This is a genomic window from Steroidobacteraceae bacterium (assembly GCA_041395505.1).
In the GTDB taxonomy this organism is placed as follows: domain Bacteria; phylum Pseudomonadota; class Gammaproteobacteria; order Steroidobacterales; family Steroidobacteraceae; genus JAWLAG01.
In genome coordinates, this window is the sequence record JAWLAG010000001.1 from 173,015 (window position 1) to 634,387 (window position 461,373).

Genomic DNA, 461,373 nt, shown 5'->3' on the forward strand with positions numbered 1-461,373 from the left:
CAGGCGCGATCTGCGTTGCCAATGGCTCGCACCACCAATGGGGCAATCTCGGTCACTACCTCAGCGCCTTCAATCGCTTCTGGAACCTGATCGGCGTCACCAAGCTCGTGCATAACCCCGACAGCTGGGAGGGCTGGTACTGGGGCGCGATGCATCACTGGGGCAACAGCCTGCGGCTCGGCTGCCCGGAGTTCTACGGCACGGTGGAGGACTGTCTCAAGGAAGCCGAAATGATGGTGTTCTGGTCCAGTGACCCGGACGCGACCTACGGCTTCGATGGCACCGAACGTCGCGAATGGGCCAGACAACTCGGGATCAAGATGGTGCACATCGATCCTTATATGAACCATACGGCCGCGCATCTGGGCGGAAAGTGGATTTCGCCCAAGCCCGGAACAGACGCAGCACTCGCCCAGGCATTGTGTCATGTATGGATCAGTGAAGGGCTTTACGACAAAAACTATGTCGAGAATCGAACCACCGGCTTCGAAGAGTGGCGCGACTACATACTCGGTACGAGCGATGGCGTTGCGAAGACCCCCGAATGGCAGGAGCCGGAAACCGGTGTACCAGCACGCGATGTGCGGGCGTTGGCGCGGGAATGGGGACGCAAGAAAACCTATCTCGGCGCGGGCGGCTGGGGCGTGGGTCTGGGAGGCGCCAACCGCGGCCCGATGGGGGTTCAGTGGGCGCGCATGATGAGCATCCTCGGCGCCATGCAAGGTATGGGCCGACCTGGCTACAACTTCGGCAATCTCCAGTTCGGCGCGCCACTCGATTTCAATTTCTATTTCCCCGGCTATGCCGAGGGCAGTTTCTCGGGCGATCTGCAATACAGTGCGAACTCGGCGAACAACTACCAACGCATGCCGCACATCGTCACCATGAGTTCGGTACGCCAGGCGATCCCACGCATCTGGTTCCCCGAGGCGATCACCCAGGGCAAGGCGATGGGCTATCTCACCGATGTCGGATCGGTGCAGGGGCAGTTCTTTCCCTTCGGCTATCCGTCACCGGGTCATGTACGCGTCGAGATGCTCTACAAGTACGGCAGCGCATCCTTCGGCACGATGGTCGATTCAAACCGCTGGGTCCGCATGTACCAGCACGAGAGCCTGAAGTTCGTCGTGAATCAATCCGTCTGGTGGGAAGGCGAGACGCCCTATGCGGACGTCATCCTGCCTGCCTGCACGGTGTTCGAGCGCTGGGACATCGGTGAGTGGTACAACGTTGGCGCGGGCTACGTGCACCATATGTTCTCGATGAACAACCACCGCGTGATTTCACTCCAGCACAAGGCCATCGAACCGCTGGGCGAATCGAAATCCGACTACAACATCTTTCTTGCGATTGCCGAGCGCCTCGACATGGGCGCGCTCTACAGCGAAGGCGGTACGACTGAACTCGACTGGTGCAAACGCGTGTTCGACTCATCGGACATGGCGAAGCACACGAGCTGGCGGCAATTCCTCAAGAAGGGCTATTTCGTCGTGCCGAACGACCCCGAACCGGCCAGGGCGCCCGCGGCGAACCGCTGGTTCTACGAGGGCCGCAGCAAGGACACGCCGGAACCCTACCCACTGCCTTCCGACTATGTCGCGGGTTTCGGCAAGGGCCTGCAGACGCCTTCGGGCAAGTTCGAGTTCGTTGCACAGACCCTGAAGCGCATAGACGATCCCGACCGCCCGCCGTTGAACAGCTATATGCCGCGCTACGACGATGCCAGTCGCGAGCCGGAATTGGCGCCCTATCCTCTGCAGCTGCTGTCGCCGCACTCACGATATCCCTTCCACGTCATGGGTGATGACGAGGGCAGCAGCCTGCGCGATATTCGCGAGCACCGCATATACAAGGATGGCCACTATTACTTCGTGGCCCGGATCAATCGCCAGGATGCCGAAGCGCGCGGTATTCGAGACGACGACCTCGTGCGTCTTTGGAACCAGCGCGGCTCCGTGGTCTGCGCGGCGCAGGTGACCGACCGCCTCCGTCCGGGCGTGGTCAGCGCATCGACGGGCTCCGCCGAGTACCGGCCCGCCGGCGAGCCAGGTCGCTCGACCGATCTCGGCGGTTGCGTGAATCTCCTGAACCCGAGCAAATCGATCACGAAGAAGTCGCACGGCATCCGTCCGAATACGACATTGATACAGGTCGAGAAGTGGACGGGAGTCGATACCTGGCGTCCGGCGGAGAGTGCCTGATGCCAAAGAAATGGAACCTGATCGTCGACGTCGCGCGTTGCGACAACTGCCGCGTGTGCTTCCTGGCCGTCAAGGACGAATACATCGGCAACGATTTCCCCGGCTACTCGGCCGCGCAACCGGCCCAGGGGCACAATTGGCTCGACATCGAGCGCAAGGAGCGCGGCGAGTATCCGCTGGTCGAGGCGCATTTCATGCCGGTGATGTGCAACCACTGCGATGACGCGCCCTGCATGAAGGCGGCCAGGGGCGATGCCGTGCGCAAACGCGCCGATGGCATCGTCATCATCGATCCGGACAAAGCGAAAGGTCAGCGCCAGATCGTCGCTGCCTGTCCCTACGGCGCCATCTCCTGGAACGAGGAACTGCAGCTGCCGCAGGCCTGGACATTCGATGCTCATTTGCTTGACGCGGGCTACGGGCGCACGCGGGCGGAACAGGCCTGCCCGACCGACGTGTTCCGAAGCCTCAAGGTCGACGATGCGGAGATGCAGAGCATCAGCGCCAGCGAAGGCCTGCAGGTACTGAAGCCCGAGCTTGGCACGCGACCGCGCGTGCATTACAAGAACCTGCACCTGATGACGCACTGCTTTGCCGGAGGCACGGTCGTCGCCATGGTCAATGGCGTCGAGGAGTGCGCGGCGGGCGCCGACGTCGTGCTGAGTCGCGAGGGGCGGGAAGTTGCCCGCACGAGTACCGATACTTTCGGTGAGTGGAAGATCGATCGCCTCGAACCCCATAGCGGCGGCTACGAAGTCAATGTCAGCGCACCGTCGGGACGCGGGTCGCTGCAATTCGATCTGCTGGATTCGAGCCGGTATCTCGGCGTATTGCGTCTCTGCTAGCGGCCTGCGTGCAACCTGCGACCGGACAGGCTGCCAAATCGCGCCCGATCAGGCAACCGACTGACCGCCGTCGATGGGCAGGACCGCACCGGTAACGTAGCGGGCCTCGTCCGAGAAGAGCCACAGCACCGCGCCCGCCACGTCGAGCGATTGACCGATGAAGCCCATGGGAATGCGTGCATCGAGTTTGTGTTCATCGCCGCCAAGCACACGCATGGCCTTTTCGGTCTTGATCAGGCCCGGGCAAATCACATTGATGCGCAGTTTCTGTGATGCATAGCCGGCGGCCGCGGCGCAATACATGCCGATGACGCCATGCTTGCTGCCCGTGTAGTGCGCCTTGGTAGGCAGGTAGCGCAGGCCGGCGATCGAACTGTTGCCGACGATGCAGCCGCCGCCGGAGCGCAGCAACAGGGGAATCTCGTATTTCAGCTGCAGGAAATTCCCGCGCAGGTTCGTTGCGGTCACCAGGTCGAAATCGCTGGTCGCGATCTCATGCAGGAGCCCGGTGCCGTCGGATGTGCCGACATTGTTGAACGCAAAGTCGAGCCGGCCGTGCACGGCACCGATGTGTTCGATCAGCGCCTTGACGTCGGCTTCGTCTGTGACGTCGGCGCGCACAAAGTTCGCCTCGCCGCCCGCATCGCGGATCTGCGCCTGCACGGCTTCGCCCTGCTCAACGCGCCGGCCGCAGAAGACAACCTTGGCGCCTGCCAGGGCGAGCTCGCTCGCGGTGACAGCACCCATGCCCGAGGTAGCGCCAGTCACGAGCGCCACGCGTCCGGTGAATTTTCCACGGACTGCACGGCCTGACGCACTGGCAGCGGCGGCCACAGCACCGACCCCGGCTGTGATCAGATTTCGACGCGTAACACCTGATCGGGTCATGGAATTTCCTCGCTAATCGCGCGCAGTCACGTCGATGATGATCTTGCCGCGCGCGCGGCTGCTTGCCTGATAATCGATTGCCTGCGCGATGTCCTCGAGTGGATAGTGCCGATCGATGACCGGCCGGATTTTTCCCTGCTCGGCCATCTGCGCCAGCATTTCAAGATCGTTCGGCTCGAGGCGCGCCAGCATGAAACCAAAGCCCTGGCTCGAGATGAGGCCAAGCAATCCAGCTCCCGCCGCCCGGGCCATGGGGCCGATCCAGTGGTTCGATTTCGGGCCGCCGATCATTACGTAGCGTCCCTTCGCTGCCAGGACGCGCTTCTGGGCGAGCAAGCCATGATTGCCGACATTGTCGATGATCACATCGTACTTCTCATCGAGCTGCGTGTAATCCTGGGCCGTGTAGTCGATGACATGATCGGCGCCCAGAGATCGCACCAGGTCGAGATTGCGCGTACTGCAAACACCTGTCACCGTCGCACCCATCGCCTTCGCAATCTGCACAGCATAGGTACCGACTCCGCCCGACGCGCCATTGATGAGCACTGACTGGCCGGCCTGCAATTGACCGGAGTCGCGCAACGCCTGCAGAGCTGTGACAGCAGCCACGGGCATCGCGGCGGCTTCGGCGAAACTGAGGCCCGCGGGTTTCAATGCGATACCGCGTGCGGCGCGCGCCAGCACGTACTCACCGAAAGCGCCATTGCCACCGCCGAACACCTCATCGCCCACCTTGAAGCGCGTAACACCTTTGCCAAGCGCTACGACCACTCCGGCGAAATCGGTGCCGAGGCGCGGCTCCCTGGGAGCACCGAAGCCGGTGCCCAGGCGCATCAGATAGGGCGTGCCCGTCATTTCATGCCAGTCGAGCGGATTGGTCGCCGCGGCGATCACACGCACCAGCACTTGATCGTCGGCTGGCGTCGGTCGCTCGAGTGCATCGAGACGCAGAACTTCGGTGCCGCCATAGCAGCGGCGCACGACGGCCTTCATGGGCTCTCCCCCCTTGGCGTCCGCGGCTTCCTGAGGACAGGCCGCATCGTGGCTCATCACGAAGAGGAATGTGGTGAGCAGCAGCGCGACCACCAAACCAGCACCGGCAAGCCATTTACGGACAGCTGTCATGGTTCAGCTCCCTATTTTGCCTTCGCAGGCCAAAAGGTTCAGGAAAGCTTCGTCAGTTGTTCTTCGATGGCGCGACCAAGCAGGGGATCTTTTGGCTCGACGTCGGGCATGAAGCGCGCAACGACGCTGCCACTGCGATCTATCAGAAACTTCTCGAAATTCCACAGCACGTCGGTCTCGGCTGCGGGCTTGATACCGTAGCCTTCGAGCTTGGCGCGAAAATCGCTCCCGGGCTTTGCTTGCGCCTTCGGCTGCGCCTCGATCAGCGCCTTATAAAGCGGGTGACGCGTACCGGAGTTGATCGTGACTTTTCCGAACAACGGGAATTCGACACCGTATCGTGTTTCGCAAAATGCCTGGATCTGCTCGTGCGTACCCGGCTCCTGCGCGGCAAAATCGTTGCACGGGAAACCGAGCACGACGAATCCGCGATCGCGGTACTGCTCGAAAATCGACTCGAGGCCCTCATATTGCGGTGTAAGCCCGCAGGCCGAGGCGACATTGACAATCAACATGACGGACCCGGCGTACTCGCGAAGACTCGCGTTCGATCCGTCAAGGCGCTGCAGCGGAATATCGAGCAATGACATCGCCATGGACACTCCCTCCGGTAGTGGGCGCAGCGGCAGTCCAGATGTTGCGCACTGCGATTCCCGGGCAATGATAAAGGACGCCCGGCCAGGGGTCATTGTTGCCTGAGTTTGATGCTGCCGGCAGCAGACGGCCCCTGGTTAGCGCCCGGCGGTTTGTCGGAAAAGAACTCCTGAGCCACGATCTTGACCAGCGGTCCGAGCTTCGCGGGTTCGCCACCACGGTTTGACAGCGCGACGATGAGCGAATCCTCGTCGCGGAAGCGAAGCACGAAGGCTGCGTGGCTATTGGTCAGGCCCGCATGCCACTGCGCGCGGCGCTCGAATCGCTCGCCGGTCGCCCAACCCGAAGGCCGTGAGACGAAGGTGGCGCTACGTTGGCTCGGATCGGTCTGGATGCGTGCCCAGACGAGAAGATCATCGAGTGTCGAATACATGCCACCGATTGCGGCGATGCCATCGTAATGGTAGGGCGTCGTGTCGGGTCGACCACGGGCGTCGTGACCCACGCTCAGTTGCGCGATGTCCGCATCCAGGGTCGCAAAACCCGTGTGCGCGAGTCCTAGCGGCACGAGGATCGTGCGCTGCACCAGGCTTTCGATCGGCTCGCCTGCAACGCGCTCGAGGACGGCAGCAAGGATCACGTAGCCGGCATTGGAATAGCGGAATCGACCCGGTCGGCCGCGTTTGACCGCGAGCGCCATGGCCAGGACGTCGGCCCGGGACGGCGGGTCGAGCAACAGGCGCTTCCAGTCGGCCTGGGAGAAATCACCGAGTCCAGCCGTATGCTCCAGCAGCTGCCGCGAGGTAATCGTCATGTCCGGGAATTGCGGCAACGAGTCATGTACCGGCGCATCGAGATCGAGCCTGCCCTGCGAGGCGAGATCGTGAGCGGCCGCACCAGTGAATGTCTTGCTGAGCGATCCTATGCGATAACGATCAGCCAATTCATTCGGCACGCCGCTGGCGGACTCGCCGTAGGCCGCCCGCAAAACGACCTGACCCTGTCGAATCACAATCACGACGCCGGAGAACTCGCGCGTGAGGCAGGCCTCGAGTGTCTCTTCTTTACAGTGCGGTGCGCCTTGAACGGCGCTCGAAAAACAGATGACGAGCGCAATCGCAAGGATGCCAAGTCGACGGCGCGTGTGTCGCAAGCTGGTTGCTCCGCGGATAACACAAAATAGACCGGCGGCCTGCCGCAGCGTTCGCCCAGGCGGGTGCTACCGAAGGTCTATTGATTCATATATAGTACAATAAGCGCTGATCTGATGATGATAGTGCGAGAAACCTCGATCCGGACCTGGCCTCGCCTCCATGTATCATGACTGATCGACGCGCCGTCCCCAGCCACATTGCGAAGGTCCGGAGCCGGCCTGGCGTCCACCGGTTTCGATGGTTACTGAAGGTCCGACTGGATGGCGACTACGCCCCCGAATTACAAGAAAACCTCGCTCAGAAAGTGGCGCAGCGTCGCCCGCAAATCCTCTCCCGGCAAGAATCCCGACGCGCTCGGCTGGCAGACGCCCGAGGGCCTGAAATTGAAGGCGTTGTACACGCGTGCTGACCTCAAGGGTCTGCCGCACGCCGATACCCTGCCGGGGTTCGAACCCTTCCTGCGCGGACCGCAGGCGACCATGTATGCCTCGCGGCCCTGGACCATTCGTCAATACGCGGGCTTCTCCACAGCGGAAGAATCCAACGCCTTCTATCGCCAGAACCTTGCCGGGGGTGGCCAGGGCGTTTCCGTGGCCTTCGACCTCGCAACCCACCGCGGCTACGACTCCGATCACCCGCGCGTCACAGGCGATGTCGGCAAGGCCGGTGTCGCGATCGACTCCGTCGAGGACATGAAGATCCTCTTCGACGGCATCCCGCTCGACAAGGTGAGCGTGTCGATGACCATGAACGGCGCCGTGCTGCCGATCCTCGCCAACTACATCGTCGCCGCCGAGGAGCAGGGCGTCGGGCAGGCGAAACTCTCCGGGACCATCCAGAACGACATCCTCAAGGAGTTCATGGTCCGCAACACCTACATCTATCCGCCCGAGCCCTCGATGCGCATCGTGGCGGACATCATCGAATACACCGCGCGGCACATGCCGCGCTTCAATTCGATTTCGATCTCCGGCTACCACATGCAGGAAGCCGGAGCGACCCAGGCGCTGGAACTCGCCTTCACGCTCGCGGACGGCCGGGAGTATGTGCGCGCTGCGCTGGCGCGCGGCATGGATGTCGATGACTTCGCGGGCCGTCTGTCGTTCTTCTTCTGCATCGGCATGAACTTCTACCTCGAAGTCGCAAAGCTGCGCGCAGCGCGGCTCCTGTGGTGGCGCATCATGAAGGGCTTCGAGCCGAAGAATGAGCGTTCGCTCATGCTGCGCACGCATTGCCAGACCTCGGGCTGGTCGCTTACCGAGCAGGACCCCTACAACAACGTGGTGCGTACCGCGGTCGAGGCCATGGCGGCCGTGTTCGGCGGCACGCAGAGCCTGCATACGAATTCATTCGATGAGGCCATCGCCCTGCCGACCGATTTTTCGGCACGTATTGCCCGCAACACCCAGCTGATCCTGCAGGAAGAGACGCACATCACGAGCGTGATCGACCCCTGGGCCGGTTCTTACATGATGGAAAAACTCACGCAGGAGATGGCCGACGAAGCCTGGCGCCTGATGGAAGAGGTGGAAGCACAGGGCGGCATGACCCAGGCGGTTTCGTCCGGCTGGGCGAAGCTTCGCATCGAGGCCTGCGCGGCCGAGAAACAGGCGCGCATCGATCGGGGCGAGGATGTCATCGTCGGCGTGAACAAGTATCGCGTGTCCGAGGAACCCGAGATCGACGTGCGCGACATCGACAACGCCGCGGTGCGAGAGGCGCAGGTTCGTCGCCTGACGGCCCTGCGATCGAGCCGCGATAATACGCGCGTGATGGCCACGCTGGCGGCGATTACCGACGGCGCACGCGGCAACGATAACCTGCTCGCACTCGCGATCGAGGCGGCGCGGGCGCGGGCCACGGTCGGTGAAATCAGCGACGCTCTGGAGGTGGTCTTCGGGCGCTACCGCGCCACGACCGAGAGCGTGAGTGGCGTTTACGGAGCGGCATTCGAAATGGATGAGAACTGGCAGGCGCTCAAGGGCGAGATCGAATCCTTCATGGCGAGCGAAGGCCGGCGGCCGCGCGTGATGATCGCCAAGCTCGGCCAGGACGGGCACGACCGCGGCGCCAAGATCGTGGCGACGGCGTTTGCGGACCTCGGCTTCGATGTCGACATCGGGCCGCTGTTCCAGACGCCCGAGGAAGCCGCGCGCCAGGCCATCGAGAACGATGTGCACGCAGTCGGCGTCTCATCGCTCGCCGCGGGCCACAAGACGCTCGTGCCGCAGCTCATCAAGGCGCTGGCCGACCAGGGCGGTGCCGACATCCGCGTTTTTGTCGGCGGCGTGGTGCCGGCCCAGGACTACGAGTTCCTCGAACGCGCCGGCGTCAGCGGCATCTTCGGTCCGGGATCGGTGGTCACCGAGACGGCGCGCAAGGTGCTGGAAGCGGTCCGCGCGGCACGCGTGACGGCCACGCGTTGAGCACTGCGCAGATCAAGCAGCAAACCGAAGCCATCCGCGGCGGCGATCGGCGCGCGCTCGCCAAGGGCATCACCCTCATCGAGTCCTCGCGTCCCGATCACGCCGGCGAGGCGACCGCATTGCTCGATGCGCTGTTGCCGCACACCGGACGATCGCTGCGCATCGGCATCAGCGGTGTGCCGGGCGTCGGCAAGTCCACCTTTATCGAGCGTTTCGGTCTCGCGCTGATCGAGGCGGGGCATCGGGTCGCCGTGCTCGCCATCGACCCGTCGTCAACGATATCGGGCGGCTCCATCCTCGGCGACAAGACACGCATGGAAAAACTCGCGACCCATGCCAGTGCTTTCATACGGCCATCGCCCTCGGGCGGGGCGCTCGGGGGCGTCGCAGCGCGCACGCGCGAAGCGGGCCTGTTGTGCGAAGCCGCGGGTTTCGACATCGTAATCATCGAAACGGTCGGCGTCGGCCAATCGGAGACCGCGGTCGCCGCCATGACCGACGTGTTCGTGCTGCTGCAGCTGCCGAATGCGGGTGACGAACTGCAGGCCATGAAGAAAGGTATCGTGGAACTGGCCGATTTCATCGTCATCAACAAGGCGGATCTCGACGGTGGCGCAGCCGAACAGGCGCGGCGCCAGGTGGCCCGGATACTCGAGCTGCTGCACGGGCGCAGCGCCGCCTGGCAGCCCGAGGTCATGACCGCTTCTGCGCTCGATGGCCGGGGTCTGGCCGATCTCTGGGCCGCCATTCGGCGCTACCAGGCGGCCATGCAGGCGAGTGGCGAATTCGAGAAGCGCCGACATCACCAGGCTCTCGACTGGATGTGGCAGATCATCGATCATCAGCGACAGCAACAATTCCGCGCGCATCCGGCCGTCAAGGCCGCAATGGAGCGGGTGACGCAGCGCGTCGGTAACGGGGAGATATCCGCCACCAGCGGCGCGGCTGAACTCATCGAACGGGCAGGCAGCTAGCGCTCGGTGCGAGCGAAATCAAGAGACAGGTCTTATGCAGGAAATCATCAAACAGCTGGATGACAAGCGGGCCGCGGCCCGGCTCGGTGGCGGCGGGAAGCGCATCGAGGCGCAGCATGCCAAGGGCAAGCTCACCGCGCGTGAGCGACTCGAGCTATTGCTCGATGCCGGTAGCTTCGAGGAATGGGACATGTTCGTCGAGCACCGCTGTGTGGATTTCGGCATGGCCGAAAGCAAAGTCCCGGGTGATGGCGTGGTCACGGGCTATGGCACCATCAACGGTCGGCTGGTGTTCGTCTTCTCCCAGGACTTTACCGTCTTCGGCGGCGCGCTGTCCGAGGCGCACGCCGAGAAGATCTGCAAGATCATGGACCAGGCGATGAAAGTGGGCGCACCGGTCATCGGCCTCAACGACTCGGGCGGCGCACGCATCCAGGAAGGCGTGGCCTCGCTCGGCGGCTATGCCGAGGTCTTCCAGCGCAACGTAACGGCCTCCGGCGTCATCCCGCAGATTTCGTTGATCATGGGTCCCTGCGCCGGTGGCGCCGTGTATTCGCCGGCGATGACGGATTTCATCTTCATGGTGAAGGACTCGAGCTACATGTTCGTGACCGGTCCCGATGTGGTGAAGACCGTCACGCACGAGAAAGTGACGGCCGAGGAGCTCGGCGGTGCGGTGACGCATACGACCCGCTCGGGCGTGGCGGATCTCGCCTTCGAGAACGACGTCGAGGCGCTGCTGATGTTGCGGCGCTTCTTCAACTACCTGCCGCTCAACAATCGCGCGGGTGCGCCGGTCATCGCTACGCGCGATCCGGCTGAGCGCGAGGAAGCTTCGCTCGACACACTGGTGCCCGAGAACCCGAACAAGCCCTACGACATCAAGGAATTGATCCTCAAGGTTGCCGACGACGCGGAGTTCTTCGAGTTGCAACCCGACCATGCGAAGAACATCGTGGTGGGATTCGCGCGCCTGCAGGGAGAGACCGTAGGCATCGTTGCGAACCAGCCTCTGGTGCTTGCGGGTTGCCTTGATATCAAGAGTTCCATCAAGGGTGCGCGCTTCGTGCGCTTCTGTGATGCCTTCAGTATTCCGGTCGTGACGTTCGTCGATGTGCCTGGCTTCCTGCCCGGCACCGCGCAGGAGTTCGGTGGCATCATCAAGCACGGCGCGAAGCTTCTCTATGCCTACGCCGAGTGCACGGTGCCGAAGGTCACGCTGATTACCCGCAAGGCCTATGGCGGTGCCTATGACGTCATGGCCTCCAAGCACCTGCGCGGCGATGTGAATCTCGCCTGGCCGTCGGCGGAAATTGCCGTCATGGGCCCGAAGGGCGCGGTCGAGATCATTTTCCGCAAGGACATCGGCGACGCGGCCAAGATCGCCGAGCGCACCGAGGAATATCGGCAGAAGTTCGCAAATCCTTTCATCGCCGGCAGTCGTGGATTCATCGACGATGTGATCATGCCGCGCGAGACGCGCAAGCGCTTGTGTCGCTCGCTCGCCATGCTGAAGTCGAAAAAGCTCGAGAACCCGTGGCGCAAGCACGGCAACATCCCGTTGTAACGACGATGTTCAAGAAAATCCTGATCGCCAACCGTGGCGAAATCGCCTGCCGCGTCATCCGCACCGCCCGCCGCATGGGCATAAAGACCGTCGCGGTCTATTCGGATGCGGACAAGAATGCGCGCCATGTGGAGCTGGCCGACGAGGCCGTGCACATCGGGACGGCGCCGTCCAAGGAATCCTATCTCGCCATGGACCGCATCATCGCGGCGTGCAAATCGACCGGCGCCGAGGCTGTGCACCCCGGCTATGGTTTTCTGTCCGAGAACGAGACCTTCGCGCGGCGCGTGGAGGAGCAGGGCATCGTTTTCATCGGGCCCAAGCACGGCGCCATCGCCGCCATGGGCGACAAGATCGCCTCGAAGAAACTCGCCGCGAAAGCGAAGGTCAACACCATTCCCGGGCACAACGAGCCCATCGAGACCGGCGCCGAGGCGGCGAAGATCGCCTCACGTATCGGCTACCCGGTGATGATCAAAGCGAGTGCCGGCGGCGGGGGCAAGGGCCTGCGCGTTGCGTTCAACGACAAGGAAGCGCGCGAGGGGTTCGAATCCTGCCGCAACGAGGCGCGCAATGCCTTCGGCGATGATCGCGTCTTCATCGAGAAGTTCGTCGAAGAGCCGCGCCACATCGAGGTGCAGGTGCTTGGCGATGCGCACGGTCATGTGATCTACCTGGGCGAGCGCGAATGTTCCATCCAGCGCCGCCACCAGAAAGTCATCGAGGAGGCGCCGTCCCCGTTTCTCGATGACGCCACGCGCAAGGCCATGGGCGAGCAGGCGGTCGCGCTCGCGCGCGCAGTCGACTACCAGAGCGCGGGCACGGTGGAGTTCGTGGTCGGCAAGGACAAGTCCTTCTACTTCCTCGAGATGAACACCCGCCTGCAGGTCGAGCACCCGGTGACCGAGTGCACGACGGGGCTTGATCTCGTCGAGTGGATGATCCGCATAGCGGCGGGTGAGAAGCTGACGCTTGCCCAGAAGGACATTCGCCGCGACGGCTGGTCCATCGAATGCCGCATCAATGCCGAGGATCCCTATCGCGGTTTTCTGCCCTCAACGGGCCGTATCGTGCGTTTCCTGCCGCCGCTCGAGGTGGATGGTGTGCGCGTCGATACGGGCGTGGCTGAAGGCAGCGAGATCTCGATGTACTACGACTCGATGATCGCCAAACTCATCACGCACGCGGCGACGCGCGACGAGGCCATCGACCGCATGCGCGCGGCGCTCGACAGTTTCGTGATCCGTGGCGTTGCCTCCAACGTGCCCTTCCAGGCCGCGCTGATGCGTCATCCGCGCTTTCGTTCAGGCGCTTTCAACACGGGTTTCATAGCCGAGGAGTTCCCTTCCGGGTTCAGCGCGACGGCAGTTGCAACGGACGAGCTTTCACCCTTCCTTGCGGTTGCCGCATCCATCCATCACCGCCGCCTCGCGCGTACGGCCTCGATCAGCGGCCAGCTGCGTGGCCATGAGCACACGCCGGCGGCAGAACTCGTCGTGATCTGCGGTGATGATGCCCATGCCGTGAGTGTCGAGGCCATCGACGGCGGCCATGCCGTCACGCTCGGCAGCCGGCGGCTCGACGTGCGCTCCGCGTGGCGTTTCGGCCAACCGCTCTTCACCGGCACGCTCAACGACCGCATCATCGCCGTGCAGGTGGACCGCATTGGCCTCAAGTACCGCCTGAATCACGGCGGCCACCAGGTCGACGTGCTGGTGCTCTCGCCCCGCGAAGCCGAGTTGCAGGCGCTGATGCCGCACAAGGCGCCGCCGGATCTGTCGAAATTCCTGCTCTCACCCATGCCCGGGCTGCTGACAGAGCTTGCCGTCAGCGTCGGCCAGGAGATCAAGGCGGGCGACAAGCTCGCCGTGATCGAAGCGATGAAAATGGAGAACGTCATGGCTGCACAGCAGGACGCCGTGGTCGATGAGCTTCTTGCAAAGCCAGGCGAGAGCCTGGCGGTGGATCAGCCCATTATCCGTTTCCGCTAGTCCAGGCGGCCGTAGAAGTTGCGCCCGGCGGGACTGCGTCACACCTGGCTCATTTGAGCTTGATGAGTAGCTCATTTGAGCCTAGAGTGCGGATTGACCGGAGGACACGCCATGCGTGATGCGGCGGAACAGATTCGCGAGATCCTGGGCGTCAAGCTCAAGGGCCGTGGCATGACGGCGCTTGCCGCGGCCGTGGAGCGCGGTCTGCCACGCCGGGCCCTGGTGCGCGCCGTGGAGCGGGCGGGGCTCACGGGCACGAGGCGCGCGCAGGTGATGCATCGCGTGGTGCCAGCGGCGACCTTCAAGCGACGCACGATTCTCAAGCCCCATGAGAGCGAGAAAACCGAGCGCCTCGCGCGAGTGATCGCTCTGGCCGAGGAACTCTGGGACGACCAGACTGCGGCGCAGGAGTTCCTGAGCACGCCGCATCCGGAGCTGGGCGGACGCACGCCAATCGACTGCGCCAGCACCGAACTCGGCGCGCGCGAAGTCGAGGCCCTGGTGATGCGTGCGCTGCACGGTCTGCCGGTCTAGTACGCCCGCGTCGCGTGTATCTCTACCGGATCGCCGATCGGCGCTATGGCCCGGAAAGTGGCGAGGGCGCGCGGCTCTACGGCGGGCGCTGGAACTCGCCGGGTCGCGCAGTGATCTACGCCTGCACGAGCCTCACCGGCGCAATGCTCGAGAAACTGGTTCACACCGGACGGCAGATTCCGCGGCATCAGGTCTGCGTGACGTTCGAGGCTCCTGCGCGCATCGCGCCGACAGTACTTGACGAGGTGGCTCATCCGGGCTGGGAAGCACCGGATCAGATCGCGAGCCGCGCTGCGGGCGATGCCTGGCTCGCTGCCAGGCGCAGCGCGATCCTGTTGGTGCCGAGTGTCGTCTTCGCGATCGAGCGAAACTCGCTGCTCAATCCCGCACATCCTGACGCGCACGACATTCGCATCACAAGCATCGAGCCGGTGCGCTGGGATGAGCGGCTGTTCGACCTGCCACGACGGCAATAGCGGCATCGACCGCGAGGGGTCGATGGCGTTGTACGATAGACGCGTCGCAGCGACGGGCGGGGTAGCGCATGGCGAGTTACGACATCCGGGAACTATGGAAAGAGTACGAGAGCGTTGCGATGCACTTCAACGATCTGTTGATGCGGCTTCGCACCCAGTCGCTCGGCGGTCTCGCCATCGTCGGTACGCTCGGCTCCTTCCTCGTGCGCGAGAATGTCGAGGCACCGGAGCGCTATGCGTTCCTGGCGCTCCTGATGGCGGCCCTCCTTATCGCGTGGATGGCGCTCGCAGTACTCGATCTGCGCTACTACGATCGCATGCTGATCGGGGCCGTGGTCGCCATTCACGAGCTTGAGCGCAAGAGCGCAACGAGCGAAGTCGTCGATCGAATTGACCTCAGCCTGCGCATCGCGGAGGCCGTCGATCTGGACCACCCGACGGTGCGTTACCGGTGGCTCGACGGTCGGCGTTTCTATTACTGGGCGGTGGGTTTGATGCTGGCGGCCTTCGTTGTCATCTTCACGGCGCTCGCCGTCGTGAGGGGTTAGGGCATTGCCTAAAGTGCTAACTGGTTCAAAGCGATCGCCATGGCCAGTGGTCCCGCAGCTTTGACTGACAACACGCCGGCCCGGTAGCCGGTCACGGTTATTCCTATTGACCGTGCGTCGAAGGTGTTGTGCAGTGCGTTGACAAAATTTGCGGGGACCAGTGCATGTCGAAGCTAGTCGTGGCGGTGGGCATCGTCGCGGTGATCGCTGCGCTTTACGGCATTGCGGTGTGGTTTGCCCAGCCGAAGCTCATGTTTCCGCTCGCGGGCAAGGGAGCGTCGCCGCATCCGATCGATGGTGCGGAGCGTGTGGTGGTCACGATCCGCGCAGGCAGGGTCGAACACCTCGTGCTCAAGCCAGGCGGTGACGGAGCGCATCCGCTCGTCATCTTTGCGCACGGCAATGCCGAGACCGCAGGGGACTGGGTGAACGTGTTAGAACCCCTGCGCGCTGCGGGCATTGCGGTGTTGATCCTCGAATACCCGGGCTACGCCGGTTCGGCGGGGAGGCCATCGCAGCTGAGTCTCGTCGAAGCCGCGCGCGCGGCGCTTGCCTGGGCGATGAGCGATGCGCGCATAGATGCCACGCGCATGGTGCTTTGGGGACGATCCCTGGGCGGCGGTGTGGCAGCGCAGCTTGCAGCGGACTCGCCGGTGGCTGGTCTCATCCTGGAGTCGAGTTTCACGAGTGTGCGGCCGTTGGCGGCTGCGATGGGTGTGCCGTCATTCCTTGTGCGCGATCCCTTCGACAGCGTCGCGGCCCTGCGGAACTATCACGGGCCACTCCTCGTGCTGCATGGTGAGCGCGATGCGATCATTCCGATCGCGCACGGGCGGGCGCTTGCAGCCGCCGTACCTGGGAGTGCGTTCGTCGCAATGCCTTGCGGTCACAATGACTGCGCGCGGCCGTGGGTGGCGGTCCATGAGTTTCTGGAGCGCGTGGGGGCGGGACGGCGGAGGCCAGAGCAGGACACGCGCTAGCGCGGCAGGCTTTGCCAGTCGATGCCGAAGCGGGCATGAACCGTTCAGGGTATGTGACGGTCCGGGTCCATCCGTTCGTGGAATATGCGCACGACATCAATGCCGTCAGCTGTCAGGCGACAGAAAAGTACGTGCGCGCCGCTCGGATGCTCGCAATAACCCGGCCGGATGTCGGCGCAGTCCGTGCCGATGGTGGGGTGCTCGGCAACGCGTTGCAGGTCGCGCCCGAGCTGTCGGAGGTAGTTCTCGGCTTGCGCGATGCCCCACCGCGCCTCGGTGTAGTCCCAGATGGCATCGAGATCGGCCTGCGCGCGCGGCGTCAGGACGAATCGGGCGGTCATCGGGACTTGCGTTGCGATTTGCGAACGGTCTTGCGTTTGCGCGTGATGTAGGCTTCGACATCAAATGGGGTGGACACACCACTCTGCTCGCCTTCGATGAGCGCGGCTCGCAGTGCGGCGATACGCATCTCGCGTTCCTCAAGCAGGCGCAGCGCCGCGCGCATCAGATCGCTCGCATTGCTGTAACGTCCGGCGTCAAGCTGGGCATTCACGAAGCGGGTGAAATGATCGCCCAGGCTGAATGAAGTGACACGACTCATGGCAACCAGCCTCCAGAAGCAAATGTACTAAAGTTTAGTACAAGGGTCGCGGTGTCTGAGGCCGCTGGCGGTGCCGCGGATCTTGGCAGACAAGGCGCAATCGGTGAAACAATGTCGGTAGAGGTGAGGGGATCATGCTGACCATCGAGAACTGCACGTTTGAATTCAAATGTCCCAAGACCTGGCAGTCGCTGCAACCCATCGCGGGGATCGAGGGCGCCCGGTCATGCGAGGTCTGCCATCGACTTGTGCACCGTTGCCTGACGGATGACGAACTGCGCGCGCGTGTCGCGCTCGGGGATTGCGTCGCGATCGAGCGGGCGGATGAGGGTTCGGTGCCCCGGATGCTCGTGGGCGATGTGCGGCCGGACTGGCGTTAAGGCACAACAGGCATGCCGAGCGCGCCCATCCCGGTGGCGTTTCCCCTGCGCGGCGAGTGGACCGCCATGAATACGCCCGGCCATCGGTTGCCAAGTCACGGCACTGACCTGCTGGCGCAGACCTATGCCCATGATTTTGTCCGTCTCGACAGGCAGGCCCGCGGATCGAAGTTTTTCCGCGACAGGAGCCTGCTGCGCTATCTCGTGTTCGGCGTGCCGCTTATGGTGCTCGCCTCGTTCGCCATCATCGGCGCGGCCGTGGAACGGCTGCTGCGATTCGTGCCAGAGATCACCCAGCCACAGCGTGCGCTGCTCGGCGCAGGGGCGGTGCGTTCCTGGCGGTGAACCAGGCGGCCCGAGCGGTGATCGGGCCTAGCGCCCCTTGGGAGAGGTTCTGCGACTGGCTCGCTTCCCTGGGTTCATGACTCAGCGCCCCAGCGCTTCGATCACCGCGGGCGGCGCCTGCACGAGTTCGATGAGCACGCCTTCACCGCCGAAAGGCGCTGCCTCATTGCCCTTGGGGTGAATGAAACAGATGTCATGGCCAGCTGCGCCTTTGCGGATGCCGCCCGGCGTGAAGCGCACGCCCTGCGCGGTGAGCCAGTCGACCGCCGCGGGCAGATCGTCCACCCATAGTCCCACGTGGTTGAGTGGCGGTTCATGGACCGCCGGCTTCTTCGCGGCGTCGAGCGGCTGCATCAGATCGACTTCACAGGCGTGCACGCCGCTGCCCATGGCCGTAATCAACTCGTCGACGTTCTCTCGCTCGCTGACGAAGCTGCCAGTGACTTCGAGTCCGAGCAGGTCCACCCAAAAATGGCGCAAGCGGGATTTGTCCGCCGCGCCGACAGCGATCTGCTGGATACCGAGGATTCGAAAGGGACGTGAATTGCTCATCCGAAGTCACCTGCGCGTATGGCCTTGATCGTCTCCTCGATCCACGTCTGCGCTTCGGCGTTGATGTCGCGTGCCTCGCGGCCTGCCGCGTTGATGGGTTTGCCCACGACAACCGTGATGGTGCCGCGCTTCTTCATGAGCCCGCGCCGGGGCCAGTAGTAACCAGCATCGTGCGCCACCGGCACGACGGGCACGCCGGTCTGGCTTGCGAGCATGGCGCCGCTGGCGCCGTACTTGCGGGTCTCGCCTGCCGGCATGCGCGTGCCTTCCGGGAAGATCAGCACCGAAAGGCCCGATGCGAGTCGGCGCTTACCCGATTCGACGATACGCTTGACCGCCGCCACACCAGCCCCGCGATCGATCGGAATCGAACGCAGCAGTGCGAGACCCCAACCGAAAAACGGAATCCACATGAGCTCGCTCTTGAGTACGATGGTCTGCGGCACGCGGCCGATCACGAACTGTGCCACGGTCTCCCAGCTCGATGCATGCTTCCAGAGCGCAACACAGGGCGTCGCCGGAAAATTCTCCGCGCCTATCACGCGGTAGCGCAGGCCGCAGAGCAACCGCCCAGCACCCAACACGATATGCGCATAGACGCGCGCCAGCGCGAAGCGGCCGCGCACGGGCAACAGCAGGCAGAGCGTGACGAAGACCATCGCGTAGGTGAGCGTGAAAAGCAGGAAGAAGGCCGTGAACAGTACCGAGCCCAACCACTGCAGCACGATGACCGCTCCCTCAGCCCGGCAGACGCGACAGGTCCGCTACCTGCGCGAACGCTTCGCGCAACTGGCCGAGGAGTCGCAGGCGGTTATCGCGCAGCGCCGCATCCGGATCCATCACCATGACCTTGTCGAAAAACCCGTCGATCGCAGGCCCAAGCTCGGCGAGCGTCTCGAGCGCATCGGCATAGCGTCCATCGCGGCTCGCTTCGCGCACCCGGGCGCTGCGTCTCGTAAGCGCCTGATACAGGTCGCGCTCCGCTGCTTCGCGCAACAGCTGCGAGTCGACCGCGCCGGCGGCGGTATCGCCGCTCTTGCGCAGGATGTTGCCAATACGCTTGTTTGCCGCCGCCAGGGTCGCCGCTTCGGGGCGCGCCAGAAAGGCGCCGAGGGCGCGCAGCCGCCGGTCGAAATCGAGCGGCGAGGCGATCTCCACAGCCAGCACGGCGTCGATCATCTCTGTGGTGACGCGCGATTCGCTGCCCTCCAGATAGTAGCCGCGCAGCCTTTCATCGACGTAGTCCTGTACTTCACGCGCTGTGCCTTCGCGTTTCACCGGCTGCAGGGCGACCGCGAGCTCGATCATGCGCTTGAGGTCAAGGTCGAGTCCTTTCTCGATGAGTATGCGCAGCAGGCCAATGGCGGCACGCCTGAGGCCAAAAGGGTCGCGGGTACCGGTGGGCTTCTCGCCAAGGGCAAAGATGCCCGCGAGGTTGTCGAGCTTGTCGGCAATTGCCACGGCGGCAGCTTCCGTCGATGACGGCAGGCGATCGGCTGGGCCCTTCGGCAGGTACTGGTCGCGTATCCCGCCAACCACGGCTGCCGGTTCGCCATCCGCCTGCGCGTAGTGCGCGCCCATGATGCCCTGCAGCTCCGGGAACTCGCCCACCATGGCCGATAGCAGATCGCATTTGGCGAGACGCGCCGCGCGCTCCGCGGCCGTCCGATCGGCGCCGAGCGCAGCGGCAATCTTGCCGGCAAGCGCGGTAATGCGCGCCGTGCGATCAGCGAGGCTGCCGAGGCCGGCCTTGAACGTTACATTGGCAAGACCCTTCGCCATCTGCGCGAGGCCCTGCTTGCGATCCTGGCTGTGGAAGAACTCGGCGTCTGCCAGACGCGGCAGTACGACACGCTCGTTGCCTTCGCGCACGCTTGCCGGCTCGCGGCTGTCGATATTTGCCACGGCAATGAATGCGTTGGTGAGCGCCGTGTCCTTGCCGATCACCGCGAAATACCGCTGGTGATCATTGAGCGTCGAGAGCAGCACTTCCTGCGGCAGCGCGAGGAAGCGCTCCGGAAATCGCCCTGCGATGGGGACGGGCCACTCGGTGAGCGCGGTGACTTCATCGAGCAGCTCATCGGGCATGATGGCGCCGCCGCCGAGATCATGCGCGAGCTTGCGCACGCTCGCGGCGATCTGCTCACGGCGCGCGGCGAAATCGGCGAGCACCTTGCCCTTCTCGCGTAGCAGCGCGACATAGTTGCCCGGCCGCCCGATGGCGATCGGCGCAGGCGCATGGAAGCGATGACCCCGTGTCGCTCCGCCGGCAGTGACGTCGAGCACGCGCGCGCTGATCACCTCTGTGCCGAAGAGCAGCACCACCCAGTGCACCGGGCGCACGAAACTCGCTTCGCCCGATCCCCAACGCATGCGCCGCGCAATCGGCAGCGTAGCGAGCGATTTCTCCACCATGGCCGGGACGAGCTCTCGTGTCGGCGCGCCCTGGCGCGTGCCGATGAAATAGAGAAACTCGCCCTTCTCCTCCTGCACACGCGTGAGTGCATCGATGCCGACGCCACAGCTCGCCGCGAACTTCTCCGCCGCGATGGTCGGCGCGCCGGCGGCGTCGAAGGCCGCCTTGGCAGGCGGGCCCTTGCGGCGCATTTCGCTGTCCGGCTGCGATACCGGGAGTTCACGCACCAACACGGCGAGCCGACGCGGCGTGGCGAAGGCCTGCGTCGTGCCATGCGCGAGTCCTGCGGCCGCAAGCTCCGCGGTCACCCCCGAGAGGAAGGCCTGCGACAGATCGCGCAGCGTTTTTGGCGGCAATTCCTCCGTGCCGATCTCGATGAGCAGGTCCTGTGCGCTCATGAGCGCCCCCGCTCGACTGCGCGCAACATCGGATATCCAAGCTCCTCGCGCGATGCCTGGTATGCCTCGGCAACGCCGCGGGCGAGCGCGCGCACACGCAGGATGAAGCTCTGCCTCTCGGTGACTGAAATTGCGCGCCGCGCATCGAGCAGGTTGAACGTGTGCGAAGCGCCAAGCACTTGTTCGTAGGCTGGCAGCGCGAGCTTGCGATCGAGGAGCGAGCGGCAGGTGGCTTCATGCTCGTCGAAATGCCGCAACAGCACCGCGACATCGGCGGCTTCGAAGTTGTAGGTAGACTGCTCGACCTCGTTCTGGTGAAACACATCGCGATAGGTCACGCGCCCGTGACCGGAATCGTTCCAGGCGAGATCGAAGACAGAGTTGACCGATTGCAGGTACATCGCCAGGCGCTCGAGTCCGTAGGTGAGCTCGCCCATCACCGGCCGGCAATCGAGACCGCCGACCTGCTGGAAGTAGGTGAATTGCGTGACCTCCATGCCGTTCAGCCACACTTCCCAGCCCAGCCCCCAGGCGCCAAGCGTCGGTGATTCCCAGTTGTCCTCGACGAAACGGATGTCGTGCACCAGTGGATCGATTCCGAGCGCGCGGAGCGAATCGATGTACAGATCCTGCAGGTCCGACGGCGAGGGCTTCATCACGACCTGGAACTGGTAGTAGTGCTGCAGCCGGAAAGGATTGTCGCCATAACGGCCATCGGTGGGCCGGCGCGAGGGCTGCACGTAGGCGGCGTTCCAGGGCTCGGGGCCGATGGCGCGCAGGAAGGTCGCGGTATGGAAAGTCCCGGCGCCCATGGGCATGTCATAGGGCTGTACGATGGTGCAACCCTTGTCCGACCAGTAGCGCTGCAGCGCGAAGATAAGCTGTTGGAAAGTGGCAGGCTGCCCGGCCGGCTTGTTGGAATTCATTGCGCCGGCAGTATACCGGGTGACCTGCGTTGTCCCGCGCGCTGCGGCCGCCTTGCTGAAGTCTCCGAGTCCCTGCACCAAAATAGAACAAAGCCGCGCCGATGCGCACTATAATAGTGCATAGCGGTTGGCCGCGTCGATCATAACCTATTGATTTAAAAGAACTTCAGGCTTGGCACGAATGGTGCAATACCCAGCCATCTGTCGTCCTGCGGCGAGGGTCCGTCGACGCCGGCAGATACCCCTTACTCGGAGGCCGAAATGTCAGTCAAAGAAGTCATTGCTCTAATCAAAGACAAGAGCGTCAAGTACGCCGATCTGCGTTTCACGGATACGCGCGGCAAGGAACAACACGTCACCATCCCGTCGCGCTACATCGACGAGGATTTCTTCACCGACGGCAAGATGTTCGACGGTTCGTCGATAGCCGGTTGGAAGGGCATCAATGAATCCGACATGATCCTCATGCCGGACGCGGCATCGGCGGTGATCGATCCTTTCTATGAAGAAGCCACCGTCAATATTCGTTGCGATGTCATCGAGCCGGCGACCATGCAAGGCTATGACCGCTGTCCGCGCTCCATCGCCAAGCGCGCCGAGGCCTATTTGAAATCCACCGGCATCGCCGACAAGGCGTTGTTCGGTCCCGAGAACGAATTCTTCATCTTCGACAGCGTGCGTCACGGCTCGTCGCTCAATGGTTGCTTCTATGAAATCGATTCCGTGCAGGGTGCGTGGAATTCTTCGCGCGATTACGCCGAGGGAAATCGCGCGCATCGCCCTGGCCTGAAGGGTGGCTACTTCCCGGTCCCGCCCGTCGATGCCTACCAGGACGTGCGCAGCGCGATGTGCGGCGCGCTCGAGGAAATGGGCCTCACCGTCGAGGTGCATCACCACGAAGTCGCCACCGGCGGCCAGGGTGAAATCGGTGTCGGCGCGGGCACGCTGGTGCGCAAGGCCGACGAAGTGCAGATCCTCAAGTACTGCGTCCTGAACGTCGCACACGGTTATGGCAAGACCGCGACATTCATGCCGAAACCGCTGGTGGGCGATAACGGCAACGGCATGCACGTGCACCAGTCGCTTTCGAAGGACGGCAAGGCGCTGTTCGCCGGCGACAAGTACGGCGGTCTTTCGGAACTCGCGCTCTATTACATCGGCGGCATCATCAAGCATGCAAAGGCCCTCAATGCCTTCACCAACGCCGGCACGAACAGTTACAAGCGGCTCGTGCCTGGTTTCGAGGCGCCCGTGATGTTGGCCTACTCGGCGCGCAACCGCTCGGCCTCGATTCGCATTCCCTGGGTCTCGAACCCCAAGGCACGACGCATCGAAGTGCGCTTCCCGGACTCGCTCGCGAATCCCTACTTCGCATTCGCCACCATGATGATGGCGGGCCTCGACGGCATCCAGAACAAGATCCACCCGGGCGATGCCATGGACAAGGATCTCTACGACCTGCCGGCCGAGGAAGCCAAATCCATCCCGACCGTGTGCCACTCGCTCGACATGGCGCTCGATCATCTCGACAAGGACCGCGAGTTCCTCACCCGCGGCGGCGTGTTCAGCAACGACACGATCGATGCCTACATCGGCCTCAAGATGCAGGAAGTGACGCGTCTGCGCATGGCTACGCATCCTGCCGAGATCGACTTGTACTACAGCTGCTGACGGTTCGATGGTGAGCCTGGCGGCGGCCGACAAAGTCAAATACAGGCTCCCGTTCGAATGCGGGCAAGGGGTGCGGGTGACGGTATCCACAGTATGCCGTCACCCGCTTTTGTCTTTGCCGGCGCGCAGGACTATGCTTTCAGACGATGCGCGCGATTGCATTTACCTTAACGCTGGCAGCAGCAATGACGCTCGCGGTCGTTGCCGACGCTGGCATCTATCGCTGGGTCGATGCCAACGGCGTGGTGCATTACTCCGATCGCCCGACCGAAGGCGCGCAAAAGGTCGAAGTGCAGGTGCAGACCTACAAGGCGCCGCCACCGCCGGCGAACGCGACACCTGCCCAGCCCTCGAACCCTGGCGCGAACAATGCGCCGCTCGCGCGCAGCTGCGAAATCAGCAGTCCCGGCGCGGACGAGGCGCTGATCAACGTCAACACCGTCACTGTCGGCGTGCGCATCGAACCCGCACCGCTCTCTGGCCAGTTCGTGCAGATCTACCTCGACGGGCGACGAGTCGATGGCCTGTCACCGACCGGCACCAGCTTCACGCTCTCGCCGGTTTATCGCGGCACCCACACCGTGTCCGCGGTGCTGATGGACGCGAACGGTGGCACGCTGTGCCGCAGCGCGGCCGTGACTTTCCACGTCCGGCAGCCGAGTCTGCTCGCGCCCAACCGACGACCCAAACCGCGCTGATCCTCCGGCGCCCATCGCGGGGAGCGGCCCATGGCGGCTGAACCCAGCGCGCTGCAATTGCCGCGGCCCTTGGCGCACCTCGAGCTCCTCGATTCCATGACCACCGGCGTGGTGGTGGTCGATGCCGCGCTCAACATCGTCACCGCGAACCTCGCCGCCCAGGATGTGCTTGCCGTGAGCCTCAATGCCATGCGCGGCCGGTCGCTGCGCGAACTCGTCATCGACGGTGATGGCCTCATGGCCTCCATCGAGCGCAGTGCCGCAAGCGGCGCAACGCTCAGCGAGCGCGAATTTCGACTGGTGAGCGCCCGCGCGCCTGGCAACGAGAGGATCGTCGACATCGTCATCAGTTCGCTGGGGCCCGAGGAGGCGATGGTGCTGCTCGAGATCACCAATGCGACCGAGAGACAGCGCATTGCGCGCGAGAACGAACTGCTCGCCCGCATCGTGAGCGGACGCATGATGGTTCGTCAGCTCGCCCACGAGGTGAAGAACCCCTTGGGCGGGTTGCGCGGCGCAGCCCAGCTGCTCGAGCGCGAGCTCGCCGATCCCGCGCTTCGCGAATACACGCAGGTGATCATCAGCGAGGCGGACCGGCTCGCCGCCCTCGTCGATTCGATGTCGGGCCCTGCGGCCGCGCCCCGCAAGCAGCTCAGCAATCTGCACGAGATCTGCGAACACGTGTTCCGGCTCGTACGGGCGGAAACCCGCGGTCAGATCCTGATGGAGCGCGACTACGACCCGAGCCTGCCGGATGCCATGCTCGACCCCGCGCAGATCGTGCAGGCGTTGATCAACGTCCTGCGCAACGCCATCCAGGCCCTTGGCGAGCGCGGCCGTGTCATCCTGCGCAGTCGCGCGTTGCCGAACTGCACCATTGGCGCGACGCGCCATCGACTCGTCGCCTGCCTGCAGGTGGAGGACAACGGTTGCGGTGTGCCGGATGAGCTGCGAGACAGCATCTTCCTGCCACTGGTCACGGGACGTAGTGACGGTACCGGCCTTGGACTGTCGCTCGCGCAGGAACTGCTGACACGCCATGACGGCCTGATCGAATTCGAATCCGCGCCGGGCCGAACCGTATTTACGTTGTTGTTGCCGATCAGCCAAGAGGCACAGTCATGAGCAATGCCGAAACAGTGTGGTTGGTCGATGATGATCCTTCCATCCGCTGGGTACTGGAGCGGGCACTCGGGGGCGTCGGATTTGCAACGCGCTCGTTCGATACCGGCGCCGCCATGCTCGAAGCGATCGGCAAGTCCTCGCCGGACGTCGTCATGAGCGACATCCGCATGCCCGGCATCAACGGGCTCGAACTGATGCAGCAGCTGCAGCACGATCATCCGCAGTTGCCGGTCATCATCATGACCGCGCATGCTGATCTCGATCACGCGGTATCCGCCTACCAGGGTGGTGCATTCGAATATCTCGCCAAGCCCTTCGACATCGATCACGCCGTCGATCTGGTGCGTCGCGCCGTTGCCAATCGTAGCGAGCGGGACACCCCCGCGATGCGCAGCGGCGGCGGCACTGGCATCCTCGGCAAGGCGCCGGCGATGCAGCAGGTCTTTCGCGCCATTGGCCGACTCGCGAATTCATCGGTCAGTGTGCTGATAACCGGCGAGACCGGTACCGGCAAGGAACTGGTTGCGAGGGCATTGCACGAGAACAGCCCGCGCCGCACCGCGCCCTTCGTTGCGCTCAACACTTCGGCCATTCCCGCGGACCTGCTCGAATCGGAATTGTTCGGTCACGAGAAAGGCTCCTTCACGGGCGCCGCGAGTCAGCGCCGCGGCCGATTCGAACAGGCCGACGGTGGCACCCTGTTCCTCGATGAAATAGGCGACATGCCGCCGGCGCTGCAGACACGCCTGCTGCGTGTGCTCGCCGAAGGCGAGTTCTACCGCGTCGGCGGACAGTCACGCATCAAAGTCGATGTCCGGGTGATCGCAGCGACGCACCAGAACCTCGATCAACGCATCGCGCGCGGCGATTTCCGCGAGGATCTCTACCACCGACTGAACGTCGTACGCATCGAACTTCCGCCATTGCGTGAGCGGCGCGAGGACATTCCGGACCTGTTGCTGGCCTATCTGCAGCAGGCCGCCGATGAACTCGGCATGCCGTCCAAACAACTGACCGCGGCGGCTCGCGATGCGTTGATGACCTACGCCTGGCCGGGCAATGTCCGCGAACTGGTGAATCTGTGTCGACGTTTGACAGCGCTGGCGCCGGGCGCCCGGGTTACGGCCGAGGACCTGCCCGCAAGCGTTACGGGTAAGAGCGTCGCGGTTTCCGACCATGGCTGGGTGCAGGCGCTGATTTCCTGGGCCGAGGCGGCCGACGCCCGGACGCCTCTACTCGATCAGGCCCTGCCGCAATTCGAGCGGGCACTTCTGCAGGTGGCACTGAAGCGCTGCCACGGCCACCGGCAGGACGCGGCACGGCTGCTGGGTTGGGGTCGCAATACCCTGACCCGCAAGGCGAAGGAACTCGGGATCTAGGCGATCCAGGTGCGCATCGCCTACAGCGGTTGCTGGTTGCGCAACAGCTGATCGCGCATTGCCTGCGCCTTGAAATCCGGAAAGAACTCATCGACCCCGGCTTCGAATGCGGCCAGGCAGTGGTGTGCATGCGTGTGCGGCGAGATCTTCGGACCCGGCGTCTGCGCCGACATGTCCGTGGCGATCGCGCCCGGGTAGATCGCCATCACTTGCGTGCGCTGCGCCGCGAGTTCGGCGCGTACGCACTGTGTCATGGCGCGCGCAGCAAATTTGCTCGCGCAATAACTGCCCACATAGGGCACGGTTGCAACGGCGCCGATCGACAGCACCTGGATGATGCCGCCATCCGCGAGCTGCGGTGCGAACGCGCGTATCATCGCGAGCTGCGCCCAGAAATTCACTTCCATTTCATGACGCGGGCCGTCGAGGTCCGGGCGATCGAGGAATCCGCCGCGTTCGACGATTCCGGCGTTGTTGACCAGGAGGTTCACATCACTCGCCGCGGCACACGCGGCGGCGATGGCTTCGGCATCTACGACATCGAGCGCCATCGGCACGATGCGCTCGCGATCGAGGACGGTCACTGGTGTCAGTGATTCGGTACGTCTGGCCGTTGCGTATACTTTTCGTGCGCCACGCTCAAGCAGTGCGGCGACAAACCCCAGGCCTATGCCGCGATTGGCGCCCGTGACGAGTGCACAACAGCCATTGATCTGCACGTTCCGTTTCCGTATCAGCCGGGGCCGAGAGCCCGCGCCTTGCTGGCTCGCGAGGCTGGGTTGGCACGGCCGACGAGTTCTCGCAGCGACGAGCAGCCGGCCGATTGCAGATACTCGACGAGTCCGGCATTGATCTTCGGCAACAGCATCGGATCGTAGAAAAGGCCCGTGCCGATACCAATCGCCGTAGCGCCTGCGAGAATGAATTCGATGGCGTCCCGTGCATTGACGATGCCACCCTGGCCGATGATCGGTACGCCGTGCGGTGCCGCCACCTGGTAGACCTGGAACACCTTCAGCAGCGCGATCGGCTTGATGGCCGGGCCTGACAAACCGCCCTGCACGTTGCCGAGCACCGCTTCCTGGCGCAGGGTGTCGATGGCCATGCCCATGACCGTGTTGATTACCGCAAGTGCATTGCTCCCCGCCTCGATGCAACGGCGCGCATTCTCGACGATGTCAGTCTGGTTGGGCGATAACTTGGTGATCAGCGGCTTGCTCGTCGCCTTGCGACAGGCTGCGACCACGCGCGCTGACATGTCCGGATAGTTTCCGAACTGTACGCCGCCTTCCTTGACGTTCGGGCAGGAAATGTTGATCTCGATCGCATCGATCGGCGAGTCATCGAACAGGCGCGTCACCTCGACATATTCGTCGATGGTCGAGCCCGAGACGTTGGCGATGAACCGCGTTTCCGTGAAATCGAGTTGCGGCAGTATGCGCTCGACGACGTGGCGCGCGCCGGGATTCTGAAGCCCGATGGCATTCAACATGCCCATCGGTGTTTCGTATATGCGATGCGGTGCGTTACCCGTGCGGGCCTGCAGCGTCGTGCCTTTAAGGACCACCGCCCCGGCGTCGCGATTGGAGAAGCCGGCGACGCGCGTGTATTCCTCGCCGAAGCCGACGCAACCGGACAGGAGCACTATCGGCGAGGAAAATTCCAGGCCGCAGAAATCGAGTGCGATACCGGGCCCGGGCTGTGCGCTCTGCTTTTCCATATACTTGCCGCTGTCGATTATCACCCAACGCCGCTTCCAAGTCGCGCCGGCCACAAGATGTTCGAAATCGTGCTGTTCGAGCCGGAGATTCCTCCCAATACCGGCAATATCATTCGCCTTTGCGCCAATACCGGCGCGCGGCTCGCATTGATACGCCCGCTCGGCTTCGAGCTGAATGCACGTTCGCTGCGCCGCGCGGGTCTCGATTACGCTGCACTTGCGAGCGTCGATGTACACAACAGCCTCGAGGACTACCTTGCGGCGCGTGCGCCTTCGCGATTGATCGCTGTTGAAACCGGACGCGGTACGCGCTACGACGCAATGCGCTACCGTGCCGGGGACGCGTTTCTCTTCGGTCCCGAATCGCGCGGTTTGCCGGAGCAGGTCTGCAGCCTCGATGGCCTGGCCTGCTGCGTCCATCTGCCCATGTTGACGACGGAGCGCAGTCTGAATCTGGCCAATGCAGTGTCCGTCGTCGTCTATGAAGCCTGGCGTCAGATCGGCTTCGTCCCGCGAGCACCGAGCTAGCGTCAGGCTGTTTCCGACTTGATCGGCCGTGTCATCAGGCCGTGCACGACCTCGCGGGCGGGAACGCCTTCGTAGAGCGTGGCGTAGATGCCGTCGATGATCGGCATGGTCACCGAGTGACGGGTGGCGACGGCACGTACGGCGCGTGCCGCGCCATAGCCCTCCACGACCTGGCCGATTCGCGCCAGCGCCTCGTTGGTCGCGTGCCCCGAGGCGAGCAACAGTCCGAAGCGCCGATTGCGCGACAGGTCATCGGTGCAGGTCAGCACCAGGTCGCCGAGTCCTGCAAGACCCATGAAAGTGTCCCGCTCGCCGCCCAGCGCCACGCCGAGGCGCACCATTTCGGCGAGCCCGCGGGTAATGAGTGCAATGCGCGTGTTCGCGCCGAAGCCCAGTCCGTCAGCGAGACCGGCGCCAACCGCGAGCGCGTTCTTGACGGCGCCGCCCACCTCCACACCGATGATGTCGGTGGACGTGTAGGCGCGAAAATTCGGTGCCGCCACGGCCTCGGCAAGTTCGCGCGCATAGGACTCGTCGCGCGCGGCGATGGTCATGGCGGTCGGTAATCCGGCGCCGACCTCGCGTGCAAACGTGGGTCCGGAGAGCACCGCGACGCGCCGATCCGCGCCCAGAACCTCGGCGGCTACCTGATGCGGCAGCTTGCCGGTCTCGTGCTCGAAGCCCTTGGTCGCCCAGGCGAGGCGGGTCGTCGCGCCGAGGCGGGGCTTGAGGCTCTCGAGCGTGCTGCGCAGCGCGTGGCTTGGCACGGCCACCAGCACGTCGCGCGCCTGTGCCAGTGCCTCGTCGAGCGAGTTCGCGATCTGCAGGGACTGCGGAAATCGGGCATCGGGGAGGTAGCGCAAATTGCAGCGTAACCTCTGCATGTCGCCAAGCTGGGCCTCATCCCGCCCCCACAGGCGCGTTGCCTGCCCACTGCGCGCAAACTGGATTGCGAGCGCGGTGCCCCAGGACCCGGCGCCTATGACCGTGATGCCGGGCGGCGTCGGGGAGTGGGAAGTCATTCAGTTGCGCGTCGCGTTGCCGGCCTGGGCAACGGAGTTGGCGTACAGGTTTTCGAAATTCACCGCCGGCAGCAGGAACTGCGGGAAACCGCCCTGCGACACCAGATGCGATACGACTGCGCGCGCATAGGGGAACAACACGGTGGGACAAACGCTTGCCACTGCGCGACGGCTGTCCGCCTCGGTAAGGCCGCGCATCAGAAAGCTTCCCGCCTGTTTGACCTCGACCAGAAACACCGGCTTGTCATTCTGCTGTGCCTTGACGGTGATCGTGAGCAGCACTTCGCGCAGATCGCCTTCGAGCACGCTCGAACCGGTCTGCAGGTCCATCGACACTTCGGGGTTCCAGTTGCCGTCGACACGCGGGCCGTTCGGCGACTCGAAGGAGCAGTCCTTCAGGTAGACATTCTGCAGCATCAGCTGCGGGCCTTCGCCGTCTGCCGTCGACGAAATGGGTTGCTGCGATTCGGCCATCGTGATTCCTCGGGAGTGGTAGGGTCAGTTGCCGGCGGCGAGCATTGCGTCCAGCTTGCCGGATTCTTCGATTGCGAACAGATCATCGCAGCCGCCAACGTGCTGCGAATCGATGAATATCTGCGGTACCGTGCGGCGGCCGCTGCGGGCGATCATTTCATCGCGCAGCGACGCTCCGCCGTCAATGTCGATTTCCTCGACCGCGACGCCTTTGCGCTTGAGGAGATTGCGGGCACGTGCGCAATACGGGCACCACGCAGTTGAATACATGACGACCTTGGCCATGGTCAGGACGCTTTGGTGAGCGGCAGGTTCTCAGCGCGCCAGCTGCCGAGTCCGCCACTCAGGGCGAAGGCGTGCTTGAACCCCTGGGCGACCAGCTGCCTGACTGCCGATCCCGCCAGCCCGCCGGTGTCGCAGTAGACGACAAGCGGCTTGTCCTTGTATTTGCCAAGCTTGGCACCGGCATCGAGAATATCGCCCGCCGCGAATTGCCTGGCGCCGCCGATGTGTCCCTGGCTGAAGGCCTCGCCGTCCCGCAAGTCGAGCACCAGGGCACCATGGTTCTGCAGCCTGATCAGCTCCTGCGGAGATATCGTGGCCTGTTTGCGGTGATAGCGGATGAATTCGTAGATCGCGAGCAGCACCGCAGCTGCCAAGGCAGCAGCGACGAGCAGCGGATGACGGTCGAAATGTTGCTGTAGCGCGTTCATATTATTGGGACCCGGTTGCGGCGCGCATTATAACGGTAGCGGCCGGGCGCTGCGTTAGACTCGCAATCGTGACGGAGCAGGTCCAAATGACATGGCGCTGCCGCTGGCGATCGCTCCTGGCGCTGTTGCTCGCGGTGACGCTCTGCGCTGCCGGCGCTCGCGCCGACACGCGCGACACCGAAGCGCGGCTGCAGGCCTTGCGCGAGCGGATCGCGGCCGTGCGCAAGCAGCTCGATGCCGACAAGGCGGAGCGCAACCGGCTCGCGAGCGACCTACGCGAAGCCGAACAGGCCGTACAGGCCGTGCGTGGCCGCCTGCGCGAGATCAAGGACGAGGAGCGCAGGTTGCGCGCGCGCAGGGATGAGCTTCAGGCCGAGCGTGGCGATGCGCAAAAGCGCCTGGACGCCGGACGCGAGCGGCTTGCAACCCAGATGCGTGCGGCTTACATGATCGGCCGCAGCGATCCGCTGAAACTGATGTTCTCGGGCGGCGAGTCGACCGACACCAATCGCATGCTGCGTTATTTCGGCTACATCGGCCGTGCCCGCTCGGCCGACATCGACAGCATACGCGCGGCGCTCGCCAAGCTCGAGGAACTCGATCGCGAATTGCATCAAGAGGAAGAAAAGCTCGCCATGCTTGCCGACGAGCAAACGCAAAAACTCGCGGATCTCAACGACACGCGCGAAGCACGCGCCAGCGTGCTCGCCAAGCTCGACAGCCAATCCAGCGATCGCCGCCAGCAACTCGCCCGGCTGCAGCGCGAGCAGGCGGTTCTGCAGCGGCTGCTGCGCGAATTGGCGCGCGCATCGCGGGACTTTCCAGTCGACAACAAGAGCCCCTTCGGCAGGCTCGCCGGGAAACTCGCCTGGCCTGTGACAGGCAAACTGGTCGCCCGGTTCGGCGAGACCCGGGTCGGCGGACTGAAATGGGAAGGGGTGCTGCTCGCGACCGATCGCGATACTCCAATCCGCGCCGTGCATCGCGGGCGCATTGTCTACGCAGACTGGCTGGCCGGCCTCGGGCTGCTGGTCATCGTGGACCACGGCGGCGGCTACATGAGCCTTTATGGTTACAACGATCGTATCTACAAGCAGGTGGGCGAGCAGGTAGTTGCCGGCGATACCATCGCCGCCGCGGGCGACAGCGGCGGCCGGTCGCGACCGGAGCTGTATTTCGAGATTCGCCAGGGCGGCAAGCCAGTCGATCCGCAGCGCTGGTTTCGCACCCCGAGTCCGCCCCGCTGAGGCGGTTATGTCAAGTCAGACCTGTGGCACCGGCGGAATGCGCAGTGCATCAACGCAGCCCGGCGTCGATTGACACATCGTTGCTACCTGCCCGCCACGCGGGTCACAGGGATTTTCGATGCCCGCTGCGCTACCTGTCGAGCAATCGACGGACCTCGAATCGCTCGATTCCTATGCGCGCCTGATCAAGGCGCTGCTGCCGCGTGCTGCGCTGGTGGCGCTGTTCGACCGGCAGGGGCAGATGCGCTGGAGCAGCGAGTCCACGGTCGGGCCGGATCTGCTGCAACTCGTCGAGGAAAACCTCGCAAATGTGCGCGCCGAAGACAAGGGCATCATGCGCGAGTTGCACAAGGACGAGGCCGCCTACCTCAACTGGCTGCGTGATCCCAAAGGCGCGCTGAGCGGCGTGATCGTGATCGTCGTGCGCCGCGCGGGTTCGGTGGAACACCGCGGTTTTGGATTCGTGCATTCACTCGTGCGGCCTGCACTCGAGTGCCTGGCGCGCGAACTCGAACTGCACAATGACATGGGTGCATTGCAGAATGCGCTGAGCGCGCGCGACCAGGACGTGCAACTCCTGCTCGACGTGTCGCAGCAGCGAGACGTTGCCGATGGCGCCAACGACCTGCGCACGCTGCTGCAAAGTGCGGCGACACACCTCGGTGCCGCGGTCGGAGCGTTGATCGTTCCTGACAAGAGCCTGGTGCTCATCTGGGCTGATCCGCAAAGCGAACTCGACCGGGGCATCGTTGCGCGCACGCACCGCCAGATCCTCACCCTCGTGCAGTCGCGGCGTGAATCAGTCATTGCCAATCGCCTCGCGGGCGTCGATGGCGAGCGGAACCAGGCGCGCATCATGGGCACGCCGCTGCGCCATGCCAGCGGCCGGGTCGTCGGTGTTCTTGCACTGTATCGCAGCCCGGCAGCGCCGGGCTACAGCGCACGCGACACGCAACTCGGCGAACTCCTGGCGCGCCGCGCCGTTGCATTGATCGAGAGCAGTTACGACGCAACCAGTGGTTTGCTGAGTCGGCCGGCTTTCGAGCAGCGGCTGCGCGGTGAACGTGCCCAGGGCGCCGCGCCGGCGAGCTGGAGCCTGCTCTATGTCGATGTCGATCAGTTGCATGCGGTGAACGAAAACTTTGGCATGCACATGGGCGATCGGGTCATCGCGCAACTCGGCGAGCTGATTCGATCGAAATTGCCACCGCGCGGTCTGGGTTCGCGTATCGCAGGCGACCGGTTTGCGATCGCGGTGCCGAGCAAGGTCGAAGCGGCGGCCGAATTCGGCGAAGTGCTGCGCAGTGGCGCCGAACAATTGAGTTCCGAGCAGGGCGCAGCGCGGCTGTTCGTCTCGCTCAGCATCGGTGTCGCCCCCCTCGAGGAGGGCGATCTGGCACATTGCCTGGCGGAGGCCGAGTCGGCCTGCAAGGCGGCAAAGGATCGCGGCCGCAATCGCGTCGAGCTCTATCAGGAGGCGGACGCCAGCATCGTGCGCCGCTTCACCGACATTTCCGCGGCGGGCGATTTGCGTGCGGCGATTGCAGAGAATCGTCTGCGCCTCGATGCGCAGTTGATCCTGCCAATCAGCGATACGGTCACGCATCAGGTGCATTTCGAGTTGTTGCTGCGCATGTTCGGCGAGGATGGCCAGACCGTCGGCCCGGACCGCTTCCTCTCGGCCGCGCACCGTTACCAGTTGATGCCGAAGATCGATCGCTGGGTGCTTTCCGAGGCGATTCGCCTGTTGCAACCACATGCGAGCGAGCTCGCGGCCGGCAAGCTCGTATTCACGGTGAACATCTCCGGCCAATCGCTGCTCGAGAGCGGCTTCTGCGATGCTTATGTTGCAGCCATCGAGTCGAGCGGCCTGCCGCCCGAGGGCCTGTGCATCGAGCTCACCGAGAGTGCGGCGGTTGGCAACATCGAACAAGCGGAACTTTTCATGCGGCGGCTGCGCGCCATGGGCGTAGGCGTCGCGCTGGATGATTTCGGCACCGGGTTGTCATCCCTCGCCTACCTCCGGTCGCTGCCGGTCACCATGCTGAAAATCGACGGCAGCTTCGTGCGCGACGTGGTACGCGATCCGCGCTCCGAATCGATGGTCCAGGCGATTGCAGCACTCGCCCGCAGCATGTCGCTCGTGACCGTTGCCGAGTATGTCGAGACCGAGGAATTGCGCGATCGCATCGCTTCGCTCGGCGTTGACTACGGCCAGGGCTTTGCAATCGGCCGGCCGACACCCCTCACGGATGTGCTGGCGGATCTTTCCATCTACAGCAGCGCAACACCCGTGACGCAATTGCCGACCAGCGACGAAACCGCGCGCAGCCGGCGCATGCATTGAGCTAAGATCGCCGCACTTGCCCTGTCCGGGCGCCATGCAACGACGCGAACATGGATCTTGTCAGCGGCCTGATCGATTTCATCCTGCACCTGGATGCCCATCTCGTCGAGCTGCTGCGCCAGTATGGCATCTGGCTCTATGGCATCGTCTTTTTCATTATCTTTGCTGAAACAGGATTCGTGGTGACGCCGTGGCTGCCGGGCGACTCGCTGCTGTTCGCGCTCGGCGCGCTGGCAGCCGTCGATGACAGCGGCACACTGTCTGCGCCGCTTCTGACCGGCCTGCTGCTGCTGGCCGCCGTGCTCGGCAACAGCGTCAATTACGCCATTGGACGGTGGCTTGGGCAGGCGGTCTATGCCGGTCACTACCGTTTCATCAAGGTCGCATACCTGCGTCGCACCGAGGAGTACTTCGCGCGTTACGGTGCCATGACCATCGTCATCGCGCGCTTCATTCCCATTGTGCGAACGTTTGCGCCCTTCGTCGCCGGCATCGGCCGCATGGCCTACCTGCGCTTCCAGGCGTTCAATCTTGTCGGCGCCGCCGCCTGGATCGGCCTGCTGCTGTGGGCGGGGTACTTCTTCGGCAACGTGCCGCTGGTGAAGAACAATTTCGGCATCGTCACTTTGCTCATCATCGTCGCGAGCCTCGTTCCGCTGGCATTCGTTGTGCTGCGACGCAGGAGTGATGCGCCTGTTGCCAGGGACTGACCGGCCGATGTGTCGTGCTCGAGTGGAGGTCCCATGAGCCGCTCGCGACGCGGCTACGCGCTCAAGGTCGAGATTCGCGCGGCGCCCGGGCGCGTCTGGACCGCGCTGTCGCAACAGGCGGAATTCCTGCGCTGGTGGATGGAACCGGCAGAGCTCGATCTGCGCGCCGACGGCAGCCTGCGCGCCCAGCTCGACGCCCAGCATGAGATCGACATGCTCGTCGATATCTTCGACCCACCCAAGCGATTGCGCCTGATTCATCTGCCGAGCACGGCCGTGCCGGCATTCGAGGGAGTCGTGGTCGACGACCTGCTGCTTGAAACGGCCCCGCAGGGCACCATATTCAGGATACTGGGATCGGGATTTCCGGCCGAGAAGGGTTTCGAGCGCAGCTATTTGAGACTGCGGCGCAGCTGGGAGCGTAACATGGCCCGATTGAAGGTTTATCTGGAAAAGGTCAGCAAGGAATCTCCATGACGGGTTTCATCCTGCGCGCCATCATTGCAGCCCTCGGGTTGTGGCTCGCCTCGCGCTGGGTCGATGGCATCGCGATTTCCTCGGCGACTACGCTGCTGCTCGCGGGAGTATTGCTCGGCATCTGCAATGCGATCGTCAGGCCCATCGCCGTCATCCTCACGTTTCCGATCACCATCGTCACGCTCGGGTTGTTCCTGATCGTGATCAATGCCGGGATGCTCGCGCTCGTTGCGCTGGTGCTGCCCGGTTTTCAGATCGCCGGATTCTGGAGCGCGATCCTCGCGGCGCTGATCGTCGGCCTCACGGGTTGGATCGGGTCGTGGTTCATCGGTTCGCGCGGGCGCATCGAGGTGCTGCGCAGCAAGCGCAGCTGAGTCGCCCTCAAGCACTCTCGCGGCGGGTTACGAGCACCACGCCGATGAGCACGACGATCGAGCCCAGGATTTCAAGTGTCGTCAGGCGTTCGCCGAGCGCCCACCAGCCAAGCAGTGTCGCAATCACCGGATTGACATAGGCGAAGCTGCCGACCAATGCCGGTGCCGCATTGCGCGCGAGCCAGGTGAAGGCCGTATAGCCGAGGCAGGCGCTGAAGAAAATCATGTAGGCGAGCGCCAGCATGCCCTGGGTGGAGAATTGCCAGTGTGGCAGCTCACCGCTGCTGCTGCCCACGATCAACATCAGCAACCCGCCGAGCAGCATCTGCCAGCCGGTGAAGCTCAAGAGGCCCATGCGCGTGTCGAAATTGCGCTGCAGGATGGCCGCGATGGACCAACCTAAGCTGCCGAGCAGGATGATTGCCATCTGCGGCAGGTATTGATCCGACAGGCCACCGCTAGGCAGAAGGATGAGCGCCGTGCCGACGATACCTATCAGCAAACCAACCAACGACTGAAAGTGCAGCGCATGCGAGCGCGGGCCCATGGTGCCAAGCGCCGCGATGAAGAAGGCTGAGCTGGTATTCAGCAGCGCCGCCTGGTTCGAAGGCACCCATTGCAGTGCCCAGACATTGGCACCATTGCTGATCAACACGGCGAAGGCGCCGACCAGCAGCGCCTGCAGGAATTGGCGGCGGTTGATGCGCAGCGATTCGCCGCGGTACAACGCAAGTGCGCAAAGGAGCGCACCGGCGATGACGAACCGGACGCCGCCAAAGAGAAAGGGCGGCATTTTCGCGACGCCGAGTTTGTTGGCGAGATAACTCGACCCCCAGACCAGGTACACGGTAGCCAGGCTGATGCCAAGCATCAGCTTGCGGCGCTCGTCTGTCATCGCTCAACGTTCAGCGTGGACGCGTAACGGCGGTGCGGTATAGCCACCAGGCAAGCGAACCCAGGATGAGGAGGCCCAACCACTCGCCAAATCGGGCTGCTTCCGGGAGCGCCAGCACCTCGCCACTCTTGTATACGACAATCGGCACTGCGATCAGTATGCCCATCAACGCCTCACCGGTGATCATTCCGGCTGCGAACAAGGTTCCGCGCTGCTCTACGCGGTCGCGATCCGCCTGCGCAGCCGTGGCGCCAAGGCTGCGCTTGGCAAGCGTCGCGAGCAGGCCGCCCGAAAAAATCGGCACGGACAATTCCAGCGGCAGATAGATACCGACGGCGACGGCCAATACCGGCGCGCGAAAGCTCGCACCACGCGCTTTGAGGACTTCGTCGACGATGATGATGCCGATGCCGATGGCGGCGCCGATGCCGATCATGTCCCAGGGGAGCGATCCTCCAAACAAGCCCTTTGCCACCGAGGCCATCAGCGTTGCCTGCGGCGCAATGAGCGGCGAGGGATGTTCTGCGGTCGGCACACCGATTCCATAGGCATGCGCCAGGAGGTCAAGTACCGGACCCAGCACCAGCGCACTGCTCGCCGCGCCAAGCGCCAGCATGACCTGTTGCCGCCAGGGCGTCGCGCCGATCAGGTAGCCGCATTTGAGGTCCTGCAGGTTGTCGCCGCCAACACAGGCTGCGCAACAGACCACGGCGCCGATCATGATGGCCGCCACGGGCCCGAGCGCTGCGTCGCGTCCCATCAGCCCGAGCAAAACGACGGCTGCGAACATGATGGTCGCGATGGTGATGCCGGAGACGGGGTTGTTCGATGAACCCACGAGACCGGCCATGTAGGCCGAGACCGAGCAGAACACGAATCCTGCCACGATCATGATGATGGTCATCGGCAGGCTCACCAACAGGCTGCCCGCAATACTGTGGTAGAGCACCCACAGTGGAATGGTGAACAACACGATACCGATCAGGATCCATTTCATTGGCAAGTCCCTCTCGGTGTGCGGCAAATTGGCAGCCGTGCCCGCGCGCGCCGCAGCGAGACCGCTACGGATACCGGACAGGAGCGATTGACGCAGCGATATCAATGCCCACAGGCCGCCGACCAGCATCGCACCAACGCCCAGGTAGCGAACCTGTGCCGACCAGATCGCGTAGGCGGCATTTTCCGCGCAATCGCTTGCACTCTGCGCACCGCAGGCTGTGGCTGCAAGCAGCGCCGGATTGCCATCGAGATAGAACTGGCTGTAGATCGGAATCGCGATATTCCAGGAAATCATGCCGCCGATCAGCACCAGCACGCCGACGTTGAGACCGACGATATAGCCGACGCCAAGCAAAGCGGGCGACAGGTTGGTGCCGAAATAGGCGATGGCCTTGTTGAGGAAAGCGCCCGTGGCGGCGGTGTCCGGAATCAGCCGCAAGCCACTGCCCGCCGCGAGTTTCGCGAGGCCACCGCCCAGCGCCGACAGCGCCAGTATGCGCAGGCCCGCCGCCGGGTTATCGCCGGTCTTCAGCACTTCGGCCGCGGCCTTGCCTTCGGGAAATGCCAGCTTCTGTTCGACGATCAGCGAGCGGCGCAGCGGCACCGAGAAAAACACGCCGAGGATACCGCCGAGACCGGCGATGGATACCACCCAGCCGAAACGAAAGTCGCTCCAATAGCCGAGTATGACCAATGCAGGAATCGTGAAGATCACGCCCGACGCAATCGATGAACCTGCCGACGCACCCGTGGCGACGATGTTGTTTTCGAGGATGCCGCCGCCGCCCAGCATCTTGAGGATCGCCATCGAGACGACCGCCGCCGGGATCGCCGATGCGATCGTCAGTCCCGCGAACAGTCCCAGATAGGTGTTCGCTGCTGCCAGAACGGCTGCAAGCACGACGGCGAGCAGAACCGCGCGGAAGGTCAGTTGTGGTGCGGCACCGGTTGTTGCGTTCATCGGCACTCGCTCCCTCGCCGGTTCAGTCGATGCGTTACCACCCGCAGCGCTGCCCGTCGTTCTGTTTCTCGAGCCATTGCATCAGCGGCGCGAAGTACTCGACGATCGCCGATCCATCCATTTCGCGCTTGCCGGTGAGCTTTTCCATGGTGTCCATCCACGGCTCACTCGAGCCTTCGTGCAACATGGCCCAGAATTTCTCGCCGGCGGCCGTGCTACCGAAGATCGAGCACTCATGCAGCGGCCCTGAATAACCAGCCGCCTGGCACAGAGCCTTGTGAAACTGGAACTGCAGGACAAAAGAGAGAAAGTAGCGGGTATAGGGCGTATTGGCCGGAATGTGATATTTCGCACCGGGATCGAAATCAGCCTCGCTGCGGGCAACGGGCGGTGCGATGCCCTGGTACTTCTCGCGCAAATCCCACCAGGCCTTGTTGTAGTCATCGGGCTTGATTTCGCCCGAGAACACCCGCCATCGCCATTGGTCGATCAGGCGGCCGAAGGGCAGGAAGGCGATCTTGTCGAGCGCCATCTTCATCTGCTGGTTGATCACGGCCTCCTGCGAGGGACGCACATCGCCCACGAGGCCGATGCGACGAAGGTACTCGGGCGTCACCGACAGATTCACGGTGTCACCAATCGCCTCATGGAAGCCGTCGTGCGCGCCGCCCTGGAACAGCTTCGGCTGATCGCGATAGGCCATGAAGTAATACACATGGCCGAGTTCGTGGTAGACGGTGAAAAGGTCTTCTTCGGTGGGTTGCATGCACATCTTGATGCGCACGTCGTCGGCATCGTCCATGTCCCAGGCGCTGGCATGGCAGACCACTTCGCGATCGCGAGGTCGCGTCAGCATCGAGCGTTCCCAGAAGCTCGCCGGCAAGGCCGGGAAGCCGAGGGACTGGTAGAAACTCTCCGCTGAGCGCGTCATCTGCACTGCATCCCACTTCTTCTGCCGCAGGCCGCGATCCGCGCTCTCGATGCTGGCAGCCGGGTAGGGTTTCAGCAGGTCGTCATAGATCTTGTTCCACTGCTGTGCCCACATGTTGCCGAACAATTGCGCCGGGATCGGCTTGCCCGCCGGCACCCGGTCCTCGCCATAGCGCTGCGCAAGCCGGCCGCGGGCAAAGCAGTGCAGCGCCGAGTAGAGTGGCTTCACCTGCTCCCAGAGTCGTTCGGTCTCGCTGTCGAATTGCTTCGGCGACATGTCGTAGCCGGCGCGCCACATGACGCCCAGATCGTCATAGCCGAGTTCCCTTGCGCCTTCGTTGCCGAGCTCGACGAAGCGCTGATAGAGCGGACGCATTTCGCGGGCGATGCTGTGCCAGCCCGTCCAGGCCTCCGTGAGTTCGTCATAGTTGCGGCTGGTCGCAAGCGTTTCCGACAGCTGGTCAAGATTGCGGCAGGACTCCGGGCCATTCGGGCAATACTTGCCCGCACCATAGATGGCTTCCAGCCGGCTGCGAATCGTGGCCAGCTCCGCGCGCTTCGCCGCATCGTCGGGTGCCGGTGCCGACACGCTCAGTTTCAGGTTGTTGATTGCGCGAGCGGTCGATGCATCGAGTTTGTCGCCCGCGTACTGCTTCGCTTGGCCGGCACGCTCGCTCACGAACGCCAGCATGCGCTCGTTGGCGCGCGCGTTGAGATGCTCCGTATCGACGTTGATGTAGGTCGATTGCACCCAGTCCGCGGCCTCCAGCTCGCGATCGAGTACGGTGAGATCACGATTGACGTCGGCGACGAACTGTTCGGCGCCAACCTCGGGTGCGGCGGCCGGGGGCTTGGGGCTGCAACCCGCGACTGCCGTCGCCAGCGCGGCACAGATCAAAACCGGTGTTGCGGTTCGCATCAACGCACCTCCCCCATCCATTTGCGCACGAGCGGCGATATCAACAACAGCACGGCGCCGCTGATCACGCCCCACCAGAAGATGAACATGAACTGGCCCGGCATGCTGGCCGGGTTTTCCCAATTGAAGTTGCCGGCAATCTGTCCCGCCATGTTGTTGCCAAGCGCCGTGGCCATGAACCACACGCCGAGCGCCTGACCGACGAAGCGGGGCGGTGCGAGCTTGCTGAACGAACTGAGGCCAACCGGGCTCAAGCACAGCTCACCAAAGGTGTGGAACATGTAGGTGAACACCAACCAGGTCGGCAACACCTTGTCGCCGCCGACGATCAGTTTCGAGGCGAGCACCATCACGTAGAAGCCGACACCCATCAGGATGAGGCCGAGGGCGAACTTGACCGGCGCCGAGGGGTCGAGGTTTCGGCGTCCGAGGTTGACCCATAGCGAGGCAAAAACCGGCGCGAAAATGATGATGAACAACGGGTTCACGGTCTGCAGCGTGCCAGCAGACATGTCCCAGCCTAGAATCATCCGGTCGGTGTGGCGGTCGGCAAAAAGATTGAGCGATGCGCCAGCCTGCTCGAAGCCCGCCCAGAACATGGCGCAGGCGATGAACAGTACCAGCATGACGACGACGCGCTTGCGCTCGGCCGCATCGAGCCCGGCAAAGGCATAGAGATAGGCGAAGTAGACCAGCGCCAGCACGGCGATCACCCAGGACGCAGTGTTCGAAACCGCAACCGGATCGATGGCAATCACGCCCGTGTAGGCAAGTGCCACCACCGCGACGATGATGGCACCGGTAATGCTGATCGGCGTCCAGCTCGCCCGACCATGTGTTCCCTCGGCCGCGGGCGCCGCACCCGCGGTGCCGAGATGCCGGCGCGTCAGCGCGAACTGCACGAGTCCGAGAGCCATGCCGACGGCCGGCAGGGCAAAACCGAATCCCCAGCCGAACTTGCCGGCGACCTCCGGTACGACCAGCGAACCGAGGAACGCACCGAGGTTGATGCCCATGTAGAAAATGGAGAATCCCGCATCGCGCCGCGAACCACCTTCCGGATAGAGCTGCGCGACGATGGCGCTGATGTTCGGCTTCAGAAGGCCCACGCCGACGACGATCACGATGAGGCCGACGAAGAACAACTCGCGTTGCCCGAAAGCGAGCAGCGCGTTGCCTATCATGATGAAGATACCGCCCGACCAGACGGCCTTCTGCGCGCCGATGATGCGGTCGGCAATATAGCCGCCGATGAGCGAGAGCAGATAGGTGCCGGATATGTACAGACCGTAGATGGCGGCGCCCGTCTTGTCATCGATGCCAAGGCCACCGGCATCGATGGCTGCGACGATATAGAGCAGAAGGATGGCGCGCATGCCGTAGTAGGTGAAGCGTTCCCACATTTCGGTCATGAACAATGTGGCAAGGCCCCGCGGGTGCCCGAAGAATTCACGGCCGCTACCGGCCGCCTCCGTCGTCTGGTTCATTGTCTTTTTATCCAGTACTGGCGCCGGCCGTCAGGCTAGCAATGCCCGGAGTTTGGCCCAGCCGCGCCCACGCGGCAAGGCAGGTGGCGCGCTGGATTCAGGCCTCGGCCTGCTCGCTGTCCGTTGCGCCGTCGGCCGGGCGCATACGGCCAACCAGACGGGATAACAGAATGCCGCCCTCGAACAGCATGTACATCGGTACGGCCATGATCGTCTGTGAGATTGGATCCGGCGGCGTGAGGATCGCCGCGATGATGAATACGGCAATCAGCACGTAGCCGCGGTTCGCGGTCAGGCGCTCGAGGCGAACGAGGCCCGTCATGGTCAACAATACCACTGCGATCGGCACTTCGAAGGCAAGGCCGAAACACAGGAAGATCGTCAGGACGAAACTGAGATAGGCCGAGATGTCGGTCATCATGGTGACGCCCTTCGGCGTCGTGTGCGCGAAAAACTCGAACATCACTGGAAAGACCGCGAGGTAGGCAAAAGCGACGCCGACGTAGAACAAGACGATCGATGAGAAAACGAGCGGGACAGCGAAGCGCTTCTCGCGCCGATAGAGCCCGGGAGCGACGAATGCCCAGATCTGATAGAGCACGTAGGGCATGGCGATGAACACGGCCGCGAAGACGGCCAGCTTGAACGGTGCGAGGAAGGGCGAGACGACGCTGGTTGCGATGAGCGTGGCGCCTTTCGGCAATTTGTCGATCAGCGGTTGCGCGACGAACGTGAAGATTTCGTCGGAGAAGTACATGCAGGGTACGAGCGCAATCGCGATCGCGATCACGCCGCGCAGCAGGCGATCGCGCAACTCCAGCAGATGCGAGATCAGCGTGCCTTCGGCGAGCTGTTCAGGCTCGCCGGTCATCACCCTGCTCCACGCCGGGCGCGTCCCGCGACTCGGTCTCATCGTCGTGGTATTCGCGAAACTCGCCGGCGGCATGCGCATGCGAGAAAGTGTCGTCCTGTGCGTCAGGCGTTGTCGTCGTTGCCGCCGGAGCGGGCGCAGCAGGTGCTGCTGCCGAGGTCGCAGCCGCAGAGGTCGGCGGCGGCGTTGAGTGATCGCGCGCCGGCGCGCGCTTCTTCGCCGCTGCGCGTTCCTCTTCCAGGTTGATCTCTTCCTCCAGCTGGTCGCGGAACTGCCGCGCCATCGCGCGAGCGCGCCCGAACCAGCGCCCAAGTTGGGAAGCGACCTTGGGCAGGCGTTGCGGCCCGAGGACGATCAGCCCGAGAACGAAAATCAGGACCAGTTCTGAAAAGCCGACCTCAAACATTGCGCTGCATGGCTTGCGCGCGCGAGTCGGTCAGGCGCGCCGCTCGGATTTGCCGGCCGCCGATTTGGCGGAGTTGTCGTTGAAGTCGGCGTCCTCGGCATCGGCCTTGAGTTGCTTGAGCGGATCCTCGGCTTCTCCCTCGCTCACGGCCTTCTTGAAACCACGGACCGCAGCGCCCAGGTCCGAGCCGATCGTGCGCAGCTTCTTGGCGCCAAATACCAGCAACACCACCAGCAGGATGATGATCAGTTCGCGCATGCCTATGCCCATAACGACCTCTGAAAAATACTGCGGGCGCAGCTATACAATCATATGGCAAAGACCGTTGCCGGAGGCCGAAAGTTCGCACGGCATTAGACGCGCGTCACTAATTTGCACCCGCCCAGCGCGGTTCGACCCCCATGGCAGGCCTTCAGCCTTCCAGCCAGAAGGTTACAGGTCCTTCATTGACGGATTCGACCCGCATGGTTGACCCAAAGCGGCCGGTCGCGACCGGTTGGTGGACAGCGCGCGCCGTCGTGACCAGCGCCGCAAAGAGCTCGCCCGCGCGTTCGGGTGGAGCCGCAGTACTGAAACCCGCCCGCATGCCCTTGTCGGTATTCGCCGCAAGCGTGAATTGCGAAACCAGCAGCAGGCCGCCGCCGACCTCGCGCAATGAAAGATTCATCCGTCCCGCCTCGTCGTCGAATACGCGGTAGCCGAGCACGCGTTCGAGCAAGCGCTCGACATTCGCCGGACCATCGTCGGGGCGTACGGCCACATAGGCGAGCAAACCGCGCTCGATGCGACCGACGAGTGTGCCTGCAACACTGACACTCGCACTGCTGACGCGCTGGATGAGAGCAATCATGGACCGCAAGTTTACCCGTGTGGCGTTGTGCAATACTTGCAACATGGCATCCGGAGGAACGCGCATGAAACGAAGAAGATTCCTTCGCTCGGCTGCGGCCGCGACGGCTGGCGCGGCACTGTCCGCTTGTGCACGGCAGCAGACGACAAGCACCGCGACGGGTGCGGCGCAAACTGAATTTCGCTGGAAGATGGTGACCACCTGGCCACCGAATCTCCCGGGCCTGGGCACTGGCGCGAGCGATCTCGCGCAATATATAGAAGCCGCCAGCAATGGCCGCATCCGCATCAAGGTCTATGGCGCAGGCGAGCTGGTGCCGGCATTCGAAGTGTTCGACAACGTCGCCAATGGCACGGCCGAGCTCGGTCATGGTGCAAGCTACTACTGGAAGGGCAAGGCGGAGGCCGCGACGTTCTTCAGCGCGATTCCGTTTGGCTTCACGGCGAACGAGATGAATGCCTGGCTGCTCTTCGGTGGGGGCATGGAACTGTGGCGCGAGCTGTACGAACCCTTTGGCGTATGGCCGCTGGTTGCGGGCAATACCGGTGTGCAATCCGGCGGCTGGTTCAAGCGCGAGATCAACACGCCGGATGATCTCAAGGGTCTCAAGATGCGCATACCGGGCCTCGGCGGCGAAGTGCTGGCGCGTGCAGGCGGCACGCCGGTTACCTTGCCGGGCACCGAGATCTTCACCGCACTTCAGACCGGTGCCATTGATGCGGCCGAGTGGGTAGGCCCCTATAACGACCTTGCGCTGGGGTTTCACAAGGCAGCGCGCTATTACTATCAGCCAGGCTGGCAGGAGCCGGGACCGGCACTCGAGTGCATCGTCAACCGCAAGGCCTGGGATGCGCTGCCGGCGGATCTGCAGAAGATCGTGGAACTGGCCTGCGGCTCGGTCAACACCCGCATGCTGGCCGAGTACGACGCCCGCAGCTTCGAGGCGCTCGAGCAGATGACGGACGTTCACAAGGTCGATGTGCGCGAGTTTCCCGCCGAAGTCCTTGCACACCTGAAACGAATCACTGCGACCGTGCTCGAGGAGAAGGCCGCAGCCGATGCGGCTTTTGCCCGGGTTTACGAGTCCTATCGTGGTTTCGCCGATGGCATCAACAAATGGACGCGTATCGGCCTCAAGGCCTATCTCGCGACCCGCAGCTAGGCCGCCTGGCGGCGAGCGCCCCGGTAGCAATCCGGCCACATAAAAAGTAAGATGCGCGGCGAATTTTCAGCCGTTTTTCCCGGCAAATGAGGTCGAACATGGCGTTGCGGTGCGTGCGGGTGGCATGGGCGTTGATGGCGATGGGTGCCTTCGGTACGGCAGCGATGGCGGCCGACGCCGCGCGTGGCGAGAAGCTCGCCTACACCTGCAAGGGTTGCCACGGCATCGAGGACTACAAGAATACCTATCCGACCTACAGCGTTCCGAAGCTGAAAGGCCAGAGCGCGACCTACCTGGCAATCGCACTCAAGAGCTACAGGGACAGCGAGCGCGGCCATGCCACGATGCATTCCCAGGCAGCCAGCATGTCCGACGAGGACATGGCTGATCTTGCGGCCTATCTCGGTGGCGAGCCGGTCAAGGCAGAGCAGGTCACGGCGACCGGTACGCCGCCACAGGCGGCCCAGCTTTGCGTTGCCTGCCACGGCAATAACGGCGTCGGCATCGTACCGGAGTACCCGACACTCTCCGGTCAGCATGCGGATTATCTCGCGCGCGCGCTGCACGATTACAAGAACGGGACACGCAAGAATCCGGTGATGGGCGGGTTCATGGGCCAGCTCACGGACGAGAACATCGCGGCCGTAGCCGAGTACTACTCGCGCCAGGCGCCGGGCCTCAGCACCACCGATCGCCGCAAGAGTTTCCTGTCGGCGAAATGACCGCGCCCGTCAGGGCGTGGCGGCGGCATCGAGCCGCTGCAGGAAATTCACGACGGTCTGCTGGTAGACGTCGCGGTTCTGCTTTTTGCGAAATCCATGGCCTTCATCGCGCGCGGCGAGGTACCAGACCTGCCCTTTGTTGGCCCGTACCATGTTCACCAGCTGCTCCGACTCACTGGCCGGAACACGAGGATCGTTCATGCCCTGCACGACGAGCAACGGCTTGGTGATTCTCGCGGCATTGGTCAAGGGCGAGATCTTGCTAAGAAAGCGCCGCATCGCCGGATCACGCTCATCGCCATACTCGACCCGGCGCAGGTCCTGTCGATACGGGGCTGTATTGGTCAGGAAACTGACGAAGTTGCTGATGCCGACAACATCGATGCCGCCCCGCAGGCGTTCGCCGTAATTGACCATGGTGGCGAGCGCCATGTAGCCGCCATAGGAGCCGCCCATGACCACGACGCGCGAGGCGTCGAGATCGGGTTGCGCGCCGACCCATACGAGGAGTGCACCCACATCGCGTACCGAGTCTTCGCGTAGTCGGCCGTTGTCGAGCGCGACGAAGGTCTTGCCATAGCCCGACGAGCCGCGGACGTTGGGAGCCACCACCGCATAGCCCAGTTCGCTGACGACGAATTGAATGAGTGGCTCGAAATTCGGCCGGTATTGGGACTCAGGCCCGCCGTGCAGCAGCATGAGCACGGGGTGCCTGCCCGGCTGGCGCGGCTTGAATACGAACGCCGGCAATTGCCGCGTGCGACCGCCGACCCGGTCCCAGGTTGGAAACTGCACCAGTTGCGGTTCGATGAGATCGCGCGAGTCGATGAGGCCGACCTCGCTCTGGGTGTAGCGCAGCACGCGATTGGCCGCGAGGTCGTAGGCCCAGGCATCGCGTGGCGAACTGAAGCTGTCGATGGTCATGCCGAGCTTCTGCCCGCTGCGGTCGAAGGCGAGGCCGTCGATGCGGCCCTGCGGCATGCCGGCGGGTTGCATTTCCAGGCGCGACTGGCGGTCGACGATATTGAGCTGCGAGTAGCCGCCGACGTTTGCGGTGTAGGCGAGATAACGCCCGTCCGCCGACACGGCGAATTGCTCGATGTCCCAATTCGACGCGGCCGCCAGCATTTCGTGGGCACCGCTCGCAAGGTCGATGCGCTCGAGGTGCAGAAATTCGCTGTCGCGGTCGGTCAGTACCAGCAAGGATGCACCGTCGGGCGAGAAGCGGGCGTCATTGACGGCAACCTTGCCGCCGCCGAGATCGACGGCAAGCGGATTCGGCGCATCGATGTCGACCAGGAACAGATAGGCTTCGTTGATCGATACGAAGTAGCGCAGCAACAAACGCCGACCATCGGGCGAAAAATCGAGTGGATCCCAGCTGCGTTCGCCGGCGCTCAGCAACAAGCGGGGCGGTGCCGCGGAATCGGCCTCCGCTACATAGATATCGTGGCTGACGCCGTCACGACCCGTGCCGTAGAACACGATGCGCTTGCCATCCGGTGACCACAAGGGCTGTCCGTGCAGTGACTTGCCGTCGGTCAGCTCGCGGATATGCCGGTTGCCGAGGTCATACAGGAGTATCTGCGCGTTCTCGTTGCCACCGCTGTCCTTCATGAACGCGAAGCGTGTCGCTCCCGCGACGCGCGGAGCGCTGGCGCGCGCGACCGGCTCGTCGAAGAACGTCAATTGCTCACGTGCACCCAGTGGTGCGGCGAGCCGATGGAGCTGGGCCGTATCGGCGAAGCGCGTGCTGACCAGCATGCTGCCATCCGCCAGGAAATCGACGAAGCTGGCCTCGCGCCCGGCAAGGTAGCGGCCGAGCCGTTCGCTCAAGCCTGTGGCAGGCTCCGGGATGTCCTCGAGTATGAGGCTGCCACGCTCCTCACGGGTTGCGGCGCCGGCCGCGGTGCACAGGAGCGAAAGTCCAAGTACAAGACTCGTTATCTGTTTGCGCATATGTGACTATGGTGCCAAAGCAAGGTCCCCTGCGACAATGTAACTGTTTCACGATCATGTCATCCCTGCTGTCTTTCGATCACGATATCCATGCGGTCGATGCCAATTATCTTCGGCCGCGGCTGGCGGCGGTGCATATCCTGCGCGGCGGCGGACGGGCCGCGCTGATCGATACCGGTACGCAGCACTCCGTCGAGCCGACCATGGCGGGTCTTGCGGAGCTTGGCATCGCGCCGGATGCGGTTGATTACGTCATTCTCACCCACGTACATCTCGATCATGCCGGCGGCGCCGGCGCGCTGATGCAGCGTCTTCGCAATGCGCGCCTCGTGGTCCATCCGCGCGGTGCGGCGCACATGATCGCGCCGGAGAAATTGATTGCCGGTTCCATAGCGGTTTATGGCGAGAGCGCCTACCGGCAACTCTACGGCGAACTCGTGCCGGTGGCGGCGGAGCGTGTCGAGACCACGAGTGATGGCGACCGGATCGTTTGCGGCGGCCGGGAGCTCGTCTTTCTGCATACGCCGGGGCATGCACTGCACCACCAGGTGATCGTGGATCGCAATGCGAGAGCGGTCTTCACTGGCGACAATTTCGGAATTTCGTATCGTGAACTGGACGTCGCGGGAAAAGCGTTCGTCATCCCGACGACGACGCCCACGCAATTCGATCCGGAACAGTTCCTGGCATCGCTCCAGCGCATTTTGGCCGAAGAGCCAAACCATATTTACATGACACACTTTAGCCAGGTCGGAGAAGTGACGCGACTCGGCAGGGAGCTTCGCGACGATGTTCTCGCGCTCGCCGGCTTTGCGCGCGAGCTCGCTGCGCTGCCCGATGCAAAGGCGCGGATCGCCGCTGCCATCGCCGCGCGATGGCGGGAGCGGCTTGCACAGCATGGCTGGCAGGGGGGCGATACGCGCTTTCGCGAATTACTCGGCATGGACATCGAGCTGAACACCCAGGGTCTGCTCGCCTGGCAAGCCCGGGCCCGGGCCGGGTAGCACGCCCGTAGGAGACCGACTGCGATGAAACAAAGATTCAAGGCACTGCGGATTCATCTCGAGAACAAGCGCATCGTCGCGCGCATGGAGGACATCGCGCTCGATGACCTGGCCGCTGGCGATGTCGTCATCCGGGTGCAGTACTCGGACATCAACTACAAGGACGCGCTCGCTGCCACGGGCGCCGGCCGCATCCTGCGCAAGTATCCGCTGGTAGGCGGCATCGATCTCGCCGGTGTCGTCGAATCCTCCATTGATGCGCGCTTCACGGCGGGCGATGCGGTGCTGGTGACCGGCTGCGAGCTGTCGCAGACACATGACGGCGGCTATGCGGAATATGCGCGCGTGCCCGGCGACTGGGTCATTGCCATGCCCGCGACACTCGACACCCGCAGCGCAATGGGACTGGGAACGGCGGGTTTCACGGCGGCCCTCGCGATTCATCGCATGGAGCACAACGGCCAGAGTCCGGACAAGGGTCCGATCGTCGTGACTGGTGCAACCGGTGGCGTCGGGAGCCTCGCCATCGACATGCTTGCCAGTCGCGGTTATGAGGTCGTGGCGGTCACCGGCAAGTCCGACAGCGTCGCTTATCTCGAGTCGATCGGCGCGCATCGCGTGCTGCTGCGCAAGGACATCGACTATGGCAGCAAGCCGCTCGAGAACGCGCAGTTTGCCGGTGCGATAGACAACGTCGGCGGGCAGACGCTGACCTGGTTGACGCGAACCGTCGATTACTGGGGCAATATCGCCAGCATCGGGCTTGCGGCCAGCGCGGAACTCAACGCCAGCGTCATGCCATTCATCCTGCGCGGCGTGAACCTGCTCGGCATCAACTCCTCGGCGACGAAACGCGAAACGCGCCTGGTGGTCTGGCAGCGCATCGCATCGGACCTGCGGCCCCGCCATCTCGACACGATCGTCAAGCGCTGCATCGAATTTCGCGATTTGCCCGATGCATTCCAGAGCTACATTGACGGTGGTGTCGTCGGGCGGACGATCGTGCATATCGGAGACTGATTCCGGCGATGACGGCGCCGCTCGCTGATCGACTCGACGCCGGGCTCGGCACGATGGGCATCTCGGCGTCGGCTGTCGAGCGCGATGCCCTGCTCGCGCTTGTCCATGAGTTGCTTCGCTGGAACGCCCGCATCAACCTCACGGCAATCCGCGATGCCGGGGAGGTCATCACCCAGCATCTGCTCGACAGCTTGAGCATCCTGCATCTTCTGCAAGGCGGGCGCGTGCTGGACGTCGGCAGTGGCGGCGGATTCCCCGGCTTGCCGCTGGCCGTCATGGCGAGTCAAAGGCAGTTTACCCTCGTCGAAGCGAATGCCCGCAAAGCCGCCTGGCTGCAACATGCCGCGAGTCATCTGCAATTGCGCAACGTCACCGTGCGTTGCGCCCGGATCGAGGGCATGGAGTTTCGCGAACCGCCCCAGGACATCGTCGCGCGCGCCTTCTCCTCGCTCGCGGATCTTGCGAGCGCAGTTACGCACGCAAGTGGCGCCGCGACCCGCATCCTCGCCATGAAAGGGCGCATGCCAAAGGAAGAAATTGCTGCGGTGCCACCTCCATGGCGGGTCGAGACGGTCATACGACTTAACGTTCCAGGGCTCGATGCCGAGCGCCACGCCGTCATCCTGTTGCACTCGGCCGGCACGACTGGCAGTACACTGCCGTCATGAAGAAGGTGCTCGCAATCGCCAACCAGAAAGGCGGTGTCGGCAAGACCACGACGGCGGTCAATCTCGCAGCGTCGCTCGCGGCGACACGCCGTCGCGTCCTGTTGATCGATCTCGATCCGCAGGGCAACGCCACCATGGGCTGCGGCATCGAGAAGAACTCCATCGAGCGCGGTACGGCCAATGTGCTCATGGGCGAGTGCGCTGCGGCGGATGCCATCGTGCCACTCGAACAGTCCGCAATGTCCCTGATGCCGGCAAACCAGGACCTGACCGCCGCCGAAGTGCGCTTGCTGACCATGATCGCCGGGCGCGAAATGAAGCTGCGCCAGGCGCTTGCTCCGGTGCAGGATGCCTACGATGTGATCATGATCGACTGCCCGCCGGCGCTCAACATGCTCACCGTGAACGCGCTCGTCGCCGCGGAGGGCGTGCTGGTGCCGATGCAGTGCGAGTACTACGCGCTGGAAGGATTGACAGCCCTGGTGAGCACCATCGAGCAGATACGCGCGACGGTGAATCCCTCGCTCGAGATCGAGGGGATACTGCGCACCATGTTCGACCCGCGCAACAACCTCGCCAATGAAGTGAGCGCGCAGCTCCTGGCGCACTTTGGCGATCGTGTTTTTCGCACCATCGTGCCGCGCAATGTACGGCTTGCCGAGGCGCCGTCCTTCGGCAAACCGGCATTGCTGCACGACAAGGGTTCGCGCGGCGCGCTGGCCTATCTCGCGCTGGCCGGCGAGATGATCCGCCGCGCCGAGCTGCAGGGCGGGCGAGTCGACACGGGCGGCGATGCCGCTTCTGACGATGGCCGGTCCGGACCGTCGCAATAGTGCAAATTCGCTATCATCGCCGCTCATGAGCCAGAAGAAGACCGGCCTCGGACGTGGGCTCGAATCCCTGCTCTCGCAGGTCGCGCCGACGCGCCCCGCTGCAACAGGCGCAGACAGCGCAGCGGGAGAGCAGCTGCGTCGGCTCCCCGTCGATTTGCTGCAGCGCGGCCGCTATCAGCCGCGCCAGGACATGCGTCAGGAAAGCCTCGAGGAGCTGGCAAGTTCGATCCGCAGCCAGGGTGTGGTGCAGCCTATCGTGGTGCGCCCGCTGCCATCGGCAGCGGGCGGCGAGCGCCGTTACGAGATCATTGCCGGCGAGCGCCGCTGGCGCGCGGCGCAGATCGCGGGTCTCGCGGAAATCCCGGCTGTGGTGCGCGAAGTGGCCGACGAGGCGGCCATCGCCATGGCGCTCATCGAGAATATCCAGCGCGAGAACCTCAATCCCCTCGAGGAGGCGCGGGCGCTTGCTCGGCTGATCGAGGAGTTCGGTGCCACCCACCAGCAGGCAGCCGATCTGGTCGGCCGCTCGCGCGCCGCCGTCAGCAACCTGCTGCGTCTGCTCGAGCTAGCGCCGGACGTCGCCACGCTGGTCGAGGAGCGCAAGCTCGAGATGGGACATGCCCGCGCCCTGCTGGCTCTCGCCCAGGCTCGCCAGCAGACGGAAATCGCCCACTTCGTTGCGAAAAAAGGCCTTTCGGTACGAGAAACAGAGGCCCTGGTGCGGCGTATCCAGGCGCCGAAACCGGGCGCGGCCGCGCCGCGGGAGCCGGGCCGTGATCCCAACGTCCGCCGGCTCGAGGAAGATCTGGCCGACAAGCTCGGCGCCCGCGTGGCGATCCAGCACCAGGCAAGCGGCAAGGGCAAGGTCGTGGTGAGCTACAACTCGCTCGATGAGCTCGACGGCATCCTCGCGCACATCCAGTAAACGAGAACGCCTCCCATGGGCCGCGCCAGCCGTCCCGGTAGGCGATGATCGTCGAGTTTCGGTCTGCACGCCGTCCGGCAGCAAATTCAAAGACCCACCTGCGAAAACGCCGTAAACCCTTCCCTGGGGGCTCCGGGCGCGCCGTCCATGGCGCGCACGGTTTCGCAGGTGGGTCTTTGAATTTGCTGCTGGACGACTGGCGAGTCTTGGCCTCGCGATCATTGCCTACCGGCGGCTCACCCCATATAATGCGGCGCCTTCGAATTCCGCGCCCTGTAAGTGGCTGTGGGATAAGGTAAAAGCGGAGCCACTTGCCGCCGGAAGGCTGCAAACGACAAGTGGCTTTTTTGTTGCCCGACAGCAACCAGAGGTACAGCGTGTTTGCGGTGGATCTACCCCGTGCACGCCGATTCGCGTTTGCCATCGTGGCGGCGCAGGCGGCGGTCAGCATTGTGGTCGCCGTCATTGCGGGTCTCGTGTCGGGTGGCAATGCAGCGCTTTCTGCGCTTTGCGGAGGCGCGATCAGCACGCTGGCAAGCCTGGTGATGGCTGTCGTGGCGTTCTGGCGCGGCTCGACGGTAGATGCGGCGCGTATCGCGCGGCTGTTCTATCTTGGCGAAGTCGCGAAGATCGCGGTGGCGATCGCGCTGTTCGTGGTCGTACTGAAGCTGTTCAAGGTCAACCTGTTGGCCCTGTTCGCAGCCTACGTCGCGACGTTTTTTGTTTACTGGCTCGCGCTGGCGAACCTGCTGCCGTCATTCGGCGGCAGGGCAATCTCCTCCGGCAGCCGATGACGGGCAATCAGGCAAGCGGAATCAGGGCGGAATAAAAGCGATCATGTCGAGCAGCGCGGAAACCCCATCGGCCACCGAATACATCGTCCATCACCTGACCAACCTGCGCGGCGGCGAGGGCTTCTGGGCGATTCACTACGACAGCCTTTTCTTCTCGATATTGCTGGCGGTCCTCTTCGGCGGATCGTTCTACCTCGCGGCCCGCGGCGCTACCGCCGGCCTGCCTGGCAAGTTCCAGAACTTCGTCGAGCTGATCGTCGAATTCGTCGACGCACAGGTGAAGGACACTTTCCACGGCACGAACAAGCTCATCGCGCCGCTTGCACTCACGATCTTCTGCTGGGTGTTCCTGTTCAATTTCATGGATCTGATGCCGGTTGATCTGCTGCCAGGTGTCGCGCACGGCATCGGCCTCGAGCACCTGAAAGTCGTGCCGAGTACGGATCTCAACATCACCTTCGGCTTGTCACTGACCGTATTCGCGCTGGTCATCTACTACAGCATCAAGGTCAAGGGCTTGGGTGGTTTTGCCAGCGAACTGCTGTTTCACCCCTTCGGCAAATGGCTGATGCCCTTCAATCTTCTGCTCAATCTCATCGAGCATCTGGCGCGGCCCGTGTCGCTCGCGCTGCGTCTGTTCGGCAACCTGTACGCGGGCGAGATGATCTTCCTGCTGATCGCGTTGCTGACGCTGTCATTCGGTTTTGGTGCGCTCGGCAGTTTTGGCGGATTACTCGCGACCGTCGGGCAATTGCTGCTGGGGCTCGTGTGGGCGATCTTTCACATCCTGGTGATCATGCTGCAAGCGTTCATCTTCATGATGCTCACGATCGTCTATCTAAGCATGGCGCACGAACACCATTGAGCATTCGCAGGCACAGAATTTTTCGAATTTTTCAGGAGGTCAAATGGAAAACATTGCACACATTCAGGCGATGACTGTTCTCGCCGTGGGCATCATCTTCGGCATGGGCGCGCTCGGTACCGCAATCGGTTTCGGTCTGCTCGGCGGCAAGTTCCTGGAAGGCGCTGCGCGTCAGCCTGAGCTCACGCCGGCGCTGCAGGTCAAGATGTTCATCGTCGCGGGTCTGCTCGACGCGGTCGCCATGATCGGCATCGGCTTCGCGCTGTTCTTCACGTTCGCCAATCCGTTCCTCGGCGCCATCCAACAGTAACTGGCGTGGCCGCTGCAACCGCCATGGCGATTGCAGCGCAACGTCGGAGGAGACGAACGTGAATCTGAATCTCACGCTCATCCTGCAGATGCTGGTGTTCGCCATCCTGGTGTGGTTCACGATGAAATTCGTGTGGCCCATCATCCTGGGCGCGATGGACGAGCGGTCGAAGTCGATCGCATCCGGAATCGCTGCCGGCGAGAAAGGTCGGCAGGAGCTGGCGCAGGCCGAGTCGAAGGCCGAAGAGGTAATACGTGCTGCCCGGGAGCGCGCCCGCCAGATCGAGGAGCAGGCCTCGCGCCGCTCCAACGAGACCATCGAGGCGGCCAAGCAGGCGGCGACTTCCGAAGGCGCCCGTATCCTGTCTTCGGCGCGCGATGAAGCGGCCACCGAAACCACGCGCGCTCGCGATGCATTGCGCCGCGAGGTCGGCGGCCTGGTGGTCGCAGGCGCGGCGCAGCTGCTGCAGCGAGAGGTCGACGCCAAGTCCCATGCCGACTTGATCGATCGGCTCGCGGCCGATATCGCGCGCGGAAGCTGAGACATGGCTGAGAACGCCACTATCGCAAGACCCTATGCGCGAGCGGCATTCGCAAGCGCCGTCGCCGGCAACGCTCTGGCCTCCTGGAGCGATGCCTTGCAGGCGGCGAGCCTTGCGGTGCGCGATCCGCGCGTGGCCGGGCTCATCGGCAATCCACGCGTAGCGAGCAGCGATCTCGTGGCACTGCTTGGCGAGACCGGGCATGCCGGTTCCGACACCGGCATCATGAACTTCCTGCGACTGCTCGCTGAGAACGGGCGACTGGCGCTCCTGCCGAATATTGCGGAGCAGTTTCATGCCATGCGTGCCCTGCACGAGAACACGGCCGATGTCGAAGTCGTTTCGGCGATGGAGCTTAGCGCTGCGCAGACGCAGGCGCTGTCGGCTGCGCTCGCCAAACGCCTCGGCAAGACCATTCGCCTGCATCCGCGCATCGATCAGTCATTGATTGGCGGTGCGCTCGTGCGCGCGGGCGATTTCGTCGTCGACGGTTCGCTGCGCGGCCGCCTGGCGCAATTGACCCAAGAATTATCCAACTAGTAATCCGAATCTGTGGTGAGGACTTGCAATGTCCATCAAGGCATCTGAAATAAGCGAAATCATCCGGCAACGCATCGACAAATTCGATGCGGCTTCCGAGGCGCGCAACGTCGGCACTGTGGTGTCGGTAACCGACGGCATCTGCCGCGTGCACGGCCTCGCCGATGTTCGTTACGGCGAAATGGTCGAGTTCCCGGGCGGGTTGTTCGGCCTTGCGCTCAACCTCGAGCAGGATTCGGTCGGCGCCATCGTGCTCGGCGACTACAAGAGCATCCGCGAAGGCGACACCGTCAAGACGACGGGCCGCATTCTCGAAGTGCCGGTGGGCCGCGAGCTGCTCGGCCGCGTGGTCGATGCGCTCGGCAATCCGATCGACGGCAAGGGTCCGTTGAACGCCAAGGCGACGGCACCGATCGAGCGCGTGGCGCCGGGCGTCATCTATCGCCAGTCGGTCGGTCAGCCGGTGCAGACCGGCTACAAGGCCGTCGATTCCATGGTGCCGATCGGCCGCGGCCAGCGCGAGCTGATCATCGGTGACCGGCAGACCGGCAAGACGGCACTCGCCATCGACACCATCATCAACCAGAAGGATTCCGGCGTTAAGTGCATCTACGTCGCGATCGGCCAGAAACAGAGCTCGATCGCGAACGTCGTGCGAAAGCTCGAAGAGCATGGCGCCATGGCGCACACCATCATCGTGGCCGCCTCGGCGTCGGTGCCGGCGCCGATGCAATACATCGCCGCCTACTCGGGTTGCACCATGGGCGAGTTCTTCATGGACTGCGGCGAAGATGCACTCATCATCTACGACGATCTGACCAAACAGGCCTGGGCCTATCGGCAGATCTCGCTATTGCTGCGCCGACCGCCCGGCCGCGAAGCCTATCCCGGCGACGTCTTCTACCTGCACTCTCGTCTGCTCGAGCGCTCGGCCCGCGTCAACCCGGAGTACGTCGAGAAGGCCACCAACGGCAAGGTCAAGGGCAAGACCGGCTCGCTCACCGGCCTGCCGATCATCGAGACCCAGGCGGGCGACGTCACGGCCTTCGTGCCGACCAACGTCATCTCGATTACCGACGGCCAGATCTTCCTCGAGACGGACCTTTTCAACGCCGGCATCCGCCCGGCGATGAACGCCGGCATTTCGGTGTCGCGCGTGGGCGGCGCGGCCCAGACCGACATCATCAAGAAGCTGGGCGGCGGCATCCGCCTCGCGCTCGCGCAGTTCCGCGAGCTCGCCGCCTTCTCACAGTTTGCCTCCGACCTCGACGAAGCGACCCGGCGCCAGCTCGAGCGCGGCCAACGTGTCACCGAGCTCATGAAACAGAAGCAGTACGCGCCCATGTCGGTAGCGCAGATGGCGCTGTCGATCTACGCGGTCAACAACGGCCACATGGACAAGGTGCCGCGCAACAAGATCGTGGACTTCGAAGCGGCCATGCAGGGCTTTGCGGCCTCAAAGCACAAGGCGGCACTCGATGCGATCAACGCCAACCCGAAGCTCACGCCTGAGAACGAGAAGTCACTCAAGACCATCATTGAAGACTTCCTTGCGACCGGGACGTACTAATTGATGCGCCAAGCGAAGCTATCCTGGGCAAGTGTTGCGCGGATGCGCGGGCCTAGCGCCGAAGGCGCCTGGCCGTCGCTCCACGTGATTCGCTTTGGGCCAGGCGCCTTCGACGCTCTCCCGCGCGTCGATGCCCTTGGCCAGCTCGCTTCGCTGGGCAGGAGATAGTCGTGCCGGGTACCAAAGAGATTCGGACAAAGATTGCCAGCGTCAAGAGTACGCAGAAGATTACCAAGGCGATGGAGATGGTCGCGGCGAGCAAGATGCGTCGCGCGCAGGATCGCATGCGGCTGGCGCGGCCTTTTGCCGACAAGATCCGTGCGGTCATCGGGCATCTCAACGAGGCGAACCCGGATTACAAGCATCCGTTCCTGATCGAGCGTGAGCCGAAGCATGTCGGCATCATCGTCATCTCGACCGACCGCGGCCTCTGCGGCGCGCTCAATGCCAACAACTTCAAGCAGGCACTGTATGCCGTGCGTGAGTGGCAGGGTAAAGGCGCGCAGGTTTCGCTTTGCCTGATCGGCTCGAAGGCAACCCAGTTCTTCCGCCGGCTCAACCTCCCCATCATGGCGAACATTTCCGGCCTCGGCGACAAGCCGCACGTCAAGGACCTGATCGGCACGGTCAAGGTGATGCTCGATGCCTACCGCGACGGCAAGATCGACCGGCTGTTCCTGGTGCACGCCGAATTCATCAACACCATGAGCCAGAAGGCGCACTTCGCGCAACTCCTGCCCGTCGTCACGGTCGATGCGGGCGAATTGCAATCGCATTGGGATTACATCTACGAGCCGGACGCCGCCGAAATCCTCGATGGCGTCCTGATGCGCTATGTCGAGTCGCAGGTCTATCGCGGCGCGGTCGAGAACGTCGGCTGCGAAATGGCGGCACGCATGGTCGCGATGAAGAGCGCCTCGGACAATGCCGGGAAACTCATCGACGAGCTCGAGCTCGTCTACAACAAGGCGCGCCAGGCGGCGATCACCAAGGAACTTTCAGAAATCGTCGGCGGCGCAGCCGCCGTTTAACGGATACACGAGAGCAGGGTCAAGATATGGCAACGGGCAAAATCACACAGATCATCGGTGCGGTCATCGACGTGGAGTTTCCGCGCGAAGGAATTCCGAGGATTTACGAAGCCTTGAAGGTCAGCGAGGCGGATCTGACGCTCGAAGTGCAGCAGCAGCTCGGCGATGGCGTCGTTCGTACCATCGCGATGGGACCGTCGGAAGGCCTCAAGCGCGGGCTTGCCGTTTCATCCACCGGCGATCCGATCATGGTACCTGTGGGGCGCGGCACCCTCGGCCGCATCATGGACGTGCTCGGCGTGCCGCAGGACAACGTCGGACCCGTTGTCACCAAGGACAAGCTCCCCATCCATCGCAAGGCGCCGGCTTATGACGAGCAGGCGGGCGGCAGTGATCTGCTGGTCACCGGCATCAAGGTCATCGACCTGCTGGTCCCCTTCGCCAAGGGCGGCAAGGTCGGTCTGTTCGGCGGCGCCGGCGTCGGCAAGACGGTCAACATGCTCGAGCTCATCAACAACATCGCCAAGCAGTACAGCGGCTTGTCCGTGTTCGCGGGCGTTGGTGAACGTACCCGCGAGGGCAACGACTTCTATCACGAGATGATGGAATCGGGCGTCATCGACAAAAACGACTTGAGCAACTCCAAGGTGGCCATGGTCTATGGCCAGATGAACGAGCCGCCGGGCAACCGCCTGCGCGTCGCGCTCACGGGCCTCACGATGGCCGAGTATTTCCGCGATGAAGTACGCGAGGATGGCGGCAAGGGCCGCGACGTGCTGCTGTTCATCGACAACATCTATCGTTACACGCTCGCGGGCACGGAAGTCTCGGCTTTGCTCGGCCGCATGCCCTCGGCGGTGGGCTACCAGCCGACACTCGCGGAGGAAATGGGCGTGCTGCAGGAGCGCATCACATCCACGAAGACCGGCTCGATCACCTCGATCCAGGCGGTGTACGTGCCGGCGGACGATCTCACCGACCCGTCGCCTGCAACGACCTTCGCCCACCTCGACGCGACCGTCGTGCTGTCCCGCCAGATCGCAGCGCTCGGCATCTACCCAGCGGTCGATCCGCTCGATTCCACGAGCCGCCAGCTCGACCCGCTGGTCGTCGGCGAGGAGCACTACAACACCGCCCGCGGCGTGCAGGCCGTGCTGCAGCGCTACAAGGAGCTGCAGGACATCATTGCGATCCTCGGCATGGACGAGCTGTCGGAAGAAGACAAACAGACCGTGTTCCGGGCCCGCAAGATCCAGCGCTTCCTGTCCCAGCCGTTCAACGTCGCGAAGGTGTTCACCGGCCAGGACGGCAAGATCGTGTCGCTCAAGGACACCATACGCGGCTTCAAGGGCATCATTGCCGGCGATTACGATCACCTGCCCGAGCAGGCGTTCTACATGGTCGGGAGCATCGACGAAGCGGTCGAGAAAGCCAAGACGCTGCAGTAACAGGCAGCATCCAGTAGCAGCGGGGTTTCAATCGTGGCCGACAGCACCATACACGTCGATATCGTCAGCGCCGAAGGGGAAATCTTCTCGGGCGAGGCGAGCATGGTGTTCGTGCCCGCCTCCCAGGGCGAGGTCGGCATCGCGCCGCGCCATGCGCCGCTCCTGTCGCTGATCAAGGCGGGCGAAGTACGCGTGCAGACGCCTGACGGGGCCGAGCAGCACTTCTTCGTCGGTGGCGGGGCGCTCGAGGTCCAGCCGCGCAAGGTCACGGTACTCGCCGACACGGCGCTTCGCGCCAAGGACCTCGACGAGGCTGCGGCGCTTGCCGCCAAGCAGCGTGCCGAGGAAGCACTCAAGGGCCATATCGACAAGGTCGAACAAGCCGAGGCGCTCGCCGAACTCGCCCGCGCCGCCGAGCAACTGAAGCTCATCCAGAAGTTGCGCAAGATTCGCGGCTAGTCGTTGCGGTCGGCCGCATGCTCGGCCCGCATCCGCCTGCGACGACACACCCGCACATGCGCAGTCGCAACGGCGTTTTCGTTGGTTTCCCGACTTGCCGTCTTTCGTCGTTGCGCCGCAGTTGCTCGCGCGCCGAACATTTGCAGGTCCATTCGTGATGATGAAGGTGCCCGGCCCAAAGCGAATATCGTGGAGCGACGGCCGGGCACCTTCATCATCACGAATGGGCGAGCAACAGCGCACGCGCGAGCAATCGCTCAGAGGAACACATCGCCGCCATTGGGACTGATGCACTGCCCCTGGTAATGTCGCCCGGCCTCGCTCGCAAGGAAAACATAGCTCGGCACGATGTCGGAAACCTCTGCAATGCGCCCGAGCGGAATTGCCGCGCGTATCTGCTCCATGATCTCCTCGGGTACATCGGCCAACATTCTCGTCCGGGTCGCGCCGGGCGCCACGCAATTGACATTGACGCCGCGATTGCCGATCTCGAGCGCGAGGGATCGAGTAAACGCAATGATGGCGCCCTTGGCCGCCGTGTAGTGCGCAAAGCCCGCGGCACCCTTGTAGGCAAGCTGCGATGCGGTGTTGATGATGCGCCCGAAGCCACGCGCATAGAGAAGGGGCAGCACTTTGCGCGTCACCAGGAACATCCCGCGCAAATGCACCGCAATGACACGATCCCATTGCTCGATCGCCATTTCCTGCACGGGTGCGGCGTTGGCGATGCCGGCGTTGTTGACCAGGATGTCGACGCCGCCGAAGTGCTCGCGCGCGGCCTCGACCAGCCGTGCCGCGGCTGCCTCGTTGCTGACATCTGCTTCGACGGCCTGCGCCTCGCCGCCGCCCGCGCGGATCTGATCGACGGCATCGTGAGCGGCTTGCCGCTCGCCTGCGTCGGGATAGTTGACGATGACCCGCGCGCCTTCCGCCGCGAAGGCGATGGCGACGCCCCGGCCGATGCCAGCGCTGCTGCCGGTCACGATCGCGATCCTGGATTTCAACAGCATGCGCTGAGACTAGCGCAGCCGGCCGTGCGCTGCACGCGCGCTGTTCAGATTGTCCGCGTGATCAATCCGCGGCTGATTGCGAACGTCCAGCCGAGACCCGCGGCCACCAGCGCGATGATCAACGGGAGTGCGAGATCGGCAGGCGCCACACGGGCAGCCGGGAACAACACGCCGCCGAGTTCGCTCCACAGCTGTGGCCAGGCGCGCGCCAGGGCAAACCCGACGGCCGCACCGCCGAGGAAATCAAGCGCACGTTCGCTGCCAATGCTGCGCCACTCCTCGAGCCACTCGGTCCGCAAGCGCTCGAAGTTCCGATCTGCCGCTTCGCGTGCCGCGGCCACGGTCTCGGCGCTGTTGCGCACGCGAGTGCGTTCGGCGCGTAGCGCCAATTGCAGACGTTCGCGTGCGCCCGATTGCGGCTGCGGCGCGGGCAACAGACGCTGCAATACGGCGTCCAGGGCGATTTCGTCATGCATATCGGTCATGTCGGTTCACTCCGGGAAGTGGCAATGCTGTCGGGCAGAGCTCGGGCGAGACTCTGGCGGCCACGATGCAAAAGTGTCTTCACCGTTCCCGAGGGCATCGCGAGCATTGCCGCAACCTCATCCACGGAACGATCCTGCCAATAATAGAGCTGCAGCACCTGGCGCTGCCGCTCTGGCAAGGCCGCGACGGCTTGCTGCACGAGCCGCTCGTCAACCGCCGACGGGGCCGGCTCGCCTGCCAGCAGTGCGCTGTCATCGAGGCCATCGATCGCAACATTGCGATGGCGGTTGCGATGTGCGGGCCGGCGTGCCGCCGAAAAGCAGGTGTTGCGCACGATGGCATAAATCCAGGTCGACAGGGCGGCGCGGCCATCAAACCTTGGCAGGCCACGCCAGATATTGATGAAACTCTCCTGCGCCGCATCCTCGGCCAGCTGCCTGTCACCGAGCAGGCTGCAGCAAAGTTGCAGCACCCGCCGCTCATAGCGTTCAAATACATGGTCGATCGCCCGGTCCGCGCCACCCGCGGCGAGCAGCAGTCGTACCGCCTGATCATCGTCCTGTGGTTCGGGTGGAGCCTGGCGCTCGGACATATTCACAACAGCATGACGCACAATGACCATTGGACGCGGCAGATTCTCGCCCGGTTTCAGCTCGTACGCTGAAACCGCCGCGGCCCGGGCCGCGTATAAATGGCAGCAGCGGGCATTTGCACCCGCGTACGGAGAGACGACTGTGGGCGAGGACGAACTGGCAATAATGATTCCCATCATCGCGGTGACGCTGTCGCTCGGCATCCCGATCATTGCGATCATCACCGACTACAAGCGCCGCCGCGTGATGCTCGAGGGCATGCACAAGGAACGCCTGGCCGCGATCGAACGCGGGGTCGATGTGCCGCCCATGCCGCCCGAGCTGCTCTCGAGTGTCATGGTGAGGCGTGAAGTCACCCCAGTGGGGTACCTGTTCCGTGCGATGGTGTGGGCTGCGATCGGCTTGACCCTGCTCCTGCCGCTTGCCGACCTGATCGGCGGCCAACGCGTCGCGGCCGTGGGCTGGATGCCACTCGGAATCGGCTTTGCCTATCTGGTGCGGGCCATCATCGAGCACCGCAGCGGCCCGCGCAGGCCGCGCGACGGCGGAAGCACTTGACGCACCGCTGAACGGCTACAATGGCGACCTCTGTGCCGGATGCGCCGAGGTCGCTGGTGAAGCTTTCTATCGTCGTGCTTGCCGCAGGTCAGGGCAAGCGTATGCGCTCGGACCTGCCCAAGGTCCTGCAGCCCCTGGCGGGTCGCCCGCTGTTGCACCACGTGCTCGATACCGCACGGCAATTGCAGCCCACGCAGCTGCTGGTGGTCTTTGGCCATGGCGGCGAACAGGTCCGCGCGGCCACCGTGGGCAGCGATATCAGCTGGGTGCTGCAAGCCGAGCAGAAAGGTACGGGCCATGCGCTGGCGCAGGCCATGCCGCAGATCCCGAAGGACCATCATGTGCTGGTACTCTACGGCGACGTGCCATTGCTTCAGCTGGCGACACTCGAGGCCCTGCTCGGGAAAGCCGGCGCGGGTGGGCTGTCCTTGCTAACCGTCCTGCTTGCCGATCCCACCGGCTATGGCCGCATCGTGCGCGACAAGCGCCGGCAACTGCGCCGCATCGTGGAAGAAAAAGACGCGAGCACTGCACAACGGCGCATACGCGAAGGCAACACTGGCGTGCTGGCAGGGCCCGCGCGGCGCCTCAACGGCTGGCTCGGTAAACTGCGCAACAACAATGCCCAGGGCGAGTACTACCTGACCGATGTCATTGCCATGGCCGTCAAGGAACGCGTCAAGGTGGCGACTCTCCTTGCGGCGAGCGAAACCGAAGTGCTCGGCGTCAATGACAAGCTGCAACTCGCGCACTTGGAGGCGGCCTACCGGGCGAGGCGCAGCGCAGATCTCATGCGCGATGGTGTCACGCTGATCGATCCGCTGCGCTTCGACGTGCGAGGGAGCCTCGATTGCGGCCGCGACGTGCAGATCGATGTCAACGTCGTGTGCGAAGGTAAGGTCGTGCTCGGCGATCGCGTGCGGATCGGGCCCAATTGCGTGCTACGCAATGCGACCATAGGCGCCGATACCGTTTTGCACGCCAATTGCGTACTCGATGGCGCCGAAATCGGCGCGCATTGCGAGATCGGTCCCTTTGCGCGGCTGCGGCCAGGAGCCACCATGCGCGATCGCGCGCATGTGGGGAATTTCGTGGAGATGAAAAAAACCCTGCTGGGCGAAGGCAGCAAGGCGAACCACCTGACCTATCTCGGTGACGCCGTGATAGGCGCCCGGGTCAACGTCGGGGCCGGTACCATCACCTGCAACTATGACGGCGTCAACAAGTGGCGTACCGAGATCGGTGATGGCGCTTTCATAGGTTCTGGCAGCATGCTGGTCGCACCGGTCAAGATCGGCGCCGGCGCAACCATCGGAGCGGGATCGACCATCACCAAGGACGCACCCGAGGGGCAGCTGACCATCGAGCGCTCGAAGCAACTCAGCATTTCGTCCTGGAAACGGCCCAGCAAGAAACCAGGCTGATTCGCGCGGAAAATCACAGGCTTGCCTCACCTGCTCCGTGGTGTCATACGATTGTCATGCAACTGTCGTGAGATCTTAATCCTTCGGCAATAGGCTTCTCCCCAGCGACTTGCCGCGACCGTCAAAACGGGTTCGCCGCAGCGTTCAATAAAACTTCAACAGAGGGATGACGCCATGCAGTTTCGTCAGGGTTTGATTTTGGCCGCGATCGCCGCTGGTATCGGCGGTTGCGGCGGTGGAGATGTCAATCTGAACATTTCCACTGCTGACAATTCGGTCGACAACAGCACCACGACCACCGGGTCGAGCAACAATCCGTGTGCTTTCTATACCGATCCCGCGAGTAACACCGAGCGTCGTGGCTCGTTCGACGGAACCAACTGCACCTATCCATCATCCTTCGTCGGCGCGACCAACCCGCTTACGGTTGACCTGACGATACCGTTCATATCCGGCGTGCACATTTTCCAGGACAGTCTCTTCGTCGGCCAGAACGTGACCAGCGGCGCCGCCCCGGCAAGCGGAACCGGCCCCACACTCACCATCGAAGCGGGCAACAAGCTCGCCTTCAGCAACGCGGGCGATTACCTGCTGGTCAACCGCGGTTCGCGCATCATCGCCGATGGCTCGCCCACGGCGCCGATCACCTTCACCGGGTTTACCGACGTCGTCACCAGGACCGCGGGCCCGGAGGATGTGCAGCTGTGGGGCGGCGTGGTTCTGAACGGCAACGGAATCACCAACAATTGCACCGATTCCGAGCGCACCAGCAACCAATGCCATGTCGTGTCGGAGGGCAAGCCGTCGAACTATGGTGGCAATGACAACGGCGATGATTCGGGCATTTTGCGCTATGTCATCATCAAGCACGCCGGCTTCGAGGTGGCGCCGGGCGATGAGCTCAATGGCCTGACGCTGAACGCCGTTGGTTCGGGCACCACCATCGAGAACATCGAGATCTACAGTGCCTACGACGATGGCGTCGAGTTCTTCGGCGGCGCGGCCAACGTGACCAATCTCATCGCGCTCTATGCGCGTGACGACTCCATCGACTTCTCCGACGGCTACGTCGGCCGTGTCGATCACGCGCTGGTCATTCACTCCGCCACCAACGGCAATCGCTGCATTGAGGGCGACAACATCGGCGCGGGCCGAAGCGACGCGGGCCAGGCAATGGATCTGACGCCGCAAAGCAATCCCACCATCACCAACCTGACATGCATCACGTCGAATTTCGATGCGGGTACGCACGGTGACTCGGAAGGTCCTTTGCTGCGCCAGGGCGCATTGGCCCAGATCGCGGACAGCATCGTGTATGGCGGTTACGGCACCAGCAAGCTCGGCTACAACTCCAACGAATGCCTGGAGATTGAGTCGGACGTGTCGCTCGCAGCCGCACAGGCAGGCGATAGCACTTTTACCAACAGCATCATTGCCTGCTCGGAGGCGACCAAGGGCAGCTTGCCGAACGGCGATACGGTCGGCCAATGGGTGACCGATTCCGCGACCTACACCAACAATACGGGCAACACGATCATCACCGATGCGGCGAATGCGAACGTGAGTCTGCTCGAGCCGGGCACCTTCTACACGGCGACGACGCTGACCGATGCGGCCGGCGCCGCGATCACGGTCGCTCCAGTCAGTGGTCAGCTCGGCGCGGTGACGCGTGCGAACGACTGGACGGCGGGCTGGGCATTCGGCCTGCGCGCCGGCAATCGCGCCGAACCGCTGTGGTTCGAGTAAGCGTCGCCAACGGGGGGATTGCATCATGAAAACCAGAATCGCGATGCCGCTGGTGGCGACACCAGCGGTGCGCCGCCCGCTTGCGCTTGCTATCGCAGCACTGATCTGTGTGCCGGCGCATGCCCAGGAGGCAGACGCCGCCAAGGAAAGCAACAGCGAAGAAAAGGGATCGTTGCAGGAAGTTGTGATCGAAGCGCGCCTCAAATCGGCGGCGACCGATGTCGTGCAGGAGCGCATTGACCAGGTCGTGGCCGCGGATTTTCTTGCGGCCGAGCAGATCAGCCGCGTTGGTGACAGCACGGTGTCGCTGGCGTTGCGCCGCCTGCCGGGCGTTACGCTCGTGACCGACCAATATATCTATGTACGCGGTTTGGGCGAGCGCTATTCCAGCACCACGCTGAATGGCGCCTATGTTCCATCGCCCGACCTTACGCGAAACGTGATTCCGCTCGATCTTTTTCCCGCGCAGATCATCGAGTCGCTCGCCGTGCAGAAAGGCTACACCCCAGAGCAGCCTGCGGCCTTCGGCGGCGGCAACGTCGACATTCGCACCAGGGGTATTCCCGAGCAGTTCACCCTGGGCGTCCAGATTGGTTCCGCCTACGATTCCGAGCACTCGCGCGATCGCATCGTCTATCCAGGCGGCGGCGATGACGCGCTCGGCACGGACGATGGTACCCGCGCTTTGGCCGCCGGACTGCGCAGCGCCATCGATACCTATCAGGGCGATATCAGTCCGAACGGCATTTTCCGCGCACTGCAGCGCGACGGACAATTTCACACATTCGCCGAGGCCGAGGCTATCAATCGCCAGTTGGCCACCGGCCTCAACCGCAACATCGATTTCGAGTCGAAGTCGAGTAATCCCGACCTGTCCCTGGAAGCCGTACTCGGCAACAAGTGGGATCTCGGATCGAGCGGCGACTGGCGATTCGGGTTCCTGGGTCTTGGGGACTACAAGAATGGCTGGCGCAATCGCGATCGCGTCAATCGCTCGGTCGCCAATCCCGATACCGATGTCGTGAATGTCGAACGTTCGACCAATCAGGTGGCGCTTACGGGTTCGCTCAACCTCGGTCTCGAGTTCACACGCGAGCACAAACTCATCGCGACCGGCCTTTACCTGCGAAATACCGAGGACGAAGCGTCGCTCGTAACCGGCAACAATTTCAATTTTCAGCGCGATTCGGGCGATCAGTTTCGAAACTACAAGATTCGCTACGAGGAACGTGACCTTCGCCTGTATCAGCTGCGCGGATCGCATGAGCTGGGCGAAGATACACTCGCCTTGATCGGCAACCCGGGCTGGTTGTCGTTCGCGCGTGACATGCAGCTCGACTGGTACTACTCGAAGGCGCGGGCGCGAACCGACATCCCGAACGAGATCAACGTCTCGGCGGCGGACAAGGTCGATTCGCAAAGCGGCGCGTTGCTGAGCACCGGACTTCGCTCATCGGCGAGCGCGGCGGATTTTCGCTTCACCAACTTGCTCGACGACGTTGAGAGCTATGGCTGGAGTCTGCATCGTCCGTTCGAGATCGGCGAATCATTCATCGCAAAGATCAGCGGCGGCTGGGACTATTACCGCAAGGGCCGCAGCTATGTCCAGACCCAGTTCGGTCTCGGGACCACGAGTTCTGCTGCCACGGGCGCGCTCATCGGCGCGCCGGGTGACGTTCTTGCCGATAGTGCGATAACCGATCCTGCCAACGGCTATGTACTGTCACTCGGCGGCATAGGTACGGAAAGTTACCTTGCAGGCGAAATCATCGATGCCTACCACCTGAGTTTCGACACCACCTGGCGCGACACCTGGCGGCTCGCTGGTGGTGTGCGCTGGGAAGGATTCAAGCAGGCATCCGTCCCGGTCGATCCCTATCAGTATGACCCCGCGGTCGGCAAAGTGCCCGTACCGCAGGACCAGCTGAGCAACCTGGTGCGCGCCGAGGATGGCTACTACCCGGCGCTCGCGCTCACCTACATGCGGCCCGGGTTCATGGACGCGCGGGATTTTCAGCTGCGCTTCGGCGTCAGCCAGACGACGGCTCGTCCCGACCTGCGTGAGGTTTCCGGCGCGACCTATATCGATCCGCTGACCGAGGCGCGGGTGCGTGGCAACCCACTGTTGATCACATCGGAGCTTCTCAATCTCGATTTGCGAGCCGAGTGGTTTTTTGCGGGCGGCGACAACTTCACGGTTTCGGCGTTCTACAAGGACATCAAGAATCCGATCGAGACCATAGAAGGCGCCGGGACCGACGACAATATCTCGCTGACCTTCATCAATGCCGAATCCGCCGAACTGTATGGACTGGAGCTCGAGTGGCTCAAGGATCTTGCCTTCATGGAAGATCACCTCGGCCGGTGGATCGACGGTTTCTTCCTCGCCGGCAATCTCACCTACAGCGACTCCAGGCTGCGAATTGGTCAACAGGCACTCAATCTCACCAACCAGACCCGTCGACTGACCCAGCACTCGCCGCTCGTGCTCAATTTTCAGGTCGGCTACGATGCCCCTGGCGGACGCCATAGCGCGACACTCGTCTACAACATGGCGGACAAACGTGTGTTCTTCGCGGGTCGAAATGGCGCGCCGGATGCCTACGAGCGGCCATTCAATTCGCTCGACGTCGTCTATACGTTCTACGCTACCGACAATCTGAGCGCGAAGTTCCGGGTGCAGAACATGCTGGACGAGGCTTTCGAGATCACCCAGGGTGGTGTCACCGTGCTCGAACAGCAGCGCGGCCGGACGCTGAAGGTGGACGTAAGCTACAAGTTCTAGGCTGCCGTCGCGGCGGTCGCCGGTCGCTCCCCGTCGTGCTGCGCCGAACCAAACCCCCCGGTGGGTCGGCGCGGCGCGGCCGGGGCGCGGCTCATTGCGTAAGGGCGGCGCGCAGCTGCATGGCGAGCGCCTCGAGTTGCCCCGGGTCCGCCATTTGCGTTGCGTGACGCGCCATGGCTTCGCCAGCGCGGCGCGGTACGACGTGGAAATGTACGTGCGGTACCGATTGCCCCGCTGCGCTGCCATTGAACTGCATGATCGTCACGCCATCGGCGGCGAAGGCCGCGCGGGCGGCGATGGCAATGCGCTGGGTCATGCGCATGCAGTCGGCCGCGCTCCCGGGTGAGAGATCGAACAAGGTGACCGCAGCTTCCTTGCTGATGATGAGGCTGTGCCCGCGGCTCTGCGGCATGATGTCCATAATCACCAGCGTCGCGTCATCCTCACAGACCTTCACGCATGGCAGTTCGCCGCGAAGGATCCGCGCGAAAATATTGTCCTGGTCATATGGCGCAATCGCATTCATGGTTCGATCATCCGCTCATCCCACACGGCATAAGTATAGACGCCGGCCATCGCGGTGCGCCGCCCCTTGCGGCTTTTCGCCGTAGTGCGCGTGACGCGCCCTTCCAGCCAGTCGTCGATGCTTTCGAGAAATATCTGCGCCTGCCGTTTGCTGAAGCGGTTGAATGCGTCCAGCTCCGTCGCTGGCAGGTCGCGTACCGCTGCGTGCCGCGCGAGCAACCGCTCGCCAGGAGACTTGCGCAGGTTTCTATGCATGGTCTGCAGGCAATGCCATAGCGCATCGGCGTGCAGGGCAAGACGTGCCGGATCGCTGCCTTTCAGGTGCAGATTACGCTGCCGCGGTCGATAGAGGCCTTTGCCCGCAGGCGCGAGCAGCCGCCATTTGCCGATTCGTGGCAGCACCGCCGCCGCGGCCCGCCCACCGACCGCTGCGCGCAACAGTGCCTCGATACTCGGCGCCGTTCCCCTGAGCGGGATGGCACGGGGCCTCGCATGGTCATCGAGATAACGCCGATCACGATGCCAGCGTGACAGGGCACTCGAGAGAGCATAGATCTCGATCTTCTCGGCTGCGCCGCCGCGCTTGCGCCCCGCACGGTTCACCCGCAATGCCGACGTGACCCATCGCTCGAGCTGCTTGGCGTCGAGGCCTGAGTCGAGCAGGTACCTGATGAATTGAAAGACGGCACGTTCCGCCGGATGGGTGCCGACGTTCTTGGTAATCGTTGTCGTGGATTTCATGCGGATTTTCGTTTGCCGTTGGTGCGCCTGCGATCCGTGCGCGGAATGATCATGAGTGCGACATCCATGCCGTTGGCCGATGGCCGTTTGCGCCCTTCGGCAACGACGGCGGTATCGGCCAGGGACTCGAGAGCGGCGTCAAAGGTCTGCGCAGCACGGTTGCGAAGCCACGCCGCCTCGATTTCGCTGCCGGCAGCGAGGTGTATCGATCGCCAATGTATTGCCTGTTGGCCGGCGCGCACCAGCTGGCTCGCGAGACGCATGGTCTGGCGCAGCGACTGGTCGCGGGCCCGGCTGCGGCGGCGTGGTGCCGGCAACAGATCGACGCGTTCGCCGTCCTGGCGAGCCGCTTCGAGGCGCAGGAGTTCCCTGATGATGACGCGCGGCGGCACGTCGCCGGCGTAGCGGCGCACCAACAGCGCAAATTCGTTACCGCGACCGCGCCAGCGCAAACTGCGAGGACGCCCGGCAGCGCCCCGAAACTGCGGATCGCTGCGCCAACCGGCCTCGACCCGCAGCGCGCGTTGGTATACCGGCGGCTGTCCTCCCGCCGCTCCGCGTGCGAGGCTTCGCACTTCGGCGCGCGTCAATCCGGTGAGCGCGGCGACATGCGACAGATTGACCCGACCGTTCCGTAACCGCGACAGCTCGGCAGCAGCGTCGACGAATGCAACCTTGAGCATGTCGGCGGCGTCGAGCGGCGTGATGCCACGTTCGACCCACAGCCGGGCCAGAGGCCGGAACAGTTCGACGAGCGAGGCCCTTGCTTCGGCCAGTCCCGCGGGCGGCGCATCGGCCGGCGCGATTCGTGGCTTTCTCGGGCTCATGACAGGATTCCCGGTATCATGAAGTGGATTCACGTTGCGGCGGCGGGAGCCGGCTGTCAACCGGCATATATGGCCAAAGAGGGTAGTTTGTCGTCTTACCAACGCAGTGCGCGTGGGCCGCAAAGCCTGGCGCTGCTGGTGCTCCTGGCGTTTCTGGGCACGGTGGCGGCGGCGGATGCCAAGGGCCCGTCGGCCCAACTCATCGCGACGGTCGCAGCGGCCGAGGGACATATCAATGCGGGCGAGCACGCTGCAGCCTACGATTTGCTGCTGCCGCTCGAGGAGGAGGGGCAGGCCGTGCCTCGCTACAATCTCGCGCTCGGCGTGGCAGCCCTCGCATTGCGGCACGATGACATCGCGCTGCGCGCGTTCCGGCGTCTCGAGGCAACCGATCCCGAGCGTGCCGTCGTGCGCTTTGGTCTCGCGCAAGCGCTTTACCAGTCGGGCGAGCTCGATGAGGCCGAGGAGAGATTTCGCGCAATCGCGCAAACAGCCGCGAGCGAGAAGGATCGCGCCGCTGCGCAGAATTACCTCAAGCGCATTGCCGGTGAGCGACGCGCTGATCGCCGCTACAACGTCAACCTCGGGCTCGCAGTCGGCTATGACAGCAATGCCAACTTCGCCACGGCAGATAACGAATATCTCGGTCTGCCGATACGCCCGGAGGATGTCAAGCAGGACACGGCATTCGCCGAAGCGCGCGCCGACCTTGGCATCAGTCATCGCTTCTCGGACGATCGGCAATTGCGCGCCAAGCTGGCTGCCAGTTATCGCAGCAATCCGGATGCACCCTTCGTCGACCAGGGTGTTGCGGGGCTGGAACTCGCCTATGGTTACAGGCTGGGCGCCTGGCGTGGCGCCGTTGTCGCGGACTACCAGCAACGCTGGCTCGACAATACCGAATATCGCGAGGAAATCGGTGGCGAGTTGCGCTTCGACCGCGCACTGCCTCGCGGCTGGCTATTCGGCGTGGTCGGTCGCGCGGCCCGGCTCGACTTCAATGCCCCCCGCTATATCCTGCAGGACGCGAACCGCTATCTGTTGGCGCTGTCTGCCGATCATCGCGACTGGTGGCGCAAAGGATCGGTGACTCGATTAACGTTGTTCGGCGGCGGCGATGAGGTCAGCCGTTTCGGATCGCCCTATGGCAATCGTCGTTTTGGCGCGCGCAGCGGCGTGAGCCTGCCACTCGCAGGCAAGACCCGGTTCAGCGCCGAAGTGCTTTACTCCTGGATACGCTACGACAATGCACGCGGGTTTCTCGGTGAACGGCGGGTCGATCATCTGGGATTCGCGCAGCTCGCGCTCGAGATACCGGGGCGCCTGTGGCATGGCGCAACCCTGGTGCCGAGGCTGCGCTACATCCGCAGCAGCTCCAGCGTCGACCTGTACGACTATGACCGGCTGGAAGCCACGCTGTTTCTGGTGCAGTCGCTCTAGGAAAAACCTGCGCCGATCGGTACGTCCGCGCCCGTGCTGACTGCACAGGGCTTCACCTAGAAGATTCGCCTGCCCTCACCGTCCGGTTGCAGTGAGCGACTCACGATGGGCCGATCATCCACCGCCTGCGCGTTCGCGGCCGGACAAGCGCCACTTGCGAGCCAGTTCAGCCCAGCCGCGGTGAGTGGATCCTGCACGCTGTCCTGATCGCTGGCGAGGTCATCATTCACCGGACAGAACGTATCGGTGTAATTGGCATCCGGCAAGCCGGCGAAATAATCGCCGGTACCATCGCGATTCAGCGTCTGAAACGCGACCAGGCGCAGGCGCAGATCGCAAGCAGGCGCATCGAAGGCATTCTGGCCGACCGGCTTGCCGAAGCTGCGAGCCCCGATCATTGCAACGTCCACATAGGGATAGAGCGAATTGATCAGGATTTCGCTTGCGGAGGCAGTCGAGGCAGTCGTGAGAAACGCGATGCGCTGTGCGCCTATCGCTTCCGGTTCGGCCCGAAAGGTCACTGTTTGCTCGCTGGCCGCCTGCAGCGGATTCAGTCGCGTACGGTAGAGCACTTCCTGGGTACTGCGTTCGGCCGAGAGGAGATTCGCGAGCAGCTGCGCAATGCGCACCAGGCCACCGCCGTTGTAGCGAATATCAACGATGACGTCGGTCACCGAGTTGGCGCGAAATTCCGCGAAGGCGCTGCGTAACTGGGCTTCGGCGGTGCCGATGAAGCTGCGCAGCTGCAGATAGCCGACAGGTGGCAGGCCGGGTTGCGCAATGAGTTGCGTGAACGGCACCGCATTCAGGTCGAGCCGGTCCTTCGCGACCGACCGTTCGACGGTCGCACCTCCCGCTGTCAGCACGGAGAAGATCCGCGTGACGCCCGGTTCATCCGGCCCGAGTGCATTGTTGAGGCCATCGACGCTTGCGAGCACCGTGGCTACCGGCGTGAGCGTCGCGGTGGTCTCGCCGATGGCGAGAATCTCATCGCCGCGCCGGAACCCGGCGGCGGCAGCGTTCGAGCCCTCGAAGACCTGCACGATGAACAGGCGCAGCCCGGGCCCGCGTTGGGCGAACTGCACGCCGAAGGCGACGGTGGCGCCGCCCTCGATGAGATTCAGCTCCCCGGAAATCGTGGTGATGCTGCTGAAGTTGCGGTCGAGACCCTGGGCGCGCGCGGTAGCCGTCAGCGCATCGAGCACTGCTTCACCGCTCGCATACTGATTGACGTCGATGTTGGTAGGCAGGAGTTGCGGGAACAGATAGTTCTCGCGCGCACGGTCAACGATGAACTGCTTGAGTTCCGTCTGCTGGCAGGCATCCTGGCCGCAACCGCCGAGCATCAACAGCAGGGCCGGGAGCGCCGCGCGCCTATTTGCGCAATTCATCGCGCAGCGTCCGCCGCAGGATCTTGCCGACGTTGGTCTTGGGCAGTTCGTCGCGGAAATATACGTGGCGCGGCACTTTGTAGCCGGTCAATTCGTCGCGGCAATGCTTGATGATATCCGCCGCAGTGAGTGCCGGATCCTTGCGCACGACGAACACCGCCACGACCTCACCCGAGCGCTCATCCGGCTGGGCGACTGCGGCGACTTCCAGGACACCGCTGTGTTTGGCGATGACGTCCTCGATCTCGTTCGGGTAAACATTGAAGCCCGACACCAGGATCATGTCCTTCTTGCGATCCTGGATGTAAACATAGCCACGTTCATCCATGCGGCCGATATCGCCGGTCCTGAACCAACCACCCGGGATCATGACCTTTTCGGTCTCGTCGGGGCGTTGCCAGTAACCGCGCATCACCTGCGGACCGCGCACGCAGATCTCGCCGACTTCGCCGATACCGAGCGCGTTGCCAGCGTCGTCGCGGATCGACACTTCCGTGGAGGGTATGGGCAGGCCGATCGAACCGTTGTAGTCCTCGCCGACGGGATTGATGCAGGCGGCCGGCGAGGTTTCCGTCAGACCCCAGGCTTGCGTGAGTACGTTGCCGGTGACCGCCTTCCAGCGCGCAGCAACGGCTTCCTGCACGGCCATGCCGCCGCCGAGTGTGACGGTCAGCTGGCTGAAATCGACCTTGTCGAAATTCGGCGTGTTGAGCAATGCGTTGAACAGGGTATTCACACCACTCACGAACGTCAGCTGGTACTTGCGCAGCTCGGTGACGAAGCCGGCAAAATCGCGCGGATTCGCAATGAGCAGGTTGCGAGCGCCGAGGCGGGTGAACAGCAGGCAGTTCGCCGTCAGCGCAAAGATGTGATAGAGCGGTATCGCCGTCACCAGCGTGATCTCGCGTTCGCTCGCGCGCAGGGCATCGTCAATCCAGGCATTCGCCTGCAGCACGTTGGCGACCATGTTGCGATGGGTCAGCATCGCGCCCTTGGAAACACCGGTGGTGCCACCGGTGTATTGCAGGAAGGCGAGGTCGTCGTGACCGACAGATACGGCCGGCAGCTGCAGTGCCCGGCCTTGCGACAGGACATCGCCAAAGTGCCTGGCACCCGTGATCTGCCAGGGTGGAACCTGTTTTCTCACCCGACGCACGATGAAATTGACGAGCCAACCTTTCAATCCGCCCAGCATGTCCCCGACACCGGTGACGATGACATTGCGTACCTCGGTCGCGTCGATCACTTCTGCGAGGACGTGCGCGAAATTCTCCAACACGACGATGGTCTTGACGCCCGCGTCGTGCAGCTGATGCTGGAGTTCGCGCGTCGTATAGAGGGGATTGGTATTGACGACCGTCAGTCCGGCGCGCAGAGCACCCATCATGACGATCGGGTACTGCAGGATGTTCGGCAGCATGATCGCGATGCGGTCCCCGGCCTGCATGCCGCCGCGGGTGAGCAGCCATGCGCCGATGGCTGCGGAGGCTTCGTCCAGTTCCGCGAAACTGAGATCCCGACCCATTTGCACGTAGGCGGTGCGTTCGGCAAAGCGCGTCAGCGACTCCTCGATCAGGGCCTTCAGCGAGGGGTAGATAGCCGGGTCGATTTCGTGCGGGACTCTTGCCGGGTAGGACTTGAGCCAGGGCTTTTCGATGCCGTCGCCTGTCATTACTTCGCCTTTGCTTTGGAGAGCAATATTTTCAGTTTCGGCCAGGCATTCTGCAGCAACGTGGCCTGAGCCGCTGCCCCGGGGTGCAGACCATCAGGCTGCATCATGCCCGGTTCCAGCGCAACCCCATCGAGGAAAAACGGCACGAGCTCGACATCCGGCGACTGCGCGAGTTCAGCATAGAGCGCGGCAAAGGCATTGCCATATTCTTCGCCGTAGTTCGGCGGCAGTCGCATGCCGAGCAGCACAACTCGCGCGCCGGCGCGCCGGCTGAGCTTGATCATCTGGGCGAGATTGGCACGGGTCGTATCGAGCGGCAGGCCGCGCAGACCATCATTGCCGCCAAGCTCGATGATGACGATTGCCGGGCGGTGGCGTTGCAATGCCCGCGGCAATCGATTGCGCCCGCCCTCGGTGGTTTCACCGCTTACACTGGCGTTGACTACCCGGTAACCGTAACCTTGGGTGCGCAGCCGCGCTTGCAGCAGGCTAACCCAGCCCTGTTCCGCGGCGATACCATAGGCGGCACTGATACTGTCACCCACTACCAGAATTGTCGGCGCCAGCGCCCTGGTCTCGGCGGTGGTGCCAGTCAGGCTGAGCGTGCCGCCGTAAAACCCGAGCAATATGAGCGAAGATAAAAGCGTACTCAAAGCCCTGAACCTCGTGCGTGAGGTTACCAGTCCGGAGGGACCGCTGACCATCGTCGATGATGTTTCGCTCGATATCGCCGCGGGCGAGACGGTCGCAATACTGGGTCCTTCAGGCGCCGGCAAATCGACATTGCTGGCGCTCCTTGCGGGCCTCGACGCCCCGACCAGCGGCGAGATCTGGCTCGCCGGCACGCAATTGACTGCACTCGATGAAGATGGTCGTGCCCGGCTGCGCGCCAGCAAGGTCGGTTTCGTATTCCAGTCTTTTCATCTCCTGCCCGCCCTTACGGCGCAGGAGAACGTACTGCTGCCCCTCGAATTGTCCGGCGCGAAGGATGCACGCGAGCGTGCCCAGGAAGCTTTGCAACAGGTAGGGCTCGAGCGCCGCCGCGGCCATTATCCGCGCCAGCTCTCGGGTGGCGAACAACAGCGCGTCGCGCTGGCGCGCGCGTTCGTTACCCGTCCGGCCATTCTCTTTGCCGATGAACCTACCGGCAACCTCGATAACGCAACCGGCGAGCGGGTTGGTGAGCTCCTGTTTCAATTGAATGCCGCCAGCCAAACGACGCTGGTACTCGTCACTCACGATGCGCCGCTTGCGGCGCGTTGCGCGCGGCGCATGCAAATGCAGTCCGGGCGCTTGTTCGACGATGGGCGCACGGCATGAACTCGCTGCGCTTTGCATGGACCGCGTTGTGGCGCGAGTGGCGTGCCGGCGAATTGTTGATTCTGATCGCGGCGCTGTCCATAGCCGTTGCCGCACTCACCGGAGTCGGGTTCCTGGTCGGCCGCATCGATGCGGCGGTCGCCTTGCAGGCGAGCGAGATCCTGGCCGGCGACCTGCGGCTCGAGTCCACCGAGCCGATCGGCGCGGCCTATGAGCAGGAAGCCGCCCAGCGCGGCATTTCGAGCGCGCGCATCACCCAGACGCTGACGGTCGTGCTCAATGGGGACCGCACCCAGCTCGCGAATCTGTTCGCCGTCGGCGCCGGTTATCCGCTGCGAGGTGTGGTCCGGATCGCGGACCAGGCGTTTGGCGCGGCGCGAATTGCCGACGATCGGCCGGGCGCAGGCGAAATCTGGGCCGACTCGCGCCTGCTCGCGGCGCTCGGCGCCGACCTTCATAGCGAACTCGCAATCGGCCGGGCGCGATTTCGTGTCACCGCCGTGCTCGTATCACGGCCGGATCAGGGTGCGACTTTCTCCGATCTCGCGCCATCGCTGCTCATGCAGGGCGCCGATCTGGCGAAGACGCAATTGATCCAGCCCGGCAGCCGCGTGCGCTATGCGCTTACCTTCGCCGGCACGGCCGGCGCGATTGCGGGCTTCCGGGCCTGGCTGGACGGCGCCCGCGCGCCGCGCGAGCGGCTGCAGGATGTCCGCCAAAGCGCGCCGCAGGTGAGCAATTCTGTCGAGCGCGCCGGACGCTTCCTGAGCCTCGCCAGCCTCGTCGCGGTATTGCTGGCCGGCGTTGCCGTGGCGATGGCGGCGCGCCGCTATGTACAACGTCACCTCGATGCCGTTGCGCTCATGAAGACCCTGGGTGCGACGCGTCGCTACGTGCTGGTCGTGGCGCTGTGGCAACTCATCATCATGGCCGCGATCGCCATCGCGCTCGGTGCCGGGCTTGGGTTCGCCGCCCAGACAGCACTCCTTTATCTTTTGCGCGACTTGTTCGCCACCGCATTGCCGCCGGCAACTCCGGGACCGCTCCTGCTCGGCGCCGCAACGGCCGTGGCCGTCCTTTGCGGCTTCGCTCTGCCGCCACAACTGCAGCTGACCCGCGTGCCGGCGATACGCGTGTTGCGCCGTGACTCGGGGCCGCCGCCGCCCTGGCTGTGGGCGGCGTTCCTGCCGGCGCTTGCGGCCGTGGTTTCGCTCATCTATGTCGTCCTGCGCGATACGCAATTGGCGGCGGGTTTCGTCGCCGGCATGACTGCCTTCGCCCTGATATTGGTTGCCGCGGGGCTGTTGCTGCTGCGCTTGAGCGCCTCATTGCGCTCCCGCGTAGGCATCGCCTGGCGATATGGTCTTGCCAATCTTGCACGGCGACGGGCGGAGACATTGCTGCAGCTGGCGGCTTTCGGCTTTGGCCTGTCGGTACTGCTCCTGCTCGGCATCGTTCGCGGGGAGTTGCTGGAGGACTGGCGTCGCAGTCTGCCAGCCGATACACCCAACTATTTCTTCATCAATATCCCGCCCACCGAAAAGGATGCCCTGCAGGATTACCTGCAATCGGTCGGCGCGCGAACCACACGCATGCTGCCGATGATCCGCGCGCGGCTCACGGCGATCAATGGCGTGGCCGTCGAAGAGCGACCCTTCGGGTCACGTCGCGGAGAAGGCTTCGCTTCGCGCGAGCAGAACATCACCTGGGCGGCGCAGCCGGGCGAGGGCAACCAGGTGATCGCGGGCAGCTGGTGGAGCGAGGCGCAGTTCGCAGCGCCGCTGGTATCGCTCGCCAGCGAGTTCCAGGAAGGGCTCGGCGTCGGCATTGGCGACCAACTGACCTTCGATGTCGCGGGCGAGATCTACGAAGTGCGCGTCGCAAGCATACGCCGTGTCAAATGGGACAGCTTTCAACCCAATTTCTTCATCGTCTTTCCGCCGCGCCTTCTGCAGGATGTCGCAGGTACATGGATGACAAGCGCCTACTATCGACCGAGCAACACGCGTGATATCGCCAATCTGGTCCGGCGCTTCCCCAGTGTGTCAATATTCGACATGGCCGACCTGCTCGGACAAGTGCGCCGTATCATCGACAAGGCGGCGCTGGCCGTACAGGCGGTCTTCCTGTTCACCATGTTCGCGGGATTGACCGTGCTGCTGGCTGCAGTCCAGGCGAGCCGCGAAGAGCGACGATTCGAGGCGGCAATACTGCGCACGCTCGGTGCGAGTCGCGCGACCATATTGCGCGGCGTGCTGGCGGAGTTCCTCACCCTCGGGGCACTGGCCGGCTGTCTCGCGGCCGCTGCCGCCAGCGTCGGCGGCTATGTGCTTGCCCGGCGTATTCTCGACCTGCACTTTCAGTGGCATGCCTGGGTGTGGGTCGCGGGAATCGTCGGCGGGGCCGTGATCGTCGGCGCTGCCGGGTTTCTGGCCACGCGCAGTGCCGTGGCGCGTGCACCGCTCCTTGCCCTGCGGGCCGGCTGAGCGATGAAGCAGGCAGCGTCGTCGCGGCCGAGACCGTCGATGGTCGGTTGGTACGATCCACCCATATTGGTGCGCTCGGCGCTCAATCTCACGCTGGCGAACCTGTTTGGGCGCCACTCCGATACCCGGTTGATCGAAGCACTGGCGTCGCAGCCGCAGGGCTACTTCGACTACCGCCACGATGAAGGCGAGCTGTGGATCGATTACGTCGCCGACATCGGCGATGGCTGGAACCCGACCTGCGGCATTGCGCATGCGATTGCCGCGAAGGAGCAGGCGCTCCAAACCGCTGCCGGCGAGCATATCGTCACCCGCGGCGGGCGACTGTTGATCTTCGGTGGCGACGAGGTCTATCCCTACCCATCACGACTCGCCTACGAGCAACGCACCGAAGCGCCCTACACCGCGGCATTTCAGTCGCACGGGCGCTGGCCGGAGCTCTTCGCCATACCCGGCAACCACGATTGGTACGACTCACTGGTCGCATTCACACGCGCGTTCTGCCGTCCCGAGCGAGGATTCGCGGGCTGCCGTACGCAGCAGACACGCAGCTATTTCGCGTTGCGCCTGCCCGCCGACTGGTGGCTGCTCGGCATCGACCTGCAGCTCGGCGCGGAATTCGATGAGCCGCAGGTGCAGTACTTCCAGACGATGACGCGCGAGTTCAACGAGCGCACTCGCGTCATCATGGCGGTGCCCGATCCGCAGTGGATCTATGCGAACGAGTATCCCGAGTATGCAAGCTACGAGGATGCGACGCTCCGATTCTTCGAGGAACAGGTCATCAAGCGCGCGGTTGACGTGTATGTCACCGGCGATCTGCACCTCTATCAGCGCCATGCCAATGCCGCAGGCACGCAGAAAATCGTCTCTGGTGGCGGCGGTGCCTTCCTCCACCCCACGCATGCACCCGATGCGAGCCATCTCGCCGATGGTTTCGAGCGCAAGGCCATCTATCCGCCGCCCGAGATCAGCCGGCGGCTATCCTGGCGAAACCTGTTGTTGCCGTTGCTCAATCCCGCGAGCTGCAGCATCACGGCTGTGCTCTATTCACTGTCCGCCTGGTTTGCAGCTGCGAGTATCGGACGCGACGATGTCGTGAGTTTTGGCGCGGCGCTGGCGGCGGCGCTCGGTGCCGCCGTGCGCTCGCCTTTCAACGGTCTGTGGCTGATGCTCTTCCTGGCGGCGTTCGTCTTTTTTACCGACACCCATGCACGCTGGTATCGGCTGCTCGGAGGTCTGGGGCACGCCGCAGCGCACCTGTTCGGCGCATTCTGCACCGGCTGGCTCGCGATCATCGTCACGACGCGCTGGCTCGAACTGCCGTTTGGCTCCGCCGCCCAATTCCTTGCCAGCGTACCGTTCACGCTGATCGGCGGCGCATTGCTCGGACCGTTGATCCTCGGCATCTATCTGCTGATTTCGCTCAATGTCTTCGGCCGCCATTCCACCGAAGCGTTCTCCAGCCTACGTATCCAGGATTACAAGCAGTGGCTGCGCATGCGCATCGACGCTGCTGGCAATCTCGATCTGTACGCAATCGCACTCGATCGCGTGCCGCGGCACTGGCGCGAGATGTCGAAGTCCGGAGCGGTTGAACCGGATGATCCGCTGGCCAGTGCGCCTCGGCTTGTCGATTACGTGCGCGTGCCGGGGCGAGCGGGCCGTGGCAACTAGCCGCGAATGGCGATGCTGATCCAGGCCGCCGGGTGGGCCTGGCCTTTCCAATCCAGGGCTTCGATCGTGAAGTTGTAGCGGCCCGGACCGAGCGCCGAGCTATTGAGCCCGAGGCGCAGATGGCCGTTGGAATCCTTGCGCACATTGTGCAGGACCATGACCCTGCCCTGGTCGACGCGATCGACCGTGATGCGAAACAAAGCGGCCTTCGACCACGATACGTCGATCTTGAAATCGGCGAGTTCCGCGCCCTCGGGGCTGCCGATGCTCGCCGCAGCGTGGCTGCCAGGGCCAGTGCGCGAGGGAATCAGCAACATGGTCCGTTTGCGGGTCGCAGGCAGCAGCGGCTGCTCGATGACTTGCTGTTGCAGGGCGAGGATGCGCGCATCGCGACTGTCGACCCGTGTGGTCTGCACGATTGCAACGATGGCGAGCACAAGTGCGAGACCTGCCATCGCGAGCAGTACCGGCAGCTTCTGCCAGGACTTGATCTGTGGCTGCTGCCAGGGTTCGGGCTTGCCGCCCTGTTCGAGCAGGCGCAACCCCTTGTTGACACGTTCGGGCAGGCCGATGGCGTCGAGCAGGTCGGGATTATCGCGACAGAAACGCTCGAAGTCGCTGACCCCACGCGGTGGCAGTCGGCCGCCCAGGTAGCGCTCGACGATCTGATTGTCGCGAATGAAGCCCGGGTCCATCGCGCCGGCGGCGGGCGCAGCTACTTCGACGTCAGGTTGTTCAGTCTTGCGAGTTGCAGCTTCCATGAGGGTTGCGGGGCATCGCGAAATGGTTCCCGTCGCGGGCTAGGGCGTTGCCGGGTGGCTGCAGGTTGCTGCGCCATGCGCGCCAGCAGCGCTGTCCGCCACTGCAGGTTTTTCAGTGGTTCGTACATGAATCGATAATGTTGGTTATGCTGCCCCTGCCGGCGGCGTACTGATGGGTGCTGGCTCACAATTCACCTTTGGACATAAGCCAAGGAACGCGATCTGTCTCGCAGATTGCCGGCTTCGCGCCGCGAAACCCGATTCTGGCAGTGCCGCGTTAAACGCTGATGTCAGACAACAGGACGAGGACACGATGAACTCGAGCAAACGACTACTGGCGGCGGCCTCCGCCGCGGCGCTCGCGATTGGCAATGCGGGAGCGGCCGACGAGGACAACACTGCGATCACAATCTACAGTTCCGCGCGACCGGGGGCGGTTCCTGCCGAGATGTATCGGCCACTGCCAGGCATGGGTTCGCCGAACGCAATGTCGGTGCCCGGATATGCCCTGGTTCGCCAGGAGCGTCCGGTGCATATCGATGCAGGCCGCTCGGAGCTGCGCTTCACAGACGTCGCGGCGTTGATCGATCCAACGACAGTGACCTTCACCTCGCTCAGCGACGCCGATACGCGGGTGCTCGAGCAGAACTTCCAGTTCGACCTGGTCTCATCGGACAAGCTGCTCCTGAAGTACATCGATCGACCGATTACCGTGGAGCGCAATGTCGGGAATCAACCGAGCACATTGAGCGGAACGTTGCTGTCGGCCTATGGCGGGCTCGTGTTGCGCGGCGACGATGGCACGATCCACTCGTTGACAGGCTATTCCGCAGTGCACTTCCCCGATCTGCCGGGCGGGCTCAATACGCGGCCAACCCTGGTGTGGGACGTCTTCTCCAGGCGTGGCGGCGAGCAGCGCACGCGCGTTACCTACCAGACGGGCGGCATGACCTGGTGGAGTGATTACAACCTCATCTTCACGCCCGGCAGGGACGCCAACAGCGGCAATCTCGATTTGAGCGCATGGGTCAGCATCATCAACCAGTCAGGTGCGAGCTACGAGAATGCGCGACTGAAGTTGATCGCGGGCGACGTGCACCGCGCCCAGGCGGTGGCGCCCGCCATGAAGCGGACGCGGGCGATGGAGATGGCGGCGATGGATGCCGCTGCCCCGGCGGGATTCGAGGAGAAGAGTTTCTTCGAGTTTCACATGTACAGCCTGGGACGGCCGACGACGCTGCCGAACAATTCCACCAAGCAGATCGAGTTGTTCGATCGCGCGGCTGCGATTCCAGCACGGAAGATACTGCTCTACTACGGGATGCCCTATCCGTATTACTTCGACTCTCCCTACACGGACCGGGACCTCGGCGTGCAGATGAACAAGAAGGTCGACGTGTATCTGCAATTTCGCAACGACAAGCAGTTCGGGCTTGGCGTGCCGCTGCCTGCGGGCCGGATCCGTGTCTCGCAGCTGGACAGCGCGGATGCGAGTCTCGAGTTCATCGGCGAAGACGTCATCGACCACACACCCAGGGACGAGGACGTGCGTATCAAGCTCGGTTCGGCGTTCGATGTCGTGGGCGAGAGGCGCCAGGTCGATTTCGCGATCGACACCAAGGCGCACTGGATCGAGGAGGAGATCGAAATCAAGCTGCGCAACCACAAGGACGAGGCGGTCGAGGTACTGGTGAAGGAAAACCTCTATCGCTGGAGCAACTGGCGCCTCGTTACGAAAAGCCAGGACTACGTCAAGGAGGATGCGCGAACCATCCACTTTCCGGTGCGGGTGGCCAGGGATGGCGAAGCCACGGTGCGCTATCGCGTTCGCTATACTTGGTAGACGATGTACCGACAGTCCTTCGATCAGGAAAATCTCAACGCAGCGCTCAAGGCGGACTCGCCTTTTGCGCTGGAGTTGAGTCGCGGCGACATCGCGATGAAGTTCCCGTTGCCGCTCGAGAAGGAATTTCGCCTGTTCTTTCTCGAGCGCATACGGCAACGCGCACGTGCCTGGTTGCTGGCCGTTGCGCTGGTGGCGCTGCTGACGACGATCGTCCGCTATGCGATGGGCACGAACTTCGGCTGGAACCTCGAGACCGCCCTGCGTCTCGGCCTGTTGTTGCCGGTAACGGCCTGGCTGGCGGCGGTCGCCTGGACCCGCCGTTTCGATGAAAAATACCTCGCCACCGCGGCGCCGTTGTGGATCGTATTCAATCTGGTCACCGCATCGCTCGTCGCACTGCTCGTGGTCGATGGTCGACCCGAAGCGCTCACCTTCCTGACAACCGCCCTGTTCGGCAGCTTCGTACTTGCGGGGCTGCTGTTTACCGATGCGGTAATCGCGGCGGCCCTCGGAATCCTGGGCTATGTGACCGCGGCGTGGCTGTTCGGCATGTCGATCGGCAAACTCGCGTTTGACAGTGGCCTGCTCCTCCTGACTGGAGTCATCGCGGCCTATGCGGCTTATCAGACCGAGGTGTCGATCCGGCAGATCTTCCTCGAGCACGGCGTGCTCGGCGATCTCGCCGAGCGCGACAGTCTGACCGGGCTGCGTAATCGTCGCGCCTTCGATGATCACCTGCGCAGGGTGTGGCAGCAGAGCCTGCGCGACCGGACCGCGCTCGCGGTGCTGTTGATCGACATCGACCAGTTCAAACTCTACAACGACAATTATGGTCACCAGGAAGGCGATGGCTGCCTGCAACGTGTCGCGGCCCTGTGCCGGCAATTCGCGCGCCGGCCGCTCGATGTCGCGGCACGCTATGGCGGCGAGGAACTCGCCATCGTGCTGTACCAGGTCGACGCGGCGCAGGCGACGCAGATCGCCGACGATCTGCGGCAGGCCGTCGAATCGGCACGAATCGTGCACGAGCATTCCAAGGTCGCTCCTGTCGTCACCGTGAGCATCGGCGTTGCATGGATTCCGCCCGGACTACGGCGCAGTCCGGAAAATGCCATCAAGATCGCGGACGATGCGTTGTATGCCGCGAAGCTCGCGGGTCGTAATCGCGTCGAAATCGCCGGTAACGGGAACCACGATCCGCTTCGCGAGCCGCGTATACTCGCCTGAACCATCTCCCGGGATAACAACCAACGCGAGCCGTCTTGGGCGCAACGTTTGCCGGCAAGGTCGTTTTGATCACCGGCGCCTCCTCAGGGATCGGCGCTGAGCTCGCCCGCGCCCTGGCGGGTCTTGGCGCCGAGTTGATCCTGCTCGCGCGACGACGCGAGCGCCTCGAATCGCTTGCCAGCGGCTTGCGCGCAGCGGGTGCCGCCGTGGAGGTGATTGCCGCCGATGTAACGGTCGATGGCAGTCTCGCCGACGTGGTTTCGCAGCTCGGCTCCCGCGGCAAGGTGCTCGATATCCTGATCGCCAACGCAGGTTTCGGCGTTGCGGGCCGGTTTCAGGAACTGTCGCTCGCCGATTACCGCCGCCAGTTCGAGACCAACGTGTTTTCGGTCCTGCGCGGGATCTACGAAGCGCTGCCGGCGCTCAAGGCGAGCAGCGGCCAGGTCGTGATCATGGGCAGTGTTGCGGGATTCGTGGCGATGCCGGGGGCATCCTGCTACGCGATGAGCAAATTTGCGGTGCGGGCGCTGGCCGAATCATTGCGTGGCGATCTCGCGCAATACGGGATTGCAGTCACGCACATTGCGCCGGGCTTCGTCGACTCGGATATCAGGCGCACCAATAACCACGGAGAACTGCGGCCTGATGCACCGGATCCGGTGCCGGCGTGGTTACGTGTGGATACGGCGCGCGCCGTGCGCGCCATGCTGCCTGCCATACGCAAGCGCAGGAGCGAGGCCATCATCACCGGCCACGGCAAGGTCATCGTCTTCCTCGCGCGCCATTGTTCCCCCTGCTGGCGATGGCTGACCTCGCGACCCGGCGTCCGGGCGCGACGCGAGCCGGGCCGGCAGGCCGCGCCGTGACGACACAGCGACGCGGTGCCATGCTGCACGCGGATGGCCGCCATCGTTGCGCCTGGTGCGGCACCGATCCGTTGTACGTCGATTATCACGATCGTGAATGGGGCGTTGCCGTGCATGACGACCGGCAATTGTTCGAAATGCTGTGTCTGGAGGGCGCGCAGGCGGGCCTCAGCTGGATCACGGTGCTACGCAAGCGCGACGGCTATCGCCGAGCATTCGCGGAATTCGATCCCGATGAGCTCGCGCGCTGGCCGCAACGCAAGCTCGATGCGCTGATGCGCGATCCCGGCATCGTTCGAAATCGCCTCAAGATCGCAGCCGTGCGCAGCAATGCCCGCGCCCTGCTCGCACTCAGGGACGAAGGCCGCAGCTTTGCGGAATTCATCTGGCAGTTTCAGCCGCAGGGCCGGCGCCGCCGGCCGCGCTGGCTCAGCGACATTCCCGGCAAGACGGCCGCGAGCGATGCCATGAGCAAGGCATTGGCGAGGGCCGGCTTCAAGTTCGTAGGCTCCACCATCTGTTATGCATTCATGCAGGCCGTGGGTATCATCGACGATCATCAACTGAAGTGCTGGCGGGTTCGCCGAACCTGAGCCCGCGCAGAGAGCCGCCACCTTGAAAACGCCCGCTGCCTGGCCGACCGATCGCGTCATCTTCCAGCATGCCTGGGTGGTGAACGACATCGAGGCCGCGGCCACGCGCTGGGCGCGCAGCTTCGGCGTCGGGCCATTCTTTGTCGCGCACTACCGGGCCGAGCAGTTCAGGGACAGCAACTATCGCGGCCAGCCTGGTCAACTCAACATGCGTACGGCCATTGCCTATAGCGGACCGGTCCAGATCGAACTCATCGAACCCCTCGATGCCGGCCCCAATGCCTATCGCGATGTCTATGCGCCTGGCGAAGAGGGCTATCACCACCTCTGCCTGTGGTCGCATGACCTCGACGCCGATATCGCGCACTACGAGAAGTCTGGTAGCGCGGTCGTCAATAGCGCCAAGATGAAAGGCGGGCCGCGCTTCGCCTATATGGACGGCCGCAGCCAGTTTGGTTGCATGATCGAATTGCTCGAGTACTCGAAGCCGATCGACGAGATGTTCGCGGGCTGGCGTTCACGTTGCGAAGCATGGCAGGGCGATCCGGTCATGATCGCGCTCTAGGCTTGATCCACCGTCGCGTAGGCGCGGCAGAACATGTCCACCTGGGCCAGAGCCAGCTCACCGATGTCGAGCGGGCGGCAGCGGCTGCCGCCCAGATCGTGCTGGTGAAGGAGTGCAAGGATCAGCGGGGCGAGCAAAGCGAGGGCCGCCTGGCGCAGATCGCATGCCCTCATCTGGCCGCGCGCGACATGCTTCGCCAGGCGCTCCTCGAGCGACTGCAGCGTCGGCTCCAGGATGTCCGTGAGATAGGCGACGCCAGTGCCTGGGTCACGCAGTCCTTCTGCGAGACCGACACGATGCAGCAACCCGACCTGGCCCTGTGTCCAGCCTGTAGCGACGCGCTGCAGGAAGCCACTCAATGAATCGCGAAGCGGCAGTTCGGTGGGGTTGCGGGTATTGCGCAGGTGTTTTTCGCCGCCGGCGAGACCCGCGGCGAATACAGCCTGCACGAGCGCCTCGCGGGAACCGAAATAGTGCCGCAGCGTGGCCACGCTCACGCCCGCCGCCATCGCCAGCTCCCTGAAGCTGGGCGCCTGGCCAGCCTTGGCGGAAAGGCGCATTTTTACCTTGTTAATCAGTTCGTTACGCCGCTCCAGATAATCGCTGTTGCGGGCGCCATGGGTGCGCGGCATGCCGGCTCTCCTCACTGCACTTGATTAATTAGATCATATGATATATTTTATTGCAACGATGAATTCAATGCCTGTCGGAGCGGCCCATGATCGATGAGGAACAACCGGCCTTCTGGTCGCGCCACCGCTATAAATTGCTTGCGGGACTCGTACTCGTATCCGGCGCGGCGCTTGGCTACCGGGCCTTGCAGCCGCAGCCCGTCCTCGCGAGTGCGGTCCGCGAGGGACCTGCCGAGCGCGTGCTCGCCATCACCGGCCGCACGCGACCGAGGCTCACCGTGACCATCGTTCCGGAGCGCAACGGCCAGATCCTCAAGCTCACGCGCGAAGAGGGCGATCGCGTCAGCAAGGGTGATCTGCTGGTCACGCTGGACGCGGCCGCTACGCGCGCGGTGCTCGCACAGGTCGAGCAGGAACTGGCCTCGCGGCGGCGCGCGCTGGTCGAAGCCGAACGCAACTATCAGCGCCTGGCGCAGTTGCGAGCGAGCGGTCTTGCCACCGTCAAGGAATATGACCAGAGCCGCTTCGATCTCGATCAGGCGCGGGTGGAGTTGAACCGCGTCGCCGCGAGCCGGCGCGAAGCGTCCGCCAGACTCGACGAAGCCACCATCGTGGCGCCGGTATCCGGCGTGGTGCTGGCGCGACCGGTGGACGTCGGCCAGGTCGTTTCGGCGCAAACCACCATTTACGAAATCGCGCCGCTCGCCGACGTCGAGATAGAAGCCGACATTGACGAACGGTTCCTTGGCGAACTGCACACGGGGATGAGCGCCCGCATCGTCATCGTCGGTGAGCGCGACGTACGTGCCGCGACGCTCGATTACATCTCGCCCAAGGTGGATGCGCGCACGGGCGGGGCGCGGGTGCGTTTCCGCCTGGCGCAACCTGCGGAGGATCTGCGTGCCGGATTGACAGCCGACATCAACCTGATCGTCGAGACCCGCGGCCAGGCGCTGACCATTTCCCGCAGTGCCATTCTTGGCCGCGACGCCAATGCGCGCGTGCTGGTGATCGAAGGCAAACGTGTCGTGCAACGCAGCATCCGCTTCATCGACTGGCCCGGCGAGGAGGTCATCGTCGAGCAGGGGGTCAAGGCGGGTGAACGCGTGCTGAGCCAGCCGAATCCAGCCCTGGTGGGACACCGGGTCGCCCAGGTCGAGCGACTCGCCCAGGCGTCCCGTGCGAGCGCTCGCCGTGCGCTTTGAAGTCAAGGTCGCGCTGCGCTATCTGGCGGCCAACCGCCTGCAGTCGGCATTGCTGGTCGGTGGCGTGGCCATTGCAGTGACAGTCTTTACCTTCAACGCTGCGTTGATCAACGGTCTCGCCGACTTCCAGATCGACCGCGTCGTCGGCAATTCGGCGAATGTCCTGGTCGAGCCGGAAGACCGCCAGGCCCGGCTCGTGGGCGGCACACAAGCCGTGCAGAGCCTGGTTGCGCGCCAGAGCGCCACCGACAGGCGCGCGCAGATCAAGCAGTGGCGCAGCGTCGAGAGCATCGTGCAATCCATCCCGGGCGTCAGTGGCATCTCGCTCAACATTGTCGGCACGGCGCTCGCGACACGCGGCACGCAGACGTTGCCGGTGAGCATCAAGGGCGTCGAGCCGCACCGCTTGTCGGCGATCGCGCCCATCGAAGAGTCGATCGTAAGCGGTGCGCCGCGACTCGGCCTGAACGACCTGATCATGGGCCAACGTCTCGCCGATGACCTGGGGCTCGTCGTCGGCCAGCCGGTCTATCTGCAGAGCGACCAGGGTCGCGAGCGCATCTTCACGGTGCGGGCGCTGTATTCCACCGGCGTGGATAGCCTCGATGGCCGCCTCGTCTATGCCAACCTGGACACCGCTCGCGTACTTTTCGACCTGCCGCAGGGCTTGAGCGAAATTGAAATCAAGCTGGCCGATATCTATGCGGCGCGCAGCATTGCCAGACAGATCGCCGACGCGACCGGGCTCGAAGCAAGCGCGTGGATGGATCGCAATCAGCGCCTCCGCGAGGCTCTGTCGGGACAGAAATCCTCCGGCAACATCATCAAGATGTTCACCCTGCTCACCATCGTCATCGGAGTCGCGAGCGCCATCATGCTCACGACCTATCGGCGCCGGCCCGAGATCGGCATCATGCGCAGCTTCGGCATCGCAGAAGGATTCGTGCTGCGCGTGTTCCTGCTGCAAGGCGCCGTCATAGGCATCCTTGGGGCCGTGCTCGGATCTGCCCTTGGTTTCGGTTTCAGCGAACTGGTGTCCGCGATTCCGCGTCCGGGCGGCGGGCCGTTGCCGGTCGATCCATTGCAGGGCCAGTACCAGGCCGCATTGTGGCTTGCCGCCATTGCCAGTGTGCTGGCAGCGCTGCTTCCGGCACGTGCGGCATCGCGTATCGATCCGGTCGAGGCCATTTCACAATGAGTGCCGCCCTGCTCGAAGTGCATGATCTTCGAAAAACATTCATCGACCGTGAATTCGAGACGCCGGTCCTGAAAGGCGTGACCTTCGAACTCGCGCAGCGCGAGATGGTCGCGCTGCTGGGTCCCTCGGGCAGCGGCAAGAGTACGCTGTTGTCGATCCTCGGCACCTTGATGCGGCCGACCTCAGGCTCATTGCGCCTCCTCGACACCGACCTGACCCGGCTCCGCTCCGACGAGCTTTCGCTTTATCGCAACCGCCATATCGGGTTCATCTTCCAGTTCCACCATCTGCTGCCGGATTTCACGGCGCTCGAGAACGTGCTGTTTCCCTACGCCGGACGAATCGGCCGCGAGACCCGCCGGGCGCGTGAACGCGCCGGGCAGTTGCTCGAGCAGGTCGGCCTCGCGGATCGGCGCAACTTCCGTGCAACGCGCCTCTCGGGCGGCCAGAAGCAGCGCGTCGCCATCGCACGCTCGCTGATGAACTCCCCGGAGCTGGTCCTGGCGGATGAACCGACCGGGAATCTCGATCGCGACAATGCCGACGAGGTTTTCCGTCTGCTGCAGCGAATCCAGCACGAAACCGGCACCACCTTCCTGTTATCGACACACGATCGCGAGCTTGCGGATCGATGCCAGCGGCGGATCTACATGCGCAACGGTATCGTCGTCTCGGGTGCCAAAGCGGATGAGGGCGAACCGCGTCGAGTGATCGACAAGACTGCGCGATCGGCCGCACCACAGGCCGCCGCCGCGCTTTGCGGCAACTGCCGTTAGGGTTTTGCGCGCAGGGAATCGAGCGGCCGCGACTTCTCGAGCAGATTGCCCTGGGCGAAGTCGACCCCGGCGCCGATCAACCAGTGGCGGGCCATCTTCGATTCGATGCGCTTGGCGACACAATGCTGGCCGAGGATCTTCGCCATCTGCGCGATTGCGACCACTTTGGCCTGGGCGAGCTTGCTGCGCAACGCATTCAGCGTGAGCTTGCTGTTGATCTTGATGACCTTGATGGCGGGACTCGCAAGCAGCGCGACCGCGGCGTCCGTAAGCGTGAAGTCGTCGACCGTCACCGACAGGCCGAGTTTCTCACAGCGCTTGATGAACGCCGCCGCAGCGTCCGGCGAAGCCTGGATCTGGCTCTCGGAAATCTCGAAACCAAGGTACTTGGCGGCGATGTTCCGCTCGCGTAGCTGCCTGATGACGTACTCGGTGAAGGTCTCGTCACTCACGCTATGCGCGGTGACGTTGACGCTGAACACGGCCGGGTCCTGATCCCAGCATGCCTTGTTGGCGCCGAGCCACTGGATCAGCTCGGTAACCACGAATCGGTCTACGACCTTGGCGTGGTTGGCATCAGCGAGCTGCGCGGCAAGTTCCTCGGGCAGGCGATCGCGCGCGTCCGGCCGGCTGCTGCGAAGCAGGACCTCGTAGCGGCGGGTGCGACCGCCAGTCCGCAGCTGGATGAACTGCTGCACGTGCAGGCGCAGCTGCGTGGTGTCGAGCTTGGCAGGTGTCGGCGGCGCGACATCGGTGTGCGTCCGCGCGCCGGGGTGAACGAGTCGCGGCCGCGAGGACGTCAGATCGGATACCGGTCGCGCAGGGCCGGCGAAACGTGCGCCGAAATCCTGCAGCAGTGCGAGCGACTGCGGGTTATCAAGCCAGTTCGCCGGTGCGTTGCCCGCAACACGCTCATCGACAATGATCATGGCCAGCGCGCCGAGCGTACCGGCGAGATTGCGTGCCGCGAGGAAGCAGGCGACTCGGCCATCGCCAAGTGCCGAGCGCAGGCTCGACTTCGCAGGATTGCCGCCGAGCCGGGCGGCAGCCTCGAGCACTGAGCCGTGCTCATCGGGCCCGAGCACGCCCTCGCTCAGGAACAGCGTATCGCCTTGCAGGTCGTGCAGCGACAGGCTGTGGATGCGCACCGTGCCGACCGCCTTGCGCAAAGCCGTGCCGACTTGCCGTGCGTGATCGCCAATGGGTTGCAATTCCTTTTGCGCTGAGAGCGCGGCATTGGACATCTTGGTGACGGGTCCCGAGCGACGAACTATGTGTACTTGCAATGATGGCGCGCTCGGCTGGCAGCTGCCGTGATCACACTCGCGTTATTGGACCGTCCTCGGCGCGTGTTGATTTGCCATATTGGATCGCTCAGCGATCAATGCTCTGCATGCTGTTCGCGTTGTAGCGCGGACCGCTGGCGCCTTGCAACGCATCGAGGCGTGCAATATCCACGGCATTGAGTCTTATGTCCGCTGCGGCCGCGTTCTCCTCGACATAACGGCGCCGCTTGGTACCCGGTATGGGCACTACGTCGCGGTTGTGCTGCAAGAGCCAGGCGAGCGCAATCTGCGCGCTGCTCACGCCATGACGCTCGGCGATCTCCGCCACTGCGGCCACTATTGTCATATTGCGCGCGTGGTTCGCTTCTGCGAAACGTGGATCAAGCTTTCGATAATCGCCCGCCGGCAATTCTTCTGCGGAGGCAACGCCGCCGGCGAGAAAGCCGCGGCCGAGCGGGCAGTAGGCGACGATGCCGACGCCCAGCTCCCTGCAAACGCCAACCAGCTCGTTATCGAGGTTGCGTTCCCATAGTGAATACTCGCTCTGCAACGCCGTGATCGGATGAACCTTGCAGGCGCGACGCAGCGTAGCCGCCCCGACCTCGGACAGACCGAGCCAGCGCACCTTGCCGCTTTTCACGCCCTCGGCCATGGCGCCGACGGTGTCCTCGATCGGCACATTGCGATCCAGCCGGTGCAGGTACCAAAGATCGATCCGTTCACGACCCAGCCGCTGCAAGGAGGCATCCAGGGCGCGACGCGCATTCGCCGGGCTACCGTCCGTGCCCTGGATTCGTCCGTCGTCGCCAATGCGAAAGCCGAATTTGCTCGCGACGACGACCTCGCCTGACCAACCAGCAAGACCGCGGCCTAGCAATTCCTCGTTCCTGTAGGGGCCATAGACTTCGGCGGTGTCGAAGAAGTTGATGCCGAGTTCGAGTGCGCGGCGCAAGGTCGCGAGCGACTCGCCTTCATCGGTCGGTCCATACATCGCGTGCATGCCGGAGATGCCGGACATTCCCATCGTTCCGAGTCCGACCGCCGATACCTGCGGGCCATTGGCGCCAAGTCTTCGTGTTTGCATGCGGGGAATCTTACTCAAAGCTCCGCGCCTTGTCGTTTGCAACGGCGCGGCCCATCCCGTCGGGCGAGCGTCTCGTCCCTTCAGCGGGCGCTTGGTCCCGGCTTAGATGCCGAATTGCAGCAAGTCGCTATTGTCTGTCCTATTGTGTCGACATCCCTGACCCTGGCGCTGCTGGTCGCAGTCGCCTTGCCCAACCTGTCGACGCGTTCGCGTGCTGCGGAACCCGTGGAACCGGGCGCGAATGGCGAGGCGGCACTGTACGCCGCACCAACACGTCTCGACCGCATCGGTCGCATCCTGGTGCCGGTGCATATCAATGGTCGTGGGCCTTATCGTTTCATGATCGACACGGGCGCAAGCCATGCCGCCGTTTCGAGGCAGCTGCTCGCCGAACTCGGACTGACGGCGAGCGACAGCCCGGGCATGGTACTGCGCGGAGTGACTGGTTCGGCCGCGGTGCCGGTCGTGTGGATCGATGAGTTGCGCGCCGGTGCGCTGACACTACGCAGTCAGCAATTGCCCGTACTCGAGTCGACCATACTGGATCGCGCCGCCGGCATACTGGGCGTACAGGGCTTCGCGGGGAAGCGCATCACGATCGACTTCGTCCACGACAAGGTCAGCGTCCGCCGCTCACGCGGCGCTGCACCTGGCAGGGAATTCTTCGCTGTACCGGCGCAGCAGCGCTTCGGCGGCTTGCTGGTGGTCGATGCCCATGTCGGAGCAATCGCCACGCGTGCCATCATCGACACCGGCGCGGAACGCACGCTCGGCAATCGCGAATTGCAGCGCCGGCTGCTGCGGCGCCGGGACGTGACAGACAGCAGCGAAACGGAAGTATTCGGTGCCACCAGTGATGTACGCAGCGGCGACTACCTGGTCGCGCCGACGGTGTCGCTGGGGGAAATCGAAGTCGACGACCTCATCGTCACGTTCGCCGATCTCGAGGTTTTTCGCATCTGGGATCTGGAGCAAGTGCCGGCATTGCTGATCGGCATGGATCTGCTCGGCACGGTGCGCGAGCTCGTAATCGACTATCGCCGCTCGGAATTGCAGATCAGGCCCTGACGCGCTGGCCACGACCATGCTCGACCTTCCGGAAGAAAAAGCGCTCGACAAGAATCGCCTGATCGGTGGCTGTTCGCGCCTTGCGATGCGATTCGACGCCGGCAGGGCGGCGGCGGAGCTGCATGATCTGCCCGCGACGCTCTGGCAGGGCAGTGGTGCGCGCCGGGGTGTCCATCGGGTCGCGGCGGCGATCTTCCTGCGCGGATCGGCCCCCGCGCTCGGAGCGCTGCCGATCGAGGATCAGCCCGTCTTCCTCCAGCTGCCCTACCTGCGCGACCTGCTGATGGGCCTGCCCGGGCGACTGCAACGCTGCCTGCTGGCGCGCCTGCCTGCCGGCGCAGTCGTGCGGCGCCACATCGATCAGGCACCGTACTTCGAGAAGACACTACGCATTCATTTGCCGCTCGTGACCACCGACGCCGTGCACATGTTCAGCAGAGGGCTTTGTTACCACATGAAGGCGGGCGAGGTCTGGGCCCTGAACAATTCCGCCGTGCATGCCGTGTGGAATGCGAGCGGGACGGAGGAGCGCGTGCATTTGATTGCCGACTTCGTACCGGGCCCGCGAATGCTCGAGCTCCTGGCCGCGGCGGACAGCCGGCTCGGTGTCGTTCATGGGGAAGTTTGCGAAAGGCTGCGGCTCGCCGAAGCCGAGGTACAGGGCGCTTGATTGCCACGCCGAAATTCGTATTCCTGCACCTGCACAAGTCGGGCGGCACGTTCGTCAATGAAGCGCTCCTGCATTTCATTCCCGAAGCCGTGCAACTTGGCTATCACCTGCCGCGCGCCATGATTCCCGACTACGTGGCGCACCTGCCCGTGCTCGCACTGGTGCGTAATCCCTACAGCTACTATGTCTCGTGGTACTTCTATCAGTCCGGGCGCGAGCACAAGAACGCGCTCTTCCAGGTGCTGAGCGACGATGGGCGCCTCGGCTTTCGCGACACCATACGCAACATGCTCGATCTTGGCAGCGGCAGCCTGAGGCTCGATCTGCTGCTTGCGCGCCTGCCGCACGGCTATGACAACCGCGGACTGAATCTCCCCGCCGCTGCGCTCGCGCCAATCCGCAATTCGGGCCTCGGCTTCTACAGCTATCTGTACCGTTACATGTACCAGTCGCCGCAGCCGACGCCGTTGCACGTTGGCCGGATGGAATCACTGCGCAGCGACCTGCTAGCCATGCTCGAGCACGTGGCTCAGCCGGTCAGCGCATCGATGCGCAGTTACATCGAGGCCGAAGCGCCGCGCAACACCTCCGATCACCGTCATCATGCGAGCTACTACGATGCGGAACTCGCCGAACTCGTTGCCGAGCGCGATGCGCTGGTGATCGACCAGCATGGCTACGGGTTCGAGATTTGCGCCTCAGAGCCTGCGCAGACGTTGCCAGAGCGGCTGCAGGCCAGGTAGTTCTGCCTCGATGGCCGACTGGTGTACGCGCCATTTGTCCGGCCGCGGCGGCGAGACCGTATATCGGGAAAGAGGCAGATCGCCCGCGAGCAGCTGACGCATCTGCTGCGTGTACGCAACGCCCAGGAAATCACAAAGTCGGCGCAGATTGCCCGCAGCGTCGGCAATGAAATCCGCATAGCTCAAGGCCAACCAGCGTCCGGCCTCGAGCTGCGTCAGGTCATCGAGCGCAATCTGGTTGCTGCTCTGCCATTGCCAGGCAGCGAGCGCGGCAGCGCCGCGATCCCGCTGCTGCTGCCAGCCTGGCGGCAGCAGCAATGACCAGGGGCCGGGCCAGCCAGGCAGGGCGGGATAGGTGACGAAGCGCCGGCTCTGCCAGGCTGCCATGATGCTGGCGATACTTTCACGCGGATCGCGCCACAGGAAGACAAATCGCGCCTCGGGCCAGAGCGCATTCAGAAACGGTACACGCAGCGCGTTCTTCGGCGTTTTCTCGAGCAACGATGCTTGCGCCGTCCTGCCGGAGAAATCGACTTCGGCGAGGCGTGCGGCGGCACGCTCGAGCACTGCGCCGCGCACCTGTGCGCTCAGCTCGGCCGCGCTAAGGCGGTTCGAATCGACGCCCGGCGCGCCGGGTCGCAGCGCGGGGTGCGATTCGATCAACCAGTGCGCTTCATCGCCGAAACTGACCAGGTCCGGCGATTGCTGCAGCGTCTCGAACAGCAGCGAACTTCCGGATCGCGGTGCGGCAATTATGAACACCGGCCGCTCGAGCGCGATCCTCACACGCGAGCGTTTGTCCATCGTGGCACTCGCCGTGCGCCGTGGCTGGTACTGCAGGTGCTGCAACACGCGCGCTTCGATGACCTGCATGGCAGCGACGCCATTGGCCCGCATGACCAGATCCGCCAGCCGGATCCTGCTCTGCTCGCGCCATCGTGCCTGCAGCTCGAGCACGGCCTCTCGTTGCAATTCACCGGTCACATGGCGCGCATGGTAGTCGCGCCACTCATCGGCCCAGGCGGCGAGCATCTGCCGTGCGCCGCCAACCCGCTCGGCAGCGGCCTGCGACGATACGGTCAGCTCCGTCGCGAAATCCTCGAGCAAGCGCTGCAATTCCGATACCGGCATCAAAGGCTCGGGTAGCCGCTGCTCGGTGAGCGGCATCAGGTCGAGTAGCGGGTCGAAATCGAGTCTGCGCGGCATGATTTCGTTCCCGGTGCGCTCGCTCACGAATTGCCAGAAACCATGGTGGCCCTGGGTATCGGCGACAAGGTGAATGCGCGCCCGATCGCTGCCGTTCTCGACGCTATGCCGGCGCCAGTTGTCGAATATCCATGCCTCGCCTTCCGCCATATGCACGCTCTGGCCGTCGCAGTGAAAGGCGACCCGCGGATCGGTCACGATGGGAATGTGCACTCGCACGCGGCTGAACCAGTGGTGATTGATGTCTGCGTGCTCGGGCACGACGGCGCCGGGTGCGAGACGCATCAATCGTGAGCGGCTCCAGCGGACGGTCAGGCTGGCGAGCACCTGGCGCATATAGGGCGATGCGCGCAAATGCTCCGTCGGCTGCATGGCGCCGTCGACCTCGTCGTTCTCCTCGCCATCGACGCTGATCAGGCGCACGCAGCTGTTGCCGGTGATCCGGTTCGGATGATCCGCCCAGGCCGCCTCCGGCAGCGCCGCCACCTCCTCGCGCAGGCGCGCCGCGTCAAATCGAAGTGGCAGGCGGTAGAAGGGCTGTGGCAATCGCATCGCGCGTCTCAGGCGGCATCGACGAGCTTGCGAAAATCACCAATCGCCTCGATGGCTGTCTGCATGGCGTCACGTTCGGACGCCGTCAGGTGCGGATTCCACAAGTCGAAGATCAATACCACGCGATCGCTGTCGCTGCGATTCCACGCTTCATGCAGGTAGGTGTCATCGAACAACACCACTTCGCCTTCCCGCCACCGGTAGGTTTGATCGGCGACACGCAGCGCGCACTCAGGCGGCACGATCAGCGCGAGATGACCGACGATGCGGAGGTTGCTCACGCCGCGATGTGGCAGCAGATGCGTACCTCCCGAAAAGACCGAAAACAGCACTTCAGGCGCGTGCTCGCGTATGCGCGCGAGGGGCAGCCGGTCGATGGCCGCGGCGCTCGCCGGACAGGCCTCGAGCGCCGCTTCGCGGCGCAGACCATGGCGATAAAAATAATGTCCATCCCATTGCGGCGCGCGTCCCGCGCCACGCAGGTTCTCGGCCTCGAGCTCGGTCGAGCCGAATACCCGCTCGGCGGTACCGCCTGTCGCCCGCAGTTGATCCAGTTCGGCGCGGATTCGAGGTGCGGCCTCTGCCAGCGCCTGCACCTGTGGGATCGTTGCGCTATCAATGTAGGGCAGGGAGGGCAGGTCAGGAAAATAGAGAAAGCTCGGGTCCTGGCGCGGATCGGCTCGTCGCGGCGGCTCGGCTCCCAGGTACATGGCGAGGCAGCTCGCCACCCGACCGAGCGCGGCGCGCCCGTGGCGCGCGATGAGTGGCTCGAGCAATGCGGCATGCGCCTTCTGCCTCGTCTCGCGCACCGAGCGGACCGCGTCCTCGACGAACGGCGCGAGCCCGTCGGGTGTCGAGGCGCGATTTCGCCATTGCCCCCTGCGCTGCGCATCCTGCAAGGCGCGCGCATACTGGACGGCAGCCGCCGTGTCCTGTCCTTTGAGCGTGAGCAGGCGACCGAGATACAGGCGCGCGAGATAGGCATCGGGCCGCACTCGCACGAGCTCACCGAAAAGTTCGAGCGCCCGCGATTCGTTGCCCTGGCGCCACGCGGCGAATGCGGATGCGATCACGGCGTCAATGATCGGCTCCATCCAGATCGTATTGCCAGCGCTCGAAATAAGGCTGCAGGAGCGGTGCCAGCGGCCTGAGCCAGCGGTCGTAATTTCGCCAGCCGCCGATCGCGCGCTGCGACACCGGTTCGAGCACCTGCGCATAGCTTGGCGTACTGATGTAGCCGCGCCGCTGCGCCTGCGCGGCCGGCAGCGTCATGGCTTCATGCCACGGCAGGGTCAGGAAACCGGCCAGCGCGCGCATGCCGGTGGCGAAGTCGCCCACCAGGTCTTCGTAACGAATTTCGATGACGGACAGTCGATGCAGCGCGGCCTCGCGGTACCAGGCATCGAACGCGCGGCGGTAACCGAGTGCGAGCGTTTGCAGATCCGCGCACATGGCGGCGAATTCCGGCGCCCGGAAATGTTGCATGTAACAGCTGCGCAGGACGTCAAAGGGATGGCGTAACGCAAGAATGATCTGTGCATCGGGAAAAAGCCGCGCTATGGCCGGCAGCCGCAGCAGGTTGAGTGGATTCTTGTCGAGCAGCCGCTGCCCCGGTTCGATGTGGACACGCCTCGCCACCGACTGCCAGTAACGGTCACGAGCACTCGCAAGCAGGCCGGCGCTTGCGCCCGCCTGCGCCTCGGGATAGGCGAGCCCCGCCTCGAGCAACACATCGATTGCATACTGGAGGAAAGGCTGCTCATCCATCGAAACAAGCGCCGGGTGCGCATCGAGTGCCTGCTCCATCAGGGTGGTTCCGGAACGCGGAAAGCCAAGCAGAAAGACCGGGGAGTCCAGGCGCCCAGGCGCATCGTCGTGCCGCCAGGCGGCGATGTCGCCGCCATTGCCGCCACGTCTCGTGATTGGCAACGGATCGCGGCGTCTTTGCACCGCGCGCGGCGCGATGTCGTGCAGATGGTGCACCTGGGCCTTGTGCGCTCGCTCGAGCTGTGCCATCGCCTGTGCATATTGGCCGCTCGCATCGAGCGCCTTGGCGAGCGGATAGGCGAACAGATGCGCACGCGAGGGCTCGCGATTCAAACGCGCTGCGCGCTCGAAACCCTCGACCGCCGCTTCCTTGTCGCCCGCGCGTGCCGCGAGCTGCGCGCCGAGCAGGAGCCCGTCCTCGCTTGTGGCGATTGACGCATCGATAGCGCGTGCGCGCTGCAAGGCATGCCGCGCATCGGCCACCCGGTTGCTGCGCTCGTACAATTGCGCGAGCTTGAGCCATTGGCTGGCCTGCAAGGTCGCCCCATCGGCTTCCATGTTCTTGACGAGTTCGGCAGCGCGCGTTTGTTCGCCGAGGTTCAACAACAGCAAGGCGGCACGCAGCCGCTGTTCGGCAGTCGCGTTGCATGCATCCATGCGTGCCAGCGCGGCGAGCGCGGCATCGCGATCCATCAACTCGTGCCGGGCGCTCGCAAGTGCGAGCGCAATGTCATGATCGTCAGGTTCTTCGGCGTGCGCAGAATCGAGATGCAACAGGGCCGTGGCGAAATCGCCGAGATCGACGTGCAGCAAGGCGAGGTTGTAGCGAAAGCCGACCGAGCGCTCTCCCAGGGCGGTGGCCTGCACGTAGGCGTTCAATGCTTCGCTGTACGCGCCCATGGCGCGCTGCGCCGTGCCGAGGTTGACGAAGTGCCGAGCCTGGTCGGGTTCGCGTGCGCAGAGCCTGTCCAGGGCGGCGATTGCGGCTGGCCAGTCGCCGCTACGGAGCGAATCGATCGCGACACCCTGAAGGGTCGCCGTATCCATGGCGTCGAAAACAAAAGAACCGGACACCGCCTCGCGGCGGTGCCCGGTCCACGCTGGGACGTCTAGAAGTTGTGCTTCAGCGTCAGCCAATACGCCCGACCTATCGTGTCATACGTGGCCACATCCGTATTGGAGTTGATCACGTTGTTCTGATAGAGGATCGGTGGTGTTTTGTCCGTCAGATTGTCGACACCGACACGGACCGTGGTCTTGTCCCTGAACTTGTAACCGACGGTCATGTCCACATAAGTGAAGGACGGAATCTGCAACGCCGGCTGGATGCCCGGCGCACCGTCCGGATCGTCGAGCCGGATCTTGTCGATGTAGCGAGCCGAGAGCAGGGCATCCACCTCGCGCAGCTTCCACCCGAGCGACAACGTGCCGCGATACTTCGCATAGTTGCCGAACTGACGATCGAAGGTGCCGGCAACACGGGTCGTTGCCGCGCCAGGTGCAGGAACATTGTCGAACTTCGTCAGATGGGTTGCATCGAGGCCGACCCGGAAGGCACCCGCGCGCTCGGTTTCGAAACGGTAGGTTATGCCGAAGTCGATGCCGTCCGTCTCGAGTGTGCCGAGATTGACCGAGGGTTGCTTGATCTGGCGGATCGAGCCGTCCTGGAAGCGGACGATCTGGCCGCAGAATTGCGGGTCGCCCGATACGACGCACTGCTGAGCCGCCGTATTCACATCGAGGGCATTGATGACGTTGTCGAGGCTGTACTTCCAGTAATCGATATTGACCGACAGGCCCTTGAGCATGGCGCTTGGCTCGAAGACGAAGCCCAGTGTGAGCACATCGCCCGTCTCGGGCTGAAGATCGGGATTGCCGATCAATATGCCCGTGATCTGCGAGTTGGGCTGCGCGAACGTGCCGTCCTGCGGAACGTTCTGGCAGGCAAGCGCGAGATTCGGGTTCGCCGTGACTTGCGCGGCCGTGAGACCCACGCAGGGATCATTGAAAGTTGGCGCCGTCGCGGACGGTGCACGGAACAGGTCGACGATCGTTGGCGCACGGAACAGCTCCGAATAGGTGCCGCGGATCAGCAGGTCTGCCACCGGCCGGTATTCGAGCTTGGCCATCGAGTTGGTCGTATTGCCGAAGTTCGAATAGTCGGAGTAACGCGTGCCGAGCGTCAGGTTGAGCGCATGCACGCCGGGACGGTCAGCCAGCAAGGGCAGGAAGATCTCCGCATAGAGTTCCGACACGTCGTAGCCGCCGGCCTGGTCACCGCTGCAGGTCTCCTGCGCCAGCAGGCAGGTGTCGAAGTTCGGCGCACTGGCCTGGGTGAGGAAGTCCGTATCGAAGCTCAGTGACTGGTCACGGTACTCCGCGCCAACAGCCAGCTTGGCGGGACCCGCCGGCATGTTGAACACATCGCCATCGAGTCCGGCACGGGCAATCCGTGTCGCGTAGCTGAATTTCTGCGTATAGGCAGCCGAAATCGTCGCCAACGCCGCCGTCTGCGAGGGGTCCGCCAGATTGAACACGTTGACAGGCGTGCAATTGAGGATTGGCGCTGCGGGCGTGCCGCAGACGGCATTGCCGCTGCCGTCGATGAACGACGGGCCGAACGCCTGTGTTGCCGCCGGCGAATACAGGTATCCGGAAGTTGTCGTCTCCTGTTGCGTGCGTCCGTAGCCGATGCCCACTTCCCAGTTCCAGGCGGATTCGCCGAGATCACCCCGCAGGCCGAGGTTGGTCTGGGACGTGTCCGAGCTGAATTCACTGCCGCGATTGCCGAGTGCCAGCAAGCGCCACAACGCATTCGGGTTAAGCGTGCCATTCGCCTGTGGCCCGCCGCCGAAGTCGATGCCGAAGGGGTTATAGACGCTCTGTGCCGAGATCACGATGTTGTCGTTGCGTGAGTCGAACGGCAGCGCGGCGATCTGGAAGCCTGATCGCGTGGTGTTGAACATCGCTTCGGCGTAGAACTGGATGTGCTCGTTGATGTCGTAGTCGGCGAGCGTGAAGATGCTGCCGCGCTCCTGCGGCGTCATCAGCAGGTTGAAGGGCTGGTAGTTGAAGAAGTCCGAGTTATTGCCCGTTGTCACGAAACAGCGATAGTCCGACAGGCTCGAGCCGCTCGTGCCGTCGGCACGCGTCACCGACGTGCAACCGTACTGGTTTGCCAACGGCGAACCGGCATCGAAGAAGATGCGGCCGGTCGGCGTGCGGCTGGAGCCGCCCTCGAAGACCGAGCCATACAGGTACAGCGCGCTGCGGGAGAAGTCACGATCACCCGCGCTGATCGACTCCTGCTTGTTCCAGGTGCCGCCCAGCATGATGTTGCCGCGCTCACTCTCCGTGCCCCAGGTGAGGCTGACCGCCTGGCGCTGGCCATCGCTCTTGCCGGTCTCGCCGAAGTCATAGGACAGCTCGAGGCCGTCCACATGTTTCTTGGTGATGAAGTTCACCACGCCTGCGACGGCGTCCGAACCGTAGACCGCGCCGGCGCCTTCCTTCAGGACCTCGACCCGCTCGATCATGCTGACCGGAATCGTGTTGACGTCGACCGCCGAGGCGCCGGTGTCGGCGACATTGCTGACGAAGCCGAAACGCCGTCCATTTAACAGAACCAGGGTGCGCTCCGGCAGCAGTCCGCGCAGCTCGACGTGCGAGGCACCCGCGCCGCCGCCGTTGTTGGTCGCCGGGTTGACTGCGGCACCCGAGATCGTCGGGATCTGCTGCAGCAGGTCACCGATGGTGGCGACGCCCGCCTGGTCGATGGCCTCGCGGTCCACGGTCAGGACCGGGCTGGCCGATTCGGCGTCGATGCGCCGGATGCGCGATCCGGTGATGACGACTTCCTCCAGGCTGTCTGCGCTGGCCTGGTCCTGCGCAAGCGCAGTGGCCGGCTGGTAGGCCGCTGCCGATGCAGCGGTTGCCAGCGCCAGCTTCATGGTCGATGGAATCGACTGGGTCATTTTCGAGTACTCCTTTGATGTGTCTGCGGGACCAGTCCCACGCCGGCGGGCGTTTCGAGCCTTGCCATGAGAGCGCGCGGGGACTGCGTCGCGTCCAGGTTGCTAGCAGAGTTCATTTAGTCTTTTAATTCAAACGGTTACAGCTCAGCCCCGTCCCGGAAGGCTTCATCCCGTAGCGGCAGCGGCTCGTCCCCGGATTCAGCCCTCGCGAGCCGCCTGAAATCGGCATCTGTGGCGTGAAGCCCACAGGGCGATGCCGAAAATGCCGCGATATGCGCCACAACCTGCCGCTTGACAGCAAAAGCGCGTTAGACTCATCATTGAAACAATCGAGCGCGGCTCGGTGTGAATTGAGGCGAATATCAAGCCATGTGGTCGGCTGCGCAAATGGCCGTCTTCGCCAAGGTCGTCGACCTCAACGGCTTCACTGCGGCCGCGCGTAGCTTCGGCGTTCCAAAAGCAGCCATCAGTCGCGCGGTCGCCGAACTCGAGGCCATGCTTGGCGTCAAGCTGCTCCTGCGCACCACGCGACGCATCGCGCTGACTCCTGCGGGACGCATGCTCTATCCCGCCTGCCGAAGGCTCCTGGACGAGTCCGAAGGCGTTGCACGCGCCGCGGCCGGCCTGCGCGAACATTCCGAGGGCCCCCTGCAGGTGCTGGCCGATGCCGCTTACGGCCGGGTGCTGCTGAGTCCCCTCGTGCCTCGCTTCCTCGAGAAGTTTCCGCGCATCCCGCTGACGGTGTCGCTTGGAACCGTTGCGACCGAGCTGCCCGTTGGCGGCGAGTCCTGGGATGTCCTGGTGCGGGCCGGCGCGACCCTGTCGACCGAGCTCGTTTGCCGCGAGCTCGGCACTCCGCCCATGGTTCTCTGTGCCACCCCTGGCTATCTGCAGAAACACCCGGCACCGACGCGTCCGGAAGAGCTCGCTGGCCACGCGGTTCTTGCAGCCGCCGACACAGGCGGCGAGCTGCGGCTGCAATTGCGCAAAGCCAGTCAACGGGCCGAAGTGCGGCTGCAACCAAAGCTGGCCGTGAACGATCCGGCGCTCATCCATGCCTCGACGGCGGCGGGGCTCGGGGTTGGACTGATGCCCGAATTCCTTTGTCGCCAGGGCCTCGCGACCCACAAGCTCGTCCGGGTGCTGGCCGAATGGCAATTGCCGGCTGGCGAGCCTTACTGCGCCATCTATCCGGTGCGCCTGGCCGCTGATGCCCGCGTGACCGCCCTCGTCGATTTCCTGGCCGCCAATCTCGTGCCGGCCCTGGCCGGCGCCGACTAAGACGCAGTCCTACGATCCGGCGCGGTCGTGGCGCTAGAATGGTTCTTGAGCTGCGCCTTCGCGCAGGGATGCGATGACGACCATGTACCGAGCACCCACGAGAGATCTGCGTTTCAATATCAACGAGTTGTTGCGCGCCCCCGCCGCCTGGGCCGCGGCCCCCGGTCTATCGGATTATTCGTCCGAAGTTACCGACACGATCATTGCAGAAGCGAGCAAGTTCGCCGAAGAAGTCCTCGAGCCTCTTTATCGTAGTGCGGATCAGACCGGCGCGCGCTGGACGCCCGAGGGTGTCATTGCGCCACCGGGTTTCAAGGAGGCCTACCGACAATATGTCGAAGGCGGCTGGGGTACCTTGCGCGCCGGCACGCGGCACGGTGGCCAGGGTGTGCCGAACAGCGTCGGCACCGCCGTCGAGGAGATGTTCGCGTCGGCAAACCTCGCGTTCAAGCTCGGCCCGATGTTGACCCAGGGTGCGGTCGAGGCGCTCGAGCACCGCGGTACGCCGCAACAGCAGGAGCGCTACCTGCCGAAGATGGTGACCGGGGAATGGAGCGGCACGATGAACCTCACCGAGCCGCAGGCCGGCTCGGACCTGGGCCAGATCCGCACACGCGCCGTGCCGGAGGGCGATCACTACCGGCTGTTCGGCCAGAAGATCTTCATCACCTACGGTGAGCACGATCTCGCGGACAACATCATCCACATGGTGCTGGCGCGCATCGAAGGCGCGCCGGCCGGTACGGCGGGCATCTCGATGTTCCTCGTGCCCAAGGTCCTGGTGAATCCCGACGGGAGCCTCGGCGAGCGCAATGACGTCGCCTGCCTGTCCATCGAGCACAAGCTCGGCATCCACGGCAGTCCCACCGCCGTCATGGCCTACGGCCAGAAAGACGGCGCGATCGGCTATCTGGTCGGCGAGCCGAACCAGGGGCTCAAGAACATGTTCATCATGATGAACGCGGCGCGACTGTCGGTCGGCCTCGAGGGCTATGCGATGGCGGAGCGCGCGTTGCAGCAGGCGGCGGAATGGGCACGCACGCGCGTGCAGGGCCGGCCGCCGGTGGCGGCACCGGGACCCCTGCCGATCATTCATCACATGGATGTGCGGCGCATGCTGATGCTGATGAAATCCCGCACCGAAGCGCTGCGTTCGGTGGCGCTCTATGCGGCGCACCAACTCGATCTCGCCGGCCATCATGCCGATGCGGCGCGGCGAACGGCCTGCCAGGCCCGCGGCGATCTGCTGATTCCCGTGGTCAAGGCCTGGTCCACGGAGAGCGGCATCGAAATCGCATCGCTCGGCATCCAGGTGCATGGCGGCATGGGCTACATCGAAGAGACCGGCGCCGCGCAAATCTATCGCGACGTCCGCATCACCACCATCTACGAGGGCACCACCGGCATACAGGCCAATGACCTGATCGGGCGCAAGCTGGGACGGGATCGCGGCGCGGCCCTCGGCGCGTTGCTCGATGACATCGACAACGACCTGGAAGCCATCATGAAGGGCCGTGAGATCGACGCGGCGATCGCCCGTGACGCGAAGCCCTATGTGAAGGCATTGCGCAAGGCCCGCGAAGATCTGTTGGCGCTGCTTGCCAAGGATGCCGCCAGCGCACAGGCAGTCGCCGTGCCCTTCGTGAGACTCACTGGCGTCGTGCTCGGCGGCTGGATGATGGCGAAAAGTGCCGCAATCGCGCAGGCGTCGCTGGCGGGCGCGGGCGACGACGCGGCTTTCTACCGCGCCAAACTGCAGAGCGCGCGCTTTTACATCGATCACGTCATGCCGGAGGCGTTGGCCGCAGCGGCGATCGTTGCGGGCGGTGCAGCCGCCGTGCAGCAAACTGCGGTCGAGTTGATTTGATGCGGCGCCGCGAGTGGCTGCGCCTCGCGCTCGCATCGGCCGCCACCGTCGTTGGCCGTGATGGCTACGCACATCAGGGCAGCAACGGCGATCACGAGCACTCACCCGATGAAAACCAGCACTTGCTGATCCGGCGCATCCCCTCGAGTGGCGAAGGCATTCCGGTCATCGGGCTTGGCACCTCCGGTCCGTTCGAGGTGGGGGACGATGACACGGTGCGCCGGCAACTCGTCGAGGTGCTCGAGACCTTTTTCGTTGGCGGCGGCATGCTCATCGACACGTCGCCGATGTATTCGACGGCCCAGGCCGTGCTCGGCGATCTCCTGACCGAAGCAATGCAGGCGCGAGCCTTTCTCGCTACCAAGGTCTGGACGCGCGGGCACGATCAGGGTGTCGCGCAGATGAGCGAGTCGATGCGTTTGCTGCGCCGCAAGCGCATCGAACTCATGCAGGTGCATAACCTGCTCGATCTGGATACGCAGCTGGCAACCCTCGCTGAGTGGAAGGCGAAAGGTCGGGTCCGCTACGTTGGCATCACCCACTACACGGTGGCGTCGCAGGATCAGCTGGCTGAAGTCATATCACGCCATCAGGTCGATTTCGTGCAGACCAATTACTCGGCCTTCACGCCCGACGCGGCGCGGCGCCTGTTGCCACTGGCGGCGGATCGCGGTGTTGCGGTGCTCGTCAACCGGGCCTTCGAGGATGGCAAGGTGTTTGCCAGGCTGCGGCAGCAGCCGCTGCCGGGTTTCGCCGCCGACATCGATTGCACGAGCTGGGCGCAGCTGTTGCTCAAATACGTCATTTCCCACCCGGCCGTGACCTGCGTCATTCCGGCGACCGGCAAGGCGAGCCACATGAAGGACAACCTGGCCGCCGGCCGTGGCGCAATGCCTGGACGCAGGTTGCGAAAGCAGATCGCCGACGCCGTGCGTGCCTGAAATTTTTCGCCTGCAGCCACGGTCCAAGTCTGCATGGGAATAACGCGACGGACGGGGTTGGCCTTGTGCCTGGCAATGGCGCTGCCGATCGTGTCGCAATCGGGCGCCGCGCCGCAGGCGCCTTCGTTCAAACTCGCCGCCGCCGATGGCAGTCAGTTCGAATTTCCAGGCCACGGCGATCAACGCGTGACCGTGCTGCTCTTCTGGGCGACCTGGTGCCCCTATTGCAAAGCCCTGATGCCGCACCTGCAATCGATGCTCGATGAGTACGGCAGCGAACGCCTTCGCGTGCTCGCGATATCGATCAAGGAAGATGGCGATCCGCTCGCTTATCTGCGCGGGAGCGGCTATCAGTTCACACCGCTGACCGGTGGCGACGAGGTGGCCATGCGATACGGCGTGACGGGCACGCCGGGTCTCATCGTCGTCGATCGCGGCAATCGCATCGTGTTCGATCTCGCGACGCTGCAAAAGCCCGGCGCGCTCGCGAGCGAAGTCGATGCGCTCGGGGCGCGCAGCGCCAAAGCCGGCCGCCTGGCGCCGTATTGGGCCGCGCAGATTCGCAAGGCCCTGGATCGCACGATGCGTGGGGATACGTCGAAGGGCGGCTAGAACCTGCCCGGCTCGCGCCTCAGGCGCGCGGCGCCCTGGCCCGTCCCGTGTCGCGATGCGCTTTGCGGCCACCCGGCAGGCGCGGTGACCTGCCGAGCGCACCGCCAATGGACAATTCCGCCATCGCGCGGCAGCGCTCGACCAGGCCGGCGGCCGCGGCGCGCAATTCGTCCGATTCGCGCACTTCGCGCATGTTGTTCTCCATGTCCTCGGCGCTCCAGCCGCGCGAGTGCGCGATGAACGGATACTGCGGAAACTGGCAACCGAGCTCTGCAAAGAACATCAGCATCTGGCCGGCGACGGCCTGCACGTTGTCCTGGCCGCCGGTAATGATGAAGCCCACGGCCTTGTTGCCGAGAAGATTGCGGTTGGCGATGGTCTGCTGGTTCTGGATGCAGTTCATGCGCTCCGCCATCTTCTGGTAGAGGCTGCTCGGCGCACCCCAGCGGATCGGTGTCGCGACCAGGATCACATCGGCCCAGTGCACTACCCCTTCGTAGATGCGATCCATCTGGTCGTCGGGATCCATCTGGGTAATGGAGCAGGGCCAGGTGCAGGCGCGCGCGGATTTTGAATAGAACCCCTCGCAATGGCGGAAGTTGAGATCCTGCACCCGGATGAATTGCGTTGCGCAACCGGCAGTCGCGGCGCTGTGTTCGAGCGCATGGCGCAGTAGCGCTTCGGACGTACTATAGCGGGGCTCCATGGCGCTCATCAGCGTGGTCGACAGCCCAAGGACGCGCACCGGGCCTGGCTCGCGCTTCACATCGCGCGCGAGCGCATGCGGCGGGTGCGGCGCACGGCTGCGTTTGCTCACCGGCTGTGCGCTGATCAGCAGATGTCCGTTCTCCTCGCGCAGTGCGTAGGAGGGGACGGCGTCGGCTTCATAGCCTGGTTCGCCGCGCCCGCTCGAGCGGTGGAATTTCCAGTAATGCCATGGACAGACGAGGTACTCGCCATCGAGGCGACCATCGCCCAACGGCCCGCCCACATGATTGCAGGTATTCGATACCGCACCGAAGCGGCCATCGCGGTAACTCAAGGCGACGCGCGACGCGCCGACCGCCACCGTCTGCAGCTCCTGAGTACGCAATGTTTCGACGGGTCCGAGATCAATCCATTCTTCTGCCATGGGCGTTGCCTCGTTGCGCGCCTGCTCGACGCAAAATTATGGCAGCTGCCGGCGCCAGCGGTTGGTTAGAATGCATGCATCAACGTAGGGAGACGAACGATGCGCCTGGCTCTTGTTGCTTTCATCTCGGTCCTGGGCCTTGCCGGTGCCGCACGCGCCGAGATCGTGGTCGTCACGGCCGATCACATGATCGACGTGCAGGGCGGGCGGGTGATCGACAAGCCCGCAATCACCATCGACAACGGGCGGATCACCTCGGTGGGGCAGGCCGGTGCGCCACTTCCCTTCGGTGCACGACAGATCGATTTGCCGGGCATGACGCTGCTGCCCGGCCTGATCGACATGCATGTGCATCTCACCAGCGATCCGACCTATGGCGGCTACCGCTATCTCGAGGTTACCGACAATTTCTGGACCATCGTCGGTGTCGCCAATGCGCGCAGGACGATCGAGGCCGGATTCACCACAGTGCGTAATGTCGGCTCGTCGAACTATGACGACGTCGCGCTCAAACAGGCCGTCGAGGCAGGTTACATCGTTGGCCCGCGTATCGTTCCGGCAACCTACGCGATCGGCGCCACGGGTGGGCATTGCGATACCACCGAGTTTCCGCCATCCGTGACGACACCGAATCCGGCGGTGGCCGACGGGCCCGACGCGATCCGCGCGACGGTCCGCAAGCTTCGCAAGGCAGGCGCCGAGGTCATCAAGTTCTGCGCCACGGGCGGTGTGTTCTCCAAGACCGATACCGTCGGCGGCCAGCAGTACAGCTACGAGGAAATGAAAGCGCTGGTCGACGAGGCACACATGCTCGGCTTGCGCGTCGCCGTGCATGCGCACGGAGCCGATGGCATCAAGACGGCGATCCGGGCGGGCGCCGATACCATCGAGCATTGCAGCCTCGCCGACCAGGAAGCCTTCGACCTTGCCAAAAAGCACGGCACCTACTTCTCCATGGATATCTACAACGATGACTACATACTTGCCGAAGGCGAGAAGAATGGCGAGTTCGCGGAGTCACTCGAGAAAGAGCGGATGATCGGCCTCAAGCAGCGCCAGACCTTCAAGGCGGCGCATGCTGCCGGCGTCAGAATGGTTTTCGGGACCGATGGCGGTGTCTACCCGAATGGCGACAACGCCCGGCAATTCGAAAAAATGGTGAGCTGGGGCATGACGCCGCTCGAGGCCATTCGCGCTGCGACCGTCACGGCCGCCGAGGCGCTCGGCCGCAGCAAGGATGTCGGCGCGATCGAGGCTGGCCGCTATGGCGACCTGATTGCCGTGCGTGGCGATCCGCTGGCGGACGTGAATCTGCTGCGCCAGGTCGCCTTCGTCATGCAAGGTGGCAAGGTCATCAAGGGGCCCTAGCGCAACAGGCGGGACGCTGCCCGCTGCGCGCAGTCAGTCAGGTGTTTGCGACCTGGCGATCGCTCCATGCGGGCGCGTCCTCAGCGGTCGCAGGCGAGGTTTCGTCGTCCTTGGTGCTGATCAGCCGCGGTATCGGACCGTCGGCGCGCAATTGCTGCCGGGTCATTTCCAGCCAGCGTTCGACATGGCGGCAGAATCGCGCCGTTTCGCGCAGCCGCCGGGCGTTGACACCTTCTTCGCCGATGATGCGCTCTTCTGATTCGCCCAGGCGCCAATACCACTTGATGCTGTCGATGCCGCGATCGTTGCGATAGGGCAGCGTGATGGTGAAACAGCGCTTGTCGTTGCGCCGCTCACCTTCGGCGTGGGCAAAATAACTGGCGAGTGGTTCTTCGAGGTCGACGCGTTTCATCAGACAGTGCGTACATCATAGCTTGGATTCGCCGAAAAGGTAGCCATTGGATGGACGCGATGAATGCCGCCGTTCGAGATCGAGCAGAAATTGTTTGCGCCACAGACCTCCGCCATAGCCGCCGAGCTTGCCGTCGGCATTCACGACGCGATGACAGGGAATGACAATGGCGATACGATTGAGGCCATTGCTCTGGCCGACGGCGCGAACCGCGCGCTCATTGGCGATGCTGCGCGCGACGTCCTGGTACGACCAGGTCTCGCCATAGGGGATCTTCAGGAGCGTACGCCACACGCTGCGCTGGAATTGCGTACCCGGGTAGGACAACGGCAGCGCGAATTGCTGGCGCTCGCCAGCGAAGTACTGCTGCAGCTCGGTGCGAAGTTGTGCGAGCAGCGGATTCCTGCCCGGCAGCAGCGGCATGCCAAGCCGCTTGCGCACCGTCTGCAGCTGTGTCTCGAGCATGCGCCGATCGGTGAACTCGAGCAGACAGAGCGCCTTGTCGGTCGCGCCCGCGATCATGGGGCCCACGGGCGTTGCCAACCAGTCGAGGACGACCACGTCGCTGTTGGTCGCCTCGATCGGCGATGCGCCGAAAATGCGTTCGAAGGCACTGCGAAAGCCGCTTTCCGACTCATAGCCGGCTTCGATGGCTGCTTCGCTCACGGTACTCCCCTGTTTGATGATGGTAAACGCCGCGCTCAGGCGCTGCGCCCGGCAATAGGCCTGGAAGGTCATGCCGTAATGCTGCTTGAAAAAGCGGCGCAGGCGCGCCGGTTCGATGCCGAGACGGCGGATCGCCGCGGCGGGCAAGCGGCCATCGCGGCTTTTGAGCTGCGCCTTGATGGCAGCTTGCACCCACGCCGGTATCGTGCCCCCGGATTCGAGCGGCCGGCAGCGCTTGCAGGCGCGGTAACCGTTGAACATGGCGGCACCGGCCGTGGCGAAGAATTCAAGGTTGCCGGCAAGCGGTTTGCGCGCGCGGCAGGACGGTCGGCAGAAGATACCGGTGGTGCGCACGGCGGCAAAGAATATGCCATCGTAGCTGGCATCGCGCGCCATGAAGGCGCGGCGCATCTCTCTAATGCTCGGCGTCGAGGTCATGGCGCCAATGATGGCCGGATTCGCCCCGGTACGGCCACCGAAAAAACGACAACTTGCCCGTGCGGAAAAAACCGCTAATGTCTCGGTGCGGGCTGCAACGGGAGGAGGCTCCGTGAACTGGCTGATTGCGGCAATCGTGGTTGCCATACCGGGGTGGGCGATTTTCGTCTACAACCGCCTGGTGCAGGACCGTAATCGCATCGCCCAGTCGTGGAGCGATGTCGATGTCCAGTTGCGCCGGCGTCACGACCTGGTGCCGCGACTCGTCGAGCTTGTGAAAGGCTATGCGAGCTACGAGCAGGCCCTGCTCACCCAAGTGAGCGAATTGCGCTCGCAAGGGCAACGTCTTTCGCACCCTGGCGAACTTGCCGGCGTGGAGAGCAGTCTTGGTGCGGCCATGCAGCGCGTGGTTGCCATCGCCGAAGCCTACCCCGATCTCAAGGCCAGCGAGAATTTCCTGCAATTGCAGCGCGAACTGGTCGAGACCGAGGATTCCATCCAGTACGCACGCCGGTATTACAACGGCGCCGTCAATCGCTTCAATACCCGCATCCAGAGTTTTCCGGACATGTTCATCGCGCGGTTGATGGCATTGCGCGCGGTCGAATTCTTCGAACTCGACCAGCAGGCTGCAGCCATGGTGCCGGCCGTCAAGCTGCCATGATGGCGCGTTGCCGCGCCTTGCTGGTCGCTGCACTTGCGCTCAGTGCCGCGCCGGCCGCAGCCAGCGGTGGCGAGCGCATCGTCAGTTTCGACAGCAACATCACCATCGCCGCCAACAGCGAACTCGAAGTGCGCGAAACCATCGTCGTGGAGGCGCGCGGCGAGACCATCAGGCGTGGCATCTATCGCGATTTTCCGACCCGTTACCGGCGTGCGGACGGCCAGCCGGTGGTCGTTGGTTTCAAACTTCGTTACGCCGAGCGGGACGGCCGCATCGAGCCTTCGCGCACCGAGTCCCAGGCGAACGGCATACGCATCTACATCGGCGATCCGGAGCGTCTGGTGGCGCCGGGCCGGCACGAGTACGTGATTGTCTATTCGACCGATCGCCAGCTCGGCTTCTTTGCCGATCACGACGAACTTTACTGGAATGTGACTGGCAACGGCTGGGCACTGCCCATCGAGACGGCGAGCGCGCGGGTACAGCTGCCGGCGCAGGTTGCGGCGGGCCTGCTTGCGCTTGGCGCCTACACCGGGCTGCAGGGCGAACGTGGGACAGATTTTTCAGCCGAAGCCAACACCGGTCAGGCGCTGTTCGTCACCACGCGCAGCCTGCAACCACGCGAGGGCTTCACCATCGTGGTGGGTTGGCCCAAAGGTATCGTTGCGCCGCCATCTGCGGCGATGCGAGCACGCTACCTGTTGCGGGATGTCTGGCTTGCGCTCCTCGCCGCGACGGGACTCCTGTCGCTCGCGGCCTACTACTACTACGCCTGGAATCGCGTCGGCCGCGATCCGGCGCGGCGCCTGATCGTTCCGCACTACAGTGCGCCCGAAGGCCATTCGGCTGCGGCGATGCGCTACCTGTGCGAAATGTCCTACGACGATCGGTGCTTCGCCGCGGGTATCCTCAGCCTCGCCGTCAAAGGCCACTTGCGCATCGATCGGACGAGCGGCGGCATGTTTGGCCAGAAGAAAGACTACGTACTGCAGCGGTGCGAACCAGACACGAAGCAGGCCGCCCTTTCGGGCGATGAGCAGCCGTTGCTGGCGGAGCTGCTCGGCGCGCGACCGTCGATTGCGCTGCAGAACAAGAACCATGAGATCCTGCGCATGGCGCGGGATGCGCATGAAGCCGCGCTGCGCAACGCTTACAAGAACAGGTTCTTCCATATCAACGGCCTGTGGCACGGCCTGGGTGTCGCGCTGTCGATCGTCCTGCTGGTGCTGCTTTTCTTCCTCGGTCAGGTCGCTGGCCTCGGTGCCGTCTGGCTTTTTCGGAGCCCCGCCGGCTGGGCCACCCTGCTCGTCGCCGTACTCGCGCTCGCATTGAACGGAGTGTTCGGCAAATTGTTGAAGGCCCCCACGGTCGCCGGGCAGCGCGTCATGGAGCAGATTCTCGGCTTCAAGATGTATCTTGGCATCGCCGAAGGCGAAGCACTGAAGTTGCAGAATGCGCCGAAGATGACGGCGAGCCTGTTCGAGAGCTATCTGCCGGCGGCTCTCGCGCTGGGTGTTGAACAAAGCTGGGCCGAGAAATTCGCCACGCTCCTCGCGACCGATCCGGCAACGGCGTCGGTAGGCACCAGCTGGTACAGCGGCAATTCCTGGCAGGATCTCGGAGCGCAGAAATTCACCGACAGCATCGGCTCGTCACTGACCAGTGCGATTTCTTCCGCGTCGAGTCCGCCGGGCTCGAGTTCCGGCGGCGGCGGCGGCGGATCGTCGGGCGGTGGTGGTGGTGGCGGTGGCGGCGGCGGTTGGTAGCCCGCCCGCGCTGCGTTCCCGCATGTCGCGATAGGCGGCGAGTGCGTCGAGCCGCGATACCCGCAGATCCACGATCGGCGCCGGATAGTCGGTGGCCTTGCCGCCCGGCCCGAGCTGCGGCACCCAACGTCGCACATAATCGCCGCCGGGATCGAATTTCTGCGCCTGGCTGAGGGGATTGAAAATCCGGAAATAGGGCGCGGCGTCCGCGCCGCAACCGGCCACCCACTGCCAACCGAGCGTATTGTTCGCAAGATCCGCATCGACGAGTGTGTCCCAGAACCAGCGAGCGCCGCACAGCCAGTCGAGGCGCAGGTTCTTGACCAGAAAGGATGCAACCACCATGCGCACCCGGTTGTGCATCCAGCCGGTGGCCCAGAGTTCCCGCATTCCGGCATCGACCAGCGGTATGCCGGTCTCGCCGCGACGCCACGCAGCCAATGCCGCCTCATCGCTGCGCCAGGGAAAGTTTGCAAAGGAGGCGCGCAGTGGTTGCGAGGTCGTGTGCGGGAAATGATAGAGCAGGTGATGGGCGAATTCGCGCCAGCCGAGTTCCGTGACGAATCGGCTGTCCCGCCAGTGCGCCGGGCCGAGCCCGCGTGAATCGGCAGTGCTGCGCAATGCATGCCAGATCTGTTGCGGCGATATCTCTCCGAAATGAAGATGAGGTGATAACCGCGAACTGCCTGGCAGTGAGGGAAATTCGCGTTGCCGGGCATAGTCGGCAGCACCGTCGGTGACGAATTCGCGAAGCCGCTGCTGCGCACCGGCCTCGCCCGGCTGCCAGTGCTGCGCCAGGCTCTTGTACCAGTCCCTCGCGGGCATGAGTCCGAGCGAGTCGAGGGTAACGCTCGCGGGCCACTTCGGCGGTGCGCGCGGAACCGGCGCAGGCGTGGCGCGCCCGGGCGGTGGAAGTTGCGACAGCGCCGCACGCCAGAAGGGCGTGAACACCTGAAACGGCTTGCCTTGCTGGGTTGCGAGTTGCCAAGGCTCGATCAGCAGTGCGCTGTTGTGGCTCTGCACGTTGATGCCCTTGGCGCGCAATTGCTGCTTGATCGAGGTATCGCGCGCGATGGCACCGGGTTCGTAACAACGATTCCAGTACACGTGCCGCGCGCCGGTTTCATCGAGCAAGGCCGGCAACACCGACGCGGCGCGGCCACGTCGCAGCAGCAGGCGGCTGCCGCGCGCGAGAAGGTCCACCTGCAGTGCATCGAGCGACTGATGCAGCCACCAGCGGCTCGCGGCACCCGGCGACCAGGGCGCCTCGTCCTCGTCATCCCAGATGAATACGGGTATGACGGCCGAGTGCGCCGCAGCCGCGGCGAAGGCCGGGTTGTCGGCAAGGCGCAGGTCGCGCCGCAGCCAAAGGATAGCGATGTCCACATCGTCAGCCACTGGCAAGGGGCCGCGCTCGCTCACGCCAGATAATATAAAGGCCGCTCGTGATTACGATCGAACCGCCGAGCAGGACGCGCGACGACGGCGCGACCTGCCAGACGAACCAGTCGATCCCCATGCCCCAGAGCAACGCGGAGTACTCGAACGGCGCGATGACCGATGCCGGCGCCGCGCGAAAAGCCTCCGTAAAGAGATATTGCGCCACCGCGCCGACAGCGCCGATGGCAATGATTACCCACCAATGCGATGGCTGTACCGGCGCCCAGGACGGCGCCGCGAGCGCGGCGCAGACCACAGTCATCGTCGCCAATGACCAGATGACGATGCTGCCGGTGCTTTCGCTGCGCGTCAGCCACCTGACCGTAATCGCCGAGACCGCATAGCAGACGGCCGACAACAATGCCGCCAGTGCGCCGAGGCTCACGAGGTTCGCGCCGCTCGGGCGCAACATGGTCAGCGCGCCACAGATTCCGACGGCTATGGCAAGCCAGCGGCGCGGTCCGACCTGTTCGCCGAGCAATGGCACGGACAGTGCGGTCACGATGAGCGGCGCAGCGAGGAAAACCGCATAAGTGTCAGCCAGCGTGAGTTGGCTCACCGCGTAGACGAAGCTCGTCATGACAATGACCATCAGGGCGCCGCGCAGCAGATGCACCGGGATGCGCTGTGGGCGCAGGCTTTGCCAATTGCCGCGCACCAGCGTCGGCAGCAGCAGGAAAGGCAATGAGGCGGCGCCGCGCAGCGCACTGACCTGCAACGGCGAGTAGTCCGCGGCAAGGAATTTGAGCAGCGCGTCCATGGCGGAGAACGCGCCGATCGCAAGCAGCATGATGGCAATGCCGCGAATGTTTGTCGTGTGCATGGAACAGCCGTCGTCAGGGAAGGAGGACGCTGACCCGAATTCGCGGCCAGGCGGCCGTTCAATTGCGCAGCGTCAGCGCCACACCTGCGAATCCTACCCCGTCGAGGTTATCGCCGTCACTCATGCCGCCGGTGAGTTCGACTTCCCAGCGCGGCGTCATGGCATAGCGCCACGACACACTGGCACTCTGGGCTTGCGAACCATCGAGCGCATCCTCGACGCCGCCTATGTCGAAGCGCAGTCCGCTGCGGATGAAACTGCGATCGAGCGTCAGCGAATAGCGCCTGTCGACGGTTGCGCTCAGATCGGTCAGGAGCGATCCGATCAGTGCCGCCAGGCGCGGCCTGCTATCGACCTGCGGCGCGCTCAGGGCTTGCTGCAACCGGTCCACCGTACGGCCGAAGTCGTAACTTGTGTAACTTGCGATCGCTGCCCAGTTCCCGCCGATGTAGGTGATGTTGGCGCCGATGCCGGTGCCATCCACCGCCAGGCGGCGCTCGATGAGCGTATTGGCGAGCGTCAACGAAAACGCCACATCGCTGTGCTGGTCCTCGCCGCGCAAACCGAATTCGAAAGCCCCGGCGCGGAAATAGATCTCCGCCGCAGCGGTGCGTGTCTGATAGTCACTTGAATCAGACCAGCTGCGGATCCCGACTCTCGCGCCCAGGCGATCGTTGTGCAAATCCAGCGCCGCCCGCAATGCACGGCCGTGCAGGTCGGCGAAATCGGCCGATGACGTCGTGTGACCTGCGCCCGCCGACATGCTGACGTGCTGGTTCGGGCGAAAGAGCACATCGACATCCGCGCCATAGCTGCCGGAGGCATCGACGAGGCTGGCGACCGTGGCAGAAAAACTGCCCGCCACTGCCCCGCCAGGCAGCAGCAGCGAAGCTGCCAGCACCGCGTGGCATCGTCTCATCGCATCGCTCCCATCAGACAGGCAACGCATGCCTTGCCCTGCGGTTGACTGCAGGTTCTAGAACAATTCCTTGAGGCGAAATTCCGGGTCACCATAATGTAGATAATCCGCCCAGTCCGTCGAGCCGCTGTCCCGCACCGCGCGCCTCGCTGACAGTACCGCCGTGCCGACAGACCCGCCACCCAGCAGCGACTGGTAGAAGGCGGCGCCGAACGCTGTCGCAGCGGCATCCCCGACTGGCCAATAGGTGCCGACATAGCCCGCAACGCCGCCGCGCAGGAACGCCTCGGCAAGGCCGATGTTGCGCTCGACGTGCGCGACGCGCGCCTGCCCGCTGCGGCGCAGTCGGCCGCTTTCGCAGGCATTGAAAACCGTCAACGCCGGAAGTCGCGCCAGGCGCGCGAGATCAGTGCCTGCCAGCAGCCCGTCGCTGCACTCGATGCCACTGCCCCCGGGTCGTGACGCATTGAACCGCGCATGACCCGCGAAATGCAGCACATCGTACTTACCCGAGCGCAGTTCGGCCTGCACGCGGGCGAGGGTTGCCGCGCGGCCGTTGAGATCCGTCACACGACTCTGTGGCAGTTCGGCGAAAATTGCCAGAAGCCGCTGCCGTTCCAGCTCCGCACCCGGCAGGTCCAGGGTCGTGTTGCTGATCAACAGTACGGACAACTCGCCGTCCTGGCGCCGGGCATCGGTGAAGCGGGCCGGCGCCAGGTTGGTTGCGGCGTAGCGTCGGCTCACGCCACCCGCGAGCGCGGGATAGTCGTTGTCGATGAGCATCGCCTCCCAGGGCAGGCCGGCCGTGGAATCGTCGTGCACGACAACCAGGTGATGCCCGCGCTCGCCGCGCAACGCGCCGCTGATGTCACCGGCCAGGCACAGTGAGCGCAGCTTCGCACCCAGTGCTCGCAACTCGCTCGCGCTCAGTTCTCCGCGAGCGAACTGTCGCTGGAGTGCATTGATCGCCGGGCGCTTGACGGACTGGCTCGCGGTAATGATCGCAGCGGCCGTACCGGAAGTGAGTACCGTTGCGCGCCACTGCTCGCCGCCCGCACTGCGCGATTCGCTGTTGACGATCAGGTAGGTTTGCTGCGGCACCGTCGCTCGCGCGCGGCGCTGCGCCTTCACGCGCGGCCCGATTGCCCCGGAGGCAATGACCCGAAGTCCGGGCGCTTCGCCGCTATCGCTGCCGGCCAGCGACTCGGCGGCGCGCATTGCCGCGCGCCGCGCCGCCTGGCCGCGAACACAAATGACGATGCGATCCAGACCGGGATTGACTCCATGATGAGAGAGCACGGCGAGATAGCCGCGCAACTGGGCCGTAACCGACCGCTCCAGGTCGAAGCCCGAACCTGCGCCCCAGGGCACGGTCGCAATCGAGCGCAATCGCGCCTGCGTCGCGAAACGCATCAGGTTGCGCGCCGCGAATTCGATATCACCGTCGGCAAGGTGCGCGAAGGATCCCAACCCCACGATGAAGACATTGCGTGCGTGGGCGAGACCGCGTGGCGCCGGGATCGCCGTGATGCGCCCGGCATCGCCCGGCAGCATGCGTCGTTGTGCGAACTGGCCAATTACGCCGCCAAGGCGCAGGTCAATTGCCGCAACGGCGCCGGACGGTTGCACGTCGGCGAAAATCGCTGCCGCGAGGGCGTCGGCATTGGCGTCGGAGATGTCCTGGCCGCGCACTTCGACAGTGACTGGATGACTGGCTGGTGACGCGGCCGGCCGCAGGATGGCGGCGCGCTGACGCAGCGGCGGCAGATCGGCGAGGTTCTCGATGAACACCCGTCGCTCGTCGCCCGACAAGGCATTCCAGTCGAGCTTGCCCGTGAACATTGCGGCAAGCTGTGAGTCGCTGAGCTCGAGCTGGGGCGCGCGGACGGCGGGCTGTGCACGTGGCAACCGCTCACTGCCGCCATCGCGCAGAATGTCGAGCGTGGTCTGCAGCACATCGTTGTCACGCTGCAGATTGCTGTGGCGACAGCGCGCATAGTAACAATCGGCACCGTGAAGCTCGGCCGAGCGCACGGCGACCGTGCCATCGCCATCGCGCGAGAATCGATAGCGAAATTCGTCGCCGTCGTTCGTGGCCGCCACAACGGTGTCATGGCCATAACCGATGATGCAGCGATAGCGCGCATCGGCTGCCGCCAGCCATTGGGGCAGCTCCTGCGCCTCGCGCAGCAGTTCAGCATTGGGCCGAGGGCCCGTTATCGGCCAGTTGGCGGGGTCGAGGAGCGACGCCCGCTGCGACCCGTCGTCCCGCGGCAGCATGTCATGAAGCCCGGGAAAGCTCGCGAATACGCTCCGTGTCAGGGTTTCCGCGGAATGCCGCAAGTCGAGCATCGCCACCTTGCGCACCACCGGATAGGTGCCACGCAGGGCCTGTGCCGATGCATGAGTGCCAAGGTTCGGGGTACCTAGCAGCACCACATGCCGTACCGCAATTGCAGGATCGAGCCGCAGCGCCGCTCGGGTCACGAGCCCGCCCATGCTGTGGCCAACGATCGCGAGCGGCATGTCGTTCCCGCCGCGCATCGCAGCCGCGAATTCGTGCCCGAGGTCGCGGATGGGGCGGCGCCAGTCGTAATGAAAGAATCGCGGCGCGAAGCCGGCGGCGCTTAGAGTGAGCTTGAGTTTCAGCCCTGCAAACAGCACGACGCCAAGTGCGCGCACAGCGCTGTTCTCCCGCCACGCCAGTGCGGTGAGCCGTCCGATCGCGATGTCGATCGGATCGAGCCACAGCACGTCGTTGGGCAATGGCGCGGGGCGCGGCAAGCCCAGTTGCGTGGCCATCATGCCGGGGACGATCCAGACCGTGCCGCGGCCTGGTCCACGCGTGGCGCTTTTCTGCGCGAGGCCGCGCAGTTCCTCGTACAGCTCGCTGCCGAAGTAGGCGGTCAACTCCCGTTTGCGTTCGCCGCTCGCCAGCAGCCGCTCGGCTTCGACGTCGCTCCACGCCATACGGTCGTATGGCGTGACGTCATAGCCCTGCGGGTCCTGCTGGGTCACTGTGCCGACAGCGGTCTGACCAGCGCCACCGCGTGAATCGTGCCGTTGCTCTCGGTCAGGAGCCGCAGCGGTATGCGTTCGCCGTCGCGCAACGGCCGTGAGAGTCCCATCAGCATGATGTGCAGGCCGCCGGGTGCGAATTGCACGGAGCGGCCCGCAGGCACGACGACCCGCGGTTCTGGACGCATGCGTGTCATGCCGCCGACCACACTGCTGCGATGAATCTGCGCGGACGTTGCGATGGGCACCTCGACCGCCGTCACGACGATGGGTTTGCGGCTGGTGTTGTGCAGTTGCAGGTAGATGACCGCGATCCGGCCGCCGGGCCCGGCGTTGCGCAGCCAGGCATGGTCGACTCTGAGGCCCGCTTCCGCCGTCAACGCCGTTGCGATTGGCGCGACGAGGGCAAGCAGCAGCAACCCGGTTCGAAGGCGACGAGGCATCGCGGCATTATGCCAGAGCCACCCTGGGCATCGATGCGCCTATATAATGAATGTGATTCGCAGGGAGCCAACTATGTCTGCAGCCAGCAACGCGTCGCAGTGGCGCGGCGTCTTTCCAGCCATGACTACGCAGTTTCGCGCGGATCACACGCTCGATCTGGCCGCGACCGCGCGGCACATCGAGGTCATGTTGAAAGCGGGGTCGGCGGGCATTGTGATGCTCGGCTCGCTTGGCGAGAACCTGGCACTCGAAGCCGACGAAAAAATCGCCGTGCTGCGCTGCGCGCTCGAGCAGGCAGGGAGTCGCGTGCCGGTCGTCGCCGGAGTCATAGAGACCACTACGGCGAGTGCCTGCCGCTTTGCCGAACGAGCGCAGCAACTCGGTGTCCAGGGGCTGATGGTCCTGCCGGCCATGGTGTATCGCGCCGATCCGCGCGAGACCATGGCGCATTACCGCGCCGTCGCAGCGGCCAGCGAGCTGCCCATCATCTGCTACAACAATCCCCTGGCTTACCATGTCGATATCACGCCGGCGATGTTTGCCGAGCTCGCCGACGAACCCCGTTTCGTGGCCATCAAGGAGTCCTCGGGCGACGTGCGCCGGGTCACGGACCTCATCTCGCTCACCGGTGAGCGCTACCAGATCTTCTGCGGCGTCGACGACCTCATGCTCGAATCCGTCATGCTGGGCGCGACGGGTTGGATCTCGGGCATGAACCTCGCGTTTCCGGAGGAAGGCCAGCGGCTGTGGGATCTCGCGACGAGCGGCAACTATGCCGCAGCGCGCGAACTGTACCGCTGGTTCACGCCGCTCCTGCACCTCGACACGCCGATCAAGTTCGTGCAGTACATCAAGCTCGCGATCGCCGAAGTCGGACTCGGCGCCGAACACGTGCGGCCGCCGCGGCTGACGCTCGCAGGCACAGAGCGCGAGCAGATCCTCGGCATCATACGGCGCGGCATGGCTGCGCGACCGGTACTGGCACCGCGCAAATGATCGATACAGTCGCGCGCGCGCGCCGGGTTCGGGTCGTCGATTCGCACACGGGCGGCGAGCCAACACGTGTCGTGCTCGCCGGCGGCCCGCAGCTTCGCGGCAGCCTCGCCGAACGGCGCACCGCCCTGCAGACTCATCACGGCAATTTCATTCGCGGTGTCATCACCGAGCCGCGTGGATCCGACGTGCTGGTTGGCGCGCTGTTGTGCGATGCGGCGGATTGTGCGACCGGAGTAATCTATTTCGACAATGCCGGCACGATCGGCATGTGCGGCCATGGCACGATTGGTGTCGTCGCGACTCTCGAGTGGCTTGGACGTATCGAGCCCGGCAAGCACCGCGTCGCCACGCCCGTAGGTGTGGTTGCCGTCGAATTGCACGGCGAGGGCGACGTGTCCGTGCACAATGTACCGGCCTTTCGCTACCGCAAGGACGTGACACTCGATGTGCCGGGCATAGGTGCGGTCGTCGGCGATGTTGCCTGGGGCGGTAACTGGTTCTTCATCATCGACGATCCGCAGGCAGGCATCGGACTCGAATGCGCAGACTACTGGCTCGATCGAACACGCCGTGTGCGTCGCGCACTCGATGCGAGCGGCCTGACCGGCGAGGGTGGCGCGCACATAGACCACGTGCAGATTGCGGGCCCGGCACGGGGCGATGGCAATGACAGTCGCAACTTCGTGTTGTGCCCGGGCGGCGCCTACGATCGCTCGCCCTGCGGTACCGGTACAAGCGCACGCATGGCCTGTCTTCATGCGGATGGGCGGTTGCGTGTGGGGCAGCCCTGGCGGCAGGAGAGCATCACCGGCAGTGTGTTCGCCGGCAGCGTCGAAACCCGCGACGGACAGTTGCTGCCGACCATACGCGGTCGCGCATGGATCACGGCCGACGCCACGCTGGTGTTCGACCCTGGCGATCCGCTGCGTGACGGCATGCCCGGCGGCGGCTGAATGAGCGATTCCACCGTCGTCGTCATCGGTGGCGGCGTCATTGGGCTTTGCATCGCATGGTTTGCGCGCCAGGCCGGGTTCGAGGTGACCGTGCTCGAGCGCAGCACTTCAAATCACAGCGGCTGTTCCCTGGGGAATGCAGGTCAGATCGTTCCGAGTCATTTCGAGCCGCTCAGCTCACCGGTTGCGCTGCGCCTTGCTGTGAGGTCGCTGTTCGACCGGGCAAGTCCGCTTCGCGTCGAACCGCGCCTCGACCCCGCCTGGTTGCGCTTCAGCTGGCATTTTCTGCGCCATGCCACTGCACGTCATGTAGCGCGCAGCGCACCGCTGTTGCGCGATCTTTCGCTGCTCTCTCGCGAGCTTTATACGGAACTCGATCGGCAGTGGCAGGGCGGCTTCGGCTTCGCGCCGAGCGGACTTCTCAGTCTGTGCGAGTCGCAGGGCAGCCTTGAGGCCGAGACCGCAGCCATCGCACATGCCCGCTCGCTTGGCATCGCAGCGGAACCCGTCAGTCGCGCCGACCTCGCGCGCCTCGAGCCGGAGCTGCGCTATCAGGTCGCCGGGGCGGTGTTGTACAGCCAGGACGCCTGCCTCGAGCCCGACCGCTTGCACCAGCAACTCGAGCGGCGCTTGCATGCGGCGGGTGTGCCGGTGCTGCATGAGCATGAGGCCGTGCAATTTCGAGTCGATCGCGGCAACGTGCGCGATGTCATGGTGCGCTCGCCGCAGGGCGAGCAGGCGATGCGCGCCGCCCAGTACGTGATCGCAGCCGGCGCGTTCTCGCCGGCGCTCGCACGGACACTCGGTGCCCGCCTCGTAATCGAGGCGGGCAAGGGTATCAGTGTCACGCTCGACTCGCCGGCCGTGTTGCCCCGGCACCCCGCAATAATGGTCGACTCGAGGGTCGCTGTGACGCCCATGGGCCGACGTCTGCGCTTTGCCGGCACCATGCAATTCGCAGGCCTCGATTCCAGCATCCCGACGGCGAGGCTCGCGCCTATGCTGGCGGCCGTTGCGCGACATGTGCCGGATATCTCTCTCGAAGCGCTGCGCGCAGTGCCTGCATGGGCCGGGCTTCGTCCCTGCACGCCGGATGGCTTGCCGCTGCTCGGTCGCCTGTCGCGCTTCGACAACGTCGTCATCGCTTCCGGCCACGCGATGCTCGGCGTATCGCTCGGCGCCGTGACCGGCAGGTTGGGCGCACAACTGCTCGCGAGGCAGACGCCAGCCATCGCGCTGCAGGCGCTTGATCCCGAGCGTTTCGGGTGAGCCAGACCGGGATCGACGGGTCGTCGTTGCGAGGCAGTGCTGCGCCGGCCCTGTTTGCGTTGCTGGTCGGTGCATTGGCCATTGCATCGTCCGGAATTTTCGTGCGCCTGGCCGATACCGGGCCGATTGCGACCGCATTCTGGCGGGTCGCGATTTCCGTGCCCGTGTTCGGAGTGGTTCTGCTCTGGCAACGACATCGGGCGCGGGATGGCACAACGAATTTCCGCTATGAGCGCGGTTTCCTCTGGTGCGGCCTGGCTCTGGCCGCCGATCTGATCTTCTGGCACTGGGCACTTATCGCAACCAGCATTGCGCTGGCGACGCTCGAGGGCAACATGACGCCGGTTTTCGTCGCGCTCGCTTCATGGTGGATCTACCGGCAACGTCCCGATCCGAAGCTCTGGCTTGCCATCTTGGTTGCCATGTGTGGCCTCGTTCTGCTCGTCCTGCCGCGGCTCGAAGCCGGTCTCGGCAATCTGCGCGGCGACCTGTACGGCGTCATCACGGCAGTCTTCTACGCAGCCTATCTGTTCATCGTCGCCGATCTGCGGCGACGCCACGCGACCGCCGTGTTGATGTTCTGGACGGCGCTCGTCACGGCGGTCCTGCTATTCATTCCGGCCCACATCGAGGGACTGCTGCCGCACAGTGCCCATGGCTGGCGCATGGTCATAGGACTTGCGCTCATGTCGCAGTGTCTGGGGCAGGGACTCATTGCCTATGCGCTGCAGCAATTACCCGCCACCTTCGGCTCCATCGGGCTGTACCTGCAGCCCGTCGCTGCGGCGGCATTCGCCTGGTGGTTCCTTGGCGAGCAGCTGCATCCCGTGCAGTTCGCGGGCGCGGCGGTCGTGTTCGCGGCAATAGCGATCGCCCGGGCAGCCACCCGGGATGCGGCACGTCGCCAGCGCGTTTAAGCTTGTGCGATTCGATCTTGAGGAGTTGGACATGACGAGCGGATACGAGCGCGGCGGCGCAAACGGATATGCAGCATTCAACTGGGCCAGGGCGGGCGCTTTGCTGGTGCTCGGCCTCGGTCTCGCGCAGGTGAGCGTCAGCGATACGGCAACCCCGGCCATGCGATTGCAGGTCGATGCGACCGACATCGATCACCGGATTTATCGTGTGCACGAGACGCTCGCGGTCACACCCGGGCCCATCACCCTGTACTACCCGCAATGGTTGCCCGGCAACCATGCACCCACCGGTCCGATCGACGCGCTTGCGGGCCTCCAGATCGAGGCGGGCGGTGAGCGTATCGCCTGGCAGCGCGATGCAGGCGACATGTACGCATTCCATGTAATCGTCCCGGACGGTGCGAAGCAACTCGACATCGATCTGCAGTTCGTTTCGCCCTTCGATCGCGCCCAGGGCCGCATCGTCATGACTCGCGAGATTTTGAGCGTGCAGTGGGAGAAGATGCTGCTCTATCCAGCGAGTGTCCTGCCGCGCGAACTCACGGTGGCCGCCTCGATCCGTCTGCCTGACGGCTGGCAATACGCGACCGCGCTCGGCAGTGGGGCCGGCGTAGACGGGCAGGTGGAATTCGCGCCGACCTCGCTCGCCACGCTCATCGATTCGCCGCTGTTCGCTGGCGCGCACTTTCGCAGTCTGGAGCTCACCGGCAATTCGCCGCCGGCGCGCCTCAATGTGCTGGCACAGAATCCGCGCGAACTTAACATCGCCGACGGCCAGGTTGGTGCGCATGCCGAGCTGATGCGCCAGGCACGCGAGCTGTTCGGCGGGCAGCACTATCACCACTATGACTTCCTGTTGGCGCTGAGCGATGAATTCAGTGGCATCGGTCTCGAGCATCACCAATCGAGCGAGAACGCCGTCGCGCCGGGCTATTTCATCAACTGGAACGAGCAGCGCATCTCACGCGACCTGCTGCCACACGAACTGGTGCACTCCTGGAACGGCAAGTATCGGCGTCCCGCGGACCTGACGACCGACAACTACAACCAACCGATGGGTAACACGCTGCTTTGGGTTTACGAGGGGCTGACCGAATACTGGGGATTCGTGCTGGCAGCGCGCTCGCAGCTCTGGGACAGGGATTTTGCGCGTGAATCGCTCGCCTGGGTCGCTGCTGTCTATGGCGCCGACCGCCAGGGGCGCAGCTGGCGGCCGCTTGCCGATACGGTCTATCAGCCGATCATGAGCTATGGCGGCGCCGTAAGCTATCCCGACTGGCAGCGCCGGAGTGATTACTATTCCGAAGGCCAGTTACTGTGGCTTGGCATCGACGCGCGCCTGCGCGAGCTCACCAGCGACCGCCGCTCGCTCGATGACTTCGCGCGTCGTTTCTTCGGTGGCGATTCCGTGGACCTCGCGCCGTCGACCTACGAGTTCGCAGATGTCGTGGCCGCACTGGAAGCGATTGCGCCGGGCGACTGGGCGAACTACCTCGGCGAGCGGCTGCATACAAACAGCGCCGATAGGGTGCTCGAGGCACTCAGCCGAAGTGGCTGGCAGCTGAGCTACACGGCGGCTCTGTCGCCTTATATTGCCGAGCGTGAGAATGAGCGCAAGATCGTCGATCTGTATCATTCGATCGGCGTCGTACTGTCCACCAAGAATGCGGAAGTACAGGAGGTGCGCTGGGGCAGCGCCGCATTCGAGGCAGGCCTTGCGCCCGGGATGACGGTCATCGCCGTCGATGAACGCAGCTATACGCCGCAACTCTTGAAGGCCGCTGTCGCGGCCGCGCAGTCCGACGGCGCGGTCATCACGCTGCTCGTGCGGGTGCAGGATCGCTACCGGAGCGTTGCGATAAAATACTCAGATGGTGCCCGCTACCCGCACCTCGTGCCGCTACCTGGAGCGAAAGACCGGCTGGCCGCGATTCTCAAGCCGCGGGCGACGAGAGAGCGCTCAGGCAGGTGAGGCGATGTGGCCTGCACGAGCGCCATCGCGCAATTGCTCTCGGGTTCGTCTTGCCGCAATGATCCCGACAAAACTCTTGATGCGTGCTTCGGACATGAGCGCATTGAGTTCGTCGTTGTAGCGCCTCGCCACTTCGCTTGCATCGATTCCAGTCTGGCCGGCTATGCGCGCAACGAGTTCGTTGGTTGAAGCCGATGGCTCGGTTTCATTGTTGTTGTCCATCACCTATCGATGCTAATCATCGGCAAGGTCACTCGCAACCGCCGCGGCAAGATCCCTGGCCGCAACAAAACTGTAACAATTCCACGGCAGACCTGCGGCCGAGTTCAATCAGCAGGTTAGGTAGATATCCTGACGATTCCGGCACGAGACCATGTTACATTCAAATAACAGTTGCAATTTTCCGCGACTAGACCCTGGGGGCCACGCGACGTGAACTCATCGAGCTCGGCGAGCGGAAATTCCGTACACGATCGCCATGACCAGAGCGGCTATGTCGTCTTCTGCCGCGATGTGCCGCATAGCGCGACGTTGCGCGAGCAGGCGACGGCCGCACATCTGGCCTACATCGAGACGGTACTCGATGAGCTCAATGTTGCCGGGCCGCTCTACGACGAGAGCGGTACGCGTACGGTCGGAAGTGTTTTCTCGCTGCGCACCAAGAGTCTGCAGAAGGCAAGGCAGCTGATCGAAAACGATCCCTACTACAAAGCCGGCGTATTTGCGTCGGTGGAATATTTCCCCCACCTGCCAGCGGCGGGCAAGTACGTCGGCGGAAAGATCTGGTAAGCGTTACCAGCGACTCAATCGACGCGATTGCGACGCTCTCCCCGGGCGAATGCCAGGATGTTTCCGGCGACCTCGTCGATGCAGCGCTGCCTGGCCTCGCGCGCGGCCCAGGCAATGTGCGGCGTGACGATGAGATTCGGGATGTCAGTGGCCAGCAGCGGATCACCATCGACCGGGGGTTCGCTCGGGAGCACGTCGATCGCAGCGCCAGCGAGCGCGCCCGCCCGCAATGCCCCGGCCAGTGCATGGGAGTCGATGAGCGCGCCGCGCGCCGTGTTGACGATGATGGCATCCCGCTTCATCAAGGCCAGTCTCTCCCGATCGAGGAGGTTCCGCGTCTCGTCTGTCAGCGGGCAATGCAGTGTGAGCACGTCTGCTTCGCGCAACAATTGCAGCAGGGGGATGCGACCATCCGCCGCGGGCGCACCGGCGCGGGCCGCGACCAGCACTTGCATGCCGAGTGCTGCCTCGGCGGCGCGCGCCACAGCGCGCCCCAGCGTGCCAAAACCAACAACCCCGAGCTTGCGGCCGCGAAGCTCGCGGATCGGATAGGCGAGCATCGTGAATTGCGGGCTGTCGCGCCAGCGACCACGCGCGACCAGATCGGCATGCTCCCGAAGACCATGCGTCAGAAGCAGCATGGCTCCCAGCACGTGCTGCACGACGGAGGTCGTGCAATAGTCGCGGACGTTGCACACGGCAACACCACGGGCCCTGGCTGCCTCGAGGTCGATGTTGTTCGTGCCGGTCGCGGTAACCGCGATGAGGCGCAGCGCAGGATTCGCCGCGATGAGGTCCCGGTCCATCACCAACTTGTTGGTGATGATCACTTCGCAGCCGGCTATCCGGGGCGCGATCTCCTCGCGGGCGCTGAACTCGTGCACGGTGAGATCGCCAAGAGCGGCGCGCAGTGCGGCAAGGTCGAGATCACCACGACTGACTGTTGCGTAGTCGAGGAACACACCGCGCATTCGACACCTGCCTTGTTATCCTGTCAGTAGAATAAATGAATGCCGACAGGAATCGAACCCGGTCTCACCGATCTGTTGCATCGCATTCGCGCCTGTACCGCCTGCGCGCAACATCTGCCGTTGGGCCCCAGGCCCGTATTACGGGCAGCCAGCGGCGCGCGTCTGCTCATCGTCGGTCAGGCTCCGGGCACACGCGTGCACACGACGGGCATTCCGTGGAACGATCCCAGTGGCGATCGGTTGCGCGAGTGGTTGGCGCTCGATCGCGAAGTGTTCTACGACGAGTCGCGGATCGCCATCATACCGATGGGGTTTTGTTATCCCGGCAAGGGCCGCTCCGGCGACCTGCCGCCGCGTCCCGAGTGCGCGCCGCTCTGGCACGGACCGTTGATGCGTCACTTGCCGAACCTGCGCCTCGCGTTGCTCGTCGGCAGCTTCGCGCAGCGGTATTACCTGCAGGAGCGGCGGGCATCCACGCTCGGTGAAACCGTCCGGCGTTGGCGCGACTACCAGCCGCAGTTCGCGCCGCTGCCTCATCCCTCGCCGCGCAATCGCCGCTGGCTGAAAATCAATGCCTGGTTCGAAACCGACGTCGTACCGCAGTTGCGGCAACGCGTCCAGGAGATCCTGCATGACTGACCATCCGACCCAGCCGCTTCCGGACCAGCGCCATCTCTCCCTCGAGCAGACGCTTGCGCGGGCACGCGATTTTGCCGATGAAATGTCGTTGCGCCGTACCGTGCGCGAATTCTCGGATCGGTCCGTGCCGCGGGAAGTCATCGCTTCGTGCCTGCGTGCCGCTGCAACTGCGCCGAGCGGCGCCAATCAGCAACCCTGGCGCTTCGTCGCGGTCGCTGATGGCGATATCAAGCGGCGGATTCGCGCGGCTGCTGAAGCCGAGGAGCGAGAGTTCTACCAGCATCGCGCGCCACAGGAGTGGCTCGATGCGCTTGCACCGCTTGGCACCGATGCAGACAAACCCTTCCTCGAAGTGGCGCCGTGGCTGATCGCGGTTTTCATCGAGCGTATCGGCCTCGATGCGGAGGGGCGACGCGCGAAGCGCTACTATCCGGACGAGTCCGTCGGCCTCGCGACGGGCATACTCATCGCTGCCCTGCATCATGCCGGCCTCGCGACACTGACCCATACGCCTAGCCCGATGAAATTCCTCAACGAAATTCTCGATCGACCCAAGGACAGGGAACGACCCTTCCTGCTGCTGGTGGCGGGCTATCCCGCGGCGGACTGCCGCGTGCCGCGTATCGAACGACTACCCTTCGACACCATAGCGCAGTTTCGCTAGAGCGCTGGAGTGTCCGCAGCTTCCCCACGCCCGGGAACGATGGCGGGGGGAATCAGCTTGTAAACGACCGGAGTGACGAGTCGGGCCAGCAGGGTCGAGGACAGCAGGCCGCCGATGATCACCCAGGCCATGGGTGAATACAGACCGATGTTCTGTACGGCCAGCACCATCAGGCCACCGATCGCCGTGGCAGAGGTCAGCAGGATGGGCAGGAATCGGATCTCGCCCGCCTGCTCGATGGCATCATCGAGTGCGACACCTCGCTCGCGCAGCTGATTGGTGAAATCGACCAGCAGTATCGAATTCTTGATCTCGATGCCGATCAGCGCGATGAACCCGATGGTGGCCGTGAAAGAGATCGAATTGCCCGTGAGCAGCAACATCAACAGCCCACCGAAGATGCCGAGTGGCACAACGGTGAGCACGATCAGCGTCGACTTGAAGCTGCCGAATTCGAGTACCAGAATCGCGAAAATGCCGAAGATCGCGACGATGATCGCAGTGCCTATGCCGCCGAATGCCTCATCGCCGGCCTCCGACTCGCCACCCAGGACATAGCTGTAGCCGCGAGGCCACCGCATGCTGTCGAGTTTTCGCACCACCTCGGCGGTCACCTTGGCAGTGTTGAAGCCCTTGGCGACCTCGGAGTCGATCGTCACCGAGCGCTGGCGGGCATAGTGCTGGATCGTGATCGGCGCCTTCTCGAATTTCAGGGTCGCCAATTGCGCGAGCGGTAGCAGCTCACCGCTCGCGCTTGGAATGAGCACGTCATTCAGTACTGTCAGGTCGGCGCGCTCGCCGACGGGCGTGCGCAGCATGATCGGATACTGCTCGCCATCGGCATCCTTGAATGTCCCCGCCGGTATGCCGCCGACAGCGAGACGCACCGCGCGGTCGAACTCGACAGTCGCGACGCCGAGCCGGTTGGCCTTGTCGCGGTCGACATCGAGACGCAGGTTGGTGCGCGGCGATCGCAGCGGATTCTTGACGTCGCGCGTCCCCGCTGTGCCCTTGAGCAATGCCTCGACCTGGCCGGCCAAGGTCTCGATCGTGTCGAGATCGTCACCGACCACGCGCACGGCTATCGGTGCGGTTATCGGCGGACCGTTGACGAACTCCTTGACCTTGATGCGCGCCCCTGGATATTCGTCGAGCTGCTCGCGCAACTCATCGAGTTGCTGCGGTGTTCGACGCGTGTCGTATTCCTCGAGCTGTACGAAGAATTCGCCATAGTTTGCAGAGTCGTTGCGAACGATATGGTTGTAGTAGATCTGCGGATTGCCGTGACCGATGTTGGCGAACCAGCTGCGTACACCCGGCAGGTTTTTCAGACGGCTCTCCACGAAGCGCACGGCGGCGTCGGTCTCCGCAAGGCTCGAGCCATTCGGCGTCGTCACTTCGATCTGGAATTGCGGCGTATCGGCTTTCGGGAACAGGCTGGAGCCGAGTACCGGCACCAGCAGGGCCGACAGCAGCAACGATCCGCCGATGGCGACGGCGACGGTTGCCCTGGGGCGCGCCAGGCAGTAGTGCAGGGCGGGCCGATAGTATCGATGAATCACGTTCATGACCCGTTGCAGGAGCGCATTGCCCTTGGCATCTTCGTGCGCGGCAAGAACGCGACTCGCCAGGAATGGAATGATCAACAGCGAGATCAGGAGCGAACCGACTATGGTTGCGATGACCGTGGTCGGTAGCACCCGTATGAACGTGCCGGCGTTACCAGGCAGGGCCATTAATGGAATGAACGCGAATATCAAGGTCGCGGTGCAACCGAGTATTGCAACGAAAATCTGCCGCGTACCCGCCAGTGCGGCTTCGATCCGCGAGCCGCCAGCGCGCAAATGCCGGGCAATGTTCTCGACCACGACGATGGAATCATCGACCAGCAGACCGAGGGCGACGACGAAACCGGCGATGGACAGCTGGTTCAATGAATAATTCATGAAATAGAGTGCTGCAACGCCGAAGGCGAGCGAGAGCGGAATGGAGAACATGACGATTCCGGCGGCACGCAGTCCGAGTGGCAGCAGCGTCAGCAGCACGAGCGCGATCGCAATGGAAAAGTCGGTGTACAGGCGGTCGAGCCGGTGGGTCACATTGCGCGCCTGATCGAAGCCCTGTTGCAGGCTGATTCGCTTCGGGAGCGTCTTCTGGTAGGAATCGAGCGCCACACGCAGGCGTTCGCGCACGTCCAGAATGTTCGTGTTGTCCTTCTGGTTCGCGGTTACGAATACCGCGCGATGGCCATTGAATCGCCCGATATAGCGATGCGGCTCGTTGTCCCAGCGCACTGTGGCCACGTCGGCGATGCGAATCAACTGGCCCTTGCGCGAAGCAACCACGGTGTCTGCGACCTCGCTTGCCGAGGTGTAGCTGCCCGATGTCTTGAGACTGAAGCTGCGCGGACCGAGATCGACGAAGCCGCCGGGAATATTGGCATTCTCGCTCTCGACGGCGCGTGCGACATCCGCGGCCGTTACGCGCAGCTCCTTCATTCGCTCGACATCGAGCTCGATCCTGAGCTCGCGACGCGGGATCGCCCAGCTCTCGGCCGTGCGTATGCCATCGACCTGCTTTAGCGCGTCCTTGAGGGTACGCGCATAGTGCTCGAGTTCGTTGTACGGCGCGTCCTGCGAGACGAGCGCAAACTGCACCGTATTGACCAGGCTGGGTCCGACCTTGCGAATCTCGAGTAATTGGATTTCCTGCGGCAGATCCGGTCGCAGCGCATTGATCTCGCGGGTGACGTCGTTGTAGATCTCGTCGTGATCGCTCCCGGCCTTGAACTCGACTGCGGTGAATGCGACGCCGTCGGTGATGGTCGTCTCGAGCCGCCGGACATTGTCGAGTTCGGCGATGCGATCCTCGATGGGTTTGGCAACCAGCCGCTCGAGGTCCTGCGGATCGGCGCCCTGGTAGATCGTCGTAATGAAAAACAGCGGCAGCTTGAAGGAGGGATCCTCTTCGCGCGCGATGCTGCGAAAAGCGAATACGCCGACCGCGACCAGGCAGAGGAATGCGACCAGCGTGAACTGGTAGCGGCGGACCGGAAAATCGAGCATGCCCATGCTGGCTCCGGTTGTCAGCTGCGTTCGCCGGACAGGGGAATTTGCGCTTCGCTCTGGGCCGGTGCGACTACGTCGACGATCTCGATTTTCTCGCCATCGTCCAGGAACAGCGCCCCTTCGGTGACGACCGCTGTGTTCGCCGGAAGGCCGTCGCGCAGCGCCACGGCGTCGTTTGTGAAGAACCCGACATCGACATCCTTGCGACGGGCATGATCGCCATCGACTACGAATACGCTGGCACGCCGCCCGACACCTTCGACCACCGCCGCGATCGGGACATAGACCAGCTGGCGCTCCCGCGAAGTCGCCGGATAGATCCGCAATGTCGCCACCAGGCCGCTCGCGAGTCGTACCGGCGCCGCATCCACGGTGACCTCGACGTTGAACAGGCCGCTCGCAGGGTCCGCGGCGCCCGCGATCTCGCTCACCGTGCCCGGCAGAGCCCGGTCGTGATAGGCGTCGATACGCACTTCGGCCGGGTCGCCGATCTTCAGCTGCAGGACGTCGCGGTCCGCGAGCGCTGCCTTGACCACGTAACCGCGCGTGCGCGCTCCGAACAGCAGCACCGGCGCGCCTGGCTGGACGAGTTCACGCTCCTCGATGAGTTTGCGAAGTACGATGCCGTCATCGGGCGCGGTAATGACGGCGTAGCCGCGGTTGAATTGCGCGGCCTTCAACTGCGCACGTGCAACAGTCTGCTGGGTACGCAGCGCTTCGAGCTGATCGAGTGCAATGACCTGGTCGGCATACAGGCGTTCGCCGCGCGCGAGGTCGCGCGCCGCCTTGTCAGCGAGCGCACGTGCCTGGGTGACCTGGGCGTTGATTTCCGTCAGCTCAATCTGCGCAAGTGGCGCTCCCTTGCGCACCGAGGCCCCCTCGTCGTACTCGAAACGGCTCAGTATCCCGGCGACCTTGAACGACAGCTTCATTTCGTCGCGATTGACGATCGCACCATTGCTCTCGATGGGCGGGGCCGCTGGTCCGAGGTAGGCCTTGGCGCTGCGAACGCGCGTTGCCTCAGCCGGCGCATTGGCGGTGCCCGAGCCGCAGCCGGACAGCACCAGGATCGAAGCTGCAGCGAGCGTCGCTGCAATCGAGGTCGAAGCAAGCGGGAAAGTTGGCTTCATCATGTGGAGTCCCTAGGGCGTGCCCTGCCCGGCATCCGCAGTGGCATAGTCGAGATCGGCCTGGCGGGCGATTACATCGAAACGTGTCGCCGCGCGGTTGAGCTGCGCGCCGGTCAGGGCATTGCGAGCATCGATGAACTCAACGAGGCTCGAGACGCCTTCGTCGCGCTTTCGGCTCGCGATGACGAACGCAGCTTCGGCAGCGTCGACGCGAGCCTCGGCGGTTTGCAGCGAATCGTAGGCGGTGCGCAGTTCATCGACAGCCTGCTGCACCTCGAGTGCAATGCTTTGTTCGAGTTCGCTGCGCGCAAGCGCCGCCCTGCGCTCGACTGCGCGTGCCTGCGTGACGGCCGCGCGGCGTGCGCCACCATCGAACAACGACCAATTGAGCAGGAGCGAGGCAATCGCGAAATTCCTGCCGCTGCCGAACTCGTATCGTTCGCCCTGGGTGCCCGCGTCGATGCCAAGCGACAGCGTGGGCCAGCGTGCGGCACGCGCTGCCGTCACGGCCTCGGCGGCGGCGGCCCTGCGCTTGTCGAGCTCCGTCAATTCGGGCCGCCGCTGCAGTGCCAGCTCCCGCAAAACGCCGAGATCCTGGTGCACGCGCTGCAGGCTCGCGTCGATGCCGGCGGCCTCGAGCTCGGTGTCGAGCGAACGGTTGAGGAGGAAGTTGACGTAGCTGCGCGCCTGCTGCTTGCGATTACGCGCTTCGCGCAATTGCTGCTCGACCGCCAGGACTTCCGCCCTGGCGCGCAGGACCCGATCGCGCGTGGTCTTGCCATTGGCGTGCAGCGATTCGTTGACGCGCAGGTTCTCCTGCAGGAGCTCCCGCGAGGCGGCGACGATCGCCGCCGCTTCGCCCGCGCGCAGCCAGTCCGTGTAAGCGACGGTGATATCCCGCGTGAGCCGGTAGGCGAGCGCCTGCCTGGCGGCGCGGGCGGATGCGACGCCCGCGCGGCCTGCGCGCAGGTTGGCACGCAGCGCGGGTGCGAACAGCGGCTGGCGCAGGGTGACACGCGTGTCCTGCTCGCGCTCGCGCAGGAAACCAAATGACTGGTCGCTGACCGGCGCAAATGGTGCTGGCTGTCCCTGCTGGGTCAGCAGATCGTTGAGCGTGGCGTAGACGGGGTTCAACAACTGGCCGAGCGGGAAGTTGATCTGCCGGCCGCCCTCGGCGCGGGAGTAGCGCGCCTCCAGCGCAAGTTCCGGCCAGTAACGTGCCCGCGCCGCATCGAGTACGGCGATGCTGCGCTCGAGTTCGACGTCGGCTGACCGCAATGCCAGGTTCGAGGCCAGCCCGATGGCGACGTAGTCGTCGACGACCTGGCGGATGTCGCGTGGCTCGGCGACGGCAAGACGCGATGCGAACATGAGCAACAGGGCGACAAGCCAGGATAGCGCGTGACAGTACCTCGGCATGGCGGGTCACACAGGCCGTGCCGCTATGCTGCGGCCGGCCAGTTCGATTGCGGCATCGAGTACCTGCTCGCCGCTGAATCCATGGTGGGCAAGTACGGCCGCCTTGTTCGTTGCGAGCACGATGTTGCCGTGCAGGAATCCCCACAGATTGGTTGCGACGAGGCCGGCATCAGGCAGGTCGGAGCGCAAGGAGCCATCGGCCATGCCGGCGTTGATGGCGGACACCAGCTCCGCCTGCACGCGATCGCCGGCCGCGAAACAGGCAAGCGCGTTGTCCTGCGGCTCGGCGCATTGTTGCGCCTCGAAATGCGCCAGCGCATCGAACTCGACACGCTGTTCACGCCAGAACGCGACATAGGCGCGGCCGCAGGCCATGACCTGCGCGTAGCCCGTGCCGCCCGCCCGCACGGCCGCGGCGAAACGCCGGTGCAGCGACAACAGTGCCTTTTCCGCGAGCGCGGACATCAGGTCGTTCCGGTCCTTGAAATAGACATAGAGCAGGGCGCGCGACAAACGCGCACCGGCCGCGACCCGCTCCATGGTGAGAGCCGCAAAGCCCGACTCGCCAGCGATGCGCTCGGCCGCTTCGAGTATTTCCCTGCGGCGGCGCTCTTTTTCCTCCTCGCGGCGATCGGCCAGGTCGTTCATGCGACCATCCTATGCTCTCATTGACACTGTGTCAAAGTTTATACATTTGTCTAGTTTCAAAAAGAAGGTACAAATCGCAGCGACAAGCGCCGTTATAGATGAGAATGATTATTATTTAACCTATGACTCAAACACGCGCACTCGATGAACTCACCGTGGGCGAAACAGCCCTCGTGCACGACGTACTCGAACCGGACAGCGGCGATTCCGAATACCGGCAGATTGCCCGCCGCCTCGGAGAGCTCGGCTTCGTGCCGGGCGCTGCGCTCGAAGTGATCTCCATCATGAAGCCGGGCGGTGACCCCATCGCCGTGCGTGTCGGCGCGACGCTATTCGCCCTGCGCCGGCGCGAAGCGCAGCTCGTGCTCACCTCGACGCAACCGCAGGCGCAGTGACGCCATGGACGCTCAGGTAAAAGCGTTGCGCGTTGCACTCGTAGGCGTACCCAACTGCGGCAAGACGGCCTTGTTCAATCGACTGACCGGCGGGCGGCAGAAGGTTGCCAACTATCCGGGCGTGACGGTCGAGCGCAAGGAAGGCCGGCTGCAGGGCGACACTGGTCGCGTCGTGCGCATTCTCGACCTGCCCGGAACCTACAGCCTGAACGCCGCGACACTCGATGAGGCCATCGCGCGCGATGTCATTTTGGGACGCCATGCCAACGAGCCGCGGCCGGACCTCATCGTCTGCGTGCTCGATGCAACCAATCTTGCGCTGGGCATGCGACTGCTCCTCGAGATGCGCAATCTCAGGATTCCCTTGGTTGTCGCGCTGAACCGCATCGACGTCGCCGAGGCGCGCCACTACCAGCTCGACCGCGGGCGCCTGCAGGCGCAACTGAACTTGCCGGTTTTCGCGACCGTCGCCACTCGCCGTGGCGGCGCCGACGACCTTATCGCCGCGTTGACTGCGTGGGCCTCACCGGAGGCAGATCCTGCGAGTCTCGAGTGGGTATCGCCGGACGCTGCGACGTTGAGCGCAACCCACGCGGAAGTGGCTCGCATACTCGCCGCAAGTGGCTACCGTCCGCCCCTGCGACAGCGCTTTGCCGCTGCCGCGGACGCCGTCGTAATGCACCCGATCTGGGGCATGCTGGTGCTCGGCGTCGTGCTGTTCCTGATGTTCCAGGCGGTGTTCAGCTGGGCCGCCTGGCCGATGGCGTTGATCGACACGGCGGTCGGATGGCTGAGCGATCGCGTCGACGGTTTGCTGGCGCCAGGTCTGCTGCACAGTTTGCTCGTCGACGGCATCATCGCAGGCGTCGGTGAGGTAATCATATTCCTGCCGCAGATCCTGATCCTGTTCCTTTTCATTCTCGTGCTCGAAGACTGTGGTTACCTGCCGCGGGCAGCTTTCCTGCTCGATCGGGTGATGAGTTCCGTCGGTCTCACCGGACGAGCCTTCATTCCGCTCCTGTCGTCCTTCGCCTGCGCCATTCCGGGCATCATGGCGACCCGCACCATACCAACGATGCGCGATCGACTGGCGACCATCATGATCGCGCCGCTGATGACCTGTTCCGCGCGCCTGCCCGTGTACGCATTGCTGATCGGCGCATTCATTCCGCACCAGCGTGTCGGGCTGCTGAATCTGCAGGGACTGGTGTTGTTCGCGCTCTATCTCTTCGGGGTCGCTGGTGCGATGCTGGTGGCGCTCGTGCTTAAGAAAACCATGAATCGCAACTTCTACAGCCCGCTCATGATGGAGCTGCCGAGTTACCAGTGGCCCAACCTGCAGGGCCTGGTACTCGGGCTGATCGAACGCGCCCGGATCTTTCTGCGCCGGGTTGGCGGCATCATCCTGTCGTTGATGATCATACTATGGTTCCTGTCGACCTATCCGGCACCGCCTGCCGGCGCGAGCGGACCGGCGATCAAGTACAGCTTTGCCGGCATGTTGGGCAGAGCGCTCGAAGTCGTGCTCGCGCCCATCGGCTTCAACTGGCAGATCTCGCTCGCACTGGTGCCGGGCCTCGCGGCGCGCGAGGTCACTGTCGGGGCACTCGGAACGGTCTATGCCATGTCGGGTTCCGACGAGAGCGTTGCCGCGGCGCTCGGCGGCAGTATCTCGGGCAGCTGGCCGCTCGCAACGGCGCTGTCCCTGCTCGCCTGGTTCGTCTTCGCCCCGCAGTGCCTGTCGACGCTTGCCGTCGTACGCCGCGAAACCAACACCTGGCGCTATCCTTTGATCATGGCGGCCTACCTGTTTGCCATGGCGTGGATCGCAGCCTTCATAACCTATCGGCTGACGCTGAGCCTGGGCTGAGGAATCATGTTGTTGCAACGTCTCATTGTTGCGGTGCTGGTCGTTCTGGCCACACTTTATGTATTGCGTGCGCTCCTGTCGCGACGCGCGAAGCTGCGGTTGCTGCGAAGCGCCGACAGGCATGCCGGGCAATCCGCGGCCGCACAAGCCCTGCGCCGCCGAGTCATCAAACCCGCCGCGGACAAGCTCGCAGGCGCGAGTGCGGCTGGCTGCGACGATTGTCCCGCCGCGGGCCCGGCGCCGGTACAGAACAAACGCCAGGAACATTGACGCCATGGCGGACAGGTTCCTGTGCCTTCTGCTGCTGATGGGGCAGGCCGTTGCCGCTGCTGCTTCCGGCGGGCGCATCGTCACCGACGACCTGGGGCAACGACTCGACCGTCCCGATCGACCATTGCGCATTGTCAGTCTCGCGCCGGGAGCCACCGAAATGCTCTTTGCCGCAGGTGCCGGCGTGAATATCGTAGGCACGGCGGAGTATTCCGACACGCCCGCCGCGGCGCGCAACATCGCGCGTATCGGCGACAGCCAGGCGCTCGATGTGGAGCGCATCATCGCGCTGACGCCGGATGTCGTCGTCGCCTGGCCCCAGGGCAATCCGGCAGGAGAAATCGACAAACTGCGCCGGCTCGCGTTGCCCATTTATCAGCAGCAGGCGGCCAGGCTCGCGGAGCTCCCGGATTCGTTGCTGCGGCTCGGGGCGCTGGCGGATTCGGCAAAGCCGGCTCGCCGGCGCGCGGCCGTTCTCCGTCGCGAAATCGCAGCTCTGCGAGCACGTTACGCGCATGCCGAACGGATGAAGGTGTTCATCCAGATCTGGGATCAGCCGCTATACACCGTCGGCGGCAGGCATTTCATGAGCGATGCGCTCAGTCTCTGCGGCGCGGACAACATATTCTCCGATCTGGCTCAAAGTGCGCCACTGGTCAGCGTCGAAGCCGTGATCGCGCGCAATCCGCAGATCATCGTCGCCGCCGCACCACAGGGGTCCGCCGAAGGATGGCTCTCCTCCTGGCGTCGTTTTCCCGACCTGGACGCCGTTGCACATGCGCGCCTGGTTGGTTTCGAGGATCAGCGCTTTGGAAAGCTCGCGCCGAGCGCCGTGAATGCCACGGCGGCATTGTGTCAGCGGCTCTCTGCCCTTGTGGCGCCGCCGCTCAGTCCCTGAAGTTCTCGTACTGCAGCGGGCGGTCGAATTCACCGCGGCGCAGCAGAGCGATTGCGGCCTGCAGGTCGTCGCGCTTCTTGCCGGTGACCCGGACCTTCTCGCCCTGGATGCCGGCCTGCACCTTGAGCCTGGCCTCCTTGATGAGGCGGCTGATCTTCTTGCCCGTTTCCTGGTCGATGCCGTGGCGCAGGTTGACGGTCTGTCGCGCCTCGGCCAGGTTGGCCTGCGGCTCGCCCACCTCGAGGCAGGCGACGTCGATACCGCGTTTCGCCAGCCGTGGCTTCAGGATATCCAGCATCTGCTGCAACTGGAATTCGACCTTCGCAGTCAGGGTGACGGCAAATTCATCGAGAACATATTTCGCGCCGCTGTCCTTGAAATCGAAGCGCTGCGATAGTTCCCGATTGGCTTGATCGACCGCGTTGGTCAACTCGTGGCGGTCGATCTGCGATACGACATCGAAAGATGGCACGCTCAAGGCTCCGCTGCGCTGGTCGCCACCTCGCTTGTGGCGGCTGCTTCGTTGAGTAATTGTTCAACCGTGGCGTCGAAGCTCTCGATGAGCTCATCGTAATGCGCGCCGGTTGCAGGACCATCGAATCCAGTGTGGATGCGGCGCACCTTGCCATTGCGATCAATGAAGATGGTGGTGGGAAATGCCCGGACGGCATCCAGCTGCGGCATCTGCCCGGTGGCCAGCTTCTTGTCGGAAGAGCCGGCAACCAGCGTCGTATAGCGAATGTCGTGGCGCTCGCGGAAGCGCTGGATGGCAACCACGGCCTCGCTGAAATTGCTGGCGTTCTCGAACATCAGTGCGATTGCCTCGAAGCCGCGGTCGCGGTTTCTGAGGTAATACGGCGCCAAGAACGCAGCCTCATCGTGACAGTTGGGGCACCAGCTGCCGGCGAGCGTTACTACCACGACCTTGCCGGCGAAACGAGGGTCGCGCAGGTTGACCCGGTTGCCCTCGAGATCGGGGAATTCGAAACCAAAGGCTTCGCTGTCGCTGCGCAGCCTGGTGCTGCTCTCGCCGTCTTCGATCGCAGCCGCATCGTCGCGCCGTCCGAGAAATATCTCCTCGCTGGCAAGACCAGACCAGTACTTGCCTTGCATCAATCCATCCGGACCGATGCGGCCGCGCAGCAGGTAGGCATGTGCGCCGTCGAAAGTCGAGAGAAAGAACTCGTTGTCGAGCACATCACCGGCGAGGTAGCGGAAATCGCCGGTGGGCGTGAGGAATGTGCCGCTGAGTTCATGATGCGACTGCCGGAACTCGCCAACCGCAGGATAGGAATTGCCGTCACTGTCGGTGAAGGTGACGGCCCAGCGCCCGGTCAGGTCGGCGTTGTCCGTGAGGGGCTCTTCGACGAAGCGAAACTTCAGACCATGGCGGGCACGGAAGTCGATGACCTGGTTCTTGCCGTCGCGCTTGACCAGGGTGAGCTTGCCGCGCAACTCGGGGCCGTCGACCTTGGCGACTATACTGTTGACGAACCCCGGCATCACCATGCTGAGCCCGCCATCGGCCACGGTTATCTCCGGCACCCGGACGCGCTCATCGCCGTTCTGCAGATAGGCGACGTAGTTGCCGTCCTCCCGGGCAATGTCGAGGCCAAAAGGGGTCTCGCCGCCCGGGAGTTTCAGCGTCGCGCGGTAGTGCCCGAGCAGCACCGGTTCGGTCATCGGCAATGCCGGACCGCCATCCGCTGGAGCCGGCTCGCCCGCGGATACCGGCTCGCGCTGGCCGCAGCCCGGTAGCGCAGAGGCAGCGATTGCGATGCAAAGCGCGGCAAACAGTTCAACTGCGCAGCGTTTTCTCGAGCTTGTCCGTGGCGTCATTGCCGATTTGTCCGCGAAGGAAATCCAGTATCACGGGTACGAATTTCTGGGCATCGTTCTGGCTCAGGCCGAGCTTGGTGAATCCGGCGAGCACACTCGCGATGATTGCCGTGTTGCTGCCGCCTACGGCGGACATCATGCCGCCGAATAGCTTGCCGACTCCGCCCGTGGCGGGCGCCTTGCCAATCAGATCGGCCACGCCCGGCACACGGTCAAACATCGAATCGAATTGCTCCGCGCCGAGTTTGTCGCGCGCGGCCCGAAACAGTACCGCGGCGCCGCCCGAGGCCTGCCGCTCGTCGACGCCGAGCTTCTCGACCAGCGCGGCTACAAGATCTTTCATGGCTGACTACCTCTGATAGGCCGGAGCCGGGAATCCATCGGACCCCTTGCGGAACGGCATCCACAATAGCGCAATCTCGCCGATTGCAATATCGGATTTGCGCGGCGCAAGCTCCGTGCGCTCGAGCGCGATGGTACTGGCATCGAGGTCAGCGCCCAGGCGGTCGATCTCGGCCGCGCACTCGCGCTCGAGGTCCGCAAGCCGCGAGCGCAGGACCTCGGCGCTTTCACTGGCCCGTGTGACGTCGTCCTTTTCGCGGCCGATGCGCGATGCCGAACGCGCGGCAGTCACCACCCGGCCGATGTTGCCTGCGGTAACGCGTCTTCTGCCGAGCAACGCGCCGAGGATGCCGGCCCCAACCGACAGGGCAGTCTGCATCTTCTGCTGCGTCACCTGGGATTTTTGCACTTCGACCTTGTCCTCGGCGCGGCGCAGGCTGTCCTGCAACTTGCTCGCGCGATCGGCATATTTCTTGCGCAGCTCCGCGACCGCCGCATCGCGCTGCTCGCGTGCCGTGTGGGCAAGCCGTGCCCGAAAATCGCTTTCGGTCTCATCCGGATTGGAATGCTGGCCGAGTTCGCGGCAACCGAAGACAATCGCGCGGCGCTTCTCATAGAGATTCGCGGCGAGGGATTTGCCGTACTGATCGTAGGACTTGCTGCGAAGCGCCGCGGCTGGAAGATCGGCGAAGGTCGCGCCGGTCGTCGGTGCATCGCCGAGGGCCGGGTCGATGTTCGCGGCCTCATCCCACAACGCGTCGCTCCCGTCATCGTTCAGTGGCGCCGCGATCTGCAGCGTCGACCACTGGTCCACGCTGCGTTTCGAATCGACGAAATGCAGTTTGGCGCGGCCAAGCAACATGGGCCTGTAGACGATGGCGCCATCGCCCGGCAATGCACCCAGGAAATACTCCTTCACGCCTGCAGGCACATTGGGGCGCGCAGCGGTGCCCGTCGCTGCGACGGCCGTCGCGAGCGGTGCGGCGATGTTCGCCGCCGCAGCCGGCTCCACGGCGCGTTGACCCTGCATCACGCGCGTGATCTCCGCGCCCGTGAGCGGGCCGCGCAGGTAGGACAGGGCCCAGCGGCTCTTGAACAGCAATGGCGCGTCATCGTGCACGTTGCGCATGAAGAACACCCGCTGTTCGAGCTGGGAGATAAGCGAGTCGATCTGGCCCTTGTCGAATTCGCTGCTGCCGGCGAGCGCGCTTTGCAGACCTTCGACGACCCGTTGTTTGTCGCGCTCGGTCTGCAGCCGCCCTATGAACCACGTGCCGCAGTTGGAAAGGCCCTTGTAGTCGAGGTCCACCGGATTCTGGGTCGCGAGAATGCAGCCAACGCCGAAGGCGCGCGCCTGCTTCAGCAGCGTCAACATGGGCACTTTGGACGGCGGGTTCGCGCTCGGCGGGAAGAAACCGAAGATCTCGTCCATGTACAGCAATGCGCGCAGCGCGCCAGTACCCGATTGTCGGCGCATCCAGGCGATCAATTCGTTCAATATCAGCGTGACGACGAACATCCGTTCCGCATCGCCGAGATGCGCAATGGAGATGACCGCGATGCGCGGCTTGCCGTCCATGCCGAACAAAAGCTGTTGCACATCGAGCGCCGCGCCCTGCATCCACGCGCTGAAGCCGGGGGAGGCAAGCAGGTTGTTGATCGACATCGCAAGCTGCGTGCGCTCGCTGGCGGGGTAGAAGGTTTCGAGGTCGAAGGCACCCACCTTGTCGAATGGCGGTTTCTGGATGCGGTTGATCAGGCTCGGCATGTCGAGCGTCTGGCCATCGCGCCAGCCGGCATCGATGATGTTTGCGATCAGGATATGGTCGCGACTCTGCAAAGGATCCGCGTCGCGACCGATCAGGCCGAGCAGACCCGCGGTCACGCCATTGATGCGCTCGCGAAGCGCTGCGGGATCCATGTTGGCGAGATCCGGCGGTGGCGCGAAGGAGCGCAGCACCGACAGCGCCAGTCCGGTGGTCGCGCCGGGCGTATAGATATCGACCGCAGCCGCGGCGCGGAAGCGTTCTATCCTTGCCGGCTCCTGCTGCCATTCGGCAAGCCCCTCGCGCCACTTCGTCGCAGTCGCAGCGGCGAGTTGCGCAACGCTGACGTTCTTGCGGGCCGCTTCGGCGGCATCGACCCAGGGCTCGAAGTCCTGCGGTTGCAGCTGCGGAAACCGCAGTGCAAGGTTGGCGATATCCCCCTTGGGATCGATCGCAATCGCCGGAATGCCATCGATGGCGGCTTCCTCGAGCATGGTCAGGCACAGGCCGGTCTTGCCGCTGCCGGTCATGCCGACGCAGACCGCATGCGTGGTCAGGTCCTTCGAGTCGTACAACAAGGGTTCTTCGGCCAACCGGCCGGCCGCCGGATCGTAGGCCTTGCCAAGGTAGAAAGCGCCGAGTTTTTCGTAATCGATCATGGCTCGAAGTCCGTTTTCAAAGCGGCAGGGCGGAACGATAGCGGACCGGCGGTGCAAGGGCGAGGGTTGCCGGCGTAGGTCCCGCCTAACGGCCTGTATTTCCTGGAAGTCCCGCCGAGGCGGCGGCCTGGGCGGCTTGCTTGACCTCGCCGCGTGCCCCGGCGATACTGAATTCTATGGCAGCGACCGCAATCATGACCCGACGCTGGTGGTGGCGTGACTCCTGACGGAGCTCGTGCCGGATTGCTGTTCACGCTGAATTCTCGACCCTAGTACTCACTGAACCTCAAAGGCCCGTCTCCGGTTAGCTCCCGGGACGGGCCTTTCATTTATATACGGTGCGGTCTTGCGCAGAAGTTTCGACATAGCAGGTGATCTGGAAACTCCGGTATCGGCCTTCCTGAAACTGGCGGCCTTCGATCCGATTTTTCTGCTGGAGAGCGTCGAGGGCGCCGAGCGCGTCGGTCGCTACTCGTTCATTGGGCTTGGCAAGGAACTCGACGTACGGCTCGAAAATGGCGAGCTGCGCTGCGGGGCCGAGTCGCTGCCGGTGCCCGACTGCGCGAGTCTCCTTGCCGGACTGCGCCGCGCCCTGGCCGCAGTGCCGCACCCGCGGGCGCCTCGGATTTGCGCGCCACTGGCCGGCGGACTGGTCGGCTACTCGAACTACGACGTAATCCGACGGCTGGAGCCGGCAATGAATCCGGCGAACGCACCGGGCATCGAGTTGCACTACAGCGCACCGCGGACCCTCCTGGTATTCGATCACCTCACGCGCGGCATCAACGTCCTGCATTCGGGCAGCGAAGCCGAGCGTCAGTCGCTTTGCCGTGAATTGACCGGCGCATTGGCGGCCGCCCGCCCGAAGCCGCGTCCCGGCCGAGGGGCAAGCGAACCGAGCCAGTCGCTGTCACGTGAGGATTTCTGCGAACGGCTCGCGAGCGTGCGCGGCCATATCGCAAGCGGCGATGTCTATCAGCTGGTCCTGTCGGTGCAGTTCCAGGGACGGCACAGCTGCGATCCTTTCGAGGTGTATCGGGCACTGCGCCTGATCAATCCGTCGCCCTATATGTACTTCTGTCGCTTCGATGAGCAGACCGTGGTCGGATCATCGCCGGAGGCGCTGGTGCGGCTGCAACAGGGTCTGGCGCAGTTGCGACCAATTGCCGGGACGCGACCGCGCGGCGCCCACCCGGCTGAAGATGAAGCCAATGCGAAGGAATTGCTGGCCGATGCCAAGGAGAACGCCGAGCACGTCATGCTGGTCGACCTCGCCCGCAACGACCTGGGGCGTGTGGCGCACTCGGGGTCCGTGATCGTCGATCCGTTCCGCTCGATCGAGCGCTATAGCCATGTGATGCACATGGTGAGTGGCGTGGCCGGGCGGCTCGCCGATGGCCGGGATGCTTTCGATCTTTTCGCTGCGGCATTTCCGGCCGGCACACTCGTCGGCGCACCCAAGGTGCGGGCGATGCAGATCATCGATGAGCTGGAACCGGTTCGCCGCGGCCTCTATGGCGGCACGGTGGGTTATTTCGGCGCGGACGGCAACATGGACCAGGCGATCGCGATCCGCACCCTGGTGTTTCGCGGCGATGAATACACCTATCAGGCGGGAGCAGGGATCGTGGCCGACAGCAATGACGAAGGCGAGTGGCAGGAAGTGCTGGCCAAGAGTGCATCGGCTGCGCGCGCCCTGGCGCTGGGTGCGGAGGGTCTATGACGACACGCCTCCTGCTGATCGACAACTATGATTCGTTCACCTACAACCTCGTGCAGGCCTTCATGGTGCTCGGTGCCGAAGTGATCGTCGAGCGCAACGATGCCATCGATGCCGATCGTGCCCGAGCCCTGCAGCCTACCCACTTGTGTATCTCGCCGGGACCCGGAACACCGGCCGATGCGGGGATCAGCATGAGGATGATCGAGGCGTTCGCCGGCGATGTCCCCATACTCGGCGTGTGTCTGGGACACCAGTGCATCGTCTCGGTATTTGGCGGCCAGGTCGTACGCGCCGCGAGACTGATGCACGGCAAGACATCGCTGGTGCAGCACGAGGGCAGGGACCTGTTCGCCGGTCTGCCACAACCCGTCGAGCTGGGACGTTATCATTCGCTCATTGCCGCGGCCGATTCGATGCCGGATTGCCTTGCAGTGACGGCGCGTACGGCAGAAGGGGAAATCATGGCGGTGTCGCACCGCGAATTCGCGATATTTGGCGTGCAGTTTCACCCCGAGAGCATTTTGAGTCCGGCGGGGCCGCAGTTGCTGGCGAACTTTCTGCGCTACGCCAACGCCCGCAAAGCGCAGGAGTCCTTGTCGTGAGCACTCCCTCGGCAGAGCGCGCCGCCGTGATCGAACGATTGTTCGATGGCGGAAATCTCGACGAACAGCAGGCTCGGCAGCTGCTCATGACGCTGACAGATCCCGGGCTCGCGCCAGCGGTGGCGGGTGCGATCCTCGGGGCGCTGCGCGTCAAGGGTGTCACCGCAGCGGAACTGCGCGGCCTTGCCGGTGGGCTGCGCGAACTTGCGATGCGTCCGCCGTTTGCGGTGAGCGAGGACATGATCGACATCGTCGGTACCGGTGGCGACGGCTCGAGGAGCCTCAATATCTCGACAGGCACGGCATTGCTGAGTGCCGCCTGCGGTCTGCCCGTCGTCAAACACGGCAATCGCGCGATTTCGAGTCGCTCCGGTAGCGCCGATCTCCTGGCAGCGCTTGGCCTGCCCATGCCCATGGACGGCGCAATGGCTGCGCGCTGCCTGCAGGAGACCGGCTTCACCTTCCTGTTCGCTCCTTTCTATCATCCTGCGATGCGCAGCGTCGCGCCCATCCGCGCAGCGCTTGCAACACGCACGGTGTTCAATATCCTGGGACCGCTCGCGAATCCCGCCGAGCCGCCCTGTCATTTGATCGGCGTATACGATCTCGAACTCGCCCGCCTCATGGCCGAAACGCTCTCGGGCATGAATGTGCGACGCAGCTTCGTGATACGCGGCTACGATGGCTGGGACGAGCCAACCACCGTCGGTGAGTTCCATGTATTCGACGTCACACCGGGTCGCGTAGAAAGCAGTGTGCGCGATGCCAGGGACTATGGCTTCGACGTTGCCCGACCCGAACAGCTGCTGGGCGCAGACTCGGCACACAATGCCGACGTCCTGCGTCGCAGTCTGCGCGGCGAGCTGCCAGGCCCGTATCTCGACTGCCTGTTGCTGGGCGCCGGCCTCGCGCTCGAAATAACCGGCCGGGTCGCCGACTGCGGCGCCGGCATTGCGCTCGCCCGACGCGCCATCGCGGACGGTTCCGCCGCCGCTACCCTGGCTCGCATCGAAGGTTTCGCCGCGAATGCCTGACGTACCCGCCGAGGACTTTCTGGCATCGATGGCACGCGCAAGCCGCGAGCGGGTCACGCGCGCGAGCGCGCTGCGATCGATGAGCCAGTTGCGCGAGCTCTGCGCGCGGATGCCACCTCCGCAAGCGCTGCGCCTGTCGAGCACGGGATTTGATCTCATCGCAGAGCTCAAGCTACGTTCTCCGGCGCAAGGACAACTGGGCAAGGCGGCTGATGCCGGTGTGATTTCCGCGCGCGTCGAGGCGTATGCCAACGCGGGCGCAGCCTGCATTTCCGTGTTGACCGAGCCCAGTCGTTTCGATGGCAGCATGCGACATCTGGAAATGGCAACGCGCGCATTGGCTGGCCGCGCAACTGTCGCCATGCGCAAGGACTTCATCGTCGATCCCTATCAGGTCTATGAGGCACGCGCCGCCGGTGCCAGCGGCGTTCTGCTGATCTTGCGCATGACCAATGACGATGAGACCGCGGATCTTCTTGCAAGCGCGGTCGACCTCGGCATGTTCGCGTTGCTCGAGGCTTTCGATGCGGATGATCTGCACCTGGCGCGGCGTTTGATCGATCGCCACTCCGGCGGTGCCGATAACATCCTGGTTGGTGTCAATTGTCGCGATCTCACGAGTCTCGCGGTGGTGCAGTCCCGCCTGTTCGAACTCGCGCCGCTCCTGCCCACTGGCTGTGCGCGCGTTGCGGAGAGCGGGATCGACAACCCCGCCGACGCGGCCGCGGTGCGCGAAGCCGGTTACCAGCTCGCCCTGGTTGGCACAGCACTGATGCAGAGCCAAGATCCGGGTGAGGCTGCGTCGGCCATGCTGCGCGCAGCGCGTGGCGGCTGAGCGCCCGATGTGGATCAAGATCTGTGGCATGAGGGAGCCGCTCGCGATCGATGCCGCCGTGCAGGCTCGCGCCGATGCGCTCGGTTTTGTCTTCGCCGAGTCCGTGCGGGAAGTCAGCCCGCAAGTGGCGGCGCAGCTGACCCGCACACTGCCCGGGCGCATCGCGCGCATTGCGGTCACGCTGCGTCCGTCGCAGCGGCGTATCGATGCCATGCTGCGCGAATTCACACCCGATGCACTGCAGATCGACGTCGCCGATATTGCAGGTCTGCGCTTGCCGCAGGAGCTGGCGCTGTTGCCGGTACTCCGTGATGGCGTGACGATGCCCGAATCGGCACTGCCGGAGCGTGTACTGTTCGATGCGAAAGTCAGTGGGGCCGGCGAGTTGTCCGATTGGTCGGGCGCGCAGCAATTGGCAAGGCGCACGCAGCTCGTGCTTGCCGGCGGGCTCGCGCCCGAAAACGTCGCGGCGGCGATCTCCGCGGTACAGCCTTTCGGTGTCGATGTTTCGAGCGGCGTCGAAAGTGCGCGCGGCCGCAAGGACCCGGAGCGAATAGCCCAGTTCATCGCCGCAGCGCGGCGTGGTGATGGAGAACGAACAACATGAAATTATCCCTCTCGGCCGCGGATACCGCGGCCTGGCTCGACGCCGAACTGCGCGGCCAGTTACCGGACAAACGCGGTCGCTTCGGCGCTTTCGGTGGTCGCTATGTGCCCGAAACGCTCATTCCCGCGTTGGAGCGGCTGGAGGTGGCGGTGCAGCAACATCTGCACGCCGAGGACTTCCAGAAGGAGTACACGGGTCTCCTGCGCGAGTGGGTCGGCCGTCCGACTGCGCTCAGCTTCGCGCCGCGCCTGTCTGAGCGCTGGGGGGCAAGCGTGTGGCTCAAACGCGAGGACCTCGCGCACACCGGAGCGCACAAGATCAACAACGCCATCGGCCAGGCGCTGCTTGCGAGGCGCATTGGCGCCACCCGCATCGTCGCCGAGACCGGAGCGGGCCAGCATGGTGTTGCGAGCGCGGCGGCATGCGCGCGACTCGGCATGCCCTGTGTCGTTTACATGGGCGCCGTCGATGTCGAGCGCCAGGCGCCAAATGTCGGCCGCATGCGCTTGCTCGGCGCAGAGGTGATACCGGTCGAGGGCGGCGATAGAACACTACGCGCAGCCATCGACGAGGCCCTGCGCGACTGGGTCGCCGATCCCCTGGCGAGCTACTACCTGCTCGGTTCGGCGGTGGGTCCGCATCCCTATCCGTATCTGGTGCGGGAACTGCAGTCGGTCATCGGTCGCGAATCGCGGGCGCAATTTGCCGAGCAGCACGGTGGCCTTCCCGATGCGGTGATTGCCTGTGTTGGCGGTGGCTCGAACTCCATTGGCATGTTCCATCCATTCATCGGTGACCGCGATGTCACCATGATCGGCGTTGAAGCCGGCGGTCGCGGCGCGGCAATTGGCGATAATTCGGCGACGCTGTCCTATGGCCAACCGGGCGTTCTTCACGGCAGCTACTCGATGTTGTTGCAGGACGAGCACGGGCAGGTCCGCGAGACTCATTCGATCTCAGCGGGACTCGACTACCCTGGCGTCGGTCCGGAGCACGCGCTGTTGCAGGCGACCGGACGCGTCAAGTACAACTCCGTAAAGGATGAAGAGGCGCTCGATGCACTGCGCGAGTGCGCGCGGCATGAAGGCATCCTGGCCGCGCTCGAGTCCGCACACGCACTGGCGGGGGCGCGTCGCCACGCGCGCTCTCACCCCGGCAGTTCGATCCTCGTGTGTTTGTCGGGACGCGGTGACAAGGATCTCGCAACGCTGTTGCAGGCGGTGGACCATGTCTGAGGCACAATCAGGTACGGCCCTGCGCGAGGCGATCGCGCGACGCAAAGCCGGGGGCGAGCCGGCACTGGTTGCGTTCATTACCGCCGGCTATCCGCGCCGCGACGATTTTCGCAAGCAACTCGAAGCGGTCGGCGCGGCGGCCGATATCGTCGAAATCGGCGTGCCCTTCACCGACCCCATGGCGGACGGCGCGACGATCCAGCGATCGAGCCAGGCGGCGCTCGAGCAAGGCGTCACACTGCAGTGGATACTCGAGGAGTTGACAAGAGCCCGGCACCAGGCGTCGCCGCTGGTTTTGATGAGCTACCTCAATCCTCTTATGGCATTCGGCCTCGAGCGCCTTGCGGACGCGGTCGCCGCGGCCGGCGTCTGCGGTTTCATCGTCCCGGACCTGCCGGTCGACGAGGCCGATGAGCTGCGCGATGCGCTCGATACGCGCCGGGTTGCGCTCATACAGATGGTTACGCCGGTGACGACCGCGCCACGGCGCGCGCAGTTGCTGCAGGCCAGTCGCGGCTTCGTGTACGCGGTTACGATGACCGGAACCACGGGTCGAGAGGTCACCGTGCCGGAAGCGACTCTTGAATACCTGCGCGAGGTTCGCGCGGGCTCGCCGCTGCCGGTCTGCGCAGGCTTCGGTATCCGCAGCAAGGCGCAGGTCGAGCGGCTCGCCGGTGTGGTCGACGGCGTCATCGTAGGCTCGGCGCTCGTCGAGGCGCTGGAGCAGGGGCGCGATCCTCAGGAGTTCCTGCAAAGTCTGCGCTGAGGCGCTACAGTGCCGCCATGGTGACGGGCGTGCATCACATCAATTTCCTGGTGCGTGACCTCGACGCCGCACGCGAGCGCTTCTCGTCCCTGGGGCTGAAATTCGAATCGCCGGTGACGCTGCCGGCGCGGGGAGTCGTCACATCGCGCGCTCGGCTCGGTAATGTCTGGCTCGTGCTGGTGCAGCCGCAATCGATGGATTCGCTGCCCGGACGACGGCTCGCCGCGCAGGGCGAGGGGATATTCCTGGTCTCCTTCGAGGTCGATGATCTCGATTCCGCCGTCGCGGCAATCGGCGAGAACGGTGGCCGTGTCAGTGGCGACCCGCGCCATGGCCTCGATGACTGGCAGGTCATCGATCTCGATCCCACTGCGTTTTGCGGTGCTGCGCTGCAGCTGTGCGTCGAGACATCCCGCACAGTGGCTGGAGCAAGCGGTGTCTGAGGCAGCGCGCTATATCAGCATCGACACGCGCTTTCGTGGCCCCAGCGACTCGGCGAACGGCGGATTCTTCTGTGGCATGGTGGCCCGCTTCGTCAACGGCACGGCCCGGGTCCGACTGCACGCGCCGCCGCCGCTGCGCACCCCCTTGCAGGTCATGCGCGGCGCGGACGGTGCGGTCGAAGTTACCCATGGCGAGCGACGCATCGCGACCGCAGGCAGTGCCGTGCTGGATCTGGTCGTGCCGGCGCCCACCGACTACATGACCGCGCTCGAGTGTTCGCGCCACTATGCGGGCTTCAATGCCCACGCCTTCGAGGAATGTTTCGTCTGTGGACCGGCACGCCGCGCAGGTGACGGGCTTCGCCTTTTTGCAGGTCCCGCCGGAGCGCAGCGCGTAGCTGCGCCGTGGCGACCCGACGCCTCGCTCGCCGGAAGCGATGGCAAGATTGCGGCAGAGTATATGTATGCCGCGCTCGACTGCCCCGGCTATTTTGTGGTCGGCAACGGCGCCACCGTAATGTTGCTTGGCGAATTCACCGCGCATGTCGATCGCGTCGTGCATGTCGATGAGCCCTGTGTCGTTATCGGTTGGCACATCGCCTCGGAGGGCCGCAAGCACCGGGTCGGCACGGCGGTATTCGACGAAGACGGTGAACTCTGCGGTCGCGCTCTGGGTTTATGGATCGCGCCGCGCGCGCCAGCTGCCTGACAATGCGCGCAACAGCGCCATGATTCCGACGGCACCCAGTGCGAGCGCCGCCATGCGGTAACTGGCCGATACGGCCAGCCAGACCGGAGCAGCCAACAGGCAGACGGCGCCGACCATGATCAAGTCGCGCCGCCGGTGATCTTCCCGCAGGCGCGCTTCCAGACGCTCGAGATCCGCCGAACGAACTGCCACAGCGAGGTCGTCATCGCGAGCGCGCTGCACCAGTCCGCGCAAAATGGCTGGAAGCTCGCGCGCCGAGCTCAAAAGCTGCGGCAGCTGCTCGCGCATGTCCTCGACGATTTGCCGGCCGCTGACACGCTCACGCATCCACTCGCGCAGGATCGGGTTGGCTGTCTGCCAGATGTCGAGTTCCGGGTAGAGGTCCCGGCCCAGACCTTCGACATTGAGCAGCGTCTTCTGCAGCAGGATCAGTTGCGGTTGGATCGTCATGTTGAAGCGCCGGGAAATCTCGAATAGCCGCAGCAGTACGGTGCCGAAGGAAATGTCCTTGAGCGGCTTGTCGAAGATCGGCTCGCATACCGTGCGCACCGCAGATTCCATTTCGTCGACGCGCGTATTGCGGGGAACCCAGCCCGATTCGAGATGCAGTTGCGCGACGCGGCGATAGTCGCGGTCGAAGACGGCAAGGAAATTCTCGGCAAGATAATGCTGGTCGGATGGATCGAGCGTGCCCACGATCCCGAAATCCACCGCGGCATAGCGCGGCTTGGCCGGATCGTCCACGAGTACGAAGATATTGCCGGGATGCATGTCCGCATGAAAGAAATTGTGGCGGAAAACCTGCGTGAAGAAGATCGTCACGCCGTTCTCGGCCAGGCGGCGGATGTCCGTACCCGCCGCGCGCAGCCGCGCCATGTCGCTGATGGGAATGCCGCGCACCCGCTCCATCACCATGACGTTCCTGCGGCACAGATCGAAATGCACTTCGGGGACGTGCAGGAGCGGCGAGCCTGCGAAATTGCGCCCAAGTTGCGCGGCATTGGCTGCCTCGCGCATCAGATCGAGTTCATCCAGTATGGTCTTCTCGTACTCGGCGACCACTTCGATCGGGCGCAGGCGCCGCGCCTGGGGCGCATAGCGCTCGGCGAGCCGCGCGAGAACATGCAGTACATCCAGGTCGCGGCGGATCACCTCATGCATGCCGGGCCTAAGCACCTTGACGATGACCTCGCGTCCATCGCGCAGCGTCGCCGCGTGCACCTGCGCGATCGATGCTGCCGCGAGAGGTGCGGTGTCAAAACCCGCAAACAAGGTGAGCGGATCCTCGCCGAGCGCCGCCGCAATGCTCCGGCGCGCCAGTTCCCCATCGAAAGGCGGCACCCGGTCCTGCAACTTGGCGAGCTCATCGGCGATATCGGTTGGCAAGAGATCACGGCGTGTCGAGACCGCCTGGCCGAACTTGACGAAGATCGGGCCGAGCTCCTCGAGCGCCTGGCGCAGACGCACCGCGCGCGGCGCGCTGTTGCGGCGGCGCCAGTTGCCCGGCCACAGCAGGCGCAGCAAACGCAGGGGTCTATATAGATGTGTCGCGCGGACGTAGTCGTCGAGCCCGTTGTGCAGCAGGACCTGCTGGATCTTCAGCAAGCGGCGCGCGACGTCGAAAGTCATGCCGCCTCGTCCAGGCGTTTCATCAGCAGGTCGCAACGTGCCTCCAGCCTGTCCGCATCTTCGCGCAGCGCATCGATGCGCTCGAAGAACTGCCGGGCTTCCTGGATCGGCACAAGATCGCCACTCTCGTGGGCAAGGAACTCGAACACGTTGCTGACAGTGGTGCGCACACCGCGTCTGCCGAAGGCGAGCATACCGCCGGCTGCTCGCGCCAACTGGTGCGCGGGCAGATCGCCGACGATTCGGGCGAGTTCTTCCTCTACGTCGGGACCCAACAACCTCAGCAGCGCCTGGTATTGCTCTGCGACCTCGCCATCGCCGGCGATACGTACGCCCGATGGTGCGCCCTGTGTCGCCTCGCGTCGAACCAATTGCAGCAGCGCGAACACCGTGCCATCGACGGTGACGGCTGGCGGCTCCACGGGTGGTTGCCGGCTTACCCGCAGTGACTTGCCGAGTGATTCGACGGTGACCGCGAGTGCCGTGCCGCGTACTTGCACCCGCATCGCCCGATTGCGAAGCACCCCGAGCAGCTGAATCGCACGCGGCGATTCGCCGACCCGTCGATTGAGGAGATTCTCGATAAGCTCGCTCAGCAAACCATTACCCTTCAGTAGCGCCAGCCGCGATGCAGGGCCACGATGCCGCCGGCGAGGTTGTGATACCGGCAGTCTTCGAGGCCTGCCTGCTGCATCAGCTGCAACAGGGCCTCCTGATCGGGGTGCATGCGGATCGATTCGGCGAGGTAGCGATAGCTGTCGGCGTCGCCCGCCACCAGCCTGCCCAGCCGTGGCAGGACCTGGAACGAATAGGCATCGTAGATCGGCCCCAGGACCGGCACCTTCGGCCTCGAGAACTCCAGCACCAGCAACTGGCCGCCGGGCTTCAACACTTCGCGCATCGCGTCAAGTGCGCGCGCCTTGTCGGTGACATTGCGAAGCCCAAAGGCGATCGTCACGCAATCGAAACTGCGAGCGGCGAACGGCAGTCGCTCCGCGTCGGCGAGGACGGGCACGATGCCGGTTGTCATGCCGGCATTGATCATTCGGTCGCGGCCGCGTGCAAGCATTGCTTCGTTGATATCGGACATGACCACCAGGCCGCTGCTTCCCACTGCGCGTGCAAGCCCCATGCTGATGTCCCCGGTGCCGGCCGCAACGTCGAGGACATGCTGGCCGCGCTGAATGCTGGCAATGTCGAGCATGAAGCGCTTCCAGAGCCGATGAGCGCCCATCGACATGAGGTCGTTCATGACGTCATAGCGGTTGGCGACGGAATCGAAGACCGCGCGGACTCGCGCGCCTTTCTCCCCGGGAGCTACCCGCTGATAGCCGAAATCGGTCAATCCGGAACCTGAACGGTCGTCGGTCATGGGCCGATTCTAGCGGCAGCACAGGGCGCGCGCAGTCGTAATCCGTGGCACGGACCGGCATCGCCCATGCGGCCAAGTCCCGCTGGAAGGGGCGGCCAGGCGGGCTTCGGCGCGATACGGCGACCGCAGCCTGGAACGACGCAGCGTAAATCGCGACGTCGTACCGTGACTTTTCTCAGTCGGCCTTTATACTTATGCAGCCAATGCCAGCGACCTTTTCAAGCTCGCCCGACTTCCCACAGGGTTCATGAAGCCTACCGACACGTCCGAACCGGACTATTTTCACAAGGTTGTCGATTGCCAGTGGGCCTGCCCGGCACACACCGACATCCCCGAGTACATCCGCCTGATTGCCCAGGGACGCTTCACCGATGCGTACATGGTCAATCGCAAGTCCAACGTTTTTCCGGGGATACTCGGTCGCGTATGTGACCGCCCCTGCGAGCCCGCGTGCCGGCGTGGCCGGGTGGAGGACAAACCGGTCGCCATCTGCCGCCTGAAGCGTGTCGCTGCCGATCACAAGGATGCCTTTCTCGATCGGCTGCCGGCCATTCCAGACAGGAAGAACGGCTACCGTATTGCCTGCATCGGCGCAGGTTGCGCATCGCTCACGGTCGCCAATGACCTGATGCCGCTCGGCTACGAAGTGACGATCTTCGAGCAATTCGGCGAACCCGGTGGCCTGATGCGCACCAATATTCCGGCATTTCGCCTGCCGCACAGCGTGCTCAACGAAGAAATCGGCGCGATCGTCGACATGGGTGTCGACTTGCGACTGAATCACCCCATCAAGAGCATGCGCGAATTGCTCGACAAAGGCGGTTTCGATGCCGTGTTCGTGGGATCCGGCGCGCCCAAGGGCAAGGAATTGAAATTGCCGGGCCGCGCCGAGGCGGCGGCCAACATCCATATCGGCATCACCTGGCTCGAAAGCGTTGCATTCGATCATATCGAACGCATCGGCGAGCGCGTACTGATCATCGGCGTCGGCAATACCGCGATGGATTGCTGCCGCACTTCACTGCGACTCGGCGCGAGGGATGTCAAGGTGATGGCGCGCAAGCCGCGCGGCTTTTTCAAGGCGTCCGACTGGGAGCTCGAAGACGCCGAAGAAGAATCGGTGCAGATCATCATCAATCACTCGCCCAAGGAATTCGTGGTCGAGAACGGCCGCCTCGTCGGGATGAAATTCGACCGCATGGAGTACGACATCGACAAGGGTCGAATCAAGAGTGAGCGGATCGTCGAAGAGGTGTTCATACCCTGCGACGACGTCATTCTCGCCATCGGCCAGGAGAACGCCTTTCCCTGGATCGAACGCGATCTCGGCATTGAATTCGACAAATGGGACGTGCCGGCCGTGAATGAAACGACGTTCCAGTCGACACGGAATGGCGTTTTTTTCGGCGGCGACGCCGCGTTCGGTCCAAAAAACATCATCTGGGCGGTGGAGCACGGCCACCAGGCCGCAATCTCCATACACAACTACTGTCAGGGCGTTGCGCTCGAGGACCGGCTTGCCCCTGGCGTCAACCTGCACAGTCGCAAGATGGGCATGCATGAGTGGTCGTACTCGAATGACTACAATCCCGTTGAGCGGCGACTGATGCCGCATGTCTCGCTCAAGGAACGCTTCAAGAAGATCAACATCGAAGTCGAACTCGGGTTTACCGCCGAGCAGGCGGCTGCGGAAGTGGCTCGCTGCCTCAATTGCGACATGCAGACGGTTTTCGACGCGAAGCTGTGCATCGAATGCGATGCCTGCATCGACATCTGCCCGGTCGACTGTCTGACCATCACCGCCAATGGCACCGAGGAGCAACTGAAATCGCGACTCAAGGCGCCGGCAATCAATGCCGAGCAGGCGCTCTATGTCTCGGAGCCGCTCAAGCAGACGGCGCGGGTGATGGTCAAGGACGAGAATCTCTGTGTCCATTGCGGTCTGTGTGCCGAGCGCTGTCCGACCGCGGCCTGGGACATGCAGAAGTCGGTGGTGCATTGGCCGCACGCCGAAGACCAGCCCGCCCCGAAGCGAGTCACTGCCAAAATAGCCTGATCCGGCCGGAGTCCAGATGTCCCCCTCGAGTTCCACAGATCGCATCAACGATCTGGTCATCAAGATAGCGACCGTCAACGGCACGGGTTCGGCGAGTGCCAACGGACTGCTGATGAAGGCGATTTTTCGCAGCGGCGTGCCCGTAATGGGCAAGAATTACTTCCCATCGAACATCCAGGGCCTGCCGACCTGGTACGAAATCCGTATTACGCGTGACGGTTACGTGGCGCGCTCGGGGCGCATCGACATCATGGTGGCGATGAACGCCGAAACCTATGCGCGGGATATCAAGGAAATCTCTCCGGGCGGCTACCTCATCTACGACTCGACCTGGCCGCGTTCCACGATGCTTGCGCGTGATGACATCACCGTTCTTGGTGTGCCGCTCGCCAAGATGTGCAACGAGACCTTCCAGGGCGCACGTACGCGCATTCTGATGAAGAACATCTGCTACGCAGGTGTTCTTGCTGCGCTACTCGACCTGGACGTGGAGCAGATTCGCAAGTCGCTCGCCGAGACCTACGCCAAGAAGCCGAAACTGATCGACGCCAACATGCAGGCCATCGAGCTTGGCTACAACTATGCCCGCGAGCACTACAAGTGCCCGCTGCCGCTGCGGGTTGCGCCACTCGACAAGACGTCGAATCACATCATCATCGACGGCAATACCGCGGCGGCGCTCGGCTGCGTGTACGCCGGGGCGACTGTTGCCGCCTGGTATCCGATCACGCCGTCGACGTCGCTGATGGATGCCTACAAGAGCTTTTGTGACCGGATGCGTGTCGACAAGGCAACCGGCCGCAGGAATTTCGCGTTCATACAGGCCGAGGATGAACTCGCCGCCATCGGCATGGTCATCGGTGCGAACTGGAATGGCGCACGCGCCTTTACCGCAACTTCCGGACCCGGCATATCGCTGATGAGCGAGTTCCTGGGACTGGCCTATTACGCCGAGGTGCCATCCGTCGTATTCGATATCCAGCGAGTGGGTCCGTCCACGGGCATGCCGACCCGCACGCAACAATGCGATGTCCTGCCGGCCGCCTATGCATCGCATGGCGATACTCGCCATGTATGCCTCTATCCATCGAACCCGGAAGAATGCTTTTACATGGCAGTACAGGCATTCGACCTCGCGGACCGCCTGCAGACGCCGGTGCTGGTATTGTCCGACCTCGACATCGGCATGAACGACTGGATGTGCCGCGACCTCAAATGGGACGACAGCTATCGGCCCGACCGCGGCAAAGTACTCGACGCGGAGGCACTTGCGAAAATCGACAAGTTCTATCGTTATTGGGACTACGACGGTGATGGCATTCCCTACCGCACCCTGCCTGGCGTGTCGGCCAAGGGCGCCTATTTCACGCGCGGCTCGGGTCACAGCGCCCGCGGCACCTATACCGAGGACTCCGCCGAGTACCAGGAAGTCCTCGATCGCCTGATGCGCAAATGGGATACGGCCCGGAAACTCGTGCCCGGTGCGCTCATCGAAACCACGGCCGGCGCCCAGGCGGCCATCGTCTGCTACGGCAGCAGCGACGGCGCTGTCCGCGAGGCGCTCGATGTGCTGCGCGCGCGCGGCATCGCGCTCGATTACATGAGGCTGCGCTCCTTCCCCTTCGGTGAGGACGTCGAAAAATTCCTGGCCGCGCACCAGACTATTTTCGTCGTCGAGCAGAACCGCGACGCGCAGATGCGTTCGCTCCTGACCCTCGAGACCGGTGTGCAGAAGCAGCAATTGCGCTCGCTGCTGCACTACAGCGGCCTGCCGGTTTCGTCCGAATTCATCGTCAACGGCGTGCAGGCCGAACTCGCGGGCCGGCCGCGTGCGGTCGCCGGCAAGTCGAGCTGAGAGAACCACCATGACCTACCTCGCCAAGCCCAAGGTCGCTCATCCCTCGCTTGCCAGGAACCAACTTGGGCTGACGCGCCGGCAGTACGAGGGTTCGATGTCGACGTTGTGCGCCGGTTGCGGACACGATTCGATCACCGCAGCCATCGTCGAAGCCTGCTGGAAGTCATCGCTCGAGCCGCATAATGTTGTCAAGCTCTCGGGCATCGGCTGCTCGTCCAAGACAACGGCCTATTTCGTCGGCGGCGGCCATGGTTTCAATTCGGTACACGGCCGCATGCCATCGATTGCCATGGGGGCGAATGCAGCCAATCGCGACCTGCATTACATCGGCGTATCCGGCGATGGTGACACGCTGTCAATTGGCCTCGGGCAGTTCTGCCATGCCATTCGCCGCAATGTCGACATGCTTTACATCATCGAGAACAATGGTGTCTATGGACTGACCAAGGGGCAGTTTTCCGCATCCGCCGACCTGGGATCCACGGCGAAGAAAGGCGAGAAGAACATGCAGGCACCGATCGATCCGGTGCTCCTTGCGATCTCGCTCGGCGCCTCGTTCGTGGCCCGCAGCTTCTCTGGCGACAAGGAGCAACTGGTGCCGTTGATCCAGGCCGGCCTCGAGCATCGCGGGTTCGCCCTGATCGACGTGATTTCGCCTTGTGTCACCTTCAACGATCACGAAGGCTCGACCAAGAGCTATGCCTATACACGTGAGCACAACGAGCCGGTCGTCGCTGCGGACTACGTGCCGTTGCGCGAGGAGATCCGCGTCGACTACGCACCGGGCGAGACAATCGAGGTGGCTCTGCACGACGGCGGCAAGGTGCTGTTGCGCAAGCTCGCTGCGGATTACGATCCGACCAACGCAGCCGCGGCACTGGCCTACGTAAGAGCACGCCTCAAGCTGAATGAATTCGTCACCGGCCTCCTGCACCTCAAGCCGAATGACCAGGAATTTCACAGCCGCAATGGCACGCCGGACGCACCGCTCAACGCCATTGCCTTCGAGCAACTCAATCCGGGCGCGGCAGCACTTGCGCAGCTGCAATCGCGTTACCGCTGAGCAGAAACCACTGGTATCGACAGGACGACTGACCTACACTGCGCACGGGCAGCCGAGGAGCCAATCGAAATGGGCAAGGGTGATCAACGAAGCGGGCGTGGCAAGATCTATCGCGGGTCTTTCGGCAAGTCCCGCGCCAAGGATCCGGCCAAGAAGAAGCGTCGCGCCGCCAAGCGCGCTGCCAAGAGAGGCTGATCGCTCCACCGGACGAACATGGCACAGGTCTGACGCCCGCGACAGGCTCACGCCGGCGGGCGTTTTCTTTCAGCGACTCTCGCGAAGGTCCTGCAGCCAGCTGCCGAAACGGGAGACTTCCTCGTCGTGGTCGGCATCGATCCAGGTTTCCTTGAGCGCCTCGGCGTACCAGGATTGCATGGCGGGCAGTTCGAGCAGACGCTCGCCATAGCGGTTGGCCGCAACCGGAAGTTCGAACCCATAACTTTGCTTTCGAAACGCAACCGGTGCGAAGAATGCATCGACTGCGCTGAATCGGCTACCGGCGAGATATGGTCCCCCGAAACTGCGCAGCCCCTCGTTCCAAAGGACATCGAGTCGATCGAGATCGCGTTTCAGGGCGTTGTCGATCCGATGCAGACGGATGCGTGCGCCACAGTTCATGGAGCATTGCTCGCGCAGCGCCGCGAAGCCCGAATGCATTTCCGCGGCTGCGGAGCGGGCGAACGCACGCGCCACACGGTCGGTGGGCCAGACGGCCGGAAAGGCTTCCGCCAGATACTCGACGATGGCCAATGAATCCCAGACCCTGAGGTCGCCATGGCGCAGGCAAGGGACGCGCCCGGACGGCGAGACTTCAGCAATGGTCGGGTAGCCGGGTTCGGCGCCGAACGGGGCCATGATTTCGCGAAAGGGGATCGCGAGTTCGCGCATCAGTACCCAGGGGCGCAGGGACCAGGACGAGTAGTTCTTGTTGGCGATGATCAGTTCGAACACGGCATCACTGCCTGGACGTATTCGATTCGGCCAGGCACTCGACCGGCAGCGGCGAATTGATGCGCGCAACCGGGTAGAGATTCATGCTCTTGTCCCAGGCGGCATGGCGTCGATAGAAGAAATCGAGCCGCGCTGCCGGGTTCGAGCGAAATGCCGCGTCCGTGGCGAGCCGCTGGTTGAAGGCGTCGCGCACTTGCGGGTCGTTCGCGAGCATCTCGCGCGCTACTTTCTCTGCGACATAGGCTTCCATGTATTCCTTTTGCTCGAACGCGCTGTCGAAAAACCCCCAGCTCACGAGCGAATCCGGCGCGCGCGGCTCGAGCAGCGCCATGGCGAGGCGAGCCGCGGGCTGGGCAATTGGCAGGAAGATCGCGCCCGCTGCGGCATCCACGCTGGCATTCTCCCAGCTGCCGGTGACCGTCAGTGGCACGTGGCCTTCCAGCGCCGTGCTTGCCCACTGGGCGCTGTCGGCGCGAAAGCGCTGTCCCGCAAGACCGGAGCACCCGTGGGTTACGGTGCGCATGACCAGCCCGTGCGCCGCGAGTCGATCGGCAAGACCAGCGTAGGTTTCGGGCAGCAGGTAGCCACCGCCCGGCGCGGTCTCGACGGTCGCCGGTTTGACTTCGTCGAGCAGCGGCACGTGCCAGATCTGCGGGCTCGACGGATCGTAGTGCGTCATCAACGCGCCCGAGATCTCCGACGGCGTCCGGCTATAGGCATAACCGCGAAAATCGATCATCGTGGAATGCTTGGTATTCTCGTAACTCAACGGTACCTGTTGACCCGCCAGCGCGCGCGCGTCCGCCGCGTAGGCGAGTTCCCGCCAATTGCCACCGTCGCGCGCCGCGAGATCGACCATGGCCTCGATGGTCCGGTAGGTCGCCTCGACACGCTGTCCGTAGGGTTTCCATGAGTGCGTTTCGACGAGCACGGCGTAACGGTTGCGCAGCGAGTAGTAGGTCGTCGAGAAACGTGGCGGCGCGACCGCGACGGCAAAACCGGTGGCCGGATCATCGTCGACGAGAAATGCAGGGTAGAACGGCACCGGCAGGGATCCGTGACGCGTCAGGTGCGCAAGGATGTCCTGCTGCAATCTTCTGCCAGCGCTCGCCATCGAGGTATCGCCACTGAGCGAGGGTTCGAGCGTTATGGAGATGTCGTGCTCGAATTGCGCGCCATCCGTCACGTGCAGGTCGGCGTAGAGTATCGGATCCCAGGCATTCAGCAGCGCCAGCATGGCGCGCATCTCGGGCGCATCGGCTTTCGCGTAGTCGCGATTGAGGTTCAGGTTCTGCGCAGTCACACGCCAGCCTGTCTCTTCCGGCCCGTTCTGGTTCGGACGGTTCCAGCGGCCGCGCCTTTCATGCCCGTCGACATTGAATACCGGTACGAACACGATGGTGAGTTGCTTCAATGCGTCACGCGAGACGCGCCCCGTCAGCAGATCGCGCAGGTAGCGGAATCCGGCGTCCTTGCCGTCGATTTCTCCGGCATGTATGCCACCTTGCAGCAGCACGACCTGGCGCCCCAGCGCGCGGGTACGCGCGGCGTCGAATTCGCCATCACCGGCAACCACCAGCGCGAGCATGGCTCGACCCTGGGGGGTGCGTCCGAACTCGACGCAGCTCACGCTCTTTGGATAATGCGCGGCGAAGTCCGCGCACAGTTGCATGACCTCGTTGTAATCGCCCGTGCGTTGATAGCCGCTGCGCTCGGCATCGGTCGTGAGCGCGAGATCTATCTTGCTGGCCGATTGAACGCTTGCCGCGGCGAGCAATGCAAACAATGTTGCGCCGATCACAGGCGGTTGTAGAGCACGCATTGGGACCCCTCGATGACTGGATGTTGTTTGTCGGGCGCTATTCTAGGACGCGTCGAAACTCTCGGCTCGCTGCCAGGCGGGCCGGGCCATGCAGCGCGCCACATAGGCATCGAGCACGGCATCCTGGTCCCGCATGCCGAATTTGCGCATGAAGTGGCAGGACGTGCCGAGGAGCACGTCCGCGGCGCTGAACTTGTCGCCAAGTATCCACGGTCCGCCGCCCAACCCGGCGCGCAATGTGTCGAGCATGAGCGTGAAGCTCCCCCAGCCCGCCGATGCGGAGTTGGGTGCGGCCTTGCTGAATTTTTCCATCATGGCCGGTTCGATGACGGAGTTGGTATACAGAGTCCATTGCAGGAATCGGCCGCGATCGGCGTGACCCACCGGCGGGCCCAAGCCGGCTCGAGGATACTGGTCGGCGAGATAGATGCAGATCGCACCGGAATCCCACAGGCCGTCAGTGCCGTCGGCGAGGGCCGGAACCTTGCCCATCGGCGAGGCGGCACGAAAGGCGGCATTGCCCCGCGCCACCTCGTCGCGGATGTCGATGTTCACGCGTTCATAGTCGAGGCCGGACTCCTCGAGCAGCCAGGCGATGCGAAAAGCGCGGGTGTTCTTGCACCAGAAGAACTTCATGCTTGCCTCCCTTGACGGCCAGGCGCGAACTGTACATGTATACAGTACGCGAGGCAAGCGCGATTTCAGAGCATCAGCCAGCCCAGCACAAAGAGACTGTCGTTGTCCGAGGCGCTGCGCCCGAAGCCGTCGTAATTGCTGACCGCGCCGTTAAAGCGCAGGAAGTGCGTCAGTTGTGCTGAGAATTTCAGATTGGGCAGCGGCAGGAAATCGAATTCCGCCGTGAGCCAGCGGGTGTCGGGTCGGTTGCTGAGGTTTCCCGTGACGGGCGCATCGTCCGCATATAGAAGTGCATCCGCGTCGCCGCCGATATCGCTGTAGCCCAGGGTAGCGCCATAGCGGTGGTGCAGCAGATAGCCCACGTCGAGCTTGAAGCTGTTCAACGATCCGGTGCGTGTCCCGGACAGACCCGCAGCGAAACTCGCATCTCGTTGCTGTCGCTCATGTGTATAACTGGTGTGCGCCGATAGCACCGAATCCGCCAACGTGTACTGCAACTGGCTGTCGAGGCCAATATCGGTATAGCGATCCGTCGGCCCGTCGGTCAGACCGATATCCGGTTGCAGATCCGCGCGAAGAGCGCTGCCGCCGACGGTATACGATGCCGCGCCACTATCGTGCTGCCACAGGACGCGCAGGTAAGGCGCATTGCCATCGACCAGGCTCTCGACCGGATTGCCGAGCGTGAATACGCGCGCCAGCCCCGGCTCGCCATTACGGTAGAGGCCCAGTTCTCCATACCAGCGGTTGTCGAGCATGGCGTACATACCGAGGCCGGCCAGTTGCATGCCGCTATCGAGCAAGGTGCTGGCCGAGGCTCCCGCCGCGACGCTCGAGGCCGCGTACGGAAATCCCCACACCGGCAAGCTGTTCCAGGCATCCGCCATCGTCGGACTGTTATTGGCTGTGATGCCAAGCAGCAGATCGTGGCCGTTTAGTTTCGGATTCCAGACTGCGCGCACATCGAGAAGATCGAGCCCGGTGTGATGTTCGATACCATCGTAGGTGAATTGCGCAAAGCCTCCTGCATGAGCATTGATGCGGCCGGCCACGAACGCGCTGCCCTGCTGGAGAATCACCTGGCCGTCATGCGGGAACTCGTCCGCGACATCGTTCCCGAAGTGTCGTGTCTGTGTAATGCTCAACTGCGCCATCAACGCCAGCGGAAGGTTGTCGAGTCCCTTGCGTTCGGGCTGAGCCGCAGTGTAGCCGTGCAATTTGAACCATCGGCCGTAGGCATTGAGTTCGGGAAATGCCGTGTGGCAGGTCTGGCAGGGAACGCCGCCGAGTTGGCGGGCAAAACTTGGCACGGCGTTCGCGGCGGATTGAATGAGCAACAGGCCAAGCAGCGCGATGTAACGAGTCATACAGGCTCCCTCGTGTCGTGGCTGCTGGTGTGGACTCGCAGATGCGTTGCGAGTTCAGGTAGCGACACTAGGTACTTACCGCAAATCGTATTCACATGCCGGGGAGCGCATACTCCACGATAACGACCGCTTGAACGACCGCCGCAATAGCAATGGCCTTGCAAGTCGGCACGGCTGCCAGTCGTGGTCTTAGGCCTCTGTCAAGTAACAAGAGTGGCGTGGCCCATAGATAGGCGGTACCCCAATGGGTTTCGAGATCGGTACCGAAGAAGATCGCGAGCAGCAGCATCAGAGCAAATGGACCCAGCGCGTGGATTGCAAGCAACGGTCGCGCCTGCGGATGTGGCTGCAGCTGCAGCAAATGCCACCCGGTGTCCTGTTGGTGGGTGCGCCTGAAGAGTCCGGCCAGAAGCAGGAATGCGAGCAGCGGCGCAAGGCGCGCCAGTTGATATGCGCTGAATGACAGTATCCGCCAGGGACGTTGCCAAATCGGCAGGTTTGCGGTGACAAACCCTGCAGCATAGTGCAACGGCGGAAAATCGTGATGAACCAGCCAGAGCAGGTGCGGTGTAAACAGAATCAGAGCTGTAGTTCCGGAGGTAACTAGCGCACGTATGCGATTGCCTGCGCCGCCTAATAGCAATGCAATCGCCGCCAGGTTGCAGATGATCGTGATTGCCATTTGGTACTTGCTGAGCATGCCCGCAGCCCACACGACACCGAGTAACACCCAATCACGCGTTCGATTTCTGGACAGGGCGGTTACCAGTACGAGCAATGCGAAGACAGTGCAGGCAAGCAGCACGCTGTTGTGATTGAAAAAACACAAACGCTTCGAGTAATAGGTTATCAGCGTGCAAAGTAGGACTGCGTACCAGCCACTGCCGTGGCCCAGCAAGTCTTCAGCCAGTCGCCAGCTACCGTAAAGTGTCAAGCAGACCATCACGGCACCGAGCACATAGGTCAAAGCGATGCCAGGTGGCGCGACCTGGCTCGCGAGCCACAATAGCCAGGTCGGCAACGGTGGATGTTTGGTGTAGCCGAGCGCAGGATGTTGCATCCACGCAAGCTGCTCGAGGTTGTCCCCCGGTGGCTCTGTTCGAAGCCAGAGCGGCAGTAGCATCCAGACGAGGACGAACGCCACCAGGTACAACCAAAACAACCACAGTGCCCGATCGCCGGAGCCGCTGATGCTCCCCGGCAGGTCGTTCAAAGTTCTGTCGTGCGAAATGGTGCCAGTGTCAATGAGCATGAGGCGAGCAGTTTTCGCCACTGTTCCGAGCGCAGGTAGAGATACTCCGAGACGCGGGCCGGATTGGCGTCCTGGTCCGGTACCTGCGGGTGACACATGATCAGTCCGCCATCGGCCAATTCAGAAATCCACCGCTTCATTCGAAATGCATATGGCGGGTCGGTCGAAAAGTCATAAACACCCGCAAAATCCTTGTTATGCGCGAGCTTGAATTCGTTGACAGTGCGAAGCATGCGACTACCGCCGAGTTGCTTGATGCAGCTGGCCTTGATGCCGCGATCGATGCCCGGCGCGGTCAGGCGAATGGCGCAATGTTCACCGTAACGTTGGTGCGCCAATTGTGCGACCGACAGGCCGATGCCTGGCAGTTGATGAACGTGACGATGTCCGTCGATGAATTCCGGTGCAAATCCCAGGTCATGCTCGAACTTGTCGAGCTGTGCCGTCAATGCCGCAGCTGCGACGCGTGCCGTCGATACCGGTTGCATATACGCTTGCCAGATCCAGTATTGCAGTGACCGAGCTGCGTTCGATGACTTGTCCGTGCCAAGTCTCTCGGTCAGATTGAAGTGCAAACCAATCGACGTGAAATTGCGCAACTGCCGCAGGGCGGCGGCGTTGGATCGTGTGTGCCGGCTGTCGATGAGAACGCTGATGGCACTGATCCGACCTGACCACGCCAGCTCGATCGCTGCGTCGCAGGCAGGCGCATTGAGGCCGAAGTCGTCGGCACAAACAAAAAACCGTCCTCGTGCATAGGCGTCGTTCATGTGTTTCGCTCGTACGCGAACACCCAGTTTCGCCCCAGAACGTAGGTGCAGAACGCTGCGAGTGCTATACCCGTCGCAAAACTTGCGGTCAGCGACGCGCCCGCATGCCGAGTCATGGCAGCGACCGTTGCCGTTATGGACCAGGACAAGAATGCCACCGCCACGAAGCGTGGCAAGTGACGTATGGTTCTGGTGCGTACCGCAAAGGTGTAACGAGACTGCCCCAGGTAACTCGTCATCACGGCGGCAGTCCATCCCGCCAAATTGGCCGCCTGGAGTGGCAGTTGCAGCCATTCGGCAGCAGCGACGGCGACCGACAGGTGTACCAATGCCGCAGCGCAGCCAATCAGGGCAAAGCAGAATAGCTGGCGCATGCTAGGCGCCTGTCTTCGCGGCGCGCAATGTCTGCAAACCTTCGCGGGGCGAGCCAAGGCCTTGATCGATTTCGTTGGCTGTTACATACAGTGGCCGCTGCTTGACTTCCTCGAAAATACGCGCGATGTATTCACCGAGTATTCCGAGGCCAATCAGCTGTATACCGCCAAAGAAGAACAGCGCGGCTGCGAGTGTCGTAAAGCCCGCGATCGGCTGACCATAAACCAGCTTCTCAAGCATGACATATAGCGCGAACGCCAATGCGACGACGGCCAGCATAGCGCCGGCGATTGACAGCATCCGAACCGGACGCACGGAGAATGACGTGATTGCCGTTATCGACAAATCGATCAGATCGATGATTCGAAACCGACTCTTGCCGGCAATCCGCGGTGCGACGTCGTATTCGATGTCGATACTGCGAAAGCCCACCCAGGCGTACAGCCCTTTCATGAATCTCGAGCGTTCCGGAATGCGCCGCAAAACGTCGACTGCACGTCGATCCAGCAAGCGGAAGTCTCCGGAGTCATGACGAATGCGATAGTGACCGTTATGGTCGACCAGTGCGTAGAAGCATCGCGAGAATAGGCGTCGCCATACGCTGTCACCCCGCCGGTCGCGGCGCACACCGATCACCGCGTCATAGCCTTCGCGCCAACGTTTGATCATTTGCGGCACAATTTCCAGCGGATGCTGAAAATCTGCGTCGATTATGATCACGCCGTCGCCACGGGCGGCGTCGAGCCCGGACTGTATCGCTGCTTCCTTGCCGAAGTTCCGGGAGAATTCTATGTAATGAATCGGCAGAGATTGCAGCAGACCGAGTATACGTGCGGCAGATTCGTCATTACTGCCGTCGTTGACGACCACCAGCTCGAAATCCGGAGTGGTCGCCGACACACTGGCTGCCAATGCGGCAAGGAACCGCTCGATTGAAGACTGCTCGTTGAAGACGGGAACGACACACGATACGCTCTGCCGCCGTCTGCGCGACACCATGACCTCGGTGCTGGCGACAAGCGCCACTGATTGCTGCATCCGCAAGTTCCGTTTTGTGGCCGGTCCTGCGTTCTTGGACGGTCCATCGCGCCATAAATTGCCGACGTGGCGCATTCCAGCGACATTAACTTTCCGTAATCTGCGACGACTTTCGTTCGCGACGGCTGTCACTGTCATTAACAAATGCATTTGCGGAGACACCCGGCGTGCGCATGGCAATGCTGGCAGTCGCCTTGACGTTTGCCTCGATCGGACCCGCGGCCGTAGCGAGCGATGGGGCGGGCGGCGATCCGCTGCAACTCGAACAATTCAAAGGCAAGGTCGTTTATGTCGACTTCTGGGCGTCATGGTGCGCGCCATGTCGCAAATCCTTCCCCTGGATGCAGTCGATACAGCGTGAATTCTCGAATAGCGACTTCGTCGTCGTAGCGGTCAATGTCGATCGCGATCGCAAGTTGGCGGATGAGTTCCTCAGTCATTTCGCGCCGACGTTTGCCTTGCGCTTTGATCCTGTTGGTGACGCGGCCCTGCATTATGACGTTCGCGGCATGCCGACCAGTTTCCTGCTCGACCGTACAGGCCGCATCGTTGCCCGACACAAGGGATTCCGCGACAGCGAAAAGGATAGCCGCTATCGCGAGATTCGCGCCTTACTCGAAAATCACTAAACGATAACCGGAGATCACGCGTGACCAGACCACAAATATTCCGCGCCAGCTGTCTGCTGCTTGGCCTCGCCACACTCGGTGGCTGCAGTTCGCTCGGGGTTCGCGCCTGGGAGCGAGACTTGCTCGCGCAACGTGAAATGTCCTTGGCAGGCGAAGCGGTCGACTCACGCATTGACGACCACCTCTATTTCAGCAAGGAAGCAGCCACCGGCGGTCGTGGCTTCGGCGGTGGAGGTTGCGGATGCAACTGAAATCGACGCACGGCAGCGTACACCTCGGCCTTATGGCCGCTACCTGCGCGTTGTTTGCCGCGCAGTCGCCGCCCAGCAAGGCGGCCGAACCTGGTGAGTGGCAGGTCGACACCGGGCTTCTCTATTACAAGGAGAACAACGATCGGATCGAGACCGTCGAGCCGGTCGTCAACCTGCAAAAGGACTATGGTGATGAGCGCCAGCTCAACATGACGCTCACCTTCGATAGTCTTACCGGCGGATCCCCCAATGGCGCCATTCCATCGCGCCAGCCCCAGACTTTCGCGACGCCCTCGGGCACCAGTCTCCAGCCAGTGCAAGGCGTGCCGCAGACCATTACCACTGCCTCGGGTCGCGTTGTCGCCGCGCTGGAGAAAATCACCCTGTACGATGTGCCTGCGGGCGCGTTGCCACTCGATCCAAACTTCAAAGATCAACGTGGCGCATTGGATCTCGCCTGGACCCAGCCCTGGGGTGAGTCGAATCACCTGAGTGTTGGCGGCCATGCGTCCATCGAACATGATTTCGACTCCATCGGGACGAATGCAGCGCTAAGCCACGATTTCAACGACAAGCTGACAACCGTGTCAATTGGTGCCACGGCCGAATACGATCGCGTCAAGCCTATCGGCGGTGCTCCGGTCGCGGGCTCGGACTACACGCAGTTGTTGAAGGGGGGCAGCGAACACAAGCAACTGTTTGGCGGACAATTTGGGATCTCGCAGGTGCTGGCGCGACGCTGGGTGGCGCAGCTCAACTACACCTATGAACGATCCAACGGCTATCTCACCGATCCGTACAAGATCGTTTCCCTGGTGGACGCGCTCGGCGATGTCCAGCAGTATCGCTTCGAGAGTCGCCCGGATTCCCGCGTACGGCAGGCGCTGTACCTCGGCAACAAGATCGCGGTTGGTCGCGCTGTCCTGGACCTTTCGTATCGATATGCGAAGGATGACTGGGACATCAAATCGCATACGGCGGATCTGCGCCTGCACCTGCCGTTGTCCGACAACCTGTATCTCGAACCGCATCTGCGCAACTACCGCCAGACCGCGGCGAAGTTCTACGATCTGTATCTCGACAGCGGCGCGCCGGTACCGGTCGATCTGTCGGCCGATCCACGCCTGGCGGAATTTCGCGCGCACACCTATGGCATCAAACTGGGTTACAGCTACGCGCGCAATGCTGAATTCAGCCTGCGCATCGAGCAATACGCGCAGACACCTGCGCTGAAGAGCAGTACCCTGTTGAATCTTCAGGGACTCGATCTGAACCCGGACCTCAAATCCATCGTGTTGCAGGTGGGTTGGCGCTTTGCGTACTGACGGCGGCGAGAGCAGATGACGCCTGCAGCTCGAGCGAGGTCTGCGCCAGCTGAGTTATCGCTGCAGCGCCGGGACGGGGGACTTTTTGCGCTCGGCTTCACGGCCATGGCCAGCCCCTGCGAAGTACTTGTCGAAACCGATGATGCCGACAGGGCAGCTGACCTCGCTGAGATCGCACTGCGCGAGACGCGCCGCATCGAACAGAAGTTCAGTCGCTACCGCAGCGACAGCGAAACCAGTCGCATCAATCAAAGTGGCGGGGCTACCGTCACGGTCGACGCCGAAACCGCCCTGTTACTCGATTTTGCTCAGGAATGTTTCCGGCTATCCGGCGGCCGCTTTGACATCACCAGCGGCGTGTTGCGGCGCTGCTGGCGATTCGACGGATCGGATCGCCTTCCGACGCCGGCCAAGGTACAAGCCACACGGCGCCACGTCGGCTTTCACCGGCTGACCTGGAAAGCACCAAACATGACGCTGCCGCAGGGCATGGAAATCGACTTTGGCGGCATCGGCAAGGAGTACGCGGTCGACCGGGTACTCTCATTGCTCGCTCGATCCCATTCGGGCGCCGTGCTGGTCAACTTAGGTGGCGACCTGGCGGCGAACCGGACGCCGGCGGCAGGCCCTTGGCGCGTTGCCGTGGAGCGCCCCGATTTTGAAGGGGAGGCACGCTTGCTTCTGTCGCTGGAGCATGGCGGCCTGGCAACGAGCGGCGACACACGCCGCTTTTTGCAGCGCAATGGTGTACGCTACGGTCATATTCTCGATCCGCATACAGGATGGCCGGTCAAAGGTGCCCCTCGGTCGATTACGGTCGCAGCAGGAAATTGTCTCGAGGCGGGCATGCTGGCCACATTCGCAATGCTCCATGGGGCCGACGCCGAGCGATTCCTCACTCAGCAAGGCGTCAAATTCTGGGCACTGCACTAGAATAATTGCGTCTTTGCGACGGGATCTGCGGCCAGCGACCGTCTAACTCCCTAATGTCCATTGCTTTGTCAGCCAGGTTCACGGGGCTCATGCGCCCGATTCTTTTGCTCGGCGCAATCACGCTGGGGCATCTGGCATACGCCGCGGACGCGGTGCTGCCCAGTATCACTTCGCGGATGAGTCGTGAGGACTATGCGCGCCCGGCATCAGTCCCCGACGATGCCGCGCTGGTCGCGGCTGGCGCGCGCATCGGCAAGGTCACCGTTCGCGCGCTCAACATCTTCGATACGAAGCGGCCGGAAGAGAACACCAAACTTTTTCGCCTGGCCAACCGGCTGCATATTCGCACCCGGGACCATACCGTCGCCGTGCAGCTGTTGTTCGACGAAGGCGAGCTCTACGATCCGCGCCGCCTCGAGGAATCGGAACGTATCCTGCGCACCACGCGTTACCTGCAGAACGCCTACATCCGGCCGATTGCCTATCACGACAATAGGGTGGACATCGAAGTCATCACCCGCGATGTCTGGACGCTCAATCCCGGCCTGTCCTATGGCCGCAAGGGCGGCAAGAATACGGGCGGCATCGAAATCGAAGAACTCAACCTGCTGGGCTACGGCAGCCAGCTGTCATTCGGATACAAGTCCGGGCTCGACCGCGACTCACGCTATGTGCAATTCGCAGATCGGCAGTTGTTCGGTAGCTGGTGGGGGGTGCGCACGCAGTTTGCCGACAACAGCGACGGGAAACGCCAGGATTTCGCGATCGATCATCCGTTCTATGCGCTCGACAGCCGTTGGGGTCTTGGGATTACTGCGGTTAAGGACGAGCGTGTCGATTCGATTTACGATCTTGGCAAGGTCAGCTACTCGTTCCAGACAGACAACCGCGCGGCCGGCATCTGGGCCGGCTGGTCGGCGGGACTGCGCGATGGCTGGACGCAACGCTGGCGCGTGGGCTACGACTATCAGCGCGACCGATTCGCGACCGATCCGGGCTCCCTCGTGCAACCGGCCGCACTGCCAGCCGACCGCACGCTGTCCTATCCCTGGATCGGTTGGGAGCTGGTGCAGGACGAGTACCGCACCGATCGCAATCGCGACCTCATCGAGCGCACCGAAGACCTGGCCCTGGGCTGGCATGCCGTGGCGCGGCTCGGGTATTCCGCGACCGGTCTGGGTGCAACCGACAACGCAATGATTTTCGACGCCAGTCTCGCCCGTGGTTTCGACCTCGACGAACGTCAATTGCTGCTCAGCAATTTTTCGCTAGACGGCCGGTTGCACAGTGGCGAGATTCGCGATGGCGTTGCCAGCGCGTCGGCCCGCTATTACTTTCGCCAGACGCCGCGCCGATTGTTGTACGTCGGACTTGGCGTCGATTACACGCGCAACCTCGACGTCGACCACCAGCTGTTGCTGGGTGGCGATAACGGCTTGCGGGGCTATCCACTGCGCTATCAGGCAGGGGAGGGGCGCTGGCTGTTCACCATCGAGCAGCGGATGTTCTCGAACTGGTTCCCGTTTCGCCTCTTCAATGTCGGCGGTGCGATCTTCTACGACATGGGCGAGTCCATCGGCGACAACCCGCTCGGCAGCGCACCGCAGGGTCTGCTGCGCGACATCGGTTTCGGCCTGCGTTTCGGCAACAACCGTTCCGCGCTCGGCAACGTCCTGCATGTCGACTTCGCTTTTCCCCTCGACGGCGATTCGAGCATCGACAAATTGCAGATCGTCATCGAAACCAAGAGAAGCTTCTAGATGCGACGAGCCATCTGGTTAATGGCTACCACGCTGGCTTCGGTGCCTGCCGCGCAGGCAGCGCACGACATGGACTTCGCCATCGAACACCTGGCCGAGTCCCTGATGGACGATCGCCTCGCCACCTTGCCCCTGTGGTCGTCCGACGCCGACGGCCACATCGCTGCGTTCGATGTTTCCCTGGGTGGCACCCTGACGCGCACCGGCGGTATCGACGCTGATGGGCCGATGCTGGGCATCGGCGGTGGCCGCCAGTTGTCCGAGCGCATCGGCGTCCTCGGTTTTGGGTTTTACGATCGGGTCTCGGTGAGCGCAAGCAGCGATCGCCGGCCCTTGCAACCGCTTTTCACCGACGCCTTGCCGTTCGCGGCGCCGGTCGATGCCGTCTTCAATGGCAATCGGGGAGAGCTGCGTCAATGGGGCGTGGGTGCAGCGCTCACCGGGCGCTACGAATCGGGGCGCTTCGGCCCATTTCATTGGCGGGCGGGCGCATTCTACGAACAGCTCCAGCTCGCCGCCATGCGCTTCGATTACCAACTATTGTCGGGACCCGACACGGGGCTCAACGGCACGGTGGATTACAGCGCGACCTACCGTCACGTCGTGCCGTTTCTGGGCGTGGAAAAACCATGGCGACGCGCAAACTGGCTCATCTCGCCCCAACTGCTCCTGGCCATGCCGTTGCCGCGCAGGGCAATGGACGGCACAATAACCGGACCGGGGTTCGTGCTGGCCGGCAATACCGAGGCGACTGGCGCGGGCAAACATTTTGGCGATCCCTATGTCGTCTTCGGAGCGGGTATCACATACATGCCCTGGCACCTGACACTCGACGCCGGCGCGCTTGTCGCGCAGGCGGTCGTAGAACCCTTCGTGCACGAGGGGCTCGGCACGCACTGGGTGCTCAATCTCCACTGGCGGCAAGCCGCCGCCAATTGAGCGGCACGCCTCGTCGCGTCGCCGCGTAAAGGACTTCTGCTGACATGCCGTCGCTGCCGCCCGTCACGCGCGGGTTGATCGTTGCCAATATTGCGGTCTTCGTGCTGCAAATGCTCTCGCCTGATCAACTGCTCGGGTCCTATGCGCTCTGGCCTGCGGGCCAGCACTACTTCCCTGAACTCGGCCGCGATGTCGGATTCCAGCCCTGGCAGCTGATTACCTATGCCTTCCTGCATGGCAATTACATGCACATATTCTTCAATATGTTCGCGCTCTACATGTTTGGCCGCGACGTGGAGCTGGGCCTGGGATCGCAGAATTTCGCAACCCTGTTCGCAGCAAGCATACTCACCGCCGGCATCGTGCAGCTGATCGTGGTCACTTCGACAATTGCGAACGGCGTCTATCCCACGGTAGGCGCCTCGGGCGGCGCCTTCGGCGTGATGCTCGCCTATGGCCTGATGTATCCGCAGCGCCAGCTGATGCTGATCTTTCCGCCGATCCCGATGCGCGCGTGGTTGTTCGTCACGCTCTATGGCATTGCCGAGCTCGTGCAGGGTGTGACGGGCACGGCCTCGGGCGTTGCACACTTCGCGCATCTCGGCGGCATGCTGGGGGCCTACCTCGTGTTGCTGCGCGCACGCCGCGCGCGTTTTCGCTAGATCTCGATTACCGCCGCCGCAAAACGTCGATCCACATACACCCAGGCGGCGCGGCCCGAGCGCAGCGTGACCGCGACGCGCTGATAGTCGGCGACTTCGTAGCGGTCCGCCGCCTCGAGCTCGCTGTCGCTGATTTCGAATACCGTTCCGGCCACGACGTCAGTTGCATTGCCTGACGGCGTGACGATGGGATGGTGCGTCTTGCCGCTGGTCGCGATGACCTCCGGATCGGTGATGCGCAACAATTCCTCCCTGTAGCCCGGCAGCGTATCCTCGTAACCGGTCAAGCTGCGCCCGAAGGTGGCAAGCTGCACGTCGGTCTGCTGCAAGGTGCCGTAAGAAAATAACCAGGGCATCGGCCGGCCTCCCGGGTGCGCGTCAATCCGAGAGGTAGTACTCGACGGTCGCGACCACGCGCACGTTCTTGATGTAGGGCGTATTGCTGTCGCGGTCGTTGATGCTGAATTGGCCCTGGTTGGCGCTGCGTATCTTGCCCAGGCGACTGTCGGAGTCGGCGGCGAATTTCTCCGCGACTTCACGCGCCTTGCGGGTCGCTTCTTCGATCATGCCCGGCTTGATGTCGTTGAGCTTGGTGTAGAGGTATTCCGTGCGATGCTGGTAGTCGCCGCCGGCGAAGGCGATGCCCTTCTTGCCAAGCTCCGCAAGGTCGTTCTGGGTTTTTCTCACCAGATCAATCTTGTTCGAATACACCGTGATCGTCTGGTTGGCCGTATAGCGCAGCTGGACGTTCTCGTTGCCACCGTATTGCTGCGCCAGTTTGTCGGTGATGTTGGGCGCGGCAACCGTCACCTCATCGCGCGAGAATCCCCGGGCGATCAGAAAGTCGACGATCTGCTGACTGTCGGTCTGCAGTTGTGTGTAGAGCGCAGTGAGCGCGCTGTTGGCGCCCGAGAAATTGATCGGCCAGACGGCGATATCCGCCGGTACCTCCCGCTCCGAGAGTCCCTTGACGGCAACGAATCGCTCGTATTCCTTGAATCGGATTGCGCTCGATCCCAGGAGATAACCCATGATGGCAAGCCCGGCGCAGATGAATGCGCCGAGGATGAAGGAACTCTTGACCGGACTTTCCATAGGCGAGGGCTCCAGGGCACCCGGGTGGTGCGCTGGAGCCCATTTTATACCGTCGTACGATGCGGTGGAGTACCGGTGGCCGGCTCAATCAGAACTTGCGGGTGGCAGTCAGGATCACCTGGCGGCCAGCACCGTAGGTGCAGCCGGCCGGGCCGCTGCATCGCGCCGTGTACTCTTTGTTGGTGATATTCGAGCCATTGAGTGCGACGCGCCAATCCGGCGTGTCGTAGTGAGCGATGGCATCGAACAAGGTAACCGATTCGCCGAAATAGACCACCGGATTGAACGGTCCCGGCAGTGCGCCGGCGCTCTCGCTGTTGTAGCGCACGCCAAGACCAAAGCCGAACCCCGCCAGCTGGCCGCGCTGGAACGTGTAGTCGCCGAACAATGACCACTTGTTCTTCGGCGTGGTCGGAAGCGGCGAGCCAATTTCCTCCGGCGTGCCGCTCTTCGTGACTTCGCTCTTGGTGTAACTGTACGAACCGTTGATGGAAAGTTGCTCATGCAGACGCGCGACGAACTCGAGCTCGCCGCCTTTGACCTCGACTTCGCCGCTCTGCGTCCCAAAAACCGGCGTAATGGACGGCAGCGTGCTGACGACGTTGGTCTGTATGATCTTGAATGCCGCGACCGTAGCGAACAGTCGTACATCGTCACCAAGGCCACGCGCGTCGAACTTCACGCCCGCTTCGATCTGCTTGCCGCTGCTTGGCTTGAAATCCTCGCCGGTCACCGAATCGCTGCCGAGCACGGGTTCGAATGACGTCGCATAGCTGACGTACGGCGCGACGCCATTCTCCGCGACATAGTTGAGGCCCACGCGGTAGGTGAACTTGTGCTGATCAGTGGAAGTCGCAGGCGCTGCGAGATTGTTGTCGATCTTCACGGAATCGTAGCGTCCGCCGGCCAGGAGATACAAATCGCCGAACTTCATCTGATCCTGGACATAGACGCCGGTCTGCTTCAATGACTCATCGTTGAAATTGAATGGATAGCCGGGTTCGAGCGTTGCCTGAGGCGCGTAAACCGGATCGAAAAGATCGATGGTATTGGCAAAGATGAAACCGAAAGCAGCCACGTTGTCGACCTTGCGGTAATCGACGCCAGCTACCATCTTGTGCTCGACCGAGCCAGACGCGAACCCGAAATCGAACCGGTTGTCGGTCGCCAGGCTGTCGACGTCCTCCGCGTAGCTGAAGTTGAACTGCTGGACTGTACGGAAATAACTCGCTTGCGAGGCGTCCGTGGTATTGATCAACCCGCCACCACCGTAGATGACCGTTGGTGATCGTTCGCGGTACTTGCCCCACTTCAGGTTCGAGTGGAATGTGACAGCCTCGTTGAACTGATGGACAAAATCCCAGCCAACGGCGTACTGGCGTCGCTTGTAGAGATTGTTTGGGTCGCCAAGATTGACGCCGGGGTCGACCCGGCCAATCGGGTTCGGCAGAAGGGTTCCATAGACCGGCAGGAAACCGTTGGTATCGCCCTTGACCTCGTCGTGCTGGTAGTACAAGAGTCCAGTCAACGAGGTATTGGGCCCGATCTTCCAGGTAAAGGTTGGGGCAGCGAGCGCACGCTTGGCACTGACGAGATCGCGCTCGGCGTCGCGGTCGCGGTAAAGCCCGGTAAAGCGTACCGACACCGCATCACCGACCGGCCCGGTCCAGGTGCCGAATACTTGCTTGTAATCGTCTTCGCCGTATTTCAGGCCGATCTCGCCGCCGGCTCGATCGGATGCGCGGCGCGTGGTCTGGTTATAGATGCCTCCGGGGGGCGCATTGCCATAGAGAACCGACGCCGGACCTTTCAGCAAGTCGAATGACTCGAACGCGTACAGATCGAGACCGACGCTGTAGATTGTCGTCGAGATAGGTGCCGCCAGCCCGTCGATGTACTGCTTCGGAGTGAATCCGCGCACCGTCAAAAAGTCGTAGCGCAGGTCCGGACCATAGTTTTCGCCGTGCACGCCCGCCGTGTAGCGCACCGCCTGTTGCGAATCGATGAAATTCAGCAGATCCATCTGGTCGCGAGTGATCACGGAAACCGATTGCGGCGTTTCAATGAGCGGAATATCGCTCTTGTTCGCCGACACGCTGCCTTCCGGAACATAGTGCTTCGCGGTGACGATCACCGTCGTGATGCCGTCGACCTCCGTACGGACGGTTTCGACGGGCGTTGACGTGTCTGAGGCATCAGCACCCTCGGACGTGGTCTGGGCGGAAACCGTTCCGGCGGCCAACCACGGTAGCGCAAGGGAGCAGAAAATGACTCGGCGGATCTTGGCATTCATGGCGACCCCTTTCGCGTATGCGCCCAATTCGGATGAACCGATGCCGATGGATGCTATGCGTCGCAAAGACGCCACGCCTAAGTGAAAGGGTCGCAAGTCATCGCGACCGGGCCAGCGCAGATTGTGGCGTGGGGACTACAGCGACCGAAGTGCGTTGGTCTATTGGCAGGCGTCGGCGGCCGTCGGCGGCCGGTCATCGCAATACCATGCGCGGCCAAGGGGGCGTTGACGAGGCCACTTTTCCGCCAACGTCCCGCCATCGTACAGTCGGCCTCCGCGCATGACCGCCGAGATCGCGAGCGTGTTGCCGATGTCGGTCAGCGGGCTGCGTTCCAGTATGACGAGATCGGCGAACTTGCCCGGCTCGAGGCTGCCAAATTCCGCTTCGCGACCAATCGCCTTGGCCGAACCCAGGGTCGCGGCGCGTAACGCTTCCGCCGGCGTCATGCCGCCCATTACATGCGCCTGCATCTCCCAGTGCATGCCGAGGCCCGGCATTTCGCCGTGTGAGCCCATGCCGATGATGCCGCCCGCTCGCTGCACCGCAGCGGTGCTCGCCGCCACGCGCGGGAAGAGATACTCCGCGAGCTCACGATAGGTGCGCGAGCGGGTCTTGATGTCCACCACGAATCGCGGCGCAAAGCGGTTGAGCTTGGCATCGTTCGCAGGCTTGTCGCGGACGATGAAATAATCCTGCCCCTCGGGACCGCCATTGGTGATCTGTAATGTCGCGGTCCAGGCCACCCCGGATTTGGCAACCAGGTCGATCATGTCGCGATACAACGGTACGGCCGTCAGGGCATGTTCATTGCCCGCATAACCGTCGATGATTTGCGTCATGTCGAGCTTCATGGACAACGCACCCTCGGTGGTCGGATGCAATCCGAGGTCGCGAGCCGCCATGGCGATCCACTGACGGACGTGTCGGTTGCCGCTGCGGTACATCTTGATGTTGCCGAGTCGGTAGGCGTCGCGATAACGACTTAGAACATCGTGCACTTGTTCATACGAGCGGAACTCGTTGAACGAAAACAATGCAGGCCCGGTCGATGCGATTCTCGAGCCCGCCATCAGTCCGGCATCCACCGCATCCTGATAGGCCAGCATGTCGATGCTGAGCGGTGAGGGGTCGAAGGCCGTGGTGACACCGTAGGCCAGGTTCGCGCGCGGGCCCCAGCTTTCGAAATCGAGAATGCCGCGGCGAATGTCGGCGATGTGATCATGCGCATCGATCAGGCCGGGGATAATCCATTGCCCAGTCAATTCCAGGGTGGTCGTTTGCGGCGGAATCCGGACGGTGCCACGTTGGCCGATTGCGGCGATGCGATCGTTTTCGATCAGCAGGTCCGCATCAGGAATGATCTCATCGCCGCGCTCTGTGATCACCGTGGCGCCGCGCAACAACAATCTGCCCTGCGCTCGATCGCGCGGCAAATCGACGTTGGCTTCGAAGACCTGGTCGCTGTCTGCACCCGTAGCCCCAATCGCCCGCCGATGAAAGCGGTTGCCGAGGGACCAGGTAATGCTCTTGCCATCGGTCGACCAGCCGAAGAAATCGGCACCGACCTTGGTGAGCTGGTGGTGTTCGATAGCCGGATCACCGATGTCGATCGTGGCCGCCGACACCGGCACTCGCAACAGATGCAGTTGCTGTGCGATATGCGCAAGAACCCAATTTCCATCAGGACTGATGCGCATGTCATCGGCATTGGCTCGTCCGGCAACAAAATACCAACCGGGCCCGGTGACATTGACGCGCAAGCGGTGGCTGCCATCGCCGGGATCGATTTCGTGTACACCGTCCGGGTAGCGCAGGTACAGAGCCCTCCCGCCGGGCCCGAAATGCGGTTTGCCGCCCAGCTGCCCGGTAACGACGACCTTGCCATCGCCAGCCGTTGCGGCCGTGTGCAGGTCGATTCGCACGAGATCGGCCTGCCGGAACGCGCCGTACTCCATGTAGCTGTGCATGCGGACGGAATGACTCGAACGCAGCACAAATACCGCCGAGTCATCAGGCGCAAATGTCGGCGACGTATAATAGGCGGCCAGGTTGCTGAGCCGCTGCGGCGCGCCGCCCGCCATGTCGATGACCCAGACCTGACCGGCTTCGCGCGCATTCCACGTAACGTAGGTCAATCGATTACCGTCACTCGACCAACTCGGCTGAAAACCGGGCGTCAAACGCTGCGGACTGGATCTGCCATCGAGTGTTTGTACGTAGATCTGACCCAGAGCAGAAAACGCCAGTCGTCGCCCGTCGGGTGACTGCATGGCATCCTGGATCAGCCTTGCCCGCACCGGGCCGGTTTCCTCGCGCACCGTGGCACGGGTCGAGGCCGCGATGGGCAGGCGGGTCTTTACCCTGAAAGGCACCATGCGCATCGCGCCCGTGGCAATATCGATGCGCTGCAACTTGCCGCCCACGTTGGCGAGCAGCTCACGATCGTCCGGTGTGAATACATGGTTGGGCAGCAAATCACGCCAGCCCGATGCCTGCAGCTCGTCCTGTTGCACCGGATACGCAAGCCAACGATCGCTCCTCGTTCCGAGATCGAGCACGCGCAGGCCGGTCCGTCCTCGATCCCTCGCACCATAGACCAGCAATCGACCGTCGTGCGACAACGCAGGGCGAAAGGCCGTGCCGATCACCAGGTCAGGTCGCGGACTGCGCGGTGCAGCGATGAGAACTTCATCCGCGCCGGTCGCCAGATCCCGTCGCACGATCCGCCACTCGGGTAATTTGTCGAAATCGTTCTCACCGTCGTGTTGGGCGAACACGAGGTAGCGCCCGTCGCCTGATGCAACAGCGCCCAATACGCTGGTTTGCGGGATCTGCCCGCCGCTGCTCGCAGCCGGGATCAGACGCTCGCCGGCGCCCGAAGTGACATCGAACCGCCACAATTCAAAGTAGTTTCCGGCTGCGACGTATCGCGAGGCGAACAGGCTCCGGCCATCGGCGCTCCAGCCGGGCGACGTGAAAACCGAGTTATCGTCCTGGTTGCTGATCGGCTGCGGCGCGCTCCCGTCCGCGCGCATGACCCACAGGTTTTCAGCCCCCGAACGGTCGCTGATGAAAGCGATGCGGCTGCCGTCAGGCGAGAACACCGGTTGTGAATCGAACGCCATGCCGCTCGTGAGCGCCCGTGCATCGCCACCCGTCGCCTCGAGCCGATACAGGTCGCCGAGCAGTTCGAATACGATCGTCTTGCCGTCCGGCGACAGATCCGGTGACAGCCACGTGCCTTCGTCGGTGTCGATGTCGATGTATCGTGAAGCCGCGAGCGGCAGCGCGGTCCCGGTTCCACCGGCGAGCAAGGGCCCGCTTGCCATCAGCCAAGTCAGCAGCGCAAGCGCAATCCGGGTCATCGGCTGTGCGGCTGGTAGCGATCCCGCAGCTCCGTCTGCCTCGTGCGCAGCGAAATTTCGCGACCATTGAAGTAGACCTGCCGCGGCGCAGTCGACGGCTCGAGCGGATCGCCATCCCAGACGACGAAACTTGCCGGTGCGCCGGGCGCCAGCACTGCTGCGGTCGCGCCTCGTTCCCAGATCTTTGCGGAATTCTGGGTGAGGATCCGAATTGCAACCGCCGGCGGCAGGCCATTCGCGACGGCCATGCCGGCGCCCTCCCGCAGGGCAGGGCCGAGGTTGTAGCTGAGATAGATGCCCTGCATCGATACCATGAAGCCGATCAACACGCCCGCGCGCTCGAGCAGCGCGGCATTGTCGCGGCGTATGCCGATCATGTCGAAGTTCATGGGCAGATTCTCGAGCGGATCGAGAATGACCGGCACCTTCCGTTCGGCGAGCAAACCGGCTACACGCCAGGCCTCGGTACCGCCCACAAGGACGATGGCGATGTCGAAGTCGTTGGCGAGCGCGATGGCCTGCCGGATGTCCGACTCGCGCTCGGCGACGATCGCGAGCGGCATGCGCCTGCCCAGCACCGCCTGCAATGTTTCGATCTGCAGATGATTCTGGATCTGATCACGCGCCTGTCCGGGGCGAGGCGGGCCGCGCAATGAACGCGCTTCATCCAGTGAAGCGCGCAGCAATCCCCAGCTGGCTGCGCGTGATCCGCCGGCACTGTCGGCTGCGCCGCCGCCTGTCGTCACGAACAACGCCGCGCGAGCAAGATGCAGGAGCGGCGCACCAGGCGCGAGGTCGATGCGTGCGCCCTGGCCGCTGAACAGGCCGCCAGCCTGTCTATCAGGGAACACCATCGCGCGCGCCACACCGGAGCTCCGTGCCTTGCGCAAGGCGGGATTGTTTCCATCGAGCCCCAGGGAGACATCGAAGGCGGCGCCGAGTTCGCCGCCACTGACGCCCCGATCATCGGTGCTGGCATCGCTTGCGATATCCACGAGCCCAATCTGGGTCGCCGCCGCATCGAGCGGCGCAGTGATGACGCTGCCCGTGATGCCGATGAGACGCGCGTCGGCCGGCACGGGCCCGCTCGCGACGATGGAACGGATATGTTCGTCGTCGATGATGACGGTCGCATTCTCGACCGGTTGATCCGATCCATTCGTCCACACTTTTGCGCCGGTGAGCGCAACCGTGTCCGCCCGGCCGATACAACTGACTGCGAAACACAGAAGCCATAACTTCTTCACGGCAGCGGCTCGCGTTGCGCTCGACCCAGCTCGAAATCGCTCACCGGTGGATGCTCACTCGATCGGTCGTAGGCCACAGCGCCATCGACAAAAACGAGATCCGGTTTGCTGTAGATGCTGAATGGACTACCTGACCACAAAACGACGTCCGCATTGAATCCGACGGCAATACGCCCAATGCGATCGCCAAGCTGCAATACGCTCGCCGCATTCGAGGTAATCCAGCGAATCGCTCGTTCCGGCGGTACGTCGAGTCCGGCTCGTCGTCCGGCCGCCGCTGCCTTGGCGGCCTCGAGGGTCAGTAGTCCGCCGAGCAGCGGGATATCCGAATGCATGATGGCGCAGCCGCCGGCCGCGTCAACGAATGCGGCATTCTCTTCGATTCCGTCCTCGGCTTCGCGTTTGAAACCCCACCAATCCGACCAGACCGCTGCGCAAACGCCGGCATCACGGAGGAGCGGTGCGATCTTGTAGGCCTCGGTCGCATGGTGCACGGCGGCAATATGAATACCGAACTCCTGCAGTACGTCGATCCAGTGGGCGATGTCTTCGGCTCGATAGCAGTGCAGGTGAACCGGTATCTCGCCGCGCAGGGCGCCTGCGAGCGTATCCAGCTTGAGGTCAGTCTGGGGTGGATCCTTGGATTGTCCGCTCGCGTATCTGTCCCACTCTGCCTGGTAGCGCTGCGCGGCCAGGAAGGCCGCCCTGACCCCCGCAATCTCACCTTGGCGGCTGTTCGGAAAGCGTCCTCGAGAACCGAAATTCCCGGCCGGATTTTCTCCGCAGGCCATCTTGAGGCCCTGCGGCGCACCTGGAAAGCGCATGTCATCGACGGTCACGGCAGGCACGGTCTTGACCACGATCGAGCGGCCGCCAAACAGAGCGCCGGAACCCGGCAGGATCTGCACGGTGGTCACGCCGCTTGCAAGCGCGCGCGAGAATGCCGGATCGCCAGGGTGCACCGCATGTTCGATCCAGGTATCGGCAACATTGGGGTCACTGTTCTCGATGATGTCGGTCACGCCGGCATCCGCGGTATTCGGTGGCAGCAGAAATGTACCGTAGTGGGTGTGAACGTCGATGATGCCGGGCGTGACCCAGCGGCCGCCGGCGTCAATGACCCTCATGCCTTCGCGCGGCAGATTCCGCCCCACCGCGACGATGTGTCCGTCGCGCATCGCAACTTCGCCGCCATCCATGCGATTGCCGAGCCCGTCCAGGATGATCGCGTTGACGATCAGGGTGTCGAACCTCGGCAAGGACTTGTAGCGGCTCAACGGTGCACGTATAGCGGATTGGGCCTCCCGGGACGCCGTATTGCGCGGCAGCTCCGCCGCGTCGCCATTCCCGGCCACCGCGAGTAGCGCGATGAGCGCGCCGGTCGCCGATTTTCCAGTCAGATCGAGCACTCAGTCGACCCGCTGTCCTGCCATCCAGTCGGCAAGCGCCATGCCCTGAAATCCTGCGACAATCTCCGCGAAGGTCGACGCATCTTCATCCTGCCCGAGTTTGAACCTTGCCTGTGCGCCGCGTACGTGCGCGCGAAAACCAATTATATGCTCGCGCAGCTGCGCATAGCGCTCGCCCATCTGTTCGACCTGCCACGCAGGCTTGGCGTCGCGTTCGAGATGCGCTGCCAGACGGCGCACGGCGTCGTCCGTGCCGGATTCGCAGAATTCGATGTCGACTTCGAAGCGGACGATCGCGTAATTCCAGGTCGGGCCCCATCCAGGCTTCGAAACCATTCTTCCGGATACGTAACCTTGCGGACCGTTGAACAGGGCGAGGGCGCGTGGCCGCTCGCGCAGCGCCGGTAGCTGCGGGTTGCGTTTGGCGATATGACCGAGCAGCGAGCGCACCCCATCCTGCGAGGCTTCGTCAACGATCAACGGCAGCGCGCTCACCTGAAAATCCTGCGAGACCAGCAGCGCGAGCGGATACTCGGCAATGAGCTGCAGGACGTCTGAATGGGCGCGTGGTTCGAATCGGCCGCTCGGCATGGTGCTCAGAGATTAGCCGCCAGCGTCGAACGCAGCCAGTCGGATGTCTGGCCTATGGCGCGATCGGCCAGCGAGGAGATCGCAGCCGCCTCGAGAAAACTGTGTGTCGCACCGCGGCAGGCATTGCTGAGTACGGGCACGCCCGCGGCACGCAGTCGATCGGCCATGGCGAGATTGCATTCGGCCAGTATGTCGCAGCAACCAAAGGTCAGGTTGGCAGGCGGCAGGCCGGTGAGATTGGCGAGAATCGGTGCAAACAGCGGGTTGGTGTAATCACCCGCATTGCGCGCGTAGTTGCGCCAGAAATAATCCATTTCGGCCGTGTTCAGCAGGTAGTCCGGGCCGTCGAAGCGTCGGGATTGAGCCGAGAACTCGGTCGCATAGGCACCATAGTTGAGGACCATGGCTTTGAGGTCCTGCGTGCCCGCGTCGCGCCGTGCGATTGCAGCGGCGATCGCAAGATTGGCACCGGCTGAATCACCGCCGACAGCGAGCTGCCTGGGATCGATGCCATATCGGCGACCATCCCGACCGAGCCAGTCGATTGCCGCGATGACGTCATGCAAGGCCGTCGGGAATCTCGCCTCCGGAGACAGGCTGTAGTCGAGCCCAACGACGATGACCTGCGCCCGGGACGCGTACTCGCGCATCAGCCGGTCGTGCGTATTGATGCTGAACATCGTCCAGCCGCCGCCGTGCAAATAGAGCAGGGCGCCGCGCAGATCCCCCTCGATCGGTGTGTGGATGCGTGCAGGTCGGCCCGCAATCGAAAGGTCGGTCGATCGCCACATGCGCGGCCCACCTTCGGCCCAGGGCGCGCGAACCTGCTCCGCCGCACGCCGCCGCTCGGCGAGTGGCAGCGAATCGAAGTCGGCAAACTGCCGATAACCGTCATGAATCGCCGTGACGAAACGGCGAATTTCCGCATCGACGTCGTCGACCCGAGCTTTGACCAAGTCGTTCATGCAACGCGTCTGACCAACCCGAAGGGGCGCAGTGGATGTGAGCGGATGCTAGCGAAGCGCGGGAGCCCTCCCTGCGCAGAACGGGTCAATCAGTGCCGAGCCCGGGCCTTTGGTTCGCGCAACCGCGTGCGCTTGCGCACGCGACGGAATTGGCCATAATTCAATAAAAGTGCCACTCTTATCGAGTTAAGGCCATGAAGCATAGCACCGATGTGCTTGGCGTTGCGCGACCGGTCATTGCGCTGGACGATGAATATCCGGCGGGCTTCGTCGATCCGATGCATGCCCACGAGCGCACGCAAATACTCTTCGCGTCGTCAGGGGTCATGGCCGTGCGCACTGATGAAACAAGTTTCGTCGTCCCGCCGCAGCGCGCGGTATGGTTGCCCGCCGGTGTCAAGCATGAGGTGTCCTGCCGCCATTCCGTTTCGCTTCGCACCTTGTACCTCGATGCGCGCCTCGGCCGCGATCCAACCCATTGCCGCGTATTCGAGGTTTCCGATTTTCTGAAGGCGCTGATACTCGAAGTCGTCAAGTTCGCGCCGCTCTATGACATCGACGGCCGCGAAGGTCGCATCGTCGCCGTATTGCTGGATGAAATCGACCGAATGCCCAACGCGCCCTACTGCGTCGGCATGCCGAATGACCCGCGTCTGATTCGTGTCTGCCGGGCGATACTCGCCGACCCGTCCGACGGCCGTGATCTCGACGACTGGGCGCGCCTGGCTGGAATGGGACGGCGGACGTTTACGCGCAGCTTCAAGAACGAAACCGGCATGGGCGTGGCGATCTGGCGGCAGCAGGCGCGGCTCATGCATGCGCTCTCGCTCTTATCGGCCGGCCAGTCGATCACCCAGGTTGCGTTCGAAGTGGGCTATGACAGTCCGAGCGCGTTTACGGCCATGTTCCATCGTGCATTCGGGGTACCGCCCAGCCAATTCGCCTTGCGCTGATCAGGCGGCGATCCCGCGCTGCACCCGGCTTGCGCGCCGACAGTACAGCACATAAATAAGTGCGCCCGCCAGGAGATAGAGACCGAGGATGACGGCGAGCAGCACGTCGCCGGCCATGGCCTTGGCAATGATGTCGATCAGCACCGGCCCGATGAGCCCCAGACATAGCAACAAGGCGCACAGCGGAACGATGCCCACCCACACGCCACCGATATGGCGACCACCCAGCGGGACGCGAAATGGCCTGTGCAGCTGCGGATGGGTCGTGCGCAACCACATGACGCTGATGGCGACTATGGAAAATGCGGCTGCCGTGCCGAGGCTGACCAGGTCGCCAAGAATCGAAATGGGCAGCGTTGCAGCAGCCACAGCGGATATGCCGGCGACCACCATCGTGCCGCGATGCGGCGTGTGCCAGCGCGCATGAACGTCTGAGAACAGGCGCGGCAACATGCCGTCCCGCGACATCGCGAAGCAGATTCGGCTGTGACCGTAGGTATTCACCAGGAGCACCGAGGTGAGACCCACGACGGCGCCGCTCTTGATCAGCACAGCGAGCGCCGGTTGCCGGGTCGCATTCATGGCCACGGCTATTGGGTCTGCGACGCCAAGCTCGCGATAGGGCACGAGGCCCGTGAGCACGAGCGCGACCATGATATAGAGCACCGTGCAGATGATCAGCGCGCCCAGGATACCGATGGGCATGTCCCGCTGCGGATTGCGCGCTTCGAGTGCCGCGGTCGATACGGTTTCGAAACCGAGATATGCGAAGAACAGAATGGACGCTGCTCGCAATATGCCGGGTACGCCGAACTGGAATCCGCCTTCATTGGGCGGAATGAGCGGGTGCCAATTGACCGGGTTGACATAGGCAACGCCCACGGCGACGAAAATGAGCAGCACGGTCACCTTGATGACGACCATGACGGCATTGACCGCCGCCGAATGAGAAACGCCGCGAATCAACACGGTCGCGACCGCCGCGAGCATGATCACCGCCACCAGGTTGACATTGCTCGTGAGCGCGAAGCGCGTACCGGTCGGCGTCGTAATGCTCTGCACCATGGGACTGCGCAGGCTTTCGGGCACGATAACCTGAAAGTCCGCGAGGAGGCTCGACAGATAGCCCGACAATCCCACGGCAAGTGCCGAGCCTGCAAGGCCATACTCGAGCATGAGCAACCAGCCGAGACCCCAGGCAAAGACTTCTCCCAGCGCGGCATAGGTGTATGTATAAGAGGAACCAGACACCGGGAGTGTCGACGCCAGTTCGGCGTAGCACAGCGCCGTGAATGCGCAAGCCGCTCCCGCGACGAGAAAGGAGATGGTTACAGCCGGTCCCGCATAGTTGGCTGCGGCCGTGCCGGTCATGACGTACACGCCAGCGCCGATGATGCAACCGATGCCGAGCAACATCAGTTGCAGGGCGCCGAGCGAACGCTTGAGGCCGTGGTTTTCCGTCTCGGCCCTGATGTGCGCAAGGGACTTTTTCGAGAAAACGCTGGATTTATCCAACGACATGCTGCTTGGCCTCGCGAGAGGATCCGTCGCTACTGCTCGAGGCTCTTCAACCACTTGCCGGCTGTCGTCGGGCCGGTCGCAACGGTGTCGGTGTGTTCTGCGATGAATTTGCGAATCTCGAGGAAGAATGCCTGGCCTTGCGGCGCGCCGAGTCGGGTCAGTGCCGCGCGAAACTTGCTGCGTTGTTCGTCGGTCCAGTCTTCGGCGGACTGAATGATGACGAAATCCCAACTTGCTCCGTCCTGGTGTACATAGAGCTGTCGCGGCGGCAGTCCGGCCGCTTCGTTGGCTTCGTCGTACAGTGCGATGAGTTTGAGGAACGGCACCTGCTGGCCCGGGGCAATGCGGTAGATTTCAATCTGGGTCGCCGTGTCGTCGCCTGCGCTCGACGCAACGGACGCCGCCATGGCAAGGACGGCCAGGCCCAGCACGCCAAAAGTTCGCATGGTATTCCCTCCGCATCGGCGACAGCCGCTCTGCCGCACTTGTCCGTGTGGGGATGTTTACCAGAGGCCGGCCATGGATGTCATTTCGAGCGGGTCCAAAGTCGTAGTGAGCGGGCCAGTGGTTCTCGCGCACGATTCCGGAAGCGCCTGGGAGGCGCTTGACGCTAGTGTGCACTCCCGAGCTGCAAACAAGGTGCGCCATGCTGACGCTGTACGACTATCCTCCCTCGCAGAATGCCTACAAAGTCCGGTTGCTGCTCCATCATCTGCAGCAACCGTACCGGACCCGGCTCGTCAGCATTTTCGAAGGCGAAGGGCAGTCGGACGAGTTTCTTGCCAGGAATCCGACAGGCGCGGTTCCGGTCCTGGAGCTCGATGATGGTCGCGCACTACCGGAGTCGAACGCCATACTGACCTACCTCGCTGAAGGAACAGCTTACCTGCCGCAGGACCCCTGGGCTCGCGCACAGGTATTTCGCTGGATGTATTTCGAGGAGGACTACATCCAGAATGGCATCGCGACACTCCGCCATTGGGCCATGACCGGAAAGATCGCGCGGCGCAGCCGGGAGCAGGTGGAAATGAAGCAGGCAGCGAGTCGCAAGGCACTGGGTATACTTGATCGCTGGCTCACGAATCGCGAGTTCCTGACCGATGTCGGCTACACGATTGCCGATATTTGCGTATTTGCCTACGTCAGTCGCGCCGATGAGGCAGGCATTGCGCTACGCGAGTACCCGTCCGTTGCGGCGTGGGTCGATCGCGTTCGCGCCCAGCCCAGGTTCCTGCATGAGGTTGCAGGCTATGCGAGCGACCCACATTCTTGCAGGGAGTTGCCCTGAATGAACGCGCCGGGTCGACGCCGCGGGATCGATTGGCCGCGCACGGTGCAGGCGGCTTGTCGGCTCATCGAGCGCGATGCGCCGGGGCTCGAGCGTCTTGCGGCCGAGCTCACGGTCGGACGCGCGGAACTGCAGCGACAATTCACGAAGCGGCTGGGCGTCAGCCCCAAGGCCTACGCACGGACACTGGCACTGCAGCGCCTGGCACGTGATGGCAATCGTGAGCGTACTGCGCTCGACGCTGTTTTCGGCGCGGGCTTCGAATCGAGTTCGAGTGCCTACACGGCGGCCGCCAGTTCATTGGGGCTTACCCCCGGTCGATTGCGCAAGGCCGTTCGTCTTGGCTGGTGGATGGGATTGTCCGACCTCGGTTGGATGCTGCTCGCCGCATCGTCGCGCGGCATCTGCTGGTTGGCCTTTGGTAATGCACCAGGGGCGCTCCTGCAGGATCTGCGAGTGGCGTTTCCGCGTGCGGAGCTCTTCAACGACGAAGCACGTCTCTATGGCTGGTTCGAGCAGGTGCGGGACTTTGTTCTGCTCCCGCACGAATCGCTGGATTTGCCGGTCGATATCCAGGGTACGGCCTTTCAGTCGCGGGTGTGGCGCGCGTTGCGGCAGATACCGCTCGGCGAAACTCGCAGCTACAGCGATGTCGCGCGGCGCATCGGCCGACCCAGCGCCGTGCGCGCGGTGGCGAACGCCTGTGCCAATAATCGCGTCGCGTTATTGATTCCCTGTCATCGCGTCATTGCGGCCGATGGCAGGCGGAGTGGCTATCGCTGGGGAGCGAAGCGCAAGGAGCAACTATTGCGACGGGAAGGTGAGCGTGCGGTCCGATAATTCGCTAGGCGCGGAAGAAGTACGGCAGGGCGATCAGCACGATGCCGATCATGACGATCGCCGTGCCATTGGGGATGAAATACGGAAACACCATCAGGGCAATTCCGCACAACAGCGGCATACGCTTCGATTGGCGCCGGCCGTAAACGAAAAAGCCGATTCCGATCGATCCGAACAGCAGACCCCAGAGCAGTGCCGATTCGGTCATTGCTGCTCAACCACTGCGACCGCCCTGGAGCGCGCCGCGTCGCGCAGCTTCGATCGCAGCAATGTCGATCTTCTTCATCCGCATCATGGCATCGAAGGCGCGCTGCGCAGCGGCACGATCCGGATCGGTAATTGCCTGGACCAACGCGCGCGGCGTGATTTGCCATGAAAGGCCCCATTTGTCCTTGCACCAGCCACAAGCACTTTCCTGACCGCCATTGCCGATGATGGCGTCCCAATAGCGGTCGGTTTCTTCCTGGTCGACGGTCGACACTTGGAACGAAAAAGCTTCGCTATGCTTGAATATCGCGCCGCCATTCAATCCTACGCAAGGGATGCCAAGCACGGTGAATTCCACGGTGATCACATCGTCTTTCTTCCCGGACGGAAAATCCCCTGGTGCGCGATGCACGGCCGTGACGGCGGAATCCGGAAAAGTCTTCGCATAGAATCGCGCCGCATCTTCCGCGTCGCCGTTGTACCAGAGGCAAATTGTGTTCTTGGCTGGTTGCACCATTTCAATGCTCCATGGAAGTGAAAGCCCGGTAACCCATCATGCCCGAGCGGCGTCGTCGTACCGTTCTACGCGCTCGCTTCCACATGACGGGCGAAATTGTCGAGTATCGCCTGCCAACCGGCGCGCTGCTGTTCAACTGAATGCGTCGATTCGCTATCGAAGGTGACCGTTACGCGCACCCCCTTTGCGGTCTCGGCAAACTCCACCCGGGCTGTGCGATCGCCAAACGAATATTCGATCAATTTCGGTTTCACGATACGTGTATAGGTGCCGGCGAAATCAAACCCCATGCTGCCGTCTTTGGCCTCCATCCGGGACGAGAAATCGCCACCGACGCGCAAATCAACGGTCGCGGAAGTTGTATGCCAATCGTCCGAAGCCGTGTTCCATTTCACGATGTCCGCCGGCGATGTATAGGCACGCCAGACTGTGTCGGCAGATGCGGCGACAATTGTTTCAACGGTGATTTCCATGCTTTGGCTCCGGGTTGTTCGGGTCGGTGCGCTCATCCAGCAGGGCGCTGCTTGCGTGGATCTCTATACCCCAAGCGAACGAATTGACCAGGGTGAGGAGTATATTGACAGCATCACCCGGTCGGACAGTCGATACGATTGTCCTGCACCGCGACAATCTGCCACTTCCCGTTTCTTCTGTGCCAGGTATCCGTCCAAACGAGGCAAACCCGCTCGCGCTTGGCGGCGTCCGTCTCGACCGTCATGGACTCGGCGCCATAAATAACGGCCAGGTCGGTACCGAAGAAATGAACATCCGCGTCATCGAGGCGGCAATCGGTCGACCAGTGGGTATTGGGGTCTCGGGGTGGTTCGCCAGTTGGCTTTCGATAGCGTTTGCCCTTGGGCGACGTGCCCTGGAAGTCGTCCGCGAGTAGCTCGGACAGCACCCACGTTCCGCCGCAAGCCTGCTCGGCCCAGCCGCGAGCCCGCTCGATCATCCATTTCGCCGTTTCACTCTGCTCAGCCGTCATCTCGGCAGTGAGCGCCACGCAGGGGAGCGCAGCGAGGAGCGTTACACACAGTTTGGCCGATAGCTTCGTTTTCATGTGGTCTCCGGTCCCTTGGGGCTTTTCTGTGCGACGGCTGTCGTCAATCCAGGCGGTCATAGACGAGGTTGAATGTCGTTTGCCAGGTTGTGCCGCCATCCGTCGATCGCTCGCCCCGGTTGGAAAAACGCCCATCCGCCAACGGCTCAATATGTTGACGTATGACAATAACGACACCGTCTCGTTCAAACTGGCGTTCATAGACGACCCCGCCATTTTGCTCGGAGCCTTCCGCAACCATTGCGTCGGCCTGGTCTCCAAACCAGTTCTGGATCCAGTGACCACTCGCGGGTTCGAAGCGATGTATGCCAAATCCGTCATAAGGCTTGCCGTCTGCGCCGAGGCCGTTCCAGCGTTCGAGGATTACGCATCCGCCGAGATCGCGGCTGATTGTTGCACGTCCTGCATCGGTGCCCGAGGCGACATCAGTTGCGCGCCATTCTCCCAGCCACCCGTCAAGCGCCGAATAGCCGGCGTCACTGCAAGACGGCGACTTCGTGGGGCTCGGGAAAAGATTGACTGCGCCTGGGGTGGATGCCCGCGCCGCCAGTGAGGCCACCGCAACAATCAGGGCGACGGCAGGTCTATGTCGCATGATTCACTTCCATTAGATTCTCTCTTTGGCCACTGCGGTAAGCGCATCCCCGGTGTTAGGCGTTCCTGCCGGCTCGATCAACAGAATCTGCGCTTCTTCCGCTGCGACGGGGCAGTGTTCGACACCTTTGGGAACCACAAAAAGATCACCGGATTCCAAATGAACATCGTGGGTTCTGAGCCTGATCGTCAGTTTGCCTTTCAACACGAGAAAGAAATCGTCCGTGTCCGGGTGCGAATGCCATGTGAACTCGCCCTGCACCTTGACGACCATGACATCGTGCCCATTGAAGCTCGAGACGATTTTCGGCGACCAGTGCTCGGAAAACGTGGCCAGCTTTGACGACAAATTGATCGCGTTCATGACCATGCTCATCCTGACGTGCTCGTATGACTGACCCTGACCGTAGTGCGCTTGCGATTGTGGGTGCCGGTCAGAACTTTGCACTCGGCGCCATCGTGCGGTGCGCCTGTCCTTCTGAGTGTCGTTTCCAATACTTTCTTGCCCCACGCCCCCCGATGTTCTCGTACCGGATGTGCCTGGTTCCAAGATGCTTCGAGACAGTTGCGTGCTCTAGGGCAGTGTAAAGAATCGATGATGGATCTTCTGTCGCGGCTCGTCGCCCGCCACCCAAACGCCCCAAAAGATACCTGTCGTGGGTGTGGCCAGAATCCTGGCGGAATAACCAGCAAGTTCAGGACGCGTCAGCAAGTCAGTCGGATAAGAACCGCCAACCGGCATCTCGACGCTCCGTCCAGGATCGGCCGGGTTCGAACCCGTGCGCCAGATGATGTTCCAGTTGTTGCGCACAGTATGCAGATAAAGCGACGGCAGAATGTCGATCTCAGCCAGCGTGTCTGCATCGCTGACCGTCGCAGGTGAGCTCCAGACAACGCCGTCAGCGGACGTCGCCCAGAGCACGTCGGTGGATATTTCCCTCAGTGTGTCCACGGCATCCGGGATTGCTGCTTCGTACCGCACCCAGGTCATCAGAAATTGCCCGTCGCTGCGCTGGACGACATACGGGAACACATTACCCGTCCCTGGCGCGTTCGGCCCAACGAGGCGTTGCGGCGTGCTCCACCCCGTGCCGCTGTCGACGGTCACATACAGGTTTTGCGTGAAATCGACAAACTGGACATTACCATTGGCGTCACGCGTCGGTGAGCAGAAGAAGATCAACAGACGGTCTGCTTGGCGGTCGGCGACGATCCACGGCATCTGATCAGCAGGTCCTGCTGCGACCGTGTTTTCGGCATCCGCATTCCAGGTGACACCGTCTGCGGATGACTTCGTGAAAATACTGTACTGGGCACCAGTGCAGGAGTTGGTCGGTACGCAGCCGTCGGGCTGAAAAATCGTGCGCATGCCGGCCAGGTGAAACTGGCCCGAAGCATCCTGTGCCAAGCTGGGATAGAAGGAGTACCGGGGAGTGCGGGTAAGCTGGATCGGTGGATTGGTCCAGCTCCGACCGTCGGTTGAGTGCATGAGAAATATTTCTTTGTCGTCGTAGCCGTCCGGCTGCGTGCCGTTGCGATTGGAATACCAGGCCACAAAGAGACTCTCATCTCGCGCGCGCAGTGTCACCGGGTCCTCGTCCTGGCCAGCCGCATTCCCGGGACTCAATACGGAGTCGTTGGTCGCCACGAGATTCTGTAGCGTCGGAGGCGGGGTATTGGTTGCTCGGCGATTGCTGCTTCCGCCGCTGCAGGCGCCAATCAGGCAAGCTGTAATAGACACGACAACGGCTTGCGAAAGCGTTCGACGATATCCAGTGAACGGCATACGTCCTCGGCAATTCGGTTGCGGCCGGATCGGCCGGCTCCGCGCCATTGTGGATGCGCCAGCCGCGCAAAGGCAACTATTTGTGTGGCTTGACAATAGTCCGACGCGACGTCATACAGCGCCCGCGATCACATCTACTCAGATCGTTTGCTTGCCGGAACAAGGCTGGCGGCCCGGATGCCGGCGGCGGCGCACTCGGCGTCGTCCGCTGGCGCTTCTCCGGAAACGCCAACCGAGCCGATGAATTGTCCGTCCTTCGAAAAGACAGGAACCCCGCCCGGCACGGTTACCACGGACGGCGCGTTCGCGAACCCAGGCGTATCTTTCACTGCGGCCTCCATTTGTCTCGTTGAAAAACGCCATGCGGCGACGGCTAGGGCCTTTTGCACCGCGAACTCGGCGATGCCTGACGAATTTCCGTCCATTCGCAGTAGCGCGATCAAGTGGCCACCGGTATCTGCCACGGCGATAGCGTGACTTTGGTTTTTTCCGTTTGCGTGCATCACGCAGCCATCGATGATTTTGGATGCCTCGCCCGCAGTCAGATCGGCGGCGAAGCTGCCCGATGTTGCGAGACAGAGGCTTAGTAATGCCACTACTGATGAAACATGCATGTCGTCTCCCCGGTCAAATGACCAATGCCGTGATTGTTTCGCGATACCATCGTTCATGTGCCTTGAGATCGTGTGCGAAATCGGCGCTGACGAGGAGATCCCGCACGTCGCGCGACCAGTGATGTTCGGCCAGAGCTAATCCTGTCGCGCCTGACAGCGCAAGTTTGACTGCCGCGAACTGTATGCGCTCAAGATCCCCGATTCCGGTCAACGTAACATCGGTCGAAAAGAGTCGGATCAGTCGCTCACGGACGGGCGCGGCGATGTCCTGTTCGAGCAGGACGCATGTGCGTCGCGTGGGCTCATGTTTCATCGGATTGGACGCTCGGTGGCAGGACCCATGATGTACTCCATGTAAAGCGCATCAGCAGGTGGCTGCGCAAAGCCAAACTTTGCATACAAATTCCTGGCCTCGCCATTTGCGACCAGGGTAACGTAGGCGGTTTCAGGCACATTGCGACGAATCCAGTGGTCGAGCACCACCATGATTCGGGTGCCGAGTCCCCTGCCCTGGTAGGTGGGGATGATGGCGATGTCGACGACCATGAATACGCAGCCATTGTCGCCGATCACGCGGCCCATACCGATGACTTCATTGTCATGCTTCAGACTGACGCCATACAGCGTGTTGGCCAGCCCCCGGCGCGCCGCCGTCTCCGTTCTGGGCGTTAGACCCGCGAGCGCGCCGATGCGCAGGTAGTCATCGACATCGGGAAACTGCTCGACAAGTTGTATGGATTCGTCGGCAGAGCGGTTCATTTGTGTTGTCACTCGTTATAGCGCGAGGGACTGATGTGCCGCGCCTGAGCGCGCCAACTCAATTGCATAGTCAAGCGGCAGTCCCGCGCTTCCGAAGATTGTTGGACCTGCACGGCAGTCGATCATAGCCAACGTCGAACCTTCGGCGATCAAAGGTATCCCGGGTGGGAAAAACTTTACGTCGGCAGCGTCCTTGAAATCGGCCATGTTCTGATACCTGAATACATGCCGCGTAACGCCCGAGCCGGGCGGCCACACGCCTACCTGTAGGGATGTGCACTTTATCGCTGATGACCGCTCCAGTGATTTGTTATACGCACCCAGTACTCCGAGAACGACGCCACATTTCTACCCTGGCGTATAATTTGATCCAGAAGTGCGACCCATGACGAATAAACTAGCACGCTGCTGCATGACTTCAGAAGCCACTATTGCCCAGGGCATTGATTGATAGCGAATTGAGGCCGCAGGTGCACGATAATCTGGCAATAATTCACAAGCCCGCACGTTCTTTTCGGCGACCACGCTCGAGGCGATAAACCGCGTGGCGTCGCTGCAGCCGGCATGCCGATCAAATTGCCATCGATGCACAGCGCATACATGCCGACGTTGTCGTGCTGCATGTGTGTTGTGACGGGCATGTCGGCGCGCGGTAGCTACGGAGTCGCAGCCGAGCCCTGCACCGCCAACATGCCACTGCGACCCGCTACGGTACCAGTGACGATGGGGCAGCGGGGAAGCGTGTTGCGATCGAGCGTTTGCGCGTAGTCCGTCAAGCCGCAGACACGCCGGCCTGCAGCCCGCCATTGTCCAATGAGCCGACCGAAGTCCTCGGCGAACGCACCGCCTTCGAGTTCCGCGTGTGCGGTATAAACCTGGGCAGCCTCGCCAGCGGCGCGTGTTTCCGCCAACAAATACTCGGTCGCATTCTGGCCTCGGAGATCGTCGCGCCCGACCAGTTCATCGAGCGTTGGCAGTGTGGTCGGCAGCTGCGGCACATCGATGACTTTGCCATCGACGACGGGCAGGAACGGCCCGGTACCTCGAGCATCGGAAGCGAGCTTGATGCCAAATTCCTGTTCCAGGCCTGGAACAAACCGATTCATCTGCCAGCCCGCCGCGCCGTGCACCGTCGCCGCCCGCCCAAAGACCTCGGCGAACACATCGAGTGCCCGCTGCAGCTCACGTCGCGTCCAGGCCTCGCTCGCGCCGGCGACATAGTCCTGCCAGCGCACGTGATCGTGCACATGCACGCCGACCTCAAAGCCGCGCGCGGCAACCTCACGAAGAATGGCCGCGCAGCGTCGACCAATATGCGGGCCCGGCAACAAGGTGCCATAGAGCAATGTGCGCAGGCCATAGTGTTGTGCCACTGATGTGCGCCGTACTTTGCCGAGGAATCCGGGTCGAAATACGCGCCGTATCGCACGCCCGGTGTGATCACGTCCCAGGCTGAACAGGAACGTCGCGCCTGCACCGCTCGCCTCCAGCAGATCGAGCAGCCGCGGCACGCCCTCGAGCGTGCCGTGGTAAGTGTCAACATCGACCTTGACCGCGACGCATCCCATGCGCTCAGGTCAGCGCAACGGGATGATTCGCGAGCTCCGCGGCCCAGCGCGACAGGTCCAGCGGTCCGCGGCTATCGGCCGCCGCGAGAACTTCAAGCCAATGGCCGTCGCCACAGCGCGCCAGGCAGCGGCCGCCTTCGGCGTGCAATTGCGGCTCGCCCCGCGTGGCAGCGTTTTGCACAACGCGACTGCGATGAATCCACAATCGCTCGCCGCGCAACTCGCAGAACGCGCCTGGGAAGGGCGGCGCCACGGCGCGAATGAGATTGTGGATCTCACGCGCACTGCGTCGCCAGTCGATGCGGCCATCTTCCGGCCGACGGCGACCGAAATAACGTCCCTTCGACAGGTCCTGGCGGCTGCGCGGCGCGGTGCCATCGATCAGTCCCGGCAGCGAGCGCCACAACACGGTTTCGGCCGCCACGGTCACCTTGTGCATGACGATGCGCGCATCATCGTCCTCCAGTATCGGCACGGCCAGTTGATCGACGATATCGCCCGCATCGGCGCGCGCCGCCATGTAGTGCAGGGTCGCGCCCGTGCGGGTCTCGCCGTTCAGCACGGCCCAATTGACGGGCGCCCGGCCGCGATAGTCCGGCAGCAGCGAACCGTGCATATTGAGCGCGCCACGTCGCGCCAGTCCCAGCATGGCATCGCTCAGCAGCGCGCGGTAATAAAAGGAAAAAATGAAATCGGGCGCAATGGCCGCAATCCGTTGCTGAAGCCCGGGGCTGTCGTTCTCACTCTGATAGCTCACCTCGATACCATGCTCGCGCGCCGTATCAGCCGCGCAGGCGAACCAGCGCTCCTCGGCGGGGTCATCGCGATGCGTAACGAGCAGCGCGACATCAACGCCGCCGGAGACCAGCGCCCGCAGGCAGCGGTCCGCGACATCGTGATAACCGAAGACAACCGCCCGCGGACGGCTCATGCGTGCTCGGCGACGTTGCTGGTGGATTGTTCAAGGACTGCGGCGATGATGTAGCGAGGCCGCTGGCGAACCTGCTCGTAGATGCGACCGACATACTCGCCAATCACCCCGAGGCCGAGGAGGACGACGCCGATCAGGAAAAACGCAATTCCAAACAGGGTGAAGACACCGCCGACTTCCGGACCGACCAGCAGTCGCCGTATCGCCAACACGGCGACGAATGCAAGTGAGACACCGGCGATCGCGAAGCCGGCGATGGTGAAGAATTGCAGCGGCAACAACGAAAAGCCGGTCATCAGGTCGAAGTTGAGCCGCAGCAGGCTGTACAGCGAATACTTCGATTGGCCACCCTGGCGCTCAGCGTGGGCGACTTCGATTTCGACCGGACGGCGCGCGAAGGTGTAGGCGAGGGCAGGTATGAAGGTGCTGACCTCGGAGCAATTGTTGAGCGCGTGAATGATGCTCCTGTCGTAGCCGCGCAGCATGCAGCCCTGGTCGGTGATGCGGATCTTCGTGGTGCGATCGCGGATGCGATTGAGCGCTCGCGACGACCATCGCCGCCACCACACATCCTGACGCTGCATGCGCACGCCACCGACGAGGTCGGCACCGCCCTCGAGCGCGGCGACGATCTTGCCGATTTCCTCGGGCGGGTTCTGCAGGTCGGCATCGAGGGTAACGACATGGCGACCACGCGCATGGGCAAACCCCGCCATGATGGCCATATGCTGGCCGGCATTGCTGGCGAGCAGGATGACCCGCGTTTCGGCGGGCCGGCTCGCGAACTGCTCGCGCAGCAAGGCGCCCGAGCGGTCGGCGCTGCCGTCGTCGATGAAAATCACCTCGTAGCGCCGACCCAGTTGATCGAGCGCGGCATAGAGGCGCGCAAAGAGCTGTGGCAGCACTTCCTGCTCGTTGTATACCGGAATGACGACCGACAGCTCGGGCTGCATCAGGCGGAACCCTCGGCCAGCACGCGATCCACCGCGGCGACGACCCGGTCGACATCGCTCGTCGCCATGCCGGGAAACAGCGGCAGCGTTACCGTCGATGCGCCAATACGCTCTGCATTCGGGAACTGCCCGTCTCGATAGCCCATGGCGCGATAGAAGCTGAACAAATGAATGGCAGGATAGTGCACACCAACGCTGATGCCCGCCTCGCGCATGCGCTCGATGAACTGTAACCGGGAGATTCTCAGCGACGTCAGCGGCAGCAGCGGCGCGAAGATATGCCAGCTATGACCCTGATCGCCCCGTTCCGGCAGGCGCAATTGCGTAGGCCCGGACCAGTGCCCGAAATAGCGCGCGACGAGTTCGCGGCGCCGAGCATTGAAGCGCTCGAGCTGTGGTAACTGGCCGAGCCCGACCCGCGCTGCGACATCGGTCAGGTTGGATTTGCCGCCAGGCACCGTCACGTCGAACTGGTCGACGGCGGGTTTGGTCAGGCCATGGAAACGCTGCAATTCGATGCTGGCAAGTTCATCGGCGTTACCACCAACGATCGCCCCGCCCTCGATGGTCGTGATGTTCTTGTTGGGATGGAAACTGAAGCACACCAGATCGCCAAAGCTGCCGATGCGCCGTCCCTGCCAGGCCGAGCCGATGGCATGGGCCGCGTCCTCGATGACGCGCAGGCCGTGTTTCCCGGCGATGGCATAGAGGCGGTCCATGTCGACCGGTAAGCCCGCAAAATGCACCGGCATGATGGCGCGCGTGCGCGGCGTGATGGCGGCCTCGGTTTGCTCGAGATCGATATTGCGGCTGTCGAGGCCGACGTCGACGAACACGGGCCGCGCACCCACACGCGCGATCACATTCGCAGTCGCAGCAAAACTTAGCGCGGGGGTGATGACTTCATCGCCAGGACCGACACCGCAGGCGATCAGCGCAAGCTCGAGCGCGGCGGTGGCCGAAGTCATGCTGCGTACGGGCCTCCCGCCGACATACTCCGAGAGCGCGCGCTCGAATGCGGCGACATTCGGTCCGGTGGTGATCCAACCCGAGCGCAGCACGTCGACGACGCCCTGAATGGTCGCCTCGTCGATGGTCGGCCGCGTGAACGGCAACAGATCACTCATTATTGACGCCCTTCGGATGTGCTGTCGGCGAGCGGCTGGCGGCGCAGGACGATGCTGCGTCGGTCGCTCGCGATGACCTCGCCGGGTAAACCGGCAGCGCGCAATTCTTCGTACATGCCGGGCTCGATGAAAGCGACGGCATCGGTGGCACCCTGCCACTCGCGCGCGAAGTGCTCGGCGGTCGTTGCCTGCCGTTCGTTGCTCGCGTTCAAGCCATACTCCATCTCACCTGTGTAGGCCTGCAAGTCTAGCGTGCGGCCGAGGTAGGGTGGAATGCTCTGCCGGTACTGACCGACACTATATAAATGTGTACGGGGCCCGATCTGGCTGCGCACCTCATCGACCAGGTGCCGCGCCGTGCGCCGCGGTTCCATTGCCGCATAGCCGCCGAACAGCAGTTGCCAGGCGATCATCGAGCTGCCCGCCAATGCAACCACGCGCCACACGGTCTGCGCCGGGTTGCGACCGAGTCTTTGCCACGCCAACCAACCCAGGGCGGCGACGACGACCGCGGCGCCAGCCCACCACCACATCGGATCGGTCAGCGAGCCACTGCGCCGATGCGCATAGACGATGAGCCCCACGGCGACGATCGCGATCAGCACGAAGTAGCTGGCAGCAGCGCGTCGCAGGGCCCGCTCGTCGGCGGCGACCTGCCGTGCGATCAGCACGGCAAGCGCCGGCATGATCGGCATCACATAGGGCGGCAGCTTCGATTGTGACAAGGAGAAAAACAGGAACACGCCCGCACACCAGACCAGGAGCATGCGCGATCCGAGCCGGTGCGCGGCGTTCGAATCGCGCCATGCGCCGCGCAGGGCCGGCACGACGGATGGCAGCCAAAGTACCAGTGCCAGGAACAGCGTCGGCAGGAAATACCACCACGGCTCGTCGCGCTGATGCACCTTGGTCAGGAAGCGCGCGAAATGTTCATGCACAAAGAAGAACTCGGCAAAGCCCGGATGTTCGCGGCTCATCATCCAGAACCAGGGTGCCGCGATGAGGAGCAGAAGCGGCAGACCAAGCGGCACCTGCCAGCGCCGCCATACCGACGCATCGCGCGCCAGGAGCGAATAGGCAACGATCGCGACGCCCGGCAGCACGAGCGCCACCAGCCCCTTGCTGAGCAATGCGAGCGCGATGGCTGCCCAGGTTACCAGCATCCAGTTGCGCGCGGAGGCCGGAGCACCATCACCACGGCGCGACAGCAGAAACGCGAACACCGCTGCGCTCATGAAGAACGCAAAGGCGCTGTCCAGGATGTTGATATGACCGATGATCGTAAAGAACGGATTGGTCGCGAGCACCAGCACGGCTGCGAGCGCTACGGGCTCGCTGGCAAACCATCGGCGACAGAATGCAAAGACCATCCAAAGGCAGGCAAACGCAAGCGCCACGGACCAGAAGCGCGCCGTCCATTCGCTGAAACCGAAGAGCGAATACATGGTGGCGGTTGCCCAGTACTGCAGCGGCGGCTTCTCGAAGTAGAGGAGACCATTGAGACGCGGCGCCAACCAGTCACCGCTCACCCACATTTCGCGGGGAATTTCCGCGTAGCGGCCTTCGTCCGGCTCGAACAGCGGCCGCATGTCGGTGAGGGCGAACCAGCACAGAGCGAGCACCGCCCAGGCGATCCAGGTCAGCGCGGGCCTGGCCGCGGAGGCGGTCATGCCAGAGAACGCGTCCTGACCGAATCCGCGCGTCGCTCGACGTAGTACTCGATGGTCGCCGCAATGGCGGTGTCGAGATCGGTCTTGGGCGACCACCCCAGCGCTTCGCGTGCCGCCTCGATGGCCGGTACGCGCGTCTGGATATCCTGGTAGTACTTGCCGAAGTATTGTTGTGAGGAAACAGACTCTATCTGTACCTGCTTGGCACGTTCGCGCAAATCAGGAAAGCGCGCGGCGACGGCGAGGATGCGTTCGGCGAGTTCGCGGATCGATACGTTGTTTGCCGGATTGCCGATGTTGAAGATGCGTTGCGATGCGCGTTTGTCCTTATTTTCGATGATGCGCAGCAGGCAGTCCATGGCGTCTTCGATGTAGGTGAACGAACGCTGTTGCGCGCCGCCGTCGACCAGCTTGATAGGCCGCGCGTACAGGACACTCGACAGGAACTGGGTGAAGACCCGCGAGCTGCCTTCCTTGGGTTCGTCGATGTTGTCGAGGTTCGGGCCGATGAAATTGAATGGCCGGAACAGCGTGTAGTCGAGTTGGTGGTGGACGCCATAGGCATAGATGACGCGATCGAGCAATTGCTTGGACGCCGCATAGATCCAGCGCTGCTTGTTCACCGGACCGTAGGCCAGCATGCTGGTTTCTTCATCGAGCACCGAGTCGGGACACAGGCCATAGATTTCGGAGGTGGAGGGAAACAGCAGGCGCTTCTTGTAGCGAACGCAATGGCGCACGATTTGAAGATTCGCCTCGAAATCCAGTTCGAACACCCGCAGTGGATCGACGACGTATTGCGCGGGGTTTGCAATAGCAACAAGCGGTATGACCACGTCGCATTTGCGCACGTGGTACTCGACCCACTCCTTGTTGATGGTGATATCGCCTTCGACGAAATGAAAGCGCGGATGGCCATTTGACTCGACCAGTTTGTGATCCGACAGGTCGATGCCGAAGACCTCCCAATCGCGTTCCCGCAAAATGGCGCTGGTGAGGGCGCTGCCGATGAAGCCGTTGGCGCCCAGGATCATGACTTTGAGTGACATAGATTTAATGCTCTTTTGCGAGTTTACTTTTGGACGGGTTCTTTTGAAACATTCGTCGCAGCGCGGCGCAATTAGTTACCGCAATCCGACCTGATCTGCTAGCGCGAGCGATCGCGATAATCGCGCACCATCTCGAGCGCGGAGCGGGTCGGGGCCGGTGCCGTATCCGCCACCTCCTGCAGCGGTTTGACACGTTCGCCCCAGCGCAACAGGTGGGCGCAGAACGTCAGGCCCGCACCGAATGCTGGCGTCAGCAACAGGCTGCCTGGCGCGACGCGACCTTCTTCGAGGGCTTCGCACAATGCGACAGGGACGGTGGCCGAGGACATGTTGCCGTAGCGCGCTATATTGACGTATACGCGCTCCATCGGCATGCCCGCGCGTTTGGCAACGGCTTCGATGATGCGCAAATTGGCCTGGTGCGGAACGACGAGCTGAATGCCCTCGCGCGACGTGCCAGTGCGTGTCAGCACGTCGTCGCAGGCACCGGCCATGCCGTGCACCGCCTTTTTGAAAATCTCCTGGCCTTCGAACACCCACTGCGTGATGCCGTAGCGACGTTTCTTGTCGGCATAGGCGCCCCCCATGCCATGCACGCGCAGTATCTCGCGTGATTCGCCAAAGCAACCGAGTTTTTCCGCCAGCAGGCCTTGCTCGTCATCGCAGGCCTCGAGCACTACTGCCGCGGCGCCATCACCGAAGAGCACTGCGACGCCGCGATCCGTCCAGTCCATGAAGGGCGAGATCAGTTCGGCGCCGATGACGAGCGCGTTGCGCACGACGCCCGTTCGAATCATCGCCGTTGCGGTGGACAGGCTGTAGAGAAAGCTCGTGCAGGCGGTGTTGACGTCCATGGCAGCGCAACCTTCGGCGCCAATGGCGGCCTGCAGACCGGACGCCATGTTGGGCACCTGGTCGTCATAGCTGCAGCTGCCGAAAACGATCAGTTCGATCTGTCGTCCCTCGAGCCCCGCGCAGGCCAGCGCATGGCGTGTTGCCTGCAACGCCATCTGACCCAGTGACAAATGGGAAATGCGTCGTTCACGTATGCCGGTGCGCGAAGTGATCCACTCGTCCGTGGTATCGAACAACGTGGACAGATCCTGGTTGCTCAAGCGGGCGGGGGGCATGTACTTGCCCCAGCCGGTAATCGCGGCATGCGTCATCGCGCTACCTTAGGCCAGATCGGTCAGAACCTGCAACGCAGCTGTTTCGGCGGACTCGAGCGCGCCTTCCATGCCGCGGCTCGCGAGCGCGGTATGCTCGCCGCAGAAATATAGCCGCCCGTGCGGTTTCGCCAGATCGTGCGCAAAGGCCCTGACCTGACCCGGCCCGAAGATTGCCCAGTCGCCCGCGGAGAAAGGATCCTGCGCCCAGGATTGGACAGCGGCGACCCGAAGCCTGCCCTTCGCGGCAGGACGCAGGGTTTCGAGCTCCGCGATCACGCGTTGCGATGCCCCTTCCGTGCCGAGGCGATCGAGCGCCAGAGCGTTCAAGCCGCGTGCCCATACCGTGAGGCTCGTGACTTCATCGTCGCGCTTGCCGAAGCGCTGCGCAAGCACCATGCCAGCCGGGCCGTCGGTCCACATCGATGGCGCAAGGCCGTCGTCCTCCCAGAACGGCCGGCGAGCGACAACGTGAAACTGCGTGACGGGTATGTAGCCCAGTGTCTGGATGGCTTCAAGTTTCGCCGCATCCGGCAGCGGATCGATCGCCACATGCCGCAAGGTCGAGAAGGGCAGCGAAGCGACCACTGCGCGTGCACGATATTGGCGGCCGTCGCGGCATTTTACTCGCGTTGTCTTATCGCCAACATCGATCGCAACGACTTCCTCACCAAGCATCAGGTCGCCGCGAAGCGCGCGCGCCATGGCCATCGGCAGGTTTTGATTGCCGCCCTTGATCGCCCCGATGAGCGGCGTGCCCCTGCCGGCGACATCGCGATTCACGTTCTGCCAATAGTCCGCGAAGACCTGCATCAGCAGCGACACGTCGTGCGAGGTCGTGCCGTAGGCGATGTTGGTGTCGTAGCCGAGACGGATCATGGCGTCGTTGGCGCCGATACGGCGCAGGAAGCTGTGCATGGAGATGTCGAATTCGCCGTACTGCGGGTCCGCCCAGCGTTGCAGGTCCTCGAAGGGCCGGTGTGCACCGAGCATGGCCGATGCCCACAGCCAGGGCGGCACCGCGCGCTGCTCGCCCGTGAAGGGATTGGACGGATGATCAGCCCATTGCGCAAGCGGGATATGTTCGCGTGCCAGGAATAACTCGCGCTGCCCGAGTTTGCCCATGACGCGCGGCGCCAGGTTCACGAGTTCGAGTCCATGCCGTGCCGCGGCAGAGATGAAGCGGCCATAGGCATTTGCGCAGCTGTTGCCGCCGGCTTCCGGGTGGCCGGGCAGGTCGAACAAGGTATAGACGCGCCCGCCAACACGCTGCCGGGCCTCGAGGATGAGCACATTCAAGCCTTGTTCTTCGAGCAGCAAAGCGGTCTGAAGACCCGCGAGGCCTGCGCCGATCACGATGACGTCGGTTTCGGGCTGCGCCCGTGTGTGCGCGAACCTCGATGCCATGGTTGCGAGCACCGTGCCCGCGCCCTGGGTGATGAAACGGCGACGGTCCATGGTGCTCTACAGCCGACTCGCCGGCAGCTCGCACAGCAAGAGGCGATGGTCGCTCGGCGATCCAATCAGCAGTCGACTGCCGTAGCGTGCGCCGATGGCGGCGGCGGCGATCTGTGTGCCGTCGTCGAGGTAGACCTCGCTCACACGGCTGGCATCGCCCGGCTCGAGCTGCGGGCGCAGGCGCAGGATTTGAGTCGGTGCGGGTCGCGTTGCATCGCCCATGCGTCGCAACTGCGCCAGGCCCTTCGGTTGCGCGGCGATCCATACCGAACCGTCGGTTGCCACGCTGAGCGCGGCCGGCATGCTCTCGAGCGCGACGCGCTCGCGCAGATTCAGATCGCCACTGCCCGCGGCACGATCGTAGATCGACAGGCGTTTGCCCAGCGCCTCGGCAACATACACGGTGCTGCCGTCGGCGCTCGCCGCGATGCCTGCAGCCGATTTTGCATCGTCCGCCACGATGCGGGTCCGTCCGGCACGATACTGGACGATGGTCGAGCGTCCGCGCCGCAACAACCACTCGGCGATACGCGCCGCCTGGGTCTGTGCGCTACTGCCATTGGCAACATAGAACTCCTCGGCACCGACGGCGACGACTGCCGCTGGGTTCTCGATCAGCGGATCGCGAATGGTTTCAACGTGCTGGAATGCACCGGTTTCGCTTTGCTCGAAAACCTCCACCGCGGCGGCGCCATCGACGGGTTCGTTGACCACGAACAGTCGCCGCGATCCATCGGCCACCGTGTAGAGGCTCATGCCGCGCGGTCGAAGGCCGGGATATTCCGTGGCGAGGGCGGGACGGGGCCGTGGTTCGACCGCCGTCAGATCGAACAGCATGACACTGCCGCTTGAGCCATTGTCTGCGCCCGCGGCATCGATCCATGACAGGTAGGCAAGGCCGCGGCTGCGGTCGATGCGGATATCGGCGACGCCGGCCGCCGTTGCCATATTGCGGCAGCTGCCCGCGAAATGCGGTTCGAGCCGGGCGAATGTGCCGCCAAAACTCAGGACTTCGAAAAGCGAAATTGCGATCATCAGTGCGATGATGCCGCCGACCAGCGCGAGCCACCGGCCCCAGGGTCTTGGCTGTGTGTCTGTGATCGCTGGGGGCTGCTGCGCCATGCCCGTATTATGACCTTTTCGCGCCATACGACTCATGAACTGGCGCCTCTGACCACAGACGTATAGCATGGCCTCCATGAGCGGCCAGGTGCCGATATCCGGCAGATCAGCCCATCTCTATTCCATCAAGGCCGTCTCGCTCGCCACGGGCCTGACCGTCGAGACCCTGCGTGCGTGGGAGCGACGCTACGGGATCGTGCGGCCGCTGCGCGACGATGCAGGCAGGCGCAGCTACAGTGCCAAGGATGTCGCGAGGCTGCGCTTGTTGCGCAGCGCGACCGATCTCGGCCACCCGATCAGCCGTCTGGCGAGCCTGGGCGAGGAGGCCCTCGCCAAACTCGTTGCCGATGCCGGCGGCCGCGTTCGCGCGGCGCCCCGCGGCCAGGCCTATGTCGAACGCGCGCTCGATGCGGCGCAACACTCGGACCCAGCCGGTATCGAGGAAGTGCTCACGACCGCGATGGCGGTTCTGGCGCCGAGCGAAGTCGTGTTCACGGTCGTCTCGCCCCTGGCGCGCGAGATCGGCGAGCGATGGCATCGTGGCGAGATGAGCATCGCCCAGGAGCATATGGCAACGGAAATCACCCGGCGGCTTCTGCTCGGTGTCTCGCGCGCGTATGTCGCTGATGAATCCGCACCGGCGCTTGTTCTTGCCACGCTCTCCGGCGAGCGGCACGAACTGGGACTCATGATGTGTGCCTGGCTCGCCGCGATGCGGCGGCTGCGCGTGCATTATCTTGGCATCGACTGTCCGCCCGTGGAAATTGCCCATTTCGCGAACGAAGTCGAAGCCGACGCCATTCTGATCAGCTGCATCTGCGATGGCGACGGCGAGTTGCCCGTACTCGTAGCGGAGCTTGCGCAGGCGGTACACGGCAAGCGCGAAATCTGGTTGGGCGGTCGCGCGGCGGGCCGCCTGCGCGATGTGCAGATTCCTGAGGGGAGCGTGCTGCTGCCGAACGGCAGCGATCTGGAGCAGCGACTCGATCTCATCGCGCAGCGCTGACTCGCGCGCGTCAAACCACGTCCTTGCACAGCGCACATCTGCGCCGTTGGCGCTAGAGAATGTACCGCGACAAATCCTCATCCTGCGCGAGCTTGCCCAGGTGCGCATCGACATAAGCGCGATCGATGACGATCTCCTCGGTGCCCCGGTTCTCGGCGTCGAAGGACAGCTCCTCGAGCAGCCGCTCCACGACGGTGTGCAGGCGCCGCGCGCCGATGTTCTCGGTACGCTCGTTCACATCGCTTGCGATCTCGGCGATGCGCCGAACGCCTTCGGGCGCGAATCGCAGCCGCAGGTTCTCGGTGGCGAGCAGCTCGCGGTATTGATCCGTGAGCGATGCATCCGGTTCGGTCAGGATGCGCACGAAGTCCTCGACCTTGAGGGAATCGAGCTCGACGCGGATCGGGAACCGTCCCTGCAGTTCAGGAATCAGATCGGACGGTTTGGAGACATGGAATGCGCCCGATGCGATGAACAAAATGTGGTCGGTCTTGACCTGGCCATACTTGGTAGCGACCGTGCAGCCCTCCACGAGGGGCAGGAGATCGCGTTGCACGCCTTCGCGTGACACGTCGGTGCCCAAGGTTTCGCTACGGCGCACGACCTTGTCCATCTCGTCGATGAACACGATGCCGTTCTGCTCGGCATTCGCCAGGGCGCGCATTTTGAGTTCGTCTTCGTTGACGAGTTTCGCGGCCTCTTCCTCCACCAGCAGCTTCAATGCGTCGGCGATGCGCAGTTTGCGCGAACGCGTGCGACCACCGCCGAGGTTCTGGAACATCTGCTGCAGCTGCTGCTGCATCTCTTCCATGCCCGGTGGTGCCATGATCTCGACACCCATCGGAGTGGACGAGAGTTCGATGTCGATTTCCCGATCGTTGAGTTCACCCTCGCGCAGTTTCTTGCGAAGCTTCTGCCGGGTGTCGGCATCGCGCGGCTCACGCGGCTCGTCCGTGGAGAATCCCATGGCCTTGGGACGTGGCAGCAGCGCATCGAGCACGCGCTCCTCGGCGGCATCGGCAGCGCGCTCGCGCACTTTCTCGATGGCCTCTTCGCGAGTCATCTTGACGGCGACATCGACGAGCTCCTTGATGATGGACTCGACATCGCGACCGACGTAGCCGACCTCGGTGAACTTGGTCGCCTCGACCTTCACGAAGGGTGCGTTGGCAAGGCGCGCGAGCCGGCGAGCGATCTCGGTCTTGCCGCAGCCCGTGGGCCCGATCATCAGGATGTTCTTGGGCGTGATTTCCTGGCGCATCGGCTCGGCGACCTGCATGCGACGCCAGCGATTGCGCAGGGCGATCGCGACGGCTCGCTTCGCAGCAGCCTGGCCGACGATGTGGCGGTCGAGTTCGGTGACGATCTCTCTGGGTGTGAGCGCTGTCAATGCAGTTCTTCGATGACGGTGTTGGCGTTGGTGTAGATGCAGATCTCGGCAGCGATCTGCAGCGATTTTTCGACCACGCTGCGCGCATCGAGTTCGGTGTTCTGCATGAGCGCCCGCGCGGCGGCCTGTGCGTAGGGACCGCCCGATCCGATGGCGACCAGGTCGTGATCGGGTTCGATGACATCGCCATTGCCCGAGATCACCAGCAGCTTGTCGCGATCGCCCACCAGCAGCAAGGCTTCGAGCCGTCGCAGGTAACGGTCTGATCGCCAATCCTTGGCGAGTTCGATGGCGGCGCGCGTGAGGTTGCCGTACTTGTCGAGCTTGCTTTCGAAGCGCTCAAATAGCGTGAAGGCATCGGCCGTACCGCCAGCGAAGCCGGCCAGCGCCTTGCCATTGGCAACGCTGCGCACTTTGCGCGCCGTGCTTTTCATGACGGTATTGCCGAGCGTGACCTGGCCGTCGCCGCCGAGTGCCACGGCCCCATTGCGGCGTACGCCGACGATAGTCGTGCCATGAGGATCGAAAATCTGGCTCATTTCCTGCGTGCTCGAGGGTGGGATTTGTCGTAGATGCGGGCGAGATGCTGAAAATCAAGATGCGTGTAGACCTGGGTGGTGGAGATACTGGCATGGCCAAGCATCTCCTGCACCCCGCGCAGGTCCTGGCTTGACTCGAGCACATGGGTCGCGAAGGAGTGGCGAAAGAGGTGCGGATGCACCTTGACAGCGACACCCCGCTGGCGCGACCACTCGGCGACGCGCAGCTGCACCGACCGTGCGCTGATGCGCTTGCCACGGCGCGAGAGAAACAACGCCTGCACGTCGGCTGCGGTCAGCGTACCGCGTACGCGCAGCCAGCGCGTGACCGCCTCGCGCGCCGCTCGCCCAACCGGAACGATACGCGTCTTGTTGCCCTTGCCGGTGACGCGCACCGTACCGTCCTTCAGGTCGACGTCGTTGCAATCGAGTGATACGAGCTCGGCCAGGCGCAGGCCGGATGAGTACAGCAATTCCATCATCGCCAGGTCGCGTTGCGCGAGTGGTGAACTTGCCTCGCCACCCAGGAGCCGGGCCATCTGGTCGACATCGAGCGTTGCGGGCAGCCGCTTGCGATCCTTCGGTGCGCTGATGCCAACCGCCGGATTGTTCGGAATATGGTGCTCGCGCAACAGGTAACGCATGAAGCTGCGCACGGCCGACAGCCGGCGCTGAATGCTTCGCGGCGCAAGTCCGGCCGAGTGCGAGGCGGCTGCGAAGATACGTATGTGCTGGCTGTCGAGGTCGCGCCATCGCTTGAGGTCGCGCCGCTCACAATACCCGCGCAGTGCGTCGATGTCGCGCGCGTAGGCTTCGAGGGTGCGTCGCGAATAGCGCCGCTCGGTGCGCAGCGAGGCGAGGAAACGGTCAATCCAGTCGGTCGCGCCGGATTGCATGGCGCTCGAAGCGGCGGATCAGCGCCGCGACAGGGCAGCGCCAGTCAGCGCGGCGATGCGCGCCAGGAACTCCGTGCTCATGCCGGGGTTGAAGCGCGCCGGGTCGGGACTGCCGAGCGCCAGCAGAGCGCGGCCCTGCGGCAGTATGATCGGAACGAGCGCCATCGAGGCAATGTCCTCGGCCTCTGGGCCGAACAGAAAGCGTCGCTGGCTGTCGCGGGCCTGGCCGCAGCGCGGTTTGCCGGTCTCGAGCAGATTGGCGAAGCTTTGCCAGTCGCGATCCTCCGGCGGCACCAGCTGCACGAAGCGGCCATGATCTCCGGGAACCAGCGGCGCGATGCCCTCGGGCAGTACCAGCGCGGCGTGGAACGCACCGAAATCCTCGCGCAGCGATGCCTCGATGACCGCGACGGTCGGGGCGAAACCATCGGCCCGCAGGAGCCGCAATGTGAAATTGTGGATCTTGTCGGTGAGCTGTTCGTTGGCGCGGGCGACGCTCACGAACTCGCCGATACGTTTCTCGAGAGCGCCATTGCGGTTACGAAGGACATCGACCTGGCGTTCGATCAAGGACACCGTGGCCGTGCCGCGCTGATGCGCGAGGCTCATGCGCATCAAGGTGTTGGGGTGGCGTTCGAAGAAATCCGGATGCGTATCCAGGTAACCGGCGATGTTTTTCTCATCACCCGCCTCGGTGGCGAGGCCGCGTGCCGTATTGGTGCTCATGCGCCCTATTGTACTCTCTCGCGAGCGCGCATTCAGATCTCGACGGAGCCCGTGTAGACAACTTCGGCCGGACCCTCCAGCCAGATCGAGTGGCCTGGTCCGCGCCAACGCACCTGCAGCCGCCCACCGGGCAGGTCAACGGCGACGCTTTCGGAAAGGCGCGCATGGCGTTGCCCGACGGCCACAGCGGCGCATGCGCCGGTGCCGCAGGCGCGCGTCTCGCCGGTGCCGCGCTCGAAGACGCGCAGGCGAATGTGCTCGCGATCGACGATCTGCATGAAGCCTACGTTGACGCGTTGCGGGAACTGGCTGTGTCGCTCGATGGCCGGACCCAATCGATCGACCGGCGCCGTGTCGATGTCGGGCACGGTCAGGACCGCATGTGGATTGCCCATGGATACCGCGCCCAATTCGATTTCCGCGCCGTTGACGTTGACGACATAGACATGTGCCTCGGCGGACGCGAGGAATGGCAATGCGGATGGCGCGAAATTCGGTTCCCCCATGTCGACACTGACGACGCCCGGCGCGATCAGCTCGGCGCGCACGATCCCGGCGGGACTGTCCATGGCCAACATGCCGCTCGCCTGCACGCCGCGCCTGCGCAGCAGCTCGGCGATGCAGCGCGCGCCGTTGCCGCATTGTTCGACTTCGCCGCCGTCGGCGTTGACGATGCGATAGTAGATGGCCGTGTCGGCACGGCGCGGAGGCGCAAGCAGCAGCGCCTGGTCGAAACCGATGCCGGTGTGCCGGTCCGCGAGGCGCTTGAGCACCGCGGCCGGAGGCAGCGGCTCGCCGGATTTGACATCCATGACGATGAAATCGTTGCCGATGCCGTGCATCTTGGTGAACTCAACCCGCATCGGCGGCAGCTCCACTGTGCCCGAGGCGAACCCGGTCCCGCCAGATGCAGCGGTCCATGACCACGAACATGCCGCCCGACCGTGCACGCTCCGTCGCCTCCTCGTCGATGACGCCGTCCTGCAACCACAGTGCGGGAAAGGCGAGGTGCAGGCACTGCGACACGATGTCGGCAACGTGTTCAGGGCGGCGAAAGACATTCACGATATCGATGGCGCCGAACCGGGATTGCGTCGTTGCGGCGGCCGCGAGATCCGGGTAGCAGGTTTCGCCCAGCAGGGTGCCGCCATGAGGTGTCACCGGCACGATGCGGTAGCCGAGCGATTGCATGCCCAGCGCGACCTGGTGGCTCGGGCGGCTGCTGTCGGCGGACAGTCCGACGACGGCGATGCGATGCGCCTTGCCGAGGAGCGAGCTAATGGCATTGAAATCGGGATTGGTAAACATGCGCCGTCCTCGGCATAGTGTAGCGCTCCGGCAGGATGCACCGCATGCCTTACACCATCGTCCTCGAGCCGCTCGGCAGGGAATTTCCCGCGGGCGGTGCCGCCAGTGTGCTCGATGCCGCGCTTGCCGCAGGCATCAACCTGCCGCACAGCTGCAAGTCGGGCCACTGTGGGTCCTGCCGCGCGCGCATCGTCAGAGGCCGCGTGGGCTATCCGCGGACCCGTCCGCCAGGATTGACCGCGCAGGAGGCAGAGGCCGGCATGGCGCTGCTGTGCCAGGCGCGAGCAGAGTCGGACCTGCGTATCGAGGCGCGCCAGATCGAGACGATGAGCGAAGTCGAGATCAAGTCGCTGCCGTGTCGAATCGAATCGCTCCGACCCCTGGCCAGGGACGTCATGCAACTATGGCTGCGCCTGCCGGCCGTCGAGCCATTGCATTTCCGGGCGGGTCAATACCTCGACATCATCCTGGATGATGGCCGGCGGCGCAGTTTCTCGATCGCAAGTCCGCCGCATGATTCGCGGCTGCTCGAATTGCATGTAAGGCGCGCGGCCGGAGGCCGGTTCAGTCCGCAGCTGTTCGGCGAACTTCGCGCCGGTGCGTTGCTGCGCATCGAGGCGCCGCTCGGCCAGTTCTATTATCGCGATGCGACGGCGCCGCTTCTGCTGATAGCTGGTGGCACCGGCTTTGCGCCATTGAAGTCGATCCTGAGGCACGTCAGCGAGACCGGTATCGAGCGCGACGTCCTCCTGTACTGGGGCGTGCAGCGCCCGGAGGATCTGTACGACGGTGAATTCATCGCCGCGCAGCTCTCGAGGGGCAGTTGTTTTCGATTTCAACCCGTATTCAGTGCGGCGGCCGCCGATGGCACGGATCTGCGACGCGGGTTCGTGCACGATGCCGTGCTCGAGGATCTGCCCTCGCTCGAGGAATACGATTGCTACGCCGCCGGACCGCCCGCCTTGATCGAAGCACTGCGACGGGAGTTCCCGGCGCGCGGCCTGTCGCCGTCGCGACTCTATTTTGATTCTTTCGATTATGCGCCGGACGCGGCGCGCAGCTGAAGATGCAAACGGCTGCGCAGGTCGCGCTGCGTCGTGGTCATCGCCGTGATGTCCAGCATCAACTGCCGGTCGGTCAGCGACTGACGTATGCCCAGTGCGTTGCGATGCAGGTATTCGGCAACACGCAGGGCCTGGGCCGAGAAGCCGCTCGCCCATTGTGCAAGCGCGGGATCGACGCTCGCCGCGACGGCGCTTGCGACTGCAACCTCGATCGATAGCCGCGCTGCGTCGCTCGCCAGGAGCTCCCGCGCGGCGCGATGCGAACCGGCAGCGGCGAGCACATGGCCGTACTCGCGCTCGATGATCTGGTCGATGCGCTCGTTGAGCGCGGCGACCGAAGGGCACTCGCAGCGCGCATCGGGGAACAACAGGGCGAGCGGCGCCCAGGCACGCATGGTCTCGCAGGCCCAGCTTTGCACGGCTGCCAACAGGTCGTCGTAACGTGTCAGTTGCGCCACGCGACCGAGCAACTCGCTGCGTTCGGCCGCGCCCATGCCAGGCGCGATGCGGCTCAGTTCGATTTGTGCCGATTCGAGCAGCTGATGGATCAGCGGTCCGCGTTCGGCGGCGCGCAGGGCGGTGGCGGACATCGAGACTCCCAGAACAAGGGCGAATCATCGATGACGGCCGGCGGGCTGTCGTTGATCGTAGTCACAGCTTACCTGTGACCAGATTCTGTCAAATGCGGAACCGTTGCCGCAGGTCGCCCGCCATGCGCCGGCTGACCGCAAGTCGCTGATCACTCCCGCGCAGGCGCACGAAACATCGGCCATCGGCTTCGCGTTCGATGGCCTCGAGCCTGCGTACGTTGACCAGCGCGTTGCGGTGCACGCGCACGAAATCGGCACCGAGTTCCTGCTCGAGCGAACGCAGGGAATCCTCGATCAGGTCTTCCCCGTGGTCATGCCTGACCGTGGTGTATTTCTGGTCGGCGTGAAAATAGGCGATTTCATCGAGCGGAATCAACCGCATGCTGTCGCGGTGGCGCACCGGAATATGGGTGCGCCGTTCGACGAAACGGGCGGCATGCGCTGCCTGGTTCAACTGCGGGCGCGTCAACCTGGCCGCCTGGGCAAGTGCTGCGCGCAGCTTCTCGCTGCGTATGGGCTTGACCAGGTAGGACACGGCCTGCGCATCGAAGGCTTGCAGCGCGTATTCATCGAATGCCGTCGTGAATATCACGGCCGGCGGTTCCTTCAACGCTGCGATGCGACGCGCGACTTCGAGACCGTCGATGCCGGGCATGCGGATATCGAGCAGCACGATGTCCGGCATCACATCGTCGACCAGCTCCAGGGCATCCGCGCCGTTGGCGGCACTGCCGACCAGCTCCGCTTCGCTGATCTCGCCGATCATGCTCGCCAGCCGCTCGCGCGCCGGCGCTTCGTCATCGACGATGAGGACCTTGTAGGTCATGCAGTGACCGGCTGATCGGTGACCAGCGGGAAACGCAGTGTGACGATGTACTGCTCGTCGAACTTGCCGGCTTTGACGGTGGCACGTTCGCCATAGACAAGCGCCAACCGCTCGCGAATATTGGCGAGCGCGAGGCGATTGCCCTCGCGCATGATGGCGCCATCCGGCACGGGGTTACGAACGACGATGGTGATGAGCCCGTTCGCCAGCTCGCCGTTGACGCTTACCGTACCGCCGTCCGGTCGCGGCTCGATGCCGTGATAGATGGCGTTTTCGAGCAGTGGCTGCAGCATCAGCGACGGCACGACGGCCGCACCGGGCAGGGCATCGAGCTTCCACTCGACGCGCAGACGCTCGCCGAGACGCAATTGCTCGATGCGCTGGTAAATGCGCGCGACTTCGATCTCGTCGCGCAGCGTGATCTGGTTGCGCTTGTCCGACAGGTTGGCGCGAAAGAGGTCGGCGAGATCCTGCACGGCATCTTCGGCGCGCGCCGGGTTCGAGCGCGTGAGCGCGGCGATGGTGTTCATGCTGTTGAACAGAAAATGCGGGCGGATGCGGGCCTGCAGGGCGTGCACTCGCGCCTGCGCCTGCAGTTCGACATTGCGGCGCCACTCGTGGGTGATGTAGTAGTAGCGCAGCGCGAGCGCAGTGACTATGCAGCCGATGACCATGTTGCGCACCACGAACGAGGCATGTTGCGCGGGAAACAGGCCGCCAAATTCTGCCGGGCCGACCAGACCGCTGTTGCCGAGTCGCCAGGTGAGCTCGGAGATGACACCGACCAGGGCGGTCATGGCGCCGAGTGCGATCGTGGTGCCGGCGGCCACGCTGTGATGGCGCAATCGCGGCCGCAGCCAGCACAACAGCGCGGCGCCTGCGAGGCCAAGCCAAAGCAGGAACATCGAGGTGCGCGCAAGATCCGTCCAGAAGCCGAGCAGGGTATTGTCGCGGGCGACAGTCAAGGTGAGTGCCGTGACTTCGACAATCAATACCACGGCGAGGACCATGCGACCTGCGCAGAAATCCGGCAGATAGTCGCAACTGCCGGGCTCAGCCGCGACCGGCCGCGGCTTCATGCAGTGCCATCCTCGCCGGGATCGTGGAAGAGCGGTTCCTTGAGTCGATAGAGCGCCGAGATGTCCTCGTCGCCATAACCCTCGCGGATGAGTGCCTGGTACTCGGCCAGGACTTCTTCGACGACAGGCAGTGTCGCACCATGTGCCGCCGCCATGTCGCGGCAGATGCGAAGATCCTTCTCGTGCAGGCGCACGCGAAAACCGGCCGGGTATTCACCCTTGATCATGAACGGCGCACGGTGCACGAAATACCAGGACGAGCCCGCGCCCTTGCCGAGCGTGTCCACCAGAGTTTCGAGCGGCAGCCCTTCGGCACGCGCAAAGGCCATCGCCTCGGCGACCGCGCGGATGATGCCGGCGCACATGATCTGGTTGGTGGCCTTGGCGGCCTGGCCGCTGCCTGCCGGTCCAAACCAGCGCACGGTCTTGCCCATGGCGGCGAGCACCGGCTGGGCGCGCTCGAAGCTCGCGCGATCGCCGCCGGCCATGATCGCCAGTGTGCCAAGGCGCGCGCCTTCCGTGCCGCCGCTCACCGGGCAGTCGAGAAATGCGATGCCGTAGGCGCCGAGCTCGGCCGCAGCACGCACGGCGGTCTGCCGGCTCACCGTCGAACAATCGATGACGATGCCGCCGCGCGGCATTTCCTTCGCAATACGCGCAACGAGCGAGAGCACGTCGCCGTCGCCGCCGACGCACATGACGATCAGTTCGCAGTCGCGGGCCAGGGCCTCGACCGATGCGGCGATGGGGCTCGCCGTTTCCTTGCGAAATTCCTCGGCGCGCGCGGCACTGCGGTTGTAGGCGAGATGCAGCAGGCGGGCGTTGCGGAGGTTATGCGCCATGTGAAAACCCATGGCGCCAAGACCGATGAAACCGACTTTCATGGCGGGGGAAGTGTCGGTGATTCCGAAGGCGCGCGCCAGTGGCCTGGGCGCAGGCACTGGCAGGCGGCTACTTGCGCGATTGCGCGCAGAGGCTGTCGACGTCGGCTTTCGCCTGAAGGCGGACCTTGTCGGCCTCGGCGTCGCTCAGGAACTGCTTCTGGCCATCGGCCAGCGTGCGGTAGATGCGCCGGGCCTGAAGGGACTTCTCGTAGCGCTCACGCGCCTGTTTGCACTGTTCGGCACGCGTGCGGGCGAGGTCGGCCTGCACGGTCTGCTGGGTCTGGCGCTCCTGCAACTGGCCGCCGATCTGGCCGGCCGTTTCGGTGAGTGCGCCGCGATTGGCGGCATTGCGCGCGGCGGCGACTTCCGGGTCGCGGCGCTTGAGGCTCGACCCCTGGACCAGCTCGGCGCCCTCGACGGGACGATCGCTGTAGTGCACGCGGCCGCTGTCGTCCACCCAACGGTAGATTTCAGCATGCACGGCCGATAGCGGCAGTGCAACGCACAGCGCGGCTGCAAGCATTAGCGAACGCGGCTTGATCATGCGCGGAAGTATCACCCGAATTGCCCCGTAACCCGTGGTGCCAAGTCACAGCCATCCGATCCCGGCTGCGAACTGTTGCCATTATGCCAGCTGTTAAATGCTCGTTGCGAGACCGCGCGGCAGAGTGTGCGCCATTTCGCACTATACTCGGCAGATTAGGTACAAAGCGGTGGCGCGCGGGGCATTTAGGCTCCTTGCCGTGGCCGCAGGAGGAGACAGCGCAGATGAAGCCAGGCATCGACGAACTGGCGCGACGACTCATCGAGTCGCTGCCGCCTGCCTTGCGCGACCTGCAATCCGACATCGAGCAGAATTTCAAATCCGTATTGCGCGCCAATCTCGGCCGCCTCGACCTGGTCGCCCGCGACGAATTCGAAGCGCAGAGCAAGGTGCTGGCGCGCACCCGGGAAAAGCTCGAAACCCTGAGCGCGCGACTTGCAGAACTCGAGGCACGCATGCAGGAGCGCGCCAAGGACTGAGTCGCACTAAGCGCCGCTGCACGGCGCGCGGTGATTGCGCCTGAGCGATGGCCATCGCGACGCTCAATTGCCGCGCGCAGGTGGGCCTTGCCGCACCGCCGGTGCAGGTCGAGACCCACATCGGCAGCGGACTGCCGTCGTTTTCGATCGTCGGCCTGGCGGCCACCGCGGTCAAGGAGAGCAAGGAGCGGGTGCGCTCCGCCATCGCAAGCAGTGGCTTCGAATTTCCCGCCGGCCGCATCACCGTCAATCTGGCACCGGCGGATCTGCCCAAGGAAGGCGGGCGCTTCGACCTGCCCATCGCGCTCGGTGTGCTGCTCGCTTCCGGGCAGCTCGAGGCGCAGGGCGTCGACGACTGCGAGTTCTATGGCGAGCTGTCCCTCAATGGCGAATTGCGTGCGGTACGCGGGCTGTTGCCGACCGCCCTGCAGGCACGCGATGCCGGTCGGCGGCTGGTGACGCCGCTCGCCAATGCGCGCGAAATCGCCCGCTTCGATTGCGCCGTGGCGCATGGCGCTTGCGATCTAATCGCCGTTTGCCGCTTTGTCGCAGGCGCGAACGATGCGTTGCAGGTCGCGCTGGCCGATGCGCAATCGACGCCTCCCGGACCGTCTGCAACAGTGAGTCTCGCCGATGTTCGCGGCCAGGCCATCGCCAAGCAAGCACTGCTGATCGCCGCGACGGGCGGCCACAGCCTGCTGCTGTGTGGCGCGCCGGGCGCTGGCAAGAGCATGCTCGCCGAGCGCCTGCCCGTCCTGCTCCCGGCACTCGGCGAGGGCGAAGCGCGCGAAGTCGCGCTCATCAATTCCGTCGCGGGCCTCGAGCCGCCCGCCGGCCGCGGCCGGCCATTTCGCAATCCGCACCATAGCGCTTCGGCGAGCGCCATCGTCGGTGGTGGACCGCGTGCGCTGCCGGGCGAGATCAGTCTCGCGCACCATGGCGTGCTCTTCCTCGATGAACTGCCGGAGTTCGACCGCCGCGTACTCGAGGCGCTGCGCGAGCCGCTCGAGCGCGGCACGGTGAGCATCGCCCGCGCCGCACTCAGGGCAGTCTATCCGGCACGATTCCAGCTGATCGCCGCGATGAATCCCTGTCCCTGTGGCTATCACGGCGATACCCAGCGACGCTGTCGATGTTCGGCGGCGCAGCTTGCCCGCTACGCCGCCCGCCTGTCCGGGCCCCTGCTCGATCGGATCGACATGTCGGTCTGGGTTCAGGTGCCGGTGGACGACGAGCTCTTCCAGACGAACGCAACGCCAAGCACACCGGACTCGAGCCTGCGCGAGCAGATCAAGAACGCGCGCGAGCTGCAGTGGCACCGCCAGGGATGTCTCAATGCGGCGCTCGACGTGACGCAGCTAGCCGAACATGCGCCGCTCGGTCGCGACTGCCTGCAGTTGCTGCGACGCAGCCGGGCCAAGCTGCGCTACTCGGCGCGAAGCCTTCATCGCATCCTGCGTGTTGCGCGCAGCGTTGCCGATCTGGCCGGCGAGAACGTGCTCGCTGCCGCACATATTGCCGCGGCACTGCAACTGCGCCGGGCTTTTCTGCCAGCGCAGGCGGAGGGTGGAACCGACGCCGCTAGCGCGCCTTCCCCGCCAGAAAGTCGACAGTCGCCTTGATCAGGTCGTCCGACAGATCGACGCGGCCGCCCTTGGCGGGCATGACGCCGGCCGAGCCGGTAAAGCCTTCGAGGGCATGCTTGTAGAGCGTGGCATTGCCCTGCGCGAGCCGCGGTGCCCAGGCAGCACGGTCGCCCACCTTGGGCGCGCCGCCGATGCCCTGCGCATGGCAGGTGCTGCAAGCCGCGTCATAGACCTGTTCGGGCGTTTCGAGCTTGGGCGCGGAGGGCGCCGCGCCTGCGCTCGGCGCTTCGATCTTGAGTGCGGAATTGTCCTGTCCGGCAACGGCAATACCGACGGGTGGCTTGATGCGCGCAGCAACCTCGGCAAGGTAGACCGGATCGGTGAGCACCTGCTGGCCCTGGCGATTGGCGCCGACCGCACGCGCGATGCCCCAGATGACGAACATGATGGTCACCAACATCGCGATGACCGCACTGAAGATATTGAAAAACTGCGAGTCCTGCTTGCTCACGGTATGCCGCCATTCAGCCGTTTGTGAAGGGCCCACGCCCCAGCCACACATTATACCAATATGGCGCGCCCGACTGGATTCGAACCAGTGACCCCTGCCTTCGGAGGGCAGTACTCTATCCAGCTGAGCTACGGGCGCGGGGGCGGCAATTCTACCCGAGCGCGCGTGATCCGGTTACAGGCCGTTGCCCTAGAGCCAGCCGCGGCGCTTGAAATAGATGACCGGCAGGATAGCCGAGACGGCCATGATCCCTAAAGTCATGCCGAAGCCCCAGTGCGTCTGCGACCAGGGCAGGTGCGCGAAATTCATGCCGAAAATTGCGCCGATTACCGAGGGTGGCAGGAGGACCACGGTTGCCACCGAGAAGATCTTGAGGATGTTGTTCTGATCGAAGTTGATCATCCCAAGTGTAGCGTCGAGGATGAACGCGAGCTTGTTGCCAAGGAAGCCGGCGTGGTCCGCCATCTGGCTGACGTCGCGGCTCACCACGCGCAGGCGCGACAGCACATCCTGCGGCAGCGGCACGAGCGAGTTCTGTTGCGCGAACACGAGCAGGCGCCCGAGACTCCCCAGGCTTTCCCTTGCCTTCGAGATGAGCTCGCCGCTCTGGCCGACACGCGCCAGCACGTCTTCGTAGTCGGGGCGAACCCTGCGCCCGTCGCTCGCCGCAAAGATTTCCTTGCTGATGCCATCGAGATCGCTGGCGGCGCGCTCGATCACATCGGCGATGCGGTTGACGATCGCTTCCATCAGGGCTGCGAATACGCTGCCCGAGGTATTGATGCCGCTTGCACCGCGCTCGAGCTGCGCGGCGAAGCGCCGGAACGGCAGCGGATCGACGTAGCGGTTCGTGACCAGAAAGCCGTTGCCGAGTATGAAGGTAACCTGCGCGGCTTCGGGCAGGTCTTCGTCAAGACGCGTGACCAGGGTCGCCGTCATGTAGAGCGCGCCGTTTTCGTCGTAGAAGCGGCTGGAGGGTTCGATCTCGCGCATCTCTTCGCGCGTCGGCACATCGATGCCGAGGCCATTCTCGACCAGCGTTTCGTCCTCGCTCGTGGGCTCGAGCAGATCGATCCATACCGCGCGGTGTTGCGAGATGGCGCTCGCGACGTCGGCTTCGCGGCTGATGCCGTGGTGGCCGCCCGTGTAGACGCTCAGCACCGGGCACCCGGCTGCGAGCGATTGGCTGCCAGATTGTCCGTAAAGCTTACCGGCTCAGCGCTGTTTTTCTGCCGCTGCCAGATCGTTCAGCAGTGTCAGCAGTTCGGCATGACCGCCTGCCATGCCGACATCGGTCTTGTACTTGCCGTTGACGATGATGTCCGGGACGCCTGTGACGCTGAAGCGACGCGTGACCTGGTCGGCGCGCTGCAGCTCGGTATTGACAGCGAATGAGTTCGCCGCATCGCGGAACGCTTTGGGGTCGACACCGAGGCCGGCGAGAAACTTCGCCTGCACATCGACGCTGTCGGCCTCGTTGTTGCCCAGCAGGCTGTTGCCCTGGCGATGGATGGCATCGAACACCTTGCCATGGAGTTCATCGAGCTTGCCGAGCGCCTTCAGTGCATAGAAGAGGCGCGCATGGGCGCGATGCGCCGGGCCCCAGATGACCGGTACGCGCGTGAACTCGACATACGAGGGCTTGCTTTTCGCCTTCCAGTTCTCGAGGAAAGGGTCGAGCGCATAGCAGTGGCTGCAGCCGTACCAGAACACTTCCAGCACTTCGACCTTGCCGGGTGCGGCCATGGTCGGTTGCGCCGGACTGATCGGCTGGTAATTGACACCGGCCTTCCAGCGTCCGTTCGGCAGGCGATCCTTTGCGGCGGGCGCGGTCAAGGCTGCGAGCGGCGCCGAATCGGCGGTCTGCTCCTCGCCCGTGGTTTCCTCAACGGCTGCAGCGGCGCTCGTCTCGGCGCTGCCGGCTGTGTTCGCCGGTTCGGCGGGTGCCGCAGCGGCGCTCTCCGGCGGGGCTTCGCTGCTACCCGCGGCGGCTGGTGCCGTGGCGGCCTGCTCGGTATTGCGACCGCACGAGGATACGGAGTAGGTGGTGAGCAGTACGGCAATGGCCGTCAGCACTATACGGTAGCTCATCGTACGCGATTCCTTCACCAGTTGACGGCGGATGCCGGTTTAGCGCATGCCCTGGATGTATGAAGCGACGTCGCGGATGTCTTCGGCGGTCATCGCCGCGGCAATGGTGTTCATCATGGCGCCATTGCGGCTTTGATGGCTTTCGCCATTCTGATCGACATAACGCGCGTTCGCGGCATACGCCCGGAGCTGCTTGACGGTGTAGACAGCGTACTGGGCCCGAAGTGCCGGATATCCAGCCCCGGGATTGCCGCGGCCAACCGGACCGTGACAGGCAACACAGGCCGGCACCCCTTTGCCCGGATTGCCCGAGCGGTAGAGCTGCTCACCGGCCTTCCAGTAGGAAGGGTCCGCCTCGAGCCCCTGGGGAGCGAGCGCGGAGTAATAGGCGGCCAGGTCGTCGATGTCCTGGTCGGACAATGCGGCGGCCTGCGGTGCCATGTTCGGTTCGTAACGTTGGCCGCCGCGAAACAGGTGCAACTGCTCGCGGATGTAGGAGGCGTTCTGGCCGGCCAGGTTGGGCCAGTCGGGATTGACACTGTTGCCGTTCAGGCCATGGCAGGCGACACAGGTCGCGGCCTTCGCGGCACCGGCTTCGGCCGAGCCATCGGCCATGACGGGCGAGGCCGCGGCCAGCGCCAACAACACAAGCAGCGAAACGGACGAGCGTTGCATGGGACTCCCTGGATGCAAAACTTGAGGCAAGCGCCGAATTGTACACTAGGGGCTGCCAGGGCCAGCCCGTCCGCACGAGTCGCCAGTGAGCCAGTACCCGCATGCCCGATTCCTGACCAGTGCCGCCGCAGCCCGGCAATTCCCGCCTGACGTGGGCGCCGAGATTGCGCTCGCCGGGCGCTCCAATGCCGGCAAGTCGAGCGCCCTGAATGCCATCAGCGCACGTCGCTCGCTCGCGCGCACCGGCAAGACGCCCGGGCAGACGCGGCTGTTCAATTTCTTCGAGTTCGAACCGGGTCTGCGTATCGTGGATCTGCCCGGCTACGGATATGCCGCTGGCGCGCACGAGGAAATCGGCCGTTGGAACGAGCTCGCGGCGCGTCTGCGCGAACGCCGCTCACTGGTCGGGATGATGCTGATCGTCGATGCACGCCGTGGCCTCGCCGACGCGGATCTCGGCATGATCGAGTATGCCGATCCGCTGCGGCGCGCAGTGCATGTGCTCCTTGGCAAGAGCGACAAGTTGTCGCGCGGCGCCGCGGCCAGTGCCCTGCGGGCAGCCGAGCGGCAGCTCGGCGATCGCGCGACGGTGAGTCTGTTCTCTGCGCTGAAGCGCCAGGGTCTCGACGAGGCACGTGCGGCGCTTGCGATGATGTGTTCGCGCGCCACCCAAAAGAAAGCCCCGGAGGTGTGAACCCCCGGGGCCCAAGTTTACCCGGCACAGGTCTCGTGAACCGGGCCTTGCCCGCTCAGGGAGGGAAGCGGGGAGCACACGAGGTGCTCAGCAAGTTAGATGCGCGGACCGGCGCCGAGTTCCAATTGAAGTGTCAAAAAATATTAATTGATATCAATGGGTTGATCCGCCGCCTGTCGCGTGGGCGCTACAGAAAGGTGTAGAGCAGCGAGACGCTCACGAGGTCGGCTCCGTTGGTGTTCTTGACGTCGAAGGACTCGTACTCGAGCCGTGCCGCGAGGCTGCCGAAATGCAACTGCCCGCCCAGGCCCCAGGCGAAGTCCGTGCCGTTGTCATCAAGGTTCGTGACGGTGACGCCGCTCGTGGCGAGCTTGGTTTCCCAGCGCGCAAGGCCGCCTTTGGCATAGAGGTCCACAATCGGCAAGGGCAGATAGGCGACGGCAAAGGCCGCGACTGCGCGTGCATCCGCCGACAGCCCGAAGCTGCCAAAATTCACGGCGTCCGATCCAAGGTCCATGTAGCTCGCTTCGACACCGAAGCTATCGAGCAAGCGCATGCCGGCGATGATTTTGTAGCTCGTGTCCTTGAAGTCGAATTGATCGAGCGTGCCGTCGAGCTTCGACTGTGTGATGCCAGCGCCGAGATAGAAGCCGTTGTCCGCTGCATTCACCAGTGCCGGCGCAGCGCCAGCGAGAAGTGAGAGTGTTGCGAGGGCAATACGTTGCATGGTGTTTCCTCCAGGTCCTGATGGCCAGTAGGCCAGCAAAGGCGCGATTGGTTCCATGAACCATGCACGCTGTCGCCGGAGGGAGACGATTGCGCACCGCGCAACACGGAACGTCGCCGCGCAATGGACTGCAATTGCAGTCGTGGTTCATCGGTGGTTCAGTTTCGCGGGCGAGCGCGATGCCGCCACGGGAGCGCGCCGCTAGTGCGCCTCGTCCCAGTTCGCGCCAGTGCCGACGTCGACCTTCAGTGGCACCGCAAGCTGGGCCGCGCCACTCATGGCCGCGGTGACCGCCGCGCTCACGCGCTCGAGCTGTGCCTGCTCGACTTCGAGCACCAGCTCGTCGTGCACCTGCATGATGAGCGCTGCATGAGCGGCGCAGTGCTCGTTGATCCACCGGTCGACCGCGATCATCGAGCGCTTGATGATGTCGGCGGCTGTGCCCTGCATGGGTGCGTTGATGGCGCTGCGCTCGGCGTATTGTTGCATGGCGCGGTTACGCGAGCGGATGTCGGGCAGATAGAGCCGTCGGCCGAATACCGTCTCCACGAAACCCTGCTCGCGCGCCTGCTCGCGCGTTTCGTCCATGTAGCGTTTGACGCCCGGGTAGCGATCGAAATAAAGGTCGACGTATTGTTGCGCGGCACTGCGTTCGATGCCGAGCTGGCGCGCGAGACCGAATGCCGACATGCCGTAGATCAGACCGAAGTTGATCGCCTTGGCAGAGCGGCGTTGCTCGGCACTCACCTGTTCGGGCGCCACGCCGAAGACTTCCGCCGCGGTTGCCTGATGGACGTCGCGATCCTCCGCGAATGCCCGCGTCAGGCCCGGATCGCGAGACAGATGCGCCATGATGCGCAATTCGATCTGCGAGTAATCGGCCGCGAGCAACACCCGCCCCGGCGGCGCGACGAAGGCCTGGCGTATGCGCCGGCCCTCCGGTGTGCGGATCGGAATGTTCTGCAGGTTCGGATCGGTCGATGACAGGCGCCCGGTCTGGGCAACGGCCTGGTGGTAGGACGTGTGGACGCGGCCGGTGTCCGGATTGACCTGCAGCGGCAGCTTCTCGGTGTAGGTGGAGCGAAGTTTCGCGAGTCCGCGATACTCGAGAATGAGCCGCGGCAGCGCGTAGTCGCCGGCGAGTTCCTCGAGCACGTCCTCGGCTGTCGATGGCTGGCCCTTCGGTGTTTTGCGCAGCACCGGCAGGTTGTGCTTCTCGAAGAGGATGTGCTGCAGCTGCTTTGGCGAATCGAGATTGAAAGGCTGGCCGGCTTCCGCGTGCGCCGCGTGTTCGATTTCCACGAGGCGCTTGGCGATTTCGCTGCTCTGGCGGCGCAGCATGTCGGCATCGATGAGTACGCCGCGGTGCTCCATGGCGAGCAAGACGGGCACCAGCGGCTGCTCGATCTCGAGATACAGATCGCGGACGCGCGGCAGGCTCTCGAGCTGCGGCCAAAGCTGCCGATGCAGGCGCAGCGTGATGTCGGCATCCTCCGCCGCGTATCGGGCGGCGGTATCGATATCGACCTGGTTGAATCCAATCTGCTTGGCGCCCTTGCCGGCAACGTCCTCATAGTGAATCGTGGTCACGCCGAGGTAGTGCGCGGCCACCGAATCCATGTCGTGCCGGGTCGCGACGCTGTTCCAGACATAGGACTCGAGCATGGTGTCGAACGCCATGCCACGCAACGCAATACCGTGGTTCGCAAGCACGTGTGCGTCGTACTTGAGGTGATGACCGACCTTGCGCAGCCGCTCATCCTCGAGCAATGGCTTGAGTTTTGCGAGCGTCTGCTCGCGATCGAGTTGCGGCGGTGCACCTGGGTAATCGTGGGCAAGAGGCAGATAGGCTGCCTGTCCCGGCTCGATTGCAACCGACAGTCCAACGATACGCGCCTGCATGTAATCGAGGCTCGTCGTCTCGGTATCGAAGGCCACGAGCCCGGCGCCCTGCAACCGGGCGATCCAATGGTCGAGTTCGCTCGCCGAGAGGATGGTCTGATAGTCGATCTCCTGCGGTGCGTCGGGCTTGACGACGGGCGTCGCGCTGGCTGGCGCTGCGCTCATGGCGCCGGCCGCCGCGGCCACCTCGCTCGCCGCGCCCGCGCCATCGAGCTGGCGCAACAGGGAGCGCAGCTCGAGCCGCGTATACAGCGCGCGCAGTTTCGGGACATCCGCCGTGCCGCGTTCGAGTGAAGCGGCATCCTCGGTGAGATCAAGATCGGTGCGGATGCGCGCGAGCTCGCGCGAGAGCGCCAATGTGTCGAGACCCGCGCGCAGGTTCTCGCCCACTTTGCCCGTAATCTCCGCGGCGTGTTCGACGATGGCATCGAGCGTGTGGTATTGAGCGAGCCATTTCGCCGCCGTCTTGGGACCCACCTTCGGGATGCCCGGAATGTTGTCCGAGGTATCGCCGACCAGCGCCAGGTAGTCGATGATCTGCTCGGGCCAGACGTCGAACTTGGCCTTGACGCCAGCGCGATCGAGCACGGTGTTGCTCATGGTGTTGATCAGGGTGACGTGCTCATCGACCAGCTGCGCCATGTCCTTGTCGCCGGTCGAGATGAGGATCTTCTGCCCGCTTGCGGCAGCACGCCGGGCCAGCGTGCCGATGACGTCGTCCGCCTCGACGCCACCGATGCGCAACAACGGCAATCCCTGCGCTGCGATCGCCTGCAGCAATGGTTCGATCTGGGCGCGCAGGTCATCCGGCATCGGCGGTCGATGTGCCTTGTAGGCGGCGAAGATGTCGTCGCGAAAGGTTTTGCCCGGCGCATCGAAGACGACCGCGATACGGCGCGGTTGGTAGTCAGCGAGAAAACGCTGCAGCATGTTGAGAACGCCGAATACCGCGCCGGTCGGCTCGCCCTGCGAGGACGTCAATGGCGGCAGTGCGTGAAAGGCGCGATACAGGTAGGACGAGCCGTCGATCAGCACCAGGTCGTAGGAAGCGTCGGTCATGGCGGGCCGCTCAGCCTGGTCCGGCGTTGTCGTCCTTGTTCGCGCCATCGTCGCGTTGCGGCTGCGTAGCCTCGGCATCGCCCGGTGCCGGCGCGGCTTCGGCCGGCGGGGCCTCCTGCGCGGGCGTTGCGCTCATCGGCCGGGTGATGACTTCGCCTGCGGGCTCGGGCAGGTAGAGCGGGCCTTTCTGGCCACAGCCGGCCAGCGCAACCACGAGTACGATCGCAGCGCGTTCAGGACGCATACATCGGGCGCGCGTCGCGCAATGCGAGCCAGCCACGCAAAACCCGATAGATGACCCAAAGGCCGATGACTGCGAGGCCGATGAAGAACGTGACAAAGCCGATCAGCACGAACGCCAGCACGAAATTGACGATGCCGTTCAGTACCGACCACAGCAGCGCGAACCAGAAGGTGCGTATCTGCCAGCGAAAATGCGACTCGAGGAAGGTGCCACTCACCGCCGCGCGGCGCGCATAGTTCATGATGACGGCAATGATCGAGGGCAATCCCACCAGGAAGCTGCCGATCACCGTTGCGGAGGTGGTGATGCCAATCACGACGCCGAGCGCATGCAGGGCGTAGATGATGTGGGTGTAGCTGACCAGGGAGGGATCGAGTGCCGGTGTCGCCGGCGTCGTGTCATCGGCGGTACTCATGCCCGCACTATACGCTAACGGTCGACGATCGCCATGGTAACGCGCGATATGCAGCTGAGTCGGCCCTCTGCATCCGCGATCTGCACGTGCCAGACGTGGCTGCTGCGTCCGAGATGCCAGGGCCGCGCCGTGGCGGTGACGATACCGCGGTCTACCTTGCGCAGGTGATTGGCGTTGATCTCCTGCCCGAAGCAGACCTTGAGCGATGAGTCGACGGCGAGCTGCGCGCCCACGCTTGCGATGGTTTCGGCGAGTACCACCGACGCGCCGCCGTGCAGCACACCGTAAGGCTGGGTATTTTCGCGGCGCACGGGCATGGTCGCGACAAGGTAATCATCGCCCACTTCCGTGAAGCGGATACCCATGATGCCGGCCAGTCGCCCCTCGTTGAGCGCCGTGAGTTCGGCGGGGGTCAGCGTCTGTTGCCAGATGGCCATGCGAGTTACTTCGCTTTGCCCGTCTGGCCTGCCGCAACACGGCGATAGGCCTCGCGAAACGGTATGCCCTCATCGAGGACCAGCCGATAGGCCTCGGCCGCGGCATGAATACCCGGATCGAGGTGAATGTTCTGCGCCTGAAAGCGGATCGATTCGATCGCTGCGGGCAGCACATCGAGCGTGGCGCGTGCGAGATCGATACCACGAAACAGCGGTCGCTTCAGCAGCTGCAGATCGCGCTGATAGCCGGAGGAAAGTTTGCCGATGATGCCGAGCACCTCGACCAGGCAGGCCTGCGCGACCGCGGTGTTGCCGCGAATCAGTTCGAACAGATCCGGGTTGCGCTTCTGCGGCATGATCGATGAGCCGGTGGTGAACGCATCGCCCAAGGTAATGAACGCGAACTCCTGCGTGTAGAAGAGCAGCACATCCTGCGCGAGGCGACCGAGATCGGTCATGAGCAGGCTTGCTTCGAACAACAGCTGCGCCTCGGCCTTGCCGCGCGAGAGTTGTACGGCCGTCACCGGCTCGTGCACCGTTGTGAATCCAAGGGCCGCGCGCGTGGCCTCGCGATCGATCGGCAGACCGGCCGCGCCATAGCCCGCGGCGGAGCCGAGCGGGCTGCGCTCGATGCGGCGCAGCACCGCTTCGATCCCGGCGGCGTCATCGTCGAGTTCACTCGCAAAGCCACCGCTCCACAGCGCGACGCTGCTCGGCATGGCCTGCTGCATATGCGTGTAGCCCGGCAGCACGATGTCGCCCTGGCGCGCCGCGAGCGCGCGCAAGGCAGCGCTCAGCGCCCGGGTTTCTCCGGCGAGCGCGGCGACTTCCTCGCGCATGTACAGGCGCAGGGCCGTGAGCACCTGGTCATTGCGCGAACGGCCGAGATGCACCCGCGCCCCGGCAGCACCGATGCGTGCGGTCAACCGCCGCTCGAGCGCCGTGTGGCAGTCCTCATCCTCGATGCCGATCTGCCACTCGCCGCGCTGGTGCGCCGCACCGATCTCGGCAAGGGCGCTGCAGATGGCTTCGCAATCGTCGGCGCTGACGAGATCTGCGCCGGCCAGCATGCGCGCGTGCGCAATCGATGCGCGCACATCGTGCGCAACCAGCCGCGCATCGAGCAGATGATCCTCGCCGGCCGTGTAGGCGAGCACCCTGGCGTCGAGCGGCTTGCCCTTGTCCCAAAGGCGTGTCATGGCATCACTGACCCGGCTGCGCTTCCGCCGCGGACAGACCCTTGACGTCGGCGACGATCATCGTACCCGTGCCCTCATTGGTGAACACTTCCGACAGTATGCCCTCGGGTGATTTGTAGGCGATCACATGTACGCGCTTGACGCCGCCATTGATCGCGCTCTCGATCGCCCGTGCCTTCGGCAGCATGCCGTCGGCGATGTTGCCGTCATCGCGCAGCTTCGCCAGCCCGGCCACGTCGATGTAGGAGATGACACTCGAGGGGTCGCTCAGGCGCTCGAGGATGCCTGGCGCGCCGGTGCACAGGATGAGTTTCTCGGCGCCGAGCGCGCTGCCGATGGCCGCCGCAACCGTGTCGGCATTGATGTTGAGGAGTTGTCCCTTGTCATCGGCGGACAACGGGCTCACGACCGGCATCAGGCCGTTGTCGAGGAGTTTTCTGAGTACATCGACATCGACGCGGTCGATATCACCGACCAGACCGTAGTCCACGAGCTTGTCACCGAGCGATCGCACGCGCACCGGCGGACGTCGATGCGCACGCACGAGGCCGGCGCTTACCCCGCTCACCGCCACCGCGTCGATTTCGAGCTCGCGGCAGATCGCGAGTACGCGGGTGCTGATCAGCCCGTTCAGCACCATGGCCGTCACGTCGATCGACGCCTGGTCGGTGACCCGCCGGCCTTCGATCATTTCGCTCGCGATGCCGAGCTTGTTGCCGATCTCGGTCGTTTGCGGTCCGCCGCCGTGTACGAATATGACGCGCACGCCGAAGTAATGCAGGATAGCGATCTGCTCGATGAGCGCGCGAGTCGTTGCGATGTCGGCGAATGCGCCACCGCCCGCCTTGATCACGAACGTCCTGCCTTTGTACAGGCGTATGTACGGTGCGGCACTGCGCAGCGAGCGAATTGCCAATGCCTGATCGTTTCGATGCATGATCATGGTCGCGCCAACTCCAGAGCGGTCAAGGACTGTGACTGAGCAGCCGGTGCAGCACAGCCATCTGCGCCGGCAGGCGATTGTAGGCCTCGCGCAGCACCACGCTGCGCGCACTATCGAGCACCGCATCGGCGACCGCAACATTGCGTCTGACCGGCAGGCAGTGCATCAATTTGCAGTCGCGGGCGGCGGTCGCGAACCAGGACTCATCGACACACCAGTCGAGGAGTTCGCCGCGCAATGCCTTTTCCTGTTCGATGTTCCCGTATACCGACGGTGCGCCCCATTCCTTGGCGTAGAGCACCTGGGCGCCACGCATGGCGCTCGCGCGATCGTCGGTCTCGCTCACCGAACCACCGCTTGCACGCGCGGCCGCCGACGCGGCGTCCATCAGCGCGCGCGGCAACTCGTAGCCAGCGGGGCGCAGCACGACGACGTCCATGCCGCGCATGGCAGCCATGTGCAGCGTCGATGCGGGCACGGCCAGCGGCAGCGCGCGCGGGTGATAGACCCAGCTCAGGACGAAGCGCGCGTGTGGCGCGATCCGCAGGTCTTCGAGGGTCTTCCAGTCGGCCAGCGACTGGCAGGGGTGGCTGATGGCCGACTCGAGGTTGATGAGCGGCCTGTCGATGAGCTCTGCCATTGCGCGGAACTTCTGGTCCGCGAGGTCGGCCTCGAGATCCTTGCCATCGGCGAAGGAGCGTATGCCAAGCACGTCGCAATACGAAGCAAGCACCGGCAGGCCCTCGCGGATGTGCTCGGCGGCAACCCCATTCATCACGGTACCAAGCCGCGTTTCCAGTTGCCAGCTGCCCTGGCCGGGTGTGATCACGAAAGACGATCCGCCGAGGCGTGCCATTCCTGCCTGCATCGAGGCGAGGGTGCGCAGCGACGGATTCATGAACACGAGTCCGAGAATGCGACCGGCGAGCGCGCGCGGTTCGGGTTTGGCCTCGAGTCGCGTCGCGAGCGCGACGAGATCGAGGATCGCGTCGCGTTCGAACTGGTTCAGGTGCAGGAACTTGAGCATGCGGTTCGCGTCCATCAATAACGAGCCAGTGCTGCGGCGAGCTGCTCGACATGTTCGGCAGCGAGGATATAGGGCGGCAGCAGGCGCAAAACAGCGGGATCGCCGCTCGTGCCCGTGAGTATGCCGTCGCTGAGCAATCCTGCCTGCACCTCCCTGGCGGCCCGGTTGAGCTTCAGGCCAAGCAAAAACCCCTCTCCCTGGAAACCAGTCACCGGACCCGTGAGGCAGCGCTTGCGGATCAGCGCCGATATCCCGCGCACGTTCTCGAGCAGGTTTTCCTTTTCGATGGCATCGATAACGGCAATGATCGCCGCCGCTGCCATCGGCCCGCCACCGAAGGTGGTGCCAAGTGAGTCGAGCTTGACCGCCGCGTCGACTTTCGCGCTCATCAGGAGAGCCGCGCAGGGAAAGCCGTTACCGAGTGCCTTGGCGGTGGTCAGCATGTCGGGCATGACGCCGTAGAGATTGGCGGCGAATGGCGTGCCACAACGACCCATGCCGCACTGCACTTCATCGAAAATCAGCTGCGCGCCGACCGCGTCGCAACGCGCCCGTAGTGCGGCGAGGAATTCGCGCCCCATGTCGAACGCGCCACCGACGCCCTGCACCGGCTCGATGATCACGGCGGCCGTTGCGGCAGTGATGCCGGTGGCAAGTGCCGCGTGGTCGCGTCGCGGCAGGAAGCGCACGTCGAAGGGCGTGCGCGGGAAGCCATACCATTTGTCCGCCGCGCCATGCGTGACGGCGCCCGCGGCTGCGGTGCGCCCGTGAAAGCTCTGCGTGAACGCCACGATTTCGCTTCGCCCGCTCATGCGCAATGCCATCTTCAGTGCATTTTCGTTGGCCTCGGCGCCGGAGTTGACGAGAAACACGCTTGCAAAGGGCAGGCCGGCGAACTGCACCAGTCGATCAGCGGCCTGGCTGCGCACCGACATGGCGACGGCGTTGCTCTGGAAGTTGCAGGCGGCGGCCTGCTCGGCGAGCGAGCGGCTCCAGCGCGGATGCGCATAACCGAGAGCCGCAACCGCATGTCCGCCGTAGAGGTCGAGCACGCGCCGGCCATCCCGCGCATGCAGCCACACGCCCTCGGCATGCGTGACCTCGATCGGGTATTGCGCGAATACCTTCGCGAGATGATCGTGCGTCGCGGCAGGTGCTGTGGCGTTGCTGTTCATGGCCTTCAGGTCCACCCTGGTGCTGGCGCCGCGAGGCCGCTGCGCTCCTCGAAGCCGAGCATGCGGTTCATCCACTGCACGGCGCCGCCCGCCGCGCCTTTGGTCAGGTTGTCGATCGCGCAGGTCACCGCTACGGTACCGCTGGTCGCGGTTGCCGAAAGCTGCGCATAGTTGCTCGCAACGACATTCTTCAGGCGCGGCGCAGTCTCCGTTACCCGCACAAACGGCGAGCGCGCGTAGTAGTCGCGCAGTTGCTCGAGGACATCGGCGTCATCGCCGCGCAGTCGCGCCTGCACGGTGACATGGATGCCGCGCGCAAAAGGACCCGAATGCGGCACGAAGGCGAATTGCGCTGCGACACCACTCGCCGCGAGTGCGCAGGCTGCGACTTCCGGCGCATGGCGGTGGCCGAGCGCGTTGTAGCTGTAGAGGTCGCCGTGACGCAGTGGATGATGCGTGCCTTCGGTTGGCTTGCGTCCCGAGCCCGTACTGCCGGTGATGCCGGCGACGAACAACTGCGGCTCGATGAGATTGCGGGCAAGCAGGGGCACGCTCGCAAGCAGGATGGCGGTTGCGAAGCAGCCGGGATGACCAACGTGCGACGTGACAAGTCGCGGCAGATGCTCGGGCACGGCACAGGTGAATTGCCCGAGGCGTGCCGGTGCGCCGTGCGGATGTTTGTAGACGGCTTCGTAGGCACCGGGATCCGCGTAGCGAAAGTCGGCAGAGATGTCGACCACGCGCAGCGCGCAACCGCCGCCTTCGGCGGCGCCTAGCAGGCGGTCAATGAGCGCTGCCGATACGCCATGTGGCGCTGCGCCGAACATCGCAGCTGCGGGCAGTCGCGTGAGCAACGCCGCAATGTCTGCCTCGCTCGAGAAGCGCAGATCCGCAAGCACCGGCGCGAGATGCGGGAAGGCGCCTGCGACCGGCTCGCCCGGCTGGCTGTCTGACATCACCGCCGCGATGCGAAGCCGCGGGTGTCCGCACAGCAGCCGCAGCAGTTCACCGGCGACATAGCCGGTACCGCCGAGCACGATGGCCGGAACCGTTGCCGCCCTGTCGGTCAATGTGTTCAAGCGACCGCCGCCACGGGAAAGCGCTCGGCGAGTCCAACTGTCGCGATGACGTGATCGCCAAGGTCCGCGCCGTTGGTGATGGCATTGATCGCACGCACCCGGGTCTGCTCTTCGATGATTTCGACACCGACGGCGTTGTCGGTCGCAGGTCCCGTCACCGCGCAGGGTTCGATCTCGAAGCGTTCGCGCAACAGTTTGACACCGCCCCAGGCGGCGACCGGGTCGTTGGCCGACAGCACCACGGCCGTGAGCGAATTGCGTATGTCCGGGCAGTCGAGTATGGAGTCGACGCCGTAGGTGCCGAGGATGCCGTCACCGAGTTCGAACACGATGACATCGGGTTTGCCGCTGGCAAGTTCAGAGAGCATGGTGCGGGTGAGCGCCGGACCGTTCGCTCGTGTGGTCGTCACGATGCCGAGGTCGGTGAAGATCATGCTGTTGCGCGCGCCGGCATCCTCCATGGCAAGGATATCGCGGCGCAACGATACGCCGGTTGCCTTGAACGCATCGATGGTGAGTGAGCGATGGCGCATGCGGCTTACCATCGCGCAGGCGGCTGCGGTCTTGCCCGCTTCCATGCAGGTGCCGGCCAGCGCCACGACGGGTACACCGCCGGTGTCAAGCGTCGCGGCTGCGTCGAGCTGGCGATAGCCGACGCGCGCCGGCACGCCGATGCGCTCGCCGAGATATGGAAACTGCAGCACCACGCCGAGAACGCGGCAGTCGAAGGGCCGTCCTTTCTCGGGGTTGATCGAATCGCAGACACCGAGGACACCGCCGATGTTGAGCATCTGCAGCACATCGCCCGGCTTGACGCTCTTCGGGATGTGTCCCGAATAGCCAAACAAGGCACGTCGATGACCGAGTGCGCCCGCGACGACATCACCTTTGCCGAGCTTCGCCATGCGACCGCTGGTCAGTTCGAGCGTGTTGTAATTGGCCTTGTTGGTGAGTACCTCGACAACGATGACCACGCCTTCCTCGGCGGGAATTTCGTCAGCAATACGCAATTCGTGCCCTAGTCCACAGGACTGGGTGACCGAAGCAACCTTGTCGACAACGACGGTACGCATGTGTGACTCTCCAGGGGGTGACGATCAGCCGCCGGACTTGTGCCCGGCACGGTGATGAAACATGCCGGGGAGCGAGACGATCTTGGAAAAACCAAGCGCATCCTGCGCGCTCCACTCGCCGGCAGCTTCGCCGTAGACGCCGCGCGATGCCGCCATCAGCGAATAGGGCGATTCCACGCCGGCAATGAAGGCGCTTCCGGCCTGAAAGCGCACGCGCACGGTACCGGTGACACGGGCCTGCGATGAGAGGAAAGCCGCCTCGATGTCGCGGCAGACCGGATCGAGCAACTGGCCTTCGTGTACCCAGTCGCCGTAGGAGAGGGCGAGCACTTCCTTGATGCGCTGCTGACGACCCGTCAGGACGAGCTTCTCGAGTTCGCGATGCGCGACGATCAGGGTCTCGGCGGCAGGCGCTTCGAAGGCGACGCGGCCCTTGGTTCCGATGATGGTGTCGCCAAGGTGGACGCCGCGGCCGATGCCGTAACGCGCGCCGACCTCCTCGACGGCTTCGATCAGGGTCACGGGATCGAGCGCCTTGCCGTCGAGCGCACAGGGAATGCCGGCGTTGAAACCGATGCGATGCTCGACCGGCGCGACCGGTCGCTCGAAAGCACTGCGACTCAACACCCAGGCGGATTCGGGAATGCACTCGCTCGAGCCGAGTGTCTCCTTGCCGCCGATGGTCACGCCCCACAAACCGCGGTTGATGGAATAGGCGGCGCCATGCGGCGGAACCGGGAGTTTTCGTGACTGCAGGAATTCGAGTTCGTCCTGGCGCTTGAAGGCGTGATCGCGCACGGGCGCGAGCACGGTCAGGTCGCTCGCCAGCGTGCGCAGCGCGACTTCGAAGCGTACCTGGTCGTTGCCCGCTGCCGTGCAGCCGTGCGCGATGGTGTTGGTGCCAAGTCGGCGTGCCGCCTGCGCGATGGTTTGCGCCTGCATCACGCGCTCGGCACCGACGCACAGCGGGTAGAGCTGGCCGCGGCGCACGTTGCCCATGATCAGGAACTTAAGCACCTGCTCGAAATATGCGCTGCGCGCATCGATCCGTTCATAGCTGCTCGCGCCGAGCGCGAGCGCGCGCCGCTCGAGCATCGCCGCCGCTTCGGCGTCGATGCCGCCGGTGTCCACGGTCACGGCGACGATGGGCCGCTGGTGCTGCTCGGCGAGCCAGGGAATGAGAAACGATGTGTCGAGGCCGCCCGAGTAGGCGAGCACGATGGGTTGGGTCATGGTCAGATCCGGAACTGTTCGCGCAGTCTCTCGAGCAGGCTGTGCTGCGCACGATGGTTGGGAGTGGCGATGAAGATGGTGTCGTCGCCCGAGAGCGTGCCGACCACTTCGGGCCAGGCGGCGCGGTCGATGGCAACCGCGACGCTCTGCGCGGCGCCCACGGTGGTGCGCAGCACGGTCAGCGTGGGGCCGGCGGGCTGCGCCGCGCGCACAAATTGGCGCAGGCTTCCGAAACTTTCGCGGACCGGCGCCACCGTAGTGCCGGGCGCGACATAGCGGCCACGTACCTTGATGACGCCGAGGTCGCGCAGATCGCGGCTGACCGAGGACTGCGTCGCGGCGAAACCCTCGGCCTCGAGCAGCGCGACCAGCTGTTCCTGGCGCCGTACCGCATGGCGCGCGAGGATGGCGAGCAGGGCATCGCGTCGAGCTGACTGTTGCTGGTCCGTAGGCATTGCGCAATCCGCGTATGCATAAATATTCTCAAAGTCTGCATATTTATGCAGGCGCTGTCAAGCGCTGCCGCGGCTATTTTTCGATGGTGTAGACCAGTTCCGCGCTGCGCTCTTCGCCTGCCTCGCTGCGCAGTGTCCACCGGTCGCCGAGCGTGTAGCGCATCTTGATCGTGTTGAGCGCCTGGGTGAGGCTGATGCCATAGCTCACGTAGAGGCGCGGCGAGAGGTACTTCCCGAGCACCAGCGCAGTTTCGTTGGCAAGATTCTGCTCGATGGCGACGTCCTCGATGCCGAGCTTGCTGCCAAACTGCTGCGCAATGATGGCGCCGCCCTGGGCCAGCAGCTGGCTGCGCGTCGCGTTGGCGCTGGTGGAATCCTGCGCCGACTCGATCGAACCGCCGGCAAGGAGCAGGGATACGACCTGCGATTGCGGCAGTGATGGCTCGGAGAAAAACGTCATGCGCGGCTGGGCGAGGCGGCCGCGCACATTGACGCCGGCGACGGCATCGGGAAAGCGCTTCACGGCGCGAATCTCCACGCCCGGATCGGCAAGCAGGCCACCGGTGAACAGCAGGCGGCCGCGCTCGATGTCGAGCCTGCGGCCCAGCGCGACATACTTGCCTTCGATGACACTCAATTCGCCGTTGGCGCGTGTCACGCCATCGCTCTGGCTTCGCAAATCGATGCTGCCGGTGATACGTCCTGACAGGCCGTAGGTATCGACACTCACGTCGTCGCCGAGCTTGAGCCGGATGGCTGTCGCAACGGCGATGCCATCGTCGGCACTGGTTTTGGATTCGCTGACGATACGCTCATCGCTCGAGGGCAATACCGCGCCGGTAAGATCGGCTGGCGCAATGCGCGCCCGCGGCACCAGTACCTCGCCCTTGACATCGATGCTGCGTCCATCGACCGCGAAGTCGAGATTCGGCGAGGCGATGATGCGCGCCTCGGGTACATCGACCAGCAGCAGGTCATTGCCGCGCAGTTGCAGATTGCCTTTCGGGATGCCGCCGCTCCAGAGCAGATCGCCGCTGGTCTCGAGGCTGCCATCGCCCGCCTTGAGTTTGCCGCTGAAGCTGAGCCGGTTGTCGATCAGCCGCGCCTCGAGCGCGGCATCGTGCAGCGACAGGTTGATCTGGTAGAGATCGATGGCGCCGTTGGCGAGCTTCAACACGCCATTGACGGACGGCGCGCCGAGCGTGCCGCCGACCACGAGTTCGGCATCGAGCTGACCACGCACACGATCGACCTCGGGCACGTAGGCGCTCACGAAACCGAGCTCGCGGGTGCGCAGGATGAGATCGCCGCGCAATGGCCATCCTGATAGCTGCGAACCCTGACGGGCGGCAGTAAAGCTGCCGTTGATTTCACCGACCTGCTCGGCATCCAGATCGACCTTGCCATGCAGTCCGTCGGCGTCGAGGTCGATGTCGAGCTCACCCGATCCGAGAGTCGTCGTGTCAACGCGACCGTTGGCGCGGCGGTGCATCAGCTTTGCGCCATTCAGTTCGCTGCGCAGGGTGCCGCGCGCCAGCGCGCCACTTGCGCCAAAGCCGCGGGCAACGACGTTGACGGTGCCGTCGTAGCTCACCCGCTTGCGCTGCCCGGCCGTCAACGCGCTCATCGGCAGGTCGCGTGCGCTGACCTCGGCACTCCAGCCGTCCGGGCGCGACTCGGCCGTGACGCATAGCCTCGCCGACTCGCCTTTGAGGCACAGGCCGTCGAGACTCTTGCGCTCGGGTGCGATCAACCACTCGCCCGGGCCATCCTGCACCAGGTGCAGATCCTCGTCGTTGTCGATGCTGAATGCCGACACCGTCCCGCTCCAGCGATCCGATCCGGCCGCAAATCTCCCCTGCGCGAGTGCGAGTGCGTGCGCATTGGTGGCGCGCGCGGCGAGTTCGATGCGATGCGCGTCGGCCGGCCCCGAGACCGTGATGGCCAGGCGCTCGATGACACGGTCGCGAAAGGCGAGGTTGGTCACGTCGATGTCTGCGGACTGGTTCGCGCCGCTTCGTGAATCGATAGCGACCGTAGCGGTGAACTTGTCGACAGCGATACCTTCATGGCGAATGCCGTTGCCGCTCGCAGCGAAATTCCATACGAGCGCCTGAGGATTGCCATCGATGGTGCCGTTCGCCTTGAGATGGCCGCGACTACCGTCGGCAAGCAGCGCGAGATCCTCGGTTTCGAGACCAAAGCGCAGCTTGCCATGGGCGCCGAGACTGCCATCGAGTTCGACGCGCGTCGAACCTGCCGCCATCCGGACCTTCTCGAAGCTCCAGACGTCGCGCTGGCGCAGCAGACGGCCGCCGCCGCTCAGGCGTTTGCCGCGCAGCGTACCGCCCAGCTCGCCGATACGCAGATCGAGGTTGCTGTCGCCGCCGAGCGCATCGCCGCTGACCGCATAGTTGAAACTGGCCGATCCCGTGAGCGCCTGGCGGAGGCTGGCCGGATTGATTCCTTCGGCGCGGCCCTGCAGTTGCCAGCGCTCAGGTGCATCCCAGACAAGTTCACCGCGCAGGCTCGCTTTGCCATCGAGCACAGCGAGTGTTCCCGACCGGATGCGCAGCTCGCCGCGATCGAGTTCGCCGCTCATTTCGAAAGGCGAGCTCGCTGCCAGGTCGCTCTCCAGTTCGCCGTTCGATTGCAGTGCATACGGCCAGATGCCGTGCAGCGAAAACTGTCCTGCCCGGCTCGCGAATCCCCGCTCCTCGGTGAGTGGCAACGGCCACCGAAAGTCACTCCAGGCGCCAGTGAGGTCGAGCCGCGGGCCATTGCTTTCGATGCCAATCGTGCCGCTCGCTTCCGCGTAGGCGCGCGAACCCTGGTGCCGCACCGTGATGCGCTCGGCATTCACCACACCCGCCGCGTAGTTGCCGTTGAAGGTTACGCTGAAAGGTCCCGCATCGAGTCCGTGTGGAGTGAGCGGGCCGGCAGCGCGTATGCCATCGGCATCACCGTCGAGTTGCAATTCGCCGGTCACGACGCCGAGCGGGCCGGCGATCTGCCATGGTGTGAGCGAGAAATCGTGCACCAGCGCGCGCCCGTCCCAGTGCCAACCCTGCGTGAGGTCGTGGGCCGCGCCATGGAAGGTGCTGCGAAATGGTTCGGCGAGCGTGGCATCGATGTCGATTCGGTCGAGATTGCCGCCAATGCTTGCGTTGCTGACCCAGTCAGGCTGGCCGTCGAGATGGAACAGGATGCGCAGATCCCCTGCGAGCTCGAGCGGCTGCGCCGCGTGCAGCTCACCCACGGCCGTGACGTGGGCGTTCTGGTAGTCCATTGCCGCGTCATGAATGCGAATGTCGCGATGGCGCACGGCCCCGGCCGCACTCAATCCGGATACGTCGTAGCTGCGCCCGGTGGTGGTGGTCAGGCGTGCTGCGCCGACCCTGGCCCCATTGACGTCAATGCGCAGAAACGGGGGCAGGAAACGCGGTGTCCAGTCGCTTGGCGGGGAGCTGCGCGGGTATACATCGATTCCGAGTTTGCCGATGCTCGCATCGTCCACCGACAGCGTCTGCAGCCAGATGGGCAGGAAGCGCAGGCGGCCCTCGAGGTTCCTCGCATCGATTCGCACCCGCTCGTGCAGCAACAGGAAATGTTCGATCCGGACGCCGTCGCGCAGCGTGCCGCTTGCGTTTTCGATCGTGACTTCGGCGCGCCCCATCCTGTGCGGCAGGCGAGCGACGATGAAACGCAGTCCGCTCTCGGTACTGTACAGGTACCACACGGCCGCAACCGGCAATGCCACGATCGCCAGAATCGAGATGCCAATGGCAACCAGGATGGCGCGGCGCATCAGAGTTTTGGCGAGAAGTTCAGATGGAAACGCGGGCCGCCGCGGACTTCTCGCGTCGGATCGTTCGGGTCGGGCCGCGTTGACAGTGGCTGCGCAATGTCGATTCCGATGGTGACGACCGGCAATCGCCAGCGTATACCGACGCCCGCCGAATAGGCGAGGGGGTCGCCAAACTTGTTGAAGGCATTGCCAAAGTCGAAGAAGGTCGCGAAGCCGAGGTTGCGCGGCAGGTCGCGGATGACTTCGACGCTGCCCGTGAGCAGGTGCCGTCCGCCGACTTTCTCGCCGAGTTCGTTCACCGGCGACAGATCGTTGAAGCCGAATCCGCGGACGCTGCGGTCGCCGCCTGCGAAGAAGCGCTCCGTGCCAGGCAGTTCGCTGAATCCCGCAACTGCCGTCGCGCCGACTTCGCCACGCAGCAGCAGATGCCAACGCCGCGACAGGTCGAAAACACGTTCGGCCTGCACATGCACCTGCAGGAAGTCCGCGTCCGATCCGAAGGCGCTATGCGATCCGCGAAGTTCCGCGTAAAGCTCGCGCGAGAACAGCGCCTCGCCGAGATAGCCGCGCGGCAGCAGGCCAAAGCTGATGCCGGGAATCAACAGGTCGTCCGTTGCGCTGACGCCCAGCGATTCGGTCGTCGTGCGCTTCAGCGCCGCGAACAGCACCCGTTGCCAGCGGCCGCGCACGTGGGTGATGCTGGGCGTGAATGCGACTTCGCGTGTGATCAGGCTGCCGAGTTCCTGCCGCGCTGCCTCGAGGTCGAATCCGATCTTCTCGAGCGCCGGATCGCCGATCGGAATCGCATAGCGCGCATCGATCGACTGCGACACGGAGGCCGCCTTGATGTCGGCCGCCAGCCGATGGCCTTCGCGATTGACGCGACGATTCTCCCAGGTGAAACGGCCGCGGCCGCGCGTATCACTGCCATAGCCAACACCGTATGAGAAGCGATTGCGCCGGTTCGGCTTGGTGCGGATATCGACCGGCACGGCGAGTGTTTCGCTGTCGCGTTCGGCCGGCAGCACTTCGACCTCGGAGAAATACTCGCTGTCATCGAGCGCGAACTGGGTGCGCAGCAATTGCGTTGCATCGTAGGGCTCGCCAGCCGAGAACCGCACGAAGCGGCGCATGAGCTCATCGGCAATGCTGCCCTGTTCGATGCGCGTCTCGCCAAAGTGATAGCGCTGTCCGGTCTCGAAGGCGAGGATGATTCGCGCGCTGAGCCGCGGCGGATCGACCAACAGTTCGGAGCGCAGCATGCGCGCATCGAGATAGCCGTAGGTCGCGGCGGCGCGCTGCAGGTCGCCTTTGACCTGCTCGTAGAGCGCGTGTTGCAGTCGATCCCCACGGCGGATGGGTGCCGCGACGACGATACTCTGGAAAATCGGGTCGTTGCTGCCCGCGCCGCTGACCGTCAGCGAGAATTCATCGACGCGCACCGGCTCGCCGGGCTGCACGAGGATGCGCGCGCGCCAATCGCCGTTCCCGGCGGGCTGCACGGTCGACGTCACACGCGGTGCGTAATAGCCGAAGGGCCGCAACGCGCTCGCGACTTCGCCCTCGATTCGATCGTGCAGGCTCTCGATCAGGTTCTCGGTGAGGTCATCACGCTGCCGATAGCGCTCGAGGCTGAGGAACACCATGATGTTCTCGCGCTGCTCGGCGGTCACGCCCTCGATGCCGATGTCGACGTCGGCGAATGCGGGCAGCCCGGGCAGGCCGAGCGCCAGGAGTACGGCGCCCAGTCTTCGCAACAGACCTGGGATATGACGAGGTAGCAAACGCTGCATGCCGCGCTCGGAAAACGGATGGGTTCTATTCTATCTACTTAAGAGCACGCTGCGCGGTCGCGGGTTCCATCGCCGTCCGCGCAGGTCCACCGACCGTCGTTCAGCTGGTATTCACAGTCGAGAAGGCGATGGCCGGATGCATCGAAACTGCGCTCGACGACGCGCGCGGCATTGCTGTCGCGGTAGGTCACGAGCGTGGAGCTGCGGGTGCCATAACGCGGATGAGTGACGAAAACGGCATTCAGCTCGCGGGCGAGGCCTGGGTCTATCCCCGCGGGCAGATCGGTGGCGGGGCCCGGGCTGTGCCGGTCGGCGAGAATCTCGAACACAGCCCCCGCCTTCGGTTCGCCGTTTCGCAAGAGCATCCCAAGGGCCGAGCGCGAACGCTCCACCTTGGGCCAGGGCGTGTCGAGCAGATGGTTGCTCAGGCCATAAACGCCTGGCTGCAATTGCACCGCGAAGGGCTCGCGGCGATTGCTGGCGTAGTAGAGCGACGCGCCGTCACCTACCAGCAGGTTGAATCCGGCATATCCGGGTGCGTCGTCCTCGAGTGTCGCCAGAAAATCGGCAGCGCCGAGATTGCCGTCGAGAAACTGTGCCGCGATGGCACCGCGGGTCGGTGCCGTCGGCCGCGGCGGCGCAAGCTCGCGAAAATTGGTCAGTGCCGCGAAACGCCCCGCGCTATCGACTGCGAGCCAGGTGCCGCCCGCGCGCAGATCGCGCCCGGCAAGACGGTTGGCATTGCCTGGCCAGGGTGCGAGCGCAGCCGTCGGTCGGTCGTGATACTCGTCGCGGTTGGCGGCGATGACCAGCGGCCACTTCGCGTGACATCGCCAGGCGAGTACCAGAAGGCACATGAAAAACCTGGCTCAGTTCGCGCCGCGGCGCGCACCGCGCACCAACCGACGCACCAGCTTGAAGACGAGCCACAACAGGGCGACGGCAAGCGCGAGCGCAACGAGTGGCATGACGATGGCAAGTACCGACAGCACAAGCGCGCCGCCCAGTTCACCGCTCGCGACCACCGAGTTGCCAAGCCCGCCGGTCGTGAGCGTGGATTTTGCGCGCAGTAGCGAACTCGCGCCCTGGGTCAGGCCGGCAACGCCGCCGCCGGCAATGACCGCCGTCGTCCACTTGATCAGCGGCGGCAAGTCGGTCATGACGGCCGCCGCGGCGACGGTACCGGCAAGCAGTGCCACTGGAGTCGCGAGCGCATCGAGAGCATTGTCGAGTCCGGGAATGTAATAGGCGGCGACCTCGACGATCGTGGCGATCGCGAGCATGGCGAGCGCCGGCATGGTGCCGAGCCATGCGAATCCGTCGCTCAAGCTGACATGGCCGCTGTACGCCGCGATCGATAGTGCGAGCAGCGGCAGGAATACGCGCAGACCCACGGCCGCAGCCAGCGCGATTCCGAGCGCGACCGAATAGAGCACCTGCAGTTCGCTCATTGCGTCCCGCGCCAATGCGAGGCGCGCTGCTGGTTCGCAAGTGGAATGTCCGAACCGGCATTGAACCAGGATTCGATAAGGCGATAGGAGATCGAGACACTGGGCGGCATGATCGGCTGACCATTGGCGATGTCGGCGCGTGAGAACCAGCGCACGTCCTCGAGTTCGTCACTGCCGCGCGGCATGCTGCCCGGCCTTGCCGTTGCATGAAATCCAAGCATCAGCGAGGACGGAAACGGCCACGGTTGGGATGAGTGATAGTGCACCGCATCGACCTCGACGCCGGATTCCTCATAGACCTCGCGCGCCACGGCATCCTCCAGGCTCTCCCCCGGTTCGACGAATCCGGCAATGGTCGAATAGCGGCCCCGCGGCCAACTCGCCTGCCTGCCAAGCAGTGCGCGATCGCCATCGCTCACCAGGACGATGATGGCGGGATCGATGCGTGGAAAGGCTTCGCGGCGGCAGTCGGGGTTGCTGCAAACCAGCACGTGGCCTGCGCGGCTCGCCGTCGTTGGCGCGGCGCAGGCCGAACAGTGGCGATGTGACTGCCGCCAGATCTGCAGCGCCCGCGCGTAGGCAAGCAGGCCCGCTTCGTCCGATTCGATGCGTGGCGCCAACGGGCGCAGCTCGGCGAACTGGGTGCCAGGAGGCGGCATGAAGTGCGCGACATCGCTCAGGTCGAGCAGCACGCAGCGCGCGCCGCGAAACCATCCGAGCAACGTTGCCCTGTCCGCGCCAACGCCTGCGGCCCCGAGTTCTTCACGGCTGCAAAGTGCTGCGGCCGGCAGATCGCCGGCACGCACCAGGAGCATGGTGCCGCTCGCGGCTATATATAAGGTGTCGGCGTCTTCGTGCGCCTGCGCCAGCCAGTCGCCGGATTCACGCTCGGCGGCGCGGCGATCGAGATAAGGGCCGGCGAAGTAGTTGTTGGGCGGTGGCTTTTGCATGCTGGACTCGGCGCGTGTCGCTGAGTGTAGCAGCGCCGGCTGGTGCCGGCTTCAGTGCGACGCTGGCGCACAGCGAGCAGTTGTGCCTGTGCAGGCTGAATCCGTCGCTGATGCCGGCAGCGCCGCAATTGCGACATCGCGCGAGCTGCAATTCTTCCCCGCGGCTCAGCACGTTGACCAGGAAAACCGCATGCTCGAAACCGATGGCCGGTTGCGGCGCCAGTGCCAGGTAGAACTCGTAGGCGCGCACGAGCAGGTCGCCGCGCACGGCTCCCGGTGGCGCTGCCTTCGTGAGCGAGTGGGTGGCGGGGATGAGGCCGAGCAACGCGCAAATGCTGCCGAGCACGGCGGCCTCCTGGCGCAGCTGCGGCGAGCGCAGGAAGTAGTTGACCTGCTGCGGTGATTTGCCACGGTGTCGCCGGATCTTGTGCCTCTGTTCCTCGCGCACATAAGCGCGGTAGAGCTTGCGGATGCGATCGTCGGTGAGCCCGGTCCAGAGGCGAATGGTCTGGGTGCGCGCCTCGTGGCGGATGAAGCGTAGCGCCAGGTCGAAACGCTGGCGGTCGCGGCTGTAGCGGTCATCGGTGATACGCATGCGGATACCTTTTCAATTTGGTATAAATATCCCAAATTTGAACCGGCTATCCAAGTGCTGTCGAGGCAGGATATGTAACGCAAACGACAAGGAATGCCATGGATACAGCACAACTGGACTTCGACTTCGCGTGGTTCGGCGCCGACTGGGACGGCGCGACGCTGTCGGTTGCCTCGCTGACGCCACTGCGCGAAATCAACGAGGAATTGCTGCAACTTCTGGCGGGCACGGCGGCTCGGGATGGCACGGCGGCTGACGATGCCCGCGGCGCACTCGTGCAACTCCTGCGCCCGCTCGACGATGCGGCGCGCGAACGTCTCGCGCAGTGGCCCTATGCGCTGGTCGAGGCTGGGTTCCACGACAGTCTGCGCTGGGGCCGGCTGCTCGACGGCGGTGCCGGCGATCTGGCACGGAGCGGCGCCGCGTGGCTCGCGTCCGGCGAGCGCAGCAATCGCTTCGCCCGCATGGTTCTCAACTACGCCTGGCATCTGGCGCGCAGCCGCCCGCTGGCGGCGCGCGTGGTCTTCGGCATGTCGGCCGAATCGGTGCTCAATCTGCGCAGCGTCGGCATCGCGCGCCTGGAGCGCGCGGCTCTCGCCAGCGTCAGTGCACTGCGGCCACGCTGGCCGGGCCGGCTCGATTGGTGGCGCCAGGCCGCCCACGCTGCAGGCAGCGCCGATCCGCAGCTGCTCTCGCGCGCGAAACTGAACGGCCTGCAGATGCTCGCCGGCGACCTCCTCGCGTCGGGTACGGCCGGAATGTTAAGGTAGGCATATCCGTTTTCGATGCGACCGAGGTCCATGCCATGAGAGTTCTGGTCTGTTCAATCCGTTTGACGTTGACTGCCTTCGTCGCGGCGACAGTGCTTCATGTCACGCCGGCCGCGGCCCAGGGCGTCACCGGTTACAAGCAGGGTGAGGGCGGTTCGAAGGTGCAAGGTGCCGCAGGCACGTCCGGCTCGACGGGCGACAGTGGTCTCGAGCACTGTGACAAGCCAATGGGTGCGCTTGCGGTCGTCGAGCCGCAGGATTTCGTCGTGCAATCACTCACACAGTACGGGCTCGGATCGCCTGTCGGGCTGATTCGCCTGATGGTGCAGCAATCAAACTGCTTCCTCGTCGTCGAGCGCGGCGTCGGCATGCAGAATGTGATGCAGGAGCGCGAGCTCGCCGCCTCCGGACAACTGCGCCAGGGCTCGAACATGGGCGGCGGACAGATGGTGACGGCCGATTTCGTGCTCACTCCATCGGTGGTTTTCTCAGAGAGCAATGCCGGCGGCATCGGCGGCCTGCTGGGCGGCGTGCTGAGCCGCAAAGCGCCGCTGATCGGCGCCGTTGCCGGTGGCCTCAAGTTCAAGGAAGCCCAGACCAGCATGCTGGTGGCCGACGCGCGCTCGGGGCTGCAGGTTGCCGCCGCCGAGGGTTCCACCAAGAAGGCCGATCTGCGCCTCGGTGGTTTTCTGGCAGGCAGCGGTGGCGTCGGCGCACTCGGCGGCTATGGCAATACCAATGAGGGCAAGATCATTGCCGCGGCGTTCATGGACAACTACAACAAGATCGTCGGTGTCGTGCGCAACGATCCCTCCCTGCAGCGCGACGTCGGTACCCTGCGGCAGGAAGCCGGCGCCAAGACGGCAGCGGGCGAGGTGTTCAATGATGGCGATGTCGTGATGCCGAAGATCGCCAACGTCAAGCTGCTGGCGCAACCCGCGGATTCGGCCAAGACGCTCGCAACGCTTGGCAAAGGCGATGAACTCGTCGTGATTGGCGCCGAGAAAAACGGCTTCCTGAATGTGCAGGGCGCTGCCGCCGCGGGCTGGGTGAAGAAAATCCTGGTGACCCGTCCCTGAGCGAAGCGCTCACAATCCGTGGTCTGACCAAGACCTACGAGAACGGCGTACAGGCGCTGCGTGGCATCGATCTTGCGGTCGAGAGCGGCGATTTCTTCGCGCTGTTGGGGCCAAACGGTGCGGGCAAGACGACGCTGATCGGCATCATCACTTCGCTGGTGCGCAAGACCAGCGGCCAGGTGCTGGTGTTCGAGCACGATATCGATCGTGAGCTCGGCGCTGCCAAGGCCTGTATCGGAATCGTGCCGCAGGAAATCAACTTCAACCTGTTCGAGACGCCCGCGACCATCGTGGCCAACCAGGCCGGTTTTTATGGCATTGCGCGGCGAGTTGCGCGGGAGCGCACCGAACGATACCTCAAGCAACTCGACCTGTGGGAGAAACGAGATCAGATCGCGCGCGGCCTCTCCGGCGGCATGAAGCGAAGGCTGATGATTGCTCGCGCCCTGGTCAACGAACCGCGGCTGCTGATTCTCGATGAACCAACCGCTGGCGTCGACATCGAGATCCGCCGCCAGATGTGGGCATTTCTGCAGGAGATCAACGCCCGCGGCATCACCATCATCCTCACGACTCACTATCTGGAGGAGGCCGAGTCGCTTTGCCGCAATATCGCCATCATCGACGGCGGCCGCATCGTCGAGAGCGACCGGATGGCAAGCCTGTTGCGCAAGCTCCACACCGAGACCTTCGTTTTCAACCTGCGCGATCCACTGACGACGCTGCCGAAACTCCCCGACTACGAACTGCGCATGATCGACTCGCACAGCCTCGAGGTGGAGGTCACCAAGGAGCAGAATCTCAATGAGCTATTCGCGCGCCTGAGCGAAGCGCGCATCGAAGTGCTGTCGATGCGCAACAAGGTCAATCGGCTCGAGGAGATCTTCATGCGCCTGGTCGATCGCGGCGGCGAGGAGCGCAATGCAGCGCGCCAGGCTGGTACCCGATGAACGAGCTCACCGCAGGGAGCGATTACCTTGCCGGCAGCACCGCACGCCGGCAATGGACGGGATTCGTCACCATCGTGCGCCGGGAGTTTCGCCGCATCATCCGCATCTGGGGCCAGACCATCGTGCCTTCCGCGGTCACCTCGACGTTGTACTTCGTGATATTCGGTGCGCTGATCGGCAGGCGCATCGGCCCAATGGCCGGTATTCCCTACATGCAGTACATCGCGCCGGGCCTGATCATGATGTCTGTCATCACCAATTCCTACGCCAATGTCGTTTCTTCGTTCTTCGGCGCGAAGTTCGGCAAGCACGTCGAGGAGCTACTGGTCTCGCCGTTGCCCGACTGGCTTATCGTGCTCGGCTATGTCGCCGGCGGCATGGTGCGGGGTCTGCTGGTAGGCCTCGTGGTCACAATGGTCTCGCTTTTCTTCACGCACCTCACCGTCGTGCACATAGGCATCATCATCGCGGCCGTGCTGCTCACTTCGGTCGTGTTCTCGCTCGGTGGATTCATCAACGCCGTATTCGCGCGCAATTTCGATCAGGTCAACATGGTGCCGACTTTCGTGCTCACACCGCTCACTTACTTCGGCGGCGTGTTCTATTCGGTGAGCATGCTGCCCGAATGGGCACAGAAGGCGTCCTATCTCAATCCCATCCTGTACATGGTCAATGCCTTCCGGCATGGCTTCCTTGGTGCCTCCGATGTGCCGGTGGTGCCTGCGTTCACCATCATGGCGTTGTTCGCCGTGGCGCTCTACGGCGTGGCCGTGAGACTGATGAGTCGCAGCGGCGGCTTGCGCGAGTAACGCACGTGTGCGGAAGATTTGCCTTTTACTCGCCGCACGAGGCCATCGTGCGGTTGTTCGATGTTGCCGAGGCGCCCGAGATCGAGCCGCGCTACAACATCGCACCGACACAATTCGTGCCCGTGGTTCGGGTCACCCAGGGTGCCGTGCGCAGGCTCGCCGAGCTGTACTGGGGACTGCTGCCGTCCTGGGCGAAGGAAAAGTCCATGGCCGCACGCATGATCAATGCGCGCTCCGAGACCATTGCGGAGAAGCCAGCGTTTCGCGCTGCCATTCGCCGGCGGCGTTGCCTTGTGCTCGCGAGCGGCTACTACGAGTGGCACGCCGTCGCAGGTGGCAAGCAGCCCTATTTCATACGCCGTCGCGATGCCGATCCGATGGCCTTCGCCGGTATCTGGGAGAGTTGGGTGGAGCGCGATGGCGAACCGCCACTTGAGTCCTGTGCGATCGTCACCACCGAGGCGACCGGATCCCTGGCGCAGATCCACCATCGCATGCCGGTGGTGCTGGCGCCCGATGATTGCAATCTGTGGCTGGATCCTGCCGTGGCCGATCCTGCGCGCCTCGCGCCGCTCTATGGCAGGGTCGACGCCGCTGCCCTCGAGAGCTATGCCGTTTCCAAGCGGGTCAACAATGCCCGTAATCAGGGCGCCGACCTGATCGCCCCGGCCGGCGACTGACCGGAACCGGATTCACCCTCCCGCTCGGCCGCGTTGCGGTCGGGCGCCTGGGACTACTTCTGTGTCCAGTTGCCGCCGGCGTCCTGGTAATACCAGCCCGGTTCGGCAAGGCGGGCGATCCAGCGGCTCGCGAAGATCTTGCGAATATCGTCCTGCCACTCGGGATGTCCGTTCGCCTTGGCGATCTCGGCATAGAGCGCATCGCGGTCCTTGTTGTCCTCCGCGATCAGACGCTTGACCTGCGCGCGTTCGGCGATCGGCACGCTGCCGGCGTCACGAATCTCGATCAGGCCGTTGTTGGTGAGGCCAACGACGCCGCTCGCGAAGTAGGGCTTGAGATCGGCGAAGCGCTTCTGCATGGAACTGGTGATGGCCCGAATCTCCGGGCTCGACACATCGAGGCTGGTCTCGCTCTGCGCCTCGGCGGCGGGCACCAGCGCATACAGGAGCCGGCCGGTCATTGCCAGCAGGATGTTCTGTCGCGGTGCCGCAATCGCGCCCTGCGGCGGTGCGTCGCTGCGCGCCGTGTCGGCCGCGCCGCTCTTGACGGCGTCGATGATCTGGTCCGCAGCCTTCTCGGCAGCGGCCGCCGGGAAATACACATTGATGGTCACGCAGGCCGCCAGCAGGAAGCTCGCCAGCATGATCTTGACCGGTAACGCTTTGCGCATGTCTGAACTCCTCAATCAGGAAACCCGTCGCGCAGTCTGCATTCTGCTCGACCGGGGTGAACCGCAACTGAATCTGGCAACCGCCGGTCGATTTTAACAATGTTTGGCGAGTTGCGATGACTTCGCTGTGATGCCGGTCACGACTCCCGCGCCTATTTGATGGTGACGCTGTCACTGTTACGCATCCCTTCGGCTATCTGCGCCACCAGGCGCGGCCAGTCGACGCGCCTTTGCGAGCCGACGATGTCGATGCGCGGGATACCGCTGCCGCGCACGATGTAATAGCCGTCGCCCTCGCTGCGACCGATACCGCCCATCTGGCACACTTCGTCGCGCAGCTTGCAACTGATCCCGAGTGCCGAATAACTGTACTCGTCGAAGAATTGCAGGAAGCCCGACTGCAACGCCTGGATGACGCCGCCGCCTCCGCCGCCGACATTGGCGAGGTTGCCGACGGCCTTGGCACTGATACGGTGGCGGCTGCGGTCGTTGGGCGGGGTGCCGAGCCTGGCATCGAAGGCGATGGGCGACCAGTCGAAAAGCTCGAGTCCCGCAAGTGCACCTTCGAGTCGCCCGGTGATGGCGCCTATGGCAAACGTACTCGTGACCTGCGCCAGGTCCAGATCCTCGAGGCGCACGTCGGCAAAAAGGCGCGGCCAGTTGCCAAGCGGGTCGCGCAGCTTCAACTTGCTTGCGCTCACGCGACCGCCGAAGACCTGCGCGATCACATCGCCGGCGACGGTAAGTTCGCGGTTGCGATAGTCGATGTCGGGAATGGTGCCGCCGAGAGTACCGGCGAATTCGGGCCAGCCGAAGGCGGCGCAGAGTCTCGGCATGCTGATCGGTTCGATTTGTCCATTGAAGCTGATCTGCAGCTCATCGCTACCGAGGTTCGATGCCGCCAGGCGGGCGATGTCCAGCGCGCCGTCGAAGATGGGCAGCCGTGTGGAGCGGGTCAATTCGAAGCCGCTGCCGCGCGCGCGAAAATCGATGCGCGCGGCGGCTCCCGACAGGCCATAGGCGCCGCCGCTCTGCCAGCTGATCCACGACGCGGCAGGTGTCGAGGCAGGATCCGCGAGCCAGTGCACGCTGGCCGCGAGCTGATGCATGAAGAAATGACCCTTGCGATCGTCGATCTCGAGCCTGTCCGTCGCAAGGGACAAGGCAACTGGCCGATCCGCGGCGACCTCGAGAGTTCCGGCGACGTGCCCTGCGGTGTCGAGTCGCCCGAAGTCCGTCGCCGCGAGCGCAAGCTGCAGGTAGCTCGTGTAGGCGGCGGGGAATTGCAGCCTGTCGATGGTCGCGCGGGCATGGAGCACCCAGGGCGGTCCGTTCAGATCGATGTCCGCGCTGCCAACGGCCTCGAGCAGGCCCGATTGTTCGAGCCGCAACTGGCCAAAATCGATCCGCTTGCCGATCAGCGTGCCGGAGGCGGTCAACGCAGATGGATTGGCGTCGAAGTCGAGGAATGCAGCGCTGGTCAGAGCCTGGCCACCGTTGCCGCGCAGCGTGATGTCGAGCCGTGGTCGATCGACAGTGGCGAAATCCAACTGCAACGCCACAGTGCCGCGCAACTTCTCGCCGGCGACGCTGCCGTCTTCATTGCTGAAGGCGAGCCCGGCGAACTCGGCGTCGATCTGCACATCGCGCGGCCCGCTGCTGAGACTTCCCTGCGCCTTCAGCTTGCCGCCCAGACGTCCGTCGTAGTCAAAGCCCGTGGGCGGTTGCACGGCGGCGGGGAGAGCGGGCCGCAGTGCTTTCAGACCGGCATCGTCCAGCTGCGCGCTCGCCCGCCAGTCCCCACGCGCAAGCGCGAGTTCGGCCTGCGCCTGGCCGTCGCCCAAACGCAATTGCGACACGGCCAACCGTCCCGTCGAACTTACGGTTGAGTAACGCAGTTCGAGGCGCGCCTGTTGCCTGCCGAAAGGTCCCGCGGCCATGCGCAATACGCCGCCGCGACAGGCAAGATCATCCTCCGACAAGGAAAGGCGGGCGCAGCGCAGGCGCAGGTCACGTAGTGGCTGCGGCCAGTCGGCGGCGCGCAACTGCAATGCCGCGATCTCCCCGGCCAGCTCGCCGCCGTCGCCGCCTTCGCCAAGATCGATGGTCAGGCGAACGCCTCGCGCTTCATTGCCCGGGACTGCGAGCCGCGACGCCTGGACGGTGATGCGCGTAATGGCCAACGCGCTGGTGCTCGGCAGCAGCAGGGCCATGCCGAGCACTGCCAGCAGCGGTCGGCTCGATCGGGTAGTGAAAAGGCGCGCTGGCATGACAACAAGTCTAGCGCCTGGGCGGAACCGGTTGCCCCGGATACTGTTACATCGACGCCGTGACTGTCGCCGATCGGGCACAGCGCAACATCTGGGTTAGAATTCCGCGCGCAGGAGCACGGTGCTTCTGACAGCGGAGTGGCGGCATGGGTGGCAAGCGGGCACTGATCGTCGATGACTCGAGGTCGGCACGAACCTTTCTCGCGCGGATGCTCGAGAAACACGAGCTCGAAGTGGACAGTGTCGAGTCGGCCGAGCAGGCAATCGACTATCTCGGGCGTCACCATCCCGACGTGATCTTCATGGACCACCTCATGCCCGGCATGGATGGTTTTCAGGCGGTGCAGTCGATCAAGAACAATCCGCGCACCGCGATGATACCGATCATGATGTACACCTCGCAGGAGGGCGAGCTCTACCTCGGTCAGGCGCGAGCGCTCGGTGCGGTCGGCGTGCTGCCGAAGAGCATCAAACCGGCGGATGTGTCACGGGTGCTCTATCAGTTGAAGCTCCTGCCGGATCGGCGCGCAACGATGGAAGCTGCACCCGGCTTCGTCCCCTTCACGCAGGCGCCCGCCGCCAACGAAAGCACGGCGGACACCGGCCGATTCAGTATCGAAACTTCGCAGATCCAGGCCGCACAGTTCGCGTTGAGTCCGGAGCTGCGCGGCATGGTCGAGTCGGTTGTGCGCGAACAGATGACCGACCTGCGACGCTGGATGACCAGCCACCTGGATGAGCAGACAGTCAAACTGGGCGGCGAACTTCGCAGCCAGGTGCGCGAGGTGGCGCTGCAACAGGAACCGCCGCCACCGCGATCGAATGCACCCTGGTGGCTGGCCGCAGCTGCGGTGCTCGCGGCGCTCGCTGCCGGCATCTATGCGTTGCGTGCCAACGAGGTGGCGCATCAGGCGCGACTGCGCATCGCCGAACTCGAGAATACCCTGGCATCGCAACGCGCCGAGTCCGCGACACTGGCTGCGCGCAACCTCGCCGCCGATCGTGATCCCTTGCGAGAGGCGCTGCGTGGGACGGGCGAGATTGCAAGCCAGGGCGCGCGCGTAACACAACTCGTGCCTTATGGCGCCGTGCCGCTCTCCGGCGAACGACTGGAGGGCATACGCACAGTGCTGGGCCGGCTGGCCGAGCAGCAATATCGCGGTGAAGTTCAGATCGCAACCTATCCTGGCCGCTTCTGCCTGACCGGCAATGCGGCCGAAGGCTATTCGCTTGCACCGGAGGAAACACTGGTCAGCGCCTGCGATGTCATCGGCAATCCTTTCCTGGAGGGATTGAGCGCAGGGCAGCGCGAGTCGCTTGCATTCGCCAATACGGTGGGCAGGTTTCGTGGCGCGGCGGAGGGCGCATTGCGTGTCGATGTGATCGCCGGACAGGCGGAGGACATCGCCGTGCCGTACCCGCCTTTGTCAGACAATTTGCTTGCAGGGCAATGGAATCGCGCTGCAGAGGCCAACAATCGCGTCGAAATCCGCCTGCGCTCGCAGGCCGAGGCGGTCGAACCCCCCACCGCTCCGCCCGTTACCCAGACCAGTCCCTGACGCTTGGACGCAAGCGCAGATTTCGAGCCACCCCGGTGGCTGCGCGGTGGCCACGCGCAGTCGATACTGCCGCGCATCGGTATCGCGCGGCGACGCATGCGCGCGCGTGCCGCACCTCTCCTCGGGGCAAGCCGCGAGCGACTGGTCGATTGTGGCGATGGTGTCAGGCTACAGGCATTCGAAGCCCTGCAGTCGCGTTCCGATCCGACCCGGCCTCTTGCCATCTTTCTGCATGGCTGGGAGGGCAGCGCCGATTCTCCCTATGTGCTCTCGAGCGCGCAGGCGCTGTATGCGCAGGGCCTCGATGTGGTGCGCCTGAACCTACGCGATCACGGCGATACGCATCATCTCAACCAGGAACTGTTCCATTCCTGCCGCTTGACCGAAGTCGCCCGCGCCATCGCCTCGCTGCACGTGCCGCGCAGGACGCAGCCGCTCATGCTGGTCGGCTTCTCGCTCGGTGGGAACTTCATGTTGCGGGTTACGGCGGCTGCACCCGGTTTCGACATCGATGTCGCGCAAACGGTGGCGATATCGCCGGTGCTCGATCCGGCCCGCACGCTCATTGCGATGGAAGGCCGATTCAATATCTATCACGCCTACTTCGTGCGCAAGTGGGCGCGCTCATTGCGGCGCAAGCAACAGGCATGGCCAGACGCCTATGACTTCGAGGCGATGCTCGGCAATGCGGACCTTCGCCGCATGACCGAGCAGATGGTATTGCGCCATACCGAATACCAATCCTTGTCGAATTACCTCGACGGCTATGCCCTGACCGGGGCGCGGCTCGCCGCCCTTGCCGCGCCGGCGACGATCATCACCGCGCTGGACGATCCGATCATTCCCGCCGCCGATCTTGCGGCGCTTGCGACCTCCGACCGGCTTGAAATCGTTACCACGCGCTATGGCGGTCACTGCGGATTCTCGCCGGGGTTGGGTCAGCCGAGCTGGGTGGACGAGGTGATTGCGGCACGGATCCCGCGCCCGGCCAGCTCATCGAGCCAGCGCTCGTAACGCGCCCGCAGTGCGGGGTTGTCCCGCGGCGGGTAGTCCGTGGTGGCCGCAGCGACCAGTGTGCTGTCGACGCCTAGCATCTGGCGCAGGCCATGAACCGTCGCTTCGCGTACCGACGGCACGGTCACGGGTCCGCCGAGGAGATCCGCGAGGCGCTGGCACAACCAGCCGGAGCGCGATAGTCCTCCAGTCAACACGACGCGCTGCGGCGCCGGGTTCATGACCCGCATGGCGATGACATTGGCTGCGAGCAGGAAGGCGATGCTTTCGACGACGCCGGCAAAGTGCTGCAGTGGCGAGCCGTCGCCCAGAAATCCTGAGTGCAGATGGCTCGCCCAGAATGGCGAACCGAGTCCCGACACGGCATTGAAATAAGGCACCGGCACGATCGCTGCTGCCGATTCGAGGTCGCGCCACAGACCGGGCTCATCCCGGCCAAGGCCCTTCGCGACGAGTGCGGTCGCGCTACCGGCGCCATTGACGGTGCCTTCGACGCAGAAGTGGGTTCCGAGCCTGCCGCTGCACAGGATGCTCGAGAGCAATCCTGCCAGGTGCACCGGCTCTGCGCCGGTCGCACGCTGCACGAACGCGCCAGTGCCCAGGTTGACGAAAATATCCTCGCTCGAGGGTGGCCCGAAAAGAAATGGCACGGTGGATTGATCCCCGGTCACGAGCCGCAGCCTGGTTGCCGTTGACACGCCGCGAATCTCGCCGAAGTCGGCATCGCTATCGACGCTTTGCGGCAGGCATCGCGCGTCGATGCCAAACAAGGACAGCAGCTCGGACGACCAGTCACGGGTTGCGATGTCCCACAACTGTGTGCGCGAGGCATTCGCCGGGTCCACCCGCGGTGCGCCGCCGCACAGCCCCTGAACGAGGTAACTCGAGAGGGGTCCAAGGACGAGCGTGCCATTCGCTTGCACCGGCCCGAGTGCATCGAGATGCTGAAGGCACCAGCGCATCTTGCTCGCGCCGTAGTGTGCCGTGAGCGGCAGGCCGGTCAGCGCGCGTATCCGACTCTCCTGCGCGCGCAAACCCTCGAGCCAGCGCGCATTGCGCCGGTCCTGCCAGGACAGGACCGGCGAGAGCGGCAGGCCACTGTCGCGATCCCAGGCCACGATGCTGGAGCGCTGGGTGGCAAGTCCGGCGAGGACTTGCTGGCCGGGTGGTGCGCGAACCAGCACGACGTCGATTGCATGGCGCAGCGTCGCGAGCAACTCCCCGGCATCGTGTTCGACACGATCCTCGCCGATGCGTCGCGTTGCCACGGCAACCTCGTGCTGCGCGAGCAGCTCGCCCGTGGCGCTCCACAGGAAAGCCCGGCTTGCATGTCCACCCTGATCGAGTGCCAGCAGGCAGGGCGCCTTCTGCACGGGCGTCGTCACTGTGGCGTGAGGCGCAGTCGATCCGTGCGAGCGATCGCGCGCCGCCTGGGCAGGCTGGTCGCGATACGCTGCATGGCCGAGGCGGCGGTAGCTCGATAGGTCGTGAGTTTGCCGCCGAAGATTCCGAGGACCCGCGGCGAGTGCGGGCGGTCGAGCTCGAAATGCGTCTCGCGGGAACGATGAAAGGCGTGACCTGATCCGCAGGGCAGGACGCGAAGCCCGGCGAAGCTGCCGCCGAGGTCGGCGACACGCAGGTCGCGGTAGCGCGGGAAATAATGAGCCAGCACTTTGACCAGGTAGTGTTTTTCGGCGACGCTCGGTGCGACACGATCGGGCGAGGCGCGATAGCGCAGCTCGGTCGTGCCGACCAGCAGGCGCCCCTGCCAGGGCATGACGAACACCGCGCGTCCATCGCGGGGGCTTTCGACGTAGTAGTAACCGCCGGGGTCTGCGACATCGACCAGCACGTGCGCGCCTTGCACCAGCTCCACCTGCGGCACAGGCACAGCCGGCGCGATGCGCGCCTGAACTTCGCGCGCCCAGGGACCCGCGGCATTGACGAGCACCCGCGCTGCGCACTCGGCCTCGGCGCCGTCATGAAGATAACTGATATTGACACCCTCCTGGTGCAGGTCGGCGCGAATGAACTGCGCGCTGCACAGGATTTCGGCGCCGAGTCCGCTCGCCGAGCGCGCCACGGCGGCCGTGAGTGCGCGATCGTCGGTCTGGGCATCGTGATACCAGAACACGCGCTTGAGGTGTGCGAGCTCGAGGCCGTCGAGCTCATCCCAATGCCTGCGCGCAATCAAGCCGAAATTCGCGCCGCGGCGAAATCCCGCCAGCGCCGCGTACATGGACAAACCCAGCAGCAGTTGCCAGCTGCGTCGACGGGTGCTGCGATAGAGCGGCACGCGAAAACGCACGAGGCGAACCAGTTCGGGCGCGTTACGCAACAGCAACGTGCGTTCATGCAGGCTCTCGCGCACCAATCGCAGCTGGGCGGATTCGAGGTAGCGCAGACCACCGTGGATAAGTTTGCTCGAACGGCTCGAGGTTCCCGCACCGATGGTCGATTTCTCGAGGAGCAGGACGCGATGACCGGCCGCCGCCGCGGCCTGGGCGAGGCCCGCGCCGTGAATTCCGCCGCCGACGACGGCCAGATCGTAGCGGCGGGTCACTCGCCGTCCGGACCGCGGCGAATTTCGCGCGACATCGCCCGCACCCGCATGGTCTCGATGTAATCGGCGCCGCGTCTGGCCAGTTCGACCGCGAGCGAGAGTTCGGCGATCTCGTAAATCACCCATTTCCAGGTGCCGCGCCATAGTGCGGCCGCATCGCCGGGCAGCTTGTGGTGGTCGCAGAACAGGAACTCAGGCCGCAAGGCTTCGCACTTCAACTGCGTGTGCGAGTCGTACTCGCTGAGCACCCACCCGATGCGTACACCGGATTGCTGGCGCGCGCGAAACACGGCCGGCAGGTCGAAGCTGATGAGCACACATTGCGAACGATAAGGGCGGATGACGTCGAGAATGTTGCCAACCACCTGGTCGTGGCCGAAGCGCGCGAGGCTCGCGCGCTTGATCTCGATGAACAGTACCGCCTGCGGATAATTGCCGAGTACCTTGATCATTTCGCTCAGCAACGGGACCTTGAGGCCGGCGAACCGGTCGCCAAAGCGCGCGGTTTCGGCGGCGTCGACCGCCGTGATTTCCGCGGCACTCATCTCGAGTACGCTCTCATTGAGAGCCGCAGTGCGGGTCAGCATGTGATCGTGGATGACGACCGGCACACCATCGCGCGAGATCTGCACGTCGATTTCCGCGAAGCGCAGCCCGAGCTCGAAGGCCGAGATGACACCGGGCAGGGTGTTCTCGGGAAACTCGGCCGCGTTACCTCGATGCGCAACCAGGTGCACGACACGACGCGCTCTCAAAGCAGTCCTCCCAGCCTGTGTTTGCGCTCGTCAGTCGTTGCGCTTCTCGTCGAAGCGCAACGCGCTACTTTGGCCGGTGACGATCACCTGGCCGGCAATCACGGCGCCATTTGCAATGGCGACGCTGCGTGCCTCGACATCGCCTTCGACGCGCGCACTGGCACTCACTTCGAGACGTTCGCGGCAGCGGATGGTGCCGACGACGGCACCCGCGACGATCGCGCTTTCGGCTGCGATATCGCCGTGCCAGCTGGCGCCCGCCGACAGGTTCAGGTTGGCATGAAGTCGGCCATTGCCCCGGACCGATCCGGCCAGCACCAGGGTGCCTTTGCAGACAATGTCGCCGTCGATTTCGGTACCGGCGGCGATGAAGGTGGGCGATTTGCTGAAGCTGTCGCGCAACCGGCGTCGGGGGGTATCGGTCATGCAGGCGCGTTCCTTGGGACTACTGGCGCCGAATAGTAACCTCTCGCGCTACAATTCGGCTCTCGCTTATTGCCGGGGGACGGGACATGGCCAGATTTCGTGCCGCGGACGTCGCGTCGCTACGCGGGCTCGCGGTAATGGCAGCGGCAGCATTGCTCATGCTCGGTGCCTGCAATCGCCTCGACAGCGACTGGCGATCGGCCCAGGCCGCGGACACAGCGGAAGGCTACGAGCAGTTCATATCCCGTCATCCCGACAGCCGCGAAGCCCTGGTGGCCCGGGAGCGGATCCTGCAGCTCGCCGAGCAACTCGATTGGGACAAGGCCGTGCTCGAGGATACGGTGGAGGCCTATACCCGCTTCATGGTGCAGCATCCGGGCAGCCGCTGGAGTGAGGAGGCGCGGGCACGCATACTCAATTACAAACCCGAAGCGGCCGGCGGCGATGCCGCAACGACTCCCGCCGAGGAAGCGGCTGCGGCCGCGGCTGCGGCCGCGACCCCTGCGCCGATTGCCAAGATCAACCCCGTACCGCGGACCGCCGAACCTGCCGTCGCGGCGCCATCGCCTGTGTCCGAAGCGAAAACAAAAACTCTGCCCGGCACGCCGCCGAAGCAGCGCAGCGCTGCGCCACCGCCGGCCAGTGATGGCGCCTATGCCGTGCAATTGGGCGCATACAGCAGCGAAGCTCGCGCCAACCAGGCCTGGCGTGAACTCAGCGAAAGGCATAGTCAATTTCTTCGCGATGCCGTGCCACAGGTTTCACCCGTCGATACATCGAGCGGCAAAATGTTCCGCCTGCGCACCCCGGTGCGCGACGGTGAAACCGCCCGCGACCTTTGCGAGCGACTGCGCAAGGCCGGTACGGCTTGCCTCGTCACGCGCGGCTAGGCCGACTTTGGCTGACGGCGTCAGAATCTGACGCTGGCGGTCAATGCAGGCATATTCCGTCTGCACTAAATCCATAAAAATCAAATAGTTACACTCTGGCATGGGGGTTGCAATGAATACCCTGCCAGGCGCGGCCATCCCCAATCCCCGGATGCCCGGCCGCAACCTGGCAGCCCGATCCAGATGCGAGCAACTTCCCCGGTGTTCGCTTCTTCCCTGCAAGGGGTCCGCAAGGACCCCTTTTTTTGTCCCCTGTGCCCGCTCAGGGACTGACGCCTACAGCCCGGCATGTATCATGCGCGCAGATTCGATTGCAGCGCCGTGGAGACGCCATGCCCGCATCGCCGTTTGCAAGAAGTTGCCTCTATTTTTTCCTGCTCGCGCTGCCAGCCGTTGCCGCCGCCGCGGATGTGAAGGTCGCCGGCCGCGAGCGCATCGAGTCGCGCACCCTCGCGAACGGCATGAAACTGATCGTCTGGCCCGACAACGACATTCCCAATATCGTCATTTACAACTGGGTGCGCGTGGGTAGCCGCAATGAGGCGCCCGGTATCACCGGCCTCGCGCATTTTTTCGAACACATGATGTTCAACGGCACGTCGCGGCGGGCGCCCGGCGAGTTCGATCGCGTCATGGAGGCGAACGGCGGGGCCAACAATGCCTATACGACGGATGACGTGACGGTGTATCAGGACTGGATCCCGCGCGGCACGCTCGAGACGGTCTTCGATCTCGAGTCGGATCGACTGGCGCACCTGTCCTTCGATCCGAAGGTCGTCGAGAGCGAGCGCAATGTCGTCTACTCCGAGCGGCGCCTGCGGGTGGAGGACAACACGACCGGCCAGCTGGCCGAGCAGGTTCAGGCGACGGCATTTGCAGCCCATCCTTACCATTTTCCGACGATCGGGTGGCCATCGGACATCAAGGGTTGGCAGATCGACGATCTGAAGAACTTCTTTCGCACCTATTACGCACCGAACAACTGCACGATGGTGGTGGTCGGGGATGTGTCGGCGGCGCAGGTCTTTGATCTCGCAAACAAGTACTTCGAGCCCATCGCGTCCCAGCCGCCGCCGCAGCCGATACGCACGATCGAGCCCGAGCAACTGGGTGAGAAGCGCGTGACCTTGCAGACTGAGGCGCAGACGCCGCTGCTGCAGTTTGCCTACAAGGCCCCCGCTGCCGGCGATGCACGCGGTCCGGCCCTTGATCTACTGCTTGCGGTCCTGACCGATGGCGATGCCTCGCGCCTGCACCGGGCGCTGGTCGAGCGGAGCAAGGTCGCGATCGATGTCAGCGGCTATTGGCAGGAGGGATTTGATCCCGGCCTGCTGTGGTTCTTCCTCACCCTTCCGTCGGGCGCCGACGTTGCCGCAGCGGAGGCGGCGTTCGATGGCGAACTGTCGAAGGTGGTCAGTGAGGGCGTGAGCGATGAGGAGCTGCGACGCGCCAAGAACATGGCGCTGTCCGGATTCTGGCAAGGCATGGCCACGATCAACGGCAAGGCGCGGCTCCTCGGTCAGTTCGAGGTAATGCACGGCGGTTACGACAAGTTGTTCGCGGCGCCCGCCGACTACGAGCGCGTGACAGCGGCGCAGTTGCGCGAACTGGCCGCAGAGCTGTTCGATGCGCGGCGGCGAACCGTAGGGGTATTGCAGGCCACTCAGGCACAAAAGGAGCCGACATGAAATTGCTGGCTCGACTGGCATGGGTGTTGGCATGTGCCGTGCCTTTGCATGTGGTGGATGCCGCGACGCGGGTTGGCGTCGAAGTGCCGAAGCACAGCCGCAGCGTGCTCGCCAACGGCATGACCTTGATCGTCGTACCGCAGCCCGAGGTACCCCTGCTTGCCTTCAATCTGGTCATCAAGGGCGGTGGCCGGCTCGATGTGCCGCAGCGCGCCGGCGTTGCATCGCTTACGGCTGGCCTGCTGGAGAAGGGCGCCGGGGCTCGCGATGCGTTCGCATTTGCCGATGCGGTGGCGGCCGTGGGCGGCAGTTTCAATGCCGGAGCGGCCGATGAAGCCATCGCCGTCAGCGGCCAATTCCTCTCGCGCGATCGCGAACTGTTGCTCGAGCTGCTCGCCGATGTCGCGCAACGGGCGCGACTCGATGAGGGTGAATTCTCGAAGCTGCGGGATCGCGACATCGAATTCATCCGCGCCGCCAAGGACAGCGATCCGTCCGGCCTGATCGGCACCTATGGTCGGGCAATGCTCTACGGCAATCACCCTTACGGACTGCCGACGGACGGCAGCGAGGCGAGCCTCGCGCGCATCCGTGTCGATGATGTGCGTGCCTTTTACCGCGACAATGTCAGCGCCGATCGCGCCACACTGGTGCTTGCCGGCGATGTCGATCCCAAATGGGCGCAACGCGCGGTGCGCAAAGCCTTCGCTGGCTGGCAGCGCGCAAAGAACCCGCTGCCGGCGCTTGCAGCTGCGGCGCCGCTCGCCGAGCGGCGCGTCCTGCTGATCGATTCGCCGGGTTCCGCACAGACGTATTTCTGGCTTGGCAATGTCGGCGTCGATCGCTACTTCGATGCCCGGGCGGCGCTCGATATCGTCAACACGCTCTACGGCGGACGCTTCACCTCGATCCTGAACAGCGAACTGCGCATCAAGTCGGGTTTGAGCTATGGCGCGTCATCGCGTTTCAGCCGTGGCCGCGTCGCGGGTCCGTTTGCAATCGCCTCGTTCACGCAGACCGACACGACCGTGCAGGCCATCGACCTGGCGCTCGCCACCCTCGGACGGCTGCACGATGACGCCGTCGATGCCGAAATGATCGACTCGGCGCGGGCGTACGTGCTCGGGCAATACCCTTTGCGTCTCGAGACTGCGGGCCACTGGGCGGGTGCGCTCGCCGAGCTCGATCTATACGGCCTTGGAACGGAATACATCGAAGGGTATGGCGCCGCGCTCAATGCAGTGACTACCGAGGATGCGCGCCGCGTGATCGAGCGCGCGTTCCCGACGCCTGATCATCTGCAGCTGGTACTGATAGGCGATGCCAGCAGGATTCGCGAGGGGATAGCCAAGTACGGGCCGGTCACCGAGATGCCGCTCGCAGCCACGGAATTCCATCCCGGACCATGAAGGCGTCCGCATGTCGCAGTCATCGTCATTGCGGGCGATCCTCTACGCATTCCTCGCCAATCTCGGCATAGCGTTCGCAAAGCTCGCTGCGGCGCTCTACACCGGCTCGGGGAGCATGCTCGCCGAAGCGATCCACTCCTTTGCAGACAGCGGCAATCAGGTGCTGTTGTGGATCGGACTGCGCCAGTCGCAACGGCCCGCTGACGCACGCCATCCGCTCGGCTACGGCAAGCTGTCCTATTTCTGGAGTTTCATCGTTGCGCTGATGCTCTTCAGCGTCGGCGGATTGTTCTCGATCTACGAAGGGTGGAACAAGCTGCATGCGGGCGAGCCGTTGTCCCGGCCCTGGGTCGCGCTGGCCGTGCTTGCCGTTTCGATACTGCTCGAGACTTTCTCGCTCCTCGGCTGCCTGCGCGAGATCGGCAAATTGCGTGGCGGCCGCAGCCTTCGTAACTGGCTTCGCGGAACACGCAATGCAGAGCTGGTGGTCGTGCTTGGCGAGGACGTCGCCGCGCTGATCGGGCTCGTGCTCGCGATGGGCTTCGTGGCGCTCGCCAGCATCACCGGCGAGTCACGCTACGATGCGATCGGGTCCATATTGATCGGCATCGTCCTGGTGCTGGTATCGATCTTCGTCGCGCTGCGGATGAAGAGCCTGATCGTCGGCACGTCGGCGAGCGAGGATTTTCGCGCTGCACTCGATTCCGCGCTGGCAAGTGATTCGAACATCGACGCCGTATTGAATGCGATCACGTTGCAATTCGGCCCCAAGATCATGCTCGCGGCCAAGATCCGCCTGCGTCCGGGTTTGAGCGCGGACGAGGCCGTGGTGGCCATCAATGCGCTCGAGCGCGAGCTCAAGGCGCACTTGCCTGAACTCGGCTGGTGTTTCATCGAACCGGATGTGACCGACGACTGAGTGCGTCGCGGCTCGAGGCCGGAACCGCGTCCAGGGCGGCGCAGTTATTGCCCGAAACGCGGCGCGCTGTCTGCCAGATAGCGTAATTCCTCGTCGCTCGATGGCCGACCCAATGCGGCGTTGCGGTGCGGGAAACGACCGAAACGCGCGACGATGCTGCGATGCAGATCGGCGTAGTTGAGGACATCGACGAATACGGGCTTCAACGCCATGGGCGCCTCGGCGACCAGGCGCCGGAATGCGGCGAGTGATTCGTCGTGGATCTCCAGCGACTCCGCATGTTGCAATGGCATGTAGAAGAACAAGCGCTCCGGGGCCGTGAGCGCGGCATCGGCGCCGAGCTGCATGCCCTCCAGCGTAAGTCGCAGCGCAGCCTCGTCCCCGGCGAAAGCCTCGGCCTTGCCGCGGTGAATACTGCGCGGGAACTGATCGAGCAGGATGATCAGCGCCAGGCGCCGGCGCGGACTCGCGGCCCATTGCGCGAGCTCGCCCGCCATGGCCTGCCGGACCAGATCGCCGAAGCGCAGCTCGATCTGCTGGTCGCGCATCGCGATGACTTCCGGCGACGCCTGGCCGCCGAACCAGAAGCCCATCCTGGCATTGAGTGCGTCCTCGGTGCCGATCGCGGCCGGACCGAACCAGTAATCGAGCACCTGGCGCGCACGATCGCTCATGCGGATCGCTCCTCGGGCAGTGGGATGAATTCCACCTCATCGCCCGGCACCGTGGGAAAGTCACGATTGCGCCAGCGCTCACCGGCCCGATCGATGCGCTCACGATTGCTCGCGACGAAATTCCACCAGATGTGCCGGGGCACCCCGAAGCGCTGTCCGCCGAGCAGCACCAGCAGGCAGTCGCGCGTGGCACGCAGCACGCACTCGCCGCTGCGGAGCAATGCCATCTCGCCGGCGGCGAGCGCGTTGCCGTCGATGTCGAGTTCACCGCTCAGGAGGTAAACAGCGCGCTCCTCGTGCTCCTCTGGAACGGCGATGCCAGATCCCGCGGGCATGAGCACATCCACATAGAGAGTTGGCTGGTGAACCTTGACGGGCGAGCGCCGCCCGAAGGCATCGCCTGCAAGTACCCGCAGGCGCGCGCCTGCGACGTCCAATTGCGGCAGGTCGCTCGCCGGATAGTGAAAAAACTCGGCAGCGTCGTCTTCGTGTGCATCCGGCAGCGCGAGCCAGCATTGCAGACCGTGCAGGGCGAAACTCCGGCCACGCAACGACGCTGGCGTGCGCTCGGAGTGCACGATGCCGCCGCCGGCGATCATCCAGTTGATGTCGCCGGGACGGATTTCCTCCGCACAGCCGAGGCTGTCACGGTGCATGATGGCGCCCTCGTACAGATAGGTCACGGTGGCGAGACCGATATGCGGGTGTGGGCGCACGTCCATGGCAACGTCCGGCGCAAGCGTTGCCGGGCCGAAGTGGTCGAAGAAAATGAAGGGGCCTACCATGCGCTGCTGAGGCGCCGGCAGCATGCGCCGGACCGCGAACCCACCGAGATCATGGCTCTTGCCGCGCAGAATCTGCATTGTCTGGCCTCCACCTGCCGGCCTGTCCGCCTGCCAGTCTGCCACAGCCGCGGGCCGCGCACCGAGACCGGTCGGCTGGCGCGGCGCGTTACAGCTAAACTGTACTCATGCGGCCTGCGGCCGCTCGTCGAATGCGGGGAGATCGTCCATGCGCAGACCCTTGGTGGGACTTGGCTCGCTTGTCACGCTGCTCGGCATCGCCGGTATCGCGATGGCACAGGCGAACAAGGTGCCTGCAGAACTCGAATCCTGGCGCGGCTGGGTGCTGAAGGGCGAGGAATTCCGCGTTTGCCCGGCGCTCCTCGGACAGGATATGGCCAGCGCGGATGCACATCGCTGCGCCTGGCCCGGTGCGCTCGATCTCGCTGTCGATGCCCACAGCGGCCGCTTCGAGCAGCAATGGCAGGTCTACAGCGATTCCTGGATCATCCTGCCCGGCAGCGCCGAGCATTGGCCGCGCGCAGTGACCGTCAATGGCTCGCCGGCTGCGGTCGTCGAACATGATTCGCTGCCGCAATTGCGGCTCGTGCCCGGGACCTACCGTGTCAGCGGCCGTTTCGAATGGACCAATCGCCCGCCCGTACTGGCGGTATCGCCGCAGACGGCGATCGTCCGGCTCCTCGTCGATGGTGATTTGATCGCACAGCCGGAGCGGCCAAACGGTGCCTTGCGACTTGGCAACCCCAGCATTGCCGCGACCGAGAAGGATCGTCTCGAGGTACAGGTGTACCGCCTGTTGCAGGATGAGAACCCGGCGCTGCTGACAACCGAGCTGCGCTTGTTCGTCACCGGTGATGCGCGCGAGGTCGTGCTGGGCCCCGCTCTGCCCGAAGGCTATGCGGGCATCAGCCTGGCGAGTCCGCTCGCCGCACGCCTCGAAGCTGACGGTCGCCTGCGTGTGCAGTTGCGCCCGGGACGTTGGATCGTAAGCCTCATCGCCCGCGGCCAGGACGTAGCGAGCGCCCTCACCATGCCGACGACCGCCAAAGGCGCATGGCCGACAGAGGAAATCTGGAGCTTCGCGGGCAATGATCGCTTGCGTGTCGCCGTTGCCGAAGGCGCGGCTTCGATCGACGCAGCCCAGGCGAACGTCGGTGAGGCATGGCGTGGTTATCCGGCGTTTCGTCTCGCGAGCGGCGAGACCCTGAAGATCGCCGAGCGCAGCCGCGGCCTGACCGATGCCGACGAAAACCAACTGCAACTGACTCGCCGCCTGTGGTTGTCCTTCGACCACAGCCACTATGTCGCACGCGATGAAATCAGCGGCAGCATGCGCCGTGACTGGCGCCTCGACATGGTGGCGCCATTCACCCTCGAGAATGCAACCAGCGGCGGCGATACGCTGCTCATCACCCGCTCGCCGGGAAACGATGAACGCACTGGCGTTGAGTTGCGTGCGCCCACGCTGCAGCTGGCGACCGTCGCGCAAGCCGATGGTGGTGCGGGTGCATTGCCCGCGACAGGTTGGGCGCATCGTTTCGATGCCGTGCGGGGCACGCTGATCCTGCCGGTTGGCCATCGGCTGATCGCCGCCCTCGGTCCGGACGAGGTCCCCGATGCCTGGCTCAACCGCTGGGGCCTGTGGAATGTCTTCGGCGTCTGCCTGGTCGCCGCCTTTGCCTGGCGAATCGCCGGGCGCAGCGCCGGGCTCCTCGCGCTCGGCGCACTGGCACTCAGCTACCAGGACGCACCGATGTATGTGTGGCTGTGGGTCAATCTGCTGATCGCCGTGGGGCTCGCCGCCGTGGTGCCGGAGGGCGGATTGCGCCGTTTCGTGCAACGCTACTGTGTGCTGAGTTTCGCGATACTCGGCATCGCCCTGATTCCGTTGATCTTCGGCCAGCTTCGTCTCGCCGTGCACCCACAATTGGAGATCTGGGCGCCGGGCTATGCGATGGCGGGCAAAGCCGAGCCGTGGGCGGATGCAGCCGCCGAAGCCATGCCCGAGACGATGGAGCAGGTCGTCGTGACCGGGGCCCGGCGCGAAGTGGCCGCGCCTCCGCCCGCAAGCGCAAGGCTCGGCGGAGAGTACAAATCCGTGTTGCAGCGCTACGCCTCCGGGACCGTGCTGCAAGCCGGGCGCGGACTGCCCGCCTGGCAGTACCGCGCCTACGACTACGCGTGGTCAGGGCCCGTGGAGGCCACGGAAACCGTCAACTTCCTTTATATCGGCAAGGTGGGCCTCGCATTGTGGCGCGTCACCGCTTGCGTGCTTCTGGCCGCGCTGTTCTCCGCCCTGTTGCGCGCAAGCCAGCTGGGCCTGCCACGGGCGCCGACAAGTGCGGCGGCGCTCGTCACATTGTTCGTGCTCGCGAGCGCGGGCATGTCCCTGCTGCCCGCGCCCGTACTCGCAGCGAGCACACCGGATGCAGCGCTGCTGCAGGAGCTCAAGCAGCGCCTGACCGAGGCGCCGCTCTGTGCGCCCGATTGCGCCGATGTGCCCGAGGCGCGTATCGCCGCCAGCGGCAATCAACTCGAAGTGACGCTGACCGTGACAGCGCTCGCGGATGTCGCGGTGCCGGTGCCGCAATCACCACCGCGATGGCAGCTCGAGCGCATCACGCTGGATGGCACGCCGGTCGCTGCGCTTCGCGAACGCAACGGCGCGCTTTATGTTGCCGTGCCGAAGGGTGTGCACAGCCTGCGCATGGCGGGAAGGATCGCGGCGGTCGATTCATTGCAACTCGCGTTCCAGAGGCCACCGCGCGCCGTCGTTGCAACGGGCGATGGCTGGGACTTTGCCGGAATGGCCGACGGTCGGCTGGTCGGCGGCACGCTCGAGGTCATTCGCAGTCGCAAGAGCACCGCGGAAAGCTTTACCGAAAGCACCGGCGGCGTTTTTCCGACCTTCGTGCGCGTCGAGCGGCGCATCGATTTCGACCTCAACTGGAGTGTCACGACCACGGTCACACGCGTCGCGCCCGCTCAGGATGGATTCAATATCGATGTGCCCCTGTTGCCGGGCGAGGCCGTACTGAGCGAGTCGCTGCGCGTGGATGCCGCAGGTGTCGCGCATGTCGGGTTCGGACCCGGCCAGTCGCAGGTCGGCTGGCGCTCATCGCTCCCGCGCAGCACCGGCGTCACACTTTCGATGCAGGCGAACTCGGAGCGCAGCGAAGTATGGGTCGTGCAGGCCAATCCCGAGTGGCGCCTCAGGTTCTCGGGCCTGCCCGCCGTGCTGCCCGAGAACACGGACGCACCCAACTGGACATTCGAGTTCCATCCGCGCGCTGGGGAGAAACTCGAAATCGATATCGCGAGGCCTGTCGCAGCCCCGGGCCCGACGCTCGCTATCGATCGGGTCAATCATGAGGTTGCGATCGGCCATCGCAGCGTCGATGCGGAACTGACATTGTCCTATCGCAGTACACAGGGCGGTCGACACAACCTGTCGATGCCGCCGGAGGCGAGGTTGCGCACGCTGATCGTGGACGGCCAGGCACAACAGCTGCGACCCGAGAACGGTGAGCTGAGCCTGAACTTGCTGCCCGGCGCACATCAGGTGAGCCTCGCCTATACGCTCACGAGCAGCGCCGGAGTCGTCGGTCGCCCGCCCGCGATCGACCTGCACGCCGCCGCCAGCAACGTGACTACGAACATGACGCTGCCGGAGCGGCGTTGGCCCCTGCTGGCATTTGGAGCGGGTGTCGGCCCGGCGCTACTTTACTGGAGCGAACTCGTGGTTTTCGTGCTGGTTGCGATCGCGTTGGGGCGCTGGCGCGCATCGCCGCTGCGTACCCACGAGTGGTTGCTGCTCGGACTCGGCCTGTCGACCTTGTCCTGGTACGTATTCGCATTGATGCTCATCTGGTTCGTCGCGCTCGCCTGGCGCCGAGAGCGCGGCGGCGCCGTGCAGGGTCCGTGGTTCAACCTGGTGCAGATATTGCTTGGTGTGCTGACCGCGGTGGCTCTGCTGAGCCTCGCCTTCGCCGGTATACGCTACGGTCTCCTCGCGAGTCCCGACATGGGTGTGGCGGGGCCCGGGTCGGGAGGCAATCGCTTCAGCTGGTTCGTCGACGAAACCGCCGGCGCGTTGCCGACGCCGCGCGTATTCAGCGTGCCGCTGTGGATCTACCGCGTGCTGATGTTCGCCTGGGCATCCTGGATCGTCTGGGCCGGCACGCGCTGGCTGCGCTGGGCGTGGAGCGCTTTCAGCAGTGGCGGATATTGGCGGGCGTCGGTCATCGCGAAACCCGAAGGCCGAAGCTGAGGCGCTGCCAACGCATGCGCCTTGAACTATCATGGGTGTCACTATGAAAACGCGCGCCGCCGTGGCTTTCGAGCCAAAGAAAAAACTTGAAATCGTCGAGCTCGATCTTGCCGGGCCCAAAGCCGGTGAGGTGATGGTCGAGATCAAGGCGACCGGTATCTGTCATACCGACGCCTATACGCTCGACGGCCTCGACAGCGAGGGCCTGTTCCCATGCGTCCTGGGTCACGAAGGTGCCGGCGTGGTCGTTGAGATCGGCAGCGGCGTTACCTCGGTCAAGCCGGGCGATCACGTCATTCCTCTCTATACGCCGGAGTGCCGCCAGTGCAAGTCCTGCCTGTCCGGCAAGACGAATCTGTGCACCGCCATACGCGCCACCCAGGGCAAGGGCGTGATGCCCGATGGCAGCTCGCGGTTCTCCTACAAGGGCAAGCCGATCTACCACTACATGGGTTGCTCGACTTTCTCGAATTACACCGTGCTGCCCGAGATTGCGATCGCGAGGATACGCGAGGACGCGCCGTTCAAATCGGCCTGCTACATCGGCTGCGGCGTCACCACCGGCGTCGGCGCAGTGGTCAAGACCGCCAAGGTCGAACCCGGCGCCAACTGTGTCGTGTTCGGCCTGGGAGGCATCGGGCTGAATGTGATCCAGGGCGCGCGCCTGGTTGGCGCAAACCGCATCATCGGTGTCGACATCAACGATGCCAAGGAAGAATGGGGCCGCAAGTTCGGCATGACGCATTTCGTCAATCCGCGCAAAGTCGACGGCGACCTGGTGCAGCACCTCGTCGGATTGACCGATGGCGGCGCGGACTACAGTTTCGATTGCACGGGCAACACGACCGTGATGCGCCAGGCGCTCGAATGCTGTCATCGCGGCTGGGGCGTATCGGTGATTATCGGGGTTGCCGAGGCCGGCAAGGAAATCGCCACCCGGCCATTCCAGCTGGTCACCGGCCGCGTCTGGAAAGGCACGGCCTTCGGTGGTGCGCGCGGCCGCACCGACGTGCCGCGCATCGTCGACTGGTACATGGACGGCAGGATCGCCATCGATCCCATGATCACACACGTGCTGCCGCTCGAGCGCATCAACGATGCCTTCGATCTCATGCACGAAGGCAAGTCGATCCGCTCCGTGGTGATGTACTGATTCGGCAATGAATTTCGAAACGATCAGCGAGCACCGCTGCTTCGGCGGCACCCAGGGTTTTTATCGACACGGCAGTCGCGAGACATCGACCACCATGCGCTTTGCGGTGTTTTCGCCGCCGCAGGCGGCCGCCGGCCCGGTGCCCGTGTTGTGGTTCCTCGCGGGCCTCACCTGCACCGAAGAGAATTTCACCGTGAAGGCCGGTGCCCAGCGCGTCGCGGCGGAACTCGGCTTTATGCTGGTCGCGCCCGATACCAGCCCGCGCGGTCCCGACGTGCCGGACGATGCCGAGAAGGCCTATGACTTCGGACTCGGCGCCGGTTTTTACCTTGATGCGACCGAACTGCCCTGGTCGAACAATTACCGGATGTACTCCTACATCACCGCGGAGCTGCCTGCGGTGATCGCGGCGAAATTTCCAGCCGACATGTCACGCCAGTGTATCAGTGGTCATTCCATGGGCGGGCACGGCGCACTGACCATCGCGCTCAGGAATCCGGAACGCTTTCGCTCGGTCTCTGCTTTCGCGCCCATCGTTGCGCCCATGGAAGTGCCCTGGGGCCGCAGGGCACTGGCGAACTATCTCGGGCCGGATCAGAAAACCTGGCGCAAGTACGACGCCTGCGCGCTGATCACGGATGGCCACCGCGTCCCCGAATTGCTGGTCGATCAAGGTTTGTCCGACCCTTACCTCGAGGAGCAGCTGCGACCGAAGTTGCTCGCGGAGGTGTGTGCGGCGAAGGGTATCGCGCTCGAGATGCGCATGCAGTCAGGCTACGACCACGGCTATTTCTTCGTCGGCAGCTTCATCGAAGAACACCTGCGCTGGCATCACGCGCGCCTCGCGGCCGGCGGCTGACATCACGCCGTATCTGCGAGGGTCAATTCCGCAATGGCTGGCACGGCCGCACTATGCGCGAGCCATAACTGGCGCGCGAGGTTCTCGAGTAGCTGCGGATCCACCGACTTGTCCACCTGTTCCAGGGCCGCGGCCGCGCGGGCCAGCGAGTCGGCACCGAGCGAGGCGGCACTCGATTTCAGCGCATGACATTCGGCCGCGAGCTGCTTCAGGTCGCGCCGCTCGATCGCGGCGCGGATCCGCGTGATCTGCTGCCCGGATTCGTTGACGAAGATCCTGGCGACACGCGCCAGCAGGCTAGGCTCGCCCGGCGTTTCCAGGCTGCGGATTGCATTCAGCGCCGCTTCATTGAGTTTGGCAGGTGTAACGGGCGACGACGACATACTTTTCTCCTCGACGGGTAGCCAACGTGCCAGCACGGCGCGCAGTTCATCCAGCGTCACGGGCTTGCTCAGGAAATCGTCCATGCCGGCATGCAGGCAGGCGCGGCGGTGGGATTCGGCGGCATTGGCGGTAAGCGCAATGATCGGCAAGTGTCGCTCGCCGCGCTCGGCCGCGCGGATTGCACGCGTCGCGGCCAGGCCGTCCATCTCCGGCATCTGCAGGTCCATCAGCGCCAGGTCGAAGCGGGTTTCGGCAACTGCGCTCACCGCATCCGCACCGTTCGCGACCATCGTTGCGATGCAGCCGATGCTGCCCAACATGCCGTGGATGACCGACTGGTTGATCTCGTTGTCCTCGGCAACCAGAACACGGCCGCGCAACGACTGCGCCGATTTTGCCGGGCGCGCAACCACGGCGTGCTCCATGGCCGGTGCACCGCCAATGGGCACCGCCTCCCTGAGCGCGATGAACGCGCGGCGCAGGAGTTCGGGTCGCGCTGGCTTGCTAAGCAGCCGCGCGCGCGGCAGGCGACTGTCATAGCGCGCCGAAAGCTGCGCGGTCGCGGATGCCAGAATGAGGACCTTGAGCCCGGGGTCGTCGAAGACGCCGAGCTCCAGCATGCTCGATAGTTCGCTGTTGCAGCTGTCGGCATCGATCACGATGAATCCGGCCGCGTTGCGATCCTCGGCCGTCGCGGCGCGATTCAATGCGCGCAGTTCCGCGAGCGTGCCGCGACAGTCGACCTGCATCTGCCAGCCGCGGCACTGGCGCATGAGGGCATTGCGCAGGGTTTCGTTGGCGCTCACGATGCTGACGCGCTGGTCGTGGAATTCCTCGCAGCGCGAGCCGGGCGGCGCCGGCACGCAGGGCAGGCCCAATTTGATGGTGAAGGTCGACCCGACGGCCGGCTTGCTCTCGGCGGTAATTTCCCCGGCCATCGCCGTGACCAGTTCCTTGCAGATGGCAAGCCCAAGACCCGTGCCACCGAAGCGTCGGGTTGTGGACTCATCGCCTTGCGCAAACGGATCGAATATGCGGGCAACGACCTCGGGCGCCATGCCGATGCCCGTGTCGCGTACCGTGATCGCCAACTCCACGCGGTCATCCTGCCTGTCCGTGACAACGGCGCAGAGGAGGATATCGCCCCAGGAGGTGAACTTGATGGCATTGCCAAGCAGGTTCAGCAGGACCTGCCGCAGGCGTAGGGGGTCGCCGAGCAGCCAATGCTCGAGTTCGGGCGGCGGCGAGGTGACGATTTCGAGCCCCTTGGCCTCGGCCTTGCTGCTCAGCATCTCCACCGCTTCGAACATCACCGCGCTGAGGTCGAAGGGCATGGACTCGAGCTGCATACCGCCCGACTCGGCCTTGGACAGATCGAGAATGTCATCGAGGATGTACATCAGGGACATCGCCGAGCTCTTCGCGGCCGCCGCGAGTTCGGATTGCTTCGGGTTCAGCTCGGTCCGTGTCAGCAGCTCGGTCATGCCGATGACGCCATTCATGGGCGTGCGGATCTCGTGGCTCATGCGGGCGAGAAATTCACTCTTGGCCTGGCTCAGGCGTTCGAGTTCGACGTTACGTTCCGACAGCTGCTGTGTCCGCAGGCGCACTTCCTGTTCGAGGTGAGCGGCTTCCTCGGCTGCGTGGTGCAGCTTGAGTCTGTGCTGGCGCTGCCACAGCGCGACAGCGGCCAACAGCAACATCGTATAGGCGAAATAGGCCCAGCGGCTCAACCAGGGCGCCGGCGCAACCCGCAATTCGACGGCAAGTGGCGCCAGCGACCACAGGCCATCGGCACTGGCCGCCTTGATTTCGAGCTTGTAGTGGCCGGCGTCGAGATTGGTGTAGGTAATGCGTCGCCCGGATCCGAGCTCGTTCCAGTCATCGTCAAACCCGATCAGTCGATAAGCGTAGCGATTCTTCGCGGGGCTCACGTAATCGAGCGCGGTCACTTCGAAGGCGACCGTGTTGTCGCGAAAACCAAGATCGATGCCATGGCCGAGACCGTTCAGGCTGGTGTCCGCGACGGGGCGATTGCCGACCTCGACCCTTGTCAGCGCAATGAGCGGCGCGACGGCACCTTCTTCGATATGGGCAGGATCGAATTCATTGAAACCATTGGCGCCGCCGAAATACAGCCGGCCGTCCGCGGAACGGAAGCTCGCGCCGAAGTTGAATTCCTCGGCCTGCAGGCCGTGCTGGCGATGAAACTGACGAACCTCGCCACTCGTGGGCGTGAATCGCGCAAGTCCTTTGGGCCCGCTCAGCCAGAGATTGCCGTTGTCATCGGTCTGGATGCCGTAGACGACGTTGCTCGCGAGGCCCTCTACCTGTTCGTAGTTGCGAAACGTCACCTGAGTGGGTCGCGATGCGGAGCCTACGACCTGATCGAGACCACCGCCTGCAGTGCCCACCCACACCGTGCCATCGTGATCAACATGCAGCGAGTAAATTGTCGCGGCCGAAAGGCTGTGTGGGTCGGCCGGATCCGGCCGGAAATTTCGCAGCAGCTTGCCGTCGCCATCCAGCAGATAGAGCCCGAAGCCCTCGGTGCCAACCCAGATGCGGCCGCTGCGGTCCTCTGCCAGCGCCGTGGCGCGCAAGTCCGCGAGTTCACGCGCGGTGTCATCTTCGCCATGGCGAATCGCGGCCACCTTGCCATTCGCGTCGATGAGGTTCACGCCGCCGCCGAAGCTGCCGACCCAGACCCGCCCGTCACGCGCTGGCAATATGGACATGATGCCATCGGCGCTGAGGCGCCGCTCGGCGACGGCCTCGCTCGAATAGCGAGTGAGTTTGCCATCGGCCGCGACACGGACCAGTCCTTCGGTCATGGTGCCTATCCAGAGACTGCCGCGCGTATCGCTCGCAAGACTCATGACTCTGCGGTCACGTGGTGCTGCGCGCGGAATCAGGTTCTCGAGCGACGCCCACTTGCCGGTCCGTTCATCACGGCGCATGGCGCTGCCGCCCATGCTGCCGACCCACAGGTTGCCGCGCTGGTCACGCGCAAAGGCCATGACGTACACGCCGTGGGCCCAGCCCGGGCGGCGATGTCCGAACGACCAGCTGCGCGGGTTCCAGCGACTCACGCCGCCGCCGCGCGTGCCTACCCAGATGAGTCCGGAGCGATCTTCGAACAGGGACATCACGTAGTTGTCGCGAAGCGTGGTCGCGTCGGCGGGATCGTTCACGTAGCGCGCGAATTCGCCGCTCTCGCGATCGAGCAGGTTGAGGCCACCTGCGGTACCGATCCAGAAGCGGCCGCTGCTGTCCTCGAGCAAGGCGCGAATTTCATCGTGCAGCAGATCGGTCGCGGAATCGCCGGCGGCAAATCGTCGGAAGTGCTTGCCGTCCTCGCCGAGGCGATTGAGCCCCGCGTCATAAGTACCGACCCACAGGTTGCCGGCGCGATCGACGTATACCGCCGAGACGTTGTCCGAGCTCAGGCTCCCCGGATCGGCTGGGTCGTGGACAAATCGCAGGAAATTCTCGCTTGCCGGCCGGTAGCGGTTGAGTCCGGCATCCGTGCCTATCCAGATCTGGCCCTGCTGATCCTCGACAATGGCGGTCACCGTGTCGCTGGCAAGGGAGCCGGGATCCTGCGGATCGTGGCGGAAGTGACGGAATTTGCCGTCGTGCGCGTCGGCGACACTGAGGCCGGCGCCGGTCGTCGCGACCCAGAGCTGACCACGCCGGTCGATGTAGACATGACGCGATGCGTCACTCGGCAGTGAATCCGCGCGCGTGGGATCGTGGCGAAACGCGAGCCAGTGCTCGGCGCGCGGATCCCAGCGGGCGAGGCCACCGTCCTTGGCCGCGACCCACAGGCTGCCGTGCGAATCCGTCGTCGTGGCCCAGATGAAATTGCTGCCGAGTCCGTCGCGGCTCGAGCGTTCACGACCGTAGCGGAGCACTTCGTAGCCGTCGTAGCGGTTGAGGCCGTCTTCGGTGGCGAGCCAGATGAAACCGAGTCCGTCCTGGGAGATCGACATCACCGAGTTCTGCGACAGGCCTTCCTCGGCCGCGAGGTGTTGGAACACCATGGGCGGCGCCGCACGCGCGCTCATGGCGAGCAGCACGGCGAGTACCGAACCGCACAGGCGATGCGAAAGTTGTCGCCGCAAGGCTATGGACTCCACGGTCGATCAGGGCGCGGCCCCGCTGGGGCGGGACTCTTTAGACTTTATCGTGTGTCCTGGCGCTGCCTTGAGGACAGCGGTCACACTATTCCTGTGGCACCCAGCGATTGATCGACATGGCGCTCGCAAGCCCGGCGGTCGCAAAGCTGCCTTCGTCCCACAGGAGGCTCCGGCTCCAGACATAGCCCCGGCTCCAGGCATAGCCCTGGCTCCAGGTATAAGCCTGGCTCCAGGTATAGCCTCGGCTCCAGGCATAGCCCTGGCTCCAGGTGTAGCCCTGGCTCCATGTATAGCCCTGGCTCCAGGTGTAGCCGCGGCTCCAGGTGTAGCCGTCACCTGCGAGGGGGTCTCCGAAGGTTCCGGCATCCATGTCCATCAGGTAGAAGTTGCCGTCACCGTCCTGGTTGGCTGGTCCGCCGAAGTGGCGTCGCCCCGACAGGTCATCAGCGATATTGAGACCCTGGTTGGCGCAATTGTCGTTGCCGTTGTTCACCGCATCGAGCGCGTTCACGAGCCCCGCGCCTTGCTGGAAGACCGCGTAGGCGGGCCGGCCATCGGCGTCGAGCGCTGTGCGCGCGGCAGACAGCAGGCGGCATTTGACCGTGTCGGGCTTGAGGTTCGAATTGGCCTGCAGCATCAATGCAACGACGCCACTGACCACGCCGGCGGCCTGGGATGTGCCCGACATGGTGAACAGCCGCTCGTTAGGATCCATCTGGGAGCCGTAGTGAGTCGCGATGTAGCTGTCGCGCGGCATCGCGGCGACGATATGGCCGCCCGGAGCAAGGACATCGGGCTTGACGAATCCTTCGTAGGTGGGACCCGCGGAGGAAAAGGACGCCAGGCGATCATCCGTGCCGTTATAAGGGGTGAAATTGTCCGTGAGGGCGCCCGTGGTGATCACATAGGGCAGGTTGCCCGGCACGCCGATGCTCATCGGCTGCGGGCCGGCATTGCCTGCGGAGACCACGACCACGATGCCGGCCTGCCAGGCTGCCATGACCGCCTGATTGAGCGGGTCATCCCAATAGTAGGACTGCGGATCGGCGCTGAAAGAGAGATTCAGCACGCGAATCTTCAACTTCTTGCGATTCGCGACGATCCAGTTGATGCCTTCGATGACGTCGAGGTAGCGGCCCGAACCGTCGGCTGCAAAGGCGCGCACGATCACGATATTCGCCTTGGGCGCGACGCCAAAATACGACCCCGCGAGATTCTGTGCGCCGCTCGCCGCGATCGACGCGACGTGTGTGCCATGGCCGCTGCCGTCTGTGGTGATGGCATCGTTCGCGTCGCCGGCGAAGTTCACGCTGGCAACAATCCGGCCATCGAACTTGTCTGCGAGGTCCGCACTCATGCCGGTGTCGAGCACGGCAATCGTTACCCCTTCGCCGGTAATGCCGGCGCTGTGCAGTTGATCGGCACCGACCAGGGTCGGGTAGCTGGTTTCGAAGAACAGGCCGACCGAGGTCACGCCGCTGCCATCCGTATAGGTCTGCTGGCTGTTGTAGCTGTCGGACAGCTTCTGAAGGAGGGTCGAATAGGAGCTCTGTGTGCTGTAGCTCTTCTTCGCGCTGATGGCCAGGCCGCGATCCGGCTGCATGCGCACTGCTCCTTGCGCCGCGAGCCGCGCCGCCTGCGTGGCGCTGAGCCTGGCGCCGACGCCGTTGATGATCTCGAGACGGCTGACGAGTTGTCCGCCTACCTTCTGAACACTGCGCAGGGCAAGCTCGCTGCTGGCGGCCTGGACAATGTAGGTCTGACGCGGCTCGGCGCCTTGTCGATCTGTTGCGGCCGTGAGCACAAGGGCGGCCGCCGTGAGCAGCAGGCCAAGACCGGTGCGGCGGCGCAAGCTTGAACGATCTGTCGAAATCGGGCGCATGGCAATAGACCTCGGGCGGCGAGCGTGCCGCGAGGTGCTATTGAACGCGCAGTGGGCAATGTGACGCGCTGCTTGCTTCGCCGCGTCACCGCCGGAAAACTGCGATGCGACTCAAATAACGCGGGCGTCAAATGGCCGGGCTGGCACGGGTTTTGCCGCCTCTGCAGGTTTTGCAATTTCCAGCGCGGCTGGGCGCGCGCGGCGGTGCCTATTCGCAGAGACTTTCGAGGTAGCTCTGGGCGGTCGCCGTCAGCTGCTTGCGCGCGAGCGCCCGGGCCTTGGGCGCATCGACGATGTACTCGAGGGGTCCCGAGACCAGGATCCGCCGCACATTGGGGTGACGGCGCGACACGGCCGCCATCTTGTTGAGCACGGTGAAGCCGCGATTGATCTTCTCGCGCGAGGCGCGTTTGTTCTCGATGGTGCGGGCGAGGTATTGACCGAAGCGGGTGTACAGGAAGTACTCGTCGTCGCCGACATGGAACTTGGCGTCGGCGAAGAAATCGGGAAAGTTCTTTTCCAGGTATTCGTTGACTTTTTGCAGAGGAGGGGTGGTGGCGCGCCGTGGGCGCGTACTGGCCTTCTTCATCTGTCGGTACACCTCATCAGGGGTCGGATCAAAAACCAACAAACGTCGCCGCGTCGCGGCCAGGCCGTCCCGGGCGGCGCGCATGATGCGGTCAAAGGTTCCAGGATGCAATACCTGGCTAGCCAATTCCGGGTCCAATGCGCTGACCGGCAAAGCGGCGGGCCGTCGCGGTGCCCGTCCGCTACTGCTCGTTGACCCGTCGCGGCAGGCCTGTATCATCCAGTGAATTAACAACGAATTTGGCTCCGGCGACGCGCGAGCGGCAATGCCACCCATGGCGGCCGCACAGGCTGCGACGCGACCACCTTGTTCGCCAGAGCGAGCACGCCAAATCTTTTTTGACAGTCGTGATCTGCTTGACTCCGATGGGCAGCAGCCAGCGGAGCCCGCACGGTTGCGATTTGGGTTCGGGGGCGCATCAGTAGCGAGTGAGCGATATGCAGGGCAAACACGGCAGGCCAGCCGCGCAAGGGCTGTACGATCCGGGCTTCGAGCGAGATGCCTGTGGCGTCGGATTCGTGGTCGACATCAAAGGCCGGCGCTCGAACGCCATCATTCGCCAGGCTCTGACCGTGTTGCGCAACCTGGACCATCGCGGTGCCTGTGGCGCCGAGACCAACACCGGCGATGGCGCCGGCATCCTGCTGCAGATGCCCCACCAGTTCATGGCCGAAGCGGCGCGGTCCGCCCGCATCAAGCTGCCTCCGCCAGGCCAGTACGCGAGCGGCATCATATTCATGCCGCGAAACGCCACCCAACGGCGGCGCATCGAGGAGACCTTCTCCGGCGTGGTGCAAAGCGAGGGGCTCAGTTGGCTGGGTGCGCGCACCGTGCCGACGGACAACTCCATGCTCGGAGAAACAGCGCGCGCCTCCGAGCCGTTCATGCGCCAGGTCTTCATAGGCCGCGGTGCGGATGTCGCTGACGAGGCGGAATTCGAGCGCAAGCTCTACGTGGTGCGCAAGCGCGCGTACAGCGAAATCCGGGTCTCGACCATGGGTGGTTCGGATGACTGGTACGTTGTCAGCCTGTCATCGAAGACATTCGTGTACAAGGGCATGCTGCTCACGCAGCAGCTCGAACAGTATTTCAAGGACCTCTCGGATCCGCGCCTCGAGTCGGCGCTCGCGATGGTGCACTCGAGGTTCAGCACCAATACCTTTCCGAGTTGGGATCGCGCCCATCCCTATCGCTGCATCGCTCACAACGGCGAGATCAACACGCTTCGCGGCAACGTCAACTGGATGAAGGCGCGCGAGGCGCAGTTTCGCAGCGAGTTGTTTGGCGACGACATCGACAAGATCGCACCCATCGTCAATCCCTATGGAAGCGACTCATCGATGTTCGACAACGTCCTTGAGCTGATGGTGCTCGCGGGGCGATCCATGGCGCATGCCATGATGATGATGATCCCGGAGCCCTGGTCGAAGAACGACTCCATCGACGAAGCCCGCCGCGCCTTCTACCAGTATCACTCGAGCCTCATGGAGCCCTGGGACGGGCCGGCATCGATCGCGTTCACCGACGGTTATGTGATCGGTGCAGTTCTCGATCGCAACGGGCTGCGCCCCTCGCGCTACTACGTGACCAACGACGACCTCGTCGTCATGGCCTCCGAGGCCGGTGTGCTCGAATTGCCGCCGGAGACCATTCTGCGCAAGGGGCGCCTGCAGCCGGGGCGCATGTTTCTGGTCGACACCGTACAGGGGCGCATCGTCGAGGACGAGGAAATCAAACGCTCGATTGTCGGGGAGCGGCCCTATGGTGACTGGCTGCGGGCCAATCTCGTGCACCTGCGCGACCTTCCGGCGGCGCCGCCCGCGGCGGCCATCGATCCGGACACCCTGCTGCAGCGGCAGATTGCATTCGGTTATAGCTTCGAAGACCAGCGCATCCTGATGGCGCCAATGGCGCGGGACGGCGTCGAGGCGGTCGGCTCCATGGGCAATGACACACCGCTCGCGGTGCTTTCCGACAAGCCGCGCCTCCTTTATGACTACTTCAAGCAGCTCTTCGCGCAGGTGACCAATCCGCCCATCGACTCGATTCGCGAGGAAATCATCACCTCGACCGACGTATGGCTGGGGTCGGAGGGCAACCTGCTCGAACCGAAGGCGACGGACTGCCGTCGCGTCGAACTCGCAGGCCCAGTACTCACCAACGATGAGCTGCAGAAGATCCGCCGTTTGAGCCTGCCCGGTTTGAAAGTGGGCGCGGTGAGCGCATTGTTCGTGGCGAGCCGCGGCGAAGACGGGCTCGCCAAAGGCATCGAGCAGATGTGCGAGTCGGCGCGCAAACTCATCGAGCGCGAAGATGTCAACATCCTCATCATCACCGATCGCGGCATCAATCGCGAACAGGCCGCGATGCCGACGCTGCTGGCCGTGTCAGCGCTGCACCATTTCCTGATTCGTGAAGGTCTGCGCATGCGTGTCAGCCTGGTGGTCGAAACCGGCGAAGCGCGCGAAGTGCATCACTTTGCGCTGCTCATCGGCTACGGTGCGGCGGCGGTGAACCCCTATCTCGCTTTCGAGACCATCGAGGGCATGATTCGCGATGAGCTGCTGCCGACGATCGAGCATCGCCTGGCGTGCATGAATTTCGTCAAGGCGGCGACCAAGGGCGTCGTCAAGGTCATGTCGAAGATGGGCATCTCGGCAGTGCAGAGCTATCACGGCGCGCAGGTGTTCGAAGCGATCGGGCTTCGCCGCGATGTCATCGACGAATACTTCACCTGGACGCCGTCACGTATCGGCGGCATCGGGCTGGATGTCATCGCCGAGGAAACCCTGGCGCGCCACCGCCAGGCTTTCGCGCAGCGCGGCAACGGCCACACGCTCGCAAGTGGCGGCTTGTACCAGTGGCGCCGCGATGGCGAATTCCACCTGTTCAATCCCGAGAGCATTCATCGCCTGCAAAAAGCGGTGCGCACGGGTAGCTACGGCACTTACAAGTCGTATGCGACTTTGATTGATGATCGCGCGCGCAATCATTCGACCTTGCGCGGGCTGCTCGACTTCAAGGCGGGCGATCCGGTGCCGCTCGAAGAGGTCGAACCCGTCGAGGCCATCATGCGCCGCTTCAAGACCGGCGCCATGTCCTACGGCTCGATCAGCAAGGAAGCGCACGAGACGCTGGCGATCGCCATGAACCGCATCGGCGGCAAGAGTAATACCGGCGAGGGTGGCGAGGATCCTGATCGCTACGCACCGCTGCCGAACGGCGATTCGAAAGCATCGGCCATCAAGCAGGTCGCCTCGGGTCGCTTCGGCGTGACCAGTCACTACCTGGTCAATGCCCGCGAAATCCAGATCAAGATGGCGCAGGGCGCCAAGCCGGGCGAAGGTGGCCAGCTGCCGGGCAGCAAGGTCTATCCCTGGATTGCCAAGACCCGCCATACGACCGCCGGCGTCGGACTGATCTCGCCGCCGCCGCATCACGATATCTATTCGATTGAGGATCTCGCCGAACTCATCCACGACCTCAAGAACGCCAATCGCGAAGCGCGCATCAGCGTCAAGCTGGTCTCGGAAGTCGGAGTGGGAACCATCGCGGCAGGGGTTGCCAAGGCGCATGCCGACGTAGTGCTGATCAGCGGCTACGATGGCGGAACCGGCGCATCGCCGATGACCTCGCTCGCGCACGCGGGCCTGCCCTGGGAACTCGGACTCGCCGAGACGCACCAGACGCTGGTGATGAACAACCTGCGTTCGCGCATCGTCGTCGAGACCGATGGCCAGCTGAAGACCGGGCGCGACGTAGTCATCGCAGCGCTGCTCGGTGCCGAGGAATTCGGTTTTTCGACGGCGCCGCTGGTTGCGACCGGTTGCATCCTGATGCGCGTCTGCCACCTCAATACCTGCCCGGTCGGCGTCGCCACCCAGGATCCACGGCTGCGCGAGCGTTTTGCCGGCAAGCCCGAGCATGTCGTGAACTTCATGCGATTCGTTGCCGCACACATGCGCGAGCTGATGGCTGAACTGGGTTTCCGGACAGTGGATGAAATGGTCGGTCGCGTCGATCGCCTCGAGCCCGCGGCCGCCATCCTGCACTGGAAGGCGCGCGGGATCGATTTCAGCAATATCCTCTATGCGCCCGACGCGGGACCCGAAGTCGGCCGTTACTGCCAGATGCCGCAAGACCATGGTCTCGCGCAGTCGCTCGACGTGACGAGACTCCTCGACATCTGCCGTCCGGCTATCGAGCAGGGCGCCAAGGTGCGCGCCGATGTGCCAATCCGCAATATCCATCGCGTTGTGGGCACCATCACCGGCTCCGAAGTAACGCGCAAATGGGGCCCCGATGGGTTGCCGGATGGCACTATCCATCTGAATTTCACGGGTTCCGCGGGACAGAGCTTCGGCGCCTTCGTGCCGCGCGGAATGTCACTCACGCTCGCGGGCGATGCCAACGACTATGTCGGCAAGGGGTTGTGCGGCGGGCGCATCGTCGTATGTCCGCCGGCCGGCGCAGGCTACGACGCAGCGCACAACATGATCGTGGGCAATGTCGCGCTCTACGGCGCGACCAGCGGCGAGCTGTTCGTGCATGGCATGGCAGGCGAGCGCTTCGCCGTGCGCAACAGCGGCGTGGATACGGTTGTCGAGGCCGTCGGCGATCATTGCTGCGAGTACATGACCGGTGGACGCGTCGTGGTGCTCGGCGCGACGGGGCGCAACTTCGGCGCGGGCATGTCCGGCGGCGTTGCCTATGTGCTCGATGAGGTTGGCGATTTTCGCCGTCGCGTCAATTTGCAGATGGTCGATATCGAACGCATCGAAGACGACGAGGAGTCGCGGTCCCTGCGCGAGCTCATCGCGCGCTACGCCGAGCTCACCGGCAGCGCGGCGGCCGAGCGATTGCTCGGTGACTGGGCTAACCTGCTTCCCTGCTTCGTGCGCGTGATACCGAAGGATTACAAGCGCGTACTCGCCTGCCTCAGGCGTGCACATGAGCAGGGATTGTCGGGCGATGAGGCGATCATGGCGGCATTCGACGAGAACTCCCGCGACCTCTCGCGCGTCGGCGGTAATTGAGAGCGCCGCAAGCATGGGTAAACCAACCGGATTCATCGAATATCTGCGCGAATTGCCGCTCGATCGCAGCCCAGCCGAGCGGGTGCGCGACTGGCGCGAGTTCCATCACCACATGGACGAGCGCGGCCTCAAGCAGCAGGCGGCACGCTGCATGGACTGCGGCGTTCCCTTTTGCCACACGGGCAAGTTGATCAGTGGTGCCGCTTCCGGTTGCCCCGTCAATAACCTGATACCGGAGTGGAACGATCTCGTCTACCGCGGCCTCTGGCGTGAAGCGCTCGAGCGGCTGCACGCGACCAATAATTTTCCGGAGTTCACCGGCAGGGTGTGTCCCGCGCCTTGCGAAGGATCCTGCGTGCTTGGAATCAGCGCGCCACCGGTGACCATCAAGAACCTGGAAAATGCCATCATCGACAAAGGCTTCGAAGAAGGCTGGGTACTCCCCGAACCTCCGGAGAGGCGCACCGGCAAGCGGGTTGCCGTCGTCGGTTCGGGTCCTGCGGGTCTTGCCGCCGCCGCGCAGTTGAACAGAGCTGGCCACGAGGTCAGCGTGCTCGAGCGCGCCGATCGGCCGGGCGGGCTGCTGATGTACGGCATCCCGAACATGAAGCTCGACAAGCACGATGTGGTCCTGCGTCGCATCAAGTTGCTCGAGGACGAAGGCATCAAATTCATCTGCAATGCCGACGTCGGCGAGAATGTCGAGGCGCGGCTCTTGTTGCGTGATTTCGATGCGACCGTCATCTGCACGGGCGCAACCGCAGCGCGTGATCTGCCGGTGCCGGGCCGTGAACTCCCGGGCGTGCACCTCGCGATGACCTACCTCACCGACAGCACGCGCGCGCTGCTTGCAGGTGGTCCGGCGGGCGTGACCATCAGCGCCAAGGACAAGGACGTCATCGTCATCGGCGGCGGCGACACGGGTACGGACTGCGTCGGCACCGCGATGCGCCAGGGTTGTCGTAGCGTGACCCAGTTCGAAATCATGCCGAGGCCACCGGATGAGCGTGCCGAGGACAATCCCTGGCCCGAGTGGCCGCGCGTCTACCGCCTCGACTACGGACAGGAGGAAGCGGCGGCCCGCTTCGGCGCGGATCCGCGTCGTTACCTCACTACGGTGCAGAAATTCATCGGCAACAAGGCCGGCGAGGTGAGCGAGCTCGCTACGGTTGCGGTCGAGTGGCGCAAAGCGGCGGACGGTCGACTACAGCCGGCCGCCGTCGCGGGCAGCGAGCGGCGCCAACCGGCCCAGCTCGTGCTCCTCGCGATGGGCTTCACCGGACCCGAATCCGGTCTGCCCTCAGACCTCGGTCTCGAAACCGATGAGCGCAGCAATCTGCGCGCCGACTACGGCGTGTATGCAACCAACGTCAAGGGCGTGTTTGCCGCCGGCGACTGCCGCCGCGGACAAAGCCTCGTCGTATGGGCCATACACGAAGGCCGGCAGGCAGCGCGCGAGTGCGATCGTTACCTGATGGGATCGACGACGCTGCCCTGACGCGCACGGTCCTGGAAAGCCCTTGGCACGGCTGCAGCGAGCGCACGCCAGGCGCGCGTATCCGTCTGCGCTACCGCGATTCGAATCGCGTGAGTTCGTATTTGAGCCCACGCGCTGCAATGATCGATCGCACGACCAGCCGATCCGGCTCGTCGATGACCCAGAGGTCGTTGACCGATGCCAGCCGATAATGCGTCGTCTTGAAGCGCCCAGCCGCTACGGCGATGGTTTCATCGCCGATACGTTCGATGGGCAGACTGTTGAGTGAGCCCTTCACCGGCAACGTGAGATCGCCGCTCGCTTCCATGGTGAGAATGCTGAGCGTGCCAGATGACTCGTCGGACGACAGATACCAGCCATGCCAGCCGTCGGCCGCGACCGGATGCGTGCCGATGGAAAATTGCTCAGGCACGTTCTGCTCAAGGTGCAGCACGCCCTGTGGTCCGCGGCTGTCGGTCGTGAGGCGCTTGCCGTCCGCGCGCATGAGCGCACTGCCCTTGAAGGCGCCTGCGTTCCAGTAGCTGACATAGGCCTCGAGCGGGCGAAAATTCTGTGCAACGCGCAGGACAACCGTGAACTGCGCATCCCGTGCGCGAAGGTCGTGCCAGATCGACAGCGTGCGGCTGCCATCGGGATGCACGAGCAGGGTGAATTCCTCGCTGCCGCGTTGCTCGTGGCCATCCAGCGTCGTGTAGGCGTAGCGACCGCTCGCGCGCCGCAGGATGCTGCGATTGCCCGCCATGGCATCGGGGGCACTCATCGAAGCGCTGCCAGGCGCGTGTGCTGGATCTGCACCTGATACAGCGCCTGGCAGGGCGGGCAGGCGCGCACAGCCGCCCAGGACCGCCGTCACGGTTACAAGAAAAACCAAATCAAAGAGGCGTTTGCAACACATTTGTAATGTCTGTTCGCTAGATTGCCGCGCGTGCGAATACTGTTCATTTCGGATGTCTACGCACCACGTGTCAACGGCGTGTCGACGTCCATCGCGACATTTCGCCATGACCTCGTGAACGATGGCCACCATTGTACGCTGGTGGTGCCGGACTACCCGGCGGCCGGCGAGGCCGGCGACTCATCGATATTGCGAGTACCTGGCCGCCTCGTGCCTGGCGATCCGGAAGATCGCCTGATGAAATGGCGCGCTTTGCGCGGCGTGTTGCGCGATCCGCTTTGCAACGACATCGATATCGTGCATATCCACACGCCATTCGCCGCTCACTACGCAGGTGTGCGTCACGCACGGCGCCTCGGCGTCCCGGTGGTCGCGACCTACCACACCTATTTCGAACACTACCTGCAGCACTACCTGCCCGCCATACCGATCGTCGCGGCGCGATCGCTCGCGCGCTGGTTCACGCGGCGCCAATGTGCCGAGCTCGATGCACTGATCTCGCCGTCGAACAGCATGGCCGATGCCCTGCGTGCCTACGGCGTGACCACGCCCATCGAAGTCCTGCCGACCGGGTTGCCAACGCAGAGCTTCGATCGCGGCGCCGGGCTTCGATTTCGGCAGCGCCATGGCATCGCGCCCGGGCGACGCGTCATGCTCTATGTCGGTCGCACCGCGCACGAGAAGAATATCGAGTTTCTGGTCGACATCGCGGCGCAAGTGCGCCAAAGCGTTGCCGATGCGCTGTTGGTCATCGCGGGCGAAGGTCCCGCATTGCCGCAGCTCATGCGCCGCGTCGGCGAACTCGGCATGGACAATCATGTCCAGTTCATCGGCTATCTCGATCGGCGGCAGGAACTGCTCGACTGCTATCACTCCGCGGATGTATTCGTGTTCGCCTCGCGCACCGAGACGCAGGGACTCGTGCTGCTGGAAGCCATGGCACAGGGGACACCGGTGGTATCGACCGCGGTCATGGGCACCAAGGACGTCCTCGCGGGCGCCGAAGGTGCTGTCGTGGTGCCCGAGGAGCGCACTGCATTCGCAAATGCCGTGGTGCAGCTCCTCAATGACGGTGGCACGCGAAGTCTCCTCGGCAATCGCGCGCGGCTCGATGCGCGGCGCTGGGCGTCGCGTGCCATGGCCCTGAGGCTCGGCGAGTTCTACCAACGGGTTGCGGCGCGTTATGTGGAGCGGCCTGATGCGCTCGTCGCTGCGAAAGCGTGACCCAATCGGGGTTTCATCGAAGTTTCGCTGGGATGTCACCAGAGCGTCATCGGGTGGAACGATAGTGCCGCCCATGGAATCGACGGTGTTTGCGCGACTCGATCGTTTCGAATACCGGCTTTGCCGAAAAGCCAATGCGCTGGCGCATTTCGTTGCGATTCGTACCGTGTTCAGACTCGTGAGTCGCCTGGGCGATGGTGTTCTCTGGTATGCGACCATGCTGGCGCTGCCGCTGGTTTACGGACCAGCAGCGATTGCGACGTCGCTGCGCATGTTGGTCGCCGCCGCGCTGGGACTCGCGCTTTACAAATATCTCAAGAATCGCTGGGTGCGCGAGCGCCCCTACATCAACTCGCGTGACATCGAATGCTTCAAGGCACCGCTCGATCGCTACAGCTTTCCTTCGGGTCACACATTGCATGCGGTGAGCTTCACGACGGTGCTCCTGCAGGGCTATCCGTCGCTGGCGGCATTCTTCCTGCCCATTGCGATCGCCATTGCGCTGTCCCGTCCCGTGCTGGGCCTGCATTATCCGAGCGACGTCCTGGCCGGCGCGGGCCTTGGGTTTGCGATCGCATTGCTGGTATTGCGCCTGCCGTTAGGGTTTTGAGCCGGGTCGCAGGGGTTCGCCGGCCGTGCCGGCCACGCAGCGTTGATAGAACACCACGTCGAGCGCGATCGGCGATCGCTGGAGCCAGATGACCGGGCCTTGCGGACCCGACTCCGGACCGCTGTGCGCGATGCCGCCGGGGCGCCAGAAATAGCCGCCCTGCACGTAGTTCCCGATGACGGTGCGGGCGGGCAGGCACTCGGCGAGTCGATAGCTGCCTTCCATCAGGTAGCCTTCCTCCGGCATCGAATGCACTTCCCAGGGCACGGTCATGCCGCCTTCGAGCTTGACGTACCAGGTGCGTGCCGTGGTGAAGGGATCTTTCTTCAGGTGCATGACCTTGAGATCGGCCGTGGCGCCGGCGCTGCGCGCCAGCGACGCAGGTTGCCAGCGAGCCGGATCGAAGCGAGTGACATAGGCGCCACGCTGCTGCTGACGGCCAACCGCCGCCGCATCCGCTGCCGGCGGATCGAAGAAGACGAGTGCATGTGCACCATCGCGGCTGCCGAGCGATGGCGGCGAGCGCCCGGGCGGCACGAAAGCAAAATCGTAATGCGCAAGCGCATCGGTACCAAAGGTCAGGCCACCATCCAGCACGATGACTTCGACCGACTGTGCCAGAGCGGGAAGTCGCCGCGCGTGCCAGCCGCGCGGAAATTCCACATAGGCAGCAAGCCGCCCGCTGCTGGAGTCTTCGCTCAATATCCGCGCGCGTAACGACGGCCAGCGCCGCAGACTCTGGTACGGCAGGGATTGTTGCGCGATGTAGCCAACGAAATTCGCTTCCCTGACTGGTGCGTTGACCTCAACCGAGGCTCCGCGGGCGATTCCGGCAAGAACTGCGAGCGATAGTGGAATCAATGCCTTCATGTGCGCATGATAAAAAAAGCCCCGCAGTCGCGGGGCTTCAATTTTCGAACTCTGCTTGTCGACTCCGGTCAATCGTTGTCAGCTTCTGCCGGCCAACCATCTGGTACGGCATCAAAACCCACCGCAGACGTCTAAATCCTTCTTCAGGCCGAAATACCGGACGCCGTCGTCCGACTAAACCCTAGGCCGTCGCGTCAGTTCGCGACTGTATTCCCGGAAACCCGCCAAAATGGGCGGCGCTCCGCCTGTGTCTGCGTCGATCCCTCGAGCTTCTTCTCTGTCCCCTTTTCGCATCAAACCGAGAAGGAGACAGGCTGCGCAATTCCAGCAATATCAATGCCAGTCTGAAAAATCGCTGATAAACAAGCAACTTATCAGGTACTGCGTAGCCGCGAGTCGAAGTCATTGTAAACCTCTGCGACAGCCTTGGGAATGTCTTATGACAGCGACAGTCGCATCAATGCAACAACGGACCAAGATCGATGCGAAACACGACGCCGCGGCCATCGCCCCGGTTGCTGGCGGTGGCCGAGCCGCCATGAAACTCGGCGACCTGCTTGACAATGTACAGGCCGAGGCCGAAATGCGGTTGCCCACCGTGGCTGTCGGGGCGCGATTGCCACATCGACTCGAACAGCAGGTTCTCGGCCCCCGCAGGCAGGGGTTGGCCATGATTCGCGACTGACAGCACGGCGTGATCGCCATCGCGCGTGAGGCCGACAGCGATCTCGCTGCCGGGTGGCGCGAAATCAACCGCATTTTCAATGAGTTTATCCAGCATCTGGCCGATCAACTCCGCCGAACCCATGATGGCGAGTGGCGAGTCATCGGCGTCGGGCGTGAAGCCGAAACGGTGCTGCGCAAATGCTAGGCGATAGCCCGCAAGCGCCCCTGGCACCCACTGCGCCAGGTCGAGCGGCTGCTTTTCCGCCTGCGCGATCGCGTCCTCGAGTCGGCCGGCCGCGCCCATCGCGCTCACGATGTGTCCTAGTCGATCGATGCCCTGGTTGGCGCGCTCGATATACGGCGCAACCTCGGACTTGCCCGCCTCGGACTGCAGGTTATCGAGCGAGGAGCGCACGATGGCGAGCGGCGTGCGTATCTCGTGCGCGAGTTTGCCGGCGAGCGTACGCAGGTATTGTGTATAGCCCATTTGCCGCCGCAACAGCCTGGCAAAACTGCGTGCGACGCCACCCAGTTCATCACCCGCCTGCTGGTCGGGAATCGCCGCGATGTCGAGATTGCCGCGCGTATCGAGCGCATTCTGGGTGGCGCGCGCAAGCCGCGTCAGACGCAGACCCAGCCAGGTCGCAAAGCCAAGTGTTGCGAGCAGCGCGAGCAGTGTCGCCGAAAGCGTCAGATTGAGGAGCCGTGACAAGGCACGATCGCGCAGGATGAGCCAGCGATCCGCCGTCTGCACGACACGCAGTACGCCGATGACGTCGCGGCCGTTGCCATCGCGCACTGGCGCAGACGCCGCAACCACGAGTCCGCCGCGATCACCCGTGCGCAGCAATGCCGATGCCGCCTCGCCCTTTGCCGCGCTGCGGCTGTCCTCGTCCGCGAGCTGCCGCATGCTCGAGCGCGCCTTCGGCAGGCGCTCGACGTTGGCACGCAGCATGCGTCGATACAGGCGCGCGAGCAGCGTTCGGCGCAATGTGTAATCGGTATTCACGAGGGTCGCCTGCGGCTCGGCAAGGACAGCGCCCTGGGGCGTCGCGAAAGAAATGCGCATACCGGGCTCGCGGAACTGTGCAAGATAGCCTTCGAGCTCGCCAGCGGGCATCACGAGGCGTCCGCCGGCTTCGAGGCTGGCGGCATCGAGGGAACCGTAGGACTGCGCCTTCGCGCCGCGCTGCTCGCGATCATCGACGAGCAGGCCGAAGTAACGTCCCACCATCGAGGCGGGCATGCGCAGCTCCACACTGTAGCCCTCGTCGGTAGGTCGCCAGACGGTGTCTATGCGCGATTCATCCACCGCAACCTTGCGCCCGTAGTCGCGGGCCTCGATGTGGCGCGCGTGACCGGCACCGACCAGCCCGGCGACGAAGTACTCCTCGGCGCGTCCGGCCGGATCGTCGAATCCGATCCACAACCTGTCGCCGAGCGTGCCGGCATCGAGTGCCGATGCGGCATTTCGATCCTGCACGACGGTCTTGTCGGCCACGGTTGCGAAGACATAGAGAAACTGCTCGTGCCGGCCGACGAGGAAGCGAAGCTCGTCGCCATCGGGCGAGCGAAACCGGCGCCAGTGACTCGCATCCGTGACCCAGTCATCGACCAGTCCGTCGAGATAGGGTGGGCCATTGAGAGGCAGGACGTCGACGTCGCGCGCATCCGGCTCGGCGCGTGGCGGTTGGCCGCGATAGAGCAGATCGTCACGTCCCTGCAACGAGCTTGCGATGCTGCTTGCGATGGCGCGCAACGACTGCTGCTCGCTCTCGCGCAGTACCGTTTCCATTTCGCGCGCGTACTGGCAGCCGGCCCACGGCAGCACCAGTGTCAGCGCCGGGAGCAACAGGAGTTTGGCGCGGATGGTCACGGGCAGCGGCTACTCGAGCCAGCGATAACCCATGCCGTAGACGGTCTGGATCGCATCGAAGTTGCCATCGCAGGCCTGGAACTTGCGGCGAATACGCTTGATGTGCGAGGTGATCGTGCTGTCATCCAGTACCACGTTGGCCGCGTCCATCAGTTGCTGGCGGTTCTTCACATGCCCGGGGTGCTGCGCGAGCGCGTGCACTATCCAAAGTTCGGTGAGCGACAGGTCCACCTCCTTGCCCTGCCAGCTCGCCTGCATGCGATCCATGTCGACGGCGAGCGCGCCACGCTGCATGGCCTGGGCACTGTCCGGCGGCTGGCGCAGCGCATCGACCCGGCGAAACAGCGCATTGATCCGCGCGATCAGGTGCGCAAGTGACAACTCCTTGGTGAGAAAATCATCCGCACCCAGGCGCAGCCCCGACACTGCATCGATCTCCGAGTCGCGCGCGGTGAGAAAGATGATCGGCAGCTCCGCGGAACGTGCGCGCAGTTCGCGGCACAGTTCGTAACCGCCTTCGGGTTCATCCTGCAGGGAGATGTCGACGATTACCAGGTCGGGCAGGCGGGCCGCAAAAGCCTCGAGCGCCGACCTGCGGTTTGCATAGCCACGCACGCTATAGCCCTCGCGCGCGAAGGCGGCTGTGTAGTTCTCGCGAATGGCTGCTTCGTCTTCAACGATGGCGATGGTGCGTCGCATGGCCGAAGTGTAGCCGCTCGCGGGTGCTGCCGGGAGCGCGCGCCATCATTTGCCAGCATCTGCCCGCGGCCGGGCGCATCGGCCCCGGTCAATGACCGTGCTCGAGCTCCACCAGCTCGTAATGCGTCTGCATGTAGCCGGCGACCTGCCCGCGCAGGAAGAGAAAATCGCCGTCATTGCTGCACCAGACATCGTAGGGCGGATGCTCCTCCGGGAGCTCGGCGTTCGAGACGAACTGGTAGTGCAGCGCATCGAAAGTGCCTGCCGCCACCGTGATCTTCTCCTCGCCCACGTACACCAGATCGAGTCCAATGGAGTAGAGCATCGGCCCGGTGGCACCGCGGTGATCGGGCGACGACAGCAGGATCTGCTCGATGCGCTGGACGACGCCGGGCCGGTTGCGATCGATCAGCCGCAGGTGCCAGGCATCGCAGGCAATGGCATGGTTCTGGAAGGTACGCAGAGGCTTCGCCAACGTCATGGTCTGCGAAATGCGTCCATCGGCCGCGGTCCAGGTCTCGCATTCGGCCTCGTCGGGTCGAAACCGGAACCATCCTGAACCAGTGAAGCGGTCATTGACCGATATGCGCACGAAACAATCCGTCGGCATCCAGTCGCGGTCGAGCGAGTAGCTGATGTCACGCATCACCGAGGGCCGATCGTCGATTTCGCAATGCGCGATACAGCTGCGCGTGCCATCGCCGTGCACGTCGATACGAAAATACTCGCGGCCGCGTTCCTCATCGAGGCGTTCGGGCTTCTTGCTGGTGTAGAGAATCTTGCCGCGCACGCTGCGTTGATCACGCTGCAAAATCGGAAGTTTCGCGCTCATGCCGCTGTCCCCGCAGTTGCTTCGAAGCCGGGCATCATAGCGAGAGCGGCTGCGGAAAAAACAAAACCCCGGCATTGCCGGGGTTTCGTACCACTCTATGGATCAGGGAGGATGGCTTATGCGCTGCGGCGACGGCGCGCCGAGGCGAAACCAAAAGCCAGCAGGCCTCCGCCCAGCAGGGCAAGAGTTGCGGGTTCTGGCACATTGGCCGGCTCGTCAACCTGCTGCACGGGCGTGCCGGGCACGTTGACCGAACTCAGGCGCTGCAGCAGCAGATTGAGCCACTGCGAGGCAAAAAGCGGGCGACCCAGCTCGCCGAGTTCTACTGCACTGCCGAGATCGAAGTTGCCATAGCCGCGCCAGCCAAGGACACTTCGGTCATAGGCGACCACGCTGGCCTGCTCGGGCAGGGCGATCTTGAGAGTCGCCAGGCCATAGCCGCCGGCAACCGCCTGGTCCGGCAGCTCCTTGAAAATCGGTGCGGCGCTTGCAAAGAGCGGCGCCATCAATAGCACCGGCAACGCCAGAAAGAGGGACTTGCGACTCGTCCTTGTCATGATCTTGAATCCTGTAACCTGTCTGAAAATCGACTGCCACACTATAGCAAGATCGAGGCCATCCCATGAATTAATTATATAATTCATAGGGTTATAGGTTCACTATGTCAAATGACCGGCCCGTACAGACGCCATTTTGTAAGAAAATCCGACGTCCCTAGACTGGCAACAAGAGTTCGCCACGCCGCTGCCATCGTGAAAACCACAGTTGCTGCAACACACCACGGGCGAGGTTGAAGGCGAGAAATGCAGCCCACAGGCCATCGTTGCCAAAGTCGCGCGAGAGGGCCCAGACCGGCAGGAACACCGCGCCGACCGCGATCAGCATGCTGGCCCCCATCGCCCGATGGCGGAGCGCACCGATGAAGACGCCGTCGTAGTGAAAAGCGAGCGCCGACAACGGCGCCAGGGCGGCGACCCATGGCAGATGTGTCGCGGCGATTGAGCGCACGTTGTCGAGGTCCGTGATCCAGCCGAAGAGGCGGGGTCCGCCGCCCAGGTAGAGCGCGCTGAGCGCGAGCGATGATCCCAGCGACCAGGCGAGGGCATGGCGATTGATGAGGCGCAGCTCCCCGGCGTTGCGCTCTCCGATCGCCTGGCCGACGCCGGCTTCGGCGGCATTGGCAAAGCCGTCAAGCACATAGGCCGTGCAGTACTGCATGTTGATCAGGATGGCATTGGCCGCAAGGACTGCATCGCCAAGCCGTGCGCCGGCTGTCGTCATGAACGCAAACACGAACATCAGCGCGAGTGTGCGCGCGAAGAGCACGGCGTTGGCGCCGAGTAGCCAGCGCATATCCTGCCTGAGCTCGCGCAGCCCCGTCGGCCAATGGCCCGCGAGACCCCGCACCCGCCGGCCGAGCAGCACGAGGCCGACGGCCGCACCGAAATACTCCGCCGCGAGTGAGGCCCAGGCGACGCCCTGGATGCCAAGATCGAACTTCAGCACCAGCAGCAGATCGAGCAGCAGGTTGAGGCCGTTGGCAGCGAGCACCATGACGAGCGGCCCGCCGCCGCTGCCCATGCCCACCAGGGTGCCGATCAGGACGTAATTGCCGAGGCTCGCTGGCGCGCTCCACAACCGCAGGTCGTAGTACTGGCGCGCCAGTGTCGCAACCGCCTCGCTGGGGCCTATCGCCTCGATCCCAAGTGCGAACAGTGGTTCACGCAGCAACAGCAACAATCCGGCGAGCGCGAACGCGAACAGCAAGCCCTGCGCGAGACTATGGCGAAGGCGCGAGCCGTCTCTCGCGCCAAAGGCCTGCGCAGAGCGACCGGTACTTACAATGCGCAGGAAATTGAGCGCGGTGAAGAGGAAACCGAACAGCACCGTGTTGACCGCGACCGCGCCGATGAATGACGGGCTGCCAAGTCGGCCGACCATGGCGGTGTCCACGAGACCGATGGCGGCCGGCGAGAGGTTCGCCAGGATCATCGGTACGGCGATTGACAGGATACGGCGATGACTGGCGCCGTCTCGCGCGGCCACTAGAAAGCGTTGATGCCGGTCAGCTCGCGGCCGATAGTCAGTTCGTGAATGGTCTCGGTGCCTTCGTAGGTGATGACGCTCTCGAGATTGAGCGCGTGACGGATGGGCACGTACTCGGCACTGATACCGGCGCCTCCCAGCATGTCACGCGCATCGCGGGCGATGTCGAGCGCCATGCGGCAGTTGTTCCACTTGGCGAGCGAGACCTGTGACGGTGTCATGCGATTGCGGTCCTTGAGGCGGCCGAGTTGCAATGACAACAGCTGTGCCGTAGTGATGCGTCGCGCCATGTCGGCGAGACGCTGCTGGATGGCCTGGTTGGCGGCGAGGGGGCGGCCGAACAGCTCACGCGTCGCCGTGTACTCGAGCATTTGCGCAAGACATGCCTGGGCCGCTCCGATCACACCCCAGGTGATTCCATAACGGGCCTGGGTCAGGCAGGACAGCGGCGCTTTGAGTCCGACCGTACTGCCCGGCAACATCTGCTCCTCGCTCAACACGACGTTGTCGAAATAAAGTGCCGAGGTGACCGAGGCGCGCAGGCTGAATTTGTTTTCGATCTCTGGCGCGGCAAATCCCTTGGTGCCTTTCTCGACGATGAAGCCGCGGATCCCTTCCTCGGTTCGTGCCCAGACCACCGCGAGGTCGGCGATGGCACCGTTGGTGATCCACATCTTCGAACCATTCAGGACCCAGTCCTTGCCCTTGCGTTTGGCGTGGGTCTTCATGTTGGCCGGGTCCGAGCCGCCCTGCGGTTCGGTCAGCCCGAAGCAGCCGATCAGTTCGCCGCGCGCCATGCCCGGCAGGTAGCGCTCTTTCTGCGCCTCGCTCCCGAAGCTGTAAATCGGGTACATGCACAGCGACGACTGGACGGAGACGAAGCTGCGCACCCCGGAATCGCCTCGTTCGAGTTCCTGGCATATCAGGCCGTAGCTGACGGCATTGAGACCCGCGCAACCATAGCCCTCGAGCGAGGATCCCAACAGGCCGAGCGCGGCGAGTTCCGCGACCAGCTCGCGCGGAAACCTGTGGCGCTCGAAACATTCGCGGATGATCGGCAGGACTCTCTCATCGACGAGCCGCGCCACCGAGTCGCGCACCATGCGCTCATCGTCGGTCAGGAGGCTGTTGACGTCGTAGAGGTCAAGTGGATTGAGTGCTTGTTTTCCGGCCACGGTCATCTCCGAATATTGCAGGCGAATGATAGCCTGTCGTCAGGACGCGGGCGATGCGCTTTGCCAGCCGTCAGCTTCCGCGATACAGCGCCGGTAGTGTGCGCGGCAGTGAAGGCAAAGCGCGATACCGATCGTGGCCGCGGTGAAAGCGACGATCGCGAGCGAATAGTTGAGCTTGAGGTCATCGCGAAACACGTACTGCGTGAGCGCCGCGACCGCGTTCGGACCGACTGCGAAGCCGATCAGGTTGAGCGTGAAATAATAGAGGGCAATGATCTGCGCTCGCATCGTGGACGGTGCGATCGCCATGACGGCCGCTGCGCCCGCCGCGGTCGGTATCGCGCCGCCGAGTGTTGCCGGTATAACCATCAGCACCGCGAGCGTCGGGGTTGGCATCAGCGGCAGGAGCGTATAACCGACGATGAGAAAACCGAGGCCGATCAACACGACCCGCAGGTAGCCGTCGGCATGGCGTTTGCGCAGGACATCGCACAGCCAGCCGCCACCGACGACGCCGATCAGCCCGAATACGATCAGCAACAGACCGCGCCAGCGGATGTAATACCCATAGTCGGCATCGCTCAGACTGAAACTTCGCCGCAGGAATTCCGGTACCCAGTAATTGACCCCGTAGGCCATGATGGCAATGCTGGAAAGTCCGATGAACAACACGACGTGGCTGCGCCAGCGCTGCCCGACGAACCGCAATGTCGCCCACACCGAACTCGGTGGCGCCGCGGTACCCGCCGTGCCGGTGAGGCGGTCGCGCCTCACGGGCTCGCGGATGGTGAGGATCAGCAATGCAACGATGAGCCCTGGCAGGCCGACCACGACGAACATCAGTTGCCAGGGATCGAGCGTACCGATGAGCGGCAGCGTGGTCGCCCCGCCTGCGATCAATGCCGGGTAGAGGCTGCCGCCGATGATATTGGCAATGCCGCCGCCGCCAGAGACTCCAGCCGTGTAGAGCCCGATGGCGCGTCCGACACGGTCGGGCGGAAAATAGTCCTTCAGCAAGGACAGCACCGGCGGCGTCAGCGCCGCCTCGCCGACGGCAACGCCGATGCGGGCCGTGAACAAACCCCAGTAGCTGTCGGCAAGGGCGCAACACACCGTCGCCAGGCTCCACAGGACGACACCGGTGAAAATAACCAGGGTGCGCCGGCCGCGGTCTGCCAGCCAGGCGATGAAGATTCCGCAGGTTGCGTAGAACAGTGCGAAGGGCACGCCGAGCAGCGTGCCGATCTGCACTTCGCTCAACGCCAGCTCGCGCTTGATCTCGCCGACCAGGAGCGACAGCACGTCGCGATCGATGAACGAGAGGATATACGCAAGGAGGAGCACGACCACGACATACCAGGCGTACGCAGGACGTGGATAAGCCGTTGTCGCGTCAGTGTTCAAGCCGCTGCTCCTTCACGTTCTCCGCCAGGTCATCGAACTGGATCATCTGCGCGAGCGGCTCGCGCTTGAGCAGGGCGCCGGCCTCGCGATCGATCAATGCGTTGATGACCTGCACGCCCGCATCGCGCGCGGCAACCTGCAGCGCCTGGTCCAGTTCGTCCGTCGTGGTGGCCCGGTGTCCCGTCGCGCCGAAGCCGCGCGCGACCAGTTCGTAGTCGAGCGCAGTGAGCTCCGTGTTGACGCTGCGCCCAAGCGCGCGCATCTGGCCGTGGTATTCCGTGCCCCAGGCGCCATCGTTGCCGATGACGATCGTCAAAGGCAGCGCAGCCATGACCGCTGCATGCAGTTCCGCCGGGTAGAATCCGAATGCGCCGTCACCGGTGGTCATCATGACCCGGCGCGCGGTGCTGCCATTTTCGCGGGCAATATCGCGAGCCGCAGCCGCGGCACCGACCGCAAGCGGCAGCGCAGAACCCATTGCGCCCATTGGATAGTGATCGAGAAAGCCTGGTGCACGCTTGACGGCAATCGCGCCATACATCCAGGTCTGGATATCCGCGCCGTCGCCGACAACGATGGCATCGGCATCGTTCGATGCGGCGACCCGGGCTCCAAGCGCCAGGGGATGCAGCGCCGCGCCCGGCCTGGATGCGAGGTCCTGCAGGAATCTGCGGCGCGGTTGCAACGCCTCCCCCAGCCAGTCGCGGCGTGCCGCAGCCGGGCCCGGCAGCGATGCGAGTGCGCGCAGGAGGGCTTCGCAACTTCTGCCGGCATTACCGGCGATCGGCACGTCGATGCGCCGGTTGCGCGAGAATTCATCGGCAACGATATCGATCTGAATGAAACGCGCGTCGGCGGCGAAGCGCGGCGGCAGTCCAAAACCGAGTCGCTGCTTGAGCCGCGCGCCGACGACACAGACGACGTCCGCGTGGCACGCCGCGATCTGCGCGTAGGGCCAGTTGAACGAGTGCTGCCAGTCCTCGGCGAGGAGACCGCGGCCGAGCCCGTTGCCCGCTACGGGAATGGCGAAACGTTCGCTCAGTTCGCGCAGCGCCGCGCCGGCTCCTCCATAGCAGGCGCCGGCACCGGCTATTAGCAATGGACGCTTGGCGCCGGCAAGGAGTCCGGCCGCCGAGGCGATCGCCGTCGAGGCCGGCCCGGGCGGTTCGGCGAGGCGCGGTGTCGGTAACGATGCTGCCGACTCCACGATCGCACCAAGGTAGTCCGCCGGAATCTGCAGCACCACGGGCCCGCGCCGTCCGCTCAGTGCGTGCTTGGCTGCGCTGTCGAGGTACTCTGCAAGCCGCGCGGCGCAGGGAACCCGGCGTGCCCATTTGACGAGGGGTGCGACCATGGCGAGCTGATCGCCATCGATCTCCGCATCGGCTTCGGTCCAGGAATCGGGGAGTCGCGCGACCAGCACCAGTACCGCCGAGCATGCGTGGAAAGCGGTAGCGATGCCGTTCATTGCATTCGGCAGGCCCTGCTCGCCGACGATCAGTGCGACACCGAGGCGCTGGCTGATGCGCGCGTAGCCGTCCGCAGCTCCGACGCAGCCCGATTCATGCCGGGCGCCAACGATGGCGACGCCGGCGTCGGCGAGTGCGAGCAACAGGTGACTGTGCGAAGCGCCACCAAGTGCGAAGACGGTTCGAACGCCGTGCCGCTGCAGGCGCTCAGCAATCGCCTGGCCGCCGTTGACTTTCAAATGCTGCGCCGCTGCTGGTACCCGAGCGCGGTCGCGACCAGCCACAGCGGGCCGATCAGGAGAAACTGCAGATCCTTGAAAAAGGACGGCCTGGCACCTTCGACATGATGCCCGATGAACTGGCCAATCCAGGCAACGACGAACACGACCAGAGCCACGGGCAACACGGGCAGGCCACGCGCGGAAGCTGACGCGATGCCGACCAGCATCGCCACGAGCGGGAGCAGGGCGACGACCGCGAGACCAGGCGCGAGGCGGAGGTAATAAACAAAGGCGCCGAGCACAGCGAGCGTTGCGAAATTGAACCAGGGCGACAGCGCCGCGAGTGGTGGCGGCACAGGCAGCTCCGACAACATCGCAAGTACCGCGAGTACGATCGCGGGCACGCAGAGCCAGTGCAGCCGCTTGTTGACCGGATTGCGGTGGCTCGCGGCGTATTCGTTCAGCCACTCTGTCGCTGTGCGCATGGGTCAACGCTAACGGTTAACCCAGCACCTAGCAAGCGGCTGCTAGACGCGCGACGGCGTCCGTCTGCGGGGAGGCGTCAGTCGGCTGCGAGCAGCCGCAGCCGCTTGATCGCCGCGGCCTCGATCTGGCGGATGCGCTCGGCCGAGACGTGGTACTCCTCGGCGAGCTCGGTGAGCGTCGCGTTGGCTTCGCCGCTCCAGCGTCTTTCGATGATGTCGCGGCTGCGCGGATCGAGGCTTGCAAGCGCCTGTCGCACGCGTTCGGCGCTATGCGATTCGTAGTCCAGGGCTTCGACCGCCAGTGCGGGATCGGCATCCGGTGCCGGCAGGTAGGCAGCTGGGCCGTAGCTGCTGTCCTCATCGCCGTCATCGGTCTCGACGGGATCAAAGGACAGGTCGCGCGCCGACAGCCGTCGCTCCATCTCGGTGACTTCGCTTGCCGATACGCCCAGGTCGCTTGCGATCGCGCGGGTCTCCTCGGCGCTCAACCAGGCGAGATTCTTCTTGAGTCGTCGCAGGTTGAAGAACAGCTTGCGCTGCGCCTTGGTGGTCGCGACCCTGACCAGGCGCCAGTTGCGCAGGACATATTCGTGAATTTCGGCGCGGATCCAGTGCACGGCAAAGGACACCAGCCGGACGCCGACCGACGGGTCGAAGCGCTTGACGGCCTTCATCAGGCCGATGTTGCCTTCCTGGACCAGATCGCTGGCGGGCAGTCCATATCCCAGATATCCGCGCGCGATATGCACGACGAAACGCAGGTGCGCGAGGATCAGCTGGCGTGCCGCATCGACATCGCCGTCCTCATGCAGACGCTTCGCGAGTTCGGCCTCTTCTTCGCGCGACAGGACCGGAATCTGCGATACGCGCTCGACATAGGCATCGAAACTGCCTACCGGTCCGGCGACGGCCAGATCATGGTGACGGGCGATCAGCGCATTGGCGGTCATCGGCTTGCTATCCCTCCATAAACAACCAGGTAATTTTAGCACTCGTTGGCTTAGAGTGCTAAGACCCCGGTCAAGTTCCTGGCGAGGGAGATATTATCCAAAAACAACAGGTTAGGCGCGCGGCTCGATCTCGCGCAGATAGCGGGCCGCCGCCACATAGGCGCCCAGCCAGCCGAGCAGGGCCGCCGCGCCCAGGACGATGCCACTTTGTCGAAGCCCGGGGCCCGTCAGCTCGAAGCGGCTGCCATACAGCAGGGCAAGTTCCAGCGTGGGACCGCGCAGCAGGGCGCAGGCCAGCATGACCACCACGATGGCAAGCAGCCCGCCAAAAGCACCGAACAATGCCCCGGTGTACAGGAACGGCCGCCGTACGAAGGCGTTCGATCCGCCCACCAGTTTGGTCACTTCGATTTCGGCACGGCGGCTGCCGATTTCCAGCCGGATGGTATTGGCCATCACGGCGAGCACGGCGAGCCCCAGCATCAATGCGGCGACCAGGAGCGCCCTATGCACCAGCTCGAGCGCGGCATGCAGTCGCTTGACCCAGTCGGTATCGACCTGAACGACGTCTACCTCGGGCCAGGCGACGAGATAGCTGCGCAGCGCTTCGATGTCCGCGGGCGTACTGGCGGCGTCCGCCGGTGTGATGGTCAGCACCTGCGGCAATGGATTCTCGCCAAGTGCCTCGAGCGCCGAGCCGAATCCGGAGAATTCGCCGAGTTCCTCGAGCCCGCGCTCCGCGGTGATCAACTCGACCTTGGCGACGCCACTGCGTTTGCGCAGATTCCCGGCGAGCGCGCGCGCCTTTCCGGCATCGACGTCGGCTTTGAAATACAGCGTCACGTGTATCGAGCTGTCGAGCTCGCCAGCCGCCTGCTCGGCGTTATCGATGAGTACCGCAAGGCCGAGTGGCAATGACAGCGCGAGCGCCAGTACCAGGATAGTCATGAACGAGGCGATCGGTCGCGTCAGAATGCGGCCGAGCGAACCGAGTCCCGCCTGTGTGTGGCGCGCAAAATAGCTCGCGACGCTCATCGCTCGGCCACCATATGCGGCAGCGTATCGTCGCCGCCGCCCAGTATCCGTCCGCCGTCCAGCACGACCTCGCGGCAGCCGAAGGAGTCGACCAGCGCATGATCGTGCGTCGCGATCACCACCGTTACGCCAACCTCCTGGAAGCGGCGGAAGAGATTCATCACCTCGAGTGACAGGTCCGGGTCGAGGTTGCCGGTAGGTTCGTCCGCAACCAGGATCGGCGGCTTGCGCACCACGGCGCGCGCGATGCCGACACGCTGCTGTTCGCCAACTGAAAGCTCGGTCGGCAGGAGCTTTTCGGCGCCGAGCAGGCCAACCTGATCGAGCGCCGCGCGCACCCGGCGGTCGATTTCGCGCAGCGGCGTGTCGGCGACGATGAGCGGCAGCGCGACGTTGTCGTAGACCGGCCGATCGGCGAGCAGGCGGTGGTCCTGGAAGACGATGCCGATCTGGCGGCGAAATGCAGGAATGGCGCGAGCCGGCAGGCTGCCGGTGTTCTGCCGGTTGACGATCACGGTGCCGCGCGTCGGTCGCTCGAGCAACGTGATCAGCTTGAGGACCGTGCTCTTGCCGGCGCCCGAGCGGCCCGTGAGAAACACCAGTTCACCGGCTTCGATGCGCAGCGCCGCTTCGGACAGCCCTTCGCGTCCGTTCGGATAGCGCTTGGTGACGTTGTCGAAGTGAATCAATGAGGTTCTAGTTTGCGCAACTGACCGGGCCCGCGCAACGCGTCGCCATTTCAGCTCGCTTCCGGGCCATCGACCAATGCTGCAGCGAAAGTCGCGGCATCGAACTCGCCAAAATCATCCGCCTGCTCGCCGATGCCGATGAAACGGATGGGAATCCCGAGTTCGCGGGCGATTGCGAGCACGATGCCGCCCTTGGCGCTGCCATCGAGTTTCGTGAGCACGAGCCCGGTGACGCCGACCGCGGCGTGAAACTCGCGCGCCTGGCTGAGTGCGTTCTGTCCCTGGTTGGCGTCGAGCACGAGCAGTACCTCATGCGGCGCGCCCGGTTGCGCTCGCTCGATGACCCGCTTGATCTTCTTGAGTTCCGCCATCAGGTGGGACTGGTTCTGCAATCGTCCTGCCGTATCGGCGATCATGAGGTCGACGCCGCGAGCCCGCGCGGCCGCATGCGCATCGAATACCACGGCCGCGGGATCGGCGCCCGCGCCCTGCGCGACGAATTGCGCGCCGCTGCGATTGGCCCAGATCTCGAGCTGCTCGATTGCCGCCGCGCGGAATGTATCGCCAGCCACCAGCATGACCTTGCGAGCGTCGCCGAATCGCTGCGCAAGCTTGCCGATAGTGGTCGTCTTGCCCGAGCCGTTCACGCCAACGACCAGTATCACGAAGGGCTTTTGTGCGGCATCAATGCCAAGCGGCTTCGCGCAAGGGGCAAGCATGCTGGTGATAAGGGCGCGAAGCGCGACGAGCAGCGCGTCGACGTCGGCCAACTCCTTGCGCTTAACGCGCTGGCGCAGCTCGTCGAGAATCTCCTGTGTCACGTTGACGCCAACATCTGCAAGCAATAGACGGGTCTCGAGCTCATCGAGGAGGTCCGCATCGATGGCGCGGCCGCGAAACAGATTGCCAAGGTCGTAGGAGAGCCAGGATCCCGGCCGGTTGATTCGACCGCGCAGGCGCGACAGAAAGCCCTGGCGTTGGCTGCTTGCGCTCATTCGGAAAGCTGCGGTCGCGCTGGCGGACCGTCTTCAGGTCCGCCAGCACCGTACCGTGCCGCCTACCGTCAGGGTTCGATGACGGCGGGATTGGAAATGGGCAGCGATTGGCCGTTCGATGCCGCAAACACCACTGTTTCGGTCTGCATTTCGATGGTGGTAGCGAGACTCGCGGTGGGATCGAGTATCGAGCCATGATCGCCGGCCGTGAAATTCACATAGGCACGGTGACCGCCGGCGCTCGGATTCGCGCCCGGTGTCGCGAGCTTGGTCAGGCCACCGGCGGCGATCAGGCGTTGCGTCGCACTGTTCGGGACCACCTGGTCTGGCAGCGAGGTCGTGCCGTTGCCGACGACCTGCATCAGGTGGACAGGTTTGCCGCTCGCCGCCCGCGCGATGTAGTTGAGCGGATCACCGGCATCGACCACGGTCTGCGTGTCCCTGAAGAACTGGGCATAGAGCGTGGTGCCGGGCACGAGTCCGAGGTTGGCGAGGCCCGCGTTGATGGCTGGGCCGAATGTCACCGAATCGCGCAACAGCTCGGCGACACCGCCACCCGGCATGGCGAGCGATGCGGTGCGAATCTCGGGCGTGACGGCGGCGGCGGCCGTGCCGACGATCGCACCGAGCGAGTGGCCAACGAAGTGGATGCGGTTGGGATCGATATCGCCGCCGGCCGTGGCGTCGAGATTGAGCAGCGGGAGCGAGCGCGCCACGGTGATGAGATCGGCGCTCGATTCGCGCAGGTTGTCACGGCTGGTCGCGAGGCTCGTCAGGTTGATGTAATGCGTGCCTGAGCTGTCGCGTGTGCCATCCGCGCCCGGCGCGCCGGTTGCATTGTTGATGAGATCGAGATCGAAAGTGCGCTCGAAGGAGTTGGCGCCGGTCGGCAGCGTGTTACCTGCATAGAGCGGGTTCGCCGGCACGGCGTACAGCGGGTTGGTCGGGTCCGTGATGCCATGCAGGGGTTGGTCGATGGCGACCACGACAAAGCCCGCGTCTGCGAATGCGTCGGCGATCGCAAGCGCATCGGTGCGGTTGCGGGTGATGCCGTGCTGGAAGATGACGACAGGGTAGCCATTCGGCGGTTTGACGCCACCCGATGCCGAATTGCCATTCGGTACGGTGACGAGCACGGGTATCGGCAAGGTCTCCGTTGCGACGGGTTGCGGATTGAAGCGCGTGATCTCGCGACTCGTCGGATCGATGACTGACGGATTGCCCTGCCAACGACCCGAGAGCGGCGCGGCGCGATTGAGGTAATAGGGCATCTGCATGACGCCGGCGAAGATGTTCGCCTTGCCCGCGAGCAGTGGATTGACGTTATTGGTGTTGAGCCCGGTCGGGCGTGCATCGATGGTCTGCGGGGTCGCGGTGAGCGCGAGCACGCTGAGCGCATCGGTGGTCGACTGGACGGTGAAGCTGAAGCTCACCACGACATTGGTTGGAGGAATCTGCGCAGCGCTGGCAATCTGCAAATGCCCGGCGACGAGCTGGCAGATGGCGACGAAGGTCGGGCTCGGCAGATTGCAGGCCGGGGTGGCAAGTGCCGCCTGGCGTATGGTCGCGTAGTCGGTGTCGGCGGTGGCGGCCGTGCCGGCGGTATTTTGAATCGCTGCCGTCAGCAGCACGATGTAAACGCTGCGGATATCGGAGCGACCGATGCCGCCGCTTGGTGCCAGGGGTTTCAACGGGCGAATCTCGATTCCGCTGCCGCCGGCGGCGGCATCCGTGACGACGCTGACGCTGTAGTCCACCCCCGGAATCAGTGGTGTCGGCGGGATCGACGGGCTCGCACCGCCGCTCGGATCGTCATCGACCTCGACATGCACGACGACCACGGCGGCGGGCGTCAAGGACGCCGGATCGATGCTGCCATCGAAGTTCGCGCGAATGACTGCGTTGGTGGAATAACCGTCGAGCACATTGAGTGCCGCGGCATTCGGCGCGAATGGATTGGCGGGAATGTTGAGGGTGCCATCCGTCGACCCGGAGAAGTAGATGTCGTTTGGATAGGGCAGCAGTCCGGACAGCGGCTGGAAAAGCGCGCGGAATGCGGTGTTCGGTGTCGTGCCGCCACCCGGATTGTTGTTTCCGGACAGCGTATTGGTAGGCCCGATGTCCCCACCGGAACCCCCGCAGCCACCGACGATAAGCGCAGCGGACAAAGCCAGCGTGGCGCCGAACAGATTTTTCATCCCTAACTCCTCGCGAATTGCGGTATCGGCGGCAAATGTCAGCCAAAACTGGCGGCCGCGCTTGTAGTAATAGGTGGCTAGGGTACGCTTCGGCGAGGACGAGTGGCAAGCAACAGACCGATTGGCAACGAAGCGGCGCAAAACCCGCCTGGGACAGGGTCGAAAAGGGTCCGGGAGTGCGCCGGCCGGGCGCGGTGCCGTGCGCGTGATCGGCGGTTTGTTGCGTGGCCGCCGCATCGGGCTCGCACCGGAACCCGGCCTGCGGCCGACGCCCGACCGGGTCCGGGAGACACTGTTCAACTGGCTCACCCCCATGGTCCGCGGTGCGCTATGTCTTGACTTGTTCGCCGGCAGCGGCGCACTCGGCATCGAGGCGCTGTCGCGCGGCGCCCGCCAAGTGGTTTTCGTCGATCGAAGCCCCGCCTGCGCGGCGGCTTTGCGCGGCGAGATCGAGCGGCTCGCACTTTCGGCTGAAGTCTGGCAGATGAGCGCCGAGTCCTATCTGGCCGCGCCCGGCGGTCCGTTCGATATCGTCTTTCTGGATCCGCCATTCGATACGCCCGACTACGCCGCCCTGCTGGACCTCGTTGCGAGCGCGAACTGCCTGGCGCCTGCCGCGGCGATCTATCTGGAACTGGCGGCGCGCAATGCACTTCCGGTCCTGCCACCACTCTGGCGTGTGCATCGCAGCGGACGCGCCGGCGATGTCGGTTATCATCTGCTGTTGCGGGAGAGCTAGAGAACAATGATGAAACGAGCCGCCGTCTACCCGGGGACCTTCGACCCGATCACCAATGGTCACCATGACCTGGTGCGCAGGGCCGCAGGCATGTTCGATCACGTGGTCGTCGCGATCGCCGCCAACCCGAACAAGACGCCGTTGTTCTCGCTCGAGCAGCGCGTGGATCTCGCGCGCCGGGTGCTGGCCGACGTGCAGAACGTCGAAGTCTGCGGCTATGAAGGATTGACCGTCGATTTCGCGCGTTCGCGCGGGGTCAGGTTCATCGTGCGTGGCCTGCGCGCGGTGTCGGATTTCGAATTCGAGTTCCAGCTCGCCAACATGAGCCGCCACCTGTCGCGCGACGTCGAAACCGTATTCATGACGCCGCAGGAGCAGTTCACCTTCATCTCCTCGACGCTGGTGCGCGAGATTGCACTCCTCGGCGGCCAGGTCGCGGAATTCGTCCACCCGCTGGTGGCGACAGCGCTTGCCGACAAGGCGGCAGAGTTGGGCAGGAAGCGATGAATCGTCTCGCCACCCGCAGGCCGGGTCTGGCCGCCGGCGCCGTCGCGCTGCTCGTCGCTGCCATGGTGCTCGGCGCGCGGCCGCTGCCCGCGATCGCGTCGCCGCCGCCCCGGCAGGCGGCGATCGCGAGCGCACACCCGGAGGCGACCGCGGCAGGCGAGGAAATCCTCAATCGCGGCGGCAACGCATTCGATGCGGCGATCGCCGTCGCCGCCGCGTTGGCGGTGGTCGAACCCTCGGGTTCGGGTCTTGGCGGCGGCGGGTTCCTGCTGCTGCACCGTGCGAGCGACGATTTCGACGTGATGATCGACGCGCGTGAAAAGGCGCCGGCCGCTGCGACGCGTGACATGTTCCTCGATGCCGATGGCGTGCCGGTACCCGGTCTTTCCAAGAATTCCGCGCTCGCCGCAGGTATTCCGGGCGAACCCGCGGCACTTGCGCATCTTGCGAAGCACTACGGGCGTTTGCCGCTTGCAGCCACCCTTGCGCCGGCGATCCGGCTCGCCAGGCAAGGCTTCGCCATGTACCCGCGGCTGCGCGGCGGCATTGCCATCAAACGCGATGTGTTGCTGCGCTCGCGCGAGTTGAGCCGCAACTTCCTCGACCGCGGTGCCGTGCCCGCCAACGGCTTCATCGTGCGCCAGCCGCAGCTCGCGGCCACGCTCGAGCGGCTCGCAGCGCGCGGCATGGATGATTTCTATCGCGGTGCACTGAGCCGCGAACTGATCACCAAGGTACGGCGCATGGGCGGCATCTGGTCGGCGGAAGATCTCGCCGGCTATCAGGTCGTCGAACGCGAGCCCGTGGTTGGCAACTATCGCGGCGCTCGCGTCGTTGCGGCTTCGCTCCCGTCCTCGGGCGGCATCGTGCTGATCGACGCGCTCAACATACTCTCGGGCTACGACCTGGGCGCGCTCGATGGCGCATCGCGCAAACATCTGATTCTCGAAGCCGAGCGGCGCGCGCATCGTGACCGCGCGGTATACCTCGGCGACCCGGACTTCGTCGACGTGCCAGTCGCCCAGTTGATCCATCCCTACTACGCCGCCGGTCAGCGCAGTTCCATCCGCCTCGACCGCGCGCTGCCCTCCAGCGCATTGCCGGGTGTGGCGGAGGCCGGCGAAGCGGGCACGCAGACCACGCATTTCTCGATACTCGACAAAGAGGGCAATCGCGCGGCGGTTACGATTACGTTGAATTTCTGGTTCGGCTCCGGACTGGTGGTTCCCGGTACGGGGATTCTCCTCAATAATGAGATGGACGATTTTTCCATCAAGCCCGGCGTACCGAACGGCTTCGATCTGGTCGGCGGTGACGCCAATGCCATCGCACCGGGCAAGCGCATGCTCTCCTCCTCGACCCCGGCATTCGTCGAATCCAGGCAGGGGCTCATGATCCTCGGCTCGCCTGGCGGCAGCTTCATTCCCGGCATGGTCTTGAATGCAACGCTCGATTTCCTCGATGGCCGAAGCGCCGAGCAAATCGTAGCCGCGCCGCGCATCCACCATCAGTATCTGCCAGACCGCGTGCTCTACGAACAGGGCGCGCTGTCCGATGCGGAAATCGCCGCGCTCACCGACCGCGGCCACAAGCTCGAGCCGTCCTCGCGGCGCTGGGGCAATCTGCAGGTCATTACCCAGAATTTTGCGAACGGAGAAGTCCAGGCGGCCGCCGATCCACGCGGCGATGGTGCCGGACACGTCTATTGATCCCGGACGGTGAGTGGCGGCCGATTGCCGCTTACGTCGACGGCCAGGTGCTACCGGTACACGAACTGCGCGTCGCAGAGCTGTCGATGCACGATGGCCGCTACCAGATCCTCGATGGCAGCCGCAGTCTCCTCGACGAAGGTTGTTACGACCTTGGCGATGACGCGAAACTGCGGCCGATCGACTTGCGCATCGACAAGGGGCCGCACGCGGGCCGGCGCCTGCGAGGCATTTTCGCCTGCGAGCAGGATTTGCTCACGATCTGCTATGACCTCGACGGCGGCGAACGTCCGACAAGCTTCGAGCCCCGCGAGGAACTCCTGCTGTTGCAGATCACTTACGCGCGCGTGCTGCGCGGCGTGCACTGACGGAAGATTTCCTGCCAGGCACTTTGCGCGGGCGCTTTGCCGGTTGCTGCTGCACGCGCACCCGCAGGGCCGGAGCCGGCAGCCGGTTCTCGCGCGCAAGTTCGACCGCACGCCACAGGTACCACGCCGCATAGGAGCGATAGGGCTGCCAACGCCTGCCGTACTGCGCAAGCGCCTTGGGTCGCGGCAGCCGGCGCAAACCATAGGCGAGTCGAAAACCCGCGCAGACGCCGTAGTCGAGCACCGGCAACACATCGGGGCGCCCGAGATGAAAGATCAGGAGCATCTGCGCCGTCCATGGGCCGATGCCGCGCACGCGGCTGAGCGAGACGATGATGCCATCGTCGCTTTCGTCATCGATGGCGTCGTCATCCGGCAGTGTGCCGGCAAGGCTGTGGGCCGCGAGGTCCTTGAGCGCCAGGGTCTTGGCGCGCGAGAAACCCACCTTGCGCAGTTCTCCATCGCGCAACGCGAGTATCCGCTCAGGTGTCGCCTGCGCATCGCAACGTTCGTCGAGCCGCTCGAGAATCCGCTTGGCCACGAGGCCGGTCAACTGCTGGTGTGCGATGGCGTGCACCAGGTATCCAAACAGGCCGCGACTGCGATCGGCGCGAAGCTCCCAGGGCCCGACGGCGTCGATCAGCTGCGCCATCACAGGATCGCTGGCAGCAAGCGCCGACAGCGGGGCACTCGCGGAGGTCAGTGCTGGCATGACGGGCAGTAATAGCTCGAGCGTTGTTGCTGGACGAGGTGCTTGATCGGCGTGGCGCAATTGCGGCACGGCTGGCCTGCGCGCTCATAGACATAAAGGCGCTGGCGGAAATAGCCTGGTTCGCCGTCGACGCGGACGTAGTCGCGAAGTGTCGTGCCGCCGGCACGCAATGCGAGACCGAGCACCTGACGGACTGCGCGCACGAGCTTCGTCACTTCGGCGCGGCGCAAAGAGCGCGCTGCGCGGCGCGGGCGTATGCCGGCCCGGAAGAGCGCCTCGTTGGCATAGATGTTGCCGACACCAACCACGAGATGGCTCATCATCAGAAGCTGCTTGATGGCGACGCGTCGTCCGCGTGTCACGCGCCAAAGATAATCCGCCGTAAACTGTTCGCTGAGCGGCTCGGGCGCGAGATTGCGCAACAGCGGATGCAGATCGGGCGCGGCGTCGGTCAGATGCAGGCTGCCGAAGCGGCGCGGGTCGTTGAACCGGATGCAGTCCCCGGAATCGAGCACCAGGTCGAAGTGGTCGTGCTTGCTCCTTTCGGCGCCCGCGCGCAACACCCGCAGGCTCCCCGACATGCCGAGATGCACGAGCAAGGTGCCGGCTTCGAGATGAAGCAGCAGGTATTTGGCGCGCCTTGCGACATCCTTGACCCGGCTGCCGCGCACGCGCTCCGGCAAATCGTCCGCGACCCGCCAGCGCAGTCGTGACTCGTAGAGATCAAGTCGCAGCACGCGTCGACCCCGCAAATACGGTTCGATGCCGCGGCGCGTGGTTTCGACTTCTGGCAGCTCGGGCATGGCGGCCATCATAGCCTGCGTCGCCGGGCACAAAAAAACCCGCCGGTGGCGGGTCTTTCGAGGCCGCTGGGCTCTCGCCCGGCCTACTTGATCTTGGTTTCCTTGTACGCGACGTGCTTGCGCACGACCGGATCGTACTTGCGGATTTCCATTTTCTCCGGGTGCAGGCGCTTGTTCTTGGTGACGACGTAGAAGTGCCCGGTATTGGCCGAAGACAGCAGCTTGATTTTCTCGCGCATGAGGTGTGACTCCCGGGCCGGCTCAGATCTTCATGCCGCGCTTGCGCAGTCCGGCGACAACCACATCGATGCCGTTCTTCTCTATGGTGCGCATGCCGCGCGAAGTCACGCGCAGGGTGACCCAGCGCTTCTCGTCGTCGAGCCAGAAACGCTGCTTGTGCAGGTTCGGCAGGAAACGCCGCCGCCGCTTGTTGTTGGCGTGCGAAACGCGGTTGCCAACTGCCGGACCAGTGCCGGTGACATCGCAGACCCGTGACATGGGGATAGGCCCTGAAAAATGGGCCGCTTTTATACCAGCAGCTGGTGCCCAGGGCAAGTCGGCGGGGGCGGGCGACCGCACCCGGTCCAGGGCGGGGTCAGCGTCAGGGCAGGGCTTCTAAAGGAGGCCCCGCTCGGCAAACGACAGGGTGGCGCCATCGCCCACGATGATGTGATCGAGCACCCTGACGTCGATCAATGCCAGGGCGTCGCTCAGGCGGCGGGTGATGAGCTCATCGGCGCGGCTCGCCTCGGCGACGCCCGACGGATGGTTGTGCGCGAGAATCACCGCCGCCGCATTATGCGCAAGGACCTCGCGGATCACCTCGCGCGGATGCACCGCCGCACCGTCGATGGTGCCGCGGAAGAGTTCGGCAAACGCGATGACGCGGTGACGGTTGTCGAGGTACAGGCAGCAGAATGTCTCATAGGGTCGGTCGGCGAGCCGGGCACAGAGGAATTGCCGCGTTGCCTGCGGTCCGGTCATGGCGTTCTCGCGCTGCAGCGATTGCTCGAAACAGCGTCGTGCGAATTCGAGTGCGGCGAGCAGCAGACGCTGCTGTTTGCGGGACGGCGATCCGCCAGCGTATGGCGCATGCTGTGTCAGGTAGTGCACAAGCCCGCGCAGGCTCTGGTGGTGGCGAAGCAGTGCTCGGGCCTGACGCGATGCATGGGCCGAAGGGCCAGCGCCGCCGAGCAATGTCGCGAGCAATTCGACGTCGTCGGTTGATGCCATGCTGGGGCTGTGCCGGTTGGCGGATGTGCCAACTGGGGTAGTCTCGAGGGTTGTCACCGCAGGAGTCTTGCCGCTGCCCGGCCCGCCGGCCACCATCCAAACGTGCGCAGATCGCAAAAAACAGGCTGGATTGCCGCCGTCGCTGCTTCGGGCTGATAATCTTGCCCTGGCATGCCGACGCGGCATGCGGGAAGCGCAATGAAACCGAAAATCCTGCTCGGAGTAACCGGCGGCATCGCCGCCTACAAAAGCCCACAGCTCGTGCGCCGGCTGGTCGAGGCCGGAGCCGAGGTTCAGGTCGTGATGACCCGGGGTGCTCGGCATTTCGTGGGCGCCGCGAGCCTGCAGGCCGTATCCGGGCGGCCGGTACGCGACGATCTGTGGGATAGCGCCGCGGAAGCGGCGATGGGCCATATCGAACTCGCGCGCTGGGCGAATCTGGTGCTGATCGCCCCCGCCACGGCCGACGCCATCGCGCGCCTCGCCGGCGGTCGCGCCGACGACCTGCTGACCACGCTGTGCCTGGCAACCCAGGCGCCGCTCGTGCTGGCCCCCGCCATGAATCACCAGATGTGGCGCCACAGCGCGACCCAGCAGAATGTCGCGACCCTGACATCCCGCGGTGTGACACTGCTGGGGCCGGATGACGGTGCCCAGGCTTGTGGAGAAACCGGGCCCGGCCGCATGCGCGATCCCGATTTGCTCGCCGCGCAGGCGCTGGCCATGTTCGATGCGAACGGCCCATTGCGCGGCGTGCACGTTCTGATCACGGCGGGTCCGACCCGCGAGGCGATCGATCCCGTGCGCTTCGTCAGCAACCGCAGCTCGGGCAAGATGGGATTTGCAGTCGCTGAGGCAGCGCGCGCGGCCGGCGCGAAAGTCACCTTGGTCAGCGGACCGGTGGCGTTGGCGACGCCGCAAGGTGTCACCCGCATCGACGTTGAATCGGCGGCCGAGATGCACGCGGCCGTTGAACGCGAAGTGCCCTCGGCAGAGATGTTCATCGCCACGGCTGCGGTGGCCGATTACCGCCCACGGCAGGTCGCACGGCAGAAGATCAAGAAAACAGGCAGCGAGCTCGATCTCGAACTGGAGCGCACCGTCGACGTGCTCACCCAGGTCGCCTCGCGTGCCGCCCGGCCGTTCGTGGTCGGGTTTGCCGCCGAGACACAGTCGCTCGAGCAGCACGCGATGCAGAAGCTGGTCAAGAAGAACCTCGACATGATCGCCGCCAATGAGGTGGGCGAGAAAAAAGTGTTCGAGCAGGATGAGAACGCCCTGCTGGTGCTATGGCGCGGCGGCCGCGCGCAGATCGGTCCCGCGGCGAAGTCGAATGTCGCGCGCGAGCTCATTGCTCTGATCGCTGAGCGATTCGAGGAGTGGCGCGCGCTCAAGGCGCGAGCCCAGGCCTGACCCGACATGGCGATCGCAGGGCGTCGCGCGCTCAAGCTGCGCATTCTGGATCCGCGACTCGGTCGCGAGCTGCCGCTGCCTGCCTACGCAACCGACGGTTCAGCCGGGCTCGATCTGCGAGCCTGCATCGATGCCGACCTGGTGCTCGCGCCCGGCGAGTCCACGCTCGTACCCACCGGGCTCGCCATCCATCTGGATGATCCCGGTCTCGCCGCCGTCATCCTGCCGCGCTCGGGATTGGGTGCGAAACACGGCATCGTCCTCGGCAACCTGGTTGGTCTGATCGATTCGGATTACCAGGGACAGCTCATGGTGTCGGTTTGGAACCGCTCCCGCGCCGCATTCACCATCACACCGGGGGAGCGCATCGCGCAAATGGTCATCGTGCCCATCGTGCAGGTCGAGTTCGACATCGTCGATGATTTCGCGGCGACCGCGCGGGGTGCCGGCGGTTTCGGTCACACGGGGCGCGGCTGAACCCGAATCATTGCCGCTGGGCAGCGGCCAGCTTCAGTTCCCTGTAACGCCGGATGTCGGCGTCGAAGCGCGCCAGCAGATCGGTCTCTTCGGCGCGTTTGCCGTCGAGCGCTTTGCGCTGCGAGCGTGTTTCATTCATGGTGCGAACGATATCCTCGACCAGACCCTCGGGCATCGGACGCGCGCGCGGGTCGGCGGCATAGGGTCGGAACCCCTGCGCCCGCACGCTGAGCGCGCCGAGCCTTTCGTCGAGGGTGGCGATATAGGCCTGCGCCGCCGTCACCTGGCCGCGCAGCTGCACCAGGCGCTCGTCGCGCAGCGCTTCGATGTCGCGCACCGAGGTATAGGTCGTCAGCAGGAACTGGTCGCGTTGCTCGCGCTCCGCGCGCAGGCGCGCGGCTTCAACTTCGGCGGCGATCTGCTCGGGTGTCTTCTGTGCCTCGAGCTTCTGGATGACGACACCCTGGCTATTGAGCACGGCGCGCTCGCGCGTGGCGTACTCAGGTGGAATCTTGTCGCCGTACTGCACGACACCGTTGTCGTCGATCCAGCGATAGGTTCGCGTGCCCTTGCCGTCACCGCCATTTGCCGCATGGACCGCCATGACGGTGAGCAGCATCGACAGGACAAGACCGAATTGTGCGGACGACCGTGACATAGTGCGATTGTGCGCCACCAGGGTCAGCAAGTGGAACTCATCCTGTGCCGTAGCGCTTGCGATAGTCTCGCAGTGCGGCCAGTTCCGTATCAGAAATGCGAACTCGGTCACTTCCGGCGCCAGCCAGGGTCGCGATCAGCCCGGCCAGGTTGAGGATGCTGATGCACTGCAGCTGCTCGGCGCTCGCCAGTTCCTCGACGGCCGAGCGTTCGCCCTGGCCGCGCTCCTGGCGATCGAGCGCGAGCAGCACCGCAACCGGTTGAGCCCGGGCGGATCGGATCAGTGCCAGTGACTGTCGTATGGCGGTGCCCGCGGTGATGACGTCGTCGACGATCACGACCCGGCCAGCGAGCGCGCGGCCGACAATGCGGCCGCCTTCGCCATGATCCTTCGCCTCCTTGCGATCGAAGGCGAAAGGGACCGCGCGCGAATGATTGCGCGCAAGCGCCATGGCCGTGGCGGTCACCAGCGGAATGCCCTTGTAGGCGGGACCAAACAGCATGTCGAATTCGACACCGCTTTCGAGCAGCGCCGCGGCATAACACTCGCCGAGTTCGGCAAGTGCCGCGCCGTCATCGAACATGCCGGCGTTGAAGAAGTAAGGACTCTGTCGGCCGGACTTGAGCGTAAAGCTGCCGAAGCGCAGTGCATCGCGCTGCATGGCAAGTTCGACGAATCGTTGAGTATGATCGCGAGGCATGGCTGCGGCGCGTATCATATCGCGGTGCGCGTCCTTACTCTAAACGTCAACGGCATTCGGGCTGCCGCGGGCAAAGGCCTGTACCGGTGGCTTCTGCGCCAGAAAGCCGACGTGATCTGCCTGCAGGAGACCAAGGCGCAGCTCGCCGCCCTCGATCCCGCTCCCTTCGCGCTCAAAGGCTATGACTTTCACTATTACGATGCCGAGAAGAAGGGCTACTCCGGGGTCGCTCTCTATACCCGCCGGCCCGCGGACCGGGTCATACGCGGCTTCGGCACCGCCGAGTTCGACCGCGAAGGCCGTTTTCTCGAGGCGCAGTTCGGAACCCTGTCGGTCATTTCACTCTATCTACCCTCGGGATCGTCGGGCGAGCACCGCCAGGCGTCCAAGTTCCGCTTTCTCGATGCATTCCGGCCCGAGCTCGTGCGAATGCGCGACAGCGATCGCCAGTACATCCTCTGCGGCGACTGGAACATCGCCCACAAGCCGATCGATCTCAGGAACTGGCGCTCGAATCAGAAGAATTCCGGCTTCCTGCCCGAGGAGCGAGCCTGGCTCGATGAGCTCATCGATGACTATGGCTTCGTCGACGCATTCCGCATAGTCGATCAACGACCCGAGCAATACACCTGGTGGTCGAATCGCGGCGAGGCCTGGTCCAAGAACGTCGGCTGGCGAATCGATTACCAGATGGTGAGCCCCGCGCTGCGCGAGCGCGTGCGACGCGCCAGCATCTACAAGCGCAGCCGCTTTTCCGATCACGCGCCGCTCATCATCGACTACGAACTCGATTGAACGCCGTGGACCCGCTGCCAGGGAACGATCGTGATTCGCGCCGCGGCCTGCTGGCCTCTGTCGCTCCATATCTCGAAAAAGAATCGCTGGCCGCGTTCCTGGTGACGGTCTCATCCGGATTTCCCTACGCCATGATCGGCGCGACGCTGACCACCCGGCTCGCGCAGGACGGCATCGACAAGAAAACCGTCACGGCATTCACACTGGCGTTTCTCGTCTACAACCTGAAGGTCTTCTGGGCCTGGATCGTCGACGCAGTGCGCCTGCCACTGCTTGGCCGACTCGGGCAGCGTGTGTCGTGGATGCTGCTCACCGGCGTTCTGGTCATGGCCGCCGTGGTCAATCTCGGTGCAGTCGATCCGGCAGCGAGCATACGTGCAACCGTGGTGGCTGCCGTACTGGTCGGCGTTGCCGGTGCGACCTACGACATCGTGATCGATGCCTATCGCATCGAGACGCTGAAGCCCTACCAGCTCGGCGTGGGCTCTGGCATGTCGCAGTACGGCTGGCGCGTCGGATCGGCAGCTGCAGGCGCACTTGCGCTCGTCATCGCCGCGCGCAAGGGGTGGACGGTTGCCTACATTGCCTGCGCGGCCTTTGCCCTGCCGGCCATGCTGACGGCGCTGGTCGTCGGTGAACCGTCGCGCCACGTCGTCAGCAATGCGCGACGTACGCTCGCCGACATCTGGCGCTCCGTCGCCGGCCCGTTCGTCGAATTCTTTCGCCGCCATGGCGCCTGGCTGGTGCTCGCGTTCGTGCTGGTGCACAAGATCGGCGACACGCTCGCCAACCTTACGTTCCGGTTGCTGTTCAACGACCTCGGATTCAGCAACGACGAGATCGCCCTGTACGATGTCAGCTTTGGCTTCTGGGCCTATCTGATCGGCATATTCATCGGCGGCATTCTCTACACCCGCCTCGGGCTGAAGCGGTCCGTGCTGGTAGCGCTCGTGCTGATGGCAATATCGAACCTGAGTTTTGCCGGACTCGCTGCCGCCGGTCACAGCAATGTCGGCATGGCCGCGGCCATCGGTTTCGAGAACATCGCGAGCGGCTACGGCGGCGTGGTGGTGGTGGCCTATTTCTCCGCGCTATGCGACCTGCGATTCACCGCGACCCAGTACGCGATGATTTCCGCGGCGGCGAGCGTGTTCGGCAGGCTCCTGACCGGCACGACGGCCGGTGGCCTGATCGAGTCGGTCGGTTACGTCAATTTCTACCTGCTGACAACCGTGGTGGCGTTGCCCGGCATTGCGATCTTCGCGTACATGATGCGTCGCGGCCTTGTCGACGACGCGCTCGGCAGCGCCGGCGGCAAAGCTGATTCATGAGCGAGCTCGATCTCGAGCGCGCGATCTGTGCGGCAGCCGACCTCAAGGAAGGTGAGTGCCGGGGGTTCACGGTGGGCGCGGGCGACTGGCCGCTGCAGGGCCTGGTCGTGAAACTACCCGGACGGATCGTCGCCTTCCGCAATGTCTGCCCACATGCAGGCCATCCGTTGAATCTGCGGCCGAATGATTTTCTCTCGCCTGACGGCATGCTGATCATGTGCCACTCTCACGGCGCGTTGTTCGAGAAATCGACGGGACTTTGCGTCGCCGGGCCCTGTCAGGGTCGGCACCTGCGCCCCATTGCGATCGAAGTCGCCTCAGGTGTGGTGCTGCTCGCCGGGGAGGACGACCCCGCGGGATGACAACAGGCCGCCGTCCTGCCCTGTGAGGCAGGCAGTCGGCCCGAAATCGTCAACGACTCTCGAAGATGTCCAGGCTATCGAGCGGACTTGCCCACACGCGATCGTTCTCGCTGTCGACCGAGGTGCCACGCGCATCGTCTTCGCTGTCGATATCGACGGAGCCGGTCCAGTCCTCCGGCGCTTCGGCGTCCTCGAGGCTGCCCTCGGCCCACTGTGATTCCCAGTCTTCCATGTCGAGTTCCTCGACGGTGCCGTCGAAGTACTGGATTTCGATCGTGCCATCTTCTTCGTCGCAAGCGACGACTTCGAACAGATCACCACCTTTGTAGCGGTACCATTCACCGACCACGGGTTGAGGTCCATTCATCATGATCCTCCTGTCGCTGGTAAGCTCTGCTCGTCAATTGATGGTGCGCCTCCAGCGGCCATCTTTCAATAAGTGTTTTTTGCGCAAAGCACCATGACGGAACAACTGCTCAAATTCTTTGTCGTCTTCTTCGTAATCGTCGAGCCTGTGTCGCTGGTGCCGATATTCGTCGGACTCACCGAAGGCGCGGATAATCGCTATAAACACCGCATGGCAGTGAAGGCGGTGCTGATCTCGGGCGGCATCCTGATGCTCTTCGCGGTCGCAGGCGCGCCGTTTCTGCGTCTCATGGGCATCAGCATCGACGCATTCCGTATCTTCGGCGGGCTGTTGCTTTTCCTCGTCGCGCTGGAGATGGTCTTCGCACGCGAATCAGGCACGCGTACTTCGGAACCGGAGCGTGCCGAAGCGCGTCAGCGCACCGATATATCAGTGTTTCCCTTGGCTTTTCCGTTGATTGCAGGTCCCGGCGCGCTCGCCAGCATCCTGCTCTGGTTCGGTCGTGTGCCGATCTTCGAGAAGCCGCTGTTGTTTTCCGGCCTCATGCTCTGCGTCTTCCTCGTGCTGCTCATCGCGTTGCTGATCATGTGGGTGGCGACGCCGTTGATGCGTTTCATCGGCGTGACCGGCGCGAATGTTGCAAATCGATTACTCGGAGTCGTGCTCGGGGCACTGTCCGTGCAATTTGTCATCGACGGATTGCGCGGTACCTTCGGATTTTAGGTAGCCGAGGTCCCACACGCCGTGGCCGAGTCGCCGGCCACGTTGCTCGAAGCGCGTGCGAATGCGCCACGCGGGTCTTGCGACGAATCCCCCATCTGGCGCGAGACTGCAAAGCGCTGCAGCGTCGTTGCATATGCTCTGCATCTGCTCGGCATAGTCCTGCCAGTCGGTCGCCAGGCGCAGCGCGCCGCCCGTTCGCAGGCTACGCGCGATCAATGCGACGAACTGCGGCTGGATCAATCGGCGCTTGTGGTGGCGCTTCTTGTGCCAGGGGTCCGGGAACAGGACCAGGACTTCATCCAACGAACCGGCTTCAATGCCGCGGGCGAAAACCTCGGCGGCGTCGTGGCAAATGACCCGCAGGTTAGCGAGCGCGAGACCTTCGGCCTCGCGCAACAGGCGGCCGACTCCCGGGCGGTGCACTTCGATGCCAAGGAAATTGCATTGCGGCCTGGCTTGCGCGAGCGCCGACAGCTGTTCACCATTGCCGAAGCCGATTTCGACCGTGACCGGCGCGGTGCGACCGAACAGCTGGTCGAAATCGAGCCGCCCGCCGTCGAATTCGATGCCAAAGCGCGGCCAGAGCCGATCGAGTGCGTTTTCCTGCGCCGCTGTAATGCGACCTGCGCGCAATACGTAGCTGCGCACTTTGCGAGGGTTCGGCGGTGGTGCGCGCTCTGTCATCGCCCGATTATCGCCGGGCGGCCGGCCGAGCGGCCAGGTTGGCGGCGATTTGCCCGCACCCGGCATCGCGCATAAAATTCATCGCTCTCGCGGGCGTAGTTCAATGGTAGAACTGTAGCTTCCCAAGCTACTAACGTGGGTTCGATTCCCATCGCCCGCTCCAAGAAATCCGTCGCCCGCCGATTGGGCAGGCGGGCCATGAGAAGCTGTTCCGACAGCGAGGGAGTGCCTGATGAGATTCTCGACAATGCCGGTCGCGGCACCGCTCGTGCTGGCGGCATGCCTCGTGACCGGTTGCGGCAGGAGCACACCCGACCCTGCGGCCGCTGCCGCAAAGCCCATGCCGGCTGCGGGAGATCGCTGGGCGAGCATCAGCAACGAATTCATCGAGGCCTATTTCGCCGCGCGGCCGATGTTTGCCGTGCGCGCTGGACGGCATGAGTTCGACGGCCAGATGCCGGATCTGTCGCGGGCAGGGATCGCAGCCGAGATCAGTCGCCTGCACGAACTGCGTGCCGTCATCGCAGCGCCGCCCGATGGCGAACTGGGCGACAGCCAGAAGTTCGAACGCGAACTGCTGGGCTGGGTGATCGACAGCGACCTTTTCTGGCTCGAGGAAGCCGAGCAGCCGGCGCGCAATCCGGCCTGGTATTCCGAGCAGCTCGATCCGGAAGTCTACCTTACGCGCAATTACGCGCCGCTCGCCACGCGCATGCTGGCGTATACCAATTACGCGCGAGCAATTCCGCGCATTGCCCAGAACATCAAGGAGAACCTGCGACTGCCATTGCCGCCGGTTTTCGTCGACTACGGCGTGAACGCCTTTGGCGGTTATGCAAGTTTCTTCCGCGATGATGTGCCGAAGTTGTTCACAACAGTGGACGATCCGAAACTGCAGGCCGATTTCGCGGCCGCGAATTCGGCCGCCGCAACCGCCATGTCCGATCTCGCGGCCTGGTTCGAATCACAGCGCGCGAGCGCCGGCGGCGATTTTGCGCTCGGGCCGAGGCTCTTCGCGCGCATGTTGAGTGCGACCGAGAGGCTCGATCTGCCTCTCGAGCGAATCGAGGCAGTCGGTCGCGAGGACCTGCAGCGAAACCTCGCTGCACTCGAGGCAGCCTGCGCGCAGTTGTTGCCGGGACGCGGCGTGCAACGCTGTGTCGATGCAGCCGAGGCCGACAAGCCGGCGGGTGGTGCGGTCGCCGCGGCGCGTGAGCAATTGCCGAAGCTGCGTGAATTCGTCGCGGCACAGGAGCTGGTGACGATTCCGGGCAACGAGAATGCGCTGGTCGATGAAGCGCCGCCCTACAACAGGGCCAATTTTGCCTACATCAATGTACCCGGGCCCTATGACGAAGGCCTGCCGGCCACGTATTACGTCGCACCGCCCGACCCGAAGTGGAGCAAGCGCGAGCAGGCGGCCTATGTGCCGGGCAAGTCACGGTTGCTGTTCGTTTCTGCGCATGAAGTATGGCCCGGGCATTTCCTGCAGTTCCTGCACGCCAACCGGAATCCATCGAAGCTCGCGGCCCTGTTCGTTGGCTATGCGTTCGCGGAAGGCTGGGCGCACTACAGCGAGGAGTTGATGTGGGACGCGGGTCTCGGCGATCAGCAGCCGGCCGCGCATGTGGCGCAGCTCGGCCAGGCGCTGTTGCGCGACGTCAGGTATTTGTCGGCTGTGGGCATGCATGCGCGCGGCATGACACTCGAGGAGTCGGAACAGATGTTCCTCACCCAGGCTTACGCCGACGCCGGCACGGCTCGTCAGCAGGCGGCGCGCGGTGCGCGCGACCCGGCCTACCTCAATTACACGCTCGGCAAGCTGCAGATCCGCAAGCTGCGCACCGATTGGCTCGCTGAGCAGAAAGTCGCAGGCTCGGCGCTGGATACGGCGGCACGACAGGCCTTGCACCGCTTCCACGATGGCATGTTGTCCTATGGCGGTCCGCCGATCAGCATGGTTCGCGAACGCATGCTCAGTGCAAAGGGCGACAGCCTGTGAGGTTGCTGGGTCAACTGCTGCTGAAGGGCCTGATCACCATCCTGCCGGTCGGCCTCACGGCCTACTTCATGTACTGGCTGAGTGTAACCATCGAGACCCTGCTGTCGCGGCCGCTGCAGGCGGTGCTTGGGTCGCAGCATTACTGGCCGGGAATGGGCCTGCTCGCCGGGCTCGCCCTGCTCCTCGTGGTCGGTGTGCTGGTCAACGCCTACCTCGTGCAGCGCCTGCTCGGATTCGGAGAACGGCTGCTACTCAAGGTTCCCGTCGTCAAGACCGTCTACAGCGCGATTCGCGACATGACGCGTCTCGTCGATGCCGGCGGCAAGCGCGACCTCGAGCGCGTGGTTGCCTTGCGCTACGGGTCGGCGCGCCTCATCGGATTCGTCACCCAGGACGATGCGCGTATCGAGGGCATCGATCTTGCCGAGGAAACCGTAGCCGTGTATCTGCCGATGAGCTACCAGATCGGCGGCTACACCGTCTATGTACCGAAGTCAGAAATAGAGCCTGTCGCGATGCCGGTGGAGCAGGCCATGCGGGTCGTGCTGACCGGTGGCCTGCAGGGACGCTAGATACATGCACGACCTGAACAGGCTTCGCACCGAACTCATTGCCGTCCTCGGCGCCGATGCGGTCAGCAGCGAACTCGAGGATCGCGAGGCCATGTCCGCGGATGCTTATTCCCGTGGCGCGACCTGCGCCATGGTTATTCGCAGCCGCGACCGCGCCGCGCTTGCGCGCGCCGTCGCGATGCTCGCCGCGGCCGGCGTGCACATCGTGCCGCGCGGCGGCGGTATGTCCTATACCGGCGGCTACACCCCCTCGAGCGAGCGCTCGGTCATCGTCGATCTCGCCGTGCTCGACCGGATCGTCGAGATCAATCCCGACGACATGTATCTTCGCGTCGAGTCCGGCTGCACCTGGCAACAAATCCACGCGGCATTGCAGGCGCATGATCTCAGGCTGCCATGCTTCGGGACCTTCTCGGGCGCGCGCGCAACGGTTGGCGGTGGTTTGTCGAACGGCGCCCTGTTCATGGGAAGCGCACGTTTTGGCACGGTGGCGGATTCACTGCTTGGCCTCGAGGTCCTGCTGGCTGATGGCACCATCCTTCGGACCGGCCAGTTGGGTTTCGCTGCCGCCACGAAACCGTTCTATCGCACCTATGGCCCGGATCTCACCGGTCTGTTCGTGCACGATGCGGGCGCCTTCGGCATCAAACTCGAGGCGAGCTTCAGGCTGATCCGCCGGCCCGCTGCGCAGGCCTTCGCATCGGTCGCGTTCGGCGATCTGCTGTCTGCGGCGCACGGTCTGAGCGCCGTCGGGCGCAGCGGGTTTGCCGAAGAGGCCTATGTATTCGACCCCGAATCGACGCGGCGCAATCTCGAAGGCCTGGGTCTTGCGGACAGCCTCGGCAAACTCGCGGCGGTCTTCCGCTCCGGCAGCAGCATCGCGAAAAGCGTAGGCTCGGTTGCGAGAGTTGCCGTGGGCGGCCTCAAGCTTCGAGACGACGATATTTTTTCGCTCCACATGGCGTTCGCAGGCGACAGCGAGGCTGCCGTGGCCGCGCAGCGCAAGGCCTGCCTGCAACTTGCGCGCGAGGCGGGGGGGCGCGAAATGCCGGCGGCGATTCCCGAAGTGGTCCGGGCGGATCCATTCCCCGCGCCCGATGCGGTACTGGGTCATGACGGGTCGCGCTGGGCCGCGCTCAATGCCAAGGTGGCACATAGCGATGCCGAGCGGCTGATCAATGCCGCGAGCGAGTACTTCGCGAACCGCAGCGCCGCCATGAAGGATGCGGGCGTTACCTTCACGCAATTGCTCATCGCTCTGTCGAACCACGCATTCAGCTATGAGCCGGTTCTGCATTGGCGCGATGAATGGCTGCCCATCCATCGCAATGTGCCGCGCCCCGAAGTCCTGGCCGGTCTTGCCGAGCCGGCCGCGAACCCCGCGGCGCGCGCGCTGGTGGCGGAAATTCGCCGCGACCTCACGACATTGTTTGCAGCCCATGGTGCCGCGTCCAACCAGATCGGCAGAACCTATCCCTATGCCGAATCGCTGCTTGCAGACAACCGCCGCCTCCTCAAGGCGATACGCAGCCAGTTCGATGCGCAGGGCGCCATGAACCGCGGTGCGCTTGGCTTGTGAGATCTGTTCTAGTGCGCCGATACGCTGAGCAGGAGCGCGACCAGCTGCGCGCTGCTCGAGACTTCGCACTTCTGGAAAATATGCTTCAGGTGCGCCTTGATGGTATTGACGGATAGCTCGAGCGTATCGGCAAGGTCGCGGATCCGTGCCGCAAAGGGCAGTTGCGCGGCGACGCAGGCCTCGGCCGGTGTCAGGCCAAACAGCGCGGTTGCGGCCTGGATGTTGATCATCGGCTGACCCAGTTGCGCCCGCAACTGGACGAGATAGTTCGTCGTGGTCGTGCTGCCGTCTGCGCTCGTGATCGCAATCGGCTGGATGCGCGCAGTCGCGACCGATCTGCCTGTCGCATCATGAATATGTATCCACCGGACGTTGCGTCCCTCGAGCGCGGCGGCGAGGGCCTGGCTGTTACGCCACTGCGTCAACTGCAACCGGCCGCCGTCGATGCGCAAGGCGTCGCTTGCCAGGGCAAAGCTGCGCGCGGCGCGATTCGCGAACAGCACGGCCGCTGCGTCGTCGATGACCACGATGGGCTGGCCGTTGTTGTCGAGTACCGCCCGCAGCGTCTCGAGCTGCAGTGATTCCCGGGGCTTATCGGGCCGGTTCGCACCCGGCGTAACGAAATAAAGTGACTCGATGCGTTGCCCGGCGCGGGGCGACGGACGGCGGATGGTAATGGTGTTTCCGACAGGCGGACCAAATCCACGTCGGAAATCGTTGAATGCGGACTCCTGCACGGTAGCTTCCTGACATTTGGCTTCTTCTTGGTTTTCTGTCGCGACCTGCCGGTTTGTCGCAGGTGACAGCGTTTGCCGCAGTCAAACCTGTCTTTCGATACGCAAATAGCAGCTTTCGTCGCAATCCTGGGTGCAGGATACATCAGTCGCTGGTATTCCCCTGGCGAGGCGAAGCAGTTGCGGGCACTGGCGGTAGCGAAGCGTCAGCTCGAGCACGGCCTCCATATAACCGGCTTCCTGTCCTGGCGCGAGGCTCGGCAACAGCAGCGTTCCACCCGGCCGCAGCCATTGCGCCATGGCATGCAGCAGGGATTCCAGCATGTTGTCCGGCAGGAAATGTGCCATGTTTGGCGCATACACGAGCGAGCAATGCCGGAAAGGCAGGCGCCATTGCAGCGCATCGCTCGGTGTTCCCTGAAAGGTGCGCACGCCATATTGGCCAAGCCTGCTGGTGACGACCTGCAGATTGAGTGCATCGGGATCGACGGCAATGACATTGGCCTGGCCGGCGCGCACGCAGTCGCTCAGCTCGGCTTCGCGCATATGCCCGCAGGCAAAGGCGACGATGGTCGATTCCGGAAACTGCCTGCATGCGCTGTCGATGGCGTCTGCAAGCCGCTGCCGGTGCGCGTTCACCGAATGAAAGACGACACTGTTCTTGCGGCACCAGTCGTACATGGCGCGGCCGAGCTCGGTCGTGTCGTCGGGCAGCGTGACCAGTCCGTACATGTGATCGTAAAGCACGGCATCGCCGGCGTAGCCGCGCGGCTTGCGATAGCCCCAGGCGGCATAGGGGTTCTGGCGCAGTAGTTCGATCAGCTCGCGGCCGCCGCGATCTTCGGCAAGGTCGCGAATCCAGCGATAGGGGCGCTCTTTGCGCGTTTCGGCCAAGCCGTCAAGCGTATAGCGCATGGCCGCATCGACATTCTGTTCCTTGAGCATTTGCAGCGCAGTTGCCGGTTCGAACACGTCCATACCTCGCGGAAACGCAGCTTGACTTCTTTATCTGTCGCGACTTGGCGACGAGTCGCAGCTGTCATCAAAAAAAAGAACTAAGGGAAACCCTTAATACCTCCGGGTGAAGGCTTTGTTTGAGCGACCGGTAGCCACCGCAGACCCTAATCCACGAGCGCAATCGCGCGCTCAAGGACAAGGCAATTGCGGAGGTTGCAATGAAATTACGAACCATGCTGTTGACCGCCTCGGCGCTGGGGCTGGTCATCGCGTTACCGCTGTGGAAGCAGGGCAAGGATGTCGCAAGCACGGCACTCGGCTCCGCACCCATGGCATTCATCTCGACGGCCCATGCGGGTCCCAGCTGCGCGGCCCTGACCCACAGGGATATCAAGGGTCTGTGGACGGTGCTGGATTCAAGTTGCGTCGGCGCCTGCGTTCACCCGCATGTCGACGAAGGCGACGTGTTGCAGTTCAAGGGCAATCCAAGTACCGATGGTGCCTATAGCATGAAGATCCTGCGTGGCAGTGCCGGCCGGCCGCCCGAGGAGACCCGCGGCTACACCATACAGTCGGATGGCGTCGCAGCGGTCAAGGGCGATATCGACCTCGAGCATGATGCCCAGGATGGCCGTACCCCAGGACGTCACTGGGTGGTTGCGCGCCTGCAATCGGTGATCAACGACGATGGCTCCTGCGGCCGGCAACTCGAAGTTCAGGTCTGCGAGAGCGAACCCGAAGCCGGCAGCTACCAGTGTGCCTACAACCAGCACAACGGTTTGATTCACGCGGGCGGCTGAGCGCTTGGTGGATTATTCAGTTTCGGCCAGGAGCGTCGCGACGACGGCAACATCGAGGCAGACCTGACCCAGGGCGTGCCGATCGATTCGGTTCGACCGGTAGCAGCCCTGGGACGGGACGGCTTCAAAGTCGCCCGCGCCCTGTTGTGCGGCGAGCACGATGCCGAGCAGGCGGTGATCATTTGCACTGAAGACGGGTGATCCGGAATTGCCGTCATAGGTATCGAGGTCGGCGCGAAAGAGCGCAGCGTCGCGATCGACGCTCAGCACCCGCGCGCCGTCGGCCAGTTTCATCGGGAGGCCGCATGGGAACCCCAGGGTGTACACCGGCTCCCCCGCGGACATCCTGCCGTGCGGCACCCGATGCTTGTCGATCCCCGTTGGAGCGGGCCGCTCGAGCTCGAGCAACACGACATCGCTCGCCGCATCGCGGCGCCGGTCGACTTCCGGCTGCGCGAGCGGCTGCGGACACAGGGCGATCACCTGCTCGGCCGGCAGCCGCAGCGGCCGGTCGCAGTAGCGTCGCGCCGCATAGCCAAAGACCGCGAAGCTTCGCTCCTGCTCGAACAACGCGTAACCATGCCAGCAGCTCAGGATGACGTTGTCCTCGAGCAGATACCCTGAATAGCCGGTGGAACCGTAGCCGCCGCCTCGTCGCTCGAGCACGGTTGGCTGGCACCAGAACCGCTCGTCTGCGCAGAGCTGGAAATAATTGCCATAGGGTTGATACTGCAGCTCAACCGCGCCGTCTGCCGTGAACCGCAATGCCGATTCGCCGATGAGGTAGCAGCAGCGGGCGGCGTGTCGCAATACGCCGGTCTGTATACCCGGCGTATAAAACGGATCCTTGCGGTTGTCGGTGGCGCCGAACCACACGGCGTGCTCGAGCCTGAAACCGCGGCGATCCCACTCGCTCGCAAGGTCGCTCGTTTCGAGCGATGCAATCGCGCCCGCGCCGGGCAATCCGAGGCGCAGGCGCCGATGCAACTCGGCGGCAAGTATTGCGTCGCTAATGTGGGCGAGCATGGCCGAGATCCCCGACGGTCGTAAGACGAAATCCTGCCCAGAAGAACGGGTGGACGAACCGCTTGTCGGCCGCGACGCGCGCTTGCGCCACGCGCAGGGCCAGCGCGGCATCGTGATGCAGGAGCAGCTGCCGGTAGAAGGTCTGCATCAGCAGTGGCGCGGCGGCGTCGGGCACCGGCCAGAGCGAGGCCAGGACCTGGCGGGCGCCACTACGCAGGAAGGCGCTGCTCAGGCTGTCGAGTCCTTCGCCATCGATCAAAGCGCCACTTGCCGAGTCACAGGCACTGAGGACGATCAGCTGCGTTCGTATGGCGAGATCGGCAATCTGGTAGGCGTGCAGGTCGGCGTCGGCAATCCGCCCGTCGGCATCAAAGCGCGACAACGCGAGCCGTGCCAGCACGGGGTCGGTTTCGTTGGCGATGGCATGGACCGCGAAATGCGCGATCGCAAAATCCTCCGTGAGCCGTTGCGCTGCCGCCGTGGCCGTCGCCTCAAGGCCGCTCGCCATTGCCACCCGCGCAGTTGGAAACAAAACCGCGACAGCGTCGGCTTCGCGCCGCGTACCCGCAAGGCGTACCAGGTTCGCGATCCCTGCGTCGTTGTCATTATCCCTGGTTTCGCGCAGCTGTGCCGGCAAACGCGCGTCGTTCGATTCATATACGGGGTCGGCGAATAGCGCAATGCCCCCGCGTTCGGGCTCGAAGGCGCGCGTCGCTTCGGCCAGGGACTCGAGCGAGGCGCTCAACGCGATGCCCTGCTCGGCGGAACCCGCCAACAAGGTCCAGGGCACGGTGTGCAACTGCCCGTCGGCGATGATCCACAACCTCTTTACGTGTTCATCGATGAAGGCCGGAAGTCGCAAAGGCCCCGCTGCCGTAGCAATATCCTGCGGCGTCGGAACCCGTCGACTGGGTTTCGCCGTCATCTCGAGAAGCCGAATGGCGGCCTGGTTCAGCGCTTGCGCCGGGCCCAACTGCGTGAGTTCGATGCCATCGGACGAGACCGTGAAGGCCAGGGAATCGCTCTCGTCGAGATCGAAATACAGCACCCGGTCCGATGGCTCCAGCCGGCGCTGCAATTGCGAAATCGAAAAATCATCGACCCGCGGCGAATCCCCGGTCTCGCGCAGCGACTGCGCGGACATGGTCACCCGCGCGCGCGCCGCTGCGATGCGCTCCTGAAGATCCCCAATACGGTCGAGATCCGCCGACCCCGCTGCGATCAGCGCATCGAGCCGCGCCTGCAGGGCGGCGAGATCGACGAATAGCCCGCCCCGCGCACCCGTCGCTGCGCGATTGCGCGGCGCTTGAGCCGCATCGAGCAGGTGGTGCACCCTGAAGCGATCGGCCGACTGCAATGCCGATGCGAGCAGCCGTTCCGCGCCATCACCCTGCGAAGCCGGGCGCCGTGCATCATCGGTCATCAGCCGGGTCCTGATCTTGTTGAGTTCGCGCAGGCGGCTCATGAACGCACGACGAATGGACGGATTCCGGGTGTTCGCCTGCAGCGCATTGATCTCTGCCGTCCCCTTGCTGATGTACCGTTCCGCTTCGTCCGGCATGCGCTGCGCACGTGCGAGCCGCGCCTGCTCGGTGAGCATGGCAACCTCCTCGAGCGGTAGTGCATTGGTCGCGTTGGCTTCTTCCGAAGCCTGCAAATCCCTTGCGGCGGCGGTGAGATCGCCGCGCAGGCGCTGCACATGGGCGCGTTCGATGAGCGCCTGGATGCGCAGCACATTGCTCTGCGGCAGCTCGAGCGCAAGCGCATCCGTCAGGGTATCCGTCGCCGGCGCAAGTGCGCCGCCCACGCGTTGGGACTGGGCAAGCGCGAGCAGTGCATTGGCACGCGAAATCGGAGCAACAAGACCCTGACTAAGTCGCACGGCCCGTTCATGCGCGTCGCGCGCTTCGCTGAGTCGTCCACTATCGCGCAGGGCGTTGCCAAGGAGAAGCGAGGACTGGATCAGGGACATTGTATTGCCGCTTGCGTCACTCAATGACACGGCCTGCTGGAGATTGTCGATGGCTTGGGCGTAACTACCGATATTCAGGTAGACGCCGCCGATACCGCGCAGTGCTCGTGCCGCAGCAACTCGATCACTGTGCTCTTCGGCGAGCTCCAGCGACTGCAATTGCAACTGCAAAGCCGTTTGATAATCGCCGTTGCTGCTGTCGGCAACAGCTTGGTTCTGCAGGAACACAATTTCGTTCGTAATGTCGACCGACGCGCGCGCTTGTTCTGTCAGCGATCCGAACGTGGCGGCAGCAACATGAAAGTCACCGCGATCCATTGCAATTATGGCCAAAGTATTTTGCGACTTTTGCAAAGTCGTCATATCGTCAGTTGCCGACAATGCTGTTTCGGCTCGCTGAGCAAGTCTCTGCGCCGATTCGTAGTCGTAACGGTGGTAGGCAACGATCGCCCTTAGATTGTCGACCGCCGCGACATCGATAGTCCGGCCCGCGTCGTCAAATTTCTTGCGAGCTTCAGCCAGGCTGTGCTCGGCATCGACGAGTTGCTGCTTCGCCAAGTCGCGCGCATTCTGGTCTCGACTCGCGAGTGCCAACTCCTGACGCGTCATGCCGTCGAGGCGTAGTGAATAGGCGACGTCGCTCGTGTCACCAACCTTTCGATAGAGAGAAAGTGCAGTTGTATTCCGTTGTAGTGCCGGGGCCCAGTCTTCAATGCTGAGGTAACTGAGGTTGGCCGCTGCAAACGCCGCATCCGCCGCGGCGCGCGGATCAACCGGCTTCAACGCCTTGTAGGCCGCATCGTAGTCGTTGAGAGCTTCCCGCCATTGTTTCGGATCGGTCTGCATCGCGGCCCGCGATGCACGCGTGTAGTGCTTGAGCCCATCGACGAGCGCCGTGGGTGCGTCCGGGCGCAACTTCAGTGTCTCGATATTGAATCGTCCGACCGCGGGCTCCGGTTCGGCAAGCCGTATGACGACTTCGTACTTGCCGTCGCGCTGGGCTTCGAAATACAGATACTCCCGGCCGGCGCGCTCGGTCGCGGAGTTGACAGAAATAAGGGTTTCCCCGATTTCGTTGTCGAGGGTCACGCTGACGTCAACCGTATGCTGGCTGACGCGGAGCAACAACCGTTCGCCGCTAGTCAGTGCAACCGGGTAGCGCCGCAGGTTGTCCGCGCCAAGTTGTTGATCCTGCTGCACCTCGACGACCTGATACCAGCGCGCGGGATCGGGGCTGCAGCCTGCGATCAGGCAAATTGTTAATAGCCACCGCCAGCCGTGACCAGTGGCGCCTAGTCGTCGTTGCGATAGTGATGCCATGCCTGCGGGTATCAATCTTGCCGTTTCCGCCCGGCCTTCGCTCATGCTTTGGTGGCCGGGCGCAACCTGCGGCTATACTCCGGGCCGTATGGGCCAGCCGTTGCAAATCGTCTCCGCAAGCCCTGCGATGGAGGGACTCCTGGGCGGGGAGCGCGACCGGGACACCCTGCGCGCCGCTTTGGAGCGCAACTATCCTGGCCTATGCGCGTTGATCCTGCGTCGCGTGCGCGACCCGCAGGTCGCGCAGGATATCCTCCAGGACGCAATCGTCACCACATTGCAGAAGCTCGATGCCGGCGAGATCGCCGACCGCGAGCAGATACCAGGCTATATCTATCGCGTTGCGCTCAATCACATCCGCAATTTCACGCGCCGTGACCGCGCCCTCGCGCCGAGCGATGAGCTGGCCGACGTGGCCGACGAAGCGACGCCAAAGCCCGGGCCGGCACTGCATGCCGAGCGCTGCGCGGCTATCGTTCGCGACGTGCTGCGCGACATCGGCTCATCGCGCGACCGGGAGATTCTGGTTCGCTTCTACCTGGACGACGAGGACAAGGCGTCGATCTGCCGCGATCTCCATGTTCCCGAGTCTCAGTTCAATCGCGTGGTTTTTCGGGCCCGGGAGCGGCTGAAACTGTTGTTTGCCCGCCGCGGTTTGCGTCATTTCGACCTGTTGACGTTACTATTGTGCGGGTTTCTCGCACTGCAGCTGGGTGGAGAGCCTGCATCTGCGACAAAACACGTTTTGGCGACAGATGCAGCTATCGGACTCAATGGAATAGGGTGCGATCTTGGATAGACAGAAGTTTCAAGGCAGCCACATTGTCATGCAGTACCTCGCAGGGCGACTCAGTCCGGAAGAGGCAGCCGCATTCGAGGAGTTCTACCTCGACAACCCCGGCGTGGTGCATGAGATGGAAGCAACCGCCCGTTTTCAGGCTGGCCTTGCCATGCTGCGCGAGACCGGCGAGCTCAACCGGCTCCTGCATCGCGTGCCCTGGTACCGGCGCAGCCACCTGCTCGCGATCGCAGCCAGCGTGGCGATCTTCGCCTTCGGTGCCGTGCTCTGGCGCGGCTCCTTGCAGGAACCTTTGCCGCTGTTGTCGACGATTGCGCCGCCACAGGACATGGCGGTGCGCGACGAGAACTCCTACACCATCCTGCGCACGCGCACGGTCGGCTACGACGCCGAGATCCGTTCGCCCGATCGACAAACCGTGCTTGAGTTTCGCATCTTGCCGGAGCGCGATTCACCAACCAATCGCTATCGCGTATCGCTCGCGAGGGTCGGCGCAGGCGGCATGACCCACGCCGTGGCTGACATCGGTCCCGTTACCGCAGCCGCCGACGGCTACCTCAACCTGTACGCCGACTCCGCGCAATTGACGCCGGGTCGTTACCGCCTTGCCGTATCGAGCGATTCGCGCCGCGGCTCGCAAGGCAGCAGCTTCGGCGATCTGCCGCCGAGCTACTTCGACATTCGTATTACCGCCGCCAGCGACAGCAACTAGCCGGCGCCGCCCGGTTTCAGGATGCCGATCAACGCGGCGGCGGCAACGCCCGCCCAGATCAGCCACACATAGGGCTGGCATTTCGCCATGCCGTCGATCATGTCGCGATCGGAATCCGCGGTGGCGCCGCTTGCGGCCAGCTGGCGGAACCCTGCCATGAACTGCGGCAGGTTGATGCGAATCATCAGGCCGCAGACGATCAGGCCGGCGAAGATCAGCAGCTTCGCCGCAAGCCAGGGATAGGGCGCCAGGCGCCCGCTCGACCACGAGTAACCGACCGACGCCAGGATGGCCAGTACCACCAGCCAACGGAAATACATGTCGATCCGGGCGAGGGTCTGGCCCGCTGCCGTGCCCTGCTTGACGTGCACGAGGTGCACCATGACGATCCACACCGGTCCGAGCAGCACGATCGCGACCAGCATCCAGGGCTCGTGACGCACGCCCACGTATTCCGACAAGAGTCCCCCGACGGTCAGCATCAGCGCAAGGCAGTATCGCGGCAGCATGTCGAGGTCGGCGAAAATCTTGGCGGCGGTCAGTCGCGCATCGCGACTCAACTTGGGATTGATGACGAAACGGCTCGAGTAATACACGCCGGCATCGCCACCCAGCCAGTAGACGAACAACAGGATATGCAGGAACTTGATGAGACCATAGCCGAGCGTCATGTGTTTTCCTCGAGGTTGCGGGCGGCGACTATGTTGCATAGTCCCGCCTGTCCGCTGCAATAGCTGCATATACAGGTATTTGCTACACTGGCGGCAAAGGAGGGGCAATGCCGCGCCGAATGCCAGCCGCTGCCAAGCGCAATCCCGTGAACGCGATCGATCCGCGCCACTGCGTTTTTCGGCACCTGAGCCGCAGCCTCCGTAGCGTCGCCCAGCACTATGACCGCGGGTTGCGGCCGCACGGACTGACCGCAGCGCAGTTCACGCTGCTGATGACGCTTGCGCGCCTGGGTGAGCAAAAGGTGGGTGCGCTGGCCGCGGAGCTCGCCATGGACCCGAGTACGGTGCCGCGCGTCCTGCTGCCACTCCGGCGTCGCGGCTGGATCCGCGTCGCCATTGGCAGCGATCGGCGCTCGCGACTGGTGAGCATCGCCGAGCCGGGCAGCCGTTTGCTGCGCCAGGTACTGCCACATTGGCAGTCACTGCAGGCCGAGGCGCTTGCCCAGCTTGCACCGGTCGACTGGCGTGATCTGCGCCACTCGCTGGCGCATCTGCGCCAACAGCTGGCTTCCGCCACACATGGCTGACGACACACAAGGGAATTGTCATGCAGGCCAATGACTCGATACGACTGACCCACCTGCCGCTGCGCCATGATCGCAAACTCATGACGGCGCTCGCGGTCATTGCCATCGCTGCCGCCGCGGCACAACTTGGCAGGCAGCTCCCGGCGGCAGGCCTGCGGCTGCTCGAGTGCCGCGACGTGCCGGTGGCGGATGACAGACCCGGCTACCTTCTGCCTGTCGCACGTCGAGATGCGGGTCGCTGCCACGCGGAAGTGGGTGCAATGAGTGCGGCCTTTTCCGGCCAGATGCTGAGCTATCGCTTCGACGTCGCGCGCTCGGCGCGGGTACATGCGGCGCGCGATGGTCTGGTCTTTGCCATTGGTGTCGACACCGACCGCAGCACGGGCGGCAGGTCGCAGGCAAATCCGCGAGGCTTGCTGCTGCGCATCCGCCACAGCGATGGCAGCATCGCGACTTACCAGAATCTGCAGCTACCGGGACTTGCAGTACGGGAGGGGCAGTGGGTGGCGAGCGGCCAGCTGCTCGGTCGTGCGCGCGGCGGTGCGCTGCGATTTGCCGTGCAGGACTGTGTCGATTGTCCCGCACGAGCGGTGCGCTTCTCGAACTCCCTGTCCCGTGCCGGTGCCCTGTCGGTTGCCCGGGCACAGCCTGCGGTGGCACCGCGCAAACTGACATAACGCGCTGTCGTGCACTACGGACGTCGCAATGATGCGACGCCAGGTCCGGTCGCCTGACTGCCTTAGGCTGCAAACATGACAAGTGCAGTCTTCGAATCCTATGCGAGCGTAATGCAGGCGCTCGAACCGGCCATCGTCGATGTGTCCTTTCACGATGGTGCGGGCGATGTCCTGTGGATGCGCCGGGCGTTGGTGGCGCCCGATGAACATGCGCTGGTGGCCACGGCCTTGCGGGCGGGAGTCGCAGGAGACTGGTCGATACGCTATGAATTGACGGCGGGCTCGACGGTGTTGGCTGCGCTGCCGGTCAGCGGTAGCGATGGGCGCTGCGCCGCTGTTGTGCTGCTGCATCTCGATGTCAGCCTGGGCCAGCCGCTCGGGCCGGAAACCCCCGATCGCACGCTGGCGGCACTGTTGAAGAGTCTGGTGCGCGAGATCGAACAATCGCCTGATCGTCCGTCGGCGCCCGGCGCCGCGACTCTCGAGGCGCAGATCGAGGCCGCTGTAATGGCTCGCCGGTTCACATTGTTCCTGCAACCGATCGTCGCGCTGCAAGCGAACAATGCCCCCGAGCATTACGAAATCCTGCTGAGGCTCTGCCTGCCGGATGGTTCGGTGCTGGCACCGCAGGACTTCTTCCCGACCATCGAGCGTTGCGGCCTCGAGCGCGAGGTCGACCAATGGGTCGTGCAGCGCCTGATCGCCTGGCTCGGCGATAATCGGCCGCGATGGGCCGGTCGGCCCCGCCGGTTCGCCGTCAATCTCAACGCGCGAAGCGTCGCCTCGGCCGACCTGTGCGATGAAATCATCGGTGGCCTCAGCGCAGCGCAGTTGCCCACGGCCCTGGTGTGCCTGGAGATCCCCGCCACTCGCACGGCCGTCAAGGATCCGCAGGTGATGGCCAACATCGAGCGGCTGCGCCACGCCGGCTGCATCGTGTCGATCGACGATGTCGCCTGCGAACGCATGGCCGCGGAGGAGCTCAGCGATACCTCGGTTGACGTGATCAAGATCGAGGGTGCCTGTTTGAGCCGCGCACGCGTCAGCGATCGTGACGCCATTGCCGCGCACGAAGCCTTGCGTTCATTGGTCGCCCAGGGCGCCGAAATCGTCGCCGAAGCCGTCGAAACCGCCGACGATCTCGACATGGCGCGCGACCTGGGTTGCGATTACGCGCAGGGCTATTTGTTCGGCAAGCCGCAACGGCTCGAGAGCTTCGACTTCCGCATCCGATTCCGCGCGCTCGATGTGGTGGCCTGACGCGAGTCATGCAACACTGTGGTGCGTGCAGGCACCAGTAAAGAATCAGGGAATCCCCGAGTCCGCCGACAACCAGACTGCACGCGATTCAACGGCACTTGCCGCGGCGTTGCGCGAGACCGAGAGGCGACTGCACACGACGGAGACACTACTCGGCGCAGTCACCGCCCATAGCCTCGACTGGCTGGTGCTGGTCGATCGCGAGCTGCGCGTGAGCTATGTCAACCGCACGATTGCCGGTGTGGCGCCGGAGAACGCAATCGGCAGCAGCGTGTTCGCCCTGGTGCGCTCCGAGGAGCATGCGATTGTTCGCGAGGGCCTGGAACGAGCCTTCGCAGAGGCGACGATACAGCGCGGACTGCTGACCTATGCCGCAGAAGGCAGCAGCGAGCTGCGCGTCTTCGAGGCTCTGGTTGCGCCTGTCATCGTCGATGGCGTCGTCCGGCAGTGTTCCGTGTCGCTGCGCGAGGTCACCGAGCGCGAGCGCGCGGTTGCGGCGCTGCACGAGTCACTCGCTGTCCTGCGCATCGTTGCGGACAACGCCGCGGATCTGTTTGCTGTGTTCGATGCACGTCTCGTCTGCACTTTCGCCAGCCGCGAAATTGCCGGCCGCTCGCCCGCGATGGCCGTCGGCATGGCGCTCATCGACTGCGTGCCCCTGCAGCACCGCGCAGCGACCATAGCCGCCGCCAACGACGTCCTGACGAGCGGCGCGGAGCGGGATCTCGAGTACTACCTCGAGGACCCGCGAATCGGACGGCGTATTTTCGAAGTGCACATGCGACCGCTCCACGGTGCCGGTGGCATCGACGGGCTCGCGCTCCTCAGCAGCGAAGTCACCGAAAGGCGTGTGCAGCGCGACATGCTGCGAATCCAGACGAGGGTGCTCAATACCCTGCACGAAGTCGTGGTCATGCTCGATGACGAAGGCACGATCTGCTTCTGCAATCGCGCTTTCGATCAGCTGTTTGCGGCGGCGGAAGGTGGCCTGCTGGGCGCTCCCGCGGCGAATGTCCTGCCCATGGACAGCATCCGGCGCGGCGCGGCGCAGAGCGATGCAGCGCAGGTGGCGGCGGGTGCCATCTTGCCCTTCGAAATCGAATGCCGGGATCGCGCCGGCCAGAGCGTCGCGATGATCTGCACGGTGCGCGCTGTCAGCCTCGGCGCGCACAGCTATACGTTGATCGTGCTCGCCGACGTGACGGAACGGCGCGCCCTCGAGCGCGAGATTCTCGAAATCGCGAACCGCGAGCAGCGCCGCATCGGGAGCGACCTGCACGATGGCCTCGGGCAGGATCTCACCGGCATCTCGCTGCTGCTCTCGGGCATTGCCGGCCGCATGGCCAAACGCGGCGATGATGCCGCCGATGAGCTCAGGGAAGTCATCACGCTCGTCAATTCGACGATCCAGAGCGCCCGCGCGCTTGCCCGCGGGTTGTCACCCATATCGTCCGAGCGGGGTGGCCTGAACGGTGCGCTGCAGTCGCTGCGCAATGCGCCGGGCGGGCGCACGGGCGTTACCATCGAGGTGCAGACGCCGGACGATGGCCTGCCGAAGCTGAGCGAGGGCGCGGCGACTCATCTATACCGTATCGCCCAGGAAGCGGTCACCAACGCCTTGCGCCATGGCAAGCCGCGCAAGGTCAGCGTCCGACTCGACCATAACCGTGCGCAGCTGACGCTCGAGGTGCAGAACGATGGTGACGCCTTTCCTGCACCGGCCGACCGCGGCGACGGCCTCGGCCTTCGCATCATGCGTTACCGCGCGCAAATGCTGCATGGCGATCTGCTGGTCGAGAACATGGCGGGCGGCGGGGTAATCGTGCGTTGCCAATGCCTATGTCAATGACCGGCCATTTGTTTTATATTTGAACTAAATCGGGAGGGCGGCAGTTCAATGGAATTCCAGGCATCTAGTTCGGTCCCCACGCGTCGTCGCATCATGATCGTCGACGATCACCCCATTGTTCGCCAGGGGCTGCGCCACCTGCTCAACGCCGAAGCGGATTTCGAAGTCTGCGCCGAAGCGCCCAACAAGGAAGAAGCCCTGGCGGCATTCGAGCGCATGCGCCCGGATGCCATGATCGTCGATCTCTCGCTCGAGCATGGCGATGGCATGGAACTGGTGCGCGACATTCGCCAGCGCGACACCCAGCTGCCGATCCTCGTGCTGTCGATGCACGAAGAGTCCATCTATGCAGAGCGCCTCATCGCCCAGGGCGCAAGCGGCTACATCATGAAGCAGGCTGCTTCGGGCGAGCTGCTCGGTGCCTTGCGCTGCGTGTTGAGCGGCGAGATCTATCTGAGCGAAATCATGCGCCAGCATCGCCGCCCGGCGGTGCGCGACCTGCGTGCACTCGATGCCGAGAGTCCGCTGCAGCGTCTGTCCAATCGCGAACTGCAGGTGCTCGGCATGGTCGGTCGCGGCGTCAGCTCGCGGCAGATTGCCGTCGACCTGGGCCTGTCCGTGAAGACCGTCGAGTCTCACCGCCAGAGCATCAAGCGCAAGCTCAGGCTCGATACGAACTCACAATTGATGCAGTTCGCCGTGAGTTGCTACTCGACGCCGCAAGGCGCGATGCAGATCTAGCCCGACCGGACGGCAACCTTCCCGCGCTACCCTGCATCTAACTGCAGGTAGGATCCGGGAGCGGCCGTGGGCGTCGAAGCACAACTGGTTGATTTCAAAAAAGAATCATCCCCCGTTGGCGGCGACGGCCTGAGCCGGGGCCGGCGCGGCGACACCGCAGCATTCGAAGCGATCTATCGCGAGCATGTCGCCGTGGTGCACGGTCTGTGCCTGCGCATGACAGGCCAGCCACACACGGCGGAGGACTGCACGCAGGAAACCTTCGTTCGCGCCTGGCGTGCGCTCGATCGCTTCGAAGGGCGCAGCGCGCTTCGAAGCTGGTTGCACCGGATCGCGGTGAACGTCGTGCTCGAGCGGCGCCGCCGGCCGATGTACGCGGTCGAAGTGCCCGTTGCGGATTTCAGCGAACTGGACGAACCCTGGCAGCTCGATACGCCCGTCGAAGCCCGCGAACTCGAGCGGCAGATCGCGGACCTGCCCGACGGCCTGCGCTCGGTGCTGGTCCTGAGCGGTATCTACGGCTACTCGCATGCCGAGACGGCATCCATGCTCGGCATCGCGGTCGGCACCTGCAAAGCGCAGCTGCATCGGGGCCGCGCCCTGCTGCGCGAACGACTGCAAGATCGTGAGGACATGACATGAATCGCCAGGGACTGACACGACTCGAAGCGCTGGAACAGGAAATCGATCCCCGACGCGATCTCTGGCCCGAGGTCGAGGCACGGCTCGGCGCCGCGCCAGCCGCGCGTCGCCCGCGGTGGCAGCTGCCTGCGGCGCTCGCGGCCGGCGTGGCACTCATCGGCGTTGGCATCCTGGCCGGGCGCACGCTGCAGTCATCCGCGCCCGTGCCCGGCGCGACAGCACAGTCGGCGGGCCTGTTGCCGGTCAGCGTGCAGGATGCCGACTACCGGCGCACGCGCACGGCGCTGCTCGCCGATCTCGGCAAGCGCCTGGCGGAACTGCCGCCGGCCACCCAGGACATGGTGGGCGCGAGCCTGCGCACCATCCAGCGCTCGATAGAGGATTTGCAGCGCGCGCTCGGCCGTGAGCCGGCCAACGCGCTGCTGCAGGAATTGTTGCTCGATGCTTACCAGGACGAGATGCAGATTCTTGCCACCGTGCAGGAATCGGCACTTGCGAAACAGGAGATCTGATCGATGAATGTCAAGACAATATCGGCGGCTGCCGTCGTGCTCGCCACCTTGTGCACCCCGGCCATCGCCGCGGACAACAACGCACGGCGCCAGGTTGAGAAACGCGTGGATGCCGATGCCGGCGGCACGGTGATCGTCAGCAACGTGGCCGGCGAGGTGAAAGTGAATGCCGGCAGTGACGACGAGGTGCGCGTGAAGGCACGCCTCGGCGCGAATGTGCGCGACCTGGAGGTCGAGCGCGACGGCAATCGCGTCTATGTGCGGGTCGACGTGCCGAACAACGAGCACCGCTACACCGACGCCTGGCTCGAGGTCGCGATTCCCCCAGGCAGCCGGCTCGAGGTCAATGCGGTGAGCGCCGACATCCGCTCGCAGGGCATTCGCGGCGAACAGCAATTGAAGAGCGTCAGCGGCGACATCGTCGCGGAACTCGCCAGTGCGGAAGCGGAATTGAAGAGCGTCAGTGGCGATATCCGTGCTCACGGTGGCGGCACGGTGCCCAAGCTCAGTGTCAGCGCCACGAGTGGCGACGTGCAGGTCGACAGCGGCGCCGGTGATCTCGAGATCGTGTCGGTCTCGGGTGACATCCAGGCGAAACTCGCGAGCGCGGTGTCAGTCCGGGCGCGCACCACCTCCGGCGATGTCAATGTGGATGCCACCATGCGCGGCAAGGGCGAAGTCGAAGCCGCTTCGGTCAGTGGCGATGTCGAGCTCGCGATCGACGGCGATGGGCTCGATATCGATGCGAAGACGTTCAGCGGCGACATCGACAACTGCTTCGGCTTGAAAGCAACCAGCCGCCGCAGCCACGGCCCTGGCGAGACACTGCACGAGACCACCGGCAATGGCGCGGTCGAGGTGCAGGCCAAGACCATGAGCGGCGATATTGAGCTGTGCCACCGCTAGGAGCGGCGAGGCGCTAGGAGAGGTTAGAATGCGCACGGGGAGTATCCACCGGTACCGTCGTGCGCATTCTCAAGTGGCTGGGCATAGCACTCGCAACGCTTGCGACTCTGGCGATCCTCGCGCTCATCGTCGCGGGGTCCTTCCTCGATGCCAACCGCTTCAAGGATCACATCGTGCGCCTGGTGGCGACCCAGACGGGACAGCGCCTCGATCTCGATGGCGATATCAAGCTCGATTTTCTCCCCTGGCTGGCGCTGCGCACCGAACGCGCGCAGCTGTCCGACCCTCAACATCCCGATAGTCCGCCGATCCTCGCCTGGGAGCGCGCGCGCATCGCGGCGCGGCTCTGGCCCCTGCTGCGCGGCCGCATCGAGCTCGATCGCATCGACATCGACGGCGCGCTCCTGAATCTGCGGCGCGATGCCAGCGGCCGCGGCAATTGGGAAGCGCTCGAAGCTCACCCGAAGCCCGAGGCGCCGACGCAAACGACGCCGACGCAGGCAACGCCTTTTTCGCTAGGCGGCATCGCCATTCGCAACGGCCGCGTCACCTGGTGGGATGAGCGCAGCGAGTCAGGCGCGGAACTGTCCGGGCTCGACCTCGATATGGGTGCTTACGAAGAGGCCCGGCCGTTCGACATCGACCTGAAGGCTGTGGTCGAGGCGCCGCGGCCACAGTCGGTGGACCGCACGCGTGTGGCGCTGCACGGCAACGTCGAGAAGACCGGCCGCACGATCAAGGTCTCTCAGCTGGCGGCCGCGATCGCCTTCGAGGCCGATCGATTCGCCGATGGCATGCTGCCACTGCAGCTCGATGTAACGGAGATGACAGTCGTGACCGAGCCGCTGGCGCTCGCCGTGCCCGAGTGGACGGTCCGGCTGGCCGACGCGAGCGCCTGGGGCAAGCTGAGCGGCGGCATGCAGGATGGGAGCTTGGCCGTCAATGCCAACCTGCAACTCGCGCCGCTGTCGCTGCGCGATGTGCTCGGCCGCGCCGGCGTTGAGCTGCCGGCGATGCGCAGCGACACCGCCTTGGCGCATTTCGCCATGCGCGCCCAGCTGCGCCAGGATGGCAAGGGTCTTGATGTCGCACCGCTCAATGTCGAGCTCGACGCGACGCGCTTCGCCGGCACGCTGCGCCGCGCGGCGGCCGAGGGCGCGCCACTCGAACTCGATCTGCGCGGCGACAAGATCGATCTCACCGGCTACATGGCGCCCGGCGACACCGACAGCGAGCCGTTTGAATTTCCGACGGCGGCGCTGGCGAAACTCGGCATCACGGGGCGCATCCGGCTCGACCATGCGCAGCTTTTCGATGTGACGATGCAGGATGTGGTCATCGACATCGAATCGCGCGCTGCCGATCACACGGACGGCGCCAGCGATTGAGCGCAGCGGTCATGGCTGCCGACCCGTCAGGCTTCGCTGAGCGAGTCACGCAGTGGCACGAGCAGTCGGGCCGGCACGACCTGCCCTGGCAACAGCCGCGTTCCGCCTATCGCGTGTGGGTTTCGGAGATCATGCTGCAGCAGACCCAGGTCGCGACCGTCATCGATTATTTCAATCGTTTCATGCGCCGCTTCCCTGGCGTGGTGGCACTCGCCGACGCGCCGCTCGACGAAGTGCTGCACCTGTGGTCGGGCCTCGGTTACTACACGCGTGCGCGCAATCTTCACGCGTGCGCAATCCGCATCCGCGATGAACACGACGGCGTGATACCGCTCGATCCCGCGGTCCTCGCGCAATTGCCGGGTATCGGCCGCTCGACGGCCGCGGCCATCGTCGCCCTGGCGGGCAGCCAGCGCGCCGCGATCCTGGATGGCAACGTCAAGCGCGTGCTGAGTCGCTATTTCGCCGTCGATCTCGTTCCGGGCACGGCAGCGGCGGAGCGCCGGCTGTGGGAGTTGAGCGAGCAGGTGACGCCTGCGCAGGATCTCGTCGCCTACACGCAGGGCATCATGGATCTCGGCGCGACGCTGTGTGTCCGATCGCGTCCGTTGTGCGCGCTATGTCCGCTTGCCGAGGGCTGCCGTGCACGCGCGCTCGGACAACAACATCGCCTGCCGCGGCCACGGCGCCGTGCGCAACGGGGCGCGCGCGAAGCCGTCATGCTGCTCGCCGTCGATCGCAACGGCGCGGTGCTCCTCGAGCAGCGACCGGCCACGGGCATCTGGGGTGGGCTGTGGAGTCCGCCGGAATTTCACACAGCGAGTGCGGCGCGCGCCTATGCCGCTGCAACCCTGGTGGATGCCGATGAATCGTTGGCATCGCCCGCGCCGCTCAAACATGCATTCACGCATTTCGATTTGACCATCGTGCCGCTGGTGATGCGTTGTCGCGGCATCTCCGCGGTGGCTGATGGCGCGGGACTGATGTGGTACGACAGTCGCGCCGCGGCGCGGGTGGGGCTGCCGGCGCCGGTGGCGCAACTGCTCGACTGGCTTGCGCCGATGGTCCAGCCGACTTAGCCTTGCGCCATGGTTCAGTGCGTCCTCCTGAAGCGCGAAGCGCCCGGCCTCGATCGGCCGCCTTATCCCGGGCCGCTGGGCAAGCGCATTTTCGAGTCCGTCTCGCGCGAAGGCTGGGGTCGCTGGGTTGACCACCAGACCATGCTCATTAATGAGTATCGGCTAACGCCCATCGACCCCAAGGCGCGACAGTTCCTCGAGAAGGAGATGGAAAAGTTCTTTTTCGGGGAGGGCTCGGCGACGCCGGAGGCCTACGTTGCGCCGACGCAACGGAAATAGGGTTTCTCCCCGACGAATTTTCTCGCTTTTTGTTTTCAGGGGCGTATGATCGCCCCCCGGCTCGTGACCATTCTGTTTGTATGTATTGGCCCTCCATAGCCCTTCCTGGGCGCGCTTTTCCGGCTGGTCTGAAACTCCGAACGTTCCCGAACCAGGTGGCCTGACCTGTGCGTGACGCATTGTCGTGTCTGCAGGGTTTAGCCGTTTTGTCTGCGGCCTCGCGGCCGTTTCTTTGATAGGTACTCTGATGACGAAGCTTTATGTGGGAAATCTCCCATTTTCTGCCGACGAAAACTCTGTCCGCACGTTGTTTGCACAACACGGCACGGTCGACTCGGTTGCTCTGATCAACGATCGTGAGACCGGCCGCCCACGCGGATTCGGTTTCGTCGAAATGCCCCAGGGCGATGCCCAGCGCGCCATGGAAGCGTTGAATGGCAAGGACTTCAACGGTCGCGCGCTGCGTGTAAACGAAGCGCAGGAACGCGCCCGTGGTCCGCGTCCGGGCGGCGGCGGTGGCGGTGGCTACCGCGGCGGCGGCGGGCCGCGCCGCTAACGGCAATTGAGTCGGTGGCGGGTCCGGCCCAGGCCGGATCCGCCATCGGCCTTTCGATGCCGCACTCGTCATCCCGTCCGGGTTGACGCTGTAAAACCCTGCGGCTGTAATATTCCTCGTCTCGCGGGATTCCCTCGTTGGCCAGGTAGCTCAGTTGGTAGAGCAGCGGACTGAAAATCCGCGTGTCGATGGTTCGATTCCGTCCCTGGCCACCATTTAAAACAAGTAGTTAGCGTTGACACGCTTTCACGGCCGACCTACGGTTATAGGAATTTTGGAGCCGAGTCGCCCCAAATGGCCGCTTCGTGAAGATCTACTTCAGCGACTATTTCAACGTTGACCCCGTGGACCTTGATGCCTATGGCGCATTCAACGTGTCGCTGATCAATGACCTTCCCGTCTTTATCGACCCTTTCCTACTGTTCAACAGCGATAAGGATGAGTATCAGGCCCTCCACTCGGAGATCATTCGCTATGTTCGATTCCTGCGGGATGTTTCGACCGAGAGCGGGATTGCGAAGGGACTATTGCATCAATGGTATCGGTTCCCCGAAGTTAAGCAGACTTGGCTTGGCTATAGCAAAGTCGGGAACAGCGGGTCCGGTCTTGGGCGAAAATTTGCTAATGCGCTCCATCAATACTTGCACACGATCTTCTCTGACTTTGGTGAAGAGCAAATCACTCAGAGCAGCCACCTGGAAAAGCTCTGTTTAGTAAAAGAGGGGGTAGGCAAGGACAACATCAGCGATTTCACGACGAATCTCATCAAGGGCTATCTCTGCCGATATACGGAGCAGTTTGCTGCCGACTACATCGATGCATCGCCGACCTGACACCCTGTTTAGTCCCGTTAGGGTCTGGAGTCCGCGGTTAACTTGAGATTGGTCCCGTCTTGGGTCCGTTCAAAGCTGGAAAAATGCAGCTTCTTGGCCCTCTCTCGCTGACCGGTTCAGGTACTCCCTGGGCGTCAGCTGACCCAGCGAGCTGTGTGGTCGATGCACGTTATAATCGATACGCCACGCTTCAATCTTGCTCCTCGCATCGTCGATCGACAAGAACTGGTTCGCGTTCAGGCATTCGTCGCGCAGCTTGCCGTTGAATGCTTCGATGAATCCGTTCTCCGTAGGCTTTCCGGGCCGGATGAAGTCGAGTGTCACGCCGCTTCGGTATGCCCATTCGTCCAGCGCTCGTGACGTGAACTCCGTGCCATTGTCCACGGTGATCGTCCGCGGCTTGCCGTGGCATGCAATGGCACGATCGAGGGCGTCGGCGACGCTCTGACCAGACAGACTTTGAGCCACCTCCAGGATCGGACTCCAGCGACTCCACTGGTCAACCACGGTCAGCACCCGAAACGCCCTGCCGTCATGCAATGCGTCGTGGACAAAATCCATGCTCCAGCGTTCATGTGCCCGACTGGCCGCCGGCGGTATGCCGCGGTGCTGACTGGCATGCTTGCGTCTCCTGAGCTTGTGACGCAGTTGCAGCCCTTCGAGCCGGTAAAGACGCCGGATCCGCTTCATGTTCACCGCCCAACCTTCTCGGCGGAGCATCACGTGTACCCGCCGATAGCCGAACCGGGGCCGCGCCTGCGCCACTTCTCGCATACGACGCCGCAACGGCTCCTGCGATGGCAATCGACTGCGATAACCACACAGGGATCGCGAGATCTGCGTCAGCCGGCACGCCCGCGTCAGACTCGCCCCATAAGCGGTCTGAATCCACTCCACGAGCTCGCGCTTGCGCGCCGGCCTCAAGCTTTTTTTCGGATGATCTCTCCCAGGATATGCTTGTCGAGCGTCAGGTCGGCCACCAGCCGCTTGAGCTTGCCGTTCTCCTCGCGCAGGATCCGCAGCTCGCGCAGCTCCGTCGATCCCAGGCCTGCGTACTTCTTCTTCCAGACATAGAACGTCGCCTCGCTGATCCCCAGCTGCCGACAGACGTCGCCCACCGCCGTGCCAGACTCCGCTTGCCTCAACGCGTACGCAATCTGCTCGTCCGAGTGTTTGCTTCGCTTCATGGTCCCCTTCTCCTCGGGCGCCTGGCGCCACTTCCGGAGGACTTCCGAAGCCACTTTAGTCCAGTTCCAAATCGACCTCAAAGTCGGGACTCAGGTCAATGCGATTCCCAGCGCCGCGTCGGTAAGAGGTTGCGCGTCTGCAGCTCATTCTTCAATCGCAAAAGAAAGGCCGGAACGGGATATGGAAAACTCAGCTAACATTGATCCGGACCGAAGGCAATCTTCATACGAATAGCCAGAGCGGCAAGGTTCTTGGCCAATGCTGGACGAAGCACTGGAGCTATCAGCGACACTGCAAACGCAGGATTCTCCCGAGCGGGCAAAGGCGTGGGTGGGCCTCGCACGTGTTGAGGCCGCGCAGGGGCAATGCAGCCGGGCGCTGGCGTTGTGGGATCAGGCGAGACAGTACTGGACGAAACAGGCGGCGCCGGACAGTGCCGGGCGAATTGCCGAAGCGACGACGTCCCCGTGCGCGGCTGGAATTGGCATGAAAGGGCGCCTATTCTTCACTTCGCGCCGCGCGATTTCAGGGAGTATTCGATGAACGATACCCTTCGCATTCCCGCCGACCTCGCAATCGCACGACCATTCGTTGGCGGATCCCGCTGTTTTGTCGTGGCGCTTGTCGGGTCAGCTCTGCTTTGCGCATGCGACAAGAACAAGAGCGGCATTGTGCAAGGCACGGATGAACCAGAGACACAGGTCGTTGATTCCGATCTGACCGGAGCCGAACAACAAACGCTGTTGTTCTCGCTTCCCGGAAAACACTTGTGGAAGACGCGCACAAGTGCGGACAGCACAGCCATCGCCTACTTGTTCGCCGACACCAAAGGCGCCTCTCTTAGAATCGTCACGCCCGATCGAGGTGTCGTGTTCTCGGCGGAATACGACGGAATCATTACCTTTCAGGACCTTGGAAACGGCCGATCGTGGCAAGGTCGGCAATATGGGGACGAGACATCAGACGTCGTTGTCCTTGGTACGGATCGGCTGTCGAGCGGGGAATGGTTGGTTCTGGAAAGCCTGAATGTTTCAAGCCATGCCTCAGGTTGGAGTTTCTTCACTTACGGAAAAGGCAAGTGGAAGCACGCATTCAATGGTGCCGTGCAGGAAACGCAGAGCTACATTGGGTCAGTGCTTTCCGAGAACGGGAAAGGCTTTGCCTATAGCGTCCGTAGTGATTCCGGGCAGTTGGTGGTGGTCAATGGTGTGGCCGGAAAGGAGTACGATGCGGTCGCGTCGTTGACGTTGAGCAATGACGGAAAGCGTTCCGCTTACTCGGCGCAGCACGACGGCAAACTCGTAGCAGTGGTGGACGGCAAGGAAGGTCCAAGCGTCGAAGCGCTCAGCGCGTTCAACTTCAGTCCGCAGGGACGTCACGTTGCTTACGTTGCAAGGATTGGCGGCGCCATGCGTATGGTGCTCGATCAGGTCCCCGAGGCCGCTGCCTACGACGCATTTCAGAAAGACGGCATGCATTTCAGCCGCGATGACTCACACTACTACTATCTGGCACAGAAGGGGTCGGAATGGATTCCAGTTGTGGACGGAAAGCCGCTGGATCGCTATGCCTCAGCCCGGGCCATGATCATGAGCCCCGACGGCCAGCACGTCGCGTTCTACGCGATGGCGGACCGTACGTGGAAGCTGATCCGCGACAGCGCCGAAGAAGGTGCCTATGTTCTCATTGGGCCGGGGCCGGTTTACAGCCCGGACTCGCAACGATGGGTGGCGGCTCTGGGCTCGAACCCGAGCAAATTACAAGCGCTCGTCGACGGCAAACCGGGTATGGAGTACGACGGAGTCGCGTCCGCGGCATTCAGCCCGGATTCCAGACACGTCGCATACAAGGCCCAGAAAGGCTCAAAGGAAGTTGTTGTTCTGGATGGCAAGGAAAGCGCCGAATACCAACACATCAGTTCAATGCCTCTCCTGTTCAGTCCGGCTGGAAAACATCTCGTGTACATTGCATCGAGCGACGACAAGTGGCGTGTCGTCATCGACAACAAGGACTGTCGAAGCTACGAGAATCTAGGCACAGCCCCGGTATTTTTGGCTAACGGATCAGTGGCCTATATCGTCCATACCACGGATTCCGTGTTTCTCGTGACCGTCACGTAACCCGCGGACACAGACGCCCGGCCGTTTCACTGGCATGGCCGCACTCCACACGTGGTCCTAGGCAGCCGACGCCTCAGCCCAATACCAACGACGCCTGCAACAATTCCCGGAAATTGTCCCCTGGGTGGAACTGGTGTTGGTTCGAGCAGGTCGGCTAGACTGAATGCAGACTCCGAAGGCACCAAGTGAAGACGATAGGAATTCTGGGCGGCATGTCCGCTGTTTCGACGCAGATCTACTACCGTGAGCTCTGCAGATTGACGCAATCGCGACTTGGGGGCCTGCATTCTCCGGAACTTCTCATTCGCTCACTGGACTTCGCTCGTATCGAAGCGCTGCAAACTGAGGGCGACTGGGCCAGCGCGGGGTCGATACTGAACGATGCGGCAAAGGCGCTCGAACGTGGCGGGGCCGGGCTCGTTATTCTCGCTACCAATACGATGCACAAATTGGCAAAGGAAACGATGGCGGGTGTCGGACTGCCCTTTATTCACATCGCAGACGCAACAGCAGACGCGATAGCCAGACGTGGACTGCGGCGGCCTGGGCTCATGGCAACTGCATTCACGATGCAGCAGTCGTTCTACACCGAAAGACTGGCTGCGGCCGGCCTGCATCCGGTTTTGCCGAATGTTGCAGATCAGGAGGAAACACACCGTGTCATTTACGAAGAACTCTGTCGGGGCATGACCACTCGCGAGAGCACCGCCACCTACATCGCAATCGCGAAGCGTCTCGCAGAATCCGGAGCGGACGGTCTGATACTGGGGTGCACAGAGGTCGGCATGTTGCTGAACCAGGGTAACGTGGATTTGCCCGTATTCGACACGACATTGATCCATTGCGCCGCCGCTTTGGATCTGGCGCTTGAACCAGGATCGACGCCGGACTCTGGTCGCGCGAAGGAAACAGTCGGATGAAAAAGCGCCGGGAGCAAGGCAAGCGCCGGCGCTAGGGATCGTCCAGCGGATCAAGGATTCGCAGATCGTTGAAGCGTCGAAAATCACGGTCGGTTGAGCACAGCACGGCACCGCATTCGATCGCTAGGGCGGCGAGTGCCGCATCCGTGATCAAGGGACCCGTGATCCGGGCCTCATCGACCTGATTGCGGAAGAGAGCCCAGAAATGATTGCCCGGCGCGAGTGTCGTGACGTTGGGCCGGACGAGCCACGTGTCGACGATGTCACAGGCGGCCGAGCCGGTGAGCGGTCGTCGCGTGGCCCTGGGGTTGGTCGCTATGCGCACGAACGCGAGGATCGTCTGCCAGGAAATCGCCACTGTCTCCTGTTCGTTGAGTACGTCCTCGAGCCACTGGCGGCAGGTGCGGTTATGAGTGGAGCCGCTGTCGTAGGCGTACAGCAGAATGTTGGCGTCAAGTAGCTTCAACGATGCGCCGCACCCTCGACCTCATCCAGCAACGCCCCGATGTCATCATAGGAGTGGCCGCGCACGGGTCCGCCGAGATTGGTGGCCCTCACCCGAAATGGCGCCGCATCCTGCACGGCCCGGCGCTGCGCCAAACCAGCGCGCAGATACTCATTCACGACGACCCCGAATGGTCGACCGCTGCGACGCGCCTCGGCCTGCAGGCGGCTAGCGACATCGTCATCCAGCGTAAGGGTCGTGCGCATGATCGCAATGGTAGCGAGTAAGCATCATGATGCCTACGCATGCAGCCGCATCGGGGAACCGGTCATGCCGCCACCCGCCAGCGACGTTTACGAGCGATCCGCAAACACAGGTTGCCGGCATCCTCGCGTTAATGATCCAGATCGGCATCCGTTCCTTCGGACCGACGCGGGAACGAGCTTACTTCTTGCTGAACGCGTGAACGAGTTTGCCGTCGACCCACCAACCGTCGTCCCGCAACTCGTAAACTGTGCGACCGACACGCAGTCGAGCGCCGGAAACGACAATGCTGGGCACCTGGTTGAACATGTCATTGATCAACAGCAACTTGTCCCCCTTGTCGGGATCGAGCCGCAATTGGGCTATTTTATCGTCGAAGTAGACCACCTCGACTTGACTGTCGTAATAGCCCGGCTGGGCGGAGCTGCCATCGAAGGGATTAAAGCCGAGGGTGAAGTCGCCTTCGTGGTACACGAATCCCCAGTTACTGGATCCCTTGCTCGACCCGCCGGCTGCAGCTTGAGCTTCGGCGGACTCGTAGATGTACCCGATCTCTTCGCTCTTGAGGCGGCCACCGAAATCCTTCAGTGGTTCTGATCGCGGGCTCTCAGGTGGCCAAGCGGCGCCGCAAGCCGTAATGAAAACAAATTGGACAAGTATCAGCGCGATTCGGACATTGTTGCTCATTTCAGTCTCCGAACAGGCTTCGGATCTTACGGCTACATCGTACCGCAGTCTGCCTGAAAGTTGGCGATGAGTCGGGAGCCATTCGTTTCGAGTCCGAGGAGCGGGTGACACACTTACCGATTGCGTAAAGCTCGCCAGCATCAACTTATTCCGCGCGAAATACTTTCTTGCGGGATGACGTCCAAAGTAGAGCGTGGGCCATTCCACGGAACCTGGAGCCAACGTTCGTGTCTGGACTCGCATCCATGATCATCGATGCCCATCAACATTTCTGTTTCGCGAAATCCGAATACGGGCTCGACGACTATTCACCTGACCACTATCTTGCCGATGTCGCGCCGCTGACACGTCATCTGTGCGCGACCGTCTTCGCCGAATGCAATACGCACTATGACCAGACTGTACGGGCCGAGCTGCAGTCGGTCGGTGAGACGCGCTTCGCGGCGGCGCTCGGTGAGAAATTTGCCGCAGCACCGATTCGATTGGCTGCCGCCATCATTGCCCACGCCGATCCATTTGAGGCCTATTCACGAGCGCTGAAGCATCTTGACGAGAAATCCCGATTGGCAATTTTCGGGGGCAATGCGGCTCGCATTTACCGCGTCGAACCTGGGGACTGTGAGATTGGTTAGCTCCACCGGATTGAGTCGCGAGCGGTCAGTGGCACCGTCCCGCGACACAATTGGCGTCGGTTCATATCGTTTGGCGACACAATGCCATTCAGGGTTTGAATGGATCACTCGCTGGTTTTGGCGCCGCTGGGGCCGCAGTTGAAAACGGATCGGGCTGGATGGACGTCTTGTCCCCCTCCGAAACTCCGCCCAGACCACGATAGGCCTTCGCCAGGCCGGAGACATCGGCCGGTATCTGTCCGGGTCCAAGTCGCTCGCCGGTGCAGGGATCAGTCACCGGCGCTGCCGCCGCCGGTGCGCGCGAATCGGTCTGTTCACCGCAACGCTTTTCCTCGGCAAGCAATATCAGCCGCTGGAAACGCGCGTCATTCATCAATTGCATCATGGGACCCATCGGCGCATTGACCGGTGTGCCAACCCGCGCTTGCTGCTGCGCGAGCTTGCGCGCCGCGCACACATCCGAACCTGCCTTGGCGGCCACACGGTCCGCGCCATGCCTGTGCATGGCTGTGGCCATTTCCTCCGCGATCTGCCAGCAGGACTTCGCGCGGTCGCCCGGCAGCTCGGGGCCCGGTTCGGCGATTTCGAACTCGTCGGATTCGGAGGCACGCACAGATGCGGTCAGCGCCACGCTACAGAGCGAGATCAAAACCGCAAGAATCGTCGTGCGCACTGTCACGTGCCGGATGCAGCGGCCGTCACGACCTCGGTTGCAACCTGCTCGAGCAGCGGCGACAACAGATCCTCGCCGTTTTCCTTTGCCTTCCTGTTGAACTTGTTCTGTTTGACGGCATCAGCCGAACCGGCTTTGGTCAGGGTGTAGCTCACGATCATCGTGTCGCCCTTGCGCACGCTGTTCTGCTGCGCACCCGTCATGGCCTGCATCGCATCCTGCTGCGCCGACTCCATCGCCGCGGTGCTTGCGACCGAACTGACCGCCTGTGCGGCAACGACGCTACCCATGCCACCGCCCATGTTGCCCATCATCGGAACCGCGCTTGCGAGCGGCGCGAGGTTCTTGAGGAACCCGAGCCCTCCGCCTTTCTTCTGCTCAACGCTCGATTGCAACACGTAGGTACATCCCTTTTGCGCCGCTTCGGCGTCGATCTGCGCGGGAATGCGCGCGTCCAATCGGACGAGTGTCAGTGCAGGTCCCGCCATGTATTGACCGAGCGTGACCCGCACCGGCTCACTGACATCGGTCGGCGCATTGTTGCCCTGGCCGAGCTGGGCCTTCGGCAAGGCGATACAAACGGTAGCCGGCGTACCCGCGGCCTGGGCAAGTCCACAGGTCAGCAGGGTAACGAGAGTGGAAGCGGGCAGGTGCAGGCGCATGGACGTATCCTCCGGAACGGTAACTGACATATCGCCTCTTCAATTCGGGCGACTCCATCAGGTATTCCGGGTTCCAATCGGCAGGGTTACAGCCCGGCTTTCTCAGTGGCAGCGAATTTCGGTCGCCGCTACCGAGCACAGGTCCGGCGGTCCATAGGCGCGCCAGTAGGCGGCGAGACCCCACCGTTCCGCGAGCTCGCCATAGCGTCGATCCGCCCGCAGTGCCGCGGTCTTCGGGGACCAGAGGTTCGCCATGCGGTACGAATAGTACTCGTCATCCACAAGGTCGAAACTCGAGGCCGTGCGGTAGGCATCCTCGACGGCACCCAGCATCGAGTAGAACGTGGTGGCGAAAGCGGGCGTCATGATGGCTTCATGCTGGTGCAACCACGTGATGGCGGCCTCGCGCTGGGCCGCCTCGACAATGCCATCCACCAGAATTTGCTCGCCCGGAATTTCCTCCGCAGGCAGACCGGTGCGTTCCGAACGATCCTGGAACCAGGACCGCAACGGCTCGGTCTGGCCAAGTTCGAGCCGCACGATAGTCGCGGCGAGCGGACGCGCGGCACCGAGCTCCTCGGATTTTCGCCACAATTGCAGCGCCTCGTTGCGATCGCCGCGCAGCGTCGTGAGCATCGCAAGCCACATCATCGGCTGCGCACTGTTGGGTTCGAGCGCGACACTGCGCCGCTCGAGCGTCAATGCCTCGCGCAGTTTGCCGACGCTGTACAGGTGTACCGCAAAGAAGTGCAGCGCCGACGGATCGCGAGGATCCGTTGCCAGCGCCTTTCTGAACGACACCTCTGCGTCGTTATAGTGACCATTCAATGATGCATCATCGGCAATCACGGCATGTGCTTCCGCAAGACGGGGATCGAGCTCCAGTGCGCGATGCGCGAATCGCAGTGCGAGCGCCTGCGGATTGCCGTCCGGCGACGGCCAGCCCGGCGCCCAAAGTGCGTAGACGGCGGCGAGCGCGCCATACGCCTGTGCGAACCGCGGATCGAGCGTGACCGCTGCGCGCAACTCGTTCGCAGCCTGCTCCATGGTCTCGGGTCTTCGCCAGCGCAGCAGATAGCGGCCGCGGAGATATTTTCGGTAGGCTGCGGGATTGGCCGTCAACGCAGTCGGCGACAGTTGCGTCTGCAGGGCATCTCCTATTTGGACCTGCAGGCTGGTCACCAGCGCTTGCGCAATCTCTGATCGCATCTCGAGCAGGTCGCGCGCGTCGGAGGCAAAAGTCTTGCGCCAGACATTGCGGCGATTCTGAACATCCCAGAGCTTCGCATGGACCTCGATCGTCCTGTCGCGCCGCTCGATGTCGCCGCTCAGCATAAGCTCCGTGCCGAGTTCCGCAGCAGCGGCGGCGGGATCGCTCGCAGCGTCGGCATCGAAGCGAACACGAAATGGAACGACACTGAGCGTATCGACCTGACGGAGTTCGCGCAGCAAATCGTCCGTCACGATCAGCGTCAGGTCGTCATCGGCCGGATTCTTAGAAGCATTGACGAATGGCACGACGCCGATTGATCTTGCTAAGGGCGCGGCGAGCGAATTCGCTCGCGTGTCGATGTCGCGTGTGAAGTACATCCAGGCGGCCAAAACAAAAACAAGCGACAAGGCCGATGCCACCTGGATTCCTCTGCGATGAGACAGTCGCTGCCATCTGAGTCGTACTCGCGCTTCGCTGCTCCCTGTCGTTTGCCAGCGCTCGATGTCAAGAGCCACGGACTCGGCAGTTGCGTACCGCTCGGACGGATGTTTCGCGAGACAGCGCAGCGCAATCGCGGCGAGATCGGCTGGCACCGACTGATCGAGTTGTGTAGGTGGCGCCGGAACGATAGTCGTTACGTGGCGCAATGCCTCGACACCATCGAGGGCGTCAATCGGTGGTCGTCCGGTGAGCAGTTCGTAGAGGATTGCGCCGAGGCCATAGACATCGGTGGCCGGCCCGACTTCGCCGAACTCGGCGCTCACCTGCTCGGGCGCCATATAGCCGGGACTGCCGATCGCCGAGGCCGGGAGCGTCAATAGTCGATCGACCGTACGGAATTTCGCAAGACCGAAGTCGCACACCAACGGCTGGTCTTGGGCATCGAACAGGATGTTGCGGGGCTTCAGGTCGCGATGCAAAATGCCGCAGGCGTGCGCATGCGCAACGGCACGTGCGATCGCGGCAACAATTGAGGCAATGGAGTGCCAATCGCCTCGCAGTCGTGCGATGCGTGCATCGAGCTCCCCGCCTTGCGCGAGCTTCATGCTGAAATAGGGCAGTCCTTCGTAGTCGCCCACTTCGTAGATGGGCAAAATATTTGGATGATCGAGCCGGGCTACCGCTTCGATCTCCGTCACGAATCGCTCCCGCATGCCCGCGAGACTCGCTAGCTGAGGCAACATCACTTTAAGAGCGACAATTCGGTCGGCCGCTCGCTGGCGCGCACGATAAACAATTCCCATGCCACCGCGCGCGATGACTTCGAGCAGGTCGTAGTTGCCGATGCGTTTGCCTGACAACGAGGCCGGACCCTCGAGGTGCGCCTCGTGACCGCCTGCTCCTGACACGGGGTCTACGGTTTCGTCGTCCGCATCGCCGAAACCCAGCCGCAACAGACAGGCCACGCAAAGACCGTCAATACTGGTCTGCATGGAGGCGCCGCATTGCGGGCATCGAATGCTGGACATGTCGGAGGCAACGCTCATGGGTCCTCGGAGGGTAATCCGGAACTGTTGTCCCGGAGTTACGGCGCCGACAGGACGCGAAGAAGGTAGCGGAGTTCGTCGTCGATTTCGTGCGGCGCGGACACAGTCATCGCGATCTCCTGGCGCAGCAGCGATCGCAGCTTCGCGCGCATGCGATGCACGGTGACTTTGATCACCGACACGCTGACTGCGAGCTGTGCAGCAATGGCGTCGTAACGTTCGCCATCATCCGAGACAAGAAATCCCTTCAGTGCAGAAAACATTTCGGGTCGATCTGAATAGCTCGCCTGCAGCTGGGAGAGTGCGCGCTCCATCACGACGCGCGCCCAGCGTCGGTCGAAATCGCGTTCGGTGTCCATCGCCGGATCGAGTGCGCCATCGGTTGCAAGCCATGCTTCGCTGGCATCGATGTCGAGCGAGACTATGTGCACCTTGCCGCCGCGGCGCTGCGCGCTTTCGAACTCACGACGATTTGCAATGTAGTACTTGAGGCAACCGAGCAGAAAGCCGCGGAAGGATCCCTTCAACGGATCGGCGCGGCCGATTGATTGCCGCTCGATGAGGTGCACGAAGAAGCCCTGCAGCAGGTCTTCGGCTTCCGTGCGCGAGAAGCCGCGTGCACGCAGGTGAGCGAATAATGGGAACCAGTAGGCACTGCAAAGGGATTGCAATGCCTTTCGGGCGGCCGGTTGATCCTCGTCGGCCGCCAGGACGACCACGCTCCAGTGCGTGTCCGGAAACTTGTTCCCCGCCATTTTGCGGTGACACAGCTGTGACGACTTTGCCCAGTATGCCTCGCCCGGGCGCTGCGGAATACGCGCTACACCCGAATTGTATGGCTTTCCGGCCACGGAGCGGCTTTGTAACCCCGGCGAACCGATACCGGAGTAGGTACGCGGAACCGTCGCGCCTGGCGACGCGGGGAATTGGCTTCGATGCGCAAACGTCACGTCCGGGGGGTGGGGATCCTGTTGGCGCTCATGGTCGGGGGCGTGCCGCCCTCGCTGCGCAGTGCCGGCGACGACAATTGGCAGGGCTCAATTCGCTCCGAAATCACCGTCGTCGCGCAGGGCTATTCGCATCAGGAGACCCAGACGTGGACGCTCGCCGGCGCAGCACCGACGGTCCAGGGTAGCGTGCGCTCGTATCCGGCGACCTGGACCGTGACCGCCCAGGGCAGCCATGACCGGACGCGCAATTCGGACCGGCGTATTGCGCAATGGAGCGCCAACCTGTCCAGCCCTGTCGCGCAAGCGCCGATCGGGTTCACTGTAATGCCCAACGGCGCGCTCAACGTGGGCAAATGGCACGCGCAGCTGACCGTGTCCGGTGGCTACAGTGGAACGGATCAGTTCATCATCAGCGGTGCACCGCAGACGCAGCAGCAACTGTCAGCGACGGTTTACGAGTGGCAGTTTCCCAAGATCGAGGATCGTGCATCGGCGACCCAGCTGACCGGCTCGAATACGACGCAGGTGCGGACACAAGTCGGACCGCTGCAACCTTCCGATGCCGTCGTTACGGTTACGACGACCTGGGCGCTCGGCAGGGGCACTGCGCCGTCAATGCCGCCGTTGGCGTCGAGTTCCGGAAGTGGAGCGCCGCCGCCGGGAGCCGCGAGCGACCCGTTCGCCGGAACCCCGCCGGCGAACGGCGCGGGGAGTGATCCCTTCGCCAATGCGTCGCCAGCAACGGGCGGGCCGGCAACCAACCCGCCCGGCACAAGTCCCGCGGGCGGTGATCCGTCGTCTCAGCCTGTCCGCACACCACCGCCGAGCATCACGGTGGATACACCGCGCGAGACCTGGACACGCGGACAGACTCATACCGTGACATGGACGCACAACATCACCGAACCCGGCTCCGGGTTCAACGTCATGGCTCATTTCACCCTCGAGAATGGGACGACCGCGAACACCGCCTTCGGTTTCAGCGGCAGCATGGCATCACCGGGTACCTTCACCGGCGCGGATCAGCTGTTTGATTTTCCGAGTCCAGCGGTCAGCGCCCATGTATCTGTCACGTTCCTGAAACCGGACGGCTTTTCATCTGGCATCCGTGCGGAGAGCAACGAATTTCCTGTCGCACCAATGCCAAACGCTACGACGTCTGTTGGGGCCGGAGCCGCGGGTACGGTACGCGTTCTTTTTCCCAACGGCGGCGAAGTTTGGCAGTCGGGAAATTTATTCACGGTGTTCTGGACCCATACCTATCCTGAGACCCAGAGTTTCGATATTGATGTTTCTGTCGACAACGGGGTCAGTTGGGAAACACTCGCGACGGCGCCCGGCACGCGCACGCCGGACTCGCAGAGCCGGTTCACGGTGTCGACGCCTGCACGCTCCTATCCGGGGACGAGCGGGCTGATTCGCATTTCGCCGTCGGGCAACGTTGCCGCGGGCGATATCAGCGACGCACCGTTCACGTTCGTGGCGCAATCAACCGATCCGAGCTCCCCCGGCACGAGCCGCGGACTTTCTACGCGACTGGCGCGATTCTACGCCAATGTCGGTTGGCAGAGCCCGTCGTCTGGCAGCCCTGTGTCGACGACTCAGGTGCCGCGGCCGACTGTCGGCAGCGAGCAATGGTTCAATATCGGCGCGTGGGACGATGAGACCTTCAACTCGCAGCAGCTTGCTTTTTCGGCATCGATCTCGGGCGGTGCGGCCGGCGAACAATACGACATCGAGCTGAGCGAGCAAACCTCCGCGACGCCGACCACACTCGCATCGTCGGGCGCCAGCAGTACACCGCGTGCAGCCTACGCCTGGGCCAACGCGTCTGGTGTCGCAGACGATCGCCTGCTCTACATTCGCGTTCGACGCACTGTCGGTAGCAGCAGTGGCAATTACACGTTGACGCTCAAATGGGGCGAGGCGCCACAGGGCATTGGAACGGCGACCGTTGTTCCAATCAATCCCACCCTGCTGGCGCCCCCCAGGCTCGTACAAATCAAGGTGGTCTCGCCCAATGGTGGTGAGAGTTGGGCGGCCGGGCAGCAGCGATTTATTACCTGGACACACAATCTGGGCGCTGCGCAAGCGTTTGCGGTCGACTGCAGCACGGATCGCGGCGCGACCTGGACAACGATCAGCGATTGGGGAAAGCCGCCAATCGACATGTCAAACGTGAGTCCCGGTCTGGTGGGCGTATTCGCCAAGCTGCCCGATTCGCTGGGTTCCACGGCCCTCGTTCGTGTGCGCATGGCCGGTGAGCCGCAGGGCGGCGACACGAGTGACGACACATTCAGCCTGGTGACGCCGGTCATCGTTATCCAGACGCCGGTCGCAGGCGAGCGCTGGGTTATTGGATCAAGACCCTCACCTGCAGTGACGTGGTTTCATAATTTGTGGCCGACGCAATCATTCAACGTCCAGATCAGCCGGGACGGTGGAGTGACCTGGGGACTACCCGCCGGTAACAGCAGTGGCAAATCATCTGTTCAGTGGTGGGAGCTTACCGGGCCGGCAACGACCCGCGCCCGCATTCGGGTTACTAGCACCACCGGCGGCTTCGGTGCTGGCGGTCCCGGGACTCCCAAGTCTGTTGTCGCCGAGAGCGCCAACTTCACGATCGCGGACCCCTGAGGGAGTGTGAGGGTTCAATGGCGCCCTGCTGACGTCAGGCGCGACCACGTCCGCTCAGGGAACCGCCGCCGCGCAAAGTGCGAGCGCGCAGCAAAGGCGCCTCCCCGGTGAGGTGCTGCCGGAGGATCTGGAAACCTCCCGCGCACGCCTGACCGAATGGCTACTGTGGATACCGTCACGATCCTTTACTGGGTGCCAGTACCGTTGATTATTCCGGGAAGCCCACTCTCGCTCCTTACGCTCTCGGGCTTCTTTGTCGCCGGTATCGTCGTTTTGGCACTGATGGCGAACGGCCTGCGACGCGCGCGAAGTTCTTTCGGGGTAATGCCTGCGTACCTCAGTGCGCTGGGCGTTTTTCTATTCGCCTTTGTGTTGCCCTACGCGTATGCGACTGGTTAGCGTTCCGGATGACAGGATTCGCGATCGTCCTTTCCGATTTGCGCGAAGTCATTTCATGTCGCTGTCGATCAAGCCCTAGGCGCGCAGATACCGCCGCCGCTGCGACGTCGGCAACCGCTCAACGGCATATCGCAACATGGTTCGTGGCATGAGGGTTGCATGCGCATCGAGAAACTCGAGCAGATGCTTTTTGCCAACACGCTGTCCGACTTCGCGCAGCATCCAACCCGTGGCCTTGTGGATCAGATCGTGCTCGTCGCCCAACAGACTTGCGGCAATACGCAGCGTGTCAGAAGCCTCGCCGTTGCGTATGAAATGCAATGTCGCCAGGATCGCGATACGCCGCTCCCACAAAACCTTCGACCGACACAATCGATAAAGCTGCGCGCGTGAACGATCCTGCAACCAAGCACCCACGATGTGCGGTGCTGATGCATCGACCAGGTCCCAGTTGTTGACGTGTCGAGTGTTTGCCAGATAAAGGTCGTAAATCGACCGGCGAACGTCGTCGTCGCCGCGAGCAAAGGCGCGTACCAACAAGATCAACGCCAATAGCCGCTCTTCGTGAAACTTCGATCGCAGCAGCGTTCTGAGTTGCGGCAGCGGAAGATCTGCACAGGCTGCGGCCAGCTTTCGTGTGGCCGGAACGCGCACACCGATGAATCGATCGCCGGCCGCGTATTCGCCCGACGCGGTCTTGAAAAATCTTTGCAGGAATTGCGCATCCGTTGTGCTGCCCAGCGCTCGTAGCCGATCGCGGATCTCGGCAAGATCAGTGAGTTGGCGGTCGTTGTGAAGCACGGCCATGACGGTGATGATAAGCTGTCGACGTCCAGCTCTATATATATATGCATACGCGGCCGGCCGTAGCAGTCATGCTGCCGTTGCCGATGTGCTGGCGAGGACTTCAGCGTGACTCGATCATCCGGGCTCAAGGTTATCGCCAGTGCGGCAGCGATTGCGGGGGCACTGGACCTCACTTACGCGCTGGCATGGAGCGCGGCACACGGCACGCCGCCGATCAAGGTGCTGCAATTCGTAGCCAGCGGATTGCTGGGCAACACCGCCGCAAACGGCGGCTGGGGAAGCGCCGCCATTGGCATTATCGCGCACTTTGCCATCATGACGATCGCCGCCGCGTTATTTTATCTGGCGTCCCGCCGATTTGCCCTGCTGAACAAGCGGCCAGTGGTCAGCGGCGTGCTGTTTGGTATTGGCTTCTACCTCACCATGAATTACCTGGTCACGCCGCTGTCCATGATCGGTCGCCCGGTCTATGTCGGTACAGAAAGCATGGTGCGCAATCTGTTTGCACATGTGCTGCTCTCCGGTTTGCCGATTGCATTTGCGACCCGAAAGTTGTCCCGGGTGAGCGGCACCGTCATTCTAGGCGCCGGCTCAATTTCGCACTGACCCAGGCGTGGGTCGGTGGCTTTTCGAGCGTGAGCCGCCAACCAACGAGATTGGTCGCGCGGTGATGCTGTGGCTGCGCGTTGACGATTTTGAAACCAAGATCGATGGCAATCGCCTCGAGCTTTGCAAAGGCATTCACATCGAGTGCGACCCGCTCGAGGTCGGCGAGGCGCCGCGATGCGGCGCGTACGTTATGCTCGACTCCGTCGACTTCGAGCAGCAGGCGCGCCAAGGGCATCCGACCGCGCGTATCGAGTAGCTTTGCAACCGCATCCAGCACGACCCGCAACGTCAGATCGCCGTGGGATTGCTGCTGCGCCGCTCGGCGGATCGATCTGCGCGAGGTCCGTTCCCGTGATGCGCCACTGCCGTTGCAGCTCCCGCGAAAGTTCCGCCGCGATCAGTGCAATCGCGCCATTGCCCGTGCCGACGTCGAGGATATGTGCGTTCTGGTGAAGAGGCGCAAAGAAGTTTCTCCAGACATCGCGCAGTTCCGCGGTGTAGGTGGTGTCGGCGCCGGTGGGGCAGGTCGCGATGGCCCCGCCGCGGTAATAGCTTTCCCAGTGCGCAAGACTCAAGCAGCAGTCCTCGTCTGCGGGCCTGATGTTCTCTTGCTTGGCAACTCAACCGAAACGAGCCCGGACCAACGGCCACGAAATGGCACCCACGTGCGCAGGTAGGTGAGATAGGCGGCATCGCGCGCGAGCGCGAGTCCCCAGGTGCCGCGCCCATTGCCCGGCGCGCCATGTCGAGCGATGAGCTTCGGCGTCGCAGGATCGGCGACATCTACAACCTGAAGCTCGCTATCACCTGCCGACAGATAGACAAGGCGGCGCGCACCATCGAGAGCGATCTGGTTCGTGTGGCCGCGGCTGTTGAACCAGCGATTCGATGCAGTATCGGCGCGCCAGGGGTTCCACCAACCAAGCTGGCTCATGCGCGCTGGGTCACGAGCTGAGATGATTTCGAGTCCGGCGTAATCAACGGCTGCAAAAACAATTCCGTCTTCAATGACCAGATTGTTGTAGGCCTGTTGACGTGTCGCCATCCGCGCGTTGACGTAACGCCCGACTTCGAGCGCTTCCCGGTCCTGCCCCAGCGAGAACACCCTGACGCCTCCAGCATCATTGGCAATGTAGAGATGGCTGCCATCAATGGCGAGGCCGCGACTGTTCGGCCGTGCAACGCGGCCAGGATCGGGACGCGGGAAATCCGGGTCCGGCTTGATCGTCGTGATGAATCTGGGTTTGTCGGCGCGTGCGACATCGAATACCAGCACGCCATGGGACATTGCCGCAACGTAAGCACGCTCGCCACGAACGAGTACCGCGGCAGCGCCCTGCACGCGCTGCGGAGATATCCACAACCCGATAAGCCGCAATTGCGACGGCTCTGCGCAGTCGACGATGGCAAGGCCCGCCGCGGATCCGCGTGCTGCGAACAAGTCGCCGAGCGCCAGGTACAACAAGCTCCCCTGTTGCTGTGCGTCCATGACGTGCAGTTGACCAAACGATGCCACGGCGAGGCGGGAAATCTGCCGTGGCGCCGCGTCGCCTTCGCCGATCTGAAGCGACGCCAGACCGCCGTTCTTGAGACAAAGGTAAAGCCGCCGCGCATCGCGCTCATCGACGCGCACCGATTGTGGCAGGCCATCGCGCACCGCGTAACGCCAACGCGCGGTAAGTTCGTCCATGCTCTCCTGCGCACCGGGATTCTTCGCAGCAATTTCCGCCGCAAACGACCGGTGGCTGGCAACACCCAGCGCGACGGCACCGGCAATCGCATGCCGTCGCGTCACCGCCAACCTCATCGTGCCCAAAATTTCCACCACGGTTTTGCACCGTCGTCGACGTCGGACTCCTCGCCAAGCAATACCTGAAAGTCGGTGATGAGGACAAGCGGCCTGTTGTCCGCAGAGAGTCCGAAGAACGAAGGGTAGGAGCCATCGCCAAACCCGGAGGAAAAACAAATGACATTCTCGGGCCGGTCCGGGCGGGGCTGGAAATTGAGCCAGGAGCGCGTGTGGCGGTAGGTTTTCTGCATGTCATCGCTGATGACATCGTAGAACCTCTTGTCCTGTTTCATGCGCTCGCAAAGGAATTGCCCAGCCACTGCGTCCATGAAGCAGCCCGTTCCGGAATCCACCCCATAGCCGAAGAATTCGTCGTCGCCGAGCTGGCCGTCTTCCTGCGAAGGCAGCAGTGCCATCCTCCAGTGGCTTGGTTCTTCCTGCGCGAACGTCACGCGGGCAAATGCAACACGTTCGTCCTGGTTCGGAAAGGCCGCGATCGCAAGCGTCACCGGGAATGATCCGTTCGGAATCGCCTGCGAATATGCCGGTGCGTCCGGTACGACCAGAGGATCGCAGGCGGTGATGGCGCCCGAGCTCAATTCGACAGGTCCCACCTCGACGGAGTGGAACTTCACCAGGCGACCGCCGTCCTGAATTTCGCCGTTCGCGAAGGCAACCCGCAACTGTTGAGGATCGAGACTGTACGGCACGCTGTTACCTCTTTATCGCGTGGACTGGAGAATGCTCTCCTTGATGTGCGCGACGATATCACCGCAGCCGTCGATCAACGGATCAACGGCCGGTAGTCCGTGACGGTCGCGCAGTACCGCGAGATAGTCAATGCGTTTCGTGCCCGGTAGCGCAGAGGTGTTTACGGATACCCCGACAACACGCGCTGCCGGATTCGTGCGGCGCGCCAGTCGTTCGTGGACCTCGATGCATTCAGCCAGCGAGGGCAGTGCGTAGTGCGGCCAGCCCGAGACGCGATCGCGCGTGGCGTCATGGCATACGACAATGGCATCGGGCTGCGAACCGTGCAGGAGCCCGAGGCTCACGCCGGAGTAGCCGGGATGAAACAGCGAGCCTTGGCCCTCGATGACGTCCCAGTGGGTTGGCGCATTGTCCGGCGACAGCACTTCGGCGGCGCCCGATACAAAGTCCGCGACCACGGCGTCAATTGGCATGCCTTCCCCCGCGATCATGATGCCGGTCTGCCCCGTCGCGCGAAAAGTCGCGGGAAGGCCCGCGTCCCGCATGGCGCGCTCGATCGCAAGTGCCGTGTACTTCTTGCCGATTGCGCAGTCGGTTCCTACCGTCAGGAGCCTGAGGCCGCTGCGCTTCCTGCCCGTGCCTACCGGCAGCGGCGAGGGCGGCACACGAACATCGATGAGCCCCACACCCGATTTGCGCGCGGTGGCCACCAGTTCCGGGCTGTCATTGAGTCTCGTATGCAGTCCAGCTACCACATCGAGGCCCGCGGCAGCCGCTTCGCGCATCGAGTGCCACCATGCCTCGGGCACTTTGCCTCCGACTGGTGCAACACCAACGACGAGGCTGCCAACGCGCTTCCGCGCGGCCTCTGCAATGGTCAGATCGGCAACGCCGAGATCGACCGCCGCCGGAGACAGCCGAAGTTGTCCCGCAACATCGGCGCCACGCCACTGCACGATGCCGAGCCCGGTCTTCGCGTAGGTCGTATCGGTCTCGTCGCCCACCAGAATGAGGTAGGGCTTGCGAAGCGTGATGCGCAGAATGTTGGTCATCATGCAGCCCAGAATTTCAGCAGCGCCGCAACAGAGACTCCGATGAAGGTGCCAATAGCATACCCCAGCATGCCAACCAGAATGCCGGGTGCGACGAGTGTTTTCCAGCCCTTGCTGGCCGCCAGTGCGGCGGCTGTGCCAGGGCCCAGTATGCAGGCATTCGATGCAATCATGACTTCGGCGAGGTCGAGGCGCAGCATGCGACCAATGCCGATCAACAACAGCAGGTGCACGATTACCATGATGATGATGTAGGCCAGAATCGGCAGCGCAGCGCCCGCGACTTCGACGAAATCCGCGCCCGCGCCGATGCAGACGAAGAACAGGTACATGAACAGCGTGCCGATCTCGAAATCGGCGCTGACGTGGCGCAGGACTGGTCTCGCGAAATTCGCAACGACAAGCGCAATCGCGGTGACGACCAGAATGTACAGTGATTCGAGGTTGAGCCAGGCGCAGAGCGCGTGGCTTGCCGCACAGATCGCAAGGCTGATCGCCAGGCCGTTGGCTGCATGCGGCAGATGAAAAGCCGTTGCCTGATGCGTCGCGTCGCCGGTCGATTCGTCGACCGACCCGTCCAGGAATTTCGAGGGCATGCTTTTGCGAACGAAACTCATCGCGGGCAGCAGCATCAGCGCGACCAGGAAGAACACCGCGCCAACGGCATCCGCCGCCAGGCTCGCAACATAAACAGATGAATCGCGAATCCCGAGTGCCTCGGCGCTGGCAACGAAATTGAGCGAGCCGCCGATGTAGCTCGACAATATCGTGCCGGCAATCTCGGCTTCCTTTGCGCCGAGGTCGACCAGATGCACACTGACCAGGGCGCCGACGGTCGTCGCGCCTGCCGCCAGTGCAAACGCGAGCAGCATCGTGCCGGACTCGCGCAGGATGCTTCGCAAATCGGCGCGCAACAAGAGGAGAGGAATGGCGGCCGGTACGACATAGACGGCTACGCCGTCGTAGAGCGCAGCCGAATGCGGCATGACATTGAGATTCGCGAGTACCATCGGCACCGCGAGCAGGAGCACCGGGCCACCGAGCCGCGCACCCCAGCGCGTCCGTTCCGCCCACATGCCGAAGGCGACGATTGCCATGACCAGGGCGCTGAGCGCCAGGGTCTGATCGCTCCCGATCAGCGGCATGCCATCACAATTGCGTCGGGCCTTCGCTCATTCGGCTCGGTCCGGAGCCGCCACCGTCAACGCCTTAGAACTTGACGCCCACCGCCAGTCCGACGGTGCGCGGCCGGATCATCGCGAGGCCGACTGCATTGTTCGGCAGGGCACCCTCCGCGTTGATCTGGCTCACGCCTTCTTCGTCGCTGAGGTTCTTGCCATAGAGCTCGATCGACCAGCTGCCGAAATCGATGCCGGCGCGCGCGTTGACGAGCGTATAGGCATCGGTCTTGCGCAGGTCGCCACCGGCAGTGCGATTGTTGAAATCCGCCGGGCGATCGCCCACATAGCCAAGATTGCCGCCGACCCAGGCATGTGCGCCACTCGCCATGGTCCAGCCGTAATTGGCGTCGAGACCGAGGCTCCACTCCGGCACATAGGACAGTGGATCACCGTCGAGTCCGCCGACGACGGGATCGGTGTCCTGTGTGAGCTTGGCGTCGGTGTATGCGCCGTTCAGCACCAGCGTGAAATTGTCCGTTGGTCGCATGGTCGCGGCGAACTCGAAGCCCTTGCTCTCGGCCGTGCCGCCGTTGGCATTCAATCCAACGCCATTCACGACGGCCAACAGCTGCACCTTTTTCCAGTCGAGCAGGTACGCTGCAAAATCGATCATGAATCGGTCATCGGCGAGGCTGGCCTTGACGCCGGCCTCGTAGCTGGTGAGTTCGTCCGAGTCATATGAGCCGGGTGTTCCGGGCGGTGCGCCTGGCGGGATCACATTCGGGCCGCCCGGCCGGTAACCGGTCGCAACGCGGGCATACAGTGAAACGTCGTCATTGACGGCAAATCGCGGCGAGATCGACCAGGTAAACGGACTCTCCGACGACTTGGCGTCGTCGAAATTGATCGTACCGCCGAGCAGCGCGCCCTCAAGGACCTGCGATGCCTTCTGGTCGTTCTGGCTCGCGCGCGCACCGAATGACAGTTCCACGCGCGGGGCCACATGCCAGGTGGCGTTCGCGAACAGCGCTTTTTCCTCGAACTTTGATGTCAGCACGGCGTTGACCAGGACCGGAATGCCGCTGGCCAGCGTATCCGTTCCCGCTTCGACGGCCTGAAGACGTTGCGGGTCGATACCCGAGTCTTCCTTTGTGTAGTACACGCCGAGCAGCCATTCAAACTGATCGTTGTCGGCGGAAACCAGGCGCAGCTCCTGCGTGAATTTGTCCGTGCTCGTGATTTGATCGAGGATCGCGCTCAGCGGACGCGTCACGGGGTCACCGAAGATCAAGGTGGTCGCGGGCGCAATGGGCAGCCCGAGCAGTGCGGTATTGGCGGCGACATCCGTCTGGAACGTGTCGGAGAACTCCGCATAGCTCGTTATCGATTCGAGCGATGCGCCACCGAAATCCCAGTCGAGCGTCGCGCTGTAGACCCGGTACTTGATATCGGCGAAGTCGCTGTTGTAGCGGGAGCGGACATTGTCATTGAGGGGCTTGAGCGTCACGGGATCCGCATCGACCACGCCGGTCGAGCCGTTGTCGATGTCCTGGGCGACGGCGGCAAGCGTGAGCGATGCGCTGTCCGTGAGTTTGAACAGTGCCGCGAGCCTTGCACCCGTGGATTTGACCGAATTGATGTTGTCCTCGACTCGAGTGCCATTCAGTACGTTGACGTTCGGATCCGTCAGGCTCGGTATCGGGTTGTTTCCGATCGAGTCGATCCAGCCGTCTGAATTGCGGTAATAGGCGCTGGCACGAAGCGCTGCCCGTTCGCTCAGGGGAATGTTGATGAGACCGGTGACTGAATAGCCGACATCGCCATGCGCGATATTCTCGATACCGACTTGTGCCCGTCCTTCGAATTTTTCAGTATTTGGCGCGTTCAAGACGTATTTCATGACGCCGCCCAGTGAGCTCGCGCCATAGAGTGTGCCCTGTGGACCGCGCAGGACCTCGAGGCGTGCAAGGTCAAAGGTGTCGAAATCGCCCGACAGGATCGCCGCATTGGCGAGACCGCTGCTCGATCCGAACGGCACGTCATCGACGTAGACACCGACCGTGCTGGCAACGCCACCCGTATTGATGCCACGCAGGGTGATGCGGTTGACGCCACGCGCGGTCGAATTGAGACTGAAACCAGGTACGAGCGATACCATGTCCTCGAAGGTCACGGCCTGTTGGCGCTCCAGGGCATCGCCCGACAGCACGGTCACCGACATGGGAATCTCGGCCAGCGTCTCGCTGCGCTTCTGCGCAGTGACGACAACTTCTTCGAGCGGCACTGCGGCGCCTTGTGCGGCGACCGCGCCGGACGCCGTTGCGAATATCAGGCTCGCGCTGATGGCTGCTGCATGCTTGCTGGTTTTGTTCGCCATGATCGTCCCACCCCTGCCAAATAAGACCGGTCCGCGAAAGCGGCGTCTGCATGGCCAATACTAATTCGCCGCCCGGCGCGGCCATTAGTCAGATACGGCCATTTACTATGCAGATTCGGTGGCTAAGTTCAGGGCAGCATCGCCGCCGCAGTCGCGTCAGGAGCCACGCGCACGCCGCCATTCGCGAGGCGTGGCGCCGGTCTGGCGCCGAAACGCCCGCGAGAATGCAGAGTGGTCTTCATATCCGACGATGCTCCCGATCTCCGAAATCGACAAGCGACCCTCGCGCAGCAACAACCGGGCTGCCTCGACGCGCCGGTCGATGCAATACTGCATGACGCTGCTACCGTACATGGAGCGAAACCCGCTCTTCAACCGCGTCTCGGAAATTCCAAGCTGCTGCGCGAGATCCGGCAGCAGCGGTGGATTGGCATAGTCGACGCTCAGTATCGCCCGCGCCCTGCGGATCTTGTCGCCGCAGGGTAGATCGAGATCGAGCGCGTCGTGATCGGGCAGGTTCTGGCTGTTCTTGAGGATCTGCAGGCCAATGCAAAGCAGTTCGTCGTACTTGGCGGACATCCAGTGACCGAGCAGGCTTCCCGAGACCGGCAGGTGAAAGCACGACCAGATGGCATCGCGGTGCACGTCCTCAAGGAAATACACCTTTTGCCGCGGGCTTTTCTGCTTGCCGGCCAGGGTATCGCGCAGCCAGCGGGGGTAGTGTCCGCGCTGCTCACCCGTGCGTTCGAGCAGCGTCGAGAGCGTGGCGTGCACGACGACATGCTGGATCGGCACTTCGCGCTTGGGCACGCGGTAGGTGGTCTCCGCCTGCGGCACCGTGCTGACTATGAAGGCAGGTCCGAAATCGTGTTCGTTCCTGCGCCGGCCGAGATACTCCGATCGCTTTACAGTGGACACGAACTGAAAGCTGATCAGGTCCGCAACTTCATTTCGCAGCACGTAGTTCTCGTGAAGGAACGCGTCATTGATCTCGATCATGCTGTCGGCGTCGATGCGATAGCAGAGCAGTCCCTCGATTCCCGATCCGGTGAGGTCGTGAATGAAGTTGTGATCCGGCGTCGACTCAAAGCGGGTGAGGCGCCTGGCATGACCGAACAGTTCATCGACTCGCGCGCGGGCGACCTGGTCCAGGGCGAACCCTTCCGGTACCTCGACCACGAACTCGTCACCGTATTTCAAGCCGGGTTACCTCGGCGCATGAATTGACCTGCCGATTGTGCACATTATGTTGGCGCTTCTGCCTAACCCGCAATCGTTTCCGGGGGCTATGATCCGATTTCGGCCCTTCAGGCCATTTGGGGGTAAGCGATGATCCTTCGAGATTTCCGGCTCGCACTCGCGGTGAGCGTTCTGGTGTCGTTTCCGGGTCTGTCCGCCGCAGCGGCCGATCTGACCAACACTGCTGCGCTCGAGAGCTTCGTCGATGGCGTCGTCGAGCCGACCATGTCGGCCAACAAGAGCCCTTCGGGCGTCGTCGTCATTGCCAAGGACGGCCAGGTGATACTCGCCAAGGGCTACGGGTACAAGGACGTCGCAACGGCCGAACCCGTCGATCCGCAAACCACTCTTTTCCGACCGGGATCGGTCTCCAAGCTCTTCACCTGGATGGCGGTGATGCAGCTCGTCGATCAGGGCAAACTCGACCTCGATGCCGACGTCAACGGCTACCTGAAGAAGGTCAGGATCAAGGAAGCATTCGGCAAGCCGGTGACATTGCGCCACATCATGACGCACACGGCCGGGTTCGAAGACGGAGCGCTTGGTTATCTGATCGTTGACGATCCCGGGCGCATCATGCCGCTCGCAGATTCGATGGAACGCTATCAGCCAAAGCGGGTGAATGCGCCGGGAACCCATACCGCCTATTCAAACTATGCGACCTCGATCGCGGGGCTGATCGTTGCCGATATATCCGGCTTGTCGTTCAACGAATACATCAAGACCCAAATTCTCCAGCCCCTTGGCATGCAGCACGCCACGTTCGATGAGCCGCTGCCCGCAACGCTCGCCGCCGACATGGCCAAGAGCTATACCGTGGAAACAGGTGGGTTCGTCGAGAAGCCGTTCGAAATCGTTTCCAACTTCGGGCCGGCGGGCGCACTGTCGGCCAGCGGAACCGACATGGTGCGGTTCGCCCAGGCCGTATTGAATGGTGGCGAGCTCGATGGCAACAGGATCATTGGTGAAGCCACCCTCGCGACGATGTTGACCCGGGCCTTTTCCCACGACCCTCGACTCATGGGCATGGCGCTTGGTTTCTATGAGGAAGAGCACAACGGCACCCGATTGGTTGGCCATGGCGGCGACACACAGTGGTTTCACTCTTACCTCGGCATTGACCAGACACACAACCTGGCGTTCTTCGTCAGTTTCGGCGCGCCTGGCGGCAGTGCTGTCCGATCTGCGTTCACGCCGGCGCTCTACAACGAGTATTTCCCTGCTGCCGTTACGCGGCCGGTTCCGCCAAAGGATTTCGCCAAGACCGCGCAACGTTACGCGGGCAACTATGGCTTCTGGCGAAACAATTTCTCCAGTATCGAGAAACTCCTGGGACTAGGCAGCGTCATGCAGGTCGCACCGACCAAGGACGATACGTTGGTGCTCGCCTTCGCCGGCAACGCCAAGCAATATGTGCAGGTTGACAAGAATCTGTTCGTCGAACTCGATCCGAATATTTCGCTGGTCGCGGGCATCAGTCCGCAGCGGCTGGCGTTCCAGGAGGATGCCTCCGGTACGATCACCGGATTCGTGCTCGATGGCCTGCCGTTCATGTCGTTGCGCAAGCTTCCGCTCGCGGCCACGCCGAATTTCAACTTCAGCCTGCTGGGCGCATCGCTGCTTGTTTTCGTTCTGGTGCTGTTGCGGCGCTTTTTCCAGCGCAAGGCCATCAAGGCGCAGGTCCCCAACGACCGGGCTGCGACCAGCGCTGCAGTCTGGGCAGCCGCAGCAAATCTGCTGGTTGTCGTGGCAGGGCTGGTCGTGGTCCTTATCGTCAAGGACAAACTCTTTACGGGCATTCCTTTCCTGTTCAAAGCCTGGTTGGTGTTGCCTGTCCTGGCCACGATTGCCGGCATTTACCTGCTTTATCGAACGGTGCTCGTATGGCGCAATGCTCGCCTGGGCGGCTTCTGGGCGCGTGTGCGCTACAGCGTGATCGCGCTGTGTGCGCTTTTCATGTGCTGGTTCTACTGGTACTGGAATGTCCTCGGCTTTCAGTACAAGACCTGAGTTAACACGGCAAATGCTGCGGTGTAGAGATACAGGGCGACGGGTCCCAGGATGACCCAGCGCAAGCTGCTCGCCCGAACGGAACGTTGGGCGTTCAAGGAACCGTTCGTCATCACGGGCCATACCTTCACCGAGTCGGATCTCCTCTACGTTGAATTGACAGACGCTGGCGCGATCGGTCGGGGCGAAGCAGCGGGGGCCTACTACCGCGACGAAAGCGGCGCGAGCATGCTGGCGGAGCTGGAAACGGTGCGCGACGCCATCGAGGCAGGTGCCGATCGGTCTGCACTGCAGAACCTGTTGCCGCCCGGCGGCGCGCGCAATGCGCTCGATTGTGCGCTTTGGGATCTCGAAGCCAAGCAAAGCGGTCGCAGCATCTGGGACCTGACCGGGATCGAACCCAGGCCGACGCACACGGTGCTCACCATCGGAATTGCCACGCCTGACGAAATGGGCGCCGTTGCAAGAACGCTGGACACGGCTCGTATCAAGGTCAAGCTCAACGGCGAACTCGCACTCGAGCGATTGCGAGCCGTGCGCGAGGCGCGCCCCGATGCGGAGCTTGTCGTCGACGTGAACCAAGGTTGGACATTGGATCAACTCAGGACGTTTTCGCCACGGTTTGCCGACCTGGGTGTTGCCATGATCGAGCAGCCGTTGCCACGGGGTGGAGACTCCGGCCTCGAGGGGTATCGCCCGCCGGTGCCCGTTTGCGCCGACGAGTCCTGTCTGGACCTGACCGAGTTCGAGCAGGCCGCGCGCCGTTACCAGGTGATCAACATCAAGCTCGACAAGTGCGGCGGATTGACCGAAGCGTTGCAGATCGCGCGGCGTGCGCGAGAACGTGGCATCGACGTCATGGTCGGCAACATGATGGGCACATCGCTCGCGATAGCGCCCGGTTTCGTTGTGGCGCAGCTCGCGAGATTCGTCGATCTCGACGGGCCGCTGTTTCTCACCGCTGATCGAAAATGCCCGATGAGTATCCGTCACGGCGAAGTGACCGGGCCATCGAGCAGCCTATGGGGCTGACCATCATCGCAGGTCGAGCGAGCGCCGCGCGCAACTGCATATGAGCGCGTCCGCTTTTACCCGGCTCTGGCTTCCGGGGTTCCTGCTTCAGTCCGTCATCGTCGGTGGTGGCTATGCGACTGGTCGCGAACTGGTCGAATTCTTCCTGAGCGCCGGCCCGCTGGGCGGTCTCCTCGGCATGGTGGTTGCTGCCGGTTTGCTGAGTCTCCTGAGCGCGCTCGCGTTCGAATATGCCCGAATGACCGGCAGCCAGAACTACCGGCGGTTCTTCGTCAATCTACTCGGCCGCGGCTGGTGGCTCTACGAGATTGCATATCTCGTCCTTATGCTCCTGGTACTCGCCGTGATTGCGGCCGCAACCAGCGAAATAGCGGCTGGGCAGTGGCATCTGCCGCCGGTTCTCGGCACGGCGCTGCTACTGGTGCCGGTGGCGCTGCTGGTATTTCGCGGCAGTGCTGTCATCGAAAAGGTTCTCGCGGCCTGGTCCTTCGTGCTGTATGCCGTCTACGCAATCCTGGTGCTTGCCTATTTGTGGAAATCTGGCGGGCGCGTGGTCGAGCCCTTTGAGCACTGGCCGGGAGATGGAGCGTGGCTGATCAAAGGCATCAGCTACTTTGGCTACAACCTGGCGGTGATCCCGCTCGTACTGTTCTGCGTGTCGCACATGCAGTCGCGCCGCGATGCGTTTGTCGCAGGCGCGCTCGCGGGGCCCCTGGTCATGATACCCGCGCTCATGTTCTACATGGCCATGGTGGCGTCCTATCCCGAGATACTCCAGTCACCGGTGCCTGCGGATTTTCTCATGCAACGACTCGATATCGGCTGGCTGAGCTTTGCGTTCTACGTTGTCGTATTCGGCACGTTCATCGAGACCGGTACCGCAATGATCCATGCGCTGAACGACCGGGTAGCCGCTACTATCGCGGACCGTGGCTGGACCATGCCGGGGTGGCTGCGCCCGACGATTGCGATCGGCGCGATGCTGCTCGCATCGTTCCTGGCCCTCCGCTACGGGATCATCGCGTTGATCGCCCGGGGCTACGGCGCGCTGACCTGGGCATTCATTCTGATATTCGCGCTTCCGCTCGCGACGCGAGGCGTGTGGCAAATGAGACGGTCTTCGGTGGAGCAACAACCATGAATCGCAGCAAAAGCATGTCGCTGATCGCCTGGCTCGCCATTTCGGCAATCAGCCCGGGAGTCATGGCGGCCACGCCGCCACCAGTTGCCGATATCGGCGCGGTCGTCGAACGCGCGATGAAGGCCTTCAATGTGCCTGGCATGACCGTTGCGGTGGTTGCCGACGGGAAAGTGCTCTATTCGGCAGGGCAGGGCGCCGTGGAAAACGGCAAACCCGCGGCGGTGGATGATCGCACGCTGTTTCAGATTGGCTCAGTGTCGAAAGCGTTCACCGCCGCCGCGATGGCGCTTCTGGTCGATGAGGGCAGGCTCGACTGGGATCATCCAGTCATCGATTACCTGCCGGAATTTCGCATGGCGGATCCCTGGGTCACCCGCGAGTTCACCGTGCGCGATCTTTTGACACACCGCAGCGGTTTGCCACTCGGTGCCGGCGACCTGCTGATGTTCCCGGATGGCAACGCAGCCCCGGCCGATATCGTGGGGGCGCTACGCTACCTCAAGCCGGCCAGCAGCTTCCGATCCGAATTCGCCTACGACAACCTGCTCTACATCGTGGCTGGCGAAGTGATCGCGCGTGTCGCTGCGATGCCGTTCATGCAGTTCCTCGAGCAACGTCTCCTGCAGCCACTCGGTATGGGCGACTGCGTCGCCTATGTAGAGCGTGCAGCTTCCGACGCCAGTGTCGCGACCGCACACGTGGTCGTTGATGGCAATCTTCAAACCACGGGCACCAAGGTTTCTGAACTGGTCGCAGCGGCCGGCGGCATTACCTGCAGCGCGCGCAGCATGGCCCGCTGGATGCAGTTCATGCTGGGCGAAGGCGTCACGGTTGACGGCAGGCGGTTGATCAGCGCCGGGCAATTCGCGCAACTCGTCCAGCCCGTGACTTTGCTTCCCGTTCCATCCTATCTGGCAGCGAATGCTGGCACATCCCTCAACGCCTACGCGCTTGGCTGGAATGTCTCGACGTTCTACGGCGAGCGCATGCTTTCGCACAGCGGTGGCGTCTGGGGCATGACCACTCACCTGGCGATTCTTCCCAGGCAGAAGCTGGCAGTCTTTGCGAGTGGCAACCAGATGACCGTTGCACCGCGCGCGGTCGTGCACGCCATTGTCGATCAGTTCATGGGCGAGCAATCGATCACCGGTCACGTTGACTGGGTCGGCGTTTTCGAGGAGGAAGTTCGCAAGCGCGGCGCCGGTGCGGATGACGTCGTTGCCAAGGCTTATGCGGCGCGCAATGCGCGCAGCCGGCCGAGCCGTGCGCTCGCGGCCTACGCAGGCACGTATCGCGATCCATGGTATGGCACGATACGCATCGAATTGCAGGACGGCAGACTCTGGTTTCGTTCCCAGCGCAATCCGCCGTTGGCTGGTCCGCTGGAGCATTTCCAGTACGACACCTTCGTGGCGCGATGGAGCGATCGACGTCTCAATGCCGACGCCTATGTGACGTTCAATCTCGCTCCGGACGGTAGCGTCGAGCGCATCCGCATGAAGGCGGTCTCACCGGCGACGGACTTTTCCTACGATTTCCACGACCTGGATCTGGTCAAGGAGCCGGAGGTCGCGCAGGAGTGATCCGCGCAGTCTGACCGTTTCATTGGCCCGCATGATCCGGCACAGTCGCCTCGGAGGGCGGTCGTTCGGCGCTCAGCTTCTTTGCGGCCTGCTCGGCGGATTCGAGTACGCGAAGCACGTTGAGCCCCGCAAGCTTGGCAACGTCCATATCCGTCCAGCCCCGGCGCAGCAGCTCGGCCAGCAAGGCGGGGTAGCGATCGACGCCTTCGAGCCCCTTGGGTCCACCAGGAATGCCATCGAAATCCGATCCGATGCCGATATGGTCAATTCCCGCGACCCGGCGCAAGTACTCGATGTGGTCCGCAACTTCCTCGAGTGTCACGACGGGAGGCGGATTGGCCGCGTCCCAACCGGCCAGGGCCGCCTGCGCGCGCTCGGGCTGGCCCAGGTAGAGTCCGGTGAATGGCGGCGCACTGTAACGCGTCTGTTCAGCGGCCCGATCGGCATCCCAGCGCATGGCCGCGGCCGATACATAGCCCGGATAGAAATTGACCATGACCACGCCGCCATTGCGTGCAACCAGCGCAAGCACATCGTCCGACACATTGCGCGGGTGATCAACTATGCCACGTGCGGAGGAGTGCGAGAAAATCACCGGCGCAGTGCTGACGGCAAGCGCATCGCGCATCGTGGCTTCGGAGACATGACTGAGATCGACCAGCATGCCGAGGCGATTCATCTCCTTCACGACTTCCTTGCCAAACGGCGTCAGCCCGCCGTGATTGGGTTGGTCGGTCGCGGAATCCGCCCAGTCGTTGTTGCGTGAGTGTGTGAGCGTCATGTAGCGCGCACCGAGTGCGTACATCTGCCGAAGTGTCGCGAGCGAGTTGTCGATCTGATGACCACCCTCGATACCTATCAGAGACGCGATCCGCTTGCCGCGATGAATGCTGCGCACGTCGGCCGCCGTCAGTGCCAGTGCCAGGTCGTCCGGATAAGCGGCCACCAGACGCTTCACCAGGTCGATCTGCTCGAGCGTGACCTGCACCGCTTCGGCGCCCTTGAGTTCGCTCGGTACCCAGACCGACCAGAACTGCCCACCGACGCCACCGGCACGCAGGCGCGGCATGTCTGTCATCAACGGCGCCATGTCCTTGGGCGCGGGCCGACCTGCCCAGTTCTCGTGCAGATCAATGGCCGCCAGCTTGCCGCCATTGCGCTCGCGCAACGCCCAGGGCAGATCGTTGTGACCGTCGATGAGCGGCGTGCGAGCAAGAATTCGCGCCACGCGGCTTGTGTAGTCATCATCCCGGGCGGCGGCCGCTACAGCGGGCAGGCCCAGCACGAGCGTCGTGAACGCGATTGCGGCGCAACGGGCCGCAGGCCTGAGCAGATCCTTGGATCCCTGGTTCAAGTTGCTACTCCTTCGCGTGTCGGGCAGCAATTCTAGCCCGCGTCAGGTGCCGTTGCGAAGTGCGCGAAACGCTACTACACACGGACGCTGCGGTTCGCCCAGCGGACAGCTGGCACAAGCGAGAGGCCTGTGACGCCCTGTGCGGCAATATGCGCATTGCACAATGGGTAACTGCAGGAGATGACCTTGATCCTACTTACTGGGGCGACCGGCAAGACGGCCGGCGCGGCCGCGAAGATTCTGGCGGCTCAAAAGAAGTCGGTTCGCGCACTGGTGCGCAACGAGAGCAAGGCGACGGCGCTACGAGATGCGGGCATAGAAGTTGTGACAGGCGACCTCGAGGACGCCGCGGCCGTGCGCCGCGCACTCGATGGCATCGAGCACGCGCTGCTGGTCGTACCCAATCGCGAAGGTCAGCTCGCCCTGGAACAGGGTTTTGTCACTGCAGCAGCAGGGGCAGGAGTGCGCCACATCGTAAAACTGTCATCGATGGAAGCTGGCGCCGATGCGCGCGCGGAGATTCCGCGGCTACACCATGCAAGCGAAGAACATATCCGCAGGTCAGGACTCGCCTGGACCATGTTGCGGCCCAACTTCTTCATGCAGAACCTGCTCGGATCGGCGGGCACGATCCGTGACCAAGGCAAGATCTTTCTGCCACTCGGGAACGGTCGGGTCGGCATGAGCGACGCGCGTGATGTTGGCGCCGTCGCTGCGCATGTGTTGACCAGCCCGGGCCACGAGAATCGCAGTTACGACCTCACCGGTCCCGAGGTCCTTTCCTTTTACGACGTGGCTGAACGGTTCACGCAGGCCCTCGGGAAACCCATCGAGTACGTGAACGTGCCGCTCGAGGGGTACAGGGAAGTACTTCGCAAACACATTCCGAGCCAATGGCATGCCGACGCCGTGTGCGAGCTGTTCGCCGAGATCGCGCGTGACGGCGAGGGCAGCCTTTCGGCAACGACGTCGGCATTTCGCGATTTGATGGGGCGCGAGCCTACGTCGCTGAAATCGTGGATCGAGGCGCATCGCGCAGCATTTGGCGGCTGATCCTGCCACCCGTCGAACGACTCCGCCACCGCCACCGAACAAGGACGGGTATCAGCGTCCGCGCTTTGTCGCAGCGGCGATTATTCGTGTGAGTGTCGAGACATTCGCAAGCGGCAAGATTTTGCCCTGCATGCGCGCGGCGGCGGCTGGCCATATCAAGGCGTCCAGCAAGCGGGCTGTTTGCAAGTCGGGGCCTCGCCACTGCTGCGGGCCCGCGAGTAGACCGGCAAGGGCACGGAGATAGTGTTCGCGTACGGCCTGCAATTGCTCTGGCGGGCCGATTTCACCCGGGAAATAGCTGGACATTCGTACCCAGAATTTGACGACGTCCGGATGCACCTCCGCGAAGCCCAGCATGCGAACGACCAGTGCCCGGCATCGGTCATCGAGCGTCTTGGCGCCCTTTGAAGGCACAGCCAGCTCGGCCAGCAGGCGATCCTGGACCTCGCGCCACAACGCCAGGAGATAGTCATCCTTGCTGCGAAATTGCAGATAGAAGACACCTTTGGCGACGTCTGCTCCTTCTGTGATGTCGAGGACAGACACCAGGGCAATCGGCTGCCTCTCAAATGCCCTGAGACCAGAATTGAACAGCGCCTGACGTACCGCGTGCGCTTTTCGTGCGCGGCGGCCCCCGAAATTTTTTGCGATCGGGCTGTCGGTCATAACGCAGTGAATTATCACAGATTTTCCGCTTGATCGCCGATCTACGCTATCGGTCGGATCTCCATTGCTTTGACCATTAATGACCAATCCGTCATAATTAACCTTTCTTGTCATCTTTCCGCTGGATCAACACCAGCTGCGCGGCCGCGCTGCGACCACATCCCAATGAAACTTTTGATCGATCAACCCCAGGCTGGTGATTGCGCCGCCGTTTACGAGCTCGTCTCGCAGTGCCCTCCGCTGGACATCAATTCGCGCTATCTGTACGCGCTGCAATGCAGTGACTTTGCCGATAGCTGCATACTCGCGCGTGCTGGCGATGGTCTGGTCGGCTGGGTCTCGGGCCACCGTTTGCCGGCCGATGAAAGCGTTCTATTCATCTGGCAGGTCGCGGTGCGTGCGGATGCACGTGGACAGCGGCTCGGTCCACGACTGGTACAGGGACTCCTCGATCGGCAATCAAACATTCAGGTGCGCACGCTGCATGCAACAGTGACTGCGGACAATGGCCCTTCGCGCGCCATGTTTCAAAGGATTGCACAGCAACTGGACGCGCCGATCAGTACCCGTCCCTGGTTCGATCGGGACAAACACTTTGCCGGGCGGCACGACAGCGAGTTGTTGTTGCACATTGGCCCTTTCGAACGCGCGCGGGCTGCCGCAACCCACGATCGAAACACGCTTCGAGAATTTGCGAGGACTCCATGACCGAAAATGCTGGTATCAAGACCGATCACAACTTGCTACGCACCTTTGAGGAGCATGAATCCGCGGTACGCAGCTATGGACGAAACTTCCCCGTGGTAGTGGATCGCGCGCGTGGTGCGCAGATCGAGGCCAGCGATGGCCGCAGGTTTCTCGATTTCCTGACCGGCTGCTCATCGCTCAACTACGGACACAATCCGGAGCCGCTGAAGCGAGCCTTGCTCGAATACATCGAACGAGACGGTGTCGCGCACAGCCTCGATCTCTACAGCGTTGCGAAACAGCAGTTCCTGCTGGCGTTCCAGCGCGAGATTCTCGAACCTCGCAAGTTGAAATATCGCGTCCAGTTTCCGGGGCCGACCGGCGCCAATGCCGTCGAAGCGGCGCTGAAGCTGGCCCGTAAGGTAACCGGTCGGGAAAATATCGTCGCATTCACGAACGGATTCCACGGTGTGACCCTCGGTGCGCTCGCCTGCACGGGCAATGAGCACCACCGCGGAGGAGCGGGAATTGCACTTCAGGGCGTTACGCGCCTGCCCTATGCGGGTTACCTGGGCGCGGACTTTGATTCACTCGCCTACCTCGAGCGTGTGCTGGGCGATCCATCGAGTGGCGTTGACAAGCCGGCTGCAGTCATCATCGAGACCGTACAAGGTGAGGGGGGACTCAATTGTGCGTCGCACGATTGGCTGCGTCGCATCGCGCGTATCGCGCGCCAGCACGGCGCGCTGCTCATCGTGGATGACATCCAGGCCGGAGTCGGCCGGACCGGGACCTTCTTCAGCTTTGAGCAGGCCGGCATCCGGCCGGATATCGTTACGCTCGCGAAGTCCATTTCGGGCTATGGTCTGCCAATGTCGCTGGTTCTCATTGCGCCGGAGCACGACGAATGGTTGCCGGGCGAGCACAACGGAACCTTTCGTGGCAACTGCCACGCATTCGTAACGGCCAGGGCCGCCATCGAGCACTACTGGCAGGACCCGCAATTCACGCAGCAGATCGCCAAGAACGCGGCATATCTCGAATCGGGTTTGCGTGCCATTGCCGACAGGCACCGCGCACTCAAGCCGCGGCTCAAGGGTCGCGGCTTGATGCGCGGAATCCAAATGGAGTCGGGCGACCGGGCTGCGGCGATTACCGCCGCCGCGTTTCGCGATGGCCTGATCATCGAAACGAGCGGCCCGTACTCAGAGGTCGTAAAACTGCTGCCACCAATCAATATCGCGCGTGAAGAACTCGAGCAAGGCCTGTCAATCCTCGATCGCGCCATGGCCGTGGTCGCCAAATCCGACTCGCGCGCAGCGGCTTGAGCAGCAAGGAGGGGAGCATGATCATTCGCGACCTCGCCACCGCAAGCGCTTCCGAGCGACGCGTTGACTCGAGCGGCTGGAGCAGTGTTCGACTCATTCTGCGCGGCGATAACATGGGCTTTTCGTTCCACATCACGACAATTGAGCCGGGTGCCCAGTTACCGATGCATTATCGGCATCACCTGGAGTCGGTCTATTGCATCAGCGGAATGGGCTCGATTGAGGACCTCGACGGCAAAACAACGCATCCGATAACCGCCGGCACTCTCTATGCGCTCGACCGCAACGATCGGCATGTGCTGCGTGCGAAGACCGAAATGGTCATGGCCTGCGTCTTCAACCCGCCCCTGAGCGGCAAGGAGGTGCACGACGCCTCCGGCGCCTATCCCACCGCTGCAGAGGAGGTGGCCTGATATGCCGTCAACTGCAGAGGCGCACCGCGACGACCCTTACCCGACTCGACACCAGGGCTCCATGCGCGTGCTGGACCGTCAGGATCCGGTTGTGTACGGCGACAATATTGCTAGTACCGCTCTGAATGAAAATCAGATCGATGCTTATCGTGAGCGCGGCTACCTGCTGCTGCCACGCCTGCTCGATCGCAGTGAGATCGAGGCGCTGATAGCGGATTCGCATCGGCTGCGCGCAAACATTGCCGTCGATGACGATTCAGTAATCACCGAACCTAGGAGCGAGACGGTGAGGTCGATTTTCAGGCTCCAGGCGCGGAGCCGGATTTTCGCCGCGCTGTTTCGGGACGAGCGATTGCTCAATGTCGCGCGATACCTGTTGGGCGGCAACGTCTATATTCACCAGACTCGCCTCAATTTCAAGCCTGGCTTTGTGGGCAAGGAATTCTATTGGCATTCCGATTTCGAAACCTGGCACGCCGAAGACGGTATGCCACGCATGCGAGCGGTCAGTGTGTCGATCAATCTCACCGAAAACACCCATCTGAACGGTCCGCTCATGCTGATTCCAGGATCGCATCGCCGCTATGTGTCCTGCGCTGGCGTGACGCCGGATAATCACTTCAGGGAATCGCTGCGCGCGCAACATTATGGCGTGCCCGATCCGGCGACACTGGAGTTGCTGGTTCGCGATGGCGGAATCGATGCCGCAATTGCGCCGGCGGGGTCAGCGACGTTCTTCGACTGCAACATCATGCATGGGTCGAACAGCAATATCACGCCATTCGCGAGGACCAATATCTTTGTCGTATACAACAGTGTCGACAACACCATGCAGGAGCCGTACGGCGCTGCACGGCCGCGCCCCGATTTTCTTGCCGAACGCAGCGACACCAGACCTCTGACACCGACACGCGGCGGAATACGAGGAGATTGATTCGTGAGTCGAGATCATGTCATCGAAAAGATTGGTGGGACCTCGATTTCCGACACGCGCGCCGCGCTCGACAATGTGCTCATCGGCCGGCGGCGCGGCAGCGAGATCTATGGCCGGATCGTTGTCGTCTCGGCCTACGCAGGTGTGACGGATCATTTGCTCGAGCACAAGCGTGACGGCAGGCCGGGTGTCTATACATTGTTCGCCAACGGCGAAGCGGGCGACGATTGGCGTCAACGACTGGACGATACGGCGGATACGCTGAAAAAAATCAATGCCCGCATTTTTCCCGATCAGCCGGAGCTTCGCAGCAAGGCGGACGGCTTCGTTGCCGAACGCATTGCCGGAGCCCGTGACTGCCTGCGGGACCTGCGCAGCCTCTGCTCCTACGGTCATTTCGACCTGGCCGCGCAGCTCTCGACGGTGCGGGAAATGCTCGCCTCCATCGGCGAGGCACATAGCGCATTCAACACGACTCTGATGCTGAATCTGCTTGGTGTGCGCGCCCGGTTCGTCGATCTGACCGGATGGCGCGCGGATCCGGACCTGACACTCGACGGTCGCATAGAGGGCGGCCTGAATGGCATCGAGCTTGCAGAGGAGTTACCAATTGTCACCGGCTACGCACACTGCCGGGACGGCATGGTGCGTCGTTTTGGGCGCGGCTATACTGAAGTCACTTTCTCGCGCATCGCCATCCTGACGGCCGCGCGCGAAGCCATAATCCACAAGGAATTCCATCTCTCCAGCGCGGATCCGCGACTGATCGGTCCGGAGCGCGTTCGCACCATCGGGCGCACCAATTACGACGTTGCCGACCAATTGGCGAATCTCGGCATGGAGGCGATCCATCCGCATGCCGCCAAGGGCTTGCGACAGGCCCAGATTCCTCTTCGTGTGCGAAATACGTTCGATCCGCAGGATGCGGGAACGGTCATTCGCCGCGACTATGTTTCCGATGCTCCGCGCGTAGAGATGGTTACCGGCACACGCGGTGTGGTTGCGCTCGAGTTTTTCGAGCCGGACATGGTCGGCGTCAAAGGCTACGACGCCGCAATCCTGACGGCCTTGCAACGGTATCAATTGCGGATCATTACGAAAGTGTCCAACGCCAATACCATCGTGCACTACCTGCAGGCATCCCGCGACGCTTTGCAACGCGTTATCTCGGCGCTTCGCGAAGAATTCCCGTCCGCCGATGTCACGACGACTGACGTGGCCATAGCGGCGACGATCGGCAGCGACCTGCGCATGCCAGGGTTGCTGGCGCGAGCCAGCCGGGCACTGCACAAATCCGGTATCGACGTGCTGGGAGTGCACGAACCATTGCGCAAGGTGGATGTCATGTTCATCGTCGCACCTGCATCGCTCGACAGTGCGGTTCGCGCACTGCATCGCGAATTCGTCGAGCGCGATCTGGATCTGGCCAAACGCCGCGCCGCTGCCTGAGCGCGAACCGGGGAAGCGCAAATGGCGGCTAGTTTCGTCGCATTCCTGCTGCTGTTTGTCGCGATTGGCCTGGCCTCCGTGCGCTTTGCCGGCAAGTCACGGACCGACTACTACCTGGCCAATCGCAGCGTCCCGCCCTGGCTTGCCGGCATGTCCGCCGTCGCCACAAATAATTCCGGTTACATGTTCATTGGGGTCATCGGATTTACCTATGCGACGGGCTTGTCATCGATCTGGCTGATGGTCGGCTGGATCGTCGGAGATTTTCTCGCGTCGCTGTTCGTACACGCCAGACTTCGCGAGTCGACGGAAAGGACGCAGGAGGCCTCGTTCGCGTCGGTGCTGGCGCGATGGAATGGCACAGCGTTCGCACTGTGGCGGCGCGTTGCGGCACTCATCATGCTGGCATTCATGGGCGCCTACGCGGCGGCTCAGATCAGCGCGGGCGGCAAGGCATTGCAAGGCACCCTGGGCTGGGACCCGAACCTGAGCGTCACCGCCGTTGCGGTTCTTATCCTCGCCTATAGCGCGGCCGGTGGCATACGCGCCTCGATTTGGACCGATGCAGCGCAGTCGCTGGTCATGCTCATCGCCATGACCATCCTCTTCCATGTTGCCGTGGCAGGCCTCGGCGGCCCGGCAGTCGCGATACAGCGTCTCCAGGATGTTCCGGGCTACATGGCACTGTTTCCGGACGACCTGCTTCTTCCCGGCGTGGGTGGCATGCTGCTGTTCGTCGTCGGTTGGTTGTTCGCGGGCTTTTCCGTTGTCGGCCAGCCACATGTCATGGTGCGTTTCATGGCGCTCGACGACCCGGCTCATCTGGCGCAGGCCAGGGCCTGGTACTACGGCTACTTCACGTTGTTCTACGCACTCGCGACCGGCGTTGGATTGCTGAGCCGCCTGTATCTACCGCAGCTTGAGGGCATGGACGCGGAGCTGGCACTGCCGACCATGGCGCGCGAGTTGCTGAGTCCTGCGCTGGTCGGGGTCATGTTGGCGGGAATATTTGCAGCCACGATGTCGACCGCCGACTCCCTGGTGCTGAGTTGCTCGGCGGCGGTTACCCACGATCTGCTGCCGGGGCGGCTGGAAACACCCTTGGAAATGAAGCTCGCGACCGCCGGCGTTACGCTGCTGGCGCTGGCGCTCGCCTTGAGTGGACCACAGAGCGTATTTCACCTGGTGATTCTGTCCTGGTCGGCGCTTGCATCGGCGTTTGCACCGTTGCTGGTCGTGTATGCATGTGGCCGGAGCGTCTCCGAACGCGTGGCTACGGTCGCCATGCTGCTCGGCATCGGCGTCGCCATCCTCTGGCGAGCGGCAGGCTGGCAGGATGCGGTTTACGAAGGCCTGCCCGGAATACTTACCGGTCTTGTCGTGCTCTGGGCTTACTCGCGACCCCTGGCGTATCCGGCGCATGGCAAGCCCACCGGATGAACGCGGCCGACGTGCGTCTTCGGCTTGCGCTATGCTTCGTGAAACACAGGCTGAATACACGAGGCTCCCATGAACCGCAGCGCCATTGCCGCCACCATCCTGGCAACATTCCTGCCCGCCGCGGGATTCGCAGCACTACAAGATGGCGACGATGCGCCCGCGTTCGAGGCTCCGGCCGCGCTCGCTGGCCAGGAGTTCAATTTCACTCTGCAAGAGGCGATGCAGCAAGGGCCCGTGGTCGTGTATTTCTATCCGTCGGCCTACACCCAGGGATGCAACGTCCAGGCGCATACGTTCGCCGAGCAGATGGATCAATTCCACGAAGCTGGCGCGACTGTGATCGGCGTGTCGCTCGACAGCATCGATCGTCTGAAGGAATTCTCGGCTGATCCGGACTACTGTGCGGGCAAGCTTGCGGTCGCGTCGGATGAGTCGGGCGAGATTGCCAGGTCCTATGGGGTCACGATCATCGACTCGTTCGGCGGCAAGATGGCGGTGACCATGCAGGATAGCCGCGGCAAGACCATAGGCCACAACTTCGCCGAACGCGTTACATTTATCGTGACACCGGACGGCAAGGTTGCGACGACGATCGGTGGCCTGTCGCCGGCGGAAAACGTCGCCGCAGCGCTTGGCGCGGTCCGTGATCTCGCCGCGCACGGCGATACCCCGCCGCAATAGAGCTAACTGACAGGGTACTTGTATGGCTGACTCCAGGCTGCGCGAGCTCTTCGCGCGCAAGCAGTTTTTCGTTGCACCCGGCGTATACGACATGATGTCGGCGATGCTCGCTGCGCGGGTCGGTTTCGATGCGGTGTACGCGAGCGGCTTCTGGTTGACCGCATCCTATCTCGGTATCCCGGATGCCGGGATCGCGACCTACACGGACATGTTGAATCGCGTCTCGCAGGTTGTGAGCAAGTCGACAGCGCCGGTCATTGCCGACGCCGATACGGGTTACGGCGGCCTGCTCAATGTGCACCATACGGTTCGCGGCTACGAGCGCGCGGGGGTTTCTGCGATCCAGATCGAGGACCAGGAGTTCCCCAAGAAGTGTGGCCATACGCCCTATCGGCGTGTCGTGCCGATGGAGGATATGGTGGCCAAGGTGCGCGTTGCCGTCGATGCACGTTCCTCCGCCGACCTGCTGGTGATTGCGCGTACCGATGCGCGCACGGGCCATGGTCTCGAAGAAGCGCTGCGCCGCGGCCGGGCTTATGCCGAGGCGGGGGCCGATGTCGTCTTCGTCGAATCTTTGCAGTCCGAGGCGGAAATGCGCCAGGCCTGCGCACAGATACCGGCACCCCTCATGGCGAACATGTCGGACGGCGGTTACACGCCCATCCGTTCCGCCACAGAGCTCGCGGAACTGGGTTATGCCTGCGCGATCTTTCCGGCGTCCGCGGCTCTCGCAGCGTGCGCTGCGGTGGAAAAGGCCTATCAAACCCTCAAACGCACAGGTACGTCGAGATCGGAGCAGCTGCCGCTATTCGAGTTCGAGGAATTCTGCCGCATGGTCGGTTTTGGTGAGGTCTGGGACTTCGAAAAGAAGTGGCAGGACGCTGCTGCCGGCAAGCCTGGCCGGGAATGACGGGTAATCATCGACTACAGTCGATACGTCCGGCACGCGAGGAATAGTTGCAACTGCGGTAGCCGGCGGCGCGAACGAGCGCTTGCCACAGCGTATTGTCCTTCGAAATGGCGTCGAGCAGCGGCCGCGGCGCTTTGGCGCGCGCGAGTCCCTGCAGGTAGACATCGAAGATCCGGGCCGAATCCGCGGAGGGCACGCACTGCGCAATCTGTCGGGCAAAATTGCTCGCGAATTCCGATTGCGACGCGAAATAACGCTGGCTCTCGGCAAATCTTGCCGCCAGCTCGGTCATGTACCGGTCGAACTGGCTGCAACTGAGTGTCGCGATCGTGATAGTGCGGCAGACGCCGGGATCATCGTAGGGGAGTGCGCATTTGTCGGCGTAGACCGGCATCGATTCGGTCTTCGTGATGCTGCGGATGATGAATCCTCGTGCGGCACGCTCGAACGCGGCGGGACGCACGAAAGCGTTGTAGCCAGTTGGATTTGAAATGGGGCCGACCTGGTCCGCGCCGAGTACGATCTTGCGCGATACCAGTGCAGATTTTGTTTGCCCATTTCCCAGATCGACGATGACATTCTGGCGCGGCACGCGGCAAACGAGTCCGCCGCCATTCGGAGGCAAGTGCTCCAGATACGCTAACGGATCGGCGCCAAAATAAACGCCGAGGCCTGCGCTCGATGAAATCGGCCGTGACGATTTGACCCCTGCGCGCTCCGCGAAAATTTTGTCATCGAGCATGGTGAACGCAATCAGGCGGCCCTCGAGCGACCACAGCGACTCGCGTTGCTGCGCATTGAGCGACGGCATTTGGTTCAGTCCCTGCTGGCTCGCAGCCAACTCCCGGCGCAGCGCGGCCAACCTGTCGGCATCCCCGCCGGGCTGTACGCGAAAGGCGTTCCCCAGATAGGAAGGGTAGATTTTGCCTATCGCAACGAGTTGCAGCTGATTCTTCAGTGGCTTGGGCGCACCGGACGCAGCCTCGAGGAGAGTCAGCAAGTCGGGATACTGGGCACTCAGCCTGGCCAGACTACGTTGCGCTTTCGGGCCGGTCGCCGGGTACAACTTGTAGAGATCGAATTCTTCCCATTGCTGCTTGCGCGCATTCTCGGTCGCGCAAAATCGTTCGCGGTCGCGAACCATCGCGGCGATTTTTGCGCCATTGCCCCAGGTATAGAGCTCCATATCCGCATTGCCCTGCGCAGAGCTGCGTCGTGGCCCGCGCGCGACGTCGCGCAGGCAGTCGCGGATGCGGGTTTCCTCGGCAAAAGCTGCGCGCGCCGGCTCGTTCGTGCACGCGGCGAGCGCCGCGTGGTTTAGCAGGGCCGCGAGCGCCAGCCCGGCGAGGACCTTCAGCACCGGTTTCAACCGCAATCGACAGGCTGGCTACGCTCGGCGACGACGCTCGTCTTGCGCGCGATGAAGCTCTCCACCGCTTTGGCTTCCGCCGCGTCTACAGATGCGAGTGCGCAGGCGACCCGGTGCTGCGATTCGGCGCCGGAATCGAACCATACGGACGCTGTGGCAGGATTGAGTTCAAATCCCTCGCCCAGGCGTTTGGCAAATTCCGTGAATTCTTCGCTATCCGGCAGGCGCAGCGAGTACAGGCCGACGTGTTGCCCAAGCCTCGCTATTTCCGAATTGGCAAGGCAGGCCTGGTCCGTCATGTCGAGGGCGCATCGGCTGCGCGACTTGTCGCGCACATAACGGTCGATGACCTCCTGGACGGCGGTCGTGGCTTCGGGTGCCACGATAGTCTTGGTGTTGTTCCTGGTGACTTCCTGCGCGGCGAGCGGCAGCTGGATGCGGTACTCGTAGCTACTGCGGTAGCCGCTCTCGTCGAAGGCGCAGTCCGGTGTGTCGAGATCGTCTTCAGCCGAAATGCAGTCCTGGGCTGCCGCGCGCAATTGCAACAAGGTAGCGCGAACCTCGTCCTGCAATCGTTCGAGGCGGTGAATCTCGCGCAATCCTCCAGGTGTGCTTCGTCCGAGATTGACCATGGTCAGGGAGCCGTCAACGCGCACGGGCGCGTAATAGGAGCCGGGCGCGTCCAGGACCGACTGGATCTCATCGTACAACGTGTTGTATGCGCCCCAGAGTCCCGCAAGCTGCTCGAACTCGCTCTCCGAGCCAACGAGGTCGAAGCCCGGCCAGTTGGGCAGTGATTCGTAGGGCGTAATCGCCATGTGGAAATCCTTGGGCGCCTCGAATGCTGCGTTCGACAGCGTCTCGAGCTTGGCCGTCACCTCGGCCTTGTCCCTGGGGATGCTGTCGCCGCGGCCACCGGTCATGAAGACCGACAAGGTCATGTCCTTGCTGCTCGCAGTGCTCGACTGCTCGCCGCTGGCTGAAGCCGAAGCGGTGGCGCCCCAACCGGACGCTGATACTTCGGAACTGATCTTCTGTCGTTCGGCGCGATTTTCGGCCTTGATGCTGACGAGGGCCGTGAGTTTGGCGCCGCTGTACACGGCTGACACGAACGAGTTGCCGCACTGGCGCTGAAATTCCTCCACATCGCGCTTTGCCAACTGCAGCGCCGCCTCGGTCAAGCGGACCGATCCACTGGTGCCACCGCGGGACGTCACCAGCGGTTGTTCGAACATCGGTTTGGCATCGGGCAATGGCATGGGGCCGGCATAGCGCACCCCATTCTCGACGCTCGCTTCGAGCACGAAATTCGACGCGTTCGCACTCAGGTTCGAATCCTTGGCGAAGCTCGCCTTGCCGTTCGCCTTGAAGCCGATGGCATCGACCGAGGCTTCCGCGGAGACATTCATGCGACGCATAAGTTCATAGCTGTCGGACACTTCGTGCATGGACATCGTGCGCGTCTGGGCGGGCTCGTTGCTTTCGACGAACAGCACGCAGACATTGGGTATCGGTTGATTCCGGTAGGCGTCGTAGCCCCAGCCTAGACTGATGCCCGTTTCCGGTACATCGACGATATCGGTTTCGTCCTGGTGTTGCTCGATATGAACGCGGTTCGATTCGCCGTCAGCTTTGCTGCCTGGCTTGCCCGGTACGGGTGGTTTGCATGCAAAAAGACCTGCGAGTGTGGCAATCAGGAGCGCGCGGAAAACAGGCATCGGTTGCTTTCGGGTAACCTACGACCGGCGGCACCATACGGTAGCGCGACCGCTGATGCAAATGACCAGCCCTGTGCTGGGTCAGTCGTCTGCGCTGATCACCGAATAGGAATTCACGGTCGCTGGTATGACGTCGTACTGATAGGGCACGAACAATGCCAGGTCGAGTACCCCCATTCGAATCCATCGGATGGGTTGATCGATACCGCGAACAATGACCCTGTAGTCCTCGCCCAACGACTTCGTGACTCGGGCCGCATCGGTCGCGAACAGCTCGATGACCTGCTCGCGATACTGCAGAGGATTGACGATGCTGATTTCGACTGACCCGGCGCTCAGCAACTGCGTGCGCCCGGAGGGCTTGATGCTTGCGACGAATTGCTTCAATTTCGCAATCAGTGCAAGGCTGTTGGCGCCGGAAGCTGGTATGCGCGTCTTGACGTTGATCGAGGTGCGCGAGGTGTCCGGGCGCGAGTCGGGTGCCAGGCTCACGGTCGCATCGTCGACCCGCAACGGCAGAACGAGGTCATTTTCGTCGATGACGGACAGCTCGATTCCGCCATCGCGATTCGCCGCCGCCAGCATTGCCTTGAGGGTGTCGTAGATTTCGCGTTTGCGCGCTGCAAATTCCCGCGTATCGTTGGTCACCGTGACTTCCAGCAGCATGAAATCGCCGGTGCGGCGCAGATACGCGCCAGGCAGTCTTGCGGATTCATCGCGCTTCGCGGCGGTGACAATGATTTCATCCATCGATTGCGCGGATGCGCCCGCCGACGTGGCGGCGAGGCACAAAGCGAGTAGCCGTACGAAAACTCTGGTCATGGATCCCACCCCTCTGGAATGACCCTCACGGGCATCCTGTCAGTTCGACGAATTGTCCGGTCTGGTTGCTGCGATAGACAGCGGCGGGAATCTCACAACCGCGATAGCCATCCTCTGCGGTTGCGATGATGCGAGCGGGCTCGCCCGCCACGAGGCGTTCGAAGTCGGCAAATTCTTCCAAGAATGTGCGAATCACCGTCGATTGCCAGCCGCGGATCTTTTCCCTGAGGATCGCTGTCGGGAAGAACCTGCGTGATACTGTCCGTTGGCCGCCGGGCTTGTCGAGCGTAACGACGAGCGAGTGCATCGGCGCGTAGTAGGCTCGCGCCATGCCGCGCTCGCCATAGACTTCCACAAAGAAGTGATACCCTTTCCATTCAGTCCAACTGCTGTGCACGCTGCCCAGCACACCCGACGCGCTGCGCAGATGCACGAAGGCGTTGTCCTCAACCTCGGCCAGCTTCCACGTGCGGTTGTCGGTCATGCCCGCCGCGGCGGATACACGCGAGCCCATCAGATGGCACACCAGGTCCATTACGTGGATGCCGTTGTCGAGTAACGTGCCGCCCCCCATGATCTTCTTGTCATACATCCACGGTGCCTTGAATTCCGACAACCCGGTGTGTCCGGCGAAACCCTTCACATAGCGCAATTCGCCGATATCGCCGCAGGCGATTGCCTCGCGAACCACCTTCACCGCATCGAAGTAACGGTGATTGAAACCGACGGTCAATACCCGCTTCGCTTCGCGCGCAGCGCCGATCATGGCGGCGCACTCCTCGAGCGAGCTCGCCATCGGTTTCTCGACCAGTACATGTTTGCCGTGCTGCAGGCACATACGCGCGACCGGCGCGTGATGTTGTGTCGGTGTCGAGATGATGACGGCGTCGCAGACATCGGATTGGGCCATTGACTCGGCCGAGTCGAACTTGCGCACACCGTCGGGCAAGGCGGCCAACGCAGCCTTGTTGACATCGAAGGCAGCGGTCAACTGCGCCCGCGGTGCGAGCCGCAGGGCCGCCAACCGCACAGCGCCGATACCGCCCAGACCAACCAGGCCATAGCGCATGATCACATACCTTCCTTCGCGAGATCGTGCCCGGCCGACCGTGAGCGCTTCTCGGCGAGTATCGAGAAAACCGGCCCGACCAACGCCAACAACCTACCCGCGATGCGCATTCGGCGCAGTTTGCCATAGCCGGTTACCAACAAGCGTCGCCAGCCGCCGTACGACTGCCCGTCTTCGAGTTCAACAGGCCTGGCACGCAGGTTCAACAGGCTCAGCTGGTGTTGCTCCATCAATCCCATGATCTGCCTGGGTGAGACGAGGTGGGTGTGGCGCAATGAGTCGAATCCACGAAGCGCCCGACCCAGGCGTGCCAATGCGGCGCGCGGTACAAGACCGACCGCCCAGAGCCCGGTTGCTGCATGAGGGCCGGGAAAATAGCGATTGGCCCCTGACAGCCAGATCCGCCCCTTGGGCTTCAGCTGGCGTGAAAGTGAGGTGACAGCGGCGTCGAGCGAATGACAGTGTTCCAGCAGATCAACGGCGGCGATGCGATCGAACAGGCCCGGCAGGAATGGTGGCGCCTCGATATCAGCGCAGACCAGGGTCGCCTGGACGCCGGTTTCATCCAGACGCTGCCGGCACATGACGAGCCATCGCAATGCAATATCGAGGCCGACTGCTTGCGCACCGCGCTGCGCCGCGGCCATCAGCAAACCGCCGGTGCCGCAGCCCGCGTCGAGCAGCCGGTGCCCGGGTTCGATCGCGAGTTCATCTGCAATGGTCGCGAACTCACGGCTGCGGCCGGTATGATAGGCGCGATAGCGCGGAACGACATGTGCCGGCACGTCGTCGGTGATCTCATAGTAATGATCGAGCATGGCGCAAAATCGGCCCGACCCCTCGGGCGTCCGATTTCGGTTGCAGGCGCCTTCGACAAGGACAGCCGCTTTGGCACGCTCCTCATCGATCGTCAGGTAGCGGTCGGGCCGCAGCCGGAAATCAGGTATGCCATGCAGCACGGGGAACTGAAGCGCACAGGCCACGCAGTCGTAGCGCAGCGGTGACGACTGCAATTGTCCGAGGCAGGACGGGCAGACAAAACGGATCGCTTCGGCACGATCCGCGCTGCCGGCAACCGCCGGTCCGCTCATTCGATTTCCGCAAGCGCACTGCCCGCACCCAATGCGTAGCCGCGCATCTCACCGACGGCCCAGACCACGACGAAAAGGCACAGATAGGGCAGCGCCGCCATGAAGTGCTTGATTCCATCGTGCTTGGTTCGAGCCTGCCGTGCCATACGCAGCAGCAACAACGGCGGCAAGAGCACCGAAGCCAAGCAGGCCGCTGCGCGGCGCAGGTATTCCCGGCGAGCAAAGCGGATGCCCGCGAAATACTGCGAGTACAAGTACCGTTGTCGCAGAAACAATCCGAGTGAGAATTTCTTGCTGTGCAGAAGTCGGATCCTGTTGCTCGAGAAGAACGTATGGCCGGCCGCCAGCAGTACGGGATGCAGGGTGGTTTCCCAGAAACCACGCGTCAGGACCGAGTTGTCGATTTTCTCGAAAGCCCGCCGCCGGTAGGCGACATTCATGCCGGGTAGCACGGTCGAGCTGCCTTCCGCGACCGGTGGCAGAAAGAAGCTGTACTCGCAGAGGAAAGTGGCCCAGTCGAGAGCCGTGTCCGCCACGCCATTTTCCACGCAACCGCCTACCGCCACCGCCGATGGCGGCGCTCCGGCAAACGCCTCGGCTATCGCTGCGAGCCAGCCGTGAGTCGGAACGCAATGATCTTCCGTGACTACGATGAACTCGCCTCGCGTCGCGGCCAGCGCCGCCGTGCGCAACTGCGGCAAATCGGTTTCGGGCGGCTGGGCAATGAGTCGCACTTCGGGGAAATTCGTGCTGATTTCACGGCTGACGTCGTCACTGCGTCGATCGGCGATCACGACCTCGTAGGTTGCTTGCCCGTCCTGTTGACGCAGCGCCTCCAATGTCTGCAGCACACGCCGCTTGTCCTCGGTGCTGACGAGTCCGATGATGATCGAGAACAGTGGCGGACGGTTGGAATTCCGATCATCGCCGCCGGAAGCAATCGTTACCACGGCACCTCGCCGCCGCTGTAATTCCAGAACCGGCCGCTGTGTTCGAGATCAACGGTGTCGATGATCGCAATCACCTTGGATACAGCTTCGGCAGGCGGTTGCAGCGGCATATGCACGCCTTTCATCATGTCCGTATCGACAGGGCCCGGATTGACGACGGCGACTGCGATGTGACGCGGCGCAAGTTCGAAAGCGAGATTTCGCATCAGCATGTGGGCTGCTGCCTTGCTGGCCCGATACCAGTAAAGCCGGGCAGCGTCGATGCGTGCAAAGGATGCTTCGCTGGTGCCGAGCAACACGACTTTCGCGTCGCCCGCAGCGCTGAGATTCCCGGCAAGTGCCTCGGTGAGTTTCAGCGGGCCGATGGTATTGACTTCCAGGGTCTTTCGAAACGAGTCATAGTCGAACTGCCCGAAACGCTGTCCCCCCATGTCGCCCGCTATCCCGGCATTGTGGATCAGCAAGTCGATGGGCACGGACTTGAGCCGGGTTGCCAGCTCATCGATGGCTGCGTGGTCCGTAACGTCGAGCTCGACGAGATCCACGTTCTTGTGCGCCGACGCCAGGTCCTGCAGGCTGCTCGAGTCGGACGGATGACGCGCACTTGCAAGCACGCGCCAGCCGCGCTCGGCATACTGCCTTGCAAGTTCGAGCCCGATGCCGCGACTCGAACCGGTGATCAGCACGGTGTGTGCTTCGGCGGCGTAGGTTCGTGATCCGGCCCCCATTGCAGTTGCGAGAAGCAGAATCGACAGAAAGGTGGAGTTCAAGAATGCTTGCCGGTGGATGATGGGCATGGTTGCGATCCCGTGGTCAGTTGCGCGTGTCGACGAAATCATGAATCAGGCGCGCCCTCTTGGCTATCGGGTCGATCTCGAAGCGCGACGGATAACCGTGGTAGCGCCGTGCGAGATCGGGTGGGCAGGGCACTGCAGGACCTGCGGCCTCGGCGTAACAGGTGTCCCAAGGCAGGACGACAAACATGCGGCCATCGGCTTTGATCCGTTTGGGCAATACCTGCGGCAGTGCGAGCGAACGCGCGTGCGCGAGCAGAGCGCCGAGGGATCCAAGTCTCGCGTACAGGCGCGCGATCTCCTGCAGCGTGAACCAGGTCGGGGGCGACTGGATCGGTGGATCAATATCGAAACTGGCCGGGTTGGCAGGCAAAGGCAGCCAGTGCGCCGCCTGCGATTCGCCGAGCCAGTCGGCCACGTCCTGCTCCTCAGGCAGCGCCGCGATGAAAAAGCGCGTATCGAAGCGCTTCGGCATGTGCACTGGCGTTGTCCAATTGGACCAGTACACCAGGCGATCGAGCGCGAGTACGAGATCGTGCTCGGACAGCAGGCGTGCGAAGCACGCGGGGTGATTGTGCAATTCGGGGCGCAACATCTGCAGCGAGTTGAGTAAACCTGGATTCGCGGCGGCGCCGTCGCGATGGCGCGCCAGCAATATCCCGGACTCCTCGAAGACTTCACGGCAGGCTCCGACGCACAAGCCCAGCGCGGAGAGCTCGGGAAGCGTCTCGCCGTGCATGGTGCTGCGCAACCGTTGCATCTGGCCCGCCGGGACAGCGCTCGACTGGCGCACTGATGCCTCGCTCGAATCCTCGGAATCGACCGTGCCGCCCGGAAAAACCCATTCGCCGCTGGCGAATTCCATGGACCCGAGTCGCTGCAGCATGAGTGCGTGCAGCGACGTGCCGGACTCGCGCAGCAGCACGACCGTCGCCGCATCCCGCGGTCGTACTTCCGCGGGTGCGTCGGCTGGATTGGTCATAGGGTCAGTCGCCGAATTGGGGATCCGTCGGCAATTGTAACGGCTCCTGATCAAGGAGTCCTTGAGAGGGCGATTGCGAAACGCTATTTTGTAGGGCACTCGCCCGCAAATGGGAGCCCCGCTTGATCGTCCGCAAGCTCGACCACGTCAACATCGCCGCAACCGATGCCGAGAAGACCCTCGGTTTCTACGCGAGCGTGCTCGGTCTAAAGGCGCGGCCCTTTCCGGGCCGATCGACTCTGGACGGGGGCGGCTGGCTTCAGTCCGCCAATGGCGATGCCGTTGTGCATGTGGCCGATCGGAACAAGGCGTCGGCGCCGATGCTGCGCGGTCCGCTATTCGATAGCGGGTCGAGTGGGGCAGTTCATCACGTTGCATTCGAGTGCGCGGACTACGAGGCAGCACTTGCGCGCATCAAGGCGACGGGTCTCGAGTTCGTCGAGAACCGGGTCGAGGCAGCTGGACTGCGGCAGATTTTCATCGTCGATCCGGATCGGATTCTTCTGGAACTCAATTTTCGCGACTGAAAACCCACGTCGGGAGGTCACGACCATGCATTACGACAAGCGCTCCACCAAAGTTCATGCCGGCTCGACGCACCCTGCCGATACCGCCGCACCGTATATCGACAATGGTTGTGCGAGGCTGGCGCCCGAAAGGTATTACAGCGCCGAGTTTGCAAGACGCGAATGGGAGCGTGTGTTCGCCAGGGTCTGGCTGCTTGCGGGGCCCGTCAGCGATGTGCGCGAGCCAGGCGACTGGATGAAATTCGACATTGGCGTCGAATCCTTCATTGTTGTTCGTGGCAAGGACGGCAAGCTCCACGCGCACTACAACACCTGCCCGCATCGCGGCAGCCAGATTGTCTGCGCCGATATCGGTTCGCAGGATCGCTTCACATGTCCGTTTCACAGCTGGCAGTTTGAGCTGGATGGCAAGAATCGGCGTGTCACTGACGCCGACACCTTCCGTGCCGATGTCATCGCGCACGGCGTGAATCTCACTTCACTGCGTTGCGAGGAGGCGGCCGGACTCGTATTCGTGACCATGAACGAGGCGGCGCCACCGTTGCGTGAGTACCTGGCTCCGATTCTGTCGCAGCTAGAGAACTATGAGCTGCGGGAGATGCACGTCGTGCAACACCGACGCTCGGACTGGGCGGCCAACTGGAAGGGCGGTATCGACGCGTTCTATGAGAGCTACCACCTGCACGCCATACACCCGCAGACCACGGGTGTCATCGACGATCGAACGCACATTGATCTCTACCCCGGTGGCATGAGCCGCCAGTTCGTGCCGCTAGGTCAACCCAATTCGCATCACCCGTCGCAGGAGGAAGTGAATCCGGGCATTGCGGCGATGCTCCAGGATGTTGGTATCGATCCGAAGACCTTCACCGGCACGGCGCAGGATACGCGTGCCGCCATCGCGGCAGCGAAACGGCAGCGTGCAAGCAGCTTCGGGCTTGATTACTCACGATTCAGCGATGCACAGCTGACGGACGCGACCATATTCGGCGTATTTCCGAATGCGATGATTGGTTGTCATGCCGAGGCGGTCTTCCTGCACCGCTTCAAGCCGCATGCGGACGATCCAAATCAGTTTACATATGACACCATTATTCTCTATCGCTACGTGGACGCGCCGGGTTACGGCGCGCCGGGCTGGATGGGACTGTCGAGTGAGATGGATCTCACCGGCAACACCCGACCCGATGTCGTGCATACGGCGCTGGGTGAGCCGCCGGGCATGGGCGAGGTACTCGACCAGGACGCCGATCTCATGCCCATCGTGCAGAAGGGGGCAAGATCCCGCGGTTTTCGCGGCCCGCTCTGGGGCGAACAGGAGGCGCGGCTGCGGCACTTTCATATGGAACTGGACCGCTGGATGACTGCCGATGTCCCCCCGCCGGGCAGGCGCCATCTGAAATCCGTCTGACGGTCAGCGCTCGCCGCGGCGGGCGAACCAGAGTAGCATTGCCCGATCTCCACTCACTTGCCGGAGTCGGGGCAATGACTATCAACATGCTGGGCCGAATACTCATTTGCGCAGCGCTGGTAGGCGCCGCGCAGGCCGGCGACGCGCCGGTTCAACCTGCGACGGATACCGCCAACGCCCAGCCGGCCGACCAGGCGAATGTGGCGAAGCAGGATCAGCCGTTTGAGCCGCCGCCCGGGTTTCGCAAACGAACCATCAAGGGCGAAGAGTACTTCTGCAAGAAAGAAGTCATCCTGGGATCGCGATTTCCCAAGGAGATCTGCCTTACTCGTGATGGCATCAAGGAACTCGAGGAACGAGGCGAGCTGATGCGTGAGGAAATGCGGCAGAATGCAACCAAATGTGGATCTGCGGTGGGCGCATGCTATACAACATGAAGCAATTTGTTTTTTTGACTCTGGCACTGTCGTTGACCGGCGCGGTAACGGCGCAGGATGCAGGGCCCGCTGCCAGCACGTCTGCGCAGGAAGCGCAGGCGCATACGGCGGATGCGCCGACGCCTGCGGTATCGCCTGCCGAACCAACTCCCGGCGAGTCGCAGAGCGCAACCGTTGCAAGCGCGCAACCGGCGCAGGAGAAACCCTTCAAGGTGCCGGCCGGTTACAAGGTTCGCCACATCAAGGGCGAGGTCGTCTATTGCAAAGAGGTCGTCAACCTCGGTTCGCGTTTCGGAAAACAGGTATGCCTGAGTCGCGATGCACTCGAAGAATTGGAAGAGCAGGGCGAGCAGACTCGCCAGGAATTGCGCCAGCACGCATCGATCTGCGGCGCAGCTGCCGGTTCCTGCGCGAGCGGCTGATCGGGAGTCGGCACGTCTGAGACGGTGTTAGATCGTTATTTCGCGCCTGATTACGCTGCGGCACGAAACATTTTCCTTGCGGCCTGCCGCGAAGCGGACGTCGGTGTCACCCACCATGCTCACCCATTGTCGCGGCAGAACGCTGCAGAACTCTCGCTCGATGTCGCGCGCATCGGCCCGCGGGCCGCACAGCGACTGCTGATTCTTCAGTCCGGCGTTCACGGTCCGGAGCTCATGTGCGGCTCCGGCTGTCAGGTCGGGCTGCTGCGCGAAGGAGTGATCGGGCGGTTGGGCGAAGACACGGCTGTCCTGCTCGTGCACGCGGTCAATCCCTGGGGCGCGGCCTACGGTCACCGGTACAACGAGGACAACGTCGATCTTTGCCGCAATTTCCTCGACTTCGATCAGCCGCTGCCCGGCAATCCCGCGTATGAGAAGCTGCGCGGCGTCGTCGAGGACGTCGCCGGCTGCGACGGTGACCTGCTCATGCAGCGCCTGCGCGATGCCGCGCAAAAAGCGCAAATCGCTCCATTTGTTGCGCCGTTGATGATGGGTCAGTACCGCCATCCGCGAGGCTTCGGCTACGGCGGTTCCGCGCCGACCTGGTCAAACCAGGTCATGACGAGGATTCTGGATGAGCATGCTGCGACTGCGACGCGCGTGGCGGTGATCGACTTTCATTCCGGGCTCGGTGATTACGGCGAAGGCACCGTGGTCGTGATGCATGACGGCGCGGACCTCGAGCGCGCGCGCCGATGGTTCGGGAGCACGCTTGTTGCGCCGCGCGAGGGTAGCGGTCCGGATGCATTCTTTCCGGTTCGCGGTCATTGCTCCGACGGCTTCCAGCGGTCATTGCCACGAACGGAACTCACCTATGTCACTCTGGAATTCGGCACTTTTTCCATGGAGCGCAATTTCGCCGCATTGCTCGAAGACTACTGCGTGTCGCGACAGGATGATCCGGGCTGCGAGCGCGTGGCGGCGGCATATAGCGAAATGTTGACGACTCACAATCCTGACGATGCGACTTGGCGCCGCAAGCTGTGGCGGCGGGCGGTCGAAGTCTGCGAACAGGCCATCGCCTGCCTGCAACGAGAATGAACACAGCGCCGGGGCGCCGGCGGCCTGTCGCTCGCATCGGGTGACCATAGCCGCCCAGCTCATTCTGGTTGTTGGGGAAAGTACGTACAGAACTCGAGCGGGCCATTGCGCTAAAGACAACGGCTGGATTTCGACCACCGTGGAAGTGCAATGGATCAGACAATCGAGCAAGGCCTGTTCGAAGGCATGCATGCAGAGCAGACGCGTGAAGGACCGCCGGAGGGTTTCCCGCCACTGCCCGTCATACCGGGAGGCCGCTATACGGACCCGGACTTCCTCGCGCTCGAGCAGGAATTCCTATGGCGGCGCAGCTGGCTGTACGCGCTGCACAGCGATGAACTACCCGCGATCGGCAGCTTTCGGGTCTGGACACGCACCGGCGCGCCGATTGTTATTGTCCGTGGCAAGGACAAGGTCGTCCGCGCGTTCTACAACACCTGTCGGCATCGCGGTGCGCCGCTCGTCGAGAAGGATGCGGGTGAAACGAAGGGTTTTTTCTGTCGCTACCACGGCTGGACGTATGACCTGTCCGGGCGACTGATCACGGTCAGGGAAAAACGCGATTTTCCTGGCATGGACTTGTCCTGCCTCGGCCTGGCGCAGGTTCGCTGCGAGCAGTTCGGCAACTGGATCTTTATCAACGAAGATCCTGCGGCACCGCCGCTCCTGCAGTCGATTGCGCCGGCAGCGCGCCATTGGGAAAGCCTTGCCCTGGCAGACCAGCGTCACGTGCACAGCGCGAGCTACGAGATCGCCTGCAACGTCAAGATCCTCCTGGATGCATTCTTCGAGACCTACCATCTGAAATCGATACACCCGAATACCGTAGATCGTTTCCTCGATTCGCACGGCACGCACGTCATCCTGTGGGAAAACGGCAACTCGATGATGTGCACACCGCACCGGCGCGCCGAGTGGCGCGACCCAGGTGCGCGGGGCATGCCGGAAGTGGCTGGAGCCGAGCGAATTTTCGCCGAGCAGAACCCATCCTATCTGCTCTACCCAAATCTCGTTACGCCACCTGCTGCAACAGGCATACCGTTCATCACATTCTGGCCCAAGACAACCCGCAGCATGATTGTCGATGTACATTGGTTCGCGCCATCCGCCGCACTTGGACATGAACAGTGGCCGACGCGCATATCGAATTTCGAGCGCATCCTCGAGGAGGACACGCAGTTCGCTCCTCGCATCCAGCAATCGGTCGAATCCAAAGGGTTCAAGGGCATGTACCTTTCCTACCAGGAGCGGCGCATTTATCACTGGCACGAGCAGCTGGATCTGCGCATCGGCGCAGACCGTGTACCGGAGCCTCTACGCGTGCCGCCGTTGCTGCGGCCATATACCGAAAAGGCCAGGTGAGATGAGTTCGCAAGCCGCAATCTTCCGAGGGCCGTCCTACGCTGAGTACCTCGATGCCGACTCGCGAGATGTTCCTGCCTTCCTGTATCCGCCCGATGCCCCGTACGAGCCGGGAGGTTCCACACACATCGCGCCGCAGCGCTATACGTCGCAGGAATTCTTCGAGCGCGAGCGCGTATTGCTCTGGCCACGCGTCTGGCAAATGGCCTGCCGCGAGGAAGAGCTCGCACGTCCGGGAGATGTCGTCATCTACGACATCGTCGATTGGTCTTTCATCATCACGAGATCCGAGGACGGCCAACTGCGCGGGTTCTACAATTCCTGCCCCCATCGCGGCCGCAAGCTGCTGACAAGCGAGAGGCATGTCGAGCAAATTCGCTGCGGCTTCCATGGGTTTACCTGGGAGACCGACGGGACCCTGCGATCACTGCCCTGTGCCTGGGATTTTCCGGGGGCAACACCGGCGAATTGGCGCCTGCGAGAGGTGCAACTTGCAACCTGGGGCGGGTTCGTGTTCCTCAACATGGATCCGCGCGCGAGACCACTGACAGAGTATCTCGACGTATTGCCGCAGCATTTCGCACGCTGGCGCCTCGAGGATTGCTGGAAGGCCGCACACGTCGCCAAGCGTATCGACTGCAACTGGAAAGTTGCACAAGAGGCGTTCATGGAGTCGTTCCATGTGATTGCAACACACCCGCAGATCCTGGAAATAATTGCCGATGCGAATGCGCAATATGACCTGCTCGGCAAGCATGTGAACCGCAACATGGCCGCCTTTGGCGCCTCCAGTCCGCACCTCGGCGAGGATGCGGTTGAACCGCAGCGCATCGTTTCACAAATGTTGACGCTTATGCGAGGCGGCCGCGGCTCCGACCGGCAGGTCGAGCGGATGAGCGATGCGCGGCGCACGCTCGCGCAGATCAATCGCAAGGCTTTTCAGCGCGCATATGACTGCGATTTCGAAAACGCGACCGACGCGGAACTGCTGGATGCAATTGTTTACAACGTTTTTCCGAATTTCTCACCCTGGGGTGGTTTTGCGCCCAACATCATCTATCGGTGGCGGCCGGATGGCGCCAGGGTGGATTCCTGCCTGATGGAGGTCATGCTGCTCAAGCGTCTGCCGCGAAGCGGCGGACGACCAGCTCCCGCGCCGGTGCACTGGCTGTCTGAAGCTGAGTCCTGGTCATCGGCGAGCGAATTACCCGTGCTTGGTGCGGTCATCGATCAGGACATGCTCAACATGCCCGAGGTACAGAAGGGTCTGCGCGGCGCGCCCGAGAGGGAGCTGCGGCTCGCGCTGTACCAAGAGTCGAGGATCCGGCATTTTCACAGCACGCTCGATCTGTACCTGCAGGCCGGTGCACCCGGTTGAACCGAGTGCCGCTCAGTTCGCGCCAAATCGATAGCCCGCACCAATGCCGAGAATATAGGGATCGACGTCGACGGTCGTGAGCTTTGTGCCGCCGAGTGATACGTCCGTGCTGATCCAGGCCTTCTTCACGTCGATCGAAATCGACCAGCGGTTGCCAAGGTCGAAATCCACGCCGGCTTGTAATGCCGGACCGACGCTCAGGTTGTCGATATCGAGTGAACCGACGCCGGCGACCGCAAGCCGGTCCTGGGTAAACCAGGTGAGATTGATGCCGGCGCCGAGATAGGGGCGCACCGATCCTGTCGCGAAATAATACTTTCCGGTCAACGTGGGCGGCAAGTGCGTGACCGTGCCAAGGCGCACATTCGGGCCAAGCGCCGTCTCCCGCGCAATGACACTGTGTTTTTGTGGAATCGTGAGCAGAAGCTCCACTGCAAACCGATCCGTGAACGCATATTCGAAATCGATATCCGGAGCCCACTTGTTCGATACATCGATGGCATCCTGCGGGACCGCAAGGGCCGCGATGGGGTCCGACTTGTCCGCCGGATCGATGCGAATCGCTCGCACCCGGGCGGTGACCTTTGCCAGATCGAATGCCAAACCCGGTGCGCTCGCTGATGCCAGAGCCGCCGCAACGGCCAGCAACACGCCAATTCTGGATTTCCTCACCTGAACTCCTTTTGCCGCTTCAAAACAGTGCCTATTGACTGTATCGATACGCTAGCGCGGGCCCATGGTCGACGGCATACGGGCAAGTTGCAGCGGCATCGGCAAAGCTACTTACATGATCACGCACGCCGTTGAGTGTGACCGCCCTGCGGCTGCATCCCTGTGCGAAACCCTTATTGCCTTTCCGTTCCAGCCGTCTGTTGGGATTAGTGCCATTCGGGCTTATAGTGACCGCACTAGTCGGGAGGTGGTCCGTGATCAAGCTCAACGTCAATGGCAAGGCTGTCGAGGTGGATGCAGAGGCCGATACGCCACTGCTGTGGGTGCTGCGTGACAACGTCGGGCTCACTGGTACCAAGTACGGCTGCGGGATGGCGCTGTGCGGCGCATGCACCGTGCACATCGACGGCCGTCCAGTGCGCTCCTGTGTCACGCCGATCAGCGCGGTAGGCGAGGGCAGGATAACCACGATCGAAGGTCTGTCTGCCGACCGCAGTCATCCCGTGCAGCGTGCCTGGATCGAAATCGACGTCCCGCAGTGCGGCTACTGCCAATCAGGCCAGATCATGTCCGCCGTTGCCTTGCTCGCCGACAACCCACGGCCGAGCGATGCCGACATCAATGCGGCCATGTCCGGCAATCTATGTCGTTGCGGTACCTATCAGCGTATTCGTGCGGCGATTCACCGTGCCGCCGAGATCATGGGCGAGGGCAAGTCCGAGTAGCTGCAGCGCGTAGCGAGGGAGTGATTCCATGAATGAAGCCGCGAAGGGAACTGCGACGGCATTGAGCCGACGCGAATTTCTCGAAGCAAGCCTGGCGGCCACGGGGGGGCTGGTGCTGCTCGCCTCGCTACCCGGTTGCAGCCGTAAGCCTGGCGACATCGCAACAACCAAGACCATCGAGAGCAATGCCTGGTTGCGCATCACCACCGACAATCGAATTCAATTTCTCTGCGATCGCTCGGAAATGGGGCAGGGCGTGTACACGGCGCTGACCATGCTGGTTGCCGAGGAACTCGGCGTCGTGCCCGAGGACATAGAGGTCGAATTTGCGCCGGCGGGTGCGGCGTATGTCAATGAATTGCTCGGCGGCCAGGTTACCGGCGGCAGCACCAGTGTTCGCGATGCCTGGGTGAAGTTGCGCACAGCCGCGGCGACAGCCCGGGTGCTGCTGGTGCAGGCCGCTGCCCAGAAATGGGCGGTTGATGCTGCAAGCCTGTCGGTGACTGAAAAATCAGTCGTCGGGCCAGACAATCGCCGCGCGACCTTCGGCGAGCTGGCGGAGGCGGCGGCGGCCCTCGAGCGGCCAGCCAATGTGCCACTCACCCCAGTGGACAAATACCGTATTCTCGGACGTGCGCGCGCACGACTCGATACTCCTGCAAAAGTCAACGGCGAGACGCGCTACGGGATCGATGTAGTCCTGCCTGGAATGAAGTTTGCGGCGCTGGCTCAGTCGCCGGCGCTGAAAGGGCGGGCGATTTCCGTCGACGACTCGCGCGCGAAGGGTATGCCCGGCGTCAGCCAGATCATCAATAGCGATTACGGCGTCATCGTGATCGCGGACAGCTGGTGGCGGGCGCGCAAGGCCCGCGACTCACTCGAGATCGAGTGGGCGGCAGGCCCGAACGGTGCGCTCGACAATGCCGCGATCGCAAGGCTGCTGCACGAAGGGCAAGGCGCGCCCGAACAGATTGCGCGGCAGGACGGCGATATCGCAGCCGCGATGCGAAAACCCAACCGGATTGTCAGTGCCGAGTATCAATTACCGCTGCTCGCCCATGCGACGCTCGAACCGCAAAATTGCACGGCCGACGTGCGCTCCGGCAAGTGCGACATCTATGCACCCACGCAGGTTCAGCAAGCGGCCCAGGCTATCGCGGCCAAGGCCGCTGGCCTACCTGAACAGGCCGTCGTCGTGCACACGACGTTCCTTGGCGGTGGATTCGGCAGGCGACTCGAGGTCGACTACATACCCGCTGCGGTTGTGGCATCCAAGGCGGTCGGCGCCCCGGTCAAGCTGCTCTGGACACGTGAAGATGACATGACCAACGACGCCTATCGCCCGCCAGCTGCGGACAAAGTATCCGCGGCGCTGGATCGAACCGGTCGTCCGCTCGCCTGGCATCTGGAATTGACAGGTCCTTCGATTACGGCGCGCGCGTTTCCGGCCGTAGTCGAGAAAATGATCGATCCGTTCGCAATTGAGGCCGCGGCCAATTATCCCTATGACGTCCCCAACGTACGCGTCAGCTATCGGCGCCAGGAAATCGGCATCGATGTCGGCTACTGGCGCTCGGTGAGCCATGCGCTCAATTGTTTCGTAGCCGAGAGTTTCATGGACGAACTGGCGGCAGCGGCTGGCGCCGACCCATTGCAATATCGCCGCTCGCTTCTCGACAAGCAGCCGCGTTATCGCGCGGTGCTTGACCGAGTAGCGGAATTGGCCGGATACGGACAGGTGAGCGCCGGGCACTTCCAGGGCATTGCGCTCATGGAAGGTTACGGCACCTATATGGCGCAGGTCGTCGAGATCTCCATGGATGGCGGCGATGTTCGCATCCATCGAATCGTCTGCGCGCTCGACTGTGGCGAAACCATCAATCCGGCAATCATCACCTCGCAGGTCGAAAGTTCCATTGTGTATGGCCTGTCAGCGGCGCTGTGGGGCGAGATCACGCTTCGCAACGGCAGGGTGCAGCAAACCAATTTCGACAACTATCGCGTGCTTCGGCTCAACGAAATGCCTGCTGTGGAGACGGATATTCTCCAAAGCCGCGAAGCGCCTGGAGGAATCGGTGAACCGGCGACCGCATTGATCGCGCCGGCGCTTTGCAACGCGTTGTATCGCGCTACCGGCAAGCGGCTGCGGTCCTTGCCGCTTGCCCGCCATGGCGTCGGGTTGAAAGTGTAGGTAGGAGCCGCAATCCTATAAGCAAAGGCAAGCATGGCCAACCTTGGTTACCCCTTGCCACGATGAGCCAGGACAATCAGGCAGGTCGAGCATGGATCACGAACAAATACGCAGGAAATTGCTGGCACGCCGGGCCGAATTGCAGCATCGCTCGAGCCGGGTCAAGGCCGACCTCAAGCACAGTAACGACCCGCTGGTCGCGGACTTTGCCGACCAGGCGACACAGCGCGAAAACGAAGATGTATTGAGCGCGATCGGCGAGTCTGCCGATGTGGAAATCGCCCAGTTGAACCAGGCGCTGCGCCGGCTCGAGGCCGGCGAATACGGCAGCTGTGTGAGCTGTGGCGCACAAATTGACGAGCGTCGCCTCGAGGTAGTCCCCTACGCAGACCGCTGCGCCAGGTGCGCGAGCTAGATGCTAGGCCGGGACCAGGATCGAAGCGATTTTCGCGCGTAGCTCGTCTAGGTTGAACGGCTTGTTGATTACCGGGAACCCGGCCGTATCTCCCTCTGCATAGCCGGTTTGCAGCAGGACGCGCGTCGCGGGCCACTGTTCAGCCACCCAGCGCGCAAGCTGGGCGCCGTCATCGGCGCTTTGCATGCGAACGTCGGAGAGCAGCAGATCGATCGTGAGGCCGTTTGTCAAAAGCGTGCGCGCTTCATCGGCATCGGCCGCAGCGCACACGTCGAATCCGAGCGCACGCAGCGAAATTGACAATACGCGACGAAGCTGGTCGTTGTCCTCGACCAACAGCACCGCCCTGCCATGGAAGTCGTTCATGACGCTGCCGCCGGAAAAAGCAGGGTTACCTTGGTACCGCGCGATGGCTCGCTGGCGATCAATACATCGCCGCCGGACTGTGTTACGAACCCGTGCACCATGCTGAGCCCAAGTCCGGATCCTGCGCTCTTGGTCGTGTAAAAAGGCTCCACGACGCGTGTGAGTTCCTCCGCCGCAATACCCTTGCCGTCGTCGGCCACTTCGATTGCAGCGTAGTCGCCCGGCGGGAGATTGACCCCGAGGCCGTCATCCGCGCCCAGGGTGCGGCGAGCGATGGATATCGTGACCATGCCATCCCTGCCTTCCAGGGCATCGGCACTGTTGGCGACGAGATTGATCAGCGCTGTCGTGAGCTGGGCCATGTCGACAGCGATGCTGGGCGAAGGCGATTCGATGTCGATGCGCACGCGCGCCCTGTTGCGACTGGCGCGCTCGAGCAATCCCTGCACTCCATGCATGTAATCGCCGAGGTCTACTTTGACTGGCGACTGGCTCTGCTGCCTCGCGAATGACAGCAGCTGCTGGCTGATCGAGCCGCCAGCGTCGGCAGCATGGGCGCAATCGCCGATAAGTGCCATGGCCTCGCCATCATGTGCTATTTCCGGTTTAAGGCGCAGGACATCGCAGGCCTGGCGCACGACGGTCATGAGGTTGTTGAAGTCGTGGGCTATGCCGCCCGTGAGCCGCCCGATCGACTCCAGCCTGTGATCGCGTTCCTGCCGCTCGATCTGTTCCTTCAGGCGTTGGGTGCGCGCAGCAATCTCCTCGGTCACCCGCCGTTCAGATGCCTGGCGAATGCGCTGGGCGTTGAGTCGCCACACCAGCAGTACCAGCAACAGCAGCAGGGAGATTACCAGTGCCAACAGGTTGCGCGTCGCCCGGTCACGCTGGGCCTGCAGTTGCGTCGAGGTTTCGCGCGATTTGAGCAGGGCAATTTCCCGATCCTTGAGCTCGGACTCCAGCTGTGCGCGGTTGAAGGCCAGCCGACCTTCGCTGCGGCGCCGCTCCACCAGCTCCTGCAGTTCGCGCGCGCGCGATTGCTCCGCGAAGGCGTCGCGGTAGCGGCCGGACGCCGCCAGCAGCGCGGCGTGTTCGATGAGCGCAGCGGCGTGCAGTTCCGGAAATGCTTCGGACTCGGTAATCAGCTGCGAGACATTTTCGAGAGCCGCTTCATGCTGGTTCGAAGCCGCCTGGATTTCGATCAGCAGTTTGTGCGCGAGACCGTGGCGAAACGGCATATTCGCCGCGGCCTGCATGGCGAGACGCGCCTGCTGTTCCGCGAGCGGATACTTGTCTTCCGCCAGCGCAAGTTCCGCGGCAGCGCGTCGCGCATCGGACAGGAAGCGATTGTCGAGATTCGCGACATCGCTTCCCAGGATACTGTTGATATGGCTTCGAGCCTGGGCAAACTGGCCAGCGCGCACTTCGCAGACGGCGAGCGCCGCGTTGATGATGGCATGGAGCTGCGGATTGGTTGCCTGAGCGCCGGTCTGGCTGGCCCGGGTGAGGCGCGCGTGCGCGGCGTCGCATTCACCCTGGCGTTGGTGCAACAGTCCGAGATTGGTTTCGACGATAGCCTGGAATTTTGGCCGACCGCTCTCCTGTGCGGCCTGCTCGGCTGCCGTGTAGTAGCGCGCGGCATCGTCGAATGCCGCCGAATTCTCGGCCAGCACACCCATGGAATTGAACGCTACTGCCGAGGCGTAATGGTTATTGGCCGCCTGGGCAATGCGTGCCGCCTCCAGCAATGGTCCCATGGCCTCGCCAATGCTTCCGGTCTCGAACTTGATCTGACCGATCAGCCGCAGCGCGTTGAATTGCGCCGAGGCATCGCCGGTCTGGCGCGCCAGACGCAAGGCATTGTCGCAATCGAGTTCCGCGATCGTCGACTTGGATAAACGATGCAGTGCGCGGCAACGCAGTGACAATGCGAGCGAGCGTTCGACGGGCTTGTCCCCGACGCGCGGATCATCAAGCAATTGTTCGGCGAGCCAGCGCAGCTCAGCTGCACTCAGGAGATCCTCGGAGCTCAGGAAAATAATGTGCTGGGCGCGTTCATCGAGGCTGGCATCCGAACGCAAGCGCTCGACCCATTGTTCACGGCTGGCATGTGCGCAGGGAAGGACAAACAAAAGCCCCAGGACCAGGCCTTGGCGCAGAAATCGCGCCATCAGGCACTGGTGCGGCGGCGCATGATGATCTCCTGCCATTGCCGCGGCCCGGTCTGGTGCACGGATTGGCCGGCGGCGTCCACGGCAACGGTGACCGGCATGTCGACTACATCGAACTCGTGAATCGCCTCCATGCCGAGATCGGCGAATGCGACCACTTTCGAGGCGCGGATTGCCCGCGATACCAGATAGGCGGCGCCGCCGACAGCCATCAGATACACGGCGCTATGCCGGCGAATACTGTCGATCGCCGCCGGCCCGCGCTCGGCCTTGCCCACCATGCCGATCAGGCCGGTACGCTCCAGCATCATGTCGGTGAATTTGTCCATGCGCGTGGCGGTCGTGGGACCTGCAGGTCCGACCACCTCATCGCGCACTGGATCAACCGGTCCGACGTAGTAGATGAAGCGATTGCGGAAATCGACGCCATCCGGCAAGGCATCGCCGCGCTCAAGCAGGTCCGCGATGCGCTTGTGCGCCGCATCCCGACCGGTGAGCATCTTGCCATTGAGTAGCAGGATCTCGCCCGGTCGCCAGGTTGCTATTTCGTCGCGACTGACCTTGGCCAGATCCACCCGCCTTGCATTCGGGCCGACTTCGTAGGCGATATCCGGCCAATGCGAGAGGTTCGGTGGTTGTTGCAGGGACGGGCCACGGCCGTCGAGAACAAAGTGGGCATGCCGCGTCGCGGCACAATTTGGAATCATGGCAACCGGTTTGTTGGCGGCGTGTGTCGGGTAGTCACGGATTTTCACGTCGAGTACCGTGGTGAGGCCGCCAAGTCCCTGCGCGCCGATGCCGAGGGCGTTGACCTTGTCATAGAGCGTCAGCCGGAGTTCCTCGAGCGCGTTGCGCGGGCCGCGCCGCGCAAGCTCCTGGATGTCGATCGGCTCCATGAGCGCTTCTTTGGCAAGCAGCATGGCTTTCTCGGCCGTGCCGCCAATTCCGATGCCGAGCATGCCGGGCGGACACCAGCCGGCGCCCATTTTGGGTATGGTTTCGATGACCCAATCGACGATGCTGTCGGACGGGTTCAGCATGACGAATTTCGACTTCGCTTCCGAGCCACCGCCTTTGGCCGCGACTTGAACGTCGACTTCATTGCCCGGCACGACGCTGACGTGAACGACGGCCGGCGTGTTGTCGCCGGTGTTGCGACGCGCACCGGCCGGATCGGCCAGTACCGAAGCGCGCAGCTTGTTGTCGGGGTCGAGGTATGCGCGGCGCACACCTTCGTTGACCATATCCTCGACGCTGAGTTTCGCCTGCCATTGAACGTCCATGCCGATGCGTACGAATGCGGTGACGATGCCCGTATCCTGGCAGATCGGCCGATGGCCCTGCGCGCACAGCCGGGAATTGGCCAGTATCTGCGCCATTGCGTCCTTGGCGGCCGGTGATTCCTCGCGTTGCCATGCGGCGTGTACCGCCTGGATGAAGTCGACCGGGTGATAGTAGGAGATGAACTGCAGCGCGTCGGCGACGCTATCGATGAAGTCCGTTTGCTTGATGATCGTCATAGGCCGTGCCTTGGAACGCAGCAGGAAAATATTCTATACGAACGGGCGCATCACCGCGCCTGGCGTTCCAGCGCCTCCGTCGCTTCCAGCCATTGTGTTTCGGCCGCATCGAGCTCGGCGCGCAGTCGCGCCTGCTCCTTCTGCAGTTCGAGCAGGCGTGCCCGTTGCGATGCCGCGTAGACATCCTGACTCGCGAGCTGCTGCTCGATCGCCATGAGTTCGCGACCGAGCGCATTGGTCCTGTCTTCGGCCTGCTGCTGAGCTTGGCGGAGCGGCCGCATATCCGCGCGCCTGCTGGCGGCAATGCGCCGCTGCTCGCGGCGACCGCCGCCTGCCGAAGCAGGGGCGGCGCCCTTGTTGTCCGATGCGGCACGTGCCAGCCACTGCGCATAGTCATCGAGATCGCCATCGAAGTCCTCGACCCGGGCATCGCGCACGATCAACAGCCGGTCGGCGACGCCGCGCAGCAAATGCCGGTCATGCGATACCACGACGACCGCGCCTGGATAATCCTGCAGCGCGATAGACAGGGCCTGGCGCATCTGCAAATCGAGGTGATTGGTCGGCTCATCCAGCAACAGCAGGTTGGGGCGCTTCGCGGCGAGGACGGCGAGCACGAGGCGCGCCTTCTCACCGCCTGAAAAATTGGCGATCGGCTCGAATACCCGCTCGTCGGTGAATCCGAATCGGCCAAGGAATGCCCGCTCCTCCTGCTCTTTGAGCGGCGCGCAGAATTCCGGCGCGATCCGCCGCAGTGTCTCGATAGACGTTGCCTCGCCGTCGAGCTGCTCGAGCTGGTGCTGGGCGAAATAGCCGACCTCGACCCCATCGGCCGCGAGCCGCGTGCCGCCAAGCGTCGCGAGCGAACCGCCGAGAAGCTTCATGAGTGTCGATTTGCCCGCGCCATTGCGTCCAAGCAGCGCGATCCGCTCGCCAGGGTAGATCGTCAACCCGACGCCGCGCAGTACCGGCCGACCGGAGTAACCGACGTAGGCATCGTCAAGCGTCATCAACGGCCGCGGCAATCGGTCCGGCGCCTGAAACGCGAATTCAAACGGCGAGTCCGCCTGCGCCGGCACGATCATCTGCATCTTCTCGAGCGTCCGCAGCCGGCTTTGCACTTGGCGTGCCTTGCTCGCCTTGGCACGGAAGCGCCTGACAAAATCCTCGATATGTGCAACCTGTCGCCGTTGTCGTAACGCGAGCGCGCGGTCACCGGCCAGTCGAGCCGCGCGCTGGGTTTCAAATGCGCTGTAGTTGCCGCGGTAGGTATCGATGCGACCGTGCTCGATTGCCAGGACACGTGTCGCAATGTTGTCCATGAATTCACGGTCGTGGCTGACCAGCAGCAGGCCTCCCTGGTAGTGACGCAACCAGTCCTCGAGCCAGATGATCGCATCCAGGTCGAGGTGATTGGTCGGCTCGTCGAGGAGCAGCAGCTGCGAGCGGCACATCAGTGTCCTCGCAATGGCGAGGCGCATGCGCCAACCACCCGAGAACGAAGCAAGCGGGCGCTCGATCTGGTCGGCGGCAAAGCCAAGGCCTCGCAGCAGCCGGGCCGCGCGGGCGTTGGCTGCATGGCCACCGATCTCCTCGAATCGCGCATGCCACTGCGCCAGCGCCACTCCGTCGGCATGTTCGAGCGAGCGCTCCACGGAGCGCAATTCCTCGTCGCCATCAATGACGAATTCGATTGCCGGTCTGTCGGTAATCTCCTGCTGCTGGGCGACATGCGCGAGCGCAATGCCGCCAGCGAGACTCACTTCGCCGCTATCGGCGTGAATTTCGCCGAGCACGAGCGACATCAGGCTCGACTTGCCGCTGCCATTGGCACCGACCAGGCCGACCTTTTCCCCGGGGTGAATCGTGAACGACGCGCCGCTGAACAGCTCCTTGGGGCCGCGGCGTAACGCGACGCCCGCAAAGCTAAGCATGGTCAGACCATGATGACGGATTCAGGAACGGTGTGTATGACTTCCGCGCCGCCTGCGCGAATCCACATGAGATCTTCGAGATGAATCGAACCGCCCATGCCGCTGTGCAAAACCGGGCAATCGACGCTGAGGATCATGTCTTCCTCGAGTGTCAGGGAGGCGATGCTGCGCGGTTCGAGCAGGCTCGATTGCGGGTGATCGGTGTGAAAGAGTCCAACGCTGTGTGGAGTGAAACTTACGTTCAGGTCGCTGCGACCCAGTTTCGCGAGCGTCGCGCGACCGATGCTGGCAACTTCGGTGAATCTCAGTCCGGGTCGCAGTTGCGCGCGGATTTCCTGCCAGCAGGTCGCGACGCTCGCGCACGCGCTTGCGATGAACCTCGGCGGCTCGCCGACGAACACCGTGCGGCCGAAGTCACCATGGTAATGCCCGCAGGTGCTGACGCAATCGATCGCAAACGCCATGCCGTCGGTTAGCGGATCATCGCGGTACTCCGTCGATGTCGTGTTGATGACCATGAACGTGCCGTGATTGCCGCGCGACGCCGCTTCGCTGAAGAAATTGTTGCGCAGCGCTCGGCTCGAACCGAGTTCACGTGTGCGGCGCACGGCCGCGAGCGCGGCGTCGATGTTTGCTTGCGCCGCAAACCGCATGATCTTCAGCTCCGTCGGCGATTTGGCGAGGCGGATTTCCCGCAGCACCGCTTCGCTATCGATTACAGCGGCTTGTGGTGCCGTCACCGCCAACATGGACCGCAGGGCTGGCAGGTCGATGCCGAGGCGAGCCTTCTCCAGCGACAATTTGCGCAACGCCTTGCGCAATGCCCAGTCGACACTTGCGCTGACCGGTTCGGCGGCAGCGAGCAGTTGCGACCGCTTTTTCTCGAGAGGCGTCAGTTGCGTTGCGTCGACGACGGGGAGCATGCGCGGCGGTTCTGCGGCGGGTTCGGCGTCCGTCTCCGCGACGCCCTTGGCCGGAGCGGAATAGGGAAATATCAATCGGCCGGAAAAAGACGACTCGGGCGAGTGGGTGTAATACCAGGAGAATGCCCCGAGAATCAGCGCCAACGGTCGCGCGGCATCGCGCGGCAGGATGGCGATGGCGGATTCCGTGAAACCCATGTTGTCGAGCTGTGGCCAGTGATTACTTGCGTAGTAAACGTTGGCTGGGCGCGTGAGCACCAGCGCGTCGAGGTTCTTCTCAGCCATGATACGCCGCGCCCGCGACTCGTTGAGTAGCGGTTCGTGGCTCAAGAAAGCGAGGTCGCTTGCCGTACTACCGCTCCTCGTTTCCGTATGGTTAGCTGCGGACAACGCAGCGTTGCGTGCGGCCAGGGCAGGGGCGACTGCCAGTCCGGAAACGATCTCCCGTCGAGTCATCATTGCGCATTGCCCTCGTTGGATCAGGCACGGACATGATGATAACGAGCGGTGGGCAGGCTTACCAGACAGCACTGCCCCGCGCGCTCGTGCGCGGGGCAGTGGCAGGGGAGCAGGGTTACTGGACCGTGATACGTCGCGGCGTCGGCTTGGTCGGCTGAATCTTCGCAATACGTACGGTCAGGATGCCGTCCTTGGATTCAGCGCGAACCTGCTCGCCATCCGCATTGTCGGGCAGCACCAGGCTGCGGGAGAACAAGCCGTGAAAACTCTCTTTGCGGTGAACCTTCTCGGCCTTGTCTTCTTTCTCGTAACGTCGCTCGCCGCGAATCGTCAGGAGATTCCCGTCGAGGGTTACGTGCACGTCGTCTTTCTTGACGGCCGGCAGCTCGGCGCGAACGACATACTCGGCATCGGTTTCGCTCACATCGACGCTTGGCGTCCATTCGACAGCCTGGTCTGCGGCCGCAGTGGCGCCTCGGCCGAGGTAGGCCGGAAATGCCCGGTTGAACAACTCATCAAATGCCCCAAAGGGCTCCCAGCGCACAATGGCCATGACTTCCTCCAGATATCCACCCTGGACGGCACCGTGCCGCCCGCGTAATACCGATCTGGGGTTGCCGGAGCGCAATTCAAGGGTGGCCGAGTGCGTAGATTCCGCAGGCCGGTGGGGTTTTGGCGCAGACCCGCAGTGAGCAGTTATCCCTGCAGTAGAATCGCGACATGCGCATCGCGAGTCGTATTGGCATTGCCCTGCTCGTTGCCGCCGGGGTTGCCTTCCTTGCCTGGCAACGCTGGGCACCGACGCGCGTCAATACGACGCTGCCTGAGCGGGGTACGGCGGTCGACGCGGTCTACGCGACCGGACTCGTCGAGCCGACACTCGAGATCCGCATCGCGCCGCGCGCCGCGGGGCGCCTCGTGAGTCTCGCGGTGGATGAGGGCGATCGCGTGAACAAGGGTCAGGTGCTCGCCCGGCTCGAGGACGAGGATCAGCGGTCGGCAGTTGCAGAACTCGAGGCGCGTGCCGATTACGCGCGAGGTGTTTTCGAGCGCAACAAGGAGTTGCGGGCCACGGGGCTGATTTCGAAGGATAGCCTCGATCGCACCAATGCCGACTACGAAGCCGCCAAGGCAACACTCAATCGGGCCCGCGAGCAACTGCGTTACCTGACACTGACTGCACCGGCGGCTGGCACCATCATCCGGCGCGATGGCGAGATCGGTGAGTACATTCCCGTCAATACCACGCTCTTTTATATGGCGGGCTCGACTTCACTGCGTGTTACCGCCGATGTCGACGAAGAAGATCTGCCAAGACTTCAGGTGGGCCAGAAGGTCCTGCTGCGGGCAGATGCCTTCGCGCAACAGGTGTTTGCCGCGGCCGTAAGCGAGATCACACCGCGCGGGGATCCCGTGGCGCGCTCCTATCGCGTGCGAATCGCGCTCGGCGACGACACGCCGCTACGCATTGGTATGACCGCCGAGGCAAATATCATCGTCGGTGAACGCAGCAATGCAATGCTGGTTCCGGCCACGTCGGTATTGAACGATCATGTCTTCGTCGTCCTCGACGGGCGCGCAAGGTCGCGCGCCGTGCAAGTCGGTGTTCGCGGTCCCGACAAGCTCGAAATACTCGAGGGCCTGAAAGACAAGGAACGCATCGTCGTCGCACCGGATGAAAACCTGCGGGACGGCGCGCGGGTGCGTCATGCCGCGGGGGCAACCGCCGCGCCATGAACCTGCTGCTGCAGATCGCCTGGTCGCATCTGCGTAGCCGGCGTCGCCAGAGCATCGTATCCCTGCTCGGGGTCGTACTGGGCGTGGCATTCTTTCTCGCCGTCTCGTCGCTGATGCGCGGATCTGAGCGCGACCTCATTCGCCGGTTGGTCGATACTGCGCCGCATATCACGCTCTATGATGAATATCGCAACGCGCAGCCTCAGCCCGCACGCGTTGCAAACCCTGATGCCGCCGTAGCGATACGCGGTGTCAAACCACGGGCGGAGCGCCGCGGCATTCGCCAGTACAAACGCAAGCTGGGCGCGATCGCGGCAATGCAGGGCGTGGAGGCGGCGCCGATCCTGCTCGGACAGGTGATTTTCAGTTTCGCCGCGCGCGATGAAGCCGTGTCGATATCCGGCATCGAACCGGCACGCATGCATCATGTCAGCAGTATTGTCGAGGACATGGTGAGCGGCACGATCGATGCAGTGGATGTGAATCCGAGCGGCATCATCATCGGCACCGGACTCGCCCGCAAACTGAGCCTGGCGATGAACGATACGGTCACCGTCGTTGCGCCGAACGGGAACCTGCGCGCCATGAAAATCGTCGGTCTGTTCGAGACCGGCAACTCGGGGTACGACGAAACCCAGACCTTCGCGCAATTGACGCGCGTGCAGGCGCTTTTGAACAGGCCGAATATCGCCAACCGCATCGTCATGCGCCTGACCGATCCGTATCGCGCGAGGGCGGTGGCGACTGCAATCGAAAACAGCACCGGCTACAAGGCTGTGTCCTGGCAGGAGGCGAGCAAGGATCTGCTCGATGCGCTCGCCGTGCGCAATGTCATCATGTACTCGGTTGTCAGTGCGATACTGATTGTCGCCTGCTTCGGCATCTACAACGTGATCTCCACGGTGGTGCTCGAGAAGACACGTGATATAGCGATCCTCAAGTCCATGGGCTTTCACGCTCAGGACATACGGCGCATCTTCCTGGTCGAGGGTGCGCTGATCGGGCTCGGCGGCAGCATCGTTGGCACGGCGCTCGGTGCGGCGATGATGCGTGTCCTCGACAATGTCACCATCAAACCGCCGGGTTCGAGCGAGGCCATCACGCTGCCGCTTTACTGGGGTGCGGACCAGTTCTTGCTCGCGGCAGCTTTCGCCATCGCATCGGCCGTGCTGGCGGCCTATCTGCCAGCGCGCAAGGGTGGTCGCGTGCAGCCGGTCGACATCCTGCGGGGCGCCGCATGAGTTCGCTCCTCGTTGCCGAGAACATCACCCGCACGCTCGATCTCGAGGTTCCTGTGACCCTGGTTCGTGATGTAAACGTGAGAATAGATGCGGGCGAATTCGTGGTGATACACGGGCCATCTGGCTCGGGAAAATCCTCGCTCCTCTACCTGCTCGGCCTGCTCGATACGCCGACATCGGGGCGCATGCTGCTCGATGGCGAGGATGTCAGCGGTTTCAATGAGGATCAATTGGCGACCACCCGGCTGCGCAGACTCGGATTCGTGTTCCAGTTTCACTTCCTGTTGAACGAATTCTCGGCGTTGGAGAACGTCAATCTGCCGATGCGCCGCCTGGCACGACTGACCCGCACGGCGCAGGACCAGCGCGCGATGCAGTTGTTGGCGGACCTCGGGCTGGCAGAACATGCGCACAAACGCCCGTCACAATTGTCGGGCGGGCAACGCCAGCGCGTTGCGATAGCGCGCGCGCTCGCCAATGACCCGGCCCTGATTCTCGCCGATGAGCCGACTGGCGCGCTCGATACGAAGTCGAGCGCCAATGTGCGCGATATTCTCCGCGACCTCGCGACGACACAGAAGCGAAGCATCGTCGCCGTGACGCACGATCTCGAATTCGCCCGCGCAGCGGACCGACGCATCGAGATCGTCGACGGGCGGATCGTCAATTGAGAGCGCCGAGCCTGGAAATCAGGCGGCTTGCAGACCCAGCAACTCGGAGGTCGTGGCCTTGAGCTTGAGCGCGTCGGCGGGTTTTGCGAGGAGGCGAACACCTGGCGGCACACCGCCAAGGGCGTCGATTTCCCCGTCGGTCGCGGTAGATACCACGACGACGCGCGGCGCGGGTTGCAGAGTGTCGACTGCGCGACGCAGGAGTTCGAGTCCGTCGACTCCGGGCATATGAATGTCCGTGATCAGCAGGTCGGGGCGCTGGCTGCCGAGCAGCAATGCGGCATCGCAGCCATTGTCTGTGGTCTGGACGGTGGCTTCGGGGAACCATGCATTGAGCGCCGCCTGGTACAGGTCGCGCAGCATGGGATCGTTCTCCACCACCAGTATGCTGCGTGGTCCAGGTGCGATTCCGGGTGCATGCTCACCGCGCGCAGCGAGCATGGCATCGACCGATGCCCTGGCAATACGGCGATGACCGCCGGCGGTCTTCCACGCGCTCAGCCTGTTGGCTTCGACCCAAAGCTGAACCGTGCGTACGGATACGCCAAGTGCTCGCGCCGCCTCGACGGTCGTCAGGTATTCGTCGTTCGAACTGCGCCTGGGCATGGATGTATTATCGATTTCGATGTTCCGAACCTGATTCATTTAGCGGCGCGACGTGGGGAAAACTTTATTCCTGCACCGCGCCTATCCACTGGAGAAACGTGATGGGTGCCGCACATCCTTGGCTTGAACTGTCAAATTGGCCGAAGCAGGAGCTGCCGCGTGAAGAGCTCGAGCGTCGGATAGAACGATGCCTGACCTTGACCAATCTCGGCGTATTGGCAACGTCCGGGCGCGACGGACCCATTGCGAGCCCGGTGGAGTTCTATGCGGACCGGCTGGATGTCTACATTTTTCCACAGCCCAATAGCCCCAAGCTGAAGGCCATGCAACGTGATCCGCGTGTCTGCTTTGCCGTTGCGAATCCGATGGCGGGCTGGGCATCGGCACAGGGTGCGCAGATCTTCGGTGAGGCCGAGCTCCTCGAACCCGATAGCGCCGGCTGGCAGCACGGAATGAACATATTCCGTTGGCCAGCCTCGGCGTTCGAGATTGGTCGGCCACTGGATGGTCCGCCGCGCGGCACCCTGATGCGCCTTGCGCCCCGGCGTATCGTCTACACCGAGCATTTCCTGCGCCGCGACGGTTTTGCCCCGCGCCAGATCTGGCGGCCATCCTAGAATTGCGAATTGCGACAGCCGCTGCCCGCTGCCCTTGTCGCTCGGGGGGAGTAGTATGGCGCCATCGCAGGGACAGGCGGCGGAGGTGGTACCGTGGTGAGATCAGGATGGCCGGCAGTGCTGGCCAGTGTCGTGATGATCGGCGGCTGCGGCGGTGGTGGTGGGGGCGGAGTCACCGGCAATCCGGGTGGCATTACCTACACGCCAGGCCAGTTCCAACCCTATGCAAGCTTCGCTGCGCAATGCGCGAATCCGCGCACGGGCGTAAGTCCGGTCACCGGGCGGGCCTACCCCGATCGCGCCGGATCGTTGCTCGCGGAGAATAATTTCCTGCGCTCCTGGACCAATGACCTGTACCTGTGGTTCGGCGAGGTCACTGACCAGAATCCCGCGAATTTCACTTCCGCGCTGGATTATTTCGATGTGTTGAAGACCAACGCCACGACGGCGTCGGGCCGCCCGAAGGACAACTTCCATTTCACGCTGACGACAGCCGAATGGGAAGCCCTGGCGGCATCGGGCGAGTCGGCCGGTTACGGCGTACAGTGGGCGTTGATTCGCGCCTCGCCGCCGCGCCAGGTGGTGGTTGCCTACCGAGAGCCAGGCGTGAGTGCACCACCGCTGTCGCGCGGCGAGGAAATCATCGTCGCGGACGGTGTCGATGTCATCAATGGCGGCACCCAGGCCAATGTCGACACCTTGAACGCCGCGTTCTTTCCCGCCGGTGCCGGCGAGACGCACAATTTTACGGTGCGGGCACTCGACGGCTCGACTCGCGATATCACCTTGCAGTCGGCCATCATCACCACCGATCCGGTACCCGCTGCAAACGTGCTGCCCGGAACCGGTGGCCAGGTTGGCTACATCCTGTTCAACGATCACATCGCCACGTCAGAACAAAAGCTCGTTGACGGAGTCACCTTTCTGCGTGACCAGGGCGTCAGCGATCTGGTGCTCGACCTGCGCTACAACGGCGGTGGCTTCCTCGACATCGCCGCTGAGATGGCCTACATGATCGCCGGACCCGCGCGCACCGCATCCAAGGCTTTCGAACGCACGCAATTCAACAGCAAGCATCCGACCACCAATCCGGTTACCGGGGCGCCACTCGATCCGGTGCCATTCCATAGTGTTGGCCAGGGATTCACGGTCGTCCAGGGCCAGGCGCTGCCGACCTTGAACCTCGGCCGCGTATTCGTGCTGACTGGTCCCGGCACCTGTTCGGCGAGCGAGTCCATCATCAACGGTCTGCGCGGCGCGGATGTCGAGGTGGTGCAGATTGGTTCCACGACTTGCGGCAAGCCCTATGGTTTCTACCCCGAGGACAACTGCGGCACGACCTACTTCTCCATCCAGTTCCAGGGCGTGAATCAAAAGAATTTCGGCTCCTACAGCGACGGTTTTTCGCCGTCGCCGACGGCGACCGGCACCGATGCCAATGTGCTCGGCTGCGCCGTAGCGGACGATTTCACCCACGAACTGGGTGATGTGACCGAAGGACGCCTGAGCACCGCGTTGGCTTGGCGAGCCGCGGGCGGCGGCTGTCCAGCGCCGGCGCGCCAGGCCAAGGCGGGCGGTTTCGCATCCGCGTTGGCAGCCGTCGATGGGATCACGCCCAAGTCGCCGGCGCGGCAGATACGCATCATGCGTCGCGATGCGGGCAGCGGGGAGCCTTGAGATAGCCTGCAGTTGCGAACTGCGCCCGTTTTCAGAAGCGTAGTTCTCGTGCATCATGGGGCGTGCATTCGCTGACCTGTCATCCGGATGAAGCGGCAGGCGCTGCAATACGCGTCACCGCAGATGCGCAGCTTCGCTCGCTTGGCGTCATTGAATTGCGCTATCGAATCAGCGGCGCCCTGCGTGATCTCGTCCTGCCGACGCCCGCGGATCAGGCCTTCGTCAACGGCCTTTGGCGCAGCACCTGTTTCGAGGCCTTCATCGGTGGCGTCGATGAGCCTGGCTATGTCGAGTTCAATTTTTCGCCGTCACGCCAATGGGCCGCTTTCTGTTTCGAGCTCTATCGCGAAGGGCGGGTGGATCTGCGCGATTCGCGGCCGCCGGCTGTTGCAGTAACCGAGAACGATTCGGTACTCGAGCTGCGCACCGCACTGCGTCTTGCGGACTGGCCCATCGCGGTCAGGCCGCGTTATCTCCTGCGCATCGGTCTCGCTGCCGTGATCGAACAGCGCACCGGTGGTAGCCTGCACTTCGCGCTTGCCCACCCGCAGGGCGCGCCGGATTTTCATCACGCGGATTCATTCGCTCTGGCACTGGACATGAAGGCGGCAGGACGGGCCGTCGGTTGAAATTCGGTCTCGATCGCCTGTTGGCAGATGCCGCACTTCGCAGGCGGCTCGGGAACCGGCGCGTTGCGCTGCTTGCCCATCCGGCTTCCGTACGTGCCGACCTCGAGCATAGTCTCGATGCGCTTGCCGCACAGCCTGAAATCCGCCTGAGTGCAGCGTTCGGGCCGCAGCACGGCCTGCGTGGTGAGAAGCAGGACAACATGATCGAGTCAGCCGATTATCTCGATCCGGTTCATGGCATTCCCGTGTTCAGCCTCTATGGCGAAGTTCGCAGGCCGACTCCGACCATGCTCGATGCCTTCGATGTATTGCTCGTCGACCTGCAGGATCTCGGCTGCAGGATCTACACGTTCATCACGACGCTGCGTTACGTGCTCGAGGCGGCTCACGCCGCCGGCAAGGCGGTCTGGGTGCTCGATAGACCGAACCCGATCGGCCGCCCTGTCGAAGGATTGGCGCTGCGCCCCGGCTGGGAGAGTTTCGTGGGCGCCGGCGCCATGCCCATGCGTCACGGCCTGACCATGGCAGAACTGGCGCGATGGTTCGCGCAGACTCTCGGGCTGAACCTCGAACTCGAGTGCATCACCATGGCCGGCTGGCAACCCGATGCCGCACCCGGTTGCGGTTGGCCGGTCGGCGAGCGCAGCTGGATCAATCCGAGCCCCAACGCACCTGGTCTTTCCATGGCGCGTTGCTATGCGGGCACCGTGATGCTCGAGGGCACGACCTTGTCGGAAGGACGCGGCACGACCCGACCGCTGGAACTGTTCGGCGCGCCGGACCTGCCGGTCGAGAGCCTGCTTGCGCGCATGCATGCATTGGCGCCAGCATGGCTCGCGGGTTGCCGCCTGCGGGCCTGTCACTTCGAGCCAACGTTTCACAAACATGCGGGCCGGCTCTGCCATGGTTTGCAGATTCATGTCGATGATCCGGCTTATGACCATGCCGGGTTCCGACCCTGGCGGATCATGGCGCTGGCATTCAAGGCATTGCGTACCGTGGCGCCCGACTATCCATTGTGGCGTGATTTTCCCTACGAATACGAAACCAGCCGTCTCGCCATCGATGTCATCAATGGCAGCACCCTGCTGCGCGAATGGGTCGATGACGCGCAGGCAAGCGTCGACGATCTCGACCGGCTCGCCGGCGTCGATGAGCAGAATTGGCGCCAGGAACGGGCCGATTTCCTGCTGTATTGACGACTCACTTCAACCGGGGAGAAAGCCGAGGTCCTGCTGCGCGAAGTTGCCGATGTGTGGTGCGACCTCGGCCAGCTGTGCATCGGCGACGCCGAACCACCGCGCCAGCGTAGCGACATACTGATCGGCCGAGGTCGTCGGGATCATGCGCCCGCCCGAGACATCATCGGGCCCGTCGATTTCGAGCACGGGCATGCGCCCGTAGATGTCACCGCCCAGCACCGAATCGCCGACGACCATCTGCACGCCTCCCCAGCCGTGGTCGGTGCCATCGCCATTCGAGGTGAGTGTGCGGCCGAAATCCGACTGCGTGAAGGTCGTGACATTGCCCGCGACATTCAGCTCCTGCATGGCATCGTTGAACGCGCTGAGACAGGCGCTGATGTTGCCGAGCAGCTGCGGCTGGTCGACGGCCTGGTTGTCGTGCGTATCGAAGCCGCCACTCGCGACGAAGAACACCTGCCGGGTGGTCTGCAATTGCGCGCGAGCCGCGATCAGTCGTGCTACCGTGCCAAGCTGTGCTCCGAGTGGCGTGCCCGGGAACACCGTCGTAACCGGTGGCGCCTGCGCGATGGCATCCCCGATGGTGCCCGCCAGATCGACTGTTCGCCGTTGCACCGCGCCGAATGCGCGCGCGTAGATGCTTTCATAGTCGTGATCGACCAGTGCATCGAACACGCGCCGCTGCTCGAGAAATATCCCGGTGTCACCCAGTCCCAGGATGGGCACCGGGCCCGAAGGTCCCATGGTGAAGGGCAGGGTGCTGTTGCCCGCAAGGGCAAGGCTCGTGCCAAACAGTGACAGGTTGGTCGGCAATTGCTGCTGGATCTGCGGCGCGAGCAGGTCGGCGACGCGACCCGCCCAGCCCGTGCTCGCCTGGTCATTGCCCTTCAGCGTGTGCCACTGGTCCTGCTGATCGTTGTGCGAGAACAGCTGCGGTGGCAGCGGCACGGAGTTGTTGAGCACCTGGTCGCGCGTTGCAGGCACGATCAGCGGTCCGACGTTCGCCACGACGGCGAGGCGTCCCTGTTCGAACAATTGCTGCATGCCCGCCATCGCCGGGTGAAAGCCATAGGCTGCTCCATCGGTCGTTGCCGGGTTGATAGGGAGCAGCTGGTCCAGCGGCACGGCGAGATTCTGCCGTGCATTCGCATAGACATCGTATTCGGCCTGGCTGCGCGGTACGACCATGTTGAACGAGTCGTTGCCACCGAAGAGAAAAACGCAGACCAGCGCGCGAAAATCTGCAAACGGGGCGCCGCTGCCCGCCATCTGCGTGAACGCGGCGCGCGGTGAGGATGCAAGTGCCGCGGCGGCCAGGCCGGCACCGAGAAACTGTCGACGATCGATGAGTTGCATGATATGCCTCTCCTCAGTCCTGGTAAGCGAACGCCGGCGAAGTTGCCACCAGATAGATGGCGTCAGCGGCGCGCAACACGGTGTCTGTCGGCGCGAAGTTATCCAGCATTTGTACGATGGCAGCGCGCAGCGGCGCCTCGAGTCCGCGTCCGAGCAGCTTCTGCGCCACACTGTCTGCAAGCGCTCCGGAATCGCCGGCGATATTCATCTCGGCGCTGATGTCGACCACGATATCGTCAGCACCGAGCCCGGTGGCGGCGGAATTGCGGTTCAACATCTGGTCGAGCATGTAATTCGTGATATTGGCATTGAGGTATTCCGTGGCGATCTGCATCTCCGGAGCAACGAGACCCTGGTCGCGAAGTTCGCCGGGCGGTGAGTAGGCCGGAGAGTAGAAATTGAACACCGACGGTGATTGCAATGGACCCTCGCCGAAAGCGGCACCTGCGAATATCAAAGGGTACTTGCCGCTCTGCGACTTGCCGTCATAGGCGCGCCACAGCTGCGTGAGGCGGATGACCGGTTCCTTCAGCTTCCCTCTGGCCGAGGTCGCGCCTGGATTGCGCGCTTCGGCATCGAGCAGGAGTGCACGCACCACGGCCTTGAGATCACCGCGTGTGCCGCTGCCATTGTTGTTGAATACCCGCGCGATGCGCTGCACATAGGCGGGACTTGGATTGCTGGTCACCAGCCGCTGGATGAGCTGGCGCGCGACGAAGGGACCAACATTCGGGTGATTGAAAATATTGTCAAGCGCCGCATCAAGGTCCTGCTCGGCAGTCTGGTTGGCCGGCAACACGGTCCCGCCCAGCAATTTCTTGCTTCCTGTGTCATGAAAACCGGGATAGGACTGCATCGGGATCACCTGGTTCGCGCGTGTCGGGCGCGCCTGGCGAAAACCGGGAGCGCCGGCGTAAGTCCATCCGGTGTAGACGTGCGCAAACCCCTCGATGATGCTCTGATCGTAGGTCGCAATGGGTTGATTGCTGCCATCCACCTTGACGCTGCCGTCGTCATTCAATTCAACCAGGCCGATCGTGAAAAGTTGCATCAGTTCGCGGGCATAGTTCTCGTCGGGGCGTATGTTGAGCGCGGCATTCGGTTTTTCGTTGCCGAGCATGGACAGATAGACGCCCATGGCGGGGTGCAGCGTGACAGCCTCCATGAGGTCGCGATAATTCCCGAAAGCCCGCTCGGCGAGCAGGTCGTAATACGAAGCGAGTCCGAAGGGTTGATTCACCAGCGCGCTGTTCTGCGAGACCACCATGATTTGCGACAGTGCGAAAGCGACCCGCTGGCGCAGCTGGTCATCACCATTGACCACATTGCGAAACCAGATATCCACGCGATCGGCCTGCAGTTCGAAATCACCGACCATGGGCGCCGGCAGGCTTTGCAGGAAGGGCAGTTGCCGGCTGGGCGTGCGCGCGATTTGATCGTCGATCCAGGCGGCATAGCCCAGGCTGATGACCCGCTGCGCTTCGACTTCCGTGGCGCCGAAGGTTGTCTGGTTCAGGAACTGGAAGGCTTCGGCCTTGGTGATGGCGGGCGGCGGAGGCGGTGGAGGCGAGCCGCCGCCGCTGCCGCCGCTGCAGGCGCCCAGTAGCGCGATCAGCGCGGCCACAGCCAGGCCGGTGCAGGTGCGCAATACGGTCATGACGGTCTCTCCCATGGCGTATTCAGAGCCGTGACGTTATAGGATTCAGTGTCGCCGCATCCGTGACTGTATGACAACCGCGGGCCCAGGACATTCCCACCGGGCGAGCGGCACGGCCGCAGGTAACATAAGCATCTAACGCTGAACCGCTCTGGAGGTTGACCATGCATCCCTTTCCCCACCACTACCACGCAAGCGCCACGGCAAAAGCCGCGGGCGAGGTGAAATTGTCGGGGCCTGGTTTGCCAGCGCTTGCGAGCGATGGTCCGGCGGAGTTTGGCGGACCGGGGAACCTGTGGTCACCCGAGACGCTGTTGACAGCAGCCCTGGCGGATTGCTTCGTGCTGTCACTGCGGGCTGTCGCCGCTGCATCCAAATTCGAGTGGCTTGCGGTGAGTTGCGAGGTCACCGGCAAACTCGATCGTATCGACAAGGTCAGCCAGTTCACGGAATTCTCGATTCGCGCCCGATTGACCATTCCTGCAGGCGCAGACGCCGAGAGAGCGAGACGCCTGCTCGAGAAATCCGAACAGATCTGCCTGATATCGAATTCGCTCAAGGCCGAGCGGCACCTTCAGATCGAAATCGAGCAGGCTTGAGCGCAGGCCATACGGACTAAGGAGCAACGATGAGCAGCAGTAACGATGATCGCAAATTGAGCCGGCGCGGCATGCTGGCCGGATTCGGCGCAGTGGGTGTGGGCGCGCTATCGGCTAACGCGGCGGCGCAACAGGCGCGCGGCGACAACCGACTGCGCGGCGCCGGGGTGCAGGTTGCGCGCAATGGCAAATACGCGAGCGTGCCCTTGCGCCAGGATGCCATCAATGTATCGGCCATCCAGTCGCGCGTAAGGGCCGTTGACCTGACCAACCTCAAGTCCTCCATGAAAGCCAATCTCGACCATGTCGTGCAGCTGATCGACAACGCGCAAGGCTCGCCCGCTGCCTGGAATGGTGAGCGGCGCTGGGGAGCCAAGCAGGATCTCATCTGCATGCACGAATTTCCGATCCAGGGGTTTCAACCCTGGACACGGACCGAGCTCAATCGGGTTGCGTTCGACCTGCCGGGACCGGAAAGCGAGGTCATCGGCGAGCGCGCGCGCCACTACGGCTGTTACATCGCCTTTGGCTGTTACGCCCGCGACAAGGACTGGCCACGCCACGTGATCAACATGTCGGTCATCGTCGGTCCGGACGGCGAGATCGTCGCCAAACACTGGAAGGCGCGCAATATCCTCGGCCTGTTCGGCGAAGGCGCATTGATCGGTACGACGGTCTACGACGTTCTCGATCGTTATGTCGAGATGTATGGCTGGGATGCCGTTCTGCCAGTCGCGCGAACCGACATCGGCAATCTCGCGATGACTGCAGTCGGAATGGAGCCACTCTTGTACATGGCGCTTGCACTGAAAGGCACCGAGCTGCTGATCATGTCGGTCACCGGCGGCAGCAACGCGGATTCGGCAGGCGCAACCGCCCGCATGGGCCGGATCTACACCGTTGGCGTGGGCAACGCGGTATCGCCCGACAACATCGGCTTTACCGATGCGGCGGGTGCGCAGGATGAAGGCACCGTTATCGTCGATCCCCGTGGCGCGGTGATCGCGAAGACCTCGAATCATCATGAGGACATTGCGAGCACCCGGATTCCGATTGCGGATTTTCGCAAGACACGCCGGTTCCCCGAGGTACCGATGGCGCTGCTGCGACCCGTGTTCGACAGCTACGAGCCGCTATTCAAGCCAAACGCCTTCCTCGGGCAATTGCCCGAGACCTACAAGGAGGCGGGCGACCTCGTTCGCGCGCGCATGGGTAAGGGCTGATTCTCAAGTTGCGGCCGCAGTGCGGAACTGACCGGCGAATCCAGGGGTCCAAGCACCAATGAATCCCAGCACCCTGCGCGGGTTGATCGTGGCGGTGGCGCTGCTGGCTGTCGCCGGCGGTGGCTATTACCTGTGGCAGCAACGCCGAGCGGTGCCAGCACCGGAGGTCCTGCCAACGGCGAGTGCCCCTGAGACGCAACCGTCACCGCAGGTCGGCCCCGCTCCCGAATCGCCCGCCATTGCATCGGATTCCACCGCATTGCCATCGCTTGCCGAAAGCGATTCGCTGGCAGGCGCGGAGCTCGATGGTTTGCTCGACGATTCGACGATCAGCGAGCGAATCGAACACGATGCCTTGATCAAGCGGCTCGTGATCAGCCTCGACAGCCTGCCGCGGGGCAGCATCGCGCAGCGCTTCAGTCCATTTCGCCCACTTCCAGGCGAGCTCACAGTGTCGGGTGATGACGATAGCGGTTTCAGCCTGAGCGCAGAGAACTACGCGCGCTACGAGCCCTATGTCAGTGCCTTCGAGCGCATCGACAGCGATCTTCTGGTGGCAACCTATCGTCGTTTCGCGCCCTTGATGCAGCAGGCCTACGCCGAATTGATCGCCCCGCAGGGCTATTTCGATGAACGACTGGTGGAGATTATCGATCACCTGCTCGCGGTGCAGGTCGCGGCGGCGCCGCCACAGCTCGCGCGTCCGAGTGTGATGTTCCAGTACGCCGATCCTGCCCTCGAAGGCCGCTCGGTCGGGGCCAAGCTGCTGACGCGCATGGGCCGGGACAACGCAGCGCGGGTGCAGAGCAAGTTGCGTGAAATTCGGCCATTGCTGGCCAGGCACAGCGACTGAATTGACCTTTGCTGCCACGCTCGGTACCGTCGTAGCAGCGTGAAAATCAATTGGAATCAATACGATCCCGGTGCCTGTTACGATGAGTTGATCAGCGCGCCGGGTAGCGCGCGGCCGGCCGCTGCATCGCTCGCCAGCTATCTGGCGTCCCTCAGCCCAAAACGTCTGGAATCGCGCCAGGATGCGGCCGAGCGCGCCATCGTCGAAATGGGCATTACCTTCACGGTCTACAGTGAAGGCCGCAACATCGATCGCGCCTGGCCGTTTGACATCATCCCGCGCGTTATCGATGGCCGGGAATGGGACCGCGTCGCGGCCGGCCTGATCCAGCGCCTGCGCGCGCTGAATCTGTTCATCGACGATCTCTACCACGACCAGCGCATATTGCGCGATGGCGTGGTACCGGCAGAGATCGTGCTCACCTCGCGCAATTTCCTCGCCGCCTGCAAGGGCGTAAGCCCGGTCCATGGCGTCTGGGCGAACATCTGTGGCACCGATCTGGTGCGCGACGCTGACGGAGTCTTCTACGTGCTCGAGGACAACCTGCGCGTGCCGTCAGGCGTTTCCTACATGCTCGAGAATCGCATTGTAACCAAGCGTGTGTTTCCGGAGCTGTTTCGCGACAGCTCGATACGCACCGTCGATGACTATGCGTCGCAGCTGCTCGACATGCTGAATTCGCTGTCGCCTCGCGACATCGAGAGGCCGGAAGTCGTCGTGCTCACTCCGGGTATCTACAACTCGGCCTATTTCGAACACGCCTATCTTGCCCAGCGCATGGGCGCCGAACTCGTCCAGGGGAGCGATCTGGTCGTTGCCAGCGATGACCGCGTCTACATGCGCACCATCGGCGGGCTCGAACGGGTGGATGTCATCTACCGGCGCATCAACGACACCTCACTCGATCCCGAATGCTTCGATGCGGACTCGCTCCTTGGCGTGCCCGGCCTTATCCGTGCCTGGCGCGCCGGCAACGTGAGCCTTGCGAATGCGCCGGGTTCCGGCGTTGCCGATGACAAGGTGGTCTACGCCTATGTGCCGAAGATCATCCGCTACTATCTCGGCGAGGACGCGATCCTGCCAAACGTGCCGACCTACCTGTGTTCCGAGCCCGAGAGCCTCGAGTACGTGCTCGCGAACCTCGACAAGCTTGTGGTCAAGCCAGCGAATGAGTCGGGCGGCTACGGCATGCTGGTCGGCAGTCATGCGACTCGCAAGGAGCGCGAGGAATTCGCGCCGCGTATCAGCGAAAATCCCCGCAACTATGTCGCGCAGCCCGTACTCAGCCTGTCGACCGTGCCCACGCTCATCGACGGCCAGCTCGAGCCCCGCCACGTCGACCTTCGGCCCTTCATTTTGCAGGGAGCGACTGCGGCCGTGACCCCAGGTGGCCTGACGCGCGTGGCGCTGCGCCGTGGTTCGCTGGTCGTCAATTCCTCGCAGGGTGGCGGCAGCAAGGACACCTGGATCGTCGAGACGACGACCGCAAGGCGCAGGCGTTGATGCTTTCGCGCGTTGCCGAGCGGGTCTACTGGGCCGCACGCTACCTCGAGCGTGCCGAAGACAGTGCGCGACTGGTGGATGTCCACGCCCAATTGCTCCTCGACCTGCCGCGCACCGCGGGCATCGGCTGGTCGCAGGTGCCGGAGATCATGGGTATCGACATCGGCGGCATACGCAAGGGTCGGTTCGCCGAGCGCGACATCCTCAAACGGCTCCTCACAGACGAGAACTGCGCAAGTTCGGTGCTCAGTTCGATTGCGATGGCCCGCGAGAATTTCCGTACGACACGCGATGTCGTGCCAACCGAAGCCTGGCAGGGCGTCAACGAGCTGCATCTGTTCGCGCGTTCCGAGCTGCGCTGGGCCATTGGGCAGCGGCGGCGGCACGCGATTTTGAGCGATGTCGTCGCGCGCGTGCAGCAATTGCGGGGACTCCTGGCCGATACCATGAGTCATGGGCCCGCGTACCAGTTCATTCGACTGGGTACCAATCTCGAGCGTGCCGACATGTGTACCCGCATCATCGATGTCGCCGTGTCCGGCCTGCTGCGAAACCTCGAGCCCCTGCAGCGATTCGACAATACGCTGTGGATGAGTACGTTGAAGTCGGTGTCGGGCTATCAGATGTACCGTCAGTATGTGAGGCGGCGCATCCGGTCGGCCGACGTGCTGACCTTTCTGTTCCAGGATGAGGATTTTCCAAGATCTCTGCGCCACTGCCTGTGGCAGATCGAGCGGTGTCTGCAACGCCTGCCGAACAGCTCGACTGTGGCGCAATCCCTGCGGGAACTCACCGGGTATCTGGTCAAGATGGACGTTGGCCAAATGGACAATGCCGACCTGCACGCGGCCGTCGATCAGATGCAGATCGAGCTGGCAGCGATGCATCAACGCATGACCGATACCTGGTTCGCACCGGCCACCTGAGCCATGCGTCGCTTTCATTGTGGCTGCGGCCACGGCGTGTTTTTCGAGAACTACTCCTGCGGCGCCTGTCACGCGGAACTCGGCTTCGACCAACGCCGACTGGCCATGTGTTCGTTCCCGCCGGCGGATCCGCCCGATGGTTTTCGCCATTGTGCGAACCGCATCGCCTATGGCAATTGCAACTGGCTGGTGGCGGCGGACGATGACAGTGAACTGTGTTTTGCCTGTCGCATGAATGCGGTCATTCCCAACCTGACGGTTGGCAGGAACCTCCTGCTCTGGAGTCGACTCGAACAGGCCAAGCGCAGGCTGCTCTATGATCTGCTGCGCCTGCGGCTGCCGCTGGCAGCAGTCAGCGGCTCGGTCGCGTTGCGCTTCGAGTTCCTCGAGGACCAGCGCAGCAACCCGCAGGTGCTGGAGCCGTTCGTGACCATCGGCCATGTTGCCGGCGTCATCACCATCAATGTCGCGGAGGCTGATCACCCGCAGCGGCACGCGGTACGCGAGCAAATGGGCGAACGCTACCGCACCCTGCTAGGCCACTTTCGTCACGAGAGCGGGCATTTCTTCTTCCCGCGTCTGATCAGCGGCGATGCGCTCGTGCAATTTCGACAGCTCTTCGGCGATGAAAGCGCGGACTACAAGAGTGCTCTCGATCGCTACTATGCGCGGCCGCAGCCCGTAGCCATCAACGAGGACTACATCACGACCTATGCGAGCGCTCATCCGCATGAGGACTGGGCCGAATCATGGGCGCATTACCTGCACATCCAGGATGGACTCGAGACGGCCACTGCCTGGGGCCTGGTCACGACGACGTCGGGGGACTGGGTTGATGACTGGGTCGCGTTGGCGATACCGCTCAATGAAATGAACCGCAGCCTTGGCGGCGAGGACGTCTATCCCTTTGTGCTGTCAGCGCCTGTCGCAGCGAGATTGCGCTTCATCCATCGACAAGTCGCATCTTTGGTGGCGCAGCGGGCAGCCTGGGCAGGCGATCGAACGCGCTCTTGAGCCCTGCGTGCCAGGCCTGGCGCAGGGCCCTCAGGTATTCGTCGTCTTCATCCAGTATGAGGTGACGGCCGCCATTCATCAGGCGCGCCTCGCAGATGGCGAGCTCGATCGGCGGCCCGACGGTTGCATTGCTGCGCATGGTCGAGTCCATGGAAACGAGTGCGCAACGCGCGGCATCTTCGAGCGACAGGTCCGGCCGCACGATGCGATCGAGTATGGGCTTGCCATACTTGACCTCGCCCGCCTGCAGATACGGCGTGTGCGCCGAGGCGCGAATGTAATTGCCCTCGGGGTAGATGAGGAATATGTCCGGATTGCGACCCGCGATCTCGGCCCCGAGGACGAACGTGGCCTCCGGTTTGAAGTCGCTGTCGCCTTCGCGCTTGTGCTTGCGCGTTTCGGCGACATTGAGCATGCCGATGTATTCGGCCGCGTCGGACAGATGCGGCACAGTGGCCAGGCTGCGTTCGGCACTCTGCTCGAGATCGCGGCGCACCTGGGTGACGACCGCCTGCGAGGTTGCGAGATTGCCGGCCGACAGCAGCGTGAATGCGCGCTGGCCGTCACCGAGGAAGCGGTGCATCTTGCTGAAGGTACTGATGCGGTCGGGGCCCGCATTGGTGCGCGAGTCCGAAGCCAGCACGAGGCCCTGTTCGACTGATATGGCCAGGCAATAGGTCATGGCGGCGATACTATGCGAATCGACACGCAAGCAGAACCCCGGCCGGAGCAAATCCGGCCGGGACTGTGAGCTGCGTTCTAGCGATCGAGGCGGAACACCACCCGCACCTCATGCCAGGCGGCGATGGCGTTGCCGTCCGCAGTCGCCGCCAGGAAGCGCCAGTTGCGCCTTGCTTCGCGCAGCGCCGCCTCGTCGAGGGCCGCATAGCCGCTCGAGCGCGATACCCTTGCCTCGAGCACGCGTCCTTCGACACCTACCAGCACGGCGACATTGACCGCGCCTTCATGCCCCATGCGCACCTCCTGCGATGGATAGGGCGGCTGTGTCAACGGAAAGCGCGGATCGGCGCGCACTGAAGTCGGGGCGATTGCTGTGGGGCCCATGGCATCGCCACCCGGACTGATGCTGCCGTCCTGGTCGAGTGGCGGCGGCATGTCGTCCTGCGCCAGTTGCAATGGCTCTGGTGGCGGCAGTCGCTCGAATGTCGGCGTCCAGTCGGTGCTTGGCGCGGATGGCGGCGGCGTTTCGGTCGGCGCGGGCGGTTCCGCGATCACCGTCCATTGCATCGGTTCCGGCGCGTGCAGTCCATCGCGTACGTCGAGGACATTCATCAGCGCGATGATCAGCAGACCGTGGGCCGCGGCGACGCCGAGCATTGCCGCAGGCGAGCGGCGCAAGGCCAATGGCGATTGGCTGTCCATGGGCTCCCTCCGTCACATGACCTGGTCGGGCACCAGGCCTTCAGCCTTGAAACGGCCGGCCAGTCCCGGTGGGGTTAAGTGGCTGTTCACGAGGGTGTAGACTCGGGTGATGGCCGCGCCAAAGTCCATGCTCGAGCAATTGCGTCACTCCATCCTGAGCCTGGATCCGGAACATATCGACAAGCTCTACGGGCTCGAGCCCGTATATGAGCCCGTGCCCGATCACCGGCGTTCGGCATTGCGTGCCGTAGGCGCAGTGCAGTGCCCGCACTGCTGGCAGCACTATGAGGTCGCGATCGATCTCACGGCCGGCGATAGCTGCTATATCGAGGACTGCCAGGTCTGCTGCCAGCCGCTCGAGTTCGTCATCGAACTGGACGCCGACGGAGCGCTGGCCTCGATCAATGCCAGGCGCCTCGATCAATAGCACATGAAATCATTGCTCATATTCGTGCTCGCATTGCTGGCCGGGATCATTGCTACCCGATGGTGGCTGGAGCGCAGCGCCGCGCAGGCACAGGACCCGGTGCGCATCATGGTGACCGAGATTCGCACCCAGGGCATCATCGAGCACGAGCGCAGCATCGCCGTCTGGTATCGCGCCTGCCCGGAGGTGCCCGGTATCAATCCGGAGCTGTTCGTTGCCTGGCCTGCCAAGCTCAGTTTCGAGCTGCCGCTCGATGACATCGAGATCATCCGCGCGCCGGAAGGGCTGGAGGTGCGCACCTCGGCGCCGCGCATGGACGAACCACAGTTGCCGACGGACTTCCTCGACTATCTCGCAAGCACATCGGTGCTTTCGATCACCAACGAGCAGGAGTTGATCAATCGCGAGACCGCCAAGGCATCGCCGGTGGCTCGCTACCTCGCGAGCTATTTCCTGACGCGCGATCCGAAGCTGCGCGATGACATGGCGAGCGAGTTGCGCGCGCTTGTGGCGCGATTGTCCGGGGCGCTCGGCATCGCGGCGGACAACATTACCGTCACCATTCCCGCAAGCGAAGCGCGTCTACCACCGCTGCCGGCGCTGGAGTTGTGCGAGGGTACGGTCGCGGCCGTAAATGGCACGCCTTTCGCCCGGCTCGAAGACGGCCAGCTGGTGCCGGTGGCGCTTCGGGACAAGCCGCGAGGCGTGATCGGGGGCTGGACCCGCACGCGCCCTTGAGGGCGCTTCAACGCACGCGACTGACGCGGGTCGAATGCTTGCCATGTACCATCAGGAATGATCCGAGCGATGCGGCCTTGATCTCGACCGTATCGCCTTCTTCGAGCTGAAAGCGCGCATCGACGAACTTCTGCACCCACACCTGGCCATTTTCGAGCGTTACCACCATCTCGCCGCGCGGCCGTCGACCGATGTCCGTGACCTTGGCGGTCAATGACTCGAGCGACGGTGCTTTTTCCTTTTCGCGCTGCACCGCTTCCTTGGTGATCTCGCCGCGATAGCCGAAGCGTTCCTCAGGTGTTGCCGGCGTGGCAGGTGCCGCGGGCACGGCCGGTGTTGCGTCGCGCGCCTGGTCTGCCGCAGAGGCCGCATCGGACTTGGTCAAGCCGCCACCTGCGCGCGCGACTTCGCGGTCGTAGCAGTTGAGGCGTTTGAGCGAATCCGGTTCGGCAGCGCAGGCCCGCAAAGCCGGCGGCAGCTCATCGGCGAGAACCACGGATGAGCCGGCCATGCTCCAGGCCAGGATCGCAAGGGTGGCGATGCGTTCAATAGGACGGTGCATCATGTGATCTCCAGGAGTGGTGGCAACGCGCGCATCAGATGGTCCAGTCGGGCCGTTTGCCGCTATAGGCATCGATGGATTCGAACAGCGCCGTCACGAGGGCGCGCTCCTCTTCGGTCAGTTCGGGGCGCCAGATATCGAACAACAGGATGACGCGCGTCTCGCTGGTCGTATTGACGGCCTCGTGCTCGATCGTATCGTCGAAAACCCAGGCCTTGCCGTATTGCCATTCGCGCACGTCGTTGCCGACCCGGAACACGCAGCGGCCCGGGACAATGAGCGGCAGGTGGCAGATGAGGCGCGTGTTCACGATGCCGTTGTGCGGCGGTATGCGGGTGCCGCCTGTGAGCACCGAAAACAAAACGGACGGTGAGCGCTGCGGTACGCGCGCCAACGGCGCGTTGGCTAGCGCCGCCATGGTCCGGGGGCAGCGCTCGGCGTTTGGCGTCACCTCCGCACCGTGCTTGATGAGGTAGGCCGCGCTCCAGTCGGGATTGTCGCGCATGCCCTGCTGCGATTTGTTCGGCCGATCGGTCTTGCTCTGCACGTAGGGCGCGAAATCCTGCGGGCTTTTCATCAATTCGAGCAGCTCATCGCGAATGTCGTCGGTCGCGCTCTCGAGCTCATCCAGCCACGGAAACCGTTGGCGGTCGTAGAACTGGATCTGTGGCAGCTCGGGAAAATAGAAGTAGCGCGGTTGCTGTACATAGACCTGCTTGCGCCCGAGCAGCAGTTCGAGCGACTGGGTGAAACGCGGGCTGGCCCGCGCCGGATCGAAACCGCGCTCGCGCAGTGCGGAGGCAAGATGGTCCTGGTACTCGGCCAGGTAGCGTTCGGTCATCTGTTGCGCGCGCTCCAGCTCCGGCTTGAGATCCGCCGGCAGCGTGCGTTCGTCCGCGGCGCTTTGCAGAGCGGCCTGATAGAACGGTACGGCGGAGCGGCCATCGCCCTGACGCAGGAGGTGATCGCCCTTCAACATGAGGCCACGGATGTTGCGCGGCTCGATCGCGAGCAGCTGCTCGACGGCGGCCATCTTCGCCTCATGGTCGTTGAGCGCGAGACTGGCGTAGGCGAGCCCGACGAAGACGGTGGCGTCGCGGCGCCCCGATTCCAATGCCTGCAGCAGATGCGCCCGTGCCGCGCGCGCATCGCCGCGGCGCAGCGCGTCCGTGCCCGCCTGGAGCTGCCGGGTGGCGTCGTCGAGTGGTCGCGTTTCGTTCACGTTGGTTGAGCCGCGCGGCGGAAACTCCAATTATGACGCATCGCGTGCCCGCTTGCCGCCGTGTATCCTTGAGCTCTCGGCCGGACCGCGTGTTAGTCCGGCCTGTGCCAGGCGGGGCCTGAACGTGTTTCTCAAAATCAAGAACCTGCTGAATGCGACCGAGACCGATCGCCTGCGGCAACTGTCCCACGAGCTGCCGTTCGTCGAGGGGCGGGTGTCGAACCCTGCGAACACGACCAAGAACAATCTGCAGATCGATACCCAGGACAGCCGCTACGCCGAGTCCGTGCAGATCGTCAACGCTGCGCTGTGGCGGTCGCGCGAATTCGTCGACTTCGCCATGCCGAAGCGCCTGGCGCCTCCGCTCCTGTGCCGTTATGACGCTGCCATGCAGTACGGTGCGCATGCGGACGCCGCCATCCTGCAGATTGGCAACGCCCGCTTGCGCTCGGACTTGTCGTGCACTGTGTTCATCAACGATCCGTCGAGCTACGACGGCGGCGAGTTGTCCATCGTGCTTGGCAACCAGGCATTGCCCTTCAAAGGACAGGCTGGCGAGGCGATCGTCTATCCGTCAACGACCTTGCACGAAGTCGTGGCCGTGCGCGACGGCCAGAGGCTGGTGTCGATCACATTCATCGAGAGTTTCATTGCCGATCAGTTCCAGCGCCAGCAGGTCTATGAGCTGAACGAACTCGCGGCAATTGAAGGCAACAATATGCAGTGGGAGAGCCGGGTACGGCTCGATGTCGTGCGGCAGAATCTGCTGCGCATGTGGTCGACGACCTAGGCAAGGCCGTTCGGGAATACCCGCGCGACCCGGGGCTCGCTCCTGGCAAGCTTCTCGAGCCACGCGAGGCCGCGGCGGATTTCGTCGCGATGCGCACGTCGCGCATCGTCCAGTATCTCGCGCCGCAATGCCGGTGAATACGCGTGCTCGGGCGCTTTCGAATAGCGTGTCAGGGCCGGGCTTGCGGCAACGCGAGCGAGCACCTGCGCATCGGTTGGCAGACCAAAATGATCTAGGATCGTTCGCAGCTCAGCGGCCAGGTTCGCGAGCAGATCATCGAAGTCAACCGCTCGTACCCTGCCGGCAAAGCCCTCCAGGCATTGCAGCTCGCTCAGTGTCTCGGTGAGCCAGCTCATGGCGGCCAGCTCGCCGACCGACAAGCCATGAAGCGGCGCGACCGGTGCATGCAGCGCCTGTACCAGTCGGCGCATGCGTGCCGGCCCGTGACCACGCAGGTCGAGCGCCGAATTGGCGCCGCCGAGCAAAGTCGCCAGATAGGGCTCGGCCTTGAGGTTGAGGTACACCGCGCGCGCTGGCGGAGATTCCTCGAGCAGCGTCGGCGCCAGGCGCCCCGCGCTGCTGGTCGCCTTGACGAGCACGGCCCGGGTGTCGCCATAGCCACGCTGCCAGGCCTTGAGAAACAGCCGCAGCAGGGCCATGTAGCCAGCATTGCTCAGCAACGAGTCCGGCCCGCCCAGGTGGTCGTGAAGATCCGCGAGCGTGCGGAGCGATTGCGGTTCGCGCAGTCCCAGTACGGCGCCGGTTTCATCGAGCAGCCGGCTCAGCAAGGTCGAGCCGACATGGCCGGTGTGAAAAATGAAGTGCAGCGGCCGGGCAGGCACCCCGCGATCAATCGCTTCTGCAGCCGCAGCCAGCGGCACCCAGCTGCCGCGCAGGTCGTGTCGCAGCATGCGGTCGTCGAGGAAACTCTGTTGGCGGTAATCGTCAGCCTTGAGCGCGATCAGCAATATGGCCTGACGTACGACATCGACATTGTGAGGCCAGACGTCCGGCGTGCGCGCGAGGCGCTCGAGCAGGTCACGAGCTAGCGCATCGGATGAGTTGGTATTCATGGGTGGCGCGGGCGCGAAGTAAAGCCTGAGCCTAACATCATCGACCGACGCCCCAAAAAAAACGGCGGCCTCCTTGCGGGGGCCGCCGTCGGTCTTTGGGACCTTACTTAGCGGACGATCAGAACTTCACCGACACGTTGGTGAAGAAGAACCGGCCGAGGGCTTCGTAGGACTGCGGGTAGGTATTGCCGTTACCCGTGGTACCCACGCTCGCGCTCAGCGGCGGATCCTTGTCCGTGATGTTGTTGATGCCCAAGCGCACATCGACCTTGTCGTTCACGGCCCAGGAGCCGGTCAGATCGAAGTAGTTGAACGAACTGAAGCTGCTATCGAGGCGGGTGGCCGTATTGTTGAACAATTCAACCGACCCGATGTAGCGCCAGGTGAGGGCCAGATCGATGCCATCCCAGGGGGTCGCCCAGCCGATGCGTGCACGATGGCGCCACTTCGGTGTCGGCGTTCCGCAGGATGACGAGAACTGGCCTACGCAGTCATACGGTGCCAGGCCGGGGCCCGGTTCCGTGATGAGTTCCTGCGCATGCGTGCCCTGCAGGCTGAAGTTCAGCTTGCCGGCACGGCCGATCTCGAGGCCCGAGTAACCGAGCTGCAGGTCGAAACCCTTGGTCTTCAATGAGCCGATGTTGATGTTGAGATCCTGCACGTTGCCGGACCCGACCCACAGCTGGCCCAGTGCATTGCGCACAATGCGCGAGCAGGCAGCCGCATCGTCGTTGTTGTAGCAGGCGTTCAGGGTGTTTTCGGCACCAAAGGTCGAGATGGTCTTGTCGATCTTGATGTCGTAGTAGTCGACCGAGGCGTACAGGCCCGGGGCGAAGGTCGGCGTGAACACCACGCCGAAGGTCAGCGTGTCGGACTCTTCCGGGTCCAGGGACGGGTTGCCGCCCTGGAGGAAGTTGTACTGACCCGCCGGGCTGTCGAGTGCGGCCGAGCCGAATTGGGCGGTCGGCACGCCCGTCGCGACGCACTTGGCAAGCGTGGCATTCGGGTTGGGCGCCGCGGCGCCACAGGGATCGCCGTTCATGTCGAACAGGTTGAAGCCCTGTGCGGTGAACAACTCGAGGATGTTCGCCGCTCGGATGGCACGCTGGAAGCTGGCACGGAAGCGGACGTCCTGCACAGGCGCCCAGTCGCCACCGATTTTCCAGGTGTTGGTGGAAATGCCACCGCCGTAATCGGAGTAGCGATAGGCGATGTCCAGGCCGAGCTGCTGCGCACCGGGATGATCCTGTACGAGTGGAATGCGGCCTTCCATGAAGATTTCCTTCACGTCGACCGCGCCCGACACGGGCAGCTGCGGGCCGCCGGCACCTGCCGGATCCGCCGTTGCAATCAGCTCGTCAGGAGCAAACTGCAGTTTGTCGCGACGATACTCGACACCGATGGCGACCTTCATCGACTCGGCGGCGGCCGGGCTCTTCCAGCCGAAGTTGCCGAGGTCGCCGGTGACGGTTGCGTTGACGATGTTCTGGTCGATGACCGTCTGGGCCAGCGTCGGCACCTGGAGGTAATCCGTCGCCGCCTGGGTTACGCCACCGATCGAGAAAATGTTGTAGGGCACACAGTTCGGATCTGTGCCATTGACCACCGAACGGCAGGTCGGCACGCCACCGACGTCGACTACGTCGAGGGCATTTCGCAACCGACGCGAGGAGAAGTCGTTGGTCTGGAACAGGTCCATGCTCTTGCGGGAGAACTGGGCGCTGATGTCGTAGTCCCAGCCTTCCGCCATGGCGCCCTTGACACCACCGACAGCGCGCAGCGATGTCGAGTGGAAGTCGTAACGGCGACCGCCGCCTTCGACATTGCGGCGACCGATGTACATCGAGGTGATGTCATCGGCTGCAATGTTGGCTGCCGAGCAACCGATATCCGCCGCCTGCGAAGCCGACAACAGCGGATTGCCGCAGTTGATGGTGCCGGTGACGAAAAAGTTACCGCTGGGCGCGATCTGGGCGATGGTGCGGTTGTCGGCGTACATGATCTGCGTGTACACGTCCGCATTCTCGTTGATCTCGTAGTGGCCCATGGCGCCCACGGTGTAGCGGGTGTCCGGTCGCTGGAAGTAGTTGAGCGGGCCGAAGTTGTACTGATCGCGGTTACCGTTCCAGGGCTGGAAGGTATCGCCCGTGGCGGGATCGAGCGTGAAGTCAAACGTTGCGAAGTCCGTGAAACGACCGGGGTAAGCCGTGCTCGAACCGCCGCAGGTGAACGATGCGCCCGTAGCGCTTCCCAACGAGCAAGAGGAGTAGTCGTAGCTCGCCTGCAGGATGGGATCGTTGCGGCGATAGGTCGCATAGGCCGTGATGTTGCCGCGGCCATCGGGAGTGCCGACACCGACCAGCATCGAGCCTTCGCGGCTGTAGCCGACGTTGACGTTGTCCTCGGGCAGCTGGAACTGCGACGGATTCGTGACACCGCGACCGGCGATCACGTCGCGCAGCGGCACAGCGCCGGGGCCGCCATAACCGTTGCTGTGCGAGTAGAAGCCGTACTGGCCGCTGAACTCCACGCCTTCGAAGTTCTTCTTCATGATGAAGTTGACGACACCCGCGATCGCGTCCGAGCCGTAGACCGCAGAGGCGCCGCCGGTGAGCACTTCGACGCGCTCGACCATGCTGGTCGGGATTTCGTTCAAATCGCCGGCCGAGTTGTTGGCATCGCCATAGGGCAGGCGGCGGCCATCAACCAGCACCAGGGTGCGACGCGAGCCCAGGTTACGCAGGCTGATCGTCGCTGTGCCGGTGGCGCCGTTCGATACGGTCGAATTCTGCGCAGCGAAGGCCTGCGGCAGCTGATTGATGAGGTCTTCAACGCGCGTTACACCTTGCAGCTTGACGTCGGCATCGGTGACTTGCGTGACCGGGCTGGTGGTCGTCAGATTCGGTTGCGAAATGCGTGAACCTGTGACGACGACCGTTTCCAGGCTGTCCTGGTCCTGGTCCTGGGCAAGTGCAGGCGACGCCACACCGGCCGCTACCGCACTCAGCATGAGTGCCTGGCGGACTGCGCGGGCAACCTGATTCTGTTGATCCATTTCCTTCCTCCTGCGAACGGCGGGACCGTTCATGAATTTTTTGTTTCGAAACTGATTCAGTTGACCGCAAGAGCCACGCAAAGCGGACTCGGACGGTCCCCGGGGACTTTTCAAGTGGCGCGCATGATAGCAATAAATGCCCGCTCCGCAAGCGTTTGTGGCAAAATTGACACAACCGGCGACGCAACAGTCGTGGGACGTAACCGTGACGCGGCATGCCGGATGGGACGAACTGCTTGGCGAGCCGCCGAACCGGGGCAATTTGCCGCCGATCTGTGGCTGATTCGCAACAGAACACCCGTCGACATGCTAAGGTCGCGCCCCCAGTTCGACACGGATATCGGTTTAAATGCCGGCCATGGCCAACGAAGATTTCCGCCTGCTGCTCGATCAGGGTCTCACCGCGCACCAGCAGGGCCGGATTCCCGAGGCGCTGACGGCGTTTCGCGCCGCCATCGAGCTGGAACCCGAGGACGCCGAGGTCGCGAGCCTTCTGGGCTCTGCGCTTGCCCAGAGCGAGTGGCGCGAACACGCGCTCGGTTTCCTGCAACGGGCGGTGGAACTCGAGCCGGAGCAAATCGGTTTTCGGATGAACCTCGCCGAGGGGCTGGTGCGGCTCGGCGAGTTCGCAAGAGCCCAGCAGGAGTTTCGCGCCGTGTTGATGCGCGACCCGGGCCACGTGCGGGCCTGGGACCGCAGCGGCGATGTGGCGATGCGTCTCAATGACCTCAACAGCGCCCGTGAAGCCTGGACACAGGCGCGCATGCTGGCGCCCAAGGGCCTCGAGCCCGCGCTCAAACTCATATCGCTGGAAATGCAGCGCGGTGAGCTCGGTCGCGCCCAGGAATTGCTCGATCGGCTCGCCGAGCAATTTGCAGGCGATACGCGCCTGCTCGCGTTGCAGACGGACCTGCATGCCCTGACGGGCGATTGGCCGGCCTATGCCAGCAGCGTCGATGCCTGGCTGCGTCAACAGCCGGGCGATCCTGCGGCCTGGCGCTCGCTCGCCCGTCTGCATGGCGAGATGGGCCGGTTCCGCGACGCGACCAACGCCTACGGACGCGTGCTCGCGCTCGAAGCGCCGAATGTGGCCGACCTGACGACCTTTGCCAACTGGTCGCTGCAGGCGCTCGATGTCGATGCCGCCGATGGTGCACTCGCGCAGGCCGGCGAGCTTGCCCCGGAGGACGCGCGGCTCCTCACGACGCGGGCATTGCGCTCGCTCTATGTTGGCCGCTTCGGTGATGCGGAAGCCGACTGTCTGCGCTGCCTGGCACTCGAGCGCGACAATCCGGCTGCACTCATTACGTTGTCGCGCCTGCGTCGCGGGCGCATGAGTGAGGCCGAACTCGCGGGCCTTTCGCGCATTGCCGCAATGCGGAGCGCACCGGTCGATGTGCGCATCGCCGCGGGTTTCGCAGTCGCCCATGCCCACGAGGCGGGCGGCGAGCCTGCGGCCGCATTCGCCGCGCTCGAGGCTGCGCATGGCCAGGCTCGTGCGCGCGACCGCGCCCTGGCGCGCGGGTTCAGTGTCGAGGGGCTCGGGCGGCGCCGTGAGCTGCTGCTCAGCCTGTCCTTGCCCGCAGTGGAGAAGGCTCCTCCTGCGCCCGCGCGACCGATATTCATCGTCGGCATGCCACGGAATGGATCGACGCTCATCGAAGCCGTGCTCGCGGCTCATCCACAGGTATTGGGTTGCGGTGAGCGCCAGGCCTTGCCGCAGGTCATGGACGCATTGGTCGCACTGACAGGTGCGGGGCGCGAGATTGACGCGCGCTTTCTGGCAGACGCGCGCCAAACCTATTACGCCGGTCTGCCAAATCTCGGAGCGGCCGATCGTTTCACCGACAAGCAGCCGTTCAATTTCGAGGCCATCGGCCTGATCGCGCATCTGTTCCCGGATGCGGTGATCATCGCCCTGCGTCGTAACCCGGTTGCAAACTGTCTGTCGATCTACCGCCAGCCGCTCCATCGCAACTGGGCATTTGCGCATGAGTTCAGCGATATCGCGGCCGTGTATGCGCACCACCAGCACTTGTTGCAGGCATTCGAAGAACAATTTCCCGGTCGCATGGTCCAGGTGAACTACGAGGACTGGCTAGCGGATCTGCCCGCCGCCGCGCGCGCGCTCCTCGCTGCCTGCGGCCTCCCGTGGCACGAGGACTGCCTGCAGTATCGACAGGCGGCGCGTCCGATTACCACCTTGAGCGCCGTCGATGTGCGTGCGCCGTTGCGCGGGGTCGATGACCAGCTCGCAAAATACGCGTCGCAGCTTCCTGCCATCGAGGCCGCCCTGCGCGCAGCCGGAGTCGACCCGGCCACCGGGCAGCTGACCCTGGGGCGATGATCGCGGCGAACCATGGATAGAGCGCAACTGCTCGCGAGCGCTCTGCCGCCGGCGGATTTCAACTACGAACTGGGCTGCATCCAGAGGAGTGAAGGTCGGCTCGATGCGGCACTGGAATCGTTCGCAAAGGCCATCGCGCTCAAGGTGGCGCGCCCCGAAGAGGCCCATCTCAATCGCGCCGTGATCTACGCCGACGGGCTTCGCGACAGCGTCTCGGCGGAGCGCGAACTGAATGCCGCGCTCGCTTGCAACCCGGGTTACCTGCCCGCGCTCCTGAACCTCGGCAATCTGCACGAGGACCGCGGCCAGCGTCAGCAAGCTGCGGATTGCTACGAGCGCATTCTCGCGAGCAACCCCGATCAGCCAATCGCACTCGCGCGCCTCGCTGGGCTCACCCGGCCCGACGGACTATCGAATCCGCTGCTGCAGCGCATGGCAAGTGCCATCGCCGATGGCGCGACGTCACCCGCCGACCGCGCAACCCTGGGATTTGCACTGGGCCGCTGGCTCGATGCCGGCGGCGATTACCCGAACGCCTTCCGGACCTATTCGCGGGCGAACCGCGACAGCCGTGCCGCTGCCGGCGAGGTCGCGGCCTATGACGGCACCGTCCAGCAGCGGCTCACCGACGCCATCATCGCAGCCTTCCCGCCGGGGCATCGGCAGCTCGAGGCGGACCCGCGATCGCCACCGCCCGTATTTATCTGTGGCATGTTCCGCTCTGGCTCGACGCTGTCCGAACAGATCCTTGCCGCGCATCCGGACGTCACGGCTGGCGGCGAACTGAACCTGCTGCCGGCGCTTGTGCGGGCGCGGTTCGCGCCCTTTCCGCAGAGCCTGGCTACAGCGAGCACCGAGTTGTTGCGCGAAGCGGCGCGCGACTATCTGGCGCAGGTCGGGCGGCTCTTTCCCGGCGCGAGGCTCATCACCGACAAGCGACCGGATAATTTCTTTTATGTCGGACTCATCAAGACGCTGTTCCCACAAGCGCGCATCGTGCATAGCCTGCGCAATGCGCTCGACAACTGCCTGTCGGTGTACTTCCTGCACCTCGATCAGCGCATGAGCTATGCGCTCGATCTGGCCGATATCGGTCATTACTACCTGCAGTATCGACGATTGATGGCGCACTGGAAGGCGCTCTATGGCGAGAGCATGCTGGAGCTCGACTACGACGCTCTGGTGCGCGAGCCTGAACCTGAGGTCAGGCAGCTGCTGGCATTCTGTGGGCTCGGCTTCGATCCGGCCTGCCTGCGCCCCGAACTGACCCGCACGGCCGTGCGCACGGCAAGCGTCTGGCAGGTGCGCGAACCCATCCACGCCGAGTCATCGGGTCGCTGGCGGCATTATCGGCAACAACTCGCGCCGCTGATCGACATCCTGAGAAGTGGAGGCGTGGAGCTTCCGGATTAGCTCTCCGGCGCGAGCCAGATTTCACTGCGACCGAAGTCGACCGCGAAGGCGCGCATCACGCCGATGATGTCCATGCCGAGCAGCAGCGCCGGCTCATCCTGCATGTTCCAGCTGTGAAATACCTTGAAGTCGCCGAAGATGATTTCGGCGTTGGCGAGGCGCACCGAGCCGCCGAGCGCGATGGCGGGCGCGAGCAGCCGCTCGCCCATCGCAATATCGGGGGTTGCGCCGAGCACGGGCGTAAGGCTCGTCGTGATGGAGTCGCTCGCCCGCGCGCGCAAGGCCTCCCGCAGTGCATTGTTGCCGAGCGTGCGCTCGGCGCCGGTATCGAACACTGCCCAGGTCTTTACGCGGCCGACGCTCGCGCTCAGTACCAGCAGGCCATTGTCGAGGCGCCGAGTCGGCACCCGATAGAGTTTGGCGTCGGGGCCGCGACCTGCGCGGGTACGTATGGCAATGCGGTCGGTATCGAAATCGACTTCGATGCGCGCGCTTGTCAGCTTGGCGACGCCGAGTATGCCGTCCGTATCACCCATGATCGGCGACCACACGACCGGCAGTTTCTGGTCGCGCAAGGTGATCGCGCCGGCCGTGAGTTCCGCAACCTTAACATAGGGCACTTCGGCCGTGCCCGTGACGCCCGTCAGGCTGAGCATGTTGCCGGGTTCGGCGCTTAGGCCGAGTTCCTGCATCAGCGAGGGCGACAACGTCGAATGACTTGCGCCGGTGTCGACCACGAGGCGAAACGGTCCGCGGCCATTGATCATCACCGGCGCGACCACCCGGCCGATGCGATCCATGCGCGTCGGTGCGGCGTACAGCGCTTCGTCGTCGGCGGCATTACCGTTGCCCGAGGCGAGCGGCAGGAGTGCTGCACCCAGGGCAATGAAGGCGAGGCAGCGCCACTTGTGGGCAGGTACGCGAGTTCGCTCTGGGCTACCGCGCAACAAAATCGTTGCCTCCTTGGGCTTGGGCCGAGGGTTGCGGGTCTCGGGTCATGGTACGCGACCCTCGAGCCGAGCAAAAGTTGTGCTCAGGGACGAACGGTCGAAGTGCGTTGCAGACGGTCGCCCACGCGCAATTTCAGCTTAGCGGCAACGCCGGCACGGACTTCCAGGACCAGGGTGGCCGGACGGCGGGAGCGGATGGTGGTGAGCGAATGGGGCGTGGTGTTGGCGGCGATATCGACCAGGCGGCCCTTGCCGTCGAAGAACAGCATGTCGAGCGGGACATAGGTGTTCTTCATCCACATGCTGATCAACTGCGGGCGATCGTAGACAAAGAGCATCCCTTGTGTTGCCGGCAGATCGCGCACGAACATCAGGCCCTGCAATTGCCGCTCGCGGGTGTCGGCAATCCAGACACGAAACTCGTGGCTGCCACCCGCCGTGAGGATCTGTAGCGTCTCGCGCGGAAAACTCGCGAGCTCGAGCTGCGGCGCGTCCGCACGCACGATCGGCGCGATGGCGAGCAACAGCGCGAGCCACAGGCGCAACCTGAATTCAACCGGGCGTGTCATTTGGCGGAGCTTCCTCGCTGGCCTCTGGGAATTGCAGCCTGCCGGCAAAATCGAAACGTGCGATCAGCAAGCTGCCGTCGTCTGCCACGGCGGTCGCAGGTGCGACACAAAAACCATGCGCTTCGATGCGCCATTGGTGATTGGGACCGCCGAGCGGGCCGACCCGCTGCTGCGTCAGCCGGTCGATGGTGCATTTGTCGTCGCCGCGCGTGGCAAAGATCCGCTTTTCGCCTTCGAATATGACGGTGACGTTGGCAGCGCGGGCATGGGTCGCTTCGCCTTCCAGGGTCTTGGCGATGCCGAATACGAAGCGCAGGCTATGTCCATCGCCATGCGCGGGGCCCGCTATGCTCACGCGGATGCCGCGGCCGTCGGGGCGCGGTCCGCCTTCGCATTGCATTTCGGCGTCCCGCCAGGCGATGTCCATGTCGAAGGCGCCGCGCAGGCGCGCCCGCAGATAGCCGTCGCCGCCGGGCAGGCAGGTCGATGGCGCCGGGGCGGCGCCGGCCGGCGGTGGCGCGAGCGGTGCCTGGGCCGATCCGCAGGATGTACTGGTCAGTGCGGCGAGCGCGAGTGCCAACGCGGATTGTCGCGGGAAGAGCATGCGCGCGAGTTTAACGCCTGGCGCCTTTACGCGGGATGAATGGATCCCCGGGCCCGGCAACCGCTACGGCACTGCCGCCACTACAAAGACGTGACCAGCAAGGCCTTGGCCACCTGTGCATGCTTGCGCACCACGGCGCGCGCAAAATGCAGCAGCAATGTGAGCACGGCGATGCCCGCAACGAGCAGCAACAGCCAGCCCAGGGGTGAATCGAGCCAGGACGGCTCGATGGCTGCGACGCGCTCGCCATCGATGAACACGCCGATGCCCTGGCCCGAGCCGAACCAGCCGAGCCGCTGTGCGATGAGCGCGAAAGGCATCGCGACAAAACTCGCGCCAACCGCTATGCCGGTGACCGCAATCGTGAAATAGGCGATGCCGGCCGGAAGCATCAGCAGGAAATAGAGGATGGTCGTCCAGGTGCGTGCATCGCGGAGCATCTCGGCGATGCGTGCCCACAGGCTCCGTCGTGGCCCCGGATGCAGGGGTCGGCGGGGCATGCGTTCGCCGGTCACGGCTTCGAGCAAGCGCCCTTCGCCAAGCGAAATGACCCGGGTGATGCCGATGAACGTGAGGAAAAACGGAATGCCGATGATCAGGATCGCAAGGCCGGCCGACAATGACAGGCCCACTGTGGTGATCGTGAAGTAAATGATGCCCGTGGCAAGGGTCAACAACATGAAGAACAGGGACGTGTAGGCACGCGGATCGCGGTAGATGGCAAAGAACCGGCCGAGCGCACTGCGCTGCGTCGCGGGCTTGCGCTGAGGTGTCTGCATTGCCTCGCGCAGCTTGACCTCGGTCTGCCGATAGGCATCGGCCACTTCCTCCGGAGCACCATAGGTGCTCGCGATGAGTTCGAGGACGTCGGCTTCGCTTTTCTGCGGATGGGCTGCGACTTCCGCGCGCAGATATTCCTCGGCGTCGTACAGGGCGTCCTGTATCAGCGCCGGATCTTCGCCCGACAGCGCGCTGCGCAGCTGCTCGAGATAATCGTTGATTGCGCGTGGTGCAGAGTTGGCCATCTGACTAATCCTCAATAGGTGGACCGAGAACGTTGTCGACGTAATCGCGCGTGCGGGACCACGCTGCCTGCCAGTTCGCCAGCAACTGCCGTCCATCGTCGGTGATGCGGTAGTAGCGCCTGGGCGGCCCGGAGTAGGACGGTACGACCCGGCTGCTGAGCGCACCGCTCGCCGCGAGGGAGCGCAACACCGGGTAAACCGTGCCTTCCTTGAACAGTGCCGCCTGCGCATCCGCAGGCTGAAGCCGCTTGGCGATTTCATAGCCATACAGGTCTTCATCGGAATGGCCGAGCACGGTCAGGACCACCAGCGCCACCAACCCGGTGTTGAGGTCCTTTTGAAACTTGCGTGTCTCGGAATCGTCCATTAACCAATACTGTATAGTAGCTAATACTAGTAAGTCAATAGAGATGTAAACTCCAATAACGATACAATCGGTCAATCGGATGAATAATTGACGCAGATATAATTCAATCTTCCGGTCTGAGTTAGCTGCAGTTCATCTCTGGACCCGTACAATGCGCTGCGTTGCCACAGGAGGGCGCCATGCCAAGTAGATCGCGACTCGCCATAGCATTGCTCGCCCTCGCGCTGGGTGGCTGCGGCGGCCTGACCCGCCTGCAGGCACCCAACCTTTCGATCATTTCCTTGCAGGTGGAGAAGAGCGATCTTCTCGAGCAGCGCCTGAAGCTGCGCATGCGGGTGCAGAATCCCAACGACCGCGAACTGCCGGTCAAGGGGTTGTCGTATACCGTGGAGGTCGCGGGCGAAGACTTCGGCCGTGGCGTGAGCGGCGCGGGGTTCGTCGTGCCGGCTTTTGGTGAAGCGGAATTCGACATGTTTCTCACGACGAACCTGGCCGGTGGCCTGATCCGGCTCCTCGGCACCTTGAATGACAGCCAGCGCGATGCCCTGGATTATCGAATCGTGGGCAAGGTGTCACTAGCCTCCGGGTTCCTGCGCAGCATCCCTTTCGAGGAAAAAGGCCAGTTTCGCCTTAACTAGAATCTATTTCATTAGAATCGCAGGCGACGCAGCCCCCGCTGCATCGGAATTTCACGAGGCATGTTTCGTCGCCTGCTGATCATCCTGGCCGCCGTCCTGCTGGTGGGCGGATCGACTGTCGTCGCAGCCGTCATCGCGCAATGGCCCTACGTGTCGCGCCTGTGGCGTGTCAGCGCGAGCAACGAGTCCTGGAGTGACGTGGTGCAAACGCCGCGCTTCGCACTGCGCGCGCGCGCGCGGCTGCCGCTGTCGCGCCTTGCGGGGACGGAGAGCTTCGCTGCCGAAGGTATGCGGCGCGCCGCCGACTGGGCTTCGCAGCATGGCGCATTCGCGCTGCTGGTCGCGCAAGGCGAGACGGTGCTCTTCGAGCAGTATTGGCAGGGCAAGGACGCGACCAGTCTGCTCGGCGGGGGCGGACTCAGCCGCTCGTTGGTTGCAATGCTCTACGGCATCGCCGTCGCGGAAGGTCGGCTGCAACTGACCGACGAAATCGGACAGTATCTCGATGAGTGGCGTGGTGATGCACGACGGCATATCACGGTGCAGCAGCTCCTCGAGAATACCTCCGGACTCGAGGATGCGCCGCCGGCTCTGGGCGGCGACAACATACGAGTCGGTCTGCGATCTCGACTCGAATTCTTCGTCGCGGAGCTGGCCGACAAGAATGCGCGCCTGAAGCTTGGCAACAATTTTGCGGCAGCGGCCCTGCTTTACAAATTGCAGCACGAGCCGGGCCTGCGCTTTGCGCTCTCCGATGCCAACGCACAACTGGCGGCGGTCGTGCTCGAGCGTGCCATGGGGCAGGGCTATGCCGAGTTGCTCGCCGAGCGCATTTGGCAGCCCATGGGCGCAGCGAATGCCCTCATGTACATGGATCGGCCGAGCGGCATGCCCGCGGCCTACTGCTGCCTGCGAGCCCGCGCGGAGGATTTTCTGCGACTTGGCATACTGCTTGCCAACGAGGGCGTAATCCATGGCCAGCGCATCCTGCCGGCCGGCTGGGTGGCCCGGATGGCAAGCGGTTCGCGCAGCAATCCCAACTATGGCCTGCAGCTGTGGACTTCGCCGCTCGCGGCCGGCCGGCGAGAATTCATTCCGGGTACGAATCTCGCGGCGACGCACGGCGATGGCTTCGCCGCCAGCGACGTCATCTGGATGGAAGGACCGGGCGGGGCCGCTGTCTGGGCCTCGCCGTCACAGGACCTCGCCATCGTCTACATCGGCGGAATGGGGACGGACTTCGATGCGAGCGTGCTCGTCAATCTGATCCTCCGGGCCCGCATTACGCCAACCGCCGCGGCGGCCGCCGGCTGACGCGCATGGGCCCACGCGAGATAGCCGAGCTGCTGCTCGTCGGCGCGATATGGGGCGGTGCATTCCCGCTGTTGCGCATCGCCGTGCCCGATTTTGGCCCGACTGCGCTGACCGGCATGCGCATGCTGGTCGCCGCTCTCGCCCTGCTGCCGTGGTTGAAACCGGGGCATCTGCGCCAACAGCGCGTGGCGACGCTGCTCGTGCTCGGTACCGTCAACTCGGCCTTGCCCTTCGTGTTGTTTGCATTCGCCGCGCAATCATTGAGTGCCGGCGTCACGTCGCTGCTCAATGCGACAACGCCGATGTTCGGCGCGGCCATCGCCTACCTTTGGCTGCGTGAGCGTATCGCAGCGACCCAGCTTGCCGGCATCGTGATCGGATTCGCCGGTGTCGGCGCGATCGTCGTATTGACACTCGGCGTCGGCCGCTCGGGCACGGCCGCCGGATTCGCCGCGGGCCTTGCCGGGGCGGCCTGCTATGGCTTTGCGTCGAATTTCACGCGCCGCGTCATTGGCAGGGGTGATGCGCGTGCGGTCGCAGCTGTCAGTGTGCTGATTTCATCGCTCCTGCTACTGCCATTTACCGTCGCGGCCTGGCCCGCGCGGACGCCGGGCTGGGGCGCAGCGACGGCGGTCATCGCACTCGGCCTTGTCTGCACGGCGCTTGCCTACTACATCTACTTCGGATTGCTGCAACGCATCGGCGTGGCGCGGGCGATCAACGTGACGTTCCTGGTACCCGTATTCGGCACGATGTTCGGCGCCATCTTTCTCGGCGAGCGATTGTCGCCGGCGGTCCTGCTGGCCTGCGCGGTGGTCCTCGTCGGTACCATGTTGGCGGCCGGCGTGGTCGGCCGTCGCCCGGGCAATGGATGACGCGCGCAATGCCACTGGCGCAATCCGGCAAAGTGCGATACTTGCGGACGATGCCGCGCAATTCCCTGCCTCTGCATTTCCTGTTGGCCGCTTTGCTTTGTGGTTGTGGCGCGAAGCCACCGCCTGCAGCCATGGGTGGTACTGCTGCGCCTGCGCTCACACGTGAGGTCCAGGTCGTGACGGTTGCAGCCGCGACCGAACCCGTCGCGCGCGACCTGACGGCCATCGGCACGGCCTATGCAAACGAGTCGATCGACGTTACCAGCAAGGTGTCGAACACCGTCACCGCGGTGCGCTTCAGCGATGGCCAGCGCGTCAAGCGCGGCGATGTCCTGATCGAACTCGATAGCGCGCAGCTGCGCGCGGACCTCGCGGCGGCGCAGGCCGAACTGGTCGAAAGCGATAGCCAGTACCGGCGTGGCCGCGAGCTGCTGCCGACCCAGGCAGTTTCGAAGTCACAGTTCGATCAGCTGGAGGCGGCGAAGACCGCCGCTGCCGCTCGCGTCGCCGCCGCGCAGGCGCGCCTGCAGGATACCGTCATACGCGCGCCGTTCGCCGGCCGCGTCGGGCTTCGCCGTATCAGCATCGGCAGCCTGATCAGCCCTGGCACGGTCATCACCACACTCGACGATTCGAGCACCATGAAACTCGATTTCCGGGTGCCGGAGAACGATCTTGCCGGACTCGCGGTCGGCATGCCGGTGAGCGCAGCGACCGCGGCTTATCCGCAACGAAGTTTCGCGGGCACGATCGAGAGCATCGACTCGCGCATCGATCCGGTCAGTCGCACCATCACGGCGCGGGCGCGCATCGAGAACAAGGACGCGGCGCTCAAGACCGGCATGTTCATGACCGTTGCATTGCGCACCCGCGAGCGCTCGGCCGTGGTGATCCCGGAAGAAGCATTGACCCCGGAGGAGGCCACGCAACACGTGTTCGTGGTGGTCGACGATGTCGCCAGCCGTCGCGAGGTGCGAATCGGCCTGCGACTGCCGGGCAAGGTGGAGATCATCGCGGGTCTTGCCGCCGGCGAGCGCGTGGTGACCGAAGGACTGCAGAACCTGCGCGATGGCGTCAAGATCCGCGAACTCGCCGCCACAGACGCCGGGAGCGGTGCGTGACCATCTCGGAGCTCGCGATCCGCCGCCCGGTCTTCGCGACCGTGCTTTCCCTGCTCGTACTGTTGCTTGGCGTGATGGCGGCCTTGCGCCTTCCGATCCGCGAATATCCCGACGTGCAGCGACCCATCGTCAGCGTGACCACCTTCTACCGTGGCGCATCGCCTGAGGTCGTCGAGACGCGCATCACCCAATTGATCGAAGACGAAGTATCCGGCATCGAGGGCGTCGAGAAGCTCGAGTCCGAGAGCGAGGATGAGCGCTCACGCATCACTGTCGAGTTCGCGCCCGATCGCGACCTCGACAGCGCTGCCAACGACGTTCGCGAACGCGTCTCACGCGTGCTTGCGCGTCTGCCCGATGAAGCGGACGCGCCACAGATCCTGAAAGTCGACGATGGCGCAGACGTTCTGATCTATATCAACCTCGACAGCACGACGCGCGATGTCCTCGAGCTGACCGATTACGCCGAGCGTTTTCTGGTCGATCGCTTCTCGTCGATTCCTGGCGTGGCGGGCGTGCGCGTCTCGGGTGCGCGCCGCTACGCGATGCGCGTGTGGCTCAATCGCGAAGCGCTGGCGGCGCGGGCGCTCACGGTCGCCGACATCGAAGAGGCGCTGCGCCGCGAGAATGTCGAAATTCCGGCGGGAAGGATCGAGTCCGTGCAGCGCGAGTTCTCGCTGCGGACCGATACGGCGCTGCGTCGGCCCGAGGATTTTCGCGCACTTGCGGTCGGTCGCTCGCCCGAAGGCTATGTGGTGCGCCTCGGCGAGGTCGCGGACATAGAGCTTGCCGCGGAGGACTTGCGCAGCATTGCGCGCACCGACGGGCGCACTGGAATCAGCCTCGGCATCCTGCCGACCTCGACCGCCAATGTGCTCGATGTGGCGCAGGCCGTGCAGGGCGAAATCACGGGTATTGCTAGAACCTTGCCCAAGGACATGCGCTTTGCGATCAACATGGACTTCAGCGTGTTCATCGTCGAGTCGATGCGCAAGGTCCTGTACGCGCTCCTGGAAACACTCGCAATCGTGCTGGCCGTGATCTTCCTGTTCCTCGGCACAGTGCGCGCGACCCTGATGCCGGCGCTGACGATTCCGGTGTCGATCTTCGGCGCTGCGATCTTCATGGCGACCTTCGGGTACTCGATCAATACGCTGACCCTGCTTGGGGCGGTGCTGGCAATCGGTCTCGTCGTCGACGATGCCATCGTGGTGCTCGAGAACATCGCGCGTCGCGTCGAGCAAGGTGAGCCTGCCTTGCTTGCCGCCAGCAATGGCAGTCGCGAAATCGGCTTCGCAGTCATCGCCACCACGGCGGTGTTGATCGCCGTGTTCCTGCCGGTGGCGTATCTGCCGGGAACGCTCGGCCGGTTGTTCGGCGAATTCGGTGTGAGTGTCGCGGCCGCGGTCGCCGTATCGGCGCTGATCGCCCTGACGCTCACGCCCATGATGGCATCCAAGCTGTTCGCGTCAGGCATTCATCGCGGCGCATTCGCGCAGGTCGTCGACTCGCGATTTCGCCGCCTCGCGGCGTACTATCGCGGCTGGCTGAGTCTTGCGATCAGCTCGCAACGCGCGCCCTGGGTGGTTGGCGCTGCGGCCGCGCTTGCGCTGCTCGTCGTCATGCAACTGGTGATCGGCTGGCCGTTCGCCGGACTGCGCCTCAAGCAGGAATTCGCGCCGAAGGAAGACCGCGCCATGTTGCCCGTGATGGTGCGTGCGCCAGAGGGCGCGAGCATCACCTATCTGGATCGCTACCTGACGCAGATCGAGCAGATCCTCGCCGCGGAGGTGGCCCGCGGCAACGCCAAGCGCGTACTGGCCCGCTCCGGCGCTTTCGGTCGCAGTCCACAGGTGAACGTTGGTACCTTGTTCCTGCCGCTCAATCTCTGGGATCAGCGCAGCGAATCCGCCGCGCAGATAGCGCAGCGGATACGCGCCGAGACGGCCAATATCGCCGGCGTGCGCGTGATGGTCTTCGAACCGCCAAGCCTCAACGTGCGCGGCCAGGGACAGCCCCTGCAGGTCGTGCTAGGCGCCGGTGACTACGGTGAACTCGCCGGATGGGCCGAGCGGATCATGGCGCGCGTTGCACGAGAGAATCCCGGCATCATCGGTATGGACAGCGATTACCAGGAGACCAAGCCGCAGGTCGTGGTGCGTATCGATCGCGAAAAGGCCGCCGACCTTGGCGTGTCGCTCGCAAACATCGGACGCACGCTCGAGACCATGATGGGTTCGCGCAACGTGACCACATTCAATCGCAATGGCGAGGAATACAACGTCGTCCTGCAGGCGCGCGCAGCCGACCGCACCAGCGTTGGCGAGATCAACAACATCTATGTGCGTGCGGAGAAAAGCGGCGAGCTCATCGCGCTCGGCGGTCTCGTGCATTTCGAGGAAGTCGGCAAGGCGGCCGCACTGAAGCGCTTCGACCGATTACGCGCGGTGACCTTGTCGGCCAACCTGGCGCCGAATTACACCCTGGGCGAAGCGCTCGATTACATGGACAAGGTGATTGCCGAGGAAATACCGGCGGGTGCGGTACGCGTCGGCTATGACGGCGAATCGCGCGAGTACAAGCGCTCCGGCGGAGCGCTGTGGCTTACCTTCGGATTTGCGTTGCTGATCGTCTACCTGGTGCTGGCGGCACAGTTCGAGAGCTTCGTGCATCCGCTCGTGATACTCGCTTCCGTGCCGCTGGCGATCACCGGTGCTTTGCTCGGGCTCGCCATTTTCGGAGCATCTCTGAACGTATTCAGCCAGATCGGCGCCATCATGCTGATCGGAATCGCGTGCAAGAACGGCATCCTGATCGTCGAGTTCGCCAATCAGCTGCGCGATCGCGGCATGGCCTTTGCCGACGCCATCGTCGAGGCCGGCGCCACGCGCCTGCGCCCTGTGCTCATGACCAGCTTTTGCACGGCCTTCGGTGTCGTGCCGCTGATGCTGGCAAGTGGTGCGGGTGCGGAAAGCCGCCGTGCCATCGGCGCTGCGGTGTTCTTTGGCACCATTTTCGCCGCCCTCCTGACGCTGTTCGTGGTGCCGGCGCTGTACTCCTTGATCGCGAAAGGCACGCAGTCGCCACATTATGTCAGCCGCCTGCTGGATGGCCTGCGCGGGCCCGAGCCCCAGCCGACGCCGGCCGCGGCGGCGGGTGTCAACCGCGAATGACCTGTTTAACCGACTGATTATCCGGCAATTATGTGCCCTTCCGGCTGGGTCCGCCGGGGAGCAACGTACAATGGCCCGGTCCCCGCGCACCGCCTGCCGCTTCACATCTTGTTCGGCATTGCAGCGGCCAGCTGGCGGGGCAATGGCAGCAATGGCCCAGTCACCTTACGAGCAACTAGAGCAGGAATGGCGTCGGTTACACACCTTTCGCGGCGCGCTATCGCTGCTGCGCTGGGATGCGGCCGTGATGATGCCGCGGGGCAGCGCCGATGTGCGCGGCGAGCAGCTCGCGACACTCGAGTCCGAATGCCATGCCCTGCTCACTGCGCCGAAGGTTTCAAGGTTGCTCGAGCGCGCGGAAGCCAACCGGCAGTGCCTCGAGGACTGGCAAGTGGCCAACCTGCGCGAAATGCGCCGACAACGCGATCACGCGATTGCGCTGCCGGTCCGGCTGATCACGAGGCTCGCGAAGGCGACGGCGGCCGCCGAGGCCGGCTGGATCGGCGCCCAGCAGTCCGGATTTGCGACGCTGGTGCCCCTGCTGGAGGAGGTGTTGCAACTCACGCGTGATCGGGCGGCGCTCCTCGGCCAGGCGCTCAATCTGCCGCCTTACGACGCCTTGCTCGATCTGTACAGCCCGGGCATCACAGCCGACGAAGTGGAGCAGATCTTTCGCGCACTCGGTCGCCGATTGCCGCAATTGATCAACGAGACCATCGTGGCCCAGCAACGCGACCCGGCGCTCGCCCTGACTGGCAAGTTCGCGCCCGGCAAGCAGCGCCAGCTCGCCATGGAAGTCATGCGCGCGATTGGTTTTCCATTCGATCGCGGCCGGCTCGACGAGGCACCGCATCCGTTCACGGAGGGCGTGCACGGCGATGTGCGTGTCGCCACGCATTTTCGCAACACGGATGTCTTCCACGGCCTGCTCGGCGCATTGCACGAAACCGGGCACGCGCTCTACGACATGGGGCTGCCACGCGAGTGGCGGGACCAGCCGGTCGGTCGCGATCGCGGCGTCGCGCTCGAGCAGAGCCAGGCGCTGCTCCTGGAGATGATCGTCGCGCGAAGTCGCGCATTTGTCGCCTATCTGCGGCCGCTCCTTGGCAAGTATTTCGACGTCAGCGGACCGGAGTGGGAGCCGGAGAACATCTACCGGCAATTGACCCGTGTGCAGCGCAGTTGCGTGCGTATCGATGCCGACGAGCTCACTTACCCGGTGCACGTCATGATACGTTTCGAGCTGGAGCGAGAGCTGCTCGATGGCAAGCTCGCGGTACGAAACCTTGCCGAAGCCTGGAATGCGGCCATGGAGTCGCGCCTTGGTGTGCGCCCGCAAACGGATGTTGAAGGCTGCCTGCAGGACGTTCATTGGGCCCTGGGTTCGTTCGGGTATTTTCCCGCCTATGCCCTGGGTGGTGTGATCGCCGCGCAGCTCAACGAAGCGATGCGGCGCGACCTGCGTTCCCTTGACAGCGAGATCGCGAACGGCGATTTTCGCAATATGTACGAGTGGCTTGGCAAGAATGTCTATATGCACGGCGCACGCATCCCGATGCCGCAGTTGCTGAAGGAGGCAACCGGCAAGCCGCTGAGCGCGGCAAGCGCCGTGCGCTACCTCGAAGCCAAGTACCTGGATGTCGACAAGGCGCAAGGCAGCGCCGCCGCATGATTCCCTTACCCACCCGTGTTGCTCCGGCGCGGATCCCGGAGTCTGCCGGCGTGTTGCCGCGAGCGTGCAGAGCGCCCGCGATTCCCATGTCGCGTACGGCAACGAGATTGCAGGCGCAGCTGCGCGGACTCGTCGGCAAGGCGATTGCCGAGTACGGCATGATCGAGCCGGGCGATCGCGTCATGGTCTGCCTCTCGGGCGGCAAGGATTCCTACACCCTGCTCGATGTGCTGCTGTCCTTGCAGCGCAGCGCGCCGGTGCATTTCGAGCTCATCGCCGTGCACCTTGACCAGAAGCAGCCCGGCTACCCTGTCGATGTACTGCCGCGATACCTTCGCGAGCACGGTATCGCGTTCCACGTCATCGAGCAGGACACGTATAGCGTCGTCAAGCGGGTGATACCCGAAGGCAAGACGATGTGCGGGCTTTGCTCGAGGCTGCGCCGTGGCGCCCTGTATCGCTATGCCCGCGAGCAGGGCATCGACAAGATCGCACTCGGCCACCATCGCGATGACATCGTGGAGACGCTTTTTCTGAACATGTTCTTCGGGGCGCGGCTGAAGGCCATGCCGCCGAAGCTCCTCTCGGATGATGGTCGCAATGTGGTCATCCGGCCGCTTGCCTTCGTCGCCGAGAGGGACATCGCCCGGTACGCCCGGGCGCGGCGCTTTCCGCTCATTCCTTGCGATCTATGCGGTTCGCAGCAGCAGTTGCAGCGCGCGGCCATCAAGAAAATGCTCGCCGATTGGGAACGACGGTCGCCCGGTCGCGTCGAATCCATATTCAATGCGCTGCGTCATGTCGAGCCGTCGCAACTGGCGGATCCGCGCCATTTCGATTTCGCCTCGTTGCGCGCCGAAAACGGGGTCGATGCATGAGTTCGCCTGCGCTCGATTTGCCATTGCATAATTTCTACTGGGTCGTGCACGGCCGACTGCTGGCCGGCGAGTATCCGGGCGGCAGCAGCGATCGCGAGACCCGCAGCCGTATCAATGCATTGCGCGATCTCGGCATCGACTGCTTCATAGATCTCACCAGGCCCGGGGAGCGCGAGCCCTACAACGCCTTTTTACCGCGCGAAGTCGAATACCAGCGCAAACCCGTCGGCGACCACGGCATTCCGGGCCAGGCGGCCGAAATGGCCGAGATACTCGAGACCATCGAAGATGCACTCGGCCGCAATCGCCGCGTATACCTGCATTGCCGGGCAGGCATCGGGCGCACGGGCATGGTCGCGGGTTGTCATCTGGTCGAGTCCGGCATGAGCGGCGCCAATGCGCTCGACGAACTCAATCGTCTGTGGCGCCAGTCGCCGCGCTCGGCGAGCTGGGACTACGTGCCGGAAACGCGCGAGCAGTGTGACTACGTGCGCAACTGGGCAGGCATGCGCGATGTACTGCTCGAAGGCGCCACCTTGCAGGCAGCCAGCCGTTTGCGCGACCGCTTCCACGGTGCGCTGGTTGGCCTCGCGGTCGCCGATGCATTGGCCGCGGCCACCCAGTTTCGCGCGCCGGGTGGTTTTGCGCCGGTTGGCGACATGATCGGCGGCGGGCCTTTCGATCTGCCGGCTGGCGCGTGGAGCGACGACACTGCGATGGCCCTGTGCGTCGCCGAGAGCCTGCTCGAGTGCAACGGTTTCGATACGGCGGACCAGATCGAACGACTGACGCGCTGGCAGCGCGAGGGGTATCTGTCGGCTACCGGTCAGTGTGTCGGCATCACCTCCGGTGTCGCTCGCGCACTCGCCGCAGCCAAATGGCGCCAGCGACGCTTCACGGGATCCTTCGATCCGACGCAGCTCGACCGCGAGCCCATGTCGCGGCTTGCGCCTGCCGTGATGTTCTGCCTGGCGAGTGCCGATGACGCCATGCGCATGGCCGAGAATGCCACCAGGCTGACCTGCCAGGCGCCGTTGGTGCTCGATGCCGCGAGGCTGGTCGGCGCCATGCTGCATGCGGCGCTGTCGGGCGCAGGCAAGACGCGAATACTCGCGCCCGATCCGCGGCTGTTCCAGCCCGCCTTGAAGCCCGAGCTCGCCGAGCTCGCTGCCGGTGGATTTCGCAGTTTCGATGGGGCACGAGGGCGTGGGCCGCAGACACTGCTCGAAGTACTGGCCGCGGCGCTCCTCGCCTTCGAGCGCAGCGCGAACTACCGCCAGGGCGCACTCGAAGTGATCAACCTCGGCGGCGAAAGTGACATCGCCGGCGCCATCTACGGCCAGCTCGCCGGCGCCCACTGGGGCATACGCGCCGTGCCGGCCGCCTGGCGCGCCGGACTCAAACGTATTGAAATGATTGAAGAATTCTGCGATCGCCTGCTGGCCCTGGCGATGCTGGGCCTGGCCTAGGCGCGCGCCCGGCCGACCCTTGTGAAAGAGCACGCCGAAGCGGGCTAAAATAGCCGGGTTCCCGGTTCTGGAAATGCCATGCGGCAGATGTGGCCCGAGCATGGCGGTGATCATTGACATGGCTGAAACGACACGACAGCACTCGCGCCGAGCGAGGCGAGGGCAAGACGACGCACGGCCGCTGACGCGCCAGGCGCTGTCGCGTTTGTCCGACGACGAGCTGCTCGATCTTCGTTTCTGCGATCTGCCCTTGTCCCTGCGCACGGGCCGTCTCGCGCACGCGATCAGGCGGTTGCGCTCCGAGCTCACATCGCGGGGATTGCGTGTGCAGCCACGCATCTGGATCGCGGACGAGTGGTTCACACCGGATGGCATCGTGGGCTTCGCGGTGCCGTTTTATCTGGCTCATCCGCGACTCGCCCGGCTCGAGCGCCGCATGATGGGCGAAGTCGAAGGCGGCAATGGCAGCTGGCTCATGCGCATCCTGCGCCACGAGACCGGTCATGCCATCGACAATGCCTTCCGGTTGCGCCGGCGCCGTCGTTGTCGCGACGTGTTCGGACCCGCAAGTCGTCCGTATCCGGACCGTTATCGCGCGAGGCCGGGCAGCCGCCGCTACGTGCAGCATCTGGGTGACTGGTACGCCCAGGCGCATCCGACCGAGGATTTCGCCGAGACCTTTGCAGTCTGGCTGCAGCCGCGTTCGCGTTGGCGCAGCCAGTACGCCGACTGGCCAGCGATCGAAAAGCTCGAGTTGATGCAGGAGTTGATGAGCGCCTTGGCGGGGCGCAGTCCCGCTGTGCACAGCGACGAGACAATCGACAGTTTCGCGAGTGACCGGCGCACGTTGCGCTCGCATTATCGTCGCAAGCAGGCGCGTTATCGCTTTTTTCGCGCACAGGCGATCGATGATCTGCTGCGCGACAACTTCGCAGTTGCAGTCGAGGGCGACGCACGCCAGCGTACGGCAGCGTTGTTGCGCAGCGCCCGCGCGTCACTCACGCGGCGGATTGCCGACGAAACCGGCGTGCCGCGCTATACTGTCCGGCAGATACTGCGCACGGCAATCGAGCGCAGCGACGAATTACGCTTGTGTGTCGATGGTTCGCAACGCGAGGCGCGGCAGGTCGCCGCGGCCATACTGCGGCGTCTGGTGGTCATTTATTCGCGAGGCGAGAGTTACTCCGTGACTTTATGAAGCGGCTGCGCGTGCTCGTAGTCGTACACTCGAGCCTCGTGCCTCCTGACAGCCTCGACGGTTACTCCGACAAGGAAATCAGCGAGTGGCGTACCGAGTACGATGTCATTTCCACCCTCAAGGCGGCCGGTCACGAAGTCCGCTGCCTGGGTGTCGCCGACAGCCTCACCGAGCTTCGTAGCGCAATCCAGGACGAAAAGCCCGAGATAGTTTTCAACCTGCTGGAGGAATTCGACGGCATCGTCACCTACGACCAGCACGTCGTCGGTTTCCTCGAGCTGATGCGCCAACCCTACACGGGCTGCAATCCCCGCGGATTGCTGCTGTCGAGGGACAAGTTCCTGTGCAAGCAGCTGTTCGCCTATCACCGCATTTCCTCGCCGCAGTTCGCGGTCTACCGGCGCGGCCAGCGCGTCACGGTGCCGAAGCGTGTCAAGTTCCCGCTGTTCGTCAAATCGATCCAGGACGATGCATCGCTCGGCATCGCCCAGGCCTCGGTGGTGGAGAGTGCGGCGGAGCTGCGCGAGCGCGTGCAGTTCGTGCACGAGCAGATCGGTTCGGATGCGATCGTCGAGCAATACATCGAGGGGCGCGAACTTTATGTCGGTGTGATCGGCAACGAACGCCTGACCTGCCTGCCGGTGTGGGAGATGGTTTTCGGATCGCTTCCCCAGGCACTGCCGGCGATCGCAACGCGCAAGGTGAAATGGGACAAGCGTTACCAGAGCAAATACGGCATCACGACTCACGCCGCGGCGGATCTGCCCGCAGCAGTGGAGGACCGGCTCGCGCGCACCAGCCGGCGTATCTATCGAGCCCTTGGTCTGTCGGGTTATGCGCGCATGGATTTCCGGCTCGATCGCGATGGCCAGATCTATGTACTCGAAGCCAATGCCAATCCGAACCTCGAGGCTGACGAGGATTTCGCCCAGTCGGCGCTGGCAATTGGTACCCGCTACAAGGATCTGCTCGACAAGATCCTTTCTCTCGGACTCTCATACAAGGCAGAATGGCGCAATGTCTGACATCGCCCGGCGCGCGTTGCGCGTATTGACACTAGGTCTTGCCGGTGCGCTTGCCGCCGGCTGCGCCAATCAGCAGGAGCTCGGTCGCGAGCAGCTCGCGCAATTGCTCACCTGGTATCCGGGCCAGTATGACAATCGCGCCCAGTTCGAGGCGCAGGGCAGCGCTAAGCGCCGCGAGCACATCGTCCTGCACATTCAACGCATTTACGCACCGCGCATCGGCCGCAATGTGTATTTCGAGCGCGAGCTGTCGGCGGACAATCCCGAGCGCATGGTGGGCGAGCGCATCGTCTCCTTCGACGTGGCCGACGATGGACGCATCGTGCAATCTCAGTACCGGTTCACCGACCCGGGCCGATGGCGCGGCGCCGCGTCGAACCCCGACATGTTCAAGGCGCTCATCGACACCGACTTCGAACCCCTGTCGGGTTGCGAGCTCGAGTGGCAGCGGCGCGACGAGCTGTTCGTCGGCGAGAACGACCGCAAACGCTGTCGCGCAACTTCATCGAGCACGGGCGAAACGATGTTGGTCGAGCAGCGTGCTGAGCTTGGCGTCGATGAACTCGCGCTCGGCGAGATCAGTTTCGATGCGGCGGGCAGGTTGGTCGCCGGTGATCCGAACGACCCGTTCTTCCGCTTCCAGAAAATGCACGCCCGCTAGCGCGGGCGGTATTCATTTGAGATGGCGATCGAGCCAGGCGAGCACCTCACCGTACCACTGCACGCTGTTCGCGGGCTTCAAGACCCAGTGGTTCTCATCCGGGAAGAACAGGAGACGGCTCTCGATGCCCCGTCGCTGCAAGGCCGTGAAGGTCGCGAGACCCTGGGTATAGGGCACGCGATAGTCGTTGCGGCCGTGTGATACCAGCATGGGCGTGCGCCAGTTTTCGACGAGACTGGCGGGGTTGTATTTTTCGTAGTTGCCGGGGACCGCGAAGTACGGCCCACCGTTCTCCCATTCCGGAAACCACAGTTCCTCGGTGCTGTAGTACATGCTGCGCTGGTCGAAAATTCCGGCGTGATTGACGATGCAGCGAAATCGATCCGGCCACTTGCCCGCGATCCAGTTCTGCATGAAACCGCCATACGAGGCGCCGAGCGAGCAGACTTGATCACCATCGAGCCACACGAAGCGCTCGAGCGCTGCCGCCAGGCCTTTTTGCAGATCCTCTAGAGGCTTGTCACCCCAGTCACCGCTGATCGAATCGGTGAATGCCTGGCCGTAGCCCGTCGAGCCGTGAAAGTCGATCATCACCACGCCATAGCCGCCACCAGCGAAAACCTGTGCATTCCAGCGATCGTTCCAGATGTTCTGAAAACTCCCCTGCGGGCCACCGTGAACGACGAAAGCGACCGGGAAGCGCTTGCCCTCGGTATAGCCATGGGGCCTGACGACATAGCCATGAACAGTCTCGTTGTTCCAGCCGCTGAAAGTGAACGGCTCGGCAGCCCCGAGCGAAATACCGGCGAGGCGATCGTCATTGACCGTGCTCAGCCGCGTCGCCGGCCCCCGGCCGAGCCAATAGAGGTCGGCCGGATGCACGAGTGAGCCCTGGGTCACGATGATGCCACGCGGACCCGCCGTGAAGCCGCCGACCTGGCCGTCACCGGTGAGCGCGGTGACCTTGCCGCTGCCGATGTCGACCTTGAACAGGCGATGTTGCCCCAGGTCGTCGGCGACGGCGAGCAGGCTCTTGCCATCGGTGCCACGGGCGAGTGTCGATACGGAACGATCCCATTGCGGCGCGACTTCACGCGTCTTGCCGCTGCGCTCGCGCAGCATGATACCGAACCGGTCTGACTCGAATCCGGGCCGGCGCATTGCCAGGTAGGCGAGATCGCCATTGGCAAGGTACACGGGTTCGCTGTCCCAGGCAGGATTGTCGGCGGTGAGATTGCGGGGCGCCCCGCCGCCGGCGGCGTCGACCTCGTAGAGATCGAAGTTGGTCGACCAGGCCTCGCTGGCATTCGCGAGCCGCGCGCTGAATATGACACGTTCGCCGTCATTCGACAGCGTGTATTCCTCATCGCCGCCGAAAGGGCGCGATGGCACGTTGGCCGCCACGGCGGCAGACAAAGCAACCGGCTGCGAGAGTCTCCCATCCGCGCCAATCACCGCGCCGAAGAGCTGCGAGCGCTTGCCGTCATCCCAACTGTCCCAGTGGCGCACGAACAGCTGATCGTGTATCTCGCCGGTCGCTTGCTTCGCCGTGTCTTGTTTGCTGCGCTCCGCGGTGCAAGCGAGGTCGGCGCAGTCGGGATACACATCGAGGCTCATCACCACCCGCGAACCGACCGGCGCCAGTTTGAAGGTGCCGACATCGACCGGCAGCGAGGACACTGCCTGCGCTTCGCCTCCCCTCGGGGAGATTCGCCACAGCTGCGTGCTGCCAGAGCGCGCCGAGAGGAAATACAGATAATTGCCATCCGCCGCCCAGCGCGGGCTCGTGTCGTTGGCCGGGTCGGCCGTAAGGCGCCGCGCCGGCGCGGATTTCTGCGTGAGGTCCTGCAGCCAGATATCGGAGCGCCGCTTGTTGGCCGCCTGGTCGAGTTCGCTCACGACATAGGCCAGCCAGCGTCCGTCGGCCGACAGCTGCGGA

General features: G+C 63.6%; 431 protein-coding genes and 3 tRNA genes (2 of these 434 only partly in view). 210 read left to right on the top strand and 224 right to left on the bottom strand.

The window, feature by feature from the left end:
• Together R3E77_00755 and R3E77_00760 are read left to right on the top strand one after the other, a co-directional pair.
• On the top strand, positions 1–2,201 hold the 3' portion of the coding sequence (locus R3E77_00755) for a molybdopterin-dependent oxidoreductase (protein ID MEZ5497934.1). The gene continues 757 nt to the left of window position 1, outside the view; only the last 2,201 of its 2,958 coding nucleotides appear in the window; its start codon lies beyond the left edge, outside the window; it ends in the stop codon at positions 2,199–2,201.
• Positions 2,201–3,046, top strand: coding sequence for a 4Fe-4S dicluster domain-containing protein (locus tag R3E77_00760; GenBank protein MEZ5497935.1), 846 nt, complete (start codon positions 2,201–2,203; stop codon positions 3,044–3,046). Before R3E77_00755 ends, R3E77_00760 begins: the two co-directional genes overlap by 1 nt.
• 48 nt (positions 3,047–3,094) lie before the next feature.
• Here R3E77_00760 and R3E77_00765 read toward each other — a convergent pair whose 3' ends face one another.
• From R3E77_00765 to R3E77_00780, 4 genes are all read right to left on the bottom strand, one after another.
• Positions 3,095–3,934, bottom strand: coding sequence for an SDR family oxidoreductase (locus R3E77_00765; protein MEZ5497936.1), 840 nt, complete (start codon positions 3,932–3,934; stop codon positions 3,095–3,097).
• A 12-nt stretch (positions 3,935–3,946) separates the two neighbouring features.
• Positions 3,947–5,062 carry an NAD(P)-dependent alcohol dehydrogenase gene (locus R3E77_00770; protein ID MEZ5497937.1) on the bottom strand — a complete coding sequence of 372 codons (1,116 nt, stop codon included), beginning with the start codon at positions 5,060–5,062 and terminating at the stop codon, positions 3,947–3,949.
• Positions 5,063–5,100: 38 nt separating this feature from the next.
• Entirely contained in the window at positions 5,101–5,658 is a 558-nt protein-coding gene (locus R3E77_00775; protein ID MEZ5497938.1) for a glutathione peroxidase, read from the bottom strand.
• An 89-nt stretch (positions 5,659–5,747) separates the two neighbouring features.
• The gene (locus tag R3E77_00780) at positions 5,748–6,809 is read right to left on the bottom strand and encodes a serine hydrolase domain-containing protein (GenBank protein MEZ5497939.1); all 1,062 of its coding nucleotides are present in this window, start codon (positions 6,807–6,809) and stop codon (positions 5,748–5,750) included.
• A 261-nt stretch (positions 6,810–7,070) separates the two neighbouring features.
• Here R3E77_00780 and scpA point away from each other — a divergent pair, with 261 nt between their 5' ends.
• The 8 genes from scpA to R3E77_00820 all read left to right on the top strand — a co-directional run bounded on the left by scpA (position 7,071) and on the right by R3E77_00820 (position 16,306).
• Positions 7,071–9,236, top strand: a complete 2,166-nt coding sequence (scpA, locus tag R3E77_00785) for a methylmalonyl-CoA mutase (GenBank protein ID MEZ5497940.1) — start codon at positions 7,071–7,073, stop codon at positions 9,234–9,236.
• The gene (gene meaB / locus R3E77_00790; protein ID MEZ5497941.1) at positions 9,233–10,210 is read left to right on the top strand and encodes a methylmalonyl Co-A mutase-associated GTPase MeaB; all 978 of its coding nucleotides are present in this window, start codon (positions 9,233–9,235) and stop codon (positions 10,208–10,210) included. The genes scpA and meaB overlap by 4 nt, the downstream gene beginning before the upstream one ends.
• Positions 10,211–10,244: 34 nt before the next feature.
• A complete protein-coding gene (locus R3E77_00795; protein ID MEZ5497942.1) occupies positions 10,245–11,777 on the top strand; it encodes an acyl-CoA carboxylase subunit beta in 1,533 nt (510 codons plus the stop codon).
• 5 nt (positions 11,778–11,782) lie between these two features.
• Positions 11,783–13,768: an acetyl/propionyl/methylcrotonyl-CoA carboxylase subunit alpha gene (locus tag R3E77_00800; GenBank protein ID MEZ5497943.1), complete on the top strand. Its 1,986-nt coding sequence runs from the start codon at positions 11,783–11,785 to the stop codon at positions 13,766–13,768.
• Positions 13,769–13,879: 111 nt separating this feature from the next.
• Positions 13,880–14,302, top strand: coding sequence for an antitoxin Xre/MbcA/ParS toxin-binding domain-containing protein (locus tag R3E77_00805; protein MEZ5497944.1), 423 nt, complete (start codon positions 13,880–13,882; stop codon positions 14,300–14,302).
• Positions 14,303–14,316: 14 nt separating this feature from the next.
• A complete protein-coding gene (locus R3E77_00810; protein MEZ5497945.1) occupies positions 14,317–14,778 on the top strand; it encodes an RES domain-containing protein in 462 nt (153 codons plus the stop codon).
• Between the two features lie 68 nt (positions 14,779–14,846).
• A complete protein-coding gene (locus tag R3E77_00815) occupies positions 14,847–15,326 on the top strand; it encodes a hypothetical protein (GenBank protein ID MEZ5497946.1) in 480 nt (159 codons plus the stop codon).
• 164 nt (positions 15,327–15,490) lie between these two features.
• Entirely contained in the window at positions 15,491–16,306 is an 816-nt protein-coding gene (locus R3E77_00820; protein ID MEZ5497947.1) for an alpha/beta hydrolase, read from the top strand.
• A gap of 44 nt (positions 16,307–16,350) precedes the next feature.
• On the opposite strand, the gene R3E77_00825 is transcribed toward R3E77_00820, so the two are convergent.
• Both R3E77_00825 and R3E77_00830 read right to left on the bottom strand, forming a co-directional pair.
• Entirely contained in the window at positions 16,351–16,647 is a 297-nt protein-coding gene (locus tag R3E77_00825) for a type II toxin-antitoxin system RelE/ParE family toxin (GenBank protein ID MEZ5497948.1), read from the bottom strand.
• The gene (locus R3E77_00830; protein ID MEZ5497949.1) at positions 16,644–16,907 is read right to left on the bottom strand and encodes a type II toxin-antitoxin system ParD family antitoxin; all 264 of its coding nucleotides are present in this window, start codon (positions 16,905–16,907) and stop codon (positions 16,644–16,646) included. Before R3E77_00830 ends, R3E77_00825 begins: the two co-directional genes overlap by 4 nt.
• 134 nt (positions 16,908–17,041) lie before the next feature.
• Between R3E77_00830 and R3E77_00835 the strand changes: the two genes are divergently transcribed.
• Positions 17,042–17,287 carry a hypothetical protein gene (locus tag R3E77_00835; protein MEZ5497950.1) on the top strand — a complete coding sequence of 82 codons (246 nt, stop codon included), beginning with the start codon at positions 17,042–17,044 and terminating at the stop codon, positions 17,285–17,287.
• Positions 17,288–17,299: 12 nt separating this feature from the next.
• Positions 17,300–17,632: a hypothetical protein gene (locus R3E77_00840; GenBank protein MEZ5497951.1), complete on the top strand. Its 333-nt coding sequence runs from the start codon at positions 17,300–17,302 to the stop codon at positions 17,630–17,632.
• Positions 17,633–17,713: 81 nt separating this feature from the next.
• On the opposite strand, the gene R3E77_00845 is transcribed toward R3E77_00840, so the two are convergent.
• The 4 genes from R3E77_00845 to glyQ are packed head-to-tail and all read right to left on the bottom strand — an operon-like array spanning position 17,714 to position 21,924.
• Positions 17,714–18,184: a VOC family protein gene (locus R3E77_00845; GenBank protein ID MEZ5497952.1), complete on the bottom strand. Its 471-nt coding sequence runs from the start codon at positions 18,182–18,184 to the stop codon at positions 17,714–17,716.
• Positions 18,181–18,909 (bottom strand): lysophospholipid acyltransferase family protein, encoded by a 729-nt coding sequence (locus R3E77_00850; GenBank protein MEZ5497953.1) that lies wholly within the window; start codon positions 18,907–18,909, stop codon positions 18,181–18,183. The genes R3E77_00845 and R3E77_00850 overlap by 4 nt, the downstream gene beginning before the upstream one ends.
• Before the next feature lie 13 nt (positions 18,910–18,922).
• Complete coding sequence (glyS, locus tag R3E77_00855) at positions 18,923–20,998, bottom strand: glycine--tRNA ligase subunit beta (GenBank protein ID MEZ5497954.1); 2,076 nt, start codon at positions 20,996–20,998, stop codon at positions 18,923–18,925.
• The gene (gene glyQ / locus R3E77_00860) at positions 20,995–21,924 is read right to left on the bottom strand and encodes a glycine--tRNA ligase subunit alpha (protein MEZ5497955.1); all 930 of its coding nucleotides are present in this window, start codon (positions 21,922–21,924) and stop codon (positions 20,995–20,997) included. Before glyQ ends, glyS begins: the two co-directional genes overlap by 4 nt.
• Before the next feature lie 261 nt (positions 21,925–22,185).
• Here glyQ and glnA point away from each other — a divergent pair, with 261 nt between their 5' ends.
• From glnA to ntrC, 4 genes are all read left to right on the top strand, one after another.
• Positions 22,186–23,595 (top strand): glutamate--ammonia ligase, encoded by a 1,410-nt coding sequence (gene glnA, locus R3E77_00865; protein MEZ5497956.1) that lies wholly within the window; start codon positions 22,186–22,188, stop codon positions 23,593–23,595.
• Between the two features lie 146 nt (positions 23,596–23,741).
• Positions 23,742–24,293 carry a DUF4124 domain-containing protein gene (locus R3E77_00870; protein ID MEZ5497957.1) on the top strand — a complete coding sequence of 184 codons (552 nt, stop codon included), beginning with the start codon at positions 23,742–23,744 and terminating at the stop codon, positions 24,291–24,293.
• 30 nt (positions 24,294–24,323) lie between these two features.
• The gene (glnL, locus tag R3E77_00875; GenBank protein MEZ5497958.1) at positions 24,324–25,418 is read left to right on the top strand and encodes a nitrogen regulation protein NR(II); all 1,095 of its coding nucleotides are present in this window, start codon (positions 24,324–24,326) and stop codon (positions 25,416–25,418) included.
• Positions 25,415–26,797, top strand: coding sequence for a nitrogen regulation protein NR(I) (gene ntrC, locus R3E77_00880; protein MEZ5497959.1), 1,383 nt, complete (start codon positions 25,415–25,417; stop codon positions 26,795–26,797). The genes glnL and ntrC overlap by 4 nt, the downstream gene beginning before the upstream one ends.
• A gap of 20 nt (positions 26,798–26,817) precedes the next feature.
• On the opposite strand, the gene R3E77_00885 is transcribed toward ntrC, so the two are convergent.
• The gene (locus tag R3E77_00885; GenBank protein MEZ5497960.1) at positions 26,818–27,516 is read right to left on the bottom strand and encodes an SDR family NAD(P)-dependent oxidoreductase; all 699 of its coding nucleotides are present in this window, start codon (positions 27,514–27,516) and stop codon (positions 26,818–26,820) included.
• A gap of 14 nt (positions 27,517–27,530) precedes the next feature.
• Positions 27,531–28,517 carry a dihydroorotate dehydrogenase gene (locus tag R3E77_00890; GenBank protein MEZ5497961.1) on the bottom strand — a complete coding sequence of 329 codons (987 nt, stop codon included), beginning with the start codon at positions 28,515–28,517 and terminating at the stop codon, positions 27,531–27,533.
• A gap of 57 nt (positions 28,518–28,574) precedes the next feature.
• Between R3E77_00890 and R3E77_00895 the strand changes: the two genes are divergently transcribed.
• Positions 28,575–29,045, top strand: a complete 471-nt coding sequence (locus R3E77_00895; protein MEZ5497962.1) for a tRNA (cytidine(34)-2'-O)-methyltransferase — start codon at positions 28,575–28,577, stop codon at positions 29,043–29,045.
• Positions 29,046–29,047: 2 nt separating this feature from the next.
• Here the strand turns inward: R3E77_00895 and R3E77_00900 are convergent, their stop codons facing one another.
• From R3E77_00900 to R3E77_00915, 4 genes are read right to left on the bottom strand one after another with little or no spacing between them, the layout of a single operon-like run.
• Positions 29,048–30,067, bottom strand: a complete 1,020-nt coding sequence (locus R3E77_00900; protein MEZ5497963.1) for an NAD(P)H-dependent glycerol-3-phosphate dehydrogenase — start codon at positions 30,065–30,067, stop codon at positions 29,048–29,050.
• Positions 30,068–30,541: a protein-export chaperone SecB gene (gene secB, locus R3E77_00905; GenBank protein MEZ5497964.1), complete on the bottom strand. Its 474-nt coding sequence runs from the start codon at positions 30,539–30,541 to the stop codon at positions 30,068–30,070.
• 24 nt (positions 30,542–30,565) lie between these two features.
• Positions 30,566–30,826 (bottom strand): glutaredoxin 3, encoded by a 261-nt coding sequence (gene grxC / locus R3E77_00910; GenBank protein ID MEZ5497965.1) that lies wholly within the window; start codon positions 30,824–30,826, stop codon positions 30,566–30,568.
• Positions 30,827–30,828: 2 nt separating this feature from the next.
• Positions 30,829–31,254, bottom strand: coding sequence for a rhodanese-like domain-containing protein (locus R3E77_00915; protein ID MEZ5497966.1), 426 nt, complete (start codon positions 31,252–31,254; stop codon positions 30,829–30,831).
• Positions 31,255–31,340: 86 nt separating this feature from the next.
• On the opposite strand from R3E77_00915, the gene R3E77_00920 reads away from it, so the two are divergent.
• From R3E77_00920 to R3E77_00940, 5 genes are all read left to right on the top strand, one after another.
• The gene (locus tag R3E77_00920; GenBank protein ID MEZ5497967.1) at positions 31,341–32,501 is read left to right on the top strand and encodes a peptidoglycan DD-metalloendopeptidase family protein; all 1,161 of its coding nucleotides are present in this window, start codon (positions 31,341–31,343) and stop codon (positions 32,499–32,501) included.
• 118 nt (positions 32,502–32,619) lie between these two features.
• Positions 32,620–34,848 carry a GGDEF domain-containing protein gene (locus tag R3E77_00925; protein MEZ5497968.1) on the top strand — a complete coding sequence of 743 codons (2,229 nt, stop codon included), beginning with the start codon at positions 32,620–32,622 and terminating at the stop codon, positions 34,846–34,848.
• A 50-nt stretch (positions 34,849–34,898) separates the two neighbouring features.
• Positions 34,899–35,558: a DedA family protein gene (locus tag R3E77_00930; GenBank protein MEZ5497969.1), complete on the top strand. Its 660-nt coding sequence runs from the start codon at positions 34,899–34,901 to the stop codon at positions 35,556–35,558.
• A 33-nt stretch (positions 35,559–35,591) separates the two neighbouring features.
• Positions 35,592–36,035, top strand: a complete 444-nt coding sequence (locus R3E77_00935) for an SRPBCC domain-containing protein (protein ID MEZ5497970.1) — start codon at positions 35,592–35,594, stop codon at positions 36,033–36,035.
• Positions 36,032–36,409 carry a phage holin family protein gene (locus R3E77_00940; GenBank protein MEZ5497971.1) on the top strand — a complete coding sequence of 126 codons (378 nt, stop codon included), beginning with the start codon at positions 36,032–36,034 and terminating at the stop codon, positions 36,407–36,409. Before R3E77_00935 ends, R3E77_00940 begins: the two co-directional genes overlap by 4 nt.
• A 7-nt stretch (positions 36,410–36,416) precedes the next feature.
• On the opposite strand, the gene R3E77_00945 is transcribed toward R3E77_00940, so the two are convergent.
• The 8 genes from R3E77_00945 to dtd form a co-directional block, all read right to left on the bottom strand.
• The gene (locus R3E77_00945; GenBank protein MEZ5497972.1) at positions 36,417–37,304 is read right to left on the bottom strand and encodes an EamA family transporter; all 888 of its coding nucleotides are present in this window, start codon (positions 37,302–37,304) and stop codon (positions 36,417–36,419) included.
• A gap of 10 nt (positions 37,305–37,314) precedes the next feature.
• Entirely contained in the window at positions 37,315–39,264 is a 1,950-nt protein-coding gene (locus tag R3E77_00950; protein MEZ5497973.1) for an oligopeptide transporter, OPT family, read from the bottom strand.
• A 34-nt stretch (positions 39,265–39,298) separates the two neighbouring features.
• On the bottom strand, positions 39,299–41,113 hold the full coding sequence (locus R3E77_00955; GenBank protein ID MEZ5497974.1) for a M2 family metallopeptidase: 1,815 nt from the start codon (positions 41,111–41,113) through the stop codon (positions 39,299–39,301).
• Entirely contained in the window at positions 41,113–42,600 is a 1,488-nt protein-coding gene (locus R3E77_00960; protein ID MEZ5497975.1) for a peptide MFS transporter, read from the bottom strand. The genes R3E77_00955 and R3E77_00960 overlap by 1 nt, the downstream gene beginning before the upstream one ends.
• A 97-nt stretch (positions 42,601–42,697) precedes the next feature.
• Complete coding sequence (gene tatC, locus R3E77_00965) at positions 42,698–43,471, bottom strand: twin-arginine translocase subunit TatC (GenBank protein MEZ5497976.1); 774 nt, start codon at positions 43,469–43,471, stop codon at positions 42,698–42,700.
• A complete protein-coding gene (gene tatB / locus R3E77_00970) occupies positions 43,455–43,877 on the bottom strand; it encodes a Sec-independent protein translocase protein TatB (protein MEZ5497977.1) in 423 nt (140 codons plus the stop codon). The genes tatC and tatB overlap by 17 nt, the downstream gene beginning before the upstream one ends.
• A 30-nt stretch (positions 43,878–43,907) precedes the next feature.
• Positions 43,908–44,135 (bottom strand): twin-arginine translocase TatA/TatE family subunit, encoded by a 228-nt coding sequence (tatA, locus tag R3E77_00975; protein MEZ5497978.1) that lies wholly within the window; start codon positions 44,133–44,135, stop codon positions 43,908–43,910.
• Between the two features lie 154 nt (positions 44,136–44,289).
• Positions 44,290–44,727 (bottom strand): D-aminoacyl-tRNA deacylase, encoded by a 438-nt coding sequence (gene dtd, locus R3E77_00980; protein ID MEZ5497979.1) that lies wholly within the window; start codon positions 44,725–44,727, stop codon positions 44,290–44,292.
• A 64-nt stretch (positions 44,728–44,791) separates the two neighbouring features.
• Between dtd and R3E77_00985 the strand changes: the two genes are divergently transcribed.
• Positions 44,792–45,889 carry a TRAP transporter substrate-binding protein gene (locus R3E77_00985; protein MEZ5497980.1) on the top strand — a complete coding sequence of 366 codons (1,098 nt, stop codon included), beginning with the start codon at positions 44,792–44,794 and terminating at the stop codon, positions 45,887–45,889.
• 98 nt (positions 45,890–45,987) lie between these two features.
• Positions 45,988–46,611 (top strand): c-type cytochrome, encoded by a 624-nt coding sequence (locus tag R3E77_00990; GenBank protein MEZ5497981.1) that lies wholly within the window; start codon positions 45,988–45,990, stop codon positions 46,609–46,611.
• A gap of 9 nt (positions 46,612–46,620) precedes the next feature.
• Here R3E77_00990 and R3E77_00995 read toward each other — a convergent pair whose 3' ends face one another.
• A complete protein-coding gene (locus R3E77_00995) occupies positions 46,621–48,570 on the bottom strand; it encodes a S9 family peptidase (protein MEZ5497982.1) in 1,950 nt (649 codons plus the stop codon).
• 56 nt (positions 48,571–48,626) lie between these two features.
• On the opposite strand from R3E77_00995, the gene R3E77_01000 reads away from it, so the two are divergent.
• The 14 genes from R3E77_01000 (at position 48,627) to R3E77_01065 (ending at position 60,578) form a co-directional block, all read left to right on the top strand.
• The gene (locus tag R3E77_01000) at positions 48,627–49,574 is read left to right on the top strand and encodes an MBL fold metallo-hydrolase (GenBank protein MEZ5497983.1); all 948 of its coding nucleotides are present in this window, start codon (positions 48,627–48,629) and stop codon (positions 49,572–49,574) included.
• 24 nt (positions 49,575–49,598) lie between these two features.
• Positions 49,599–50,594, top strand: coding sequence for an oxidoreductase (locus tag R3E77_01005; protein MEZ5497984.1), 996 nt, complete (start codon positions 49,599–49,601; stop codon positions 50,592–50,594).
• Between the two features lie 8 nt (positions 50,595–50,602).
• Positions 50,603–51,262 (top strand): 16S rRNA (guanine(527)-N(7))-methyltransferase RsmG, encoded by a 660-nt coding sequence (gene rsmG / locus R3E77_01010; protein ID MEZ5497985.1) that lies wholly within the window; start codon positions 50,603–50,605, stop codon positions 51,260–51,262.
• The gene (locus tag R3E77_01015; protein MEZ5497986.1) at positions 51,259–52,095 is read left to right on the top strand and encodes an AAA family ATPase; all 837 of its coding nucleotides are present in this window, start codon (positions 51,259–51,261) and stop codon (positions 52,093–52,095) included. The genes rsmG and R3E77_01015 overlap by 4 nt, the downstream gene beginning before the upstream one ends.
• Positions 52,096–52,120: 25 nt before the next feature.
• Positions 52,121–53,020, top strand: a complete 900-nt coding sequence (locus tag R3E77_01020) for a ParB/RepB/Spo0J family partition protein (protein MEZ5497987.1) — start codon at positions 52,121–52,123, stop codon at positions 53,018–53,020.
• Positions 53,021–53,358: 338 nt separating this feature from the next.
• Positions 53,359–53,814: an ATP synthase subunit I gene (locus R3E77_01025; GenBank protein ID MEZ5497988.1), complete on the top strand. Its 456-nt coding sequence runs from the start codon at positions 53,359–53,361 to the stop codon at positions 53,812–53,814.
• A 43-nt stretch (positions 53,815–53,857) separates the two neighbouring features.
• Complete coding sequence (gene atpB, locus R3E77_01030; protein MEZ5497989.1) at positions 53,858–54,679, top strand: F0F1 ATP synthase subunit A; 822 nt, start codon at positions 53,858–53,860, stop codon at positions 54,677–54,679.
• Positions 54,680–54,722: 43 nt separating this feature from the next.
• Positions 54,723–54,989 carry a F0F1 ATP synthase subunit C gene (atpE, locus tag R3E77_01035; protein ID MEZ5497990.1) on the top strand — a complete coding sequence of 89 codons (267 nt, stop codon included), beginning with the start codon at positions 54,723–54,725 and terminating at the stop codon, positions 54,987–54,989.
• Positions 54,990–55,047: 58 nt separating this feature from the next.
• Entirely contained in the window at positions 55,048–55,530 is a 483-nt protein-coding gene (locus tag R3E77_01040) for a F0F1 ATP synthase subunit B (protein MEZ5497991.1), read from the top strand.
• A gap of 3 nt (positions 55,531–55,533) precedes the next feature.
• Positions 55,534–56,070 (top strand): F0F1 ATP synthase subunit delta, encoded by a 537-nt coding sequence (locus R3E77_01045; GenBank protein MEZ5497992.1) that lies wholly within the window; start codon positions 55,534–55,536, stop codon positions 56,068–56,070.
• Positions 56,071–56,098: 28 nt separating this feature from the next.
• The gene (gene atpA, locus R3E77_01050) at positions 56,099–57,640 is read left to right on the top strand and encodes a F0F1 ATP synthase subunit alpha (protein ID MEZ5497993.1); all 1,542 of its coding nucleotides are present in this window, start codon (positions 56,099–56,101) and stop codon (positions 57,638–57,640) included.
• A gap of 170 nt (positions 57,641–57,810) precedes the next feature.
• Positions 57,811–58,671: a F0F1 ATP synthase subunit gamma gene (atpG, locus tag R3E77_01055; GenBank protein ID MEZ5497994.1), complete on the top strand. Its 861-nt coding sequence runs from the start codon at positions 57,811–57,813 to the stop codon at positions 58,669–58,671.
• 26 nt (positions 58,672–58,697) lie between these two features.
• On the top strand, positions 58,698–60,119 hold the full coding sequence (gene atpD / locus R3E77_01060; protein ID MEZ5497995.1) for a F0F1 ATP synthase subunit beta: 1,422 nt from the start codon (positions 58,698–58,700) through the stop codon (positions 60,117–60,119).
• Positions 60,120–60,152: 33 nt separating this feature from the next.
• Positions 60,153–60,578: a F0F1 ATP synthase subunit epsilon gene (locus R3E77_01065; GenBank protein MEZ5497996.1), complete on the top strand. Its 426-nt coding sequence runs from the start codon at positions 60,153–60,155 to the stop codon at positions 60,576–60,578.
• Between the two features lie 257 nt (positions 60,579–60,835).
• On the opposite strand, the gene R3E77_01070 is transcribed toward R3E77_01065, so the two are convergent.
• The 3 genes from R3E77_01070 to R3E77_01080 are packed head-to-tail and all read right to left on the bottom strand — an operon-like array spanning position 60,836 to position 62,666.
• Positions 60,836–61,588, bottom strand: coding sequence for a 3-oxoacyl-ACP reductase family protein (locus tag R3E77_01070; GenBank protein ID MEZ5497997.1), 753 nt, complete (start codon positions 61,586–61,588; stop codon positions 60,836–60,838).
• A 44-nt stretch (positions 61,589–61,632) separates the two neighbouring features.
• Entirely contained in the window at positions 61,633–62,073 is a 441-nt protein-coding gene (locus R3E77_01075) for a hypothetical protein (protein MEZ5497998.1), read from the bottom strand.
• On the bottom strand, positions 62,070–62,666 hold the full coding sequence (locus R3E77_01080; protein ID MEZ5497999.1) for an RNA polymerase sigma factor: 597 nt from the start codon (positions 62,664–62,666) through the stop codon (positions 62,070–62,072). The genes R3E77_01075 and R3E77_01080 overlap by 4 nt, the downstream gene beginning before the upstream one ends.
• 142 nt (positions 62,667–62,808) lie before the next feature.
• Between R3E77_01080 and R3E77_01085 the strand changes: the two genes are divergently transcribed.
• From R3E77_01085 to R3E77_01100, 4 genes are all read left to right on the top strand, one after another.
• On the top strand, positions 62,809–63,225 hold the full coding sequence (locus R3E77_01085) for a hypothetical protein (GenBank protein ID MEZ5498000.1): 417 nt from the start codon (positions 62,809–62,811) through the stop codon (positions 63,223–63,225).
• A 56-nt stretch (positions 63,226–63,281) separates the two neighbouring features.
• Complete coding sequence (gene glmU, locus R3E77_01090) at positions 63,282–64,649, top strand: bifunctional UDP-N-acetylglucosamine diphosphorylase/glucosamine-1-phosphate N-acetyltransferase GlmU (protein MEZ5498001.1); 1,368 nt, start codon at positions 63,282–63,284, stop codon at positions 64,647–64,649.
• A 174-nt stretch (positions 64,650–64,823) separates the two neighbouring features.
• Positions 64,824–66,395 carry a hypothetical protein gene (locus R3E77_01095; GenBank protein ID MEZ5498002.1) on the top strand — a complete coding sequence of 524 codons (1,572 nt, stop codon included), beginning with the start codon at positions 64,824–64,826 and terminating at the stop codon, positions 66,393–66,395.
• Positions 66,396–66,420: 25 nt separating this feature from the next.
• Positions 66,421–69,180 (top strand): TonB-dependent receptor plug domain-containing protein, encoded by a 2,760-nt coding sequence (locus tag R3E77_01100; protein ID MEZ5498003.1) that lies wholly within the window; start codon positions 66,421–66,423, stop codon positions 69,178–69,180.
• 91 nt (positions 69,181–69,271) lie between these two features.
• On the opposite strand, the gene R3E77_01105 is transcribed toward R3E77_01100, so the two are convergent.
• The 3 genes from R3E77_01105 to R3E77_01115 are packed head-to-tail and all read right to left on the bottom strand — an operon-like array spanning position 69,272 to position 71,273.
• Entirely contained in the window at positions 69,272–69,706 is a 435-nt protein-coding gene (locus R3E77_01105) for an HIT domain-containing protein (GenBank protein MEZ5498004.1), read from the bottom strand.
• Complete coding sequence (locus R3E77_01110; protein ID MEZ5498005.1) at positions 69,703–70,446, bottom strand: DUF6502 family protein; 744 nt, start codon at positions 70,444–70,446, stop codon at positions 69,703–69,705. Before R3E77_01110 ends, R3E77_01105 begins: the two co-directional genes overlap by 4 nt.
• Entirely contained in the window at positions 70,443–71,273 is an 831-nt protein-coding gene (locus R3E77_01115; GenBank protein MEZ5498006.1) for a DUF6502 family protein, read from the bottom strand. The genes R3E77_01110 and R3E77_01115 overlap by 4 nt, the downstream gene beginning before the upstream one ends.
• A gap of 87 nt (positions 71,274–71,360) precedes the next feature.
• Here R3E77_01115 and R3E77_01120 point away from each other — a divergent pair, with 87 nt between their 5' ends.
• Positions 71,361–72,713 (top strand): porin family protein, encoded by a 1,353-nt coding sequence (locus tag R3E77_01120; protein ID MEZ5498007.1) that lies wholly within the window; start codon positions 71,361–71,363, stop codon positions 72,711–72,713.
• A 56-nt stretch (positions 72,714–72,769) separates the two neighbouring features.
• Here the strand turns inward: R3E77_01120 and R3E77_01125 are convergent, their stop codons facing one another.
• From R3E77_01125 to R3E77_01135, 3 genes are read right to left on the bottom strand one after another with little or no spacing between them, the layout of a single operon-like run.
• Positions 72,770–74,104 (bottom strand): S41 family peptidase, encoded by a 1,335-nt coding sequence (locus R3E77_01125; protein MEZ5498008.1) that lies wholly within the window; start codon positions 74,102–74,104, stop codon positions 72,770–72,772.
• Positions 74,088–75,776, bottom strand: coding sequence for a long-chain-fatty-acid--CoA ligase (locus R3E77_01130; protein MEZ5498009.1), 1,689 nt, complete (start codon positions 75,774–75,776; stop codon positions 74,088–74,090). Before R3E77_01130 ends, R3E77_01125 begins: the two co-directional genes overlap by 17 nt.
• Complete coding sequence (locus R3E77_01135) at positions 75,776–76,321, bottom strand: arylesterase (protein MEZ5498010.1); 546 nt, start codon at positions 76,319–76,321, stop codon at positions 75,776–75,778. Before R3E77_01135 ends, R3E77_01130 begins: the two co-directional genes overlap by 1 nt.
• Before the next feature lie 82 nt (positions 76,322–76,403).
• Between R3E77_01135 and R3E77_01140 the strand changes: the two genes are divergently transcribed.
• From R3E77_01140 to R3E77_01150, 3 genes are read left to right on the top strand one after another with little or no spacing between them, the layout of a single operon-like run.
• Positions 76,404–77,096, top strand: a complete 693-nt coding sequence (locus tag R3E77_01140) for an ATP-binding cassette domain-containing protein (protein ID MEZ5498011.1) — start codon at positions 76,404–76,406, stop codon at positions 77,094–77,096.
• On the top strand, positions 77,093–79,582 hold the full coding sequence (locus tag R3E77_01145; GenBank protein ID MEZ5498012.1) for an FtsX-like permease family protein: 2,490 nt from the start codon (positions 77,093–77,095) through the stop codon (positions 79,580–79,582). The genes R3E77_01140 and R3E77_01145 overlap by 4 nt, the downstream gene beginning before the upstream one ends.
• A 3-nt stretch (positions 79,583–79,585) precedes the next feature.
• Positions 79,586–81,259: a hypothetical protein gene (locus R3E77_01150; GenBank protein MEZ5498013.1), complete on the top strand. Its 1,674-nt coding sequence runs from the start codon at positions 79,586–79,588 to the stop codon at positions 81,257–81,259.
• On the opposite strand, the gene R3E77_01155 is transcribed toward R3E77_01150, so the two are convergent.
• Positions 81,256–82,020: a hypothetical protein gene (locus tag R3E77_01155; GenBank protein MEZ5498014.1), complete on the bottom strand. Its 765-nt coding sequence runs from the start codon at positions 82,018–82,020 to the stop codon at positions 81,256–81,258. The genes R3E77_01150 and R3E77_01155 overlap by 4 nt on opposite strands.
• Positions 82,021–82,333: 313 nt before the next feature.
• Between R3E77_01155 and R3E77_01160 the strand changes: the two genes are divergently transcribed.
• From R3E77_01160 to R3E77_01180, 5 genes are read left to right on the top strand one after another with little or no spacing between them, the layout of a single operon-like run.
• Positions 82,334–83,863, top strand: a complete 1,530-nt coding sequence (locus R3E77_01160) for a hypothetical protein (protein ID MEZ5498015.1) — start codon at positions 82,334–82,336, stop codon at positions 83,861–83,863.
• A gap of 3 nt (positions 83,864–83,866) precedes the next feature.
• The gene (locus R3E77_01165; protein MEZ5498016.1) at positions 83,867–85,093 is read left to right on the top strand and encodes a GGDEF domain-containing protein; all 1,227 of its coding nucleotides are present in this window, start codon (positions 83,867–83,869) and stop codon (positions 85,091–85,093) included.
• Positions 85,094–85,128: 35 nt separating this feature from the next.
• Positions 85,129–85,959: an SDR family NAD(P)-dependent oxidoreductase gene (locus R3E77_01170; protein MEZ5498017.1), complete on the top strand. Its 831-nt coding sequence runs from the start codon at positions 85,129–85,131 to the stop codon at positions 85,957–85,959.
• Positions 85,956–86,552: a DNA-3-methyladenine glycosylase I gene (locus R3E77_01175; GenBank protein MEZ5498018.1), complete on the top strand. Its 597-nt coding sequence runs from the start codon at positions 85,956–85,958 to the stop codon at positions 86,550–86,552. Before R3E77_01170 ends, R3E77_01175 begins: the two co-directional genes overlap by 4 nt.
• Before the next feature lie 22 nt (positions 86,553–86,574).
• Complete coding sequence (locus R3E77_01180) at positions 86,575–87,117, top strand: VOC family protein (GenBank protein ID MEZ5498019.1); 543 nt, start codon at positions 86,575–86,577, stop codon at positions 87,115–87,117.
• Here R3E77_01180 and R3E77_01185 read toward each other — a convergent pair.
• Positions 87,114–87,749, bottom strand: coding sequence for a TetR/AcrR family transcriptional regulator (locus R3E77_01185; GenBank protein MEZ5498020.1), 636 nt, complete (start codon positions 87,747–87,749; stop codon positions 87,114–87,116). The two genes, R3E77_01180 and R3E77_01185, sit on opposite strands and share 4 nt — an antisense overlap.
• Positions 87,750–87,835: 86 nt before the next feature.
• Here R3E77_01185 and R3E77_01190 point away from each other — a divergent pair, with 86 nt between their 5' ends.
• Genes R3E77_01190 through R3E77_01200 form a run of 3 tightly spaced genes read left to right on the top strand, consistent with a single transcriptional unit; the run spans position 87,836 to position 90,928 of the window.
• Complete coding sequence (locus tag R3E77_01190) at positions 87,836–88,954, top strand: efflux RND transporter periplasmic adaptor subunit (GenBank protein MEZ5498021.1); 1,119 nt, start codon at positions 87,836–87,838, stop codon at positions 88,952–88,954.
• Complete coding sequence (locus R3E77_01195; GenBank protein ID MEZ5498022.1) at positions 88,929–90,152, top strand: FtsX-like permease family protein; 1,224 nt, start codon at positions 88,929–88,931, stop codon at positions 90,150–90,152. Before R3E77_01190 ends, R3E77_01195 begins: the two co-directional genes overlap by 26 nt.
• A complete protein-coding gene (locus tag R3E77_01200) occupies positions 90,149–90,928 on the top strand; it encodes an ABC transporter ATP-binding protein (protein MEZ5498023.1) in 780 nt (259 codons plus the stop codon). Before R3E77_01195 ends, R3E77_01200 begins: the two co-directional genes overlap by 4 nt.
• Here the strand turns inward: R3E77_01200 and R3E77_01205 are convergent.
• On the bottom strand, positions 90,925–92,172 hold the full coding sequence (locus R3E77_01205; GenBank protein ID MEZ5498024.1) for an EAL domain-containing protein: 1,248 nt from the start codon (positions 92,170–92,172) through the stop codon (positions 90,925–90,927). The two genes, R3E77_01200 and R3E77_01205, sit on opposite strands and share 4 nt — an antisense overlap.
• Before the next feature lie 130 nt (positions 92,173–92,302).
• Entirely contained in the window at positions 92,303–93,298 is a 996-nt protein-coding gene (locus R3E77_01210) for an aldo/keto reductase (protein MEZ5498025.1), read from the bottom strand.
• Positions 93,299–93,442: 144 nt separating this feature from the next.
• On the opposite strand from R3E77_01210, the gene R3E77_01215 reads away from it, so the two are divergent.
• Genes R3E77_01215 through R3E77_01225 form a run of 3 tightly spaced genes read left to right on the top strand, consistent with a single transcriptional unit; the run spans position 93,443 to position 95,779 of the window.
• On the top strand, positions 93,443–94,366 hold the full coding sequence (locus R3E77_01215) for a retropepsin-like aspartic protease (protein ID MEZ5498026.1): 924 nt from the start codon (positions 93,443–93,445) through the stop codon (positions 94,364–94,366).
• A gap of 16 nt (positions 94,367–94,382) precedes the next feature.
• The gene (locus R3E77_01220) at positions 94,383–95,036 is read left to right on the top strand and encodes an aspartyl/asparaginyl beta-hydroxylase domain-containing protein (protein MEZ5498027.1); all 654 of its coding nucleotides are present in this window, start codon (positions 94,383–94,385) and stop codon (positions 95,034–95,036) included.
• Positions 95,033–95,779 carry a hypothetical protein gene (locus R3E77_01225; GenBank protein MEZ5498028.1) on the top strand — a complete coding sequence of 249 codons (747 nt, stop codon included), beginning with the start codon at positions 95,033–95,035 and terminating at the stop codon, positions 95,777–95,779. Before R3E77_01220 ends, R3E77_01225 begins: the two co-directional genes overlap by 4 nt.
• On the opposite strand, the gene R3E77_01230 is transcribed toward R3E77_01225, so the two are convergent.
• The 4 genes from R3E77_01230 to R3E77_01245 all read right to left on the bottom strand — a co-directional run bounded on the left by R3E77_01230 (position 95,735) and on the right by R3E77_01245 (position 103,278).
• Positions 95,735–97,537: a sulfotransferase gene (locus R3E77_01230; GenBank protein ID MEZ5498029.1), complete on the bottom strand. Its 1,803-nt coding sequence runs from the start codon at positions 97,535–97,537 to the stop codon at positions 95,735–95,737. The two genes, R3E77_01225 and R3E77_01230, sit on opposite strands and share 45 nt — an antisense overlap.
• An 8-nt stretch (positions 97,538–97,545) precedes the next feature.
• Positions 97,546–98,631 carry an aspartyl/asparaginyl beta-hydroxylase domain-containing protein gene (locus R3E77_01235; GenBank protein ID MEZ5498030.1) on the bottom strand — a complete coding sequence of 362 codons (1,086 nt, stop codon included), beginning with the start codon at positions 98,629–98,631 and terminating at the stop codon, positions 97,546–97,548.
• The gene (locus R3E77_01240) at positions 98,615–100,351 is read right to left on the bottom strand and encodes a sulfotransferase (GenBank protein ID MEZ5498031.1); all 1,737 of its coding nucleotides are present in this window, start codon (positions 100,349–100,351) and stop codon (positions 98,615–98,617) included. Before R3E77_01240 ends, R3E77_01235 begins: the two co-directional genes overlap by 17 nt.
• Before the next feature lie 62 nt (positions 100,352–100,413).
• A complete protein-coding gene (locus R3E77_01245) occupies positions 100,414–103,278 on the bottom strand; it encodes a TonB-dependent receptor (protein MEZ5498032.1) in 2,865 nt (954 codons plus the stop codon).
• A gap of 387 nt (positions 103,279–103,665) precedes the next feature.
• Between R3E77_01245 and R3E77_01250 the strand changes: the two genes are divergently transcribed.
• The 4 genes from R3E77_01250 (at position 103,666) to R3E77_01265 (ending at position 107,979) form a co-directional block, all read left to right on the top strand.
• Positions 103,666–104,559 carry a LysR family transcriptional regulator gene (locus R3E77_01250; GenBank protein ID MEZ5498033.1) on the top strand — a complete coding sequence of 298 codons (894 nt, stop codon included), beginning with the start codon at positions 103,666–103,668 and terminating at the stop codon, positions 104,557–104,559.
• A gap of 82 nt (positions 104,560–104,641) precedes the next feature.
• Positions 104,642–106,426 carry an acyl-CoA dehydrogenase gene (locus R3E77_01255; GenBank protein MEZ5498034.1) on the top strand — a complete coding sequence of 595 codons (1,785 nt, stop codon included), beginning with the start codon at positions 104,642–104,644 and terminating at the stop codon, positions 106,424–106,426.
• On the top strand, positions 106,426–107,367 hold the full coding sequence (locus R3E77_01260; protein ID MEZ5498035.1) for an aldo/keto reductase: 942 nt from the start codon (positions 106,426–106,428) through the stop codon (positions 107,365–107,367). Before R3E77_01255 ends, R3E77_01260 begins: the two co-directional genes overlap by 1 nt.
• 75 nt (positions 107,368–107,442) lie before the next feature.
• The gene (locus tag R3E77_01265) at positions 107,443–107,979 is read left to right on the top strand and encodes a TlpA disulfide reductase family protein (protein ID MEZ5498036.1); all 537 of its coding nucleotides are present in this window, start codon (positions 107,443–107,445) and stop codon (positions 107,977–107,979) included.
• Between the two features lie 19 nt (positions 107,980–107,998).
• On the opposite strand, the gene R3E77_01270 is transcribed toward R3E77_01265, so the two are convergent.
• Positions 107,999–109,111 (bottom strand): NAD(P)H-dependent oxidoreductase, encoded by a 1,113-nt coding sequence (locus R3E77_01270; protein ID MEZ5498037.1) that lies wholly within the window; start codon positions 109,109–109,111, stop codon positions 107,999–108,001.
• Positions 109,112–109,210: 99 nt separating this feature from the next.
• Here R3E77_01270 and R3E77_01275 point away from each other — a divergent pair, with 99 nt between their 5' ends.
• Positions 109,211–110,479, top strand: a complete 1,269-nt coding sequence (locus R3E77_01275) for an amidohydrolase family protein (GenBank protein ID MEZ5498038.1) — start codon at positions 109,211–109,213, stop codon at positions 110,477–110,479.
• A 37-nt stretch (positions 110,480–110,516) separates the two neighbouring features.
• On the opposite strand, the gene R3E77_01280 is transcribed toward R3E77_01275, so the two are convergent.
• The gene (locus R3E77_01280) at positions 110,517–110,891 is read right to left on the bottom strand and encodes a hypothetical protein (protein MEZ5498039.1); all 375 of its coding nucleotides are present in this window, start codon (positions 110,889–110,891) and stop codon (positions 110,517–110,519) included.
• 15 nt (positions 110,892–110,906) lie between these two features.
• Positions 110,907–111,995 carry a methylated-DNA--[protein]-cysteine S-methyltransferase gene (locus tag R3E77_01285; GenBank protein ID MEZ5498040.1) on the bottom strand — a complete coding sequence of 363 codons (1,089 nt, stop codon included), beginning with the start codon at positions 111,993–111,995 and terminating at the stop codon, positions 110,907–110,909.
• Positions 111,996–112,107: 112 nt separating this feature from the next.
• Here R3E77_01285 and R3E77_01290 point away from each other — a divergent pair, with 112 nt between their 5' ends.
• Positions 112,108–112,659, top strand: a complete 552-nt coding sequence (locus R3E77_01290; protein MEZ5498041.1) for a LemA family protein — start codon at positions 112,108–112,110, stop codon at positions 112,657–112,659.
• Complete coding sequence (locus R3E77_01295) at positions 112,656–114,425, top strand: DUF2207 domain-containing protein (protein ID MEZ5498042.1); 1,770 nt, start codon at positions 112,656–112,658, stop codon at positions 114,423–114,425. The genes R3E77_01290 and R3E77_01295 overlap by 4 nt, the downstream gene beginning before the upstream one ends.
• Here the strand turns inward: R3E77_01295 and R3E77_01300 are convergent.
• Genes R3E77_01300 through R3E77_01320 form a run of 5 tightly spaced genes read right to left on the bottom strand, consistent with a single transcriptional unit; the run spans position 114,312 to position 121,068 of the window.
• Entirely contained in the window at positions 114,312–115,847 is a 1,536-nt protein-coding gene (locus R3E77_01300; GenBank protein ID MEZ5498043.1) for a deoxyribodipyrimidine photo-lyase, read from the bottom strand. The genes R3E77_01295 and R3E77_01300 overlap by 114 nt on opposite strands.
• Entirely contained in the window at positions 115,816–116,688 is an 873-nt protein-coding gene (locus R3E77_01305) for a DMT family transporter (GenBank protein MEZ5498044.1), read from the bottom strand. The genes R3E77_01300 and R3E77_01305 overlap by 32 nt, the downstream gene beginning before the upstream one ends.
• Positions 116,689–116,746: 58 nt before the next feature.
• Positions 116,747–117,607, bottom strand: a complete 861-nt coding sequence (locus R3E77_01310) for a hypothetical protein (protein MEZ5498045.1) — start codon at positions 117,605–117,607, stop codon at positions 116,747–116,749.
• Positions 117,608–117,664: 57 nt separating this feature from the next.
• Positions 117,665–120,625: a CHAT domain-containing protein gene (locus tag R3E77_01315; GenBank protein MEZ5498046.1), complete on the bottom strand. Its 2,961-nt coding sequence runs from the start codon at positions 120,623–120,625 to the stop codon at positions 117,665–117,667.
• Positions 120,622–121,068: a copper chaperone PCu(A)C gene (locus R3E77_01320; GenBank protein ID MEZ5498047.1), complete on the bottom strand. Its 447-nt coding sequence runs from the start codon at positions 121,066–121,068 to the stop codon at positions 120,622–120,624. The genes R3E77_01315 and R3E77_01320 overlap by 4 nt, the downstream gene beginning before the upstream one ends.
• A 73-nt stretch (positions 121,069–121,141) precedes the next feature.
• Here R3E77_01320 and R3E77_01325 point away from each other — a divergent pair, with 73 nt between their 5' ends.
• The 5 genes from R3E77_01325 to R3E77_01345 are packed head-to-tail and all read left to right on the top strand — an operon-like array spanning position 121,142 to position 127,176.
• On the top strand, positions 121,142–122,065 hold the full coding sequence (locus tag R3E77_01325; GenBank protein ID MEZ5498048.1) for a dihydrodipicolinate synthase family protein: 924 nt from the start codon (positions 121,142–121,144) through the stop codon (positions 122,063–122,065).
• Entirely contained in the window at positions 122,062–123,018 is a 957-nt protein-coding gene (locus R3E77_01330; GenBank protein MEZ5498049.1) for a proline racemase family protein, read from the top strand. Before R3E77_01325 ends, R3E77_01330 begins: the two co-directional genes overlap by 4 nt.
• Positions 123,019–124,287, top strand: coding sequence for an FAD-dependent oxidoreductase (locus tag R3E77_01335; GenBank protein ID MEZ5498050.1), 1,269 nt, complete (start codon positions 123,019–123,021; stop codon positions 124,285–124,287).
• On the top strand, positions 124,284–125,204 hold the full coding sequence (locus R3E77_01340) for a DMT family transporter (protein ID MEZ5498051.1): 921 nt from the start codon (positions 124,284–124,286) through the stop codon (positions 125,202–125,204). Before R3E77_01335 ends, R3E77_01340 begins: the two co-directional genes overlap by 4 nt.
• A 31-nt stretch (positions 125,205–125,235) precedes the next feature.
• Positions 125,236–127,176, top strand: a complete 1,941-nt coding sequence (locus tag R3E77_01345) for a hypothetical protein (GenBank protein ID MEZ5498052.1) — start codon at positions 125,236–125,238, stop codon at positions 127,174–127,176.
• Here R3E77_01345 and R3E77_01350 read toward each other — a convergent pair.
• Complete coding sequence (locus R3E77_01350; protein MEZ5498053.1) at positions 127,165–127,398, bottom strand: DUF3562 domain-containing protein; 234 nt, start codon at positions 127,396–127,398, stop codon at positions 127,165–127,167. The genes R3E77_01345 and R3E77_01350 overlap by 12 nt on opposite strands.
• A 210-nt stretch (positions 127,399–127,608) precedes the next feature.
• On the opposite strand from R3E77_01350, the gene R3E77_01355 reads away from it, so the two are divergent.
• Positions 127,609–127,965, top strand: a complete 357-nt coding sequence (locus R3E77_01355) for a YciI family protein (GenBank protein ID MEZ5498054.1) — start codon at positions 127,609–127,611, stop codon at positions 127,963–127,965.
• Positions 127,966–127,979: 14 nt separating this feature from the next.
• Here R3E77_01355 and R3E77_01360 read toward each other — a convergent pair whose 3' ends face one another.
• A complete protein-coding gene (locus tag R3E77_01360; GenBank protein ID MEZ5498055.1) occupies positions 127,980–128,936 on the bottom strand; it encodes an NAD(P)-dependent oxidoreductase in 957 nt (318 codons plus the stop codon).
• Between the two features lie 39 nt (positions 128,937–128,975).
• Between R3E77_01360 and R3E77_01365 the strand changes: the two genes are divergently transcribed.
• Positions 128,976–129,575, top strand: a complete 600-nt coding sequence (locus tag R3E77_01365) for a uracil-DNA glycosylase family protein (protein MEZ5498056.1) — start codon at positions 128,976–128,978, stop codon at positions 129,573–129,575.
• Positions 129,568–130,239 (top strand): nitroreductase family protein, encoded by a 672-nt coding sequence (locus tag R3E77_01370; GenBank protein MEZ5498057.1) that lies wholly within the window; start codon positions 129,568–129,570, stop codon positions 130,237–130,239. The genes R3E77_01365 and R3E77_01370 overlap by 8 nt, the downstream gene beginning before the upstream one ends.
• Here R3E77_01370 and R3E77_01375 read toward each other — a convergent pair.
• The 4 genes from R3E77_01375 to R3E77_01390 are packed head-to-tail and all read right to left on the bottom strand — an operon-like array spanning position 130,236 to position 136,504.
• Positions 130,236–133,310: an efflux RND transporter permease subunit gene (locus tag R3E77_01375; GenBank protein ID MEZ5498058.1), complete on the bottom strand. Its 3,075-nt coding sequence runs from the start codon at positions 133,308–133,310 to the stop codon at positions 130,236–130,238. The genes R3E77_01370 and R3E77_01375 overlap by 4 nt on opposite strands.
• A gap of 14 nt (positions 133,311–133,324) precedes the next feature.
• Positions 133,325–134,440 carry an efflux RND transporter periplasmic adaptor subunit gene (locus tag R3E77_01380; GenBank protein MEZ5498059.1) on the bottom strand — a complete coding sequence of 372 codons (1,116 nt, stop codon included), beginning with the start codon at positions 134,438–134,440 and terminating at the stop codon, positions 133,325–133,327.
• Positions 134,441–134,449: 9 nt separating this feature from the next.
• Positions 134,450–135,808: a TolC family protein gene (locus tag R3E77_01385; protein ID MEZ5498060.1), complete on the bottom strand. Its 1,359-nt coding sequence runs from the start codon at positions 135,806–135,808 to the stop codon at positions 134,450–134,452.
• A 54-nt stretch (positions 135,809–135,862) separates the two neighbouring features.
• On the bottom strand, positions 135,863–136,504 hold the full coding sequence (locus tag R3E77_01390) for a helix-turn-helix domain-containing protein (GenBank protein ID MEZ5498061.1): 642 nt from the start codon (positions 136,502–136,504) through the stop codon (positions 135,863–135,865).
• A 122-nt stretch (positions 136,505–136,626) separates the two neighbouring features.
• On the opposite strand from R3E77_01390, the gene R3E77_01395 reads away from it, so the two are divergent.
• Genes R3E77_01395 through R3E77_01410 form a run of 4 tightly spaced genes read left to right on the top strand, consistent with a single transcriptional unit; the run spans position 136,627 to position 139,937 of the window.
• Positions 136,627–136,899: a FeoA family protein gene (locus R3E77_01395; protein ID MEZ5498062.1), complete on the top strand. Its 273-nt coding sequence runs from the start codon at positions 136,627–136,629 to the stop codon at positions 136,897–136,899.
• 4 nt (positions 136,900–136,903) lie between these two features.
• Positions 136,904–138,769, top strand: coding sequence for a ferrous iron transporter B (locus tag R3E77_01400; protein MEZ5498063.1), 1,866 nt, complete (start codon positions 136,904–136,906; stop codon positions 138,767–138,769).
• A gap of 12 nt (positions 138,770–138,781) precedes the next feature.
• Positions 138,782–139,039 (top strand): hypothetical protein, encoded by a 258-nt coding sequence (locus tag R3E77_01405; protein ID MEZ5498064.1) that lies wholly within the window; start codon positions 138,782–138,784, stop codon positions 139,037–139,039.
• 4 nt (positions 139,040–139,043) lie between these two features.
• Positions 139,044–139,937, top strand: coding sequence for a helical backbone metal receptor (locus R3E77_01410; protein MEZ5498065.1), 894 nt, complete (start codon positions 139,044–139,046; stop codon positions 139,935–139,937).
• On the opposite strand, the gene R3E77_01415 is transcribed toward R3E77_01410, so the two are convergent.
• From R3E77_01415 to R3E77_01430, 4 genes are read right to left on the bottom strand one after another with little or no spacing between them, the layout of a single operon-like run.
• The gene (locus R3E77_01415) at positions 139,927–140,409 is read right to left on the bottom strand and encodes a YajQ family cyclic di-GMP-binding protein (GenBank protein MEZ5498066.1); all 483 of its coding nucleotides are present in this window, start codon (positions 140,407–140,409) and stop codon (positions 139,927–139,929) included. The two genes, R3E77_01410 and R3E77_01415, sit on opposite strands and share 11 nt — an antisense overlap.
• A gap of 2 nt (positions 140,410–140,411) precedes the next feature.
• Complete coding sequence (locus R3E77_01420) at positions 140,412–141,776, bottom strand: TlpA disulfide reductase family protein (GenBank protein ID MEZ5498067.1); 1,365 nt, start codon at positions 141,774–141,776, stop codon at positions 140,412–140,414.
• Positions 141,736–142,119 (bottom strand): DUF2780 domain-containing protein, encoded by a 384-nt coding sequence (locus R3E77_01425; protein ID MEZ5498068.1) that lies wholly within the window; start codon positions 142,117–142,119, stop codon positions 141,736–141,738. Before R3E77_01425 ends, R3E77_01420 begins: the two co-directional genes overlap by 41 nt.
• 6 nt (positions 142,120–142,125) lie before the next feature.
• Positions 142,126–144,543 (bottom strand): hypothetical protein, encoded by a 2,418-nt coding sequence (locus tag R3E77_01430; protein MEZ5498069.1) that lies wholly within the window; start codon positions 144,541–144,543, stop codon positions 142,126–142,128.
• A 346-nt stretch (positions 144,544–144,889) separates the two neighbouring features.
• On the opposite strand from R3E77_01430, the gene R3E77_01435 reads away from it, so the two are divergent.
• Genes R3E77_01435 through R3E77_01475 form a run of 9 tightly spaced genes read left to right on the top strand, consistent with a single transcriptional unit; the run spans position 144,890 to position 152,497 of the window.
• The gene (locus R3E77_01435) at positions 144,890–146,266 is read left to right on the top strand and encodes an anthranilate synthase component I family protein (GenBank protein MEZ5498070.1); all 1,377 of its coding nucleotides are present in this window, start codon (positions 144,890–144,892) and stop codon (positions 146,264–146,266) included.
• Complete coding sequence (locus R3E77_01440) at positions 146,263–146,868, top strand: aminodeoxychorismate/anthranilate synthase component II (protein ID MEZ5498071.1); 606 nt, start codon at positions 146,263–146,265, stop codon at positions 146,866–146,868. Before R3E77_01435 ends, R3E77_01440 begins: the two co-directional genes overlap by 4 nt.
• Positions 146,865–147,902 (top strand): anthranilate phosphoribosyltransferase, encoded by a 1,038-nt coding sequence (trpD, locus tag R3E77_01445; GenBank protein MEZ5498072.1) that lies wholly within the window; start codon positions 146,865–146,867, stop codon positions 147,900–147,902. Before R3E77_01440 ends, trpD begins: the two co-directional genes overlap by 4 nt.
• A complete protein-coding gene (locus R3E77_01450) occupies positions 147,895–148,737 on the top strand; it encodes an indole-3-glycerol-phosphate synthase (protein MEZ5498073.1) in 843 nt (280 codons plus the stop codon). Before trpD ends, R3E77_01450 begins: the two co-directional genes overlap by 8 nt.
• A gap of 28 nt (positions 148,738–148,765) precedes the next feature.
• A complete protein-coding gene (locus R3E77_01455; GenBank protein ID MEZ5498074.1) occupies positions 148,766–149,344 on the top strand; it encodes a phosphoribosylanthranilate isomerase in 579 nt (192 codons plus the stop codon).
• On the top strand, positions 149,341–150,579 hold the full coding sequence (trpB, locus tag R3E77_01460) for a tryptophan synthase subunit beta (protein ID MEZ5498075.1): 1,239 nt from the start codon (positions 149,341–149,343) through the stop codon (positions 150,577–150,579). Before R3E77_01455 ends, trpB begins: the two co-directional genes overlap by 4 nt.
• Positions 150,572–151,345, top strand: a complete 774-nt coding sequence (trpA, locus tag R3E77_01465) for a tryptophan synthase subunit alpha (GenBank protein ID MEZ5498076.1) — start codon at positions 150,572–150,574, stop codon at positions 151,343–151,345. The genes trpB and trpA overlap by 8 nt, the downstream gene beginning before the upstream one ends.
• 17 nt (positions 151,346–151,362) lie before the next feature.
• On the top strand, positions 151,363–151,788 hold the full coding sequence (locus R3E77_01470; protein MEZ5498077.1) for a VOC family protein: 426 nt from the start codon (positions 151,363–151,365) through the stop codon (positions 151,786–151,788).
• Positions 151,781–152,497: a hypothetical protein gene (locus tag R3E77_01475; protein MEZ5498078.1), complete on the top strand. Its 717-nt coding sequence runs from the start codon at positions 151,781–151,783 to the stop codon at positions 152,495–152,497. Before R3E77_01470 ends, R3E77_01475 begins: the two co-directional genes overlap by 8 nt.
• On the opposite strand, the gene ubiB is transcribed toward R3E77_01475, so the two are convergent.
• Genes ubiB through R3E77_01490 form a run of 3 tightly spaced genes read right to left on the bottom strand, consistent with a single transcriptional unit; the run spans position 152,465 to position 155,498 of the window.
• The gene (ubiB, locus tag R3E77_01480; protein MEZ5498079.1) at positions 152,465–154,126 is read right to left on the bottom strand and encodes a ubiquinone biosynthesis regulatory protein kinase UbiB; all 1,662 of its coding nucleotides are present in this window, start codon (positions 154,124–154,126) and stop codon (positions 152,465–152,467) included. The genes R3E77_01475 and ubiB overlap by 33 nt on opposite strands.
• Complete coding sequence (locus R3E77_01485) at positions 154,123–154,725, bottom strand: hypothetical protein (GenBank protein ID MEZ5498080.1); 603 nt, start codon at positions 154,723–154,725, stop codon at positions 154,123–154,125. Before R3E77_01485 ends, ubiB begins: the two co-directional genes overlap by 4 nt.
• Before the next feature lie 11 nt (positions 154,726–154,736).
• Entirely contained in the window at positions 154,737–155,498 is a 762-nt protein-coding gene (locus R3E77_01490) for a class I SAM-dependent methyltransferase (GenBank protein ID MEZ5498081.1), read from the bottom strand.
• 247 nt (positions 155,499–155,745) lie between these two features.
• Between R3E77_01490 and R3E77_01495 the strand changes: the two genes are divergently transcribed.
• The 4 genes from R3E77_01495 to R3E77_01510 all read left to right on the top strand — a co-directional run bounded on the left by R3E77_01495 (position 155,746) and on the right by R3E77_01510 (position 160,670).
• Complete coding sequence (locus R3E77_01495; GenBank protein MEZ5498082.1) at positions 155,746–157,554, top strand: FAD-dependent oxidoreductase; 1,809 nt, start codon at positions 155,746–155,748, stop codon at positions 157,552–157,554.
• Positions 157,555–157,570: 16 nt separating this feature from the next.
• Entirely contained in the window at positions 157,571–159,409 is a 1,839-nt protein-coding gene (locus tag R3E77_01500) for a 2-oxoacid:acceptor oxidoreductase subunit alpha (GenBank protein ID MEZ5498083.1), read from the top strand.
• 10 nt (positions 159,410–159,419) lie between these two features.
• A complete protein-coding gene (locus R3E77_01505) occupies positions 159,420–160,475 on the top strand; it encodes a 2-oxoacid:ferredoxin oxidoreductase subunit beta (protein ID MEZ5498084.1) in 1,056 nt (351 codons plus the stop codon).
• A 69-nt stretch (positions 160,476–160,544) separates the two neighbouring features.
• Complete coding sequence (locus tag R3E77_01510; protein ID MEZ5498085.1) at positions 160,545–160,670, top strand: 30S ribosomal protein THX; 126 nt, start codon at positions 160,545–160,547, stop codon at positions 160,668–160,670.
• A 69-nt stretch (positions 160,671–160,739) separates the two neighbouring features.
• Here R3E77_01510 and R3E77_01515 read toward each other — a convergent pair whose 3' ends face one another.
• The 8 genes from R3E77_01515 to R3E77_01550 form a co-directional block, all read right to left on the bottom strand.
• Entirely contained in the window at positions 160,740–161,426 is a 687-nt protein-coding gene (locus R3E77_01515; protein MEZ5498086.1) for a glutathione S-transferase family protein, read from the bottom strand.
• 4 nt (positions 161,427–161,430) lie between these two features.
• Complete coding sequence (locus tag R3E77_01520) at positions 161,431–163,248, bottom strand: M14 family metallopeptidase (protein MEZ5498087.1); 1,818 nt, start codon at positions 163,246–163,248, stop codon at positions 161,431–161,433.
• Between the two features lie 42 nt (positions 163,249–163,290).
• Positions 163,291–163,884 (bottom strand): glutathione S-transferase family protein, encoded by a 594-nt coding sequence (locus R3E77_01525; protein ID MEZ5498088.1) that lies wholly within the window; start codon positions 163,882–163,884, stop codon positions 163,291–163,293.
• 65 nt (positions 163,885–163,949) lie between these two features.
• Positions 163,950–165,251: a hypothetical protein gene (locus R3E77_01530; GenBank protein ID MEZ5498089.1), complete on the bottom strand. Its 1,302-nt coding sequence runs from the start codon at positions 165,249–165,251 to the stop codon at positions 163,950–163,952.
• A gap of 91 nt (positions 165,252–165,342) precedes the next feature.
• Positions 165,343–166,503: a glycosyltransferase family 39 protein gene (locus R3E77_01535; GenBank protein ID MEZ5498090.1), complete on the bottom strand. Its 1,161-nt coding sequence runs from the start codon at positions 166,501–166,503 to the stop codon at positions 165,343–165,345.
• Complete coding sequence (locus R3E77_01540; protein MEZ5498091.1) at positions 166,461–167,273, bottom strand: ChbG/HpnK family deacetylase; 813 nt, start codon at positions 167,271–167,273, stop codon at positions 166,461–166,463. Before R3E77_01540 ends, R3E77_01535 begins: the two co-directional genes overlap by 43 nt.
• Entirely contained in the window at positions 167,270–167,647 is a 378-nt protein-coding gene (locus R3E77_01545) for a GtrA family protein (GenBank protein MEZ5498092.1), read from the bottom strand. The genes R3E77_01540 and R3E77_01545 overlap by 4 nt, the downstream gene beginning before the upstream one ends.
• Before the next feature lies 1 nt (position 167,648).
• Positions 167,649–168,686: a glycosyltransferase family 2 protein gene (locus R3E77_01550; GenBank protein MEZ5498093.1), complete on the bottom strand. Its 1,038-nt coding sequence runs from the start codon at positions 168,684–168,686 to the stop codon at positions 167,649–167,651.
• Between the two features lie 173 nt (positions 168,687–168,859).
• Between R3E77_01550 and R3E77_01555 the strand changes: the two genes are divergently transcribed.
• The 7 genes from R3E77_01555 to R3E77_01585 all read left to right on the top strand — a co-directional run bounded on the left by R3E77_01555 (position 168,860) and on the right by R3E77_01585 (position 175,185).
• Positions 168,860–169,315 (top strand): TlpA disulfide reductase family protein, encoded by a 456-nt coding sequence (locus R3E77_01555; protein ID MEZ5498094.1) that lies wholly within the window; start codon positions 168,860–168,862, stop codon positions 169,313–169,315.
• Positions 169,316–169,335: 20 nt separating this feature from the next.
• Positions 169,336–169,566: a DUF4266 domain-containing protein gene (locus tag R3E77_01560; GenBank protein MEZ5498095.1), complete on the top strand. Its 231-nt coding sequence runs from the start codon at positions 169,336–169,338 to the stop codon at positions 169,564–169,566.
• Positions 169,557–170,891 carry a DUF3570 domain-containing protein gene (locus R3E77_01565; GenBank protein ID MEZ5498096.1) on the top strand — a complete coding sequence of 445 codons (1,335 nt, stop codon included), beginning with the start codon at positions 169,557–169,559 and terminating at the stop codon, positions 170,889–170,891. Before R3E77_01560 ends, R3E77_01565 begins: the two co-directional genes overlap by 10 nt.
• A 105-nt stretch (positions 170,892–170,996) precedes the next feature.
• Positions 170,997–171,824 carry an FAD:protein FMN transferase gene (locus R3E77_01570; protein ID MEZ5498097.1) on the top strand — a complete coding sequence of 276 codons (828 nt, stop codon included), beginning with the start codon at positions 170,997–170,999 and terminating at the stop codon, positions 171,822–171,824.
• Between the two features lie 89 nt (positions 171,825–171,913).
• Positions 171,914–173,584 (top strand): hypothetical protein, encoded by a 1,671-nt coding sequence (locus R3E77_01575; protein MEZ5498098.1) that lies wholly within the window; start codon positions 171,914–171,916, stop codon positions 173,582–173,584.
• A gap of 21 nt (positions 173,585–173,605) precedes the next feature.
• Positions 173,606–174,523 (top strand): hypothetical protein, encoded by a 918-nt coding sequence (locus R3E77_01580; GenBank protein ID MEZ5498099.1) that lies wholly within the window; start codon positions 173,606–173,608, stop codon positions 174,521–174,523.
• A gap of 44 nt (positions 174,524–174,567) precedes the next feature.
• On the top strand, positions 174,568–175,185 hold the full coding sequence (locus tag R3E77_01585) for a rhomboid family intramembrane serine protease (protein MEZ5498100.1): 618 nt from the start codon (positions 174,568–174,570) through the stop codon (positions 175,183–175,185).
• On the opposite strand, the gene R3E77_01590 is transcribed toward R3E77_01585, so the two are convergent.
• The 8 genes from R3E77_01590 to R3E77_01625 form a co-directional block, all read right to left on the bottom strand.
• Positions 175,182–175,541, bottom strand: coding sequence for a gamma-glutamylcyclotransferase family protein (locus R3E77_01590; protein MEZ5498101.1), 360 nt, complete (start codon positions 175,539–175,541; stop codon positions 175,182–175,184). The two genes, R3E77_01585 and R3E77_01590, sit on opposite strands and share 4 nt — an antisense overlap.
• A gap of 22 nt (positions 175,542–175,563) precedes the next feature.
• Entirely contained in the window at positions 175,564–176,280 is a 717-nt protein-coding gene (locus R3E77_01595; protein ID MEZ5498102.1) for an SIMPL domain-containing protein, read from the bottom strand.
• Between the two features lie 88 nt (positions 176,281–176,368).
• Entirely contained in the window at positions 176,369–178,573 is a 2,205-nt protein-coding gene (locus R3E77_01600) for a TonB-dependent siderophore receptor (protein ID MEZ5498103.1), read from the bottom strand.
• Between the two features lie 159 nt (positions 178,574–178,732).
• The gene (locus R3E77_01605) at positions 178,733–181,939 is read right to left on the bottom strand and encodes an amidohydrolase family protein (GenBank protein ID MEZ5498104.1); all 3,207 of its coding nucleotides are present in this window, start codon (positions 181,937–181,939) and stop codon (positions 178,733–178,735) included.
• Positions 181,936–183,186: a hypothetical protein gene (locus R3E77_01610; protein MEZ5498105.1), complete on the bottom strand. Its 1,251-nt coding sequence runs from the start codon at positions 183,184–183,186 to the stop codon at positions 181,936–181,938. Before R3E77_01610 ends, R3E77_01605 begins: the two co-directional genes overlap by 4 nt.
• A complete protein-coding gene (locus tag R3E77_01615) occupies positions 183,183–184,595 on the bottom strand; it encodes an amidohydrolase family protein (protein ID MEZ5498106.1) in 1,413 nt (470 codons plus the stop codon). The genes R3E77_01610 and R3E77_01615 overlap by 4 nt, the downstream gene beginning before the upstream one ends.
• Positions 184,596–185,186, bottom strand: a complete 591-nt coding sequence (locus R3E77_01620; protein ID MEZ5498107.1) for an FMN-binding negative transcriptional regulator — start codon at positions 185,184–185,186, stop codon at positions 184,596–184,598.
• A gap of 5 nt (positions 185,187–185,191) precedes the next feature.
• The gene (locus R3E77_01625) at positions 185,192–186,151 is read right to left on the bottom strand and encodes an alpha/beta hydrolase (protein MEZ5498108.1); all 960 of its coding nucleotides are present in this window, start codon (positions 186,149–186,151) and stop codon (positions 185,192–185,194) included.
• Positions 186,152–186,345: 194 nt separating this feature from the next.
• Between R3E77_01625 and R3E77_01630 the strand changes: the two genes are divergently transcribed.
• Positions 186,346–187,104 (top strand): helix-turn-helix transcriptional regulator, encoded by a 759-nt coding sequence (locus tag R3E77_01630; protein ID MEZ5498109.1) that lies wholly within the window; start codon positions 186,346–186,348, stop codon positions 187,102–187,104.
• Here the strand turns inward: R3E77_01630 and R3E77_01635 are convergent, their stop codons facing one another.
• A complete protein-coding gene (locus tag R3E77_01635) occupies positions 187,105–188,619 on the bottom strand; it encodes an amino acid permease (GenBank protein ID MEZ5498110.1) in 1,515 nt (504 codons plus the stop codon).
• 35 nt (positions 188,620–188,654) lie between these two features.
• A complete protein-coding gene (locus R3E77_01640) occupies positions 188,655–189,071 on the bottom strand; it encodes a hypothetical protein (protein ID MEZ5498111.1) in 417 nt (138 codons plus the stop codon).
• Between the two features lie 200 nt (positions 189,072–189,271).
• Between R3E77_01640 and R3E77_01645 the strand changes: the two genes are divergently transcribed.
• Together R3E77_01645 and R3E77_01650 are read left to right on the top strand one after the other, a co-directional pair.
• Positions 189,272–189,913 (top strand): glutathione S-transferase family protein, encoded by a 642-nt coding sequence (locus R3E77_01645; GenBank protein ID MEZ5498112.1) that lies wholly within the window; start codon positions 189,272–189,274, stop codon positions 189,911–189,913.
• On the top strand, positions 189,914–190,753 hold the full coding sequence (locus R3E77_01650; protein ID MEZ5498113.1) for a methylated-DNA--[protein]-cysteine S-methyltransferase: 840 nt from the start codon (positions 189,914–189,916) through the stop codon (positions 190,751–190,753).
• Positions 190,754–190,757: 4 nt separating this feature from the next.
• Here R3E77_01650 and R3E77_01655 read toward each other — a convergent pair whose 3' ends face one another.
• The 19 genes from R3E77_01655 to R3E77_01745 all read right to left on the bottom strand — a co-directional run bounded on the left by R3E77_01655 (position 190,758) and on the right by R3E77_01745 (position 207,334).
• On the bottom strand, positions 190,758–190,961 hold the full coding sequence (locus R3E77_01655; GenBank protein MEZ5498114.1) for a hypothetical protein: 204 nt from the start codon (positions 190,959–190,961) through the stop codon (positions 190,758–190,760).
• Between the two features lie 6 nt (positions 190,962–190,967).
• Positions 190,968–191,477 (bottom strand): VOC family protein, encoded by a 510-nt coding sequence (locus R3E77_01660; GenBank protein ID MEZ5498115.1) that lies wholly within the window; start codon positions 191,475–191,477, stop codon positions 190,968–190,970.
• Positions 191,478–191,542: 65 nt separating this feature from the next.
• Positions 191,543–191,950: an SRPBCC family protein gene (locus tag R3E77_01665; GenBank protein ID MEZ5498116.1), complete on the bottom strand. Its 408-nt coding sequence runs from the start codon at positions 191,948–191,950 to the stop codon at positions 191,543–191,545.
• Between the two features lie 113 nt (positions 191,951–192,063).
• Positions 192,064–192,537, bottom strand: a complete 474-nt coding sequence (locus tag R3E77_01670; GenBank protein MEZ5498117.1) for a nuclear transport factor 2 family protein — start codon at positions 192,535–192,537, stop codon at positions 192,064–192,066.
• Positions 192,538–192,580: 43 nt separating this feature from the next.
• Entirely contained in the window at positions 192,581–193,132 is a 552-nt protein-coding gene (locus R3E77_01675) for a hypothetical protein (protein MEZ5498118.1), read from the bottom strand.
• A 12-nt stretch (positions 193,133–193,144) separates the two neighbouring features.
• On the bottom strand, positions 193,145–193,495 hold the full coding sequence (locus tag R3E77_01680; GenBank protein MEZ5498119.1) for a cupin domain-containing protein: 351 nt from the start codon (positions 193,493–193,495) through the stop codon (positions 193,145–193,147).
• 210 nt (positions 193,496–193,705) lie between these two features.
• On the bottom strand, positions 193,706–194,779 hold the full coding sequence (locus tag R3E77_01685; GenBank protein ID MEZ5498120.1) for a sialidase family protein: 1,074 nt from the start codon (positions 194,777–194,779) through the stop codon (positions 193,706–193,708).
• Between the two features lie 272 nt (positions 194,780–195,051).
• Positions 195,052–195,588 (bottom strand): heme-binding protein, encoded by a 537-nt coding sequence (locus tag R3E77_01690; protein MEZ5498121.1) that lies wholly within the window; start codon positions 195,586–195,588, stop codon positions 195,052–195,054.
• Positions 195,545–195,844: a hypothetical protein gene (locus tag R3E77_01695; protein MEZ5498122.1), complete on the bottom strand. Its 300-nt coding sequence runs from the start codon at positions 195,842–195,844 to the stop codon at positions 195,545–195,547. Before R3E77_01695 ends, R3E77_01690 begins: the two co-directional genes overlap by 44 nt.
• The gene (locus tag R3E77_01700) at positions 195,841–196,290 is read right to left on the bottom strand and encodes a GNAT family N-acetyltransferase (GenBank protein MEZ5498123.1); all 450 of its coding nucleotides are present in this window, start codon (positions 196,288–196,290) and stop codon (positions 195,841–195,843) included. The genes R3E77_01695 and R3E77_01700 overlap by 4 nt, the downstream gene beginning before the upstream one ends.
• A 656-nt stretch (positions 196,291–196,946) precedes the next feature.
• Positions 196,947–197,858, bottom strand: coding sequence for a polysaccharide deacetylase family protein (locus R3E77_01705; protein MEZ5498124.1), 912 nt, complete (start codon positions 197,856–197,858; stop codon positions 196,947–196,949).
• A gap of 4 nt (positions 197,859–197,862) precedes the next feature.
• Positions 197,863–198,789 carry a formyltransferase gene (locus tag R3E77_01710; protein MEZ5498125.1) on the bottom strand — a complete coding sequence of 309 codons (927 nt, stop codon included), beginning with the start codon at positions 198,787–198,789 and terminating at the stop codon, positions 197,863–197,865.
• A complete protein-coding gene (locus tag R3E77_01715) occupies positions 198,786–199,742 on the bottom strand; it encodes a glycosyltransferase (GenBank protein ID MEZ5498126.1) in 957 nt (318 codons plus the stop codon). The genes R3E77_01710 and R3E77_01715 overlap by 4 nt, the downstream gene beginning before the upstream one ends.
• A complete protein-coding gene (locus tag R3E77_01720; protein ID MEZ5498127.1) occupies positions 199,742–200,869 on the bottom strand; it encodes a DegT/DnrJ/EryC1/StrS aminotransferase family protein in 1,128 nt (375 codons plus the stop codon). The genes R3E77_01715 and R3E77_01720 overlap by 1 nt, the downstream gene beginning before the upstream one ends.
• On the bottom strand, positions 200,869–202,539 hold the full coding sequence (locus R3E77_01725; GenBank protein MEZ5498128.1) for a glycosyltransferase family 39 protein: 1,671 nt from the start codon (positions 202,537–202,539) through the stop codon (positions 200,869–200,871). Before R3E77_01725 ends, R3E77_01720 begins: the two co-directional genes overlap by 1 nt.
• Complete coding sequence (locus tag R3E77_01730; GenBank protein ID MEZ5498129.1) at positions 202,536–203,588, bottom strand: bifunctional UDP-4-keto-pentose/UDP-xylose synthase; 1,053 nt, start codon at positions 203,586–203,588, stop codon at positions 202,536–202,538. Before R3E77_01730 ends, R3E77_01725 begins: the two co-directional genes overlap by 4 nt.
• Positions 203,589–203,686: 98 nt before the next feature.
• Entirely contained in the window at positions 203,687–204,754 is a 1,068-nt protein-coding gene (locus R3E77_01735) for a ketoacyl-ACP synthase III (GenBank protein ID MEZ5498130.1), read from the bottom strand.
• 9 nt (positions 204,755–204,763) lie between these two features.
• Complete coding sequence (locus tag R3E77_01740) at positions 204,764–206,212, bottom strand: FAD-dependent oxidoreductase (protein ID MEZ5498131.1); 1,449 nt, start codon at positions 206,210–206,212, stop codon at positions 204,764–204,766.
• 6 nt (positions 206,213–206,218) lie between these two features.
• A complete protein-coding gene (locus tag R3E77_01745; GenBank protein MEZ5498132.1) occupies positions 206,219–207,334 on the bottom strand; it encodes a hypothetical protein in 1,116 nt (371 codons plus the stop codon).
• Positions 207,335–207,410: 76 nt separating this feature from the next.
• Between R3E77_01745 and R3E77_01750 the strand changes: the two genes are divergently transcribed.
• Complete coding sequence (locus R3E77_01750; protein MEZ5498133.1) at positions 207,411–208,340, top strand: MerR family transcriptional regulator; 930 nt, start codon at positions 207,411–207,413, stop codon at positions 208,338–208,340.
• Positions 208,341–208,392: 52 nt separating this feature from the next.
• Here the strand turns inward: R3E77_01750 and hslU are convergent, their stop codons facing one another.
• The 6 genes from hslU to R3E77_01780 are packed head-to-tail and all read right to left on the bottom strand — an operon-like array spanning position 208,393 to position 213,199.
• Entirely contained in the window at positions 208,393–209,730 is a 1,338-nt protein-coding gene (gene hslU, locus R3E77_01755; GenBank protein ID MEZ5498134.1) for an ATP-dependent protease ATPase subunit HslU, read from the bottom strand.
• Positions 209,727–210,269, bottom strand: a complete 543-nt coding sequence (gene hslV, locus R3E77_01760) for an ATP-dependent protease subunit HslV (protein ID MEZ5498135.1) — start codon at positions 210,267–210,269, stop codon at positions 209,727–209,729. The genes hslU and hslV overlap by 4 nt, the downstream gene beginning before the upstream one ends.
• Positions 210,266–211,165, bottom strand: a complete 900-nt coding sequence (xerC, locus tag R3E77_01765) for a tyrosine recombinase XerC (protein MEZ5498136.1) — start codon at positions 211,163–211,165, stop codon at positions 210,266–210,268. Before xerC ends, hslV begins: the two co-directional genes overlap by 4 nt.
• An 18-nt stretch (positions 211,166–211,183) precedes the next feature.
• Positions 211,184–211,891 carry a DUF484 family protein gene (locus tag R3E77_01770; GenBank protein ID MEZ5498137.1) on the bottom strand — a complete coding sequence of 236 codons (708 nt, stop codon included), beginning with the start codon at positions 211,889–211,891 and terminating at the stop codon, positions 211,184–211,186.
• A gap of 32 nt (positions 211,892–211,923) precedes the next feature.
• The gene (gene dapF / locus R3E77_01775) at positions 211,924–212,754 is read right to left on the bottom strand and encodes a diaminopimelate epimerase (GenBank protein MEZ5498138.1); all 831 of its coding nucleotides are present in this window, start codon (positions 212,752–212,754) and stop codon (positions 211,924–211,926) included.
• A complete protein-coding gene (locus tag R3E77_01780; GenBank protein ID MEZ5498139.1) occupies positions 212,744–213,199 on the bottom strand; it encodes a CoA-binding protein in 456 nt (151 codons plus the stop codon). Before R3E77_01780 ends, dapF begins: the two co-directional genes overlap by 11 nt.
• A gap of 44 nt (positions 213,200–213,243) precedes the next feature.
• Between R3E77_01780 and R3E77_01785 the strand changes: the two genes are divergently transcribed.
• Positions 213,244–214,263 carry a 2Fe-2S iron-sulfur cluster-binding protein gene (locus R3E77_01785; protein MEZ5498140.1) on the top strand — a complete coding sequence of 340 codons (1,020 nt, stop codon included), beginning with the start codon at positions 213,244–213,246 and terminating at the stop codon, positions 214,261–214,263.
• Here R3E77_01785 and R3E77_01790 read toward each other — a convergent pair.
• The 5 genes from R3E77_01790 to R3E77_01810 form a co-directional block, all read right to left on the bottom strand.
• Positions 214,236–214,853 (bottom strand): hypothetical protein, encoded by a 618-nt coding sequence (locus R3E77_01790; GenBank protein MEZ5498141.1) that lies wholly within the window; start codon positions 214,851–214,853, stop codon positions 214,236–214,238. The genes R3E77_01785 and R3E77_01790 overlap by 28 nt on opposite strands.
• Positions 214,854–214,941: 88 nt before the next feature.
• Positions 214,942–215,679, bottom strand: a complete 738-nt coding sequence (locus tag R3E77_01795) for a LytTR family DNA-binding domain-containing protein (GenBank protein ID MEZ5498142.1) — start codon at positions 215,677–215,679, stop codon at positions 214,942–214,944.
• On the bottom strand, positions 215,676–216,758 hold the full coding sequence (locus R3E77_01800; protein MEZ5498143.1) for a sensor histidine kinase: 1,083 nt from the start codon (positions 216,756–216,758) through the stop codon (positions 215,676–215,678). The genes R3E77_01795 and R3E77_01800 overlap by 4 nt, the downstream gene beginning before the upstream one ends.
• Positions 216,755–217,642 carry an NAD(P)-dependent oxidoreductase gene (locus tag R3E77_01805; protein MEZ5498144.1) on the bottom strand — a complete coding sequence of 296 codons (888 nt, stop codon included), beginning with the start codon at positions 217,640–217,642 and terminating at the stop codon, positions 216,755–216,757. Before R3E77_01805 ends, R3E77_01800 begins: the two co-directional genes overlap by 4 nt.
• 67 nt (positions 217,643–217,709) lie before the next feature.
• Complete coding sequence (locus tag R3E77_01810) at positions 217,710–218,186, bottom strand: DUF4124 domain-containing protein (protein MEZ5498145.1); 477 nt, start codon at positions 218,184–218,186, stop codon at positions 217,710–217,712.
• 224 nt (positions 218,187–218,410) lie between these two features.
• On the opposite strand from R3E77_01810, the gene R3E77_01815 reads away from it, so the two are divergent.
• Together R3E77_01815 and R3E77_01820 are read left to right on the top strand one after the other, a co-directional pair.
• On the top strand, positions 218,411–218,665 hold the full coding sequence (locus R3E77_01815) for an accessory factor UbiK family protein (GenBank protein MEZ5498146.1): 255 nt from the start codon (positions 218,411–218,413) through the stop codon (positions 218,663–218,665).
• 47 nt (positions 218,666–218,712) lie between these two features.
• A complete protein-coding gene (locus R3E77_01820) occupies positions 218,713–220,287 on the top strand; it encodes a YifB family Mg chelatase-like AAA ATPase (protein MEZ5498147.1) in 1,575 nt (524 codons plus the stop codon).
• On the opposite strand, the gene R3E77_01825 is transcribed toward R3E77_01820, so the two are convergent.
• From R3E77_01825 to R3E77_01845, 5 genes are all read right to left on the bottom strand, one after another.
• The gene (locus R3E77_01825) at positions 220,247–220,762 is read right to left on the bottom strand and encodes a c-type cytochrome (GenBank protein ID MEZ5498148.1); all 516 of its coding nucleotides are present in this window, start codon (positions 220,760–220,762) and stop codon (positions 220,247–220,249) included. The two genes, R3E77_01820 and R3E77_01825, sit on opposite strands and share 41 nt — an antisense overlap.
• 61 nt (positions 220,763–220,823) lie before the next feature.
• Positions 220,824–220,900: transfer RNA gene (locus tag R3E77_01830), tRNA-Arg, on the bottom strand.
• Between the two features lie 51 nt (positions 220,901–220,951).
• Positions 220,952–221,923 (bottom strand): magnesium transporter CorA family protein, encoded by a 972-nt coding sequence (locus R3E77_01835; protein MEZ5498149.1) that lies wholly within the window; start codon positions 221,921–221,923, stop codon positions 220,952–220,954.
• A gap of 54 nt (positions 221,924–221,977) precedes the next feature.
• On the bottom strand, positions 221,978–222,853 hold the full coding sequence (locus R3E77_01840) for a thiol:disulfide interchange protein DsbA/DsbL (protein MEZ5498150.1): 876 nt from the start codon (positions 222,851–222,853) through the stop codon (positions 221,978–221,980).
• Positions 222,854–222,892: 39 nt separating this feature from the next.
• A complete protein-coding gene (locus tag R3E77_01845; GenBank protein MEZ5498151.1) occupies positions 222,893–223,528 on the bottom strand; it encodes a c-type cytochrome in 636 nt (211 codons plus the stop codon).
• Between the two features lie 85 nt (positions 223,529–223,613).
• Here R3E77_01845 and yihA point away from each other — a divergent pair, with 85 nt between their 5' ends.
• Positions 223,614–224,222 carry a ribosome biogenesis GTP-binding protein YihA/YsxC gene (gene yihA / locus R3E77_01850; protein MEZ5498152.1) on the top strand — a complete coding sequence of 203 codons (609 nt, stop codon included), beginning with the start codon at positions 223,614–223,616 and terminating at the stop codon, positions 224,220–224,222.
• Between the two features lie 187 nt (positions 224,223–224,409).
• Here the strand turns inward: yihA and R3E77_01855 are convergent, their stop codons facing one another.
• The 19 genes from R3E77_01855 to R3E77_01945 form a co-directional block, all read right to left on the bottom strand.
• Positions 224,410–224,949, bottom strand: a complete 540-nt coding sequence (locus tag R3E77_01855) for a porin family protein (GenBank protein ID MEZ5498153.1) — start codon at positions 224,947–224,949, stop codon at positions 224,410–224,412.
• Positions 224,950–225,150: 201 nt separating this feature from the next.
• A complete protein-coding gene (gene polA, locus R3E77_01860) occupies positions 225,151–227,910 on the bottom strand; it encodes a DNA polymerase I (protein ID MEZ5498154.1) in 2,760 nt (919 codons plus the stop codon).
• Positions 227,911–227,920: 10 nt separating this feature from the next.
• Complete coding sequence (locus R3E77_01865; protein MEZ5498155.1) at positions 227,921–228,154, bottom strand: lipoprotein; 234 nt, start codon at positions 228,152–228,154, stop codon at positions 227,921–227,923.
• The gene (locus R3E77_01870; protein ID MEZ5498156.1) at positions 228,144–228,569 is read right to left on the bottom strand and encodes a hypothetical protein; all 426 of its coding nucleotides are present in this window, start codon (positions 228,567–228,569) and stop codon (positions 228,144–228,146) included. The genes R3E77_01865 and R3E77_01870 overlap by 11 nt, the downstream gene beginning before the upstream one ends.
• Before the next feature lie 14 nt (positions 228,570–228,583).
• A complete protein-coding gene (locus R3E77_01875) occupies positions 228,584–229,006 on the bottom strand; it encodes a hotdog fold thioesterase (GenBank protein MEZ5498157.1) in 423 nt (140 codons plus the stop codon).
• A gap of 5 nt (positions 229,007–229,011) precedes the next feature.
• Complete coding sequence (argH, locus tag R3E77_01880; protein MEZ5498158.1) at positions 229,012–230,205, bottom strand: argininosuccinate lyase; 1,194 nt, start codon at positions 230,203–230,205, stop codon at positions 229,012–229,014.
• Between the two features lie 4 nt (positions 230,206–230,209).
• Positions 230,210–231,148 carry an acetylglutamate kinase gene (argB, locus tag R3E77_01885; GenBank protein MEZ5498159.1) on the bottom strand — a complete coding sequence of 313 codons (939 nt, stop codon included), beginning with the start codon at positions 231,146–231,148 and terminating at the stop codon, positions 230,210–230,212.
• Between the two features lie 22 nt (positions 231,149–231,170).
• Entirely contained in the window at positions 231,171–232,190 is a 1,020-nt protein-coding gene (locus tag R3E77_01890; protein MEZ5498160.1) for an N-acetylornithine carbamoyltransferase, read from the bottom strand.
• Positions 232,190–233,350, bottom strand: coding sequence for an aminotransferase class III-fold pyridoxal phosphate-dependent enzyme (locus R3E77_01895; protein MEZ5498161.1), 1,161 nt, complete (start codon positions 233,348–233,350; stop codon positions 232,190–232,192). The genes R3E77_01890 and R3E77_01895 overlap by 1 nt, the downstream gene beginning before the upstream one ends.
• A 5-nt stretch (positions 233,351–233,355) precedes the next feature.
• Positions 233,356–234,429, bottom strand: a complete 1,074-nt coding sequence (gene argC, locus R3E77_01900) for an N-acetyl-gamma-glutamyl-phosphate reductase (GenBank protein MEZ5498162.1) — start codon at positions 234,427–234,429, stop codon at positions 233,356–233,358.
• Positions 234,426–235,502, bottom strand: coding sequence for a hypothetical protein (locus tag R3E77_01905; GenBank protein MEZ5498163.1), 1,077 nt, complete (start codon positions 235,500–235,502; stop codon positions 234,426–234,428). Before R3E77_01905 ends, argC begins: the two co-directional genes overlap by 4 nt.
• 24 nt (positions 235,503–235,526) lie before the next feature.
• On the bottom strand, positions 235,527–236,735 hold the full coding sequence (argG, locus tag R3E77_01910; protein ID MEZ5498164.1) for an argininosuccinate synthase: 1,209 nt from the start codon (positions 236,733–236,735) through the stop codon (positions 235,527–235,529).
• A 2-nt stretch (positions 236,736–236,737) separates the two neighbouring features.
• On the bottom strand, positions 236,738–237,190 hold the full coding sequence (locus R3E77_01915) for a hypothetical protein (protein MEZ5498165.1): 453 nt from the start codon (positions 237,188–237,190) through the stop codon (positions 236,738–236,740).
• Between the two features lie 73 nt (positions 237,191–237,263).
• Positions 237,264–240,998, bottom strand: a complete 3,735-nt coding sequence (locus R3E77_01920) for a translocation/assembly module TamB domain-containing protein (GenBank protein ID MEZ5498166.1) — start codon at positions 240,996–240,998, stop codon at positions 237,264–237,266.
• Positions 240,998–242,755 (bottom strand): BamA/TamA family outer membrane protein, encoded by a 1,758-nt coding sequence (locus R3E77_01925; protein ID MEZ5498167.1) that lies wholly within the window; start codon positions 242,753–242,755, stop codon positions 240,998–241,000. Before R3E77_01925 ends, R3E77_01920 begins: the two co-directional genes overlap by 1 nt.
• Before the next feature lie 74 nt (positions 242,756–242,829).
• Complete coding sequence (locus R3E77_01930; GenBank protein ID MEZ5498168.1) at positions 242,830–243,648, bottom strand: NRDE family protein; 819 nt, start codon at positions 243,646–243,648, stop codon at positions 242,830–242,832.
• A gap of 12 nt (positions 243,649–243,660) precedes the next feature.
• Positions 243,661–244,242: a DUF4126 domain-containing protein gene (locus R3E77_01935; GenBank protein ID MEZ5498169.1), complete on the bottom strand. Its 582-nt coding sequence runs from the start codon at positions 244,240–244,242 to the stop codon at positions 243,661–243,663.
• The gene (gene nudC / locus R3E77_01940; protein MEZ5498170.1) at positions 244,239–245,192 is read right to left on the bottom strand and encodes an NAD(+) diphosphatase; all 954 of its coding nucleotides are present in this window, start codon (positions 245,190–245,192) and stop codon (positions 244,239–244,241) included. Before nudC ends, R3E77_01935 begins: the two co-directional genes overlap by 4 nt.
• Positions 245,125–245,787 carry a FlhC family transcriptional regulator gene (locus R3E77_01945; protein ID MEZ5498171.1) on the bottom strand — a complete coding sequence of 221 codons (663 nt, stop codon included), beginning with the start codon at positions 245,785–245,787 and terminating at the stop codon, positions 245,125–245,127. Before R3E77_01945 ends, nudC begins: the two co-directional genes overlap by 68 nt.
• A gap of 98 nt (positions 245,788–245,885) precedes the next feature.
• On the opposite strand from R3E77_01945, the gene R3E77_01950 reads away from it, so the two are divergent.
• From R3E77_01950 to R3E77_01970, 5 genes are read left to right on the top strand one after another with little or no spacing between them, the layout of a single operon-like run.
• Positions 245,886–246,557: a hypothetical protein gene (locus R3E77_01950; GenBank protein MEZ5498172.1), complete on the top strand. Its 672-nt coding sequence runs from the start codon at positions 245,886–245,888 to the stop codon at positions 246,555–246,557.
• A gap of 35 nt (positions 246,558–246,592) precedes the next feature.
• Positions 246,593–247,636 (top strand): CsgG/HfaB family protein, encoded by a 1,044-nt coding sequence (locus R3E77_01955; GenBank protein MEZ5498173.1) that lies wholly within the window; start codon positions 246,593–246,595, stop codon positions 247,634–247,636.
• Between the two features lie 23 nt (positions 247,637–247,659).
• Positions 247,660–248,586 carry an ABC transporter ATP-binding protein gene (locus R3E77_01960; protein MEZ5498174.1) on the top strand — a complete coding sequence of 309 codons (927 nt, stop codon included), beginning with the start codon at positions 247,660–247,662 and terminating at the stop codon, positions 248,584–248,586.
• Positions 248,583–249,395 (top strand): ABC transporter permease, encoded by an 813-nt coding sequence (locus tag R3E77_01965; protein MEZ5498175.1) that lies wholly within the window; start codon positions 248,583–248,585, stop codon positions 249,393–249,395. Before R3E77_01960 ends, R3E77_01965 begins: the two co-directional genes overlap by 4 nt.
• Before the next feature lie 5 nt (positions 249,396–249,400).
• Positions 249,401–250,075 (top strand): SOS response-associated peptidase, encoded by a 675-nt coding sequence (locus R3E77_01970; GenBank protein MEZ5498176.1) that lies wholly within the window; start codon positions 249,401–249,403, stop codon positions 250,073–250,075.
• A 53-nt stretch (positions 250,076–250,128) separates the two neighbouring features.
• Here R3E77_01970 and R3E77_01975 read toward each other — a convergent pair whose 3' ends face one another.
• Together R3E77_01975 and R3E77_01980 are read right to left on the bottom strand one after the other, a co-directional pair.
• Entirely contained in the window at positions 250,129–250,746 is a 618-nt protein-coding gene (locus tag R3E77_01975) for a YdbL family protein (GenBank protein ID MEZ5498177.1), read from the bottom strand.
• Between the two features lie 152 nt (positions 250,747–250,898).
• Positions 250,899–253,016, bottom strand: a complete 2,118-nt coding sequence (locus R3E77_01980) for a hypothetical protein (GenBank protein ID MEZ5498178.1) — start codon at positions 253,014–253,016, stop codon at positions 250,899–250,901.
• A gap of 146 nt (positions 253,017–253,162) precedes the next feature.
• On the opposite strand from R3E77_01980, the gene R3E77_01985 reads away from it, so the two are divergent.
• Positions 253,163–254,575, top strand: coding sequence for a response regulator (locus tag R3E77_01985; GenBank protein MEZ5498179.1), 1,413 nt, complete (start codon positions 253,163–253,165; stop codon positions 254,573–254,575).
• A gap of 3 nt (positions 254,576–254,578) precedes the next feature.
• Positions 254,579–255,589 (top strand): alpha/beta fold hydrolase, encoded by a 1,011-nt coding sequence (locus R3E77_01990; protein MEZ5498180.1) that lies wholly within the window; start codon positions 254,579–254,581, stop codon positions 255,587–255,589.
• Here the strand turns inward: R3E77_01990 and R3E77_01995 are convergent.
• The 4 genes from R3E77_01995 to R3E77_02010 are packed head-to-tail and all read right to left on the bottom strand — an operon-like array spanning position 255,514 to position 259,333.
• Positions 255,514–256,962, bottom strand: a complete 1,449-nt coding sequence (locus R3E77_01995; protein MEZ5498181.1) for an FGGY family carbohydrate kinase — start codon at positions 256,960–256,962, stop codon at positions 255,514–255,516. The genes R3E77_01990 and R3E77_01995 overlap by 76 nt on opposite strands.
• Positions 256,963–256,970: 8 nt before the next feature.
• Positions 256,971–258,152: an FAD-dependent oxidoreductase gene (locus R3E77_02000; protein MEZ5498182.1), complete on the bottom strand. Its 1,182-nt coding sequence runs from the start codon at positions 258,150–258,152 to the stop codon at positions 256,971–256,973.
• Positions 258,149–258,907, bottom strand: a complete 759-nt coding sequence (locus tag R3E77_02005) for a glycerophosphodiester phosphodiesterase family protein (protein MEZ5498183.1) — start codon at positions 258,905–258,907, stop codon at positions 258,149–258,151. The genes R3E77_02000 and R3E77_02005 overlap by 4 nt, the downstream gene beginning before the upstream one ends.
• Before the next feature lie 30 nt (positions 258,908–258,937).
• Complete coding sequence (locus R3E77_02010) at positions 258,938–259,333, bottom strand: polymer-forming cytoskeletal protein (protein MEZ5498184.1); 396 nt, start codon at positions 259,331–259,333, stop codon at positions 258,938–258,940.
• Between the two features lie 86 nt (positions 259,334–259,419).
• On the opposite strand from R3E77_02010, the gene R3E77_02015 reads away from it, so the two are divergent.
• From R3E77_02015 to R3E77_02030, 4 genes are all read left to right on the top strand, one after another.
• On the top strand, positions 259,420–260,223 hold the full coding sequence (locus R3E77_02015) for an SPOR domain-containing protein (protein ID MEZ5498185.1): 804 nt from the start codon (positions 259,420–259,422) through the stop codon (positions 260,221–260,223).
• 332 nt (positions 260,224–260,555) lie between these two features.
• Complete coding sequence (locus R3E77_02020) at positions 260,556–261,911, top strand: pitrilysin family protein (GenBank protein MEZ5498186.1); 1,356 nt, start codon at positions 260,556–260,558, stop codon at positions 261,909–261,911.
• Positions 261,908–263,320 (top strand): pitrilysin family protein, encoded by a 1,413-nt coding sequence (locus tag R3E77_02025; GenBank protein ID MEZ5498187.1) that lies wholly within the window; start codon positions 261,908–261,910, stop codon positions 263,318–263,320. The genes R3E77_02020 and R3E77_02025 overlap by 4 nt, the downstream gene beginning before the upstream one ends.
• Before the next feature lie 10 nt (positions 263,321–263,330).
• Positions 263,331–264,239 carry a cation diffusion facilitator family transporter gene (locus R3E77_02030; protein MEZ5498188.1) on the top strand — a complete coding sequence of 303 codons (909 nt, stop codon included), beginning with the start codon at positions 263,331–263,333 and terminating at the stop codon, positions 264,237–264,239.
• A gap of 44 nt (positions 264,240–264,283) precedes the next feature.
• Here the strand turns inward: R3E77_02030 and R3E77_02035 are convergent, their stop codons facing one another.
• Complete coding sequence (locus R3E77_02035; protein ID MEZ5498189.1) at positions 264,284–264,913, bottom strand: DUF924 family protein; 630 nt, start codon at positions 264,911–264,913, stop codon at positions 264,284–264,286.
• Positions 264,910–265,776 carry a pirin family protein gene (locus R3E77_02040; protein ID MEZ5498190.1) on the bottom strand — a complete coding sequence of 289 codons (867 nt, stop codon included), beginning with the start codon at positions 265,774–265,776 and terminating at the stop codon, positions 264,910–264,912. Before R3E77_02040 ends, R3E77_02035 begins: the two co-directional genes overlap by 4 nt.
• Positions 265,777–265,924: 148 nt before the next feature.
• Between R3E77_02040 and R3E77_02045 the strand changes: the two genes are divergently transcribed.
• From R3E77_02045 to fghA, 3 genes are read left to right on the top strand one after another with little or no spacing between them, the layout of a single operon-like run.
• Positions 265,925–269,986: a hypothetical protein gene (locus R3E77_02045; GenBank protein ID MEZ5498191.1), complete on the top strand. Its 4,062-nt coding sequence runs from the start codon at positions 265,925–265,927 to the stop codon at positions 269,984–269,986.
• A 43-nt stretch (positions 269,987–270,029) separates the two neighbouring features.
• Positions 270,030–271,139 (top strand): S-(hydroxymethyl)glutathione dehydrogenase/class III alcohol dehydrogenase, encoded by a 1,110-nt coding sequence (locus R3E77_02050; protein ID MEZ5498192.1) that lies wholly within the window; start codon positions 270,030–270,032, stop codon positions 271,137–271,139.
• Positions 271,140–271,146: 7 nt separating this feature from the next.
• The gene (gene fghA, locus R3E77_02055) at positions 271,147–271,998 is read left to right on the top strand and encodes an S-formylglutathione hydrolase (GenBank protein MEZ5498193.1); all 852 of its coding nucleotides are present in this window, start codon (positions 271,147–271,149) and stop codon (positions 271,996–271,998) included.
• A 2-nt stretch (positions 271,999–272,000) separates the two neighbouring features.
• Here the strand turns inward: fghA and R3E77_02060 are convergent, their stop codons facing one another.
• The 3 genes from R3E77_02060 to R3E77_02070 form a co-directional block, all read right to left on the bottom strand.
• Positions 272,001–276,509, bottom strand: coding sequence for a two-component regulator propeller domain-containing protein (locus tag R3E77_02060; GenBank protein ID MEZ5498194.1), 4,509 nt, complete (start codon positions 276,507–276,509; stop codon positions 272,001–272,003).
• Between the two features lie 100 nt (positions 276,510–276,609).
• A complete protein-coding gene (locus R3E77_02065) occupies positions 276,610–278,376 on the bottom strand; it encodes a S8 family peptidase (GenBank protein MEZ5498195.1) in 1,767 nt (588 codons plus the stop codon).
• Between the two features lie 238 nt (positions 278,377–278,614).
• Positions 278,615–279,271 (bottom strand): hypothetical protein, encoded by a 657-nt coding sequence (locus R3E77_02070; protein ID MEZ5498196.1) that lies wholly within the window; start codon positions 279,269–279,271, stop codon positions 278,615–278,617.
• Positions 279,272–279,432: 161 nt separating this feature from the next.
• Between R3E77_02070 and gltB the strand changes: the two genes are divergently transcribed.
• Both gltB and R3E77_02080 read left to right on the top strand, forming a co-directional pair.
• Entirely contained in the window at positions 279,433–284,031 is a 4,599-nt protein-coding gene (gene gltB / locus R3E77_02075; protein ID MEZ5498197.1) for a glutamate synthase large subunit, read from the top strand.
• Positions 284,032–284,044: 13 nt separating this feature from the next.
• Positions 284,045–285,529, top strand: a complete 1,485-nt coding sequence (locus R3E77_02080; protein ID MEZ5498198.1) for a glutamate synthase subunit beta — start codon at positions 284,045–284,047, stop codon at positions 285,527–285,529.
• Positions 285,530–285,599: 70 nt separating this feature from the next.
• Here R3E77_02080 and R3E77_02085 read toward each other — a convergent pair whose 3' ends face one another.
• Positions 285,600–286,289: a hypothetical protein gene (locus tag R3E77_02085; protein ID MEZ5498199.1), complete on the bottom strand. Its 690-nt coding sequence runs from the start codon at positions 286,287–286,289 to the stop codon at positions 285,600–285,602.
• Between the two features lie 165 nt (positions 286,290–286,454).
• Between R3E77_02085 and R3E77_02090 the strand changes: the two genes are divergently transcribed.
• Positions 286,455–287,648, top strand: coding sequence for a glycosyltransferase (locus R3E77_02090; protein MEZ5498200.1), 1,194 nt, complete (start codon positions 286,455–286,457; stop codon positions 287,646–287,648).
• A gap of 73 nt (positions 287,649–287,721) precedes the next feature.
• Entirely contained in the window at positions 287,722–288,258 is a 537-nt protein-coding gene (locus tag R3E77_02095) for a phosphatase PAP2 family protein (protein ID MEZ5498201.1), read from the top strand.
• Here the strand turns inward: R3E77_02095 and R3E77_02100 are convergent.
• From R3E77_02100 to R3E77_02170, 15 genes are all read right to left on the bottom strand, one after another.
• Positions 288,247–289,128 (bottom strand): hypothetical protein, encoded by an 882-nt coding sequence (locus R3E77_02100; protein ID MEZ5498202.1) that lies wholly within the window; start codon positions 289,126–289,128, stop codon positions 288,247–288,249. The two genes, R3E77_02095 and R3E77_02100, sit on opposite strands and share 12 nt — an antisense overlap.
• Before the next feature lie 457 nt (positions 289,129–289,585).
• On the bottom strand, positions 289,586–291,670 hold the full coding sequence (locus tag R3E77_02105; protein ID MEZ5498203.1) for an ATP-binding protein: 2,085 nt from the start codon (positions 291,668–291,670) through the stop codon (positions 289,586–289,588).
• Between the two features lie 9 nt (positions 291,671–291,679).
• Entirely contained in the window at positions 291,680–292,369 is a 690-nt protein-coding gene (pdsR, locus tag R3E77_02110) for a proteobacterial dedicated sortase system response regulator (GenBank protein MEZ5498204.1), read from the bottom strand.
• Between the two features lie 88 nt (positions 292,370–292,457).
• Positions 292,458–293,201 (bottom strand): hypothetical protein, encoded by a 744-nt coding sequence (locus R3E77_02115; protein ID MEZ5498205.1) that lies wholly within the window; start codon positions 293,199–293,201, stop codon positions 292,458–292,460.
• Between the two features lie 116 nt (positions 293,202–293,317).
• Positions 293,318–293,758 carry a PEP-CTERM sorting domain-containing protein gene (locus tag R3E77_02120; protein ID MEZ5498206.1) on the bottom strand — a complete coding sequence of 147 codons (441 nt, stop codon included), beginning with the start codon at positions 293,756–293,758 and terminating at the stop codon, positions 293,318–293,320.
• A gap of 157 nt (positions 293,759–293,915) precedes the next feature.
• Positions 293,916–295,247: an MATE family efflux transporter gene (locus R3E77_02125; GenBank protein ID MEZ5498207.1), complete on the bottom strand. Its 1,332-nt coding sequence runs from the start codon at positions 295,245–295,247 to the stop codon at positions 293,916–293,918.
• Positions 295,247–296,422 (bottom strand): acyl-CoA dehydrogenase family protein, encoded by a 1,176-nt coding sequence (locus tag R3E77_02130; protein ID MEZ5498208.1) that lies wholly within the window; start codon positions 296,420–296,422, stop codon positions 295,247–295,249. Before R3E77_02130 ends, R3E77_02125 begins: the two co-directional genes overlap by 1 nt.
• Positions 296,423–296,461: 39 nt before the next feature.
• The gene (locus R3E77_02135; protein MEZ5498209.1) at positions 296,462–297,826 is read right to left on the bottom strand and encodes an MFS transporter; all 1,365 of its coding nucleotides are present in this window, start codon (positions 297,824–297,826) and stop codon (positions 296,462–296,464) included.
• Positions 297,816–299,534, bottom strand: a complete 1,719-nt coding sequence (locus tag R3E77_02140) for a thiamine pyrophosphate-binding protein (protein ID MEZ5498210.1) — start codon at positions 299,532–299,534, stop codon at positions 297,816–297,818. The genes R3E77_02135 and R3E77_02140 overlap by 11 nt, the downstream gene beginning before the upstream one ends.
• Positions 299,531–300,001, bottom strand: coding sequence for an Mpo1-like protein (locus tag R3E77_02145; protein MEZ5498211.1), 471 nt, complete (start codon positions 299,999–300,001; stop codon positions 299,531–299,533). The genes R3E77_02140 and R3E77_02145 overlap by 4 nt, the downstream gene beginning before the upstream one ends.
• A gap of 77 nt (positions 300,002–300,078) precedes the next feature.
• Positions 300,079–300,951, bottom strand: coding sequence for an RNA polymerase sigma factor RpoH (gene rpoH / locus R3E77_02150; GenBank protein MEZ5498212.1), 873 nt, complete (start codon positions 300,949–300,951; stop codon positions 300,079–300,081).
• A gap of 111 nt (positions 300,952–301,062) precedes the next feature.
• On the bottom strand, positions 301,063–301,986 hold the full coding sequence (gene ftsX, locus R3E77_02155) for a permease-like cell division protein FtsX (GenBank protein ID MEZ5498213.1): 924 nt from the start codon (positions 301,984–301,986) through the stop codon (positions 301,063–301,065).
• Positions 301,983–302,675, bottom strand: a complete 693-nt coding sequence (ftsE, locus tag R3E77_02160) for a cell division ATP-binding protein FtsE (GenBank protein MEZ5498214.1) — start codon at positions 302,673–302,675, stop codon at positions 301,983–301,985. Before ftsE ends, ftsX begins: the two co-directional genes overlap by 4 nt.
• A gap of 50 nt (positions 302,676–302,725) precedes the next feature.
• On the bottom strand, positions 302,726–303,670 hold the full coding sequence (gene ftsY, locus R3E77_02165; GenBank protein ID MEZ5498215.1) for a signal recognition particle-docking protein FtsY: 945 nt from the start codon (positions 303,668–303,670) through the stop codon (positions 302,726–302,728).
• A gap of 68 nt (positions 303,671–303,738) precedes the next feature.
• Positions 303,739–305,868, bottom strand: a complete 2,130-nt coding sequence (locus R3E77_02170; GenBank protein MEZ5498216.1) for a hypothetical protein — start codon at positions 305,866–305,868, stop codon at positions 303,739–303,741.
• A gap of 73 nt (positions 305,869–305,941) precedes the next feature.
• Between R3E77_02170 and rsmD the strand changes: the two genes are divergently transcribed.
• Genes rsmD through R3E77_02190 form a run of 4 tightly spaced genes read left to right on the top strand, consistent with a single transcriptional unit; the run spans position 305,942 to position 309,191 of the window.
• The gene (gene rsmD, locus R3E77_02175) at positions 305,942–306,607 is read left to right on the top strand and encodes a 16S rRNA (guanine(966)-N(2))-methyltransferase RsmD (protein ID MEZ5498217.1); all 666 of its coding nucleotides are present in this window, start codon (positions 305,942–305,944) and stop codon (positions 306,605–306,607) included.
• Between the two features lie 9 nt (positions 306,608–306,616).
• Positions 306,617–307,114 (top strand): pantetheine-phosphate adenylyltransferase, encoded by a 498-nt coding sequence (coaD, locus tag R3E77_02180; protein MEZ5498218.1) that lies wholly within the window; start codon positions 306,617–306,619, stop codon positions 307,112–307,114.
• Positions 307,111–308,823 (top strand): gamma-glutamyltransferase, encoded by a 1,713-nt coding sequence (gene ggt, locus R3E77_02185; GenBank protein ID MEZ5498219.1) that lies wholly within the window; start codon positions 307,111–307,113, stop codon positions 308,821–308,823. Before coaD ends, ggt begins: the two co-directional genes overlap by 4 nt.
• Entirely contained in the window at positions 308,820–309,191 is a 372-nt protein-coding gene (locus R3E77_02190) for a TIGR03067 domain-containing protein (protein MEZ5498220.1), read from the top strand. The genes ggt and R3E77_02190 overlap by 4 nt, the downstream gene beginning before the upstream one ends.
• On the opposite strand, the gene R3E77_02195 is transcribed toward R3E77_02190, so the two are convergent.
• From R3E77_02195 to radC, 5 genes are all read right to left on the bottom strand, one after another.
• A complete protein-coding gene (locus R3E77_02195; protein MEZ5498221.1) occupies positions 309,157–309,903 on the bottom strand; it encodes a hypothetical protein in 747 nt (248 codons plus the stop codon). The genes R3E77_02190 and R3E77_02195 overlap by 35 nt on opposite strands.
• Complete coding sequence (gene mutM, locus R3E77_02200; GenBank protein ID MEZ5498222.1) at positions 309,891–310,706, bottom strand: bifunctional DNA-formamidopyrimidine glycosylase/DNA-(apurinic or apyrimidinic site) lyase; 816 nt, start codon at positions 310,704–310,706, stop codon at positions 309,891–309,893. The genes R3E77_02195 and mutM overlap by 13 nt, the downstream gene beginning before the upstream one ends.
• A gap of 83 nt (positions 310,707–310,789) precedes the next feature.
• Positions 310,790–310,945, bottom strand: a complete 156-nt coding sequence (gene rpmG / locus R3E77_02205) for a 50S ribosomal protein L33 (protein MEZ5498223.1) — start codon at positions 310,943–310,945, stop codon at positions 310,790–310,792.
• Between the two features lie 22 nt (positions 310,946–310,967).
• On the bottom strand, positions 310,968–311,204 hold the full coding sequence (gene rpmB / locus R3E77_02210; GenBank protein MEZ5498224.1) for a 50S ribosomal protein L28: 237 nt from the start codon (positions 311,202–311,204) through the stop codon (positions 310,968–310,970).
• Positions 311,205–311,321: 117 nt separating this feature from the next.
• Complete coding sequence (gene radC / locus R3E77_02215) at positions 311,322–312,125, bottom strand: DNA repair protein RadC (protein ID MEZ5498225.1); 804 nt, start codon at positions 312,123–312,125, stop codon at positions 311,322–311,324.
• A gap of 12 nt (positions 312,126–312,137) precedes the next feature.
• Between radC and coaBC the strand changes: the two genes are divergently transcribed.
• Complete coding sequence (gene coaBC, locus R3E77_02220) at positions 312,138–313,352, top strand: bifunctional phosphopantothenoylcysteine decarboxylase/phosphopantothenate--cysteine ligase CoaBC (GenBank protein MEZ5498226.1); 1,215 nt, start codon at positions 312,138–312,140, stop codon at positions 313,350–313,352.
• Between the two features lie 6 nt (positions 313,353–313,358).
• Complete coding sequence (dut, locus tag R3E77_02225) at positions 313,359–313,829, top strand: dUTP diphosphatase (GenBank protein ID MEZ5498227.1); 471 nt, start codon at positions 313,359–313,361, stop codon at positions 313,827–313,829.
• A 7-nt stretch (positions 313,830–313,836) separates the two neighbouring features.
• Here the strand turns inward: dut and R3E77_02230 are convergent, their stop codons facing one another.
• Positions 313,837–314,487, bottom strand: a complete 651-nt coding sequence (locus tag R3E77_02230; protein ID MEZ5498228.1) for a DUF4124 domain-containing protein — start codon at positions 314,485–314,487, stop codon at positions 313,837–313,839.
• 37 nt (positions 314,488–314,524) lie between these two features.
• Positions 314,525–315,187 carry an orotate phosphoribosyltransferase gene (gene pyrE, locus R3E77_02235; GenBank protein ID MEZ5498229.1) on the bottom strand — a complete coding sequence of 221 codons (663 nt, stop codon included), beginning with the start codon at positions 315,185–315,187 and terminating at the stop codon, positions 314,525–314,527.
• A gap of 24 nt (positions 315,188–315,211) precedes the next feature.
• On the opposite strand from pyrE, the gene R3E77_02240 reads away from it, so the two are divergent.
• The 3 genes from R3E77_02240 to R3E77_02250 are packed head-to-tail and all read left to right on the top strand — an operon-like array spanning position 315,212 to position 317,675.
• Complete coding sequence (locus R3E77_02240) at positions 315,212–315,982, top strand: exodeoxyribonuclease III (GenBank protein ID MEZ5498230.1); 771 nt, start codon at positions 315,212–315,214, stop codon at positions 315,980–315,982.
• A 5-nt stretch (positions 315,983–315,987) separates the two neighbouring features.
• Positions 315,988–317,313, top strand: coding sequence for an MFS transporter (locus R3E77_02245; GenBank protein ID MEZ5498231.1), 1,326 nt, complete (start codon positions 315,988–315,990; stop codon positions 317,311–317,313).
• Complete coding sequence (locus tag R3E77_02250) at positions 317,310–317,675, top strand: Rieske 2Fe-2S domain-containing protein (GenBank protein MEZ5498232.1); 366 nt, start codon at positions 317,310–317,312, stop codon at positions 317,673–317,675. The genes R3E77_02245 and R3E77_02250 overlap by 4 nt, the downstream gene beginning before the upstream one ends.
• Before the next feature lie 49 nt (positions 317,676–317,724).
• Here the strand turns inward: R3E77_02250 and R3E77_02255 are convergent, their stop codons facing one another.
• Positions 317,725–318,045, bottom strand: coding sequence for a DUF6763 family protein (locus R3E77_02255; protein MEZ5498233.1), 321 nt, complete (start codon positions 318,043–318,045; stop codon positions 317,725–317,727).
• Between the two features lie 90 nt (positions 318,046–318,135).
• Between R3E77_02255 and R3E77_02260 the strand changes: the two genes are divergently transcribed.
• The gene (locus R3E77_02260; protein MEZ5498234.1) at positions 318,136–318,765 is read left to right on the top strand and encodes a MarC family protein; all 630 of its coding nucleotides are present in this window, start codon (positions 318,136–318,138) and stop codon (positions 318,763–318,765) included.
• Here the strand turns inward: R3E77_02260 and trmB are convergent.
• Positions 318,691–319,449, bottom strand: a complete 759-nt coding sequence (gene trmB, locus R3E77_02265; GenBank protein ID MEZ5498235.1) for a tRNA (guanosine(46)-N7)-methyltransferase TrmB — start codon at positions 319,447–319,449, stop codon at positions 318,691–318,693. The two genes, R3E77_02260 and trmB, sit on opposite strands and share 75 nt — an antisense overlap.
• Positions 319,450–319,538: 89 nt before the next feature.
• Here trmB and R3E77_02270 point away from each other — a divergent pair.
• The 4 genes from R3E77_02270 (at position 319,539) to R3E77_02285 (ending at position 323,602) form a co-directional block, all read left to right on the top strand.
• Positions 319,539–319,612: transfer RNA gene (locus R3E77_02270), tRNA-Gly, on the top strand.
• Positions 319,613–319,681: 69 nt separating this feature from the next.
• A complete protein-coding gene (locus tag R3E77_02275) occupies positions 319,682–321,451 on the top strand; it encodes a DUF885 domain-containing protein (GenBank protein MEZ5498236.1) in 1,770 nt (589 codons plus the stop codon).
• A complete protein-coding gene (locus tag R3E77_02280; protein ID MEZ5498237.1) occupies positions 321,448–322,023 on the top strand; it encodes a DUF502 domain-containing protein in 576 nt (191 codons plus the stop codon). The genes R3E77_02275 and R3E77_02280 overlap by 4 nt, the downstream gene beginning before the upstream one ends.
• A gap of 4 nt (positions 322,024–322,027) precedes the next feature.
• A complete protein-coding gene (locus tag R3E77_02285; protein ID MEZ5498238.1) occupies positions 322,028–323,602 on the top strand; it encodes an FAD-binding oxidoreductase in 1,575 nt (524 codons plus the stop codon).
• An 8-nt stretch (positions 323,603–323,610) separates the two neighbouring features.
• Here the strand turns inward: R3E77_02285 and R3E77_02290 are convergent, their stop codons facing one another.
• The gene (locus R3E77_02290; protein MEZ5498239.1) at positions 323,611–324,339 is read right to left on the bottom strand and encodes a helix-turn-helix transcriptional regulator; all 729 of its coding nucleotides are present in this window, start codon (positions 324,337–324,339) and stop codon (positions 323,611–323,613) included.
• A gap of 81 nt (positions 324,340–324,420) precedes the next feature.
• The gene (locus tag R3E77_02295; GenBank protein ID MEZ5498240.1) at positions 324,421–325,308 is read right to left on the bottom strand and encodes a class I SAM-dependent methyltransferase; all 888 of its coding nucleotides are present in this window, start codon (positions 325,306–325,308) and stop codon (positions 324,421–324,423) included.
• A gap of 203 nt (positions 325,309–325,511) precedes the next feature.
• Between R3E77_02295 and R3E77_02300 the strand changes: the two genes are divergently transcribed.
• Entirely contained in the window at positions 325,512–326,093 is a 582-nt protein-coding gene (locus R3E77_02300) for a hypothetical protein (GenBank protein ID MEZ5498241.1), read from the top strand.
• 12 nt (positions 326,094–326,105) lie between these two features.
• Here the strand turns inward: R3E77_02300 and R3E77_02305 are convergent, their stop codons facing one another.
• Positions 326,106–327,119 (bottom strand): serine protease, encoded by a 1,014-nt coding sequence (locus tag R3E77_02305; GenBank protein ID MEZ5498242.1) that lies wholly within the window; start codon positions 327,117–327,119, stop codon positions 326,106–326,108.
• The gene (locus R3E77_02310; GenBank protein MEZ5498243.1) at positions 327,103–330,411 is read right to left on the bottom strand and encodes a CHAT domain-containing tetratricopeptide repeat protein; all 3,309 of its coding nucleotides are present in this window, start codon (positions 330,409–330,411) and stop codon (positions 327,103–327,105) included. Before R3E77_02310 ends, R3E77_02305 begins: the two co-directional genes overlap by 17 nt.
• Between R3E77_02310 and R3E77_02315 the strand changes: the two genes are divergently transcribed.
• Positions 330,410–331,210 carry a sigma-70 family RNA polymerase sigma factor gene (locus tag R3E77_02315; GenBank protein ID MEZ5498244.1) on the top strand — a complete coding sequence of 267 codons (801 nt, stop codon included), beginning with the start codon at positions 330,410–330,412 and terminating at the stop codon, positions 331,208–331,210. The two genes, R3E77_02310 and R3E77_02315, sit on opposite strands and share 2 nt — an antisense overlap.
• A complete protein-coding gene (locus tag R3E77_02320; GenBank protein MEZ5498245.1) occupies positions 331,203–331,922 on the top strand; it encodes a hypothetical protein in 720 nt (239 codons plus the stop codon). The genes R3E77_02315 and R3E77_02320 overlap by 8 nt, the downstream gene beginning before the upstream one ends.
• Here the strand turns inward: R3E77_02320 and R3E77_02325 are convergent.
• Positions 331,919–332,593 carry a hypothetical protein gene (locus R3E77_02325; protein MEZ5498246.1) on the bottom strand — a complete coding sequence of 225 codons (675 nt, stop codon included), beginning with the start codon at positions 332,591–332,593 and terminating at the stop codon, positions 331,919–331,921. The two genes, R3E77_02320 and R3E77_02325, sit on opposite strands and share 4 nt — an antisense overlap.
• 107 nt (positions 332,594–332,700) lie before the next feature.
• Between R3E77_02325 and R3E77_02330 the strand changes: the two genes are divergently transcribed.
• The 14 genes from R3E77_02330 to R3E77_02395 all read left to right on the top strand — a co-directional run bounded on the left by R3E77_02330 (position 332,701) and on the right by R3E77_02395 (position 343,902).
• Positions 332,701–333,180: a MarR family winged helix-turn-helix transcriptional regulator gene (locus tag R3E77_02330; GenBank protein MEZ5498247.1), complete on the top strand. Its 480-nt coding sequence runs from the start codon at positions 332,701–332,703 to the stop codon at positions 333,178–333,180.
• A gap of 20 nt (positions 333,181–333,200) precedes the next feature.
• Positions 333,201–333,857 carry a M23 family metallopeptidase gene (locus R3E77_02335; protein ID MEZ5498248.1) on the top strand — a complete coding sequence of 219 codons (657 nt, stop codon included), beginning with the start codon at positions 333,201–333,203 and terminating at the stop codon, positions 333,855–333,857.
• Positions 333,858–333,932: 75 nt separating this feature from the next.
• The gene (locus tag R3E77_02340) at positions 333,933–335,117 is read left to right on the top strand and encodes an EAL domain-containing protein (GenBank protein MEZ5498249.1); all 1,185 of its coding nucleotides are present in this window, start codon (positions 333,933–333,935) and stop codon (positions 335,115–335,117) included.
• 25 nt (positions 335,118–335,142) lie between these two features.
• A complete protein-coding gene (locus R3E77_02345) occupies positions 335,143–336,966 on the top strand; it encodes a PAS domain-containing protein (GenBank protein MEZ5498250.1) in 1,824 nt (607 codons plus the stop codon).
• Positions 336,967–337,059: 93 nt separating this feature from the next.
• Entirely contained in the window at positions 337,060–337,707 is a 648-nt protein-coding gene (locus R3E77_02350) for a response regulator transcription factor (GenBank protein MEZ5498251.1), read from the top strand.
• Positions 337,708–337,773: 66 nt separating this feature from the next.
• Positions 337,774–338,349: an RNA polymerase sigma factor gene (locus R3E77_02355; protein MEZ5498252.1), complete on the top strand. Its 576-nt coding sequence runs from the start codon at positions 337,774–337,776 to the stop codon at positions 338,347–338,349.
• Complete coding sequence (locus tag R3E77_02360) at positions 338,346–338,861, top strand: hypothetical protein (protein ID MEZ5498253.1); 516 nt, start codon at positions 338,346–338,348, stop codon at positions 338,859–338,861. Before R3E77_02355 ends, R3E77_02360 begins: the two co-directional genes overlap by 4 nt.
• Before the next feature lie 3 nt (positions 338,862–338,864).
• Positions 338,865–339,767 (top strand): DUF4097 family beta strand repeat-containing protein, encoded by a 903-nt coding sequence (locus tag R3E77_02365; GenBank protein ID MEZ5498254.1) that lies wholly within the window; start codon positions 338,865–338,867, stop codon positions 339,765–339,767.
• 59 nt (positions 339,768–339,826) lie between these two features.
• Positions 339,827–341,155, top strand: a complete 1,329-nt coding sequence (locus R3E77_02370; GenBank protein MEZ5498255.1) for an AsmA family protein — start codon at positions 339,827–339,829, stop codon at positions 341,153–341,155.
• On the top strand, positions 341,152–342,234 hold the full coding sequence (mutY, locus tag R3E77_02375) for an A/G-specific adenine glycosylase (GenBank protein ID MEZ5498256.1): 1,083 nt from the start codon (positions 341,152–341,154) through the stop codon (positions 342,232–342,234). Before R3E77_02370 ends, mutY begins: the two co-directional genes overlap by 4 nt.
• 9 nt (positions 342,235–342,243) lie before the next feature.
• Positions 342,244–342,513, top strand: coding sequence for an oxidative damage protection protein (locus R3E77_02380; protein ID MEZ5498257.1), 270 nt, complete (start codon positions 342,244–342,246; stop codon positions 342,511–342,513).
• Between the two features lie 247 nt (positions 342,514–342,760).
• On the top strand, positions 342,761–343,069 hold the full coding sequence (locus tag R3E77_02385) for an RNA-binding protein (protein ID MEZ5498258.1): 309 nt from the start codon (positions 342,761–342,763) through the stop codon (positions 343,067–343,069).
• 139 nt (positions 343,070–343,208) lie between these two features.
• Positions 343,209–343,284 (top strand) — tRNA-Phe (locus R3E77_02390).
• Between the two features lie 90 nt (positions 343,285–343,374).
• A complete protein-coding gene (locus tag R3E77_02395; protein ID MEZ5498259.1) occupies positions 343,375–343,902 on the top strand; it encodes a hypothetical protein in 528 nt (175 codons plus the stop codon).
• Between the two features lie 69 nt (positions 343,903–343,971).
• Here the strand turns inward: R3E77_02395 and R3E77_02400 are convergent.
• Positions 343,972–345,089 (bottom strand): IS3 family transposase gene (locus R3E77_02400; protein ID MEZ5498260.1). Its coding sequence is split into 2 segments (ribosomal slippage): positions 343,972–344,828 and positions 344,828–345,089, totalling 1,119 coding nucleotides; the frame shifts between segments, so codons are not numbered across the junction.
• A gap of 540 nt (positions 345,090–345,629) precedes the next feature.
• Here R3E77_02400 and R3E77_02405 point away from each other — a divergent pair.
• Together R3E77_02405 and R3E77_02410 are read left to right on the top strand one after the other, a co-directional pair.
• Positions 345,630–347,210: a hypothetical protein gene (locus tag R3E77_02405; GenBank protein ID MEZ5498261.1), complete on the top strand. Its 1,581-nt coding sequence runs from the start codon at positions 345,630–345,632 to the stop codon at positions 347,208–347,210.
• A gap of 185 nt (positions 347,211–347,395) precedes the next feature.
• Positions 347,396–348,130 (top strand): aspartate/glutamate racemase family protein, encoded by a 735-nt coding sequence (locus tag R3E77_02410; GenBank protein ID MEZ5498262.1) that lies wholly within the window; start codon positions 347,396–347,398, stop codon positions 348,128–348,130.
• A gap of 31 nt (positions 348,131–348,161) precedes the next feature.
• Here R3E77_02410 and R3E77_02415 read toward each other — a convergent pair whose 3' ends face one another.
• The 3 genes from R3E77_02415 to R3E77_02425 all read right to left on the bottom strand — a co-directional run bounded on the left by R3E77_02415 (position 348,162) and on the right by R3E77_02425 (position 349,526).
• Positions 348,162–348,596 (bottom strand): TA system VapC family ribonuclease toxin, encoded by a 435-nt coding sequence (locus tag R3E77_02415; GenBank protein ID MEZ5498263.1) that lies wholly within the window; start codon positions 348,594–348,596, stop codon positions 348,162–348,164.
• Entirely contained in the window at positions 348,593–348,841 is a 249-nt protein-coding gene (locus tag R3E77_02420) for a hypothetical protein (protein MEZ5498264.1), read from the bottom strand. Before R3E77_02420 ends, R3E77_02415 begins: the two co-directional genes overlap by 4 nt.
• A 178-nt stretch (positions 348,842–349,019) precedes the next feature.
• The gene (locus tag R3E77_02425) at positions 349,020–349,526 is read right to left on the bottom strand and encodes a hypothetical protein (GenBank protein ID MEZ5498265.1); all 507 of its coding nucleotides are present in this window, start codon (positions 349,524–349,526) and stop codon (positions 349,020–349,022) included.
• Between the two features lie 227 nt (positions 349,527–349,753).
• Between R3E77_02425 and R3E77_02430 the strand changes: the two genes are divergently transcribed.
• On the top strand, positions 349,754–350,158 hold the full coding sequence (locus R3E77_02430; GenBank protein ID MEZ5498266.1) for a hypothetical protein: 405 nt from the start codon (positions 349,754–349,756) through the stop codon (positions 350,156–350,158).
• 88 nt (positions 350,159–350,246) lie between these two features.
• Here R3E77_02430 and R3E77_02435 read toward each other — a convergent pair whose 3' ends face one another.
• The 4 genes from R3E77_02435 to R3E77_02450 form a co-directional block, all read right to left on the bottom strand.
• On the bottom strand, positions 350,247–350,837 hold the full coding sequence (locus tag R3E77_02435) for a hypothetical protein (GenBank protein ID MEZ5498267.1): 591 nt from the start codon (positions 350,835–350,837) through the stop codon (positions 350,247–350,249).
• A complete protein-coding gene (locus R3E77_02440; GenBank protein ID MEZ5498268.1) occupies positions 350,834–351,523 on the bottom strand; it encodes a hypothetical protein in 690 nt (229 codons plus the stop codon). The genes R3E77_02435 and R3E77_02440 overlap by 4 nt, the downstream gene beginning before the upstream one ends.
• Before the next feature lie 72 nt (positions 351,524–351,595).
• A complete protein-coding gene (locus tag R3E77_02445; protein ID MEZ5498269.1) occupies positions 351,596–354,139 on the bottom strand; it encodes a protein kinase in 2,544 nt (847 codons plus the stop codon).
• A 92-nt stretch (positions 354,140–354,231) separates the two neighbouring features.
• Entirely contained in the window at positions 354,232–354,948 is a 717-nt protein-coding gene (locus tag R3E77_02450; GenBank protein ID MEZ5498270.1) for a hypothetical protein, read from the bottom strand.
• A gap of 180 nt (positions 354,949–355,128) precedes the next feature.
• On the opposite strand from R3E77_02450, the gene R3E77_02455 reads away from it, so the two are divergent.
• The gene (locus R3E77_02455; protein MEZ5498271.1) at positions 355,129–357,780 is read left to right on the top strand and encodes a hypothetical protein; all 2,652 of its coding nucleotides are present in this window, start codon (positions 355,129–355,131) and stop codon (positions 357,778–357,780) included.
• 474 nt (positions 357,781–358,254) lie between these two features.
• On the opposite strand, the gene R3E77_02460 is transcribed toward R3E77_02455, so the two are convergent.
• Positions 358,255–358,986, bottom strand: coding sequence for a DNA alkylation repair protein (locus R3E77_02460; protein MEZ5498272.1), 732 nt, complete (start codon positions 358,984–358,986; stop codon positions 358,255–358,257).
• 219 nt (positions 358,987–359,205) lie between these two features.
• Here R3E77_02460 and R3E77_02465 point away from each other — a divergent pair, with 219 nt between their 5' ends.
• Positions 359,206–359,592: a hypothetical protein gene (locus R3E77_02465; protein MEZ5498273.1), complete on the top strand. Its 387-nt coding sequence runs from the start codon at positions 359,206–359,208 to the stop codon at positions 359,590–359,592.
• On the opposite strand, the gene R3E77_02470 is transcribed toward R3E77_02465, so the two are convergent.
• The 7 genes from R3E77_02470 to R3E77_02500 form a co-directional block, all read right to left on the bottom strand.
• A complete protein-coding gene (locus R3E77_02470; GenBank protein MEZ5498274.1) occupies positions 359,561–359,872 on the bottom strand; it encodes a hypothetical protein in 312 nt (103 codons plus the stop codon). The two genes, R3E77_02465 and R3E77_02470, sit on opposite strands and share 32 nt — an antisense overlap.
• A 294-nt stretch (positions 359,873–360,166) precedes the next feature.
• Entirely contained in the window at positions 360,167–361,390 is a 1,224-nt protein-coding gene (locus tag R3E77_02475) for a hypothetical protein (GenBank protein MEZ5498275.1), read from the bottom strand.
• 8 nt (positions 361,391–361,398) lie between these two features.
• A complete protein-coding gene (locus tag R3E77_02480) occupies positions 361,399–362,094 on the bottom strand; it encodes a DUF4241 domain-containing protein (GenBank protein MEZ5498276.1) in 696 nt (231 codons plus the stop codon).
• A 12-nt stretch (positions 362,095–362,106) separates the two neighbouring features.
• The gene (locus tag R3E77_02485; GenBank protein MEZ5498277.1) at positions 362,107–363,150 is read right to left on the bottom strand and encodes a DUF1611 domain-containing protein; all 1,044 of its coding nucleotides are present in this window, start codon (positions 363,148–363,150) and stop codon (positions 362,107–362,109) included.
• A complete protein-coding gene (locus R3E77_02490; protein ID MEZ5498278.1) occupies positions 363,147–364,292 on the bottom strand; it encodes a DUF819 family protein in 1,146 nt (381 codons plus the stop codon). The genes R3E77_02485 and R3E77_02490 overlap by 4 nt, the downstream gene beginning before the upstream one ends.
• Positions 364,293–364,356: 64 nt before the next feature.
• Entirely contained in the window at positions 364,357–366,645 is a 2,289-nt protein-coding gene (locus R3E77_02495) for a TonB-dependent receptor (protein MEZ5498279.1), read from the bottom strand.
• Positions 366,646–366,801: 156 nt separating this feature from the next.
• Positions 366,802–367,845 (bottom strand): AraC family transcriptional regulator, encoded by a 1,044-nt coding sequence (locus R3E77_02500; GenBank protein MEZ5498280.1) that lies wholly within the window; start codon positions 367,843–367,845, stop codon positions 366,802–366,804.
• Positions 367,846–367,974: 129 nt separating this feature from the next.
• Here R3E77_02500 and R3E77_02505 point away from each other — a divergent pair, with 129 nt between their 5' ends.
• The 4 genes from R3E77_02505 to R3E77_02520 are packed head-to-tail and all read left to right on the top strand — an operon-like array spanning position 367,975 to position 373,650.
• Positions 367,975–369,894, top strand: coding sequence for a serine hydrolase domain-containing protein (locus R3E77_02505; GenBank protein ID MEZ5498281.1), 1,920 nt, complete (start codon positions 367,975–367,977; stop codon positions 369,892–369,894).
• Between the two features lie 51 nt (positions 369,895–369,945).
• The gene (dgcA, locus tag R3E77_02510) at positions 369,946–370,926 is read left to right on the top strand and encodes an N-acetyl-D-Glu racemase DgcA (protein MEZ5498282.1); all 981 of its coding nucleotides are present in this window, start codon (positions 369,946–369,948) and stop codon (positions 370,924–370,926) included.
• A gap of 40 nt (positions 370,927–370,966) precedes the next feature.
• Positions 370,967–372,067: a hypothetical protein gene (locus R3E77_02515; GenBank protein ID MEZ5498283.1), complete on the top strand. Its 1,101-nt coding sequence runs from the start codon at positions 370,967–370,969 to the stop codon at positions 372,065–372,067.
• Positions 372,064–373,650 (top strand): serine hydrolase, encoded by a 1,587-nt coding sequence (locus R3E77_02520; protein MEZ5498284.1) that lies wholly within the window; start codon positions 372,064–372,066, stop codon positions 373,648–373,650. The genes R3E77_02515 and R3E77_02520 overlap by 4 nt, the downstream gene beginning before the upstream one ends.
• A 19-nt stretch (positions 373,651–373,669) precedes the next feature.
• On the opposite strand, the gene R3E77_02525 is transcribed toward R3E77_02520, so the two are convergent.
• Complete coding sequence (locus tag R3E77_02525) at positions 373,670–375,004, bottom strand: dipeptidase (protein MEZ5498285.1); 1,335 nt, start codon at positions 375,002–375,004, stop codon at positions 373,670–373,672.
• A gap of 186 nt (positions 375,005–375,190) precedes the next feature.
• On the opposite strand from R3E77_02525, the gene R3E77_02530 reads away from it, so the two are divergent.
• Positions 375,191–376,057 (top strand): SDR family oxidoreductase, encoded by an 867-nt coding sequence (locus R3E77_02530; protein MEZ5498286.1) that lies wholly within the window; start codon positions 375,191–375,193, stop codon positions 376,055–376,057.
• Positions 376,058–376,108: 51 nt separating this feature from the next.
• Here the strand turns inward: R3E77_02530 and R3E77_02535 are convergent, their stop codons facing one another.
• The gene (locus R3E77_02535) at positions 376,109–376,837 is read right to left on the bottom strand and encodes a TetR/AcrR family transcriptional regulator (GenBank protein ID MEZ5498287.1); all 729 of its coding nucleotides are present in this window, start codon (positions 376,835–376,837) and stop codon (positions 376,109–376,111) included.
• A 51-nt stretch (positions 376,838–376,888) separates the two neighbouring features.
• On the opposite strand from R3E77_02535, the gene ectA reads away from it, so the two are divergent.
• The 8 genes from ectA to R3E77_02575 all read left to right on the top strand — a co-directional run bounded on the left by ectA (position 376,889) and on the right by R3E77_02575 (position 384,565).
• Complete coding sequence (gene ectA / locus R3E77_02540; protein MEZ5498288.1) at positions 376,889–377,431, top strand: diaminobutyrate acetyltransferase; 543 nt, start codon at positions 376,889–376,891, stop codon at positions 377,429–377,431.
• A complete protein-coding gene (gene ectB, locus R3E77_02545; protein ID MEZ5498289.1) occupies positions 377,428–378,738 on the top strand; it encodes a diaminobutyrate--2-oxoglutarate transaminase in 1,311 nt (436 codons plus the stop codon). Before ectA ends, ectB begins: the two co-directional genes overlap by 4 nt.
• Before the next feature lie 17 nt (positions 378,739–378,755).
• Positions 378,756–379,151, top strand: a complete 396-nt coding sequence (locus R3E77_02550) for an ectoine synthase (GenBank protein MEZ5498290.1) — start codon at positions 378,756–378,758, stop codon at positions 379,149–379,151.
• A gap of 1 nt (position 379,152) precedes the next feature.
• Complete coding sequence (gene thpD / locus R3E77_02555) at positions 379,153–380,085, top strand: ectoine hydroxylase (protein MEZ5498291.1); 933 nt, start codon at positions 379,153–379,155, stop codon at positions 380,083–380,085.
• Positions 380,086–380,088: 3 nt separating this feature from the next.
• Positions 380,089–381,534 carry an aspartate kinase gene (locus tag R3E77_02560; protein ID MEZ5498292.1) on the top strand — a complete coding sequence of 482 codons (1,446 nt, stop codon included), beginning with the start codon at positions 380,089–380,091 and terminating at the stop codon, positions 381,532–381,534.
• Between the two features lie 21 nt (positions 381,535–381,555).
• The gene (locus R3E77_02565) at positions 381,556–382,974 is read left to right on the top strand and encodes a sodium/proline symporter (GenBank protein ID MEZ5498293.1); all 1,419 of its coding nucleotides are present in this window, start codon (positions 381,556–381,558) and stop codon (positions 382,972–382,974) included.
• Positions 382,975–383,043: 69 nt separating this feature from the next.
• Positions 383,044–383,655 (top strand): redoxin domain-containing protein, encoded by a 612-nt coding sequence (locus R3E77_02570; protein MEZ5498294.1) that lies wholly within the window; start codon positions 383,044–383,046, stop codon positions 383,653–383,655.
• A 22-nt stretch (positions 383,656–383,677) separates the two neighbouring features.
• On the top strand, positions 383,678–384,565 hold the full coding sequence (locus R3E77_02575) for an isocitrate lyase/PEP mutase family protein (protein MEZ5498295.1): 888 nt from the start codon (positions 383,678–383,680) through the stop codon (positions 384,563–384,565).
• 7 nt (positions 384,566–384,572) lie between these two features.
• Here the strand turns inward: R3E77_02575 and R3E77_02580 are convergent, their stop codons facing one another.
• From R3E77_02580 to R3E77_02615, 8 genes are all read right to left on the bottom strand, one after another.
• Positions 384,573–385,925, bottom strand: coding sequence for a hypothetical protein (locus R3E77_02580; GenBank protein ID MEZ5498296.1), 1,353 nt, complete (start codon positions 385,923–385,925; stop codon positions 384,573–384,575).
• Between the two features lie 5 nt (positions 385,926–385,930).
• Positions 385,931–387,652, bottom strand: a complete 1,722-nt coding sequence (locus R3E77_02585) for a hypothetical protein (protein ID MEZ5498297.1) — start codon at positions 387,650–387,652, stop codon at positions 385,931–385,933.
• An 81-nt stretch (positions 387,653–387,733) separates the two neighbouring features.
• Positions 387,734–388,474, bottom strand: a complete 741-nt coding sequence (locus R3E77_02590) for a hypothetical protein (GenBank protein MEZ5498298.1) — start codon at positions 388,472–388,474, stop codon at positions 387,734–387,736.
• 25 nt (positions 388,475–388,499) lie between these two features.
• Positions 388,500–389,543 (bottom strand): Gfo/Idh/MocA family oxidoreductase, encoded by a 1,044-nt coding sequence (locus R3E77_02595; protein MEZ5498299.1) that lies wholly within the window; start codon positions 389,541–389,543, stop codon positions 388,500–388,502.
• 2 nt (positions 389,544–389,545) lie between these two features.
• Positions 389,546–390,634 (bottom strand): methyltransferase domain-containing protein, encoded by a 1,089-nt coding sequence (locus R3E77_02600; GenBank protein ID MEZ5498300.1) that lies wholly within the window; start codon positions 390,632–390,634, stop codon positions 389,546–389,548.
• The gene (locus tag R3E77_02605; GenBank protein ID MEZ5498301.1) at positions 390,631–391,584 is read right to left on the bottom strand and encodes a glycosyltransferase; all 954 of its coding nucleotides are present in this window, start codon (positions 391,582–391,584) and stop codon (positions 390,631–390,633) included. The genes R3E77_02600 and R3E77_02605 overlap by 4 nt, the downstream gene beginning before the upstream one ends.
• Positions 391,578–392,381: an SDR family oxidoreductase gene (locus R3E77_02610; protein ID MEZ5498302.1), complete on the bottom strand. Its 804-nt coding sequence runs from the start codon at positions 392,379–392,381 to the stop codon at positions 391,578–391,580. The genes R3E77_02605 and R3E77_02610 overlap by 7 nt, the downstream gene beginning before the upstream one ends.
• A 16-nt stretch (positions 392,382–392,397) precedes the next feature.
• Positions 392,398–393,360, bottom strand: coding sequence for a hypothetical protein (locus R3E77_02615; GenBank protein ID MEZ5498303.1), 963 nt, complete (start codon positions 393,358–393,360; stop codon positions 392,398–392,400).
• A gap of 122 nt (positions 393,361–393,482) precedes the next feature.
• Here R3E77_02615 and R3E77_02620 point away from each other — a divergent pair, with 122 nt between their 5' ends.
• From R3E77_02620 to R3E77_02650, 7 genes are all read left to right on the top strand, one after another.
• Positions 393,483–393,887 (top strand): VOC family protein, encoded by a 405-nt coding sequence (locus tag R3E77_02620; protein ID MEZ5498304.1) that lies wholly within the window; start codon positions 393,483–393,485, stop codon positions 393,885–393,887.
• A 25-nt stretch (positions 393,888–393,912) separates the two neighbouring features.
• Complete coding sequence (locus R3E77_02625) at positions 393,913–395,298, top strand: aromatic ring-hydroxylating dioxygenase subunit alpha (protein ID MEZ5498305.1); 1,386 nt, start codon at positions 393,913–393,915, stop codon at positions 395,296–395,298.
• Between the two features lie 74 nt (positions 395,299–395,372).
• Positions 395,373–395,735 carry a hypothetical protein gene (locus R3E77_02630; protein ID MEZ5498306.1) on the top strand — a complete coding sequence of 121 codons (363 nt, stop codon included), beginning with the start codon at positions 395,373–395,375 and terminating at the stop codon, positions 395,733–395,735.
• Complete coding sequence (locus tag R3E77_02635; GenBank protein MEZ5498307.1) at positions 395,732–396,157, top strand: hypothetical protein; 426 nt, start codon at positions 395,732–395,734, stop codon at positions 396,155–396,157. The genes R3E77_02630 and R3E77_02635 overlap by 4 nt, the downstream gene beginning before the upstream one ends.
• 24 nt (positions 396,158–396,181) lie before the next feature.
• A complete protein-coding gene (locus R3E77_02640) occupies positions 396,182–397,258 on the top strand; it encodes a DUF2817 domain-containing protein (GenBank protein ID MEZ5498308.1) in 1,077 nt (358 codons plus the stop codon).
• A 150-nt stretch (positions 397,259–397,408) separates the two neighbouring features.
• Positions 397,409–398,620, top strand: a complete 1,212-nt coding sequence (locus R3E77_02645; protein MEZ5498309.1) for an aromatic ring-hydroxylating dioxygenase subunit alpha — start codon at positions 397,409–397,411, stop codon at positions 398,618–398,620.
• A gap of 1 nt (position 398,621) precedes the next feature.
• Complete coding sequence (locus R3E77_02650) at positions 398,622–399,998, top strand: aromatic ring-hydroxylating dioxygenase subunit alpha (protein ID MEZ5498310.1); 1,377 nt, start codon at positions 398,622–398,624, stop codon at positions 399,996–399,998.
• Positions 399,999–400,010: 12 nt separating this feature from the next.
• Here R3E77_02650 and R3E77_02655 read toward each other — a convergent pair whose 3' ends face one another.
• Positions 400,011–400,670 carry an OmpW family outer membrane protein gene (locus R3E77_02655; protein ID MEZ5498311.1) on the bottom strand — a complete coding sequence of 220 codons (660 nt, stop codon included), beginning with the start codon at positions 400,668–400,670 and terminating at the stop codon, positions 400,011–400,013.
• 254 nt (positions 400,671–400,924) lie between these two features.
• On the opposite strand from R3E77_02655, the gene R3E77_02660 reads away from it, so the two are divergent.
• The 3 genes from R3E77_02660 to R3E77_02670 all read left to right on the top strand — a co-directional run bounded on the left by R3E77_02660 (position 400,925) and on the right by R3E77_02670 (position 404,001).
• Entirely contained in the window at positions 400,925–401,395 is a 471-nt protein-coding gene (locus R3E77_02660; protein MEZ5498312.1) for a (2Fe-2S)-binding protein, read from the top strand.
• Between the two features lie 28 nt (positions 401,396–401,423).
• Positions 401,424–403,586: a molybdopterin cofactor-binding domain-containing protein gene (locus R3E77_02665; protein ID MEZ5498313.1), complete on the top strand. Its 2,163-nt coding sequence runs from the start codon at positions 401,424–401,426 to the stop codon at positions 403,584–403,586.
• A gap of 91 nt (positions 403,587–403,677) precedes the next feature.
• Complete coding sequence (locus R3E77_02670) at positions 403,678–404,001, top strand: TraR/DksA family transcriptional regulator (GenBank protein ID MEZ5498314.1); 324 nt, start codon at positions 403,678–403,680, stop codon at positions 403,999–404,001.
• A 3-nt stretch (positions 404,002–404,004) separates the two neighbouring features.
• Here R3E77_02670 and R3E77_02675 read toward each other — a convergent pair whose 3' ends face one another.
• The 6 genes from R3E77_02675 to R3E77_02700 all read right to left on the bottom strand — a co-directional run bounded on the left by R3E77_02675 (position 404,005) and on the right by R3E77_02700 (position 411,927).
• Entirely contained in the window at positions 404,005–404,367 is a 363-nt protein-coding gene (locus R3E77_02675) for a response regulator (protein ID MEZ5498315.1), read from the bottom strand.
• Positions 404,364–406,577: an ATP-binding protein gene (locus tag R3E77_02680; GenBank protein ID MEZ5498316.1), complete on the bottom strand. Its 2,214-nt coding sequence runs from the start codon at positions 406,575–406,577 to the stop codon at positions 404,364–404,366. The genes R3E77_02675 and R3E77_02680 overlap by 4 nt, the downstream gene beginning before the upstream one ends.
• Positions 406,538–408,058 (bottom strand): fumarate hydratase, encoded by a 1,521-nt coding sequence (locus R3E77_02685; protein MEZ5498317.1) that lies wholly within the window; start codon positions 408,056–408,058, stop codon positions 406,538–406,540. The genes R3E77_02680 and R3E77_02685 overlap by 40 nt, the downstream gene beginning before the upstream one ends.
• A 50-nt stretch (positions 408,059–408,108) precedes the next feature.
• Positions 408,109–409,992, bottom strand: coding sequence for an ATP-binding cassette domain-containing protein (locus R3E77_02690; GenBank protein MEZ5498318.1), 1,884 nt, complete (start codon positions 409,990–409,992; stop codon positions 408,109–408,111).
• Between the two features lie 2 nt (positions 409,993–409,994).
• Entirely contained in the window at positions 409,995–411,374 is a 1,380-nt protein-coding gene (locus tag R3E77_02695; protein ID MEZ5498319.1) for a M24 family metallopeptidase, read from the bottom strand.
• A gap of 115 nt (positions 411,375–411,489) precedes the next feature.
• Positions 411,490–411,927: an Hsp20/alpha crystallin family protein gene (locus tag R3E77_02700; GenBank protein ID MEZ5498320.1), complete on the bottom strand. Its 438-nt coding sequence runs from the start codon at positions 411,925–411,927 to the stop codon at positions 411,490–411,492.
• Between the two features lie 167 nt (positions 411,928–412,094).
• On the opposite strand from R3E77_02700, the gene R3E77_02705 reads away from it, so the two are divergent.
• From R3E77_02705 to R3E77_02715, 3 genes are read left to right on the top strand one after another with little or no spacing between them, the layout of a single operon-like run.
• Positions 412,095–413,111 (top strand): efflux RND transporter periplasmic adaptor subunit, encoded by a 1,017-nt coding sequence (locus tag R3E77_02705; protein ID MEZ5498321.1) that lies wholly within the window; start codon positions 412,095–412,097, stop codon positions 413,109–413,111.
• Positions 413,108–414,352: an ABC transporter permease gene (locus R3E77_02710; protein ID MEZ5498322.1), complete on the top strand. Its 1,245-nt coding sequence runs from the start codon at positions 413,108–413,110 to the stop codon at positions 414,350–414,352. The genes R3E77_02705 and R3E77_02710 overlap by 4 nt, the downstream gene beginning before the upstream one ends.
• Entirely contained in the window at positions 414,349–415,023 is a 675-nt protein-coding gene (locus tag R3E77_02715) for an ABC transporter ATP-binding protein (GenBank protein MEZ5498323.1), read from the top strand. The genes R3E77_02710 and R3E77_02715 overlap by 4 nt, the downstream gene beginning before the upstream one ends.
• An 18-nt stretch (positions 415,024–415,041) precedes the next feature.
• Here the strand turns inward: R3E77_02715 and R3E77_02720 are convergent, their stop codons facing one another.
• On the bottom strand, positions 415,042–415,629 hold the full coding sequence (locus R3E77_02720; protein MEZ5498324.1) for a response regulator: 588 nt from the start codon (positions 415,627–415,629) through the stop codon (positions 415,042–415,044).
• 101 nt (positions 415,630–415,730) lie between these two features.
• Here R3E77_02720 and R3E77_02725 point away from each other — a divergent pair, with 101 nt between their 5' ends.
• The 4 genes from R3E77_02725 to R3E77_02740 all read left to right on the top strand — a co-directional run bounded on the left by R3E77_02725 (position 415,731) and on the right by R3E77_02740 (position 419,751).
• Complete coding sequence (locus R3E77_02725) at positions 415,731–416,246, top strand: pyridoxamine 5'-phosphate oxidase family protein (GenBank protein ID MEZ5498325.1); 516 nt, start codon at positions 415,731–415,733, stop codon at positions 416,244–416,246.
• Positions 416,247–416,342: 96 nt separating this feature from the next.
• Positions 416,343–417,923, top strand: coding sequence for a S41 family peptidase (locus R3E77_02730; protein ID MEZ5498326.1), 1,581 nt, complete (start codon positions 416,343–416,345; stop codon positions 417,921–417,923).
• A gap of 62 nt (positions 417,924–417,985) precedes the next feature.
• Positions 417,986–418,552: a DOMON-like domain-containing protein gene (locus tag R3E77_02735; GenBank protein MEZ5498327.1), complete on the top strand. Its 567-nt coding sequence runs from the start codon at positions 417,986–417,988 to the stop codon at positions 418,550–418,552.
• Positions 418,549–419,751 carry a DUF1343 domain-containing protein gene (locus R3E77_02740; GenBank protein MEZ5498328.1) on the top strand — a complete coding sequence of 401 codons (1,203 nt, stop codon included), beginning with the start codon at positions 418,549–418,551 and terminating at the stop codon, positions 419,749–419,751. The genes R3E77_02735 and R3E77_02740 overlap by 4 nt, the downstream gene beginning before the upstream one ends.
• 9 nt (positions 419,752–419,760) lie before the next feature.
• Here the strand turns inward: R3E77_02740 and R3E77_02745 are convergent, their stop codons facing one another.
• Both R3E77_02745 and R3E77_02750 read right to left on the bottom strand, forming a co-directional pair.
• Positions 419,761–421,110, bottom strand: coding sequence for a DUF1501 domain-containing protein (locus R3E77_02745; GenBank protein MEZ5498329.1), 1,350 nt, complete (start codon positions 421,108–421,110; stop codon positions 419,761–419,763).
• Positions 421,111–421,123: 13 nt separating this feature from the next.
• Positions 421,124–422,767, bottom strand: a complete 1,644-nt coding sequence (locus tag R3E77_02750) for a DUF1800 domain-containing protein (protein ID MEZ5498330.1) — start codon at positions 422,765–422,767, stop codon at positions 421,124–421,126.
• A gap of 164 nt (positions 422,768–422,931) precedes the next feature.
• Between R3E77_02750 and R3E77_02755 the strand changes: the two genes are divergently transcribed.
• From R3E77_02755 to R3E77_02780, 6 genes are read left to right on the top strand one after another with little or no spacing between them, the layout of a single operon-like run.
• Positions 422,932–423,366: an OsmC family protein gene (locus R3E77_02755; protein MEZ5498331.1), complete on the top strand. Its 435-nt coding sequence runs from the start codon at positions 422,932–422,934 to the stop codon at positions 423,364–423,366.
• Positions 423,367–423,395: 29 nt separating this feature from the next.
• A complete protein-coding gene (locus R3E77_02760; GenBank protein ID MEZ5498332.1) occupies positions 423,396–424,589 on the top strand; it encodes a nitrilase-related carbon-nitrogen hydrolase in 1,194 nt (397 codons plus the stop codon).
• Positions 424,590–424,647: 58 nt separating this feature from the next.
• A complete protein-coding gene (locus tag R3E77_02765) occupies positions 424,648–425,442 on the top strand; it encodes a DUF3014 domain-containing protein (GenBank protein ID MEZ5498333.1) in 795 nt (264 codons plus the stop codon).
• Between the two features lie 39 nt (positions 425,443–425,481).
• Positions 425,482–426,945 carry a circularly permuted type 2 ATP-grasp protein gene (locus R3E77_02770; GenBank protein MEZ5498334.1) on the top strand — a complete coding sequence of 488 codons (1,464 nt, stop codon included), beginning with the start codon at positions 425,482–425,484 and terminating at the stop codon, positions 426,943–426,945.
• Positions 426,945–427,871, top strand: a complete 927-nt coding sequence (locus R3E77_02775; GenBank protein MEZ5498335.1) for an alpha-E domain-containing protein — start codon at positions 426,945–426,947, stop codon at positions 427,869–427,871. Before R3E77_02770 ends, R3E77_02775 begins: the two co-directional genes overlap by 1 nt.
• Positions 427,872–427,874: 3 nt before the next feature.
• Complete coding sequence (locus tag R3E77_02780; GenBank protein ID MEZ5498336.1) at positions 427,875–428,885, top strand: putative zinc-binding metallopeptidase; 1,011 nt, start codon at positions 427,875–427,877, stop codon at positions 428,883–428,885.
• On the opposite strand, the gene R3E77_02785 is transcribed toward R3E77_02780, so the two are convergent.
• Positions 428,815–429,567 (bottom strand): peptidase, encoded by a 753-nt coding sequence (locus R3E77_02785; protein ID MEZ5498337.1) that lies wholly within the window; start codon positions 429,565–429,567, stop codon positions 428,815–428,817. The two genes, R3E77_02780 and R3E77_02785, sit on opposite strands and share 71 nt — an antisense overlap.
• A 77-nt stretch (positions 429,568–429,644) precedes the next feature.
• Positions 429,645–430,268, bottom strand: coding sequence for a TonB family protein (locus tag R3E77_02790; GenBank protein ID MEZ5498338.1), 624 nt, complete (start codon positions 430,266–430,268; stop codon positions 429,645–429,647).
• A 109-nt stretch (positions 430,269–430,377) separates the two neighbouring features.
• Between R3E77_02790 and R3E77_02795 the strand changes: the two genes are divergently transcribed.
• Both R3E77_02795 and R3E77_02800 read left to right on the top strand, forming a co-directional pair.
• Positions 430,378–430,695 carry a CPXCG motif-containing cysteine-rich protein gene (locus tag R3E77_02795; GenBank protein MEZ5498339.1) on the top strand — a complete coding sequence of 106 codons (318 nt, stop codon included), beginning with the start codon at positions 430,378–430,380 and terminating at the stop codon, positions 430,693–430,695.
• A gap of 3 nt (positions 430,696–430,698) precedes the next feature.
• Complete coding sequence (locus R3E77_02800; GenBank protein MEZ5498340.1) at positions 430,699–431,433, top strand: hypothetical protein; 735 nt, start codon at positions 430,699–430,701, stop codon at positions 431,431–431,433.
• 7 nt (positions 431,434–431,440) lie between these two features.
• On the opposite strand, the gene R3E77_02805 is transcribed toward R3E77_02800, so the two are convergent.
• Together R3E77_02805 and R3E77_02810 are read right to left on the bottom strand one after the other, a co-directional pair.
• The gene (locus R3E77_02805; GenBank protein MEZ5498341.1) at positions 431,441–431,998 is read right to left on the bottom strand and encodes a hypothetical protein; all 558 of its coding nucleotides are present in this window, start codon (positions 431,996–431,998) and stop codon (positions 431,441–431,443) included.
• Positions 431,999–432,029: 31 nt separating this feature from the next.
• Positions 432,030–433,217 (bottom strand): aspartyl/asparaginyl beta-hydroxylase domain-containing protein, encoded by a 1,188-nt coding sequence (locus tag R3E77_02810; GenBank protein ID MEZ5498342.1) that lies wholly within the window; start codon positions 433,215–433,217, stop codon positions 432,030–432,032.
• Positions 433,218–433,341: 124 nt separating this feature from the next.
• On the opposite strand from R3E77_02810, the gene R3E77_02815 reads away from it, so the two are divergent.
• On the top strand, positions 433,342–434,007 hold the full coding sequence (locus R3E77_02815; protein ID MEZ5498343.1) for a Fe2+-dependent dioxygenase: 666 nt from the start codon (positions 433,342–433,344) through the stop codon (positions 434,005–434,007).
• Here the strand turns inward: R3E77_02815 and R3E77_02820 are convergent.
• Both R3E77_02820 and R3E77_02825 read right to left on the bottom strand, forming a co-directional pair.
• Positions 434,004–435,080: a hypothetical protein gene (locus tag R3E77_02820; GenBank protein MEZ5498344.1), complete on the bottom strand. Its 1,077-nt coding sequence runs from the start codon at positions 435,078–435,080 to the stop codon at positions 434,004–434,006. The two genes, R3E77_02815 and R3E77_02820, sit on opposite strands and share 4 nt — an antisense overlap.
• Positions 435,081–435,198: 118 nt before the next feature.
• A complete protein-coding gene (locus R3E77_02825) occupies positions 435,199–438,135 on the bottom strand; it encodes a TonB-dependent receptor (GenBank protein MEZ5498345.1) in 2,937 nt (978 codons plus the stop codon).
• Positions 438,136–438,493: 358 nt separating this feature from the next.
• On the opposite strand from R3E77_02825, the gene R3E77_02830 reads away from it, so the two are divergent.
• Both R3E77_02830 and R3E77_02835 read left to right on the top strand, forming a co-directional pair.
• Entirely contained in the window at positions 438,494–440,482 is a 1,989-nt protein-coding gene (locus R3E77_02830) for a sulfotransferase (GenBank protein MEZ5498346.1), read from the top strand.
• A gap of 12 nt (positions 440,483–440,494) precedes the next feature.
• On the top strand, positions 440,495–441,895 hold the full coding sequence (locus R3E77_02835) for a sulfotransferase (GenBank protein ID MEZ5498347.1): 1,401 nt from the start codon (positions 440,495–440,497) through the stop codon (positions 441,893–441,895).
• On the opposite strand, the gene R3E77_02840 is transcribed toward R3E77_02835, so the two are convergent.
• From R3E77_02840 to R3E77_02860, 5 genes are all read right to left on the bottom strand, one after another.
• A complete protein-coding gene (locus R3E77_02840; GenBank protein MEZ5498348.1) occupies positions 441,892–442,845 on the bottom strand; it encodes a retropepsin-like aspartic protease in 954 nt (317 codons plus the stop codon). The genes R3E77_02835 and R3E77_02840 overlap by 4 nt on opposite strands.
• Before the next feature lie 83 nt (positions 442,846–442,928).
• Positions 442,929–443,414, bottom strand: a complete 486-nt coding sequence (locus tag R3E77_02845) for a DUF192 domain-containing protein (GenBank protein ID MEZ5498349.1) — start codon at positions 443,412–443,414, stop codon at positions 442,929–442,931.
• Positions 443,398–444,018: a hypothetical protein gene (locus R3E77_02850; protein MEZ5498350.1), complete on the bottom strand. Its 621-nt coding sequence runs from the start codon at positions 444,016–444,018 to the stop codon at positions 443,398–443,400. Before R3E77_02850 ends, R3E77_02845 begins: the two co-directional genes overlap by 17 nt.
• Before the next feature lie 80 nt (positions 444,019–444,098).
• Positions 444,099–445,043, bottom strand: a complete 945-nt coding sequence (locus R3E77_02855; GenBank protein MEZ5498351.1) for a sensor domain-containing protein — start codon at positions 445,041–445,043, stop codon at positions 444,099–444,101.
• Positions 445,044–445,047: 4 nt separating this feature from the next.
• A complete protein-coding gene (locus tag R3E77_02860) occupies positions 445,048–445,410 on the bottom strand; it encodes a PadR family transcriptional regulator (GenBank protein ID MEZ5498352.1) in 363 nt (120 codons plus the stop codon).
• Between the two features lie 179 nt (positions 445,411–445,589).
• Between R3E77_02860 and R3E77_02865 the strand changes: the two genes are divergently transcribed.
• The 11 genes from R3E77_02865 (at position 445,590) to R3E77_02915 (ending at position 459,434) form a co-directional block, all read left to right on the top strand.
• Positions 445,590–446,048, top strand: coding sequence for an LEA type 2 family protein (locus R3E77_02865; protein MEZ5498353.1), 459 nt, complete (start codon positions 445,590–445,592; stop codon positions 446,046–446,048).
• Between the two features lie 60 nt (positions 446,049–446,108).
• A complete protein-coding gene (locus R3E77_02870; protein MEZ5498354.1) occupies positions 446,109–447,362 on the top strand; it encodes a serine hydrolase in 1,254 nt (417 codons plus the stop codon).
• 5 nt (positions 447,363–447,367) lie between these two features.
• Positions 447,368–448,237: a DMT family transporter gene (locus R3E77_02875; GenBank protein MEZ5498355.1), complete on the top strand. Its 870-nt coding sequence runs from the start codon at positions 447,368–447,370 to the stop codon at positions 448,235–448,237.
• 50 nt (positions 448,238–448,287) lie between these two features.
• Positions 448,288–449,358, top strand: a complete 1,071-nt coding sequence (locus tag R3E77_02880; protein ID MEZ5498356.1) for an efflux RND transporter periplasmic adaptor subunit — start codon at positions 448,288–448,290, stop codon at positions 449,356–449,358.
• A complete protein-coding gene (locus R3E77_02885; GenBank protein ID MEZ5498357.1) occupies positions 449,355–452,531 on the top strand; it encodes an efflux RND transporter permease subunit in 3,177 nt (1,058 codons plus the stop codon). Before R3E77_02880 ends, R3E77_02885 begins: the two co-directional genes overlap by 4 nt.
• Before the next feature lie 151 nt (positions 452,532–452,682).
• A complete protein-coding gene (locus tag R3E77_02890) occupies positions 452,683–454,203 on the top strand; it encodes a carboxypeptidase M32 (protein MEZ5498358.1) in 1,521 nt (506 codons plus the stop codon).
• 86 nt (positions 454,204–454,289) lie between these two features.
• Positions 454,290–455,081, top strand: a complete 792-nt coding sequence (ttcA, locus tag R3E77_02895; GenBank protein MEZ5498359.1) for a tRNA 2-thiocytidine(32) synthetase TtcA — start codon at positions 454,290–454,292, stop codon at positions 455,079–455,081.
• Complete coding sequence (locus tag R3E77_02900) at positions 455,078–456,550, top strand: ADP-ribosylglycohydrolase family protein (protein MEZ5498360.1); 1,473 nt, start codon at positions 455,078–455,080, stop codon at positions 456,548–456,550. Before ttcA ends, R3E77_02900 begins: the two co-directional genes overlap by 4 nt.
• A gap of 118 nt (positions 456,551–456,668) precedes the next feature.
• The gene (locus tag R3E77_02905; protein ID MEZ5498361.1) at positions 456,669–457,748 is read left to right on the top strand and encodes a putative zinc-binding metallopeptidase; all 1,080 of its coding nucleotides are present in this window, start codon (positions 456,669–456,671) and stop codon (positions 457,746–457,748) included.
• Positions 457,745–458,773 carry a hypothetical protein gene (locus R3E77_02910; GenBank protein ID MEZ5498362.1) on the top strand — a complete coding sequence of 343 codons (1,029 nt, stop codon included), beginning with the start codon at positions 457,745–457,747 and terminating at the stop codon, positions 458,771–458,773. Before R3E77_02905 ends, R3E77_02910 begins: the two co-directional genes overlap by 4 nt.
• Entirely contained in the window at positions 458,766–459,434 is a 669-nt protein-coding gene (locus tag R3E77_02915; protein ID MEZ5498363.1) for a chromophore lyase CpcT/CpeT, read from the top strand. The genes R3E77_02910 and R3E77_02915 overlap by 8 nt, the downstream gene beginning before the upstream one ends.
• Before the next feature lie 12 nt (positions 459,435–459,446).
• Here R3E77_02915 and R3E77_02920 read toward each other — a convergent pair whose 3' ends face one another.
• Positions 459,447–461,373, bottom strand: the 3' portion of a protein-coding gene (locus R3E77_02920) for a S9 family peptidase (protein MEZ5498364.1). The gene runs 122 nt beyond the window's last position; the window shows 1,927 of its 2,049 coding nt (coding positions 123–2,049); the start codon falls outside the window, past its right edge; it ends in the stop codon at positions 459,447–459,449.

Coding starts and splice junctions, on each gene's coding strand:
- R3E77_01605 (MEZ5498104.1), bottom strand. CDS start 181,939: ATGACCCGGATTGCGCTTGCGCTGCTGACTTGGCTGATGGCAAGCGGG.
- R3E77_01410 (MEZ5498065.1), top strand. CDS start 139,044: ATGGCGGACAGGTTCCTGTGCCTTCTGCTGCTGATGGGGCAGGCCGTT.
- R3E77_01600 (MEZ5498103.1), bottom strand. CDS start 178,573: ATGAATGCCAAGATCCGCCGAGTCATTTTCTGCTCCCTTGCGCTACCG.
- R3E77_01450 (MEZ5498073.1), top strand. CDS start 147,895: ATGCCTGACGTACCCGCCGAGGACTTTCTGGCATCGATGGCACGCGCA.
- R3E77_01075 (MEZ5497998.1), bottom strand. CDS start 62,073: ATGACCGATATGCATGACGAAATCGCCCTGGACGCCGTATTGCAGCGT.
- R3E77_01425 (MEZ5498068.1), bottom strand. CDS start 142,119: ATGAAAGATCTTGTAGCCGCGCTGGTCGAGAAGCTCGGCGTCGACGAG.
- R3E77_01375 (MEZ5498058.1), bottom strand. CDS start 133,310: ATGGGCATGCTCGATTTTCCGGTCCGCCGCTACCAGTTCACGCTGGTC.
- R3E77_02550 (MEZ5498290.1), top strand. CDS start 378,756: ATGATCATTCGCGACCTCGCCACCGCAAGCGCTTCCGAGCGACGCGTT.
- R3E77_00900 (MEZ5497963.1), bottom strand. CDS start 30,067: ATGACTTCCCACTCCCCGACGCCGCCCGGCATCACGGTCATAGGCGCC.
- trmB (MEZ5498235.1), bottom strand. CDS start 319,449: ATGACAGAGCGCGCACCACCGCCGAACCCTCGCAAAGTGCGCAGCTAC.
- R3E77_02565 (MEZ5498293.1), top strand. CDS start 381,556: ATGGCGGCTAGTTTCGTCGCATTCCTGCTGCTGTTTGTCGCGATTGGC.
- R3E77_02700 (MEZ5498320.1), bottom strand. CDS start 411,927: ATGGCCATTGTGCGCTGGGAGCCCTTTGGGGCATTTGATGAGTTGTTC.
- atpB (MEZ5497989.1), top strand. CDS start 53,858: ATGTCGAGCAGCGCGGAAACCCCATCGGCCACCGAATACATCGTCCAT.
- R3E77_02405 (MEZ5498261.1), top strand. CDS start 345,630: ATGAACGATACCCTTCGCATTCCCGCCGACCTCGCAATCGCACGACCA.
- R3E77_01650 (MEZ5498113.1), top strand. CDS start 189,914: ATGAACGCGCCGGGTCGACGCCGCGGGATCGATTGGCCGCGCACGGTG.
- coaBC (MEZ5498226.1), top strand. CDS start 312,138: ATGAAACCGAAAATCCTGCTCGGAGTAACCGGCGGCATCGCCGCCTAC.
- scpA (MEZ5497940.1), top strand. CDS start 7,071: ATGGCGACTACGCCCCCGAATTACAAGAAAACCTCGCTCAGAAAGTGG.
- R3E77_01145 (MEZ5498012.1), top strand. CDS start 77,093: ATGAACTCGCTGCGCTTTGCATGGACCGCGTTGTGGCGCGAGTGGCGT.
- R3E77_01185 (MEZ5498020.1), bottom strand. CDS start 87,749: ATGCCGCGCACCCATGGCGCCCGCAACAGCGATTATCTGGAGCGGCGT.
- R3E77_01190 (MEZ5498021.1), top strand. CDS start 87,836: ATGATCGATGAGGAACAACCGGCCTTCTGGTCGCGCCACCGCTATAAA.
- R3E77_02025 (MEZ5498187.1), top strand. CDS start 261,908: ATGAAATTGCTGGCTCGACTGGCATGGGTGTTGGCATGTGCCGTGCCT.
- R3E77_02380 (MEZ5498257.1), top strand. CDS start 342,244: ATGGTTCAGTGCGTCCTCCTGAAGCGCGAAGCGCCCGGCCTCGATCGG.
- rpmG (MEZ5498223.1), bottom strand. CDS start 310,945: ATGCGCGAGAAAATCAAGCTGCTGTCTTCGGCCAATACCGGGCACTTC.
- rpmB (MEZ5498224.1), bottom strand. CDS start 311,204: ATGTCACGGGTCTGCGATGTCACCGGCACTGGTCCGGCAGTTGGCAAC.
- R3E77_02285 (MEZ5498238.1), top strand. CDS start 322,028: ATGCACGACCTGAACAGGCTTCGCACCGAACTCATTGCCGTCCTCGGC.
- R3E77_02365 (MEZ5498254.1), top strand. CDS start 338,865: ATGAATGTCAAGACAATATCGGCGGCTGCCGTCGTGCTCGCCACCTTG.
- R3E77_01695 (MEZ5498122.1), bottom strand. CDS start 195,844: ATGAAACATGAGCCCACGCGACGCACATGCGTCCTGCTCGAACAGGAC.
- R3E77_02675 (MEZ5498315.1), bottom strand. CDS start 404,367: ATGAACGACTTCCATGGCAGGGCGGTGCTGTTGGTCGAGGACAACGAC.
- R3E77_01770 (MEZ5498137.1), bottom strand. CDS start 211,891: ATGAGCACCAATACGGCACGCGGCCTCGCCACCGAGGCGGGTGATGAG.
- R3E77_01550 (MEZ5498093.1), bottom strand. CDS start 168,686: ATGCAGCAATCAGTGGCGCTTGTCGCCAGCACCGAGGTCATGGTGTCG.
- R3E77_02335 (MEZ5498248.1), top strand. CDS start 333,201: ATGCAGGCCAATGACTCGATACGACTGACCCACCTGCCGCTGCGCCAT.
- R3E77_02765 (MEZ5498333.1), top strand. CDS start 424,648: ATGAATCCCAGCACCCTGCGCGGGTTGATCGTGGCGGTGGCGCTGCTG.
- R3E77_01535 (MEZ5498090.1), bottom strand. CDS start 166,503: ATGCTCATTGACACTGGCACCATTTCGCACGACAGAACTTTGAACGAC.
- R3E77_01045 (MEZ5497992.1), top strand. CDS start 55,534: ATGGCTGAGAACGCCACTATCGCAAGACCCTATGCGCGAGCGGCATTC.
- R3E77_02905 (MEZ5498361.1), top strand. CDS start 456,669: ATGGCTGAAACGACACGACAGCACTCGCGCCGAGCGAGGCGAGGGCAA.
- R3E77_02855 (MEZ5498351.1), bottom strand. CDS start 445,043: ATGGCCAACTCTGCACCACGCGCAATCAACGATTATCTCGAGCAGCTG.
- R3E77_02910 (MEZ5498362.1), top strand. CDS start 457,745: ATGAAGCGGCTGCGCGTGCTCGTAGTCGTACACTCGAGCCTCGTGCCT.
- R3E77_02020 (MEZ5498186.1), top strand. CDS start 260,556: ATGCCCGCATCGCCGTTTGCAAGAAGTTGCCTCTATTTTTTCCTGCTC.
- glyS (MEZ5497954.1), bottom strand. CDS start 20,998: ATGAGCGCACAGGACCTGCTCATCGAGATCGGCACGGAGGAATTGCCG.
- trpB (MEZ5498075.1), top strand. CDS start 149,341: ATGAAATTATCCCTCTCGGCCGCGGATACCGCGGCCTGGCTCGACGCC.
- R3E77_02820 (MEZ5498344.1), bottom strand. CDS start 435,080: ATGAATACCAACTCATCCGATGCGCTAGCTCGTGACCTGCTCGAGCGC.
- R3E77_01545 (MEZ5498092.1), bottom strand. CDS start 167,647: ATGCGCCAGCTATTCTGCTTTGCCCTGATTGGCTGCGCTGCGGCATTG.
- R3E77_01140 (MEZ5498011.1), top strand. CDS start 76,404: ATGAGCGAAGATAAAAGCGTACTCAAAGCCCTGAACCTCGTGCGTGAG.
- R3E77_01380 (MEZ5498059.1), bottom strand. CDS start 134,440: ATGATGAAGCCAACTTTCCCGCTTGCTTCGACCTCGATTGCAGCGACG.
- R3E77_01795 (MEZ5498142.1), bottom strand. CDS start 215,679: ATGACCTACAAGGTCCTCATCGTCGATGACGAAGCGCCGGCGCGCGAG.
- R3E77_02010 (MEZ5498184.1), bottom strand. CDS start 259,333: ATGACCGATACCCCCCGACGCCGGTTGCGCGACAGCTTCAGCAAATCG.
- R3E77_02085 (MEZ5498199.1), bottom strand. CDS start 286,289: ATGAGTGCCCCCGATGCCATGGCGGGCAATCGCAGCATCCTGCGGCGC.
- R3E77_01495 (MEZ5498082.1), top strand. CDS start 155,746: ATGAAGCCTACCGACACGTCCGAACCGGACTATTTTCACAAGGTTGTC.
- R3E77_02850 (MEZ5498350.1), bottom strand. CDS start 444,018: ATGCTCTTCCCGCGACAATCCGCGTTGGCACTCGCGCTCGCCGCACTG.
- R3E77_02315 (MEZ5498244.1), top strand. CDS start 330,410: ATGCCTGCGGGTATCAATCTTGCCGTTTCCGCCCGGCCTTCGCTCATG.
- R3E77_01920 (MEZ5498166.1), bottom strand. CDS start 240,998: ATGCGCCGCGCCATCCTGGTTGCCATTGGCATCTCGATTCTGGCGATC.
- xerC (MEZ5498136.1), bottom strand. CDS start 211,165: ATGCAATCCGGCGCGACCGACTGGATTGACCGTTTCCTCGCCTCGCTG.
- R3E77_01895 (MEZ5498161.1), bottom strand. CDS start 233,350: ATGAACAGCAACGCCACAGCACCTGCCGCGACGCACGATCATCTCGCG.
- R3E77_00800 (MEZ5497943.1), top strand. CDS start 11,783: ATGTTCAAGAAAATCCTGATCGCCAACCGTGGCGAAATCGCCTGCCGC.
- fghA (MEZ5498193.1), top strand. CDS start 271,147: ATGAATTTCGAAACGATCAGCGAGCACCGCTGCTTCGGCGGCACCCAG.
- R3E77_02015 (MEZ5498185.1), top strand. CDS start 259,420: ATGGCCAGATTTCGTGCCGCGGACGTCGCGTCGCTACGCGGGCTCGCG.
- R3E77_01680 (MEZ5498119.1), bottom strand. CDS start 193,495: ATGAACGCGATCAATTTGTCGTCAAAGCTGGCCACGTTTTCCGAGCAC.
- R3E77_02275 (MEZ5498236.1), top strand. CDS start 319,682: ATGAGATTCTCGACAATGCCGGTCGCGGCACCGCTCGTGCTGGCGGCA.
- argH (MEZ5498158.1), bottom strand. CDS start 230,205: ATGACACGCCTTTGGGACAAGGGCAAGCCGCTCGACGCCAGGGTGCTC.
- pdsR (MEZ5498204.1), bottom strand. CDS start 292,369: ATGCGACGCACCATCGCCATCGTTGAAGACGAAGCAGCCATTCGCGAG.
- R3E77_00890 (MEZ5497961.1), bottom strand. CDS start 28,517: ATGGAAAAGCAGAGCGCACAGCCCGGGCCCGGTATCGCACTCGATTTC.
- trpA (MEZ5498076.1), top strand. CDS start 150,572: ATGTCTGAGGCACAATCAGGTACGGCCCTGCGCGAGGCGATCGCGCGA.
- R3E77_01565 (MEZ5498096.1), top strand. CDS start 169,557: ATGCAACTGAAATCGACGCACGGCAGCGTACACCTCGGCCTTATGGCC.
- R3E77_01255 (MEZ5498034.1), top strand. CDS start 104,642: ATGTACCGAGCACCCACGAGAGATCTGCGTTTCAATATCAACGAGTTG.
- R3E77_01430 (MEZ5498069.1), bottom strand. CDS start 144,543: ATGATCGATTACGAAAAACTCGGCGCTTTCTACCTTGGCAAGGCCTAC.
- R3E77_01000 (MEZ5497983.1), top strand. CDS start 48,627: ATGTCATCCCTGCTGTCTTTCGATCACGATATCCATGCGGTCGATGCC.
- R3E77_01945 (MEZ5498171.1), bottom strand. CDS start 245,787: ATGCGTATCACCGATGACCGCTACAGCCGCGACCGCCAGCGTTTCGAC.
- R3E77_01165 (MEZ5498016.1), top strand. CDS start 83,867: ATGTACCGACAGTCCTTCGATCAGGAAAATCTCAACGCAGCGCTCAAG.
- R3E77_00830 (MEZ5497949.1), bottom strand. CDS start 16,907: ATGAGTCGTGTCACTTCATTCAGCCTGGGCGATCATTTCACCCGCTTC.
- R3E77_00765 (MEZ5497936.1), bottom strand. CDS start 3,934: ATGACCCGATCAGGTGTTACGCGTCGAAATCTGATCACAGCCGGGGTC.
- R3E77_02585 (MEZ5498297.1), bottom strand. CDS start 387,652: ATGCCTGTTTTCCGCGCGCTCCTGATTGCCACACTCGCAGGTCTTTTT.
- R3E77_02505 (MEZ5498281.1), top strand. CDS start 367,975: ATGATCCTTCGAGATTTCCGGCTCGCACTCGCGGTGAGCGTTCTGGTG.
- R3E77_02350 (MEZ5498251.1), top strand. CDS start 337,060: ATGATCGTCGACGATCACCCCATTGTTCGCCAGGGGCTGCGCCACCTG.
- R3E77_02250 (MEZ5498232.1), top strand. CDS start 317,310: ATGAGCGAGCTCGATCTCGAGCGCGCGATCTGTGCGGCAGCCGACCTC.
- R3E77_01130 (MEZ5498009.1), bottom strand. CDS start 75,776: ATGACAGGCGACGGCATCGAAAAGCCCTGGCTCAAGTCCTACCCGGCA.
- R3E77_01730 (MEZ5498129.1), bottom strand. CDS start 203,588: ATGTCACTCAAAGTCATGATCCTGGGCGCCAACGGCTTCATCGGCAGC.
- R3E77_01660 (MEZ5498115.1), bottom strand. CDS start 191,477: ATGGTGCAACCAGCCAAGAACACAATTTGCCTCTGGTACAACGGCGAC.
- R3E77_01820 (MEZ5498147.1), top strand. CDS start 218,713: ATGGCCATCGCGACGCTCAATTGCCGCGCGCAGGTGGGCCTTGCCGCA.
- R3E77_01285 (MEZ5498040.1), bottom strand. CDS start 111,995: ATGACCTCGACGCCGAGCATTAGAGAGATGCGCCGCGCCTTCATGGCG.
- ectB (MEZ5498289.1), top strand. CDS start 377,428: ATGACCGAAAATGCTGGTATCAAGACCGATCACAACTTGCTACGCACC.
- R3E77_01845 (MEZ5498151.1), bottom strand. CDS start 223,528: ATGCAACGCTCGTCCGTTTCGCTGCTTGTGTTGTTGGCGCTGGCCGCG.
- R3E77_01270 (MEZ5498037.1), bottom strand. CDS start 109,111: ATGGCAGAAGAATGGATTGATCTCGGACCCGTCGAAACATTGCGTACT.
- R3E77_01655 (MEZ5498114.1), bottom strand. CDS start 190,961: ATGACCGAATCGGCACTGCTCTGGGGTCTGCTGTTCGGATCGATCGGA.
- R3E77_01575 (MEZ5498098.1), top strand. CDS start 171,914: ATGCGCCCGATTCTTTTGCTCGGCGCAATCACGCTGGGGCATCTGGCA.
- R3E77_00950 (MEZ5497973.1), bottom strand. CDS start 39,264: ATGAACGCAACAACCGGTGCCGCACCACAACTGACCTTCCGCGCGGTT.
- secB (MEZ5497964.1), bottom strand. CDS start 30,541: ATGGCCGAATCGCAGCAACCCATTTCGTCGACGGCAGACGGCGAAGGC.
- R3E77_01690 (MEZ5498121.1), bottom strand. CDS start 195,588: ATGAACGATGGTATCGCGAAACAATCACGGCATTGGTCATTTGACCGG.
- R3E77_00805 (MEZ5497944.1), top strand. CDS start 13,880: ATGCGTGATGCGGCGGAACAGATTCGCGAGATCCTGGGCGTCAAGCTC.
- polA (MEZ5498154.1), bottom strand. CDS start 227,910: ATGACCGACGCTTCCTACGACCTGGTGCTGATCGACGGCTCGTCCTAC.
- R3E77_01105 (MEZ5498004.1), bottom strand. CDS start 69,706: ATGAATGCGATTGCGCCATATGACCAGGACAATATTTTCGCGCGGATC.
- R3E77_02755 (MEZ5498331.1), top strand. CDS start 422,932: ATGCATCCCTTTCCCCACCACTACCACGCAAGCGCCACGGCAAAAGCC.
- R3E77_01710 (MEZ5498125.1), bottom strand. CDS start 198,789: ATGAGCCGTCCGCGGGCGGTTGTCTTCGGTTATCACGATGTCGCGGAC.
- ftsY (MEZ5498215.1), bottom strand. CDS start 303,670: ATGAGCGCAAGCAGCCAACGCCAGGGCTTTCTGTCGCGCCTGCGCGGT.
- R3E77_01320 (MEZ5498047.1), bottom strand. CDS start 121,068: ATGCCTCGTCGCCTTCGAACCGGGTTGCTGCTGCTTGCCCTCGTCGCG.
- R3E77_01210 (MEZ5498025.1), bottom strand. CDS start 93,298: ATGCAAACACGAAGACTTGGCGCCAATGGCCCGCAGGTATCGGCGGTC.
- R3E77_01220 (MEZ5498027.1), top strand. CDS start 94,383: ATGCTCGACCTTCCGGAAGAAAAAGCGCTCGACAAGAATCGCCTGATC.
- R3E77_01500 (MEZ5498083.1), top strand. CDS start 157,571: ATGTCCCCCTCGAGTTCCACAGATCGCATCAACGATCTGGTCATCAAG.
- R3E77_00870 (MEZ5497957.1), top strand. CDS start 23,742: ATGCGCGCGATTGCATTTACCTTAACGCTGGCAGCAGCAATGACGCTC.
- R3E77_01735 (MEZ5498130.1), bottom strand. CDS start 204,754: ATGACGCATGCCGCGATTACCGGCTGGGGCAAGTACATGCCCCCCGCC.
- R3E77_01700 (MEZ5498123.1), bottom strand. CDS start 196,290: ATGAACCGCTCTGCCGACGAATCCATACAACTTGTCGAGCAGTTTCCC.
- rsmG (MEZ5497985.1), top strand. CDS start 50,603: ATGACGGCGCCGCTCGCTGATCGACTCGACGCCGGGCTCGGCACGATG.
- R3E77_00795 (MEZ5497942.1), top strand. CDS start 10,245: ATGCAGGAAATCATCAAACAGCTGGATGACAAGCGGGCCGCGGCCCGG.
- R3E77_02790 (MEZ5498338.1), bottom strand. CDS start 430,268: ATGGACAGCCAATCGCCATTGGCCTTGCGCCGCTCGCCTGCGGCAATG.
- R3E77_01720 (MEZ5498127.1), bottom strand. CDS start 200,869: ATGAGTGATCTGTTGCCGTTCACGCGGCCGACCATCGACGAGGCGACC.
- R3E77_02805 (MEZ5498341.1), bottom strand. CDS start 431,998: ATGATGCACCGTCCTATTGAACGCATCGCCACCCTTGCGATCCTGGCC.
- R3E77_02845 (MEZ5498349.1), bottom strand. CDS start 443,414: ATGACACGCCCGGTTGAATTCAGGTTGCGCCTGTGGCTCGCGCTGTTG.
- R3E77_01245 (MEZ5498032.1), bottom strand. CDS start 103,278: ATGACCCAGTCGATTCCATCGACCATGAAGCTGGCGCTGGCAACCGCT.
- R3E77_00920 (MEZ5497967.1), top strand. CDS start 31,341: ATGACATGGCGCTGCCGCTGGCGATCGCTCCTGGCGCTGTTGCTCGCG.
- R3E77_00760 (MEZ5497935.1), top strand. CDS start 2,201: ATGCCAAAGAAATGGAACCTGATCGTCGACGTCGCGCGTTGCGACAAC.
- R3E77_01985 (MEZ5498179.1), top strand. CDS start 253,163: ATGGGTGGCAAGCGGGCACTGATCGTCGATGACTCGAGGTCGGCACGA.
- R3E77_02650 (MEZ5498310.1), top strand. CDS start 398,622: ATGAGTTCGCAAGCCGCAATCTTCCGAGGGCCGTCCTACGCTGAGTAC.
- R3E77_01365 (MEZ5498056.1), top strand. CDS start 128,976: ATGCCGACAGGAATCGAACCCGGTCTCACCGATCTGTTGCATCGCATT.
- R3E77_01790 (MEZ5498141.1), bottom strand. CDS start 214,853: ATGTCCGCCACCGCCCTGCGCGCCGCCGAACGCGGACCGCTGATCCAT.
- R3E77_01440 (MEZ5498071.1), top strand. CDS start 146,263: ATGACGACACGCCTCCTGCTGATCGACAACTATGATTCGTTCACCTAC.
- R3E77_02825 (MEZ5498345.1), bottom strand. CDS start 438,135: ATGGATCAACAGAATCAGGTTGCCCGCGCAGTCCGCCAGGCACTCATG.
- R3E77_02795 (MEZ5498339.1), top strand. CDS start 430,378: ATGGCCGCGCCAAAGTCCATGCTCGAGCAATTGCGTCACTCCATCCTG.
- R3E77_01980 (MEZ5498178.1), bottom strand. CDS start 253,016: ATGCCAGCGCGCCTTTTCACTACCCGATCGAGCCGACCGCTGCTGGCA.
- ntrC (MEZ5497959.1), top strand. CDS start 25,415: ATGAGCAATGCCGAAACAGTGTGGTTGGTCGATGATGATCCTTCCATC.
- R3E77_01310 (MEZ5498045.1), bottom strand. CDS start 117,607: ATGAGACGATGCCACGCGGTGCTGGCAGCTTCGCTGCTGCTGCCTGGC.
- R3E77_02710 (MEZ5498322.1), top strand. CDS start 413,108: ATGAACCTGCTGCTGCAGATCGCCTGGTCGCATCTGCGTAGCCGGCGT.
- tatA (MEZ5497978.1), bottom strand. CDS start 44,135: ATGCGCGAACTGATCATCATCCTGCTGGTGGTGTTGCTGGTATTTGGC.
- dtd (MEZ5497979.1), bottom strand. CDS start 44,727: ATGATTGCTCTCATCCAGCGCGTCAGCAGTGCGAGTGTCAGTGTTGCA.
- R3E77_02050 (MEZ5498192.1), top strand. CDS start 270,030: ATGAAAACGCGCGCCGCCGTGGCTTTCGAGCCAAAGAAAAAACTTGAA.
- R3E77_02610 (MEZ5498302.1), bottom strand. CDS start 392,381: ATGCCCATCATCCACCGGCAAGCATTCTTGAACTCCACCTTTCTGTCG.
- R3E77_01630 (MEZ5498109.1), top strand. CDS start 186,346: ATGAAGCATAGCACCGATGTGCTTGGCGTTGCGCGACCGGTCATTGCG.
- R3E77_01260 (MEZ5498035.1), top strand. CDS start 106,426: ATGCGGCGCCGCGAGTGGCTGCGCCTCGCGCTCGCATCGGCCGCCACC.
- R3E77_01155 (MEZ5498014.1), bottom strand. CDS start 82,020: ATGGAAGCTGCAACTCGCAAGACTGAACAACCTGACGTCGAAGTAGCT.
- R3E77_02595 (MEZ5498299.1), bottom strand. CDS start 389,543: ATGCGCTATGGCCTGGTTGGTCTGGGCGGTATCGGCGCTGTGCGGTTG.
- R3E77_01490 (MEZ5498081.1), bottom strand. CDS start 155,498: ATGACCGACGACCGTTCAGGTTCCGGATTGACCGATTTCGGCTATCAG.
- R3E77_01455 (MEZ5498074.1), top strand. CDS start 148,766: ATGAGGGAGCCGCTCGCGATCGATGCCGCCGTGCAGGCTCGCGCCGAT.
- R3E77_02515 (MEZ5498283.1), top strand. CDS start 370,967: ATGAGCGCGTCCGCTTTTACCCGGCTCTGGCTTCCGGGGTTCCTGCTT.
- R3E77_02520 (MEZ5498284.1), top strand. CDS start 372,064: ATGAATCGCAGCAAAAGCATGTCGCTGATCGCCTGGCTCGCCATTTCG.
- R3E77_02330 (MEZ5498247.1), top strand. CDS start 332,701: ATGCCGCGCCGAATGCCAGCCGCTGCCAAGCGCAATCCCGTGAACGCG.
- R3E77_01250 (MEZ5498033.1), top strand. CDS start 103,666: ATGGCCGTCTTCGCCAAGGTCGTCGACCTCAACGGCTTCACTGCGGCC.
- R3E77_01110 (MEZ5498005.1), bottom strand. CDS start 70,446: ATGAAATCCACGACAACGATTACCAAGAACGTCGGCACCCATCCGGCG.
- R3E77_01505 (MEZ5498084.1), top strand. CDS start 159,420: ATGACCTACCTCGCCAAGCCCAAGGTCGCTCATCCCTCGCTTGCCAGG.
- R3E77_02745 (MEZ5498329.1), bottom strand. CDS start 421,110: ATGCAACTCATCGATCGTCGACAGTTTCTCGGTGCCGGCCTGGCCGCC.
- R3E77_01665 (MEZ5498116.1), bottom strand. CDS start 191,950: ATGGAAATCACCGTTGAAACAATTGTCGCCGCATCTGCCGACACAGTC.
- R3E77_02260 (MEZ5498234.1), top strand. CDS start 318,136: ATGACGGAACAACTGCTCAAATTCTTTGTCGTCTTCTTCGTAATCGTC.
- R3E77_02080 (MEZ5498198.1), top strand. CDS start 284,045: ATGGGTAAACCAACCGGATTCATCGAATATCTGCGCGAATTGCCGCTC.
- R3E77_01240 (MEZ5498031.1), bottom strand. CDS start 100,351: ATGGATACGGCGACCCTTCAGGGTGTCGCGATCGATTCGCTCCGTAGC.
- coaD (MEZ5498218.1), top strand. CDS start 306,617: ATGAAACGAGCCGCCGTCTACCCGGGGACCTTCGACCCGATCACCAAT.
- R3E77_02570 (MEZ5498294.1), top strand. CDS start 383,044: ATGAACCGCAGCGCCATTGCCGCCACCATCCTGGCAACATTCCTGCCC.
- R3E77_01875 (MEZ5498157.1), bottom strand. CDS start 229,006: ATGGCCATCTGGCAACAGACGCTGACCCCCGCCGAACTCACGGCGCTC.
- R3E77_01230 (MEZ5498029.1), bottom strand. CDS start 97,537: ATGCGATTGCCACAGCCCTTCTACCGCCTGCCACTTCGATTTGACGCG.
- R3E77_02575 (MEZ5498295.1), top strand. CDS start 383,678: ATGGCTGACTCCAGGCTGCGCGAGCTCTTCGCGCGCAAGCAGTTTTTC.
- R3E77_01520 (MEZ5498087.1), bottom strand. CDS start 163,248: ATGCGTGCTCTACAACCGCCTGTGATCGGCGCAACATTGTTTGCATTG.
- R3E77_01275 (MEZ5498038.1), top strand. CDS start 109,211: ATGCGCCTGGCTCTTGTTGCTTTCATCTCGGTCCTGGGCCTTGCCGGT.
- R3E77_01840 (MEZ5498150.1), bottom strand. CDS start 222,853: ATGAGCTACCGTATAGTGCTGACGGCCATTGCCGTACTGCTCACCACC.
- R3E77_01205 (MEZ5498024.1), bottom strand. CDS start 92,172: ATGTCCAATGCCGCGCTCTCAGCGCAAAAGGAATTGCAACCCATTGGC.
- R3E77_02665 (MEZ5498313.1), top strand. CDS start 401,424: ATGAATGAAGCCGCGAAGGGAACTGCGACGGCATTGAGCCGACGCGAA.
- R3E77_01675 (MEZ5498118.1), bottom strand. CDS start 193,132: ATGCGACATAGACCTGCCGTCGCCCTGATTGTTGCGGTGGCCTCACTG.
- R3E77_02720 (MEZ5498324.1), bottom strand. CDS start 415,629: ATGCCCAGGCGCAGTTCGAACGACGAATACCTGACGACCGTCGAGGCG.
- R3E77_02095 (MEZ5498201.1), top strand. CDS start 287,722: ATGGAATCGACGGTGTTTGCGCGACTCGATCGTTTCGAATACCGGCTT.
- tatB (MEZ5497977.1), bottom strand. CDS start 43,877: ATGTTTGAGGTCGGCTTTTCAGAACTGGTCCTGATTTTCGTTCTCGGG.
- R3E77_02645 (MEZ5498309.1), top strand. CDS start 397,409: ATGGATCAGACAATCGAGCAAGGCCTGTTCGAAGGCATGCATGCAGAG.
- R3E77_00925 (MEZ5497968.1), top strand. CDS start 32,620: ATGCCCGCTGCGCTACCTGTCGAGCAATCGACGGACCTCGAATCGCTC.
- R3E77_01645 (MEZ5498112.1), top strand. CDS start 189,272: ATGCTGACGCTGTACGACTATCCTCCCTCGCAGAATGCCTACAAAGTC.
- R3E77_02535 (MEZ5498287.1), bottom strand. CDS start 376,837: ATGACAAGAAAGGTTAATTATGACGGATTGGTCATTAATGGTCAAAGC.
- R3E77_02760 (MEZ5498332.1), top strand. CDS start 423,396: ATGAGCAGCAGTAACGATGATCGCAAATTGAGCCGGCGCGGCATGCTG.
- R3E77_01785 (MEZ5498140.1), top strand. CDS start 213,244: ATGCCTTACACCATCGTCCTCGAGCCGCTCGGCAGGGAATTTCCCGCG.
- R3E77_00895 (MEZ5497962.1), top strand. CDS start 28,575: ATGTTCGAAATCGTGCTGTTCGAGCCGGAGATTCCTCCCAATACCGGC.
- R3E77_02030 (MEZ5498188.1), top strand. CDS start 263,331: ATGTCGCAGTCATCGTCATTGCGGGCGATCCTCTACGCATTCCTCGCC.
- R3E77_02325 (MEZ5498246.1), bottom strand. CDS start 332,593: ATGACGCTCGGCTATGGTCTCATCAAGTTCCTGCATATCCTGTTGTTC.
- ggt (MEZ5498219.1), top strand. CDS start 307,111: ATGAATCGTCTCGCCACCCGCAGGCCGGGTCTGGCCGCCGGCGCCGTC.
- R3E77_02255 (MEZ5498233.1), bottom strand. CDS start 318,045: ATGATGAATGGACCTCAACCCGTGGTCGGTGAATGGTACCGCTACAAA.
- R3E77_01800 (MEZ5498143.1), bottom strand. CDS start 216,758: ATGAAGCCGCGGCCGGTCGCGGCTGAGCCCGGCAGTTGCGACTATCTG.
- R3E77_01870 (MEZ5498156.1), bottom strand. CDS start 228,569: ATGAGTACCGCCGATGACACGACGCCGGCGACACCGGCACTCGATCCC.
- R3E77_02170 (MEZ5498216.1), bottom strand. CDS start 305,868: ATGAAAAATCTGTTCGGCGCCACGCTGGCTTTGTCCGCTGCGCTTATC.
- R3E77_00955 (MEZ5497974.1), bottom strand. CDS start 41,113: ATGCGAACCGCAACACCGGTTTTGATCTGTGCCGCGCTGGCGACGGCA.
- R3E77_00945 (MEZ5497972.1), bottom strand. CDS start 37,304: ATGACAGACGAGCGCCGCAAGCTGATGCTTGGCATCAGCCTGGCTACC.
- R3E77_02440 (MEZ5498268.1), bottom strand. CDS start 351,523: ATGTCAGTTACCGTTCCGGAGGATACGTCCATGCGCCTGCACCTGCCC.
- atpA (MEZ5497993.1), top strand. CDS start 56,099: ATGTCCATCAAGGCATCTGAAATAAGCGAAATCATCCGGCAACGCATC.
- R3E77_02070 (MEZ5498196.1), bottom strand. CDS start 279,271: ATGGGTGGCATTGCCGCTCGCGCGTCGCCGGAGCCAAATTCGTTGTTA.
- tatC (MEZ5497976.1), bottom strand. CDS start 43,471: ATGACCGGCGAGCCTGAACAGCTCGCCGAAGGCACGCTGATCTCGCAT.
- R3E77_01020 (MEZ5497987.1), top strand. CDS start 52,121: ATGAGCCAGAAGAAGACCGGCCTCGGACGTGGGCTCGAATCCCTGCTC.
- R3E77_02625 (MEZ5498305.1), top strand. CDS start 393,913: ATGCATTACGACAAGCGCTCCACCAAAGTTCATGCCGGCTCGACGCAC.
- mutM (MEZ5498222.1), bottom strand. CDS start 310,706: ATGCCCGAGCTGCCAGAAGTCGAAACCACGCGCCGCGGCATCGAACCG.
- R3E77_02750 (MEZ5498330.1), bottom strand. CDS start 422,767: ATGACCGTATTGCGCACCTGCACCGGCCTGGCTGTGGCCGCGCTGATC.
- R3E77_01400 (MEZ5498063.1), top strand. CDS start 136,904: ATGGACGCTCAGGTAAAAGCGTTGCGCGTTGCACTCGTAGGCGTACCC.
- R3E77_02445 (MEZ5498269.1), bottom strand. CDS start 354,139: ATGCAGACCAGTATTGACGGTCTTTGCGTGGCCTGTCTGTTGCGGCTG.
- R3E77_01100 (MEZ5498003.1), top strand. CDS start 66,421: ATGAAAACCAGAATCGCGATGCCGCTGGTGGCGACACCAGCGGTGCGC.
- ubiB (MEZ5498079.1), bottom strand. CDS start 154,126: ATGACTTTCGACGTCGCGCGCCGCTTGCTGAAGATCCAGCAGGTCCTG.
- thpD (MEZ5498291.1), top strand. CDS start 379,153: ATGCCGTCAACTGCAGAGGCGCACCGCGACGACCCTTACCCGACTCGA.
- R3E77_00935 (MEZ5497970.1), top strand. CDS start 35,592: ATGAGCCGCTCGCGACGCGGCTACGCGCTCAAGGTCGAGATTCGCGCG.
- R3E77_02690 (MEZ5498318.1), bottom strand. CDS start 409,992: ATGCTTAGCTTTGCGGGCGTCGCGTTACGCCGCGGCCCCAAGGAGCTG.
- R3E77_01890 (MEZ5498160.1), bottom strand. CDS start 232,190: ATGGACGCGAACCGCATGCTCAAGTTCCTGCACCTGAACCAGTTCGAA.
- R3E77_01905 (MEZ5498163.1), bottom strand. CDS start 235,502: ATGCGTACCGTCGTTGTCGACAAGGTTGCTTCGGTCACCCAGTCCTGT.
- R3E77_01385 (MEZ5498060.1), bottom strand. CDS start 135,808: ATGTTCGCATCGCGTCTTGCCGTCGCCGAGCCACGCGACATCCGCCAG.
- glyQ (MEZ5497955.1), bottom strand. CDS start 21,924: ATGAATTCCAACAAGCCGGCCGGGCAGCCTGCCACTTTCCAACAGCTT.
- R3E77_01295 (MEZ5498042.1), top strand. CDS start 112,656: ATGATGGCGCGTTGCCGCGCCTTGCTGGTCGCTGCACTTGCGCTCAGT.
- R3E77_01580 (MEZ5498099.1), top strand. CDS start 173,606: ATGGCTACCACGCTGGCTTCGGTGCCTGCCGCGCAGGCAGCGCACGAC.
- R3E77_00930 (MEZ5497969.1), top strand. CDS start 34,899: ATGGATCTTGTCAGCGGCCTGATCGATTTCATCCTGCACCTGGATGCC.
- atpE (MEZ5497990.1), top strand. CDS start 54,723: ATGGAAAACATTGCACACATTCAGGCGATGACTGTTCTCGCCGTGGGC.
- R3E77_00825 (MEZ5497948.1), bottom strand. CDS start 16,647: ATGACCGCCCGATTCGTCCTGACGCCGCGCGCGCAGGCCGATCTCGAT.
- R3E77_01530 (MEZ5498089.1), bottom strand. CDS start 165,251: ATGACTCGTTACATCGCGCTGCTTGGCCTGTTGCTCATTCAATCCGCC.
- R3E77_01160 (MEZ5498015.1), top strand. CDS start 82,334: ATGAACTCGAGCAAACGACTACTGGCGGCGGCCTCCGCCGCGGCGCTC.
- R3E77_00940 (MEZ5497971.1), top strand. CDS start 36,032: ATGACGGGTTTCATCCTGCGCGCCATCATTGCAGCCCTCGGGTTGTGG.
- R3E77_02600 (MEZ5498300.1), bottom strand. CDS start 390,634: ATGAGCGGACCGGCGGTTGCCGGCAGCGCGGATCGTGCCGAAGCGATC.
- R3E77_01390 (MEZ5498061.1), bottom strand. CDS start 136,504: ATGAACGACCTGGCCGATCGCCGCGAGGAGGAAAAAGAGCGCCGCCGC.
- R3E77_02900 (MEZ5498360.1), top strand. CDS start 455,078: ATGAGTTCGCCTGCGCTCGATTTGCCATTGCATAATTTCTACTGGGTC.
- R3E77_01965 (MEZ5498175.1), top strand. CDS start 248,583: ATGAACGAGCTCACCGCAGGGAGCGATTACCTTGCCGGCAGCACCGCA.
- R3E77_02860 (MEZ5498352.1), bottom strand. CDS start 445,410: ATGGACGATTCCGAGACACGCAAGTTTCAAAAGGACCTCAACACCGGG.
- R3E77_01345 (MEZ5498052.1), top strand. CDS start 125,236: ATGACGAGCGGATACGAGCGCGGCGGCGCAAACGGATATGCAGCATTC.
- R3E77_02310 (MEZ5498243.1), bottom strand. CDS start 330,411: ATGGCATCACTATCGCAACGACGACTAGGCGCCACTGGTCACGGCTGG.
- R3E77_02680 (MEZ5498316.1), bottom strand. CDS start 406,577: ATGGCAGGAGATCATCATGCGCCGCCGCACCAGTGCCTGATGGCGCGA.
- R3E77_02695 (MEZ5498319.1), bottom strand. CDS start 411,374: ATGATGACTCGACGGGAGATCGTTTCCGGACTGGCAGTCGCCCCTGCC.
- R3E77_02630 (MEZ5498306.1), top strand. CDS start 395,373: ATGACTATCAACATGCTGGGCCGAATACTCATTTGCGCAGCGCTGGTA.
- R3E77_01810 (MEZ5498145.1), bottom strand. CDS start 218,186: ATGATCAAGCCGCGTTCGCTAATGCTTGCAGCCGCGCTGTGCGTTGCA.
- R3E77_00990 (MEZ5497981.1), top strand. CDS start 45,988: ATGGCGTTGCGGTGCGTGCGGGTGGCATGGGCGTTGATGGCGATGGGT.
- R3E77_01115 (MEZ5498006.1), bottom strand. CDS start 71,273: ATGAGCCCGAGAAAGCCACGAATCGCGCCGGCCGATGCGCCGCCCGCG.
- R3E77_02305 (MEZ5498242.1), bottom strand. CDS start 327,119: ATGCTCGCCCACATTAGCGACGCAATACTTGCCGCCGAGTTGCATCGG.
- R3E77_00815 (MEZ5497946.1), top strand. CDS start 14,847: ATGGCGAGTTACGACATCCGGGAACTATGGAAAGAGTACGAGAGCGTT.
- R3E77_02425 (MEZ5498265.1), bottom strand. CDS start 349,526: ATGAGCAACAATGTCCGAATCGCGCTGATACTTGTCCAATTTGTTTTC.
- R3E77_01805 (MEZ5498144.1), bottom strand. CDS start 217,642: ATGAAAGTCGGTTTCATCGGTCTTGGCGCCATGGGTTTTCACATGGCG.
- R3E77_00845 (MEZ5497952.1), bottom strand. CDS start 18,184: ATGAGCAATTCACGTCCCTTTCGAATCCTCGGTATCCAGCAGATCGCT.
- gltB (MEZ5498197.1), top strand. CDS start 279,433: ATGCAGGGCAAACACGGCAGGCCAGCCGCGCAAGGGCTGTACGATCCG.
- R3E77_01420 (MEZ5498067.1), bottom strand. CDS start 141,776: ATGACGCCACGGACAAGCTCGAGAAAACGCTGCGCAGTTGAACTGTTT.
- R3E77_01640 (MEZ5498111.1), bottom strand. CDS start 189,071: ATGCGAACTTTTGGCGTGCTGGGCCTGGCCGTCCTTGCCATGGCGGCG.
- R3E77_01510 (MEZ5498085.1), top strand. CDS start 160,545: ATGGGCAAGGGTGATCAACGAAGCGGGCGTGGCAAGATCTATCGCGGG.
- R3E77_01590 (MEZ5498101.1), bottom strand. CDS start 175,541: ATGCCCTGGTTATTTTCTTACGGCACCTTGCAGCAGACCGACGTGCAG.
- radC (MEZ5498225.1), bottom strand. CDS start 312,125: ATGCCGCGTCGGCATGCCAGGGCAAGATTATCAGCCCGAAGCAGCGAC.
- R3E77_01395 (MEZ5498062.1), top strand. CDS start 136,627: ATGACTCAAACACGCGCACTCGATGAACTCACCGTGGGCGAAACAGCC.
- R3E77_01525 (MEZ5498088.1), bottom strand. CDS start 163,884: ATGAAGTTCTTCTGGTGCAAGAACACCCGCGCTTTTCGCATCGCCTGG.
- pyrE (MEZ5498229.1), bottom strand. CDS start 315,187: ATGCCTCGCGATCATACTCAACGATTCGTCGAACTTGCCATGCAGCGC.
- R3E77_01715 (MEZ5498126.1), bottom strand. CDS start 199,742: ATGCAGCCCGAGCTGTCGGTCGTCATTCCGGTATACAACGAGCAGGAA.
- R3E77_01570 (MEZ5498097.1), top strand. CDS start 170,997: ATGGCCAGCCCCTGCGAAGTACTTGTCGAAACCGATGATGCCGACAGG.
- R3E77_01335 (MEZ5498050.1), top strand. CDS start 123,019: ATGAGCGATTCCACCGTCGTCGTCATCGGTGGCGGCGTCATTGGGCTT.
- R3E77_00775 (MEZ5497938.1), bottom strand. CDS start 5,658: ATGGCGATGTCATTGCTCGATATTCCGCTGCAGCGCCTTGACGGATCG.
- R3E77_02195 (MEZ5498221.1), bottom strand. CDS start 309,903: ATGCCAGCACTGACCTCCGCGAGTGCCCCGCTGTCGGCGCTTGCTGCC.
- dgcA (MEZ5498282.1), top strand. CDS start 369,946: ATGACCCAGCGCAAGCTGCTCGCCCGAACGGAACGTTGGGCGTTCAAG.
- R3E77_02685 (MEZ5498317.1), bottom strand. CDS start 408,058: ATGACGATCATCAAGCAAACGGACTTCATCGATAGCGTCGCCGACGCG.
- R3E77_02035 (MEZ5498189.1), bottom strand. CDS start 264,913: ATGAGCGATCGTGCGCGCCAGGTGCTCGATTACTGGTTCGGTCCGGCC.
- R3E77_01370 (MEZ5498057.1), top strand. CDS start 129,568: ATGACTGACCATCCGACCCAGCCGCTTCCGGACCAGCGCCATCTCTCC.
- R3E77_02360 (MEZ5498253.1), top strand. CDS start 338,346: ATGAATCGCCAGGGACTGACACGACTCGAAGCGCTGGAACAGGAAATC.
- R3E77_01070 (MEZ5497997.1), bottom strand. CDS start 61,588: ATGCTGTTGAAATCCAGGATCGCGATCGTGACCGGCAGCAGCGCTGGC.
- R3E77_01865 (MEZ5498155.1), bottom strand. CDS start 228,154: ATGCGTCCTGAACGCGCTGCGATCGTACTCGTGGTTGCGCTGGCCGGC.
- R3E77_02490 (MEZ5498278.1), bottom strand. CDS start 364,292: ATGCCGCTGATCGGGAGCGATCAGACCCTGGCGCTCAGCGCCCTGGTC.
- R3E77_01150 (MEZ5498013.1), top strand. CDS start 79,586: ATGAAGCAGGCAGCGTCGTCGCGGCCGAGACCGTCGATGGTCGGTTGG.
- R3E77_01235 (MEZ5498030.1), bottom strand. CDS start 98,631: ATGGAGCCGATCATTGACGCCGTGATCGCATCCGCATTCGCCGCGTGG.
- R3E77_01815 (MEZ5498146.1), top strand. CDS start 218,411: ATGAAGCCAGGCATCGACGAACTGGCGCGACGACTCATCGAGTCGCTG.
- R3E77_00840 (MEZ5497951.1), top strand. CDS start 17,300: ATGCCGAGCGCGCCCATCCCGGTGGCGTTTCCCCTGCGCGGCGAGTGG.
- R3E77_01005 (MEZ5497984.1), top strand. CDS start 49,599: ATGAAACAAAGATTCAAGGCACTGCGGATTCATCTCGAGAACAAGCGC.
- R3E77_01745 (MEZ5498132.1), bottom strand. CDS start 207,334: ATGGCGCAGCAGCCCCCAGCGATCACAGACACACAGCCAAGACCCTGG.
- R3E77_01975 (MEZ5498177.1), bottom strand. CDS start 250,746: ATGCGCAAAGCGTTACCGGTCAAGATCATGCTGGCGAGCTTCCTGCTG.
- R3E77_01725 (MEZ5498128.1), bottom strand. CDS start 202,539: ATGACCGCCTCCGCGGCCAGGCCCGCGCTGACCTGGATCGCCTGGGCG.
- R3E77_01080 (MEZ5497999.1), bottom strand. CDS start 62,666: ATGTCCGAGCGCCAGGCTCCACCCGAACCACAGGACGATGATCAGGCG.
- argB (MEZ5498159.1), bottom strand. CDS start 231,148: ATGATCATGCATCGAAACGATCAGGCATTGGCAATTCGCTCGCTGCGC.
- R3E77_01955 (MEZ5498173.1), top strand. CDS start 246,593: ATGAGAGTTCTGGTCTGTTCAATCCGTTTGACGTTGACTGCCTTCGTC.
- R3E77_02300 (MEZ5498241.1), top strand. CDS start 325,512: ATGAAATTACGAACCATGCTGTTGACCGCCTCGGCGCTGGGGCTGGTC.
- R3E77_02120 (MEZ5498206.1), bottom strand. CDS start 293,758: ATGACAAGGACGAGTCGCAAGTCCCTCTTTCTGGCGTTGCCGGTGCTA.
- R3E77_02780 (MEZ5498336.1), top strand. CDS start 427,875: ATGCGTCGCTTTCATTGTGGCTGCGGCCACGGCGTGTTTTTCGAGAAC.
- R3E77_02870 (MEZ5498354.1), top strand. CDS start 446,109: ATGTTTCGTCGCCTGCTGATCATCCTGGCCGCCGTCCTGCTGGTGGGC.
- hslV (MEZ5498135.1), bottom strand. CDS start 210,269: ATGAGCCAGATTTTCGATCCTCATGGCACGACTATCGTCGGCGTACGC.
- R3E77_02460 (MEZ5498272.1), bottom strand. CDS start 358,986: ATGGCCGTGCTTCACAACGACCGCCAACTCACTGATCTTGCCGAGATC.
- R3E77_00995 (MEZ5497982.1), bottom strand. CDS start 48,570: ATGCGCAAACAGATAACGAGTCTTGTACTTGGACTTTCGCTCCTGTGC.
- R3E77_00960 (MEZ5497975.1), bottom strand. CDS start 42,600: ATGAACCAGACGACGGAGGCGGCCGGTAGCGGCCGTGAATTCTTCGGG.
- R3E77_02100 (MEZ5498202.1), bottom strand. CDS start 289,128: ATGAAGGCATTGATTCCACTATCGCTCGCAGTTCTTGCCGGAATCGCC.
- R3E77_00915 (MEZ5497966.1), bottom strand. CDS start 31,254: ATGAACGCGCTACAGCAACATTTCGACCGTCATCCGCTGCTCGTCGCT.
- R3E77_02450 (MEZ5498270.1), bottom strand. CDS start 354,948: ATGGCGGGGAACAAGTTTCCGGACACGCACTGGAGCGTGGTCGTCCTG.
- R3E77_00835 (MEZ5497950.1), top strand. CDS start 17,042: ATGCTGACCATCGAGAACTGCACGTTTGAATTCAAATGTCCCAAGACC.
- R3E77_01750 (MEZ5498133.1), top strand. CDS start 207,411: ATGAGCGGCCAGGTGCCGATATCCGGCAGATCAGCCCATCTCTATTCC.
- R3E77_02875 (MEZ5498355.1), top strand. CDS start 447,368: ATGGGCCCACGCGAGATAGCCGAGCTGCTGCTCGTCGGCGCGATATGG.
- R3E77_02385 (MEZ5498258.1), top strand. CDS start 342,761: ATGACGAAGCTTTATGTGGGAAATCTCCCATTTTCTGCCGACGAAAAC.
- R3E77_02775 (MEZ5498335.1), top strand. CDS start 426,945: ATGCTTTCGCGCGTTGCCGAGCGGGTCTACTGGGCCGCACGCTACCTC.
- R3E77_01015 (MEZ5497986.1), top strand. CDS start 51,259: ATGAAGAAGGTGCTCGCAATCGCCAACCAGAAAGGCGGTGTCGGCAAG.
- R3E77_01950 (MEZ5498172.1), top strand. CDS start 245,886: ATGGATACAGCACAACTGGACTTCGACTTCGCGTGGTTCGGCGCCGAC.
- rpoH (MEZ5498212.1), bottom strand. CDS start 300,951: ATGACCGCCAATGCGCTGATCGCCCGTCACCATGATCTGGCCGTCGCC.
- ftsX (MEZ5498213.1), bottom strand. CDS start 301,986: ATGAGCGTCGCGAGCTATTTTGCGCGCCACACACAGGCGGGACTCGGT.
- R3E77_01595 (MEZ5498102.1), bottom strand. CDS start 176,280: ATGGAAAGTCCGGTCAAGAGTTCCTTCATCCTCGGCGCATTCATCTGC.
- R3E77_02045 (MEZ5498191.1), top strand. CDS start 265,925: ATGCGCAGACCCTTGGTGGGACTTGGCTCGCTTGTCACGCTGCTCGGC.
- dapF (MEZ5498138.1), bottom strand. CDS start 212,754: ATGCGGGTTGAGTTCACCAAGATGCACGGCATCGGCAACGATTTCATC.
- ttcA (MEZ5498359.1), top strand. CDS start 454,290: ATGTCGCGTACGGCAACGAGATTGCAGGCGCAGCTGCGCGGACTCGTC.
- R3E77_00985 (MEZ5497980.1), top strand. CDS start 44,792: ATGAAACGAAGAAGATTCCTTCGCTCGGCTGCGGCCGCGACGGCTGGC.
- R3E77_02590 (MEZ5498298.1), bottom strand. CDS start 388,474: ATGACCAGAGTTTTCGTACGGCTACTCGCTTTGTGCCTCGCCGCCACG.
- R3E77_01360 (MEZ5498055.1), bottom strand. CDS start 128,936: ATGCGCGGTGTGTTCCTCGACTACGCAACAGTCAGTCGTGGTGATCTC.
- R3E77_01930 (MEZ5498168.1), bottom strand. CDS start 243,648: ATGTGCCTTCTGGTACTCGCCTGGCGATGTCACGCGAAGTGGCCGCTG.
- R3E77_02115 (MEZ5498205.1), bottom strand. CDS start 293,201: ATGAGCGCGAAACTTCCGATTTTGCAGCGTGATCAACGCAGCGTGCGC.
- glnL (MEZ5497958.1), top strand. CDS start 24,324: ATGGCGGCTGAACCCAGCGCGCTGCAATTGCCGCGGCCCTTGGCGCAC.
- R3E77_02715 (MEZ5498323.1), top strand. CDS start 414,349: ATGAGTTCGCTCCTCGTTGCCGAGAACATCACCCGCACGCTCGATCTC.
- R3E77_01095 (MEZ5498002.1), top strand. CDS start 64,824: ATGCAGTTTCGTCAGGGTTTGATTTTGGCCGCGATCGCCGCTGGTATC.
- R3E77_02455 (MEZ5498271.1), top strand. CDS start 355,129: ATGCGCAAACGTCACGTCCGGGGGGTGGGGATCCTGTTGGCGCTCATG.
- R3E77_02485 (MEZ5498277.1), bottom strand. CDS start 363,150: ATGATGACCAACATTCTGCGCATCACGCTTCGCAAGCCCTACCTCATT.
- R3E77_01265 (MEZ5498036.1), top strand. CDS start 107,443: ATGGCGCTGCCGATCGTGTCGCAATCGGGCGCCGCGCCGCAGGCGCCT.
- R3E77_02420 (MEZ5498264.1), bottom strand. CDS start 348,841: ATGCGCACGACCCTTACGCTGGATGACGATGTCGCTAGCCGCCTGCAG.
- R3E77_01620 (MEZ5498107.1), bottom strand. CDS start 185,186: ATGCCGAGCGGCCGATTCGAACCACGCGCCCATTCAGACGTCCTGCAG.
- R3E77_01935 (MEZ5498169.1), bottom strand. CDS start 244,242: ATGAGCGAACTGCAGGTGCTCTATTCGGTCGCGCTCGGAATCGCGCTG.
- R3E77_01625 (MEZ5498108.1), bottom strand. CDS start 186,151: ATGAACGACTTGGTCAAAGCTCGGGTCGACGACGTCGATGCGGAAATT.
- glnA (MEZ5497956.1), top strand. CDS start 22,186: ATGTCAGTCAAAGAAGTCATTGCTCTAATCAAAGACAAGAGCGTCAAG.
- R3E77_02495 (MEZ5498279.1), bottom strand. CDS start 366,645: ATGGCGAACAAAACCAGCAAGCATGCAGCAGCCATCAGCGCGAGCCTG.
- R3E77_02865 (MEZ5498353.1), top strand. CDS start 445,590: ATGCCAAGTAGATCGCGACTCGCCATAGCATTGCTCGCCCTCGCGCTG.
- R3E77_00770 (MEZ5497937.1), bottom strand. CDS start 5,062: ATGACAGCTGTCCGTAAATGGCTTGCCGGTGCTGGTTTGGTGGTCGCG.
- R3E77_02725 (MEZ5498325.1), top strand. CDS start 415,731: ATGGGTGCCGCACATCCTTGGCTTGAACTGTCAAATTGGCCGAAGCAG.
- R3E77_02670 (MEZ5498314.1), top strand. CDS start 403,678: ATGGATCACGAACAAATACGCAGGAAATTGCTGGCACGCCGGGCCGAA.
- R3E77_01855 (MEZ5498153.1), bottom strand. CDS start 224,949: ATGCAACGTATTGCCCTCGCAACACTCTCACTTCTCGCTGGCGCTGCG.
- R3E77_02800 (MEZ5498340.1), top strand. CDS start 430,699: ATGAAATCATTGCTCATATTCGTGCTCGCATTGCTGGCCGGGATCATT.
- R3E77_02040 (MEZ5498190.1), bottom strand. CDS start 265,776: ATGCAGATTCTGCGCGGCAAGAGCCATGATCTCGGTGGGTTCGCGGTC.
- R3E77_00820 (MEZ5497947.1), top strand. CDS start 15,491: ATGTCGAAGCTAGTCGTGGCGGTGGGCATCGTCGCGGTGATCGCTGCG.
- grxC (MEZ5497965.1), bottom strand. CDS start 30,826: ATGGCCAAGGTCGTCATGTATTCAACTGCGTGGTGCCCGTATTGCGCA.
- R3E77_01915 (MEZ5498165.1), bottom strand. CDS start 237,190: ATGCCTACGGACCAGCAACAGTCAGCTCGACGCGATGCCCTGCTCGCC.
- R3E77_01200 (MEZ5498023.1), top strand. CDS start 90,149: ATGAGTGCCGCCCTGCTCGAAGTGCATGATCTTCGAAAAACATTCATC.
- dut (MEZ5498227.1), top strand. CDS start 313,359: ATGGCGATCGCAGGGCGTCGCGCGCTCAAGCTGCGCATTCTGGATCCG.
- R3E77_02615 (MEZ5498303.1), bottom strand. CDS start 393,360: ATGACCAATCCAGCCGACGCACCCGCGGAAGTACGACCGCGGGATGCG.
- R3E77_01350 (MEZ5498053.1), bottom strand. CDS start 127,398: ATGGACAACAACAATGAAACCGAGCCATCGGCTTCAACCAACGAACTC.
- R3E77_02230 (MEZ5498228.1), bottom strand. CDS start 314,487: ATGTCACGGTCGTCCGCACAATTCGGTCTTGTCCTGTCGATGCTGCTC.
- R3E77_02890 (MEZ5498358.1), top strand. CDS start 452,683: ATGGCCCAGTCACCTTACGAGCAACTAGAGCAGGAATGGCGTCGGTTA.
- atpD (MEZ5497995.1), top strand. CDS start 58,698: ATGGCAACGGGCAAAATCACACAGATCATCGGTGCGGTCATCGACGTG.
- R3E77_01705 (MEZ5498124.1), bottom strand. CDS start 197,858: ATGGGATGCGTCGCGGTCAAGGTCGATGTTGACACTTACCACGGCACG.
- argG (MEZ5498164.1), bottom strand. CDS start 236,735: ATGACCCAACCCATCGTGCTCGCCTACTCGGGCGGCCTCGACACATCG.
- R3E77_01555 (MEZ5498094.1), top strand. CDS start 168,860: ATGGCAATGCTGGCAGTCGCCTTGACGTTTGCCTCGATCGGACCCGCG.
- R3E77_02835 (MEZ5498347.1), top strand. CDS start 440,495: ATGGATAGAGCGCAACTGCTCGCGAGCGCTCTGCCGCCGGCGGATTTC.
- R3E77_01305 (MEZ5498044.1), bottom strand. CDS start 116,688: ATGCACACGACAAACATTCGCGGCATTGCCATCATGCTGCTTGCGATC.
- ectA (MEZ5498288.1), top strand. CDS start 376,889: ATGAAACTTTTGATCGATCAACCCCAGGCTGGTGATTGCGCCGCCGTT.
- R3E77_01585 (MEZ5498100.1), top strand. CDS start 174,568: ATGCCGTCGCTGCCGCCCGTCACGCGCGGGTTGATCGTTGCCAATATT.
- R3E77_01670 (MEZ5498117.1), bottom strand. CDS start 192,537: ATGAAAACGAAGCTATCGGCCAAACTGTGTGTAACGCTCCTCGCTGCG.
- R3E77_01470 (MEZ5498077.1), top strand. CDS start 151,363: ATGGTGACGGGCGTGCATCACATCAATTTCCTGGTGCGTGACCTCGAC.
- R3E77_02145 (MEZ5498211.1), bottom strand. CDS start 300,001: ATGCGCACAGCGACAGAGTGGCTGAACGAATACGCCGCGAGCCACCGC.
- R3E77_01330 (MEZ5498049.1), top strand. CDS start 122,062: ATGATCGATACAGTCGCGCGCGCGCGCCGGGTTCGGGTCGTCGATTCG.
- R3E77_02880 (MEZ5498356.1), top strand. CDS start 448,288: ATGCCGCGCAATTCCCTGCCTCTGCATTTCCTGTTGGCCGCTTTGCTT.
- R3E77_01740 (MEZ5498131.1), bottom strand. CDS start 206,212: ATGGACCGTCGCCGTTTCATCACCCAGGGCGCGGGCACGGTGCTCGCA.
- R3E77_02340 (MEZ5498249.1), top strand. CDS start 333,933: ATGACAAGTGCAGTCTTCGAATCCTATGCGAGCGTAATGCAGGCGCTC.
- R3E77_02635 (MEZ5498307.1), top strand. CDS start 395,732: ATGAAGCAATTTGTTTTTTTGACTCTGGCACTGTCGTTGACCGGCGCG.
- R3E77_02830 (MEZ5498346.1), top strand. CDS start 438,494: ATGGCCAACGAAGATTTCCGCCTGCTGCTCGATCAGGGTCTCACCGCG.
- R3E77_01780 (MEZ5498139.1), bottom strand. CDS start 213,199: ATGTTTACCAATCCCGATTTCAATGCCATTAGCTCGCTCCTCGGCAAG.
- R3E77_02785 (MEZ5498337.1), bottom strand. CDS start 429,567: ATGACCTATTGCCTGGCCATATCAGTCGAACAGGGCCTCGTGCTGGCT.
- R3E77_01125 (MEZ5498008.1), bottom strand. CDS start 74,104: ATGAATTGCGCAAATAGGCGCGCGGCGCTCCCGGCCCTGCTGTTGATG.
- R3E77_02915 (MEZ5498363.1), top strand. CDS start 458,766: ATGTCTGACATCGCCCGGCGCGCGTTGCGCGTATTGACACTAGGTCTT.
- R3E77_01280 (MEZ5498039.1), bottom strand. CDS start 110,891: ATGAAACGCGTCGACCTCGAAGAACCACTCGCCAGTTATTTTGCCCAC.
- R3E77_02705 (MEZ5498321.1), top strand. CDS start 412,095: ATGCGCATCGCGAGTCGTATTGGCATTGCCCTGCTCGTTGCCGCCGGG.
- R3E77_01540 (MEZ5498091.1), bottom strand. CDS start 167,273: ATGAACGACGCCTATGCACGAGGACGGTTTTTTGTTTGTGCCGACGAC.
- nudC (MEZ5498170.1), bottom strand. CDS start 245,192: ATGCAAAAGCCACCGCCCAACAACTACTTCGCCGGCCCTTATCTCGAT.
- R3E77_01325 (MEZ5498048.1), top strand. CDS start 121,142: ATGTCTGCAGCCAGCAACGCGTCGCAGTGGCGCGGCGTCTTTCCAGCC.